Raw genomic sequence first — 374,876 nt, 5'->3', positions numbered from 1 at the left:
GCCCGGAACGCTGCTGCTGGGCGACCGAAACTTCTCCGCCACCGCCTTCGTGAGCACGGTCGCCTCCACCGGCGCGGACTTCCTCATCCGCGCCAGGACCCACACCACAGCGCTCAAGCTGCCGATCCGGCGCCGGCTGCCCGACGGCACGTTCCTGTCCCGCATAGGGGAAGTCACCGTCCGCGTCATCGAGGCCACCATCACCCTCACCCCCACCGACGGCACCGGCAAGCACCCCGTCACTCGTAGCACCTACCGGCTCGTCACCAGCCTGCTCGATCCGGACGAGGCACCCGCCACCGCACTGGTCAGGCTCTACCGCGAACGCTGGGAAATCGAGACCAGCTACTGCGAGCTGAAATCGACCATCCTCGGTGGCAGAGTCCTGCGCGGACGCTACCCGGCAGCCGTCACCCAGGAGACCTGGGCACTCCTGGTCGCCTACCAGGTACTACGCACCGCGATGAGCGACGCTGTCCTGCACCGGCCCGACATCGACCCCGACCGCGCCGCATTCACCATCGCGCTGAACACGGCACGTGACCAGATCATCCGTGCGGCCGGCATCATCGCCCACACCCGGATCGACCTCGTCGGCCGGATCGGCACCGCCATACTCAACGGCCTCCTACCCGCCCGTCGAGAACGGTCCCGGCCCCGCGTGAAGAAACGAGCGATCAGTTCCAAGTACCGCGCCGTCGGCCGCGACATCGACCACCGCACCCGCAGGACCACCGTCCACATCGAGATCAGCACGTTGCCAAACCCGTCAGAGGGCTAACCGAACGGCATTGGGCCTAGGGGGTGTCCTGCGGGGGCGGCCAGGCGTCGCCCCAGTCGGTGTTCCGGGCGGCGCGGTACAGCGCACCGTGCCGCTTGGTGACCGTCGCGCGTCGCAGCGCCTCGTCCCGGGTGCAGAGCTCCAGCAGCACCTGGCCCTTGCGGATCTGCGGCCGGCGCGTGACCCGCGCCTCCACGGGCCGCGGGGTGAAGCGGGTGGCCACGACGTAGCTGAACTTCTCGTCCTCGTACGGCAGCGAGCCGCCCTTCACCTTCCGGTGCAGCGAGGAGCGGCTGACCCGGGCCGAGAAGTGGCACCAGTCCGTGCCCGGCTCGATGGGGCAGGCGTCGCTGTGCGGGCAGGGTGCGGCGACGGTGAGTCCGGCGGCGATCAGCCGGTCCCGGGCCTCGATGACGCGGGCGTAGCCGTCGGGGGTGCCGGGCTCGACGATGACGACGGCCTGCGCCGCACGGGCCGCGGCGTCGACGAGGGCGGTGCGGGCCTCGGGCGTGATCTCGCCCAGCACGTAGGAGACGGTCACCAGGTCGGTGGCGTCCAGGACGAGGTCCTTGCCGATGCGGGCCTGCTGCCACTCGGCGGCGCGCAGTCCCGGGATGGCCGAGGCCCCGGCCAGTTCGCGGCCCAGCGCGAGGGCGGGTTCGGCCCAGTCCAGGACGGTGGTCCGCGGCCCGTCCCAGGCCCCGGCGACCGCCCAGCTCGCCGCGCCGGTGCCACCACCGACGTCGGTGTGCGCGGCCGGCGCCCAGTCGGGGGCTGCGTCGCGCAGGGCGTCGAGGGCGGACCGTACCGCCTCGAAGGTCGCGGGCATCCGGTACGCGGCGTACGCGGCGACGTCCGAGCGGTCGCGGAGCAGCGGCGTGTCGGTGGGAGTGGTTCCCCGGTAGTTGGCGATGAGCCGGTCGACGGCCTGCGTGGCCTGCTTGGGCGGCAGCCCGTCGAGGAGTCCGGCCAGGGCCGCACGCAGGGCTTCCGCGGTGGGGAGGGTGACGTTCACCGAGGAATTGTAGGCGTACGCGCCCGGGCCGGGCTCCGTACGGAATCGGGACGGAACGGGGACAGAACCGAACTGCGAAGGCGTACCGGCCGGTTGCTACGCTGACCGGCGCCAGGGACTTCGCTCCGGATCGATCCTGATCCCGAGGGAAGGCCCGAGGTCGGGTACTGCTCATCGGGGGGACCATGAGACTGCAGTTCGGGCGCCTGGCTCCGGTCGGGGGAGGGACCACGAGGCAGCGGGTCGTGCGCCTGGCTCTGGTCGGCGGGCTGCTGGTGCTGGCTCTGCTGCTCCTGCTGGCCACCTTGGGTGGCGGCGGCGGGAAGGACGACGCCGAGCCGAAGGAGCCGGTGCGCAAAAGCACGGGCCCGGCGACGCAGCTGACCGTCCCGGCCGCGTACACGACACGGCGCGGCTGGGAGCTCGTCGGCACCTCTCCCGACTACGCGCTCTCCCGGACGACCGGGCGGCTCGCCTATCTGGTGCGGACGGCCGAGGGCGAGTACCGGCTGCGGACCATCGACGCGGGGACCGGGCGGGCCGGCTGGAGCGGGGACCCCTGGCGCCCGCCGGCCGCGGCGCACTTCCCGAAGCTGCTCACCGTCACCGTGGACGACCAGGAGTACTTCGTGACCTGGTCGTACGGGAAGGTCGGCGAGGACGCACCGGCGCCCGCCGACCGGATCGTCTCGCTCGACGTGTACACCGTGGAGGACGGCGGCCGGCAGCGCGTCGAGGTGCCGTGGGCCTCGGTTCCGACGGTCACCGCCACCGGCCCAGGCATCGTGATCGGTGACGGCGGGGCCACGAGCGTGGTGGTGGACCCGGCGACCGGCAGGATCACCAGGGTTCCGGCCAAGGAGCTGAAGTACCCGGCGGGGTGCACGTCGTGCAGGCAGCTGACCGAGGTGCGCGGGCTGACGTCGAAGGGCCTGCTGGTGAGCGGGGCGCGGGAGTTCTGGGTGCAGGGCGGCTGGTTCAGCCGGAACGTGGCCCCCAAGGGAGCCGACCGGCAGAGCGGCGTCCCGGCCTCCGTGGCCCCCGGCCTGGTGCTGGCCAAGTGGCAGCTGGCGAAGGGCGCGAAGCTCGCCGCGACCCATGACCTGTGGACGGTGCACGACATGGAGACGGGCAAGGCGCTGGTCTCCGTGCGGTGCCACAAGCCTGCGATCGCGCCGGGTCAGTACCCGCCGGCCGTCGTCTCGCCGTCGGGCGACTATCTGGTGGCCGGGAACCTCGCGTTCGATCTGGGGGCCGGCAAGGGCTTCTGCTTCGAGGACGACGAGGGGTCCAGGACGCTCGCCCTGGCATCGGTGACCGACGGCGGAACGGCGTACGGGGCGACGAACGTGCGCAACGCGTCGGATGCGCTGGCCGGGGGCGGCTTCCCGGTCGAGGCCGACCTCTCGACCGGGACGACGCAGATGCTGTCGCCGAACGCGCGAATGCCCGGCGCGGAGAGCGCCGAAGGGACCGGGCTGTTCCGCTGGACCGACGACAAGGACCGGCTGCACCTGATCGGCTACCCGCGGGCGGACTGACCGCGGGCGGACTGACCGCGGGCGGACTGACCGCGGGCGGACTGACCGCGGGCGGACTGACCGCGGCCGCGGCTGTCACCGTGGCCGTGGCCGCAGAAGCGGTCAGGGCCGGGCGGCCACCTGCTGCCAGGGCCGGCACAGCCCCAGGAAGCACGCCATCGCGCCCACCGCGCACACCAGCTGCACGACGGCCATCGGCACGGCCGTGGCCTCTCCCGCGATGCCGACGAGCGGCGAGGCGATGGCGCCGATCAGGAACTGGGAGGTGCCGAGCAGCGCGGAGGCGGAACCGGCGGCGTGCTTGGTGCGCATCAGCGCCTGGGTGTTGGTGTTCGGCATCGCCAGGCCCATCGCCGACATCAGCACGAACAGGCCGGTGGCCACCGGTACGAGTCCGACGTCCCCGAAGACCCCGGACGTCATCAGCAGCAGCGCCGTCGCGGCCAGCACGATCACCGCGAGCCCGAAGCCGAGCGCCTTGTCGAGGCTGACCCGGCCGACGAGGATCTTGCCGTTGATCTGGCCCACCGCGATCAGCCCGATCGAGTTGATGCCGAAGAGCAGGCTGAAGGTCTGCGGCGAGGCACCGTAGATCTCCTGGACGACGAACGGGGAGGCGCTCACGTACGCGAAGAGTGCGGCGAAGGCGAGGCTGCCCGCGATCATGTACCCGGTGAAGACGCGGTCGGCAAGCAGCCCGCGCATGGTGCGCAGCGCGTCACCGACACCGCCGGTGTGGCGTTCGGCGGGCGGCAGGGTCTCGTGGAGCCACTTCCAGACGACGAGGGTGAGCAGGATGCCGATGACGGTGAGGACGGCGAAGATGCCCCGCCAGTCGGTGATCCGCAGGACCTGGCCGCCGATGACCGGGGCGATCACCGGGGCGACTCCGGAGATCAGCATCAGGGTCGAGAAGAACCTGGCCATCGAATCGCCGTCGTACAGGTCACGCACCACCGCCCGGGCGATGACGATGCCGGCCGCGCCCGCGAGGCCCTGGAGGAGTCGGAAGCCGATGAGGAGTTCGGCGGTCGGGGCGAAGACGCAGATCGCGGTGGCGAAGACGTAGACGATCATCCCGACGAGCAGCGGTCGGCGTCTGCCCCAGCGGTCGCTCATCGGGCCGACGACGACCTGGCCGAGTGCCATGCCGGTGAGGCAGGCGGTCAGGGTGAGCTGGACCGTCGCGGCGGGTGCGTGCAGCGCGTCGGTGACTGCGGGGAGCGCCGGGAGGTACATGTCCATGGACAGCGGCGGCAACGCGGTCAGTCCGCCGAGGACCAGGGTGACGAGAAGTCCGGTGCGCCGGGCGGTGACGGCGGGGCGCGGGGAAAGGGGGGCGGTCTTGATGGGAAGTCCGGCCCCGGTGTCGGGCGTGGGTATCTGCTGGGCTCGGCTGACGCCGCTCTCCGGCATTCTTATCTCCATAGTTGGTCTTCACAGGGAATCCCGGCCTCGGGCCGGGCGGGAATGCGATCTCCTGACCACTCCGACGTGATGATCAGAGCGGACGATTCTGCTCGACGATGCTGAACGGTGCTCCGCCGCAAGTCCCTGCGAGGTACGACGGGGCTTTCTGCTTCGCAGGACTGGCGTGTCACTCCTGCGAGTGAGGCGGGTTGGTTCCCGCCGTGCTGATGTTTGTCGACGGTACGTTGGTTCGTAAAGCCGGGCTAAGGGGGTGGGCTGGGTGATTCGTGCGTACAAGTTTCTCCTACGGCCCACCGCGGGTCAGGCAGTCACACTCAGTGAGATGCTGCGTGATCACTGCTCGCTCTACAACGGTGCGTTGCAGGAACGCCGTGACGCCTACCGGCATCCGTCGAGGACGAGCATCAAGTACGGGATGCAGTCCGGGCAGCTCAAGGACATCCGGGCCTTCGACCCCGAATGCCACGGCCGCTGGTCGTTCAGCTCCCAGCAGGCCACGCTTCGCCGGCTGGACAAGGCGTTCACCGCTTTCTTCCGCCGGGTCAAGGCCGGGGACAAGCCCGGCTACCCCCGCTTTCGCGGGGCGAACTGGTTCGACACGGTGGACTTCCCCCGGGACGGGGACGGCTGTCGCTGGGACTCCACTCCGCACGACCCGGTCACCCGGGTGCGCTTCCAAGGCGTGGGGCACGTCAGGGTCAACCAGCACCGCCCAGTGGTCGGTACGGTCAGGACCGTCAGCGTGAAACGCGAGGGCCGCAAATGGTTCGTCGTCCTCACCACGGACCAGCCCTTGCCTGAACCGCTGCCCGCGACCGGCTCCGACATCGGCATCGACCTCGGGATCACTTCGTTCCTCACCGACTCCAACGGCACCCACATCCCCAACCCGCGCCATGCCCGCAAGGCTGCCACGAGGCTGGAGGCCGCGCAGCGGGCGCTGTCCCGGTTCCCACGGTGCAAGGCCAAGGACCGTACCCGCAACCACCAGCGGGCGGTGGAGAAGGTCGCGGCCCTGCACGGCAAGGTGCGGCGCCGGCGCCTCGACCACGCACACAAGACCGCGCTCACCCTGGTCCGCGAGCACGACTTCATCGCGCACGAAGACCTCAAGATCCGCAACATGAGCAAAGCCCCCGCACCGAAAACCGACCCCGATAGCGCGGGCGTGCTTCTGCCGAACGGGGCTGCGGCCAAGGCTGGATTGAACCGTTCGATCGCTGATGCCGGATGGGGGGTGTTCCTGACGATCCTGAACGCGAAGGCTGAGAGTGCCGGGCGGGAAGTAGTGGCCGTGGACCCCCGCAACACCTCCCGCACGTGTCCCGCATGCGGGCACACCGCCAAGGAGAACCGGCCCACACAAGAAAAGTTCCACTGCGTCGACTGCGGCCACCAGGCCCACGCCGACGAGGTCGGGGCTCTCAACGTCCTACGGGCCGGGCTGGTCCGTCGCCACGCCAACACGGCATAGCGAGAAGCCCCGCCCTCCAGGGCGAGGAGGAGTCACAGTTGTTGAATCCGCCTCTATATGCTCTCAGCTCAGCCGGAATGGTCGACACCTTTTTGGGAGCGTGCATGAGCAGGACTGTCCGTTGGGGCGTGCTGGCGACAGGTGGAATCGCGGCGACTTTCACCGCTGACCTGCAGGCGATGCCCGACGCGGAGGTGGTGGCCGTGGCCTCCCGTACGGACGCCTCGGCGACGGCGTTCGCGGAGCGGTTCGGGATACCGCGGGCTTACGGGAGCTGGGCCGGGCTCGTCGCCGACGAGGCGGTCGACGTGGTGTACGTGGCCACGCCGCACTCCGCGCACCGGGAGGCGGCCGCTCTGGCGCTGGAGGCCGGGAAGCACGTGCTGTGCGAGAAGGCGTTCACGCTCAACGAGCGCGAGGCCGGGGAGCTGGTGAAGCTCGCCCGGGACCGTGGCCTGTTCCTGATGGAAGCGATGTGGACGTACTGCAACCCGGTCATCCGGCGGATGACGGAGCTGGTGCGGGACGGGGCGATCGGTGAGATCCGGACCGTGCAGGCCGACTTCGGCTTCGCGGGCGACTTCGGCGCCGAGCACCGGCTGCGCGATCCCGCGCTGGGCGGCGGGGCGCTGCTGGACCTCGGGGTCTATCCGGTGTCGTTCGCGCAGCTGCTGCTGGGTGAGCCGGACCGGGTACAGGCCGACGCGCTGCTGTCGCCGGAGGGCGTCGACCTGAACACCGGGATGCTGCTGAGCTGGGACTCGGGGGCCAACGCACTGCTGTCCTGCTCTCTCGTCGGGCACCACCCGACGGCCGCCACGGTCATCGGGACGGCCGGCCGGGTGGACTTCCCCGAGGGCTTCTTCTTCCCGAAGCGCTTCGTGCTCCACCGGGACGGCAAGGAGCCGGAGGAGATCACCTCGGGTCCGGGGCCGCAGGGTCTGACGGGGATGCAGTTCGAGGCGGCCGAGGTGATGCGGGCGGTCCGGGCGGGCGAGACGGAGTCCCCGCTGGTGCCGCTGGACGGCTCACTCGCGGTGATGCGGACGCTCGACGCGGTACGTGAGCGCATCGGCGTCCGCTACCCCGTGGACGGCGTGGCGTCCTGACGCCCTTCGTACGGGTCCGTATGGGTCAGGCCGGGGTCAGGCCCTGGTTGCCCACCTCCGTGACGAACGAGGCGGCCGTCGTCACGGGGGCGCCGGGCGTGGTCACGGCGGACACCGTGCGGTAGTCGGCGCGTGCCCGGTGCTCCTGGAGCGTGACGACGGCGTACCCGCGGCGCCCGTTGTAGTACTTCATGTGCGGGTTGGCGGTCGTGAGGTTCGTCCAGTTGGCCGGCTTCTCCGAGCCGTTCTTGCCGCTGGTGATGGAGGTGGCGACGATCTCCGTGCCGACGGTGCGGGAGGCGGGGTCGTCGAAGTCGCGCTTCAGGTCGAACGCGTAGCCGACGTGCACGTCGCCGGTCAGCACCATGAGGTTGTCCACCCCGGTGGCCTCGGCGCCCTTCAGGACGCGGTCCCGGGACGCCGGGTAGCCGTCCCAGGAGTCCATGGAGAGCTTGTAGGCGTCGGTCGGGACATCGCGCCGCTGGGCGAAGGTGACCTGCTGCGGTACGACGTTCCAGGTGGCCTTCGAGTGGCGCCAGCCGTCGATCAGCCAGCGCTCCTGGGCGGCGCCGGTCAGGGTGCGCGAGGGGTCCTCGGACTCGGGCCCGGGGGTCTGCCAGCCGTCGCCGTACGCCTGGTCGCTGCGGTACTGACGGGTGTCGAGGATGTCGAACTGGGCGAGCCGGCCGAACCGCAGGCGCCGGTAGAGCCTCATGTCCGGGCCGTCCGGCTGCTGCGGGGCGCGTAGCGGCTGGTTCTCCCAGTACGCGCGGTAGGCGGCGGCCCGGCGGATCAGGAACTCCTCGGGCGGCACGCTGTTCTCGGGGGTGTCGCCCGCGTAGTTGTTCTCGGTCTCGTGGTCGTCCCACGTGACGACGAAGGGGTGCGCGGCGTGGGCGGCGCGCAGGTCGGGGTCGGACTTGTAGAGGGCGTACCGCAGCCGGTAGTCCTCCAGCGTGGTCGTCTCCCGGTTGAAGAGGGCGGGCAGGGTGCGGTCGGTGTAGTTGCGGGCCCCGCCGGTCGCGGAGACGGCGTACTCGTAGAGGTAGTCGCCGAGGTGGAAGACGACGTCGACGTCCTCCTGGGCGAGGTGCTTGTACGCGGTGAAGTAGCCGTCGTGGTAGGCCTGGCAGGAGACGGCGGCCAGGCGCAGTTCGCGCTTGTGGGCGCCGGGGGCGGGCGCGGTGCGGGTCCGGCCGACCGGGCTGGTCCACTGTCCGGTGCGGAAGCGGTAGTAGAGCACGCGGTCCGGGGCGAGGCCCTTGACCTCCACGTGGACGCTGTGGTGGAACTCCGGGTGGGCGGTGGCGGTGCCGCGCCGGACGATGTGCCGGAAGCGCTCGTCGCGGGCCAGTTCCCAGCGCACCTCGACGCGGGAGGCGGGCAGTCCGCTGTCGGGCTCGAACGGGCGGGGCGCGAGTCTCGTCCACAGGAGGACGGATTCGGGCAGCGGGTCCCCGGAGGCGACGCCGAGGGTGAACGGGTCCTCGCCGATCTTCCGGCTGTCGAGCTCGGCGGCGCTCGCCGCTCCCGCGGCCGGCAGGCCGACGGAGAACGCGAGCGCGGCGGCGGCTCCGGTGACGGTGAGAAAGCGGCGGCGACCGGTGTGCCGGACCGCGTCGCGCAGCTCCTGCTGGTGCGTTGAGTGCGTCATCTGTCCCTCCCCTGACTGGTGATGTGGGGGAAGTCCACCGGACCGGCACATCGGGCGGTTGGCGTGCTCGCGTCGCACGGGCGTCGCCTGGATGAGGAACGCCGCAGGAATGGATCCCCAGGGGCAAACTCCGCGTACGCGGCAAAACCATGATCATTAACTTCGCGCGCGGCGCCCGCGGAATCGCCGGTGCCGCACCGGGGAATCACTCCCCGGGACGCGAACACCCCGTACGGACGCACTTTTTGGCGCCGCGCGCCCCTCCGGAAGCCGGCCTCCGAACGGCTGGGCGTACGCTGCCGCCCCATGAGCAACAATCTGTTGAACTCCGCGACGAAGACGGCTGTGGTCACGGGCGCGGGCTCCGGAATCGGCCGTGCGGTGGCTCTGGCGCTGAGCGGCGCCGGCTGGTCGGTGGCGCTCGCGGGCCGCCGCCCGGAGCCGCTCACCGAGACCGCCGCGCTGGCAGGGCCGGACGCCCGGGTGATCACCGTCCCCGCCGATGTGTCGCACCCCGGCGATGTGGACGCCCTGTTCTCCTCCGTACGGGAGTGCTTCGGACGCCTCGATCTGCTCTTCAACAACGCGGGCACCTTCGGACCGAGTGCCGTACCGGTCGAGGACCTCGGTTACGACGACTGGCGGGCGGTGGTCGACGTGAACCTGACGGGTGCGTTCCTCTGCGCGCAGGCGGCGTACCGGCAGATGAAGGAGCAGGACCCGCAGGGCGGGCGGATCATCAACAACGGCTCCGTGTCCGCCCACGCGCCGCGCCCGCACTCCGTCGCGTACACCACGACCAAGCACGCGATGACCGGCCTGACGAAGTCGCTGTCGCTGGACGGACGCCCGTACCGGATCGCCTGCGGGCAGATCGACATCGGCAACGCCGCGACCGAGATGACGGAGCGGATGCAAACCGGGATCCTCCAGGCCAACGGCGAGCTGGCCGTGGAACCGGTGATGGCGGCCGCGGACGTGGCCCGGACGGTGGTCCACATGGCGGAGCTGCCGCTGGAGGCGAACGTCCAGTTCGCCACCGTGATGGCGACGGCGATGCCGTACGTGGGCCGGGGCTGACGGCACCCGGCCGGAACCGGCCTCGTCCCGACCACAACTGAACACCCCTCAGGTCGGTCCGACCGATGTCCGCCTGATTCGCACCCCGGCCGGCCCGGTAAGCGCGTGCTGCCCTTATGCTCACTGTTCTTCACCGGAACTCCACACAAGGAACACAGCATGCGCATACGCACCGCGGTGCCACTCGCCCTGGCCACCACCACCGCCCTCACGGGCTCGCTGCTCCTCGCGACCCCGGCCTCGGCCGCGAAGCACCAGAGCGGGGTGCACCTCGGCAAGATCCAGTACGACAGCCCCGGCAAGGACACCCGGTCCAACACCTCGCTCAAGGCCGAGTGGGTCGAGATCCACAACAACACCAAGGCGAAGTTCCAGCTCAAGGGCTACAAGCTCAAGGACAACACCGGGTACACCTACACCTTCCCCGCCTACAGCGTCGGCGCGGGCAGGACCGTCCGGGTCCACACCGGCAAGGCGAAGAACAGTTCCGGTCACCTGTACTGGAACCGTGGCTCGTACGTCTGGAACAACACCGGCGACAAGGCGCGGCTGATCAAGCCGAACGGCAAGCTCCTGGACTCGTGCTCCTGGACGAAGTCGAGCAAGGGCACCAAGAACTGCCACTGAGCCGGCTGCGCGGTCCGGGTCCTTCCCGGTCCCGCCCGGCGAGGGGGCGGGCGGGTCCACGGGGGAATGCCCCGGACCGCGGCGCGGTTGTGCCGCACATGACTGATCTTCCTCGGGCCGCGGTCCTGCGCTACACAGCCTTCTCCGCCGACCCCGCGGGCGGAAACCCGGCCGGGGTCGTGCTGGACGCCTCCGGCATGGACCAGGCGGCCATGCTCGCCGTCGCGGCGGAGCTCGGCTACAGCGAGTCGGCGTTCCTGACCGGCCGGACCGAGGCGTCCGAGGCGTCCGAGGCGTCCGAGGCGTCCGAGGCGTCCGAGGCGTCCGAGGCCGGTGTACGCGGTTACGCGATCCGCTACTTCAGCCCGAAGGCCGAGGTCCCGTTCTGCGGTCACGCCACCGTGGCCACGGCCCTGGCCCTCGCCGAGCGGGACGGCCCCGGGGACCTGGAGTTCGCCACCGCGGCGGGCCCGGTGCCGGTCACCGTCGTCCGCGAGGGGACCGAACTGCGGGCGACCCTCACCAGCGTGGAGCCGCACGTCACGGACGCCGCCGCGGAGGACGTCGCGGAGGCGCTGGCCGCCCTGGACTGGCCGGCCGCCGATCTCGACCCGGCCCTGCCGCCCCGCATCGCCTACGCGGGCGCCCGCCATCTGGTGCTGGCCGCCGCGAGCCGTGAGCGGCTGGCCGCGCTCTCCTACGACTTCGCGCGCCTCGAAGCGCTGATGCACCGGCTGGACCTCACGACGGTCCAGCTGGTGTGGCGGGCGTCGGACACCGTCTTCCACGTCCGCGACCCGTTCCCGGTCGGCGGTGTGGTCGAGGACCCGGCGACGGGCGCGGCGGCGGCCGCCTTCGGCGCATACCTGCGCGCCCTGTCCCTGGTCCCGGAGACCGCCGCACTGACCCTGCACCAGGGTGAGGACATGGGCCGCCCCGGCACGCTGACCGTCACCCTGCGGGCGGGCGACGCGCGGGTGCGGGTGAGCGGGACGGGGGCCCGCATCCCGGACCCGCGCGCGTGAGGACCCGCGTCAGCGGCTGAGGAACTCCCGGTACCAGGGGGCGTGCTGCGCGAAGGACGTCCGGAAGTCCGGGCCCGGCGCGCAGCCGAAGTCGGGTCCGACCCGCTCGTCGGCGAACCAGTGGTCCACCGTGAGCATGTCGAAGTGGTGCGTGGCGTACGGGACACCGGCCAGCCGGGCGCGGGCCTCGTCCAGCCCGATCTCCGTGCCCGCCCAGGGCAGCTGGAGTTCACCGAGCACCGTGGACAGCAGGTCCGAGCAGGTCACCGGCTCGGGGTGGTTGACGTGGTAGACGCCGGACGGCGCCTTCGGGGCGAGCGCCGCCCCGAGCAGGGCGCGGCCCAGCGTCTCCACGTCGATCAGCGAATGGCGGGCGTCGCAGCCGGCCGGGGCCGCCGACAGGTACCGCAGCAGTGCGACCAGTCCGGGGATCGCCCACCGGTCCCCCGCCCCGTGCACGATGTGCGGACGCAGGACGGCTCCCCCGGCCGCCAGGACGTGCTGCTCGGCGGCGACCCGGGTCAGACTGGTGGCGGATACGGGGGCGGGCTCGGCCACACCGGGAAGCAGCGCGGTGAAGGGGCCTCGGCCGTAGACGGAGGCGGTGCTCAGCTGGACGATCCGGCCGACTCCGCTGCGCACGGCCTCGTCGACCAGGGCGCGGGTGCCGTGATCGTTGACGGTGCGGGCGGTCTGCTCGTCGGAGCCGATCCGGGAGGCGCAGTGGATCACGGCGTCGACGCCCTCGCAGCTGCCCCGCAGCGATCCGGGGTCGGCGAGATCCCCGTACACCGTCTCGCAGCCGGGCCCGTCCGCCGGGACGTCGAGCGCGGTCCGGTGGGTCATCAGGCGCAGCTGGATCCCGGGCGTCGCACGGGCGGCCGCGGCCACCCGGCTGCCGATGAAGCCGGTCGCACCGGTGATGAGGATGCGCGGGGTCATGAGAGGTCCGTTCTGACATCGCCGGGCCCGGCCGGGCGGGGGCCCGGCGAGCGGAGGGTGCAGGTGAAAGCCGGTTCGCCGTCCTGAACGGCCCGTATGAACACTCCGGCGGGCGAGAGCGTGTCCGTGTCGTCCGCCGGGAGCACAGTGGCCTCGATCCGGCAGGGGCGGTCCAGTTCCACGTACTGGAGGAAGTCGGCCTGCATCGCCGTCGGCAGGAAGGTCGAGCCGGTGGCCGCGTGCGCGGCCTGCCGGGCCGCCTCCAGCAGCAGGATGCCCGGCACGTGGTCGTTGGGGCGGCCGAAGAGTGTCGGATGCCGGGTATCGAGCCGCAGCAGCCAGGTTCCGGGCTCGGTTCCGGGCTCGGTTCCGGGTGAGAGGACGACGTCGTTCTCGGAGGTCCTGCCGACCGTGCGCGGCGCGACGGCGGGCAGGAGGGGTATCGGGGTGTCGAGCACGGCGCCGCGGTGGCCGCGCAGCCGCTGGTACGCCCCGGCCGAGGTGCAGCTGATCCGGCCGCCGCCGGTAGCGAGCACGGTGCCGCGACGGTGCAGGAGGAGTTCGAGGTGCATGGAGCCGAGGCCCCGGCCCCGGCGGCGGATCCTGGAGCAGGACACGTCCACCGTGATGTCCCAGGGGTCGTCGCTCAGTTCGAGCCGTTCGGACGCGGAGGTGTACCTGAGTTCCCACATCACGAAGGCGTCGCCGACCGGCACACCGAACTGGGCGTGGGCGATCAGCATCGTCGTCTGCCGCATGGTCTCGGCTATGAGCAGGGGGTCCTGGTGCCGGCCGTCGACGGGGGCGAAGAAGCGGTGGGCCCGGGGCCAGTGGGCCGGCACCGAGAACTGGGTGTCGGTGAGCCGGGTGAGCCCGGTGGGGAAGACGTCGAGCGGGTCGGTCCGGTGGACCAGCTGTCTCAGCCGGTCGGGCGATCCGCCTCTGCGACCGGGCCCCTCTCCTGCGGAGAGGGCTGCCTCTTCCGGGCTGCCGGAGGAAGCCTCGGCACGGCCGGCGCCCGTAGAGTGTCCGGCCTGCTCGACGCTCTCCACCGACATCGAAGCGCTGCGTGAGGTGAGCTGAACCATGAAGTTCCCCCAGGAGGATCCGAGTCAAAGGGCCGAGCCGCCCCGCAGTAAGATACTGACAGCCCGGTTTTCCTTTCCAGCCAACCCCCTGTGGCACCAACCACGCCACCATTAGAGAGAAGCTGATGGCACAGCAGGCGCGCGCGATCCAGACCCGCCGGTCGATCCTGGTGGCGGCCGCCGAAGTGTTCGACGAGCGCGGCTACAGCAGCGCCACCATCAGCGAGATCCTGGCGCGTGCGGGGGTGACCAAGGGCGCGCTGTACTTCCACTTCGCCTCCAAGGAGGACCTCGCCCTCGGGGTGATGGACATACAGCTGCACAGCGACCCGCTGCCGCCCCAGCTGACGAAGCTGCAGGAACTGGTGGACCAGGGCATGCTCCTCGCCTACCGTCTGCGCCATGAGCCACTGGTGCGCGCCAGCGTCGGCCTGGCCATGGACCAGGCCGTGGAGGGCCTCGACCGCGGCACCCCCTTTCGCGGCTGGATAGACCGGCTCGAACACCTTCTGGTGGCCGCCAAGGGGCAGGGCGAGCTGTTGCCGCACGTCGATCCGGGCGAGGCCGCCGAAATGCTGGCGGGGTCCTTCTCGGGCATCCAGGTGATGTCCCAGGTCCTGTCCAACCGTGAGGACCTGGGCCGGCGGATCTCGGTCCTGCTGCACTACGTACTGCCGAGCATGTCGACGCCGGCCGTTCTGGCCACTCTGGATATGGCCGAAGATCGCGGTGAGCGTCTGCTCCGCAGCTTCGAAACCGTACCGAGCCAGGCCGGCGCCCCCAACTGACCTCCTGCGGCACCCCTTTGCCACGCGGAACCAGACCGCACGGTCCGCAACCGGTGCCCGTGGCAGCACCACGAACGACTGCCCGCTCCGTAGGGTCGATGGCTCAGCACCAGTCACCGACAGGAGCCGCCGATGTCCGTCCGCCGCGTAGTCCCCAACATCCCGACCGGCACGGGTGACGAAACCGGAAGCGATCCCGCAGCCATGCGGGCCAACGCCGCGTTCTACGGGCTCCTGGGCTTCGAAGAGGTCATGAACCAGGGCTGGATCATGACGCTCGCCTCGCCCACCCACCCCACGGCCCAGGTCAGCATCATGACCACCGACCGGACCGGACCCGTCACCCCGGACATGAGTGTCGAGGTGGAGGACGTGGACGCGGTGTACGCGGCAGTGGTGCGCGACGGCGCGGAGATCGTGTACGGCCCGGCCGACGAGGAGTGGGGGGTGCGCCGCTTCTTCGTACGCGATCCGAACGGGCGGGTCGTCAACGTACTGAGCCACGGTTGATCCGGGCGGCGCGCCCGCGAGGGGCGGGAGCCTGAGCGGCAGACGAGTCGGGCTGTACGCCGGGTTCTGTCGCCCGGTCGCCTCGCGGCGGCCGGGGAGACGGCCATCCATCTAGGACCGGCATTGCTGCCGGTCTCGTGCGGTCTACCCGCGAACTCGGGCGGGCCGCCCTCGAACGTTCGCGCAGAGCCGTCTTGCGACGGCTCCTCTTGACCTTGCTCCGGGTGGGGTTTACCTAGCCGCCTGAGTCGCCTCAGACGCTGGTGGTCTCTTACACCACCGTTTCACCCTTACCGGGGACCGAAGTCCCAGGCGGTCTGTTTTCTGTGGCACTGTCCCGCGGGTCACCCCGGGTGGCCGTTAGCCATCACCCTGCCCTGTGGAGCCCGGACGTTCCTCGGGAGGGTCCGAAGATCCTCACGCGGCCGTCCGCCCGGCTCGTCTGCCGTGGGGCCCATGCTACCCGCCCGGCCGGGGCCGCCCGACAGGGCGCGGGGGCGGCTCAGATGAACGCCTCGGTCTCCAGATCCAGCGCGAAGGGCGCCGGGAGGCGGATCGACTTGCCGAACGGAATCGTGCAGTGCTGGCGGTAGTCGTCCCCTTGCGGATCGCTGAACAGCGTCACCGAGGACTGCTCGCGGTCGACCAGGAGGTAGAGGGGAACGGGTCCCCGGGCGTAGCAGTGCCGCTTGCCCGTACGGTCGGCGGCCGGCTTGGACGAGGTGACCTCGACGACGAGGGCCACCCCCTCACAGGGCATCCAGGGATCCGCTCCGCGGTACAGGCGCAGTTCGGTGGGGGCGAAGGTGCCATCGGGAATGGCGTGGTTCTTCGGGCACCCCCCGCCACTGCGCAGCTTCAGCCCCTTGTTCCCGGAGAACTGCATCTTGGTACGGGAACGGGTGATCACCTGCTCAAGAATCAGGCCGATGTAGTCCTCATGATCCCCGTCCGGCGGCGGCGTCACGACAATCTCCCCCTCGATCAGCTCGGCCCGGAAGCCCTCCGGCGTGTCCAGCGCCAGGAAGCCCTCAAGCAGGACTTCCGCCTGCGAGAGCGGTTCGTGCGGCATGGCAGACATGTCACGCCCCTTCCTCGATCGCTCGCCAGAGTGGGACATCGGGGAATCCGCCGTCCGTGAGATGGGAGTGTTTCCCCCGATCGTGGCACAGGACCGCACGCCGTTGTCAGAGGCGGACCGAAGCGAAGGCCGCGATCCCCGCAGCCCAGGCCGCCGCGACGTCGGCGTCCGTGGCGAAGCGGCCGTTGAGCTCCATCACGACCATCCCGTGGGCGAAGGCCCACGCCGCCCTGACGCGTGCCTCGTCGCCGGCCAGGGCGCGGAAGAGCGGGGCCGCGGCGCGTTCCTCCAGGTCCTGCGGAAGCCGGTGCCCGGTGGTGAGGCGGTAGAGGTGGGGGTGGGCCAGGGCGTGGGTGCGGTAGGCGGTGGCGAGGGCCCGGAAGGAGCCGGGGGCCGCGGCCTCGGCCGCTGCGAGTGCGTCGGCGGTCTCCCGGAGCATCGCGTCGGCCAGGGCGTGCACCACGGACGACTTGTCCGGGAAGTGTTTGTAGAGCGAGGGCGCCGTGATGCCCACGCATCCGGCGAGGCGGCGCATCGTGAGAGCGTCCGGGCCCTCCCGCTCCAGCAGGGTGCGCGCGGCAGCGAGGATCTGGCGGGCACGGTCGGTGGCCGGCCGGGCCGCGGGGTCGGTCATCCCGGTCCTCCTCTCCCTGCCGGCTCGGGGTGGGCCGAAGGCGCGATCGTACGAGAGGTGAGGGGCGCGGCGGGGACCGGGGTGCGGGGCACGGATTCTTGACCTTGCCGCAGCGTCAGGGCTTCTACTGGCCCCCTGCGCATCGGAGAGATCGTCGCGCTCATTGTCGGGCGGCTCCGAGGATGTCAGCAGAGAAGCTCAAAGCAGGCTGCCTCCCTCAACGCGGTGGCCCACCGGTGACGGCGCACCAGCGACATGGGCCCGGCGCATCACTGCGCGCGCGTGGGCACGTGCGGGTCGTCGAACCGGGCGACGGCGTCGGCGATGAGATCGTCGATCTGGTGCGGCCGGACGATCCCGCAGCTGATCAAGCCCGCAAGACCCTGGAATGTGGCGAGGAAGACCAAACCGGCCCGCTGCGCGTCCTGCGCACCGGGGACGTCCTCGGGCCGGGCTTGCTGGAACACGTCGAGGATCGGCGTGAAGGCCTCGACGGCGCTGCGCGCTATGGCTTCCGCGCCTGCGCCGTGCTTGTGCGCGAACATCAACTCGGCCAGGTTCGGCTCGGAGGTCGTGAAGCCGATGTAGGCGTCCGCGATCGAACGGATCCGCTCCGCGAGCCCGCCCGCGGTCGCGGCTGCTTCCCGCAGGCGCGCACGGAGCCGCACGAACCCCTCGACAGCGAGGGCGTCGAGCAACGCCTGGCGATCCGGGAAGTACCGGCGCGGCGCGGCATGACTCACTCCGATCTCCCCGGTGAGCTCCCGAAGGGAGAGCTCTGCCGCCCCCTTCTCGTGGAGCTTCATCGCAGCACGATCCAGCACCGCCTGACGCAGGTTGCCGTGGTGATACGGACGAGGCGAGGTCATCCGGCCAGGCTACCAGAGTAGTTTCCATTGACAACATAGTAGCCAGTGGCTACATTGACGCCATGTCCACTCTCTCTTCTCCGTCGCAGATCCCTGACCAGACCGGCCGGACCATCGTGATCACCGGTGCGGCCGGCGGCATCGGGAAATCCGCCGCCTCGGCACTCGCCGTGCGGGGCGCGCGTGTGATCCTCGCCGTCCGCGATCAGGCAAAGGGCCGTGCGGCAGCACGCGACATCGGAGGCCAGGCCGAGGTCCGCGCACTCGACCTGGCCTCGCTCGCCTCGATCCGAGAGTTCGCCGAAGGCCTGCGCGAGCCGGTCGACGTTCTCGTGAACAACGCAGGAGCGATGACCGCCACTCGCCAGGAGACGCGGGACGGCTTCGAGAGCCAGCTCGGCGTCAATCACCTCGGCCACTTCGCGCTGACGAACCTCCTCCTGGATCGCATCACCGGCCGAGTGGTGACGATCTCGTCCAGCGCCCACCGTTCGGCGCACATCGACTTCGATGACCTCCAGTGGGAGCAGCGCCCCTACCGCCCCTTCGGCGCCTACGGCCAGTCCAAGCTGGCCAACCTGCTGTTCACATCCGAACTGCAGCGCCGACTCACCGAGGTCGGCGCACCGGTGATCGCCACGGCCGCGCATCCCGGATGGGCGTCGACCGGGTTCCGGATCACCAGTGGCAACCGGCTCTTCGACACTCTCATGGCGATCAGTACGCCGCTCCTCGCGCACGGCCCGCAAGGCGGCGCGCTCCCGACCCTGCTGGCGTCAACCGGTGATGTCCCCGCCGGCAGCTTCGCCGGCCCGAGCCGCTTCGGTGGCGTGCGCGGCCCTGCCGCACTTGCCGAGCCATCCACTCGAACAAAGGATCCCGAGACCGCCAGGCGCCTCTGGGAGGTCTCCGAACGGCTCACGGGCACCGAGTTCCCGCTGACCGCGGACGCGCGCGCCGCATGATCGCGCACCCGGACAACACTCCCCGCCCGATAGTGAAACGCAGCCGGCACCACAGGAACGCGGCACCGAGGAGGATGCCGGCCCCGATGGCGATCGCGGTCGAACTCCACAGCGGGGCATCCGGGTTGGCCGGGCGCAGTGCGCTGAACAGCACCGCGGTGGCCGTCGGAGGCGCCCAGCCGCACCGACCCTGACGCCACACCCGCCACCCACTGCCCCGGTCAGCCTCCGGACGAGGGGAGACTGGAGGAATCGGCGGCTCTCGCGGCGTGTGGGCCGGGGCAACGCGGTGCGAGTCGTGGTGCGTGGCCCGGCGCCCTTGACCTTGCCGCAGCGTCAGGGTTTCTACTGGCCCCATGCGCATCGGAGAGATCGCCGCGCTCGTCGGGCTCACCCCCAGGGCCGTGCGGCACTACCACCAGATCGGCCTGCTGGCCGAGCCCGCCCGCCGGGCCAACGGCTACCGCTCCTACAGCGTGCGCGATGCCGTGATCCTGGCCCGGATCCGGCGGCTCACCGAGCTGGGGCTCGGCCTGGACGAGGTGCGGGAGGTGCTCGCCGGTGACGCCGGGCGTCCCCTCGGGGACGTACTGCGTGAGCTGGACAGCGACCTGGCGCGGCAGGAGCAGGAGATCCGGCAGCGGCGGCTGCGGCTGGCGCAGTTGATGGAGGGGCCGCTGACCGGTGCCGGGCCCGTGTCGCCCGCGCTGGCCGAGCTGCTGGCCGCAGGGCCCGCCACGGACTCCCCCGCCGCCGCCAAGGACCGGGAACATCTGGCGTTGCTGGATGCTGCGGGCGGCGGCAGCAGCGAGGTCTACACCGTGCTGCGGACGCTGGCCGGTGATCCGGTCGTGCTCTCGCTGTACGAGGAGCTGGACGCGCTCGACGTGGCGCCCGTGGACGATCCGCGCGTCGCACCGCTGGCCGCCCGGATGGCCGCCCTCGTGCCGGACGAGGTGCTGGCGGCGATCCCTGACGACGGGCCGGCGATGACGGGGTTCGGCGAGGCCCTGCTGGCGGACTATGCGCCCGCGCAGGCCGAGGTGGTCCGCCGGGTGATGGTGGCGCTGACGGAACGGATGACGGGGAGGACGCGGGGATGAGAGGGGTGCGGGGCGCGCGGCTCGTGGCCGCGGCGGTGCTGCCTGCCGAACTGGCGCTGGGAGTGTGCCTGGTGGCCGGCGTGCGGATACCCGGCGCGGTGCTGGCCGGTGCGGAGGGGGCGGTCCTGCTCGCGTTCGTCCTGGAGGCCGTCGTCCTGGGGCGGCTCTGGCGTGCGGGGCGCCGGGCGGGTGCGGGGCGGCGGGAGGCGATGGGTGCGGCGCTTCGGACCGTCGTACCGGTGGCGGTGCGCCGGCTCGTCGTGCATGAGCTGCGGGCTCTGCACAGCCTGCGCCTGTGGTTGGTGCGGCGGCGTCACGGCGTGCCGGAGGGGGCGCTGCCCGTCCCGTACACCGGGCCGCAGACCGCGATGATGTACGGCCTGGTCTTCGTCTCGGTGGTGGAGACGGTGATGCTGGCCCTGCTGATCCCCTGGCCGGTCGTGCACCGGATTCTGCTCGTGCTGGATGTGTACGGGGTGCTGCTGGTGCTCGCCCTGCACGCCGCCTGTGTGGCCCGCCCGCATGTCGTGGGCCCGGACGGTTCGCTGCGCATTCGCTACGGGGCACTGTTCGATCTGCGGGTGCCGGCCGCGTCGATCGCCGCCGCGCGGGTCGAACGACGCTTCCCCGAAGGCCGGTTGGTACAGCTCGCCCCGGACGGGGTACTCGATCTCGCGGTCGGCGGCCAGACGACGGTGACGGTCGAGCTGACCGAGCCGCTGGGCTTCGTACGGCCGCTCGGCAGGCGCGGGCAGGCTCTCGCGGTCCGGTTCCACGCCGATGATCCGCGCGCTGCCGTGGCCGCGCTCACGCGGGGGCGAACAGCACCTTCGACGATCCCGGATCTGCCTGGGTGAGCCGGACCCGCAGCCGTTGCCCCAGGGGGAGTTCGGCCGTGCCGCCCTCGATGCGGGCGACGATCGCCGGGTCGTCGATGTGGACGGTGCCGGTCGTCGGCTCTCGCTCCTTCACGTCCACCACGTACGCGTCGAAGACCGCACCGACCCGGTCCTTGAGCAGCGCCGCCTCGACGAGGTCGACGCACTCGCGCTCCACCGTGTTGGCGCGCCTGGTCCCTTCCGCCATCTCCTTGGGCAGGCCGGGGAGTGCGGTCAGGACCCATTCGGGCGGCTCATGGTCCGCGGCGGCCGCGACGCAGAGTTCGGACGCGTACCGGTCGACGAGGCGGCGCAGCGGCGCGGTGCAGTGGGTGTACAGGTCGGCGACGGCGGCGTGCACGGCCGGGGTGGGCAGTTCGCCGTGCTCGAAGACGGTGTAGCCGGCGCCGCGCAGCAGCGTGGTGCAGTCCTGGAGGAAGGCCGCGTGGTTGGTCTTCCTCGGGTCGAGCGAGCGGACGACCTGCGCGTACGGGACGTGGTGCGGCCAGTCGATGTGCAGGGCCTCGGCCGAGCGGCGCAGGCGGGCCACGGCGCCGTCGGGGGCGACCGGGAGCGTACGCAGGATGCCGGTGCCGGATTCCTTCATCAGCCGGGCCGCGGCCATGCCGGTGAGGAGCGAGATCTGGGCGTTCCAGCCGTCGGCGGGCAGCGGGGCGCGGTATTCGAGGCCGTACGCCCCGTCGCGCTCGACGATCTCCTGTTCGGGCACGTCGAGGGAGATGCCGCCGCGGGCGATCTCCTGTTCCTCGCGCAGGGTGCCGATGTCCTTGAGCAGGGCGAGGGGTTCCTCGGCGGTGCCCGCGTCGATCTGCCGCTGCACGCCCGCGTAGTCGAGTTTGGCGCGGCTGCGCACGAGGGCCCGGCGCACCCGGGTGGTGACGGCGCGGCCCTCGGCGTCGAGGTCGATCTCCCAGAGCACGGCGGGGCGGGTCTCGCCGGGCAGGAGGCTGGCGGCGCCCTCGGAGAGCGATTCGGGGTGCAGCGGCACCTTGCCGTCGGGGAAGTAGAGGGTGGTCACCCGGCGGTGGGCCTCGGTGTCGAGGGCGCCGCCGGGGCGGACGAAGGCGGCGACGTCGGCGATGGCGTAGTGCACGCGGAAGCCGTGGGGCCGGCGTTCCAGGTGCATCGCCTGGTCGAGGTCCGTGGAGGCGGGCGGGTCGATGGTGAGGAACGGCAGATCCGTGGCGTCCTCGTGCCCGGAGAGCACCGGGTCGCGCGCCGCGTCGGCGGCTTCGGCGAGCACGTCGGCCGGGAAGCCGTCGGTGAGTCCGAGCTCGGTGCGCAGGTCGCGCAGGGCCGCCCGCAGCGGGGTGTCGGCTGCGCCGGTCATGTGGAGCTGGCGGCGGGGCATGGACCGAGCGTAGGACGGGGCGGTGCGGGCGGCATCCCGGGTGGCGGAGGGGGCGGTCGCCCGTTCCCCGTACGCTGGCGCGAGGGGTTGTTACCAGGGTTGCGTGAGCAGGCCGGGGCCCCTTTTCCGTACGTACGAAGGAGAACCGCCGTGCTCGTGCTGTTGCCGCCCTCCGAAGGAAAGGCCGCCTCGGGGCGCGGAGCACCCCTGAAGCCCGAGTCGCTCTCGCTGCCGGGGCTGGCGGGGGCGCGGGCCGCCGTGCTGGACGGGCTGGTGGAGCTGTGCGCGGCGGACGAGGAGAAGGCCCGCGTGGTGCTGGGGCTCAGCGAGGGGCTGCGCGGCGAGATCGCGAAGAACGTCGAGCTGCGGACCGCGGGCGCGCGTCCGGCCGGCGAGCTCTACACCGGGGTGCTGTACGACGCGCTGGACCTGGCGTCCCTGGACACGGCCGCCCGCCGCCTGGCCGGGAAGTCACTGCTGGTCTTCTCCGGGCTGTGGGGTGCGGTGCGGGTGGGCGACCGGATTCCGCCGTACCGCTGCGCGATGGGCGTGAAGCTGCCCGGGCTCGGCGCTCTCGGGGCGTTCTGGCGCACGCCGATGGCGGAGGTCATGCCGGAGGCGGCCGGGGACGGACCGGTGCTGGACCTGAGGTCGTCCGCGTACACCGCGGCGTGGAAGCCGAAGGGTGCGGTGGCGGAGCGCACGGCGAGCGTGCGGGTGCTGCACTCCCAGCTGGTGGGCGGGGTGGAGAAGCGGTCGGTGGTCAGCCACTTCAACAAGGCGACGAAGGGGCGGATGGTCCGCGACCTGCTGCAGGCGGGAGCCCGGCCGAAGGATCCGGCGGAGCTGGTGACGGCCCTGCGGGACCTGGGGTATGTGGTGGAGGCCGAGGCCCCCGCACGGCCCGGGCGGACATGGGAGCTCGATGTCGTGGTGACCGAGATCCACTGAGCCCGGCCGGCCAGCCGTTGCACCCTGCGCAACGTTCGTTGCGTACGGTGCGGTGCGCGGTGCAGGATGGGGTCATGACCTCCTCCGTACTGGACCTTGCCCCCGTCGTGCCCGTCGTCGTGCTGGAGGACGCCGGCGACGCGGTGCCGCTCGCCCGGGCCCTGGTCGCGGGCGGGCTCCCGGCGATCGAGGTGACACTGCGGACCGCTGCCGCGCTGGACGCCATCAAGGCGATCGCGGCGGAGGTCGCGGACGCGGTGGTCGGCGCGGGCACGGTGATCTCGGCGCGGAACGTCTCCGACACCGTGGCCGCGGGCGCCCGGTTCCTGGTGAGCCCCGGCTGGACGGACGCACTGCTGGACGCGATGAAGGCGTCGGGGGTGCCGTTCCTTCCGGGTGTCTCGACGACGTCCGAGGTGGTCGCGCTGCTGGAGCGCGGGGTCACCGAGATGAAGTTCTTCCCAGCGGAGGCGGCGGGCGGCACGGCGTATCTGAAGGCCCTCTCCGCCCCGCTCCCCCAGGCCAGGTTCTGCCCGACCGGCGGAATCTCCCTCGCCTCGGCGCCGTCCTACCTCGCCCTGCCGAACGTCGGTTGCGTGGGCGGCAGTTGGATGGTCCCCGGCGACGCGGTGGCGGCCAGGGACTGGGCCCGGGTGGAGCGGCTGGCCGCCGAGGCGGCGGCGTTGCGCGGCTGATTTCTGCGAAGTGGCGCGGTTTCGCGCGCATGCTCCCCGGCAGCCGGGGCACGAGTCCCTTCAGGGACACGTGACCCGGACTCCGGGTGACCCGGGTTCCGGCAGGCAATCCCCCGGCCTCCCGGAACCGCCTCGGCCCCATCGGACTCCCCCCGCCGATGGGGCCGAGTGCTGTCCGTAGCGCCTTACCGCAGGTGGGACGTGTCGTTCAGCAGCCGTACGGAGGCGTTGCCGTCCGCGTAGTAGGCCACGGCCGACACGGACGCCGCCGAGAGCTCCATGCGGAACAGCGCCTGGGGCGGTGCGCCGAGCGCCAGCCGGACGAGGGTCTTGATGGGCGTGACGTGGGTGACCACGAGGACCGTGCGGCCGGCGTAGCGGGTGATGAGGCGGTCGCGGGTGGCTGCGACGCGGAGGGCGACCTCGGCGAAGCTCTCGCCGCCCCCGGTGGGGGCTGCCTTCGCGGAGGCGAGCCAGGCGTCCAGATCGGCGCCGTACCGCTCCCTGACCTCGCCGAACGTCAGGCCTTCCCAGGCACCGAAGTCCGTCTCACGCAGCCCTTCCTCGATCCGGACCTCCAGCCCCAGCCGAGCCGCGACGGCACCGGCCGTCTCGCGGCAGCGGCGCAGCGGGGAGCTGACGATCTCCTGGATCGTCCCCCGGGCGGCGAAGGCGTCGGCGGCGTGCTCGGCCTGTCCGCGGCCGGCGGCGGAGAGCTCGGGGTCGGTGCCGCCGCTGCCGGAGAACCGCTTCTGGGGGGTGAGTGCGGTCTCGCCGTGGCGGAGCAGCACAAAGGTGGCGGGCGCGCCGAGGTCCGGGGCTGCGCCCCAGCCGACCGGCGGGGTGTCCGTGGCGGCGGGAGCGGGACGGTTCAGCGCCGCTCTGGCCCTGGCCGCACCGGCCGCCGCGTCGCCGGGCGGTCCGGAGACCGGCGGCAGGGCGGCGGCCACCGAGGACCTCGGGGTGTCGAGGCCGGCCGTCGAGGAGGACGGCTCCCACTGCTTGCCGCGCTTGCCCGCGTCCATCGCCTCGTTGGCGAGCCGGTCCGCGTGCTTGTTCTGCGCCCGCGGGATCCACTCGTAGGTGACGGCGGAGGCCGGCAGGATGCTCGCCGCCTCGGCCGCGAGCGGCTTCATGTCGGGGTGCTTGATCTTCCAGCGGCCCGACATCTGTTCCACGACCAGCTTGGAGTCCATCCGGACACGGACCTGCGGACCGTCGTCCGCCGGGCCGTCCGGCAGCAGCGCGCGCACGGCGCGGAGTCCGGCGATGAGGCCCTTGTATTCGGCGACGTTGTTCGTCGCGACGCCGATGTACTCCGCGGCCTCGGCCAGGGTCTCCCCCGTCGCCGGGTCGATGACGACCGCGCCGTAACCGGCGGGTCCCGGGTTGCCCCGGGAGCCGCCGTCGGCCTCGACGACGAACCGGCGCGGCTGCGTCATTACAGGCCCGAGTCCGCGGTGCGGACCAGGATGCGGTGGCAGTTCTCGCAGCGCAGCACCGTGTCGCGGGACGCGGCCTTCACGTCGTTGACCTCGGTGATGTTGAGCTCGAGACGGCAGCCCTCGCAGCGGCGCTGGTAGAGGCGGGCGGCGCCCACCCCGCCCTGCTGGGCGCGGAGCTTGTCGTACAGCTTGAGCAGGTCCGCGGGGACGGAACCGGCGACGACCTCGCGCTCCTTGGTGACCGTCGCGGTCTCCGTGTCGATCTCCTGGGTCGCCGCGTCCCGGCGGGCGGTGGCGTCGTCGACCTTGGCCTGCACGGCGGCGACCCGGTCGGTCAGCTCGGTGACCCGCTCCTGCGCGGACTCGCGGCGCTCCATGACTTCGAGGACGACGTCCTCCAGGTCGCCCTGGCGCTTGGCGAGGGAGACGATCTCGCGCTGGAGGCTCTCCAGGTCCTTGGGCGAGGTGACCGCGCCGGAGTCCAGGCGCTGCTGGTCGCGGGCGGCGCGCTGGCGCACCTGGTCGACGTCGTGCTCCGCCTTGGTCTGCTCGCGGGCGGTGTCGCTCTCCTCGGTCGTCGAGGCGACGAGGAGGTCACGGAGCTGGGCGAGGTCGGCCGTGAGCGACTCGATCTCGGCGTGCTCGGGCAGGGAGTTGCGCCGGTGCGCAAGCTGGGAGAGACGCTGGTCGAGGGCCTGGACGTCGAGGAGTCGGATCTGGTCGGCGGGCGCGGCGTTCAGTTGGGGGCTCCAGAAGAGTGGTGGGTGGTCCAGGGGTCGGTGACCTGCTTCGAGACATGGACCCGCAGGTCCCATCCGTGGCGGTCGGAAATCGCGTCGAGCTGCGTGGCGGCCTGCTCGCACCACGGCCACTCGGTGGCCCAGTGTGCGGCATCGACCAGGCCGAGCGACGAGTGCTGGACGGCCTCGGAGGCCGGGTGGTGGCGCAGGTCGGCGGTAAGGAAGGCGTCCACGCCCGCGGCGCGCACCGCGTCGAAGAGGCTGTCGCCCGATCCGCCGCTCACCGCGACGGTCCGCACGAGGGCCTCCGGGTCGCCGGCGAGGCGGATGCCCTGCGCGGTGGCGGGCAGCCGGGCGGCGGCACGGGCGGCGAACGCGCCGAGGGTCTCGGGGTGGTCGAGCGTGCAGATCCGGCCGAGGCCGCGGCGGCCTGCGGGGTCCGTGGGGTCCGGGACGAGGGGCCGCTCGACGCGCAGGTCGAGGGCGCCGGCCAGGGCGTCCGAGACGCCGGGGTCCGCGGAGTCCGCGTTGGTGTGGGCCACGTGCAGCGCGATGTCGTGCTTGATGAGGGTGTGCACGACCCGGCCCTTGAAGGTGCCGGCCGCGACGGTCGTCGTACCGCGCAGATAGAGCGGGTGGTGGGTGACGATCAGCTGGGCGCCGAGCTCCAGCGCCTCGTCCGCGATCGCCTGGACGGGGTCCACGGCGAAAAGCACCCGGGTGACCTCGGCGTCCGGATCACCGCAGACGGTGCCGACCGCATCCCATCCTTCGGCCCGCTCGGGCGGCCAGAGAGCGTCGAGCTCGGAGATGACTTCAGACAGACGGGGCACGGAGGAAAGGCTACCTGGCCTCCGTGCCCCGCAGGCCATGGCCGCCGCGACCCGTGGGGACGGACCGCGGACGGTCATGAATCGTTACTTCGCGTCGCTGTGCCGTGCGGCTACTTCACGAGGTCGGCGCGCAGGTCGTCCAGGACCAGGTTCGCGGCCGTGACGCCGAGGCCGAGGTACCAGGTCTCGTCGGAGACGTTCTTCGCCCGGCCCTCCTTGACGGCCTTCAGGTTCTTCCACAGCGGGTTGGCCTGGGTGGTGTCGCGCTTCGTCGCCTTCACGGCGCCGTACACACCGGTGAAGATCCAGTCGGCGTCCGCCTCGTCGATCTTCTCCGGGCTGATCTCCGCCGCGAGCTCGTTGATCTGCTGGTTCTTGGGCCGCGGCAGGCCGGCGTCGTCGAGGACGGTGCCGATGAAGGAGGCCTTGGCGTAGAGGCGGATCTTGTCCGGCAGGTAGCGGACCATGGAGATGGTCGGCTTCTTCGGGCCGATGTCCTCGCCGAGCTTCTTCGCGTTCGCCTCGTAGGCGCCGAGCGCCGACTTCGCCTTGGCGGTCCTGTCGAGCGCCGCGGCGTTGAGGAGGTAGTTCTCCTTCCAGGTGAAGCCCGGGCGGATGGAGAACACGGTCGGCGCGATCTTGGACAGCTCGTCGTACTTGTCCGCGGCGCGCAGCTGGCTGCCGAGGATCAGGTCGGGCTTGAGTCCGGCGATCGCCTCGAGGTTGAGGTTGTTGATCGTGCCGACGTTCTTGGGGTCGCCCGCGTCCTTCTTCAGGTAGGACGGGATCGCCGCGTCGCCCTCGGACGGTGCGTAGCCCACCGGCTTCACGCCGAGCGAGACGACGTTGTCGAACTCGCCGACGTCGAGCACGACGACCCGCTTCGGGGCCGCCTTGAGTTCGGTCTTGCCCATGGCGTGCGTGACGGTACGGGGGAACGTGCCCGCCGGGGCGTCCGTGCCGTACTCCGCGGTCTTCTTCGCCGCGTCACCGAAGTCCTTGCCACCCGTCGCGACGGCGGCCTTCTTGTCACCGCCGGCCTCGGGCTTGCTGGTGGCGCCGTCGTCGCCGCTCCCGCAGGCCGAGAGGGACAGGGCGGCCGCTACGGCCAGGCCGACTGCGGCGGTGCCGCGGCGACGAAGGGACATCACTTGCTCCAGTCGAGGGTTCCACAGGTAACACTTAGGAATGCCTAACCTTAGACCAGCCGTCCTTGGGCGCCCTCACCCCCCAGAGCACAACCACCTCTGCCTTCTCAGGTGAATCCGGGCATTGTCACCCTTATGTGTGAAGTGACGTGGCTCGTGTTGTTCGGCAGCAAGTGCGAAAACTAGCTTCGGTTGCCGGAGGTGACGAGTCGATGACTGCCTGTGCCATCGAGGACGGGTCCGCTGAGGCGGCCGTAACCGGAGAGACGGTGGAGCCGGAGTCCGACGAGCCGGACGGAGCCGAGGAGGCACCGGATCCGGCCGGGGGCGTGACAGGTCCGCCGGAGCCGGTGGAGCACGGCCCTGACGAACCGGAGTCGGTGGAACAGGGACCTGGCGAAACGGTCCTGCCCGCGTTCACGCTCACCGCCGACGGCGCCTACGCGGCGCGGCTCACGGCCCCCCGCGGCAACGCCGCCGGGACGGAAGCGGGCCGCCGAGGCCCCTGGTACGCGGAGCGCTGGACGCTGGACGGCCCCGAGCCGTATGCCGTGCCGCTCCCGCTGGACCAGCCGGAGGAGGCCGACTCCCAGGTACTGCCGCTCGCCGACGGCCGGGTCCTGATCCGGCGCCGGGTCGCCGGCCGCCACACCTTCTCGCTGCTCTACCCGACCGGGCCCGGCACCGGCGAACTCCCGCTGGGCGCCGTCGAATGCGACGAGCTGACCCTGCTGCCGCCATCACCGGACGGCGTCAGCGCGTACGCCCTGTCGGCCGGTGCGTACTCCACCGGGCTCTGGCTGGTGGCGGGTGGCGCGTTCGGGCCGGAACACGTCGCGGACCTGCCGGGGCACTGCTCCGGCGGGGTCTGGCTGGACCGGGCGGGCCGACTGCTGGCCCTGGACCGGGAACCGGCGGGCGGCGGCCCGGTGAAGGCGGTCGCGGTGGACCTGGGGCGCGGCGCCGAGATGACGCCCCTGCTCCAGATCGCACCGGGCAGCAACGACCGCCTGCTGCTCGCCGATCCGGACAGCGGTCTGCTGCTGATCCGCTCCGACGCGCCGGGGCACGACCGGCTCGGCTGGGGGGTGCTGGGCAGCTGTCTGCCGGTGCGCTTCCCGGAGTGCCTGCGGCTGCCGGACGTCGCCGTGACGCCGTTCGCCGTGCAGCCGGGGCAGATGCTGATGCCGGAGAGCTGCGCGGTGGCCCTGCGGATCGACGGGGCGGCCGGCAGCTGGGTGGGGATCTGGCGCCCGTCGGGCCGTCGGCTGCACCAGCTCGCCGCGCCCGAGGGCTGGCAGGCCGGCAGCGGGCTCTGGTCACGGGACGGCGTGCTCAAACTGCCGTACGCGAACGGGGACACGGCCTGCGCGGTGGCTTTCCTGACGGCCCCGGCGGACATGGAGCCGAGGGCGTTCCTGACGGCCCTAGCGGACATGGAGCCGACCGGAGGCGTGGCCCCGGAGGCGGCCCCGGCGGGCTGCGCGGAAAGTGGTAGGCAACCGTCCGCCGCTTTGGTGCCTCCTCCTGTGTGCAGACCTGTTCCACTGGGGCAGGCGCCTCTCGTGGGGCGCACGACACCTGACTAGAGTTGAGCCGGGGATCTCACGCAACCGCGCACCGCGGTCGCCGACGGTGACCGTTCCCGGGCGGTGGTGCGAGGGCCCCGCAGACCAACACGTAAGCGATCACAACGGGGTGACTTCCCAGATGTCTGAGGCGCGATCCGACACGACCCAGACGCGTCCGCCGGGGGCGGACGCGCGACGGGCCGAAGCCGGCGGCTCCGGAAAGCACCGAGGGGGTGTGGCGAGGGACGACTCGGCGGCTCAACCGCTCGGCCGTCACCGCCGCCCCTCGGAAGGTGGCAGCAGGGCGGCCTGACCGCCCAGGAAATGCAACGAGGGAGGGGAGGGCCCCCGTAGCCGGCCGGCTACGGGGGCCCTCCCCTGTTCGCGTCGGGACGACGGTCAGCCGCGCTTGAGGCCGAGCACCTCCGCCGCCGCGAACGTCTCGTTCGGCGGCCGGTCCGCGTAGTACGGGGAGATCAGCTCGTCCAGCTCGTCGAACGAGAACGTCTCCTTCGCCGCGTCGAACTTCGCCGCCACCCTGGGGCGTTCGACGATCGCGACCATCCCGCCGTGCACCACGAGCAGCTGCCCGTTGACCTTGGCGGCCGCCGGGGAGGCCAGATAGCCGACGAGCGGCGAGACGTGCTCGGGTGCCAGCGCGTCGAGCCGCCCGTCCTGCGGTTCCTGGAAGCCCGCGAAGACGTCCTCGGTCATCCGCGTCCGGGCGCGCGGGCAGATGGCGTTGGCGGTGACGCCGTACTTGGCCAGCGCCAGCGCGGTGGAGGTGGTCAGCCCGACGATGCCGCCCTTGGCGGCCGCGTAGTTGGGCTGGCCCGCCGAGCCGGCCAGGAAGGCCTCCGAGGAGGTGTTGATGATCCGGCCGTAGACCGGGCCGCCCGACTCCTTGGACCTCGTCCGCCAGTGCGCGGCGGCGAAGTGCGTGGTGTTGAAGTGGCCCTTGAGGTGCACCCGCAGGACCGAGTCCCATTCGTCCTCGGTCATCGAGAAGATCATCCGGTCGCGCAGGATGCCCGCGTTGTTGACGAGGACGTCGAGCCGGCCGTACGTCTCGACGGCCAGCGCCACCAGGGCGCGGGCCTGCTCGTGGTCGGAGACGTCGCCGAGGTGGGCGACCGCCCGGCCGCCGGCGGTGCGGATCTCCTCGGCGACCTCCTCGGCCGGGGCGGCGGACGCCTCGCCCGAACCGTCGCGGCCGGGCTGTCCGTAGTCGTTGACGACGACGGCCGCGCCGAGCCGCGCCAGTTCCAGCGCTTCGGCCCGGCCGAGGCCGCGGCCGGCTCCGGTGACGATCGCGGACAGTCCGTCCAGGGGAAGTGACATCGGTTCTCGGGGTCCTCTCGGGAGGGGGCGGGGCGGTGGGTCAGAGTTCGATGCAGGTACGCAGCGACTCGCCGGTCCGCATCTGGTCGAGGGCGTCGTTGATGCCGTCGAGCCGCACCCGGTGGGTGATCATCGACTCCAGGTCGATGCGGCCGGCCCGCCAGAGCGCGATGGCCCGCTCGTACGACCGGAGCACGTCCCCGCCTCCGTACATGGAGGGCAGGATCCGCTTCTCGTCGAAGAACAGCTCGAACATGTTGACCTGGAAGTTGTCGTCCATGGCGCCCGCGCCGACGATGCAGAGGGTGCCGCCGCGCCGGGTCTGCTCGTACGCGGTGCGGGCCGTGGCGGACTTGCCGACGACCTCGAAGACGTAGTCGAAGCCCTCGCCCGCGGTGATCCGCTGCTTGGCGTCGGCGAACTCGTCGGGCGAGACCGCCTCGGTCGCGCCGAACCGCAGCGCCGCCTCGCGCCGGGAGGCCACCGGGTCCACGGCGACGATCTGGGCGGCGCCCTGCACCCTGGCGCCCTGGATGGTGGAGATGCCGACACCGCCGCAGCCGATCACGGCGACCGACGAACCGGCCTCCACCTGCGCGGTGTTGATGGCGGCGCCGAGGCCGGTGGTGACCCCGCAGCCGATCAGCGCGGCGATCTCGAACGGCACGTCGTCGGGGATCGGCACCGCACAGCCCGCGCCGACGACGACCTCCTCGGTGAAGGTGCCGGTGCCGGCGAAGCCGAAGACATCTCCGCCCGGGCGCTTGAAGTTGGGGGTGCCCGCGTTCATGAAACCCGCGAGGCACAGGTGGGTCTGGCCGCGCTTGCAGGCCGGACAGGTGCCGCAGGCCGGCAGCCAGCAGACCAGCACCCGGTCCCCCGCGCTCAGCCCGGTCACCCCGTCACCGACGTCGACGACCTCGCCGGCGCCCTCGTGGCCGGGGATGAAGGGGGCGGGCTGCGGCAGCACCCCGCTCATCGCGGAGACATCGGAGTGGCACAGCCCGGTGGCCCGGATGCGGAGCCTGACCTTGCCGGGGCCGAAGCCCACCGCCTCGACGTCGTCGAGTACTTCGAGCTTGTCCTGGCCTATCTCGTGCAGTACGGCTGCGCGCATGGTGCGGCTCCCCTCACGGGCCTGCGGTGCTTGTGGAGTGGGTTCGGATACTGGTTCAGGAGTAGTCGACGAAGATTCAGGAGTGCTCGACGAAGGTGTCGCCGAGGACCGTGGCGTTGTCCCGCTCCACGGCCTTCACCTCGACCCGCACCTGGTTCTCGGCGGTCCACATCTCGATGCGGAGGGTCTCGCCGGGGAAGACGACCCCGGTGAACCGGGTGCGGTAGGAGCGGATACGGGTCGCATCGCCGCCGAGCACCGTGTCGGTGACGGCCTTGAGCGTCATGCCGTAGGTGCACAGTCCGTGCAGGATCGGCCGGGCGAAGCCGGCCCGCGCCGCGAAGTCCGGGTCGGCGTGGAGCGGGTTCCAGTCCCCGGAGAGGCGGTACAGCAGCGCCTGGTCGGGGCGGACCGGCCGTTCCACGACGTGGTCGGGGGCGACGGCGGGGTAGGCCACGCGCTCGGACGGGCCGCGCTCGCCACCGAATCCGCCCTCGCCGCGCACGAAGATCTGGGAGTCGCTGGTCCACAGCGGGCCGTCGTCGTCGGCGGCCTCGGTACGCAGCACCAGCACGGCCGCCTTGACCTTGTCGTACACCGCGGCGACCTTCGAGGCCACTGCGGCACTGCCCTTCACCGGGACCGGCCGGTGCACGCGTACGCTCTGCCCGCCGTGCAGGACGGCCGCGAGGTCGATGTCGACACCGGGTGCGGAGAGGCCGCCGGCCATGGCCGTTCCCGCGCCCGCGACCGTGGCGAAGGAGGGCAGCACCTGGAGCCGGGACTCCAGCGTGTAGCGCAGCTCGCCGGGGTCGACGGCGGGGTCGGCCAGATCGGGGCGGGCGCCGGCGCCGATCCCGAGGTGGTAGAGCTGGACGTCCTTGTGGTCCCAGCTGATCCGGCTGGTCCGGGGTTCGGCAGCGAGAGCTTTTTCGGCATCAATGGGCATGGGGAAGCTGCTCCTCGACGGTGAAAGACCTCGGTGCGGCCGTCCGCACCGTCGGCCGCACCGAGGTCGTGCGGGGACCGGAGACCACGCCCGTTCTAGAACGCGTTCTAGCCGGTTGGCCCTATGTATAACGCAGCGCCCAGCACTTGTGAAGACTCCTGACGTCTCGTCAGATTCATTGCGGCGCAGCCATTTCACCCTCCGTCGCGGGCCATGACATTTGTCATCGCCGAGTCCGTACATGAGCATCTGCCGCGGCGCGTTCGGGCTCCGTAGCGTCGTATGCATGACGCAGACAACGGGGAACGGGGCCGCGGTGGTCTTCACCGGGGCGGTGAAGACCTTCGGACGGGCCGGCCAGAGCGTGCGGGCCGTGAACGGGATCGGACTGACCGTCGAGCGGGGCGAGACGGTCGCGCTGCTCGGCCGCAACGGCGCGGGAAAGTCCACCGCGATCAGCCTGCTGCTCGGGCTGAACGAGCCGGACGCGGGCAGCGTACGGGTGCTGGGCCGCACCCCCGAACAGGCCGTACGGGCGGGCCTGGTCGGGGCCATGCTGCAGGACGGGCGGCCCATCCAGCGGGTCACCGTCCGCGAGCTGATCACCTTCGTCGCCTCCACCTACCCGAAGCCGATGCCGGTCGCCGAGGCGCTGGCCCTGGCGGGCGTGGCGGAGTACGCGAACCGGCGCATCGACAAGCTCTCCGGCGGCCAGACCCAGCGGGTCCGGTTCGCCGTCGCCCTGGCCGGGAATCCGGAGCTGATCGTGCTGGACGAGCCGACCGCCGCCCTGGACGTGGAGGGGCGGCGCGCCTTCTGGGACTCCATGCGGGCCTATGCCCGGCGCGGCAACACCGTGCTCTTCTCCACCCACTACCTGGAGGAGGCCGACGAGAACGCCGACCGGATCGTCGTCATCGACCGCGGCCGGATCGTCGCGGACGGCAGCGGCGAGGCCATCAAGGCCGCGGCCGGCCACAGCCAGGTCTCCTTCGACCTGGCGGGCCGGTCCACCGAGGGGCTGGAGCTGCTGCCCGGCGTCGTGACCGTCGAGGTGACCGGCGACCGGGCGGTGCTGCACACCACCGACTCGGACGCCACCGTGGTGGAGCTCGCCCGGCTCGGTCTGGTCCGGGGCCTCCAGGTGTCCCTGGCGACGCTGGAGGCCGCCTTCCTCTCCCTCACCGCGCCGGCCGCCGGCGCCCCCCTTTCCGCGAAGGAGTCCGTCTGATGTTCCACTACATCGTGCTCGAGATCCGCCGCACCCTGCGCGACAGCACCTTCCTGATCTTCGGTGCCGGGATGCCCGTGATGATGTACCTGATCTTCACGAACATCGGCGGCGGCGGGGGCGTCGACGGCTGGAAGACCGCCTCGATGGTCGGCATGGCCGCGTACGGGGCGCTCGGCTCGGCCATGGCGATCGGGACGGGCGTCGCGTCCGACAAGTCCCTGGGCTGGCTCCAGCAGTTGCGGATCACCCCGCTCTCCCCCACCCACGCGGTCGTGGGCCGGGCGATCAGCGGTTCGGTGACCGTGCTGCCGACGATCCTGACGGTGCTGCTGGCCGGCGGACTGCTCAACGGCGTGCGGATGGCCGCCTGGCAGTGGGCCGCCCTGGTCCTGCTGCTCTGGATCGGCGCACTGCCCTTCACCCTGCTCGGCCTGGGCAACGGCTACCGGCTCACCCCGCAGGGCACCGGAGTCGTCAACGTCGCGTGCCTGATGGGATTCGGCGTCGTCGGCGGGCTGTGGTTCCCGCTGGAACTGCTTCCCGGGTGGCTGCGCTCCATCGGCAGGTTCACCCCCGCCAACCGCTTCGCCGACCTCGGCTGGGCGACCACCGACGGCCATGCGCCCGGCGCCACGACCGTCGGCGTACTCTGCGCGTGGCTCCTGCTGTTCGGCACGTACGCCGTGATCTCGTACCGTCGGTCCGCGAGGACCGTGTGACGGGAGTGAACATGTCCAGGAACGGAAGAGCAGCCCGGAAGGAACGGCGCCGGCTGCGCGAGGAGGGGCGCCGCCCCGGCCCGCCGGGGCCGTACGCCCTGATGCCCTGGCTCCTGATGGGCCTCGGCTCCTTCTCCAACCTGTTCCAGGGCGAGACCCCCAGCCCGTGGATCGGCGGCCTCGGGCTGCTCGCCTTCAACTCCCTCTACATCTCCGTGGTGTTCCGCGGATTCGTCAAGGAGAAGCGCGAGAGCCCGGTGTCCTACGTCCTGCTGGGCGCGATGACCGTCGTCACCTTCGGTCTGGCGATCGGCTACGGAGGCAGCTGGCTGCTCTTCTTCCCGCTGCTCTCGCTGGCGTGCGGAACGATCCTGCGCCACCGACTGCTCGCCGTCGGGCTGCTCGGCCTCGCCGTGTCCGCGTGTCTGATCTCCGTGTGGCGCGAGGACGGCGGGCCGACGCCCTGGACGCTGGGCTACGGGACGTTCATCTCGGGTGCGGTGACGGCCGCGATCCTCACGCTGTCGGAGACCGTGATGGAGCTGCGCGACACCCGGCAGGAGCTGGCCCGTACCGCGGTCGAGAAGGAGCGGCTGCGCTTCTCCCGCGATCTGCACGACCTGCTGGGCCACACGCTCTCGGTGATCGTCGTCAAGTCGGAGGCCGCGCGCAGGCTCGCACCGCGCGACATGGATGCCGCGCTCTCCCAGGTCGCCGACATCGAGTCCGTCGGCCGCCAGGCGCTCACCGAGATCCGCGAGGCGGTCTCCGGCTATCGCGAGGGCAGCCTGGCCACCGAACTCGACGGGGCCAGGTCCGCGCTGACCGCCGCCGGAATCGAACCGTCCGTCCGCCGCTCGGGCCCCCCGCTCGCGCCGCAGACGGAGGCGCTGCTGGGCTGGGTGGTGCGGGAGGCCGTCACCAACGTCGTCCGCCACTCCACCGCGACCACCTGCGCGTTCGTCGTCGAGGGCGCCTCCGGCCGGGTCCGCCTGACGGTCACCGACGACGGCCGGACGACGGCCGCCCCGCCCACCCCGGGCATCGGCGGCACCGGCCTGAAGGGCCTCACCGAACGCCTCACGGTGGCCGGCGGCTCGCTGGAAGCGGGGCCCGGAACGTCAGGCGGCTTCGTGGTGACGGCGGAACTCCCTGCGGATGTGCCAGGGGCGCCGGAAGGCGGTGCGGCCGGTGACGGCTGAACGGTGACAAGACCAGCGCCACAGCGTAGCCCCACCGCGCCGGGCACGATCGGGATCCGCTGATCGGTTGCACGTGGACGGGCACGTCGAACGACCGACGCCCACAGCTGAAGGACCTGGGGCGGGTGCTCCTCGGAGCGCCCGGCCCGAAGGAAGGCCGCCGGCCAGGTCCGCGCACTGCGGGAGTGTGTTAGACAGGTGGCAATCAGAGGGGTATTTTGCAGCAGCTCAAGCTCGGAATCATGTCGCAGGCCCGTAAAGAGAACGAGCACCGTCTGCCGATCCATCCAGCACACTTCGAACGCATCGACGTCGACCTCCGGTCCAGCATCTATCTGCAGACCGGCTACGGAGACCACTTCGGCGTTTCGGACCGTCAGCTTGCCTCGCAGGTCGCCGGTTTCCGCACACGCGAGGAACTGATCGCAGAGTGTGACGTCATCCTGCTGGCCAAACCGTTGCACGAGGATCTGGCGGAGCTGCGGGAGGGCCAGGTGCTGTGGGGGTGGCCGCACTGCGTGCAGGACGAGAAGGTCACGCAGGCCGCCGTCGACCGGAGGCTCACGGTGATCGCCTTCGAGGCGATGCACCACTGGAACCGGACGGGTGGATTCAACCTGCACGTTTTCCACAAGAACAACGAGCTGGCCGGCTACTCGTCGGTGTTGCATGCCATGCAGCTGACCGGGGCGACCGGTGACTACGGGCGCCGGCGGCGTGCTGCGGTGATCGGCTTCGGCGCCACCGCCCGCGGCGCGGTGACCGCGCTCAGCGCGCTCGGCGTGCACGACGTGGACGTGCTGACTGCCCGCGGTACCACCGCCGTCAGCTCACCGATCCACTCGGCACGGATCGTGCGCTTCGACCACGACGTGGCCGACGACACCCTGGACCCGCGGCGCAGCATCGCGCTCACCGAGGACGGCCCGGAGCCACTGGCCGAGTTCCTCGCCGGACACGACATCATCGTCAACTGCGTACTCCAGGACACCGCTGCGCCGCTGATGTTCCTCATAGAGGAGGATCTGGCAAAGCTCGCGCCCGGCACCCTCGTCATCGATGTCTCCTGCGACGAGGGCATGGGTTTCACCTGGGCTCGGCCCACTACCTTCAGTGAGCCGATGTTCACCGTCGGCGACAACGTCCACTACTACGCCGTGGACCACAGCCCCTCCTATCTGTGGGATGCGGCCACCTGGGAGAACAGCGAGGCGCTGATCCCGTTCCTGCGGCCGGTCCTCGAAGGGCCGGCCGGCTGGGACGATGACCGCACCATTCGCCGAGCGATCGAGATCCGCGACGGCACCGTCCAGAACCCCGCGGTTCTGGCCTTCCAGCACCGCGCCGAGCAGTACCCGCACGCGCTGCTCTGAACCGTGCCACCTGGTCGACGGCAGACCCACGCCGGGTACACCGTCGACCAGCCGCGCCGGACGGAGCCACGCTGTACGAATTCGCTGTCATCGCCCGGCAGTGACGTGGACGCCGGCGCGGCCTGGCCCGGTGCGCTGCTCATCAGCGTGGCGGAGTGGGGTCACGTCGCCGGCCCGTATGACGCACCCCGGCAGCGACAATCGGTGCTTTCGCACGTGCACACAGCCCTGCCGGAACGCGCCCCAACACCCCACCCGCCATACCCTGTTCACGTGAACGAGATGCCGCAGGATCACCGGCCGTCCAAGTCCGTACGCGTGCTGCTCGCCGAGGACCAGGGCATGATGCGCGGTGCGCTCGCCCTGCTGCTCGGTCTGGAGCCCGACATCGAGGTGGTGGCCCAGGTGGGCGCGGGCGACGAGATCGTGGCCGCCGCCCTGACGTCGCGGCCCGATGTGGCGCTCCTCGACATCGAACTCCCGGGCCGCAGCGGGCTGGACGCGGCCGCCGATCTGCGGGAGGAGGTGCCGGACTGCCGGGTGCTGATCCTCACCACCTTCGGCCGGCCCGGCTATCTGCGGCGGGCGATGGAGGCGGGTGCGGCGGGGTTCCTGGTGAAGGACGGTCCGGTCGAGGAGCTCGCGGCGGCGATCCGCCGGGTGCTGACCGGGGAGACCGTCATCGACCCAGCCCTGGCCGCCGCCGCGCTGAGCGCGGGCCCGAGCCCGCTGACGGCGCGGGAACGCGATGCGCTGGTCGCCTCGGTGGACGGGGCGACGGTCGCCGACATCGCGCTGAAGCTGCACCTGTCGGAGTCGACCGTCCGCAACTACCTGTCCGCGGCGATCGGGAAGACGGGCACGCGCAACCGGATGGAGGCGGTCCGGGCGGCCCGGCAGCAGGGCTGGCTCTGACCCGAGAGGTGGCCTTCAGCGCTTCGCCGACCCGTGGCGGGGCAGCCAGAGGACCATCAGCAGCAGCCCGCCGAGCAGCACCCCGCCCGCCGTCCGGAAGGCCAGGGCGTAGCCGGCCGTGAGGTCCACCGCGTCCGGGGAGCCCGCCGTACGGGCCGCGGCGACCGTGGAGAGTACGGCCAGGCCGAGGGCGCCGCCCATCGTGCGGGAGGTGTTGACGAGGCCGGAGACCAGGCCCGCCTCGCCGGAGGCCGCGCCGGAGATGGCGAGGGTGGCGAGCGGGGTGGCCGCGAGGCCGGTGCCGGCCATCATCAGGATGCCCGGCAGGCAGACCGCGGTGAGGTACGAGCCGTCGGCCGTCATCGTGGACTGCCAGCCGAAGCCCGCGGCGGCCATCGCCGTGCCGATCAGCGCCAGGTTCTTCGCGCCGGTCCTGGCCATCAGCCGCGGTGCGCACTTGGAGCCGGCCACGATGGCCACCGAGGTGGGCATCAGGGCGAGTCCGGCCTCCAGCGCGGAGTAGCCCAGGACGTTCTGCGCGTACACGGTCATGAAGTACCACATCGAGAACGTGGCCGAGCCGATCACGAACATCGCCACGTTCGCCGACGCCACCGCACGCGCCGCCAGCACCCGTAGCGGCATCAGCGGCTTTGCCGTCCGGGCCTCCACCAGGACGAACAGGGCGAGCAGCGCCAGTCCGGCCAGCAGCGGAACCAGGGTCGCGGCGGCGGTCCAGCCCGATTCCTCGGTGTGCACGATGCCGTACGCGACCGCGGCCAGGCCCGCCGTGACGAGCAACGCGCCCGGGAGGTCGATACGGCCACTGCGCTCGCCGGCCCGGCCCTCGGCGAGCCACAGGGTGGCGCCTACCAGGACGAGCACCCCGACGGGCACGTTGATGAGCAGGACCCACCGCCAGGACAGGGCGTCGGTGAGCACTCCGCCGATCAGCCCGCCGGCCGCGCCGCCGCCCGCGCCGACGGCCATCCAGGTGCCTATCGCCCTGGTCCTGGCCGGCCCCTCGGGGACGGCCGCGGTGAGCAGGGTGAGGGTCGCGGGGGCGAGCACCGCGGCGCCGAGTCCCTGGGCGGCGCGGGCGCCGAGCAACTGCCAGCCCTCCTGGGCGAGTCCGCCGGCGAGGGAGGCGGCGGTGAACAGGCCGAGGCCGACGAGGAACATCCGCTTGCGGCCGTAGAGGTCGGCGGCCCGCCCGCCGAGCAGCATGAACCCGGCGAAGGCGATCGAGTACGCGTTGAGCACCCATTGCAGCCCCGCGGCGCTCAGCCCCAGGTCGGTGCGCATGGAGGGGAGTGCCACATTGACGACGGACACGTCGAGGACGACGAGGAACTGACCGGTACAGGCGGCGAGCACGACCGCCCAGGTACGGGTCCGGGTGCCGCCGCTACGGCGTGTGGGCGTCGAGACGTCAACCATGAGCGTCATACTCGCAGCCGCCCCGCACCCCGTACATCGGTTTCCGGACCGTACCGGTCTCGGTCCAGCGGCGTAGGACCGGGACTCCAGGGGTTCAGCGCCGCAGGAGTGTCACCACCGCCGCGCCGCCGAGCCCGATGTTGTGGGCGAGCCCGGTCCTGGCGCCCGGTACCTGGCGGGGGCCGGCCTCGCCCCTGAGCTGCCAGGTGAGTTCGGCGGCCTGGGCGATCCCGGTGGCGCCGAGGGGGTGCCCCTTGGATATCAGCCCGCCGGACGGGTTGACCACCCAGCGGCCGCCGTGGGTGGTGGCGCCGGACTCGACGAGGGCCCCGGACTCGCCCTCGCCGCACAGGCCGAGCGCCTCGTAGGTGAGGAGTTCGTTGATGGAGAAGCAGTCGTGGAGCTCGATCACGTCGAGGTCGTCGGCGCCGACGCCGGCCCTCTCGTACACCTGCCGTGCCGCCTCCCGCGACATGGGCAGCCCGACCGCGTCGATGCAGGTCCCGGAGGCGAAGGAGGCCCCGGTGTCGGTCGTCATGGCCTGGGCGGCGATCTCGACGGCCCGGTCGCCGAGGCCGTGCTGCTCGACGAAGCGCTCCGAGACGACGACGGCCGCCGCCGCCCCGTCGGAGGTCGGGGAGCACTGGAGCCGGGTGAGGGGGCGGTGGATGGGCTTGGCGGCCAGCACCTCGTCGACCGTGTACGGGTCCTGGAACTGGGCGTACGGATTGCCGGCCGAGTGGCGGTGGTTCTTGGCGGCGACGGCGGCGAGCTGTGCTTCCGTGGTGCCGTACCGCTCCATGTGTTCCCGTGCGGCGTTGCCGAAGATCTGTGCGGTGGGCGGGGTCATCTCGAAGCCGTGGGCGGCGGCCATGATCCCGTAGTGCCGGGCGACCGGGGATGTCTTGAAGTCGCCCGCTCCGCCGTCGGATCCGCCGCCGCCGAGCGATCCGCGCGCCATCTTCTCGAAGCCGAGGGCCAGCACGCAGTCGCTGCCACCGCCCTCGACGAACTGGCGGGCCATCATCAGGGCGGTGGAGCCGGTGGCACAGTTGTTGTTGACGTTGTAGACGGGTATGCCGGTCAGTCCGAGCCCGTAGACGGCGCGCTGCCCGGCGGTGGAGGCCTGGAAGCAGTAGCCGACGGCGGCCTGCTGGATCTCCTCGTACGTGACCGAGGCATCGGTGAGGGCGGCGGTACCGGCCTCCCTGACCATGTCCCAGTACTGCCAGTCGCGGGTCTCGGGCTTCTCGAACCTCGTCATGCCTACGCCGACGATGTACGCCTTCATGTCGATTCCTCTCAGTCCCGCGGGAGGCCGAGGATGCGCTCGGCGACGACGTTGAGCTGGACCTGGGTGGTGCCGCCCGCGATGGTGAGGCAGCGGGACATCAGGAAACCGTGCACCGCCCGCTCCCCCGCCCCTTCGCACACCGCCCCGTCCGGGCCGAGGAGTTCGAGGGCGAGCTCGGCGACCTTCTGCTGGTGGACGGTCTGGACGAGCTTGCGTACGGAGGCGCCCGCGCCGGGCTCCAGTCCGGAGACCTGCTGGAGCGTGGTGCGCAGTCCGATGCAGCCCAACGCGTGGGCCTCCGCTGCCAGCGCCCCGATCCGGGCCCGGCAGGCGCCGTCGAGTCCGGCGGCGCGCTCGATCAGGGCTTCCAGGCCGGTGTCGAAGGCCACCTGGTCGGCCATGTGGACGCGTTCGTTGCCCAGGGTGTTGCGGGCGACCTGCCAGCCGCCGCCCGCCTCCCCGACCAGGGCGTCGTCGGGCAGCAGGACGTCATCGAAGTACACCTCGTTGAAGAGGGAGTCGCCGGTGATCTCCTTCAGGGGGCGGATGTCGACGCCCTCGGTGTTCTTCATGTCGACGAGGAAGTAGCCGAGCCCCTGGTGCTTGGGTGCGTCCGGGTCGGTCCTGGCGAGCAGAATTCCGTGGTCGGCCCACTGGGCGGCGCTCGTCCACACCTTCTGGCCGTTGATCCGCCAGCCCTCGGGGGTCCGTTCGGCCCGGGTGCGCAGGGAGGCGAGGTCGGAGCCGGCGCCGGGCTCGGAGAACAGCTGGCACCACAGGAGTTCGCCGCGCAGGGTGGGCAGGAGGTAGCGGTCCTGTTGCTCGGTGGTCCCGTGTGCGATGAGGGAGGGCACCACCCAGGTGGCGATCCCCAGGCCGCTCAGCTGCACGCCCTGCTCGCGCAACTCCTGCTGGACGGCGAGCTGTTGTACGGGCCCCGCGCCGAGTCCGTAGGGCTCCGGCAGATGGGGGGCCGCGTAGCCGGTGGGGGCGAGGGCACGGCGGGCGGCTCCCGGGTCGAGGCCGTGGGCGGCGGTGACGGCCTCGCGGGCCGCCGAGCGGTGTGCGGCCGCCTCCTCGGGGAGTTCCAGGGTGAGCTCGCGGCGTGCACCGCCCGTGGCCAGGCGGACGGCCCGCTGCCGGTGTTCGTCCCCGGCGCCCAGCAGCTGCCGTGCCACCAGTGCGCGGCGCAGATAGAGGTGGGCGTCGTGCTCCCAGGTGAAGCCGATGCCGCCAAGGATCTGGATGGCGTCCTTGGCGCAGCCGTACGCGGCGTCCAGCGCGGTCGCGGCGGCGAGCGCGGCGGTCAGGGCCCGCACCTCTTCCGGCTCACCGGCCGCCCGGGCGGCGTCCCAGGTCAGGGCGCGGGCCTGTTCGACGCGTACGAGCATGTCGGCGCACAGGTGCTTGACGCCCTGGAACTGTCCGATGGGGCGGCCGAACTGTTCGCGGACCTTGGCGTGTTCGGTGGCGGTGTCCAGCGAGCGGCCCGCGGTGCCGCAGGCCTCGGCGGCGAGGAGGACGGCGGCGAGGTCGCGGACGAGGCCGGAGTCGGTGCGCAGGACGCGGCCGGCCGGGACCAGGACCCCGTCGGCGCGGACCGCGGCCGTGGGCCGGGTGGGGTCGGCGCTGCGGTGCGGGCGCACGGTGAGGCCCGGTGCGGTGGTGTCGACGGCGAACCAGCACAGGCCGGTGGCCGAGGCGGCCGGGAGCAGGAGCAGGTCGGCCTCGGCGCCGGAGAGGACCGGCGGCAGCTCGCCGTCCAGGAGGTGACCGTCCTCGTGCTCGACGGCGGTGAGGCCGCCGGGGGCAAGGGCGACGGCCCCGACGCGTGTACCGGCCGCCAGCTCGCGCACCAGTTCACCGGCGCCCGAGGCGTGCAGGACGGCGGAGGCGAGGGAGCTTGCCAGGTAAGGGCCCGGGAGTGCGGCCCGCCCCGCCTCTTCGAGGACGACGGCCAGGTCGAGGAGATCGCCGTCCCCTCCCCCGTACTCCTCGGGCAGATGGATGCCGAGCAGGCCCTGCTCCACGAGGCCGTCCCAGTACGCGGGGCGTGCGCCGGGGGCGGCGGGGGCGTCCGCGTCGAGCAGTTTGCGGATTTCTCCGGGCGGTACGGCCCGCGCCAGCCATCCCCGTACGGCCTGCGCGAGCTCCCTGTGTTCTTCGGTGATTCCGATGCCCATGCGGATCCTCGCCGGTCGCAGCCACTGGAACGGCGCAAGAGTAGAACACGTTCCAATCTGACGGAAGGTCAGATGAGCATCGACTTAGACCGGGCCGGATACCGGGCAGGCCGCCTTGACCTGTTCTTGCCCCATTCACCGGAATACCTCAATCGTCCGGAAGGTTGCACCGTGCACGCACTTGGCGGTCAGCGCAGTCCGCCGCAGGGACCGCACGACCGCCCCCGCTCCCCTCTTCCGCTGCCCGGAGGCCGCACGCATGGCACAGACGACGCACGAGAAGCCCGCCGCGGAGCTTCCTGATCCACGGACATCGAAGGCGGGTCGCGGGATCGTCCCCGTGCTGGCCTTCGCGGGCATCACCGTCGCAGTGATGCAGACCCTGCTCGTCCCCGTCATCAAAGACCTGCCCACCCTTCTGAACACCGACCCGTCCAACGCGACCTGGGTGATGACCGCGACCCTGCTCGCCGGCGCCGTGTCCACCCCGATCATGGGACGGCTCGGAGACCTCAACGGCAAGCGGAAGATGCTGCTGGCCAGCCTTGCCGTGATGGTCGTCGGCTCGCTGATATGCGCGTTCACCGACGACCTCGTGATCATGATCGTGGGCCGTGCGCTCCAGGGCTTCGCCATGGGCGCCATCCCGCTGGGCATCGGGATCATGCGCGACGAACTGCCGCGCGAGAAGCTCGGCTCGGCGATGGCCCTGATGAGTTCCTCGATCGGGGTGGGCGGCGGACTCGCACTGCCCGCCGCCGCGCTGGTCGCCCAGCACGCCGACTGGCACACCCTCTTCTTCGGCTCGGCCGGTCTCGGCGTGCTCGCCATGGGACTGACCGTGCTCGCGGTGCCGGAGACCTCGCTGCGCGCCCCCGGGCGGTTCGACGTCACGGGCGCGCTCGGCCTCTCGCTCGGCCTGGTCCTCCTGCTGCTGCCGATCACCAAGGGCAGCGACTGGGGCTGGACCTCGGGCACCACGCTCGGCCTGATCGCCGCCGCCCTGGTGGTCCTCGTTCTCTGGGGCGTCTTCGAGCTGCGGAGCGACGCGCCCCTGGTCGACCTGCGGACCACGGCCCGGCGCGAGGTGCTGCTCACCAACCTCGCCTCGATCATGGTCGGGGTCGCCTTCTACGCCGTCTCGCTGGTTCTTCCGCAGCTGCTCCAGTTGCCGGCGTCCACCGGTTACGGGCTCGGCCAGTCGATGGTGGTCGCCGGACTGTGCGTGGCCCCGCTGGGCCTGACGATGATGTTCGTCGCCCCGCTGTACGCCCGGATCTCCGCCCGGTACGGCCCCAAGATGACGCTGATGCTCGGCATGGCGATCATCGCGATCGGTTACGGGGCCGGGCTCGGCCTGATGAGCGCCGCCTGGCAGACCATCGTGATCGCGGTGCTGCTCGGGGCCGGTATCGGACTCGCGTACTCCTCGCTGCCCGCCCTGATCATCGGGGCGGTCGACGCCTCGGAGACGGGCGCGGCCAACGGGCTGAACACCCTGATGCGCTCGATCGGCACCTCGGTGTCGAGCGCGGTGATCGGCATGGTGCTGGCGAACACCTCGGTGCGGATGGGGCCGGTCGCGGTGCCCAGCATGGAGGGGTTCCGCACCTCGTTCATGATCGCCACGGGTGCGGTGCTGGTCGGTCTCGTCCTGGCGGCGTTCCTGCCGTCGCCGCGGAAGGCCAACGCGCCGCTGCTGCTGGCGAGCAGCGCGGCCGACGACGCCGCGCGCGAGGCCGGCGAGCCACTCCCCGCCGTCCCGCACCCCTTCGCCGGCTCCGACGGCTTCCGCGGCCGCGTACTGGACGCGCACGGGACACCGGTGGCCGGGGCCAATGTGACCCTGATCGACCGGCACGGCCGGCAGGCCGGGCTCACCACGACGGACGCGGAGGGCCGCTACGCGCTCGCCGCCCCCGGCAACGGCAGTTTCGTCCTGGCCGGTTCGGCCGCCGGACACGCGCCGCGGGCCCGCCCCGCGTCGTACCCGGCGGACGGGACGCGGGCCGAGACCGATCTGGTGCTGCCGGTCAGCGCACCGGAGCGTCGAACCGCGGCGCGGTCGTGAGCAGATGAGAGACGTCCGTCCCCACCGGAAGTTCCTGCGGCTGCGCGCCGCGGGCGAACAGCCGGGCGGGACGGGCGCCCTGGACCCGGGCCTGGCGACCGTTGACCCGCAGCCATGAGCCCTCGCGAAGACCGAGCACGGGCACGTCGTTCTCCTCCAGGAACTCGGTGAGCCGCTCCTGACGGGTCTCGCCCTTGTGGGTGCTGTCCGGGTCCGGGTCCAGGTAGTGCGGGTTGATCTGGAACGGGACGAGGCCGAGCGTCTCGAAGGACGGCGGCTGCACGATGGGCATGTCGTTGGTCGTACGGAGGGTGGGCGCCGCCATGTTCGTCCCCGCACTGGCGCCCATGTACGGGAGCCCCTCGCGCACCGCCTCGATGACGGCGTCCCGCAGACCGGTCCGGTAGAGCGCGCTCAGCAGCCGGAACGAGTTGCCGCCGCCGATGAACACGGCGTCGGACGCGGCGAGTTCGGCGACCGGGTCGGCGTTCTCGTGCACACCGCGGACGCTGACGCCGGCCGGTTCGAGAGCATCGCGAACGCGGGCCGTGTACGTGGTGTAGTCGGCGAGCGCGTAGGGAACGAAGGCCAGCCGGGCGCCGGAGGGCAGGAAGGCGGCCACCGTGTCGAGGGCGTGTTCCAGGTAACCGCAGCCGTACTGGGTGGAGTTGGAGAGCAGGAGCAGATTCACGGGGTTCCTCTTCGGGGTTCTCTTGGATCAGGTCGTGCGGGTGCGGGTGTCGGGCGCCGGGTCACGTCGCGCGGGGTCGGCGGGCCTTGGGCTTCGGGCGCTGCGGCGGGTGGGTCAGGCGCTTCTCCAGCAGGTCGGCGGCCTGCCGCAGCGCTTCGAGGCGGTTGTCCGGCGCCCCCTCGAAGCGTTCCTTCGCGCCGCCCAGGCTGAGGCTTCCGTACGGTTCACGCCCGAGGAAGACCGGTACGGCGACGGTCGCGATGCCGGTGTCGTACTCGCCGACCGTCCAGGCGTACCCCTGGGCACGGACGTTCAGGAGCTCCTGCTCCAGCAGGTCCGGATCGGTGACGGTCCGCTCGGTGAACCGGGCCATCGGGCGTCCCCGGAAGAGCCGGTGGCGCTGCTCGTCCGGCAGGTAGGCGTAGAACGACTTGGCTGTGGCCCCGGCGTGCGCCGGGTAGAGCTCACCGACCAGCGGGTAGTAGCGCAGCGGCCCGGTCTCGCCCTCCTCGGCGGCCACGCACCGCATGTGGAAGCTGTCCGGCAGGCAGAACAACACGGTGTCGCCGGTGACCCGGCGCAGCTCCGCCAGGACCGGACCGGCCAGCAGCTCCAGCGATCCGGAGCGCTCCCAGAGCCTGCCCAGGCGCAGCACGGCGGGGCCGATGCGGTAGCGGCGGGTGGCCGGGTCGGAGACCAGGAAGCCGCGTCCCGCGAGGGTGGCGAGCAGCCGCTGGGCCACCGAGGTGTCCCAGCCGAACTCCTCGGCGACCTCGGTGACGCCCCAGTCGGGTCTGGTCCGCTCGAACGCGAGCAGCACGAGGAGCGCCCGGTCGACGGTTTGCAGGGCCCCGGCGGGAGTACGCCGGTCCAGATCGAAGTCCGCCATCGTCATCTCACCCATCTCACCATTCAGACCTGAATTGCAGATAACGGGAAACAGTTGCGTTCAACGCTATCCGATCCCGAATCTGCTCTCAGCACCCCGTCCGGCGTCCCACTCCCTGCCGGGCGCCGGACGGGTGTGATGGATGCGCGAGAAAGGCCCCCCATGTTGAAGTACGTACTGGACGTCGTCGATCTCCTCGACGACCCCCAGGTCAATGGCAAGACGGTCGTCGAGTACCTCGACTCCGCAGCGGGGGCCGAGGGCTCGTCCGCAGAGGTCACCACGGTCGCCGGCGAGCAGGGCTCGACGGACTTCGTGATGGTCCGCATTCCCGGCTCCCGGGGACGTACGGCCGGAGGCGACGCCCGCACCCTTGGCGTCGTCGGGCGGCTCGGCGGCATCGGCGCCCGACCCGAGGTGACCGGCATGGTCTCCGACGCCGACGGCGCGGCCTCGGCCGTCGCCACCGCCGCCAAGCTGCTCGACATGCGCCGCCGCGGCGACGTGCTGCCCGGCGATGTGATCGTCGCCACCCACATCTGCCCGAACGCGCCGACCGAGCCGCACGAGCCGGTGCCGTTCATGGGTTCGCCCGTGGACATCGCCACCATGAACCGGCACGAGGTGACCGGCGAGATGGAGGCCGTGCTCTCCATCGACACCACCAAGGGCAACCGGATCATCAACCACAAGGGCCTCGCCCTCTCGCCCACCGTCAAGGAGGGCTGGGTGCTCCGCGTCAGCGAGCAGCTCGGCGAGCTGCTGGCCGTGGTGACCGGTGAGCCGCTGGTCACATACCCCGTGACCACGCAGGACATCACGCCGTACGGTAACGGTGCACACCACATCAATTCGATCCTCCAGCCCGCCACCGCGACGGCCGCCCCCGTCGTCGGTCTGGCCATCACCTCGGCCGCCGCGGTGCCGGGCTGCGGCACCGGCGCGAGTCACGAGAGCGACATCGCGTCCGCCGCCCGCTACGCCGTGGAGGTCGCCAAGGCCTACGGCGGCGGCCACCTGGACTTCCACAACGCGGTGGAGTTCGACAACCTCGTCAACCGCTACGGGTCGCTGGCTCACCTGCAGACCTTCGGCCGCACCCCCCAGGAGTCCTGATGGCAGACGCCCCGCAGGCCGACGCCGTGGTCCACGAGACCAAGAGCATCGGCAGCGACGACTACTCGCTCTCGCGCGTCCCGCGCGACAAGCGGTTCGGCTTCTGGTCGATGCTGCTCCAGTGGCTGGCCCAGTCCGGTTCGATCTCGCAGTTCACGCTCGGCGCCACCATCGGCGTCGGCATGACCTTCGGCAACGCCTTCCTCGCCTTCACGCTCGGCGCGGTGATCCTGGAGGTGGTGATCTTCGCGATCGGCCTGGCCGGCATGCGTGAAGGTCTCGCCACCCCGATGCTGACCCGCTGGGTGGGCTTCGGCCGGAACGGTTCCGCACTGGTCAGCTTCGTCATCGCGGTCAGCCTCGTCGGCTGGTTCGGCGTCCAGAACACGATCTTCGGCAACAGCGTCTCGGCGCTGGTCGGCGGACCGTCCTGGATGTGGTGCGTGCTCGCCGGGATCGCCATCACCGCCCTGGTGATCTTCGGCTTCAAGTACATGGCCAACTTCGCGAAGATCGTCACCCCGCTGTTCTTCGCGATGGTCGCCTGGTCCGTCATCACCACGCTCAACGACCACTCGTTCAGCGACCTGATCCACTCGCCGCCGCCCGGCGAAACGATTCCGCTGGCCGTCGCGGCCACCGCCATCGCGGGTGGCTACATGACGGGCGCGATCGTCTCCCCGGAGATGACCCGCTACAACAAGCGGGGCTCGCACGTCTTCCTGCAGAGCGCCTCGTCGATGATCCTGTCCGAGTACATCGTCGGACTGACCGGCGTGCTGCTCGGCCACCTGGTCAAGAGCAACGAGGTCTCGCACATCGTGCTCTCCACCTCCGGTGCCTTCGGGGTGATCGTGGTCCTGATGTCCACCGCCAAGATCAACGACTGGAACCTGTACGGCTCCTCGCTCGGCGTCGTCAACTTCTTCCAGGTCGTCTTCGGCAAGCGCGTCCACCGAGGCGCAGTCACGATCGTCCTCGGCATCGCGGGCACGCTCCTGTCCGCGGTCGGGATCATGACCCACTTCACCGAGTTCCTCACCATCCTCGGCGTCGCGATCCCGCCGATCGGCGGCATCATCGTGGCCGAGTACTGGGTCGTGAAGAAGATGCGCAAGCCGCTGGACGACACCCGGGAGTCCCAGACCCTGCCGAAGACCTCGCCGACCTGGGTGCCGATGTCCATCGTCATCTGGATCGTGGCGTTCTGCGTCGGCAAGTTCTACGACGGCGGCATCCCGGCCCTGAACTCACTGGCCACCGCCTTCGTCCTGTACTGCGTCCTCGGCCTGCTGGGCTGGGTGAAGCCGTACGGCACCTCCACCCTGGACGACGAGGGCGACGCAGCCCCCGCCGCCCGCACCACCACTTCCGTGGGAGCAGCATGAGCACCGTCCCCGACACCGCCCCCCTGGTCCCGGCTTCCGATGAGGCCCAGGCCGAGGTCGTCGACCTCTGCGCCGAGCTGATCCGCTTCGACACCTCCAACCCCACGAGCAACGAGCGCGCGAGCGCCGAGTGGGTCGTGGGCCGCCTCGCCGAGGTCGGCATCGAGTCCGAGTTGATCGAGTCCGCCCCCGGCCGGGCCAGCGTCATCGCCCGGATCGCGGGCCGTGATCCCGAGCGCGGTGCCCTGATGGTCCACGGCCACCTGGACGTGGTGCCCGCCGACGCCTCCGAGTGGCAGGTGCCGCCGTTCTCCGGCGAGATCCGGGACGGCTACCTGTGGGGCCGCGGCGCGATCGACATGAAGGACACGGTGGCCGTCATGCTGGCCACCGCCCGCCACTTCGCCCGCACCGGCACGCAGCCCTCGCGCGATCTGGTCCTGGCCTTCCTCGCTGACGAGGAGGCGGGCGGCAAGTTCGGCGCCCACTGGCTGGTCGAGCACCGTCCGGAGCTGTTCGCCGGAGTGACCGAGGCGATCGGCGAGGGCGGCGGGTTCTCCTTCGCCCTCGACGACACCCGTCGCCTCTACCCGATCGAGAACGCCCAGCGCGGCATGGCCTGGATGGAGCTCACCGCGACGGGCCGGGCCGGCCACGGCTCCTCCCCCAACGACGAGAACGCGGTCACCGACCTCGCCGAGTCGCTGACCCGGATCGGCCGCGAGACCTTCCCGATCCGGCTGATCGAGCCGGTCCGCGCGCTGCTGGAGGAGGCCGCCCGCCTCTACGGCGTCGAGTTCGACGAGGACGACATCGAGGGCAGCCTCGCGAAGCTCGGCCCGGTCTCCGACTTCATGCAGGTGGTGCTCCGCAACTCCGCGAACCCCACCATGTTCAACGCGGGCTACCAGACCAACGTGATCCCCGGGAAGGCCACCGCCCGTGTCGACGGCCGCTTCCTGCCGGGCCACGAGCAGGAGCTGATCGACACGATCGACAAGCTGCTGCTCCCCTCGGTCAGCCGCGAGTGGGTCAACCACGACATCGCGATGGAGACCACGTTCGACGGCCCGCTCGTCGACGCCATGTGCGACGCGGTGCGCGCCGAGGACCCGGACGGCCACCCGGTGCCGTACTGCAACCCCGGCGGCACGGACGCCAAGGCCTTCACCCACCTCGGCATCCGCTGCTTCGGCTTCAAGGGCCTCAAGCTCCCGCACGACCTGGACTACGGCCGGCTCTTCCACGGCGTGGACGAGCGCGTCCCGCTGGAGGGACTCCGCTTCGGTGTCCGCGTCATGACCCGGCTCTGGCAGAGCTGCTGAACCGCCCCCTCCTACCTGGCCGCACACCCCCGCCGACCTCGTCGACGGGGGTGTGCGGCACGATGGGGCGCCATCGAATCGCCCGTCCCACCAGGAGGAACCCGTGGCCGCCGAGCCCAAGCCGGAGATTCTCGCCGCGTTCCAGGCCGCCAAGGGCTTCATGCCGGTGGTCGAGGGACTCGCGCTGTACGCCGCCGCCGCCGAGGCGGCCGCGCTCGGTCTGCCGCTGCTGGAGGTGGGCACGTACTGCGGGCGCTCCACGATCCTGCTCGCCGACGCGGCGCGTGCGGCGGGCGTGAGTGCCCTCACCGTCGACCACCACCGGGGCAGCGAGGAGCAGCAGCCCGGCTGGGAGTACCACGACCCGACGGTGGTGGACCCCGAGGTGGGCCGGATGGACACGCTGCCCACGTTCCGCCGGACGCTGCACGCCGCCGGCCTGGAGGACCACGTGGTGGCGCTCGTCGGACGTTCCCCGCAGGTGGCGGCCGTCTGGGGCGGCCGGCTCGGCCTCGTCTTCATCGACGGAGGCCACACGGACGAGCATGCGAACGGCGACTACGAGGGCTGGGCCCCGCATCTCGCCGAGGGCGGCCTGCTGGTGATCCACGACGTGTTCCCCGACCCGGCGCACGGTGGCCAGGCCCCGTACCGGGTGTATCTGCGGGCGCTGGAGTCGGGGGCGTTCACCGAGATCTCCGTCACGGACTCACTGCGGGTGCTGCGGCGTACCGGGACGGGAATCTGAGCGCCCCCGACACCGCGCGGGCTCCCGGATAGCATCGCCGGGTGCGTCACGACGAGAGAGTTCCCCCCACCCCCCGCCGGCCGAAGCGGGCCGCCGCGGCGGCGCTGACCGTGCTGTGTCTGGGCATCGGCGTCTCCGGCTGCGGCGGCGACAGCGGCGCGCAGGCGCAGCCCGGGAAGGGCGGCGACGCGGCCCCGTCCTCGGCGGCCGCGTCCGCACCGGCGAAGGCCTCCCCGGCAACGCCGTCACCGGTGCGCACGAGCCCCGCCCCGTCGAGGAAGCCCGCCACGCCCTTCCCCTCCACGCCGGCGACCGCGTCCGGGCCGCTGTCCGGGAAGACGGTCGTCATCGACCCGGGCCACAACCCCGACAACCACCTGCACACCGCCGAGATCAACCGACAGGTGGACATCGGCACCACGCACAAGGAGTGCGACACCACCGGCACCTCCACCAACTCCGGTTACGCGGAGGCCCGGTTCACGCTCGACGTCTCGCACCGGCTCCGGACGCTGCTCCAGGCACAGGGCGCGAAGGTGGTCCTGACGTACGACGACGACCGGGCGTTCGGGCCCTGTGTCGACGAGCGGGCCCGGATCGGCAACAAGGCCGGGGCGGACGCCGTCATCTCGGTCCACGCGGACGGTTCGGCGGCGGGGAACCGCGGCTTCCATGTGATTCTTCCCGCATCGGTGCGCGGCGGCGGCGCGGACACCTCGAAGATCGTGGGTCCTTCGCGCGATCTGGGCACCCGCATCGCCGGACTCTTCGTACGCGCTACCGGAAGTGCGCCTTCCAATTACATCGGCGGCAATACCGGCTTGGACACCCGCAAGGATCTCGGCGGACTGAATTTGTCCACCGTCCCCAAAGTCTTCATCGAATGCGGCAATATGCGTGATCCGAAGGATGCCGCCCTGCTCACCAGCGCGGGCTGGCGCCAGAAGGCGGCCCAGGGCATCGCGGACGGCATCAGCAGCTACCTCAAGGAGTAGCGGCCGACGGCGTCAGCAGCCACCTCAAGGGGTAGTAAGAGGTGGTTCTGCGATGAATTCGGGAGGATGCCCGCCCAAGGACCGGGCAGGGACACAACCCGCCCGGGCAGACGATAGATTCATCCGTACGATGGGGGGCCGCTCCCGAGCTTCGCGCCGTACCCGCCGTACCGGTGGCAGCGACGACCGCCCCGACGAGACGACCGACTAAGGACCTTCACGTGAATATCCGCTCCCTCACTCGAGGCGATGGCGTGGTGATCGGAGCAGCGGTCGTGCTGTTCATCGCCTCTTTCCTCGACTACTTCTCCTACGGAAGCTCCAGCATCGACGCGCCGAACTCCTGGGATTCCCTGGGCAACGCGATCGGTGTCTACATGGTCGGAGTGATCGGTGCCGCACTGATCGTGCTGTCCCGTTCGCAGCCGCAGCCGCGCAAGGTCGCCGGTCTCGACCTCGCCCAGTTCGGTATCGCCGCCACGGTGTTCACCGCGTGGAGCCTCTTCTGGACCATCATCGACCTCGGCCAGATCGACGCCGGTGCCGGCCTGATCCTCGGCCTGATCGCCTCCCTGGCGCTGGCCGGGGGCGCGGTCGCCTCCCCGCTGCTGCCGGCCCTCAAGGCCCCGCTTGCGGGCGCCCCGAAGCCGCAGGCCGTTCAGCCGCCGTACGGTGGCCAGCCGGGCCAGGGCTATGGCTACCCGGGTGCCCAGCAGCCGTCCTACGGCGGTCAGCCGCAGGGCCAGGCACCGGCGTTCGGCGGTCAGCCGCAGGCCGGTCAGCCCGACCCGCAGCAGGCCCAGGCTCCGGCCCAGCAGGCGGCGCCCGCCGGTGACTTCACCCCGTTCTGGTTCGCGGTGCCGGTGGCCCGTCCGCTGTACGGCGAGGACGGTTCGCCGGCTCCGATCGCCGAACTGGCGCCGGGCACCTGGTACCTCGCGGTCGAGCAGCGCGGTCCGGGCCTCATCGCCCAGACGCAGGACGGCCGTCGCGGTGTGCTCCAGGACACCACGGGCATCCAGCGCGGCTGACGACACAGCGCACGCGGTCATCGACAGTGGCCCCCCGCCCCTTCCGGGCGGGGGGCCACTGTCGTACCCTCCGACTACATCTGATGCATCGTCAGAAATGCTGGAGGCAGGCGGAATGCGGCTCGGACTCGCACTCGGATACTGGGGCCGCGGCCCGAACCCGGCCCATCTGGACCTCGCCCGCGAGGCGGAGGAGCTGGGCTACGCGTCGGTGTGGACGGCCGAGGCCTGGGGTTCGGACGCCTTCACCCCCCTGACCTGGATCGCCGCCCACACCTCCCGCATCCGGCTGGGCACCGCCATCGCGCAGATGGCCGCCCGCACCCCGACCGCGACCGCGATGCACGCCCTGACCCTGGACCACCTCTCCGGCGGCCGGATGATGCTCGGCCTCGGGCTGTCCGGCCCCCAGGTCGTGGAGGGCTGGTACGGCCGGCCGTTCCCCCGCAGCCCGCTCACCGCGACCCGCGAGTACGTCGACGTGGTGCGCCAGGTGCTGCGCCGCGAGGCACCCGTCGCCCTGGACGGCCGGTTCCACTCCCACCCGTACAACGGCCCGGACGCCACCGGCCTCGGCAAGCCGCTGAAGCCGATCACGCATCCGCTGCGCGCCGGACTCCCCGTACTGCTGGGCGCGGAGGGGCCGAAGAACATCGCCCAGACCACCCGGATCGCGGACGGCTGGCTCCCGCTGTACTGGTCACCGATGCGCACCGACGTGTACGAGGCGTCCCTGAGCGGCCTCCCCGAGGGGTTCATGATCGCGCCGATGGCCCGGGCACACGTCTGTGACGACGTAGCGGAGGGCCTGCTGCCGGTGAAGGCGATGCTCGGCTTCTACATCGGCGGCATGGGCGCCGCGGCCCGCAACTTCCACGCGGACCTGATGGCACGGATGGGGTACGAGGAGGAGGCGCGGCGCATCCAGCAACTGTTCCTGGAGGGCCGGAAGGAGGAGGCGGTACTGGCCGTGCCGGACGCCTTCGCCGACGAGATCTCCCTGGTCGGACCGCGCGAACGCATCGCGGAACGACTGGAGTTGTGGCGCAAGGGCCCGGTGACGGACCTCCTGGTGACGGCGCCGGACCCGCACACACTGCGGGTGCTGGCGGAGCTCAACCATTAGGACCGGCCACCGCGCCGGACACCACCTCGCCCCGCCGCGGCTGAACCCCGAAGCTGATTCGCCCCCTCGACCGAACCGCCTGCAAAGCGGTTGCGCAGCCGTTGACTCCGGTTGCGGCCTCAGGAGGCCCTGAGCTGCGGAGCCACGGCCGGGAACGTCACCCCGGTGAGCTCCTCCGACACGGTCCACAGGCGCTGCTGGACGGCCTGGTCGTGGGAGCCGGGGCTGGAGGTGACCGGCTTCGGGTAGCCGCGGATCTGCCCCCCGTTGCCGGGGCCGTAGTACTGGCCGCCCGTGACGGCCGGATCGGTGGCGGCGCGCAGGGTGGGCAGGGCGCCCATCTCGGCCTTCTGGGTGAGCAGCGGCGCGAGCCAGGTGACGGGCAGGCGGAGCGCGGCGGGTGCGTTGCGGATGAGCTCGGTGTTGGACACACCGGGATGAGCGGCCACCGCGACCGTGGTGCCGTGCGACGCGAGCCGGCGCTGCAGTTCGTACGTGAACATCAGGTTGGCGAGTTTGGCCTGGCCGTAGGCCGCGATGCGGCTGTACGCGCGCTCCCACTGCAGGTCGTCGAAGTGGATGGCGGCCCGGATGCGGTGACCGGTGCTGCTGACCGTCACGACGCGGGAGCCGGGGACGGGCAGGAGCCGGTCCAGCAGCAGGCCGGTGAGGGCGAAGTGGCCGAGGTGGTTGGTGCCGAACTGCAGCTCGAAGCCGTCGGCGGTGGTCCGCTTGGGGGTGTACATCACGCCCGCGTTGTTGATCAGAAGGTCGATGCGCGGGTGGGCGGCGCGCAGGTCGGCCGCCGCGGACCGGATCGAGTTCAGGGAGGTCAGGTCCAGGGCCTGCACGGTGACGTCGCCGGTCATGCGGGCGGCTGCCCGCTTGCCCTTCTCGACATCGCGGACCGCCAGGACCACCACCGCCCCGCGTTCCGCGAGCATCCGGGCGGTCTCGAAGCCCAGACCGGTGTTGGCGCCGGTCACGATCGCCACCCGGCCGCGCTGATCGGGGATGTGCTGCTCGGTCCAGTTGTCACTCATGACGCACTCCTTAAGGAACCATCGGTCTGTTAGTGGTTGCCAACGTAAAAGACTCCCGGTCTCTTGTCAAGGGACCGGCGGTCTTTAAGCTAGGCTGGGGGCGTGACATTCCAGCGGGCGCGAAGCGAGGAGCAGCGGGAGATCCGCCGCCGGGCGATCCTGGACACGGCGGCGACGATGCTCGACGAGATGCCCGTGGCCGAGGTGAGCCTCAACGAGCTCAGCCGGCGCGTGGGCCTGGCCAAGTCGAACGTCCTGCGGTATTTCGAGTCGCGCGAGGCGGTGCTGCTCGAACTGCTGGACGTCTTCCTGGCGAGCTGGCTCGCCGAGCTGGCGGACGAGCTGGCGGCGGGCATCGAGGCGCACGCCGCGCCGGAGGTGCGGGCAGACCAGCTGGCCGAGGTCCTCAGCCGGTCGCTGGCGGACCGGGTGGTGCTGTGCGACCTCTTCGGCGCGCAGGGCGGCGTCCTGGAGCACAACGTCTCGGTCGAGGTGGTCAAGCAGCACAAGCGTTCCGCCCTGAAGCGCCTGGCGACCATGGTCGAACTCGTGCGCCGCCATGTGCCCGAACTCGGCGACGGCGCACAGCTGTTCTGCCTGATGAGCCTGGTCTCGGCCGGCGCCCTGTCGGCATACGTCCCACCGCCGCCCAGCCTCCTCGCCGCCTACGCGGACGAGCCCGCCCTCGGCGTGCTCCACCTGGAGCTGCGTGACGCCCTGCGCGTCTCCTTCGCCTCAGCACTCCTGGGCGTGCTGCCGCGCGCCTGAACCCTTCCGCTTCCACCGCCCTCCGATCGACGCCGCTCCGGTACGTGCACGCCTGCCCGTCGGCAACCTGGTCGGGCTGACGTCGCTGGCTCATGGACATCGATTCCCCCGTGACGCACCGGACGCCGCCGCAACGCGGACGGGCCTCGATAGGTAGCCAGTTGACGTACCTGACAGGAACAAGGTGTCGGGTCGGTCGCGGTGATGCCTCACACGAAACGGAGATCCGGTGTTGGTCGCCCCGACGTTCTCGCGGCCTCTACGACCGGCAGGGAGCGTTTTCCGTCCACCGGGCAGGCCACGTAACACGGTGTGGCGCGTACAGACGAGTGCAGGGCGCCGTGGTTTCACGCGGATGGCATGCCGGAGCCCCACGGCCACCCCGACAAACGGAAGGTCCCGATCACTCCTCGAAACGGAGAAGCAATCGGGACCGGTTAGGGGCCCGCTGTCCACTCGAACAGCGAACGGCGGCCTACCTCAGGGAGGTATCGCGCCGGGCATCGTCAGCGCGATGCTTGGCCGCGAAGAACACCCACTCGATCTCCTCCATCGCCAACGCGTTGATCTCGTCCATGGGGCGCCGCGACCAACTCTCCTCGAAACGGCACAGCGCCGCCTGACGCACCCAGCACCACCACTCGTCCACGGCACCACCAGCACGCCGCAGGCACTCGCGGGCCCAGTCCGCCGCCCACCACCGGCCCGCGTCCAACGCGAGGAACACCAGGACGAGACGGTTACGTGTACTCACCCGGCCCCCTCCCCTCGGCCGCGTGCGCGACGACTCGCAGGAAGCCGGTCCAGATCTCCCGGTAGCCGGTGTGTCCCGTCTCCCGCGCGTGCCGAAGGCACCACTGGGCCCGCTCGGCGGAGTCCTCGTCGTTGGAAGGGTCGCACCCGTCATGACAAGACGTGCACTCCACCTCGAAGATCTGCGGAGAACCGGACGTGTCCGCCCCCAGCGCCCAGCTCCGGGCCGGGACAACAGAGAGTGGCTGCACCAGCCGCCCAGTACGTCGCGACACCGCCAGCGGCATGAAGACGGGGAGCCGCAACGGACGCCCCGACTCGAAGCTCAGGACCACGACCACTCCCCCGGTCGCGAACCGGTCCAGGCGCGATCCGGTCACGGCGAGCCACTGCCCCCGAACCAGGACGAGGTCTCCGCGCCTCACGACGATGGCGCACGCGTGAAGCCTATGCACCATCACGATCACCACCATCCGCACGATGACTGGTGCCGACTTCCGCCCAGAAGACCTTGCCGGGGCCACCCCGATCCCCGAAGCCCCAGGCGTCGGCGAGGGCGCTGACGAGCAGAAGCCCCCTGCCCTCACACGCGTCCACGTCCGGCTTGCACTCCTGCGGCGGGCTCTCGGAACCGTCGTGCACCTCGATGCGCAGGCCACCGTCTACCGACAGGAAGCGGGTCTCAATCTCGCGACCGGGCGAGACACGGGCATGACGCCCCGCATTGGTCAGCAGCTCCGAAAGGACGAGCGCAGCCGAGTCCCGCAACGCCACCAGCCCCCAACCCTCCAGCGCCGCAAGCAACTCGGCGCGGGCAAGCCCGACACAGCGCGGGTGCCGACTCCAACGCCGCACCACCGAAGTCCCCGATGCGTTGCTCATCAGCGCACCACCACGCCGTGAATCACGCTCGGCCCCACATCAATGCCGTGCAACGCCAGCCAGAGCGCCCGCTGCCGCTCCCTGCGCCACCGATTCTCAGCCCGCTGCCAACGGTCGAACGCCGCCTGTGAGAACGGCCCTTCAGCCGGCCGAAGCGGTGAGCCGACGTCCACCACGCCACGGCTGACCACCAGCCGACGCGGGTGGAACGCGACGGGGACAGGTCGCCGGGGGCACACGGGCGGGATGAGCGATGGCGACCCAGGAGTCAGCAGCAGGGCGAGCACCCGCCGTAATGCCCGACCGATAGAATTCAGCATGTCGACGCTCCTTCAAAGCGTTGGCCACGCCCCGGACCCTGCCTGGTCGCGGGGGCTTTTGCTGTCCCGTGCGAGATCACGCGATGCGCATCACGACGACCGGAACATCGCGCCGCCACGCTAGAGGTGTTCGAATCGCTATCGCAAGTCTCACGCCTGCAAATTTGCGAGGACGACTCTGCGAGCGGACTGGCTCCGGCACAGCTCAAAGCGGCACACTGGGGCGGACATTGAGAGGGGAGTGGCCATGCCTGCAGGTGGGAGGCCCACCGTTCGGAGCCGACGGCTCGGGGCGGCACTGAGGCGATACCGCGAGGCGGCAGGCTTGGATCAAGCCGCCGCCGCTGAGGCGATCATGAAGTCGGTCAGCAAGGTGAGTCGCCTTGAGGGCGGGGCCGTGTCGGCATCAGCGCTGGAGGTCCGGACACTCATGGACCGCTATGGGCTGGACGACGCCGACGAACGCGCGAGGTTGGAACGCTGGGCACGCTCCAGCAATGAGCGCGGCTGGTGGCTCGACTATCAGGACACGGTCCGGCCGGACTATGCGGATCACATCACGCTCGAAAATGATTCGACTTACATTCGCTCCTGGGAGCCGGCCCTCATCCCTGGACTGTTGCAGACTCCGGAGTACGCAGAGGCGGTCATTACATCCGGGCCAACATTCATTACCCCGGAGAGAATCAGGCAGCTCGTCAAGGTACGCCAGGAGCGCCAAAGGCGAATCGAAGAGGGAAGGACACACTTCACCGCCATCATCTGGGAGCCCGCCATCACCTCACTAGTGGATGCCCCAGAGTATTGCGAAGCGCAGTGGGCGAGGCTCATCGAAGCAGGCCATAGACAGAATGTCACCGTTCAGGTACTCCCGGAGTCAGCAAGCATGGCAGCGGGCATGTCCGGCGCTTTCGTTGCCTTCTCGTTCGGGGCCGAGCCGAACGTCGAGGCAGTAACTGTGCGAAATGTCGCTAACACGACGGTGGTGGAGTCGGTGGAAGATCTTTCCACCTACATCAACGTCTTTGACCAGCTACGCTCGGCAGCCATGTCCCCGGAGGCGAGTGTGAAGCGAATCCGGCAACTAATCAGCGACCACTAGCAAGAATGAAGGAAGAGTAATCGTGACACCTGAGATTGTCGACTCCTTCTCTAAGTCGTCTTATTCGGATCAGCAAGGAGACTGCGTGGAGTTGGCGCCAATAGCCAACGGCGGCTGCGCCGTTCGGGACAGCAAGGACCTCGGCCGTGGGGTCCAATTCCACGCGCCCTACGCCTGGGGCGCCTTCTTGGGGGCCGTGAAAGGTGACTCCCTCTCTGCAAGATAGGAGACTGCAAGCGGCGCCGGTCACGGCGCTGAGTTCTGGACCCCAACCTCCAGAGACGGGGCCCCAGCTACGCTGCGGGCATTCTGGCCCACCGCTCGCGTTTGCCAACATTGCGCCTTTTCCAACCTTCGGCTGAGCACGGCGGGTGGCGCGATCGCCATGCTTGTGCTTCAAATTCCGTCGGCGTCCAGCCGCTCCGCGGACTTGAGCAGGTACTCGGGCGTTTTGAACTCGCTGCCAACACCTCGATGCCGATGAGGCGGCCGTGCTCGTCGAAGTCGAGGTTGATCATGCCGTCGACGTCCACCGGATCGCAGGGATACGCGTGCGCAGACCGTACGCGGACCTGGGGTTCGGTGAAGTACACATACGCTGCGTCCACGGACTTGTCGTAGGTGACTCTGGCCTCTGTCACAGTGAGCCCCTTTCCAATCCGGTTGGGTCCAACTCCCTCAAGACCCAGACCTCTCGATCCCACCAACCTCACCCGCCGCTTCCGCCGCCTCCTCCACCGCGCGCAGCTCCGGACCATCCGCTTCCATGACCTTCGACACTCGACCGCGACTCTGCTCCTGGAACAGGGCGTTGACCTCGTCGTGATCAAGGAACTCCTCGGCCACGCTCACATCGGCGTCACCGCCGGCGACTACGCCCACGTCCGACTCCGCCTCCAGCGCCAAGCCATCGATACCCTCGGCAACGCCCTCGGGTCGACTGACGACGGACCTGAAGGCCCACCTGCTGCTGCCGTCGTCGTCCGCTGACGTTGCCGTCAAGCTCCCTCCCGGACCACTGCTGCCCCCACCGGATTCTCCGTGGGGGCAGCAGTGTAATTCCTCAGGCAATCCTACGGGGAATCGCCCCAGCAAGGCATCTCAAACCTCGACCCGCACACCCGCGCGCGAGAAGTCAAGAGATTTAATTCCTATTTCTTCGATCCCTCTCGGATTGGATTCCCACGGCCGGAACCCAGCAATCGGACGCGGAGATCCACCTCCCCAAGAATCCCAAGAATCGAAGTAGATCGAAGCTCTGGCTATTGGCCCATAAGGACCAACAGCCACGGGCTCTCCAATCGATTGCTGGATGGCATCCAGCACTTGTCCCACCTGGCCAGCATCGACCCTTTCCAGGGTGCTCCAACAGCCGAGCCAGGACACCGGCGGCAGTGATTCAGGGGACCGCAGGCATACCCAGGTCCTCTCGGGAAGCTCACCATCCCCACGCAGCACGTACGCCGTGAAGTGCACGGAGGACTCCAGTCGGACAGCCCATACCTCCACTAGTTCCCTCCAATCATCATTTCAATGAGTGTATCCGGGCGCATCCGCCCATCCAGAACGCGGTTCCTTATCTCCTCGGTTCTGTTATTCCCGTCAGCGATATGCAGCCGGGATCCGGGAAGATTTATATCATCCCCAGGAGCGAAATCCCTGAACCCGGTAATTGGTTCACGCCCATTCGGCCCGCCGAATCGGATCAGGTCGTCATTGCTCAGCGACGTCACACCGCCATGCCCTGCATCGGCGCTGCCATACATCTGCTCGCGAGTCGCAGGGTTCCCCTGAATGCGGTCCAACATCTCACTCGCCTTTGCATAAAAACGCGTCGGCTTCTCATGGACCGGCAGGTCAGCGAGCTTTCCGTTGCAATTGTGGACAAGGACCGGCGTAGCCCCCGCCAGCACATAGTACGCGTGAACGTCCTGAATGGTCAGATCGTGTGTGCGATGCCGCTCAGCATGGTGGCTAAGTGCAGTGATCTGAACGCGCGTTCCTGCGCTTGTCTTCAACCACTGCCCGACCAGAAGATCGCCAGCCTTGACCCACTGCTTAAGATCTACGACCCAGAATGGGTGAGTATCCGTAGCTGTGATGCTGGACAATTCATTATCAGCGGCAGCTATGGTGACGTCCGTAAAGTCCTTGTCATCCTCCGTAGTAATGGTGTCGACAACCTTTTTATCGACACTTTCCCCGGTGGTCACGTCTGTGGTTCGTACAATGTCGCCAACTTCAACATCTTCGATGGCTTTGCGTGTTCCATCGGCAAGCAGAATACCGGTTCCAGGGAGGAAGCTATGGCACATGCCAAGAGGATTCGCGCCCTTGGATTTCGGAACAGGCCGCGCGCCAGTCCCATCACCTTGCCCAAACATTCCGATCAAGAAACTTGGAACGAGGTAGGCGTCGCTCGATGTGTCGTAGCCCTGGCTGGCGACCCAATCGTCAAAGGAAGCTCCGTAGTCGCAGCCGGGTGCCCCTGCGCCACCGTTCCAGCAGTCGCCGTCTCCGAACACTCCACCGAAATAGGATGCTGTCTGCGGGACGTTCGAGACCAACCCGTAGAAGATTTCTCCCGCTCCGTGGCAGATTCCGGAGAACCAATTATCTCCACAGCCGTCGTTTACACTGCTGCTTTTCCCTGTGGTCCCGGTAGCGGTGCCTCCCGTACTGTCGCCTCCGCCTCCCGTGCCTCCGCCACCGGTACCCATGTTGTTGCCGCCGATGCCGTCGCAGCTGGCGGACATGTTGCCGGCGTAGCAGTTGTCGCTGCCGGCGTAGTCGTCGCCTCCGGGGTCCATGTGCCGCATCAGGCCGGTGGGGTCGGAAGCCGTGACAGGCGTGTTGTCGGCGTAGCTGTAGCCGTTGAGCGACTGGTGATTCTCCGGGGCCAGGATGGGATCGACGCTGATGAACTGGCCGATTCCTGGGTCGTATTCGCGGGCACCGATGTGGGTCAGACCGGTGGACTTGTCAGCCGGTTTACCGAGGAAGGCCTTGTCATCGGGCCAGGTGGTGGGTTCGGTTCCGCGGGGTGCGCCGAAGGGGGTGCTGTAGCGGCGGGTGACGGCTTGGGTGATGGAGTCGATGGCGAGGCTGCTGGTGCCGTGGTGGTCGGCGGCGAGGAAGGTGAGCTTGCTGCCTGCCGTACCGACGGTTGCCGTGCGTACGGCGATGGCCTGGCCGGCGGCGCTGTAGTAGCGAGTGCCGGTGGCCGTCTTGGTGGAACCCTTGGTAGTGAGACGGACTTCGGTTGCGCCGAGGTAGAGGACAGTGTCGCCGTCGCCGGTGGCGCGGCGGATGAGGAGTTCGCCGTCGGCGTCGTAAAGGTAGTCCGTCTTGAGGGCGGGCTTGTCTTTAGCGGCCGGTTCTGTGGTGGCGACGAGTTTGCCTTCGGAGTTCCAGGTCAGGGTCTGGGTGGCCTGGGTACCGGGGCGGGTGTGGGTGTTTCCGGCGGTGTCGTAGGTGTAGGTGCCGGTCTTCGCGCCGGTGGTGCTGGTGACGGGGTGGGGCTGGCCGGTCGTGGTGCCGTAGGTGGAGGTGGTGGTGGTGTTGCCGGCCGTGGTGTGGTTGGTCTCGGTGGTGCGCTGGCCGGCGGTGTTGTAGGTGTAGCTGGTCCAGTAGGGGGCCGGCCCGTCAATGTTCGCTGTCGTGCGTCCGGCGGCGGAGCAGTCGGCGGTCTTGGGTGTCCAGGCCTCGGTCAGGCGGAGGTAGCCGTCGTAGTCGAAGCACTGGTAGTCGGGCTCTGCGGTGCCTCCGGCGTTGGTTCCGTCGAAGATCGAGGTGACGTTTCCGGCGTCGTCCTGGGTGAACTTGAGGTCCTGCAGCATGTACGGGTGGGTCTGGTCCGTGACGTGTGTGTCCGTCAGCCGGCCGGTGCCTTCCTCGTACGTGTTGGTGATGTAAGCGTTCTTGCCTTCGGGACCGCCGATGCCGAGGGTCAGCTGCTCCGTCTGACCGGTGGCGGAGTAGCTCGCGCCGAGGAGATAGCCGGTGAATCCGGTCGAGGCCGTCATCTGGCCGACGCCGTTGTATTTGTACCCGACCGCTTCCGCTTCGAGTCCGGCGACCGCGGGCTCGCGGGTGGATTGCACGGCCCCGTCGATGCCGAGGTCGGTGGAGAACTTGAGCGTGGCGGGGACGCCTGCGGCGACGAGGGGATCGTCAGTGGGAAGGGTGAGCTGGGAGGCTGTGGCTCGGCCCATGCTGTCGTAGGCGGTGACGGCCTTGGTGTATGCCTGTCCGCCCAGTCCGCCGACGTAGCGGGTGGAGGAGGTCAGTTGTCCCTTGGCGACGGTGTCGTAGACGCGACCGGTGAGCTGGTTGGCGTCGGTCTTCGTGCCCGACCAGGTTGCCTGGACCCGGCCCAGTTCGTCGTACGAGGTCAGAAGAGACTGGCCTCGTGAGTCGGTGGCCTTCACCGCCCGGTCGAGCACGTCGTACGCGGTGACCGAGGTGCCCTTGTCCGGGTCGGCTGCGCTGACCTGGCGTCCGAAGAGGTCGTAGGTGTACGTCCATTTCGACTGGTCCGGGCCGGTGATCGAAGTCTGCAGTCCGTCGTTGGTGTAGGCGGTTCGGGTCGAGGTGTACGGGGTTCCGAGCGTGGCCCCGTAGGCGGTGTCGTCCGGCTTCTCGCCGGCGTAGGTCCGGGTCTCGACCGTGCGGCCTCTGGCGTCGGTGAGCGTTCGGGCCGCGTTACCGCCGTCCACCGCCGTGGACGCTGTCGAGTCGCCCGTGTAGCTGGTGGTGGTGGTCCACTTGTCGACGCCGAAGACCAGCAGCGTGCTGGAGGTTGCGCGCTCGGCTCCGTCGAATACGGTCTTGGTCTGTTTCGGGGCTTCACCGTATTCGGCCCGGGTATACGTGCCGTCCGGTGTGCTGGTCTTGTCGAAGATGTCGGCGTACGTCTGGTAGGCCAGCCCGCGGGTGTCGTACCGGGTATCAGTGAGGAGCCGTCCGCCGAGCGGCGTCGGGGACTGTGTCTGCAGAGGGCGCAGCAGGGCGTCGTACACGGCGTAGGTGGTGTTGTACGAAGTGCCGTCCGCCTTCAGGGTCGAGGTGGCGACGGAGGAGGTAGTGGTGTTGCTGAGGCTGTAGGCGAACTTCAGGTTGGGGTCCTGGGTGCCGCGGATGCGGTTGGGCCGCCAGACCTCGGTCACCCTCCCGAGGGCGTCGTATGCCTGCTCGGTCTTCTTGAGGTTCGCGTCGTAAACCCGCTCGGCAAGCCCACGTCGCGGGTCGAGGAACCTGACCACGTTGTGGCCCTTGGCATTCGTGCCCACGGTCTTGGTGAGCGGTCCGGCATCAGCAGGGGTGTAGACGGTCGTGGCCGTCTTGCCCTCGGCGTTGGTGACAGCCTTGGGGCGGCCGAGGGTGTCGTACGTGGTGCCAGCGACCCGTTGCCAGCCGGTCGGGTGGCGCTCATTGCTGACCATCGCGGCTGGGTAGCCGGTCGCCCTGCCTGTCCAGGTGGCGTCGCCCTTCGTGGGCTGCTGGGTGGCAGTCCAGCCGGTGGCGGTGGCGCTGTCGTAGACGGTGGCCGTGTCGGAGACGCCGTTTCCGCGGGTGGTGGTGTCGGCGGGGAGGGTGAGGGCGTCTTCCTTGATGCCGCAGCTTCTGGTCACCGTGCGGACACGGGAGACCAGGGAGGTCAGTCCGGTCGCGTCATTGCGTGCATACCAGGTGCGGGTACAGGTCTCGTCACCCCCCTTGGTCATGTCTCCGTAGTCGGACGTGGCCTTCGTCATGCCGTAGGCGTCGAAGGAGTTCGCGTTGCCGGTGGAACGCCAGCTTTTGGTGCTGGAGAGGTAGGTGTAGTTCGTCGTCGCGCGGGTGCGAACGTAGCGGGCAATGTGGTCACCGGCTCCGGGAATGCTCTGACGGGCCGTGTCCGACGACCAAGGTTCCGCCATTTTCGCGGAGATGGCGGTGGAGCCGTCGTACGTGACGCTCTGCCGCAAATGACCCGCGAACTGGTCGCTATCCTTGAAGTCAGCGATCTCCAGAGCGGGGGAGGCCAGAGCGGCAACCGTGACGGACTTGGGAGTCCCGCTCTTCTGCTTGTCCCCGTCCATGCCCTGCAAGTACAGGGAGACGGTCTTGGATCGGGTGGTGCTCTTGGCACCGCTGTAGACGGTGACTTGTCGGTATCCGCGCCAGTCGGACCAGGTTCGTTCGTCTTCAGGGGTGAGTGGCTCGTCGCTGTAGTGCCAGGCCGCCCCGCTGTACACGTACTCGTGCTCGACGATCTCGTTCTTCCCGCTGGGGTCAGCGGCGGAGACGGCGAGTACGCGGTATTTGTGGAACCAGTCGACTGAGGCTTCGCTCGCGCCGTTGATGTTCCAGTACTGCGGGTAGCAGGCACGGGTGTTGGTGTCCTGCGCGGCCCCGAGGACCTCGCTGCGGACGCACTCCGGCTCTTCGGAGAGCGTCACCGTGGTGATGGCGCCGGTCTCGGAGGTGATGGTCGAGATCCGTGGTCGGGTCATGGGCAGGATGTCGTCGGTGGCGTCGACCCGGTTCTGCCGCATTTGGTAAGTGAAGGTGACCGGCTTGAGTGCGATGGCCGTGCCGGTTCTGCCGGTGCGGGTAATCGACTTCAGTGTGAGGACCTGGTCGGAGGTGTCCCCGATGTCACCTCCGTCCTTGTACTCCTGGAGGAATTCCCAGGAGTCCACGGGGTCGTAGGCGCTGGTCGCGGCCGACCAGGACAAGGTGTTGATGCCGGTCAGCCTCATGCGGGAGAAGAACGTCGCCGAAGCAGTGTTGCAGTCGGTGCTGTCCTTGGCGCAGATGGCATCGAAAGGAACATCCGGCCAGTGCTCGGAGGTGTCCTTGGTGAGGCTGGCGCAGTCGGCTGCGGATGCGGTGCAGCGCTCGTCGTAGTCGAACGTGACGCGGCCGTCGGCATTGTCTGTGAAGAGCGCACCCTTGCGGAGGCCGTACTTGATCTCCTTGAGGTACCCGCCGCGTGTGTAGGACGTGTCGGCCTTGGTTGCCTTGTTCTTCTTGTAGTAGTTGGACTCGGCGGTGTACCAGTAGGTGGATGCGTTGTCGTGGGTGTCCACCACGTAGTCGAGGTTCCAACGCCACGCCTGGTCGACCGACCGGTCCGCGAACGCGGAGCCGTTGCTGTACCCGGGCTCGCCCGTGTCGTCGCCGTAGACCGGCACGGTCCATGTGGAGTTCGTGCGCTCGCTGCCCGCGCCATCGAGCTTGTTCAGGCCGAAGACGTACTTCGTGCCATCCCCCGTGACGACCGTCCAGTACTCCCCGTCGTTGTCGTCGTTCACGGCACCGGTGGACCTGGTGACCTGGGAGGCATCGTCCCCCTGCAGTCGCCACTTGCCGGTGGTGTCGTCCTTGACCAGCCGTGTCGACCTGCCGTTCAGGACGAGGTTGGCGTTGTCGTACTTCCAGCAGCGGTCGAAGACGTCCTCGTGCCCGTCGTCGTCACAACTGCCGTAGGACCGCTCGATGTAGGACTCGGTCACCGAGAAGCCCTCGCCTACCGAGGTCCCCTGGTTGTTCGTCGTCGCGGTGCGTCCATCAATGCTGCCCGAGTCGTAGGACAGCCCCAGCGAGGGTGAGGGGCCGGCGGCAGCAGGGGGCATCGTGAATCCGTAGTTCCAGGTGAAGGAGCCGGAGCTGCCGCCCGCCTGCCAGGATGAGGATTCCGAGAGCTTCGTCGCCGTGTAGTCGCCGGTGCCCTTGGGTGATTCGCCGGAACTGGCGGCCGCGGCGGTCAGTGCCAGAACGGTCGCCGTTGCGGACTTCTCGCCCGTGAGCGGGGCGTCGGTGGACTCCGCGCCCGGCAGTGCGACGGATGCGGACACGGTCTGCTTGCTGAAGTCGTTGTCCGAATCGAGTGGGGTCTGCTTTCGGCAGCTCTGCCTCTCAGGGGTACTCAGCGCACATGCCGGCAACTGCACAAGACGGAGGCGCCCTGACCAGCCACCGCCCACCGCGGAAGCGAAGCGGCCGTAGTCGACGGATACCTCGGACTAGCCGGCCGACTCCGCGACAGCCGTCAGTACCACGCCGGTGATCCCCAACCGGTCGGTTGCCGCCCGGCCGAGGACCTCCACCCGTGTGTCGACGGCGGACCCGCCGCCCGAAGAGACCTGCCCGCGTCCCTTCGCTGTGGGTCGGGACAGTGTGATCGGCAGACCTCCGGGGCTCAGTTTCGTGCCGGTGCCGGAAGCGATACTGCCGGTGGCCGCACCGCCCTTGGGCCAGCTGACCCGCTGCTGTGCCTCTGCCTCCTTGGCCTGGGCAGCATTGGCCTTCCGGTCGCGCGCCACCCGGTCACGGGCTGCTTTGCCCCCCAGGCCCGTCACCTTCTCTACTTTGCTGACACGCTGTTCGGGAACGTCAGGACGCCCGAGACCGAACTCCTGGGCGGATGCCACCGGGCTCAGGCCTGCGGGAACGAGTACAGCCAGCGCCAGCGCCGAAATCAGAAGCCGACTGTCCCGGCGTCGCGTCGCCTGCCGCCATCTGCTTGTGGTGCCTATGCCAAAAGCCATGGTTTACCCATCCCCACCCGAATGTCACACCGAAAGAAGCGATCAAGATCAATGAGGGCTGTCGAGCAGCCCTGGAGACATGGCGGCGCGGCTCACCCGCGCCGCCATGCCTCGTGTTCTCGCGTCATTCACCCACTGCTGAGCCGAACTGGGCCTCGCCTGCCATGGCCCCGGACCAGACACGGACCTCCGCGATGCGTCCAGGAAGGAAGTGCTGCCAGCTGCCGGAACTGACTCCCTTTCCGATGGCGAAGTCCCCAGCGCCAGGTTTCGCGGTGAATGTCTTCGGCTCTCCGTTGAGGTCCTGGCCAACACGCAACGCGATCGTCGCGTCCTGGGCATCGAAGACGCCGGTGAGCCGGACCGAGCTGCCCAGTGAGGCCGCCTCATCGGACGCCACAGAGGTGAAGGAGCCATCCGTGTTCAACCGGCCGAAGTGCCAGAGGCCGATGGGGACAATCCGCTCTTCCAGCGTCTCCTCGTCCAGAACCGTCTCGTGCTTCGTGACCTCGTACCACAGGCCCCAGGCAGACCCGCTTGCCGTCCGCTGTCCAAGAACCTGGCCGACATAGCCCACCGGCTGGGCGGCAAGCTTGGCCTCGTCGAGCGTCACAAGAGTGGTCACCGTGAACGATCCCGTGTCATCGACGAGAGGCCCCGGTGTTGTGGCGGCGTCGTCCTCTCCGTCCAGCACAATCTCCGCACCGTCCACGGAAGCGCCGCCCGAGAGGGTCAGGTCGCGGCCGTAATCCGCCGCAGTGTCATGGCCCGGTGTGACACTGGGAAGATCAGGAGACCAATCCGCCACCAGCTCAACTCCCGCGAACCCTCCACTCGTCAGGAGCTTCGACTCCTCGGCGATCTCCTCGCTGGAAAGGGCGCGCTGCCACATCGCTACCTCGTCCACGGACCCGGCTACGTAGTCGGAATAGGTGTCGGACCACCTGCTCCGGCCGATCTGCACCGGCCCCCGCCCCGCCCACGCCGTCGTATACGGCACCGAGTCTTGAAAACGGCCATTGACGTAGAGGGACAGCGTCTTGGCGTCGGCATCAAACACACCCGTCAGATGCGTCCAGACCTTGAGCGTCGCAGCGCCCTCGGATTCCGCCCGCTGATAGCTCCATGAGGTGCCCACCGCCGCATCCGAGTCAACGGCCCGGAACGTCCACTTTCGCGCGTCCACCTCGTATGCGAGGAGGAAGGGACTTCGGTGCACCCCGTCCTGACTGACGAACGTGCGGTTCCGGGAACCGTCATCCAGCCTCACCCAGGCCGACACGGTGTACGAGGCCCGCGTCTCCAGAGCCGGCCCGCTTGTCGCCGCGTACCCACTACTCCCATCCAGCGCGAGCCCCTTGTCCATCACCGGCTCCGCAAGTGGCTGGCCTGCGGCATCGCGAGTGATCTCGCCTCTGCGCCCCCGGCCGTCGCGCACGGCACCACCGTTCAGGACAGCATCATGACGGTCTGCCCCCTGTACGGCAGAGTCGTCCGCGACACCCGATGTCTCGCCGAAATGCCAGCGCGCTACAGCGCCTTCGCCCACGGCAACCAGAAATTCGGTCACGCGCGTCGCACCCCACCGTCCGAGCGGATCCTTGGCCCGCACCTGAAGCTGGTAGGTCCCCGAATGCTGCGGCGTGATGTCCTTCTTGACTGTCGCGCCTGCGAGATCGGACGACCATGCGGAGTCCGATGACAGCCGGTACGCGTAAGCGGCATTGACGTCCCCGGTACCTGGGGCGTCAATGCCACCGGTACCTGGTCCGAACGTGAAGGTGTCCTTCACCCCGGGACCACCTGCGGGCACGCAAGCCTGGACCGTGCAGGGGCTGTAGATTGTACCGAACGTGACCGACGGGGCCTTCGGGGCTGTGTGGTCGATCTTGAAGTAGCAGAATGCCGACGCCGTGCTGGTCAGGTGGCTGGCGCCGTAGTACGACCACGTCCACGCCTGATACCGGTACAACGTGTTGTCGCTCAGAGCCGACCAGACCAGTGTCACCTTTCTTCCATCACCTACGTATCCGGTGGAGGGTCTCTCGGACCCGTTCCCCGGATTGACGTCGGACCAGGTTCCGTCAAGGTTCCGCCGGTCGACATCGAAGTAGACGCGCAACTGGGCTTCACTCTCACCACCGGGGGCCGTTTGCGCGGTGGCTGTCAGAGACGGCTCGGGGTCTGTGACCACAGACGGGAAAATAGAGCTTTGCTCGCAGACTGTGCCGGAGCCAGTGATGACGCCTGTGCCAGTCGGCTTGGCGGGAAGCCCGACGAAGTCCACGGCCAGGACCGCATCATTCTTGAATCGCTTCCACGCCGAAGTGTCCGACTCGTCATGCGCCCGGATCTCCAGCGTCAGCCGTGAGAACTTGCCGGCCGCGAACGCCTGCACGGTCGGCGTCAGATTCTCGTTCGGTTCATCTGGGCTGTCATTGAACTCGATCGCAGCCTGGGGAGAGTCAGGGTCACACAACGATCCGCGCCCCGCGGACACATACCGGTCCACCATCCAGTCCAGTTCCTTGGGGCGGGACGACCAGGTGGTGGCAGTTGAAATGTTGTTCGTTCGTACCAGGTCGACCGTACGAGGGCTGCACTGGAACGCCCACGGCTCCGTCACGCGGAACGTCGCATCCAGGATCTTCTTGCCCTTGAGCTCTGCCGGGGAGAACTCGAAGTAGAGGCGCTGCGTATATCCGGGGCCGCAGTAGTGACCGTCCCAGGAACCACACTTCCCGGCCCCCATGCCCTGACCGTCGCTTCCGTTGCCCCATCCGTAGGATTCGTAACCGTCGGAACGAAGAAGGATCCTCTCCGACGCACCCCAGGGCGGGTCGATGAACAGCGGGAACGCGTCAGCGTCCGTCCCCTCCAGCATGGCGCTGTCCGGGACGATCGCCATGCTGCCATCTGCCAAGTGAACGTCGACTTGGCTGACGTTGTCGCCCTGCCCCGGCGCCAGCCCTGTCCCTGAGGAGCCCGCTTCCGCTGTGTCCCCTGCTTCCGTACCGCTCTCACCCTCGGCCGCTTCCCTCGCCTGAGGTTGCGTAGTGGAGGCTGCGCCGGCGGAGTCCCACATCTGGGCCGGAGGCGCCCGGAAGACGGTGTTGCCGTTCCCGTCTACAGCGGCAAGGTTCCCTGCGACGCCCTGCCCTACGCTCAGCCCCTGCGTCTTCAGCCCGAAGGTGAGCTTCTTCAGTTCCGGGTCGGCGGCCGCTTCCGGAGTCTTGATCACCAGTACCTGCTGAAAGCTCTCCACCGTTGCGGTGACCTTCAGGTCGACGCCGACCATCACCTCGGGGTAGAGAGCGCTCGGGCCGTCAAGTCGAGGTTCAGGAAGCGCCTCGGGCCATTCGAACTTCAAGCTCCGGCCCTGGTCGGAAATCGTCGCGAGCGGATCACCACCACCACCGGAGAACGTCATATCTACAGACGCAGCCTTGGGTGCGACCGATCCGTCCGCACGCTGCTCGAGGGTCGGGTCCGGCACCTGCCATCCGCCACCGGCCTTCGCCACACGAACAGGGACGACGGACCGCTCAAGAGTGAAAGTGGAGCCGTCCGGGTTCGCAAACACCGTCGCCCGCTCTGAACGCTCCCCCACCACCTCGACCCGGCTACCCGACGCCTCCGCCTGAGCCAACGCCTGCTGGCCTTCAGTCAATTCAGCGGAATCGGTGGTTCGCGGAGCAGCCTGACCGGTCGGTTGCGGCAGGGCAAAGAGCGACAGCATGACCGCCCCCACCACGCTCCATATCGCCTGTCTTCGCACACGCCGAACCCGCATCTCCACAGCCCTCACCTCTAAAAGGTCACACGATCGCCACAAGGCGAGCGCAAGTGAAAATCAGAGTGCCTCGTCGCGTCAAGGACTCTGACGCTGCAGACAGATTCTTGAGCTGCGGGGATGGATGAGATGCCCGTTTTGGCACGTGGACGCGCAAGAGCACGAGGTGACAACACGTAACGCCCCTACATGCCGCGAACCCAGGACCAGCCGCACATAAAGCCCACAACTCTCACAACCCTTCACCGAGCCCATTGCGCCAGAAGGCCGAAAGGGTGCGCACCGGGATCCACCCGGCACGTTCCGGAACCATGCAGTCCGGTTCGATTACCGACGGCGAAACGCGAGTGCGCGGCTGCCATTGTGGTGTAGATCACCCACCGCGGATCGGCTTTGGGCTCTGCGATTGCAGGGAGTCAGGCGCGGCAACCGCCCCCTGGATAAGACGACCTCAGCGGCCGAGACAGACCAGTCAGCGGATCAGGTCTCTGCCCGGGAGGCCCCCGCCCGGCACTCGCCCCTCCCGCGTCCAGCCCAGCAGCTCCTCCGCCGTCCACGTCGTGACGACGCGCTCCGCCGGGACCCCGCACTCCTCGGCGCGGGCGCAGCCGTAGGCCTCCCAGTCCAGCTGTCCGGGCGCGTGCGCGTCGGTGTCGACAGCGAACAGCGTGCCCGCGTCCACGGCTTGACGCAGCAGCCGGCGGGGCGGGTCCAGGCGCTCGGGTCGGCTGTTGATCTCGACCGCCGTGCCCGCCTCGGCGCACGCGGCGAAGACCTCGTCCGCGTCGAACTGCGACTCCGGGCGGCCCCGGCCGGTGACCAGGCGGCCGGTGCAGTGGCCGAGGACGTTCGCCTGGGGGTGCCGGACGGCGGCGAGCAGCCGGCGGGTCATCGGAGCGGGGTCCATCCGCAGCTTGGAGTGCACGGACACCACGACGAGGTCCAGCCGTTCCAGCAGCTCCTCCTCCTGGTCGAGGGAGCCGTCGAGGTGGATGTCGCACTCGATGCCGGTCAGCAGTCGGAACGGCGCCCAGCGCTCGTTGAGTTCGGCCACCTCGTCGAGCTGTTGCCGCAGCCGTTCGGGCGAGAGTCCATGGGCGACCGTCAGCCGGGGCGAGTGGTCGGTGAGCACCGCCCAGTCGTGGCCGAGCTCCGCCGCCGTACGGCCCATCTCCTCGATCGTGCTGCCGCCGTCCGACCAGTCGGAGTGCAGGTGGCAGTCGCCGCGCAGCAGGGCGAGCAGCCGTTCACCGCCCTCGGCGAGCGGGCCGCTCTCCTCGGTTTCGGTCTCCAGTCGCTCCAGATAGGCGGGGGTCTGCCCGGCGACCGCCTCGCGGATCACCTGGGCGGTGCGTGGACCGATGCCCTTGACCCGTTCCAGGGAGCCGTTCGTGACCCGCTCCACGGCCTCGCCGTCGGGCATCGCCGCCACCGTGCGGGCGGCCGTGCGGAAGGCCTGGACGCGGTACGTCTCGGCCCTGCCGCGCTCCAGCAGGAAGGCGATCCGCTCCAGGGCCCGGACCGGGTCCATCGGCACCTCCTGAGGGAAAGGGGCGGGCATCCCGTCCAGCTTGGCCCAGGCCCACCCCGCCCGCACACCGGCCGCGTCCCGCCGTACCCCTCAGCCGAAGGAGGACCGGGCCAGCCAGAAGTCCAGCAGCTCCGCGTCGCCCAGCACCTCGACCCGGTCGCTGTCCGGGGCCAGGCGGCGGTTGAAGACCAGCATCAGGTCGGTCAGCGGGCCCCGCAGGGCCACCGTCGCCTTCCCGTGTGCGCGGCGCCAGGTGAAGCCGTCCTCGCCGAACTCGATCAGCCACTCGGCGTCCGGCACGTCCGTGGCGTGCAGGTGGAGGGAGCGGTCTCCCCCGCGCAACTCCGCGGCCTCCGGGTCGCCCTCGGGCTGGGCCTGGGCGACGACGGGCCATCGCACAGCAAGCTTGAGGTCAAGCCGAACGATGCGCGACGCAGACCATTAGGCTGAAGGTTCAAGACCGAGCCTGCAACCCCTCTCCGACCGGAGGGGATGCAAGCCAGGATGCACTCCTTGCGCGGCCTCGCTCCCCCACTCTCCGCGCCTGCGGAGACTCCCCCGGAAGGCGACCACTCCTATGACGGCTTCAGACGCTGCTGACGCGCTCGCGCCGGGCGTGACCGATCCGTACAAGGTCAAGTTCGTGCGCCGGCTTCCTGGAGCGCTTGAAGAGCTGCACGGCCCCCGGCACGGCGTGGTCCAGCTCCCTCTGCACGTGGCGTGGTCGGGGCTCACCGCCTTCGACCTGGACCGGCCCCGCTCCCGGATGAGCCTGTACCGCACCGTCCTGGCCGAAGGACTCCGCGACGACCTGCGCCGCTACCTCGACCGTGACCTGCTCCTCGAGCTCTGGCCGATCTTGCGCAACCTGATCGGGCGGGCGGTGCGTGAGGCCTGGGAAGATTCCTTCCCCGAGCTGAACCCTGCGACGAGTGGGGCCGCGGCCGCGTGAGGAAACCCGACATGCCGGAGCTCCACGCCCGGCTCCTGGAGGAGGTCCTCACCCTCGGCTCGCCTTACCCCCTCGTCCTGACCGGCGGCTACGCAGTCCAGGCCCACCAGCTGACTGCCCGCCCGAGCCAGGACCTCGATGTCGCCACCCAAAGCCCCGCCCCTATGGACGACATCGCCCGCACCCTCGGCGACAAACTCACCGCGCGCGGCTGGGACGTGGAACTCCTGGAAACCGCCCCGCTCTCCGCCCGGTTCCTGGTCACCGAACCTGCCTCCGGTCAGACCTGCGAGGTCGACATCCTCAAGGAGGTCTTCTGGCACCCTGTCGTACCCACCTCCTACGGGCCTGTCCTCTCCGAGCAGGACGTCGTCGGCACCAAGGTGCGCGCCATCGCCGAACGCGGTGCCCCACGCGATCTCATCGACGTCTACGCGGCCTCCCACCGCTGGACCACCGCCGACCTGGAACAGTTCGGCCGCCGCCACGCCCGCCCCGGCGGTCTCTTCGGTGAAGCAGAACTCCAGGCCCGCCTGGAGGGCGCTGACTGGTTCGAGGACGAAGCCTTCACCGCCTACGGGCTCGACGCCCCAGCCATCGCCGGCCTCCGCGCCTGGGCCGCAGCCTGGGCCGACGACCTCGCCGTCCGTGCGGCCTCAGCCGGCGACGACGGTGCCCACTCGGCCCCCGCGCAGCACGACCCGTACGACGACTTCGACCCGGACGAGTACGGCCGCTGAGGCGACCGGATCGCTCTGACCGCAGCTACTGCGTTGTTCGAGCAGGCGTTCACCGCCAACGGTCAGCCGAAGGAGGACCGGGCCAGCCAGAAGTCCAGCAGCTCCGCGTCGCCCAGCACCTCGACCCGGTCGCTGTCCGGGGCCAGGCGGCGGTTGAAGACCAGCATCAGGTCGGTCAGCGGGCCCCGCACGGCCACGGTCGCCTTCCCGTGTGCGCGGCGCCAGGTGAAGCCGTCCTCACCGAACTCGATCAGCCACTCGGCGTCCGGCACGTCCGTGGCGTGCAGGTGGAGGGAGCGGTCTCCCCCGCGCAGCTCCGCCGCCTCGGGGTCGCCCTCGGACTGGGCGAAGGCGACGATCTCCAGCCACTCGTCGATCGTGTCGGCGGCCAGGTCGGGCGCCATCGCGTACGGCACCTTCGCGGCCAGCGCCGCGTCCGCCAGGTGGACGACCGTCTCGATCGTCATCCGCCGCGCCCAGAAGGCCGCGCTCCGGTCCGGGCCGTACCAGGACCAGACCTCCGTCTCCGGACCCGCTTCCCGCAGCGCCCCGGCGGTCCCGGCCGCCCCGTCCGCCAGCCAGGCGTCGAGCACGGCGGGGTCATCCCCGTCGGGCGTGAATGCCGGCACCTGTTCGTCCGGGAGCGCCTCGGTGGCCCGGGTGCGGACGATCTCGCCGGCCCAGCGGTGGGCGCCGCCGACGTGGACGGCGAGGTCGCGCAGCGTCCACTCCGGACAGGTCGGGACACTCGCGTCGAGGTCCGCACCCCTGATCGCCGACCTCAACTCGCCGGTCAGCCGGACGATCTCGTCGCAGTAGCGCTCATGCGCCTGAAGATCCATGCCCGCACCCTATGGCGGCGACAGCCCCGCTCACATGCGATTACTGGCCGAGCTGCGAGGTGGACGGCACCTTGTCCTTCACCTCGGCGCCCGCGCTCTTCCCGGCGTCCTTGATGTTGTTGATGACGCTCTCGAACGCACCGACGTCCCCGTCGCCCGCCTCGCCCTTGCGGAGCTTGGTGGCCATGCCCTTGAGCGACTCGATGCCCGCGGTCAGCGGGGCGACGGCCTTCGACAGCAGCGGGTCGCCCTTGGCGTTGTCGGAGGCGGCCTTGAGCCGGTTGTAGGCGAAGCCGCCCGCCAGTCCGGCCTTGACGAGTGCGAAGGTCCGGCCGTCCGCGCCCTTCTTGAACTTCCCGGCGCGGTACGGCTTGACGATCCACTGGTACGTCGCGCCCGCCGCGAGCCCCGCGTTGGCGACGAACCGTGTCTTGGCGAACTTCTGCGCCTGGGCCGACGACGTACCGGTGGGCGAGGCCGAGTTGCTCGCGCTGCTGCTACTACTGCCGTCGCCGCCGCTGCACGCGGTGGTGCCCACCAGTACGGAGCAGGACAGCAGCAGCGCCACGAACAGTCGGCGGAGCGGTACGGAACGGGGCACGGCGGGCCTCCCTGACCAGGGACATCACGGTGGGTGCCGGGTCCCGGCACTCCCCCGCAAGGCTGGTCGCGGCCGGTCCGTGCCGCCACCCGGGGACGCCGTCCGGGTTTCGTCCGGCCGAAACGGGCAAAGGTTTCGCCCGGCCGAAACGGGCAACCCGGATTCCATGTCCTACAGCAGAGGCAAGGGAAGCAGCACCGCAGCACGTGTCATAGCCGTGGTGGCCGACATCATGGCTTTCATCATCGGCCTGTGGATCCTGATGTACCTGCTCGACGCCAACCGGGGCAACGACCTGGTGGACTTCGTGCAGCACAGCGCCCGGTGGCTCGCCGGCTGGTCGTACGACCTGTTCACGTTCGACGCCGCGTGGGCCAGGGTCGTCGCCGGATACGGACTCGCCGCCGTCGTGTACCTGTTCGTCGGTCACGCGGTCGCCGGCCGCATCCGGCACTGAGCACGCCGAAGGATCAGCGCCTCAGCCGCAGCAGTCCGGCTCCAGCCCCTTCGGCAGCCTTTCCCCGCTGAAGACCGCGGTGGTCGCCTCGTCCCCCCCGAGCGCGGCCACCGCCAGCAGCAGGGAGCCCGCCGTCCAGGCGGTGTGCTCCTCGGGCCAGAACGCCCGGTTGCCCTCGAAGACGTACCCCGTCCAGTACATCCCGCCCTCGGCCCGCAGGTGCTGGATCGACTGGAGGATCTCCAGGGCCCGGTCGGACTCGCCCATCACCCAGAGGGCCAGGGCCAGTTCGCAGCTCTCGCCGCCGGTCACCCACGGGTTGGGCAGCACACAGCGCACGCCGAGGTCCGGGACTACGAAGCGCTCCCAGCCCTCGTCGATCCGCTGCTGGGCCGCCTGCCCGCTGATCGCGCCGCCGAGGACCGGGTAGTACCAGTCCATCGAGTACTGGCTCTTGTCGAGGAACCGCTCCGGGTGGCTGCGGATCGCGTGGCCCAGCGCCCCGGTCGCCAGCTCCCAGTCGGGCTGCGGCTCCTCGCGGCTCTCGGCGAGGGCGAGCGCGCAGCGCAGGGCCTGGTGGATGGAGGAGGATCCGGTCAGCAGCGCGTCCGTCACCGGGGTGCCGTCGGCCTCCCGCTTCCAGCCGATCTGCCCGCCGGGCTGCTGGAGCTTCAGGACGAACTCGACTGCGGCGAAGACCGTCGGCCACATCCGGTCGACGAACGCGTCGTCGCCGGTGGCGAGGTAGTGGTGCCAGACACCGACGGCCACGTAGGCGCAGAAGTTGGTCTCCAGGCCGCGGTCGGTCGGCTGCTTCGGATCGCCGTCGTGGTAGGCCGCGTACCAGGAGCCGTCCTCGTTCTGGTTACGGGCGAGCCACTCGTACGCGCGTTCCGCGGCGGCGTGCTCACCGGCGGCGTCCAGGGCCATGGCGGCCTCGGTGTGGTCCCACGGGTCGAGGTGGTGGCCGCGGAACCACGGGATCGCGCCGTCCTCGCACTGCACGGCGAGTACCGCGGCGACGGTCTCGACGGCCTCCCCGGCGGTGAGTACTCCGGGCAGGACGAGGTGTTCGGTCCGCTCGGGAAGACTCACGCCCCGGCCTCGGCCGTCACGGTGGCGGGCAGGTGCGGCTTGGTCGCGTAGGCCACGAAGCTCTTGCCGACGACCGGGTTGAGCAGCTGCTCGGCGACCCGGGTGACCGCCGGCTTCTTCATGATGTCCCAGACGAGCAGCTTGTGGTACGCCCGAACCGGCAGCGCCTTGTCGTTGTCGACGCCGAAGGCGCACTTGAGCCACCAGTAGGGCGAGTGCAGGGCGTGTGCGTGATGGCTGCCGTAGGGCTTGAGGCCGGCGCCGCGGATCTTGCCCAGCAGCTCGTCGGCCTTGTAGATGCGGATGTGGCCGCCCTCGACCTCGTGGTACGCGTCGGAGAGCGTCCAGCAGACCTTCTCGGGGCCGTAACGCGGCACGGTGATCGCGATCCGGCCGCCGGGCTTCAGGACCCGGACCATCTCGGCGAGCACGCCCTTGTCGTCCGGGATGTGCTCCATGACCTCGGAGATGATCACGACGTCGAAGGACGCGTCGGGGAACGGCAGGTTGAGCGCGTCGCCCTCCATCGCGGTGGCGGTGGCGCCCTCGGGCGCCTCCCCGGCCTCCTTCATCGCGGCGAACCACTTCGCGACCTCACGGATCTCCTCGCCGTTCTGGTCGAGCGCCACGACCTGGGCGCCGCGCCGGTAGCACTCGAAGGCGTGGCGTCCGGCGCCGCAGCCCAGGTCGAGCACTCGGTCGCCTGCGGCGAGCGGGAAGCGGGTGAAGTCCACGGTCAGCACGAATGCCTGCTTTCGCGGTCGAGGGGTCGGAGGGGGAGGGTGCGGGTGGGAGGCGGTGTCACCGTCGGCCGCCGGGGCCGGTGGCGGCGCGGGCCGCGATCGCCTCCCGGTAGAGCGCGGCGGTGCCGATCGCCGCCTGCTTCCAGGTGAACCGGGCGAGGACCCGTTCGCGGCCTGCAGCCCCGAGCCGCGCGCGCAGCTCCGGGTCGCCGAGGAGCCGGCCGAGCGCGTCGGCCAGGGCCCCGGCGTCGGCGGGCGGGACCGCCAGACAGGTTTCGCCGTCCGGGCCCGCGACCTCCGGGATCGCGCCGCCGGTGGTGGCGACGAGCGGGGTGCCGGTGGCCATGGCCTCGGCGGCGGGCAGCGAGAAGCCCTCGTACAGCGAGGGGACGCAGGCGATCTGGGCGCCGCGCACCAGGTCGACGAGCTCGGTGTCGCTGATGCCCTTGACGAACTCGACGGCGTCCCCGAGCCCGTGCCGTTCGATGGCCTGGGCGACGGGTCCGTCCTCGGCGCGGCGGCCGACGACCACGAGGTGCGCGGCGGGGTTGTCGGTACGGAGCTTGGCCAGTGCCTCGACGAGGTGGACGAGGCCCTTGAGCGGGACGTCGGCGCTGGAGGTGGTGACGATCCGGCCCGGCACCTCGGCGACGGCTTCGTCGGGCGACCAGAGGTCGGTGTCGGCGCCGATGTGCACGACACGGACGCGGTCGGGGCGCACGCCCAGGTGGTCGACGATCTCCTGCTTGGAGGAGCCGGAGACGGTGAGCACGGACGGCAGCTTGCGCGCGACCCGCTTCTGCATGCGGGTGAAGGCGTACCAGCGGCGTACGGAGGCGCGGCGGCGGCGGGTCGGGGCGGCGTCCAGGTCGAGCTTCCGGTCCACGGTGATGGGGTGGTGGATCGTGGTGACGAGCGGGGCGCCGAGGTCGGCGAGGAGCCCGTAGCCGAGTGTCTGGTTGTCGTGGATGACGTCGAACTCGCCGCGCCGGGCCGCGAGATGGCGTCGGGCGCGGAGGCTGAAGGTGAGCGGTTCGGGAAAGCCGCCGGTCCACATGGTGGCGACTTCGGCGGCGTCGATCCAGTCCCGGTACTCGCCCGGCTTCGGGGTGCGGAACGGGTCGGGCTGCCGGTACAGGTCGAGGCTCGGCAGCTCGGTGAGGGGGACGCCCTCGTCGAGCACGGGATAGGGCTGGGCGCCGATCACCTCGACGCTGTGGCCGAGGCGGGCGAGCTCACGGGCGAGGTGGCGTACGTAGACGCCCTGGCCACCGCAGAAGGGGTTGCCCTTGTACGTGAGGAGAGCGATGCGCAGGGGCCGGTCACCGGCGCCCGTGTCCGACGTGGTGACGCCCGCACGGGGGCCCGACTCTATGGCCTCAGCGGTCACACTCGGCCCCCTTCTCACTGCGTGTTCGCCGGAGCGTAACCGCTCGCGCTAATCTAGAACAAGTTACAGACCGACCGGCAAACGGAGGGCGGCGTCGCTGGGCTCCATTTGCCGGTCGGTCTCAGACTTGATCGTTCGATGAGCTACGAATCTACCGGCAGGTAGCAACGGTGCAACGGCCGGATCAGGTGATTCGCGCCACGACACACACCCTGGCATGCTGTGCGCCGCCGGACCGGCCGCCGCAGCCTCGCGGCCTCGGAGAGCAGCCTCGGGATGGGACACATGACAGCGGAAGCCAGACCGGCATCGCCGCCCCTGACAGAACGCCAGGAGGCCCGCCGCCGCCGCATCCTGCACGCCAGCGCCCAGCTCGCCAGCAGGGGCGGTTTCGAGGCCGTCCAGATGCGCGAGGTGGCGGAGGCCGCAGGGGTGGCCCTCGGCACCCTGTACCGCTACTTCCCGTCCAAGGTCCATCTGCTGGTCGCGACCATGCAGGACCAGCTCCAGCACATGCACGGAACGCTCCGCAAACGGCCCCCGGCCGGGGACGACCCGGCGGAGCGGGTCGCGGACACCCTGATGCGGGCCTTCCGCGCGATGCAGCGCGAACCGCACCTGGCGGACGCGATGGTGCGCGCGCTGACCTTCGCCGACCGCAGCGTGAGCCCCGAGGTGGACACGGTCTCGCGGCTCACGACGGCGATCATCCTGGACGCGATGGGGCTCGACCACCCGACCCCCGAGCAGCTCTCGGCCGTCCGGGTCATCGAGCACACCTGGCACTCGGCACTGATCACCTGGCTGTCCGGCCGGGCCTCGATCGCGCAGGTGAAGATAGACATCGAGACGGTCTGCCGGCTGATCGACCTGACCTCGCAGGATCCGGCCCCCTGACTTCTGCGGGACCCTGCCCATGTGCGGCGCCCACACGCCTCCCGGGTCAGGTGGGGTTCCCTGCACCATATCGACGACGGCACGGTCTTCATACGGTTCGGCGACATCACAGGAACACGCCGAGGAGCCGGTCACCATGCGTCGCAGAGCCAGCAGAGCCCGCAGATCCCGAACTGACCTCCGTACCGTCGCCGTACTGGCCGCCGCCGGTCTGCTGCTGACCGGCTGCACCGCCGCCGGGAAGGCGGGTGAATCCGGCTCCGGCGGGTCCGGGAAGTCCGCCGGGGACGCGCCCGTGAAGGTCGGCCTGGTGTACTCCCGGACCGGCCTGCTCGCGGACTACGGCAAGCAGTACCGCGACGGTTTCATGGCGGGCCTGGACTACGCGACGAAGGGCACCGGCAAGGTCGCGGGCCACCGCATCGAGGTCACCGAGCAGGACGACGCGGGCGACCCCGGCAAGGCCGTCGCCGCCGCGAAGAACCTGATCGGCAAGGGCTACAAGGTGCTGGCCGGCACCACCGACTCCGGCGTCGCCCTCCAGATGGCGCCCCTCGCCGCACAGAACAAGGTGCTGTACGTCAGCGGCCCGGCTGCCACCGACGCGGTGACCGGCATCAACGACTACACGTTCCGCTCGGGCCGCCAGTCCTACCAGGACATCCTGACGGCGGGCGCGATGCTCGGCGACGCCAAGGGCAAGAAGGTCACGGTCCTCGCCCAGGACTCCACCTTCGGCCAGGCCAACGTCGCCGCCGTGAAGGCGGTGCTCGGCGCGAAGGGCGCGAAGGTGGGCTCCGTGCTGGCACCGCCCAGCGCGACGGACCTGACGCCGTTCGCCCGGCAGGTCAAGGCCGGCGGGCCCGATCTGGTCTTCGTCGCCTGGGCCGGGTCCACCGCCCCGGCCCTGTGGACCGCACTGGACCAGCAGGGCGTGCTGGGCGCGGGCAAGGTCGTCACCGGCCTCGCCGGGACCGCCTCGTACCCGGTCTTCGGGGCGGCCGGGTCCAAGGTGTCGTTCCTGGCGCACTACTTCCCGGGCGCGGGCGGCGGCAACGCCGTGGAGAAGGCGATGCTCGACGCGGTGACGAAGGCCGGCGGCACGCCCGACCTGTTCACCCCGGACGGCTTCACCGCCGCACAGATGATCGTCCACGCCGTCGCCGAGGGCAGCGCCACCGACCCGGCCGCGATGGTGAAGGCGCTGGAGGGCTGGACCTTCGACGGGGCCAAGGGCAGGCAGCAGGTCCGGGCCGAGGACCACGCGCTGGTGCAGCCGATGTTCGTGGCCCGGCTGACCGGCAAGGGCGCGGCCGTGAAGCCCGAACTGCTGGACACCGAGGCGATGGACACCGTGGCACCCCCCGTGAAGCCCTCGGCGGGCTGAACCGTGACCGCACCCCGCACCCTCGGGCACCGGAACGGCAGCCCGGCGGACCTGGCGTCCCCCGTGCTCCGGCTGGACACGATCGGCTGGAGCATCGGCGGCGCGACCATCGTGCAGGACATCTCCCTGAGCGTCCGCGAGGGCGAGTTCCTCGCCTTCATCGGCCCCAACGGGGCGGGCAAGACGTCCCTGTTCAACCTGATCAGCGGGCTGACGCTGCCCACCACAGGCACGATCGCGCTGGACGGCGCGGACATCACGGACCGGCCGGCGCACGTCCGGGCACGGCGCGGTGTGGGCCGGACGTTCCAGACGTCCAGCCTCTGGCCCGCGATGACGGTGGCCGACCACGTACGGCTCGCAGCGCAGGCCGCCCGGGGCGGCTCGTACCGCCTGTGGCGGCGCGCCGACCCGTTCACGGCCGAGGTGACCGGCGTCCTGGAGCGCACCGGTCTCGGCCACCGGGCCCGGGCCACGGCCGCCGAGCTGTCGCACGGCGAGAAGCGGAAGCTGGAGCTCGCCGTGCTGCTGGTGGGCGAGCCCCGGCTGATGCTGCTCGACGAGCCGATGGCCGGAGTGAGTGCCGAGGAGGTCCCGGCGCTGACCGAACTGATCCGCACCCTGCACCGGGAGGAGGGCCGCACCGTCCTCATGGTCGAACACCACATGGACGTCCTGCTGGGCCTCGCGGACCGGCTCGCCGTGATGCACCACGGCCGGCTGCTCGCCCTGGACACGCCCGACGCGGTGACCGCCGATCCGACCGTGCAGCAGGCCTACCTCGGGGAGGGGCTGTGACGACGGAGCAACACCTGCTGGACGTACGGGACCTGCGGGTCCTGATCGGCGGCCGCCACATCCTGCACGGCGTCGACCTGGACGTCGCCGGCCACGGCGTGACCGCACTGCTCGGCCGCAACGGCGCCGGGAAGACGACGACCGTACGGGGCGTCCTCGGCCTCGTCCCGCGCACCGGCAGCGTCCGCCTCGACGGCGAGGAGACCGTGGCACTGCCCACGCACGCCCTGGTCCGGCGCGGCATCGGCTACGCCCCCGAGGACCGCGGCGTCTTCGCCGGACTGACGGTCGCGGAGAACCTGCGGCTTGCCGAGCGGCGCGGGGCGGGCGAGCCCGCCTACGCGCTGGTCCATGAACTCTTCCCCGAACTCAAGCAGCGGGCCAGGCAGTTCGCCGGCACGCTGTCCGGCGGTCAGCAGCAGATGGTCGCCATCGGCCGCACCCTGCTCAACACCAACCGACTGATCATCGCGGACGAACCCACCAAGGGCCTGGCACCCAAAGTGGTCACCGAGGTGGCGCAGGTGCTGGAGCGGGCCGCCGAGGCGGTGCCGGTGCTGCTCGTGGAGCAGAACCTCGCCGTCGTACGGCGCCTCGCCGCGCACTGCGTGGTGCTGGCCGACGGCCGCACCGCACACCGGGGCCCGGCGGCCGAACTGCTCGGCGACGCCGAGGCGGCCCGCAGGCTGCTCGGCGTGGGCCACGGCCCGGTCACCGAAGAACCTTCCGTGAAGGCGGATTCCTGATGTCCACCCTCGTCCTGCTCACCCTGACCGGACTCGGTCTGGGAGCCCTCTACTTCCTCATCGCGTCCGGACTCTCGCTGATCTTCGGCCTGATGGACGTCCTCAACTTCGCGCACGGGGCGCTGCTGTCCATCGGTGCGTACGGCACCTGGTGGGCGGCGTCCGGGAATCTGCCCGGCGCGGGCCCCGGCGGCGCCGGCTTCGTCCTCGCGGTCCTGTTCGGTACGGCGGTGGGCACCGCGGCCGCCGTACTCCTCGAACTCGCCGTCGTCCGCCCGCTCTACACCCGGCCGCGCGAGCAGGTGCTCGCCACGGTCGGGGTGGGTCTCGCCGTCCCCGCGCTGCTGTCGGGCATCTGGGGCTCGGACGCCCGGACCTTCCCAGGGCCCGAAGCACTGTCCGGCACCTTCGGGCTGCTGGGCGCGCAGGTCCCCGTCAACCGCCTCGTCCTGATCGCGGCGGCCGTCGTGGTCCTCGTGGCACTGCGGCTCTTCCTGGGCCGGACCCGGCACGGCCTCGTCGTACGGGCGGGCGTCGAGGACCGGGCGATGGTCACCGCGCTCGGCGTCGACGTCCGCAAGGCGTTCACGCTCGTCTTCGCGATCGGGGGCTCGGCGGCGGCACTCGGCGGGGCGCTCGGCGGGCTGTACTTCGGCTCGGTCGACCCCCGCCAGGGCACCTCGCTGCTGATCTTCGCGTTCGTCGTCGTGGTCACCGGCGGCATGGGATCGGTGACCGGCGCCGCCGTGGCGTCCGTCGTCATCGGCCTGGTCCAGCAGTTCGCCAACTACTACACCGCGGCGGGCCTCGGCGATCTGGCGGTCGTCGTCCTGCTCGCCGCACTGCTGCTGATCCGCCCGCGCGGACTGACGGGGAGGCTCGCGTGAGCACCGCCACCGAGACACACGACCACACCGAAGGCCCGGTGGCCCCGATACGGACGGCCGGCCCGCCCCGGCTGCTGCGCTGGTGGCCGGCCGCGGTCCTGCTGCTCCTGGCCGTCGCCCCGTTCAGCGCCGTGCCGGTGCCGGGGCTGCTGGACGGGCCGCTCGGCAGCGCGGGCAGCCTCCAGCTCCTCGCCACCTGCCTGCTGTTCGGAGCCCTCGCCACGGGCTACGACCTGCTGCTGGGGCGCACCGGACTGCTCTCGTTCGGCCACGCGCTCTACTTCGCGTCGGGCAGTTACGCCACCAACACGTTCCTGCTGGAGGCGGGGCTGCCCTTCGCCCTCGCCGCGGTCCTCGGTCTGCTCTTCGGGATCGCGCTGGCCCTGGTCCTGGGGTCGGTGAGCCTGCGCGTCACCGGCATCGGCTTCTCCATGGTGACCCTCGCCTTCGCCCAGGCGGGCTCGATCCTCGTGTCCCGCAACCCCGGCGGCGTCACCGGCGGCGAGGAGGGCCGGGCGGCCCCGGCCGACCTGCTCCCCTCCTGGCTCGTCGGCATCGACAACACCGCGAACCTCTACTGGATCGCGCTCGCCTACCTCGTCCTCACCCTGGCCGTCGTCGCGTGGGCGGTCCGCTCCCCCACCGGGCGTGTCTGGGAGGGCATCAAGGAGAACGAGCGCCGGGTGGAGGTGCTGGGGCTGAAACCGTACGGATTCAAGCTGACGGCCTTCGTCGTCGCGGGCGCGCTCGCCGCGCTCGGCGGCATCGTCCATCTGCTCCTGACCGGTGGTTCCACGCCCCAGACCACCACGTCCGACTTCACGCTGTCGCTGCTGGTGATGGTGGTGCTGGGCGGCTCGGGCACCCGTTGGGGACCGATGGCCGGCGGCATCCTCTACACGTGGGCGGACCACCGGCTCGGCGACCTGGCCGGTTCGGGCGCGGTCGCCGACCTGCCCGCAGTGCTCCGCGTCCCGCTCTCCCAGCCGCTGTTCCTGCTGGGCGTGCTGTTCGTGGCCGTGGTACATCTGCTGCCGGGCGGCCTGGCCCGGCTGCCGTCCAGGCTGAGGGCTGCCACGTACCGGAAGGAGACCGGAGACCAGTGATTCCGTACGAGGAGATCAACGTCCCTGTGAACGGGGGCCGGTTGGCCGCGCTGCGCTGGCCGGCCACCGATCCGGACGCGCCGACGGTCGTGGCGCTGCACGGCATCACGGCCAACGCGCTGTCCTGGGGCCCGGTGGCCCGGCTGCTGGCCGGACGCGTCACGCTGATCGCCCCGGATCTGCGGGGCAGGGCGGGGAGTTCGGCCCTCCCCGGCCCGTACGGCATCGCCGCGCACACAGACGACATCGCCGCTCTGACCGAGGCCCTGGGCCTGGACCGGGTGGTGCTGGCGGGCCACTCGATGGGCGCGTTCGTGGCGGCGCTGGCCGCGGTGCGGCACCCGGACCGCTTCGGCCCGCTGCTGCTCGTCGACGGCGGCATCGGCTTCCCCGCGCCCACGCACCTGACACCCGACGAGCTGCTGACGGCGGTGATCGGCCCGGCGATGGACCGCCTGTCGATGACCTTCACGGACCGGGCCGCCTACCGCACGTTCTGGCAGGCGCATCCGGCGTTCGCGGGCGCGTGGTCGGACGAGGTGGACGCGTACATCCAGCGCGACCTGACGGGCGAGGAGCCCGCCCTGCACTCGACCTGCCGGATCGAGGCGGTCCGCACGGACGGTGTCGGCCTGTTCGGCGAGGAGGTGCTGACGGCCGTACGGAAGCTGCCCGTCGAGGCGACGCTGCTGTGGGCGGCGCGCGGTCTGATGGACGAGGAGCAGGGGCTGTACGACGAGAGCCGGCTGGCGGCGGCGGACCTGGGCGGAACCCGGGTGGAGCCGGTGGCGGTGAAGGACGTGAACCACTACACGGTGCTCACGGGCGAGCGGGGCGGGCGGGAGATCGCCGACCGGCTGGTGGCGCTCGCACAGGCCTGAAGGGTGGGCCCGGCCGGGCCCACCCCTCCCCGTCAGCCGGCCGTGCAGCCGCTGTCCGCGATCACGAAGTAGCCCGCGGGGGACTCCTTCAGGGTGTGGGTGACGAAGACGTTGTACAGGCCCATGTTCTGGTCGGAGCCGTTGGCGTACACGTACCCGCCGGACATGTGCGCCCTGCCGGCCGTCACGTGCGCGTAGTTGGTGGCGGTGGAGCACTTCGCCGGGGCGCTGCCGCCGCTGGTGGTCGCCGTGACCTGGGCCGAGGCGGTGCCGGCGGTGCCCGCCGCGTCGACCGCCGTCACGGTGTACCGGTAGGCGGTCCCGGCGGTGAGTCCGGTGTCCGTGTACGTGGTGGCGGTGGGTGAGGCGATCTGCGTGCCGTTGCGGTGGACGGCGTACGAGGCCGCGCCCTCGACCGCGTTCCAGGTGAGGGAGGCCGTGGTGTCCGTGGTGCCGGTGCCCCTCACGCCCGAGGGCGCGGGGAGTTGGCCGTCGCCGCCACCGGGGGTGCCGCCGTCCAGGCCCCAGAAGACGCCCGTGTAGTACGTCGAGCAGATCGTGTTCAGGAAGTACGCGGCCGTCGTCCCGCACTGCTGGTCGCCCGTCCCGGGGCTGACGGGCAGGCCGTGGCCCATGCCGGAGACGGAGTACGTCTCCACGGCCGGGCTGCCGGAGGCGTCGTCGTACACGCTGCGGGTGGTGTTGCCGGGCAGGGTGTCGGTGGACGACGGGGTCTGGCCGATGCCCCAGACGTCCGTCCACTGGTCGCGCAGGGCCGTGGCGTTGGCCGGGTACACCGTGTAGTCCGAGGCGCCCTGCCAGATCGCGACGCGGGGCCAGGGGCCGGTGTATCCCGGATGGGCCGCGCGGACCTTGTCGCCCCACTGCGCGGGGCTGAGCTTCTGCGGGCCCGTCTGGCAGCCCGAGGCGGCCGCCTGACTCGTCGCGCACTGGGCGGGCAGCCCGGAGGCGATGGAGCCGCCCGCGAACACGTCCGGGTAGGCGGCCAGCAGGTCCGCGGTCATGCCGCCGCCCGCCGAGAGGCCGGTGACGTACACCCGGCGGCCGTCGGAACCGTAAGCCTGCTTCGCGTACTCGACCATCTGCACGACGGACGCGGCCTCGCCCTTGCCCCGGGTGTCCTCGGCCGGGTCGAACCAGCCGAAGCAGGAGAGGGAGTTGTTCGCGGACGTGGTCTGCGGGAAGACCACGGAGAAGCCCCACTTGTCGGCGAACTTCGGCCAGCCGGAGTTGGTGTAGTACGCGGAGGCCGTCTGGGTGCAGCCGTGCAGGGCGACGACCAGGGGCGCGTTCGCGGGGAGGCCGGCGGGTGTGTAGGCGTACATCTGCAGATTGCCGGGGTTGGAGCCGAAGCCGGTGACCTGCTGGAGACCGCCGGCAGCGGCGGCGGCCGGCTGTACGGCGGCGGTGGTGCTCAGCGTCGCCGCGAGCAGGCCGAGGACGGCCGTGGACGCGACGCGGCGGAACAGGCGTCTCAGGATCGGTGGGCGCACGGGTGCCTCCCTGGTCGGTACGTGCGGGGGGATCGGGTTGCTGCCGGAACCTATGAGCGGCGCACCGTCACGCCCATGTGCCAGGCGGACACCTGCGGGGGCGAGGAGTGTGCGGCCGGTCCCTTGTGCGGTTCCGGGGCCCCTCGGCGGGGCGGCCCCGCGCCGGGCGGCACCACATGCGCCGCCACCATGCGGGGGCGGGAGGATGTGTGCACCGGCGCCATGTGACACGGGCCTCCGCGTACCTACGGTGACGGCCATGGAGACTTCCCGCAGACCGGATCACGAGCCCGCCACCCCGCCCCCCGGCGGATCACCGCAGGCACCCGCAGAACCGCTCCTGGCCGGGCGCACCGCGCTGGTGACCGGTGCGGCGAGCGGCATCGGGCGGGCCTGTGCGCAGGCGCTGGCGGCGGCGGGTGCGCACGTGCATGTGGTGGACCGGTCGGGCGAGGCCGCAAAAAGTCTGGCGGAGGAGCTCGCCGGGACGGCCTGGGTGGTGGATCTGTCCGACCCGGCGGTCGTCGACACCCTGCCGGCCGAGGTGGACGTCGTGGTCAACAACGCGGGGCTCCAGCACGTCGCGCCCGTCCACGAGTTCCCGCCGGAGCGCTTCGCCCTGATCCAGCGCGTCATGGTGGAGACCCCGTTCCGCATCTTGCGCCGGACCCTCCCGGGCATGTACGAACGCGGCTGGGGGCGCGTGGTCAACATCTCGTCGGTGCACGGGCTGCGCGCGAGTCCCTACAAGTCGGCCTATGTGACGGCCAAGCACGCACTGGAGGGGCTGAGCAAGGTGGTCGCGCTGGAAGCGGCGGAGCACGGGGTGACGAGCAACTGCGTCAGCCCCGGTTACGTACGCACGCCCCTGGTCGAGAACCAGATCGCCGACCAGGCGCGGACGCACGGCATCTCCGAGGCGGACGTGGTGGGGCGGGTGATGCTGGAGCGCAGCGCGATCAAGCGGCTGATCGAACCGGCGGACGTCGCCGAGGCGGTCCTGTGGCTGTGCGGCCCGCGCACCGGCCACATCACGGGTACCTCGCTCTCCATGGACGGCGGCTGGACCGCCAACTGACCGACCGACCTCCTACGAACGCTGGACGCCATGCCTGAACCGCTCCCCTCCGCCGCGCCCCACCTCCGGCACCTGTTCGACCTGCTGGCCGACGACGCGCCCGCCGAGGCGCTCGGGGCGGTCTCCTCCGAGGCGCGGGGGGACGGTGTGCCCGCCGAGGAGCTCGCCGAGGTGGAGCGGGCCACGGCGACCGCGCTGCGGATCAGGGGCGCCCTGCGTCAGCACCGGCGCCGCGAGCTCCAGCTCACCGCGCTGTTCGACACGGCGGGCGACCTGGCGGCCTCCCGCGATCTGGACGCCGTGCTGAAGGCGATCGTGCGCCGGGCCAGGATGCTGCTGGGCACGGACACCGCCTACCTCACGCTTCCGGACGAGGAGGCGGGCGACACCTACATGCGGGTGACCGACGGGTCCGTGTCGGTCGTGTTCCAGCGGCTGCGCCTGGAACTCGGCGAGGGACTCGGCGGCCTGGTGGCGCAGACCGCGAGTCCGTACGCGACGCCCGACTACCCCGCCGACGAGCGCTTCCACCACACCCGCAACATCAACGCCGGGGTCCTGGACGAGGGCCTGATCGCCATCCTGGGCGTTCCCCTGCTGCTGGGCTCCAGCCGCGGCGGTACGGGGAAGGTGATCGGCGTCCTGTTCGCGGCCGACCGCGCGCCCCGGGTCTTCAGCCCCGACGAGGTGGCGCTGCTCTGTTCGCTGGCCGCGCACGCGGCGATCGCCATCGACACGGCCCGCGCGCTCGCCGACACGACCGCGGCCCTCGCCGAACTCGCGGAGGCCAACGCGGAACTGGCCGAGGCCAATGCCTCCGTTCGGGCGCACTCGGCGGCCATGCGGCGGGCCGAGGAGTCCCACGACCGGCTGACGGACCTGGTGCTGCGCGGCCGGGACGTCAAGGACGTCGCGGCGGCCGTCGCCGGGCTGCTGGACTCCCCGCTGACCATTCACGACCCGGGCGGCCGCCCCCTGGCCGCGGTGCGCCCGGACGGTACGGACTTCGCCGCCGACAGCATGGACGCCGGCTGGCTGGCGGAGGCCGCCGAGGAGTCCCGTACGGGGGCGCGTGCCGTGCACCGCGACGGGCGGGTGGTCTGCGCGGTGCTGGCCGGGCAGGAGCTGCTGGCCGGCCTGGTGCTGCACCGAGGGCGGCCGCTGGACGACTCCGACCGGCGGCTGTTCGAGCGGTCGGCGGTGGTGACCGGGCTGCTCCTGCTGCTGCGCCGCACGGTGGCCGAGACGGAGAACCGGATACGGGGTGAGCTGATCGCCGACCTGCTGACGGACACCGGCCGCGACCCGGCGGGGCTGGCCGAGCGGGGGCGTCGCCTGGGCATCGACCTGGACCGCCCGCATCTGCTGCTGGTGGCGGAGGCCGGGGCGCGGGAGCGGCTGGCCCCGGCCGCCATGCGCTATCTGTTCGGCGGCGGCATCCACGGGGTGAGCGCCGAACACGCGGGCACGGTGGTGCTGTTGATCGAGGACGACGGCACGGCCGCGGGCCGCGCGGCCCGTTCGGCGGCGGCCCAGCTGAGCCAGCTGGCACAGTCCCCCGTCACGGTGGCCGCCGCCGGGCCCGCCCGGGGCCCCCGGCAGCTGGCCGGGGCGTACGGCGAGGCGGCGCGCTGTCTGCGGGCGATGCGGGTGCTGGGGCGTACGGGCGAGGGTGCGTGCGTGGAGGAACTCGGCTTCCTGGGCGTGGTCCTGGGCAACGCGCAGGACGTCGACGGCTTCGTGACGGCGGCGCTGGGGCCGTTGCTGGAGTACGACGCGCAGCGCGGCACGCATCTGGTGCGAACGCTGAGCGCGTACTTCGGTGCGGGCGGCAGCCTGATCCGGGCCAAGGACGAGCTGCACGTGCACGTGAACACGGTGGTGCAGCGCCTCGACCGGATCCAGGTGCTGCTGGGCCGGGACTGGAACGAGCCGGACCGTGCGTTGGAGCTGCAACTGGCGCTGCGGCTCCACCTGTTGTCGGGTTCCGGGCCTGCGACAGGCCGCTGAGGGCGATCCGCGCGGCGGTTGCTGCGCCGCTCAGACCGGCCCGAGACGCTGGTCGCCCCGCCCGCCTGACGCGGCGCGGGGCGCGGGGCGCGGGGCGGGGCGGGGCGGGGCGGGGGCGCGGGGCGCGGCGCGGGGCGCGGCGCGGGGCGCGGCGCGGGGCGCGGGGCGCGGCGCGGGGCGGGAGTCCCGCCACCCCCGCCCGTCACTCCTCATTCCTCACTCCTCATTCCTCCGGCGGGAACACCACCTCTCCCGAGTCGGCCAGCGCGACCGTGATGGCCTCGACCGGGCATCCCTCGGCGGCGGCGAGGACGCGTTCGTTGGCGTCGGTCTCCGGGTCGACGGGGTGGGACTGCCGGGCGGAGTCCAGCCGGAAGCCGTCCGGCGCGTGGTTCACGCACATGCCCGACCCGATGCAGACGCCCCGGTCGACCTCGACGCTCCAGCGGTCCCCCATCAGGCCTCGCCCCCGTACCCGGCGGGCAGGTGGATCATCTTGTGCTCGAAGTACTCCCCGTACCCCTCGGGCCCGAACTCGCGGCCCAGGCCGGAGTTCTTGTAGCCGCCGAACGGGCCGAGCATGTCGAGGCTGAAGGTGTTCACGCTGTAGGTGCCGGTCCTGACCCGGCGGGCGATGTCGATGCCGCGCTCGGTGTCGGCGGTCCAGACGCTGCCGCTGAGGCCGTACTCGGAGTCGTTGGCGATCTTCACGGCCTCGTCCTCGTCGCCGTACGGCAGCAGGCAGATGACCGGGCCGAAGATCTCCTCGCGGGCGACACGCATGGAGTTGTCGACGTCGCCGAAGAGCGTCGGCTCAACGTACCAGCCGCGCGCCTGCGATGCCGGACGGCCGCCCCCGGTCAGGACCTTCGCGCCCTCCTCCTGACCGATCCGGATGTAGTCGAGGGAGCGCTGCTGCTGGCGCTGCGCGACGAGCGGTCCGAGCTCGGTGGCGGGGTCGAGCGGGTCGCCGATCTTGAGAGCACCGGCGGCGGCGGCGAAGGCCTCGGCGGTCTCCTCGTACCGGGAACGCGGCACGAGGATGCGGGTCTGGGCCACGCAGGCCTGCCCGTTGATCATCCAGGCGAAGGGCACGATGCCGGCGACGGCCGCGTTCAGGTCGGCGTCGGGGAGGATCACGGCGGCGGACTTCCCGCCGAGTTCCAGGGTGACGCGGGTGAGGTTGCGCGAGGCGACCTCCATGACGCGCCGGCCGGCGGCGACGGACCCGGTGAAGGAGACCTTGTCGACGCCCGGGTGCCCGACGAGGTACTCGCTCACCTCACGGTCGGCGGGCAGGATCGACAGCACGCCCTCGGGCAGTCCGGCCTCGGTGACGATCTCGGCCAGGATGTAGGCGTCGAGCGGCGATTCGGGCGATACCTTGAGGACCGCCGAGCACCCGGCGAGCAGCGCGGGCGCGAGCTTCGCGGCGGCGGTGAACTGGGGCACGTTCCAGGGCACGACGGCCGCGACGACCCCGACCGGCTCCCGCCGCACGAGCAGCGGCCCGAGGGCCCCGTCCCGGCGTTCCTCGTACGGGAAGGTGCGGGCGACGGTGATCGCCGCGTCCCACACCATCATCGCGGCGAGGGCCTGCACCATGACGCTGGAGGTGTACGGGGTGCCGTTCTCCGAGCTGATGACCCGGGCGATCTCCTCGTACCGTACGGCGAACGCGTCCTTGATCCGCGTGACGACGGCGATGCGCTCGTCCAGCGACATCCGTGGCCAGGGCCCGTGGTCGAACGCCTGGCGGGCGGCGGCGACGGCCCGGTCCACGTCCCCCTCGGCGGCGTGCGGCACACGGCCGATGACCTGCTCGGTGTGCGGGGAGATGACCTCGATGACATCCCGCCCGAGCGGATCGAGCAACTCCCCGCCGATGAACAGTTTTCCGTGTTCGACAAGCTCGCTCATGGCTGCTGCCTCCCGCGACGCGGCACGTGACCCGACCGACTGAGCGATCCGGTATCCGACTGATATCTGACTCTGTGTCAGAACTGATACCAGTTCCAGTTCCAGGAGTCCACGGCTGGGGCAACGCCGGTCGCACGGGCCTCCCACCCGGAGCGGATCAGATGGTCGACCGGGGCTACCACTGGAACAAGTTCTCGTTACAGTGGATGCGGCGCGTCGTGGCCGTACCCCGCACGCCGCCCAGGCCGCGCAGAGATGGGGAGTTCATGACGCAGGTGATCAACCACGGTGGAGGCGTCCACAGCATCGAGGTTCCCATCCCGGACAACCCGTTGGGCCACACCCTGGTCCATCTCCTCGACACGGACCGCGGCCCGGTCCTGATCGACACGGGCTGGGACGACCCGGAGGCCTGGGACACCCTGACGGCCGGGCTCACCACCGTGGGCGTGGACATCGCCGACATCCACGGCGTGGTCATCACGCACCACCACCCCGACCACCACGGCCTCTCCGGCCAGGTCCGCGAGGCCTCCGGGGCCTGGATCGCCATGCACGCGGCCGACACCGCGATCGTCCGCCGCACCCGCGCGTCGGAACCGGGCACCTGGCTGAACTACCTCGCGGCCAAGCTGGCGACGGTCGGCGCACCCGAGGACCACATCGCCCCGCTGCTGGCCGCCCGCGAGAAGGGCGGCCGCATGCGCACCCTGCCCGGTCTGCGGGCCGCGATCCCGGACCGCGAGATCGTGCCGGGCGAACTCCTCGACCTGGCGGGCCGCACCCTGCGCGCGATCTGGACACCGGGCCACACCCCGGGCCACGTCTGCCTGCACCTGGAGGAGGACCACCCCGCCAACCTCCCCGGCCGCGGCCGGCTCTTCTCCGGCGACCACCTGCTCCCCGGCATCAGCCCGCACGTCGGCCTCTACGAGGACCCGGACGACGCGACGGCCACCGACCCGCTGGGCGACTACCTCGCCTCCCTGGAGCGCATCGGCCGCCTCGGCGTCGCCGAGGTCCTCCCGGCCCACCAGTACGCGTTCGCGGATGCGGCAGGCCGCGTACAGGAACTCCTCGACCACCACGAGGAGCGCCTGACGGGCCTCCTGACCCTGCTCGCCCGGCCGCTCACACCGTGGCAGCTGGCCGAGCGGATGGAGTGGAACCGGCCCTGGGAGCAGATCCCTTACGGGTCACGGAACATCGCCGTCTCGGAGGCCGAGTCGCATCTGCGCCGACTGGTGAAGCTGGGGCGCGCGGAGGCGGTGACGGGGAGCGAGCCGGTGACGTACGTGGCGGTGTAGTGCGCCGTCGGCCGGGCGACGTTCACACGGCGACTCCGGCGTCGTCGCGCGGTCCCGACGGTGCGGCCTCGGGGGCCCGGCCGGCCGGTGGCACCGTGGGGCGGACTTCCGGTTCACCGACGGCCGCCGCGCGGCGGTGCGCCACGAAGGCGGTCGCGATGAGCGTGAGCGCGACGGTCCCGGCGAGCGCGGGCCAGTACACGTAACGGTAGTTGGACTCGGGCGCCGTGGGCAGGTAGGCGAGGATGTACAGGAGGGAGCTGGCCCCGAGGAGCCGCAGTTCCCGGCTCCAGGGGCCGGCCCACCGCCGGCGGAGCACGAGCACCAGCGAGACGGCCAGCCAGAACCAGCCCTGGAAGAGCATCGGCAGGTCGCGGGCGAACCCGGTCACGTAGTTCTGCAGGGCGAATCTCAGGGTGTCGTTCAGCGGCTCCTTCCGCACCTCGGGGTGCAGACGGGCGCCGGCGTTGACATGGGTGCCGTTCCAGAAGGTCTGGTTGCTCTGGAAGAGCAGCTTGGTGAAGACCCGGGTCCGGTACTCGGCGTAGCCCCTCCAGTGCTTCGGCATCTGCTGCGTCCACATCCGGACGACGACGTCGGCGCGCCGGTCCAGATACGTCACGTCGAACGGGCGGCGCTGCGGGAAGCACTGCAAGTAGCCGTCCGAGGTGATGCCGCGCTCCTGGCAGGTGGTGGCGGCGGCGACCAGCCGGTCACGCAGGTCCGCGTCCGCTCCGGCCCGCTGGGCGGCGGAGCGGACCTGGTCCGGGGTGAGCACGTGGACGAGGTCGTCCACCGGGATCACCGCGTACACGCGCGTGGTCAACGGGTCGGTCGCCGCGTTGACCACGACGCTGCCGCCCATCACGACCGCGACGAAGACACCGGTGGCGGCCAGCCAGCGGCGCCTGCCCGGGGCGGGCCATGCCGCGAGGACCAGCAGGGCGAAGACCGGGATCGTGGCCGGAATGCCGTTCTTGCGTACGAGAGCGGCGTACGTGAGGAACAGCAGACCCAGCACCAGCAGGGCCCAGCGGGTCCTGACCCGGCCCGGGGGCAACTCGCGCACGGTGAGCGCGATCGCGAAGACCGCGAGGAGCGCGTACGCCAGGTGCACGTCCTTCCACACCACTCCCGTGAGGTTCATGATGTGCGGCGCGAAACCGACGGCCAGCACCGCGAGGGAGAGCCCGCGGCTGCCGGTACTCCTCCACACCAGCCGGGCGAGGACCCACAGCGTCCCCCACAGCACGGCGGCCTGCGCGGCGGCCATGACCGAGAAGTCACCCGTGATCCCCATGAGGATCCGCCACGCGAGCGCCATCACCGGCGGGTGCCAGTCGTTCACCGGCTCGTCGCCGAGCGCCTGCCACAGCTGCGTGTTGCTGTCCGCGCTGAGGTACCCGGGGTGAAAGACGGTGGCCACGGCGTTACCGCACGCCGCCGCGACGGCCGCCAGGCACCACGGCCACGCCGTGCCGCCCTTCCAGGCTCTGCGCAGTGCGGTGGTCCACCGGTCGACGGTTGCGGACATAGGGGCGGGGCCCTCCCAGCCGGGGATGACGGGTCGCGTTGTCACTCAACTGTGAGCTGAGGGGACACAGTTCACGAACAGCGTGGCGGGAATCTATCCGTAGCGGACTCCGAAGGACAAACCGGAATGATTAGTCACCTGCGCGCGATGTTCCCCACGGCCCGCTGGGGCCGCCTCGCTCCCGCATCACACCTGCACCGGAGTTCCGGCGGGCTCACCTCGCAGCAGGGCTGGACAGGGCACAATTCCGAGCTGTGACGATCACCGCGGGAGAACTCAACCGGGCCACCCTCAGCCGCCAACTGCTCCTGGAACGTGCGCCGCTGAGCGTTCCCGAGGGTGTGCGGCGGGTGGTGGCGCTCCAGGCGCAGCATCCGGCCTCGCCGTACGTCGCACTGTGGAACCGGCTCACGGACTTCACTCCGGCGGACCTCGACGCCGCCTTCGCCGAGCGGGCGGTGGTCAAGGCCAGCCTGATGCGGATCACGCTGCACGCGGTGCACGCCGAGGACTATCCGGCCTTCCGCGCGGCGATGCAGCCGACGCTGTACGCGTCCCGGCTCGGCGCCCGGTTCGCCGACGCGGGACTGACTCCGGCGGACGCCGAGGAACTGGTTCTGGAACTGCTGGCCTTCGCCGGCCGGCCGAGGACCTCTGCGGAGATGCAGGCATGGGCCGAGGAGCGGCTGGGCGCCGAGAAGAAGGACGGCGGGTGGTGGGGGCTGAAGGCGTACGCGCCGCTGCACCACGTCCCCACGGACGCGACATGGTCCTTCGGACACCGGCCGTCCTTCGTCGCGGCGGGTGGGGGACCCGCACCCGTCGGCCGGGCGGTGGACGCCCGGGCGCTGCGGACCTTGATCCTGCGCTACCTGGCGGGGTTCGGGCCGGCGTCGGTCGCGGACGTGGCGCAGTTCGCCCTGGTGCAGCGGGGGTCCGTCCGCACGGCGCTCCAGGCCATGGGCGAGGCCGTCGAGCGGCTCCGGGGGCCGGACGGCGGCACACTGTTCGACCTGCCCGACGCGCCCCGGCCGTCGGCCGATACCCCCGCCCCGCCCCGGCTCATGGCCATGTGGGACAGCATTCTGCTGGCCTACGCCGACCGCGGCCGGGTGATACCTCCCGAGTACCGCCCCTGGGTGATCAGACGCAACGGCGACGTCCTGCCCACCTTGCTGGTGGACGGCTACGTCGCCGGTGTGTGGCGCTCCACGGCCGACGGCATCGAGGCCACGGCCTTCCACCCGCTGTCGCCCGCCACCTGGGACGGACTCGCCGCGGAGGCGCAGTCGTTGACTGCTCTCCTCGGTGGCCGCGAGGCGGCGGTCTACAGCCGCTACCACCACTGGTGGGCGAAACTTCCCGGGGGCGGTGAGGTGCGGATGCTGTGACGGGGCCGGTTCAGTCCTTGCGGCCCGTCACGGCGATGGTGACCCCGAACCCGAGCCCGATCATCGTGACCCGGCCGGCCCCTCCGACCCCTCAGACCGGAGAAGGGCGATGAGGCGGGCGGGCTCACCGGCCCTGGCCGCTGGCCGCTGGCCGCTGGCCGCTGGCCGGCTGGCCGCTGGCCGCTGGCCGCGAGCAGGCGATCGGCGGACATCATGGTGCTCATGCAAGCCGAGCAAGGGCCCGGTTCGCTCCTCATCCTGTTCTCCGTGCTCAGGCCCGGTGAACCGACCGCACCCGGCCTGCGTCTTCCCTCGTGGCCATCCCCCCACAGGCACAGGAGCACAGACCGTGACCAGCAAGGACGTTGAGCAGACCGACGAGCGGCATCACCCCCTGGTTCCCTGGTGGGCCGACCTCGGGACCTGGGGGGCTGTCGCGCTGATGGCCTTCGGGGGCCTCGCGGCCGTGTGGGTCTTCTTCCGGCTGCCGGGTACCCCGCAGGAGCTCGCGACCGGCTACTACCAGGCCGCCAAGGTCGTCGCCATCGGCCTGGTGATCGCGGGAACCGCCTTGCTGAGCCGTGAGCGCGACCGGGGGGCGGCCACCGGGAAGGCGGACGAGGCGGTACGCGACTGACCGGTGGGGCGGGACCGCTCGGGCCGGCTGCGGATGACCGCGGCTGCCCCGTGCCGAGGCGCCCTGGCACCCGCCCGGTAGAGTGGGCGCGTCGTCATCATGCCCGTTCAGGGGGAAGCCGGTGCGAATCCGGCGCTGACCCGCAGCCGTGACCGCCCCCCGGGGTGGGAGTCGGAATGCCCTGTCCGTGTCGTGACCGGCTCGTGCCGTCGGGACCCCCCCGGTGGCCGGCACCGTCGAGGTATACGGAGCCGGAGCCTGGTGCCTGTGTGTGCCTGTGCCCGGTTCCCCCAGGAGAGGCCCCGCCCGCCATGACCGTACGCCGCAGCGCAGCCGCGCTCGCCGCCACCGCCACCGTGCTCTGTGCGGCCGCAGCCCCGGCCGCGGTCGCGGCGCCGTCTCCCTCCCCCTCGCCGTCCGTGGCCCTGCCCTCGGGGCTGTACGGCACGAAGGACCCGACGTACGACGGGGTGTGGCGGCAGTCGCTGGCCTTCGTCTCGCAGCGGGCCGTGGGTGTGTCGCCCGCCACGAAGGCCGTCGACTGGCTGATCGGGCAGCAGTGCGACAGCGGGGCGTTCGCGGCGTACCGGCCGGACCCCTCCGTGCCCTGCGACGCCAAGACCATGATCGACACCAATGCGACGGCGGCCGCCGTACAGGCGCTGCACGAGGTCCGCGGGCACGAGGAGCTCGTGCACAACGGGGTCGCCTGGCTGAAGACCGTGCAGAACGAGGACGGCGGCTGGGGGTACACCGCCGGCAGCCCCAGTGACGCGAACTCCACCTCGATCGTGACCGGCGCCCTCGCCCGGGCCGGCGAGAAGCTCGGGGACGTGACGAACAGCGGCGGCAAGACGCCGTACGACGCCCTGCTCACGTTCGCCATCCCGTGCGGCGGCAAGGACGGCGGCGCGTTCGCATACCAGCCCGACAAGGCCGGAAAGCTCGTCGCCAACGGCGACGCCACCGCGGCCGCCGTGCTCGGCTCGCTCGGCAAGGGGCTCGTCGTCGGCAACAACGCCGCGGTGAAGGACCCCACCTGCACCGAGGGCGACGCCCTCCGGCCCGAGCAGGCCGCGCAGAACGGTGCCTCCTACCTGGCCGGGGCCCTCGCGAAGACCGGTCACCTCGACTCGCCGCCGATGCCCGGCGCCGAGGACAGCGCCCCGCAGCCCGACTTCGGCAACACCGCCGACGCCGTCGTCGCCCTGTCCGCGTCCGGCCACAAGGACAAGGCCGCGGCGTCCGTGAAGTGGCTGGAGAAGAACTCCGCTGCCTGGGCGAAGGAGAACGGACCCGCCGCCTACGCGCAGCTCGTCATGGCCGCCCACTCCACCGGCGCCGACGTCCACGACTTCGGCGGCAGTGACCTCGTCGCCCAGCTGAACGCCACCGGGCCCGCGCCCGCCGCCGTCAAGAAGCCGACGGCGAGCGCCACCGAGGAGGAGAAGAAGGACAGCGGCGACGGGGACGGGATCGGCGGTCTCTGGTGGTTCGTCGGCATCGGACTCGCCGTCGGCGCCGGCGCCGGGTTCCTGATCAGCGGCCGCCGCAAGAACCAGCAGCTGTGAGGGGCTTTCGGATCACCGCACCGGTGGTGGTCCTGGGCGCCCTCCTGGCCGTGCTCGGCGCGGGCACGGCCCAGGCGGCGGGCTACCGTTACTGGTCGTTCTGGGAGGGCTCCGGCAGCGGGTGGGCGTATGCCACCCAGGGGCCGTCGCTGGTGCGCCCGGACGACGGTGCGGTGCAGGGCTTCCGGTTCGCCGTGAGCGCGGACTCGCAGGACGCGGCCAAGCCGCGCCACTCCCCCGACTTCGCGAAGATCTGCGCGGACACGCCCGCCAGGGGCGGCACCAAGCGGGTCGCGCTCGTCATCGACCCCGGTACGGCCGCCGACGCCCCGGACGGGGCGACGCCGCCCGCGCTGCGGACCGCGTGCGCGCAGGTCCCCGAGGACGCGAGCAGCGCGGAGGCGCTCGCCTCGGTGGCCAAGCCGCTGCGATACGGCAGTGACGCCCTGCTCTGCGCGATCTCCGGCTATCCGGTCTCCGGCTGCGGTGAGCAGGTGGCCCAGGGCACGGGCGGCAGCGAGACCGCCACCGCCGACGCCTCCGCGCCCACCTCGGCGGGGGTCGCCACCGGCGGGGACGGTTCGGACGGCGGCGGGCCGTCCGCCGGGGTCCTCGTCGGGGTCGGCGCCGTCCTGCTCCTCGGCATCGCCGCAGTCGCGCAGGCCCGCCGCCGCCGCGGATGACCGGCACGACATCCGGCCGTACGGACGCCCCGGCGGCCCCGGCCCGTGCCTGGCGCGCCCCCGCCGCCTCCCGGAGCAACGCGCTGCCCGCAGGGGCCTGGTGGCTGTGGGCGCTCGGGCTGGCCACCGCCGCGTCCCGGACCACCAACCCGCTGCTGCTCGGCCTGCTGGTCGGCGTGGCGGGGTACGTCGTGGCCGCGCGCCGCACGGATGCGCCGTGGGCCCGGTCGTACGGGGCGTTCATCAAGATCGGGCTGTTCGTCATCGGGGTGCGGCTGCTCTTCTCCGTCTTCCTCGGCTCCCCGATCCCGGGCACGCATGTCGTGTTCACGCTGCCCGAGGTGCCGCTGCCGGACTGGGCGAAGGGTGTCCGGATCGGGGGGCGGGTGACCGCGGAGCAGTTGCTGTTCGCGCTGTACGACGGGGCGAAGCTGGCCGCTCTGCTGATCTGTGTCGGCGCGGCGAACTCCCTCGCCAACCCGGCCCGGCTGCTGAAGTCACTGCCCGGTGCGCTGTACGAGGCGGGGGTGGCCGTCGTCGTCGCGATGACGTTCGCGCCGAACATGGTCGCGGACGTGGTGCGGCTGCGCACCGCCCGGCGGCTGCGCGGCCGGCCGACCGGCGGGGTGCGGGCCGTGCTCCAGATCGGGCTGCCCGTCCTGGAGGGCGCGCTGGAGCGGTCGGTCGCCGTGGCGGCCTCGATGGACGCGCGGGGGTACGGGCGTACCGCCCAGGTTCCGGCCGCCGTCCGGCACACCACGAACGTCCTCACGCTCGGCGGGCTGCTGGGTGTCTGCGCCGGTACGTACGGGCTGCTGGCCGCGCAGGGTGCGGTGTACGGGCTGCCCCTGCTGGTCGCCGGTCTCGTCGCGGCGATGGCCGGGCTGCGGCTCGGCGGGGCGCGTTCGGTACGGACCCGCTACCGGCCCGACCGGTGGGGGGTGCGGGCCTGGCTGGTCGCGGGGTCCGGGGCGGCGGTCGCGGTGGCGATGATCTGGGCGGGCAGCGCTGATCCGGCGGCGCTGCACCCCGGTGTCGTACCGCTGACCGCGCCCGTGCTGCCGTTGTGGCCGGCCGCCGCGGTGCTGACCGGTCTGCTGCCGGCGGTGGTCGCGCCCGTCCCGCCTTCCCCCACAGGCTCGCCCGTCGCGCCTTCCCCCACAGGCTTCGAGGAGCAGGTGTGATCCGGTTCGACAGAGTTTCGGTGCAGTACGAGGGGGTGGACCGCCCCACCCTGTCGGGCGTCGACCTGACCGTTCCCGAGGGTGAGCTGGTGCTGCTCGTCGGGCCGTCCGGGGTCGGCAAGTCGACTTTGCTGGGCGCGGTGTCGGGGCTCGTGCCGCACTTCACGGGCGGCCGGCTGACCGGGCGCGTCACCGTCGACGGGCGCGACACCCGCACCCACAAGCCCCGTGAGCTCGCCGATCTGGTCGGCACCGTGGGCCAGGACCCGCTCTCCCACTTCGTGACGGACACGGTCGAGGACGAGCTGGCGTACGGCATGGAGTCGCTGGGCCTCGCCCCGGACGTGATGCGGCGGCGGGTCGAGGAGACCCTGGACCTGCTGGGTCTCGCCGGACTGCGCGACCGGCCGATCGCCACCCTGTCCGGGGGACAGCAGCAGCGGGTCGCGATCGGTTCGGTCCTGACCCCGCACCCCCGTGTCCTGGTGCTGGACGAACCGACGTCCGCGCTGGACCCCGCGGCGGCCGAGGAGGTCCTCGCGGTGCTGCAGCGGCTCGTCCACGACCTGGGGACGACGGTCCTCATGGCGGAGCACCGGCTGGAGCGCGTGGTGCAGTACGCGGACCAGGTCGTCCTGCTGCCGTCGCCGGGCGCACCCCCGGTGATGGGGGCGCCGGCCGAGGTGATGGCGCTCTCGCCGGTGCATCCGCCGGTCGTGGCGCTGGGACGGCTGGCCGGATGGGAGCCGCTGCCGCTGTCGGTGCGCGATGCGCGGCGCCGGGCGGCGGGCATGCGGGAGCGGCTGGCCGACGTGACGCCCGGACCGGTGGGCGGTGGCGAGACCCGGACGCTTCTCCCGCAGCCGCCCGCTCACCACCCCACGCCCCGGCGGGGCGCCCTGGCCCGGCTGTTCGCCCGCGGCCCGCAGGAGACCCCCGAACCCGTCACCGACGCCACCACCCGTGTCGAGCGCCTCGCGGTGCGGCGCGGGCGCGTCGAGGCGCTGCGCCGGGTGACGCTCACCGTCGCCCCCGGCGAGACCCTCGCCCTGATGGGACGCAACGGCGCGGGCAAGTCCACGCTGCTCTCCGCCCTCGTCGGCATGGTCGAGCCGGCCTCCGGCACCGTGCTCGTCGGCGGCCGCACCCCGCACCGCACGCCGCCGCGCGAGATGGTGCGCCGCGTCGGTCTCGTACCGCAGGAACCGCGCGATCTGCTGTACGCGGACACCGTGGCCGCCGAGTGCGCGGCGGCCGACGCCGATGCGGGGGCCGCGCCGGGCAGCTGCCGTGCGCTGGTCTCCGAGCTGTTGCCCGGCGTGGCGGACACGACCCATCCCCGTGATCTGTCCGAGGGGCAGCGGCTCGCCCTGGCCCTCGCGCTCGTGCTCACCGCCCGGCCCCCGCTGCTGCTCCTGGACGAGCCGACCCGCGGTCTGGACTACGCGGCGAAGGCCCGGCTCGTAGGGGTGCTGCGCACGCTGGCCGCCGAGGGCCACGCGATCGTGCTGGCCACCCATGACGTGGAGCTGGCCGCCGAGCTGGCCCACCGGGTGGTGATCCTCGCCGACGGGGAGGTCGTCGCGGACGGGCCGACCGCGGAGGTCGTGGTGTCCTCGCCCGCGTTCGCCCCGCAGACCGCCAAGATCCTCGCCCCGCAGGAGTGGCTCACCGTCTCGCAGGTGCGCGAGGCGCTGGGAGGTGCCCGGTGACCGGCACGACCGGGCGGAGCGCGCGGCCGGTGCGGCTCGGGCCGCGGGCGATCGCCGCACTGGTGCTGATCAGCGCGATCGGGGTGACCGCCTTCGGCTGGCCGCTGCTGGCCGGCCCGGACTCCGGGCTCGCGCACTCGAAGGACGCGCCGTGGCTGTTCGCCGCGCTGCTGCCGCTGCTGGTCGGGGTGGTGGTCGCGATGATCGCGGACGCCGGGCTCGACGCGAAGGCGGTCGCGATGCTGGGGGTGCTGGCCGCGGTCGGGGCCGCGCTGCGCCCACTGGGGGCGGGCACGGCCGGTCTGGAGCCGATGTTCTTCCTGATGGTGCTGAGCGGGCGGGTGCTCGGGCCGGGCTTCGGCTTCGTGCTGGGCTCGGTGACGATGTTCGCCTCCGCGCTGCTGACCGGCGGGGTGGGCCCGTGGATGCCGTTCCAGATGCTGGCGATGGGCTGGTTCGCGATGGGTGCCGGACTGCTGCCGGGTCCGGACCGGCTGCGTGGGCGGGCCGAGCTGCTGATGCTCGCGGCCTACGGGGCGGTGGCTTCGTTCGCGTACGGGACGATCATGAATCTCTACGGGTGGACGATCGTGCCGGGGCTCGGCTCGGGCATCTCCTTCCGGCCCGGTGACGCGCCGGTCGACAACCTGGTGCGGTTCCTCGCGTACTGCACGGCCACCTCGCTCGGCTGGGACCTGGGCCGGGCCGTGCTCACCGTCGTACTGACGCTGACCGTCGGAACCGCGCTGCTGAAGGCGCTGCGCCGGGCCACGCGGCGCGCGGCCTTCGAGGCCCAGGTCACATTCGGGGCTCCCGGCGAGTGAGGGCACCCACAGGACCTTGGTCCTGTACGAAGCGGGGCAGTAGCCGCGGAGGGCCGTCACCGGACCCCGTTCCACCCCCTCCAACCTGCTATGAAGCAGTTTGAGGGGGTTCGGGACCTTCGGCCCCGGGTGCGAGGCGGGGTCGTACCGGGGGTCGTTGCGGTGGTTGAACGGCGCCGCTAACACTGGAGAAGTCGCCGAGCACCGCAGCGTCCACCGGAACGGACAGCGGTCAACGCGCAACGGTCCACGAAGGATTCGGGCCGGAGCATGCGACTCCCCCGTACCCGACGTTAGGTTCCCTGTGTCGTTCGCCCGTAACATCCTCGCCCGTCGCAAGTCCGCCGTCGCCGGTGCAGCAGTGCTGCTGGGTGCCTCCGGTGTGGCCCTGGGCGTCTCCCCGGCCATGGCGGCCACCTCCGCCGCGCCGACGTCCGCTGCCGCGAGTGCGCAGGACACGGCGAAGTCGATGATCGGTGACGACGCGCAGTTCCAGTGCTTCAGCAACATCGTCAGCCACGAGAGCGGCTGGAACCCGAGCGCGACCAACGCCTCCTCCGGCGCCTACGGCCTGGTCCAGGCGCTGCCGGGCTCGAAGATGTCGTCCGCCGGCTCCGACTGGCAGACCAACCCCAGCACCCAGATCAAGTGGGGCATGGACTACATGAACTCCCGCTACGGCAGCCCCTGTGGCGCCTGGTCCTTCTGGCAGGCCAACAACTGGTACTGAGTCCACCCGGACCACAGCCAGTAGCGACGAGGGCCCTCCACCGCACACGCGCGGTGGAGGGCCCTCGTCGTGTCTGCCTCTCAGCCGCGCGCGGCCGGCGGGGGTCCCGGCGGGCGGCCGGCACGGTGCTCAGTGCGGCGAGGACCACCACGGTGGCGGCTGCCGCCAGGCGTCGTATGCGTTGCGTCGGGGCGGAGTTGCTCGCGTTGTTGCCCGGGGTTGCGAGCCGTTGCCTTTGAAGTGTGTATGAGTGAGTTGTAGTGCCTGTGAGCGAGTCGGGTGGTGGGGTGAGTGAGGGTGGGAACGGCGCGATCATCGCGGTCGATCCGGCCTATACCTCGATGTGGGGTGGGCAGCACTGGCCGAAACCACTGACCACCCCGCACCGGAAGATGTCCCGTCACGATGCCGCCGGTATCGCGATCGGGCGACGCGCCCTCGGACACCCGATCCGGCGTCGGACGACACCGCCCCCACACGACCGGAGCGATCGTGTGGGGCATCGGACTGACCAGGCCGGCCGGCGTGCCCCTGGACGTGAGGGAACCCGCCCACCCGCAACGGACCACGCCCCTGGAGACGTGCCACCGAGCGGAACGCGAAAGCGGCGACCCAGCGCACCCAAAACCGTTCGGGATGCGCCCAGAACACATCAGTGGGTCCAAGACTCACTCATGCACACTGGCTAGGAACGGTGGACTTGAGAGCGCCCTCGCTCCGGGGGTCGCCCCTCCCCGGCGCGGCCGGCCCCTGCGCCATCCGGTGGCCTGTCCGAAAGATGTTGGGGACCCGTTGTCGCGCCTGCGCCCCCCCATTAACGTGCGCACCGCAGAATCCAGTTCACATCTGACGCACCATCCGTGGCGACGACCAAGGAGTGCTCGTGACGCAGCTGTCGAGACGTACGCTACTGACCTCTGCCGGAGCGGTGGGCGTGTCCGCCGCCCTCGGCACGCAGATCCCCGCAGCGGCAGGACCGGCGCGCAGGACGGCGGGAACCGCGGCCGCGCAGGCGGCGCTGGGGCGGCTGCTGGGCGGGCACGCCGGGCAGTTCCGGCTCACCCTCCTCGATCCGGCGGACGGCGGCGAGCGCTTCCGCGTCGGCGGTTCGCGCGGGCGCATCGAGGTCGCCGGGACCAGCCCGGCGGTGATCCTGACCGGAGTGCACTGGTACCTGAAGTACGTGTGCGACGCGGTGATCTCCTGGGCCGGCAGCCAACTCGACCTGCCCGCCGTGCTGCCCGCGCCCGACCGGCCGCTGGAGCGCGGGGCTACGGTCCCCCACCGGTTCGCGTTCAACGACACGTACGACGGGTACACCGCCCCGTACGCCGACTGGGCCCGCTGGGAGCGGACGCTCGACGTGCTGGCCCTGCACGGCTGCAACCAGGTGTTCCTGACCGTGGGTCAGGAGGCCGTGTACCACCGGTGGCTGCAGGAGTTCGGCTACAGCGACGCGGAGGCCAGGGCATGGATCCCGGCGCCGACCCATCAGCCGTGGTGGCTGCTGCAGAACATGAGCGAGTACGGGGGCCCGGCCACCCCGGAGCTCATCTCGCGGCGGGCCGCGCTGGGCCGGCGGGCCGCCGACCGGATGCGCGAACTCGGCATGGACCCGGTCCTGCCCGGCTACTTCGGCACCGTCCCGGTCGGCTTCGCCGACCGCAACCCCGGCGCCTCGGTCGTCCCGCAGGGCCTCTGGTCCGGCTTCCGGCGCCCGGACTGGCTGGACCCGCGGACCGACACCTTCGCCCGGGTCGCGGAGTCCTTCTACCGGCATCAGCGGGTGCTGTTCGACGACGTGCCGTCGTACAAGATGGACATCCTGCACGAGGGCGGCACTGCGGGCGGGGTGGACATCCCCGAGGCGGGGCGCGGCATCGAGCGCGCGCTGCAGACCGCCCGACCCGGTGCCACCTGGGTGATCATGGGCTGGACCGGCAATCCGCGCCCGGAACTGCTGGCCGCGCTCGACAAGACCCATGTCCTGATCGTGGACGGCCGCTCCGAGCTGGACGAGTCCACGGACCGCGAGAAGGAGTGGGTGAACACCCCGTACGCCTTCGGTGCGATCCCGAACTTCGGCGGCCGGACCACGCTGGGCGCGATGGCTCCGGCCTGGACGCAGAAGTTCCCGGCCTGGCGCGACAAGGCAGGGAGCACGCTGACCGGCACCGCCTATCTCCCGGAGTCCACGGACCGCGACCCGGCCGCCTTCGAGCTGTTCACCGAACTGGCCTGGCGCGAGGAGACCGTCGACAGGGCCGCCTGGTTCACGCGGTACGCGCAGTTCCGGTACGGCGGCCGGGACCGGCGGGCCACCGCGGCCTTCGCCGCGCTGCGTGACACCGCGTACGACGTGCAGAGCAGCGACGGCCGCCCGCACGACTCCCTGTTCGCGGCCCGGCCCGACCTCGCGGCGGTCAACGCCACGTACTGGGGAACCACGCAGCTGTCGTTCGACTCGGCCGGCTTCGACCTCGCCTTCGCCGGCCTGCTCGGGATGCGGGAGCCGCTGCGCCGCTCGGAGGCGTACCGCTTCGACCTGACCGACTTCGCGCGCCAGGCGCTCGCCAACCGCTCCCGGCAGTTGCTGCCGCAGCTGCGCGCCGCCTACGAGCGCAAGGACCGGGGCGCGTTCACCGCCCTGTCCGCGCTGTGGCTGAAACTGATGCGGCTGAGCGAGGAGATGACCGGCGGACACCGGGCGTTCATGCTCGGCCCGTGGCTGGACGAGGCGCGGCGCTACGCCTCCTCGCCCGCCGAGTCCGCCCAGCTGGAGCACAGTGCCCGCGCGCTGATCACCACCTGGGCGGACCGGCCGGCCGCCGACGCGGGGAAGCTGGCCAACTACGCCAACCGGGACTGGCAGGGGCTGATCGGCGACTTCCATCTGCCGCAGTGGCAGAGCTATCTGGACGAGATGGCGGACGCACTGGCCCACGACCGGGCGCCGAGGACCTTCGACTGGTACGCCGTCGAGGAGCCGTGGACCCGTGAGCGCAAGGCGTACCCGCTGCGGGAGCTGAGCGCGAGCGCCGTGCACCGCACCGCGCGCCGGGTGTACGAGACGCTCTCCGCCGCCCCCTACCAGGGCACGGTCACCGTAGAGGCCGACCGGGCCACCGTGGAGCCGGGCGGCTCGGCGGTCATCGAGGCCGGCTTCCGTAACGTGAACGGGCTGCGCTCGACCGGGCCCGTCCGCTTCTCGCTCGCCGTTCCCGGTCTGGGGAGCGAGGCGCAGGGGCCGGTCGAACTGGCCGGTGTGGAGGCGGGCGGCAGTGCCCGGGCGAGCTGGCGGGTCACCGCCCCGCCGGCCGCGCCGAAGGAGCCGCTGGAGGCGCACCGCTTCGAGCTGGGGACGGAGTACGGGCCCCGCGGGGAGCGGCCGGTCACGGCGGTGACGCAGGGGCGGATCTACGTGGCGGGGCCGCTCGACGCGGGCTGGCTGACGCACAACGCGAACGACGCGTCGTTCGGCCAGGTCGCCGACCGCTTCGCCATCGACGGGGCGGGGAGCGACCTGTGGGGGTCGACGGCCCAGTTCGGGACGGTGTACCGGGCGGCGGCGTTCGGGGACGGCGGGTGCGCGACCGTGCGCGTGGACTCCCAGGAGAACACCGGCAACTGGGCGCGGGCCGGGATCGTCGTGCGCAACGCGATGGCGACGACCGGGTCCCGGGGCTTCCTGAATCTGGCCCTGACGCCGGTCAACGGGGTCGTGCTCTCGTACGACGCCAACGGTGACGGCACCCTGGAGAAGCGGGACTCGCTGCCCGGGGTCACCGGGCCGGTGCTGCTGCGGCTGACGCGGACCGGCTCCGCGTACACGGGCTCCTGCTCGACGGACGGCGGGGCCACCTGGCGGACGCTCGGTGCCGCGTGGGTGCCGGGCGCGGCGGCCGTCCAGGACGTCGGGTTCTTCATGACGGCGGCGAACGGCGGGTCCGGCCGGCGCGGCCGGGTGGACTTCAGCGGCTGGTCACTGACGGGCTGACCGGGCGGCGGGGGCCGCCGTCGCGGCCCCCGCCCCCGCAGGGCCCCAGTGCCTGTCCGGCCCTGGTCCGCCGGACAGGCCCCAGGGCGTGTTTCGAAAAGTAGCGCCGTCCGCCCGGAGGGCGGCCGGCAGACGGGACTTCCGAAACACGCTTTAAAGCCGCTGGATGATCGTGCCGGTCGCCAGCGCACCGCCCGCGCACATGGTGATCAGTGCGAACTCCTTGTCCCTGCGCTCCAGTTCATGCAGGGCCGTGGTGATCAGCCGGGCCCCGGTGGCGCCGACCGGGTGGCCCAGCGCGATCGCCCCGCCGTTGACGTTGACCTTCGACAGGTCCTGGTCGAAGACCTGGGCCCAGCTCAGGACCACGGACGCGAAGGCCTCGTTGATCTCCACGATGTCGATGTCCTTGAGCGACATCCCGGCCTTGCCGAGCACCGCACGGGTCGCGTCGACGGGGCCGTCGAGGTGGAAGTGCGGGTCGGAGCCGACCAGTGCCTGGGCGACGATCCGGGCCCGGGGCTTCAGCTTGAGGGCCCGCGCCATCCGCTTGGACGCCCACATGATCGCGCAGGCGCCGTCGGATATCTGCGAGGAGTTGCCCGCGGTGTGGATGGCGGTGGGCATCACGGGCTTGAGCCGGCCGAGCCCCTCCATCGTGGTGTCGCGCAGCCCCTCGTCACGGTCGACGAGCCGCCACATGCCCTGGCCGGCGGACTGTTCCGCCTCGGTGGTGGGCACCTGGACCGCGTACGTCTCCCGTTTGTAGCGCTCCTCGGCCCAGGCGGCGGCTGCCCGCTCCTGCGACAGGAGGCCCAGCGAGTCGACGTCCTCCCGGGTGAGGCCGCGCTTGCGGGCGATGCGCTCGGCGGCCTCGAACTGGTTGGGCAGGTCGACGTTCCACTCGTCGGGCCACGGCTTGCCCGGCCCGTGCTTGGAGCCGCTGCCCAGCGGTACGCGCGACATCGCCTCGACGCCGCAGCTGATGCCGACGTCGATCACCCCGGCCGCGACCATGTTGGCGACCATGTGGGAGGCCTGCTGCGAGGAGCCGCACTGGCAGTCCACGGTCGTCGCGGCGGTCTCGTACGGAAGTCCCACGGTGAGCCAGGCGTTGCGCGCGGGGTTCATGGACTGTTCGCCGGCGTGGGTGACGGTGCCGCCGACGATCTGTTCGACGCAGTCGGCGTGGATGCCGGTCCGGCCGAGAAGTTCACGGTAGGTCTCACCCAGCAGGTAGGCCGGGTGGAGGTTGGCGAGCGCGCCTCCGCGCTTGCCGATGGGGGTGCGTACGGCTTCGACGATGACGGGTTCCGCGGCCATGAGCTCGTCCTCTCCTCGCACTTCCGCAGAGGCGTCCCGGCGCCCACGGAAGGAACTAGTACGCGTTCTAGTTCTGCAAGCAGTCTTATGAGGCTTACCCCCGGTACGCAAGGGTCGTGCACGCACCTTGCCCAGCCTTCACGGCCAACACCCACCGCAAACCACCCGGTTCACCGATGCTTCACGCAACAGATCCGGCCATGCCCCTTGTCAGTTGTAGAACTCGTTACTACCTTGCGGGCAACTTCTGATGGGTCGTCAGACATGGTGCCGACGGCTCTCGGACCGACCTGGAGTTCTTGACCTGGAGCTGCCGATGCCCTGCCCCCATCTGCCCGAAGGGTTCGACTTCACCGACCCCGACCTGCTCCACGCCCGTGTCCCGCACCCGGAGTTCACGCTCATGCGGGAGACGGCACCGGTCTGGTGGTGCACCCAGCCCACCGGCATTTCCGGCTTCGACGACTCGGGCTACTGGGTCGTCACCCGGCACGCGGACGTCAAGTACGTCTCGACGCATCCCGAACTGTTCTCGTCGAACACCAACACCGCCGTGATCCGCTTCAACGAGTCGATCAGCCGGGACCAGATCGACGTCCAGAAGCTGATCATGCTGAACATGGACCCGCCCGAGCACACCCGGGTCCGCCAGATCGTCCAGCGCGGCTTCACCCCCCGCGCCATCCGGTCCCTGGAGGAGACGCTGCGCAACCGGGCGCGCTCCATCGTCGAGACGGCGCTGGCCGGGGCCGACGACGACGGCTCGTTCGACTTCGTCACCAACATCGCCGTGGAGCTGCCGCTTCAAGCCATTGCCGAGCTCATCGGCGTACCGCAGGAGGACCGGGCGCGGATCTTCGACTGGTCGAACAAGATGGCCGCGTACGACGATCCGGAGTACGCGATCACCGAGGAGATCGGCGCCGAGGCGGCGATGGAGATCGTCTCCTACTCGATGAACCTCGCGGCGGCGCGCAAGGAGTGCCCGGCCAAGGACATCGTCTCCCAGCTGGTCGCCGCCGAGGGCGAGGGCAACCTCTCCTCCGACGAGTTCGGCTTCTTCGTGATCCTGCTCGCCGTGGCCGGCAACGAGACCACGCGCAACGCCATCAGCCACGGCATGCACGCCTTCCTGACCCATCCCGAGCAGTGGGAGCTCTACAAGCGCGAGCGGCCGGAGACCACCGCCGAGGAGATCGTCCGCTGGGCGACGCCCGTGGTCTCCTTCCAGCGGACCGCCACCCAGGACCTCGAACTGGGCGGGCAGCAGATCAAGAAGGGTGACCGGGTCGGGCTGTTCTACTCGTCGGCCAACAACGACCCCGAGGTGTTCGAGAACCCGGAGCGGTTCGACATCTCCCGCGACCCGAATCCGCACCTCGGCTTCGGCGGCGGCGGTCCGCACTTCTGCCTGGGCAAGTCCCTGGCCGTGATGGAGATCAACCTGATCTTCAACGCGATCGCGGACGTGCTGCCGGACCTGCGACTGGTCAGCGACCCACGACGGCTGCGGTCGGCGTGGCTCAACGGCATCAAGCAGCTCCAGGTGAGCGCGTCCGGGACGCGCTAAGCACGACGGACGCCTGAGAACACCGTCCCCCCGTACCCCCGTCCGTATGCCGGACAGGGGTACGGGGATCATGGCGGCCATGCACGCGCTGTTCTCCGGCTTCGCCCCCATCTGGATCCTGACCGCCATCGGCTACGCGGCGGCCCGCGGCGGTCTCCTCGGGGAGCAGGCGGAGTCGGTGCTCGGCCGGTTCGTCTTCCATGTGGCCATGCCCGCCGCCCTGTTCACCATGGTGTCCGGGTCGCGGCCGGCCGCCTTCGCCCATCCGTCGATGCTGGCGTTCGTCGCGGGCACGGTGCTGGTGTCGGCGCTCGGATACGTGGTGGGCCGGCGGTTCTTCGGCCGCAAGAGGGCCGAGGCGTCGATCAGCGGCATGGCGTCCGGCTACGTCAACTCCGCCAATCTGGGCATCCCGGTGGCGGTGCACGTGCTCGGCGATGCCTCGTTCGTCGCGCAGGTCATCCTGTTCCAGGTGCTGGTGGTCTCGCCCGTGGTCCTGACCCTGCTCGACTCGGGTACGCAGCGCGGCGGGTCCGCCACCGGCGGTCTGCGCCGGATGCTGACCATGCCCGTACGCAACCCCGTCATCATGGCCTCGATCCTCGGGGTGGCCGTCTCCGCGACGGGGGTGCGGCTGCCCGGGGCCGTCGCCCACTCCTGCGACGTGCTCGGCGCCGCCGCCGTTCCGACCGCGCTGGTCACGCTGGGCCTGTCGCTGCACGGCGGCGGAGCCGGCCGGATGACGGGGCCGGTGACAGGGCGTGCGGAGGTCGCGGTCGCGGTCGCGCTCAAGACGCTGTTCCAGCCCCTGGTCGCCTTCGTCGTCGCCGGCCCGCTCCTGCACCTGCCGGACCACCAGGTGCTGGCCGTGGTGCTCTGCTCGGCGCTGCCCACGGCTCAGAACGCCTACATCTACGCCCGTGAGTACGGCCTGGACACCGGTCTCGCCCGCAACTGCGTGGTGGCGTCCACGGTGGTGTCGATGGGCACGCTGTCCTTCGCCGCCTGGGCGCTGGGACCGTCCCGCTGATCCGTTGGAGTGGCGGGGCCCGCCGGACGGGCGGATGCTGGGTGGGCGACGATCCACATGCCGAAGGGGTGCCGGGCGTTTTTCGCCGTCCGACACCCCTTCGGTCATCGCCCGCCCTCAGGCGCTCTCGGTCACGCGCCCGGCAGGTTGCGGCACCGCCGTCGTCCTCCTGGTTCCGTCCCGCGGTTTCTCCCCGTCGCCGGCCGCGCCCGGCTCGTCCCCCGGTTCCCGCAGCCTGCGCGGACCCGAGAACGCGTACGTGAGGCCGAAGCCGAGGGCCACGACCGCGGCCCCGCCCACCGCGTCGAGCACCCAGTGATTGCCGGTCGCGACGATCGCCGAGACCGTGAACAGCGGGTGCAGCACGCCCAGCGCCTTCATCCAGATCTTCGGGGCGAGCATCACGATCACCACACCGCACCACAGGGACCAGCCGAAGTGCAGCGACGGCATCGCCGCGTACTGGTTGGTGACCCCGGTCAGCGTGCCGTAGTCGGGCTTCGCGAAGTCCTGGACGCCGTGGACCGTGTCGATGAACCCGAGCCCCGGCATCAGCCGTGGCGGGGCCAGCGGGTAGAGCCAGAAGCCGACCAGGGCGAGCAGTGTGGCGAAGCCGATGGAGCTGCGGACCCAGCGGTAGTCCGCGGGGCGGCGTACGTACAGCACGCCCAGGATGGCCAGCGGCACGATGAAGTGGAACGTCGAGTAGTAGTAGTCGAAGAAGTCCCGCAGCCAGCCGATCCTGACGACCGAATGGTTGGCCCAGTGCTCGATGTCGATGTGCAGCCACTGTTCGATCGAGTGGATCTGCCGGCCGTGGTGCTCGGCTGTGGCGCGGCCGGCCGTCGCGGCCAGCCTGACCTGCTGGTAAGCGGAGTAGACGACCCTGATCAGCAGGAGTTCCAGCAGCAGGTTCGGCCGGCTGAGCACCCGCCGCCAGAACGGCAGCAGCGGCACCCTGCCCCAGCGGGCGGCGACCGGGGCCGCGTGGCCGGTGGGGATCGGCTGCTGCCAGTACGACGAGGTGCGCGGCAGGAACGGGGCGACGCACGCGGCCGCGAGCGCGGCGATCAGCAGCACGTTGTCGCGGACCGGGAACACCGCCTCGATGTTCGGCAGCAGCATCTTGCCCGGCAGTGTGACGACGAGGATCACGACGGCCGGCCACACCAGCCGGTCAGAGGCGCGCTTGCCGACCCGGCCGACCACGGCGAGCAGCACCCACAGCAGCTGGTGCTGCCAGGCGGTGGGCGCCACGGCGACGGACACACAGCCGGTCACGGCCACGGCGAGCAGCAGCTGGCCGTCGCGCGCGTACCGTGCGGCGCGGCGAAGTCCGAGGAAGCAGACGGCCGCGGCGAGCGCCAGGAAGAGGGCGATCTCCAGCGGGCCCTCGAGGCCCAGGCGCAGCAGCGCGCCGTGCAGCGACTGGTTGGCGAGGCTGTCGGCCTGGTCGCCGAGCCCGGCGCCCACGACATGGTGCACCCAGTACGTCCACGAATCGTGCGGCATCGCGGCCCAGGCCAGTGCCGTACAGGCGGCGAAGGCCGCGCCGCCGGTAGTTGCGGCTCTGCGTCTTCCGGTCAGCCAGAGCAGGACGGCGAAGAGCAGCACGGTCGGCTGGAGCGCGGCCGCGATCCCGATCAGTACGCCCGAGGCCCGTTCACCGCGGGCAGTGAAGAGGCCTACGAGGACGAGGAGGACCGGCAGGATGCTGGTCTGGCCCAGGTGGAGGGCGTTGCGCACCGGCAGCGAGAGCATCAGCAGGCTGATGGCGACGGGGGCGGCGAGCAGGGCCGTGCGGCGGCTGACGGGGGCGGGCAGGGCGCGCGCGGCGATGATGCCGAGCGCGGCGACCAGCAGCAGCGAGCCGAAGATCCATGCCACACCGAGGCTCTGTTCGGCCGTGCGGGTCAGCGGCTTGAGTACCAGGCCCGCGAAGGGGGTTCCGGTGAACCGGTCGGTGTCGTACAGCGAACCCGTCACATGGAGCACACCGTTCTCACCGGTCCAAGTCTCCAGATCGGTGAGGCGTTCGCCGGGCGGCTGCCGCAGCACCACCGCCATCTGTCGCACGGCCAAGGCGGCTACAACCAGCCAGAGCACGGCACGGGCAGCCCCGGTCCTCGCCCCCGTCACCGCGTCTGTGCGCACACTGTGCTCCGCGTTCGCCACGTTGCGCCGACCCTCCCAACGTTTGGTGCCGATTCTCTGTCCGGCATGCTGTGAAACCTTCGCATTGCCCTATGAGGTAGACACAATCAACCCCCTCTTCGCCTGACTGTCATCCCGCTTTTGTCCGAAAGAATGCCCGGCCGCGCGGTGCCGACAGGCCGGAACGGCCGGAACCGGCGGGGGCGTCCGCACGTCTGAGCCCCTGATCGGTGACCACGGGGAGGAACACAGGACATGCGGTGCACGGGAAGAAATCAAGAGGTACGGCATCGGCGGCGCGGGTGGGCACTGCGCGCACTGTCCCTGGTCATGCTGGTGCTCTCGGCTCAGCTGGGGTCGCTGATCGCGCCGGCGTACGCGTGTGGCTGCGGGGCGATGGTCGTGAACCGCAACACGCAGGTGCTGGTCGACCGGGAGACGTCCGTCGTCGGCTGGGACGGCGGTACCGAGCAGATCGTGATGCGGTTCACCGTACGCGGGAACGCCCCCGAGGCCGCATGGATCATGCCCGTACCGCACCGCGCGACGGTCGAGCTCGGTGACGCCTCACTCTTCTCCGAGCTCCAAACCCTCACGGCCCCGGTGACCACCACACGGCACTACTTCTGGCCACGTGCGAAGGACTGGCCGTTCGGCGGTTCGGGTCACAGGTCCGGGGACGGCGCCGCCGCTCCCTCGGCCGCCGCCCCGGTCGAGGTGGTGGGCCGGGAGCGGCTCGGGCCGTTCGACGTGGCCCGGCTGGCCGCGAGCGACCCCGCCGCGCTGGAGGGCTGGCTGAAGGAGAACGGCTTCGAGCTGCCGGACCGGCTCTCGACGGCGCTGCGCCCCTACGTCGAGCAGAAGTGGGAGTACGTGGCCGTGCGCCTCGCTCCCCGGGAGTCCGGCGGCCCGCTGGGCGGCACGCTCGACCCGTTGCGGCTGCGTTTCGCCAGCGACCGTCTCGTCTACCCCATGCGCCTGTCCCGGCTGGCCGCGACGCCGCAGTCCCTGGGGCTGTACGTGCTCGCGGCGCACCGCATGGAGCCGCGAAGCGCGATCGGCGGGCGGCCTCCCGAGGTGACGTACGCGGGCCGGGTCGACGCCGGGGAGGAGAAGGGCGCGTACCCGGCGCTGAACACGCTGACGGGCGGGAAGCCGGTGTTCGTCACGGCGATCGACCAGTCGTTCCCGCGGCCGGAGCTGATCGACGGCGACCATGAGCTGCGGGCGGCCTCGGCGGACACCCCGTACCGGACCACGTACTACCGGGACGAGCTGCTGACCGTGGGCGGCGCCCCGGCCTGGGTGCTGTCGCTGCTCGGTGGGGCGGTGGTGGTGGCCGTGGCTCTGCTGCTGGTGCTGCGGGCCCGGCGGCGGCGTCCGGTGGTTCCGCCGCCGCCGGTCACCGTGCCGCCGCCGCTGAGGTGAGAGCCGGGCCCGGGCCGGGGGGCCTGGACGTGCGTACGCAGGGTGAATCGCGGGACGGCGGCCCTCACGGCGCCGCCGGGCGCAAATCGTTTCTCCCTACAGTCGGGGGCCCGCCAGAATGACCTGATGACGTGGACCGTGACCCCCGAACGCTTCGACTCCCCCGATGCCGCCCTGCTGCGCCGGGACTACTACGACGAGGTGGCCAGCCGCTACTGGGACCGGCCCGCGACAGCCGAGGAGATCGACGAGGGGCTCACCGACGACGGCGCCGAGCTGCTCGTACCGCCGACCGGCGAGTTCGTCGTCGGCCGCTTCGGGGGCGGCGCGGCGGCCTGCGCGGGGCTGATCGTGGCGGAGGCGGGCATCGCGGAGCTGACCCGGGTCTACGTACGTCCGGAGGCGCGCGGCACGGGCGGCGGCGGGCTGCTGCTCGCGACCGTCGAGGGCCTGGCGCGGGCGGTCGGCGTACGGCAGATCCGGCTCGACACCCGCAACGACCTGGTCGAGGCGCGCGGGCTGTACGCCAAGCACGGCTACCGCGAGGTCCCGGCCTTCCACCGCCGCACGTACGCCGAGCACTGGTTCGCCAAGGAGCTGTGAGGCCGGTCGCGCCCGGCCCCGACGCCGAAGGGAACAGTCAGGCGGGCGGCTGGTGCGGGTGCCCGGCCGCGTGGTCCCGCTTGGGCGCCGGGCTGTGGGGGCGCTCCTTGCTCGACCCGCTGGTCTCCTCCGTCAGTTCGGACACCAGCGCGACCAGGTCGGTCGGCCGGTCCGGACCCCACCAGTCGCCCAGCAGCTCGGCCAGGGACTCCTCGCGGGCCTGCGAGAGCTTCACCACGGCCTCGGCGCCCGGTTCGGTGAGGACCATCTGCACCCCCACCCGGCGGGCCAGGCCGCGCTCCTCCAGCTGCCGGGCGGCGTCGCTGACCACCCGCAGCGGTACGGGGGCGACGTCGGCGAGCCGGGCGGGTTCGACGGTGCCGTGCCGTTTGATGCGCAGCAGCATCCAGCTCGCGGCCGGCAGCAGGTCGTAGCCGGCCTTCTCGGTGATCTTCACGTAGACCTCGCGGCGGCCCTCCCGGGTGGCGAGGACCGAGAGGGCGCGTGCGCATTCGTCGTACGAGGAACGCTCGACCGGGTTCGACGCCAGGGTCTCGGTGGTGTCGGGGGCCGTCACCGACCCGCGCAGCTTGTCCTCCTTGAGCAGCCAGGCGAAGAGGAAGGCGATCAGGACGACGGGGGCGGCGTACAGGAACACATCGGTGATCGACGTCGAGTACGCGTTGAGCACGGGCTGCTGGAGCACCGGTGGCAGCTGGCCGATGGCGCGCGGGTCGGCGGCCAGCCCCTTGGCGCTGACTCCGGGCGGCAGCGGCCGGTCGGCGAGCGCGGAGCCCAGCTTGTCGGTGAGCCGGCTGGTGAAGATGGTGCCGAAGATCGCGACACCGAACGAGGCGCCGATGGAGCGGAAGAAGGTGGCGCCCGAGGTCGCCACGCCGAGGTCCTGGTACGAGACGGCGTTCTGCACGACCAGGACCAGGACCTGCATCACCAGGCCGAGTCCCGCGCCGAAGACGAAGAAGTAGATGCTCATCTCCCAGGTGGGGCTGGTCTCCGTCAGCCGGTGCAGGAGCAGCAGGCCGACGGCGGTGATGCCGGTGCCGAGGATCGGGAAGACCTTCCAGCGGCCCGTACGGCTGACGAGCTGGCCGGACAGGGTCGAGGTGATGAGCAGGCCGAACACCATGGGGAGCATGTGGACGCCGGACATGGTCGGCGTGATGCCGTGCACCACCTGGAGGAACGTCGGCAAGTAGGTCATCGCGCCGAACATCGCGAAGCCGATGACGAAGCTGATCACCGCGACGAGACTGAAGGTCCTGATCCGGAACAGCTTCAGCGGCAGGACGGGCTCGGCCGCGCGCCGCTCCACGAACACGAAGGCGATGAGGAGCACCACGCTGAGTACGGCGAGGCCGATGATCTTCGCCGACCCCCAGGCCCAGGTGGTGCCGCCGAGCGAGGCGACGAGGACCAGACAGGTGGCGACGGAGGCGATGAGGAGGGTGCCGAGGTAGTCGATGGTGTGCTTCGTCCGGCGGACCGGGATGTGCAGCACGGCGGCGATCACGACGAGGGCGACGACACCGATGGGCAGGTTGATGTAGAAGACCCAGCGCCAGCTGAGGTGTTCGGTGAAGAAGCCGCCGAGAAGCGGTCCGAGGACGCTCGTCGCCCCGAACACGGCACCGAAGAGGCCCTGGTACTTGCCGCGTTCACGCGGGGGGACGAGGTCGCCGACGATCGCCATCGACAGCACCATCAGACCGCCGCCGCCGAGCCCCTGGAGGGCGCGGAAGCCGATCAGCTGCGGCATGTTCTGGGCGACGCCGCAGAGGGCCGAGCCGATCAGGAAGATGACGATGGCGATCTGGAAGAGCCTTTTGCGCCCGTACTGGTCGCCGAGCTTGCCCCAGAGCGGGGTCGCGGCGGTCGACGCCAGCAGATAGGCCGTGACCACCCACGACAGGTGCTCCAGACCTCCCAGGTCGCTGACGATCGTCGGCAGCGCGGTGGAGACGATCGTCTGGTCGAGTGCGGCGAGGAGCATGCCGAGAAGCAGCGCGCCGATCGCCACCAGAACCGACCGCGTGGAGCGTTCGGCGCCGGGGCCCTGCGCCGGAGGGCTCAACTGCTGGGCCATAGAACATCTCCTCGGATCCGCTGCTTCCCCCATCCTGTCCGTTCTGCCTCGTTATGGCCTGCCGAGGCACTCCATGATTGGGCTTCCCGGCGGCGGGCTGCATAATCGCAGGCAGTTCAAGGGGAGGGGACCCACAATGACCGGACATATATGCCCGGAGTGCGGTACGGACAACAGACCGGACACCGGCCCGGGCTGCGCCTGCGCGGCACGACCGGCCCACGGCGGCGCAGCCTTCACGCGGCAGCCCGCCGCACAGCACCACCTCAGCGACGAGGAGCGGGCCGCCGAGCAGCAGCGCATCACGGAGCAGCACCACGCCGAGCGCTCGGCGCAGATGGCGGCGGCGGAGGACTTCGATCCGCTGCGCATCCGGCCGTACGTGACGCTGGGCGGCGAGGACGCGGCGCAGGCCGCCGGCCCGTCGCAGGAGCAGGGACACACGCCGGGCGGGCAGCCGGGGGACGCCGCCACGACGATGCCGCTGTTCCTGGACCCGGCGGGCCCGGGCCCGCTGCCGGACGCGATGGCCCCGGGTCACCCGGAGGGCCCCGCCGGCACCGCACTCCTCATGACCGGCCCGGACCCCGTGCAGCCGCGCCGCCGGCGGCCCTTCGCGGCGCTGGTCGCGGGGGCGGCCGTCGTCACGGTGGTCGGCACGGCGGCCTTCGTCGGCGGGCTGTTCAACGGGGACGGGGACAAGGAGGCCGACCTGGACCAGGCGCTGCCCTCCACGGTGGCCAGCCTGCCCGAGGAGGGCGTCGAGCCGTCGCCCTCGGCATCCGCCTCCCCGTCGGCCTCGCGGTCGGCGTCCGGCTCGCCGTCCGCTTCGGCCTCGGGGTCCGCGTCCACTTCCGCGTCGCCGTCCACGTCCGCCTCGGCGTCCCGTTCCGCGTCGGCGTCGGCGTCCGCGTCACGGTCGGCCGCCGCGTCGTCCCCGGCGGCCACGGCGGGGAGCAGTAACCCTGCGGCGGTGGCGCCGCCCGCCCAGCCCCAGGGCGGCCCGACACTGAAGCTCGGGGACTCCGGCCCGGAGGTGGCCGAACTCCAGCGCAGGCTCCAGGAGGCCTGGGTGCTGGGGAACGGCCCTATCGACGACGAGTACTCGGAGCGGGTCAGGAATGCCGTGCGCGAGTACCAGATATGGAGAAACATCCAGGGCGACCCCGAGGGCGTCTACGGCCCGGCCACCCGGCGCGTACTGGAAGGCGCCACCTCGGGGCGGGGGCATCGCTGACCCACCCGGGGGCCGCCCCGGGGCCGGGATTGGCTTTCGCAGCCCGGTTTTTGTATCGTGGTGGAACAAAGTGGCCTCCGCGCGCACACCCTGACCGGCGAGCGGGGGCCACTTGTTCGCTTCCCCGCGGTTCTCCTTGCCGCTGTTCTCTTCCCCGCTGTTCTCTTCCCCGCGCCGCACCTCTCCCCGCGGCGTTCGCTTCCCCCCGCTCTGGAGCCCGCCCATGCCGGCCACCGCCCTCACCGCCCGCGCACTCCTCCTCGACATGGACGGCACTCTGGTGAACTCCGACGCCGTCGTGGAGCGCTGCTGGCGGCGCTGGGCGCTGCGCCAGGGTCTGGACCCGGAGGCGGCACTCAAGGTGGTCCACGGCCGGCAGGGTTACGCCACCATGGCGGTGCTCCTCCCGGACCGCCCGATGGAGGAGAACTACGCGGACAACCGGCTGATGCTCGCCGAGGAGACCGCCGACACCGACGGCGTCGTCCCGATCGGCGGCGCCCCCGCGTTCATGGACGCGATCGCCCCGCTCCCGCACGCCCTGGTCACCTCCGCCGACCTGGCTCTGGCCCGGGCCCGGATGACCGCGGCCGGGCTGCGGATGCCGGAGCTCCGCGTCACCGCCGAGAGCGTCGGCGCCAGCAAGCCGGACCCCGAGGGCTTCCTCAAGGGCGCGGCCGGACTCGGCTTCGCGCCGGCGGACTGCGTCGTCTTCGAGGACTCCGAGGCGGGCATCGCGGCCGGCCGGGCGGCGGGCATGCGCGTCGTGGGCGTGGGCCCGCGCGCGGCGGCGCTCTCCCCCGACGCCCACGTCGACGACCTGACGCGGATCCGGGTCGAAGCGGCGGCGGACGGCTCGGTCGTGCTGCACATCAACGAGCACTGACCAGCCACCCGTACAGGCCTCAGCGCCCCGCGTCCGCCCCCTTCACCGGGTCACGGTGCAGCCGCCCCCGCGCCACCAGTTCCAGCACGGTCGCGACGGCCGCGGCCTGTACGGCCATCAGCGCCACCAGCACGAACAGTTGTACGGCGCCCGCCTGTACCGGTGAGGCGCCACCCAGCAGCATGCCCACGAAGGCTCCGGGCAGCGTGACGAGCCCCACCGTGCGCGTCTGATCGAGCCCCGGCAGCAGCGCGTCCGACGCCGCGGGCCGGGCGATCTCCAGCCGTGCGTCCCGGTCCAGGAATCCGAGGGCCATCGCCGCCTCCACCTCCCCCCGCCGCGTGGTCAGTTCGTCGAGGGCCCGCCGGCCGCCGAGCACCGTCGCGGTCAGCGCTCCCCCGATGAGGATGCCCGTCACGGGGATCAGCGCGATGCCCCGGACGGGGACGAGGCCGGTGAGCAGCAGCACGAGGACCACCGGCGCGACCCCCACCCCGATCGGCACGGCCACCCACCGCCACGTGCGGTTTCCCGTGACGCGGCGGCCCGCGGTCCACACGGCCACCGCGTACATCAGGGCGATGAACGCGAACATCGGGGCCAGGGCGTGGACCACCCAGCCGATGAGCGAGGAGACCGCGGCGAGCTGGACAGCGGCCCGCAGCCCGGCCACGAGGATCTCGCGGGAGCGGCCGAGGGACGCGACCGAGGCGATCGCGGCGGCCGCCGCGAGCAGCAGCGCCAGGACGACGCCGAGCGTGATGTTGACCGGAAGCAGCACGCCGCCACCATAGGACCGCCGGCGCCCGGTCCCCCGCCACGACCCGGAATACCCGCGGCAGGTCGGCCCCGTTCCGGCCCACGCCCCACTCCACGGAACTGCCGCCCCCTCAGTTCCGTACGCCCGCGCACGCACTCCGGTACGCCCCCGCGACCCGAACCTCTTCGTCAGACCCCTTGATGTGACGTGCCCATGTCGCCACTCTGTTACCTGGCGCCCACCCCACGGAAACCTGGCGCCGCCACGATGGCCGGGCCGCTTCCCGAACGGGCCGTTCAACCACACCCCCACATCCAGGGAGTTCACATGTCACGTGTCTACGCGCGTCGCATAGCCGTACTCGCCGCCTCCGCCGCCCTCGCCGCGACCACCGGACTGCTCACGGCCCCCACCGCCCAGGCAGCCATGCCCACCCCTGTCTCGGCCTCCACCGCCCGCACGTATCTGGGTGAGCTGACCGTGAAGGCGGAGGGCTCGTCCACCGGATACAGCAGGGACAAGTTCCCCCACTGGATCACCCAGTCGGGCGCCTGCAACACCCGCGAGGTCGTCCTGAAGCGCGACGGAACGAACGTCTCGCAGGACTCCAGCTGCGCAGCCGTCAGCGGGAGTTGGTACTCGGAGTACGACGGCGCCACCTGGACCGCCGCATCCGACCTGGACATCGACCACATGGTCCCGCTCGCCGAGGCCTGGCGCTCGGGCGCCTCCGGCTGGACCACCGCCCAACGGCAGGCGTACGCCAACGACCTGACGCGCCCCCAGCTCATCGCCGTCACGGACAACGTCAACCAGTCCAAGAGCGACCAGGACCCCGCGACCTGGCTCCCCTCGCGCACCGCGTACAAGTGCACGTACGTACGCGCCTGGGTGCACGTGAAGCACTACTACGACCTGAGCGTCGACTCGGCCGAGAAGAGTGCCCTGCAGTCCGTACTCAACGGCTGCTGAGCACCCGGCGGCCGGGCCCTTGCCGGCCCGGCCGCCCCCGCCTCGCCGGCAGTACGGAGTCCCGCACCCCCTCTCTCCGGCGGTGCGGAGTCCCGCGTTCCGAGGGCGATTTCCGGTCGATCACCTTCCGGCGGCACGTACACGACGTCGCCAGGTTCTGCCGGCCGGCCGGAGGCGACCCCGCGCACACGCAGCAAAGTCGCGCATGACCCGACAGCCGCGAACGGCCATGGGCCGGGCGGGATACTTCCAGTCATCTCTTGTTGACCCACGCACAGTTGTGCGATAAATCAGCCGTCTCGTTGGGGGGGCTCCGGCCCGGAGACATCAGAGGTGCACGACGTACCGGCGGCAGCGGCATGCCCTGCAGCCGGTACGCCCCTTCGCACCCTCGACATCAACGGCTGAAGGAGTACGAACGAATGACCCGCACGACCATCGTTGCAGCCGCACTGCTCACCCTCGCCGTGGCCGTACCCACAGCCTCGGCGGTGGCAGCCGTGGACGCCTACGCCGGCGGTGCGCACGGCTGGTCTCCGGCCAAGAACGACCGCGGAATGATCGCCGTCAAGGACAACAGCAGCGACGGGGACCCGGTGAAGGCCGAGTACTACCGGCTCAGCAACGTGGGGTCGAAGAAGACCCTGTGGAACCACAGCGGCCCCGGCACCACCTCGTACTCGGCCGACGGGGGAGAAATCTACGAGTTCAAGGTCTGCGACGAGAACTACGGCGCACCGGACGACTGCTCGGGCTGGAAGTTCCCGTAGGGAGGAACACCTCACGGCACGACTGCCGCACCAGGCCGGCCAGGGCTGGTGCGGCACCCCCGTTTCCAGGGCCAACGAACAAGAGGCACGTTTCTGTGGACCGGAATGACCTGTCAGGACTCCATGTCAGCGACCTGCGTTACCGGGTCGGCGGGCGGACTCTCCTCGACGGCGTGGAACTGTCCGTGTCCCGGGGCGAGTCCGTCGCCGTGACCGGCCCGAGCGGGTCGGGCAAGTCGACCCTCCTCATGTGCGTCCTCGGCCTGATCAAACCGCAGGCAGGCAGCATCAGCGCGGCGGGCAAGGACCTCACCGGACTCGGATCCGCACAGCTCGCCCGGGCGCGCCGCGAAACGCTGAGCATGGTGTTCCAGTTCGGCGAACTCCTCCCCGAACTCAGCCCGGTGGAGAACGTCGCCCTGCCGGTCCTGCTCGACGGAGGACGCCACCAGGACGCGTACCGGCGGGCGGAGGAACTCCTCGGCGAGCTCGGTGTCCCCACCGGCTCCACCCCCACCGGCATGCTCTCCGGCGGCGAGCGCCAGCGGACCGCCGTCGCCCGCGCCCTGATCACCGAGCCCGCCGTCCTGCTCGCCGACGAACCGACCGGCGCCCTCGACCCGGACGCCAGGGAGTCCGTCGCCGCACACCTGTTCACCGCGGCCCGGGACCGGGGCTGCGCCCTGCTGGTCGTCACCCATGACCTCTCGGTGGCCGACCGCGCCGACCGGCGCCACGAACTGCGCGGCGGACTCCTGGCCGAAGCGCGAGCCCTCTGATGGGCGACCGGATCCGCACCGCGTCCACACTGCTCAGGATCGGGCTCGCCGCGGGCCGTTCCACGCCGGGCGACCGCCTGCGGTGGTGGGGCCTGCTCGGCGCCGCGGCCGCCGTCGCCTTCGTCGTCCTCGCGACCGTTGCCACGGTCGCGACCTTCGACGGCCGGGAGACCAGAGCGGACGCCAGGGGGCCGGTGGTCGCCTTCGGCGAGCACACCGACGCCCCTCTGCTGTACCGGCAGGGCGGCGACTCCGTCGGCGGCAGGCCCGTCTCCCTCGTCTTCGTGCGGCCGCTCACCGCCGACGCCCCGGTTCCCGCCGGCGTCACCCGCTGGCCGGAGCCGGGCGAGGTCCTGCTCTCTCCCGAACTCGTCCGCACCGGGGCCGGGGAGGGCGTCCTGACGCGCTACGGGCGGTTCGCCGGAACCATCGGCGCGGACGGCCTGGTCACTCCCTCCGAGCGGATCGCCTATGTCCGCGTACCGGATGACGCAGCCACGAACGATCGCCGATGGTGGCCCGTCTCCGCCTTCGGCAGCAATGGCGGAGCGACGGGAGAGATGGTCGACCAACCGGCCATCACCTCTCCCCTCCTCGCGCTGTGGGCCCTGACCGGACTGCCGGCCCTCGCCCTGGCCGTCGTCGCCGCGCGGGTCGGCTCCCGTACCCGCGACCGGCGCAGCGGGCTCCTCCAGGCGCTGGGCGGCACCTGGCGGCACCGCATGATCGTCAACATCGGCGAAGCGGCCGTCCCGGCCGCACTGGGCTCGCTCACCGCGCTCGTCCCGTACGTCGTCGCGTCCCTGCACAGCACACGCCTGGCGCCCACCGGATACCTCCTCGACCGCCGCGACGTGGCGGGCGCCTGGCCCATGGCACTCGCCGCGGTCGTGGTGTCCCTGCTGGTCGTGCTCGCCCTCGTGGTGGGCACGCACCGCGTCCGGCGGGACGGCATGTCCACCCGCCCCACCACCTTCGGGGACCGGGTTCCGGCATGGCGCCCGGCCCTGTGCGGTGCGGGCGTCGCCCTGGTCCTGACCAGTCAGTACGTGCCCCGCAAGGCGCAGCTCGTCGTCTTCACCTCCGGAACCGTCGTGATGTGGGCCTTCCTGTCCTCCGTCGTGGCCCTCCTCACCCGCCGCCTGGGTTCCTGGATCGCCGACAGCGGGAAGCGGAGGGGCCATCCGGGCCGTCTGATCGGCGGGCGATGGACGCACGCGCACCCCGGTGTGATCGTCCGCCTCGCGCTGGCGATGGTGATAGGCATCGGCATCGTCGCCCAGATGCAGGTGTGGACCAGCAGGCTGGGGGTTCACTCGCAAGCGGCCGTCGCCACGCACCAGCGGATCAAGGACACCGTGATCGAGGTGACCCCCAGCGGCATGACCCCGGCTCAGACCGACCGGTTCCGCTCCTCCCTGCCGACGGGATCGGCTCTGCTGACCCGTACGTTCCATGATCCCGGCCCGCCCGAGGAGCCGTGGATCACGGTCGGAGGGACCTGCCGCGATCTGCGCGTACTGCGCGTGGAGTGCGACGGCGGCGGGGCAGCACCCCCGGCAGGAAGCGGCGCGGCAACGCCCCCGGCAGGAAACGCCCAGGTCGAGGAAATGCACCGCTGGTACGGCGACTTCGACTTCGTCACCGTTCCCCGCATCGACGTGGCGGCGGACGGCACCCAGTCGTTCGTCGTCGTGACCGCCGCCGCCGGGCAGCTCGCCGCGGTGAAGCAGGCCGCCTTCACGCTCTCCAACCCTTCCGTCCAGGTGACGGCATTGGGAGGGGACTGGCTCGGGTCCTCGCGCTCCCGCCTGCCGAACTGGATTCAGCTCTTCGGCATCACGGGCGTCCTCTTCGTCCTCGTGGCCGGAGCGGTGAGCGCGGCGGCGGAGTTCGTCCGGATCCGCCACGCTCTCGCCCCGCTGTCCGTCCTGACCGGCCGCCGCCACGTGTTCCGGTCCGTGACCTCTTGGCACCTCACCGTGCCCCTGCTCATAGCGACGGTCCTCACCGGTGTGGTCACCGCCTGGCACTCGGTGTTCTTCATCGCGCTGGTGAAGGAGGGCTCCGTGTCCTGGACCGTCCTGGCAGCCGGTGTCTCCGCGTGTGCCGCGGTCTCCCTGACCGTCGGGCTCCTCGGCGCACGCGCGGCAGCCCGCGAGGCCGAACGGTGGAGGCCCGCCGCCGACTGAGGAGACGTCCGCCCCGGAACCGCCCCGCACTCCCCCGTCGTTCCGTACGGTACGAACCCGCCGTACGCATGCACCGTACGGAACCGCCCACCGGGACCGTCCGGTACGGAACGACGCGAGGAGCTTCACATGGCCGGGCTGCGCCTGGGACCACTGCTGCGGTACGTCGACTGGGAGACCGCCTCCACCGCAACCGTCTGGGTGGAGGCGGACCGGCCGTGCACGGCCGAAGTCCGGTGCGCGGACGGGGCGTCGGGCTCGTCCCGCACCTTCGCCGTCGCCGGTCACCACTACGCCCTGGTGGTGGTGACCGGCCTGACACCCGGCTCCACCACCGCCTACGAGGTACTGCTCGACGACCGCTCCGTGTGGCCGCCCGAGCAGTACCCGTTCCCGCCGAGCACGATCACCACTCCCTCGATACCCGGGGCGGCGGACGGCGGCAGGGAGGCCGGGCCGGGGACGGTGCGGGTGGCGTTCGGCTCCTGCCGCTGGGCGGCGCCGCCCGGCGGCGGTCATCTGCCTGGCCGGAGCGACCCCGTCGGACCGGACGCCCTGGACGCCCTCGCCGCCCGTCTCGCCGCCGACCCCGGTGCCGAACGCCCCGACGTGCTGCTGCTCCTGGGCGACCAGGTGTACGCGGACGAGACCTCGGAGGCGACCCGCCGCAGGCTGGCGGCCCGGCGTGATCTGGACGAGCCGCCGGGGGCGGAGGTGGCGGACTACGACGAGTACACCTGCCTGTACGACGAGTCGTGGCGCGACCCCGAGGTGCGGTGGCTGCTCTCGACGGTGCCCAGCTGCATGATCTTCGACGATCACGACGTCGTCGATGACTGGAACACCAGCGCCGCCTGGCTGGCCGGCATGCGCGCCACGTCCTGGTGGCACGAGCGGATCGTCAGCGGGCTGATGTCGTACTGGGTCTACCAGCACCTGGGCAACCTCTCCCCCGCCGAACTCGCCACCGACCCGCTCCACGCGGCCGTGCACGCCACCCCGGACGCCACGGAGGCGGTGCGCCGCTTCGCGGCCGGGGCCGCCGCCGACCCCACCCGCACCCGCTGGAGCTACCGACGCATTTTCGGCCGAGTACGGCTGCTCATGGTGGACAGCCGCGCGGCCCGGGTGCTCGACGAACAGCACCGGGCGATGCTCCACCCCCAGGAGGCCCAATGGCTGCGGGAGGAGGCCCTGTCCGCTCCCGGCTCCTGCGACCACCTCCTGATCGGCACCTCGCTGCCGTGGCTCTTGCCGCCCCTGATCCATGACGCCGAACAGTGGAGCGCCGCGCTGTGCCGGGGCGAGCGGGGCGGGGCCGACGGCCGGTGGGCGCGGGTCGGCGAGTACCTGCGACAGCGCTCCGACCTGGAGCATTGGGCGGCCTTCCCCGAATCGTTCGGGCAGCTGACGGAGCTGATCCGGGAGGTGGCCGAGGCGCCGGAGGCACCGGCGACGGTATGCGTGCTGTCGGGCGATGTGCATCACGCGTACATCGCGGAGCCCCTGCCTTCCGCTCCCTCCCCCGGTGGCACGCCGACGGCCCGCGTGCTGCAGCTGACCTGCTCTCCCGTGCACAACTCCATCCCCGCTCCGCTCAGGGCCGCCTTCCGTTTCGCCTGGAGCCGGGCGGGACGGCTGCTCGGCCGGCTGCTGGCGCGGCACGGACGCACCGGAACGCCGTCGATGCGGTGGCACAGGACGGACGGGCCGTGGTTCGGCAATCAGCTGATGACGCTCACGTTGAGTGGCCGGAAAGCCGCGCTGTCATTGGTTCAGGCCAAGTCGAGGAGGACAGGAACCGTGCTGGAGCAGGCATTCGACCGCACGCTGACCGATGATGCCCCGCCAACTTTCAGCCAGTCGACAAAACGTTGAACTTGCAAGTATTGGTGAGGTCTACCTAATCTGTGGCGCCCAGTCGGTTTACGTCCCCACCGGACCGAAGGAGCTCCCCACATGTACACACGCCTGAATCAGGCCCAGCCCTATGCCCTCGCGCTCTTCCGTATCGTCGTAGGACTGCTCTTCGCCTGCCACGGTGCTGCCTCGCTCTTCGGCGTACTCGGCGGCGCCATGGGCGGCGGGTCCATACCCGCCGGCACCTGGCCCGGCTGGTACGCGGCGGTCATCCAGCTCGTCGGCGGCAGCCTCGTCGTGCTGGGCCTCGGCACCCGTATCGCCGCTCTCCTCTCCTCCGGTTCCATGGCGTACGCGTACTTCAAGGTCCACCAGCCCGAGGCGCTCTTCCCCCTGGAGAACGGCGGCGAGCCCTCGGCCGTCTACGCCTGGGCCTTCCTGCTGCTCGTCTTCACCGGCCCCGGCGCCCTGGCCCTGGACCGGCTGTTCACCTCCCGCGCCACCGTGAAGGGCGACCAGGACCGCGCACCGGAGCCGAGCACCCCGGTCGCCGCCTGACCCGACCCCGCGCCCACCGCACGGGCCCGCGCCGACCGGGCCCCTCGCGAGACCTCGTGCACGACGGGCACCGCTCCCCGCCGTGCACGAGGTAGGGCAGCACGGGGAGCACGGGGAGCACGGGGAGCACGGGGAGCACGGGCAAGTGCTGCCCGTACCGGCAGTACTGGTGCGCGCGGTGCGTCTGTGACGCACGTGAGATGCCCAACATCGCGCATATATATGGATCTCCAGGTGAACGGCAGGCGTACGCTGTACAGCTGGCCCTGCCGCTCCTGCCGCTCCCCTGCGACGTCGCGGCGTTGTTACCGATCGGGGAGTAGAAGGTGCTCGAGAGTGTGGGTGCGCTGACCAGCAGCCCATGGATCTACGCCGTGGTCGCCCTCTCCGTGCTGCTGGACGTCTTCCTTCCCGTACTGCCCAGCGGGGTCCTCGTGATCACGGCCGCCACGGCCGCCGCCGCAGGCACCACCGGCGTGGCCGCCGACGCCGCCCGCCACGTGACCGAGGTGCCCTCGGTCTTCGCCCTGATCCTCTGCGCGGCCACCGCCTCGGTCCTCGGCGACCTCGCCGCGTACCGGCTGGCCTGGCGCGGCGGCGAGCGCCTGGACCGCGCCATCGCCCGCTCCCGTCGGCTCACCTCGGCGCACGAACGCCTCGGCGCCGCCCTGAGCCGCGGCGGCGGCGTCCTCGTCGTCATCGCACGCTTCGCGCCGGCCGGCCGCTCGGTCGTCTCGCTGGGCGCGGGCGCCTCCCACCGCAACGTGAAGGAATTCCTGCCGTGGTCCGCCGTGGCCGGCGTCGCCTGGGCGGGATACAGCGTGGGCCTCGGCTACTTCGGCGCCCACTGGCTCGGCGCGAGCTGGCTGGGCACGGCCCTCTCGGTCCTGGCCCTGTTCGTCGCGGGCGCGTTCGCCGCACTCCTGATGAAGCGCCCGGCAGCAGCCGCGGCCGCCGCCGCCTCCGCCCCGGTCCCTACGGCGTCCTGACACCACCCCGCACTTCCAGGCCGTCCAGCAGCCGGGCGGTCGCTTCGGCGATCTCGTCGACGGCCCGGTCGAAGACTTCCCTGTTGTGCGCGGCCGGGGCCCGGAAGCCGGACACCTTGCGGACGAACTGCAGGGATGCGGCGCGGATGTCGTCCTCGGTGGCCTCTTCGGGGAGGGCCGGCGGGCGGAGGGTCTTGATACTTCGGCACATGTCTCCAGTGTGAACCGTGCCACTGACAACGTCCCACCGCCGGCCGCGACCGCGACCCCGAGGTCAGATGACCGCCTTGGAGCGGTCCGTGCACAGCGCCCAGATCACGAAGGTGTCGATGGCGAGGGAGACCACGGCCCAGATGGGCTGGTAGGGCAGCCACATGAAGTTGGCGATCATGTTGAGCGCCGCAAGCCCCACACCGACCCCGCGTGCCCAGCCCGCACCCTTGAGGATGCCCCAGCCGACGACGGCGAGGATGATGCCGAGGACGAGGTGGATCCAGCCCCAGGCCGTCACGTTGAACTCGAAGACGTAGTTGCTGATCCGCGCGTAGACGTCGTCGGAGGCAATCCCGGCGATGCCCTTGATCGCCCCCAGTACCCCGTCGACCATCAGCAGAACGCCGGCGAACATGATCCCGCCGGCCGCCCAGGGGTTGATGCCCCCGGGATGGGACGGAGGCGGGGAAGAACTGCCCGGTGTGGGCGCGGTCTGTGCCATGAGGACTCCTCGGCCGGTGGAACTGAGCGTCAGACCGACCCTGCTCGGCGCGTTCGGGTGCGGCTACCCGACGCGGCCGAACGGGTGAGGGGTGGCGGGGCGTGACGGAGGGCTCGCACCTACGCGTCCCCGGGGCCCCGCGAAGCTGCGCAGCCGGGCCGCCGGGCCGCCGGGTGGCACCGGTCGGCGCAATCCCGCCGTCGCCGCGCACCCGGCCCCACTCCTCCTACCGCTTCAGCGCCCTGTACCGCTTCATGAGGGCGGTGATCGCTTCCCCGTTCGCGTCGCCGTTCAGCTCGCGCAGGAGGTCGTCGGGGCAGAGCTCGTAGTGGTCGCCCCACCACTTACGCCCCCGGTTGTCCCAGATCCGGTAGCCGCCCGGAACACCCCTGGCCACGTAACGCCGTTTACTCACCCTGCCCCCTTGTTCCCTGACCACCGCCCTGCCCCGCCTCGGGCAGGTGAAAGTCCGCAACCCACCATCTCCCATGGTCCGGGCCGGTGAAAGTCCGCCCCGACCTCTCCCGCGGCCCGGACCTCCGCGAGCCCCGTGCTCGGCGGAAATCCGCTCCCCTTCGAGTGCCCCGACCGCTAGCCTGCGACCACCACGTGATCCTCGAGGCAGGAGTTGGGATGCCCGGTCGCCGGAGCGCGCGCTGACGTCGTAGGTCGTGATCGACCCGTCATCGCGTGCTGCCTCCGTTCTGCGGCACAGCGAGCCTTCTCGCCCGAACCGCCGGTGCACTTACCGTGCCCGGCCGGCGAGCGTTGTCCTCCGCAGCTCAAGGGGTCTCTGTGCAACCGATGCCGTACACCCGAACCCTCACCGCCTCCACCCGCGTACGAGGTACGCGATGACAACGCCCGACATCAAACGGGCCGGGACTCCGCCGGCTCTGTGGCGGGACGCCGACTTCCGCCGGCTGTTCCTGGGCCAGACCGCGTCCCAGTTCGGGGCGCAGGCCACACAGGTCGTCCTGCCGCTGATCGCGGTGGTGTCGCTCGACGCGGGTCCCGGTCAACTCGGCGTGCTGCGTGCGGTGGAGCAGGCACCGATCCTGCTGCTCTCGCTCTTCGCGGGCGCGTGGGTGGACCGTCGGCGTGCCCGTTCGGTGATGGTGCTGGCGGACTGCGGCCGGGCCCTCGCGCTGGGGGCCGTCCCCGCCGCGTATCTGCTCGGCGTCCTCGGGTTGCCCGTACTGCTCGTGGTCGCGCTGCTCGTCGGCGTACTGAGCGTGTTCTTCGACGTGGCGTACCAGGCCTCGCTCGTACGACTGGTGGCACGAGACCGGTTGTTGCAGGGCAACAGTGCGCTGGAGGGCAGCAGATCGGCGGCGCAGATCGGCGGCCCGGCGCTCGGCGGCACGCTGGTGTCGCTGTTCTCGGGCCCGTTCGCCGTCGTCACCGGCGCGGTGTTCTTCGCGCTGTCGTCCGTGTCGATCCGGCGGATTCGCGGCCGGGAGCGGGTCCCCGCGCCGGCCACCGGCCCGGCGCGCATCGGGTCGCAGATCCTCGAAGGCCTCCGTTTCGTGGCCGGCAACGCCTCGCTGCGGGCGGTGGGGGTGGCCTCGGCCCTCTTCCAGTTCTGGTTCGCCGCGCTGATGACCGTCTACCTGCTCCACCTCCCGCGCGGACTGCACCTGTCGGGCACGGCTGTCGGCATGGCGCTCGCCGCGATGGGACCGGGCGCGGTCGTGGGGTCGCTGCTGGCGGCGAGGCTGCCGGGAAGATTCGGGTACGGCAAGGTGCTGGTGGTCTCGGCGGTCGTCGCGGACGGCGTGATGCTGTGCGTACCGGCGCTGCACGGCTCGACGGCCGGCACGCTCCCCGTACTCGTCGGCGTCAACTTCCTCTTCGGCGCCTTCGGCCAGTTGGTCAACGTCACGATGATGGCCGTGCGACAGGCCCTCACACCCGTGCGGATACAGGGCCGGGTCGTGGCGACGATCAACTTCGCCGGCATGGGCCTGACCCCGGTCGGTTCACTGCTGGGCGGCTTCCTGGCGGGTCACTGGGGGCTGCGTACGAGTCTGCTGGTGACCGCCGCCGCCCTCGCCCTGTCCCCGCTGTTCATGGCGTTCTCCCCGCTGGCACGCCTGGGCAGACACCTTCCGTACGAACAGCGGCCGGGTCCGCCGAGCGTCTGCCGGCCACAGGCGAGCGGCGCCCGTACGGCTCCGGAGCACTGAGACGCCCGAGGGTTGAGCGCCGTTCCGCGAGGCGGAGTTCAGCCCACCCGCCGAATCCGGTACACGTCGCGCACGCAGGCGTTGGCAAGGGTGGCGAGGAGGATGATCGCCGAGCACACCAGGAGAATCCGGTGGCTGCTCCAGTGCGCCGAAGCGACCGCGACCAGGAGGTACGCCACCGGGATGGCGATGCGCTCGCCGACGGCGTTGAACGCGCTGAGGCGTCCCAACTCGTCGTCGCGCACCTGCTGTTGCAAGATCGTGGACCAGGAGACGATCGCCACGTCCAGTCCGATGCCGGCGACGACGGCGGCCCCCAGCACCCAGGGCAGCGACAACCCCAGTCCCAGGGCGGCCAACGGCAGCATGATGCCCGAACTGGCCAGCACGCAGACCAGCATCAGCCGTCGCGGCTTCCAGACGAGGCAGACGACCGTCCCGGCCAGCAGCCCGGCGGCGAAGGCCCCCTGCACCAGCCCCCAGGAGCGGGCGCCGGAGAAGTCGTGGTCGGCGACGAGGGGACCGAGCAGTTGGAAGCCGGCCAGCCAGGCCGCGACCACGGCGGTCCCGGCTGCGGTGTAGCTCCAGAGCCAGCTCCGCGAACGGAATCCGGCCCAGCCGGTGCGGAGATCGGCCACGAGACCGGCTCCGGAGGGGACCGCCCCGGCGAGCCGGAGCCCGAGCAGGAGGAGGGCGGCGACACCGAAGGTGGCCGCGTCCCACCCCAGCGCCCAGGCGGGCCCGGTGAACGAGACGACGAACCCGCCGACGACCGGGCCGATGACCTTGACCGCGTTGCCGGGCACCCGGACCAGCGCGTTCGCCTGCTGAAGCTGCTCCTTCGGTACGAGCCGGCTCGCGACCCCCTGGGCCGCAGGCGCGATGAAGGCCGCCGACACCCCGGAAAGGCAGGCGCAGACGCTGATCGCGAAGGTCGTCGCCGACCCGGTCGCGACGAGTACGGCAACGGCGGCCTGGGCGGCGCCGGCGCCGAGGTTCCCCAGGAAGAGGATGCGGCTGCGGGACATCCGGTCCGCCAGCACGCCGCCCATGAGGAGGAAGACGAGGGTCGGCACGGTGTTCGCGGTGAGCACGATCCCGAGCGACCCGGCTCCCCCGCCCTGCCCGATCACGGCGAACGCCAGCGCCACGGGCGCCATCGCCGACCCGGTGGCCGAGACCAGATGAGCCAGCAGGAACCGCCGGAAGGCGGGGATCCGCAGGGGGGACGCGGCGGGGAGGGCCCCGCGTTCACGCTGGTCGACGGTCATCGCCCCGCCCCCTGCGCGGTGTCGCACGGGTGCGGCACGGGCCGCTCCGGAGCGGTGGGATGTCGATCGCGCCCTCGCCCCTGATGCATCCGGACAGGTTAAGGGCACCACCCCAGGAGGCGATACGAGATATCCCGCCACGGACGACGCGCGCGAGCGGTCACCACCGGCCCGGCCGGCCCGTCGGCCACCCGGCACCGTCAGGACGGAATGGTCAGGACGGAATGTAGTGCACGGCCGTCTGCTCGGCGTGCGGGGCGAGCAGTTCCTGCAGCTCCAGCGCTGCGGCCTCGAGGAGGTGCCCGTCGCGGGAGGCGTGCAGGGTTTCGAGGAGGAAGGCGACGTGGGCGGAGTCCTCGGTGACGCGGGTGCGGTGCGCGTCGCGGTGGTTCCAGTGCCGGGTCAGAACTCCGCCGGCGTCCGTGTAGATGATCTCGCCGGGCTTGGGGTTCTCGACGGTGTCGGGTTCGCCGAGCGGGGTGAACTCCTCGGTCCCGTCCGCGTATCGGATGTCGACGTCGCCGGTGACCTGGTCGAGGTCGAAGGCGCCCGCGGGCAGGCCGTGCCGTACGGAGACGGCGTTGTAGGAGTCGACGGGCGGGTTGATGCGCGGCAGGGCCCCCTTCTTGGCGAAGCGCCTGCCGAGCGCGTCGACGCTGGGGCGGGTGCGCCGGGGATTGGTGCCGAAGGAGCGGTAGGCGGTGTGCCACGCCTCGATGCGCGGGTCGGCCTCGTCGGCGGGCTGCCAGGTGCCGTCGGCGAGTTGCTGCTCCAGTTCCCCCAGGGCGGCGGCCGTGTCGGGCCAGTCCTCGCGCCCGCGCAGGCCGGTGGCGGTGACCACGGCGATACGGGTGTCGGGAAAGGCGTCGGCGACAGCGGGGGCAAGGCGGAATACGGTCATGAGCGAGGGCTCCGTTCCTTCGTACGTACGACGGTGGCGGGGGTGGTCAGGCGGCGGTCAGGCCTTCCACGGGCCCATGCGGTCCAGACGACGGCGCTGCTGGTCCGCGGTCGGGGCGTCGAGGCCCTTCCCGCGCCGGGTGAGGCTGTCGGCCACGGCCGTACGGTGCTCGACGGGTCTGTGGTCGTCGTACTTGAACTTGGCCATGACCTCCGTGACCTCCAGGCGCAGCCCGCGGATGCCGGACAGCATCCGGCCGTAAGGGGGCCGGTCGACGGCGACGGGGGCGTGGTCGCCGTCGGGCTGGAAGTGGGCGAGCTGGCGGCGCAGCAGCTCGGCCTTGTCCTCGGGGTCGTCGACGACGGTGGCGCGGCAGGTGAACTGCACGGCCGCGTAGTAGCTGGTCGGAACCCCGTCGGTGGGCGGAGTTCCGGGCTTGGCGCGCCAGGGGCCGGGGACGAAGGCGTAGTCGCCGATGACGGTGAAGGTGACGTTCGGATCGTGCGCGATCGCCTCCCAGACCGGGTTGGGCCGGGCGAAGTGGATCAGCAGGTGGCTGCCGTCGGTGGTGAAGTGGGTGGGAACGACAGCGGGTGGGCGGCCGGGCAGCCCGTTGACGCTGAGCTGTCCGAAGTCGTGGCCGCCGGCGATCCAGGTCTGCCATTCGGTTTCGTCCAGGGCGGCGTCCCAGGGCTGGATGAACATGCTGCTCCTAGTACGTGGTCGATGCTGCGGGCCGGCGGGCGGTCGGGCGAGGGCGATCCGGTGAGGGTGATCAGGCGGGGTGCTCAGGTGAGGGCGAGGAGGCCGACGGCAGCGGCGGCGGTGCCGAGCCCGACGAGCTGGCCGCGGTGGATGCGCTCGGCCAGCACGCTGCGGGCGAGCAGGACGGTACCGGCCGGGTAGAGGGCGGTGATGACGGCGACGACGGCGAGGTCTCCGCTGCGGGCGGCGAGCAGGAACAGCAGGTTCGCCACCGAGTCCAGTACACCGGCGGTGGCGGACATCGCATAGGCGGGCCGCTCGGTCCCCAGCCGGCGAAACATCAGCCCGGCGGCGCCGAGGGTGACGGCCGAGGAGACCGCCCTGCCGATGATCAGCGGGGCGACCCCGCTGTCGGACGGCGCCTGGTGCAGGAAGACCAGCTGGAGGGCGATGGCGGCGCCCGCTCCGAGCGCCAGCAGCAGCGCCGTACGCGAGGGCCGCACGGACCCCGAACCGTGCCCGGCACTGACCAGCACCACCGCGGCCAGGGCCAGCGGCAGCCCCACCAGTCCGGCGATGCCCAGGCGCTCCCCCTGGAGCAGGCCGACGCCGACGGGCAGCATGGCGGACACCAGGGCGGTCACGGGCGACAGCACGTTCATCGGGCCGATCGCCAGGGTCCTGTAGAGCAGCGCGAACGCGGCGGCCGACGCGACACCGGACGCCGCGCCCCAGCCCAGGGCCCCGGCAGTGAACGAGGCGCCGAGGAAAGGCCACAGCAGCAGCTCGACCACGAGGGAGGCCGGGGCCGCGATCATCACGGTGCGCAGCACATGGGCTTTACGGGCGCCGAGGCCGCCGAGGAAGTCGGCGCACCCGTAGGCGAGCGAGCTGCCCAGGGCCAGCAGCAGAGCAATCACGGGCACATCCTCGGGCACATCCCTTACCATTCAATGGAACGACCCAACGGTACAACAAACCGACCGCCTGGTGTCAACCAAACGACCGCACGGTGCATTCCAGTGGTCCCTCGCAAGGATGGTGCTCGGATGGCCGAGACGGACACAGCGCTGCGTACGCTCGCGCACAACGTCAGAGCGGCCCGCACCCGCGCCGGCCTCTCCCTCGACGAACTCGGCCGGCGAGCGCAGGTCAGCAAGGGCGCGCTGGTGGGGCTGGAGAAGGCCCAGGGCAACCCCAACTTCGCCACACTGGTCCGCCTGGCGGACACACTGGGCATCTCGGTGTCCGCACTGATGGAAGGACCGGCCGAAGGCCGCGTCCGCGTGGTGACGGCCGACGCCGTGACCCCTCTGTGGACCGGCCCGCGAGGCAGCGAGGCCAGGCTCATGCTGACGACCTCGGGCGCGGCTCCGGTCGAGGTCTGGCGCTGGCGGCTGGAACCGGACGAGGAATACCCCAGCCACCCGCACCAGGCCGGAGTCGTGGAAACGGTCAGTGTCACATCCGGCCGCATGACGCTGGTCGTCGACGACGCCGAGCATCACGTCGAGGCCGGCCAGACGGCCACGTTCGACGCCGACGCCCCCCACACGTACCGCGGCATCGGCCCCGAAGCCTGCCACTTGATCATGACGGTCCACCTGCCGCCCGGACCGGCTTCGGCTGCCTGACGGCTGATCCAGGAGCTCATGGGCTGCTGGAGTTCGGAGAGGAACGTGCCGAGGCCGTCAGGCGAGAGGCAGGTCTCCGACAGGTTGCGCGGCACCCGCAACCGTGGCTGAGCGCAACCCGGTTCGACCTGTCCCCCCCTCCCGGGGCGCCTCCCTGAGCCGCCCCGGGAATTACCTCTTCACGAGCCCTCTGTGAAGCGGACCGACCAGGCGTAACCGCTCAGGTTGTCGTGCGGAACCCGCTGGACCTCTCTGACCTGGCAACCGTCGTGGGCGTACTTGAGTGCGAACCGGTCGTGGCGCTGCGCGTCGGTGAGATCCTCCATGGACAGAGGCGCTCCGACAACGAGGTCTTCGTGAAGAACGTCGTCCGGGGCGGCTCCGTTCGAGCAGGCCGAGCAATGATGCGTTCTCGGTAGGGTCATGCGGCCAGTGTGCGCCCACCGGAGGCTCCGGCACGAACCCCGTCGCCCAAACCCGCCCGTGCCACCACAGTGAAACTCCTCAGCCCGTCCCAGAACGCGTACAGGCCGAGGCGGAACAGCGTGGGCGACTGCCTCCCGCCGCTCCCTCGTCGCATAGGTCCTGGTCCGCGAGGAGGACCGGACCGCCGGCAGTCAGGACGGCTGAACTCGGTCGAAGACGGCGAGGGCTTCCGAGGGGTCGGGGCTCACGAGGCGCTCCAGACCGGCCGTCGTGATGCTCGCCCACCTGCCGGCCCGTGCCCACATCCGTTCCTCGAAGGCGCGGACGACCTCGTCCAGTTCTTCGGGGCCGCCTGCAGTGACGAGGGACTCGGCGAGTTCGGCGCCTTCCAGCATCGCGAGGTTCGCACCCGCCCCCAGCGGGGGCATCAGATGGGCGGCGTCGCCCAGCAGCGTCACCCCCGGGGTATGAGCCCAGGTGTGGGACACGGGCAGCACGTGGAGGGGGCGGTGGACGAACGCGGTGCCGTGGCGGAGGAGGTCGAGGACGGGAGCGGCCCAGCCGTCGAACAGAGCCAGCAGACTCGATCGCACGGCCTCGGCATCGGCCAGGTCCAGGTCCAGGTCCGTGTGCCAGTCCAGCGGTGCGCGGAACTGGGCGTACACCTTGGCGTGGCCGCCGCTGTTGCGCTGGGCGACGAGCGCGCGGTTCACGCCGTACACAGCCACGGAACCGTCACCGATCAACCGGGCGAGATCGGGGTGGCGGGTGTCGACTTCGTCCAGGGAGGTCTCGAGATAGGTGACGCCGGTGTAGTGCGGCGTCACCGACGAGACTGCCGGGCGGACCCGGGACCAGGCGCCGTCCGCGCCGACGACGAGGTCGAACGCCTCCTGCCCCCCGTCCGCGAATTGGACCAGCACGCCACCCGTACCCTTCGGCACCACCTCCGTCACGGCCCGCCCCCACTGAACGTCCAGAGGGCCCAGCAGCAGGTCACGGAGTTGCGCACGGTCGATCTCGGGATTGGCCCGGTCATCCGGACGCGCCTGCCAGTCACGGAGGACGGTCCCGTCCGTGTCCAGGATGCGCATGGCCTGCCCCTCGGGACGGGACAGCGCCTGGAACTCCGCCAGCAGCCCCGCCTTGTCCAGCGCGAGCTGGCCCAGCCCTTCCTGCAGGTCCAGGGTGCCGCCCGGAGGGCGGGCGTCGGGGGCGGTATCGCGTTCGAAGACGGTGACGGGGTAACCGTGGCGGTGCAGGACGCGGGCGAGGGTAAGGCCGGCAGGACCGCTCCCGACCACTGCGATGCACTGTCTCATGTCGATACACTGTATTTCTCCATGCCGATGTATCGCAACAAGGATGTGGCCATGACCATCTGGGACCGGCCGGAGCCGCCGCCTCACCCCGTGCCGCTCGACCGGGAGCGCATCGTCGCCGCCGCCATCGCGCTGGCCGACGAGGGCGGGCTGAAGGCGGTGTCGTTGCGCAAGGTCGCTGCCCGGCTGAATGCCGGCCCGATGAGGCTGTACGGATACATCTCCACCAAGGAGGAGCTGTTCGACCTCATGATGGACGCGGTCCAGGCCGAGATCCTCCCCGAGGAGCAGTGCGATGAGTGGCGGGAGGCGTTGCGCGTCCTCGCCCGGCGCACCAGGCAGGCCGCTCTACGCCACGAATGGCTGGCCGACCTGCTCGGCGGCCGCCCGGCCCTGGGGCCGAACGGCCTCGCCGTGACAGAGGCCACGCTGGCCGCCCTCGACGGCCACGCCGGCATCGACACCGTCATGCGAGCCGTGGAGACCGTCAGCGCCTACTTCATCGGCGCGATCAGACGCGAGATCACGAACCTCCGGGCCGAGCGCGCCACGGGCCTGTCCAAGCACGACTGGCAGCGCGCCTCCGGCCCGCGCGTGACAGAACTGCTGGCCACCGGCCGCTTCCCGGGCCTGGCCAAGGTCGTGCACGACAGCACGGACGTGGACGCCGAGACGTCCTTCACGACCGGCCTGGACTGGGTCCTGGACGCAGTGGACGCCAAACTCACCTGCCCGCCGGCGTGACGCTCCGTAAAACCTCGAGCGAAGTTGCGATCACGGGCGGTCCGGCACGGCCCCCGGCACCGTCCGGTACGAGGCGGCCGCGCTCCCCCCTACTCCCCCACCGCGTAACCCGGCACCGATGGCCATCGAACCGTCAGCACCACCGATTCCTCCTCAGCGACCCACGAGTGGTCGACTCCGTGCCCCCACACGACGTAATCGCCCTGCTCCTCCAGAAGGACGCTGCGGCCGGGCAGTTCAACGCGGAAGCGGCCACTGATCAGGACCAGGAGAGCCGTGCGGTGTTCGCCCTTCACCCGCTGCAGGCGTTCGTCGCCACGCGGGTGGACACCCCACTTGATCTCCACATCCTCGCTGTGGCGCGGGTCGCCTGCCTCCTTGAAGTGCCCGAGGAGCCACCCCCGGTCCAGTGCCGCATCCTTGCCCGCCTTGCCCACATACACGCTGTCGTTCACGAGGCCGGAGGCTAGCAGTTGGTAGCGGGCCTGGCAGCGACGACTGAGTGCACATCCGCGACCGGCACGCTCCCTCCCTCCCTCCCTCCCTCCCTCTCGAGTACCTCAAGCAGTGGGACGGAAAGGTGTACGGGTCCGGCTGCGACCGTAGTTCGCAAGCGCGTGGAAGGCGGCTTTGGGCTCCCACGGCAGACCCGGGAACGCGGTACCGATGCGGCCTCCGCCGAGGACCTTGACCACACCGAAGGACGCCTTGTCGAAGTCGTGGTCGGCGTCATCATCATCGTCGACGTGAGGAAGGTCGTAGCGGGCGAAGGTGTTGACGAAGGCCGCGTCGATGGCGGATTCGTCGAAGACGTCGATGAGTTCACGCAGGTAGCCGGCTTGCTCCTGTTCATCACGCGCGACGGGACGAGTAAATCCCACCGGGCGGGCGCGGTCGTCCCACGTGATGACGGCATCTCCGCGACCACCGACCTCTGCGGCCCCGCGGTAGGTGGTGCAGCCGAACTCGGTGACGGCGGCCGGCTTGCCGTGTGCGGTCAGTGCCCGCAGGCCGTCGGCGAGCCCGGCGGCGGTCTGTGCGTCTCGGTAGCCGGCGTCGGTGGCGACTATGTCGAACGGCACCCAGTCGACGCCCTCGAACGGGAGTGAGGCGTACCCGATCCGGCCGCCGAACCGGGAACGCACCGCAGCGACCGCCTCGCCGAGGAAGGCGTTGACCTGAGCGGGCAGCCCGGGCAACGCGGCTCGCAGCCTCTGCGGGTCGGTGAGGACGGCTGCGCGTTCCTCGAACGTGTCACCCGGGAGCAGGCCGACGGTGAAGAGCGAAATCTCCGAGCCGGTGAGGAAGACGACCTCGGCGCCTTCGCTCCGCAGCCGTTCGGCGCGCTCGGCGCTGTCAGTGAGGAAGTCGAGGAGTTCTCGGGTGGTGAGGCCGTTGGTGAACGGCGAATACCACACCTCCAGTTGAACGTCGGCCGCGTACCGGGCGGCGGTCTCGAGCCGGTCGCGGTCGCCGCCGGTGACGCGTACGGCGTCACAGCCCAGCTCGTTGCGGATGATCTGCATCTCGCGACGGACGACGGCGTGGTCGAAAGGCTCGCGGGTGGAGGTTCCCGCGGTGGTGAAGCCGGTGTCGTAGGTGATACCGAAGGTGCGCACGACGGGGTACTCTCCTCACGCTCTACGGTACACGCCGTACCGAATGAGGTACGCACCGTACCTTAGACACAGCTGGACACGGAATACATGACGCATTAGAGAGTACGATGCGTACCGTAGATCAGCTGGGCGGGGCGAGGGAGAACAGCCGGTGGCACGAGCGAAGGAACCGCGGCGGACCGCGGCGACACGGCGACATGGGGCCGAGCTGGAGGAGGCCATCCTGCACGCGGCTGCCGAGGTACTGAAGGAGTCCGGTGTCCCGGCACTGACGATGGACGAGGTGGCCCGGCGGGCCGGGACGAACAAGAACGCGCTGTACCGGCGTTGGCCCAACCGCGTCGCGCTCGGCGTGGCGGCCTACCGCCGACTGGCTGCGGCCGAGACCACGTTGCCGGACACCGGATCGCTGCGCGGCGACACCCTGGAGATGCTGCGGCGCGCGAACAGTACCTGGTCATCACGGTACGGGGAGATCCTGCGCGGCCTGATCGCGGCGGCCGGCAGCACTCCGGAACTCCTGGCCCAGCTGCGCGATCCGGCGGCGGACAGCGCGCACGAGGCGGCCTGGCTGACCTCGCTCGGCCGGGCGGTGGCCCGCGGCGACGCCACGCCAGAGGCACTGCACCCCCGAGTCGCGTACACACCCATGGCGCTGCTGCGCAACGAGTACGTGATGCTCGGAATCCCCGCCGTACCCGACGCCGTCCTCGTAGAGATCGTCGACGAGGTCTTTTTGCCACTGGTCCACGGACGGGACCCGCGCCAGTCGTGAGATCACACAGCGGGAAGGAGGCTGCGGCGCAGGGCCATCACCACGCACTGGTGGAGCCGGCGAGTCACCCTTCTAGGATGGCGGGCAGGGCGGAGCCGTAGCGCAGAGGTCGTCGCGCGCGGTCTCCAAAACCGCGAGGACGCCGGTTCGAATCCGGCCGGTTCCGCCTCTTCGCCCCATCCGGCGTGGCTGACGTGCACCGGCCGGTATCGAACCGGGCTCAACACTCGACGACCTGCCGACGAAGGCCGCAGCCGCCTGACCTGACCTGACCTGACCTGCTAGAATACTGACCATCACGCGAGCCTTCTCGGTGCGGAACCTATCCGCCGGGGAGGCTTTTTTCATGCCCGGGCCGCCTGCCCCGGCACCGGTGGGCCCAATTCGACGTGCTCGCCCTCCCGAGCGGCCTGAACTCGCCGCTTCCAACCACGCCTTCCGTTCCCCACCGCAAGAGGAGATCACAGTCATGAGCCCAGAAACGAACACCGCGGCAGCCAGGGGGACTTGGCAACTCGGCGACCTGACCGTCAACCGAGTCGGTTTCGGCGCGATGCGCCTGACGGGCACCACACCATTCGGCGACGGCATGCCGCGTGACCGCGAGCGGTCGATCGGCGTGCTCCGGCGGGCGGTCGAGCTCGGCGTGAACCACATCGACACCGCCGCGTTCTACTTCTCTGCGACGCGCTCCGCCAACGAACTGATCAACCGGGCGCTGGCGCCGTACCCGAAGGACCTGGTCATCACCACCAAGGTCTGGCCGGGCCGCGATCCCTCGGGTGCGTGGTGGTGGGCCGAGCCGGCGCAACTGCGCGGCCAGGTCGAGGAGAACCTCCGCCAACTCGGGCGCGATCACCTGGACGTGGTCAACCTACGCGTGCCGCCAAGCAGCCGGACCGGCTCGATCGGCGAGCACTTCGGCGTGCTGGCCGAGCTGCGCGAAGCCGGGCTGATCCGCCACCTCGGCATCTCCAACGCCACGTCAGACCAACTCACCGAGGCCCTGTCCATCGCCCCGGTCGTCTGCGTGCAGAACCCGTACGGAATCGGCGCGTCGAGCGAGGACCGGGCACTCCTGCGGCGCTGCGGTGAACTCGGCATCGCCTTCGTCCCGTTCTTCGCGATCGCCGGCCCCGGACGGGAGGCGGGCCCGGCTGCCGGTGACAACGAAGCGGTGTACGCCGTCGCCCGCGCGCACGGAGTGACCATCGCGCAGGTCCGGCTGGCCTGGACCTTGCAACAGGGACCGCACGTGCTCGCGATCCCCGGGACGGGCGATCCGGACCACCTCGCAGAGAACGTCGCGGCGGGCGCGCTACGACTCTCGGAAGAGGAGATGGGGCGCCTCACCTCGCTGTGGCCCGTCGGCGAATAGCGAGTCATCGGCCCCCATCGTGGCCGAGCACGTGGAAGCTCGTCCACCATCCGCGTATGAGCGTCCCCCATTGCCGTCAGACGTAGATGTCAAAGGCCCCCAACCATGATTGGTTGGGGGCCTTTGCACTGGTGGGCGCGGGCAGTTTCGAACTGCCGACATCTGCTTTGTAAGAGCAGCGCTCTACCCCTGAGCTACGCACCCGTGGATGAGGCAACAGGTTACATGGCTTGCGCCGCGCGTCGACAATCGGTTACTCGGGCGGCGGCGTACGGGGGATATCCCCACCCCCGAGACGGTAGCCGTCCGTATCGTCCCCGCCACGGGCGCTGCATACGGTGGAGGCACATCGGCAGCGCCAGCCAGGGGGATTCGATCACCATGACCATCCGCACCCGCACCCGCACCCGCACCCGCACCCGCACCCGCACCCGCACCAACGCCCTCGTGGCCGCCGGGGGCACCGTTCTGCTCGTCGGCGCGCTCAGTGGGTGTGGGAGTACCGACGTGGAGGGCGCCACCGCCGAGCACAAGTCGTTCGCGTACAGCGGGAAGGCGCTGACGATCGACGCGGAGAACTCCACCGTGGAGGTCGTACCCGCCGATGTGGAGCAGATCGAGGTGACCCGCAAGGTCGACGGGTGGGCGGTGCTCGGGAGTGGGCCGGACCCCGTGTGGAAGCTGGAGGGCGACAAGCTGACGCTTCGGGTGAACTGCGAGGCGCTGATCAGCGACTGCGGCGCCCAGCACCAGGTGAAGGTGCCTCGTGGGCTCGCCCTGACCGTGGATGCGGACAACGGGAAGGTCACCGCGTCCGGGTTCGGGACGCCGCTCAAGCTGTTCTCCGACAACGGCGGGGTCGTCGTGCGGGATGTCACCGGGCCGCTGGAGCTGAAGAGCGACAACGGTTCCGTGCGCGGCGAGCGGATCTCGGCGTCGTCCGTGGTGGTCCGGTCGGACAATGGTTCGGTGAAGCTCGACTTCAGCCGGGTGCCGAATCTGGTGGACACCGTCAGTGACAACGGACGCATCACCATCGACCTGCCGGCGGGCAAGAACCGGTACGCCGTGTCCGCTTCCGCCGACAACGGGCACGTCTCCGTGGGCGTGCCCCGCAGCGACGACAGCCCGCATACGGTGAAGGCGCACAGCGACAACGGCGAAGTCACCGTGCGAAGCGCGAACTAACAGGCCCGTGTGTTCGTCCTTACCTGGTGGGAGAATGTACCGGGCAGGGCGAATCAGCACGGGAGAGGGATGTGACGGCGACACACGCGAAGCCGCAGGCCAGAGCGGGTGGGAGTTCCGCCGTCAGTTCCGCCGTCAGTGATGTCCTCGTCAGTGATGTCCCCGTCGGGCGCCCCGGCCGCAGCGGGGGCGTGCGTGATGTCCTGCTGCTGATGCTGCTGCCCGTGCCGCTGCTCGCCGCGGCTGTGCCCGCCGCCTTCGCCGGGGGCGGTACGCGGCGCTGGTTCGGCGGGCGCGGGGAAGGGCAGCGGGCCGAGGCGCAGGCCGCGAAGGACGCTGCCGCCGAGGCCTTCTACGAGCTCGACACCGCCCAGCGCGATCTGCAGATCTCCATCGAGACCATCACGGCCGTGGACAGTTCCCCCGCCGCCCGGAAGGCCGTCGACGACTTCGCCGCTCTGGGGCGGCGCATCGACGAGGCCAGCAACACGTACATCACGGCCGTCGACGCGCACGACCTCGACCGGGACGATCTTGAGCCTGCCGTCGCCTCCCGTGCCAAGGCCGAGCTGTCCTCGGCCAAGGACGAGCTCGTACGGGTCAAGGGCGAGCTGGACCGTTTCGCCGCGGGGCTCGGGCCGCTGCTGGGGACCGCCGAGACGCAGCTTGCCCGGCTCGCCCCCGCCGTGGAGCGGGCGCGGCAGGCGCTCCTGGCCGCGAGCAATGCTCTCGACGCGGTGCGGGCGTCCGGACTGCGGGCGGAGGATCTCGCCGCGCGGCTGGCCGCCCTCGCCCCCGAGCTGACCAAGCTCAACCAGGGCGCCGGCCGGCACGGTGTGCCCGAGACGCTGCAACGCGCCGATCAGGTGCTGCGCGATGCCGAGGCCGTACGGGCCGAGGCGGCGCAGTTGCCCGAGCGGGCCGCCGAGATCGACAGGCGCCTGGTGACGCTGCGTACACGGGCTCAGGCGCTGACGACCAGGTCCGCCTCCGTCGAGCCCGTGCTCAGCGAGCTTCGGCGGCGCTTCTCGGCGGCGTGCTGGCAGGACCTCCAGCCGGTTCCCGAGCAGGCGGCCGTCAATGTGCGCCAGGCCGAGGAGAAGCTCAAGGAGGCCGCGAAGGCGCGCGACGAGCAGCGCTGGGCGGATGCCACCTCGCGGTTGAGTACGGTACGGGCCCTGCTCAACGCCACGGACGAGGCGGTGTCCGCGGCCGGTGACCGGCTGCAGCGGCTGGACGCCGTCGCCAAGGACCCGCAGCAGGAGATCCAGCGCACCCGGTTCGCGGTCCGCGACGCGCAGCGCCTCGCCATGGCCGGGCGGCACACGCCCGAGCCGCGCCACGCCCGGCCGCTCGACGACGCGGTGGCCCGGCTCGACCAGGCCGTCACGGCCCTCGACGGTCGCCATCCCGACTACTGGCACTTCCTGACCGTGACGGAGGGCGTCCGGCAGACCGCCGCGCGCGTCGTCTCCGACATCCGTGAGGAGCGCGGCGCCGGCACCTGACAGGCGGCGGAACGGAACCGCGCACACGGCCGCCCTGACGTGCGGCGGCCGCGGCCCCGCGTGATCCTGGTAGTACGTGAAGGAGGCCCCATGGCCACGCATGTACTGCGTCCCGCACGGCGGCCGGCCGCCCACCGCAGACCCACCCGTAAGGCCGCCCTGCTCGATGAGCAGCTGCCCGTGGACCACCGGCTCAGCCGCGTCTACCGGATCGGTGCCGGGGTGATGGGGCTGGTACTGCTCGCCTTCGGCATTCTCGGGCTGATCGACAAGGTCGGCTTCTTCGATACCGGCGGCGACACCGTCGCGGGCCTGAGCACCAACGGTGCGCTCAGCGTGCTGTCGATCTGTGTGGGGCTGCTGTTGTTCGTCGGGATGGTCATCGGCGGCAACTTCGCCTCGACGCTCAACATGGTGCTGGGCATCGCCTTCATCCTCAGCGGCTTCGTCAATCTCGCCCTGCTGGACACCGGGCTCAACTTCCTCGCCTTCCAGATCCAGAACGTGCTCTTCAGCTTCGTGGTGGGGCTGATGCTGATGATGTTCGGGATGTACGGACGCGTCAGCGGCGGGCTCCCCCATGACAACCCGTACTGGCGGTCCCGTCATCCCGAGGAGGTCGAGCGTGAGGAGCGGCGCGCACGGCGGCGCGCGATGAGAGAGATGCCCGTCGCCCGGCCCGGCGGCTCGTCCGGCCGATAGCCTGGGGCCATGCCTCGTTACGAGTACCGCTGCCGCTCCTGCGGAGACACCTTCGAGCTCAGCCGTCCGATGGCCGAGTCCTCGGCCCCCGCCTCCTGCCCCGCCGGGCACGAGGACACCGTGAAGCTTCTCTCCGCCGTCGCCGTGGGCGGCTCGGCCGGTTCGGCTCCCGCGCCCTCGGCCGGTGGTGGCGGCGGGGGTTGCTGCGGTGGGGGCTGCTGCGGCTGAGCCGTCCCGCCCGTCCGCCCCTGCCTCAACGCCCCGGCTGCCTTCCGCTACCGCTTGCGCGACAGCGTCAGTCCGTCCGACACCGTGAGCATCACACTGTCCATCCGCGGGTCGGCGGACACGTGGTTGTTGAACTCCTGGATGGCCGCCGCCCCGCCGGTCGCCCGCGGGTCCGTCACGCCGCCGTGGAAGAGCACGTTGTCCGTGGTGATGACGCCGCCCTGACGCATCCGGGGCACCAGTTCCTCCCAGTACGCGATGTAGTTGCCCTTGTCCGCGTCCAGGTAGGCGAAGTCGATGTGCGGTTCCGCGGGCATGGCCCGCAGTGTGTCGAGGGCCGGGGCGATCCGTAGTTCGATGCGGTCGGCGACGCCTGCCTTCGCCCAGGCCTCCCGGCCGTAGGCGGTCCACTCCTCCGAGACGTCGCACGCGATCAGCCGGCCGCCGGCCGGCAGCGCCTGGGCCATCGCCAGCGCGGAGAAGCCGGTGAAGGTGCCGACCTCCACGATGTGCCGGGCTCCGGTCAGCCGTACGAGGAAGGCGAGCAGTGGGCCCTGTTCCTCGGCCGACTGCATGCCGGCGTGGTCGGGAAGTCTGGCGTAGGTGGTCTCCACGAGGTCTCGCTGGACCTCGTCCAGTGGCGGGTTGTGCGCCAGCATGTACGCGTACAGCTCGTCCGTGATCCTGGTTTCGTTGCCCTTGGTCATCGCGCCGCTCCCCGCTCGCCCGAGTGCTCCGCCGACCGGCGGGAACGCGGTGACTGTAGTCGCCGGGCGGAGCCGGTTCGAGCGCTTACCGCGGCGCGTCGAGGGTCGGCCTGCGCGGCTCCGACGCGTCGAGGAAGCGTCGCAGGATCTCCTCGCCCGCGGCCACCCCGCTCTCGGCGGTCACCTCCACGTGCGGGGCGCTCCAGCCCGCGTCGGCCAGTTCGCCGTGGCCGGGGCGCCAGCCCCGGTCGGCGGCGAGCAGCAGGTCGGCGTCGAGGAGGGAGTCGCCCGCGGCCAGGGTGAGCGTGGCGCCGGTGCGGCCGGCGACCTCGCGCATCGCCGCGCTCTTGGTGAGCGGACGCGGTACGACGTAGATCTTGCGGCCCTGCAGCGAGACGCTCCAGCCGCGCGGTTCCGCCCAGGCGGCGAGTTCCTTCGTCCAGTCGGCCGGCAGCAGTGACCGCTCGACGACGAGGTAGGCGAAGAGGTCCTCGGCGACCCGTTCCTTGAGCAGCCAGGCAGGGTCGGCGGCGGTGACGAGATGCGCGCGGACCTCGTCGAGCGAGGCGCACTCCTCGGCCAGCCGGCCGGCCACGGTGCGCTGCCAGCCCGGGTCGGACACGCCGTTCACGAGGATGTGGCCGCCGTTGGCGCAGATCGCGAACTCGGCTGCGGGGCCGGGGAGATGGATGCGGTGGTACTGCTCGCGGGTGCGGGTCGTCGTCGGTACGAAGACCGTGGAGGCCGAGCGCGTCAGTTCGTCGAGCAGGGCCGCGGCCGTCTCGGTGACGTACGAGAGGGGCTTCTTGTCGTACACCTCGACGCAGAGCAGGCGGGGGGCGTCGGCGTCCGGCATCGGGAGCTGGAGGGCCGCCGCGGAGTAGATGAGGGTGCGGTCGAGGTCGCTGGCGACCAGCGTTACGGGGGTGCTCACTTGGACTCCACCGCCTTGCCGTCCGCACCGGTCGCCCCGCGCGTGTACTTCGGGTGGATCAACCCGACGCAGGTGTACGGGAGTTCGTCGACCTCCTCGACCGGGACGCCGCGCTGCTGTGCGAGCAGCCTGATGTGTCCGAGGTCCGCGCCCGCGCCGCGCTTGGCGAGGATCTTCCACGGGACGCGGCGCAGCAGGACGCGGGTGGTCTCGCCGACGCCCGGCTTGACCAGGTTCACGTCGTGGATGCCGTACTCCTCGCTGATGCGCTCCACCGCGGCCCAGCCCTCCCAGGTCGGTGCGCGGTCGGCGGCGAGCAACTCCTTGACCTCGGCTTCCACGGCGTCGGCCGCCTCGCCGAACCGGTCGGTGACGGTGTCGAGGAAGTGGCCGGAGACATCGGATCCGGCGAGTTCCCGGTAGAACTTCGCGCCGTGGAAGTCGTCGGGCCCGACGAGGTCGGAGCGCAGGACCGTACGGGAGATCAGTCCGGACACCGTGGAGTTGAGGCAGGCGGACGGGATCAGGAAGTCCTCGCGGGTGCCGTACGTGCGGACGCAGCCGCCGGGGTCGGCCAGGACCGCGATCTCCGGGTTGAAGCCTTCGGTCCCGTCGGAGTCCTCGAACTCGGCGATCGCCGCGGCCAGTTCGCGGGTGATGGCGCCCTTGCCGGTCCAGCCGTCGACGAAGACGACGTCGGCCGGGTTGTGGTGGGCGGCCAGCCAGCGCAGGGCGTTGGCGTCGATGCCGCGGCCGCGCACGATCGAGACGGCGTAGTGCGGCAGGTCGATGCCGTGCCGGAGGTGGGCCCAGCGGCGCATCAGTACGCCGACGGGGGTGCCGGCGCGGGCCAGCGAGACGAGTACGGGGCGGGGGCCGCGCTCGGCGAGGACCGTCTCGGTGACCGTGCCGACGGCGCGGGCGATGCGGGCCGCCGACAGGTCCAGGGCCGCCTTGAACAGGTCCTGGTACTCCTCGGACGGCTGGTACTCGACCGGCAGCGACTCGGCGTAGTGAGCGCCACCGCTCTGTATCGCCTCCTCGCGCTCCTCGGTGGGCGCCTCCAGCTGGGTGTCCGACAGGTCCTGGAGCAGCCAGCCGACCTCGTCCGGCGCGTAGGAGGAGAAGGCGGGGCCGCGGAGGGGCTCGGGCAGCATGGAGGGGTCTTCCTGCCGATGGGGCCGATGGGGCCGGTGGGGGGCGTACGACGGTGACGGCTCGGCGGCGCCGGCCCCGGGCGGTGCGTACGAGGGGACGACCGCCAGCAGGACGTGGGCGGTGTGCGGGGTGAGCTGCCGCACCAGGCCGCGGTGGCCGTGCAGCGCGTCGGTGTCGGCGGTGGAGTCGACGACGAGGACCACGGCGTCGAAGTCGCCGCCCGCGACGTTGTACGCGTAGCGGTCGCCGGGGCCGTCGGCCGGGTCGTCGTGGGCCGGGAAGACCAGCCGGGTGCGTATCGCATAGCCCGGGTGGTCCACGGCGAGGACCGGGGAGCGGGTCGTCGTGGAGTAGCTGACCTCGGCGCCGATGCGCTCCTCCAGGGCCGCGCCCAGGCGCAGGGGCGCGTACATCAGCTCCTCGAAGCCGAGGACCAGGACCCGGCGGGGGCCCTCGCCGAGCGCCTGCGCGATGCGGTCCGCCATGGCGGGGAGTGCGGGTTCCAGGAGGGCGCGGTGTGCGGGGGTGAATCCGTGCCGGCCGCCGTCGGGCACCTCGGCGGGCCACTGGAGGTCGATCCGTGTGCAGGGGCGGGGAAGGTGGGCCGCTCCTCCGGGCTGCTCCGTCAGGGCCTGCGCCGCTTCCTGCTCGGCGACCAGCGCCTGCCCCTTCTCCAGGACCCCTTCCGGGAGGCTGACCGTGCCCGTGTTGCGCGCCACCAGGTCGACCCGGGCGCCGATCTCCTCGGCGAACTCGGCGAGCCGCCCCCGGTCGGCCGGTGAGCGCATGTCGACCAGGGCCACGATGACGTACCGCTTGCGGGGGTAGAGCTCGTGCAGGGCGCGGATGGTGTTGAGGACGGTGTTGCCGGTGGAGAACTCGTCGTCCACGAGGACGAGGGTCGCGTCCGTGGAGCCGCCCGCGTCCCCCGCCAGCAGATCCGGGTCCTCCGGGAGCAGCAGGTGTGAGGTGGCGTGGGAGTGCGACTCCTCGAAGCCGCCCGCCCGCGCCACGCCCTCGACGGGGCGTCGCGTCGAGTGGAGGTAGGGCGCCGATCCGAGGCCGTCGGCGACTGCGTGCCCCAGGCCGGTGGCCGTTTCCGCGTAGCCGAGTACGACCGCGTGCCGTGTCCCGTCCTCGCCGAGCAGCTCGCGCACCCGGTGACCGAGCTCGACTCCGGCGCCGTACACGACCGAGGGGCGCTGCGGCACGTGCTTGCCGAGCACGTTGGACACGAGCAGATGCGCCCGCTTGGGGTTGCGCCGCAGGGCGAGGCCCAGCAGCTCACGGAGCTCCCCGTCGCCCACCAGTTCGACGCCCAGCCGCTCCGCGACCCAGCTACCCGACCACACCACGTTCGCCGTCTCTTTCCGTTGGCCTGTCACGCGCACCCGTTCGCCGGGGCCCGTCCGTGCATCACGCGCCCGCGCTCGCGGGCCCACCGCTCATTCCGCGAGGCTCGCCGCCAGCAGGTCCACGAAGCCGACGTCCTCCTTCGCCACACCGAAGACCTCGGCCCGCCGCAGCGTCCGTTCGGCCCAGGCGCGGTGCGGCTTCACTTCGTTCATCTTGTTCGTGTACGACGAGCGCAGCACCCCGCCGCCGTCGCGGTCCGGCCGCAGGATGTCCTGGGCGTCGCTGAACTCCTCGTGACTGACCACGGACAGCGCGTGCACGGGGGCGACGTGCGACGGGTGGATGCAGGTCTTGCCGAGCAGGCCGTTGGCCCGGTCGAGCTCGATCTCCCGCAGCAGCCCGTCCAGGTCGTGCTCGATCAGGGCCGTACGCAGTTCCTCCGCCCGGCCCTCCAGGAAGGGGCTGCGGCGCAGCTGTGGCTTGAACATGCGCTCCTGGAGCCTGAAGTACTCCCACACGGGGCCGGTGATGGTGAAGCCCGTGCCGTCCGCCCGGCCCAGCACGTTGACCACGTCGGAGATCACGTTGCTGACGATCCGGACGTCGTACGCCGTCATGTCGGGCGCGCGGCGGAGTCCGTACGCCGAGCAGAAGTCGGTGACGCCGAGCCGCAGCGCAAGCACCCGGTCGCGGTAGGTGTCGACGGTGCGGGCGATCTTCTGGAGGGACTCGTGGCGGGTCTCCAGATGCAGCAGCTCGGGGGATTCGAGCACGGGCATGGCGAAGAGCCGCCGGCTTGCGGCGGACTCGGCCTTGGCGAGCGCTTCCATGAACGGGACGCCACGCTCTTGCGTGAACTTGGGAAGTACAAAACCGGACAACAATCGGACGGATTCGCCGAGGCGGCGCACGAGGTCGGTGATCTGGTCCGGTTCGCGGACGCGGATGAACAGCAGCGGCAGCTCGCCGCCGCGTCCCGCGAGGTCGGCGAACTGCCTGACCAGGTTCCCCTCGGCGCCCGGCACCTCCGAGTCGTCGATCGAATCCTCCAGGCACAACACCATGGAGACGACTCCGCGGCCTGCCTGCTTGATGACGTCGTCGGCGAGCCGGGGCCGGGTGGCGGGGCTGTAGAGCGTGGCGCCCAGGGCGGCCGCGAGGACGGGGGCCGGGGAGCCGGCGTCGAAGTCGCACGGCTCCCGGAAGAACAGATCGCCCCTCGCAGCTGGTGCAATATGCCCGAAATGACGCATGTGATTCCCCCCGTACTACCTGGCCGGCCGGACAACGTGTGGCCGGTAATAGTACGTACGGACGGGTGTCGGCAGTTCCCTGCCCACATGAATTCCGGGTAACTCGTCCATTTAGCGATGGTTCCGAAGGGCACGGAGGGGCCCGTTCCGACATTCCCGCGACACACGGCTTGCGACCCCCGCGTTGTCCGCACGGGCAGCCAGCAGGCAGGATGACCGGCATGACGCACGCGATGGTGAAAGGCTCGAACGTCCCCCTCGACGCCATGGCCGTACGGGCCGTGCTGCGCTGGACCCCGGGCACCGGGGTCCCCGATGTGGACGCCTCGGCCCTGCTGCTCGGCTCCGGCGGCCGCGTGCGCTCCGACGAGGACTTCGTCTTCTACAACCAGCCCCGCCACCCCTCCGGCCTGGTACGACGGCTGCCGAAGCGAAGCCTGCCCGAGGGCCTGACGGACACCATCGAGGCCGATCTGAACGCACTCGACCCCTCGGTCGACCAGGTCGTCATCGCCGCGTCCTCCGACGGGGCCGCATTCGAACAGGTGCGCGATCTCCGCATCCTGCTGTACGACGCCGCGGTGACGGGCGGCGAACCGCTCGCCGTCTTCGACGTGCGGCCGGAGACGGGCGAGGAAACCGCGATCATCTGCGGCGAGCTGTACCGGCGCGGCGATGGCTGGAAATTCCGGGCCGTGGGACAGGGCTACCCGACCGGTCTCATCGGTCTCGCGACCGCCTTCGGCATCTCGGTGGACGAGTCGGAGGCCGCCGCCGGGCCCGGTCCGACGCCGCCGCCCGCTCCCGCGTTCCCGCCCGCACCGGCGCCCGGCCCCGACGCACAGGCCACGGTCCAGCACCAGCAGCCCTCGTACGGCTATCCACAGCCCGCTGCGGCCCCTGCGGCGCCCGCCTACGGCTACCCGCAGCCGGCGTCCGCACAGCCCGCCTACGGCTATCCACAGCCCGCGGCGGCGGCAGCGCACGCACCCGACCCGAATTTCGTCCTGCCACCGCAAGGGCCGCAGTTCATACGGCCCTGACCCGCCGCGCCGGCCCATCCCTCACGCACGCGTCTTGTAGCCGCGCCCCCACTGCATGCCGTACCCGTACAGCCGGTCCAGTTCGGACTGGAAGCCGTACACGAACTTCACCTCGCGCCGCACGATCAGCTCGCCCTTGACGTTCTCCAGCGTGAACACGGCACACGAGCGGGCCTGCGGGGCCCGCTCCTCCAACTCGATCTCGATGCGCGGCCCGTTGCCCGGGTAGAGCGTCACCTTCGCGTGCGTACGCTCGAAGGCCGGCGTCTGGTCGTAGATGTAGACGAAGAACAGCATCCGCTTGATCTGTTCGCGCTGGTCGAGGTTGACGTAGACGGTCTCCCCGGACGCCGACCCGAAACGGTCGTCCCCGCTGAGCTTGATGTACGGCGGCCCGTTCAGATCACCGAGCAGATTGCCGAGCGGCTGCACCACGCCCTTGGTGCCGTCCGTCAGCTCGTACATGCAGCCCAGGTCCAGGTCGACGTTGGCCACGCCCTGGGTGTGCGCCTGGACCACATCCGGCTGGAAGAGCTTCAGCGGCCGCAGCAGCCGGCCGCTCTGCCGCGACCGGCCCTCGATGTCGGACGTCCGCATCTGCCAGGAGAGGTTGACCCGGAGGTTGCCGGTCAGCGCGCCCTGCTTGGTGAGGGAGACCGTGGCGTGCCGCCTGGAGAGCACGATGGAGTTGGTGGCCGCGCTTCCCGACTCGAACTGCGCTTCCCGCCCCGGCCACAGGCTGTTCCAGAACGCCATCCCGAACCCCCACACATGTCGGCCCCACCTGTCGCACGCGGCACGTGCGACGCACGCACCGCTGCGGGGCGGCTCCGGGCCGGATCCGGGTGTTCCCCGGATCCGTTGCCGTACGAGCCGCCCCGCAGAGAGCGTTCCTCATTCCCTACCGGGTCACACCCCGGCGGAGACTTCCGTACTGCCTTCGCCTCCATCGGCCGCGATCGCCTTGTTGCGCCGGACCGAGGACCAGAAGGACCAGCCGATCAGGATGATGCCGACGGAACCCGTGATGAGCTCGTGGATCTCGTACTGGATCGTGACGAGCAGGATGATGGCCAGGGCGCCGATCGCGTAGTGCGCGCCGTGCTCCAGGTAGACGTAGTCGTCCAGGGTGCCCTGGCGGACCAGGTAGACCGTGAGCGAACGGACGTACATGGCGCCGATACCGAGACCCAGGGCCATCAGCACGATCTCGTTGGTGATGGCGAAGGCGCCGATGACGCCGTCGAACGAGAAGGACGCGTCGAGCACTTCCAGGTAGAGGAACATGAAGAACGCGGCCTTGCCGGAGAGGGCGATCGCGGAGATGTTCTTGCCCGTCCGCTTGGCCTCTTCCTCGGCCTCGTGTTCGCGTTCCTCCTCCTCTTCGAGCTTGTTCTCGAAGAAGCCGGAGAGACCGCCGACGATGAGGTACGTGATCAGACCCGCGATGCCCGCGAGCATGACCGTCTCGGCCTTGTCCGCGTGTCCGCCGCCGTGCTGGTGCGCCTTGGACGCGAAGGTCAGGGCCGAGATCAGCAGGACGATCAGCGCGATGCAGACCGACAGCATGTCGACCTTGCCGAGCTTGGCGAGCGGGCGCTCGATCCAGCGCAGCCACTGGATGTCACGGTCCTCGAAGATGAAGTCGAGGAAGATCATGAGCAGGAACATGCCACCGAAGGCGGCGATCGCCGGGTGGGCGTCGGTGACCAGTTCCTTGTATCGGTCCGGGTCGTTGAAGGAAAGATCGATTGCCTCGATCGGTCCCAGCTTGGCAGTGATGGCCACGATCACGACGGGGAATACCAGCCGCATACCGAAGACCGCGATGAGCACACCGACCGTGAGGAAGATCTTCTGCCAGAAGGCACTCATCTTCTTCAGGATTCCGGCGTTGATCACCGCGTTGTCGAAGGACAGCGAGATCTCCAGGACGGAAAGGATCGCCACCACTCCGAAGGCTTCCCACCCCCCGTAGAACCACGCTGCGACCAGGCCGATCGCGGTAATCGCGAACGACCAGCCGAAGGTTTTCAGAAGCACTGGCTACCCCATCATGTGTGTAACGGGTCTCCCCCGAAGAGCACGGGGCTCCCCCGCGCCGTGCGCGGCTTTACGAAACGTTGACCCCGAAGTCTAGAGCGATGCCGCGCAGCCCCGACGCGTACCCCTGTCCTACTGCACGGAACTTCCACTCACCGTTGTAGCGGTACAGCTCACCGAAGATCATCGCGGTCTCCGTGGAGGCGTCCTCGCTGAGGTCGTAACGCGCGAGTTCCTGGCCGTCGGCCTGGTTGACCACGCGGATGAACGCATTGCTGACCTGGCCGAACGTCTGCCCGCGATTGTCGGCCTCATGGATGGAGACCGGAAAAACGATCTTGTCGCAATGGGCCGGAACCTCGTTGAGGTTCACGATGACCGACTCGTCGTCGCCTTCACCCTCACCCGTGAGGTTGTCACCGGTGTGCTCGACGGAGCCGTCGGGGCTCGTGAGGTTGTTGTAGAACACGAACCATTCGTCGCCGAGCACCCGGCCCGACTGGCACAGCAGTGCGCTGGCGTCGAGGTCGAAGTCCGCCCCCGTCGTGGATCGTGCGTCCCAGCCGAGGCCGATGAGCACCTGGGTGAGATTGGGTGCGGCCTTGGAGAGGGAGACATTGCCTCCCTTGGCGAGCGTGACGCCCATGGTGTGTCCTCCCCGAGTCGATGAACCGTTGATGAACCCGTTGAACCGGCGAAACGGCGAACCGGCGAACCGGCGAACCGGCGAAACGCTGAACCGGTGAATCCGTCTGTTGAGCGCGTCCGGCGCCGCACAGGGTGCGGCGCCGGACGGGACATGCTGAAGGCCTGTCCGGGGCCGGGGCCCCGGACCGCTTGCTAGACGTTGACGCCGAAGTCCTGCGCGATGCCGCGCAGACCCGAGGCGTAGCCCTGACCGATGGCGCGGAACTTCCACTCCGCACCGTTGCGGTACAGCTCGCCGAAGACCATGGCGGTCTCCGTCGAGGCGTCCTCGCTGAGGTCGTACCGTGCGAGCTCGGTGTTGTCCGCCTGGTTGACCACGCGGATGTACGCGTTGCGCACCTGGCCGAAGCTCTGCTGGCGGGACTCGGCCTCGTAGATCGAGACCGGGAAGACGATCTTGTCGACGTCGGCCGGGACACCGGCCAGGTTCACCTTGATGACCTCGTCGTCGCCCTCGCCCTCACCGGTGAGGTTGTCACCGGTGTGCTCGACGGAACCGTCGGGGCTCTTGAGGTTGTTGAAGAAGACGAAGTTGCCGTCGTTGCCGACCTTGCCCTCGGCGTTCGTCAACAGGGCGCTGGCGTCGAGGTCGAAGTCTCCGCCGGTGGTGGTACGAGCATCCCAGCCCAGACCCACGATGACCGCGGTCAGGTTGGGCGCGGCCTTGGTCAGCGAGACGTTGCCGCCCTTGCTGAGGCTGACTCCCACGAGTCCTCCCATTGGTTTCTTTGGGGGCCGGCCGGTGCCGGCGCCTCCACGTCGTGTTGGCATCCGATCAACGAGTGGATCCTAGTGACCGGTTCCCGGCCAAAACAGGCTTTTGGCCGGAGGTCGCCCCGAGATCCACCCGATCTCGGATCAGAGGGCGCCGAGCGCCTTGATGTACTCGTTGAGGTCGCGCGCGTCGGGCAGGCCGTTGACGACCGTCCAGCGCACCACGCCCTCCTTGTCGATGATGAAGGTTCCGCGCACCGCACAGCCCTTGTCCTCGTCGAACACGCCGTACGCACGCGAGGTCTCGCCGTGCGGCCAGAAGTCCGAGACGAGCGGGTACTCCAGGCCCTCCTGCTCGGCGAAGACGCGCAGCGTGTGGATGGAGTCGTTGGAGACGGCGATCAGCTGCGTGTCGTCGTTCTCGAAGGTGGGCAGCTCGTCGCGGAGCGCGCAGAGCTCGCCCGTGCAGACGCCGGTGAAGGCGAACGGGTAGAACAGCAGCACCACGTTCTTCTCGCCGCGGAAGTCAGAGAGCTTCACGGTCCGGCCGTGGTTGTCCTTCAGCTCGAAATCCGGGGCCTTGGTGCCGACCTCGATCGCCATGAAACGCGTCCCTTCGCTACGTCGCCGGGCTGGGCTGTCCGGGTGACTCCCACCCTACGCAGAGGCGCCGGGCGGCCGTGCAGCACCCGTGGAAGGTTCCTGCGGACGTGCGGGGGGCTCGTGGGGGCCGTGCCGGGGAATGTACGAAGGCCCCGAACGGCGTGATGCCGTCAGGGGCCTTCAGGGGGGAGTGCGGTTCAGCGCTTGGTCTTGGCCGCCTTCGGCGTGACCAGACGGCTGCCCGTCCAGTCCTTGCCCGCACTGATGCTCTTGGTCTGGGCGAGACCGGCTGTCTGAGAAGCCTCGTTGATGTCGCTCGGCTCGACGTATCCGTCACGGCCGGTCTTCGGCGTCATCAGCCAGACCGTACCGCCGTCCTCGAGCAGACCAATGGCATCCACCAGCGCGTCCGTAAGGTCGCCGTCCTCGTCGCGGAACCAGAGCAGGACGACGTCTGCGACGTCGTCGTACTCCTCATCGACGAGTTCCTGGCCGGTAGTGGCCTCAATGCCCTCACGGAGCTCCAGCTCGACGTCGTCGTCGTAGCCGATCTCCTGGACCACCTGTCCGGGCTCGAACCCCAGGCGTGCTGCCGGGTTGGTCCGCTCCTCCGCGTGGTCCGCGGTCGCGCTCACGGGTTGCCTCCTGATCATGTTTCGGAAAATGCTTCAGCCACGCGCGTGCGCGGGGCGTTGGCCGTAGTCCACACGGGAGCGGCGGATCGCGCAAGTACCCAGCGTACGAGACCGCCTAAACGGTGACGTTCCCTGCCACGTCGCCGCCCTGTCGGCGGTCCCCTGCGGGAGCCGGCGCTGCCGTCCACACCCTTTACGTCCTTGAACAGCTTATGCGGTTTCGGTCCGGCAAACGGAGTCGAACAGCATTCGGGAACGTATGGACCCCTTGGGCGTATGGTTGCGGTTTGGCCCGACCCATCCTGCCCGATGCCTCCCGCCCGGCCGGATACCCGCTCCGGCGCGGCCCGTGCGCCCGTCCGGGACACGGCTTCGCCACACCGGCGGTTACCTCTCGGTAGAGATGACGTTTGCGTCCTCGCGGTACACGATGGGATGGCGTACGCGCAGACACACCGGGGGGACGCCTCCCGTGCCCAGGCCCCGTAGAGCAGCACCGAACAGCGAAGGAACAGCGTGGCTTCCGGATCCGATCGCAACCCGATCATCATTGGCGGCCTTCCGAGTCAGGTCCCGGATTTCGATCCCGAAGAGACCCAGGAATGGCTCGACTCCCTCGACGCCGCCGTCGACGAGCGAGGCCGTGAGCGGGCCCGCTACCTCATGCTCCGGCTCATCGAGCGCGCGCGCGAGAAGCGTGTCGCCGTGCCGGAGATGCGCAGTACGGACTACGTGAACACGATCGCCACGAAGGACGAGCCGTTCTTCCCCGGCGACGAGGAGATCGAGCGCAAGGTCCTCAACGCGACACGCTGGAACGCGGCCGTAATGGTGTCGCGTGCGCAGCGTCCCGGGATCGGCGTGGGCGGTCACATCGCCACGTTCGCTTCCTCCGCCTCGCTGTACGACGTGGGTTTCAACCACTTCTTCCGCGGCAAGGACGACGGCCGGGGCGGCGACCAGATCTTCTTCCAGGGGCATGCCTCCCCCGGGATCTACGCCCGCGCCTTCCTGCTGGACCGGCTGAGCGAGGCGCAGCTCGACGCGTTCCGCCAGGAGAAGTCGAAGGCGCCGAACGGCCTGTCCAGCTATCCGCACCCGCGGCTGATGCCGGACTTCTGGGAGTTCCCGACCGTGTCGATGGGCCTCGGCCCGCTCGGTGCGATCTACCAGGCGCGGATGAACCGCTACATGCAGGCGCGCGACATCGCCGACACCTCCGACTCGCATGTCTGGGCGTATCTCGGTGACGGCGAGATGGACGAGCCGGAGTCGCTCGGCCAGCTCTCCATCGCCGCCCGCGAGGGCCTGGACAACCTGACCTTCGTCGTCAACTGCAACCTGCAGCGCCTCGACGGCCCGGTGCGCGGCAACGGCAAGGTCATCCAGGAGCTGGAGTCGCAGTTCCGCGGCGCCGGATGGAACGTCATCAAGCTGGTCTGGGACCGCTCCTGGGACCCACTGCTGGCGCAGGACCGTACGGGCATCCTGGTCAACAAGCTGAACACGACGCCGGACGGCCAGTTCCAGACGTACGCCACCGAGACGGGTGCGTACATCCGGGACCACTTCTTCGGTGACGACCCGCGGCTGCGGGACATGGTCAAGGACATGTCCGACCAGCAGATCCTGCACCTCGGGCGTGGCGGGCACGACCACAAGAAGGTCTACGCGGCGTACGCGGCGGCCAAGGCCCACAAGGGCCAGCCGACGGTGATCCTTGCGCAGACGGTCAAGGGCTGGACGCTGGGGCCGAACTTCGAGGGCCGCAACGCGACCCACCAGATGAAGAAGCTCACCGCCGAGGACCTCAAGCGTTTCCGGGACCGGCTGCACATCCCGATCGCGGACAAGGATCTGGAGGACGGCAACCCGCCGTACTACCACCCGGGCCGTGACTCGGAGGAGATCCAGTACATGCACGACCGCCGCAAGGGTCTGGGCGGTTACGTCCCGACCCGTGTGGTGCGGGCGAAGCCGCTGGTCCTGCCCGAGGACAAGACGTACGCGACCGCGAAGAAGGGTTCGGGTCAGCAGTCGATCGCCACCACCATGGCGTTCGTCCGCATCCTGAAGGAACTCATGCGGGACAAGGAGATCGGCAAGCGTTTCGTGCTGATCGCGCCTGACGAGTACCGCACCTTCGGCATGGACGCGTTCTTCCCGAGCGCGAAGATCTACAACCCGCTCGGCCAGCAGTACGAGTCGGTGGACCGCGATCTGCTGCTCGCGTACAAGGAGTCGCCGACCGGGCAGATGCTGCACGACGGCATCTCCGAGGCGGGCTGCACGGCCTCGCTGATCGCCGCGGGTTCGGCGTACGCCACGCACGGCGAGCCGCTGATCCCGGTGTACGTCTTCTACTCGATGTTCGGTTTCCAGCGCACGGGTGACCAGTTCTGGCAGATGGCCGACCAGCTCGCGCGCGGCTTCGTGCTGGGCGCGACCGCCGGTCGTACGACGCTGACGGGTGAGGGTCTCCAGCACGCGGACGGCCACTCGCAGCTGCTCGCGTCGACGAACCCGGGCTGTGTCGCGTACGACCCGGCGTTCGGGTTCGAGATCGCGCACATCGTCAAGGACGGTCTGCGCAGGATGTACGGCGAGAACAGTGAGGACGTCTTCTACTACCTCACTGTCTACAACGAGCCGATCCAGCACCCGGCCGAGCCCGCCGACGTGGACGTCGAGGGCATCCTGGCGGGCGTCCACCGCTACAGCAGCGGCGAGAAGGGCGAGATCCCGGCCCAGATCATGGCGTCCGGCGTGGCGGTCCCCTGGGCGGTCGAGGCGCAGCGCATCCTCGCCGACGAGTGGAACGTGAGGGCGGACGTCTGGTCGGCGACGTCCTGGAACGAGCTGCGGCGCGAGGCCGTCGACGTGGAGCGGTACAACCTGCTGCACCCGGAGGAGGAGCAGCGCGTCCCGTACGTGACGCGGAAGCTGTCGGGTGCCCAGGGGCCGTTCGTGGCGGTCTCGGACTGGATGCGGTCCGTGCCGGACCAGATCGCCCGCTGGGTGCCCGGTGCGTACCAGTCGCTGGGTGCGGACGGGTTCGGCTTCGCGGACACGCGGGGCGCGGCACGGCGGTTCTTCCACATCGACGCGCAGTCGATCGTCCTGGCGGTGCTCACCGAGCTCGCGAAGGCGGGGAAGATCGACCGTTCGGCGCTGAAGATCGCTGTCGACCGTTACGACCTGCTGGACGTGGCCGCGGCCGACCCCGGTGCGGCCGGCGGCGACGCGTAGGTACGGAACACGACGACGCGGGGCGGCAGGACCTGAAGGGGTCCGGCCGCCCCGCGGTGGTGTGGTGAGGCCGTCAGTTCTCCCAGATCTTGAAGGCCCGTACCTGGTACGGGGAGTGCGGGGTCCAGGTGCCGCCGCCCGGGTAGGTCTCGAACTCGCCGGTCTCCTGGCACTCCGCCGACTGGTAGGTGGTGACGGGCCGGCCCGTGCGGTTGGCCAGCGATTGGGCGGTGGCGCCCGCCTTCAGCGGTACGCAGCTCTCGATGTCGACGGCGGACAGCTCGTGGACCTGCCGGGCGCCGGTGAAGTCGGGCTCGGCCCAGAGGCAGAGCTGGCCGGTCCGGCAGTCCCCGAGCCCGCCGGGTGCGGCGTGGGCAGATGCCTGTGGGACCAGGGCGGTGGCGGCCAGGGCGGCCGCGAGAACGGTTGTACGCATGTGAAACAACCCCCGTGCTGATGTGGATCTTCCTCGCCCACCCTGAGCTGCGGAGCAGCGGATCGGGAAGGGGCCGGGGGCGGGACCACCCTGATAGGCGACAGCCCCGCCGGAACGTTCCGGCGGGGCTGTTGTACGCGCTGTGTTGACGCCGTGAGGCGCCCACGAGGTCCGGTCAGATGTGTCCGGCGCCCGCGCCCGCCTCGGCGTTCTCGCCACGCTTGGTCAGGGTGGCGACCAGTGCGGCGATCACCGCGACGATGCCTGCGACCATGAACGCCGTGCTCATGCCCGAGATGAACGTGTCGTGGGCGACGCTCGCGATCTTGCCGGCGACCTCCGGCGGGGTTCCCTCGGCGACCGGCGGCATGCCGACCTTGACGGCCGAGGACGCCTGTTCCAGCTGCTCGGGCGAGAGCGGCGGAAGCTTCGCTTCGTTCCAGTTGTCGGAGAGCTTGGAGTCGACGCCGGCGGCCATGATCGCGCCCAGAACCGCCGTACCGAGGCTTCCGCCGACCTGCATGGCGGCCTGCTGCAGACCACCGGCGACGCCGGAGAGCTCCATCGGGGCGTTGCCGACGATGACCTCGGTGGCACCGACCATGACCGGGGCGAGGCCGAGGCCGAGCAGGGCGAACCAGATCGACATGGTCAGGGTGCTGGTGTCGACGGTCAGCTGGGACATACCGAACATGGCGACCGCGGTGCTCACCATGCCGCCGACGAGCGGAACCCGTGGGCCGAACCTGGTGATCATGGCGCCCGCGAGCGGCGAGGCGACGATCATCATCCCGGTCAGCGGCAGCAGGTGCAGACCGCTGTCGACGGGGCTCAGACCGTGCACGTTCTGGAGATAGAAGGTGACGAAGAACAGGCCGCCCATGAAGCCGAAGGCCATCAGCACCATCAGGACCGTGCCCGCGGACAGCGGTACGGAGCGGAACATCGCCAGCGGGATCAGCGGTTCCTTGACGCGCTGCTGAACGAGGGCGAACCCGATGAACAGGGCGACGGCGGCGACCAGGAAGCCGACCGTCTTGAGGTCGCCCCAGCCCCACTCCGCGCCCTTGATGAGCGCCCAGATCAGGCAGAACATCGCCGTCGAGAGCAGCACGATGCCTGCGATGTCGAAGGATCGGGGCGCGTTCTCGGCGCGGTGGTCCTTGAGGATCAGCACGCCCATGACGAGGGCGATCACACCGACCGGCACGTTGATGAAGAAGACGGACTGCCAGCTGACGTGCTCGACGAGCACGCCACCCAGGATCGGGCCGCCCGCGGTCGAGGCGCCGATCACCATGCCCCAGATGCCGATCGCCATGTTCAGCTTCTCGGCCGGGAAGGTGGCGCGCAGCAGGCCGAGCGCGGCGGGCATCAGCAGGGCCCCGAAGAGCCCCTGAAGCACCCGGAACACGATCACCAGGGCCACGCTGCTGGAGAACCCGATGGCCGCCGACGCCGCGGCGAAGCCGGCGATGCCGATCAGGAAGGTCTGGCGGTGGCCGAACCGGTCACCGAGCTTGCCCGCGGTGATCAGGGAGACGGCGAGGGCGAGCATGTAGCCGTTGGTGATCCACTGGACGTCGGCGAGCGAGGCGCCGAGGTCCTTCTGGATCGCGGGGTTGGCGATCGCGACGATCGTGCCGTCGAGCGCGACCATCATCACGCCGATGGCCACGGAGAAGAGCGTCAGCCAGGGGTGGCCGCGCAGCCCCTTGGCAGGTGCGGGGCCGAGTGGGTCCCGGGGTTCCTGTGACGCCTTTTCGACGGTGGTCTGACTAGTCATACCCGGGAGATTAGTGTCAGTCGCTGACAGTTGACAAACCAATTCACAAGTCGGTAACTGTCACGTAGCTCACAGGTAGGCTGAGCTGGACAAAGCAGGGAAAAGGGGACCAGTTCAGTGAGCGACGGGCAGCGAGCCACATGCCGGCCGGCCGGGCTGCGCGAACGCAAGAAGCGACGCACCCGGGACGCCCTGCTGCGTGCCGCCCTCGGCCTCTTCACCACCCAGGGTTACGAGGAGACCACCGTCGACGAGATCGTCGACGCCGTCGAGGTCTCCCAGCGCACCTTCTTCCGCTACTTCGCGGGCAAGGAGTCGGTCGTCTTCGCCGTTCAGGACATGGTGGAGTCGCGCTTCATTCTCGAACTGCGTCAACGTCCCGCCGCCGAAGCCCCCTTCGAGGCCATGCGCCGCGCCGTTCTGTGCGCCTGGAACAGTATCGGAGAGGCGATCGAGGCCATCGTCCCGGTCGAACTCCACATGCGGACGTACCGGATGATCGAATCGACACCCTCCCTGCTCGCCGCCCACATGCGGCGCGGCGTCGCCCTGGAGGAGCAGATCGCCGGGCTGATCGCCGAACGCGAGGGCCTGGACGTGGCGCGGGACCCACGGCCGCGCGTCGCCGTCGCCGCGTTCTGCGGGGTGATGCGGGTGACCGGACAGCTGTGGGGGCAGGGATACGACGGCAGCATGGACTCGCTGCGGACGCTGACCGAGAGCTACCTGGACCAGTTGGGCCCGGCCCTCGCCGAGGACTGGCGCACGCACCCGGCCGACACGGCGCACCTCAACTGAGGTGGCGTGCCGCACGCCTCAGGTGTGCACCTCAACCGAGGTGGTGTGCCGCACGCCTCAGGTGGCCGACATGACCGACATCACAACAGGCGGGCCGCGACGCCCCGATGCGGCACTCCAGTGACTCCCGGCGCGGCGGAGCGTGCCGCAAGGCCGTACACAGCGTGAGGAAATCGGGGTTTCATTCCCTGCGGCCGGGTGATGTGCATCACCCGCTTAACAGCGCCCTACGCGCGTCTCCTAATGTGTGCCGAAGTGACTTCCTTCGACTCCTCCCCCACGCTCACCGCCTGGCGCGCTCTTCTCGCCGTCGCGGTCGTGTTCGTGATGCTGGCGACCACCGGTTGGACCGCCGTGCGTCACCAACAGTCCGACGCGCCACGCACCGTTGCCCTCGCCGCCTGGGCCAAGGGGTCGATAGCGGGGCGTGCGCTCCCGGCGGCGGACGCGCCGCCGTACAAGCTGGCGCACTTCTTCGCCGCGCTCACCGACGCGCAACAGGCCGGGCTGGCCCGCACCTACCCCCTGGTGGTGGGGAACCTGAACGGCGCCCCGGTCACCCTGCGCTACCAGGCCAACCGGCTGGCGCTCGAACAGGCACGCACCTCCGAGCAGAACCGGGTGCACGACCCGAGGCTCTCCCCCGACGGCCGCGCCGACGCGCAGCACCGGGTGGACCGCTTCCGCTCGATGCTCGCCGAGGGCCGTCACTTCCTCGCGTTCGACCCGTCGGGCCGCGGCCAGGCCGCCGAGGTGTTCGGCGACCTCGACCGGGCCGAGCGCGTCTCGGTGGTCGTCCCGGGCGTCGACACGAACCTGCTGACGCTGGAGCGCACCGGGAGCAAGACGAACGCCGCCCCCGTCGGCATGGCCAAGTCCCTGTACGCGGCCGAGCACTCCGCGCATCCCGGTGTGCGGACCGCGGTGATCGCCTGGGCCGACTACACCGCCCCCGTCGGCATCGGCATCGACTCGGCCCTGGGCAAGCTCGCCGAACGCGGGGCGGTCCGGCTCGACGCACTCGTCGAGTCGCTCCCGGGTGCCGCCCCCGTCTCGTTGTTCTGCCACAGCTACGGCTCCGTCCTGTGCGGCGTCGCCGCGGACGAACTGCCCGGCCGGGTGACGGACATCGCGGTCGCGGGGAGCCCCGGCATGCGGGTCGACAACGCCGGCCAGCTGCACACCCGGGCCAATGTGTGGGCGATGCGGGACCACGGCGACTGGATCGAGGACGTGCCGAACCTGGAGGTCGGGGGCCTCGGCCACGGGGCCGACCCGGTGGATCCGGACTTCGGCGCCCGGATCGCCTCGGCGGGCGACGCGATCGGCCACAGCGGCTATTTCGAACCGGGCACCGAGAGCCTCGGCAACTTCGCCGCGATCGGTACGGGCGCCTACGCCTCCGTGACCTGTGCCCAGTCCGACAGCGGCTGCCACGAACAGATTTCCGGCCACGCGACGGTCTGACGGGCGTAAAGAACGACGCGAACGGGTCCGACGCGCGTAGAGAACCGCGACCGGCCAGGAATTGCGAGGGCCTTGGAGGGGCGACGAGCGGGCAAGTGCCGCATACGATGAAGCACATGGGTGATGCGCTGGCCGGAATTCATGCCACCTGGGAGTTCGACACCGACTCCGTGCTCATCCGCTTCGAACGGGGTATCCGTACGCCGAGGCTCCTCCAGAGCCTCCGTGAGCGCCGCGTCCCGCATGCGGCGCTGTCGTCGGTGACGCTGACCCCGGGCAAGCGGGGCACGGTGGTGCTGCGTGCGGTCCCGAGACCCGGTGCCGACCCGCTGCTGGAGGCGGCCGCCGGGCAGCTGAAGGACGGCTGCGATCCGTACCGCCTGGTGCTCCCCGCCGAACGCGAGACGCTCGCCGAGTACTACGCGGACGAGCTGCGCGCGCGGCTGGGCCCCGAGGCGGACGAGCCCGCCGACCGGTTCATGGTCGCGGCCCCCGAGGCCCCGATGCGCTTCAAGGCGTACGACGGCCGGGCCAGCTTCGACGGGGACCGGATCTCCTTCCGGTGGTTCTGGACGGGCGCCTCCTCGGAGAAGTGGAAGGCGGGCGACCAGACGTTCCCGGTCACGGAACTGAGCGGCGTCGAGTGGCGTTCGCCCGAGGCCTTCGAGGGCTATCTGCGGCTGGTGCCGCGTGGCCTGGAGTCCCTGGCCCCGGCCTCCGGCCCGGCAGCCTCCGGCCCGGGTGCGGGTCTGCTGACGAGCACCGCCCCGCATGCTCAGTCGATGGCGGAGCGTCCCGCCCGGGCGGACCAGGATCCGGCCGCGGTGATCTTCGGCCTCGGCTACGGCCCGGTGCACGAGTCGCTGCCCTTCGCCGCGTCCGTACTGGAGTCCGTCCGCAGGAAGCAGTCCGCGCCGGTCGCGCCCGCGTTGGTGGGCGCGGGGCGGCGGGATCCGGCGGACATCGCGGAGCGGATCCGCCACCTCGGGGAGCTGCACCAGGCCGGTCTGGTGACGGACGACGAGTTCAGCGCGAAGAAGGCCCAGCTGCTCGCCGAGCTGTGACGCGTGCGTACGGGGGCGGCCCGGGTCATACCCCCGTACGAGAACGGCCGCGGCGGACCGGAACCCCGGTATGACGCCGACGGGCGGCTTCGCTGCCTACCCTGATCAGGCCATGCCCCCTTCCTCCTCGCCCCCGTCATCGCCGCCGCCCGCTCCCCCGCAGCCGCCGGCGGACGGTCTGCTGAGCGCCGCCCGCCGCAATCTGCGCGAGACCGGCCACGCCCTGTCCCACCCCTCCCATCCCCCGACACCGCTCCTGGCCGGTGCGCCGAAGCAGTGGCAGCGGCTGCTGCCGTACGCCGCCGTCCTCGCGCTCGTCGCCATCTTCATCCCGGTCACGATCACCGTCCTGAACGACCCGTACGGCCTGAACGGCGGCACGGCGGGCGCGCTCGCCGTCGCGCAGGCCGGGCCCCTGCTGATGCTGGCGCACCGACCGCTGCAGGCCTGGTGGATCATCTTCCCGGCCCAGATCCTGGGTGCGGTCGTGCTGCTCGGGGTGGACGGCGGGCAGAGCAGCGCCTGGCCGTGGACACCGCCCGGCCTCGTCGGCTACCTCTTCCTGCTCCTGGCCCTGGGCCTGCGCGAGCGGCGGCGGACCCTGGTCGCCGTCTGGCTGGCGACCGGCGCCGCGGGGCTCGTCCTGTATCTGGTCTCCCCCCACCGCGGCACCGACAACTCGCTCCTGATGTTCATCCTCGGCGCCGTGGTGCTGGTGGTCGGCGCGACGGTACGGGAACGGGGCGACGCCCAGCGCCGGCTCGCCGAGCAGGAGACCATCAGCGAGGCCGAGCGGGCGCAGCGGACGCTGCTGGAGGAGCGGACCAGGATCGCCCGCGAGCTCCACGACGTGGTCGCGCACCACATGTCGGTGATCACGGTCCAGGCCGACTCCGCCCCGTACCGGCTGGAGGGGCTGTCGGACGAGGTGCGCGAGGAGTTCGGTTCGATCGCCGCGAGTGCGCGGGAGTCGCTCACGGAGATGCGGCGGCTGCTGGTGGTGCTGCGCAGCGAGGGCACGGAGGGCGAGCGGGCGCCCCAGCCGGGGCTGGACCGGGTGCAGCAGCTGGTGGAGGCGACGGTACGGGCCGGGCTGCCGGTCGAACTGTCGCTGCCCGCCGGGCTGGAGGGCGTCCCGCAGACGGTGGACCTGTCCGCGTACCGGATCGTGCAGGAGGCCCTGGCGAACGTGGTCCGGCACGCGCCGGGGGCCCGGACCCGGGTGTCGGTCAGCTCCGACGGCGCGCATCTGACGGTGCTGATCGTCAACGACTCGCCGGAGCCGACCGGTTCCTCCCTCGCTCCGCACACTCCGGTGGAGACGACGGGGACGGGACACGGGCTGATCGGCATGCGCGAACGCGTACGGTTGACCGGCGGAACGCTGGACACCGGGCCACTGCCGGACGGCGGCTTCCGGGTGGCCGCACGGCTTCCCCTGCCACCGGCCTCGGCAGCCCCTTCCCCGATCCTGAATCCGGAGGACTCTTGACCATCCGTGTGATCATCGTCGACGACCAGGCCATGGTGCGGGCGGGATTCGCGGCGCTGCTGGCGGCGCAGAGCGACATCGACGTGGTCGGCGAGGCGCCGGACGGCCGCCGGGGCGTCGACGTCAGCCGCCACACCCATCCGGACGTGGTTCTGATGGATGTGCGCATGCCCGAGATGGACGGTCTGGCTGCTGCCCGCGAGCTGCTGAACCCGCCGGTGGGTGTGGTGCACGTGCCGAAGGTGCTGATGCTGACCACCTTCGACGTGGACGACTACGTGTACGAGGCGCTGCGCGCCGGCGCGTCCGGCTTCCTCCTGAAGGACGCCCCTCCGGCGGACCTGATCTCGGCGGTCCGGGTGGTGGCGGCCGGCGACGCGCTGCTGGCACCGTCCGTAACGCGGCGCCTGATCGCGGACTTCGCCCGGCAGCGGCCGTCCGGGGCCGCCCGCAGCGGGCCCGCGCTGCGGCTGAACGGGCTGACCCCGCGCGAGACGGAGGTGCTGGAGCTGATAGCCCGGGGCCTGTCGAACCAGGAGATCGCGGGGCACCTGGTGCTGGCGGAGCAGACGGTGAAGACCCACATCGGGCGGGTGCTGGCCAAGCTGGACCTGCGCGACCGCGCCCAGGCGGTGATCTTCGCGTACGAGGCGGGGCTGGTGGTGCCGGGCACACCCGGCGACTGAGGGCAGCCCCTACGCCGTCCCTCGGAACATCCCTCCGCCCTCCCTCGGGACATCCCTCCGCCCTCCCTCGGGGCAGCCCCCCGTACTCCCCCTACCTCGGTATCACCCCGCACTTGGCCCCCCGGTGTGACGCCCCCGCACCCGTCGTCTTCCTACCTTCCTCTCCGACGCGCCGAACGGCGTGCGGGATCCGGTTCAGCCGGAGAGGGAGGGTCGGATGCGCCGCTATGCGAGGACCTTGGTCGCGGTCGCCCTGGCGACCACCGTCGTGTCGGGGACCGCCGGCTGGGCGTCGGGGAACGCCCAGCAGGCGCTGACGGGGCCGCCTCCCGGCACCGCCGCCTGGCGCTCGGATCACGTACTGGGGCAGGAGCTGCCCGATCCGGCACGGGACACGCCCGCCCAAGTGGCACGGTTCTTCGCCGGGTTGAGCGAGAAGGACCAGCAGTCCCTCGTCGCACGGCATCCGCTCGTCGTCGGAAACCTCGACGGCGCACCCGTCGAACTCCGATACCGGGCCAACGCGCTGGCGCTGAAGGCCGAGGACGACCCCCGGTACGCAAGCCTCGCCGCGGACCCGCACCGCCACATCCTCGCGTTCGACCCGCGCGGCCGCGGCCAGGTCGCCGAGGTCTTCGGGGACGTGACCACGGCGGACCGGGTGTCCGTCGTGGTACCGGGTTCGGACGTCGACGCCGGGACCTTCGACCGTACGAACGATGTGTACGGGACTCCGGCCGGCATGGCCAAGTCGCTGTACGCGGAGACCGGTCCGGGCAGCGCGGTGATCGCCTGGGCCGGGTACACCACGCCCGTCGGCGTCGGTGTGGACGCCGCGACCGGCTCGCTCGCCGAGGCCGGCGCGGACCGGCTGACCCGGTTCACGGACGGCCTCGCCGCGACCGGTGTGCCCGAGCCCACGGTGTTCTGCCACAGCTACGGCTCCGTCGTCTGCGGCCTCGCCGCGCCCCGGCTGCGCGCCACCGACCTGGTCGTCCTCGGCTCGCCCGGGATGCGCGCGGACGACGTCGACGATCTGCACACCGGCGCCCGGGTGTGGGCCGCGAAGGACCCCGACGACTGGATCGACAACGTACCCAACGTCGAGTTCGCGGGGCTGGGCCACGGCGCCGACCCGGCCTCCCCGGAGTTCGGCGCCCGCCGGGTGCCCGCCGCCGACGCCCACGGCCACACCGGGTACTTCGCCCCCGGCACCGAGTCCCTCAACGCCTTCGCCGCCATCGCGGAAGGCACCTACGCGGACGGGGATGCCCGATGAGCCCGCACGCCCTCGCCTCCCGTATCGAGGCCCGCACCCCCGCCCACCGCGACCGCGCCCTCGACGGGCTGCGCGCCCTGGCCCTGCTCGCCGTGCCCACCGGGCACTGGCTGCTCGGCGGATTCCGGCTCGACGGCGACGGGGCTCTGCACAACGCGAGCCCTCTCTCGGCCTTCGGCGCACTCGCCCCGTTCAGCTGGGTGCTCCAGATGCTGGGCGTCTTCTTCCTGGTCGGCGGGTACGCCTCGGTGCTCTCGTACCGCAGGAGGAAGTCCACGACGGGGGCCTGGCTGCGCGGCCGGATGGCCCGCCTCGGCCGGCCCGTGCTCGGGGTGACGGCCGTGTGGGCGGTGATGATCCCGGTCCTGCACGCGCTCGGGGTGCCGGGCGACACGCTGCGGACCGGGTCGACGCTGGTGATCCAGCCGCTCTGGTTCGTCGGTGTGTACGCGGTGGTCACCGCGCTGACGCCGTACTGCATCCGCATGGCCCGCAGACTCGGCGGCTGGGCTGCGGCCCCGCTGCTCGGCGCGGTCGCCGTCGTCGACCTGCTGCGTTACGGGCCGCTCGGTGACGCCATGCCTTCCTGGCTGAGCATGCTGAACATCGTTCCCGGCTGGCTCTTCGCGTACCAGCTCGGCGTCTCCTGGGGCGAGGGCCGGATCGGGAAGCGGGGCGCCCGGCTGCTGCTCGTCGGCGGTGGCGTGCTGTTCGCCGCGCTGCTGCTGCTCTTCCACTACCCGGCGTCGATGGTCGGGGTGCCGGGCGAGGCGCGCACCAACTCGCATCCCCCGTCGCTGCTGGTCCTCGCCCTGGGCGCCGCGCAGAGCGGTGCGGCGATCCTCCTGCGGGACCGGATCGGCCGGCTGCTGCGCAGGCCGCTGGTGTGGGCGCCGGTCGTCGTGATCAACCTGTCGGCGATGACGATCCTGTGCTGGCACCAGACGGCGATGCTCGCCGCGGCGGTCCCGGCGTCCTTCGCGGGCGCGGTGCCCGGACTGACGACCGGCCCGGACACGCTCGGCTGGATCCTGGCCCGGCTGGCCTGGATGCCGGTGTTCGCGGGGCTGCTGGTGCTGATCGCACGGTACGCACGCAGGTTCGAGGCGCCGTGGAAGGCAGGAACGCGCGCCGCGAACGCCCGCCGCGCGATGGCGGGGGTGCTCGCGGCGGGGTTCGCGGTGTTCGCGCTGGGACTGGCGTGAAGCCGACCCCGGACCCCTCCTACTCGCGGGCCGTGGCCGTCGAGCTCATGTCCGGGTAGCGGTCCCCCGCCACCTGGCCCGCGATGGGCTCCAGCAGCGCCAGCTCCTCGGCCGACAGCGTGAGCCGGGTCGCGCCGACGTTCTCCAGCAGCCGGCTGCTCTTGCGCGTGCCGGGGATCGGCACCACGGCGAGCCCGTGCACCTGCGCCCGCTGCTGCACCCAGGCGAGCGCCACCTGGGCCGCGGTGGCTCCGTGTGCGGCGGCGATCTTGTGGACCGGCTCCAGCAGCGCGGCGTTCGTCTTCGCGTTGTCGCCGTTGAAGCGCGGCTGGAACTGCCGGAAGTCGTTCTTCGCCAGCTCCTTGCCCGCGTCCGCGAACGCCCCGGTCAGGAAGCCCCGGCCGAGCGGCGAGTACGGCACGAGGGTCACGCCCAGCTCCACGGCCGCGGGTACGGCGCTGCGCTCGACGTCCCGGCTGAAGAGCGACCACTCGGACTGGAGGGCGGCGATCGGGTGCACGGCGTGCGCCTCGCGCAGCTCCGCACCGGTCACCTCGCTCAGCCCGAGCTGCTTGACCTTGCCCTGCCGCACCAGTTCGGCCATCGCGCCGACGGACTCGGCGAGCGGCACGGACGGGTCGCGGCGGTGCATGTAGTAGAGGTCGATGACGTCGGTGTTCAGCCGCCGCAGGCTGTTCTCGACCGCCTTGCGGATGTACGCGGGGTCGTTGTTCACGGCCCGGAAGTGCTGGTCGTCCTCGCGCCGCTCGATGGCGAACTTCGTGGCGAGGACGATCTCGTCCCGGTGCGCGCCGACGAAGGGTGCGATGAACGACTCGTTGGCGCCGAGGCCGTAGACGTCGGCGGTGTCGAAGAGCGTGACGCCGGCGGCGAGGGCCGTCTCCAGCGTTTCGCGGGCCGAAGCCTCATCGGTGTCACCGTAGAACTCGCTCATGCCCATGCAGCCGAGCCCCTGGACGCCGACCTGCGGGCCGCCCTTGCCGAGCTCCACGGTCGCGATCTTGTTGTCACTCATCAGGCACTGGGCCTTTCCGACGCCCGTGGGGCGCCTGCGTAGAGATCGATCTTGTAGTCGAGGACGGCAAGGGTGTCCTGGAGCTCCGCGATCCGCGTCCTCACGTCGCGGCGGGTCGCCTCCAGCAGTTCCTTGCGTTGCCCGAAGGTGTGCTCGCCCTCACGCACCAGCTCCGCGTAGCGGACCATGTCGGCGACCGGCATCCCGGTCAGCCGCAGCTTGCCGACGAAGGCGAGCCAGTCCAGGTCGGCGTTGGTGAAGCGGCGCTGGCCCGTGTGCGAACGGTCGACGTGCGACATCAGCCCGATCCGCTCGTACCAGCGCAGGGTGTGGGCGCTCAGCCCGGTGACGGCGGCCACCTCGCTGATCGTGTAGCGGTCGTGGCCCTCGGGACGTGGGTGGGCCCGGGGGGCCGATGCGCAGGTGTCCACCCCTGGTGAAGCGATCTCAGTCTCCGTCACCGTCATGCCCTCCACGCTAGAACCTTGGAGCGCACTCTAAGCAAGCACAATCGGATGCGAGTTTCGGCCGATGCCGCCGCACAGAACCCGGCGGCCCGCCACGCAGGAGCGAAGGCCCGCACACCCACGTCGTCGAGGACCGGGCGGTGGGCCGCTACGGCGGGAGAGCCGACTTTCCGGCGCCGTGGCTGCGGCGGCACGCGGCACAGGACAGGAGGCGCCCCAAAGGCTAAATCACGACCCTTTCTTCAGTGACCATCACTGCCACCGAGTTCCCGTCGATGAACCTGCCCTCGTCCGGGTTCACCAACTCCTTGTAATTCTTGGACGCGAAGAAGGCGTCGTGATCCGCCCAGTTTTCGAACCAGATTTCAGTGAGTCCGTCGTAGGGCGGACTCGGGTACCCTTCAGCCGGTATCGGGTGGGAGACGGCGTACTTCTTCACGTACTGACGCGCTTCCGGAATGGAGGTGAACAACGGGGCATGGTGGTCCCGGTGATGCTCGACGAATTCTCTGAAGGTCATCCCATCGATGCGATTGATCATGAAAGCGAACTTGATCACGGACTTCTCCCTTTCGTGCTCTCGCGGATACGAGAGATCGGCCACCGGATACCCCGGCAGCAGGTCGCGAGCGATGGCGTTAACCTAAACGCTCACATCGGTGTCAAGGGCAAGTCGCCGCGACTCGTTGCACACGAGGGGTTGAGATGCGGATCGGTGAACTGTCCGCCCGGACAGGAGCAAGCCGTCGATCGCTGCGCTACTACGAGCAGCAGGGTCTCCTGGTCAGCACGAGGTCCCCCAGCGGCCAGCGGTGCTACGACGACGAGCACGTCCAGCGGGTGGCGCTGATTCAGGTCTTCCTGGCCGCCGGAATGTCCAGCAGAACCATCGCCAGACTGGTTCCCTGCATGACGCAGCCCAGCATGGACAGCGCCCGGAATGCCTTGACGGCAATGGACGAGGAGCGAATCCGCCTTTCATCCACCATCGACAGCCTGGCAGCCGCCAGGGAAGCACTTGATCACCTGATTGACGTCAACCGGACATTCCTGGCGCACGTGGCGGATGACTCGGCCCCGGACAGGGTGAATCCACATTCTGATTTCCCTCCGGCGAGACACTCCGATGCGGCTCACGCCCAAGAGCTTTCCCTGGCTGATATTTTCCGCGATCCGCTGAGCTGAAGTCTGCGAAAGGTCGCCGGGTAGTCCTTCCGGCGCCGCCATGCACGACAGTCACGGACCGGAGTCGAGCTTTGGTCGCCACCGCTGGGTCGTCGAGCGGACGGTGTCCCGGCCGGACGGCAACGCCTGCACCGCCGCTACGCACGCAAGCCCGAGCACTTCCCTGCCTTCGTCGGGATTGCGGCTCTGCGCACCTGCCTCCGTCGGCCGGCACCCACCACCAGGAGAAGCGACTTCTCACCCGCACTCCCACAGTCCTGCGTGACTCATACCGAAACGATCAGTTGGTTAGTCTCGTAGGTATGCAGAGCCTGGCGATGATCGAGAACTGGCCCGTCCCCACCGCGGCAGCAGCCGTCGTACGAGCGGACGGGACGGTCGTCGGTACGCACGGCCCGACCGCGCACCGCTTCCCGCTCGCCTCCGTCACCAAGCCTCTCGCGGCCTACGCGGCTCTGGTGGCGTACGAGGAGGGCGCGGTCGAGCTCGACGAGCCGGCCGGCCCCGAGGGATCCACGGTCCGGCACCTGCTCGCCCACACCAGCGGCCTCGCGTTCGACGAGCACCGGGTGACCGCCCCGCCCGGCACCCGGCGGCTGTACTCCAACGCGGGCTTCGAGGTCCTCGGCGACCACATCGCGAAGGCCACCGACATTCCGTTCCCCGAGTACCTGCGCCAGGCGGTGCTGGAGCCGCTGCGCATGACCGCGACCACGCTGGACGGCTCGCCCGCCCGCGACGGCGTCTCGACCGTCGACGACCTGGTGCGGTTCGCGGCGGAGGTCCAGGCGCCCCGGCTCCTGGACCCGCGCACGGTGCTGGAGGCGCAGAGCGTCGTCCACCCCGGGCTGAAGGGCGTCCTGCCGGGCTACGGCCACCAGAACCCCAACGACTGGGGCCTCGGCTTCGAGATCCGGGACCACAAGTCGCCGCACTGGACGGGCTCTTCGTCCTCCCCCGCGACCTTCGGGCACTTCGGCCAGTCGGGCACGTTCCTCTGGATCGACCCGGTGGCGGGCGCAGCCTGCGTGGCGCTCACCGACCGGCCCTTCGGCCCGTGGGCGGCCGAGGTGTGGTCCCCGTTCACGGACGCGGTACTGGCGGAACTGACTGCGTAACCGGGTCGGCGGCGGCCAGGCACTCGAACCACACCGCCTTGCCGCTGCCGTCGCGCCGCGTCTCCACACCCCACTTGTCCGTGACGGCGTCCACCAGGAGCAGCCCCCGCCCGCCTTCGTCGAGCGCATCACCGTCGACCACGACGGGCAGCATCGGACAGCCGTCCGCCACTTCCACGCGCACGCCCTCGCCGCCGGGGAGCCGGAAGATGAAGGTCTGGCACCGGCGGCCCGGGACATGCCGGACGACGTTGGCGATCAGCTCGGTGAGCGCGAGTTCCGCGGCGTCGGCCACGACTGCCAGGCCCCACCCCTTGAGGTAGAGGCGCAGGATGCGCCGCAGGTGCCGTGCCGAGTGCTCGCCCATGGCGAAGTCGGCGCGGTAGACGGGCTCTTCGGACTCGGCCCGGGGAGCAATTACGTGATTCATGTCACCATCGTGCGACCAGGTGACTACGCTCGGCTACGTACCGAAACGAACGCCGCGAGGCGTTGCACACCGGAGGTCCGCGCCGTGGCCAACATCCAGACGCTCGACCCCAGCGCCTCCCCGCTCGACTACTACGGCTGGGAACTACGCCGTCTGCGCGAAGCCGCCGGCCTGAACCAGGCCCAGTTGGGCGAGATCATCTTCTGTACGGGCTCACTGATCGGCCAGATCGAGACGACGAGGAAGCTGCCCACCCGGGACTTCTCCGAACGCGTCGACGCCGCGCTGGGTACGGACGGGACGTTCTCCCGGCTGATGGGTTTGGTCCTGCGCAGCCAGCTGCCGACGTGGTTCCAGCCGTACGCGGAGATGGAGGCTAAGGCCGCGTACATCTCGACGTACCAAGCGCAGTTGGTCTACGGGCTGTTGCAGACGGAGGAGTATGCGCGGGCCCTTCTCGGCGTCGACTACCCGGACAAGATCGACGAAATGGCGGCCGCTCGGCTGGACCGGCAGCGGATTCTGGGGCGGGAGAATCCACCCGCGCTGTGGATCGTCATGAGCGAGGCCGCGCTGCTCCAGGAGGTCGGCGGGCGTGACGTCATGCGTGAGCAACTTGGGCGGCTGTTGGATTTCCGCAACGACCCCTGGGTACAGGTCCAGGTGCTGCCATTCGATGTCGGGCAACACACCGGAATGATGGGGTCGTTCAACCTCCTGCGGTTCGAGGACGACCCGGACCTTTTCTACGTGGAGAGTTACGACCAGGGCCATATGACCGCCAACCCGTCCGTGATCAAGGAGCGTTCGGTCGGCTACGCTCGGCTGCAAGCCACGGCCCTCTCCCCTGAGGACTCGGCGACGCTGATCGCTCGTGTGATGGAGGAACGCTATGGAAACCAGTCATGAGTCGGCAGGGGCGCGCTGGCGGAAGTCGTCATATAGCGGAACGAACGGCGGCGACTGCGTCGAGTGCACCGTGACCGGCGGCGCCGCCTGGCGGAAGTCGTCGTACAGCGGCAACACGGGTGGCGAATGCGTGGAGGTGGCGACCGGCTGCGCCGCCTCCGTCCCCGTCCGCGACAGCAAGAACCCGACCGGTCCCGTCGTCGTCGTCGGGGCCGGCGCCTGGCAGGGCTTCGTGGACAGCCTTCACGTGAAGTGATCCGACCGGGTTCATCTCGGTGCGGACGTCCGGGGCCCCTCAAGACCACATGGGCTCAGCGGGAACCTTGGGCCGGTTGCCGGACACGTACAGGGCATGGAACTGAACGACGCTGATCCCGCCGTCCCGGTCGGAGGGATATCCGACCGGGAGCTGTGGGCGAGGGCCGTCGATGGCGACCGGGAGGCGTTCGGCCGGATCTTCGACCGTCATGGGAAGACCGTCTACAACCATCTGTTCCGACGGACGGCCGACTGGTCCGAGGCTGAAGACCTCACGTCGACCGTTTTCCTGCATGCCTGGCGTCGACGATCCGAGACGGTACTGGACCGCGAGTCGGCCTTGCCGTGGTTGCTGGGCATCGCCGACCACCTGCTGTCGAACACCAGGCGGCGGCTGAGGCGGGCCGAGGCGTTGCTGCGTCGGCTCGTCTCGCATGACGAGTCCGTCGTCGACCACGCCGACCACGTCGTCGTCATGGTCGACGACGAGCGTCGCATGTCGGAGATCCACCGGGCGCTGGCGCGGCTGCCGCGCCACGAACGCGAGGTCGTCGAGCTCTGCGTGTGGTCGGGCCTGGATCAGCAGGCTGCCGCGGCCGCGCTGGGGGTGGCGGTCGGGACCGTGAAGTCCAGACTGCACCGGGCACGGCGGAGGCTGGGGGCCGACCTCGTCGACGGAGCCACGGTTACGGCGTCATTCAGTTCCAGTAACCCTGTCCACGCGAAGGAGGTCGCACGATGAATGACACGCAGGGCATTCCTGCGGCTCCTTCCGATCGTGATCTGCCGAATCACCGGCGGACTCGTGAGGAGCTACTGATGAACATCGATCCCGAGGACAACCGCGCTTCGCTGCAACGCAGGTGGGGCGTACCGCTGGGTGTCGCCGCAGGGGTCGCGGCGGTGAGCGTCGCGGCCGTGGCCGCCTTCGGCGGAGCGGGGGACGCCGAGCCGGTTCTCGCCGGTCCCGCCGGAAACCCGACGGGCGCCGCCGCGTCACCGAGTGCGGGGGCCACGCACGGCTCCACGTCGGGCGGAGCCGGCGAGGCCCCCGTGACCACCACTCCGGACGCCTTCACCATCACCAGCGGGAAGACGACCCCGATCGACGCGGGGACCGTCACCAGGATCCTGTCGTCCTGCCTGGGCTCCGACGCGTCGCGGTACCACTCGGTGATCGCGGTCCGCACTCCCGTCGCCTCGAAGGACTGGGACGGCGTGGTCGTCGCCGTCGACTCCGCCGGCCAGTACGTGCAGTGCGAGTCGAAGGGCGACAAGGGCAACAGCCCGGACTCCCCGCCCACGTTCATCAACAACCGCCTGTGGGGCACCGGTCGCACGATCGCCTATTTCGACTCCCTCGGCATGCCTGCCGGCAAGGGGAAGTACCTCATGCTGGGCGCCGGGCACCACGCGTCCAACGTGGCCAGGATCGCGATCAGTTACGGCGACGACCCGAAGCAGTACCCGGCGGTCATGGCAGGCGGCGCGTTCGTCTACGCGGCAGCCCTGTCCGGCGACACCTCCGACCCGGACTATGCGGGCCCGAACCCCTACGTCCATGCCTATGACGCATCCGGCAAGGAGATCTACAACCAGGCGAAGGACCCGCAGTTCGCCGGCTAGCAGTAGGCCGGCCCTTTCACCTGCTCCACGGGTGCCCCGGCGATGTGCCGGGGCACCCACTGGCCTGGCCGGCTTTTGCTCTGTCTGCCGTTGCTTCTGATGCCACTGCTCGGAGGACCCTCTGTCGCGCTGAACCGGCGATGCCCCGGGCGAATATCAGGCGTGACCGATCCCGGTCGGTCCTGCCTCCGCACAACGGAAGCCGGTCAGGCCCGAGAGGCGTAACGCCCCAGGCTCTTTCCCGGCCGGTCCGCAGAGGAGACGCTTTCTCTCCATCGCCTGATCACATACGGCGGCTGGTCCTGAAAGGCTCATCATGCGACTCACCAAGCGGCGCTGTGCCGCGCTCGCCTCGGTCCTCCTCGGCACCGCTCTCGGCGTCACCCCGCTGACCACGGCCGACGCCGCTGCTGTCGCGATGACTCTGCGCACCTCCGGCACCATCGACACGGTCGGCACCCCCGAGGACATCGACATCACCCTCACCACGCCGCCCACCGCCGACAGCTTCGTCGAGCTCGATCTGGACACCGAGAACGCGGCCCACCTGACCGTCACCGACGACACCGGGGCCGTCCTGGCTCATGAGCCCGTGTACGCCTCCGACTCCCTGGCCACCTTCCGCTTCGGCGAGGAGGACAGCGACCACGACGGCATACCCGGTGCCACCCTCACCCCTGGCTCGCTGCACGTGCGGGTCACGGCAGACGGACATGTCGGAACCGGTCTCGACATCAACGCCTATTACATCGACGGTGCCAAGGGCAACCGCATACCGATCAATCCCGCCCATGCCCTGACACACATCAAGCAGCCGTACCTCAGTCCGTTCTGGAGCCAATCCCGCGGGTCCACGGTCTCCGTCGGGATGGCCGACCCCGCCGAGTGCCGCCTGGACACTCTCATGCAGTTGCGGACCCCGCCGGCCTCCACCCGCACCCGGCTGACGTTCACCGCACGGCAGATCGCCAAGGGCGGGTACACCGCCGCCCAACTGGCCCGCGACGTGCACATTCAGCACTCCGGCGACGGAGTCACCTACACCGAACGCCCTTGGACCATCGGCGCAGACGGCTCCCTCAGCCTGGACGTCTCCGAGCACGCCTGGGCGGCAGGCACCGTCAAGACGAGCGACTACCTGCGCGTCACGGCGGTCCGGGGACTGCCCATCGGGTATCTCAAGGGCGCCTTCCTGACCTTTGCCCCGGACGGAACCCAGCTCAGCCAGGAGCCCCAGACCCTCGAGTTCATCGACCAGGCGGCGTTCTACGGCCGCGACGGTTCAGGAATCCTCTGGCAGTACCAGTCCGACGGCTCCCGCTCCTCCGCCACCCCCACCGCACGCGCCAGGATCGGCGGCGGCTGGAACGCGTACAACGCCCTCACCAAGCTCTCCACCCTCAAGGCCGACGGCACCGGCGATCTCGTCGCACGCGACAAGGCCGGCGTCCTCTGGCTCTATCAGGCCACCGGTAAGACCAGCTCGCCCTTCTCCGCCCGCAGCAAGGTCGGGGGCGGCTGGAACACCTACACCCAGCTCGCCGGGCCCGGCGACCTCACCGGAGACGGCAAGGCCGACCTGCTCGCCCGCGACAGTGGCGGCGTCCTCTGGCTCTACCCCGGCACCGGCACCGCCGGCGCCCCCTTCGCCGCCCGGACCCGCGTGGGCGGCGGCTGGAACGCGTACACGCACCTCGTCAGCACCGGCGACCTCACGAACGACGGTGTCAGCGACCTGCTCGCCACCGACGCCGGCGGCGCCCTGTGGTTCTACCGCGGCACCGGCGACGCCGACGTCCCCTTCGCCGCCCGGACCCAGATCGGCAAGGGCTGGACCGTCTACAACACCCTTACCTGATCCGGGTCCGTCTCCTCAGACCGTCGACACCCGGCCCGCGTACCGCTGGGTCCAGCCGGTGCCGGTGTCGGCGGTGAGCACCACGTCGTAGTAGCCGTGCTCGGTGGGCCAGTGCACGACGGTGGAGTGACCGCCGGGGACGGTGTACTTGCGGGTGCCGCCGACGTAGTCGTTGGCCTTCAGGGTGTAACGGACGGGGTGCTTACCGTCGTTGTGCAGCCTCAGCCTGACCATGGCGCGCCTGCCCTTCTCCAGCTCCGCCTCGACGCGCGGAATGCCGATGCGCTTCGTGCTCTCGCTCGCGGGGATCACCTGTCCGGCGAAGGAGCGCAGGAAGCCGTCGGGGCCGTAGACCGAGAAGGCGTACTTGCCGTCGGTCGCGTTCGCGTCCCAGGTGTACGAGCGGGGGGCCGACTCGCTGACCGTGTACGGGCTGTTGGCGAACGGGAGGTACTGGTCCGGGAAGACCTGGAGGCTCACCGCCTTGCCCGCCGGGCCGCCGGTCAGCGTCATGGACGCGGTCACCGTGCCGGCGGAGCGGTCCTCGGTGAACGTGGCGTGCGGGTGGAAGGAGAGGCCGCGCGGCTCCATCCGGTCGCGCGGCGGCTTCGGCGGGGTGCCGGTGACCGGGTCGGCGATGACGACCGGACCCGGGCGCGGGTGCGCGAAGTCGATCGCGCTGGTCAGGTCGCCGGCGATGGCGCGGCGCCATCCGGTGATGTTCGGGCAGGTGAACGGCTTGCCCAGGTGGGCGGCCCAGGTCTCCAGGAACGTGACCGTCGACGTGTGGTCGAACACCTCCGACGCGACGTAACCGCCCCGGGTCCACGGCGAGACCAGCACCATCGGCACCCTGGGGCCGAACCCGTACGGAGTGGTGCCGGAGAACTCGCCGGGCGTGCCCTCCTCCGGGCGCGGAGGCAGGACGTGGTCGAACTTTCCGTCGTTCTCGTCGTAGGTGATGATCACCAGGGTGTGGTTCCAGATGTCCTCGTTGCTCTGGAGCGTCTTGAGGATCTTGTTCATGTAGCGCTCGCCGTGCACCGTGTCGAAGCCCGGGTGCTCGCTCCACGCGGCGGGCATCACCACCCAGGAAACCTCGGGGAGAGGGTGCTCGGCCCCCGGTTCGCAGGCCGCGATCAGGTCGCGGAGGACGGCGTCGAGGTTCGCCTCGGAGTCGTCGTTCGGCGTGGTGGCACCCTCGTAGACGAAGGAGTTGGCCTTCCAGATCTTGCCCGTGCCCGGCGCGAGGTCCGCCTCGTCCGCCGTACGGGGGTCGAAGGAGGCGAAGCTGTTGGTGACGTTGCAGCCGTACTCGCCTACGAAGCCGTTCTGGAGGCTTCCGCCGACGCCGTTGCCGCTGTTGTCGGAGTAGACCCGCCAGTCGATGCCGGCCTGCTGGAGCTGCTCGGGGACCGTCGTCCAGGTGCGGCTGTAGTTGTTCTGCTTGGCGTTGGTGGTCTCGCCGCCGCCCGAACCGGTCATCAGGTAGTAGCGGTTCGGGATGGTCGGCCCGTGCAGCGAACAGAAGTTCATGTCGCAGACGGTGTACTGGGATGCCAGGGAGTACATCCAGGGCATGTAGTCGGGCGTGTAGTACCACATGCAGTGGTCGCCCTTGTCCTTCACCCAGGTGTCCCACCGCCCGCCGTTGGCACCGTAGAAGTTGTGCTTGTCGCTCCAGGTGGCGGTCGAGACGGCGGGCGTCACGATGGCGCCGGTGGCGTCGCGTTGCTGGAAGACGTCGGTGCCGTCCTGGAATCTCAGGACCTGTTTGTCGTCGTGTCCGCGTACGCCGCGCAGCTGACCGAGGTAGTGGTCGAAGGACCGGTTCTCCTGCATCAGGATCACCACGTGCTTGAGATCGGAGATGTCGCCGTTGTAGCCCTTGGGCAGGATGTATTCGGCCGCACTGGCCTGCGCCCCGCCGACCGCTTCGGCGACCGGGCCGGCGGCGATCGCACCGAGGGTGACGGCGGCGGTCTGGAGCATCCGGCGGCGGGTGATGCGGATGTCGACACACGGGGACTCGATGGTGTGGAGAGTCATCAGGGGGACCTCTGGGGGGGAGAGAGTGATTCAGGGGGTGAACGTCGGCGCGTGCCTGCGAAAACTAGGCCGCCGGGGCGAACGGCGGGCAAAGCATGGACGTACTCCTGAGACACCGGCAGAGATGATCCTTCGCCTTTCCGCCGGGTGGGGAAGTCACCGGGGCCAACATGCCAACAGGCAGTGCCCATCCGGTAGTCGAAGGTCACGAATGGCCGATACTCTCCCCGGCCATGACCGACATAGTCCGTGCCTCCGCCTCCGACGTCCCGGCGCTCGCCGCCGTCCTCGCCAGCGCCTACGCCGAGGACCCCGTGTGGTCATGGCTGATGCCGCACGACCGGGACCGGCGGCTGCGGCTCCTGTTCACCGCACACCTCGCCCAGCAGGTCCCTGCGGGCCGGGTGTGGACGGACGAGGACCGTACGGTGGCGGCGGTGTGGGCGGAGCCCGGGCAGTGGAAGCTGCCGGTGAGCTACCTACTGCGCAACGCGGGCACACTGCTGCGGGCTGGGCGCACCCAACTACCGAGAACCGGGATGCGGTTGCTCGCCCTGGAGCACCGGCATCCGGTCGACCCCGCGCACTGGTACGTCGAGTACATCGGCACCCACGCGGACGCGCGCGGGACGGGGCGCGGCTCGCAGGTGCTGGGCGGGCTGCTGGAGCAGGCGGACGCGGACGGGGGGCGTCCGGTGTTCCTGGAGTCGAGCAACTCCCGCAATCTGACGTTCTACGAGCGGCACGGTTTCGCCGTGCACGAGGAGATGACCTTCCGGTCCGGGCCGCCGATGTGGTCGATGTGGCGGCGGGAGAATCCTTAGGGCCCGCCCGGCAGCTCCCACATCAGCACCTCGGACGACGCTCCGCCCGCGACCAGCTCAAGGCCCTCCTCCCCGGCGATCCGGGCCGCGTCCCCCGCCGCCAGCCCCTCGTCGCCGATCCGTACGTCCCCGGCCACCACGTGCACGTACACCCGTGGCGCGTCCGGCACCGCCGTGCGCTCGCCCTCGGCCAGCCGGCGGACGTGGAGCATCGCGCCGGCTTCCGGCAGGGCGTACGGGGTGGAGTCGGCGATGCCGGGGACGGTGGTGTACGTGGGGTCGCCGCCCGGCTCCAAGGGGGCGAGCCACATCTGGAGGAACGTCAGCGGCGTTTCGCCGTCGTTGCGTTCGACGTGGCGGACGCCGGAGGCCGCGCTGAGGTGCTGGACGTCCCCGGGTCGTACGACCGTGGCGTGACCGGCCGAATCGCGGTGGGTCAGCTCGCCCTCCACGACCCAGGTGACGATCTCGGTATGGCTGTGCGGGTGCTCCTCGAAGCCCGCGCCCGGGGCGAGGCGCTCCTCGTTGCAGGCCAGGATCGGGCCGAAGCGGAGGTTGTCGGGGTCGTAGAAGGTGCCGAAGGAGAAGGAGTGCCGGGAGTCGATGCCGGCCGCCCCGTCCCCACCCCTGAAGCGGTCGCCCGAGCGACGTACGGAAATCACCCGCCCAACGGTAGCCCTCCCCGGCCGGGCAGGCGGTCCTATAAGAATTCACACGAAGTAACGTGATCTCGCGCGCCCGCCCGAGCAGGACACGGGGCAGGCCGTGGCCGTCTGCCCGGCTATACGACCCGCCAACGGCCCCGCCCCTTCGGGCACCCGTCCGGATAAGGCAGTCTTGTCCCCGTGCCCCGACCCGATCCTGAGCAGCCCGCTGACAACGCCGCCCATCTGCATGCCGCGACCCTGAAGCGACTGGAGCAGTCCTCCGGCCGGCTGGCCGCGAACGCGATCGCCCGCATGGACGAGTCGTTGCCCTGGTACCGGGCGATGCCCCCGGAGAACCGGTCGTGGATCGGCCTGGTGGCCCAGGCCGGCATCGCCGCGTTCACCGAGTGGTTCCGGCATCCGGAGACCCCACAGGCGATCTCGACCGATGTCTTCGGTACGGCTCCGCGCGAGCTGACCCGGGCGATCACGCTGCGGCAGACCGTCGAGATGGTGCGGACGACCATCGAGGTCATGGAGGCGGCGATCGACGAAGTCGCCGCGCCCGGCGACGAGTCGGTGCTGCGCGAGGCGCTGCTCGTGTACGCCCGGGAGATCGCCTTCGCGACCGCCCAGGTGTACGCGCAGGCCGCCGAGGCCCGCGGTGCGTGGGACGCCCGCCTGGAATCGCTCGTGGTCAACGCGGTGCTGTCCGGGGAGGCCGACGAGGGCGCCGTGTCCCGGGCCGCCGCGCTCGGGTGGAACTCCCCCGAGCATGTGTGCGTGCTGCTCGGTACGGCCCCGGACGGCGACAGCGAGCTGACCGTGGAGGCGATCCGCCGGGCCGCGCGCCACGCCAAGCTCCAGGTCCTGACCGGGGTGCTGGGCAACCGCCTGGTCGTGATCGCCGGCGGCAGCGACAACCCGCTCCAGGTCGCGAAGGCGCTGATCGGCCCGTACGCGGCGGGTCCGGTCGTCGCCGGACCCGTGGTGCCGGACCTGCTGGCGGCCACCCGGTCCGCGCAGGCGGCGGCCGCCGGGCTCAAGGCGTGCAGTGCCTGGCAGGACGCCCCGCGGCCGGTCCTCGCGGACGATCTGCTGCCGGAGCGCGCGATGGCGGGCGACCCGGCCGCGCGGGACCAGTTGGTGGAGGAGATCTACAGACCACTCGAAGAAGCAGGTTCTGCACTCCTGGAAACGCTGAGTGTGTATCTGGAACAGGCGAGCAGTCTCGAGGGCGCCGCCAGGATGCTCTTCGTCCACCCCAACACCGTGCGCTACCGGCTCCGACGTGTGACAGACGTCACCGGATGGTCGCCGTCCGATGTCCGTTCGGCGTTCACCCTGCGGATCGCCCTGATCCTCGGGCGTCTGGCCGACAGAGATCTCCAGTCCTAGACTTTTGTCGGACATCAACAATTCCCCCTACGGTTCTTCGTCCCTGTCCCCACGGGTGTTCCGGACCGTTCACAAGAGAGAGTGTGAGGGTGCTCGTACTCGTCGCTCCCGGCCAAGGCGCTCAGACGCCCGGCTTCCTGACTCCCTGGCTCGACCTCCCCGGTGCCACCGACCGCATCGCGGCCTGGTCCGACGCCGTCGAGCTCGACCTTGCCCACTACGGCACGAAGGCCGACGCGGAGGAGATCCGTGACACCGCGGTGGCTCAGCCGCTGCTGGTCGCCGCCGGTCTGCTCTCCGCCGCCGCGCTCGACGCCTCACCAGCCGTCGTCGCAGGTCACAGCGTGGGTGAAATCACCGCAGCCGCTCTCGCCGGGGTCATCGGCGACGAGGCCGCGCTGCGTTTCGTACGGACCCGTGGGCTCGGCATGGCCGAGGCCGCAGCGGTCACCGAGACCGGCATGGCCGCGCTGCTCGGCGGTGACCCCGAGGTCACCGTCGCGCACCTGGAGAAGCTCGGTCTGACGCCGGCGAACGTCAACGGGGGCGGCCAGATCGTCGCCGCCGGCACCGCCACGCAGATCGCCGCGCTCACCGAGGACAAGCCCGAGGGCGTACGCCGGGTGGTCCCGCTCAAGGTCGCCGGCGCGTTCCACACGCACCACATGGCTCCCGCGGTCGAGCATCTCCGTGAGGCCGCCACGGCCCTGAAGGTCTCCGACCCGGCCGTGACATATGTCTCGAACGCCGACGGGAAGACCGTCGCCACCGGCGCGGAGGTCATCTCCCGGCTGGTCGGCCAGGTCGCCAACCCGGTCCGCTGGGACCTGTGCATGGAGACGTTCAAGGCGCTGGGCGTCACCGCGATCGTCGAGGCCTGCCCCGGCGGCACGCTGACAGGTCTGGCCAAGCGCGCACTGCCCGGCGTGCAGACCCTCGCGCTCAAGACCCCCGACGACCTCGACGCGGCCCGCGCGCTCATCGCTGAGCACGCGGGCGCCTAAGGAGCCCGAGAGCATGTCGAAGATCAAGCCCAGCCAGGGCGCCCCGTACGCACGGATCATGGGTGTGGGCGGCTACCGCCCGACCCGTGTCGTGCCCAACGAGGTGATCCTCGAGACGATCGACTCGTCCGACGAGTGGATCCGCTCCCGGTCCGGCATCGCCACCCGCCACTGGGCCTCCGACCAGGAGACCGTGGCCGCGATGTCCGTCGAGGCGTCCGGCAAGGCCATCGCCGACGCCGGGATCACGCCGGAGCAGATCGGCGCGGTCATCGTCTCCACCGTCTCGCACTTCAAGCAGACCCCGGCCATCGCGACCGAGATCGCCCACAAGGTCGGTGCGGGCAAGCCCGCCGCCTTCGACATCTCGGCCGGCTGCGCGGGCTTCGGCTACGGCCTGACGCTCGCCAAGGGCATGATCGTCGAGGGCTCGGCCGAGTACGTGCTCGTCATCGGCGTGGAGCGGCTGAGCGACCTCACCGACCTGAGCGACCGCGCGACGGCGTTCCTCTTCGGCGACGGCGCCGGTGCGGTCATCGTCGGCCCCTCCAAGGTGCCCGCCATAGGCCCCACGGTCTGGGGCTCCGAGGGCGACAAGTCCGAGACGATCAAGCAGACCGTGGCGTGGGACACCTTCCACGCCGACCGTCCGGAGAAGTTCCCCGCCATCACGCAGGAGGGCCAGGCGGTCTTCCGCTGGGCCGTCTTCGAGATGGCGAAGGTCGCCCAGCAGGCGCTGGAGGCGGCCGGGATCGCTCCGGAAGACCTGGACGTCTTCATCCCGCACCAGGCCAACATGCGGATCATCGACTCGATGGTGAAGACCCTGAAGCTGCCGGAGCACGTCACGGTCGCCCGTGACGTGGAGACCACCGGCAACACCTCCGCCGCCTCGATTCCGCTCGCAATGGAGCGGCTCCTGGCGACCGGTCAGGCGAAGAGCGGCGACACCGCGCTCGTCATCGGCTTCGGGGCGGGTCTCGTCTACGCCGCGACGGTCGTTACCCTCCCCTAGGAGGGAGCTGAGGATCGTGGCTGGGCTCGCGACGCCTGGTACGCGCATCTGCGGCGTTGCCCAACCGCCCGCATAGCTCCGCTATGAGGACGATTCGGCGCCTTGCAGCTGCACGCACCAGCCGCCGCTCCCTGATCCAGCCAAGATCCTCAGCACCCTCCTTGACACACCGGGTCTTTATCGCCCGGACGCCCGAACCCAGCAGATATACACCGAAGGAGCGCCAACATGGCCGCCACTCAGGAAGAGATCGTCACCGGTCTCGCCGAGATCGTCAACGAGATCGCCGGTATCCCGGTCGAGGACGTCCAGCTGGACAAGTCCTTCACCGACGACCTGGACGTCGACTCGCTGTCCATGGTCGAGGTCGTCGTCGCCGCCGAGGAGCGCTTCGACGTCAAGATCCCCGACGAGGACGTCAAGAACCTCAAGACGGTCGGCGACGCAGCCGACTACATCCTCAAGCACCAGGGCTGATCCCAGCCCGGCTGTGTCGCCACCCGGCGGTGGCGCCGCTGATTCACGACCCTCTACACGTGGAGAAGATTTTCCAGTGAGCTCGACCAATCGCACCGTGGTCGTCACCGGTATCGGCGCAACCACTCCGCTGGGTGGCGATTCCGCATCGACCTGGGAAGGTCTGATGGCCGGCCGTTCCGGCGTCAAGCCTCTCGAGGGCGAACGTTTCGCCGAACTGCCTGTCCGGATCGCGGCCCTCGCGGCCGTCGACCCCGGCGACGTCCTGCCCCGACCGCTCGCCCGCAAGCTGGACCGCTCGGCGCAGTTCGCGCTGATCGCGTCCCGCGAGGCATGGGCGGACGCGGGCTTCACCGCCCCGGCGGGTGAGGACGAGAAGATCCGCCCCGAGCGGCTGGGGACGGTCATCGCCTCCGGCATCGGCGGCGTGATCACCCTGCTCGACCAGTACGACGTGCTGAAGGAGAAGGGCGTACGCCGCGTCTCCCCGCACACCGTGCCCATGCTCATGCCGAACGGCCCGGCCGCCAACGTCGGGATCGAGGTGAACGCCCAGGCGGGCGTCCACACCCCGGTCTCCGCCTGTGCGTCGGGTGCCGAGGCCATCGGGTACGCCGTCGAGATGATCCGCACCGGCCGTGCCGACGTGGTCCTCGCCGGTGGCACCGAGGCGGCGATCCACCCGCTGCCGATCGCCGCGTTCGCCAACATGATGGCGATGTCCAAGAGCAACGACGAGCCCGAGAAGGCCTCGCGTCCGTACGACACCGGCCGGGACGGCTTCGTCCTCGGCGAGGGTGCCGGCGTCGTCGTCCTGGAGTCCGCGGAGCACGCCGCCGCGCGTGGCGCCCGGGTCTACTGCGAGGTGCTGGGCCAGGGGCTGTCCGCGGACGCCCACCACATCGCCCAGCCCGAGCCGACCGGGCGCGGCATCGCCACGGCGATGCAGAACCTGCTGGACCAGACGGACCTCAAGCCGTCCGAGGTCGTGCACCTCAACGCGCACGCGACGTCCACGCCGCAGGGCGACATCGCGGAGCTGAAGGCACTGCGCAAGGTCCTGGGCGACGACCTGGACCATGTCGCGATCTCCGCGACGAAGTCGATGACGGGTCACCTGCTCGGTGGCGCGGGCGGGATCGAGACCGTGGCGACGGTGCTGGCCCTGCACCACCGGATGGCTCCGCCGACCATCAACGTCGAGCACCTCGACGAGGCGGTCGAGGCGGACATCGTGCGGGACGCTCCGCGGCCGCTGCCGGAGGGGCCGATCGCGGCGATCAACAACTCGTTCGGGTTCGGCGGGCACAACGTGGTGCTGGCGTTCCGTAGCGTGTGATTTTGCCCCGAAAGTCTGAAGCCCGTCCCCTCGCGCGAGGGGGCGGGCTTCAGACTTTCGGGGGCTCCGCCCCCGGACCCCCGCTCCTCAATCGCCGGAGAGGCTTTAAATGCCCCGGGCGGGGTCACACCACCTGGTGGAGCCACCGCACCGGTGCGCCCTCGCCCGCGTGGCGGAAGGACTCCAGTTCGTCGTCCCACGGCTTGCCCAGGAGCTTGGCGATCTCGGCCTCCAGGTCCGTCTCCCCGCTCAGCGACCGCGCCAGCGCGGCCCGCAGCCGGTCCTCGGGAACCAGGATGTCGCCGTGCATGCCGGTGACGGCGTGGAAGATGCCGAGCCCGGGCGTGGAGCTGTAGCGCTCGCCCTCCGCGGTCGGCGAGGGTTCCGCCGTCACCTCGAAGCGCAGCAGATCCCAGCCGCGCAGCGCGGAGGCAAGCTTCGACGCCGTGCCCGGGCGGGCCTGCCAGGAGAATTCGGAACGCCAGGTGCCGGGCGCGGCCGGCTGTCTGATCCAGTCGAGCTGGACCCGCACACCGAGTACGCCCCCCACCGCCCATTCGACGTGGGGGCAGAGCGCGCGCGGGGCTGAGTGGACGTACAGGACTCCACGTGTCGTCACCGGGACCTCCAGTGTGGGACGAGGTTCGCCTTCCCCAGCGGCCTCGCGCCGTACCACCTCTTACCGGCCGGTTCCCGAGGCTGCCGTCAGTAAACAGTATCGGGAGTTAATATCCGCATAAGGGAGGGTATGTGACGTGATGTGATGTTCGAGAGCCACCCGAGTGGAGCCGGGCGGCCGGAAAGCCACTGGTTCGACGTGGAAAAGCTACCGTGCGGCGGCGTCCGAGGTGTGACGTACCGTCGGTCCTGGGCCCAGGATTCGCTCAGCATTCACCCGGCAGGGCGCGCGGGCCCGCCGACCGGTGCCGCACAGGTGTGCCGGTGGCATGGGACAGGAGGGACGAGGACAATGCCGGATCGCTCCGTACGGCACCGCTCGCGGACCGCACTGGCCGCGCTGGCCGCCGTGACGTTCCTCGGCACGGCCGTCCTGACGGGCTGTGACTCCGGGGCTGACGGGACGACGAAGGGCGCGAAGGCCGATACGGGCCGGCCGGCGGCCGGGCCGGTCTGGGACCGCAGTCCGGAGTCGGTCGCCGCGGTCGGGGACTCCATCACCCGCGGCTTCGACGCCTGTTCGGTGCTGGCCGACTGCCCCGAGGCCTCCTGGGCGACCGGCACGGACAGCTCTGTGCGCAGTCTGGCGGTACGCCTCCTCGGCGCGTCGGGCGCGGCCGCCCACAGCTGGAACCACGCCGAGACGGGGGCCAGGATCGCCCAGTTGCCGGAGCAGATGGCACTGGCCGCGAAGGAGGACCCGGATCTGGTGACGGTGATGATCGGCGCCAATGACGCCTGCCGGGACTCGGTGCGGGTCATGACGCCCGTGGCGGACTTCCGGACGTCGTTCGAGGCCTCGCTGCGTCAGCTGCGCAGCGCGGCGCCGAAGGCGCAGGTGTACGTGTCGAGCGTGCCGGACCTCAAGCGGCTCTGGTCGACGGGTCGGGGCAATCAGCTCGGCAAGCAGATCTGGAAGCTGGGCATCTGCAAGTCGATGCTGGGTGACGCGGACAACATGAACGCCTCGGCGGTGGCCCGGCGCACGGCGGTGCAGGACCGCGTCGTCGCGTACAACGAGGTGCTGCGCGAGGTGTGCGCGAAGGATCGGCGCTGCCGCTACGACGGCGGGGCGGTGTTCGACTACCGGTTCACCGGCAAGCAGCTCAGCCAGTGGGACTGGTTCCATCCGGGGATCAACGGGCAGGCCAGGCTGGCCGAGATCGCCTACCGCAACGTCACGGCGGCCCGGCCGCCCGCGTAAGGCTAAAGTTCCCGATCATGGACACGGGTTCGAACACAGTGGCGCGTACGGAACACTTCGGCACCCTCGGGGACGGCACCGCCGTGGACCGCTGGACGCTGGAGCGCGGTGGCACGCGGGTACGGGTGCTGACGTACGGCGCCGTCGTGCAGGGCGTCGAGGTGCCGGACCGGGACGGTGCGCGGGCCGGGGTGGCGCTCGGGCTGCCGGATCTCGCCTCGTACCAGCAGTACACCGGGCCGTACTTCGGCGCACTGGTCGGACGGTATGCGAACCGGATCGGCGGGGCGGCGTTCGTCCTCGACGGGCAGACGTACCCCGTCACGCGCAACGAGGGCCGCAACCATGTGCACGGCGGGGCCATCGGCTTCGACAAGCGGGTGTGGGACGCCCGCGGGATCGCGGACGGGGTGGAGCTGTCCCTGGTCGCGGCGGACGGCGAGGAGGGCTTCCCCGGGCGGCTGGAACTCTCGGTGGCCTACACCCTGGACGAGGACGGGGCGCTGCGGATCGCGTACCGGGCGACGACGGACGCGCCGACCGTGCTGAACCTGACGAACCACACGTACTGGAACCTGGCGGGCGCCGACTCCGGCAGCGCGCTGGGCCAGCGGCTGCGCATCGCGGCCGGGCGGATCACCCCGGTGGACGCCGAGTCGCTGCCGACGGGTGAGTTCCTGCCGGTGGACGGGACCCGGTTCGACTTCAGGGAGCCGCAGCCGGTCTCCAAGGAGTACGACCACAACTTCGTGCTCGACGAGGGCGTGACGGGCCCGGTCGCCGAGCTGTACGACGAGGTGTCGGGGCGCGTGCTGACCGTCACGACGACGGAGCCGGGCATGCAGCTGTACACGGCGGACCACTTCGACGGGCGGCCGTTCGGCCCGTGTGCCGGGATCGCCCTGGAGACCCAGCACTTCCCGGACTCGCCGAACCGGCCGGAGTTCCCGAGCACGGTGCTGCGGCCCGGCGAGGAGTACATGTCGACCACGGTGTATGGATTCTCGCAGCGCTGACCTGCGAGAACGCCGGTATTACAAGATCGTTGAGCGGCACCTGCGGGTGATTCCGGATGATCTACGCGCGTCCGGGTAATGCGCCCCTTTCCGCGCCCCTCAGGGTTGCCGCATGACTTCCAAGCCCGCCGGACCGACCTCCGGCCTGCCCTCCAGGCGCACCCTGATCGCGGGTGCCGCCGCGGGCGCCGCCGCCCTTGCCACCACCGCCGCGACCTCGGCGGACGCCGCCGTCCCCGGCTCCCTCGCGGCGCCCGCCGCACCCGGGTCCGACTGGGACGCCTGCCTGGGCGTGGCCCGCGCCATCCTCGTACGCGACGAGCAGGACAAGTCGCTGGTGCCGCACTACCGTGACGTCCTGCTCTCCAAGGGCCTGCCGCGCAGCCGCAAGGCCCCCAAGAAGGTGCTGATCATCGGCGCGGGGCCGGCCGGACTCACCGCCGCCCATCTGCTCCGCGAGGCCGGGCACACCGTCACCGTGATCGAGGCCAACGGCAACCGGGTCGGCGGCCGGATCAAGACCTTCCGCAAGGGCGGTCACGAGAAGGCGAAGGCGCCCTTCGCCGACCCGAAGCAGTACGCCGAGGCCGGGGCGATGCGGATCCCCGAGAGCCACCCGCTCGTCACCGGGCTGATGGACAGCTTCGGCCTGAAGCGCCGCCGCTTCCACCTCGTCGACGTCGACGGCAGCGGACAGCCCGTCAACCACACCTGGATCCACGTCAACGGCATCCGGGTCCGCAAGGCGGACTACGCGAAGAAGCCGCAGGCGGTCAACCGCTCCTTCGGGGTCCCCGCCGCGTTCGAGGACCAGCCCGCCTCGACCATCGTGCGCGAGGCGTTCGCCCCCGTACGCGAGGAGTTCGAGGGCAAGGAGGGGGCGGAACTCGTCAAGGGCTGGGCCCGGGTCATCCAGCGGTACGGGCACTGGTCCATGTTCCGCTTCCTGACCGAGGCGGCCAAGCTCGACGAGCGCACCATCGACCTCATCGGCACGGTCGAGAACCTCACCTCGCGGCTCCCCCTCGCCTTCGTGCACAGCTTCATCGGCGCCTCCCTGATCAGCCCGGACACCGCGTTCTACGAGCTGCCCGACGGCACGGCGACCCTGGCCGACGCCATGTACGCACGGGTCAAGGACCTGGTGCGGCTGGACCGCCGGGCCGCCAGGATCAGCCACGGGAAGGACGGCGTACGCGTCGAGACCGTGTCGGAGGGCCGTGACGGCAAGGTCGTGCGGGAGACCTTCACCGGTGACCGCGCGATCGTCACCGTGCCGTTCTCCGGCCTGCGGCACGTCCCGGTCACGCCCGCGCTCTCGTACGGCAAGCGGCGTGCGATCACCGAGGTCCACTACGACGCGGCCACCAAGGTACTGCTCGAATTCAGCCGCCGCTGGTGGGAGTTCGAGGAGAAGGACTGGAAGGTGGAGCTGGAGAAGGTCCGGCCCGGCCTGTACGACGCGTACCGGCTCGGCAAGGCGCCGGCGGACGGCTCACTGCTGGGCGCACATCCCTCCGTACCGTCCGGGCACCTTCCGCCCAACCAGCGCGTCCACTACGCGGCGTACCGCGCGACCGCCCGCAACCAGCCGGAGGCGGCCCACGTGATCGGCGGCGGATCGGTCACCGACAACGCCAACCGCTTCATGTACCAGCCGTCCCACCCGGTCGAAGGCAGCAAGGGCGGGGTACTCCTCGCCTCGTACAGCTGGGCCGACGACGCCCTGAAGTGGGACTCCCTGGGCGACGACGAGCGCTACCCGCACGCACTGGGCGGCGTGCAGGACGTGTACGGGCAGCGCATCGAGGTCTTCTACACGGGGGTCGGGGCCACCCAGTCGTGGATGCGTGACCCGTACGCGTACGGCGAGGCGTCCGTCCTGCTGCCCGGCCAGCACACCGAGCTGCTCGCCGATGTGCGGTCGGTCGAGGGCCCGTTGCACTTCGCGGGCTGCCACACGTCCGTGAAGCCGGCCTGGATCGAAGGGGCGCTGGAGTCCGCCGTGCGCACCGCGCTGGAGGTGCACGGGAGCTGACCGCTCAGGGGCGCGGGGGTGGCGGCGCCGTCCCCGTGCTCTCCTCCCCCACCAGGTCGCGCGCCAGCAGCGTCGCCCCCGCGACGGCCCCCGGCATCAGGAAGACGGCGACGAACGGGACCAGGAAGGCGAGCCCCAGCGGGACGCCGAAGCCGAGGATCAGCAGCCGGCGGCCGCGCAGCAGGACGAGCCGGTCCTTCAGCACCATGCCGCGGCGCTGGAGCGCGACGGCGGTGAGTTCCTCGGCGAGGAAGTACCCCGTGACGCAGAACCCGAGGAGCGGGACGACGGTCTGGCCGGCGACCGGGACGAATCCGAGGGCGAAGAGCAGGACGGCGTACAGCGCGACGCGCGCCAGGATGCGCACGCTGTCGCGGGCGGAGATCCACAGCTCCCGCCAGAGCGGCAGCCCGGACTCGGGGACCTTGCCGCCCTCGGCGCGGTCCACCTCCTCGGAGAGCGACTCGTAGAAGGGCTGCCCGACGAGCAGGGTCACGGCGGTGAACGTGACGACGGCCAGGAAGAGGCCGAAGGCGAAGACCAGCACGGTCAGGGTGTTGCGGAGCAGGCCGAGCCAGGGCGAGGACCAGTCGTCGGCGAACGGGGTCGCCCAGTCCGCCAGGTCATCGGCCCCGTAGCCGAGGCCGACGAGGGCGCCCGCGTACAGGACGAGGGTGATCAGGCCGGGCAGCAGCCCGAGGCCGAACCATCGGCCGTGCCGGACGACCCAGCGCTGGCCCTTGATCAGATAGTTGAGGCCCGCCCCTGGATCACGCATGGCGTCAGCGTAACGGGACCGGGGCGGGCCCCTGTACGGAGGTCAGACGAGGCGGATCATGTTCCAGGACATCGGCTCCAGCGTGGCCCGCAGCACTCCCCCGTCGAGCACCGTGCCCGTCGCCGGGTGCGGGGCGACCCGTCCGGGCTCGGTGAGGGTGTTGCGGGCGTCCGGGTCCGCGTCGGCGAGGACCTGGTGCTCGGCGATCTGCGTCAGGTCGAGCCCGTGCAGGGCGACTTCGAGCGGGAGGGCCGCGTCCTGGCCGCGGTTGACCGCGAGGACGGTGACCGCGCCGGTCTCCGGGTCGCGGACGGCGGTGGCGTGCAGCAGGTCCGTCTCGCCGTACCTGGCCGTCCCGTACGTGGGCGAGTCCACCCGTACGTCCAGGACCTGGCCCCGGCCGTGCCGTGCGGCCTGGGCGAACGGGAAGAAGGTGGTCTGCCGCCAGGCCGGGCCGTCGGGCTCGGTCATGATCGGGGCGATCACGTTGACCAGCTGGGCCAGGCAGGCCACGGTCACCCGGTCGGCGTGGCGCAGCAGCGCGATGAGCAGGGTGCCGAGGACGACGGCGTCGGTGACGGAGTAGTTGTCCTCCAGCAGGCGGGGGGCCTCGGGCCAGTCGAGGGGGTTCGCCTCCGCCTCCCGCTGGCTGCGGGCCATGTACCAGACGTTCCACTCGTCGAACGAGAGGTTGATCTTCTTCGTGGACTTCAGCCGGGCCCCGACGTGGTCGCAGGTGGCGACGACGTCCTCGATGAAGGACTCCATGTCCACGGCGGAGGCCAGGAACGAGTCGCGGTCGCCCCCGAGCTCCTCGTAGTAGGCGTGCAGCGAGACGTAGTCGACGAGGTCGTAGGTTTCGGCGAGGACCGTCGCCTCCCAGGCGGCGAACGTGGACATGGACCGGCCCGAGGAGCCGCAGGCGACGAGTTCGACGGAGGGGTCGATCTGCCGCATCGCGCGGGCCGTCTCGGCGGCGATCCGGCCGTACTCCTCGGCGGTCTTGTGGCCGGTCTGCCAGGGACCGTCCATCTCGTTGCCCAGGCACCACAGCTTGATGCCGAAGGGGTCCTTGTCGCCGTGCGCGATGCGGCGTTCGGAGAGTTCGGTGCCGGCCGGGTGGTTGGCGTACTCCTGGAGTTCGATGGCCTCCTGGACGCCCCGGGTGCCGAGGTTCACGGCCATCATGGGCTCGGCCTGCGGGCCGGTCTTCCTGCAGAAGGCGATGAACTCGGAGAGGCCGAAGCGGTTCGTCTCGGTGGAGCGCCAGGCGAGGTCGAGGCGGCGCGGGCGCTCGTCGGCGGGGCCGACGCTGTCCTCCCAGCGGTAGCCGGAGACGAAGTTGCCGCCGGGGTAGCGGATGGCGGTGACACCGAGTTCGCGGATCAGGTCCAGCACGTCGGTCCGCAGGCCGGATTCGTCGGCCGAGGGGTGGCCGGGCTCGTATATGCCGTCGTAGACGCAGCGGCCGAGGTGCTCCACGAACGAGCCGAAGAGACGGGGGTCGACATCGCCGACGGTGAAGGCCGGGTCGAGGGTGAAGCGGGCGGTGCGGGTCATGACTTCCTTCGGGGTGGTGTCGGTACGTGTCTCGGTACGTGTCACTGGCCTGCGAGGCCGGTGTGGGCGACGCCGCTGACGAACTGGCGCTGGAAGAAGACGAAGACGATGATCAGCGGCAGCCCGGCCATCAGCCCGCCACCCAGCCCCGTGATCAGTTGCCTGCGATTCAGGCCAGGTCGTCCCATGCCCGCCCTCACTGTTCGAGATACCGAATACTGCTCGTAACTTCGAACGGACCGTAAAATCGAAGCGCTTGCGCGTCAATGGGTCGCGCAAGAATTCCGAACAATGTCCGGGGTACCGAACACCCGGGAACGAAAAGGCCGAGGGCCGCACCCTGGTGGGTGCGGCCCTCGGCTGCGTACGGGTGGTGCGGGCGGTCAGACGACCGAGAGCGCCACCTTGATGTTGCCGCGCGTGGCGTTCGAGTACGGGCACACCTGGTGCGCCTTCTCGATGAGCGCCTGCGCGGTCGCCGTGTCGACGTTGGGGATGGTCGCGGTGATCGCGACCTCCAGACCGAAGCCACCGGCCTCGGTCTTGCCGATGGAGACCGCGGCGGTGACCGTGGAGCCGGAGATGTCGGCCTTCTCCTGACGGGCCACCACGCCCAGCGCGCCCTGGAAGCAGGCGCTGTAACCGGCGGCGAAGAGCTGCTCCGGGTTGGTGCCCGCGCCGCTGCCGCCCATCTCCTTCGGCGGGTTGACGACCACGTCGAGCTTGCCGTCGTCCGAGGAGACCCGGCCGTCACGGCCGTTCTCGGCGGTGGCGACGGCGGTGTACGCGACGGCTATGTCCTGAATGCTCATGCTTGAGGATTCCTCCTGCTGATGCGCCGCGACTCGCGCCCACGACCGCGACGGCCTGGGACGAGCCTATCGGGTGCCCGGAGCGGCAGTTCAGCCGAGGGAGACGATCATCTTTCCGGTGTTCTCGCCGCGGAGCAGACCGAGGAACGCGTCGAAGCCGTTCTCGATGCCCTCGACGACCGTCTCGCGGTACTTCAGCTCGCCCGAGGCCAGCCAGCCGGCCACCTCCTGGACGAACTGCCCCTGGAGATCGGCGTGGTCGCCGACGAGCATGCCCTGCAGGCGCAGCCGCTTGCCGATGACGAGGGCGAGGTTGCGCGGGCCTGGGGTCGGCTCGGTCGCGTTGTACTGGGCGATCATGCCGCAGATCGTCGCGCGGCCGTGCACGTTGAACGAGGAGATCGCGGCTTCGAGGTGCTCGCCGCCGACGTTGTCGAAGTAGACGTCGATGCCGTCGGGGGCCGCCTCGCGCAGCTGCTGCGCGACGGGGCCGTTCTTGTAGTTGAAGGCGGCGTCGAAGCCGTACTCCTCGACGAGCAGCTTGACCTTCTCGTCGGAGCCGGCGGACCCGATGACGCGCGAGGCGCCCTTGAGCTTCGCCATCTGTCCGACCTGGCTGCCGACCGCACCGGCGGCGCCGGACACGAAGACCGCGTCGCCCTCCTTGAAGGAGGCCACGTCGAACAGGCCCGCGTAGGCGGTGAGCCCGGTCATGCCCAGCACGCCGAGGTAGGCGGAGAGCGGGGCGAGGGAGGCGTCGACCTTCACCGCGTGCTTGGCCGGGACGTCGGCGTACTCACGCCAGCCGAGCCCGTGCAGGACGTGGTCGCCGACCGCGAAGCCCTCGGCGTTGGACGCGACGACCTCGCCGACCGCGCCACCCTCCATGGGGTGGTCCAGCTTGAACGGCGGGGTGTACGACTTCACGTCGTTCATCCGGCCGCGCATGTACGGGTCGACCGAGAAGTGCAGGTTGCGGACGAGGACCCGGCCCTCGGCGGGAGCGGCGACAGGAGCCTCACGCAGCGCGAAGTCCTCGGCCGTCGGCCAGCCGTGCGGACGGGCGACGAGGTGCCATTCACGGCTGGACGTGGGAAGAGCTGCAGACATGGGCTCGGATCTCCTCGATGTCTAAGGGGGTACGGGAAGCGGGTGCGGGAAGCCGTTCACGGAGCTGGAAAAGACCAGACAGAAAAGCTTCACCACATGAAACAACCATGCGCCTGGATATTTCATGTTGTCAAGTAACCGGCTATCCTGGGTGTCATGGCCACCCCTCGTACGGACCCGCTGACCCTCGAAGTCGTCGAGCTGATCGGCGCCGTCGTGGCGCGCTACTACGAGGAGTACGAGCTGGCCGCCGCCGCCCACAGCCTCACCGGCGCCCAGGCCAGGGTCCTCGGGCTGCTCTCCCTGGACCCGCTGCCGATGCGCCGGATCGCCCAGAAGCTGAAGTGCGAACCGTCCAACGTGACCGGCATAGTCGACCGTCTGGAGGCACGCGGCCTCGTGGAGCGGCGGCCCGACCCGGCCGACCGGCGGGTGAAGCTGGCCGCGCCCACGGAGAAGGGCGCCCGAACGGCCCGGGAGCTCCGCGACTCCCTCGACTTCGCCCGCGAGCCCCTGGCCGGCCTCTCCGACTCCGACCGCGCGGTGCTGCGGGACCTGCTGCGCCGGATGCTCGGCGTGGAACCGCCGGCCGGGACGGCCTGAGCCCTCAGGGCCTCAGCAGAACCACGGGAACCAGCAGGTGTCGTCCGACGGGGTCGGCGACGGCCTGGGGGTGCGGGTCGGCGTGGGCGTGGGCGTGGGCAGCGGCGGGGTCGCGGACGGCGACGGCTCATCGCCCGCATCGCCCGGCTCCGACGGACCGCCGGTGGTGGGCGCCGGGACCGCCGACGACGGTACGGAGGCCGGAGCCGAGGCCGCCGGGGCGGAGCCGGCACCCTCAGGACGCGCCTCGCCCGTGGCCCGGCCGGTCCGGGTGCCCCCCGAGGGGTGGACGTCGGTGGCCTGGACCGCCGAGGGGCTGCCCGTGGGGGTCCGCACCGGTCCGGGCGGTTCGGCCGTGTCGCTCACCGGCGGCTCCGGGGCGGGAGCGGTGGTGGCGGACGTCGATTCGCGTACGTAGTCCGAGGCGCCGTCGCCGCCGTCCGGTTCGGCCGTCAGCTCGGCCAGGCTCAGCGCACCGGCCGCCAGGACCACCCCGAGCAGCCCCAGCAGCACCGCACGGCCACGCCGGCTGCGGCCGCGGCGGCCACGGCCCGGCCGCTCCTCGGGTACCGCGCGCCTGCGACCTGGACGGCGTCCCCCACGCGCAGCGCCCCGCGTCCGGGCAGCATCGCGCTCCCGGCGGCGACGGCCCCCGGGCGGGGGCGGCACGGCCTGCTCGTCCCGCGTGTCCGGCTCGTGGCCGAACGACGCGGGCGCGGCGTAGGGGCTCAACGCCTGAGCGGGGGTTCCGCATCCGGCGCAGGCCAGGGCGCCGTTGAGATGACGCTGACAGGGCTGGCAGTAATCCATGGCGCCCGCAGATTAGATGCCCGCCGGACAACGGAGAAAGCAGCTCAGGTGAAGATCCTGTGTGGAACCGTTGATTCCATGACTGCTGCCGCCCCTTTCGGCCCCCGTGAGTTCCAACTCGTCCTGCTCCGCCGGATGGCCGACCACCAGCCCGGCCTCGTCGAGGACGCCCGGCACGAACTGAGTGCCGGTCTCGCCGAGATGCGTGAGGCCAACCGCCGCTGGCAGGCGATGGCGCGGGCGCCGCGCGGACGCGGGGCGCTGCGCCGCTACCGTTCGGTGCTCGGCGAACCCGAGCTCTCCCTGCGCCGCACGGTCGGCGATCTGGAGTGCGACGCGCTGTTCTGGCCGGTGCCGCTCTGGCCGGACCTGCGGTTCGAGGTGATGGTGGCGCCGGGCGGCGCGGTGTGGAACGAATGGCTGGTCCGGGCCCCGGGCGCGGCCGCCCCCGTGCTCGGGCGGGCCGAGGGTCTGCGGCCCTGGTCGTGCACCGTGAACGAGGTGGCCCGGGCCTTCGCGCCGGCCCGTCCGATGGAGGGCAGCGCGCCGACCCGCTGGGCCCTCGCGATCACCGACGCGGCCACCGGCACCCCGTACGTCGCCGAGTTCACGTGGGGGCTGTTCCAGCGGCTGCTGCCCGGCTGACGCACCCCGGAGCCGTAGCCGACACGCCGTCAGCTCCGTACCTCCTCCGGCGTATCCCAACGCGCACGATGCCCCCGAACGGCGCACGATGCGAAGAGAACCGGCTGCCCGTCGGTCCCCCATCAGCGCTCTCGGGAGAACCTGTGACCGTCAGCCTTGAGCAGTTGCGCCGTTGCCATGTCGCCGTCGACCTCGGGGCCGCCCGCACCCGGGTGTACGTCAAGGGGCTCGGGCTCGTCGTCGACGAGCCGAGCGCCGCCGCCGTGAACACCCGTACGGGCTCGCTCATCGCCGTCGGCGTGCTCGCCGAACAGATGACGGGCCGCACCCCCGACTACATCCGGGTGGTCCGCCCGGTCTCCGGCGGAACCGTCGTCGACATCGAGATGGCCCAGCGCATGCTGCGCCACCTGCTCGGCGAGAAGCTCCGCCGCCAGCTGCGCCGCAAGCCCTGGCTGCGCGCCGCCGCCTGCATCCCGCACGAGAGCGACCCGCTCGCCCAGCGCGCCGCTGTGGAGACCCTGGTCGGACTCGGCGCCCGCCGGGTCGAGCTCGTCGACACCCTGATCGCGGCGGCCGTCGGCTGCGGACTGCCGGTCGAGCAGCCGACCGCCACCATGATCATGGTTTGCGGGGCCGCGACCACCCAGATCGCGGTGCTCTCGCTCGGCTCGATCGTGACCGCCGTACGCATTCCCATCGGCGGCGACGCCATCGATCACGCGGTGATCCAGCATCTGCGCCAGCACCACGAACTGGTGCTGCCCAGCCACTCCGTCCGCCCCCTCCAACTGGCCCTCAGCGGCAACGGGCTGACCCCGCACGGCCCCTCAGCGACCGAGATCCACGGCCGGGACGTGGCGACCGGGCTGGCCCGCTCCGTCGAGGTCGACACGGCCGCGGTGCGCCAGGCGATCCACCGCCCGCTGACGGCGGTCCTCGACGGACTGGGCAAGGTCCTGCGGGACTGCCCGCCCGATCTGGTGGCCGACCTCGCCGACAGCGGGATCATGATGGTCGGCGGCAGCGCGCTGCTGCCCGGCCTGGACCAGATGCTGCGCGATGCCACCGGCGTGCCGGTGCACATCGCCGAGCGGCCCGACGTCTGCTCGGTACTCGGGCTCGGCGCCATGCTGGACGGCAAGATCAGCCCCATGGTCCTCGACCCGCTCGCCGGCTGACTCCCGCGGGTCCGGCCGATGACCGACGAACCGCGCGAGGAGTCGCCCCGCCTCGGAGTCCCGCGGTCACCGCGGCTGCTGATGCTGCTGGAGGCGGTGCTTCGGGTCGGCTCCGACCTCGAACTGCGCGCCACCCTGCAGCAGATCATCGACACCGCCACCGCGCTCACCGACGCCCGCTACGGCGCGCTCGGGGTCCTGGACCCCGGCAGCGGCACCATCAGCGAGCTGTACGTCACCGGGCTGAGCGAGAGCGAGCAGGCCGCCATCGGCGGCCTCCCCGACGGGCACACGGGCCTGCTCGGCGCGCTCATAGAGCAACCGCAGCCGCTGCGCTCGGACGACCTGACCACCGATCCGCGCTCCTGCGGCGTACCGCCCGGCCACCCCGAGATGCGCTCGTTCCTCGGCTCCCCGATCCGCGTCCACCACAGGGTGTTCGGGAACATCTACCTCGCCGAGAAGCGCGCCGGCCACTTCAGCGACACCGACATGACGCTGCTCCGGGTCCTCGCCGCGCAGGCCGGCATCGCGATCGGCAACGCCCGGCTGTACGAGAGCGCCCGGCAGCGGGAGCGCTGGATCGAGGGCGCGGCCGCGGTCACCAACACGCTGCTGACCGGCGAGAACGCCTCCGACGCCCTGATGACCGTGGCCGAACGGGCGAGGATCCTCAGCGACGCGTCGGCCGGGGTGATCCTCCAGCCGAACGAGGAGGGCGGCATGGAGATCGTCGTCGCGTCCACCCTGGAGGACCCGGCCGGTCTCGTGGGCACAGCGATCGCGCCCGGCTCCCCCGTCCTGGTCCAGCTGCTGGGCGGCGAGGCGGTCTTCGTCGACGACTCGGCGACCGACCCGCGGATGACGACGCCGGTGCGGTCCCGCTTCGGCCCCAGCATGATGCTGCCGCTGCAGAGCGGCGGGCGGCTCATCGGCACCCTCGCCCTGCCCCGGCGGCGCGGCGCCCGTCCGTACACGGATGTGGACCGGCTGCTGGCCTCCCAGTTCGCCTCGCAGGCCGCGCTCGCCCTGGTCCTGGCGGACTCCCAGCACGACCGCGAACAGCTCGCGGTGTACGAGGACCGGGACCGGATCGCCCGCGATCTGCACGATCTCGTCGTCCAGCGCCTGTTCGCCACCGAGATGATGCTGGAGTCGACCCGCCGCCGGGCCGATGCCGGGGAGACGGACGAGCTGCTCATCCGGGCCGTCGACGAGCTGGACTCCACGATCCAGGAGGTCCGGACCACCATCTTCGCCCTCCAGCAGCCCCCGGCCGACGCGCCCACCACCTTCCGTGGCCGGGTCATGCTGGAGACCAGTGGCGCGGCCGCGTTGCTCGGGTTCCAGCCCTCGGTGCACTTCACCGGTGCGGTGGACGCGCTCGTGCGCGAACCGGTGGACGGGCAACTGCTCGCCGCGTTGCGCGGCGCGCTGGCGGCCGCGCACCGGCGGACCGGGGTCTCGACGATCGAGGTGGAGGTGGACGCGACGGCCGTGCTGCCCGACGGCCGTGCCGGGGTCCGGCTGGCGGTCGCCGACGACGGCCGCGAACCGGACGGCTCGCGCTCGTCGACCGTTATCTGGCAGGCGCCGCTCTGAGCGCGATCCTGGTGCTGGAGTGGGCGACGCCCGCCTCGCGCTTGAGTCTGCGCAGCAGGCCGTCCAGCGCCGCGGTGTCGGCCGCGGTGGCCCGTACCAGGTAGTCGTGCCCGCCCGTCACATGCACCAGTTCGGTGATGCCGGGCAGGGTCAGCACGGCCCGCTCGAACACCTCGTTGGTGGTGTCCGTGCGCAGGGTCACGTCGATGAAGGCGACGAGCCCGGTCCGGGTGTCGGCGGCGGGGTCGATGATCACGGTGAAGCCGCGGATGACGCCGTCCCGGCGCAGCCGGCGCACCCGGTCGGCGGCCGCGTTGGCGCTGAGTCCGACCCGTACCCCCAGATCCCGGTACGAGATCCGCGCGTCCTCCTGGAGTACGCCGAGGATTTCCCTGTCCAGACGGTCCATACCGCGATTGTCCCAGCTCCGGGCCGATCGCGACTGCGGGGACGGCGGCCACCCTTTGCGGGCCCCGGTTACGGGCCCCTCGTTCGGAGTAACCCGACGGGCTCGCGGCCTGCTTCCCCTCTTGACTGGCCGTGTGGACACAGCAGTGAAGCAGTCACCGTCTCCGGCCGCCGACAAGCCCTCCGGCGCCGCCTACCGCAATCTCGTGATGGCCACGGTCGGGTTCGCGCTCACCTTCTGGGCGTGGAACCTGATCGCGCCCATGTCCTCCGACTACAAGGACCGGCTCGGCCTGAGTTCGTTCCAGCAGTCCCTGCTGGTCGCCGTGCCCGTGCTCGTCGGCTCGCTGGGCCGCATCCCGGTGGGCGCGCTCACCGACAAGTACGGTGCGCGACTGATGTTCACGCTGATCTCGGCACTCACCGTCGTGCCGGTGCTGCTGCTGATCCCGGCGAAGGACTCCTACGGCGCGATGCTGGCCGTGGGCTTTCTGCTGGGGCTGGGCGGAACGACGTTCGCGATCGGCATCCCGCTGGTCAACTCGTGGTTCCCGCCCGCCGACCGCGGCCTCGCGCTCGGGGTGTTCGGCATGGGCATGGGGGGCGTCGCGCTGTCCGGCTACTTCACCCCGCGGATCGCCAAGCACGGGGACAACCTGCCGTTCCTCGTGGTCGCCTGTGCGCTCGTGGTGTACGCGGCGCTGGCGGCGGTGCTGGTCAACGACCGGCCGGGCCGCCAGGTGCCGACCGACACGCTGGCCCACCGACTGGGTGCGGCGGGCCGGCTCCGGGTCACCTGGGAACTGTCCGCGCTGTACGCGATCGGCTTCGGCGGCATCGTCGCGTTCGGCGTCTACCTGCCGACGTACCTGAAGACCTGGTACGAACTCTCGCCGACCGACGCCGGCACGAAGGCCGCCGGATTCGCCCTGGTCACGGTCATCTTCCGGCCGATCGGCGGCTGGCTCTCGGACCGGATGCACCCGGCTCTGGTCTCCTCTGCGGCGCTCGGCGTGGCCGCCCTGATGGCCATCGTCCAGGCCTTCGACCCGACGCTGATGCCCGGCGGAACGATCGCCCTGCTCGTCATGGCGGCCGGCCTCGGCACCGCGAGCGGCAGCGTCTTCGCCCTGGTCTCCCAGGTGACACCCCAAGCGAAGGTGGGCAGCGTCACCGGCATCGTCGGCGCGATGGGCGGCCTCGGCGGCTTCGTGCCACCGCTGGTGATGGGGGCGATCTACAGCTCGAAGGGCTCCTACTCGATCGGCTTCATGCTGCTGTCCGACCTGGCGCTGGCGGGCTGCGTGTACGCGTACGGGCGGATGCGCACCATCCAGCGGGACGCCTGAGGCGCGGGACGGGAATCGCTTCGGCGTTCTAGGGTTCGCAGGGTGATGCCACTTCTGCCTGCACTCCAGGACGCGTCCGCCCCGGCGGCCGCCCGCGAAGCCGTCCGGTTCGACGAAGTCTCCCTGTCCTACGCACAGTTGGCCGCCTCCGCGGATGCGCTGGCGTCCCGGATCGCCGGCGCGGACCGGGTCGCGGTATGGGCCACGCCCACCGCGCAGACCGTGGTCGCGGTGGTGGCCGCGCTGCGGGCGGGCGTGCCCGCCGTACCGCTCAACCCGAAAACGGGCGAACGGGAACTGGCGCACATCGTCGCCGACAGCGCACCGACGACGGTGCTCGCCGCCGCCTCGGACGTGCTGCCGCCCGCCCTGGCGGCCCTCGAACGACTCGACGTGACCACGGACGGGGGTTCCGGGGCCGCAGCCGCGGGATTCCCCGAGCCGTCCCCCGACTCTCCCGCCCTCGTCGTGTACACCTCCGGCACCACCGGCCCGCCCAAGGGAGCCGTCCTGCCGCGCCGGGCGATCGCCGCCTCGCTGGACGCGCTGGAGGACGCCTGGCAGTGGACCGGGGACGACGTCCTCGTCCACGCCCTGCCGCTGTTCCATGTGCACGGCCTGATCCTCGGCGTCCTCGGCCCGCTGCGCCGGGGAGGTTCGGTACGGCACCTGGGCCGGTTCTCCGCCGAGGGCGTGGTCCGGGAGCTGGGCTCCGGCGGCACGATGCTGTTCGGTGTGCCGACGATGTACCACCGGCTGGCGGACGCGCTGGCGGACCCGTCGGGGCCGGACGGCCTGGCGAAGGCCCTCGCCGGCGCCCGGCTGCTGGTCTCGGGCTCGGCCGCGCTGCCGGTCCACGACCACGAACGGATCGCGGCCGCGACCGGCCGCCGGGTCATCGAGCGGTACGGCATGACGGAGACCCTCATGAACACCGGCGTACGGGCCGACGGCGAACCACGCCCCGGCACGGTCGGCGCCCCCCTGCGCGGCGTGGAACTCCGCCTGGTGGAGGAGGACGGCACCCCGCTGGCGGACCCCGCGTCCATCGGCGAGATCCAGGTGCGCGGCCCGAACCTGTTCACCGAGTACCTGAACCGCCCCGACGCCACCGCCGCGGCACTCACCGCCGACGGCTGGTTCCGGACCGGTGACATGGCCACGCTCGACCCCGACGGGTACGTACGGATCGTCGGCCGCAAGGCCACCGACCTGATCAAGAGCGGCGGTCACAAGATCGGCGCCGGTGAGATCGAGAACGCGCTCCTGGACCACCCGGGCGTCAGGGAGGCCGCCGTCACGGGCGAGCCGGACCCGGACCTGGGCGAGCGGGTCGTCGCCTGGGTGGTGCCGGCCGACCCCGCGGCCCCGCCCACGGCCGCCGCCCTGGCGGACCACGTCGCGGCCCAGCTCTCCCCGCACAAGCGGCCGCGCACGGTCCGCTACCTGGACAGCCTGCCGCGCAACGACCTCGGCAAGATCATGAAGCGGTCCCTCCATGGCTGACCGCCTGACGGCCCGGGAGGCGATAGCCGCCCTCACCGCCGACTTCACCGAGTCCGCCGCACCCGCCGGGGACACCGCGGCCGACGGACCGCTCGACTGGTCCGGCTACGCCGAATCCCGGGCCCGGGCTACCGCCCGCACCGGCGAGCAGGAGTCCGTCGTCCACGGCACCGCCACCGTCGGCGGCCTGCCCTGCGTCCTGATCTCCTTCGAGTTCGGCTTCCTCGGCGGTTCACTCGGGCAGCGCACCGGCGACCGGCTGGAGGCGGCGTACGAGGAGGCCATGTCCCAGCGGCTGCCCCTCGTCTCGCTCATCGCCACGGGCGGCAGCCGGATGCAGGAGGGCATGATCGCGCTCACCCAGCTGCACCGGGTGGCCCGGGCCTCGGCCCGGCTGCGCGCGTCCGGGCCCGCGCAGCTCGCGGTCCTGCGCGACCCGACGACCGGCGGCGGCTGGGCGACCCTGGGGGCGGGCGCCGACGTCATCCTGGCGCTCCCGGGGGCGCAGGTCGGGTTCGCCGGCTCCCGGGTGCGGCCGGCGGACGCGGACCCCGGCGCCTACACCGCCGAGGGCCAGCTGGCGGGTGGCCACATCGACGCGGTCGTCCCGCCCGGCGAGCTGCCGGCCGCGGTGGGCCACTGGCTCCGGCTGCTCGCCCACCGCGACACCCCGCCCGCGCCGGCCCCGGTCCCGGCCGCGCTCTCCTCGGCGGGGTTGCCCCGGACCGGCTGGGACGCGGTGCTCCGGGCCCGGTCGGCGTCCCGGCCGCGTGCCGAGGCGTACCTGGACGCCTACTTCTCCCTGCGGCTCCCCCTGAGCGGGGACCGGTGCGGCGGCACGGACCCGGGGCTGCTCTGCGGCTTCGGGCTGCACGAGGGGGAGCCGGTCGCGTACGTGGCGCAGTGCGGCACGGCTACCCGCCCGGCCGGTTACCGCAGCGCGGCCCGGGTGATCAGGCTGGCCGACCGGCTGGGGATTCCGGTCCTCACCCTGGTCGACACCCCGGGCGCGGCCAACGACGCGGAGGCGGAGCGGGCGGGTGCGGGCGCGGCCATCGCCGACGCCTTCGCGGCGATCGCGGCAGCCCGGGCCCCCGTCACGACGCTGGTGATCGGCGAGGGCGGCTCGGGCGGGGCGCTGGCCCTCGCGGCGCCGGACAACACCCACGTCACCGCGGACAGCTACTTCTCCGTCATCGCCCCGGAGCTCGCCGCGGCGATCCTGAAGCGCCCCGCGGACCAGGTGCACGCCACGGCCGACCAGTTGCGGCTGCGCCCGCAGGACCTGGTGGACCTGGGCGTCGCCCGCTCCGTCGTCCGGGCGGACCGGCCGGGCCACTGACCGTGTCCGACGCGCAGGAGGCGCGAGGGGTGGCTAGCGTGGCAGAGGGGCCGTTCACACGTGAGGAGATGACCGGTCATGGCCGCGGAACGAGAGGGCACACCGTGCTGGGCCGACGCGACGTTCGGCGACATCGAAGGGGCGAAACGCTTCTACGGTGAGGTGCTGGGCTGGACGTACGGCGACTCGCTGCCCGAGTTCGGCAACTACACGCAGGCCTACGTGGACGGCAAGGCGGTCGCCGCCCTGATGCCGCCCATGCCCGGCCAGGACGTACCCGCCGCCTGGTGTCTGTACCTCGCGTCGCCGGACGCGGCGGCCACCGCCGCCAAGGTCCGCGAGCACGGCGGCACGGTCCTGGTGGAGCCGATGCAGGTCAGCGAGTTCGGCACGATGGTGCTGGCGAGCGACCCGAGCGGAGCCGCGTTCGGCGTCTGGCAGGCGGGCACCCATGAGGGCTTCGAGGCGCGGGCCGTGCCCGGTGCCTACAGCTGGGCCGAGATCTTCACCCGGGAGCCGGAGAAGGCCGACGCCTTCTTCCCCGCGGTCTTCGGGTACGGAGTGAAGCGCGTGGAGGACGACGCGATCGACTTCACGCTGTACGACCTGGGCGCGGACCCCGTGCTCGGCCGGATGAAGATGACGGAGGACTTCCCGCCCGAGGTGCCACCGCATCTGCACGTGTACTTCACGGTGGCGGACTGCGACGCGGCGGTGGAGAAGGCGAAGTCGCTCGGGGCGGTGCTCCGGTTCGGCCCGATGACGATGCCGTTCGGCCGGTTCGCCGCGCTGACCGACCCGCAGGGTGCCGCGTTCTCGCTGATCGACGGCACGACGACCGGCGGGGACATGCCCGAGCTCAAGGACGTCTGACCCGTCGCGCGAGGTACCTGCAGGGCGACTCGGCTTCCCGGAGTCGCCCTGCTGCCGCGTCCGGCTGCCCCTGCCCGTGACGAAGACCAGCTTCCCCTGCACCATGACGAAGACCGGCTGGGTCCGCCCGTGACGAAGACCAGCTGGGTCCGCCCGTGACGAAAGACCGGTCGGCAGCGCCTTCCTCCGCCCACCGCCGGAGATCGGCTGCGGACCATTGACGACAGGGTGAAGGCTCCTTAAGGTAATCGCTGACCCCAACGTTTACCCCCTGCGGAACCGCGCAGTTTGGGTAAACGTTTACCCACCCTTGCCCATAGCGCGGATCGCGCTCTTTGAGGTAAACGTTTACCTAACAACTGCCCATGCTGCGAAGGGAACACGATGCGAGCTGCCGGGCGCGTCACACTCAAGACGATCGCCGACTCGTTGGGGGTCTCCGCGAAAACCGTGTCGCGGGCACTGACGGGCAAGGACTCGGTCGGTGAGGAGCTGAGGACGCGCATCCGTGCGGAGGCCGACCGGCTCGGCTACGTACCGAACTCCATGGCCAGATCGCTGGTCTCCGGTGCCGCGATGACCCTCGGCATGGTCATCACCCACCCGGCGAACCCGTTCTACGCGCTCCTGATCAGCGCCGTCGAGGAACGCTGCCGTGCGAACGGCTACTCGCTGCTGCTCATGGTGACCGAGGAAGATCCGGAGACGGAGCGGGAAGCGGCCGAGGCACTGCTGCGGTGGGGCGTGGACGGGGCCGTGGTGATCCCCGTCCAGGCGGGTGCCGCCCACTGGCAACGGCTGCAGGACTCCGGGGTGCCGATCGTGCTGGTCAACCGCGGGCTGGAAGGCCTCAACTGCGACTTCGTCGGTGTCGACCACGAGCGTGGCGCCTACGAAGCCGCATCCCATCTCCTCGACCACGGCGCCGCCACCCTCCATCTCATGGAGGAGGACGTGCCGTACTCCTCGGCGGCCGACCGGCGCGCCGGGTTCCACCGCGCACTCGCCGAACACGGCCTCCCCGTACAGGAGGACACCGTCACGCTGGTGCCGCCACCGGCACCCGGGCGGCGGGCGACGCCGTGGGAACCGGGCGCCGCCTATCGGCACGCCCAGCAGTTGGCGAGCAGGCTCGAACCGGGTTCGGCGGTACTGACCGGGAGCGACTACTTCGCGCTCGGCCTGTACCGGGCGCTGACCGAGAAGGGCATCGACGTGCCCACACAGGTCGCGGTGATCGGCCACGGTGACCTGCCGTTCGCCGCGTACCTCCAGCCCGCGCTGGCCAGCGTCCGCCCACCGGCCACCGAGATCGGCGCGCGGGCCGCGGACCTGCTGTTCGAGCGCATCCAGGGCTCGACCGCCCCCGCCACGACTCTCTACCTGCCGCCGGAGCTGAAGGCCCGCGCCTCGGCCGGCGGCGACGACCGACATGAAGCGAACTGAAAGGAACATGGCGATGCCGAAAACAGGAACGCCGCAGCGGACCATCCACGAACAGGCCCGGGAGGTCCCCGTCGTGGCCGACGTCGACGTCCTGGTCGTCGGCGGCGGACCGGCCGGCGTATGTGCCGCCGTCGCCGCGGCGCGGGCCGGTGCGCGCACCTTCCTTGTCGAGCGGCATGGTTTCCTCGGCGGGATGTGGACCGCGGGCATGGTCCTCACGCTCGCCGGCTACAACTCCTGGCTGCGCCCCTACCAGCGCTGCGTCGAGGGCGTCCCCGCGGAGTGGCTCGCCCGCGCCGCGAAGCAGGACGGTGCCGTCGACGGCGACGGCTGGGTGCTGAACTCCGACCCGGAGGTCATGAAGCGCGTCGCCGACGAGATGCTCGAAGCCGAGGGGGTCGGGCTGCTGCTGCACAGCTGGGGCGCCCGCCCGATCGTCGAGGACGGTGCCGTACGTGGCGTCTTCGTCGAGAACGTCGACGGCCGCCGCGCCATCCTCGCCAAGGTCACCGTGGACTGCACGGGCAACGGCGACATCATGGCCGGTGCCGGTGCCGACTGGGTCAAGGGCGACACCCTGCAGCCGATGACGATGCCGTTCCGGGTGGGCAACGTGAAGCCGGATCCGGATCGCGAGCACGCCGTACCGGTACGGATCCCCATCGGCCCGGAGGCGACGCTGCTGGAGGAACCGCTGCTGGGGCAGGTCGCCTCCACCCGCAAGGACATCGACCTGGACGTCGACGCCATGCGGGCCGCGCGGGTCCGGGGCGAACTGCCGCCGTTCGGCGGCCCCTGGTTCGGCGGCATGGAGAAGGACATCGCCTGGGTCAACACCACGCGCGTGGTCGGCGACGCCTCCGACGCCGACGAACTCACCCGTGCCGAACTCCGGGGCCGCAAGGACTCCGTCGTGCTGCTCGACTACATGCGCGAGCACAGCCCGGCGTTCGCCGACGGCCGGCTGCTACAGACGAGCACCCAGATCGGCGTGCGCGAGACCCGGCGCCTCGTCGGGGCGTACACGCTCACCGGCGACGACGTCCGTGCCAGCGCACGGTTCGACGACGGCATCGCGGTCGGCTGCTGGCCGATCGACGTCCACCCGGCCGAGGGCGAGGTCGGGGTGCACGCCATGTTCGTGCCCCTCCCCTACGAGATCCCGTACCGCAGCCTGCTGCCGCAGGAGACGGACAGCCTGCTCGTGGCCGGCCGGTGCATCTCGGTGGACCGCGAGGCACTCGGATCGGCACGGGTCGGCGCCACGTGCGCGGCGACCGGTCAGGCCGCCGGTGTCGCCGCGGCGCTCGCCGCGAACAGCGGCAAGCAGCCGCGAGAGCTCGACAGCAAGGAACTTCGGAGCACCATTCAAGCGCAGGGCGGCCTCGTTACGTCACCGGCGCCGTGACACCTCAGGAGCACAGAGTGCAGAGCAACGCAGCGGCGGAAAGCCAGAAGATATCCCCGGAGGCCCGGAAGGTTCTCGTAGCCGCGGGCATCGGTCACTTCATCGAGTGGTACGACGTCGGCACCTACGGGCTGCTGGCCACCTTTCTCGCCGCGAACTTCTTCGTCTCCGGCGATCCGACGGCCGCACTGCTGGCCACGTTCGCCGTCTCTGCCATCGGGTTCGTCCTGCGGCCGCTCGGCGGACTCTTCTTCGGACCGCTCGGCGACCGCATCGGCCGGCAGCGGACCCTGGTCATCGTCGTCCTGCTCACCTCGGGTGCGACGTTCGCGATGGGCGTGCTGCCGACGTACGCCAGCGTGGGCATGCTCGCCCCCGTACTCCTGGTGATCGCCAGGATGGTGCAGGGCTTCGGTGCCGGCGGCGAGACCTCCAACGCGGTGGCGCTGCTGTTCGAGCATTCACCGCGCACCCGCCGCGGGTTCATGACGAGCTGGATGGACGCCATCGGGTTCGTCGCGTCCGTCGCCGGCTCCGGGCTCGTGCTCGTACTGATCAGCGTGCTCAGCAACGACCAGATGATGGACTGGGGCTGGCGCATCCCCTTCCTCATCGCGCTCCCGCTCGGCCTCGTCGGCCTCTACGTCCGGATGAAGCTGGAGGACTCCCCGGCGTTCCGCGAGCTGGAGGACACCGGCGCCGTGTCGGAGTCGCCGACGAAGGAGGCGTTCCGCACCGGCTACAAGGCCATGCTGGTGCTGTGCGGCATCCTGCTCCTCAAGGCGATCGGGCACTGGGCGCTGGTGGCCTTCCTGCCGAGCTACCTCACCAGCGAACTCGGGTTCAGCACGATGGAGGGCTTCACGGCCACGACCGTCGCCATCGGGGTGACCGCGATCGCCGTGCCGTTCATGGGTGCCCTCTCCGACCGCGTCGGCCGCAAGCCGATGCTCATCGCGGGCAGCGCCGGCTTCGTCGTACTCACCTGGCCGGCCTTCTACCTGATGTCGCAAGGCAGTGTCGCGGCGGCGATCACCGGCATGCTGATCCTCGGTCTCCTGATCGCCGTCTTCGACGGCGCGTTGAGTGCGGCCATGGCCGAGCAGTTCCCCGCGCGGATCAGGAGCGGCGCGATGGCCATTCCGTACAACCTGGCGGTCTCGGCGTTCGGCGGGACGGTCCCCTACGTCGCCACCTGGCTGATCACCTCCACCGGCAACGAACTCGCTCCGTCGTTCTACGTGATGTTCCTCGCCGCCATCACACTGACGGTCGCGATCACCTCGATCCGGGAGACCGCCGTACGGCGGGTCCGGGCAGCACCGGCTGCGCCGGACCGGAGTGCCGAGATGACACGGCAGCCGTAGTACCTGGCCGGCTGGGCATCGTTGCCGGCCGGATGAGGGGCGAGGGCCTCGGCGGCGGTCACCGGGATGCCGTGATGCCCGATCGCCACCGCCGGCGCCCTCCCCTCCTCCCTTTCCATTCCCCCGCAGCGGCCGCTCGCCCGGACAGCGCTGCCCCGAACTCCGCACCGAACGGATCCCCCTGACCATGTCTCAGCGCAATCGCCGCGTGCTCGTCCGGTCCATCGACGACATCAGCATCGAGGAGGTGCCGGCACCTCGGCCCGGCGCGAACGAACTCCTCGTCCGCAGCACCGTCGTCGGCATCTGCGGGTCCGACACCCATGCCGCCCGCGGCCACCACCCCTTCATCGACCTGCCCTACCGGCCCGGACACGAGGTGGTCGGCGTGGTCGCCGCCGCCGGCGAAGGAGCCGGGGACTTCGCCCCGGGCACGCGGGTGATCGTCGAGCCCAACCTGTACTGCGGCACGTGCGCCCAGTGCCGCTCGGGCCGCTACAACATCTGCCGGCAGCTGAAGGTGTTCGGCTGCCAGACTCCCGGTGGCATGGCCGACCTCTTCACGATCCCCGCCGACCGCGTCCACCGGGTGCCGGAGGCCATGTCCGACCTCCAGGCCGCCCTCGTCGAGCCGCTCGCCACCCCGGTCCACGCCGTCGCGAAGGCCGGTGACCTCACCGGCCGCACCGTAGCCGTCCTCGGCGCGGGGCCCATCGGGCTGCTCGTCATCGCCGCGGCACGGCACGCCGGTGCCGCGCGGATCGTGGCCACCGACCTGCTGGAGACCAAACGGGAGCGCGCCCTGCAGCTCGGCGCCGACGGCGCACTCCCGGCCGACGCGGCCGACCTGACCGCAGAGGCGCATGCCGTCCTGGACGGCCCGGCCGACGTGGTCTTCGACTGCGTCGCCCGTGAACAGTCCATGGCCCAGGCCATCGACCTCGTCGCCAAGGGCGGCCGGATCATCGTCGTCGGTGTCGGAGCCCCGGGCCCCACCCCGATCCGGCTGGACCTCGTCCAGGACCGCGAGATCCGCATCGAGGGCACCCTCATGTACACCGCCGACGACTACCGCACCGCCCTCGGCCTGATCGGCTCGGGCGTGATCGACACCGACGCGATCATCACCGCCACCTATCCGCTGGAAGAAGCGGACAAGGCCTTCGCCGCCTCGCTGGCGCCGGAGCACATCAAGGTGCTCATCACCGTGGCCGCCCCGTGACTGGCGCGGGTCACTTCATCCCCGTCCGAAAGGAACCCCTGCCGTCCGAAAGGAACCCCTGCCGTGATCGTCGTCGCCGGTGAGGCGCTGATCGACCTGGTGCCCGAGACCGCCGGGGACGCCTCGGCCCCGCTGTTGCCCGCCCGCGGCGGCGGGCCGTACAACACGGCCGTCGCGCTGGCCCGTCTCGGTTCCCCGGTCGCCTTCTGCTCGCGGATCTCGACGGACAACTTCGGCACATCGCTGACCGCCCGTCTGCGCGAGGAGAAGGTGGGCCTCGACCTGGTGCAGCGGGGGCCGGAGCCGACCACGCTGGCCGTCGCGGCCATCGACGCGGGTGGCTCGGCCGCGTACACCTTCTACTGCCGGGGCACGGCCGACCGTCTCTTCGCCCTGCCGGCCGCACTGCCCGCCGAGACCCGGGCAGTGTCGTTCGGCACCTGCTCCCTGGTGCTCGAACCGGGGGCGAGCGCGTACGAGGAGCTGATGCGCCGCGAGGGGCGGCTCGGACGCTTCATCGCCCTGGACCCCAACATCCGCGCCGGCCTCATCGCCGACCCGGACGCCTACCGGGCCCGCTTCAGTCGGCTGCTGCCCTCCGTCTCACTCCTGAAACTCAGCGAGGAGGACGCGCAGTGGCTCGGGTACGACATCGCGGGCTGGCTGGCCGCGGGCCCCGCCGCCGTCGTGGTCACCCGGGGCGAGGCCGGCCTGACGGTCTGCACACGCGGCGGCGACGAGTACTCGGTGCCCGGTGAACCCGTCCGGGTCGTCGACACCATCGGGGCCGGTGACACCGTCAACGCGGCGATTCTGCACGCCCTGTCGGAACTCGGCCTGCTGTCCGCCGACGCCCTGGCCCGACTGCCCGAGGACGGCTGGCACCAGGTTCTCCGCTTCGCCGCCCGTGCCGCCGCGGCCACCTGCGCCCGGGCGGGCGCCGAGCCGCCCTTCGCACACGAACTCGCAGCCCTCGGCGCCTGACGGGACTTCGCTCAGCAGACGGCCGCCGGTCCCGCCGGATCAGGCCTCGGGCCGGTGCGCGTCGTAGCGCGCGAACGCGGGCCACCGCAGTGCCAGCAGTGCCACCGCGACCACGCACGCGATCCCGCCCCCGGTCACGGCGAGGCCGGGGGACGCCAGGTCGGCGACGGACCCGGCCAGGAAGTCCCCGAGCCGCGGACCGCCCGCCACCACGACGATGAACACGCCCTGGAGCCGGCCCCGCATCTCGTCGGGCACGGCGGCCTGGAGCATGGTGTTACGGAAGACCATGGAGGTGGTGTCGGCGGCACCGGCGAGCGCCAGGAAGATCAGCCCGAGCCAGAGCTGCCGGGTCAGTCCGAAGACGGCGACGGCCGCCCCCCAGCTCGCGACGGCGAGCAGCACCGCGAGCCCGTGCCGCCGGATCCGCCCGAGCCAACCGGAGAACACCCCGCCCAGGAGCGCCCCGAGCGCCGGGGCGGCGACCAGCAGTCCGGTGGTCTTCGCGTCGCCCCCGAACCAGAGCACGGCCACGACGGGGAACAGGGCGCGGGGGTGGGCGAGCACCATGGCGCACATGTCCGTGAAGAAGGTCATCCGCAGGTTGGGCCGGGTCCCGAGGAACCGCAGCCCGTCCATGACGGAGGCGCGTTTCGTGTCACCGGCCTTCGCCCCGTCCCGCTCCGGCAGCATCGAGGGCAGCCGCCACATCGCGTACAGCGAGGCCGTGAAGGTGATCGCGTCGACGCCGTACGCGGCCCGGTAGCCCCACCAGCCGACGATGAGCCCGCCGAGCATCGGTCCGACGAGCATGCCCGTGGTGCTGGTGATCGAGTTCAGGGCGTTGGCGGCGGGCAGCTGCTCGGCCGGCAGCAGCCGGGCGATCATCGAGCTGCGGGCGGGTGAATTGAGCGCGAAGCAGACGGCCTGGAGCGCGACCACCCCGTACAGCAGCCCGACCTGCTCCAGCCCGGCCACCGTGACGGTCACCAGCCCCACCGACAGCAGAAACGATCCGAAGGCGCTGACCAGCCCGAGCTTGCGCCGGTCGAGGGTGTCGGCGACGGCTCCGCCGTACAGTCCGAAGACGACCAGCGGCACGAGTGAGCAGAATCCGATGAGACCGACGGAGAAGGCCGAGCCGGTGAGGTCGTACACCTGGAGCGAGACGGCGAGCGACGTCATGCCCTGCCCGACCCAGGAGACCGTGTTCCCGAACCAGAGCCGCCGGTAGTCGGGGGAGGTCCGCAGCGGGGTCAGGTCGGCGAATATCCGGGGGCGGGGTTGCGGCTCGTCCGCCGCGTCCGTCGGTTCGGTCAGGGATTCGGTCACGGAGCATGGTAACGACCGCCCCGGAAGGAGCGGATCGCGCCCGGTGCCGCTGCCATGAAGGAGGTCCGGCGCGGAAACGTTCATGCCCCGATGCGGAGCATGAACGTTTCCGGTGAGAGGCGTCACTTGAATGGGTTCGAGTCCCACCCGCCCCTCTCAGCGGGCCAGGGAACCTGCACGGCCGACGCCGGCGTCACAACCGCCGTCACGCCAAGTTCCGCAGCCTCGGTGAACGCGCCATGGCCACCCCTCACATGCCGGCGGCTCCTGCGGAAGCTCCACCGCGGCACCACCCGGATCGCCGCCGTCGTCCGTGCCGTCGTCGCCCTCGAACTCGCCGGACGTCCTGCATGCATCGCTCGGCTCCTGAACTCACAGGGCCTGCTGCAGCCCTTCGAAGCGCACCGTCCAGCGCCGGTCCGCCGGGAAGCCGGGCGCGTGCCGGTCGGGTGCGCCGTCCCAGCCGGCTGCCATGAACGCGACGGCGTACAGCAGCGCGGCGTTGCTCGGGAAGTACGGGAACGGCCCGCCGGTTGCCAGGCCCGCGTCGTCGAACTGGAACCCGTCGGCCGGGTGCAGCAGGAAGTCCACGGCGTCGTCCGGGCGTCCGAGCCGCGCGGCGCACATGGCGAGCATCGGGAAGTCCCAGCCCCAGGTCCGGTCGAACTGCCAGCCGGTGAAGACCTTCTCTGCGGTGCGGGCCATCGTGGGGACGTCGACGCCGTCGCCCGGCAACCAGCCGTACGCGCCGATCAGGGCCGGGTGCTCGTAGTTGAACCGTGTCCACATGTCCTGGACGCCTTCGTGCAGGACGTACGTGCCGTCCTGCACCGGCAGCGGCGCGAGTCCGTCGTGGACACGCTGCCACTCCCGGTCCTTGTGCAGGCCGAGCCGTTCACGCCACTGCTGCGCGACCCGCAGGCCGAAACGCCAGTAGGCGAGCTCGAACGTCGGGTTCTGCGTGGTCCTGGGGTCGGTGTTCTCCGAGACGACGTGCATCGGCGGGCCGAGGATGTAGCGGCTCGTGTCCTTGTCCCAGAAGGCCCAGGAGGAGAGGAAGTCCGCGGTGTCGAAGACGATGTCGCGCCACTTGTGCAACGTGCTCCTGTCGGGATGCGCCCGGTAGTCCATCTCGGCCAGGAAGATCGGGTGCGGCTGCTGCCACATCAGCAGGGCGTGGATGACGTGCGGTGACTCGCGCCCGTCGGCCGTCGTGCACTTGGGCCAGCGCGCTCCGCGGAAGCCCTGGGACTCCGCGCGTTCGCGCGCCGGTTCATGGAAGCCTTCATAGACGTCCAGGCTGCGGTCGAGCAGCGGCCAGCGGTTCCACAACGCCCAGTGCGCGCCGTGCCACCAGTACATCTCCATGTGGAACTTGCCGTTCCAGCCGTTGTTGACGAGCCCGGATTCCTGCGGCGGCTGCGAGCCCGCCTCGTTCGCGCGCATCAGGTACTGGGAGAGCACCACACGACGTTCCAGCTCCCGCCAGCGCGGGTCGGTGCTGGCGGAGAGGTCGACCGCTCCCCCGGAGAGCCAGTACTGCCGCCAGGCCCGCGTGCTCGCCGAGAAGGTCGCGCTGGACGTCGGCACCGACCCGGACCGCGTGGGCGCGAACGTGCAGGTGAACCGGAGCCGGCCGGCGTGATGGTCGCCGGCCAGGCGGTAGCGATGCCGGTCGGCCGCTGCTCCGATCGACACGTTCTCGTCGTCGGGGACCACGATGTCGTGGTCCTGACCCGCGTACGTGTAGCCGAGCACCAGGCGCTTCGCCATGCCGGGCGCCGGGTCGCCGAGGTTCAGGTAGTTGACGAGGAGGAGGAGCGAGTTGTCCGTGACCAGTTGCACGAGCTTGTCTGTGACATCGGCCCAATGACCGTCGGCGCCGTACCGCGCGGTGCGTATGACGAGCTCTCCGGCGCTGGAGCCCGGGCCCGTGAACACACCGTGGCCTTCCCAGGCGAGCGCGGCGTGGTACTCGGTGGAGTCCATGCGGTGTGTGATGTCTGCGTGGTTGCGCCCGCGCGTCGTCGCCGTCGTCTCGTGGGCGTCGGGGGCACCGTAGGTGCCGACATACGCGGCGAACTCCTGCCCATCGGCGTAAGGGAAGTCGAGGAAGACCGCCAAACGCTCGGCAGAGACGAGCGGCGAGTCGATTTCCACCGCGACCGTGTCGCGGTCGGGGTGGCAGCAGGTGCGGACGTGCACCGGTTCACCGGCGATCTCGAACCGGCTGTCGACGACGCCGGTCCACAGGTCGAGTTCCTGGTGGATTCCCTTGATGTCGTCGGCGACGGCGGCGCGGCCGTCGGGCATGACCAGCTCAAGACCGATACGTCCGAGGTTGATACGGGCCGGGTTGGCGTAGAGCCACGACGACAGCTCGGGCTGGTCCGGATTCGGGATCGGGTAGTCGACGGGGCGGCCGTGCGTGTCCCAGGCTTGGCCGCGGAAGTCCGACGGCTCCTGGCCGGGCGGCAGCGGGAAGCTGTGCCATCCCCAGTCGGACATGGTGTTGAAGGGGACGAACGTCTGCAGCCCGGTGACGTCGACACCGAATGCGAACTTGCCGTTGCCGACCTGCAGCGGGCTCTGCGTGTCGAGTTTCCCGCGCACGACTCGATGGCGGGCCACGACGGACTGCCGGTCGATCGGACGCATCGACGCGTTGTCGGCCGGTGTCCCAGCCGCGGCGGCGGGCTCCGAAGTGACGCCGACCACCGCTGCGGCCGCCGAACCGGACAGGAACGTTCTGCGCGTGACCATGCGATGCTCCCGGACTGCGAGATGGAATGGCCACCCGCCTGGCCCATATGGGCGACGTTTCGGCCTTTGTCGCTGTACGCACCGCAGGACCTGAGGCGACATCAATGGACGGGCGGAGTGTCCCGGTCCGCCCATCAACGCACTCGGCAAGAGACTGACCGGTCAGTCAGCCGAGCAGCGCTCGCCCTGATCACTCACCGGCATCGAACGCTGGACAGCGCACCGAGATGAGGGGGCGCCGTTGATTCGATTCAAACTGTGCGACAGGCTAAGCCCGTTCCTTCGATTCAGGCAATGCACGGGAAGCAAGTCGTTCGAGTCGCCCCTCGGCGCGCCACCTCACTCGATCGCACCAGGCATCATTGAACGTTTCAATCACTCCAGATCTTCGACCGGTCCGGACGCGAATGCTGGACGACCCCAGATCTTTATGGACTGTGGGCGTTGCACCGATTCCGGTGCAGCCTGTTTACAGGCTTCGTTCCGACCGGTAAGCAAGCACCAGCACTGTGCGAAGTCGTCCGGTGCTGTTGGTAGTTGATCGGTTCCGATACGGAGGACTGAATGAGACGACGAAACCTGCGCACCGCCCCCACGGCACTGATGGCCGCGGCAGTCAGTGCCGCACTTGCCCTGGGTTCGGCCGGCCAGGCGAGCGCATTGTCTGACAACGTTGTCTCGTCGCATTCCGGCCCTGCGGCCACGTCATGGACCGTGCAGCGCGGCGGGCCCACCGCAGTCGTCACGCTCGACCGGAGCGACGGTTCGCTCGACTTCTCCGTCCAGCGGAACGGACGGACAGTCCTCGAACCGGCACCCGTCGGCGTGGTCACCGATCAGGCGGATCTGACCTCGCGACTTCACCTGCTGCACCGTACCGACCGGGTGGTCAACGAGAAGTACACGACGACCGTCGGCAAGCAGCTCCGGCGGTCCGTCCACATGAAGGAGTCGCGGTTCGCCTTCGAGGGGGAGAACGGCGCACGCCTCGATCTGGTGGTCCGGGCCGCCGACGACGGCGTGGCATACCGCTATGCGCTGCCCGGCAAGGACGGCGTGACCATCGAGCACGAGGCCTCCGCCTTCCAGCCCCCCGCCTCCTCGCCGGCCTGGCTCAGCGCGTACGCCGCCCCTCACGAACAGCCCTACGACCGGACCACCGCAGCCCTGGCGGGCAGCGGCGAGTACGGCTACCCGGCGCTCTTCCAGGTGGGCGACCAGAACGTCGTACTGGCCGAGTCGGACCTCGACGGCCGGTACTCCGGCAGCCGTCTGGTACACGAACAGGGCACCGGACGCTATGAGTTGGCCCTTGCCGACAAGAAGGTCCACTCGGACGGACCGCTCACCACCCCGTGGCGCACCGCCGTCATCGGCGATCTCGCCTCCGTCACCGAGTCCACCCTCATCGACGACCTGGCGCCGCCGTCCCGGATCCGCGACACCTCCTGGATCAGACCGGGGAAGGTCGCCTGGTCATGGCTGGCCGGGTTCAACGAGGCTCAGCGCAGTCTGGAGACGCAGGAGAAGTTCGTGGACTACGCAGCGGCGCACGGGTGGCAGTACGCCCTCGTCGACGACGGCTGGAAGACCACGGACTGGATGCCGCAGCTCATGGACTACGCGAAACGGCGCGGAGTGAAGATCCTGCTGTGGATGCCCTGGACGGACCTCGACACCGCCGCCGAGCGGGACGCGCAGCTGAACAAGGTCAAGAAGTGGGGTGCCGCCGGGCTCAAGATCGACTTTATGGACTCAGACACCCGTGCGCGTTATCAGTGGTACGACGAGATACTGAAGGCCACGGCCGAGCGGAAACTCGTCGTCGACTTCCACGGTTCCACGATCCCGAACGGCATCCAGCGCACCTGGCCGCAAGTGATGTCGATGGAGGCGGTGCACGGCGCCGAGCAGGGCGACGTCCGGGCCGACAACATCGCGACGCTGCCGTTCACCCGTAACGTCGTCGGGTCGATGGACTTCACCCCGATGGGTTTCCAGTTCGGTGAGCACAACACATCCGAAGCGGCTGAACTGGCCCTGTCCGTCATCTTCGAGTCGGGTCTGCAGAACTTCGCGGGCAGCATCGAGGAGTACCGGGCCCGCCCCGAACTGGCCCGCTTCCTGGAACAGGTGCCGACGGTCTGGGACGAGACGAAGCTGCTGAAGGGCAGCGCGCCCGGCCGGAGCGCCGGCTTCGCACGACGCAGTGGGGCCCGATGGTTCCTGGGTGAGATGGCCGCCGGTACGGCTCGTACCCACCAGGTACCCCTGGGCTTCCTGAGTGGCGGGAAGTGGCGCGTCGATGTGGTCCGCGACGGCTCGGACGGCCTGGTCCGGGAGAGCCGGCTACTCACTCGCCACGACACCCTGAAGGTGCCGGGGGTGGAAAACGGTGGATTCACCGCGATCGTCTGCCGCGCCGTGCCCGGCCGCTCCAGTTGCGACGAGCCCGTACGCCGTGTCCCCTCGGGCACGCTGACCGTGGACCCGCAGCAGCAGACCGCGGATCCGGGCACGGAGGTGAGGCTCGGCGGCAGCTTCACGATCGACGAGGCCGGTCCGGTCACCGATGTCACCCTCAGCGCGAAGGCCCCGCAGGGCTGGAGCCTGGAGGGGCCGGGAGCGACAGCGGCCGAGCTGGCCACCGGTCAGCAGCTGACCGCGGACTGGCGGATCACTGTGCCGGAACAGCCCGCCTACGGCTGGACGGAGATACCGGTGACCGTCTCCTATCGGGATCCGGCGGCGGGCGCAACAGCCCCGAAACTGAGTCTGCAGAGGCAGGCCCGTGTCTTCGTGTCACCGCCCGGCATCGACTACGTCAGCGATCTCCCCTTCTCCGCGGAGAGCAACGGCTGGGGCCCGGTCGAGCGGGACACGTCCAACGGTGAGTCGGCGAAGGGCGACGGGGGCCCGCTTCGTATCGGTGACCGGACCTACGACAAGGGCATCGGCGCGCACGCGCCCTCCGAGGTGACGGTCGACCTGGGTGGTACCTACGACCGTTTCAGCGCCGACGTCGGCATCGACGAGGAGACGCCGGACAAGGGTTCCGTGGTCTTCGAAGTCATCGGTGACGGAAAAGTACTGGGCACGAGCGAGGTCATGGGCCCGAATGACGCCGCCCATGCCTTCGACATCGACGTCACCGGTGTGCAGCAGTTGACCCTGCGCGTGACGGACGGCGGCGACGGTAACGACTCGGACCACGCGGACTGGGGCGACGCACGGCTGCACATCACAGCCGACACCGCCCGCCGGTAACCGGACGGGCCGGGCGAAGCTCCCTGCCGTGAGCCGCGACCATCCGCGGCTCACGGCAGCGCAGCTGAGAGGTACGCGATCAGTCCACGGTGGCCGCACCGGGCACCCCGAGGTCACCTCCGAGTCGCAGTGATCTCCACAGGCAAGGGCCGATCCAGGCTCGCCTGACATAGTTACGTTCCGTGGTGGAGGCGCGTTCAGTCGGCCAACAACCACGGCACTCCGTCACCGGACTCGCCGGTGACGGAGTGAGTGAGCAGGACGGGTGCGGTCGCCGGCGGTGACGTAGTCGTCGACCATGGCGGTGATCCACGCCGCCGAGCCGAGCGGGCGGGGCGGTCCCTCGCTCGGCAAGCAGGTAATTGCTGTCGAACTTGTCCGGGCCCGAGCGGGCGAAGGCTCCCGGCGCCCGCGCAGCCGCAGCTCCGACGACCGCCCTGCGCCATCGAAGGCGTCCGTGGTCACACCGGGGACACCGCAGTAGGCAACCCGCCTGCCGGGCGTGTGCACCCGTGCGTCCTACCCGAGCTCACCTTCACCTTCACGGTGGGCGTCGGCGGTGCGCTTGATTACCGCGGCGGTTACGTGCAGTTCGTCGGGGGTGAAGTCGGCCAGGGCGTCGGTGAGGGTACGGAGGGGCGACGGGGCCGGGGGCTCCCCCGAGCGTTGCGAAGTGAGCAGCCACCGACGCTCGCGCGATTCGGCGCACCCCGTCAGCTGCGGGTGAGCTGAGTCTGTATGTGCCGTGGTCACCGCGTGGCCTCGGTCACGGCCCGCTCGGGGAGGAGGGCGAGGAGCTGTTTGGTGTGGCCGGGCAGCTCTGCCTCCGCCAGTCCAGTGACGATGTCGCGCAGCGGCATGGGCTGATCGACCATGAGGGTGTCGTTGGACAGGAGCCGGGCGGGCACCAGGGTGCCGAGTTCGGCGTCGCTGAGCACCGCACTTCCGGCGAGTGCGCACAGGGCAGCTACTTGTCCGCGGATGCGGTCCCGGAGACCGGCGTTGCCGCCGGCGTGCGCGATGGTATGCCGGATGGTCCAGGCGTCGAGGGCGATCCGGTTGTCGTACGTCGTGTTGGCCCCGGCTGCGATACCTGCGACGGCGGCGATGGTGGCGGCGCTGACGAGAGAGACGTGCGCGAGGATTTCTTCGGCGTTCCACTCGCCGTCCGGTGGGGCGGGGCTGGGGTTGTCGGCGCTGGCCACGGTGGCGGCGGCGTCGAGCAACGCTCGGTAGGCGTCCTGGAGTGGGCCGGTGTCCAGCATGTATTGCACCTGTCTGTGCGGCGTATGCGGAATGAACCAGGGGCTGAGAGGCGCGGCTCAGGTGTGGGCGCCGGACATCTCCCAGGGCGCCTGCGGCAGGACCTCGCCGGTCTCCAGCATCGACTTGAGGTTGGCAAGCACGGCCGGCCAGCCGGCCGAGATGCCGCCCAGCATCTCCTGGTTGGGGAGCCTCTCGTGGGTCACGGTGAGGCGGACGATGTCCTGATGCGGTTCGACGAGGAAGGTGACGACCGACGGCTCTCTCGGCGATTGGGCATCGGGGGCGTCGTCGAAGGTGATGACCAGCCGGGTCGGGGGCTCGGTTTCCAGGACGCGGCCCAACACGTCGATCTTGCCTGAGCCGTCGGCTCGCCGGTGCTCCCATGCCGATCCCGGCTGCCAGTCGGAGACGTTCGCGTGTCCCCAGTAGCGCGCCGTCAGGTCGGCGTCGGTCAGGGCTTGCCACACCTGCTCCGCACTGGCGCGGATGTAGGTGACGTATACGTAGTCCGGCACCGGTGTGGGTGCGTTGGTCATGGCGTACTCCTCTGCCTGGTGCTTGATGGCGCTGATCGCTTGCAGGCGGGGTTTGTCGAAGCCGGAGATCCAGCGCTCCTCGATCTCGTGGATCGGGGCCGGGTTCAGGTAGTGCAGCCGCTCCCGGCCACGCCGTACGACGGTGACGAGGTTGGCCCGCACGAGGATGTCCAGGTGCTGCGTCGCCGACTGGCGCGCCATGTCAAGGCGGTCGCACAGTTCGCGCAGCGTCTGTCCGTTGTGCTCGCGCAGCCGGTCGAGCAGGAGTCGCCGAGTGGGATCGGCCAGCGCCTTGAACACCGAGTCGATCGCTGTTGCTTCGAGGCTCACACCCGACATTATGCAGGCATTCACCTGCCTATCGTCAAGGGTGATGGCCGGCCCTGCGAACCGGGTGCAGCGACGTGTGCCGACCTCTGAGGTCGATCGGCGTCACACCGCGTGTGACTTCGGCTCACTCGTGTCCGCGGTTACCTCACCGAGCACCCCGACCTCGGACAGATTGTCGTCAAGCCACTCGACGACAACGAGCTCGAGCCCCTCACCCTGCCCCGTGAAGCCGTCGAGCTCCTCGCCGGTCTCCTCGCCCACCTAGGGGCAGGTCGAGGCGTGTCCATCGTCTCCAGTACCGCGGAGCTCACCACCCAGCAAGCGGCAGACATCCTCAACGTGTCCCGGCCCTTCCTCATCGGCCTCTTGGACGCAGGCGAAATCGAGTGCCGTCCAGTCGGAACGCACCGCAGAATCACAGCGTCGTCGCTCATGGAGTACAAGCAGGCAGACGACCGGCGCCGTCGTGAAGCAGCAGACGAGCTCACTCAGCTCGGCCAGGAGATGGGAATGATGTAGTCGATGGCCTTCGTCGCCGTTTACGACGCGAACGTGCTCTACCCGAATATCCTCCGCGACGTCCTCATCCGCTCGCGGGGACTGGCCTCGTGCAGGCGAAGTGGACGGAGACCATCCTCGACGAGACGTTTCGCAACCTGGAGGCCAACCGGCCGGACCTGGCCCGAGGCCCCTCGGGCGTCAACCCGCTTACCCGGGCGGCCGTGGGACCGCTGTTAACCCTCCCACGACCGCGGGAACAGAACAGCCCAGGTCACAGCCGTGCAGAAAACGCCCTCGACGCGTGAAGACCCACGTGCGGCACACCTCCGTGAGGCGAACACCTCACGCAAAACGCCCCCGGAAAACGCGTATCCCCAGGTCAGAACGATTCTGCCCGGGGTCGCTCGGTGGGGCGGGTGGGACTCGAACCCACGGCCGACGGATTATGAGTCCGCTGCTCTAACCGGCTGAGCTACCGCCCCGTTTCGGCGTGGCGCGTACATGTGTGCGCGCCGTCTGCCGCAGCATAGCCGGTCATACGATCTCTCGCTCCGGTCGCCCGGCTACTTATGACCATGAAGACCGCGCTGCTCGCTGCCCGGTTCCGGGTTGCGCGAAGTTGACGCGAAAGAGTCACTCCGGCCCCATCGGCATCACCGTGTCGGGCTCCTGGTGGGCCGGTCCCGGGCACACGAAAAAGGACCCCTGAGGGTCCTCTTCCGTTCCGCTCCCCCGACTGGACTCGAACCAGTAACCCTCCGGTTAACAGCCGAATGCTCTGCCAATTGAGCTACAGGGGATCGCGCTCCCCCGACTGGACTCGAACCAGTAACCTGCCGGTTAACAGCCGGCTGCTCTGCCAATTGAGCTACAGGGGATTGCTGCGTTGCCTCGAACGTACCTGCCTGGCTGCTGCCGAGCGGCGCACGTTCGCTGCGACACATACATTAGCGCAAGCAGGGGGGTGCTTTGCCAATCGGTATCGCCCGGGGTGATCTCGGGCGTCCGCGGGTAGGCGAGCAGCACACGTCGCACGGAGCGAAGGAAGGGTGGCAGCCATGCGGTACCGGCTCACGTTCATCGCCGGAGTGGCCCTCGGATACGTGCTCGGCACGCGTGCCGGGCGCGAGCGTTACGAGCAGCTGAAGAAGTCCGCACGCCAGTTCGCCCAGAACCCGGCCGTGCGCAACACCTGCGAGACGGCGGCCCAGAGCGGCCGTGAGTTCGCGGGGAAGGCGTACCACGCGGTCGAGGAGAAGGTCGGCGACAAGGTGCCGTCGTCGGTGGCGGACCGGGTGCGGTCGATGCGCGGACGCGGAGCGAACGGCGAGGACGACTGGGGAACGACCAATACCTGAGTCGCCGACGCCACGTCTGCCGCACCACCGGTCGGGAAACCTCCGGGGGTGCGGCAGAATCCATGTATGGGCATAGTCGCCGGCTTGGACAGTTCATCCGCCTTCACTCACATCGTGGTCTGCGATACGGACACGGGCGCCGTACTGCGTCAGGGATACGCCGCACATCCCGTCGACGCGAAGGCCACCGAGGTCGATCCTCAGGCGTGGCTGCTCTCACTCGGTGAGGCCGCCACCGGCGGGCTGCTCGAAGGAGTGCAGGCCATCGGTGTGTCGGCGCAGCAGCACGGGCTCGTGCCGCTGGACCGCCAGGGCAATCTCGTGCGCCCCGCGCTGCTCGGCAACGACCGGCGGGCGCAGGTCGCCGCGGCCGATCTGATCGACGGGCTCGGCGGGCGGCAGGCCTGGGCCGAGGCGGTCGGGGCGGTGCCGCAGGCGGCGCAGCCCGTGTCGAAGCTGCGCTGGCTGGCGCGGACCGAGCCGGACATGGCGCAGCGGGTCGCCGCCGTGCTCCAGCCGCACGACTGGCTGGTGTGGCAGCTGCTGGGCCGGCCGGCGCGGCGGACGACCGACCGGGGCGCCGCCTCGGGAACGGGTTACTGGTCGGCGGGCAGTGAGTCGTACCGGCCGGATCTGGTGGAGCTCGCGCTCGGGCGCCAGGCCGCGCTGCCGGAAGTGCTCGGCCCGTCCGACGCGGCGGGGACGACGCCCGAGGGGCTGCTGATCTCCGCGGGTACGGGCGAGACGATGGCGGCGGCGTTCGGGCTCGGGGTCGGGGTGGGTGACGCGGTGGTGTCGCTGGGGGCGTCGGGCTCGGTGATGGCGGTGCACCACGAGGCGCTGGCCGATCCGACCGGAATGATCACGTCCTTCGCCGATGCCACCGGGATGCATCTCCCGGTGGTCCACACTTCGAACGCGGTACGTGCGCTGCGCGGCACCGCCGAGATGCTGGGCCTGGAAGGGCTGGAGGAGCTGTCGGCGCTGGCGCTGAAGTCGACACCGGGCGCCTCGGGGCTCGTACTCCTGCCGTATCTGGAGGGTGAGCGCACCCCGGATCTGCCGCACACCGCCGGGACACTGTGCGGGCTGCGGCGCGAGTCGATGAAGCCGGAGCATCTGGCACGGGCGGCGTTCGAGGGGATGCTCTGCTCGCTGGCCGACGCGCTGAACGTGCTGCGCGGCCGCGGGGTGGAGGTGCGGCGGGTGTTCCTGCTGGGCGCCGCCGCCGAACTGCCGGCCGTGCAGGGGCTGGCGCCCGCACTGCTGGGCACCCAGGTGGTCGTGCCGCAGCCGGCGCAGTACGCGGCGCTGGGTGCGGCCCGGCAGGCGGCCTGGGCGCTCGGCGTCTCCCAGGGGACGCTGGACGGGCGCACTCCCCCGGCGTGGCAGGGTGCCGCGGCCCAGGTGCTGGAGCCCGGTGAGGAACTGCCGGTCGGGCAGGCGGTGCGGCAGCAGTACGTGGCGACGCGGGACCAGATCCATCCGGGGGCGTTCGACTCCGCGCGCTGAGGCGCGTGCTGTCGGTGACGTTTCCGGGCCTCGGGCGGGGCCCCGGCCTTGGAATTATGGACCGGGTCCGTTTTTTGACCTGGACTTGAAGAAAAACGTTCGCGGTCACGGTGGGCGGTGGCCGAAAATGAGGCGACTCCCGACCTCGCCGACTCCGAGAGACACGCGTGCTCATAAAACTCCTGCGGGCCTATCTCGGTCCGTACAAGAAACCCATCGCGCTGCTGGTCGTCTTCCAGCTGCTGCAGACCTGCGCCACGCTCTATCTGCCCACCCTCAACGCGGACATCATTGACAACGGTGTCGTCCAGGGGGACACGGGCTACATCGTCCAGTACGGCGGCGTCATGATCGTCGTCAGCATCGCCCAGGTGGTCTGCAACATCGGGGCGGTCTACATCGGTGCCCGCACCGCGTCCGCGCTCGGCCGCGACGTACGGGCCTCGATCTTCGACCGGGTGCAGTCGTTCTCCGCGCGGGAGGTCGGCCGGTTCGGTGCTCCCTCGCTGATCACCCGTACGACCAATGACGTGCAGCAGGTCCAGATGCTGATCCTGATGACGTTCACGCTCATGGTGTCGGCGCCGATCATGTGCGTCGGCGGCGTCATCATGGCGCTCGGACAGGACGTCCCGCTGTCCGCGGTGCTGCTCGCGGTGGTGCCGGTCCTCGGCATCGCGGTGAGCCTGATCGTGCGGCGGATGCGTCCGCTGTTCCGGACGATGCAGGAGCGGCTCGACACGGTGAACCGGGTGCTGCGCGAGCAGATCACCGGCAACCGGGTCATCCGCGCCTTCGTGCGGGACGGGTACGAGGAGGAGCGCTTCCGGGGCGCCAACACCGAGCTGACGGACGTGGCGCTGTCCACGGGCCGGCTGATGGCGCTGATGTTCCCGACCGTGATGACGGTCGTGAACGTGTCGTCGATCGCCGTCGTCTGGTTCGGTGCGCACCGGATCGACAGCGGCGGGATGGAGATCGGCGCGCTGACCGCGTTCCTCGCATATCTGATGCAGATCGTCATGTCGGTCATGATGGCCACCTTCATGTTCATGATGGTGCCGCGCGCGGAGGTCTGCGCGGAGCGCATCCAGGAGGTCCTGGAGACCGAGTCCTCCGTGGTGCCGCCGGTGAACCCGGTGCGGGAGCTCTCTGCCCAGGGTCATCTGGAGGTGCGCGGTGCGGACTTCCGCTACCCCGGCGCCGAGGAGCCGGTGCTGCGCTCGGTGGACCTGGTGGCGCGGGCCGGTGAGACGACCGCGATCATCGGGTCGACGGGCAGCGGGAAGTCGACGCTGCTCGGTCTCGTACCCCGGCTGTTCGATGTGACGGACGGCCAGGTGCTGGTCGACGGGACGGACGTACGGACGCTGGATCCGGTCCTGCTGGCGAAGACGGTGAGCCTGGTCCCGCAGAAGCCGTACCTGTTCTCCGGGACGGTCGCGACGAATCTGCGGTACGGGAACCCGGACGCGACCGACGAGGAGCTGTGGCACGCGCTGGAGATCGCGCAGGCCAAGGCGTTCGTCGAAGACCTGGAGCACGGGCTCGACGCGCCGATCGCGCAGGGCGGCACCAATGTCTCCGGCGGGCAGCGGCAGCGGCTCTCGATCGCCCGGACGCTGGTGCAGCGGCCGGAGATCTACCTCTTCGACGACTCCTTCTCGGCGCTCGACTACGCCACGGACGCGGCGCTGCGCGCGGCGCTGCTGCGGGAGACCCAGGGGGCGACGGTGGTGATCGTCGCGCAGCGGGTGTCCACCATCCGTGACGCCGACCGGATCCTGGTGCTGGACGAGGGCCGCGTCGTCGGCTCCGGCAGCCACCACGAACTGATGGACGGCAATGAGACATACCGGGAGATCGTTCTCTCCCAGCTGACGGAAGCGGAGGCCGCGTAATGGCCGGGCCTGGCGGACGCATGATGGCGGGCGGGGCGCCGACGGAGCGGTCCATGGACTTCAAGGGCTCCTCGAAGCGGCTGCTGAAGCGCTTCGCGGCGGAGAAGGCCACCCTGTACGTGATGCTGGTGGCCGTCGCGCTGAGCGTGGCGCTGTCGGTGCTCGGTCCGAAGATCCTCGGCAAGGCCACGGACCTGGTGTTCGCCGGTGTCATCGGCCGGGGAATGGACCCGGGGACGACGAAGGAGCAGGCCGTCGAGGGCCTGCGCAACAGCAACAGCGGTCTGGCCGACATGCTCTCCAAGGTGGACTTCACCCCGGGGCAGGGCATGGACTTCGACGCGATCGGCCAGGTGCTGCTCGTGGGGCTGGCCGTGTACGTCGGCGCGGGGCTGCTGATGCTGGTGTCGACGCGGCTGTCGATCCGGGTGATCAACCGGGTCGTGTTCCAGATGCGTGAGGACATCCAGACGAAGCTGTCGCGACTGCCGCTGTCGTACTTCGACCGGGCCAAGCGCGGCGAGGTGCTGAGCCGGGCGACGAACGACATCGACAACATCTCTCAGACGATGCAGCAGACGATGGGGCAGCTGATCAACTCGCTGCTGACGATCGTCGGCGTGCTCGTGATGATGTTCTGGATCTCGCCACTGCTGGCGCTGGTCGCACTCGTGACGGTGCCGCTGTCGGTGGTCGTGGCGACGAAGGTCGGCAAGCGCTCGCAGCCGCAGTTCGTCCAGCAGTGGAAGGTGACGGGCAAGCTCAACGCCCACATCGAGGAGATGTACACCGGGCACACCCTGGTGAAGGTCTTCGGGCGGCAGGACGAGTCGGCGCGGGACTTCGCCGAACAGAACGACGCGTTGTACGAGGCCGGGTTCAAGGCACAGTTCAACAGCGGGATCATGCAGCCGCTGATGATGTTCGTGTCGAACCTGAACTACGTGCTGATCGCTGTCGTGGGTGGACTGCGGGTCGCCTCCGGCTCGCTGTCGATCGGTGACGTGCAGGCCTTCATCCAGTACTCGCGGCAGTTCTCCATGCCGCTGACCCAGGTCGCCTCAATGGCGAACCTGGTGCAGTCCGGGGTGGCGTCGGCGGAGCGGATCTTCGAACTGCTGGACGCCGAGGAGCAGGACGCCGACCCGGCGAAGGCCGAGGCCGAGTACCCCGGGGAACTGCGCGGCAGCGTGTCCCTGGAGAACGTGTCGTTCCGCTACGACCCCGAGAAGCCGCTCATCGAGGACCTTTCGCTGAGCGTCGAACCGGGTCACACGGTCGCGATCGTCGGTCCGACCGGCGCAGGCAAGACGACTCTCGTCAATCTGCTGATGCGGTTCTACGAGGTGACCGGGGGCCGGATCGCTCTGGACGGGGTCGACATCGCGAAGATGTCACGCGACGACCTGCGCTCGGGGATCGGCATGGTCCTCCAGGACACCTGGCTGTTCGGCGGGACCATCGCGGAGAACATCGCCTACGGTGCCTCGGGCGACGTCACCCGGGAGCAGATCGAGGAGGCGGCACGGGCGGCCCACGCCGACCGCTTCATCCGCACCCTGCCCCACGGTTATGACACGCGCATCGACGACGAGGGCTCGGGCGTCAGCGCGGGCGAGAAGCAGCTGATCACCATCGCGCGGGCGTTCCTGTCCGACCCGGTGATACTCGTCCTCGACGAGGCGACCAGCTCCGTCGACACCCGTACCGAGGTGCTGATCCAGAAGGCGATGGCCGGTCTCGCGCACGGTCGTACGAGCTTCGTGATCGCGCACCGGCTCTCCACCATCCGGGACGCCGACGTCATCCTGGTGATGGAGAACGGGTCGATCGTCGAGCAGGGCACGCACGACGAACTGCTGGAGGCGAAGGGCGCGTACGCACGGCTGTACGCGGCGCAGTTCGCGCAGGCGGTCGCCGAGGTCGACTAGGTCGTGTTTCGGAAGTAGCGTCGTCCGCCCGGAGGGCGGGCCCGGAGGCGTCTGGTGCGTGCGATCGCAAGGGGAGGGTCGCCCCGATACTGGTTGTATCGGGGTGATCCCGACAACGCGGCGAGCAATGGGGCCTCCCCTGCTCGAGCGAAGCCGAGAGCTCGGGGAAGTACCAGGCGCCGCCGGGCAGGCGGGACTTTCAGAACACGCCCTAGCACCTGCTCCGGCGGCTGCCTGGACTGCGCGTCAGTCCAGGTAGCCGCGGAGCTGGTCGGCGAAGGCGTGGTCCCGCAGTTTGTTGAGGGTCTTGGACTCGATCTGGCGGATGCGCTCGCGGGTCACGCCGAAGATCCGCCCTATCTCCTCCAGCGTGCGCGGCCGGCCGTCGGCCAGCCCGTAGCGCAGCTGGACCACTTTGCGCTCGCGTTCGCCCAGGGTGGAGAGCACCGCCTCCAGGTGTTCGCGCAGCAGCAGGAAGGCGGCCGACTCCACGGGGGACGCGGCGTCCCCGTCCTCGATGAGGTCACCGAGCGAGACGTCGTCCTCCTCGCCCACCGGGGCGTGCAGGGAGATGGGTTCCTGGGCGAGGCGCAGGACCTCGCCGACCCGTTCCGGTGTCAGGTCGAGCTGGCCGGCGACCTCCTCGGGCGTCGGCTCGCAGCCGCGTTCCTGGAGCATCCGGCGCTGGACCCGGACGACGCGGTTGATCAGTTCGACGACGTGGACCGGGACCCTTATGGTCCGCGCCTGGTCGGCAAGGGCGCGGGACATGGCCTGACGGATCCACCAGGTCGCGTACGTCGAGAACTTGTAGCCGCGGGCGTAGTCGAACTTCTCGACCGCCCGGATCAGTCCGAGGTTTCCCTCCTGGACCAGGTCCAGCATGGTCAGTCCGCGACCGATGTAGCGCTTGGCCACGGAGACGACGAGGCGGAGATTGGCCTCGATGAGGCGGCGTTTGGCCATCCGCCCCATGACCACGAGCCGGTCCAGGTCGACGGCGAGGCGGGTGTCGGGGTCCGGGGTGCGGGCCAGGTGCTCCTCGGCGAACAGGCCGGCTTCGACCCGGCGGGCGAGCTCCACCTCGTCGGCGGCGGTGAGGAGCGGGATGCGGCCGATCTCGCGCAGGTACTGGCGGAAGAGGTCGGACGACGGTCCGCCGGTGTCCGGGCGGCTGCGCGGCTCGGGGAGCTCCGGCTCCTCCATGACCGCCTCGGGTGGTTCGGGCGGGTCCGGTGGGGCGGGCGGGGGTGTCGGCGGGTCCGCCGCGGCCTCGGGGTGATGCACGGCCCGGGATTGCGCGGGGATGGCCGGGACACGCTCGGTTTCGGTCACGGTCCGGGTCTGCACGGGGGCGACCTCCAGGTGATCGCTGCCGGATCGCGGGGATGGAGGACCACCGTTCGGTGGGGACCGCGCTCCGATGACTATCAGCCCGACCTGCAATCAGGGGACGGCGTCGCGGGGCCGGTCACGCACATCTGCGGCGTTGTCATCGATCACCATGGCTCCGCCATGCCTCAATCCTCCGCCTTGCAGCTGCACGCGCCCGGCCCCGCTCCTCCACCCACCCCCTGATCGCAGGTCGGTCTAGCACCGCCACCCAGTGTGGGGTACGACACACAGCCGCCACGAGGGGCGTGCGGGGACTTTCTGAGTTCGTTCCGTGACCGGCCGGTTACCGGGGCGAAGGGCGGCGCCAGGCTGTCAGAGCGCGTCGGCGCCGTTGTTGCGCAGGGACTGGGCGTACTGCTGGAGGACCCAGACCTCGTTCTGCGCGGCAGCCAGGTGGTCCGGGGCGACGTTGCTCCCTAGGCGGGTGAGGCTGCCCTGGACGTCGTTGATCCTGCGGTCGACGGCGCGCAGGCGGACCTTGACCAGGTGCTCGCCCGCGTACGCCTCGTCGATGGACTTGCCGTGGAAGACCTCGACCGCGAGTTCCGTGACCAGCTTGCGCACCGTGTCGTTGGGGGTCGCGTCGAGCACCTGGACGAGGTACTCGCGCGTCTCGGGGACGCCGAGTTCCGCTCCACCCGCCTCCGCGATGCACTGGCGGACCGCTGCGTACGGCGGGGCGGTGAACTCGTCGATCCCGTAGGCGTCGAACGCCGGGGAGACCAGGGCGGGCTTCTGCAGGGCGAGCTTGAGCAGCTCGCGCTCGGTGCGGTGGGCCGGGCTGCGGAGGTTGAGCGCGGGGCCGGAGGGGCCGACGGGCGCCTGGACCTCCTGCCGCCGGGAGCCGCCTCGGGCGGCGGGTGCCGGTCCCCGGTCGCCGCCCCGGCCACGCGCCCACTGGGCGAGCTGATTGACCCGGTGCACGACGTACTCCTGGTCCAGGATGCCGACGAAGCCGGCGAGCTGGACGGCGACCTCGCGCTGCACGCTGCCCGTCTTGATCCTGGCGACGACCTGGGCCGCCTCGTCGAGCGCGGCGGCGCGGCCCGCCGGGGTCTCCAGGTCGTAGCGGGCGACGATCTGGCGGAGTGCGAATTCGAAGAGCGGGGTGCGGGGTTCGACCAGGTCGCGGACGGCGTCGTCGCCCTTGGCGAGGCGCAGGTCGCACGGGTCCATGTTGTCCGGGGCGATCGCGATGTAGGTCTCGGCCGCGAACTTCTGGTCGTCCTCGAAGGCGCGCAGGGCGGCCTTCTGACCGGCCGCGTCACCGTCGAAGGTGAAGATCACCCGGGCGCTGCCGTTGTCCATCAGGAGGCGGCGAAGGATCTTGATGTGGTCGCCGCCGAACGCCGTACCGCAGGTGGCGATGGCGGTGGTGACACCGGCGAGATGGCAGGCCATCACGTCCGTGTAGCCCTCGACGACGACAGCCCGGCTGGCCTTCGCGATGTCCTTCTTGGCCAGGTCGATGCCGTACAGCACCTGGGACTTCTTGTAGATCGCGGTCTCGGGGGTGTTGAGGTACTTCGGGCCGTTGTCGTCGTCGCGCAGCTTGCGGGCGCCGAAGCCGACGACCTCGCCGGAGGTGTCGCTGATCGGCCACATCAGCCGGCCGCGGAAGCGGTCGATGGGGCCGCGCCTGCCGTCCTGGGAGAGGCCGGAGGCGATCAGTTCCTTGTCGCTGAAGCCCTTGCCGCGCAGATAGCGGGTGAGGTGGTCCCAGCCCGCCGGGCTGTAGCCCACACCGAAGTGGGCGGCCGCGGCCTGGTCGAAGCCGCGCTCGGCGAGGAACTTGCGGCCGATCTCGGCCTCGGGGCCGTCGAGCTGCTCCACGTAGAACTGGGCGGCCACCTTGTGCGCCTCGACCAGCCTGATGCGCTCGCCGCGCTGGTGGGAGGGGTTGTACCCGCCCTCCTCGTACCGCAGGGTGATGCCGGCCTTGGCCGCGAGCCGCTCGACGACCTCCGCGAACGTCAGATGGTCGATCTTCTGCACGAAGGCGATCGTGTCGCCGCCCTCCTGGCAGCCGAAGCAGTGGAAGAGGCCCTTGCTCGGACTGACCTGGAAGGAGGGGGACTTCTCGTCGTGGAAGGGGCACAGGCCCTTGAGGTTTCCACCGCCCGCGTTGCGCAGCTGGAGGTACTCGGAAACGACGGCGTCGATCGGGACCGCGTCCCGGACCGCCTTCACGTCGTCGTCATTGATCCTGCCTGCCACGAGTGAAGTCTACGGGTGAGCTACGACAACCCACGCCTGCCGGGGTCCGGGGCGGGGGTTCCGTCCTCAATCGCCGGACAGGCTTGTGTGCGGGCCCCCCGCGGGTGCGCGTCACGTCCGTGGGTGGGGGTGGGGGCCCTCCGGGGAGACTCCTCAAAAATGGCGTGTGCACCCGACGACGAAGAAGTACCCGGGTCGTACGCCATTTTCTGCGGGGACTCCCCTGCACGCCCCCACCCACTCTCACCTGCGTCTGCACACCGGCCATACGACCGCCGCAGACGCGCGGCGGCCGGGTCCGGGGGCGTGCAGGGGAGTCCCCGCAGGACGACGAACAGATACCCGGGTCCGCTGCGTACCCGCCGAACGTTCGTCGTTTGAGGAGACGCCCCGGAGGGACCCCGGACCCCCACCCACCGGGGAACCGCGCCTCCGCAACGCGGAGCACCCGCACCAACCAGCCCGTCCGGCAATTGAGGACGGAACCCCGCGCCCCGGACCGGGGCAACCGGTCAGATCAGGGAGTCCAGTCGCACCGACGGGTCGGCCAGGGCGTCCGGGTCGACCGGCTGGCCGGCCTTGATCAGTTCCTGCACGGTCTCCGTGACATCCCACACGTTCACGTTCATCCCGGCGAGCACCTTGTGATCCTTCAGCCAGAACGCGATGAACTCGCGCTTGCCCGCGTCGCCGCGGATCACGACCTGGTCGTAGCTGCCCGGCGGCGCCCAGCCCGAGTACTCGAGGCCGAGGTCGTACTGGTCGGAGAAGAAGTAGGGCACCCGGTCGTAGCTGACGTCCTGGCCGAGCATGGCGCGGGCCGCCGCCGGGCCGCTGTTCAGCGCGTTGGCCCAGTGCTCCACCCGCAGCCGGGTGCCGAGCAGCGGATGGGCCACGTTGGCCACGTCTCCGGCCGCGTAGATGTGCGGGTCGCTGGTGCGCAGGGAGGCGTCCACGGCGATGCCGCCGCCCTCCTCGCGCGGGGCGATCTCCAGTCCCGCGGCCTCGGCGAGGGCCGCGCGCGGGGCGGCGCCGATTGCGGCGAGGACGTCGTGGGCGGGGTGCTCCTCGCCGTCGTCGGTGCGGACCGCGAGGACCATGCCGTCCTGGCCGACGATCTCGGTGAGCCGGCCGCCGAAGTGGAAGCGGACGCCGTGGTCGCTGTGCAGGTCGGTGAAGATCTGGCCGAGCTCGGGGCCGATGACCTTGAGCAGCGGGGTCGCCTCCGGTTCGACGACGGTGACCTCGGCTCCGTAGCCGCGGGCCGCGGCGGCGACCTCCAGGCCGATCCAGCCGGCTCCGGCGATCACCAGATGGCCGTTGTCGCGGCCGAGCGCGGCCAGCACGTTGCGCAGCCGGTCGGCGTGGGCGAGGCGGCGCAGATGGTGGACGCCCGCCAGGTCGGTGCCCGGGATGTCGAGGCGGCGCGGTTCGGCGCCGGTGGCCAGGAGCAGCTTGTCGTAGTGGATGACGGTGCCGTCGCCGAGCTCCGCGGAGCGGGCTTCGCGGTTGAGCGTGGTGACGGGCTGGCCGAGGTGGAGCTCGATGTCGGCCCCCGCGTACCAGGCGGTCTCGTGAACGAAGACGGTGTCGCGGTCCTCCTTCCCGGCCAGGTAGCCCTTGGAGAGTGGCGGGCGTTCGTACGGATGGTCCCGCTCATCGCCGATCAGGATGACCCGGCCGCTGAAACCCTCCGACCGGAGCGTCTCCGCTGCCTTCGCTCCGGCCAGTCCTCCGCCGACAATGACGAACGTCCGATGTGCGTCGACCACTTGATGCCTCCTCGGTGCTTGCTGCGCGGCGCCAACTGCGAGCGTCCCGCACGCAGCGTGATGGCGAAAGGGGGTGTGACCCGATCAGGTCACACCCCGTGGTCACATGCCGGTGTGCCGACCGGGGCCCGCACACCGGAATCAAGGGTGCTCCCTCAGCCTCGGCGTGCGGTGAGCGTGTGGTGCAGGGAGCGGGCCGAGGCGTCGGTCAGGGCGGCGATCTGGTCGACCAGGACCCGCTTGCGGGCGCGGTCGTCGGGGGCCGCCTCGTACAGTGCGCGAAGCTGCGGCTCCAGGCCCTCCGGGGCGCGGGCGGTCAGGGCCGCGGCCAGCTCGGCGATGACGATCCGCTGGTCGGCGCGGATCGCCTCCTGCTCGGCGCGCTGCATGACGTAACGGTCGGCGACGGCCTTGAGGACCGCGCACTCGTTGCGCGCCTCACGGGGGACGACGAGCTCGGCCCCGTATCGGCCGAGGCGTCCGGTGCCGTACGCCTGCCGGGTGCCGCTCTCGGCGGCGAGGCAGAACCGGCCGATCAGCTGGCTCGTGGCGTCCTTGAGCCGGGCCTGGGCGACGGCCGATCCGTCGTAGCCGTGCGGCCACCAGTCCTGGCCGATGAGGCGGTCCAGTGCGTCGGACAGCTCCTGCGGGTCGGTGTCCGCGGGGACGTACCGTCCGATGGCGACGGCCCAGATCTCGCGCCGCTCCGGCTCGGCGTCGAGGCAGTTGGGGTCGATGTGCCCGGCGTGCAGCCCGTCCTCGAAGTCGTGGACCGAGTACGCCACGTCGTCGGACCAGTCCATCACCTGGGCCTCGAAGCACTTGCGGTCCTGCGGGGCGCCCTTGCGGAACCAGTGGAAGACCGGCAGGTCGTCCTCGTACACCCCGAATTTCGGCGATCCGGGGTCGGTGGGGTGGGCGCCTCTGGGCCAGGGGTACTTGGTGGCGGCGTCGAGCGCGGCGCGGGTCAGGTTGAGCCCGACGCTGACCAGGTCGCCGGTGCGGGGGTCGCGTACGAACCGCTTGGGTTCGAGGCGGGTCAGCAGCCGGAGCGACTGGGCGTTGCCCTCGAAGCCGCCGCAGTCGGAGGCGAAGTCGTTGAGCGCCTGTTCGCCGTTGTGCCCGAAGGGCGGGTGGCCCATGTCGTGGGAGAGACAGGCCGTCTCGACGAGGTCGGGGTCGCAGCCGAGCGCGGCGCCGAGTTCGCGGCCGACCTGGGCGCACTCCAACGAGTGCGTGAGCCGGGTCCGCGGGCTGGCGTCCCAGACGTGGCTGCGGGTGCCCGGGGTGACGACCTGGGTCTTCCCCGCGAGCCGGCGCAGGGCGGCGGAGTGCAGCACGCGGGCGCGGTCGCGCTGGAAGGCGGTGCGCCCCGGCCGTTTGTCCGGCTCGGTGTCCCAGCGCTCGGCGTCGGCGGCGCCGTAGGGAGCCGTGCCGGGGTTGTCCTGTGCGCCGTCCGTGCCGTGGGCGCTGTCCGTGCCGTCTGTGCCTTCCATGGGGCCGACACTAATCCGCCCGACTGACAAGGAGGCTCAGGCGGAGGCGAGGAAACGTGTGTTCATCAGGGTTTCGTGCGCCGGTGCGCCGGCCGCCCGGGCCTGGTCGTAGCGGTGGAGCAGCAGGCGTGCCATGGCCGGGTGCGCGCCGAGGGGGGCGGCGGCGATCCAGGTCGCCTCCGCCGCCGCGGCCGAGGCGAAGCGCCCGGGGGCGGTGAAGTACGAGGCGACGGCGACCCTCCGGCGGCCCCGGGCGGCCAGTGCGCGCAGGGCGGCCGGGACGGTGGGCGCGGCGGCGGAGGCGTACGCGGGCACGACGGGCACCCCGCCGAGCCGTTCGCTGAGCAGGTGCGCGGTGCGGCGGGCCCCGGCGGCCGATTCGGGGTCGCGCGAACCGGCGGCGGCCAGCACCACGGCGCTGTTGCGGTTCCCGTCGTCCGAGGGGCGCCAGCCGGCCTCGGTGAGCCGGCCGTGCAGCGCCTCGACCAGCAGCGGGTGCGGTCCGAGGGGTGCTGCGGTGCGGGTGCGCAGGGCGGCGGCGCCTGCGACGGCCTCCGGGATGTCCTGCTTCACGTGGTAGCCGCGGCCGAGCAGCAGCGGTACGAGGACCGCCTCGCCGCTGCCGAGGGCGCCCAGCGTCTGCGGGAGGAGGGGTTCGTCGAGCTCGATGTGGCCGAGCCGGACGTCGAGCCCCGGCCGGAGCTCCCGGACCCGGTCCAGGAGTTCCGTCACCGTGTGCAGCGCCCGCGGGTCCCGGCTGCCGTGCGCGACGGCGACGAGGGTGGGGGCGGCGGGTATCAGGGGGCTCACGGACTCCGTCATGGACCGATGGTGCCGGGCGCAGGTTGCCGCCTCGTTGCGCGCCGGTCACAGGCGTTTTCCGCCGCCTCACCGGGAGCCCGGGCCCGCTGTCAGACGGCCGCCTCCGGCCGGACCCGCTGCCCTGCGAACAGCCGCTCGATGACGTCGGCGACGCCGTCCTCCTCGTTGGTGGCGGTGTGGGCCGGCACGGCGGCGAGCACGGACGGGTGGGCGTTGGCCATGGCGTATCCGGTGCCCGCCCAGGCGAGGACGGTGAGGTCGTTGGGCATGTCACCGAAGGCGATGACCTCGGTGGCGTCGATGCCCCGTGCGGCGCACAGGACCGCGAGGGTACCGGCCTTGGTGACGCCGGGGGCGCTGATCTCCAGCAGTCCGCGTCCGCCCGAGTGGGTGAGCTGCACCTCGTCGCCCGAGCCCTGCCGGGCCGCCGCCAGCAGGGTGTCGGCGTCGAGCCGGTCCGACCAGGCGAGCAGTTTGGTGACGGGGGCCTCGGTCAGCCAGAGGTCGGCGAGGGTCGGTACGGGGAGCTCGGCGCCGGCGTCCTCGGACATGCGCAGCCGGTAGGACGGTTCGTACAGCACCTGGTTGCCGGTCTCCAGGGCGAAGCCCACCCCGGGCACGGCGGCGGCCAGTGCGGTGGCGACCCGCTGGGCGGTGGTCAGGGGAAGGACGCGGGAGGAGACGACGGTGCGGGTGCCGATGTCGTACACGAGGGCCCCGTTGCTGCACACCGCCGTGCCCACGAGGCCGGTGGCCTCGGCGAGCCGGTCGACGAACCGGGGCGGTCTGGCGGTGACGATGACGATCTCCGTGCCGGCGTCCTCGGCCGTGCGCAGGGCGCGCAGCGTGCGCGGGGAGAGGGTGCCGTCGTTGCGGAGCAGGGTGCCGTCGAGATCTGAGGCGATCAGCCGTGGGAGCAACATCGGCCGATGCTATCGACGGCGGTGGCGGAGAACCGTTTCGGCCGTCTGCTCGTCAAGCGGTAGGGGATGGTGCGACACGACAAGAGGGATGGGGGCTCCGATGCGGCTGAGGCCTTGGGGAGGACGGGCGGTCCGGGCGCTGCGGCGGACCGCCGCCCGGCTGCGGCCACGGCTGCCGCGGACCCGGCGGGGGCGGCGCCTGGCCGTGCAAGGGGTGATGGCCGCCTGTGTGCTGGCGCTGGCCCCGGCCACCTGGATGCACACGGTCGCCGACGCCCGGGTCAGGACGGCGGCGGACGTGCCGGCGCAGCAGGTCGCGGTGGTGTTCGGCGCGGGGCTGTGGGAGGGCAGGCCGTCCCCGTATCTCGCGAACCGGCTGAGCACCGCGGCCGGGCTGTACCGGGACAAGAAGGTGAAGGTCGTGCTGGTGACCGGTGACAACAGCCGGGTGGAGTACGACGAGCCGGACGCGATGCGCACGTACCTGGTCGCGCACGGGGTGCCGGACAGCAGGATCGTCAGCGACTACGCCGGCTTCGACACCTGGGACTCGTGCGTGCGGGCCAGGAAGATCTTCGGCGTCGAGCGGGCCGTGCTGGTGAGCCAGGGGTTCCACATCCGGCGGGCGATCGCCCTGTGCCGGGCGGCGGGGATCGACGCGTACGGCGTCGGGGTCGAGGCCGTACACGATGTGACCTGGTACTACGGCGGCACGCGGGAGGTGTTCGCGGCGGGGAAGGCGGCCCTGGACGCCCTGTTCGAGCCGGATCCGCACTTCCTGGGGCCCGAGGAAACGGGGGTTGCCGAGGCCCTCGCGGCGGACGAACGGTGACGGCTCCGCTCACCTCACCGCCGGGTGCGGGGCAGGCTGAGGTGGGCGTACCGGCGGTGTAACCGGGAGCGGGCGCCCGCGTAACACCCGGCTCGCAGTCTGGGGCCATGACCAGCACCGCGACTGCCGCCACCGCGACCCACTGCCCGTACTGCGCACTGCAGTGCGGCATGAACCTGCGCCCGGTCGCCGGCGACGCGGTCGTCGAGGTCGAGGAGCGCACCTCCTTCCCCGTGAACCGGGGCGCCCTGTGCGGCAAGGGCCGCTCGGCGCCCGCCGTGCTCTCGTCCGCGGTGCGGCTGACCGGGCCGCTCGTACGCGACGCGGCGAGCGGGGAGCTGGAGCCGGCCGGCTGGGACGAGGCGCTGGCCCGTATCGCCGAAGGGCTGCGGGGGACGCGCGCGGAGCACGGGGCCGACGCGGTGGGCGTGTTCGGCGGTGGCGGGCTGACCAACGAGAAGGCGTACGCGCTCGGGAAGTTCGCCCGGGTGGTGCTCGGCACCTCTCAGATCGACTACAACGGGCGGTTCTGCATGTCGTCGGCGGCCGCCGCGCACCAGCGGGCCTTCGGCCTCGACCGCGGGCTGCCGTTCCCGCTGGAGGACGTTCCGCGCACCGGGTGCGTGATCCTCGTGGGGTCGAACCTCGCGGAGACCATGCCGCCCGCGCTGCGGTATCTGACCGAACTCCGGGAGAACGGCGGCCGGCTGATCGTCATCGATCCGCGCCGCACCAGGACTGCCGAGCAGGCGGACCTCCACCTCGCCCCCCGGCCGGGCACCGACCTGGCGCTCTCGCTCGGCATGCTGCACCTGGTGGTTTCGCAGGGGCGGGTGGACGAGGAGTTCGTACGGGAGCGCACCAGCGGCTGGGACGAGGCGCGGGCCGGGGTGATGGCCCACTGGCCGGAGCTGGTGGAGCGGCTGACCGGCGTTCCGGTGCCCCAACTGCGGGCGGCTGTCGAGATGTTCTGCGGCACGGAGAGCGGCATGGTGCTCACCGCGCGCGGCCCGGAGCAGCAGTCGAAGGGTACGGACACCGTCGGCGCCTGGATCAACTTCGCGCTGGCCACCGGGCGCGCGGGCCGGCCGCTGTCCGGTTACGGCTGCCTGACCGGGCAGGGCAACGGCCAGGGCGGCCGTGAACACGGCCAGAAGGCCGACCAGTTGCCCGGCTACCGCAAGCTCACCGACCCGGCGGCGCGCCGCCATGTCGCCGGGGTGTGGGGGGTCGATCCCGACTCGCTCCCGGGGCCGGGGCGCAGCGCCTACGAGCTGCTGGACGCGCTGGGCACCGAGGTGCGGGCGCTGCTGGTGATGGGGTCGAATCCGGTGGTGTCCGCGCCGCACGCGGGGCATGTGGAGGAGCGGCTGCGGTCGCTGGACTTCCTCGCGGTCGCCGATGTGGTGCTGTCGGAGACGGCCGCGCTGGCCGATGTGGTGCTGCCGGTGACGCAGTGGGCCGAGGAGACCGGGACGACGACCAATCTGGAGGGCAGGGTGCTGCTGCGGCGGCGTGCGGTCAGCGCGCCCGGGGGTGTCCGCAGCGATCTGGACGTGCTGCACGGGCTGGCCGGTCTCCTCGGGCACGGGAAGGGGTTCCCGGCCGACCCGGAGGAGGTGTTCGACGAGTTGCGCCGGGCCTCGGCGGGCGGCCCGGCGGACTACGCGGGCATCACGTACGAGCGGATCGCGGCCGAAGACGGGGTCTTCTGGCCGTGCCCGGACACGGAGCACCCCGGTACGCCCCGGCTGTTCCTGGACCGGTTCGCGACGGACGACGGGCGGGCCCGGTTCGTACCCGTGACGCACCGGCCGTCCGCCGAGGAGACGGACGCGGAGTATCCGGTGGTGCTGACCACGGGCCGGGTCGTCGCCCAGTACCAGTCGGGGGCGCAGACCCGCCGGGTGGCGGAGCTGAACGCCGCCGCCCCGGGCCCCTTCGTGGAGTTGCATCCCCGGCTCGCCGAGCGGATCGGGGTGGCCGAGGGCGATCCGGTCGCCGTCACTTCACGGCGCGGGCGGGCGGTGGCGCCCGCCCGGATCACCGTGGCGATCCGGGCGGACACCGTGTTCATGCCGTTCCACTGGGCGGGTGAGGGCCGGGCCAACACACTGACCAACCCGGCTCTGGATCCGGTGTCGAAGATGCCGGAGTTCAAGGTGTGCGCGGTGCGCGTGGAGGCGCTCACCGCGGCGCAGGGCGCCCCTCAGAGCGAGGTGACCGGGGCCGTCTCCGCCGATACCCAGGCCAGGTAGCGGGCGCTGCCCCGGAGCACCGGCAGGGCGATGATCTCCGGGGTGTCGTAGTCGTGCGACTCCTGGAGGTACGCCTCCAGCTCGTCGTACCGTTCGGCGCTCGTCTTGAAGAAGAGCTGCCACTCCTCGGTGGTCTCGATGGCGTTCTCCCACCGGTAGACCGAGGTGACGGGCGCGGAGATCTGCACGCAGGCGGCAAGTCGCGCCTCCACCGCGCCCTGCGCCAGGAGCTGGGCCTTCTCCTCACTGTCCGTCGTGGTCAGTACGGTCAGCCATGCGGGCGGTGTCACCTTCGGTCTCCTCGGATCGGCAGCGGGTGCTCCCCCGATTGTCGGGCCGGTGCTGCCGGGGCGCGATCAGCCGCCGTACGGATGGGCCGCCCTGGCGCCCCTCAGTGCCCGCCCCCACCAGATCAGTTGGTCCAGGAGGGACTTCGCCGCAGCGTCGGGGCCGACCGGGTCGCGGTGATTGCCCTCGTCGTCGAAGAGGGCTCCGGCATTGTGGAACGAGACGGTGTCGCGGATGGAGACGGCGTGCAGTTCGGCGAAGACCTGCCGCAGGTGCTCGACCGCGCGCAGACCGCCGGAGACCCCGCCGTAGGAGACGAACGCGACGGGTTTGGCCTGCCATTCGGTGAAGTGCCAGTCGATGAGGTTCTTGAGCGGGGCCGGGTAGGAGTGGTTGTACTCGGGGGTGATGACGACGAAGGCGTCGGCTGCCGCCAGCCGGCCGGAGACCTCGGCCAGCAGGGCCTGGTCCTCGGGTCCGGGGCGGTAGGAGAGGGCGGTCGGGAGGTCGAGTGCGGCAACGTCGACCAGGTCGGTCTCGATGCCGGGGTGGCCGTCGGTACGGGAGCGGAACCAGTCCGCGACGACGGGCGCGAACCGGCCCTCGCGGTTGCTGGCGACGATGACCGCGACCTTCAGGGGGGCGGTGTCGGACAGAGCGGTGGCCGTGGTTCCGGCTGTGGTGAGGTCCATGCCAAGAGGCTCGTACGTCAACCATGGTTGAGGTCAAGCGCGCACGGTCCGGCCCGGCCGCCGGGCGTGTCGGCATACGGTGGACGGCATGACGACTCCAGCGGCCGCACCGCTCCCCTACGCCGAGTTCGACGGGCATCCGGCCACCGAGGACGATCTGCGCACGGCGGCCTTCTTCGGCTACGGCCATTTCACGGCCATGCAGGTCAGGGGCGGCCGGGTGCGCGGCCTGGGGCTTCATCTGGAGCGGCTCGACTCCGCGAACCGGGAGCTGTTCGAACTCCCGCTGGACGGCAGCCTGGTACGGGAACTGGTCCGGCACGCGCTGCGGGGTGCGGGGACGGCCGACGCCTCGGTGCGGGTGCAGGGACTGCGTCCGCCGGGCGCCGCCACGACGACCGTCGTGGTCACGGTGCGCGGACCGGCCCGGATGGACCCGCGGCCGGTGAACCTGATGTCCGTCCCGTACGCGCGCACCGTGCCGCACCTCAAGCGTCCCGGGGAATTCGGTCAGACGTACTACGGGGAGCTCGCCCGCCGGGCCGGCTTCGACGACGCGCTGCTGACCCTGCCGGACGGCTCGGTGACCGAGGGTGCGATCACCAACATCGGCTTCTGGGACGGCACTTCGGTCATCTGGCCGCAGGCACCCGCACTACTGGGCATCACCATGGCACTGCTGGAGCAGGAGCTGCCCGGCGCGGGTGTGCCGTCGCTGCACCGCCCGGTGGATCTGACCGGGCTGGGGGCCTACCGGTCGGCTTTCGTCACCAACTCGCAGGGCATGGCGCCGGTCGCCCGGATCGACGACACGGCGTTCACGGTCGACGAGGAGCTGATGAAGCGGCTGGCGGCGGCGTACGAGGCTGCCGACCGGGACACCGTCTGACGCACCCGACCGGCGGGCCGCCGCGAAGATGGACCATGGAACCCGTGCAGAATCCGACCGAAGGGCGTCCGCCGCGCATGCAGATCCACATCGAGGGCTCCCACCTGCCCGGCCGCGACTGCGGGCCCGGCGGCGACTTCGCCGGCCGCGAGAACATCCACGTGGGCGTCCAGCGCAAGGACCGGCCCGACGAACTCCTCGGGCTGCACCCCGGCGACGCTCCCGCCGCCCGCTGGACCCTGGACTGCACCACCGCCACCGGCCAGGACGGCGTCGAGGTGAGCGGGCCGTACGTACAGAACCGGCTCGGCGGACGGTTCGTCTATCTGTCGTGGGGCACGGTCGACGGGGACGGGCTGTTCTCCATGTTCCGGCGGGCCAAGCTGATGTTCTCCGACATCGACGCGGATGTCCTCGAAGCGGCCGTGCGCTCCGGGCACCTCACCGCGCGGCTGCCGCTCTCCGATGCCAGGGGGCAGCCGCTCTGCGCCAGGGTCCGGCCGCCCGTCATCGTGTGGTCCGCCGCCGCACCCGCCTGAGCGGCTGTCGGCACAGGACGAACCGCCCCCACCGGGCCCAGGGGGGGTGGGCCCGGTGAGGGCGGCGGCCGGGGGCGGCTGTGCGCACCGTCCCGTGGGGGGTGTGCTTCGTGTGCCCGCGGACGGCCGGCTCATGCATGTGACGTACGCCACTTTCTCTTCGGCGGGCGTCACCCGATCGGCACCGGACACCGCAGGACGGGGCCAACACCTCACCATCACCGCTGTGACCTGCGCGCATGGGCCGTGGCAAGGAGGCGGCGCCGGTCCGATCGGGTGAATGCTGACTCGGTGTCAGCAGGCATGGGTGGCGGGAGGGCCGTTAGCTCGGACCCAGGACACACCAGCCCGGCGCCACCCCCGCTCGGAGGAACCCCCATGCGCAGTCCTGCCCGCCTCGTGACCGGCACCGCCGCCGCGGCCCTCGCCGCTGTCGCGCTCGGCATCGGCGCCGCCGCCCCGTCCGCGTACGGGGATGAATTGGGGCCACTGGAGATCACTCCCGCGAGTGCCGCCCCGGGCGCCACCGTCACCGTGAACACCACCGCCTGCGGCAGCGACACGGGCGCCACCGGTGACGCGAGCGCTCTGGACACCTCCGAGTTCGCGCTGGCTCCGGCCACCCTCAAGGAGGTCCTGGCCGGTTCGTTCCGGGTGCCGGGCAACATCGAGCCGGGGCCGTACAGCATCGACGTGGCCTGCGAGAACGGCAAGAAGGCCACCGGGGAGGTCGAGGTGAAGGCGGCGGGCACCGCGGGCAAGGACAGCGCCGCCGGGTCCTCCGACGCGGACTCCCCGGCCGGTGCCGGTCTGCCCTCGGACCTGTACGACTCCGAGGAGTACGACGCCACCGGGCTCGACGAGGCCGAGGCCTCCGGTGCGGCCCTCGTGCCGGACGCCCCCGCGCTCCCCGGACGCGGTACGCCCACTGCCCGCCCGACCCCCACCGGGCACGAGAGTTCCGCCGGGCACGAGAGCTCGTCCGGCGGTTACGAGACCCCCTCCGGCCACCGCACCTCGGCCGCGCCCACCGCCCCCACGGGGCATGTGAAGACCGGTGTCGGCGGCAGCGTCGGACCGGACACCACCCAGATCGCGGCGGGAGCCGGCGTACTCGCCGCGACCGCCGTCGGCGGAGCCTGGCTCCTGCGTCGCCGGGCGAGCGGCACGCAGGACGGCAGCTGACGGAGACTTCCACCTCTCCGTACCGCCCTGATTCCGTCCCGGTGGCCTCGCGCCACCGGGACGGGACCGTATCCACCTTTCGTCACCCGGAGGACGACCGTGTCCCAGAAGGCCAAGGGCTGGCTGCTCGTCGTCGCGGCGCTGGCCGGTCTCTGGCTGATCCGGAACGGCGCCGACACCCAGCTGGCCCCACCGGCCCCGGCCTCCGCCGACGCCTTCGCCGCCGGTCCCGGCCTGCTGCCCGGATCGCCGGTCGCCGAGCCGCTGCGGCCCTCCGCGCCCGTCCGCATCAGGATCCCCGGCATCCGGGTCGACGCCCCGATGATGCGGCTCGGGCTCGGACCGGACGGCAGCCTCGACGTACCGCCGGCCGGGAACACGGACATCGTCGGCTGGTACAAGGACGGCCCGCCGCCCGGCGCCAAGGGCACCGCGATCGTCGCCGGTCACGTCGACAACGCCCAGGGCCCGTCCGTCTTCTACGACCTGGGGGCGATGAAGAAGGGCGCCGCGGTCGAGGTGCTCCGCCAGGACGGCCGCACCGCCGTCTTCTCGGTCGACGCGATCGAGGTGTACGAGAACGACGACTTCCCCGACCGGCGGGTGTACGGGGCCTCGGAGCACGCCTCGCTGCGCCTGATCACCTGCGGCGGCGGGTTCTCCGACGCGACGGGCTACGAGGGCAACGTGGTGGCGTACGCCCACCTCACCGGCGTGCGCTGAGGCCGGACCCGGCCCCGCACCTCAGGCCTGCCACTGGTCGAAGGCAAGCTTCGCGACCAGCGAGAACACCACCACCAGCAGCACGCCGCGGACGAACTCGCTGCCCTTGCGCAGCGCCATCCGCGCCCCGAACAGGCCGCCCGCCAGGTTGAACACCGCCATCAGCGCCGCCAGCTGCCACATCACGTTGCCCTGGTAGGCGAACATCGCCAGGGCCCCGCCGTTGGTGCAGACGTTGACGATCTTGGCGGTGGCGGATGCCGTCACCAGGTCGAGGTGGAGCACCGCGGTCAGCGCCAGCACGAGGAAGGTGCCGGTGCCCGGCCCGAACAGCCCGTCGTACAGGCCGATGCCGCCGCCCACCAGGACGATCGCGGTGAAGGTACGGGCCCGGGTGACCCGGGGCGCCACGCCCTCCTCGGCGGACCGGCCGAACTGGGGCCGCAGCATCACGAACGCGGCGACGGCCAGCAGCACCACCATGATCACCGGGCGCAGCACCTCGCTGCTGATCCCGGCGGCGAAGAAGGCACCGGTCATCGATCCGGCAAGTGCCGCCAGGCCGATCCGCAGCGCCGTGCCGACCTTCACCGGCGCCTTGCGCGCGTAGGTGACGGCGGCGCCCGACGTGCCGACGATCGCGACCGCCTTGTTGGTGCCGAGGATCTGGGCGGCCGGGAGGTGCGGCAGTCCGAGCAGCAGCGCGGGCAGCAGGAGCAGCCCGCCGCCGCCGACCACCGCGTCGATCCACCCGGCCGCGGCAGCGGCGAGGCACAGCACGACGAGGGTGGTCAGGGTTATGTCAGGCATGATCGCGACCCTAAGGAAACGGCACGTGTCGCGTCCAACCGTCCCGGAATTCTTGAGCCACTTCTGAGCTCCGCGCCGCCCGCAGCCCTCACAGACACGTTCTGCGGACGCTGAGCGCAAGGTTCCTCCCGGGAAACAGAGGGGATCCGGACGGGTAACACCTCCCGGTCACGCTTCCTGTCATGAGGACACGGACGGAGAACACGGCGCGGGTGGTGGTGATCGGCGCCGGGATGGCAGGCGCACGCCTCGCCGCCCGGGTGCCCGATGTCACCGTCATCGGCGAGGAGTCGCACGCCCCCTACAACCGGGTGCTGCTGGCCGAGGTGCTGGCCGGGCGGTATCCGGCGGACGTGATCGCGCTCCCCCCGGCCGAGGTCAGGCGCGGGGTGCGGGTGGTGCGGATCGACCGGGACGACCGGCTGGTGCACTGCGACGACGGAAGCGTCGTGCACTACGGGCGCCTCGTGCTGGCGACCGGCTCCAATCCGGTGCTCCCGCCGCTGCGCGGGCTCGGGAGCACGATGCCGGACGGGGTGCACGCCTTCCGCACCCTCGACGACTGCATGGCGCTGCGCACCTCGGTGCGGCCTGGGGTGAACGCGGTCGTCATCGGCGGCGGTCTCCTGGGCGTGTCGGCGGCCCGTGCGCTGGCCGAGTGCGGCGCCCAGGTGGTGCTGGCCCACCAGGGCGAGCACCTCATGGAGCGGCAGCTGGACGCGGAGTCGGCCGGGCTGCTGCGGAGCCATCTGGAGTCCCTCGGCGTCGAGGTGCACACCGAGTGCCGGGTCCGCGGGCTGCGCTGCTCCGACGGTGCGGTCCGGGCCGTGGAGCTCGCCGACGGCTATGAGCTGGCCGCCGAGATCACCGTGCTGGCCTGCGGGGTGCGTCCCCGTACGGGGCTCGCGCAGGCGGCCGGTCTGGAGGTCCGCAAGGGCGTCGTCGTCGACGACGAGCTGCGCACCTCCGATCCGTACATCCACGCCGTCGGCGACTGCGCCGAGCACCGCTCCACCGTGTACGGGCTCGCGGGCCCGGCGCTGGAGCAGGCCGATGTGCTCGCCGAGGTGCTGGCCGGGCGGCCCGCCCGCTACGACGGCACCCGGGCGCTGACCCGGCTGACGCTGAACGGCCCGGCCGACCCCGGCACGGGATCGCTCGATCTCGCCGCCTTCGGCGACTCGCGGCCGCTGCCCGGCGACGACGTGATCCGGCTGGCCGACGCCACCCGGGGCGCGTACCGCACGGTCGTCGTCCGCGGCGACCGGCTGGCGGGCGGTGTGCTGCTCGGCGATCTCGCCGCGGTCGGCACGCTGGCCCGCACCTGGCAGGACGACGCACCGCTCCCCGCCGAAACGTCCCTGCTCCACCTGCTCACCAACGACGGAGGCTTCTGAGATGCCGGTGTCCACTTTCCCGACCGCCCACACCTCCACCGCAGCAGACGTCCCGACCATCGTGGTCGTCGGGCACGGAATGGTCGGTCAGCGTTTCCTGGAGGCCCTTGCCGACCGCGGGCTGACGGCCACCGCCGGCGCCGCCCGGGTCGTCGTCCTGTGCGAGGAGCCCCGCGCCGCCTACGACCGGGTGCAGCTGACCTCGTACTTCTCGGGGAGGACCCCCGAGGACCTGTCGCTGGTCGAGCAGGGCTTCATGGAGCGGCACGGCTTCGAGCTGCGGGTCGGTGACCCCGCCGAGTCCCTGGACCGCGAGGCGCGCACGGTCACCGCTCGCTCCGGCGAGACCTTCCGTTACGACACGCTGGTGCTGGCCACCGGCTCCTACCCGTTCGTCCCGCCCGTCCCCGGCAAGGACAGCGAGGGCTGTTTCGTCTACCGCACGATCGAGGACCTGCTCGCGATCGAGGAGTACGCGAAGACGGCGACGACCGGCGCGGTCGTGGGAGGCGGGCTCCTCGGCCTGGAGGCGGCGGGCGCCCTGAAGGGGCTCGGACTCGACACGCACGTGGTGGAGTTCGCGCCGCGGCTGATGCCCGTCCAGGTGGACGAGGGCGGCGGCGCGGCGCTGCTGCGCACCATCGAGAACATGGGCCTGACCGTCCACACGGGCGTCGGCACCCAGGAGGTCACCGCGGGTGAGGAGGGCTCGGTGAACGGGATGGCGCTCTCCGACGGCTCGTCGCTCGCCACGGACCTGGTGGTCTTCTCGGCGGGTGTCAGGCCCCGCGACCAGCTGGCCCGGGACTGCGGTCTGGCTGTCGGCCAGCGCGGCGGCATCATCGTCGACGACGAGTGCCGCACCTCCGACCCGGCGGTCTTCGCGATCGGCGAGTGCGCGCTCGCCTCGGACGGCCGGGTGTACGGCCTGGTGGCGCCCGGCTACGAGATGGCACAGACGGCCGCCGAGGTCATCGCGGGCAAGGAGGCGGCGTTCACCGGAGCCGATCTGTCGACAAAGCTGAAGCTGCTCGGTGTGGACGTGGCGTCCTTCGGCGACGCCCACGGCACCGCCGAGGGCTGCCTGGACGTCGTGTACGCGGACTCCCGCTCGGGCGTCTACAAGAAGCTGGTGATCGGCCAGGACGGCACGCTGCTCGGCGGGGTGCTCATCGGGGACGCCGACCAGTACGGCACGCTCCGCCCGATGACGGGCACGGTCCTGCCGGTCGCCCCCGAGCAGCTGGTGCTGCCGGCCGGCGCGGGCAACCCGGTCACCCTCGGGCCCTCCTCCCTGCCCGACGAGGCCGTGATCTGTTCCTGCCACAACGTCACCAAGGGCGCGATCTGCGAGCACACCACGCTGCCCGAGGTGAAGAAGTGCACCAAGGCCGGTACCGGCTGCGGCAGTTGCGTCAAGGTCATCGGCCAGCTGCTCCCGCAGAGCCAGGACAAGGGCCTGTGCGGCTGCTTCTCGTACACCCGCAGCGAGCTGTACGAGATCGTCCGCACCCTGGAGATCACGTCGTACGCCGAGCTGCTGGACTCGCACGGCCGTGAGGCGGCGCGCGGCGGCGACGGCTGCGAGGTCTGCAAGCCGACGGTCGGCTCGGTCATCGCCTCGCTGGCGCCGACGGTCGGCGCGAGCGGCTACGTCCTGGACGGCGAGCAGGCGGCCCTCCAGGACACCAACGACCACTTCCTGGCCAACCTGCAGCGCAACGGCTCGTACTCGATCGTGCCGCGCATCCCCGGCGGCGAGATCACCCCGGAGAAACTGATCGTGATCGGCGAGGTGGCCCGGGACTTCGGCCTCTACACCAAGATCACCGGCGGTCAGCGGATCGACCTGTTCGGCGCCCGCGTCGACCAGCTGCCGCTGATCTGGACCCGGCTGGTCGACGCGGGCTTCGAGTCGGGGCACGCGTACGGGAAGTCGCTGCGGACGGTCAAGTCCTGTGTGGGGCAGACCTGGTGCCGCTACGGCGTGCAGGACTCCGTGAAGATGGCGATCGACCTGGAGCTGCGCTACCGGGGCCTGCGCTCCCCGCACAAGCTGAAGTCGGCCGTGTCCGGCTGCGCCCGCGAATGTGCCGAGGCCCGCGGCAAGGACTTCGGGATCATCGCCACCGCCCAGGGCTGGAACCTGTACGTGGGCGGCAACGGCGGCGCCACTCCGCGCCACGCGGACCTGCTGGCCCAGGACCTGTCGGACGCCGAACTGGTCCGCCTCATCGACCGGTTCCTGATGTTCTACATCCGTACGGCGGACCGGCTGGAGCGCACCTCGACCTGGCTGGACCGCATCGACGGCGGCCTGGAGCACGTGCGGGACGTCGTCGTCCACGACTCCCTGGGGCTCTGCGACGAGCTGGAGCGGCTGATGGCCGACCACGTCCGCGGCTACCGCGACGAGTGGGCCGAGACCATCAACGACCCGGAGCGGCTGCGCCGCTTCGTCACCTTCGTCAACGCACCCGACGCGCCCGACCCGTCGGTGAGGTTCGTCCCGGAACGCGACCAGGTCAAGCCCGACCTGGACATCCTCGCGGGCCCGGTTCTCGCCATCCGCACTCTTGAAGGGACCGCCTCCTGATGACGACCCAGACGATGAACGGGACGATGGAGACCGCGCAGGACACCCAGGTCATCCGGCTCGCCTCCGGCGACGACTGGCTGACGGTCTGCGACCGCTCGCTGCTGACGCCGGGCCGCGGCGTCGCCGCCCTCCTCCCGGACGGCCGGCAGGTCGCACTGTTCGTGGACCGGGCGGGGCGTACGTACGCGATCGACAACCGCGATCCGTTCACCGGCGCATACGTGCTCTCGCGCGGGCTGGTCGGTTCGGACGGCGGGCAGCCGTTCGTCGCCTCCCCGCTCCTGAAGCAGCGCTTCGACCTGGCGACGGGCGCCTGCCTGGACGACGACGAGGTGTCGGTGCCGGTCTTCGAGGTCCGCGCGGACTGATCCCGGCCCGTTCACCGCGTGTTGCCGCTCCGTCAACTGCGCACCCCTAGTGTCCTGACGTTCGACCCGCCGGGCCGACCGGACCGGCGGGCCCTCACGTCACCCGTGGAGTGATCGTGGAACGTCGGACCTTCTTGCGCACAGCGGTTGTCGGCGGCTCGGCTGCGGCCTTCGGCGGCACCCTGTGGCGGGGTGCCGCCTTCGCCGGCCCCGCCCAGCCGGCCACCGGCCCGTACGGCGCGCTGCAGGCCGCCAACGGCAACGGCATCCTGCTGCCGAGCGGCTTCACCAGCAGAATCGTCGCCCGCTCGGGGCAGACCGTCCCCGGCACCTCGTACGCCTGGCACAGCGCGCCCGACGGCGGCGCCACGTTCGCCGACGGCAGCGGCTGGATCTACGTGTCCAACGCCGAGGTCTCCTCGGGGAGCGGCGGCGGGGCGAGCGCGGTGCGCTTCAACTCCTCCGGAACCGTCACCTCCGCCTCGCGGATCCTGTCCGGTACCAACAACAACTGCGCGGGTGGCCGCACCCCGTGGAACACCTGGCTGTCCTGCGAGGAGGTCAGCCGCGGATTCGTCTACGAGACGGACCCCTGGGGTGTGAACGCGGCCGTGCAGCGTCCCGCGCTGGGCCGCTTCAAGCACGAGGCCGCGGCGGCCGACCCGGACCACGGGTACGTCTACCTCACCGAGGACGAGACGGACGGGCGCTTCTACCGCTTCCGCCCCACCACCTGGGGCAACCTGTCCTCCGGCACCCTGCAGGTCCTGGTGGCCGGCACCGGCACCTCCGGCCCGGTGACCTGGGCGACGGTCCCCGACCCGGACGGCTCGCCCACCCTGACCCGCTACCAGGTCTCCGGCGCCAAGGTCTTCAACGGCGGCGAGGGCTGCTTCTACGCGGCGGGCACCTGCTGGTTCACCACGAAGGGCGACAACCGGGTGTGGGCGTACGACGCGAACGCGTCCAGCATCTCGCTCGCCTACGACGACTCGCTGGTCACCGGCGGCGCCGCCCCGCTGACAGGCGTGGACAACGTCACCCGGTCCGCGTCGGGTGACCTGTACGTCGCCGAGGACGGCGGGAACATGGAGATCTGCCTGATCACCCCGGCCGACACCGTCGCCCCGTTCCTGCGGATCAGCGGCCAGTCCGGCTCGGAGATCACCGGCCCGGCGTTCTCCCCGGACGGCACACGGCTCTACTTCTCCTCGCAGCGCGGGACGAGCGGCAGCTCGTCCGGCGGCATCACATACGAGGTCACGGGGCCGTTCCGCAGCTGAACGGGGCCCTTCCGTGCGGTGCCGCCACCGGCGCCGCACGGCTTGCGCCTCCCGCCATCAGGCGGGCTGGCCGCCGGCCTCGACGGCCGCCGGGTCCATCCAGACGACCTCCCAGATGTGGTGGTCCGGGTCCTGGAAGGAGCGGCCGTACATGAAGCCGAGGTCCTGGGTGTCGTTGGCCGGCGATCCGCCGGAGGCGAGCGCCGTGTCCGCCAGCTCGTCCACCTTCTCCCGGCTGTCGGCGCTCAGCGCCAGGATCACCTCGGTGTGCGTCGAGGCGTCCGCGATCTCCTTCTTGGTGAAGTCCTTGAAGCGCGGCTCCTCCAGGAGCATGGCGAAGATCGTGTCGCTGATGACGAGACAGGCGGTGTGCTCGTCGCTGAACTGCGGATTGAAGGAGTAACCCAGCTTGCCGAAGAAACCCTTGGTCGTCTCCAGGTCCTTGACCGGCAGGTTCACGAAGATCATCTGAGGCATGGGCGTCCCGCTCTCTCGATGGTGTCCCGGGTGCGTTTCTCGAACGCGTGATGACTGGTAGACGCCGGGCCCGCCGGGAACTCATCGGCGCCGGACAGAAAATCCTTCCCTCGCGGCGCCGGACAGAAAACCTTCCCCGGCGGACCGGGGGCTCAGGGGCCCGGAGGCTCAGGGGACCGGAGGCTCAGGGGCCCGAAGGCTCAGGGGCCCGAAGGCTCAGGGGCCCGAAGGCTCAGGGGCCCGAAGGCTCAGGGGCCCGAAGGCTCAGGGGCCCGAAGGCTCAGGACACGGCGAGCGGCGCACCGCCCCGCAACAGCGAGCCGCCCAGCGGGGTGAGCGTGTGCAGGACCGAGCTGCCGTGGCGCAGGGTGTGCACCAGGCCCGCCTCGCGCAGCACACAGGCGTGCTGGCTGGCCGAGGCGAGGGACACCCCGGCCCGGCGGGCGAGCTCGCTGGTGGTGCAGCCGTCGCCTATGACCTTCAGGACGGTCGACCGGGTGTTCCCGAGCAGCCGGCCGAGCCAGGGGCCGGGTGCGGCGAAGGCCGGGGCGGCGGCGTGGGTGACCGGGTAGACGAGCACCGGCGGGAGCAGCGGGTCGCGGTAGACCACCGGGGTGCCCCGGCAGAAGAACGACGGCTGGAGGAGCAGGCCGCGGCCGTCCAGGTGGAGTTCGCGGTCGACCGGGTAGTCCGCCTCCAGCACGGGTGCCCGCCAGCGGATGACCGGCGGGAGCGAGGCCAGCAGCTCGTCGGCGCCGCCGTCCAGGAGTGCGCGGCCGCGGAGGGCGCGGTCGGCCTCGACGCTGGCCTGGATGTGCGGCCAGTACGGCTCGACGGCGGCCCGGTGGTAGGCGCGCAGGGCCCCGATGAGCCGGCCCAGGGGCTCGGCGCGCCCTTCGCCCAGCGTCTCCAGCGCCACGGGCCGGGCCGCCCGCCGGGCCGCACCACGGCCGCCGGCCACTGCCTGCGCGCCCAGCACCGCCAGTTCGGCCTGCAGGCGCTCGGGCGGGGTGTCGCGCAGGGCTTCCATTCCGGTGGTGAAGTCCATCGGTTCGGCGGCTTCCTGAGAAGGCGTCAGAAAGTCCGGGAAATAGCCGCGCGGTGGAACCACGGCGGACAACAGGCGTACTTCACCATTCAACCGCGCTCGCGCCTCGGAGCGCCATTTCCCGAACACCATGGAAGCCCGCCGGTCTCTCAGCCGGTGAAAGCTGAGAATGGTCTCCCATAACGCGTCCGGCCCGGTGGCCATCCGCACCTTGGAAAGGTCCCATCCGGAGACATGGATACGCAGCACCGAACCCCCACCCCTTGCACCTGCAATTGCCCCCGCGTCAGAGTATGCGAAGGGTAACTAGACGTCACCACGGGGTTTCGGCCAGAGGTGAAACGTCTCGCCCCGAACCACCGTCACCCGAAAGGCTGTACGACGTCGGGTGCGATTCCGGAGCCACCGGAAGAGCGAGTGAAGGCCGTGGGGGGTTTTGCTCGTTCGGCGGCGGTTGGTGACGGTGCGGCTCCGCGCTCGACGGGGGTAAGCCGGGTGCGGTCCATGGGTGGGGATCCATGGACCGCACCCCGGTCCGCTCCCGCCCATCTCTTTGCGCATTGAACGAAGCAATGAAGTACCGGGGAGCCCCAGGGAGTACCGGGTATTGCAGAAAGCGCTCACATTCCGTGTCAGGTCCGGGAGCAGTGCCACTCCCGGACGCCGGCCCGCGCACATGACAAGGCGGCGACACCCCCGCACAGGGTGCCGCCGCCTTCGGGAATTCCGCGGCCGCCGGCGGACCGATGAGGGTCGTCCGGTCCTGCGACAGCCCGCGGAATCAGTGGTTCTGCCGCGTCAGCGGCTGTCGCTGCCCCGCGACTCCGCAGCCGCCCGGCCCGCTTCCAGACGGGCCACCGGAATGCGGAACGGTGAGCAGGAGACGTAGTCCAGGCCCACCTCGTGGAAGAAGTGCACCGACTCCGGGTCGCCGCCGTGCTCGCCGCAGACGCCGAGCTTCAGGTCGGGACGGGTGGCCTTGCCGGCCGCGACCGCGCTGCGTACCAGCGCCCCCACGCCGTCCTTGTCGATCGTCTCGAACGGCGACACCCCGAAGATGCCCTTCTCCAGGTACGCGGTGAAGAACGAGGCCTCCACGTCGTCACGGGAGAAGCCCCACACCGTCTGGGTCAGGTCGTTGGTGCCGAAGGAGAAGAACTCCGCCGCCTCGGCGATCTGACCGGCGGTCAGCGCGGCGCGCGGCAGCTCGATCATCGTGCCGATCTTCAGCTTGAGGTTGGCGCCCGTGGCGGCCTGGACCTCGGCGATGACCTGGTCGGCCTCCTCGCGGACGATCTCCAGCTCCTGGACCGTACCGACGAGCGGAATCATGATCTCCGCACGCGGGTCGCCCTTGGCGTTCTTGCGCTCGGCGGCCGCCTCGGCGATCGCCCGCACCTGCATGGCGAACAGACCGGGGATGACCAGGCCGAGCCGGACCCCTCGCAGACCGAGCATCGGGTTCTGCTCGTGCAGCTTGTGCACGGCCTGCAGCAGTCGCAGATCGTTCTCGTTGGCGTCCTTGCGGGACTCCGCGAGCGCCACCCGGACCGAGAGCTCGGTGATGTCGGGCAGGAACTCGTGCAGCGGCGGATCCAGCAGCCGTACGGTGACGGGCAGTCCGTCCATCGCCTCGAACAGCTCGATGAAGTCGGCCTTCTGGAGCGGAAGGAGCTCCTCCAGGGCCGTCTCGCGCTCCTGGTCGGTGTCGGCCAGGATCAGCTTCTCGACCATCTCGCGGCGCTCACCGAGGAACATGTGCTCGGTGCGGCACAGCCCGATGCCCTGGGCGCCGAACCGGCGGGCCCGCAGGGCGTCCTCGGCGTTGTCCGCGTTGGCCCGCACCCGCAGCCGGCGCACCCGGTCCGCGTACGCCATGATCCGGTGCACGGCGGCGACCAGCTCGTCGGCGTCGTCGGCGCCCGCGTGCATCCGGCCCTCGAAGTACTCGACGACCGGAGACGGTACGACGGGTACCTCACCGAGGTACACCTTGCCGGTCGAGCCGTCGATGGAGACGACGTCGCCCTCCTCGATGACCCGGCCGCCCACCGTCATCCGGCGGCGCTTGGTGTCGACCTCCAGGTCCTCCGCGCCGCAGACACAGGTCTTGCCCATGCCGCGTGCGACGACGGCCGCGTGCGAGGTCTTGCCGCCGCGCGAGGTCAGGATGCCCTCGGCGGCGATCATGCCGTCGAGGTCGTCCGGGTTGGTCTCACGGCGGATGAGGATGACCTTCTCGCCGGAGCGGGACCACTTGACCGCGGTGTACGAGTCGAAGACGGCCTTGCCGACCGCGGCGCCCGGCGACGCGGCGATGCCGCGGCCCAGCCGCTCGGTCTTCGCTTCGTCGTCGAAGCGCGGGAACATCAGCTGCGCGAGCTGCGCGCCGTTGACGCGCTGCAGGGCCTCGGCCTCGTCGATGAGCCCCTGGTCGACGAGCTGGGTGGCGATCCGGAAGGCGGCACCGGCGGTGCGCTTGCCGACGCGGGTCTGGAGCATCCACAACTGGCCGCGCTCGATGGTGAACTCGATGTCGCAGAGGTCCTTGTAGTGGGTCTCCAGCGTCTCCATGATCTGCATCAGCTGGTCGTACGACTTCTTGTCGATGGACTCCAGCTCGGCGAGCGGGACCGTGTTGCGGATGCCCGCGACGACGTCCTCGCCCTGCGCGTTCTGCAGGTAGTCGCCGTACACGCCCTGGTGGCCGCTGGCGGGGTCGCGGGTGAAGGCGACGCCCGTACCGGAGTCGGGGCCGAGGTTGCCGAAGACCATGGAGCAGACGTTGACCGCGGTGCCGAGGTCGCCGGGGATGCGCTCCTGGCGGCGGTAGAGCTTGGCCCGGTCGGTGTTCCACGAGTCGAAGACGGCTTTTATGGCGAGGTCCATCTGCTCGCGCGGGTCCTGCGGGAAGTCGCGTCCGGCGTCCCGCGTGACGATCTTCTTGAACTGCTTGACCAGCTTCTTCAGGTCGCCCGCGTCGAGGTCCACGTCGACGGTGACGCCCTTGGCCTCCTTCGCGGCCTCCAGCGCCTCCTCGAACAGGTCGCCCTCGACGCCGAGGACGGTCTTGCCGAACATCTGGATCAGGCGGCGGTAGGAGTCCCACGCGAACCGCTCGTCGCCGGACTGGGCGACGAGACCGACGACGGAGGCGTCGGAGAGGCCGATGTTGAGGACCGTGTCCATCATGCCGGGCATCGAGAACTTGGCGCCGGAGCGGACGGAGACCAGCAGTGGGTCGTCGGCCTGGCCGAGCTTCTTGCCCATCCGGGCCTCAAGGGCGTCGAGGTGCGCACTCACCTCGTCACGCAGCGCGGCCGGCTCGTCGCCGCTGTCCAGGTAGACCTTGCACGCCTCGGTGGTGATGGTGAAACCCGGAGGGACGGGAAGCCCGAGGTTGGTCATCTCGGCGAGGTTGGCACCCTTCCCGCCGAGAAGGTCCTTCAGTTCCTTGTTGCCCTCGGTGAAGTCGTAGACGAACTTCTGAAGGTCTTCGTTTTCCGACACGGGTCTCGACTCCTCGACGACGCGGTGGCTGCCCTGACGGCGAGGAACATACCCAGATCGAAGGTGTCTGGGTACGTCCACTTGCCCGTCATGCGACCTCAACCACCCGTCCGCCAGCAGATCGAAAGTGACCCCACAGGTGAACCGATCACGGGCACGCGTTCAAGCCTTGTACGCATAACCACGGAGAGCACGGACGAGTCGCGCATTCGACCACAGCGAGTAGCCGGGGCGGCGATCGATCAAAGTGAAGGCACCTGGCACCCAGTGCCATCATTTGAGAAGTGCAGCCTGCCCATTTGCGCTCATCTGAGCGATGATAGTCTCAAGGTGGCGAGAATCACGCCGCGACGGCCGCTCAGATGTCATCATCCGGACGCCTCCCAGGTGGCTCCTGGTGGCCCGACGCTCACAAAGGGGCAGTTATTCGCGTCGCGCGGAGGCGCGGAGCATCGCTTCCCGGCCCGGCAGGCCGATTCTCGCCGAATTTGGCGCTCAGATGAGCATCGCCACCCGGAGGGCACCGGGTGCCCTCCGGGCAACGGGCTGTCAGCCGCCCGACGTGTCCAGTTCCGCGTCCGCGCTGACGCCCGCGCAGTCGTACGGGTCCTTCAGCCAGCCGTCCGGGAGCACCACCCGGTTGTTGCCGGAGGTGCGCCCGCGCGGGCCGTCGGCGCCGTCCGGCCACGGCTGGTCCAGCTCCAGTTCGTGCAGCTGGGAGCCGAGCTCCTCCAGCGACGAGGTGATCGCCAGCTTCTTGCGCATCTCGGAGCCGACCGCGAAGCCCTTCAGGTACCAGGCCACGTGCTTACGGAAGTCGATCACGCCACGGGTCTCGTCACCGATCCACTCCCCCAGCAGCGTCGCGTGCCGCAGCATGACGTCCGCCACGGTGCGCAGGTTGGGTGCCTGCCTCGTCTCCGTACCCTCGAACGCGCTCACCAGGTCGCCGAAGAGCCAGGGGCGGCCCAGGCAGCCGCGGCCCACGACCACGCCGTCGCAGCCGGTCTCGCGCATCATCCGCAGGGCGTCGTCCGCGCACCAGATGTCGCCGTTGCCGAGGACGGGGATCTCCGGGACGTGCTCCTTGAGCCGGGCGATGGCGTCCCAGTCGGCGGTGCCGCCGTAGTGCTGGGCGGCCGTCCTGCCGTGCAGGGCAACGGCCGTCACGCCCTCCTCGACGGCGATCCGGCCGGCGTCGAGGAAGGTGATGTGGTCGTCGTCGATGCCCTTGCGCATCTTGATGGTGACGGGCAGCTCGCCCGCGTTGGAGACGGCCTGCTTGAGGATCGCGCGCAGCAGCGGCCTCTTGTACGGGAGCGCCGAGCCGCCGCCCTTGCGGGTGACCTTGGGGACCGGGCAGCCGAAGTTCAGGTCGATGTGATCGGCTAGGTCCTCGTCCACGATCATGCGGACGGCCTTGCCGACCGTGACCGGGTCCACTCCGTAGAGCTGGATCGAGCGCGGGGTCTCGCTCGCGTCGAAGCGGATGAGCTGCATGGTCTTCTCGTTGCGCTCGACCAGGGCCCGCGTCGTGATCATCTCGCTGACGAACAACCCCTTGCCGCCCGAGAACTCCCGGCACAGGGTGCGGAAGGGCGCGTTGGTGATGCCGGCCATGGGGGCCAGGACCACCGGCGGCTGCACGGTGTGCGGGCCGATGCGGAGCAGCTGGGGCGAGGCGGCGAGCGTGGTCATTCCCCCATTGTCGCGTACGCCGGGAACTGCTCCGGCGGGTTCGGGCAGCCGGGTGGCGCGGGCCCGTTGTCGGACCGCACGCGTAGCGTGAGCGGCGACCGATACAGCGAGCGCCGTACAGCGAACGAAGGACACGATGACCATGAACTCCACCCGCCGCTTAGGCAGGACCGCCTCCGCAACCCCCACCCGCCGCACCCTGCTCTCACTGGGCACCGCGGGCGCGGCCGGCGCGCTGCTCGTCTCAGCCGCGGGCTCCTCCCGGGCCGCCGCGCGGCCGGCGGGGGCCGGGTCCGCGACCGCCCGGCTGCGTGAGCTGGAGCGTGTCCACGGCGCCCGGGTCGGTGCGTTCGCGTACAACCTGGCCACCGGGGCCGCCGTCCGCCACCGGGCCGATGAGCGATTCCCCATGCTCTCCACGTTCAAGACGCTCGCCGCCGCGGCCGTGCTGAGGGACCTGGACCGGGACGGCGAGGTGCTGGGCCGGCTCGTGCGCTACACGAAGGAGGACTGCGTCTCCGATTCCCTGGTCACCGACACCCCGGAATGCATCGCGAGCGGGCTGACCATCGCCCAGCTCTGCGACGCGGCGATCTGCGACAGCGACAACACCGCGGCCAACCTGCTGCTGCGCGAGCTCGGCGGCCCGCGTGCGGTCACCCGCTTCAGCCGCTCGATCGGCGATCCGGTGACCCGACTCGACCGCTGGGAGCCCGAGCTCAATTCGGCCGAGCCCGGGCGGCGCACGGACACCACCACGCCGGCGGCCGTCGCGCACGACTACGCCCGGCTCGTGCTCGGGGACGTACTGGAACCCCACGACCGCGAGCGGCTGACCGGCTGGCTGCTGAACTGCCGGACCAGCGGCACCCGTTTCCGGGCCGGGCTGCCGCCGGAGTGGACCGTCGCGGACAAGACCGGCGGCGGCTCGTACGGCAGTTGCAACGACGTGGGCATCGCCTGGACACCGGACGGGGCCCCCGTGGTGCTGGCGGTGCTGACGACCAAGCCGGAGGGGGACGCGGGGGCGGCCGGGGACCATCCACTGGTGGCCGGCGTCGCCCGGGTCCTGGCAGCGGAAGTCGTTAGTTAGGCGTACTATCCATGGATGTCTGAGCTCAGCCACCGGCGACGGATGCTCGTACTGGCGATCTGCTGCATGAGCCTCCTGCTCGTCAGCCTCGACGTCACCGTCCTCAACGTCGCTCTGCCCGCCATGCGCCAGGACCTGGACGCGAGCGTCGCAGGGATGCAATGGACGATCGACGCGTACACGCTCGTCCTTGCCTCCCTGCTGATGCTCGCGGGGTCCACCGCCGACCGGATCGGCCGGCGCAAGGTCTTCATGGCCGGCCTCGTCCTGTTCGCCCTGGGTTCGGCGCTCTGCTCGCTGGCACCCAGCCTGGAGATGCTCATCGCGTTCCGGATGGTGCAGGCCGTCGGTGGCTCCATGCTCAACCCGGTGGCGATGTCGATCATCACCAACACCTTCACCGACCCCCGCGAGCGCGCCCGCGCGATCGGTGTGTGGGGCGGGATCGTCGGCGTCTCGATGGCTGCGGGACCGGTGGTCGGCGGCGCCCTGGTCGACTCGGTCGGCTGGCGGTCGATCTTCTGGATCAACCTGCCGGTCGGCATCGCCGCCCTGCTGCTGACCTGGCGGTACGTCCCCGAGTCCCGCGCCCCGAAGGCCCGCCGCCCGGACCCCGTCGGCCAGCTGCTGGTCGTCGCGCTGCTGGGCTCGCTGACGTACGCGATCATCGAAGCGCCGCAGAAGGGCTGGACCTCGGCGGAGATCCTGCTCCTCGCCGCGCTCGCGGCGGCCTCGCTCATCGGCTTGCTGGTGTACGAGCCCCGGCGCACCGACCCGCTGATCGATCTGCGGTTCTTCCGCAGCGTCCCCTTCAGTGGGGCCACCGTCATCGCGGTCAGTGCCTTCGCCGCTCTCGGCGGCTTCCTCTTCGTCAACACGCTCTATCTGCAGGACGTGCGGGGCCTGAGCGCACTCACCGCCGGTCTCTACATGCTGCCGATGGCGGTGGTGGTCTGTGTGCTGTCACCCCTGTCGGGCCGGCTGGTCGCCAGTCGCGGGCCACGCATCCCGCTGCTGGTCGCGGGCGTCGCGATAGCGGTGAGCGGGCTGATGTTCGCGGCGTTCGACGCGGAGACCGGCACCGCGTCGATGTTCACCGCGTACGTGCTGTTCGGCCTGGGCTTCGGCGCGGTGAACGCGCCCATCACCAACACCGCCGTCTCCGGGATGCCGCGCTCCCAGGCGGGCGTGGCCGCTGCGGTCGCCTCCACCAGTCGCCAGATCGGGCAGACGCTGGGCGTCGCCGTGATCGGGGCGGTCCTCGCGGCGGGGGTGGCCGGTTCCTCGCACGACAGCGGATCGGCGGGCGACTTCGTCGCGGCGAGCAGGGCCGCCTGGTGGATCATCACCGGCTGCGGTGTGTGCGTCCTGCTGGTCGGCGCGGTGAGCAGCGGACGCTGGGCCCGGGGCACCGCCCGGCGGACCGCGGAAGGGCTGGAGGAGCCCGCGGCCGCGGCCGCGGCCGGTGCGCCGGCGGGTCAGTCCTCGTCGGCGAGCACCAGGGCCTGAAGCCGCTCCAGCCGCTCGCGGGTCTCCTCGTCGCGCGGGGCGTAGGTGACGAGCCTCGGTCCGGACGACGGGCCCAGCCAGAGGTCGGTGGTCTCCAGCCGCAGCAGCCCCACGTAGGCGTTGCGGAAGATCTTGGACCGGGCGCCGGGACCGAGGACCTCGTGTCGGGCCCAGGCCTCCCGGAACTCCGGTGATGCCGCCTCCAGCCGCTTGAGCAGGGCCTTCCAGGAGGGCTCGGCAAGGTGTCCGGCCATCGACGCACGGAACTTCGCGGTCATGAGACGCGTCACCGCCGACACGTCCATGACGGAGGTCCGCCATTCCTCGTTCGTGAAGGCGAGCAGCATGACGTTGCGGTCCTCGATGGCGACGGCGTCCATGTCACAGAGCATCCGGCCGTAGGTGCGGTTGTGGGCGAGGATGTCGTACCGGCTGTTCTGCACGCAGGCGGGGATCGGCTCCAGCTGTCGCAGCAGGGAGCGCAGCGCCGGGGTGATGCTCGGGCACTCCGTGCCGGGCGCCGGGTCGATGGCCCCCGCGAGGGAGAACAGATGGGTGCGCTCGCTGCGGTCCAGCAGCAGTGCGCGGGCGAGCGCGTCGAGGACCTGGGGCGAGACCTGGATGTCGCGGGCCTGTTCGAGCCAGGTGTACCAGGTGACGCCGACGGCGGAGATCTGGGCGACCTCCTCGCGGCGCAGCCCCGGGGTGCGCCTGCGGCGGCCGCGGACCAGCCCCACCTGCTCGGGGGTGATGCGCTCACGTCGGCTGCGCAGGAAGTCCGCGAGCTCGTGGCGCCGGATCTCGGTCCCGGACGCGTCCGGGACACCGGCCGCCGGATTCTGCGGTGCTTCCGGGTCCCTCCGTGCTGCCGTCACCATCGTCGTCATTCCTCCAGCATGCGGGACCGGCCGAAGCCATGGCAGGTGCTTTTGGTACCAGGATAAAGACACTCTGGTACCAGGCTCCGGGAAGAGCGATCGTCGGTGTCGTGAGTGAATCCTCTGTACGGCCGAAGACATACGCCACCGCCGCCCCCGTGGTGCGGCACGACCACCCCGCCCCGGTGCTCGGCGCGTTGGGGCTGTTCACCGTGCTGCTGGGTGCGGCCCTTCCTCTGATCGACTTCTTCATCGTCAACGTCGCCCTGCCCACCATCGACCACGACCTCGCCGCGGGTCCCGCGCTGCTGGAACTGGTCGTCGCGGGTTACGGGCTCTCGTACGCCGTCCTGCTCGTCCTCGGCGGCCGGCTCGGCGACATGGCCGGCCGGCGCCGGCTCTTCCTGCTGGGCATGGCCGCGTTCGGGCTCACCTCACTGGCCTGCGGACTGGCGCCGGACGCCTGGACGCTGGTCGGGGCGCGGGTGGCCCAGGGCGCCGCGGCGGCGCTGATGCTGCCGCAGGTGCTCGCCACCATCCAGGCGGCCACCTCGGGCCACCGGCGGGCCCGGGCGATGAGCCTGTACGGGGCCACGGCCGGACTCTCCATGGTCGCGGGCCAGATCCTGGGCGGGGTGCTCGTCGCCGCCGCGCCGCTGTCGTCGGTGTTCGGCGAGAGCGCGGGCTGGCGCTCGGTGTTCCTGGTCAACGTTCCGGTGGCGGCCGTCGGGCTGATCCTGGCGGCCCGCGCGGTCCCGGAGACGCGGTCGGAGCGCCCGGCGCCCATCGACGTACCGGGCACGCTGCTGCTCGCCGTGTCCCTGGTGACGCTGCTGGCCCCGCTCACCGAGGGGCGGGCGGCGGGCTGGCCACTGTGGACCTGGGTGTCGCTGGCACTGTTCCCGTTCGCTGCGGTCGCCTTCTACCGGGTGGAGCGGCGGGCGGACCGGCGGGGGCTGGTCCCGCTGGTCCCGCCGAGTCTGCTGCGGCTCGACTCACTGCGGCGCGGACTGGCGCTGGTGGTGCCGTTCTCGATCGGCTTCGGCGGCTTCATGTTCGTCATCGCCGTCGCACTCCAGCAGGGGCTGAGGCTGGGCCCGGCGGAGTCCGGCCTTTCGATGGCCCCGATGGCGGTGGCCTTCTTCGCGGCCTCGCTGGCCGGTCCGCGGCTGGTACGGCGCTACGGCAGCCGCGTGGTGACGGCCGGCGGGCTGATCCAGGCGGCCGGCGTCGTCGTGCTCGCCCTCACGGTGTGGCGCGACTGGTCGGGCCTGGGGCTGCTCGGCCTGATGCCGGGGCTGGCCATCGCCGGCTTCGGCCAGGGCCTCCAACTGCCCGTCCTGTTCCGCATCGTCCTGTCTGACGTGCCGCCGGAGCGGGCCGGGGTGGGCGGCGGCGTCATGACGACGACCCAGCAGGCGGCGCTGGCGCTGGGCGTGGCGACGCTCGGTTCGCTGTTCCTGGCACTGGCACCGGGCTCGGGCATGCGGGACGCGCTGATCGTGACGCTGCTGGTCCAGCTGGCCGCGGTCGCCCTGACGGCACTGCTGAGCCTGCGGCTGCCTCGCACCGTGGCATGAGAGCGGGGCGCCGGTACGACCGTGGGGGGGGGGCGCCCCCCGGGGGGGGGGGGCCCCCGGGGGGGGGGGGGGGGGGGGGCGCCCCCCCCCGGGGGCGCCCGGGGCGGGGGGGGGGGGGGGGGGGGCGGCCGGCGGGTGGGGGGCCCCGGGGGCCCGCCCACCTGCCGCCCCACCAAACACCCCCCGCCGGGGGGCCCGTACCCCGTGGGGGGGCCCGGCCCCACGGTCGTACGGGTGGTGCGAACTGCCCTCCGCGAGTTCTCCGCGAGGAGGCGTCAGCTCTGGGCGGGCGCGTCCTGCTCCGGGGCATCCTGCCCGGCCGGTGCGGCGGCCGCGGCGTCCGACGGCTCGGCCTCGGTTCCGGTGGCGCGCTCGCGCATCTTGCGCAGCAGCTCCGCCTTCTGCTCGGCCGCCGACTTCAGGTCGGCGTTGCGCTCGGGGCCGACGCCCTGCTGCTCGGCGCGGGACATCTTCTTGCGCTGTCCGCCGACGCCGAGAAGGTTGTTACGGCTCTTGGCCACGGGGTTCTCCCATTCGTGGTGAAAGTGAGGTCTGAGAAGACCCTGGATCGGTCCGGTGGGCGGCGGGTGGTCGGACCCGCCGCACTCTCACTCGTAGATCTGGAAGAACGAATACATGCGGCAAAGGTACCCGCTCCACGCGGCCCCCAGCACCGGATTTTCGGCCTCCCGAACTCACCCGGACCCACCTGAGCCGCCCCTGACTCACTCTCTCGAGGGAACATGGAATGACAGATATTGAAATCTGTCATCGCGCATGCCATGGTTGATATACGGCATGGCGTGGCGTCGGTACCCCTCGACATCCCGCACCGTCTTCCGAGCTGTTCCACCACGCCTCCTAGCTACTGCTCCGCCGCGCCCACCACCGCACGTCCACCACCCCACGCCCACTCGACGCACGCCCACCACCGCACGTCCACCCGACGCGCCCGCCCACCGGGAGTTCCGATGACCGCCCTCACCACCCGCACCCTCGGCTCCACCGGCCCGCTGGTCTCCGCACTCGGCCTCGGCTGCATGGGCATGTCCGCCCTGTACGGCGAGACCGACCGCACCGAATCGATCGCCACCATCCACGCCGCGCTCGACGCCGGCATCACGCTGTTGGACACCGGCGACTTCTACGGCATGGGCCACAACGAGCTGCTGATCAACGAGGCCCTGCGCACCGCCCCCGCCGCCGCCCGCGAACAGGCGCTGACCAGCGTCAAGTTCGGCGCCCTGCGGACCGTGGAGGGCGGCTTCACCGGTTACGACGGCCGACCGGCAGCCGTCAAGAACTTCGCGGCGTACTCGCTGCAGCGGCTGGGCACGGACCACATCGACATCTACCGGATCGCCCGCGTGGACCCCGACGTCCCGATCGAGGAGACGGTCGGCGCCATCGCGGAGCTCGTCCAGGCCGGCCATGTCCGTCACATCGGGCTCTCCGAAGTCGGGGCGGACACGATCCGGCGGGCAGCGGCCGTGGCCCCGGTTTCGGACCTGCAGATCGAGTACTCGCTGATCTCCCGCTCCATCGAGGCGGAGATCCTGCCCGCCTGTCGCGAGCTGGGCATCGGCGTAACGGCCTACGGGGTGCTCTCACGGGGCCTGATCAGTGGCCACTTCACCCGCGACCGCGAGCTGGCCCCCGGCGACTTCCGGTCCATGAGCCCCCGCTTCCAGGACGAGAACCTCCAGCACAACCTCGATCTGGTCGACGCGCTGCGCAAGATCGCCGAGCAGAAGAGCGTCACCGTCGCGCAGACGGCCATCGCCTGGGTCCTCGCCCAGGGCTCGGACATCGTGCCGTTGGTGGGCGCCCGTCGCCGCGACCGGCTCACCGAGGCTCTCGGCTCGCTGGACGTGCGGCTGGACGCGGCCGACCTCGCCGCGATCGCGGAGGCCGTCCCGGCGGGCGCGGCCGCAGGCGCCCGCTACCCGGACAGCCAGATGGCCCACCTGGACAGCGAGCGCTGACCTCCGGGTACGGTCAGCGGGGTGCGGCCCACCCAGCTTCCACCCCCTCCCCCGCACGACGCCCCGAAAGGCAGCACACCATGACGCCGCCGTCCGACCCGTTGACTCCCGAGCGCATCCTCGAAGCCACCGAGGACGTGCTGCGTCGATACGGGCCCGCGAAGGCGACCGTGGTCGATGTGGCCCGGGTGCTCGGCGTCAGCCACGGCAGCGTCTACCGCCACTTCCGCACCAAGGCCGCCCTGCGCGAGGCCGTGACCGGACGCTGGTTGACGCGTACGGAGCTGGCGCTGACCGAGATCCTGCACGCATCCGCCCAGCCGGCTCCGGCGAAGCTGCGGGAGTGGCTGGAGACACTGTTCGAGGCCAAGCGGCACAAGGCGGGCGACGATCCCGAACTGTTCGCCACGTATGAGGTGCTGATAGGCGAGAGCAGCGTCGTCGAGGACCACATCCGCGAACTGGTCGGCCAGTTGCGGGAGATCATCGAAGAGGGGGTGCAGGAGGGGCAGTTCGCCGCGGCGGATCCCGCGGCCGCCGCCCAGGCCGTCTTCGACGCGACGGCACGCTTCCACGACCCGGCGTACGCGGCGGAGTGGCAGAAGCCCACCATCGCCGCCGAGTTCACCGCCGTCTCGGACCTCCTGCTGCGCGGCCTGCGCGCCTGAGGGGGCCGGCCGCGGTGCGGTTCCGGCGGACCGGCTCCCCCTGCGCAGGGGCGGGCCGACTCCCCGCCCCTACGTCGCCGTCGGATCGACCGTCGCCTGGTGGGCCTCGGCGAGGTGTTCCTCCGCCTTGAGCCAGGGCAGGAACTGCACCGCCCTGCGCCAGTCGCAGGTGTCGCAGCTCAGCTGCCGCTGAACCCCCGACTTCCGCACGTGAACGACGTGTTCACGGCCGTGCTGGTCCCATCTGCTGACCTTGCTCGTGGTCATGGACGGCATCCGAGCCTCCTGAGGGCGAGTCTGCCCAGTCTGCACGAAGCCCCCGGTTCCGTACGGGGAACCGGGGGCTTCGTCCAGCGGGTGCTGGCGGTCCAACGGGTGCGACGTGTCAGCAGCCGAGCAGACGGGCGCCGAGGTACGCCTGGATCTGGTCCAGCGAGACGCGCTCCTGCTTCATGGTGTCGCGCTCGCGCACGGTCACCGCGTTGTCGTCCAGGGTGTCGAAGTCGACGGTGACGCAGAACGGGGTGCCGATCTCGTCCTGGCGACGGTAGCGGCGGCCGATGGCGCCGGCGTCGTCGAACTCGATGTTCCAGTTCTGCCGCAGGTCGGCCGCGAGGCCCTTGGCCTTCGGCGAGAGCTGCGGGTTGCGGGACAGCGGCAGGACCGCGACCTTGACCGGCGCCAGACGCGGGTCGAGGCGCATCACGGTGCGCTTCTCCATGACGCCCTTGGCGTTGGGCGCCTCGTCCTCGATGTAGGCGTCCAGGAGGAACGCCAGCATCGAACGGCCGACACCGGCCGCGGGTTCGATGACGTAGGGGGTCCAGCGCTCGCCGGCCTCCTGGTCGTAGAACTGCAGGTCGGTGCCGGAGGCCTTGGAGTGCGCCTTCAGGTCGTAGTCCGTGCGGTTGGCGACGCCCTCCAGCTCGCCCCACTCGCTGCCGCCGAAGCGGAAGCGGTACTCGATGTCAGCGGTGCGCTTGGAGTAGTGGGAGAGCTTCTCCGCCGGGTGCTCGAACCACCGCATGTTCTCCTCGCGCATGCCGAGGCCGGTGTACCAGTTCCAGCGCTGCTCCATCCAGTATTCCTGCCACTGCTCGTCCTCGCCCGGCTTGACGAAGAACTCCATCTCCATCTGCTCGAACTCGCGCGTGCGGAAGATGAAGTTGCCCGGAGTGATCTCGTTCCGGAAGGACTTGCCCATCTGCGCGATGCCGAACGGCGGCTTCTTGCGGGAAGTCTGCAGCACCTGGCCGAAGTTGGTGAAGATGCCCTGGGCGGTCTCGGGGCGCAGGTAGGCGACCGAGCCGGAGTCCTGGGTCGGGCCGAGGTGCGTGGAGAGCAGGCCGGAGAACGCCTTGGGCTCGGTGAAGGTGCCCTTGTTGCCACAGTTGGGGCAGTTGAGGTCGGCGAGGCCGCCCACCGGCGGCTTGCCGTGCTTCTCCTCGTACGCCTCCTCCAGGTGGTCCGCGCGGTAGCGCTTGTGGCAGGAGGTGCACTCGGTGAGCGGGTCGGAGAACGTGGCGACGTGGCCGGAGGCCACCCACACCTCGGGGGCCAGGATGACCGACGAGTCGAGTCCGACCACGTCCTCGCGCGAGGTGACCATGTAGCGCCACCACTGGCGCTTGAGGTTCTCCTTGAGCTCGACACCCAGCGGCCCGTAGTCCCAGGCGGCCCGCTGGCCACCGTAGATCTCACTGCAGGGGTAGACGAAGCCACGGCGCTTGCTCAGGCTGACGATGGAGTCGATCTTGTCGGCGGCCACGGTGCTCTCTTCATTACGACGACGAAAGTGGACGGGGGTGACGCGAAGCGCCTCGGTGGGGGGGGTGGTGGTCGGGAGACGGGTGCGCGAAGTCCTCAGATTACCGGCGGGCACGCCCCTTCGATCAAATCGGTATCGGACCAGTCCGTCGAGCGGCCCGTCCCGGAGGCATCTCATCCGCCTTGTTGACAATCGTTTCCACTTTTGTTGAAAATGACTGTCATGAACGTACGCCGCCTCATACCCACGACCGCCGTCGCCGGAGCAGTCGTCCTCGGCCTCACCGCACTCTCCGCCTGCTCGACCTCCGACGCCGCCGACCGCGGGAGCGGTGACAAGCTGAACGTGGTGGCGTCCTTCTATCCGATGCAGTTCCTGGCCGAGCAGATCGGCGGGAACCACGTCTCCGTCTCCACGCTGACCAAGCCGGGCGTGGAACCGCACGACCTGGAGCTCAGCCCCCGGGAGGTCGGAGGCCTGAGCGACGCGGACTACATCCTCTACCTCAAGGGTCTCCAGCCCGCCGTCGACGACGCGATCAAGCTCTCCGAGTCCGAGCACACCGTCGACGCCGCGACCCTCACCACGCTGGAGGACCACGGCGCCGAGGTCGGAGGCGAGGAGCACGCCCACGAGCACGAGGGCGAGAAGGCCGGCGCCGACCCGCACATCTGGCTGGACCCGGTGAAGTACGCCCAGGTCGCCAAGGGCGTGGGCGCGTCCCTGGAGAAGACCGACCCCGACCACGCCGCGGACTACCGCAAGAACACCGACGCCCTGGTCACCAAGCTCGACGCGCTCAACACCGCGTACGAGAACGGGCTGAAGAACACCACGACGAAGACGTTCATCACCACCCACTCCGCCTTCGGGTACCTGGCCGAGCGCTACGGCCTCACCCAGGAGGGCATCGCCGGCATCGACCCCGAGGCCGAGCCCAGCCCCGCCCGGATCAGCGCCCTGCACTCGATCGCCCAGGAGAAGCAGGTCACCACCGTCTTCTTCGAGACGCTCGCCAGTGACAAGACGGCGAAGACCGTCGCCCGGGACACCGGCCTGAAGACCGACGTCCTGGACCCGCTGGAGGGAATTACCGGCAAGTCCCAGGGCGATGACTACATCGAGGTCATGGAGTCCAACCTCGCCGCCCTGCAGAAGGCGCTCGGCGCGAAGTGAGCGCCCCCGCAGACCCCGCACACCCCGCAGACCCGGTCGACCCGAACCGCTCAGCAGCACCGGAGGCGCTCATGCCCGAGCCCCAGAGCACCACACCCGACCCCGTGATCGTCGTACGCGACGCCGCGGCCACCCTCGGCGCGCGCCCCGTGCTGCGCGGCATCGACCTGACCGTGCGCCGCGGCGAGGTCGTCGCCCTGCTCGGCGCCAACGGTTCCGGCAAGTCGACCGCCGTACGTTCCGTCATCGGCCAGGTCCCGCTCACCGGCGGCACCGTCGAACTCTTCGGCACCCCGCTGCGCCGCTTCCGCGACTGGGCCCGGGTCGGTTACGTACCGCAGCGCACCACGGCGGCCGGTGGCGTGCCCGCCACGATCCGTGAGGTCGTCTCCTCCGGACGGCTCTCCCGCACGAAGCTGGGCCTGCCCCGCAAGGCCGACCGGGCCGCCGTCGACCGCGCCATCGCGCTCGTCGGCCTCTCCGACCGCGCCAAGGACTCGGTGGACGCCCTCTCCGGCGGCCAGCACCAGCGCGTGCTGATCGCCCGCGCGCTCGCCTCCGAACCCGAACTGCTGATCATGGACGAGCCGATGGCCGGCGTCGACCTGGCCAGCCAGGAGATCCTCGCCGAGACGCTGCGCGAGCAGGTCGCGGCCGGCACCACCGTGCTGCTCGTCCTGCACGAGCTCGGCCCGCTGGAGCCCCTGATCGACCGGGCGGTCGTGCTGCGCGACGGCTGCGTGATGCACGACGGACCGCCCCCGAAGGCCCTCGGGCAGCACGCCCTGCCCGGCCACGACCACGTACACCCCCACGCGGCCTCCGAGCCCGTCCGGACGGGACTGCTGAGCTGATCATGGAATTCCTCACCCCTCCCTTCATGCAGCGGGCCCTGATCGCCGCCGTGCTGGTCGGCGTCATCGCCCCCGCCGTCGGCATCTACCTGGTGCAGCGCCGGCAGGCCCTGATGGGCGACGGCATCGGCCACATCGCGATGACCGGCGTCGGCCTCGGCTTCCTGCTCTCCACCAGCCCGGTCTGGATGGCCACGGCCGTCGCCGTCGTCGGCGCGGTCACCATGGAACTGATCCGCTGGTACGGACGCACCCGCGGCGACATCGCCCTGGCGATGCTCTTCTACGGCGGCATGGCGGGCGGTGTCCTGCTGATCAACCTCTCCGACACCGGTTCCAACGCCAACCTCACCTCGTACCTCTTCGGCTCGCTGTCCACGGTCTCCTCCGAGGACATCACCGCGATCGCCCTGCTGGCCGCGTTCGTACTGCTGGTGACCGTGGGGCTGCGACGGCAGCTGTTCGCCGTCAGCCAGGACGAGGAGTTCGCCCGCGTCACCGGGCTGCCCGTGCGCGTACTGAACCTGCTGATCGCGGTCACCGCCGCGGTGACCGTCACCGTCGCGATGCGGGTCGTCGGGCTGCTGCTGGTCAGCGCCCTGATGGTGGTCCCGGTCGCCGCCGCGCAGCAGATCACGCGGTCGTTCAAGGTGACGTTCGTGCTCTCCGTCGTCACCGGGGTCGCGGTGACCCTGGCCGGCACCATCACGTCGTACTACCAGGACGTCCCGCCCGGCGCGACGATCGTGCTGCTGGCCATCGGGGTGTTCATCGCCCTGACGCTGCTCGCCACCCCGCTGGCCCGGATCCGTGCCCGCCGCCGCGAAACGGCGGACGAGCGGTGCACCCTGGAAGTACCGGCCACCCGTCGGGCCACGGACGACGCACCCGTAAGGTCGGCCTAACCCCGCCGCCGGTGCGGACTGGCACAATGGCCCGACATACGTACGGGCGACACGAGGAGGCTCCTGTGGCGACGGCGCCGATCAGTGGAACGAATGCCGCACCGGTACGCGGGCGGTCGACCCGGCAGCGGACAGCGGTGGCGGCGGCGCTCGACGAGGTGGACGAGTTCCGCAGCGCCCAGGAACTGCACGACGTACTCAAGCACCGCGGTGACTCGGTCGGGCTGACCACGGTCTACCGCACCCTGCAGTCCCTCGCGGACGCGGGCGAGGTCGACGTGCTGCGCACCACCGAGGGCGAGTCCGTCTACCGCCGGTGCTCGACCGGCGACCACCACCACCACCTGGTGTGCCGGATGTGCGGCAAGGCCGTCGAGGTCGAGGGCCCGGCGGTGGAGCAGTGGGCCGAGACCATCGCGGCGCAACACGGTTTCGTGAACGTGGCGCACACGGTCGAGGTCTTCGGTACGTGCGTGGAGTGCGCGAGCACCAAGGGGTGATGCCCCCGGCCCCCGCCCCTCGCCGGAGAGGCTGAGAGGCCGGGAGAGGCGAAAGAGCCGTGATCGTACCGGCAGCGGCTCAGGCCGTGGGTCCGGCCTTCTGCGCCGCCTCCACCGCACCGCCGAAGCGCCGGTCGCGCTGGGCGAACTCCAGACAGGCGCGCCACAGGTCGCGGCGGTCGAAGTCCGGCCACAGCACGTCCTGGAAGACCATCTCGGCGTACGCGCTCTGCCAGATCAGGTAGTTGGACGTGCGCTGTTCGCCGCTGGGCCGGACGAAGAGGTCGACGTCCGGCATGTCCGGGTAGTAGATGTACTTCGCGAACGTCTTCTCGTTGACCTTCGACGGGTCGAGCTTCCCGGCCGCGACATCCTGCGCGATCCGCTGTGCGGCGTCCGCGATCTCGGCGCGCCCGCCGTAGTTGACGCAGAAGTACAGCGTCATCTTGTCGTTGTCCTTGGTCTGCTCCTGGGCGACCTGGAGCTCCTGGACGACGGACTTCCACAGCTTCGGCATGCGGCCGACCCAGCGGATCCGGATGCCGAGTTCGTCCATCTCGTCGCGGCGGCGGCGGATGACGTCCCGGTTGAAGTTCATGAGGAACTTCACCTCGTCCGGGGACCGCTTCCAGTTCTCGGTGGAGAAGGCGTACAGCGAGAGGTTCTTGACGCCCATCTCGATGCAGCCCTTGAGCACGTCCATGACGACGCCCTCGCCGACCTTGTGGCCCTCGGTACGCGGCAGGCCGCGCTCCTTGGCCCAGCGGCCGTTGCCGTCCATCACGACGGCGACGTGCTTGGGCACCAGTTCGCCGGGGATCTTCGGGGGCACGGCACCGGACGGGTGCGGCTCCGGGGTCTTGTAGTCGCGCCGGTTGCGGCCGCCGAGGATTCCGCGTACTGCCATGAGCTTTTCCGTCTCCCTGTGTCTACTTTTCCACGTACCGCAGCGAACGCAGGCCGCGCTCCAGATGCCAGTGGAGATAGGCGGACACCAGCCCGCTCCCCTCCCTGACGTGACGCGGCTCGCACGCGTCCGCCGTCTCCCAGTCGCCGGAGAGCAGTGCGCTCAGCAGGGTGACGGCCTCAGCCGAGGGTACGACGCTGCCGGGTACCCGGCAGTCGCCGCATATGACGCCGCCCGCCGCGACGGAGAAGAACCGGTTCGGACCGGGCATTCCGCACCGGGCGCAGTCGACGAAGCTGGGGGCGTAGCCGTTGACCGCGAGGGAGCGCAGCAGGAAGGCGTCGAGGATGAGGTTCGGCTCGTGCTCCCCGCGGGCCAGGGTGCGCAGGCCGCCCACCAGGAGCAGGTACTGCTGGACCGCGGGTTCGCCCTCGTGGTCGGTGAAGCGTTCGGCGGTCTCCAGCATCGCGGTGCCCGCGGTGTAGCGGCCGTAGTCGGTGACGATTCCGCCGCCGTACGGAGCGATGGTCTCGCTCTGGGTGCAGAGCGGCAGCCCGCGCCCGACCAGTTCGCTGCCGCGTGCGAAGAACTGCACGTCCACGTGGGAGAACGGCTCCAGCCGGGCCCCGAACTTCGACTTCGTGCGCCGCACACCGCGCGCGACAGCCCGTACCCGGCCGTGGCCGCGGGTCAGGATCGTGATGATCCGGTCGGCCTCGCCCAGCTTCTGCGTGCGGAGCACCACGCCGTCGTCCCGGAACAAGCTCATGGCTCCATTGTCCGGTACGCGAGTGGCCCGGCGGGCCCGCCCCCGAAACCCGGTCCGGTCAGTTCACGTCCGCGCCGCCGCCCGCGGGCACGACGAGCCCGGATTCGTAGGCGACGATCACCAGCTGGGCCCGGCCGCGGGCGCCCAGCTTGCCCATGATCCGGCTCACATGGGTCTTGGCGGTGAGCGGGCTGAGGCCGAGGGTCTCGGCGATCTCGGTGTTGTTGAGCCCGCGTGCGACGAGGGCGAGCACCTGGCGTTCCCGGTCGGAGAGCATGCCGGGGCCGCCTGCTCCGGCGCCGGCCGGGGGCTGCGGCGCGCTGAGGACCCGGGCGATCAGCCGGGCGGTCGGGCCGGGCGAGAGCAGGGAATCGCCCGCGGCCACCGTCCTGATCGCGGCGAGCAGATCGGCGGGCCGGGTGTCCTTGACCAGGAAGCCGGAGGCACCGGCGCGCAGGGCGTCGACGATGTGGTCGTCGGTGTCGTACGTGGTCAGGACGAGGACCTTCACCCCGGCCAGGTCCTTGTCGGCGGCGATGCGGCGGGTCGCCTCGATGCCGTCGAGCTCGGGCATCCGGATGTCCATCACGACGAGGTCGGCGCGTGCCGAGCGCGCGAGCGCGACGGCTTCGAGGCCGGTGCCGGCCTCGCCGACGACCTCCATGTCCGGGTCGGAGCCGACGAGCATCGCGAACGCGGCCCGGACGAGCGTCTGGTCGTCGGCGAGCAGTACGCGGATCATGCGGCGGTCTCCGTTTCCTGGGCCCGGGGGGCGGATGGGGCGGATACGGAAGGGGGCGGCGAGGTCTGTCCCTCGACCCGGTTCCGGAACGGCAACAGCGCCGAGACTTCGAAGCCGCCGTCGGGGCGGGGGCCGGCTTCCAGGGTGCCGCCCGTACTGCGGGCCCGTTCCCGCATCCCCACGATGCCGAAGCCGGGCGCGGAGCCGTCGTCCTGGGGGCCGGTGCCGTCGTCGGTGACGGTGACCCGCAGGGCGCCCGTGCCGGCGGGTACGACGGCGACGACGACGCGGACGCCGGGGCCCGCGTGGCGTACCGCGTTCGTCAGGGACTCCTGCACGATGCGGTAGGCGGCCGCTCCGGTCGCTGGGGGGATGCGGCCTTCGGGTACCTGGACCCGGAGGTCGACCCGGGCCCCGGACGCCTCCGCGGCCCGTACGAGGCCGGGCAGTGCGGCCAGATCGGGCAGCGGGCCGTCGGTGTCGTGTCCGTTGGCGTGTCCGGTGTCGCGCAGCACCTGGAGGGTGGTCCGGAGCTCCGCCCTGGCCTCGCGGCAGGTGTCGGCGATGTCGTCCAGGGACGCGGCGATCGCCTGCCGGTCGAGCCGCTGCGGGTCGACGGTCAGGATGTGCGAGGCGACCGAGGTCTGCACGCCGATGAGGGTGATGCTGTGGGCCAGCAGATCGTGCAGATCGCGGGCGATCCGCAGCCGTTCCTCGGCGACCCGCCGCCGGGCCTCCTCCTCGCGGGTCCGTTCGGCACGTTCGGCGCGCTCCAGCATCGAGGCCACGTACTGGCGGTAGATGCGTACGTCGACGCCGCAGAACAGCACGGCGACGACCCACCCGGAGATGCGCAGGAGTTCGAGCCCCTGATGGGCGTCGATGCTCAGCACCACCGTCACCATGACGGACGTCACACCGATGCCGGTGAGCAGGGTGCGCAGCGGGCGGCCGGTCACGGCCACGGTGTAGAGCGCGATCCAGGTCTGCGGCACCGGAGCCGAATGGGCGTTGTCGAGGCCGTGGTAGAGCATCAGCAACGGGATCATGGCGAGCAGTACGAGGACAGGGCTGCGCCGCCGCCACACGAGCGGTGCGGCACTGGCCATGAGCAGGAGCCAGCCGAGCGCGTCGGGCGCGACGGCGTCGCGGGCGGACAGGGCGAGGGCGGCGGAGAGCGCACCGGCGCCCACGGCGATGAGGGCGTCGGTGCGCGTCTTGTGCGGCGCGTGCATGGGGTCGCGGTTGACGACGGCCAGGATGCGCTCGCGGCGGCGTGCGGTGGTGGACACGCCGCCATCCTCCGGTACGGGGCGGGGCATTGTCAGGGCGTCCTGACGAGTTCCTGTTCGCGCGGGGCGGGTGCGGCGGGTGTACGGCTGAGCGCGCCGGGCCACCACATCCTGCGCTGCAGGGCCACGCTCGCCGAGGTCACCAGGTAGGTGCGGACGAGGAAGGTGTCGAGCAGGACGCCGACGGCGATGACGAAGCCCATCTCGACCAGGCCCGTCAGCGGCATGTTCGTCAGGACGGCGAAGGTGGCGGCGAGCACGAGTCCGGCCGAGGCGATCACGCCGCCGGTGGTACGCAGCGCGGTGAGCGCGGCCTCGGTGGGTTCGGCGCCGCGCCTGGCCTCCTCGCGGACCCGGTGCATCAGGAAGATGCCGTAGTCGACGCCGAGTGCCACCAGGAAGACGAAGGTGAGCAGCGGCAGCCCGGGGTCGGTGCCCTTGAGTCCGAGGACCGGTTCGAAGAGCAGTCCGCCGATGCCGAGCGCGGCGCCCCAGACCGCGACGACGGCGGCGACGAGCAGCAGCGGGGCGACGAGGCTGCGCAGCAGGACGATCAGGATCAGCAGGACGGAGAGCAGGACGAGCGGGACGACGAGGTCCAGGTCACGGGAGCTGGCCGTCTCCAGGTCCATCTGCTGGGCGCCGGGGCCGCCGACGTGGCTGCCTTCCAGCCCGTCGCGCAGGGCGTGGATGGTGTCCCGCTCCCCCGCGGACTCCGGCCGGTCCTTGGCGACGACGGACAGTTCGGTCCAGCCGCCGCCGCTGCGGCCGCGTTCGGCGGAGGCGACGCCCTCGGTCGTACGGGCCTTCGCCAGCGCGGCGCCGGCCCGGTCCGTGGGGGCGATCACGGTGATCGGCTGGGTGGAGCGGCCGGGGTAGGCGTCGGCGAGGGTCGCCATGGCAGCGACCGAGTCCGGCGTGCTGGTGAAGGAGTCCTCCTGCTTGAGGTCGCCGGGCAGGTTGAACACGCCGAGCGACAGGGCGCCCAGCAGCACTCCGCCGCTGACGAGCACGGCGACGGGCCGGCGCCCCGCGGAGCCTCCCATGGCGGCGAAGAGCGAGCGGCGCTTCTTCGGCTCGGTGCCGTACACGGGAACGAGGGGCCAGAACACCCGGCGGCCCAGCAGTACCAGGACGGCCGGAAGCAGCGTCAGCATCGCCAGGAGCGCGCACAGCACCCCGACGGCGGCGATGGGGCCCATGCCCCGGCTGCTGGTGAGATCGGCGGCCAGGAGGCACAGGAGGCCCGCCGCGACGGTGGCGGAGGAGGCGACGACGGCGGGTCCGCAGCCGCGCAGCGCCGCCGCCATCGCCTCGTGCGGCCGGGCGACGCGGGTGAGTTCCTCGCGGTAGCGGGAGACGAGGAGCAGGGCGTAGTCGGTGCCGGCGCCGAAGACGAGGATGGTCATCACCGCGGAGCTCTGGCCGGTGACGGTGACGTCGAAGCCCCGGTTGAGTCCGTAGACGACCGCCATCGACAGGGCGTCGGCGACACCTGCGACGACGAGCGGCACCAGCCACAGCAGCGGGCTGCGGTAGATGAGGATCAGCAGGATCGCGACGACGGCGACGGTCGTGTAGAGGAGCGGTCCGCCGAGCGAGCCGTACACCTCCTGCGCGTCGACGTTCAGCGCGCCGGGCCCGCCGACCTCGACGCTCAGTCCGCCGCCGCCCCGCGCGGTGTCGCGCACGTCGTCGACGAACGCGGTCCGCGCCTCGTCGTCCTGGCCGGGCTCGGTGGTGGAGACCGGGTACATGAGGGTGGTGCCGTCCTCGGACGGCACGGCTCGCGGCGGGGCGGAGAGGGTGTGGCCGCCCGCGACCTCGGCGGTCTGCCGGGCTGCCGCGGCCCGGTCGGCGGCGGTCAGCCCGCCGTCGCGGTGGTAGACGAGGACGAGGTCGGTCGACTCGCCACCGGGCAGCGTGTCCTGGATCTTGGCCACCTGGGTGGAGTCGGCACTGGCCGGCAGATAGTCGACGGCACGGTTGACCTGTACGTCCCCGAGCTTGCCGGCCAGCGGGCCGGCGATCGCGATCACGGCCACCCAGAGCGCGACGATCGCCCAAGGCAGCATGCGCCACCTGCTCCGTGGCCGCGTCCGCTCGCCACTGTCCTGTGCTGCTGCGGCCCTCATGGGAGGCCCCCTCTTCCGTACGGGTGTCCGGTCATGTCCAGACTCCCGTCGGGCCGGGGGCGACGCGTCGCACCGGGGGCCGACTTCCCCGCTACTGCCGGGGAGGGCACGGCGGCCCGGTTACTCCCGCGGGAGTAACGCGGCGTCGGGGCGGCGACGGACCCGGTGGGTCAGAAGGGCCGGCCGTCCCAGCCTGGGTCCTCCCAGCGGGCCGCGCCGTCGAGGCCGAGCAGCCGTATCCGGTTGAGCAGTTCCGCCGGTGCGCCGTGGGCCCGGAGGCGGGCAGGCGCGTTGCGGACCAGCCAGGAGGTCAGCCCGGTGCGGATCTCCTCCTCGCTGTCGTCCCGGGAGTTCCAGGGCAGTTGGTCTCCGATGAGTTCCCACTCCCACCGTTCGACCAGGGCGGCGAGGTGTCCGTCGGCCGGTGGCCCCGTCAGCGTCTCCCAGACGCCGAGCCACGGGGCGACGGCGGCGGACGCCTCGGTGGCCAGGGCCAGGACGTCGGGGACGGGCACCACGGGGCGGGGATCGACGAGGGTGCGGGCCCACCAGGCGTGCAGGAACTCCCGGACCGCCCCGGCCTGTGCGGCGGGCCACTGCTCCCACCGGCCCCGGGCGAACGACCAGCCCGCCTCCGCATACCAGGGACCGGCACAACCGGCGACGAGGGACCGGGCGAACTGGGGCAGGATCCTGCGCAGGACGGATGCGTGGTCGCGCCAGTCGGGGGCCTGCCAGGTGCGCCGCAGGAGGTCGGGGTCCAGCTCCGTGTCCGCCACCTTGAGCAGCGCGAGTTCCTCGGCGGCGCCCCAGTGGCACACGCAGTTGTTCTCGTCGGGGCGGGCTGTCAGGCCGGCGAACGTGACGGCCAGGCGGTCCAGCGCGGCATCGAGACGCAGGCGTGCACGGGATTCTTCGGCGCTCATCGGGGAGCTCGCAATCGGGGCTCCGGGAGCTTCCGCCACCCGAAGAGAGCGACCCTACCGGGCCGTCGCGCGGCCGGAGTTGTCAGGAGGGCGTGCGCGCCGCGGCCGCGAGGAGGCGTGCGGTGTCCTCGGCGCGGAGCCGCAGTGCCCCGCCGGCCGTGGTCAGCACCTCGCGTTCGGCCGGGCTGTACGGGCCGTCGGCGAGGGCGATCCGGGCGCCCTGGAGCAGAATCGATTCGCGGCCTGCGGGCGCCAGGTGCGGGGCGAGGGGCTCCAGCGCCTCGTGGAGCTCGATGGCCAGGGCCGCACCGCAGGCCTCGGCCGCGGGGTCGAACGCGGAGTTGTGGCCGATGTCGGCGGAGAGGATCTCGACGACGGTGGCGAGCTGCTCCTGGGTGCAGTCGTCGAATCCGGCGCCGCGCACGGTCTCGACGGCCGTCTCCAGGACCGTACGGGAGGTGCTGCCGCCGGCCGCGAGGACCCCGAGGGTCACGGTGTGGACGGCGTCCCTGAGCATCGCGGAGAACCGCGTGGTGGTGGGATGGTCGAGCGCCTCGGTGTCGAAGTGGGCGTGGCAGGCGGCGCATTCGACGACCGGGCCCACGGTGCCGCGCCGCAGCAGCGGCACACCGAGGACGGCGAAGCGGCGGCGCCCGGTCAGGCGGCGGTAGTTGCGGTCACCCCCGCAGCCCGGACAGAAGAACTCGCCGTCACCGACGGTGTCCCACATCGTGCGAATGCCGCAGATGCGCAGCTTTGTGGCGCTTCGTCCCAGGGCTACCCGCACGTCGCACACCTCCGTAACTCCCCCGTAACCCAAGGGCACGGGAGGTACCCCCCTCGGCAACATTGCCGTGTTGGACGTGATGTTAACCACATCCGTGATCCGGCGTCAGCACCTCGCCCGCCCCGACCGCCCATAGATGGCCGAACCCCGCCCTCCGGGAGCGGGGGGGCGGGGTTCACGAACCGTACGACTTCACACCCTTTCGGGCGCCCGGGTCAGCGGGTGGCGCGGTTGACGGCCGAGACGACCGCCTTCAGGGAGGCCCGCGTGGTGTTGGCGTCGATGCCGATGCCCCACAGGACCTTTCCGTCGATGGCGCACTCGATGTACGAGGCGGCCTGCGCGCTCGCGCCCTCGCTCATCGTGTGCTCGGTGTAGTCCAGCAGCCGCGCGTCGATGCCGATGGCCTGCAGCGCTTCGAAGAACGCGGAGATCGGGCCGTTGCCGGTGCCGTTGAGCACGGTGTCCGCGCCGTCCACGTTCGCCTCGACGGTGATCGTGTCCTGGCCGTCCGAACCGGTCGTGGTCTGGCCGGAGCGGATCTGTACGCGACCCCAGGCGTTCTCGGGGTTGGGCAGGTACTCGTCCTGGAACGCGGTCCAGATCTGCGCCGGCGTGATCTCGCCGCCCTCGGCGTCGGTCTTGGCCTGAATGATGCGGGAGAACTCGATCTGCATCCGGCGCGGCAGGTCCAGCTTGTGGTCGTTCTTCAGGACGTACGCGATTCCGCCCTTGCCGGACTGCGAGTTGACCCGGATGACGGCCTCGTAGCTGCGGCCGACGTCCTTCGGGTCGATCGGCAGGTACGGCACCGCCCACTCGATGTCGTCGACGGTCTTGCCCTGGGCGGCCGCGTCGGCCTCCATGGCGTCGAAGCCCTTCTTGATGGCGTCCTGGTGGGAGCCGGAGAAGGAGGTGTAGACCAGGTCGCCCGCGTAGGGGTGGCGCGGGTGGACCTCCATCTGGTTGCAGTACTCGCTGGTGCGGCGGATCTCGTCGATCTGCGAGAAGTCGATCTGCGGGTCCACGCCCTGGGAGAACAGGTTCATGCCCAGCGTCACCAGGTCGACGTTGCCGGTGCGCTCGCCCTGGCCGAACAGGCAGCCCTCGATCCGGTCCGCACCGGCCATCAGGGCCAGTTCGGCGGCGGCGACGGCAGTGCCCCGGTCGTTGTGCGGGTGGACGGACAGGCAGACGTACTCACGGCGTGACAGGTTGCGGGACATCCACTCGAACCGGTCCGCGTGCGTGGACGGAGTCGAACGCTCCACCGTGGCGGGCAGGTTGAGGATGATCTCGCGGCCCTCCTCGGGCTGCCACACGTCACAGACCGCCTCGCAGACCTCCAGGGCGAAGTCCAGCTCGGTGTCGGTGAAGATCTCGGGGCTGTACTGGTAGCCGAAGATCGTCTCCTCGCCCAGGATCTTCTCGGCGTACTCCATGACCAGCCGGGTACCGTCCACCGCGATCTGCTTGACCTGCTCCTTCGAGCCGCGGAAGACCACCCGGCGGAAGGTGGGGGCGGTCGCGTTGTACAGGTGCACCGTGGCGCGGTGGGCGCCGACCAGCGATTCGACGGTTCGCTCGATCAGTTCCTCGCGGGCCTGCGTCAGGACGGAGATCGTCACGTCCTCGGGAATCGCGCCCTCTTCGATGATGGAGCGCACGAAGGCGAAGTCGGTCTCACCGGAGGACGGGAAGCCGACCTCGATCTCCTTGTAGCCCATGCGCACCAGCAGGTCGAACATCTCGCGCTTGCGGGCCGGCGACATCGGGTCGATCAGGGCCTGGTTGCCGTCGCGCAGGTCGGTGGAGAGCCAGCGGGGCGCGGCGGTGACCCGCTTCCCGGGCCAGGTGCGGTCGGGGATCTCGACGGCCTCGTACCGGCCGTACTTGTGGATCGGCATCCCGGACGGCTTCTGCAGCCCCGTGGCGTTGGTGATCGGCGTGGGGCGGCCGACGGCGCTCTCGGCGGGGGTCTGCGCGGGGTTCACTTCGGTCATGGCGTAGGGCTCCTCGGGGTCCTGCGAAGGGACGGCCGACTGTGTCGCTGCAACACCAGACTCCGCGGGGAGGGGGTCGGCCTACGACTACAGGCCCTCGCCGCGGCAGCTAAGAAGGAGCAGCCCGAAACGCATGATGCGAAGAGACTAACCGAGGGGCGCCCGAGACGTCGGTGCCGTATCAGTATGCGGGACCGGGCACCGGTAACGGGTGAACCGTGAGGGATCACTCTATTTCGTCAATCCTGGTAGCAACCAGTGACTTTGCGATCACGCACTGCCACAGTCGTGTGTATGCAGCCTCGATCTCAGCACGAACACCGTCCTGTCTTCTGCACCATCGTGCCGCCCCACGTCCTCGACAAGCTGTCGCAGTCCGACGACCCCGTCCTGGCGGGCCCGGCCCGCCGCACCCTGGAGGCCGATGCCGCCCGGCGCACCCGCCGCCAGGTGACCACCGTCGTCCGGACCACCGTCGCCCCCGCGCCGGAGGGGAACCGGTCCGGCAAACCCGACCGCACGCTCTACGACTGCCGCCACGGCACGGACCTGCCGGGCACGAAGGTCCGCTCCGAGGGCGAGGACCCCACATCCGACGCCAGCGTCAACCGCGCGTACGCGGGACTCGGCGCCACCTTCGAACTTCTGCTCAGCGCCTACGGCCGACGTTCGATCGACGGCAACGGGCTGCCGCTGATCGGCTCCGTGCACTACGACGAGAAGTACAACAACGCCTTCTTCGACGGCGAGCAGATGGTCTTCGGTGACGGGGACGGGGAGATCTTCCTCGACTTCACCGTCGCCATCGACGTGATCGCGCACGAGCTGGCGCACGGACTTACCCAGTACACGGCCAACCTGAACTACTACGGCCAGTCCGGCGCGCTCAACGAGTCGGTGTCGGACGTGTTCGGTTCCCTGGTCAAGCAGTACTCGCTGGGGCAGACCGCCGGGCAGGCCGACTGGCTGATCGGCGCGGGCCTGCTGGCGCCGCGCGTCCAGGGCGTGGCGCTGCGCTCGATGAAGGCACCCGGTACCGCGTACGACGACGACGTGCTCGGCAAGGACCCGCAGCCCGCCTCGATGGACGACTACATCCACACGGGCGACGACAACGGCGGGGTGCACCTCAACTCCGGCATCCCGAACCGCGCGTTCTACCTGCTGGCCACGGCACTCGGCGGCAGTTCCTGGGAGCGGGCGGGCCAGCTCTGGTTCGATGTGCTCACGGGTGGTGAACTGGCGGTGGACGCGGACTTCGCGTCCTTCGCCCGGCTGACCGTGGCGGCGGCCCGCAGCCGCTTCGGCGAGGGCGACGAGGTGGAGGCGGTCCTCAAGGCCTGGTCGGAGGTGGGCGTGCCGACCGCGTAGGCCCTGAGCCCGTCCGTCGAGGAAGGACACCGCATGCGGATCCAGGTGAGCAGGACCGGCGGCTTCGCCGGTATCGCGCGCCACCACGAGATCGACACCTCGGGACGGGCCGACGCCCACGAGTGGGAGACCCTGGCCGAGTCGGCGCTCGCCGACGGCCGGGAGGCGCCTGCGGCGGGCGTCCCGGACGGCTTCAGTTACCGGATCACGGTCGGCGACCGGTCGGTGCACTGCGCGGACCCACGCCTGACCGACGCCCAGCGCGCCCTGGTCTCACGCGTCCTGAAGGAGGGCGCGTGAGACCGGCGGCGTACGCCTGACGGAGCTCAGCAGGGCCCAGCCATTACCGGCCTGCGGGCGGCTGCGCGGACCTCCGGCCTCCGGGGCATGGCCCGGTCAGAACCCGAGCTTCCGCAGCTGCTCGGGGCACCACTTCCCACGCCGCCCTCGCACCCCACGGCCCCAGGGGGCCTCAGCGGCTTCGCAGCTGCGCCGGCCGCCGAGGCGTGACTCCGCTCAGAACCCGAGCTTCCGCAGCTGCTTGGGGTCGCGCTGCCAGTCCTTGGCGACCTTCACGTGCAGGTCGAGGAAGACGGGCGTGCCCAGCAGGGCCTCGATGTGCTTGCGCGACTTCGTGCCGACTTCCTTCAGCCGCTTGCCCTTCGGGCCGATGATGATGCCCTTCTGGCTGGGCCGCTCGATGTAGACGTTCGCGTGGATGTCGAGCAGCGGCTTGTCCGCCGGACGGTCCTCGCGCGGCAGCATCTCCTCGACGACGACCGCGATGGAGTGCGGCAGCTCGTCCCGTACGCCTTCGAGCGCGGCCTCCCGGATCAGCTCCGCGACCATGACCATCTCGGGCTCGTCGGTGAGATCGCCCTCCGGGTAGAGCGGCGGGCTCTCCGGGAGCAGTGGGGCGATCAGGTCGGCCAGCAGGCCGACCTGATCGTCCTTGACCGCCGAGACCGGGATGATCTCCGCCCATTCGAAGCCGAGCTCCTCGCCGAGTCGGGAGACGGCCAGCAGCTGTTCGGCGAGCTGCTTGGACTCGACGAGGTCCGACTTGGTGATGATCGCGATCTTGGGCGTCTTCTTGATGCCCGCGAGTTCCTTGATGATGTACTTGTCGCCGGGGCCGAGCTTCTGGTCGGCGGGCAGGCAGAAGCCGATGACGTCGACCTCGGCCCAGGTGGTGCGTACGACGTCGTTGAGACGCTCGCCCAGCAGGGTGCGCGGCTTGTGGAGGCCGGGGGTGTCGACCAGGATCAGCTGTGCGTCCGGCCGGTGCACGATGCCGCGCACGGTGTGCCGGGTCGTCTGGGGCCGGTTGGACGTGATCGCCACCTTCTGGCCGACCAGAGCGTTCGTAAGGGTGGACTTGCCCGCGTTGGGACGGCCCACGAAGCAGGCGAAACCGGCCCGGTGGGGGGCGGTGTTCTCAGCCTGCTGCGCAGCAGCTTCTGGGTTAGGTCGAGCGCTCATGGCGCCCATTGTCCCCGATCCCGGCGGCCGCGGGGCACCAAGGCGCTCGCCGCGGCCACCGGACCCGCTTATCAGGCCGTGCGCCGACGGCTGCGGCGTGACCGGATCCACAGCGCCGCACCCCCGGCGAGCGCCGCGAGGAGCACCCCGGCGACCAGCCAGGGCAGCGCGAAGTACGACACGGAGGCCGACTCGCGGGTGTCGCGGGCGCTCGCGGTCAGCTTGATCTCGCCCCACTCCACCTGCGGCGCGCCCGCCCACTCCTCGGTGAGCCGGACCTCCTGGCGGGGCAGCAGTTCGGACGGGATGCGCTTGAGGTCACGGGCGAGCAGGGTCCGGCCGAAGAGGCCCTCGGCCTTGAGGGCGACCTTGGGGCTGAGGGTGACGTTGCCGCGGTTATGGAGGGTGTACGAGATAACGGCGCGGGACTTCCCGGTGCCGGGGACGAGCGGCTGGGTGTGCTCGACCTTCACGTCGTCGACGGAGAGCGCGGGCATCGTCGGGCCGTTGACCCGGAGATAGATCCGCGCGCCGACCGCCTTCTGGATGCCGACGGCGACGGCGCCCGCGTCGGCGGGGTCGACGCGTTCGTCGAGTGCGACGAGCGCGCCGGGGTGGTCGCCCGGTTCGGCGTCCTCGGGCACCTCGATGGTGACGGGCACGGTGACCGAGCCGTGCGGCTTCACGGTGACCCGGTCGCGGTCTGCCTTCGCCCAGGCTCCGACGGAGCGCTGCTTCTCGTTCTGCGCCCGGACCGCGAACCCGCCGTCGCGTGCGGTGTTGTACGCGTCGGCGGCGTACAGCCGGAAGGTCAGCGGCTCACCCGTCTTGTTGGTGACGGTGACCTTGTCGGTGAGGGTGGCGCCGGGGTCGGCGGAGAGGTAGAAGTACGGTCGCCCGCCCGCGTCGGCGGTGGCGGGGAAGACCGACCAGCTGCCGTTGTCGGCGGCGCCGGCCGTGGGCGCGCCGAGCAGGAGGAACCCTCCGGCCAGCAGGGTGGACAGGAGTACGGAGAGTTTGCGCACGGTGCGGGCTCCCAGGTGCACGCTCGGGCGGGGTGGGCCGGCCGGGTGCGCGCCCGGCCCACCGGTTGATCTAACGCTTGCTCACGTGAGGGTGAGCGTGAGGACCCCGGTGTACGCGCCGGGCGCCGTGAACGCCGGTACGTCCAGCGAGAGCTGGGCGTCGACGGTGAACTCACCGCCGGTGAACGCCCCGTCCGGCGTGGACGCCAGAGTGGCCCCCGCGCTGCCGACCGTTCCCTCGGACCCGGCCGCACAGGTGCTCGGGCTGCCGGACTTCGTCGCGCAGGCCGGGCTCCAGCCGAGCGCGGACGCGCCGATCGTCGCCCCGGCCGGGCCCGTGAAGTCGGTGACCTTGCCGGTCAGGGACCAGCCCGCGGGGCCGCCGCGGAAGTCCTGGACCGTCACGGTCTGCAGGGCGCCGGTGGAGGCGCCGCCCTGCCCGAAGTCGACCGCCGACAGGGCGACGGAGTCCCCTGCCTGGGCCATGGTGAGCGTCCCCGGCTTGACGGACGAGGTCAGCTTCTGGCTGCCGTCCGGGATCTCGCCGCCGCCTGTGGTGACGGTGTAGGCCTGGGGGCCCGCACCCTTGGCGGCGTCCCAGTCGGCGCCCTCGTAGGCCACGATGCCGGTGGTGGCCGGATCGTTGACGGTGAGCTGCCCGGTGAACGAACCCGAACCGTCCGCCGTGGCCGTCGCGGTGTCACCGGTCGGGGCGTCCCCGGCCCGGCCGGCGAGCGTGACGGACGCGCCCGCGGTGAACTTCGACCCGGTCACGGTGACCTGGTCGCCGGCCGCGCCGGAGGCCGTACCGAGCTGGATGGCGCGTTCGTTGACCTGGCCGCCGCCGTCCGTGGCGATGATCGTCTGGGAGACGGGGGCGGGCGGATCGGTGACCGTGCAGGGTGTGTCCAGCTCCATGATGTAGCTGGTGTGGATGTTGTAGTCGCCGGGCGAGAGGGTGATCTCACCGGGCGCGGTGACGGTGAAGGAGCCGGTCATGGAGAACGACGGGAAATCGCCCTTGCCGGGCACCGGCTCGTTCTTCTTCGGGCCCGCCACCGTGACGTCGGCGGACTGCGCACCGCCGACGGTGACCTTGCCGGTCGGCGTCATGATGTCGGCGGGGAGCGCCAGGTCGACCGGGTTGCTCGCGGCCGGCTTGACGACGGTGTACGTCACCGTGACCGTTTCGCCGACCTTGGGCGCGGCGTTGTCGACGGTGATCTCGGCCGAGGTCGTCCCGTCGATCGGCGGGATGCCGGCGATGGCGGGCGGGATGCAGTGGGTCGGGAAGTCCACCGCGACCGAGGCCGTCGCACTGGCCTGCGCGGGTCCGGCGAGCAGCCCTCCCCCGGTGACGACGAGCGCGCCGACACCCAGTGCGGCGGCCCAACGGCGGCCGCGGTCCGGACGGCCTGGGCGACGGGATCTTCGGCTGTCGGATCTTCGAATCGCTTGGCGCATGGAGCCCCCTCCTGCGGGATCCGGCGCGGCGGCTCTTCCGCGTCGGCAGGGAGCCATTGATGACTTCGGTCCGGAAGAAGTCAATGGGATCGAAATGCGCTGACTGATGGGCCATCAGATGGTGTCAAGATCCATGGTTCCCGCACATCCTGTACGAACGCCCTGCACCGGTGGGCGCGGGGCGTTCGTACACACGATGGTGGTCCTGCGCAGGTTCAGCCCGCCGTCACGGAGAGCCGCAGCACCCCGTCGGGCCCGGCGAGCAGCACCGGCGTGTCCGCCCCGCCCAGGTCCCGTACCGCGGCCCTGTCCTCGTCGGAGGGGGTCTGCGCCTCGGAGACGACAGCGGCCGCCTCCAACGACGTGGCCCCGCTGGCCACGGCCATCGCGACGGCCGTCCGCAGCGCGCTGAGCCGCAGCGACTCCAGCTCCACGGTGCCCGCCACGTACGTACGTCCGGTCTCGTCCCGTACGGCCGCGCCCTCCGGCACACCGTTGCGGGCGCGGGCGCTGCGCGCCAGCGTGACGATCTTGCGGTCCTCGGCGCCGAGGTCGGTGCTATCGGTCATGTGCCGAGCATACGAAGCGCGGCGAGGGACGCGGCACGCGGGCGCCCGCCCTTCACCCCTGAACCTGACGCATCGAACCCCGCCGGCCCTCCGGCGAGGCCAGCCACCGCAGCTTCTCCTCGGTGCCGGTGCCCGGCCACGGGTTGTGCAGCACGACCGCCAGATCCGGGCGGGCCGGAATGCGCAACTGGGTCGCCTCCATGACCAGCGCGCCGACCGCCGGGTGCGACAGCTCCTTGCGCATCTGCCCGCCCGGCGCGACGTCCCGCCGCGCCCACAGCTCGGCGAACTCGGGGCTGCGCTCAGCCGCCTCGGCCACGATCGCCCGGAACCCCTCGTCGTCGGGGCACTCCGCGCACGCGGCCCGGAACTGGGCGACGACCCGGGCAGCGGTCTCCCACCACTCCTGGCCCCGGCCCCGGTGGACGGGGTCGGTGAAGAAGGCGATCACACAGTTCTGCGGCCGGTCCGGCCGCAGCCCCATCACCATCGAGGCCGCGTCGTTGTAGAGGATGACGTTCCAGTACGCGTCCATGATGTGCGCCGGGAAGGGCATCCAGCCGTCGAGCAGCCGCTGCAGTCCCTCGCACATGTCCACATGCGCCGGATCGACCTCCGGCGCGGGCGGGTTGAGCCCGGCGAGCACATAGAGGTGACGGCGTTCGGCGCTGCTGAGGCGCAGCACCCGGGCGACGGAGTCCAGCACCTGGGGCGACACGGTGATGTCGCGGCCCTGCTCCAGCCACTGGTACCAGGAGACGCCCACTCCCGCGAGGACCGCGACCTCTTCGCGCCGCAGCCCCGGGGTGCGCCGCCGGGCCCCACCGTCCGGGAGACCGGCCTCGGCCGGGCTGACCCGCGCCCGCCGGCTCATCAGGAACTCCCGCAGCTCGCCGAGGCGATGCGACTTGCCGACGTCCGCCGCGGTCCGGGCCGGTGTGCCCACGTACTCCCCCCTGCTGTCCGTGTCCGCGCCTGCCTGGTGGTGCGGGCAACAGGATAAGTTCCGTCTCCCCACGGATATTCCGACGGCCGCAGGCTCATGCCCATGGCGATCGATTCACCCTCCCCCGCAGCTGTCACCCCTCCCGTCCCCGCGCCACCCGCCCCGGACCGGCTCTCCGGCCGGGCCCGGCTGGTGCTCCTCGTCCTGTGCGCCGCGCAGTTCATGGTGTCGCTCGACTTCTCCGTACTGAACGTGGCGCTGCCCGTCCTCGGCGACGACCTCGGCCTGAGCCGGTCCGGCCTCCAGTGGGCGATCACCGCGTTCGCCCTGCCGTCCGGCGGCTTCCTGCTGCTCTTCGGCCGGATCTCGGACCTCTACGGCCGCCGCCGTATGTTCCTCACCGGGCTCGCGGTCTTCGGCGCGGCCTCGCTGCTGGCCACGTTCGCCTGGAACCCGGCCGTCTTCCTCACCGGACGGGCGCTCCAGGGGCTCGGCGCCGCGGTCATCGTGCCCACCGGGATGTCCCTGCTCACCACCACGTTCCCGGAGGGGCCGCTGCGGGACCGGGCGCTCGGCATCAGCGGCACCCTGCTCTCCCTCGGCTTCACCGTCGGCATGGTGGCCGGCGGCACCCTCACCGACACCCTCGGCTGGCGCTCCACGATGGGGCTGCTGACCCTGGCCGCGGTGGCCGTCCTCGCGGCGGCGCCCGCGCTGCTCACGGAGTCCCGTACGCCCGACCGGCCGCGGCTGGACGTACCCGGCGCCGTGACCGTCACCGGTGGGCTGCTCGCGCTGATCTACGCCCTCTCCACCGCCGCCGAACACGGCTTCGGCCGCGTGGACGTGCAGGTCTCGCTGGCCGCCGGGGTCGTCCTGCTCGCCGCTTTCGTGGCCGTCGAGTCCCGTGCGTCCGCCCCGCTGGTCTCGCTGCCGATGCTCCGCCGGCGCACGGTGGCCTTCGGCAATCTGGGCGGGCTGCTCACCTTCTCGATGATGAGCACCATCGTCTTCGTCCTGACCCTGTATTTGCAGGAGGTCCTGGACCTGTCGGCTTTCGGGACCGGGCTGGTCTTCGGGGTGCAGGGCGTCGCCTCGGTGGTGGCGGGTGTGTACGCCCCGAAGGTCATCGGCCGGTTCGGTGCCCGGCGCACTCTGGCCGCCTCCCTCCTGGGCCAGGGCCTGTTCATCGCAGCGCTGCTGGGCCTCGGTACGGACTCGGGCGTCTGGCTGGCCACGGTCGCTGTCTCGCTCGCCAGCATGTGCCACCTCGGCGCGATCATCGCGTACGGACTGACCGTCACGTCGGGGGTGCCGAACGAGGAGCAGGGTCTGGCGACGGGCCTGGTCACCACGACCCAGCAGGTCGGGCTCACGATCGGGATCCCGCTGCTCGGCGTGCTGGCGACGACCCAGGGCTCCCTGTTCGACGGCGTACGGACCGTGGTCGCGGTGGCCGCGGGGCTGCTGGTCGTCGCCGCGGGCGTGGTGGGCGCGGGGCTGCGGCGGGCCTAGAGGATGGGGGCCTGTCCACCGACCGCTTCCTCGTAGGCGGCCGTCAGTTCCGCCAGCACGCCGTCCGTACGGGCCGGCGCCCCGGTCAGGTGGGTGGCGCGGAGCTCGTCCATGAACCGCTCCCACGTCGGGGGGCCGCCGGCGGCCAGCAGTTCGGCCCGCACCGTGAGCTCCGGCGCCGTGTCCAGCCAGCGGGCACCCCAGGCGCCGAGCTGGGCCATCACCGGGACGAGCTGCACGGCCGCCTCGGTGAGGTGGTACGCGACCTTCTGGCGGTGGCTCGGGTCGTCGTCGCGGGTGAGCAGCCCCGCCTCCACGAGTTTCGCCAGCCGGTTGGCCAGGATGTTGGACGCGATGCCTTCCATGGACGCGTTGAGCAGCTCCCGGAAGTGGGCGAGGCCGCCGAACATGATGTCGCGGAGCACGATCAGGCTCCAGCGGTCCCCGAGGAGCTCGACCGTCATGTTGATCGGGCAGCCGGACCGGCCCGGCGACACGGGCAGCTTTCCGGTGGGAACTGGTTGCAACATGGGAGCAGTCTAGATAGCTTACAAACCGGTTGCAGATTGCAATCGGAAGGGGATCCGATGAAACCGCTGGTCCGCGTCCAGAACTTCTGTGTCTCCCGAGACGGCTACGGCGCCGGGGAGAACCAAACGCTCGACCGCCCGTTCGGCAACGTCGACCCCGGCGAGCTCGTCTCCTGGGCCGGTGCCACCGCCCACTGGCCCAACCGGACCGACCCCGGGGGCAGCCTCGGGCTGGACGACTACTTCACCCGCGACTTCTCCCACAACATCGGCGCCGAGATCATGGGCCGCAACAAGTTCGGCCCGCAGCGCGGTCCGTGGGAGAACCACGATTGGGAGGGCTGGTGGGGCGAGGAGCCCCCGTTCCACACCCCGGTGTTCGTCCTCACCCACCACGAACGCCCGTCGATCACGCTCGGGGAGACCACGTTCCACTTTCTCGACGCGTCCCCGAAGGACGCGCTCGCCCGGGCCTTCGAGGCCGCCGAGGGCAAGGACGTACGCATCGGTGGCGGTGTCGCCACGGTCCGCGAGTTCCTCGACGCCGACCTCATCGACTCGCTGCACGTCGCCGTCTCGCCGCTCGACATCGGTGCGGGCGAACGGCTGTGGGAGAGCCCTGAGGCGCTGACCGACCGTTTCCACCTGGAGAAGGTCCCGAGCCCGGGCAGCGACGTGGTGCATCACCTGCTCTGGCGGAAGTGACCGGACCGGACCCGGACGGTCTGTCCTACGCCCGGTCGAGCCGCAGCCGCTCCGCCCGTGGCAGCTTCGCCACCACGAGGTCGTAACTGTCCTCGATCAGCTCACGCAGCTTCGCGTCCGGCAGACCGGACACCGTGACGGTGTTCCAGTGCCGCTTGTTCATGTGCCACCCCGGCGCCACGGCCTCGTACTCCTCCCGGAGCCGCACCGCGTCGTCGGGGTCGCACTTGAGGTTCACCGTCAGCGGCCGCGCGTCCAGCGTGCTCAGCGCGAACATCTTGCCGAGCACCTTGAAGACCGACGCATCCGGCCCGAACGGGAACTCCTCCACGCTCGCGTTGAACCCCAGGCAGAACGCCCGCAGCTGCTTCGGTGTCATGCCGTCGCCTCCTCCTCGGGAGCCACCGGCTCCACCAGCACCGTGACGATCTTGTTCCGCCGGCCCGCCGGGGACTCCGCGGTCAGCCGCAGCCGGCGCCCGTCGGGGAGCTCGACCTGGGACGAGGCACCCGCGATCGGGACCCGGCCCAGCGCCTTCGCGAGCAGGCCGCCGACGGTCTCCACGTCCTCGTCGTCGTACTCGTCGAGGCCGAACAGGTCGCCGAGGTCGCCGATGTCCAGTCGGGCGGTCACCCGGAAGCAGCCGTTCTCCAGCGCCTGGACCGGCGGGAGCTCCCGGTCGTACTCGTCGGTGATCTCGCCGACGATCTCCTCCAGGATGTCCTCGATGGTGACGATGCCCGCCGTGCCGCCGTACTCGTCGATGACGACGGCGACGTGGTTGCGGTCCTGCTGCATCTCCCGCAGCAGGTCACCGGCGTTCTTCGTGTCGGGCACGAACGCCGCCGGACGCATCGCCGTGGAGACCAGATCGGCCTCGGAGTCCCGGTTGATGTGCGTCTTGCGGACCAGGTCCTTGAGGTAGACGATCCCGACGATGTCGTCCTCGTTCTCCCCGGTGACGGGGATCCGCGAGAAACCGGAACGCAGCGCCAGGGTCAGCGCCTGCCGGATCGTCTTGTAACGCTCGATGCAGACCAGGTCGGTGCGCGGCACCATCACCTCGCGCACGAGTGTGTCGCCGAGCTCGAAGACGGAGTGCACCATGCGGCGCTCCTCGTCCTCGATCAGCGACTCCTGCTCGGCGAGGTCGACCATCGCCCGCAGCTCGGCCTCGCTGGCGAACGGGCCCTTGCGGAACCCCTTGCCCGGCGTCAGCGCGTTGCCGATGAGGATCAGCAGCTGCGGAATCGGCCCCATGATCCGGGCCAGCGGCAGCAGGACGTACGCCGCCGCGGTGGCCGTGTTCAGCGGGTGCTGGCGGCCGATGGTGCGCGGTGAGACACCGATGGCGACATAGGAGACGAGGACCATCACGCCCATGGCTACGGCCAGCGCCTGCCAGGTCTCCGGGAACTCCTTCAGGCAGGCGTACGTGACGAGCACCCCGGCCGCCATCTCGCAGGCGACCCGCACCAGCAGGGCGACGTTGAGATAGCGCGTCGGATCGGCCGCGACCTGTTCCAGCTTGTCGCTGCCGCGCCGCCCCGAGCGGACGGCCTCGGCGGCCCGGAAGCTCGACGTACGCGCGATGCCGGCCTCGGCGCAGGCCGCGAGCCAGCCGACGACGACCAGCAGGACGACCCCAAAGACGAGAGGCAGGCTCACGAGACGGTGGGGGCGGGCGACGGGCCGGTCATGCCGTGCTCGCCGCGCCAGCCGTCCACGATCGCCGCCTGGAGACCGAACATCTCGGCCTTCTCGTCGGGCTCCTCGTGGTCGTAGCCGAGCAGGTGCAGCACCCCGTGGACGGTGAGGAGCTGGAGCTCCTCGTCCATGGAGTGCTGCGTGTCGGCGTCCTCGCCCTGCTTCTTGGCGACCTCCGGGCAGAGCACGATGTCACCGAGGAGCCCCTGCGGGGGCTCCTCGTCGTCCTTGGCCGGCGGACGCAGTTCGTCCATCGGGAAGGACATGACGTCCGTCGGGCCCGGCAGGTCCATCCACTGGATGTGGAGCTGTTCCATGGCGGCGGTGTCCACCACGATCACCGAGAGTTCGGAGAGCGGGTGGATCCTCATCCGCGCGAGCGCGTAGCGGGCGATGTCGAGGATCGCCTGCTCGTCGACCTCGGTTCCGGACTCGTTGTTGACGTCGATCGACATGGTGCGCTGCTACTGCTTCCCGTTGCGTCGGCCCTGGCTCTTGCCGGCCTGGCCGTCCTGGTCGCTGTCGTACTTCTCGTACGCGTCGACGATACGGCCGACCAGCTTGTGCCGGACGACATCCTGGGACGTGAGCCGGGAGAAGTGCACGTCGTCGATGCCTTCGAGGATGTCCTGCACCTGCCGCAGACCACTCTTGGTGCCGTTCGGCAGGTCGACCTGGGTGACGTCACCCGTGACGACGATCTGCGAGTCGAAGCCGAGCCGGGTCAGGAACATCTTCATCTGCTCGGCACTGGTGTTCTGCGCCTCGTCCAGGATGATGAAAGCATCATTGAGCGTCCTGCCACGCATGTATGCCAGCGGGGCCACCTCGATCGTGCCCGCCGCCATCAGCCGCGGGATCGAGTCGGGGTCGAGCATGTCGTGCAGGGCGTCGTAGAGCGGGCGCAGGTACGGGTCGATCTTGTCGAAGAGCGTGCCGGGCAGGAAGCCGAGCCGCTCACCGGCCTCGACCGCCGGGCGGGTCAGGATGATCCGGCTGACCTGCTTGGACTGCAGGGCCTGGACCGCCTTGGCCATGGCGAGGTAGGTCTTGCCGGTACCGGCCGGGCCGATGCCGAAGACGATCGTGTGCTTGTCGATCGCGTCGACGTACCGCTTCTGGTTGAGCGTCTTGGGGCGGATCGTGCGGCCGCGGCTGGAGAGGATGTTCTGCGTGAGCACCTCGGCCGGGGTCTCGGTGCCGTCGGCCTGGCCGGTGTCGGTGGCCCTGAGCATCGCAATCGAACGTTCCACAGCGTCCTCCGTCATCGGCTGACCGGTGCGGAGCACCAGCACCATCTCGTCGAACAGGCGCTGGATCAGGGCGATGTCCGCCGTGTTGCCCGTTGCGGTTATGTCATTGCCCCGGACGTGGATGTCGGCCGCCGGGAACGCCGCTTCGATCACGCGCAGCAACGAGTCGCCCGATCCGAGGAGCATCACCATGGGGTGTGCGGCCGGAATGCTGATGTGGGCACGCGCCTGCGGCCGTGTGGGTGTCTGAGTCATGGGCCGGCCCTCGGGCCTGCGCATACCTCCCGCTGCGGGGTTCTCGCTGCTCGAAAACCTCTTCATGACCCAGCCTACGACTCCGTACTGACAACACCGAGAGGTTTTCGCGGGCGGAAGGAGTCCACGGGGTTACGGACGGAAGCCGATCGTCGGGACGGCCCGGCGCAGCGGCCAGGGACGGGTGGCCGCCGGAAGCAGGTCCTGGAGGAAGGCGTACCGCTGGAGCGCGGCCGGGTCCTGGTCGGTGACGGTACGGATGCGCTGCCACCAGGCGGCGATCTCCGCCCAGCCGGGGGCCGAGAGCGAGCCGCCGAACTCCTGGACCGAGAGGGCCGCGGTGAGACCGGCGAAGGCGAGGCGGTCGGCGAGGGGCCAGTTGGCGAGGGTGCCGGTGACGAAGCCGGCGACGAAGACGTCGCCGGCACCGGTCGGGTCCAGGGCCTCGACCGCGATCGCGGGGACCTCGGCGGTGGTCCCGGTGGCCGCGTCGACCGCGTACGCGCCCTCGGCGCCGAGGGTGACGACGGCGAGCGGGACCCGTTCGGCGAGGGCGTGTGCGGCGGCGCGGGGGCAGTCGGTGCGGGTGTAGCGCATGGCCTCCTCGGCGTTGGGGAGGAATGCCTGGCAGTGCTCCAGGTCGGTCAGGCCGTCGAGGTCCCAGCGGCCGGTCTCGTCCCAGCCGACGTCGGCGAAGACCAGGGCCCCCCGGCGGGCCGCCGCGGCCACCCAGGTTTCACTGCGGCCGGGGGCGAGCGAGGCGATGGCGGCCCGGGCCCGGGGCGGGCACCGGGGCGAGACGGCGGGGGCTCCGGGGGGTGCGAACGCGGGCGGGGGCGGGGCCTCGTGGCCGTGCGAGACCATCGTCCGCTCGCCCTCGTACGCCATGGAGACGGTCACCGGGGAGTGCCAGCCGCGGACGGTGTGCGACAGGGACAGGTCGATGCCCTCGCCCTGTTCGAGGGCGTCCCAGCAGTACTCGCCGTAGTGGTCGTCGCCGAACGCCGCGGCGAGTGAGGTGTGGAGGCCGAGGCGGGCCAGCGCGGTGGCCATGTTGGCGACGCCGCCGGGGCTGGACCCCATGCCGCGTGCCCAGGACTCGGTGCCGCGCACGGGGGCGCTGTCCAGGCCGGTGAAGATGATGTCGAGGAAGACCGTGCCGGTGAGGAAGACGTCGCAGTCGGGGTCCTGCGGTGCGCGCAGCCCGTCCAGTGGGTCGATGGCTGGAATGTCGGTGCTCACCTTGCACTCCCCGGTCGTGGCGGTTGCGGCCAGTGTGCCCGATTCCCGCTTGCGTGCGCCTGGTCCGCGCCGGTCCGCGGCGGGTCTGCGTACACAGAGGCTGACCTGCATAAACATGCGCTGATACCCGCATAGAAACACGGCAAACGCATAAGTGACTCAGATCACAGCGGGTCGCCTTTCGGTCGGCCGGGAGCACTTGATACAAATTGGCCCGCGACCACCGTTGGGGATCTCACCGGCGAGTGTGCCGAACCCCCGCGTTTTCCGTACTTCTCGCAGTTCTCGCAGTTCCCTCATTTTCGCAGTACTCGCATTGCCCCCTCTGCCTTTTCGCCTCTTCTGGCATGTCTTCAGGAACGCCCATGTCCTCGCGCCCTCGCGCCGCGTGGCCTCTGGTTGCCGTGTTCACCGCCGGTTACCTCGCCGCCTATCTCCTCCCCACCATCGTGGGACGGCTCTCCGTCTATCTGGGCCTCACCACGGCCCAGGCCGGTCTGGTCGGCAGCGCCCTGCTGCTGAGCTCGGCCTCCGCGGGCTTCTGCCTGGCGGGCCGCGTCGAGACGTACGGGCCGCGGAGACCGGCGCGGCTCGGGCTGGTGCTGGCCGTGCTGGGGTACGGCTGCGCCGCGCTGGCCGGGTCCGTGCCGCTGGTGGTCCTGGGCGCCGTGGTCGGCGGTTTCGGCTCCGGTACGGCGACCGCGGTGGCCGCGGCGGGCATCGCCGCCCAGCGCGACCCGCACCGGACATCGTCCCTGGGGCTGCTGAGCGTCTCGGCGACCGCGGGCGCCCTGTATCTGACGATCCCCCACCTGGGCGGCGGCCACCGGCTGCCGTTCGCGTCGATCGCGCTGGTCGCGCTGCTGGTCTGGCCGGCCACCTCCCGGCTCGGCAGCCCGGTGGTCCCCGCGGGTCCGGCCGTCCCCGCCTCGGGGCGGCTGCCGCACCGCCGCTCGGGTCTGGTGCTGGCGGGCGGCATGCTCGTCTGGTCCATGGCGCAGAACGCGCTGTGGGGGGTCAGCAGCCGCATCGGCGTGGACCAGGTCGGCCTCTCCGAGGTCGCCATAGGAGCGGTGTTCGCCGCCGCGCTGGGCGCCGGTCTGCTCGGTGTGATGGGGGCCGGTGTGCTCGGGGGCCGGCTCGGGCGGGCGGTGCCGATCGGTCTGGGCACCATGGTCATCGCGGTGAGCATCGTGCTCAGCTCGTCGGCCGTGAGCCTCGGCTCGTTCGCGACCGGCGAGATCCTGTGGAACACCTTCTACCCGGTGGTCCTGTCGTACCTGATCGGGCTGGCCGCGTCCCTGGACGTGCGCGGGCGCTGGGCGGTCCTGGCGGGCTCGGCCTCGTCGGTGGGCGTGGCCTGCGGTCCGGTGCTCGGCAGTGTGCTGTCCGAGGGGGCCGGCTTCCCGGGCATGGGGCTGATCCTGGGCGCCGTGACGCTGCTGGTCGCGGCCCCGGTGACGGCGGTGGCCCTGCACACCGGTGGCCGTCCGCTGGTGCCGGGCTCGGTGCGGCGCAGGGGCGGCGCTCCGGCGGCCCTGCTCGCGGTCACCACCGGTGCGGTGCCGGGGGCCGTCCCGAAGCTGGGCGCGCCCGAGCAGGCCGTCACGGAGATCAGCCTGCCCGCGCTGCGCCGCAGGCGCCTGGTCAGGAGTGCGTTCCGGACGGCCGGCCCGTCGGGCGCCGGTCAGTCGAACGCGTACGCCTCGACCTCCGACAGGTAGCGCGCCCTGCGCTCCTCGTCGTGGTCGAGGAAGGCCGCCTCGAAGGAGTTGCGGGCCAGGGTGCGCAACTGCTCGCGCTCCAGGCCGAGCGCCTCGTGGACGGCGTGGAAGGTGTCCCCGACGTACCCGCCGAAGTAGGCGGGGTCGTCGGAGTTCACCGTGCAGAGCAGCCCGGCGTCCATCATGGCCCGCAGCGGGTGCTCCTCCAGGGTGTCGATGGCGCGCAGCCGTACGTTGGACAGCGGGCAGAGGGTGAGCGGCACCCGGTCGGCGACCAGCCGCTTCACCAGGTCCGGGTCCTCCATGCAGCGCAGTCCGTGGTCGATGCGCTCCACGCCGAGTACGTCGAGCGCCTCGGTGATGTACGCGGGCGGCCCCTCCTCGCCCGCGTGGGCGACCTTGCGCAGTCCGAGCGCGTCGGCCGCCGCGTACACCTCGCGGAACTTGGCGGGCGGGTGGCCGACCTCGGCGGAATCCAGGCCGACGGCGCTGATCCGGTGCAGGTACGGCTTCGCGGCCTCCAGCGTCTCCAGTGCCGAGTCGGCGGACTCGTCGCGCAGGAAGCACATGATGAGCTGGGTGGAGATGCCGTGCTGCTCCTCGCTGCGCTCCAGCGCCCGGCCTAGTCCCTCGATGACGGTGCCGATGGGTACGCCGCGGGCGGTGTGCGCCTGCGGGTCGAAGAAGATCTCCGCGTGGCGCACGCCCTGGACGGCGGCGCGGGTGAGGTAGGCGTCGGCGAGTTCGGTGAAGTCGTCCTCGGTCCGCAGCACCGCCATCAGCGCGTAGTACAGGTTGAGGAAGCTCTGCAGGTCGTCGAAGAGGTAGGCGGTACGCAGTTCCTCGGTGTCCGCGTAGGGCAGCGGCACGCCGTTGCGTGCGGCGAGCGCGAAGGCCAGCTCGGGTTCGAGGGTCCCTTCGATGTGGAGGTGGAGTTCTGCTTTGGGGAGGTGCACGGGTTTCTCACTTACGCATGTGGTGCTGCTGTCGGGTGTTACGGGTGACGGCTCGGTACCGGGATCCGTGTCAGGTCCTGGGCGACGGTCAGTTCGCCCTCGAACCCGGCCGCCCGGGCCTGGGCCCCGAAGGCCTCCGGGTCCGGGTAGCGCTGGGAGAAGTGCGTGAGCACGAGGTGCCGTACGCCTGCGTCCCGCGCGACCCGGGCCGCCTGTCCGGCGGTCAGATGGCCGTGGTCGGTGGCCAGTTCCTCGTCCTCGTCGAGGAAGGTCGACTCGATGACCAGCATGTCGCAGCCCTCGGCGAGTGCGTACACGCCGTCGCACAGTCTCGTGTCCATGATGAACGCGAACCGCTGTCCGCGCCTGCGCTCGGAGACGTCGTCGAGGGTGACCCCGCCGAGCGCGCCCTCGCGCTGGATCCGGCCGACGTCCGGTCCGGCGATGCCGTGCTCCGCGAGCTTCGCGGGCAGCATGCGCCGCCCGTCGGGCTCGACCAGGCGGTAGCCGTACGACTCGACGGGGTGCGAGAGCTTGTGGCTGCTGAGGGTGTACGTGTCCGTGGTGGCCAGCGGCCCGTCGGCGGCGACCGGGGCCTCGGTCAGCTCGACGGATTCGCGGTAGGCGGTGGCGTACCGGAGCCGGTCGAAGAAGTGCTGCCCGCTCGCCGGGTAGTGCGCGGTGACGGGGTGCGGGACCTGGTCGAGGTTGATCCGCTGGATCACCCCGGCGAGGCCGAGCGAGTGGTCGCCGTGGAAGTGCGTGACGCAGATCCGGTCGATGTCGTGCGCGGCGACGCCGGCCCGCAGCATCTGGCGCTGGGTGCCCTCGCCGGGGTCGAAGAGGATGCCCTCGCCGTCCCAGCGCAGCAGGTAGCCGTTGTGGTTGCGGTGCCGGGTCGGGACCTGGCTGGCGGTGCCGAGGACGACGAGTTCGCGTACGGACACGGGGTGCTGCTTCCTCGTTCCGGTCCTAGCCGGGGGGCCACTGGAGACCGCGGCCGCCCAGGACGTGCGCGTGCGCGTGGAACACGGTCTGTCCGGCTCCGGCGCCGGTGTTGAACACGACCCGGTACCCGGTCCCGTCGACCTTCTCGTCGGCGGCGACGTGCCCGGCCTCGCTCAGCACGTCGGCGAGGATCTGCGGCTCGGCGGCGGCGAGGGACGCGGCGTCGGGGTGGTGGACGCGGGGGATGACCAGGACGTGGGTGGGGGCCTGGGGGTTGATGTCGCGGAAGGCGACCGTGGTGTCGGTCTCCCGGACGATGGTGGCCGGGATCTCGCCCGAGACGATCTTGCAGAACAGGCAGTCGGGCTGCGGTTCTCCTGCCATGGGGTGCGCTCCTCTGTCTCGGTGATCCGTTACGGGGCAGCCTAGCGGGCGGGGCCGGGCCGCCGGTGCGGGGCGCATTCGGGGGCTCCGCCCCACTTCCAGCCCCGCCGGCGTTTGAGGCGCGAGGTCCGGGGCGGAGCCCCACTTCCAGCCCCGCCGGCGTTTGAGGCGCGGGGTCCGGGGCGGAGCCCCGGTTGCGGGAAGGGGCGGGCAGGGGAACAGGCCCGCCGCAGGCGACACACCCGCACCCCGCAACCACACCCGCACCGGCCCCACCCCTCTCCGCTCACTCCGGCAGCGTCGGCGCCGTCTTCGCCGGTGTGCGGCTCAGCGACTCCAGCGCGATCCGGATCGCCTCGTCCAGCTGCGGGTCCCGGCCCGCCGCGTGGTCCTGCGGCGCCATGACGACCTCCACGTCGGGGTCGACGCCGTGGTTCTCGACGCCCCACCCGTACCCCTCCAGCCAGAAGGCGTACTTGGGCTGGGTGACCAGCGTGCCGTCGACGAGGCGGTACCGGCTGTCGATGCCCACCACGCCGCCCCAGGTGCGTACGCCGACGACGGGGCCGATGTCCAGCGCCTTGATCGCCGCGTTCACGATGTCGCCGTCCGAGCCGGAGAACTCGTTCGCGACCGCCACGACGGGGCCGCGCGGCGCGTCGCCCGGGTAGCTTGAGGGCCGCATGCCGCGGGGCAGGTCCCAGCCGACGATGCGGCGGGCCAGCTTCTCCACGACCAGCTGCGAGGTGTGGCCGCCGCGGTTCTCCCGTACGTCCACCACCAGCCCCTCGCGGGCGACCTCGGTGCGCAGGTCGCGGTGGATCTGCGCCCAGCCCGAGCCGACCATGTCGGGGACGTGGAGGTAGCCCAGGCGCCCGCCGGACTGCTCGTGCACGTACGCGCGCCGGTCGGCGACCCACGCGTGGTAGCGCAGTGCCTCCTCGTCGGCGATCGGCACGACGACGACGTGGCGCGGGTCGCCGCCGTCGACCGGCGAGACGGTCAGCTCGACGGGCTTCCCGGCCGAGCCGGTGAGCAGCGGCGCGGGGCCGGTGAGGGGGTCGACCGGGTGTCCGTCGACGGCCAGGACCGTGTCGCCCGGCCGGACGGCGACGCCGGGCGCGGCGAGCGGGGCCCGGGCGGCGGGGTCGGAGGTCTCGGACGGCAGGATGCGGTCGATGCGCCAGCTCCCGTCGTCCGCGCGGGAGAGGTCGGCGCCGAGCAGTCCCTGCCGGGCGGAGTCGTCGCGCCAGCCGCCGGAGGGGGTCACATAGGCGTGCGAGGTGCCGAGTTCACCCTGGACCTCCCAGAGGAGGTCGATGAGGTCGTCGTGGGTGGCGACGCGCTCCAGGACGGGGCGGTAGCGGTCCAGGACGCCGTCCCAGTCGATGCCGCCCATGTCGGGGCGCCAGAAGTTGTCCCGCATGATGCGGCCGGCCTCGTCGTACATCTGGCGCCATTCGGCGGCCGGGTCGAGGGTGCGGCGGACGCGCGAGAGGTCGACGGTGATGTTGCCGTCGTCGCTGTCGTCGTCGGAACCCGCGGACACCCGGCTGTCGGACGGGACGACGCGCAGCTTGCCGTGGCTGTGCAGGACCAGGCGCTTGCCGTCGCCGCTGACCGCGAACCCGCTGATGTCGGAGGCGAGTTCCTCGCAGCGCAGCTTCTCCAGGTCGTACCGCTCCAGGACGGGCTCGGGGTGGCTGGCGTCAGGAGTGGGGGCGCTCGTGCCGAGCACCCCGGTCACCGGGTGGCGCAGCCACAGCAGCCCGTCCTTCGCGGCCCGCAGCGAGGAGTAGCTGGCGGCCTCGACGGGCAGCGGCACGATCCGGTCCGCGAGGCCGTCCAGGTCGATGCGGGTGACGGGGAGCGCCGTGGGGTTGTCCTCGCCGTCGCCGGCCTTCTCCTTCTCGGTCGGGCGGCCGTGGAGCTGCGGCCCGAACGGGGAGGGGGTGGTCGCGGCGAGCGTCAGCAGGTGCGGCCGGCAGGCGCCGATGAACGCCAGGTCGAAGACATGGGAGTCGTAGATCGGGTCGAACGCCCGCTCCGAGAGGAACGCCAGGTGCTTTCCGTCGGCGGTGAAGGCCGGTGCGAAGTCCCGGAACCGCAGCGGGGTCGCCTCGGAGACCGACAGGTCGGCGAGGTGCGCGAGCTTGAGCTGGCTCAGCGGCTCGGGGCCGGGGTGTGACCAGGCGAGCCAGGCGGAGTCGGGTGAGAAGACGAGGCCGGAGGCGTCGCCGTGCTCGCTGCGGTCCACCTCGTGGACCTCGCCGCTCTCCCGCTCGACGATCAGGACGCGCCCGTCGTGGGCGGCGACGGCGAACCGGCTGCCGTCGGGTGCCGGGGCCAGGTCGAGGACGCGGCCGATCCGGCCTGCGGCGAGGCGGCGCGGGACGGTACCGGGGCCGGTCCCGGTGGCGGGGGCGCACTCCAGCGCGTCGTCGCCCTCGGCGTCGGTGACCCAGACGACGTGCTGGTCACCGTCGGCCTGGAAGGTGTAGGGCAGCCTGGCCCGTACGCCGGGTTCGACGGCGAGTGCGCGGGCCGGGCCCTCGCGGTGGGTGACCCAGTGGACGGCGCCGCGGGACTCGACGGCGCTGCCGCGGCCGGTGCGGTCGGGGGACGCGGTGTGCAGGTGGCTGCCGGCGTGCACGGGGTGCGGCTGGAGGTCGGCGCGCTGACCGCCGAGCCGGATGTCGAGGCGGCGGGGGCCTTCGCTCTCCAGGCTGTCCAGGAGCCACAGTTCACCGGCGGCCGCGTAGGCGACACGGGTGCCGTCCGTGGTGGCGTGCCGGGCGTAGAAGCCTTCGATGCCGGTGTGCCGGCGCAGGTCGGTGCCGTCGGGGAGGGAGGAGTAGAGAGCGCCGACGTCTTCGTGGTCGGAGAGGAAGGCGATGCGGTCGCCGACCCACATCGGGCACTCGATGTTGCCGTCGAGCTCCTCGTGGACGCGTACGAACTCCGCCGGGTCCCCCTCGGCCGCGATCCAGAGCTTGCCCGCCGTGCCGCCCCGGTAGCGCTTCCAGGTGGCGGCCTCGCGCCCCATGGTGGCCGAGAGCAGCAGGACGCGTCCGCCGGGACCGTACGCGAGGGAGCCGACCGGTCCGTACGGGAGGGTCCGCGCGGGCCCGCCGTCGACCGGGACGGCGCGGGCCCAGGAGCGCCGGAGCGAGACCTGGCCCTGGGTGCTGGTGACCAGCACGTCGCCGTCCGGGGTCCAGCCGCGTACGGCGGTCCGTGCGTCACCCCAGTGGGTCAGCCGCCGGGAGGGGCCGCCGTCGACGGGGGCGAGGTGCACCTCGGGGGCCCCGTCCCGGGTGGACGTCCAGGCGACGAGGGTGCCGTCAGGAGATATCCGGGGCTGGGTGACGGGACGGTTGTCGGCGCTGACACGCCAGGCTCGGCCGCCGTCGAGCGGCGCCAGCCAGACATCGTCCTCGGCGGTGAAGGCGATCGAGTCGCCCTGGACATGGGGATACCGGAGGTAGGAAGGCTGTGTCACAGCGATCAGCCTAGGCCGCTCCCGTGCCTGGTGGCACGGGGTTGGCCGGAGTCCGCCCTCCGGCCGGCTCACTTGCCCCGGGGCTGTTCCGTGACCGTGACGGTCACGGTGACCGTCGGCCGGGCCCCTCCCCCGCCGCCGCCCTTGCCGTCGTCCGGCGCGGAAGTCGAGGCCGGCGCCTCGCAGTTGCCGAGCAGGCTGGCCCGGAACACGGTCCGGCCGTCGGCCTTCGCCGTCAGGTCACCGCGCACGCAGCGGCCGTCGACCGCCTGCCTGACCTGGCCGGCGATCTTGATGTCCCGGCCCTCCTTCGTCCGGCCGCTGCAGTCGACGTCGGCGACGCGGCGCGTGGAGGCGGTGGACGAACCCGCCCGCGCTGACGACGACTTCGCCCCGTCCCCCTCGACGTTCGCCGCGCAGGTCAGCCACTGCACGTGCACGCCTTCGTGTTCCAGGGCGCGGGTGGCGGTGCGGTCGGTGGTCACGGCGATGGACGCGGTGTTCAGTCCGTCCGCGGGTTCGCAGGCGACGAGGCCCGCGACGGCGGTGGCCGCGAGGCAGATCGCGGCCGGAAAGCGACGGGTCGCCCGGCGACCCCATGCCCTTGATGTCCCCATACGGGCAGCTTCCCACCACTCCTGACGCAGCGGTAGTCCGCTTGCGGCCACAACTGCCCCGGGTGTACGGGGTTACGACCAGCGGCCCGTGCGCCCCAGCAGCAGCGCCGTCGCCGCGGTGCCCGCGGTCGAGGTGCGCAGCACCGTCGGTCCGAGCCGGCAGGTCCGGGCGCCGGCGGCGGCGAAGACGGCCAGCTCCTCGGGTGAGACGCCTCCTTCGGGGCCCACGACCAGCACGATCTCGCCCTCATCGGGCAGGGCGACGGTGGCCAGCGGCTCGCTGTCGCACCCGCGGTCCTCGTGCAGCACGGCCGCGAAGTCGGCCGTGGCCAGAAGTGCGGCAACCTGTTTCGTCGTGGCCACGTCCGCCACGTCCGGGAACCGGACCCGGCGCGACTGCTTGCCGGCCTCGCGGGCCGTATTGCGCCACTTCGCCAGGGACTTGAGGCCGCGGTCGCCCTTCCACTGGGTGATGCAGCGCGCGGCCTGCCACGGCACGATCGTGTCGGTCCCGGTCTCCGTCATCGTCTCGACGGCGACCTCGCCGCGGTCGCCCTTGGGCAGCGCCTGGACGACGGTGATGCGGACGCCGGGGCGGGGTTCCTCGTGGACGGACTCCAGGTCGGTGATCACCAGCCGGTCCTTGCCCTCGGCCGCCTTCACGACGCCCTCGGCCCAGTGGCCGCGCCCGTCCGTCAGGACGACGTCCTCACCGGCGTGCAGGCGCTTCACCGAGACGGCGTGCCGGCCCTCGGGCCCCTCCAGGACGAACTCGGGCCCGCCCGGCAGCTGTTCGACGACGAAGACGGGTGCCGTCACTGTGTACTCCTCGTGCTCAGCGCCGTCCGTGCGGCGTCCAGTTCCTCGGCGAGCAGCCTGACCAGCCGGCCCGCGGGCAGTTCGCGCGCCATCCGGTACCCCTGCCCCGCCCACAGTGCCATGCCCTGCGCGTCCCCGGCCTTGGCCGCCGCCTTGCGCAGCGCGGCCGTCAGATGGTGCACCTGCGGGTAGGCGGCGGGGGCGTACGGTCCGTGCTCGCGCACGAAGCGGTTGACCAGGCCGCGGGCCGGGCGTCCGGAGAACGCCCGGGTCAGGGTGGTGCGGACGAACAGCGGGTTGGTCAGGGCCTGTTTGTGCAGCAGGTGGGCGCCCGACTCGGGGCACACCAGGAACGCGGTGCCGAGCTGTGCGGCATCGGCGCCCGCCGCCAGCACCGCGGCGATCTGGGAGCCGCGCATCAGCCCGCCTGCGGCGATGACCGGTATCTGCACGGTCTCGCGGACCTGGGCCACCAGGCAGAGGAGTCCGGTGCCGGAGCCATCGGTCTGCGGGTCGTCGCGGAACGTGGACTGGTGGCCGCCCGCCTCGACACCCTGGGCACAGACGGCGTCGGCGCCCGCCCACTGGGCGGCCTGGGCCTCTTCGGGCGAGGTGACCGTGACGACGGTGTACGTGCCCGCCGCGGCGAACGCGTCGAGGGTGTCACGGGAGGGGCAGCCGAAGGTGAAGGAGACGACCGGAACGGGGTCCTCCAGCAGGATGGCGAGTTTGGCCTCGTAGCCGTCGTCGCCGCAGGCGTCTGTGTCACCGAGCGGGGTCTCGTACCAGGAGGTCTCGCCCGCGAGCTGGTGCCGGTACACCTCGACGGCGGCCGGGTCGGCGAGGTTCGGCTGCGGCATGAAGAGGTTGACGCCGAAGGGCCGGCCGGTGAGACCGCGCACCTGTTTGATCTCGTTGTACATGCCGTCCGCCGTCTTGTACCCGGCGGCCAGGAAGCCGAGTCCGCCGGCCTCGACGACGGCCGCGACGAGCGGCGGACAGGAGGGTCCGCCCGCCATCGGGGCCTGCACGATCGGATACCGGCAGAGATCGGTCAACGCGGATGGCATGACCGCATCGTGTCATGCCGTCCCTGACCCGGCGATGCGCACCCCGCTGCCACGTTTTGTCCCCAATGCGGTACGGGCCCGGAAACCGGGCCCGTACGACATCGTCAGGTGGATCTAGCGGCCGTTGAACGCGTCCTTCAGACGCGAGAACAGGCCCTGCTGCCCGGGCTGGAACTGGCCGATGGGCCGCTCCTCGCCGCGCAGCTTCGACAGCTCGCGCAGCAGACGTTCCTGCTCCGAGTCCATCTTCGTCGGGGTCATCACCTCGACGTGCACGATCAGGTCGCCGCGCCCACCGCCCCGCAGGTGCGTGATGCCGCGCCCGTGCAGCGGGACGGACTGGCCGGACTGGGTGCCCGGCCGGATGTCGACCTCCTCCAGTCCGTCGAGCGTCTCCAGCGGCACCTTGGTGCCGAGGGCCGCCGCCGTCATGGGGATGGTGACTGTGCAGTGCAGATCGTCGCCGCGCCGCTGGAACACGGCGTGCGGCAGCTCGTGGATCTCGACGTAGAGATCACCGGCCGGGCCGCCGCCGGGGCCGACCTCGCCCTCGCCCGCGAGCTGGATGCGGGTGCCGTTGTCGACACCTGCGGGGATCTTCACGGTGAGCGTGCGCCGCGAGCGGATGCGGCCGTCACCGGCGCACTCCGGGCACGGGGTCGGCACGACCGTACCGAAGCCCTGGCACTGCGGGCAGGGCCGCGAGGTCATGACCTGGCCGAGGAACGACCGGGTGACCTGGGAGACCTCGCCGCGACCGCGGCACATGTCACAGGTCTGGGCGGAGGTGCCGGGCGCGGCGCCCTCGCCACTGCAGGTCGTACAGACGACGGCCGTGTCGACCTGGATGTCCTTGGTCGTGCCGAAGGCCGACTCGGCCAGGTCGATCTCCAGCCGGATCATGGCGTCCTGGCCGCGGCGGGTGCGCGAACGGGGTCCGCGCTGCGACGCCGTGCCGAAGAACGCGTCCATGATGTCGGAGAAGTTGCCGAAGCCACCCTGTCCGAATCCGCCCGCGCCACCGCCTCCGGAGGCGGACAGCGGGTCGCCGCCGAGGTCGTAGACCTGTTTCTTCTGAGCGTCCGACAACACCTCGTAAGCGGCGTTGATCTCCTTGAACCGCTCCTGGGTCTTCGGATCGGGGTTCACATCCGGGTGCAGCTCGCGCGCGAGCCTCCGGAAGGCCTTCTTGATCTCGTCCTGCGAAGCGTCGCGGCGCACGCCGAGTACGGCGTAGTAGTCCGTGGCCACTTACGACTCCGCCAGGATCTGTCCGACGTAACGTGCCACTGCGCGTACCGCTCCCATCGTTCCGGGGTAGTCCATGCGGGTCGGTCCGACCACGCCGAGTTTGGCGACTGCCTCGTCGCCCGAACCGTAGCCGACCGCGACGACGGACGTGGAGTTGAGCCCCTCGTGGGCGTTCTCGTGCCCGATACGTACGGTCATGCCCGAGTCCTTGGCCTCGCCGAGCAGCTTCAGCAGCACGACCTGCTCCTCCAATGCCTCCAGCACCGGCCGGATCATCACAGGGAAGTCGTGCCCGAAGCGGGTGAGGTTGGAGGTGCCGCCGATCATCAGCCGCTCCTCCGTCTCCTCGACGAGGCATTCGAGGAGAATCGAGAGCACGGTGGACACGGTTCCCCGGTCCTCGCTCTCGAAGGATTCCGGCAGGTCCTGCACCAGCTGCGGGACGTCCGCGAAGCGGCGTCCCACGACCCGGCTGTTGAGCCGCGCCCGCAGATCGGCGAGAGAGGTCTCACCGAACGGCGCGGGGCAGTCGACCAGCCGCTGTTCGACCCGGCCGGTGTCCGTGATCAGCACGAGCATCAGCCGGGCGGGTGCCAGGGACAGCAGTTCCACGTGCCGCACCGTCGAGCGGGTCAGCGAGGGGTACTGCACGACGGCGACCTGCCGGGTCAGCTGCGCGAGCAGCCGTACGGTCCGTCCCACGACATCGTCGAGGTCGACCGCGCCGTCGAGGAAATTCTGAATGGCACGGCGCTCCGGCGACGACAGGGGCTTGACGCCCGCGAGCTTGTCGACGAAGAGCCGGTAGCCCTTGTCCGTCGGGATGCGTCCCGCGCTGGTGTGCGGCTGGGCGATGAAGCCCTCGTCCTCCAGCACCGCCATGTCGTTGCGGACGGTGGCCGGGGAGACGCCCAGCTTGTGCCGCTCCGTGAGCGCCTTGGAGCCGACGGGCTCCTCGGTGCCGACATAGTCCTGGACGATGGCGCGCAGCACTTCGAGTCTGCGTTCGCTGAGCATCGCGCACACCTCCAGCTGTGTACCTCGGTGGTTCTCGGGCCGTTCCCGGGTCTTGCCCTGGCACTCTGTGCGTATGAGTGCCAGCAATGCCCCGGCCAGTGTACGGCGACGGGGTGGCCCCCTAGCAAGGGCGACCGGCCACGCTACCGCGAGACTGTGCAGGTCGTTGCCGATAGCGTCGTCGTATGGACGCCTCTTGGGAAGAGTCCGGCTGGGAGCGACTCGGACACGGAGTGGGCCGACGACGCCTTCCGGTGTGGGATGCGACGGTCGCCCTGGTGGCGGGGACGGACGGAGTGCTGCTCTGCGACACCGGGTCGTCACTGCGTGAAGCGGTCCGGGTGCGCGCCGAGGCCCAGTCGCTGCTCGGTGCGAGGGTGACGCATATCGCACTCAGCCACCCCCATTTCGATCATGTGCTGGGCACGGCCGCCTTCGCCGGGGCGCAGGTGTACGGCGCGGCCGGTCTGGCGGATCTGCTGCGGCGCGGGGCGGACGAGCTGCACGCGGACGCGGTGCGGCACGGTCTGCCCGAGCACGACGCGGCCGAGTCGGCGGATGTGCTGGTGGCGCCGCATCACGAGGTGTGCGGCGAGTGGACACTCGATCTGGGCGGCGGGCGTGAGGTGCTGCTCGTGAACGCGGGTCCGGGGCACAGCGGCCATGATCTGGCGGTGCTGGTCCCCGGCGTCTGCGGCTCGCCCCCGATCGTGTTCTGCGGTGACCTGGTCGAGGAGTCCGGCGAGCCGCAGGCCGGCCCGGACGCCTTTCCCTCGCGCTGGCCGGCGGCGCTGGACCGGCTGCTGGAGCTGGGCGGCGAGGACGCGTTGTACGTGCCGGGGCACGGGGCGGTGGTGGACGCAGCGTTCGTGAGGGCTCAGCGCGATCAGTTGACCGCCCGGTTCGGCGTGTCGTAACCCGCTCGCCGCTTATCGTCGTCCGATGCGCAGCTACCAGCCGGACCTGACCCCGCCGTGGAAGAAGTCCGCCCCCGCTCCCGAGGTGCCCGCCGATCCCGACCTGGTCGTGGAAGAGGCCGTCACCGGTTTCTGCGGTGCGGTGATCCGGTGCGAGAAGACGGCCGAGGGCCCGACGGTGACCCTGGAGGACCGCTTCGGCAAGCACCGGGTCTTCCCCATGGCGCCGCGCGGCTTCCTGCTGGAGGGCCGGGTCGTCACGCTGGTGCGCCCGTCGGCGGGCGGCCCGGCCCGCCCCGCCCGTACGGCCTCCGGCTCGCTGGCCGTTCCCGGGGCGCGGGCCCGGGTGGCGCGGGCCGGGCGGATCTACGTGGAGGGCCGGCACGACGCCGAGCTGGTGGAGCGGGTCTGGGGCGACGACCTGCGCATCGAGGGCGTGGTCGTGGAGTACCTGGAGGGCATCGACGACCTGCCCGCGATCGTGCGGGAGTTCTCCCCGGGTCCGGACGCGCGGCTCGGGGTGCTGGTCGACCACCTCGTGCCAGGCTCCAAGGAGTCCCGGATCGCGGCGCAGGTCTCGGACGGGAACGTGCTGGTGGCCGGCCACCCGTACATCGACGTGTGGGAGGCCGTGAAGCCGTCCTCCGTCGGGATCGCCGGGTGGCCGGTTGTGCCGCGCGGCCAGGACTGGAAGACGGGCGTGTGCCGGTCGCTGGGGTGGCCGGAGAACACGGGTGCGGCCTGGCAGCGGATCCTGTCCACGGTGCGCTCCTACCGGGACCTGGAGCCGGAGCTGCTGGGCCGGGTGGAGGAGCTGATCGATTTCGTGACGGCGCCCTCCGTGCCGTAGCGGCCCCTCTCAGTCCACCAGGTCCCGTACCACGGCGTCCGCCAGCAGCCGTCCGCGCAGGGTCAGCACCGCACGGCCCTCCGCGAACGGGCCCTGCTCCAGCAGCCCGTCCGTCACCGCCCGGCCCGCCGCCGCGAGCCCGGCCGGGGCGAGCAGCGACAGCGGGCAGCCGTCGACGAGCCGCAGCTCCAGCAGGATGCGCTCGACCCGCCGGTCCTCCGCCGAGAGGATCTCGCGGCCCGCGCCGGGCGAGCGCCCCTCGGCCAGCGCCTGCGCGTACGCCCCCGGGTGCTTCACGTTCCACCAGCGCACGCCGCCGACGTGGCTGTGCGCTCCGGGTCCGGCGCCCCACCAGTCGGCCCCGCGCCAGTACAGCTCGTTGTGCAGGCAGCGGCCCTCGGGGGTCCGGGCCCAGTTCGACACCTCGTACCAGGAGAAGCCGGCCGCGGCCATCGCCTCGTCCGCGATGAGGTACCGGTCGGCGTGGGCGTCGTCGTCCGTCATCGGGATCTCGCCGCGCTTGATCCGGCGGGCCAGCTGGGTGCCCTCCTCGACGATCAGGGCGTACGCCGAGACGTGGTCGGGCCCGGCGCCGATCGCCGCGTCGAGGGAGGCGCGCCAGTCGTCGTCGGACTCCCCCGGGGTGCCGTAGATCAGGTCGAGGTTGACGTGCTCGAAGCCGGCCGCCCTGGCCTCGGCGACACAGGCCTCGGGCCGGCCGGGGGTGTGGGTGCGGTCCAGGATCTTCAGGACGTGCTGCCGGGCACTCTGCATGCCGAAGGAGATCCGGTTGAAGCCGCCTTCGCGCAGCTCCGCCAGGTAGGCGGGTCCGACGGACTCGGGGTTGGCCTCGGTGGTGATCTCCGCGTCGTCCGCGAGGCCGAACTCCTCCCGGATCGCGGCCAGCATCCGGACCAGGTCGGCGGCGGCCAGCAGCGTCGGCGTGCCGCCGCCGACGAAGACCGTACGGACCTGGCGGGGGTCGTCGCCGAGGACCTTGCGGGCCTGGCGGACCTCGCCGACGAGATGGGAGGCGTAGTTGTCCCGGGAGGCCAGCGCACCGCCGGAGCCGCGCAGCTCGGTCGCGGTGTAGGTGTTGAAGTCGCAGTAGCCGCAGCGGGTCGCGCAGTACGGCACGTGGAGGTAGAAGCCGAGCGGGCGGTCTGCGGCGCCTTCCAGGGCGTGGCGGGGCAGCGCCCCGTCGTCGGGCACGGGCTCACCATCGGGCAGTACGGAAGGCATACCGTCCATTGTCGCGCGCCGCCCGGCACCCGGACGCCACGCCCGGGTGCGGAGCTACTCGGCCTGGAGGACCAGCAGGGCCAGGTCGTCGTCCGGCGGGCGCTCGGCGAAGGCGTGCACGGCGTGTTTGATGCGGTCCGCGATCCCTTCCGCACTCAGCCCGGCGCAGCCGGAGAGCGCCTCGGCCAGCCCGTCCCCGTCGTCGAACATCAGTGACCCCGAGCGGCGCTCCGTCACCCCGTCGGTGACGCACAGGAGGCTGTCGCCGGGGGCCAGGTCGAAGCTCTGGGTCTCGTAGACGGCGTCGTCCATGACGCCGAGGAGCAGTTGCGGTTCGGCGGCCGGGCGCACCGTGCCGTCGGGGCGCAGGAGCAGCGGCAGCGGGTGCCCGGCGCTGACCAGGGTGCAGCGGGCGCCGCCGCCGGGCAGCGGGACGAGCTCCCCGTACAGCAGGGAGAGGAACCGGGACTGTCCGCTGTCCGCCGAGTGCTGGCCGCCGGCGGCGGCGACCATGAGCGCGGCGGCCTCGGCGGCCTCCATCGCGTCGTCGAGGAGCAGCCGGTTGAGGCGGACCAGGACCTCGTCGGCCTGGAAGCCCTCACGGGCCAGCAGCCGGAGCCACGGGCGGGCGAGTCCGGTGACGACGGCGGCCTCGGGGCCGCTGCCCTGGACGTCGCCGAGGACGAAGCACCAGCGGTCGCCCGGGCACGGGAAGATGTCGTAGAAGTCACCCCCGACCACGCCGTCGTCGCTGGGCTCGTAGACGAGGGAGCTGGCGACGCCCGGTATGTCGGCGACCTTGCTGGGCAGCAGTCCGCGCTGGAGGATGCGGCTGATGGTGGCCTGCCGGGTGTAGGCGCGGGCCGCGCCGACGGCGAGGCCGACCCGGCGTACGAAGTCCTCGATCAGGGCGGTGACCTCGTCGGGGACGCGGGCGATGCCTCCGCGGCCGAGGAGTACGGCTCCGAGGGTGCGGCCGCCCGAGGTGATCCGGTAGGCGAGCGCGACGCCTTCGAGCCCGTCCGGCTGCCCGCCGTCCTCCGCGCTGCCGGGCCACGGGATCGAGACGGGGCCGGTGCCGACCCGCTCGGGGAGTCGGAGGGGGTCGCCCTCCAGCAGGGTGCGCAGTGGCTGGATGCGGGTCTCGTCGACGTGCCAGACCTTGGCGAGCCGCGGGACGGCCGCGCGGCCGGGGGTCTCGGGCTCCAGCCAGATCGCGCACCAGTCGGCGAGCCGGGGCACGAGTAACTGTCCGGCGAGCGCGGCCACGATGTCCTCGTCGAGCTGTCCGGCCAGCAGGTCCGAGGCCTCGGCGAGGAACGACAGCGCGCCGCGGCCCGCCCAGTCCGCGTCGTCGCGCAGGGCGCGGCGGGCGGTGGGGGCGAGCAGTTCGGCGGCGCGCAGACCGCGCTGGAAGCCGGGCTCCGGGTGGGCGTCGGGGAAGGGGTTCCAGTCGTCGACGGGGAGCCGGGCCCAGACGGTCTTGAGGCCGGTGCGGTAGGTGATGCCCCACCGTTCGGAGAGGGTGGCGACGAGCTCCAGGCCGCGCCCGTACTCGGCGGGCTCCCCCGGCTCCTCCTCGCCGCCGGAGCCGCTCTCGGGGCAGTCGCTGCGTACGGCACGGGCCGGATGGTGGTCGGAGACCTCCAGGACCAGGGCGGAGCTCTCGTCCTCGGTCGCCTCCTCCAGCCGGAAGAGCAGTTCCACGGTTGTCCCGGCGTGCACGACGGCGTTGGTGACGAGCTCGCTGACGATGACCGCCGCGTCGTCGGACAGCCGCTCGCTGAAGCCGACCGCCGCGGGCAGCCCGAGCCCGCTCCACTCGGCGAGCGCGGCGGCGACGAACCGCCGGGCCGCGGCGGGCGCGAGGAGGTTCCCGGGCAGGCTCGTCCGGGCGACGGGCTGTGCGCCCGTGGTCGCGCCAGTGGTTCCGGGGCGCTGCACAATGTCCCGCTGCAAGGGAATGGACCCCACAGGGCGGCTCCTGACCTGTTCTCGCTCTGCCTGTTCTCCGCCTGGACGGACCCTCTAAGCGCTGCTGACGACACGGACAGAGTGACAGATCGGCCACTCGCATACGCGTCGAGTTACCGAAGTGAGGGCAGAACGACGCCCCGGCCCCCGCGCGCGGTGCACGGGGGCCGGGGCGTCGACCTGCTGTCTACGCCTCGCGGGAGCCCGCGTACATGTCGTCGATCAGGTCCTTGTACACGCGCTCGACGACCGGCCGCTTCAGCTTGAGGCTGGGCGTGACCTCGCCGTGCTCGATGTCGAGGTCACGCGGGAGCAGCCGGAACTTCTTGATGGTCTGCCAGCGCTGCAGCCCCTCGTTGAGGCGCTTCACGTACCCCTCGATGAGCTCGACGGTCTGCGGGGACGCCACGACGTCCGCGTACGACTTGCCCTCCATGCCGTTCTCGGCGGCCCAGCCGAGGATCGTCGGCTCGTCGAGGGCGATGAGCGCTGTGCAGAAGTTACGGTCCGCGCCGTGCACCAGGATGTTGGAGACGAACGGGCAGACCGCCTTGAACTGGCCCTCGACCTCGGCCGGCGCGATGTACTTGCCACCGGACGTCTTGATCAGGTCCTTCTTGCGGTCGGTGATCCGCAGATAGCCGTCCACGGACAGCTCGCCGATGTCGCCGGTGTGGAACCAGCCGTCGGCCTCCAGCACCTCGGCGGTCTTCTCCGGCAGCCCCTGGTAGCCCTGCATCAGGCCGGGGCCGCGCAGGAGGATCTCGCCGTCGTCGGCGATCCGGACCTCGGTGCCGGGGAGCGGCTTGCCGACGGTGCCGGTGCGGTAGGCCTCGCCCGGGTTGACGAAGGAGGCCGCGCTCGACTCGGTGAGGCCGTAGCCCTCCAGGATGTGGATGCCGGCGCCGGCGAAGAAGAAGCCGATCTCGGGAGCGAGCGCGGCGGAGCCGGAGACGCAGGCGCGGAGCCGGCCGCCGAACGCCTCGCGGATCTTGGCGAAGACGAGGGCGTCGGCGACCTTGTGCTTGGCGCCGAGCGCGAAGGGCACGGAGGAGGTGCCGGTGCGCCGGAAGTTGTCCTGGGAGACCTTCGCGTACTCGCGGGCGACGCCGGCCGCCCAGAGGAAGATCTTGTACTTGGCCCCGCCACCGGCACGGGCCTTGGCCGCGACGCCGTTGTAGACCTTCTCGAAGATCCGGGGGACGGCGGCCATGTAGGTCGGCTGGACGATCGGCAGGTTCTCGATGATCTTGTCGACCCGGCCGTCGACGGCGGTGACGTGTCCCACCTCGATCTGCCCGGAGGTGAGGACCTTGCCGAAGACGTGCGCGAGCGGCAGCCAGAGGTACTGGACGTCGTCCTTGGTGATCAGACCGGTGGAGACGGTGGCCTTGGCCATGTACGACCAGTTGTCGTGCGGCAGCCGTACGCCCTTGGGACGGCCGGTGGTGCCCGAGGTGTAGATGAGGGTCGCGAGCTGTTCGGGGGTGATCGCGTCGACCCGCTCGGTGATCGCGGCCGGGTTCTTGGCCAGGTGCTCGGTGCCCAGGGCCTCCAGGTCCGCCAGGGAGAGCACCCAGCCCTCGGGGTCGCCCTCGGCCGGTCCGGCGCCCTCGGCGTCGATGACGACGACGTGGGCGAGGTTCGGCAGCTCGGCACGGCGCTCACGGGCCTTGGCCAGCTGCGCGGCGTCCTCGGCGATCAGTACCCGGCTGTCGGAGTCGGAGAGGATGAACGCCGACTCCTCGGTGTTCGTGGAGGGGTAGATCGTGGTGGTCGCGGCGCCCGCGCACATGACCCCGAGGTCGGCCAGGATCCATTCGACCCGGGTGCTCGCGGCGAGCGCGACGCGCTCCTCCGGCTGCACGCCCAGAGCGATCAGCCCGGCCGCCACGGCGTAGACCCGCTCAGCGGCCTGCGCCCAGCTGAGCGACTTCCACTCGTCGGGCCCCTGGCCGGCGGCCGCGGGGACGGGGTAGCGGTAGGCCTCCCCGTCCGGGGTGGCCGCCACCCGGTCGATGAAGAGGGTCGCCACGGAGGGCGGACGGTTCTCGATCATGGTCTGTGTGTCGCTCACGACATCCTCCGGGCCTGCGGCAGTGCTTCACGACGGGCTGCTGGTTGGGGTGTGCTCTCCGCTTACGTCTGCGTGCTTGATGGTGCTTGTTTAACTGGCGAGTAACTACGAAGCCGTGATCAGAGTAAAGCGCTCGCGCGCCCCACGTAAGAGGCAACGGGACCCCGCTTCATACCCGCTTCATAACGAACGGGCCCCCGCGGCGCAGCGTTCTGCGATGCGGGGACCCGTTCTTCTACCGGCCGGTAGGGGTGGGGGGGGGGGGGGGGGGGCGCCCCGCCCCCCCCCCCCCCCCCCCCCCACTCCTCCGTACTACTTCTTGGCCTTGGTCTCCCCGGCGGACTCGTCGGTCGACAGTACGGAGATGAACGCGTCCTGCGGCACCTCCACGTTGCCGACCATCTTCATCCGCTTCTTGCCTTCCTTCTGCTTCTCCAGCAGCTTCCGCTTACGGGAGATGTCACCGCCGTAGCACTTGGCGAGGACGTCCTTGCGGATGGCGCGGACGGTCTCACGGGCGATGACCCGGGAGCCGATGGCCGCCTGGATCGGCACCTCGAAGTTCTGCCGCGGGATGAGCTTCTGCAGCTTGGCGACGAGCCGGACGCCGTACGCGTACGCCTTGTCCTTGTGCGTGACCGCGGAGAACGCGTCGACCTTGTCGCCGTGCAGCAGGATGTCGACCTTGACGAGCTCGGCGGACTGCTCGCCGGTGGGCTCGTAGTCGAGCGAGGCGTAGCCGCGCGTCTTGGACTTCAGCTGGTCGAAGAAGTCGAAGACGATCTCGGCGAGCGGCAGGGTGTAGCGGATCTCGACCCGGTCCTCGGAGAGGTAGTCCATGCCGAGAAGGGTGCCGCGGCGCTGCTGGCAGAGCTCCATGATCGCGCCGATGAACTCGCTGGGCGCCAGGACCGTGGCCCGGACGACCGGCTCGTGCACCTTGTCGATCTTGCCCTCGGGGAATTCACTCGGGTTGGTGACGGTGTGCTCGCTGCCGTCCTCCATCTCGACCCGGTAGACCACGTTGGGCGCGGTGGCGATGAGCTCGAGACCGAACTCACGCTCCAGCCGCTCGCGGACCACGTCGAGGTGGAGCAGGCCGAGGAAGCCGACACGGAAACCGAAGCCGAGCGCGGCCGAGGTCTCCGGCTCGTACACCAGGGCCGCATCGTTGAGCTGGAGCTTGTCCAGCGCCTCGCGCAGGTCCGGGTAGTCCGACCCGTCCAGCGGGTACAGACCCGAGAAGACCATGGGCTTGGGGTCCTTGTAGCCGCCCAGCGCCTCGGTCGCCCCCTTGTTCAGGGAGGTGATCGTGTCACCGACCTTGGACTGCCGGACGTCCTTCACGCCGGTGATGATGTAGCCGACCTCACCGACGCCGATGCCGTCGGACGGGGTCATCTCCGGGGAGGAGACACCGATCTCCAGCAGCTCGTGGGTGGCGCCGGTCGACATCATCCGGATGCGCTCGCGCTTGTTCAGCGAACCGTCGACGACTCGGACGTACGTGACGACGCCGCGGTAAGCGTCGTAGACCGAGTCGAAGATCATCGCGCGGGCGGGGGCGTCCTCCTTGCCGACGGGCGCCGGGACGTCCCTGACCACCCGGTTCAGCAGCGCGTCCACGCCGACACCGGTCTTCGCGGAGACCTTGAGGACGTCCTCGGGCTGACAGCCGATGAGGTTGGCCAGCTCCTCGGAGAACTTCTCGGGCTGGGCCGCCGGCAGGTCGATCTTGTTGAGGACCGGGACGATGGTGAGGTCGTTCTCCATCGCCAGGTAGAGGTTGGCCAGCGTCTGGGCCTCGATGCCCTGCGCGGCGTCGACCAACAGGACGGTGCCCTCACAGGCGGCGAGCGACCGGGAGACCTCATAGGTGAAGTCGACGTGTCCCGGGGTGTCGATCATGTTGAGGACGTGGGTGCTGCCCTGGCCCTCACCGGTCGTGGGCGCCCAGGGCAGTCGGACCGCCTGGGACTTGATGGTGATGCCACGCTCGCGCTCGATGTCCATCCGGTCGAGGTACTGAGCGCGCATCTGCCGCTGGTCGACCACACCGGTCAGCTGGAGCATCCGGTCGGCAAGGGTCGACTTGCCGTGGTCGATGTGCGCGATGATGCAGAAATTGCGGATCAGCGCCGGGTCGGTACGGCTCGGCTCGGGCACGTGGAGAGGAGTCGCGGGCACGCAGGGTCCTGATTCTTGAGACGCCGAACGCCGTGTCTCGGGTCGATGTCGGGTCGGTCGGATCTGTACGTAGCCTCCATCGTCCCACGCCTGCGGGGCGAAGACCGGTTTGGGCCGGTCGGAGGGCGACTGGTACCGTGGACAGCTGTGCCTCGTGGCTCTCGGGCCGCAAGGACACACACCGAAGATCCAACGAACCTGAAAAGGCTCTGTCGTGGCGAACATCAAGTCCCAGATCAAGCGGAACAAGACGAACGAGAAGGCGCGCCTGCGCAACAAGGCCGTCAAGTCCTCGCTCAAGACCGCGATCCGCAAGGCCCGCGAGGCCGTCGTTGCGGGTGACGTCGAGAAGGCCAACGTGGCCGTTCGTGACGCTTCCCGCGCTCTCGACAAGGCTGTCTCGAAGGGTGTCATCCACAAGAACGCCGCCGCCAACAAGAAGTCGGCGCTGGCCACCAAGGTTGCCACCCTCCAGGGCTGAGCATTCTGATGTGATCGCCGGAACGGACCAAGCGGGCCCTCTCTCCCGCCCCTGACCGGCACCCCGCGCCGCACACCGAACCTGCGTTCGCCACGCGGGTGCGGCGCACCAAGCGCACAACGAAGACCCCCGTTGTTCCCCTCCCCAGGGAAACAACGGGGGTCTTCGTCATGCTCGCGCGTGGGCTGGAGCGGTGCGGTGCACCGGCTGAAGTGTCGTGGCTGCTGCATCAGGCCCCGCTCTTCACCGCCGCGTCCGGCCAAACCCAGCCCGTCCGACGCTTGAGGACGCCCGAACGGCAAATTCACAGCCGAGCCCAGCCAAACCCAGCCCGTCCGACGCTTGAGGACGCCCGAACAGCAAGTTCAAGCCCGCCCGGCGATTGAGGGCGCCACAGCGAGCCGGACGAACCCGCGCTCACCGCCTCACCCCCCGCCGGGGCCTACCGCCCCGCCCGCGCGGCCCGCGCCACCGCGACCACGGCCTTCTCCAGCGCGTACTCCGGGTCGTCGCCCCCGCCCTTGACCCCCGCGTCCGCGTCCGCGACCGCCCTCAGCGCCACCGCCACCCCGTCCGGCGTCCATCCCCGCATCTGCTGACGTACCCGGTCGATCTTCCAGGGCGGCATGCCCAGCTCCCGGGCGAGGTCCGCCGGCCGCCCCCCGCGCGCCGACGAGAGCTTGCCGATCGCCCGTACGCCCTGGGCCAGCGCGCTGGTGATCAGGACAGGGGCCACCCCGGTCGACAGCGACCAGCGCAGCGCCTCCAGGGCCTCCGCCGCCCGGCCCTCGACCGCCCGGTCGGCGACCGTGAAGCTCGACGCCTCCGCGCGCCCCGTGTAGTAGCGGCCGACCACGGCTTCGTCGATCGTGCCCTCGACGTCCGCGACGAGCTGCGACGCCGCGCTCGCGAGCTCCCGCAGATCGCTGCCGATGGAGTCGACCAGCGCCTGGCACGCCTCGGGCGTGGCGGAGCGTCCCAGCGTCCGGAACTCGCCCCGTACGAAGGAGAGGCGCTCGGCGGGCTTGGTGGTCTTCGGGCATGCGACCTCGCGCGCCCCGGCCTTGCGCGCCGCGTCGAGCAGCCCCTTGCCCTTGGCGCCGCCCGCGTGGAGCAGCATGAGGGTGATCTCCTCGACCGGGTCGTCGAGGTACTTCTTGACGTCCTTGATCGTGTCGGCGGAGAGATCCTGCGCGTTGCGCACGACCACCACCTTGCGCTCGGCGAAGAGCGAAGGGCTCGTCAGCTCGGCGAGCGTGCCCGGCTGGAGCTGGTCGGAGGTGAGGTCCCGGACGTCCGTGTCGGCGTCGGAGGCACGGGCCGCCGCCACCACCTGCTGCACGGCGCGGTCCAGGAGCAGGTCCTCCTGCCCCACGGCGAGCGTGAGGGGGGCGAGCGGGTCGTCGGTGGAATTCCTTCTGGTGGCCATCGTCGTCCAGCATCCCACGGGCCACTGACAGCCCGGCTGCGACCGCCGCGCAGGCCGTGGCCGAGAATGGGCGGGTGAGCGATGTGAGACATGTGCTGGTGCTGCCCGACCGCGATGCCGCGGAGGAGGCGGCCGGAGAGCTGGCCGACCGGTTCGGGGTCGCGGAGGAGCCGCAGCTCGTACGTGACGCGCTGGCCGGGGAGGACGACGCCGAGGACGCCCAGTGGCTACTGGTCCTGGAGGACCCTGAGCGGCGTCTGGACTCCGCGGCGCTCGATGCGTTCGCCGCGGAGTACGAGGGATGGCTGGAGTCCCCTTAGCCGGCGGCGCCCCGAGGTCTCCCGGGTGCCGCCCCGGCGTCAGCTCTTCGGAACGATCTGGATGTCCATGTCGATCGAGATGCTGGAGCCGACCGCGGCGATGCCACGGGCCAGCATCGTCTGCCAGGTGAGGGTGAAGTCCTCACGGTGCAGTTCGGTGGTGGCGCGGCAGGCGGCGCGGGTCTCGCCCTCCAGGCCGTTGCCGAGCCCGAGGTACTGGGTGTCCAGCGTCACAGTGCGGCTCACTCCGTGCAGGGTGAGCGCGCCGCTGACGCCCCAGCGGGTGCCGCCCCGGTGGACGAAGCGCTCGCTGTAGAACTCCAGCGTCGGATAGCGGCCGACGTCGAGGAAGTCGCCCGAGCGCAGGTGGTCGTCGCGCATCTGGACGTTCGTGTCGATGGACGCGGCATCGATGATCACGTGCATGGCCGAGTCCTCCATGCGGTCGGCGATGCGGACCGCCCCGGCGAAGGTGTTGAACCGGCCGTGGATGCGGGCCATCCCGATGTGCCGGGCGGTGAAACCGATCTGGGAGTGCATCGGCTCGATCTCCCACTCGCCCGGTTCGGGCAGCTGCGGGGGCGCGGAGACCTGCAGGGTCACATCGCCCAGGCCCGCGTGACCGCCCTCGGCGACCGCGGCCGAGCCGTGGAACGGGGTGAACCCCTCCGCCGTGACAGCCAGCCGGTACTCCCCCGCCGGCACCGTGGCGAGGACGTTGCCGAACGGGTCCGTCTCCCCGCCGACGACCTTGCGCCCGGCCGCGTCCGTGACGACGAACTCGGCCTGGTGCACCGCCTCGTTGACCGGGTCGAGCACCCGGCAGCTGAGGACACCCGCGGAGTCCGGTACGGCAAGTCCGGCGAGGGTGTTGCCGCGTACGGCACCCGCCGCTCCCTTGTTTCCGAGCCAACGGCCGAACATCTTGACGCACTCCCGGGGGCGGTTTCACCTCGGGCCGGAGGACTGGACGTCGTTGTCGGAACAGCGGCCCGCCGACGAGCATGCATTCGATCACCCTTGTGGCGTTCGAGGCAAACAGAGCAGCTCGCAGGAGCTTGGGTGGAGGTGTTACCGAAGGTCCGAATTGATCGGTCCGTTTGTGTGTGTCACCCAATCGACGCAGAAACACCGACGCCTTCCTCGGAGGGGAGCCGGTCGAGGCGCACTCCGAAGTGCTCGCGATAGGCGGCGAGAACCTCGTCGTCGCCCTCCAGTCGCGTCTCGTGGCGCTCCGCACCCACCGTCGTGATGAGCCGGTGGCCTTTGAGCGTGATCCGACCGCTGGTGGTGAAGCGCGAACAGACCGGCGACCGGGTGAAGCCGGAATCGGGTGAGGTCCGGTGGTACCAGGCCCCGCCCCGGAAGTCGGCCAGTGCCCGGGGCCGCGGGTCCAGGCGGAACTGGGGTGCACCGTCCCGCAGCACATCGAGGTCCCCGTAATCGCCGCCTCCCTCGGCTGGGGCCTGCTCGATCCGGAAGGTGCCGCGCGGGTCCCGCTGGTCGATACGGTCGTCGAGCACGAGCGGATGCTGGGCGTGGTCGCCGAAGCCTGCATCGGCGAGCCACGGCCCGGTGCCGTCGTCCGTCTCCACCCGCAGCGCCATGTGGTCGTACGGGATGCCGAGCCGCCCCTCGTCACCGTGGACCCGCGCCTGAAGCAGCGTGACGCGGAAGCCGAGCGCCCGCAGCAGCACCGCGAACGCGCCGTTGTTCTCATAACAGAACCCGCCGCGGCGGTGCGCCACGATCTTGTCGAGCAGCGCCTCCTCCTCCAGCACGATGTCCTCGCCGAGGTGGATCGAGAGGTTCTCGAAGGGGACGGTGGTGAGGTGGCGCAGTTGCAGCTCACGCAGCGCCGCCGCGTCGGGTCGGACGGGGCGGGTGGCACCGATGCGCTCCAGGTAGGCGTCGATGGTCTGCGGCAGTCGGGGGTCCATGGGAGCAGTGTGTCGCGGCGCGCGACGCCGCGCCCTGAGCCGATGGTCCTAGGACCGGCGGAGGTGCGATGCGGGGTGCGTTCACTAGCGTGCGGAGCATGACGAATCGGGAGCCGGCGCGCAGCCGCGAACAGCGCAAGCAGGACGTTCTCGACCATCTGGAGAAGGACACGGACGCCTGGGTGTCGACCGCCTCGGCCGACGGGGTGCCGACTCTGGTGCCGCTGTCGTTCGTATGGGACCGGGGGACCCTTCTGATGGCCACCCGCCGCACCAATCCGACGGCGGTCAACGTGGCACCGGCCGGGCAGGCCCGGATCGCGCTGGGCCCCACTCGCGATGTGGTCCTCATCGAGGCGACGGCGGAACTCATTGAGGGCGCGGACCTCCCTGCGGAATCGGCTGACGCCTTCGCCGCGAAACTCAACGGCTGGGACCTGCGGGGCCGTTCCGCCTGGGTGTACCTGCGTTTCACGCCGTACGCGGTCAAGGCATGGCGTGAGGTGAACGAACTCGCCGACCGAGACCTGATGGCCGGCGGCCGGTGGCTGGAGTGAACGCGCCGCGAACCGATGGCCGGCGGCCGGTGGCTGGAGTGAACGCGAACGCGCCGTCATGACCGCCCCACCGCCCGCAGCCCCGGCCCTGTGCCCGTCACCGCGATCGCGCCGTCCCTGTCCGTACGGAGCACCACCGCTCCCCCGGACCTGAGCGCCTCGACCGTCCGTGCGGCAGGATGCCCGTACGGGTTGTCCCGGCCCACGCTCACCAGCGCGAACCTCGGACGCGCACTGCGCAGCAGTGCCGTGTCCTGATGCGCGGAACCGTGATGGGCGACCTTGAGCACATCCACCCGTGGCAGAGTCGGGTGACTGCGCAACAGGGCTTGCTGGGCCGGGGGTTCGAGGTCGCCGAGGAGCAGCAGCGTGAGCCCGCCTGCCCGTACGAGCAGGGTGACGCTGGCATCGTTCGGATCCTCCGGTACGGGGCCGGCGGCCGGGCCCGCCGCAGTGGCCGCGCCCCCCGGCGGCCACAGCACCTGCCAGGCGAGCGCCCCGATCCGGCGCCGCTCACCGGGGACGGTGCGCACCATGGGGATGCCCGCCGCCGCGGCCGTTCTCCTGACGAACGCAGCCTGTTCCGGGGGCTCGTCCAGGCTCGTCGTCTGGATCACGCCCACCGATCTGCCCCGCAGCACACCGGTCAGGCCCCGCACGTGGTCGGCGTGGAAGTGGGTGAGCAGCAGCAACGGGACACGGGTGATGCCCAGGTCGCGCAGGCACCGGTCGGCGAGCCGGGGATCGGGCCCGGCGTCCACCAGCACGCCCGCGCCGGGCCCGGCCGCGAGCACCAGGGCGTCCCCCTGACCGACGTCACACATCGCGAACGCCCATCCGGGCGGCGGCCACCCGGTCAGCACCCGGGTCAGCGGCACCGGCCGCAGCACCGCGACGACAAGCAGCAGCGCGGCGGCCGAGCAGATCCAGGGGTGGCGTCCGATGCGGCGCGCGAACAGCACCAGCAGCACTGTCAGCGCGGCCAGCAGCAGCGCCCCCGGCCGGCCGTCGGGCCAGTCCACCTCCGCCCCGGGGAGCGCGGCCCCGGTCCGGGCCACGGAGGCGATCCATCCCGCCGGCCACCCCGCGAGCCATGCGAGCAGTCCGGCCACCGGCATGGCCACCGGGGCCAGCGCCAGCGCGGCGAACCCGAGCACCGTGGCGGGCGCCACGGCGAACTCGGCCAGCAGAATGCACGGGATCGCCACCAGGCTCACCCGGGAGGCGAGCAGCACCACGACGGGCGAGCACACCGCCTGCGCCGCGGCCGCGGCCGCCAGCGCCTCCGCCAACCGCGGTGGCACCCGCCGCCGTTGCAGCGCTTCGCTCCATCGCGGGGCCAGGGTCAGGAGCGCGCCGGTGGCCAGCACCGACAGGACGAAGCCGTAACTGCGGGCCAGCCACGGGTCGTAGAGCACCAGGAGCAGAACGGCGGCGGCCAGGGCCGGAATCAGTGTTCTGCGCCGCCCGGTGCCGATGGCCAGCAGCGTGATCAGACCGCAGGCCGCGGCCCTCAGCACACTCGGTTCCGGCCGGCAGACGAGCACGAAGGCGAGCGTGAGCCCGCCGCCGAGCAGCGCGGTCCCCCGCAGGGAGATCCCCCATGCGGGTGCCAGTCCGCGGCGTTCGACTCGCAGGGCGCTGCCGGGCGGTCCGATGAGCAGGACGAGCAGGATCGCCAGGTTGGCACCCGATACCGCCATGAGATGCGTGAGGTCCGTCGTCCGGAACGCCTCGTGCAGTTCCGGGGTGACGCGCGTGGTGTCGCCGACGACCAGTCCGGGCAGCAGCGCCCGCGCATCGGGGCGGAGATCTTCCGTCGCCGTGCGCAGGCCGGCACGCAATCCGCCCGCCGTGCGCTGGAGTCGGGTGGGCGGGCCGACGACGCGGGGCGGGCCCTCTCCTTCGGCACGCAGCACGGCGGTGGCGCGCTCCCCTCCGTGCCGTGGCGGGGCGAGCCGGCCGCTGACGCGCAGCCGGGTGGACGGAAGCAGTCGCTGCCACTGTGCGGCGGCTCCACCGGGTGTGACGATGACCAGCACCGGCGTACGCAGACGCACGGCCGCACCGCCGGGCCGCGCCAGCCGGACAATCTCGGCGTCCAGGAGGAGGGAGACGGGGGTGCTGTGGTCGCCGCGCACCCGGGGGGACGTCCGGCGGACATCGGAGGTCAGGGTGATCTCCGCGTCGACGCGCGCGAACTGTCCGGCCAGCCCGGGCACGGGCCCCTGCCGCGCATCGGCCCTGTGCAGTCCGGCGGACGCCGCCCCGGCCGCCGCGCAGAACAGCGCCGCCGCGGCAGCCGTGGCGTGCAGCCCGGTGCGCGGCCGCCACCGGCCACCGGCGCCGCTCCCCTCCCCGTCCGCGCTCACCGCGAGTGCCGCACGCAGGGGCGGGAAGCCGGGCAGGGCGAGGAGGACCATGGCGGCGCCGAGACAGAGCACCACACCCACGGCCACCCAGCGGCCGGGCATGTCCAGGGCCGGCGCGGCACCGGCCCAGGCCGCCAGGGCCGGCGGGACCAGTCGCAGATCGACCGGGCCCTCCTGCCGCGGGTCGGCGGACCCCAGCCGGCCGCCCGACGCCGTGTGGACGTCCTGGGTGCTCACGGCCGCACCAGGGGCCGGAGATCGGCGAACCGGCGGTCACCGATCCCGTTGACCTCGCGGAGCTCGTCGACGGACCGGAACCCTCCGTGCTGGGTGCGGTAGTCGACGATGTGCTGGGCGAGGACGGGGCCGACGCCCGGGAGAGTGTCGAGCTGTTCCACCGTCGCGGTGCTGAGGCTCACCGGCCCGGCGGCGGCGGCGGGCGGGCCGGTGCCTCCTCCCGTGCCGCCTGCGGCGGGCGGGCCGGGCGGGGCGCCCACGATGATCTGTTCCCCGTCCGTCAGGACCCGGGCCCGGTTGAGGTTGTCGAGGTCCACGCCCGGCCGGGCTCCGCCCGCCACGCGCAGCGCGTCGGCGACCCTGGCTCCGGAGGGCAGCCGGTGGATCCCGGGCCGCTTCACCTTCCCGCTGACGTCCACCACGACCTGTCCGCCCGGCCCCGCGGCCGGTGGCGTCCCGGGAGAGGGGTCCGGCCTCGCGGCCCCACCCGTATCCGCCGTGCCGGTGTCCCCGTCCACATCCGTCTCCGCCACGGGCAGGTGGGCGGCCTCGCCGACCCGCTCCGGAGCGGGTACGGAACCGGGGCGCGCGGACCAGAAGTGCGTCGCGGCGAACACCGCTGCCGCGACCAGGACGACAGTGAGCGCGGCCAGGGCCCTCGGTTCCAGGCCACACCTGAGCTGGAGCCACACCGGAAGCCGCTCCCGCAACGCGGGAAGGACCGGCCCCCGCCGGTCCGCCGGAACCGGAACCGGAGCCGGGACCGGCACCGCGACCGGTGCCGGTGCCGGTGCCAATGCCGGTGCCAATGCCGGTTCCGATTCCGAACTCGGACTCGGACTCGGACTCGGACTCGGACTCGGACTCGGACTCGGACTCGGACTCGGACTCGGACTCGGACTCGGACTCGGACTCGGATCCGGCTCCGGCTCCGGTACCGGTACCGCCGCCGGGCCCGGAGCCGTGGAGAGCCCCAGCCCCGCCGCTGAAGCGGGCGGGCCCGCGGCCGAGGGAGGAGCCGCCGTCATGGAGCGGGCAGCCACCGCCGCGCGGGCGGCGGACGAGCCGCCCGCGCCCACCCCCACCACCGGCCGCGCGACCCGCCCTCCATAGCCGCCCGCCATCAGCGCATCCGCTCGGCTGCGCGAAGCTGCGGCCGCGGCCGCAGCCGCGACAGTGCTCCCCCTTGCCCGCCCCCGCCGGCCGGGCCCGGTACCCGCCCCGCTCCGGACACGGCCGTCCGAAGCCGGAACACGCCCCGGCCCGCTGCCGGGCCCGGACCCGCCGCCGGACCCGGCCAAACGACCGATGCGGCCGACACGTACGCCGACACGATTGGTTGCACGATGTGATCGGGAAGCCATGCCACATGACGCTAGACACGTCCGCTGAATCCCGCTGAGCACACCCAATTCCGGTGGAAAACCGTCCCGTTGTGTATAACTCCACCACTCCGAAGAGTGACGTCAGAGGGACGTCAGAGGGACGTCAGAGGAGGCCGGCGGGAGGCCGGCGGGAGGCCGGCGGGAGGCACCGGCCGAGGTCAGCAGGACATCAGCGCGGCGAGACCACCGCTCCCAGCAGCCCGGGTCCGGTGTGCGCGCCGATCACCGCACCCACCTCGCTGACGTGCAGGTCGACCAGACCGGGAACCCGTTCACGCAGTCGCTCGGCCAGTCGCTCGGCCCGCTCCGGGGCCGCGAGGTGATGCACCGCGATGTCCACCCGCCCGCTGCCCGCCCGCTCGGCGACGATCTCCTCCAGCCGGGCGATGGCCTTCGAGGCCGTCCGTACCTTCTCCAGCAGTTCGATCCGGCCGCCGTCCAACTGGAGGAGCGGTTTCACGGCGAGGGCCGAACCGAGCAGTGCCTGTGCGGCGCCGATCCGGCCGCCTCGGCGCAGATAGTCCAGGGTGTCGACGTAGAAGTAGGCCGACGTGCCCGCCGCCCGCTTCTCGGCGGCGGCCACCGCGTCGTCCTGGCTGCCGCCCGCCTCGGCCGTCTCCGCCGCGGCCAGGGCGCAGAACCCGAGGGCCATGGCGACCATCCCGGTGTCCACCACGCGCACCGGTACCGGGGCGTCCTTCGCGGCCAGGAGGGCGGCGTCGTACGTGCCGGAGAACTCCGCCGACAGGTGCAGGGAGACGATGGCGCTCGCACCCGCGTCGGCAGCCGCGCGGTAGGCGGCGGCGAAGACCTCGGGGCTGGGCCGTGAAGTCGTCACGGAACGCCGCTTCTGCAGGGCCAGCGCGAGGGAGCGGGCAGAGATCTCGGTGCCCTCCTCCAGCGCCTGGTCGCCGAGGACGACGGTCAGCGGCACTGCGGTGATGCCATGCCGTTCCATCGCCTGGGGCGGCAGGTAGGCCGTGGAATCGGTGACGATCGCGACATGGCGGGACATGAGCGGGAGGTTACCTGCCGGGGAGGGCACTCGGCAGTCCGACCCCGACCGAATGATCAGTTCCGGTCGCTACGGGCCGCATCCTGCCATCCCCGCTCACCTGCGGTCCGGCCCCTCGCCGCCCCGGCTTCACCGACGACGACCGTGAGGATCCCGGACCCGAGCACCCTCAGTTCGTGGTCTCCGGCCGTGCCGTCTTCTGCCACGGGTATTGCGTCGGCCGGGGGTCCGGGGCCGTGAGTGCCTCGGGAGTCCCGTCGGCGACCGCCGGCTCTCCCACGGGCTGCTCCTGGCCGCGACCGGCCTGACGCTGCGGTGCAGGCTCCTCCGTCGTCCAGTGCCGCAACGCACCGGCCTCCACGTCGATCTGCACGTTCAGCGCCGCCAGATCGTCGTCGGCGAACTGTTGGGCCCGGTCCCGGGCGGCCCACCGCAGGGACTCCGCGGCGCGCGTGATCCGCTCGGTGCGCTTCTTCAGATCCGGCAGCAGCGAGGCGACCGTCGCCTTGTCGGGCTCGCGCTCCAGCCGCTTCAGGTCCTCGTCCAGCTCACGGCCGTGCACCCCGAGGCGCTGGAACAGGCCCAGCGACTCCGACAACGAAACGTCCTCGACCACGCCCGTCTGCAGCGCGTCCTGCGTGGCCCGCATCGAAGTGCGCAGGGAGAGGCGGAGCTGCGCCAGCTCGCCGCCGACACCCAACTGCCCGTAGCTCTTGGCCCGCAGTGTGGTGTCCTCCACGGTGCGGCGGGCCTGCGTGAGCGTGCGGTCCACACCCCGCTTGGCCGCCCCGACCACCTTGACGGTCGCGTAGACGCCCAGGGCCATGAAGGCGACGACGAGCAGCCCCAGAATCAGGATCACGGCTTCCATGAGCGCCCCTCGGATGGTGTGACGGCTTGCGGCACGGTTTCACCCGCCCCTCCACCGTAAACGGAACGGGCAGGCGGAGGGTTCCATCGGAACCCCCAACCTGCCCGTAGGGGAAAGCCCTCACACCATCACGGCGGGGCCCGTCGGCCAGGCCCGTCGGCCAGGGCCTATACCTACACCTATACCTATGCCCTGGCCTAGGCCGGAACGATGTTCACCAGCTTCGGTGCCCGGACGATCACCTTGCGGATGCCCGCCCCGCCCAGTGCCGCGACGACGGCCGGGTCCGCCAGGGCCAGCGCCTCCAGCTCCGCGTCCGTGATCGACGGGGAGATCTCCAGGCGCGCCCTGACCTTGCCCTTGATCTGCACGACGCAGGTCACGGTCTCGTCCACGACGTACGCCGGGTCGGCGATCGGGAAGTCCTGGTGCACGACCGACTCGGTGTGGCCCAGCCGGCGCCACAGCTCCTCGGCGATGTGCGGCGCCAGCGGCGCCACCAGCAGCACCAGTGCCTCGGCGACGGAGCGCGGCAGAGGGCCGCCGGCCTTGGTCAGGTGGTTGTTCAGTTCGGTGACCTTGGCGATGGCCGTGTTGAAGCGCATCCCGGCCATGTCACCGCCGACGCCGTCGATCGCCTTGTGCAGCGCGCGCAGCGTGTCCTCGCCGGGCTCGGTGTCGACGACGGTGACCTCGCCGCTGTCCTCGTCGACGATGTTGCGCCACAGGCGCTGCAGCAGCCGGTACTGGCCGACGACCGCGCGGGTGTCCCAGGGGCGCGACACGTCCAGGGGGCCCATCGCCATCTCGTACAGGCGCAGGGTGTCCGCGCCGTACTCGCCGCAGATCTCGTCGGGCGTCACGGCGTTCTTCAGGGACTTGCCCATCTTGCCCAGGACGCGGGAGACCTTCTCGCCCTCGTAGTAGTACGCCCCGTCGCGCTCCTCGACCTCGGCCGCCGGAACCGCGATGCCGCGGCTGTCCCGGTAGACGAACGCCTGGATCATGCCCTGGTTGTACAGCTTGTGGAACGGCTCGGCGGAGGAGACGTGGCCCAGGTCGTGCAGCACCTTGGACCAGAAGCGGGCGTACAGCAGGTGCAGCACGGCGTGCTCGGCACCGCCCACGTACAGGTCGACGCCACCGGTCGGCTGTCCCTCGCGCGGGCCCATCCAGTACTGCTCGATCGCCGGGTCGACCAGCTTGTCGCTGTTGTTCGGGTCCAGGTAGCGCAGCTCGTACCAGCAGGAACCCGCCCAGTTGGGCATGGTGTTGGTCTCGCGGCGGTACTTCCGCGGACCGTCACCCAGATCCAGCGTGACGTTGACCCAGTCGGCGTTGCGCGACAGCGGGGTCTCGGGCTGGGTGTCGGCGTCGTCCGGGTCGAAGGTGCGCGGCGAGTAGTCGTCGACCTCCGGCAGCTCCAGCGGCAGCATCGACTCGGGCAGCGGGTGGGCGATGCCCTCCTCGTCGTACACGATCGGGAAGGGCTCGCCCCAGTAGCGCTGGCGGCTGAACAGCCAGTCGCGCAGCCGGAAGTTGACGGTGCCCTCGCCGACACCGTGCTCCTTCAGCCACTCGGTGATCCGGGCCTTCGCGTCGACGACGCCCAGGCCGTCCAGCGAGATCTCGTCGTTCGCGGAGTTGACCAGCTTCGCCTCGTACGAGCCGAAGGCGTCCTCCCACGTCGAGGCGTCCGTGCCGCGGTCGTCCGACGGCTCGACGACACAGCGCATCGGCAGCTCGAAGGCGCGCGCGAAGGCGAAGTCGCGTCCGTCGTGCGCCGGCACGGCCATGATCGCGCCGGTGCCGTAGCCCATCAGGACGTAGTCGGCGATGAAGACGGGGACCTGCTCGCCGCTGACCGGGTTGGTCGCGTACGCGCCGGTGAAGACGCCGGTCTTGTCCTTGGCCTCGGCCTGACGCTCCACGTCGGACTTGGCGGCGGCCTGCTTGCGGTACGCGGTGACGGCCTCGGCCGGGGTGGCGTGTCCGCCGGTCCAGACCGGGTGGGTGCCGTCGGGCCAGGCGGCGGGGATGATCCGCTCTACCAGCTCGTGCTCCGGCGCCAGCACCATGTAGGTGGCGCCGAACAGGGTGTCCTGGCGGGTGGTGAAGACGGTGATGCTGCCGGCGCCGTCGACGGGGAAGTCGACGCGCGCGCCCTCGGAGCGGCCGATCCAGTTGCGCTGCTGCAGCTTGATGGCCTCGGGCCAGTCCAGCCCGTCCAGGTCGTTCAGCAGCCGGTCGGCGTAGGCCGTGATGCGCATGTTCCACTGACGCAGCTTGGCCTTGAAGACGGGGAAGTTGCCGCGCTCGGAGCGGCCGTCGGCGGTGACCTCCTCGTTGGCCAGGACGGTGCCCAGACCGGGCGACCAGTTGACGGGCGCGTCGGAGGCGTAGGCCAGCCGGTGGTCGCTCAGGACGTCGGCGCGCTCCGCCGCGTTCAGCGCACTCCAGTCACGGCCGTCCGGGGTCGGACGCTCCCCGCTCTCGAACTGGGCGACCAGCTCGGCGATGGGCCGGGCGCGGTCCGCGTCGGTGTCGTACCAGGAGTTGAAGATCTGCAGGAAGATCCACTGGGTCCACTTGTAGTACTCGGACTCGATCGTGGCGAACGAGCGGCGCTTGTCGTGGCCCAGGCCCAGCCGGCGCAGCTGCGCCGTCATGTTCTCGATGTTGGCCTCGGTCGAGATCCGCGGGTGCGTGCCGGTCTGTACGGCGTACTGCTCCGCGGGCAGGCCGAAGGCGTCGAAGCCCAGGGTGTGCAGGACGTTGTGGCCGGTCATCCGCTGGTGGCGGGCGTAGACATCGGTGGCGATGTAGCCCAGCGGGTGGCCGACGTGCAGGCCCGCACCCGAGGGGTACGGGAACATGTCCATGATGAATTTCTTCGGCTTGGCGGCCAGCTCCGGGTCGCCCGCCAGGTCGCCGGTCGGGTTCGGTGCCTCGTACGTGCCCTCGGCGTCCCAGAAGTCCTGCCAGCGTGCCTCGATGTCGGCGGCCATCGCTGCCGTATAGCGGTGCGGCGCAGCAACGTCGGCTGCGGAATTCGTCTCGCTCATGATCCTCAAAGCTCCATCGATCGTCATCTGCCGGCGCCCACGTCTACGGACACGCGTCTACGGAAACGAAAAAACCCCTCGCACAGGAGGGGACGCCGCGCTGATGCCGACCAGGCATTCTCACCGGTCGGGACTGATCAGCACGGCTCGCTAAGCAGAAGGCGTACGGCACGCATGGCGTCAGGGTACCGCACGGACCCGGCCCCCATCCGGGCACCGCCGATCCGTGGACACGACGAGTGGCGAACCGGGCGGCAGAACGTCCGGGAAGCGTGGGTTACTCCGCGTAATGCCCTCTATCGGGGCAACCATCCAAACCTCGTACCGGCCGGTATGGGGCGACCTAGCATGCGGCAACGGGACCGCTTTGCCGAGCCATTCGGAGTCGCCCCCCATGAACCCTCATCGCAAGATCCGCTCATCGGCCGCCCCACTGCAGGGGCCGAGCCGTCACGTACAGGGCGGACTGACCGTCGCTGTGCTGGTTCTCCTGCCGCTGCTCGCCGTGGCGGGCAGCGACGGTGTACGCGCCACGCTCGACTTCACGACCGGTGTCCTCTCGCTGGTCTCGCTCACCGCCGCGGTGGGCTGGGGCCTGCTCGCCACCGACCGGCTGTTCCTCTCCTCGCGCCACCGGCTGGTCGGCCAAGCCGTCCACCGCGCCGCCGCGGCCGCCTCGCTGGGCTTCCTGCTGCTCCATGTCACGGTGAAGGTCTCGCTGGGGCATGTGGCGCTGCTCGGCGCCCTCATACCCTTCGGCCTGGGCTTCAGCGGTACGGCGGGGCTGATCGGCTTCGGCGCGCTGGCCGGTCTGCTGATGGTCGTGGCCGCCGCGACGGGCGCGCTGCGCAGCGCCTTCGCCACCCCCAGCAAGGTCGCCGGCCGCTGGCGCGCGCTGCACGCGCTGTCCTACCCGGCCTGGTGCGCCGCGCTGGTGCACGGTCTGTACGCGGGCCGGCCGCCCGCGGCCTGGGTCGTCGTGATGTACAGCCTGTGCCTGGTCGCCGTGGCGGCCGCGCTGTGCGTGCGCATGCTGCCCCCGGCGGTGAAGCGGGGGATCGCCGGACTGATCACCGCTCTGATCAAGCCGGACGCCCTCCCCGCCGAACCGGATCCGGTGACCCGCGAGGCCCCGCTGCCCGGCGCGGACACCACGGCCCTGCCGGGGGCGTACGGAACGGGCGCCGACGGCACCGGCCGGGGCGGACCCGGCAGCCGGCTGCGGGGTACCCCGCTGCCCTCGTCCTTCGAGCACCCCCGGGCCTCGTCCTTCGAGCACCCCCGGGCCTCGTCCTTCGAGCACCCCCGGGCCTCGTCCTTCGAGCACCCCCGGACCACACTTCCGGCACCCGCCCCACCGCTGTACGAGGCCCCGCCCCGCAGCTCCGACCGCCTGACGGACCCGGTCCCGAGTACGCCCGGCGTCCGCACGGGCCCGGGGCCGGGGATCGCCGCCGGATACCGCGCCGTCTCACCGGCCACCGGAACCGCCGGGCGACGGGAGCCGTCCGGGCGCTGGCCCGCACCGTCACCCGCCCCGCCGGCCCGGGCGCTGCGCCCGCCGCCCTGTCCCGCAGGACCGGCGCACCCCCCGTACACCGCGTACGAACCCCCCGCGCCGTCCTTCGAACCCGTACCGAAGCCCGCCGCCGCCCCCTACGTCCCCGCCCAGGAACGTCCGTACGCCGCCGGACCAGCGACCGCTCCGCTGCCCGCCCTCGGCGACACCGCACCGCTTCCGGGGCCGTTCTACCCGCCCCCGGCCGGAGAACCCTGGACCGCACCCGCAGGAGACCGACCGTGAACCTCCCCCTCCCCGACGTCCCCGAAGTCCGCGTCGTCGGCCTGCCCCAACTGACCAGCGGCTTCGACCTGGTGGAGCGGCTCGATCTGGGCATGCATCTGAAGGTGCACGGACCGCTGGAGCCGATGACCGGCGAACGCCTGGCGGAACTCGCCGAGGCCATCTCGCTGAACGGCCGGGGCGGTGCCGGATTCCCGTTCGGCAGAAAGCTGCGGGCCGTCGCCAAGGCGTCGATCCGGCGGGGGGTGCGGCCGGTCGTCGTGATCAACGGCAGCGAGGGCGAGCCCGCCTGCCGCAAGGACACGGTGCTGCTCAACCGGGCGCCGCACCTCATCCTGGACGGCGCCCTGCTGGCCGCCGAGGCGCTCGGTGCCCGGACGCTGATCGTCGCCGTCACCCGTAACTCCACGGAGATCTCGGTGCGCTCCGCACTCGCCGAGCGAGGCCTGTCCGACCGGCGCGGACAGCAGTTGCGCGCCCGGGTGGTGCGCACGCCCGAGCGCATGGTCTCCGGCGAGGCGTCGGCGGTCATCCGGGCGGCGTCCGGTGGCCCCGCCCTGCCGCCGGGGCGCCGCGAACGGGCCGCCGAGTCGGGGGTCGGCGGCGCACCGACCCTGCTGTCGAACGCGGAGACGTACGCACAACTCGCCGTCGCCGCCCGCACGGGAGCCCGCCGCTACGGGAACACGGGCCTGCCCGACGAGCCGGGGACGGTGCTCCTCACCCTCTCCGGCGCGGTCGCGCGTCCGATGGTCATCGAGGTGCCCACGGGGGTTCCGCTGCGGTACGTGCTCCAGTTGGCCGGCGCACCCCCGCTGCCGCAGGGCGTGCTGACGGGCGGCTATCACGGCAACTGGATCAGTGCGAACGCCATGCATGACGCCGTCGTCTCCCGGGAGTCGATGGCCGCGGCGGGCGGCGCGCTGGGAGCGGGCGCGATCCTGCCGATCGGGCCGGAGACCTGTCCGCTCGGCGAGTCCCTGCGCGTGGCGAACTGGCTGGCCGCCGAGACCGCGGGCCAGTGCGGCCCGTGCAAGCTCGGGCTGCCGGCCGCCGCGGGCGGGCTCTCCGACGTACTGAACGGGGGCGGACCGGCCGCGCTGGAGGCGCTGCGCGAGGTGACCCTGGCGGTGAAGGGGCGGGGCGCCTGCAAGCATCCGGACGGTTCTGCGCGGTTCCTGTCCTCGACGCTCTCCGCGTTCACCGACGACCTGGCCGCGCATGTGCTGGACGGCGGCTGCGGCCGCGAGACGCTCGGGGTCCTCCCTCTTCCCGCACCTGGTTACCAGGACGCGGAGGAATCCATTCCGAGCGGCGAGAAGCTGGCCGTGGACTGGACGCTCTGCCGGGGCCACGGCCTGTGCGCCGACATCGTCCCGGAGCTGATCAGGCTGGGCCCCGACGGATATCCGGCACTCGCGGACGCCGCGGTTCCGATGCACCTGCGGGGACGCGCGCAACGTGCCGTACGCCGTTGTCCCGCCCTGGCGCTCCGAATCGAGCAGCCGGCTCCCGAGCGGCCGGCGCTGCCTCCGGGCACCGGCCGGAAGGCCCTGGGCAGCGGCCGGAGTTGACCGGACGCAAAAGACTGGCGGGCCATCCGTCATCGGATGGCCCGCCAGTCGATCTTCACTGTGGAGCTAAGGAGAATTGAACTCCTGACCTCCTGCATGCCATGCAGGCGCTCTACCAACTGAGCTATAGCCCCGTGCTGTGCTGCCCGGTCTCCCGTGGCGACATCGAGAACATTACCGGTCACCCCGGCCGTCCACCAAATCGTTTGCGATCGGCCCCTCTCCGGCCGATCGCCGGGGCGGATCAGGCGGTGGCGAAGGAGTAGAACCGCTTCAGCGCGCAGTGCTCCTCCAGGAGCCGCCCGTAGATCGGTTCCCCCTCCAGCTCCCGGTAGGTCTCGATGGGGTCGCCCTTTATGACCAGCGCCCGCGCGCATTCCTCGCACCAGTACTGGTAGTCCACGTTGACCGGGTCCATGTCCCTGACGATGGGCGTACCGCTGCCGCACCAGTCGCATTTCCGCCTGTGCGCACCCATGGATCAGCTCCGGGTGCGGCCGCGGGCCGTGCACATGGGGAGGACTCCGGTATGACCACCGGGCGTTCGGGCCACCGCGGGACGAATCGGAACAGGTCCTGAGGGCAGGTCCGGGACTTCGTGGCGGCTCGCAGGCATCGCTCACTCCTCCCCGTTCGGTCCGTCTCCCCTCCGGCGGTCCGATTCTGCCATGACCCCGCAAGGGGGGGGCAGCCCGCCGGAGATCCTTCGGAGACCGAGCCCGGGGACGAGCAAGGATCCCGCCCCCTGACGGGGACGGGATCCTGATTGTGGAGCTAAGGAGAATTGAACTCCTGACCTCCTGCATGCCATGCAGGCGCTCTACCAACTGAGCTATAGCCCCGCTGTTCGCTGTGTTTCCCTGCGTTTCCGCGCTGCGAACAAGAAGAACTTTAGCCTGTGACCAGCCGGAAAGCGAAATCCGGCCGATGCTTCCCGACGACGCCCTGCGGGCGCCGTCCGGACACCAGGTCAGGTGTCGTCGCCGAGCACCGCTTCGGGCAGGGTGCCGGCGTTGTGCTCCAGCAGACGCCAGCCACGGGCGCCCTCGCCCAGCACCGACCAGCAGCAGTTGGTGAGTCCGCCGAGTCCTTCCCAGTGGTGCGCTTCCAGGCCCAGCAGTCGGCCGATGGTGGTCCGGATGGTGCCACCATGGCTGACGACGACGAGCGTGCCGTCGTCGGGCAGTTTGTCGGCGTGGGCAAGCACGACAGGGGCCGCCCGGTCGGCGACCTCGGTCTCCAGCTCACCGCCGCCGCGCCGCACGGGCTCGCCGCGCTTCCAGGCCGCGTACTGATCGCCGTAGAGGCCCACGATCTCCTCGTGGGTGAGACCCTGCCAGGCGCCCGCATAGGTCTCGCGCAGTCCCGGATCGTGCGCGACACCGAGCCCGGTGATCGCGACGAGCTCGGCCGCCGTGGCCGCGGCCCGCCGCAGATCGGAGGCGACGATCGCGTCCGGCTTCAGCGAGGCGAGCAGCCGGGCTGCTCGCCGGGCCTGCCCGACGCCTTCCTCGGTGAGCTCGATGTCCGTGGAGCCCTGGAACCGGCGCTCCAGGTTCCACGCCGTCTGGCCGTGTCGCCAGAGGACGATCCTGCGGCCCCTGCCGCTTCCGCTGCCGTTCAGCTCTGCTCACCTTCCGTGCTGCCGGTGAGCTGTGCGTGCTCCTCGGCCTTGCCGCGGGTCTTCACGGCATCCTCGGGAAGAGGGATCTCGGGGCAGTCCTTCCACAGGCGCTCCAGCGCGTAGAACACGCGCTCCTCGCTGTGCTGGACGTGGATGACGATGTCGACGTAGTCGAGGAGGATCCAGCGTGCGTCGCGGTCGCCTTCACGGCGGACCGGCTTGGCGCCGAGCTTCTCCTGAAGCTGCTCCTCGATCTCGTCGACGATCGACTTGACCTGGCGGTCGTTGGGGGCCGAGGCCAGCAGGAAGGCGTCCGTGATCGACAGCACGTCGCTGACGTCGTACGCGATGATGTCGTGCGCGAGCCGGTCGGCGGCCGCCTGAGCGGCGGCGTTGATGAGCTCGATGGAGCGGTCCGTGGCGGTCACATGCAGGCTTTCGTAGGCGGTCAGATCAACCTCTAGGGTCTCACGGACCGCCGACAGCCCACGCAGCCATCTTTCGAAGACCGTGCAGGAGCCGTCCGGCGGCGCCCCGGACCAGCCGCGGAACCGCCCGCACCGGCCCGCAGACGGCCCGCAGAGGCTCCGGGAGCGGGCCGGGAACGACGGCGGGGCGGCCCGGAACCGTCCCGGAGCCACCCCTGAACCGGACCGGAGGACCGGCCGGGCCGTACCGCGCCTACTTGATCTTGTAGTCCTGGCCGATGACGACGGACACGTCCGCGTTTCCGGCCGGCTTGCCCTGCTTCGCAGCGCTCGCCGGCAGCCCGAGGGTCGCGGCGACCTCGGCCGCCTTCTTCTTGTCCGCAGCGTCCTTGTAGACGACCTCGGAGGAGGCCACCGTGTCGGACTTCCCGCTGTTGACGAAGGTGTAGCCGCCGTTGACCAGCTCGATCCGGGCGGACTCCGTACCTTGGTCGCTGCCCGTGCCGTTCTTGACGCCGACCCGTACCGCCGCATCCGCGGCCGGGGCCTTGACCGTGCCGCCCAGGATGTCCTTGACGACACTTTCCGTGGCCGCGTCGGTGAGGGTGCCGTCGTCCTGGACCGGCAGCAGCGCCGTCTTGTAGTCGCCGATCTTGGCGTGCTCGGCGAGCTTGGCCAGGGAGGCGCCGAGATCCTGCTCGGGCAGGGACGGGTCGAGGATCTGGGCCAGCGTCTGGACGGTGACCGTGGCGGCCTTCGGATCGTCGGAGATCTTCCGCAGCACGCCGCGCATGACCTGCCCGAACCGCATCAGCTGCTTGGCCTCGGCCTCCCCGGGCCCCCGGTAGGTGGCGTACGCGACGGCCATCGGGCCGCTGAGCGTCTGCGCCTTGCCCTGCTTCACCAGGGGCGAGGCGCCCTTCTTCGAGTCGGGAACAGCCGTGTCGGTGTCGACCTCGATGTTGCCGACCAGGTCGACGAGGTTCTCCAGATACGGGGTGTCGAGCCGCCACGTGCCGCTGATCTCGGTGCCGAGCAGAGTGTCGATGGACTCACGGGTTCCGGAGGTTCCGTCGTCGTCGACCGACTTGGCGAGCGTGGTGGTGGCACCGTCCTCGTCGGCGACGGCCAGCGAGTTGGGCAGCAGAACCGTCGTGCCCTGCTTGGTGGTGACGTTGTCGACGAGCAGGGCCGTGGACGTGCCGCCGCCCTTGGTGTTGTGGAGGTGGACCACGATGACGTCCCGGCGCTGGGGGCCGGTCGCCGCGGTGTTCTCCTTCTCCGACGCGGAGAAGCCGGGGAGCTTGTCCGCGGACCACAGGTAGCCGACGCCGCCGACCACGACGAGGGCGGCGACGACGATCAGCGCCACCATCCGGTTGTGACCGCGGCGACGAGCCTCCTCGCGGCGTTCGCTGCGGCTCTCGGTGAACTTCAGCCAGTCGATGACGTCTTCGGAGTCCTCGTCGGGCTCCTCGATGAAGGAGAACTGCTCCGTGCGGTAGTCGCGGTCGCCCCGGCGCGGCCCCGGGACGCCCGTCTCCGGCTCCGCGGACGGCTGCTGTTCGGGAGCCCGCTGCGGTTCGGGGGCCGGCTGCGGCGGAGCGGCCGCGGCTTCGGGCGCCGGGGCCTGCTGCGGGATGCTCCACTGCTGCGTGGTGTCGACCGCGGCGGGCTGCCGGCCGGCGTCATAGCCGTAGCCGGCGTCATAGCCGTACCCCTGCTGCGGGGGGTGCTGCTGGGTGGCGTAGGGGTCGTACTGCTGCGGGGGCGCGGCGGGCTGTTGCTGTTGCTGTTGCTGGGCGTACGGGTCGTAGCCGTATCCCTGACCGGCCTGCGGCGCCTGCTGCTGGGGCTGCTGGGCCTGGTGCGGCGGCTGGGGCTGCTGGGCCTGGTGCTGCTGCTGGGCGTACGCGTCGTACTGCTGCTGTTGTCCGGGCTGCGCCTGTCCGGGCTGCTGCTGGTACACCGGCTGCCCGTACTCGTCGTAGCCGATGATCTGCGGCTGCTGGTAGTACGGGTCGTACGGATTCTGTCGGTCGTTCACCGGTGCCCCTCTCCGTGGCTCATTCGCCGCGGTACAGCTGGCGCTTGTCGATGTAGCGGACCACACCGTCCGGCACCAGGTACCAGACCGGGTCTCCCTGGGCGACCCTCCCACGGCAGTCCGTGGAGGAGATCGCCAGTGCGGGGACCTCCACGAGGGAGACGCCGCCCTCCGGCAGCCCGTCGTCCGTGAGCACGTGCCCCGGCCGTGTCACACCGATGAAGTGGGACAGCGAGAAGAGCTCGTCGGCATCCCGCCAGGTGAGGATCTGGGAGAGGGCGTCGGCGCCGGTGATGAAGAAGAGGTCCGCGTCGCCATGGACCGCGCGCAGGTCCCGCAGGGTGTCGATCGTGTACGTCGGGCCCTTGCGGTCGATGTCGCTCCGGCTGACCGAGAACTGCGGGTTGGACGCCGTCGCGATGACGGTCATCAGGTAGCGGTCCTCGGCCGGGGAGACCTCCTTGTGGCTCTTCTGCCACGGCTGCCCGGTCGGAACGAAGATCACCTCGTCGAGGTGGAACTGGGCGGCCACTTCACTGGCCGCCACCAGGTGTCCATGATGGATCGGGTCAAACGTCCCGCCCATCACGCCGAGTCGGCGCTTTCCGCGGCCGGTAGGCACTTCCTGCTCTCCCATGCGTGCAGAGCCTACTGGCACAGCTGTACGCCTCGGCCTCAGCGGTCGCGGTTGAAGCGCGTGGTGATCCACAGAAGGAGGAGAAGCGCGACAAACGCACCGCCACCGGTGAGGAGCGGGTTGAGACTTTCGTGGTTTCCACCGTGCTCGCCCTCGGCGGCGACGGTGACCAGCTGGTGTGCGGTGCTCGTGAGGCTCATCTTCGGCAGGACCTATCGATCGGGAGTCGGAGGGAAGACGTCGCGGACATCGTATGCGGGTGCCCCGGGCACGCTCACGCCGACTCAGTCGTTGTTGTCGTCGTTGCGGTATCCGCGGAGCAGGAACCAGGCCAGCAGGGCCGCTCCGACGAGCGAGGCGATCAGCACGATGCGGATGGTGTTGCCCGGCCCCTGATCCTCGGATGCGGCAGCGAGCAGAGCAACGGTGTGCGGCATGTCGGGCGTCTCCTCAGTTATCCACAGCCCCCGCACACCGTAGCCCCAGCGCCTAGGCTGGGATTTGTCAGGGGGGCGAGCGACGTCTCGTACGAACAGGGGGCCCATTCATGACCGACGGCAGCCACGAGAGCCATGGCCAGGTGCCGAGCAGGCAGCGCAGGCGTTTCCCGGGAATCTCCTCCCGGGCGTACGAACACCCGGCGGACCGCTCGGCCCTGGTGGCGCTGCGCAAGCTGAGCGGTTTCGACACCGTTTTCAAGGCACTGAGCGGACTGCTGCCGGAGCGCAGTCTGCGACTGCTCTTCCTGTCGGACTCCGTCCGGGTGAGCGACGCGCAGTTCAGCCACCTCAACGACATGCTGCGGGACGCCTGTTACATCCTGGACCTGGAGAAGGTCCCTCCGATGTACGTCAGTCAGAATCCGCAGCCCAACGCGATGTGCATCGGTCTGGACGAGCCGATCATCGTGGTGACGACGGGCCTGGTGGAGCTGCTCGACGAGGAGGAGATGCGGGCGGTCGTCGGGCACGAGGTGGGGCACGCCCTCTCCGGCCACGCCGTCTACCGCACGATCCTGCTCTTCCTCACCAATCTCGCGCTCAAGGTGGCGTGGATCCCCCTCGGCAACGTGGCGATCATGGCGATCGTCACTGCGCTGCGCGAGTGGTTCCGCAAGTCCGAGCTGTCCGCCGACCGGGCCGGGCTGCTGGCAGGCCAGGATCTGCAGGCCTCGATGCGCGGGCTGATGAAGATCGCCGGAGGCAACCACCTCCACGAGATGAACGTGGACGCCTTCCTCGCCCAGGCCGATGAGTACGAGAAGGCCGGCGACCTGCGTGATTCCGTCCTCAAGATCCTGAACGTGCTCCCCCGTTCCCACCCGTTCACCACGGTGCGCGCGGCCGAGCTGAAGAAGTGGTCCGAGACCCGCGACTACCAGCGGATCATGGACGGCCACTACCCGCGGCGCGACGAGGACAAGGACACCTCGGTGACGGACGCCTTCAAGGAGTCCGCCTCGCACTACGCCGATTCGGTGCGCAGCAGCAAGGACCCGCTGATGAAGCTGGTCGGCGACATAGCGGGCGGCGCCGGCGACCTGGGCGGCAAGCTCCGGGACAAGTTCACCGGAGCGGGCGGCAGCGGTGCCAAGGGGGCCGGGGCGGCCAAGGACGACGCTACGGACGGCTCGGAGCAGCCCCCGAGGCCTGAGGACCCTGAGGGGCCGTCCGCTCCGGGGACGGCGGGGAGCTGACCTCCAGCGTCCCGCACAGCGCCGCGGCGGGCCGGCCCGCCGCGTACGGGTCGGTGCCCGCCGGGCCGCGGTCGACCGCTCGTCCACCCGCGAGCAGTGGCCTCAGAGCGCCGGTGGTGTCGGGCGAGCAGGACTGCGGTCCGGCCTGGACGTAGCTGGTCTGCACCTCCAGCCGGTGCAGCCTCAGATCGTCCCGGTCGAACCGGAAGCGCATCTCCCGCCGTACGGTGAACAGCGACGCACCGCCGGCCTGTTGGGGGCCGGAGACGGCCGGGTGGAGCACATAGGCGAAGGTGTGGTCCGACACCACCTCCAGGGCGTCGGCCCCCACCTCGGCGTACCGCAGGGTGCCCCGGACCCGGATCTCCGGATCGGGGGTGACCCTGGCCGGGTCGAATCGCACCAGCCAGCCGGTCGCCGCGTGCTGCCCGTCGTCGTGCGGGGTCTCCATGCTCCGCTCGAACTGGCCCATCTGGTCCGGGTCGAGCAGGGACTCCACGGGGCGCACCGCGTTCCCGCCGAGGACGTCGAGGTCGAGCGAGGAGGCCACCAGGTAGTCCTTGGCCGTGGCCAGGGCGGTGTACACCTGGTTGTCGGAGAAGTTGTCCGTACGCCGGGTGACCGGGAGGTTGATGCCTGCGGCCCCCTTCGGGAACGAGGCGGCGGGGCTGCTCGCGAAGAGACCGGCCGGGGTGCCGGAGGGCACGGCTCCACGGGGCGCCAGCGGGACGACGGTCATCCGCAGCGGCTCGGCCCGCCTGGTGACGGGGTTCTGGTAGGGGTGGCGGAAGCCCATGAAGACGGCGGTGCCGAAGGCCAGGGCGATCAGGACGACCAGGGCGAGTGCGGCCCGTGAGCCGTTGCGGACGGCTCGGCCCGGCAGGCTCCGGACGGCACGGGCATGCTCCCCCATGCGCTCCTGGGCGGAGAATTCCTGCAGCCGGGCAGCCCGGACGAAGGACTCGTCGAAGACGAGTGACCGGTACTCGTCCTCGCTGCCGCTCGCACCGTTCTCCGACGGGCCTTCGGGTGGATCTCCGCGGTCTGCCATGACTTCTCCCGACTCCACGCCACCGACCGGGGCCGAAACGGTGCGCCCCCTCCGGCCGGAAGGCTCCGGACAGGGTCTGCCCGTCATGCGTGGGCATGCACGGACAAGTGAGAAGCCCCCTCTTCGAACGGGTGAGGGGTCATGTCTTCAGCGTAATCCAGCGAGGAACCCCGGGCTTCGGCCCCGGGAGGAATCGCTTCTCCGGAATGCTCTGACATGCGGGTTACGTGGGACGTTTTTGTTGCTCGGTGTACTCCTTGATGACGGACAACGGTGCGCCGCCACAGCTCGCTGCGAAGTGCGAGGGTGACCAGAAATGTGCGCCCCGCAGGTAAGTGTGGATGTGGTCGGGGTGTTCCTGGCGGAGCCTGCGGGCAGAGACGCCCTCCGCGCAGACCGATCGCATGACTTCTTTGCAACGTCGGAGGTTCTCGTCGGCTGACGGCCTGACCGGCGCTGCGGATCACCCGGATCGGCGTGGAGGGTGCACACAGCCGTACGACCCACACGAATGTTCGAGTCCGGTTCTCCTTGTGGTGCCATAGGCCAACTGGATTAGCGTGACCGTGTGAAGATCGTCGTGCAGGTGAAACTGATGCCGGACGCTGTACAGGCACCGGCCATCGGTGCGACCCTGCGCACGGTCAACGACCGGGCCAACTGGGTATCCGGTGTGGCGTTCGAGCACGGTGTGCCACGTGAGTACGAACTGCGCAAGCACACCTACGCCCAGCTGAAAGCAGCCGGCCTCGGGGCGCAGGCAGCCCAGCACACGATCAAGAAGGTGCGCGACGCCTACACCACACTGGCGGCCAACATCCGGGCCGGGAACCTGGGCAAGCCGGGTTCGAAGCGCCGGGCCAAGGCCGAGTCCAAGCCGATCGTCTTCCATCCACGGGCCGCGCACCCGTTCGACGACCGGTGCCTGTCCTGGCAGTACGACGCGCAGACCGTCAGCATCTGGACCACCGCAGGCCGTATCAAGAACGTCCGCTTCGCCTGCTCCGCCGGCGCGCTCAAGACGCTCCGTGAGTACCGCAAGGGCGAGTCCGATCTGATCGAACGCGACGGCATGTTCTACCTGATCGCGGTGTGCGAGATCCCCGAGGCCCCGGTCAACGAGGACCCGTCCGGGTTCATCGGCGTGGACCTCGGGATCGTCAACATCGCCACCACCTCCACCGGCTACCGGGCCGCCGGGCGCGGCCTCAACCGGCACCGCAAGCGACAGACTGAGCTGCGCCGCAAGTTGCAGGCCAAGGGCACCAAGTCCGCCAAACGCCGCTTGAAGCAGCGTGCCCGCAAAGAACAGCGGCACGCCGCGAACATCAACCACATCATCTCGAAGAAGATCGTCACCACCGCTGAACGCACCGGCCGCGGTATCGCCCTGGAAGACCTCACGGGCATCCGCGACCGGGTACGGCTCCGCAAGGACCAGCGGGCACCACTGCACACCTGGGGCTTCCACCAGCTCGGCTCCTTCATCGAGTACAAGGCCCGCCGGGCCGGGGTGCCGCTGGTATACGTCGATCCGGCGTACACCAGCCGGCAATGCTCCGAGTGCGGACACATCGACCGGAAGAACCGGGCCGATCAAGCAACGTTCGCGTGCCGCGCCTGCGGCGTCACCCTGCACGCGGACGACAACGCGTCCCACAACATCGACCGCAAGGGCGAAGCTGTGTGGGCTGCGGGGCGTGAGTCACGCGTCCCAGCCACCCTGTAGGCGGCCCGGACGGAGGAGCCAACCCAGCAGCCAGCTGGGCGCTACCTCCAAGCCCGGTCCTTCAAGACCGGGCCAAGTTGACAGTAGGTCGATTACGGCGGAGGTAAACGCGGTGACGGGCGGGAACTGCCGCAGGGTTCCCCCGGTCGGGCGGACCCGGCCGGCGGGAGCTTCGGCGCAGTCCCGGAGGCCGGGCCCCGCGGGCGGTTCGGCGAGTCAGGGCGTGCGCGGGACGGCGGAGACCAGCGGGCGGGAGTAGCCGTCCGCGGCGGACGGGCCCGCGGTGGGGCCCGGCGCACTGTCCACGCCGCTCGTGGCCGGTGGCGGGACCTGGTCCTGGCGGTCGGCCGAGGTGTTGCGGAAGACGGCGCTGAAGGCCAGCGCGATCATGCCGACCCCCATCAGCAGGGCAAGCAGCCATGCCACCGGCCGATGCCAGCGGGCGGCTCCCCGGTAGGGCCGGAGAGCGCCTCCGTGACGCCCGTAGGGGCCGCCGATGCGGTAGTCGTCGTCCGCGCCCAGCGGGTCGCCGTAGCCGCTTCCGCCGCCCGGCCCGTAGCCGTCGTCGTAGAGGTCGTCGTCCAGCGGCCCGCCACCGGCCCGGGTCCGGAAGCCATCGGCTTCGGCGCGTGCCTCGGCAGCGGCCAACAGCCGCTCGACAGCGGTGGGTTCGTGGAACTCGGCTGCCCGTACGAAGTCCTCGTCGAACACCACGGAGGCGAAGTCCTCGTCCGCGCCCCCGCGGTCGTCGTCGGGCTCCCAGCCGTTCGGGAACGGCCTGCCCCCCACGTCGTCCGGCACGGCTTCAGCCTAGACCTGCGGCATGGTTTTGGGCAGGGAGACGGCACATTCGACGCATCGCACGGTCACCTCACATGGCCGTCGCCGGTCACGATGTACTTCGTGGATGTCAGCTCCGACAGCCCCATCGGGCCCCTGGCGTGCAGCTTCTGCGTGGAGATACCGATCTCGGCGCCGAAGCCGAACTGACCGCCGTCCGTGAAACGCGTCGAGGCGTTCACGGCCACCGTCGTCGAATCCACCAACTGGGTGAAACGGCGTGCCGCCGCCTGTGAGGTCGTCACGATCGCCTCGGTGTGGCCGGACGACCAGAGCCGGATGTGCGCCACGGCCGCGTCCAGCGACTCCACGACGGCCGCCGCGATGTCGTACGAGAGGTACTCGGTCTCCCAGTCCTCCGGCGTCGCCGCGACCACAGTGGCCTTGGAGCCCCCCGCGTACTCCAGGACCCGCTCGTCGCCGTGCACGGTGACCCCGGCCTCCGCGAGGGCGTCCAAGGCGCGCGGCAGGAACGCGTCGGCGACGTCCTTGTGGACCAGGAGTGTCTCCGCGGCGTTGCAGACGCTCGGGCGCTGCGCCTTGGAGTTGACCAGGATGGCGACGGCCATGTCGAGGTCGGTCTGCGCGTCCACGTACACATGGCAGTTGCCGGTACCGGTCTCGATCACCGGGACGGTGGACTCCTCGACGACGGTGCGGATCAGCGAGGCGCCGCCGCGCGGGATGAGCACGTCGACCAGGCCGCGCGCCCGCATGAGCTCGCGTACGGAGTCACGGTTCTCACCGGGCACCAGCTGCACCGCGTCGGCCGGCAGTCCGGAACCGCCGACCGCGTCGCGCAGCACCCGGACGAGTGCGCTGTTGGAGGCGTGGGCGGAGGACGAACCTCGCAGCAGCACGGCGTTGCCCGACTTCAGGCAGAGGGCCGCGGCGTCCACCGTCACGTTGGGCCGCGCCTCGTAGATGATGCCGACCACGCCGAGGGGCACCCGGACCTGGCGCAGATCGATGCCGTTGGGCAGGGTCGAGCCGCGCACCACCTCGCCGACCGGGTCGGGCAGCGCCGCCACGTCCCGCACATCGGCCGCGATGGCCCGGATCCGCTCGGGGGTGAGAGTGAGCCGGTCGACGACCGACTCGCTGGTCCCGGCCTCGCGGGCGCGCGCCACGTCCTCGGCGTTGGCCGCGAGGATGTCGCTGGTCCGCACTTCGAGTGCGTCCGCGATCGCCAGCAGCGCGTCGTCCTTCGCCGCGCGCGGAAGTGGCGCGATGTCGGCTGCCGCGGAGCGGGCCCGGTAGGCGGCCTGGGCGACCGGGGACATGTTGTCGTACGGCGAAAGGGTGGTCATGCCCGCAGAATAATGCGCACGCTGCGGGCATCCGTCACGTATCCCGTGATGCGAGACGGCCGTCCGGAGGACGGCGGCCCGTCAGTAGGGGTGCACGCCGACCGGGGCGGCCGGGGGCGGCCCGTACCCCTCGGCGACGCGCTGGTGGTACGTCTCGCGGTCGATGACCTCCAGGCCGACGATCTCCCAGGGCGGCAGCCCCGCGCTGGACCGGTGCTCGCCCCACAGCCGCAGGGCCACGGCCGCCGCGTCGTGCAGGTCGCGGGCCTCTTCCCAGTAGCGGATCTCCGCGTGGTCGTTGGCATAGCGGCTGGTCAGCAGGAAGGGATGGTCGTGGGCGAGCTGTTCGAGGCCGCGTCTGACCTCCTGCAGCGGAATCTCCGAGCCGGAAACGCAGAGCGTGATGTGCCACAGCTTCGACTGCGTGCGTTCCTGGCCGGCCCTCGCCGGTTCCGGCCCGGTGGTCCGTTCGTCCCTCCGGTCCGCGGTCCTGCTTCCGTCGAAGCCGGTCCCTGCTCCGACGCTGGTCAGGGCGCGGCCACCCGTTCCTCGGGGCGGCGCTCCCGGGCGCGCTCGTCTCACCGGCGGCCTCCTGTGAATGTGTTGCTGTGCTGTCAACCCGCAGTGTCCCTGCTACAAAGTGGACCAGTCCGCGGCCCGGCTTGGGGCGGTTTTCGTGAAGGTCTCTGCCCGAAGGCTGGACTTTCAGCCGTTTCAGGAGTTTGTCAGGTGCCGAGAACGACGAGATCGTCCCTGTGTACGACCTCGCGCTCGTAGGCGGGACCGAGCTCGCGGGCCAGGTCGCGGGTGGAGCGGCCGAGGAGCTGCGGGATCTCCTTGGCGTCGAAGTTGACGAGACCACGGGCCACCGGCCGGCCCCGCAGATCGCGCAGTTCCACCGGGTCGCCCGCGGTGAACTCGCCCTCGACCGCGGCGATCCCGGCCGGCAGCAACGAGCTGTGGCGCTCCACGACCGCCTGCACGGCCCCGTCGTCCAGCGTCAGCCAGCCCTGCGGGGTGGAGGCGTGGGCAAGCCACAGGAGCCGGTCCGCCGAGCGGCGTCCGGTGCGGTGGAAGTAGGTGCCCGTGTCCCGGCCGGCCAGCGCGTCGGCCGCATGGCTCGCCGAGGTCAGGACGACCGGGACACCGGCCGCGGTGGCGATCCGGGCGGCCTCGACCTTGGTGACCATGCCGCCGGTCCCGACGCCCGCCTTGCCGGCGCTGCCGATGCTGACCCCGGCCAGGTCGGCGGGGCCGGTGATCTCCGCGATGCGGGTGGTGCCCGGGATGCTCGGGTCGCCGTCGTAGAGGCCGTCCACGTCCGAGAGCAGGATCAGCAGATCGGCGCGGACCAGGTGGGCGACGAGCGCGGCGAGCCGGTCGTTGTCGCCGAAGCGGATCTCGTCGGTGGCGACGGTGTCGTTCTCGTTGACGACGGGCAGCGCGCCCATGTCCAGGAGCTGGTCCAGGGTCCGGTAGGCGTTGCGGTAGTGGGCGCGGCGGCTGGTGTCGTTGCTGGTGAGCAGGACCTGGCCGACGCGGATTCCGTAGCGGGCGAACGAGGCGGTGTAACGGGCCACGAGCAGCCCCTGCCCGACACTGGCGGCGGCCTGCTGTCTGGCCAGGTCCTTGGGCCTGCGGTGCAGTCCGAGCGGGGCGAGTCCGGCCGCGATGGCGCCGCTGGAGACGAGGACGACCTCCCGCTCGCCGCCGCTGCGCACCTTGGCGAGCACGTCGACGAGTGCGTCGACCCGGTCCGCGTCGAGGCCTCCGGCGGCGGTGGTGAGGGAGGAGGAACCGACCTTGACCACGATCCTGCGGGCCTCCGTGACGCCCTGCCTGGCCCCTGACACGCGCATCCCCCATGGTTCGCCTCGCTGGACCCCGCAATCTACGCGAGCACGGGATTCGGCGCCTTCACGTTCCGCACCGTGGACCCTGTTTCGTCCGTATCCGTACCGTTCCGTATCTGTTCCGTACCGCGGCTCGTTGCAGGAGACGTCGGCTCCACCGCCGCGAGTCCCGGCTCCACCGCCGCGAGTCCGGCGAATCTCAGGAACAGAACAGGACGTGATCGCATGCGCCAGCTCTCCATTCCCGGGGCCTGGGTGCACGAGCCCGAGGTCATCCCCGACAGCCGCGGCAGTTTCCACGAGTGGTTCAGGGCCTCGGACCTCGGGGAGGCGGCGGGGCATCCGCTGGGGCTCGCGCAGGCCAACTTCTCCTGTTCGCGCCGGGGCACGCTGCGCGGGATCCACTTCGCCGACGTGCCGCCGGGCCAGGCGAAGTACGTGAAGTGCGTACGTGGCGCCGTGCTCGACGTGATCGTGGACGTCCGGGCGGGCTCGCCCACGTACAAGCGGTGGGAGGGCGTCCGCCTCGACGACACCGATCACCGGGCGGTCTACATCGCCGAGGGGCTCGGCCACGCGTTCATGGCGCTGACCGATGACGCGTGCGTCCTCTACCTCTGCTCCGAGGGCTATGCGCCCGGGCGCGAGCGCGGCATCGATCCGCTCGACGCGGAGCTGGGCATCGAGTGGCCGGCGGACATCGCGCCGCTGCTGTCCGGGAAGGACGCCTCGGCACCCTCGCTCGCCGGGGCCGAGGAACAGGGGCTGCTTCCGTCGTACGCCGCGTGCGAGGCGTACTACGCGCGGCTGCGGGCAGGCGCGCCGGCCCCGGCCGCCGCCCTGCGGCCTCTCAGCCCGGCCGGCCGCTGATCAGGGGGCGTTCCGCGGCGAGCAGGGCCGGGAACGCCTCCTTGAGCGCGGCGCGCCAGTCCCGGATCGGTTCGATCCCGGCCGCCGCGAACCGCCGCTGCGCGAGCACGCTGAACGCGGGCCGGGGGGCCGGGCGGGGGTACGCGGCGCTGGTGGTGGGCCGGACGCGGGCCGGGTCCGCGCCGAGCAGCCGGAAGATCTCCCGGGTGAAGCCGAACCAGGTCGTCTCACCGCCGCTGGTGGCGTGGTAGACGCCCGCCGGGGCGGTGCCCTCCAGCGCGGCCCGTCCGAGCCGGACGAGCCGCCCGGCCAGGTCGACGGTCCAGGTGGGCTGTCCGCGCTGGTCGTCCACCACGTCGAGGGTGTCCTTGACGCCCTCCAGCCTGATCATCGTGCGGACGAAGTTGGCACCGCCCGCTCCGTAGAGCCAGGCGGTGCGCACGACGTAGCCGGTGTCGGGGAGGGTCTCCAGCACGGCGCGTTCGCCGGCCAGCTTGGTGCGGCCGTAGGCGCTGCGCGGGGCGGTGGGTGCGTCCTCGGCGTAGGGCCGGCCGGCGTCCCCGGCGAACACGTAGTCGGTGGAGACGTGAAGGAGGACGGCGCCGTGGTCCCGGCAGGCGGCGGCCAGGACCGCGGGGCCGGTGCCGTTGATCCGCAGCGCGGCGTCCTCCCGGCTCTCGGCGTCGTCGACTGCGGTCCAGGCCGCGCAGTTGACCACGACGGCGGGGCGGTGGGCGGCGAACACCTCGCGCACGCGGCCGGGGTCGGTGATGTCCAGGACCGTGCGGTCGGCGGCGACGGCGGTGGCGCCCTCGTGGGCGAGCGCGGCCATGAGGTCCTGTCCGAGCATTCCGGCGGCCCCGGTGACCAGCCAGAGGGGGCTCACAGCGCGACCCTCTCCTTGAGCGGCTCCCACCAGGAGCGGTTCTCGCGGTACCAGCGCACGGTCTCGGCGAGTCCGGCGCGGAAGTCCTTGCGGGGCTCGTAGCCGAGCTCCTCGCGGATCCTGGTGCAGTCCACGGAGTAGCGCCGGTCGTGTCCCTTGCGGTCCTCGACGTGGACGACGTCGGTGTCCCAGTCGGCGCCGCACGCCTCCAGGAGCAGCCCGGTGAGTTCCTTGTTGGAGAGTTCGGTGCCGCCGCCGATGTTGTAGACCCGGCCCGCGCGGCCCTCGGTGCGGACGAGTTCGATGCCCTGGACGTGGTCGTCGATGTGCAGCCAGTCGCGCACATGGGCGCCGTCGCCGTACAGCGGGACCGGCCGGCCCTCCAGCAGGTGGGTGACGAAGAGCGGGATGACCTTTTCGGGGAAGTGGTGGTGCCCGTAGTTGTTGGAGCAGCGGGTCACCCGCACGTCGAGTCCGTGGGTGCGGTGGTAGGAGAGCGCGATCAGGTCGCTCGACGCCTTGGAGGCGGAGTACGGGGAGTTGGGCGCGAGCGGTTCGCTCTCGGTCCAGGAGCCCTCGTCGATCGATCCGTAGACCTCGTCGGTGGAGATGTGCACGAAGGTGCGGACACCCGCCAGGTGCGCGGCGTGGACGAGGGTGTGGGTGCCAACGACGTTGGTACGGACGAACTCGGCGCCGCCGTCGATGGAGCGGTCCACATGCGATTCGGCGGCGAAGTGCACCACCTGGTCGTGCCCGGCCATGAGGCCGCCGACCAGCTCCGCGTCGCAGATGTCGCCCTGCACGAACGAGAATCCGGGGTGGCCGCGCACCTCGTCGAGGTTGGCCGGGTTGCCCGCGTAGGTGAGCTTGTCGAGCACGGTGACGGCGATGTCACCGGGGCCGTCCGGGCCCAGCAGCGTGCGGACGTAGTGGGAGCCGATGAAGCCGGCACCGCCGGTCACCAGGAGGTGGGTCGTCATGAGGAGATCTGCACCTTGCTGTGGTCGCCGAGGACGAGTCGGTGGGCGGACGGGCTCCGGGGTGCGGGGGTCACCTCGACCTCGTGGCCGATGAGGGAGGCCTCGACGCGGCGGACGCCGTCGATCGAGGCGCCGCGCAGGACGATGGAGTACTCGATCTCGCTGTCCTCGATCCGGCAGTCGTGGGCGACCGAGGTGAACGGTCCCACGTAGGCGTCGCTGATCACCGAACGGGCGCCGATGATGGCGGGGCCGACGATCCGGCTGCGGGTGACCCGGGCGCCCGGCTCGATCCGTACCCGGCCGATGATCTCGCTCTCGTCGTCGACGTGGGCGCCGTGGGTGCACGGTTCGACGGTCTCCAGGACGGTGCGGTTGACCTCCAGCATGTCGGTGACGTTGCCGGTGTCCTTCCAGTAGCCGCGGATCGTGGTGGAGCGGACGTCGCGCTCCTGGTCGATCAGCCACTGGATGGCGTGGGTGATCTCCAGCTCGCCGCGCCAGGACGGGCGGATGGAGCGGACCGCCTCGTGGATGACCCGGGTGAAGAGGTAGACACCGACGAGCGCCAGATCGCTCTTGGGCTCCTTCGGCTTCTCCTCCAGGGCCACGACCCTGCCGTCGCCGTCGAGTTCGGCGACGCCGAACGAGGTCGGGTCGGGCACCTGGGTCAGGAGGATCTGGGCGTCGGGCCGGTCCGCGCAGAACCCCTCGACCAGGCCCGCGATCCCGCCGACGATGAAGTTGTCGCCGAGGTACATGACGAAGTCGTCGTCGCCCAGGAAGCGCTGGGCGATCAGGACCGCGTGCGCGAGGCCGAGCGGTTCGGACTGCGGGATGTACGTGACGTCGATGCCGAACCGGGAGCCGTCGCCGACCGCGGCGCGGATCTCCTCCTCGGTGTCGCCCACGATGATGCCGACCTCGGTGATACCGGCTTCCGCGATGGCTTCGAGCCCGTAGAACAGCACCGGTTTGTTCGCCACCGGGACCAGCTGTTTGGCCGAGGTATGAGTAATGGGACGAAGCCGGGTGCCTGCCCCACCGGAAAGTACGAGAGCCTTCACAGTTCTGCCCCACGATGAGTCGGCGGTCCTGTCGCAGCTGCGACCTACCGGGGTGACCTTACTGAGATTCGGTGTCCCATCCGTGGCGAAACAGTGCCGTCGACCGGTTGCCGACTCGTCCGGAGGAAAAGCTGTCGTTGCCCGTAACCGATCAGTTTCGTCATCTCTCAGGAAATTCGCTATCGAGTTCGACATCGAGTCCGGTATCGATTTCGCACCACGCATCGGCCGCCGCGCGATCGGCCGTTCACTTTCGGTGACCAGTGTTCGTACCGCACCAGTGAATTCGCGTACGCGGCAGCCGGTTGTGCGCGGACGGCCGATTCTCACGCAGCCTTCATTCCCGCCTCATGATCGGACAGGATGCCTTTCCTACGGTGGGCACCGCCCCCTCCCCTGCCGGGCACCCACCCGGCACCGGCCGCCCCGGCCCGCCCGATACCTCGGCGCCGCCCCACACGCACGCAAGAGCGCAAGCTCGCTGGAGTCCCCGGTGCAACCGCTCCCCCCGGCCCTGCGGTCCGCCGCGAAGGCCCTCCCGCTCGCCGTACTGTCTGCTTCCTTCGTCGTCCAGGCCGCGGCGGCCGTCTTCCCCCCACCTCGCGCTGCTCGTGGTGGCGACCGTCACCGGTCTCGGCGCCGATGCCGCGCTGTACCGGTGGCAGCCCGGCCGGGCCGCCCTGCTCGCCAGGGTGCGGGCCGACGTCGTGGTCCGCCGGCTGACCTGTGACTTCCTGCTGCTCGTGGGGCTTCTCCGGCTGGACAGCCTCCAGGAGTCGGTCACCGTCCCCCTGGTCCTCGGGCTACTCCTCTTCTACGCACTCCACCTGGCCACGCACGCGGCCGCGATCCGGGTTCGCTCCACCCGGACGCTGCCCGTGCTCACCCGCAACATCGACGCCTCGGCGCTGCGGATCCCCCCGGCTCCTCCCGCCCTGCTGACGCGCCGCCACGGCCCGCACCTGCTGTTCCTGGGCCTCCCGGCGACCGCCGGACTGCTGCTGACGGCGATGGCCGGACGGCCCGTGTACGCCGCCGCGGGCACCGCGTTGTCGGCCGCCCTGGCCGCAGCCGCCCTGGCCTGTCTGGCGGACCGGCTGCTCCGCCGCCGTCCCGCGTCGCCGGAGGCGGTGCTGGAGTGGTTCGACGCGTGGCTCGCCGAATACCGGCCGACGGTCGGGATGTACTTCTCCGGCGGCGCCTCGTCGGCCTACCAGGCCAACATGTGGCTGGACTCACTGGCCGGGCTGGAGGGCCGCCCGGTGATCGTGCTGCGCGAGCGATTCATGATGCAGCGGATCGGCCCGACGGACCTTCCCGTCGTGTGCATCCCGAAGGTCGCGCATCTCCTCCGCCTGGAGCAGTCCACCATCAAGGTGATGATCCATCCCGCGAACTCCGGCAAGACCTCACAGATCCTGCGCATACCGTCGATCAAGCACGCCTTCGTCAACCACGGCGAGAGCGACAAGCTCTCCAGCTGCAATCCGTACGCGAAGGTGTACGACAAGGTGTGGGTCGCCGGACCGGCGGCGCGCGCACGCTACGCCCAGGCCGACGTCGGTGTGCAGGACGACGACGTGGTGGAGATCGGCCGGCCCCAACTGGCCCCGATCGCCCCGTACGCGGGACCGCCCGCCGGCCCGTACACGACCGTGCTGTACGCCCCGACCTGGGAGGGATGGGACGGGAACCCCGGCAACACGTCGATCATCCTGGCCGGGGAGAACATCGTCCGGGCGCTGCTCGCCGACCCCGGTGTCCGGCTGCTCTACAAGCCGCACCCGCTGACGGGCTCGGTCGACCCGCTGGCGGGAGCCGCGAACGACCGCGTCCAGGCCCTGATCCGCGAGGCCGACCCGGTCCGCACCGGACCGCGCCCCGCACCGCGGGACGGCGCGGACCCGGCCCTGTGGGCGGCGGAGCTGAACCGGCTGACGGCCTCCTCGTTCCGCGCCGGCGCGGACGACGCGGAGCGCATGCGGGTCCAGGGCGCTCCGCCGGCCGGCCGGGCCGCGGCCGTCGCGGCGGCGACGGCCGCCTGGGAGGGCGCCCACTGGGCGTCCCTGCCCAAGTGGGAGCACCAGATCATCACCACTGCGCAGCCCGCGCTGTACTCCTGCTTCAACCAGGCGGACCTGCTGATCAGCGATGTGTCGAGCGTGGTCACGGACTATCTGGCGGCCGGCGAGAAGCCCTACGCCGTGGCGAACACCGGGGATCTGCCCGACGCGCTGTTCCGCGAGGCCTTCCCGACGGTCCGCGCGGCGACGGTCCTCGGGCCGGACGCCCGGCGCATCCCCGCCCTGCTGGAGTCTGTGCGCCGCCCCGCCGACGACGGGGCGGCGCGGGCCCGGGCGGAGCTGAAGCTCCATCTGCTCGGACCGTCGGACCCGCCGTCCGTGGTGCGGTTCGGCGAGGCGGCGCTGCGTCTGTGCGCGGCCGCCGACGGGCACCGCGCCCGGATGACGGCCGGGTGCGGTTCGGCGAGGCGGCGCTGCGTCTGTGCGCGGCCGCCGACGGGCACCGCGCCCGGATGACGGCCCGGCTGCTCCCCGGCATTCCTGCACAGCGCGGACCGCTGGCGGCGGCCGACGCCGTGGAGAGGCCCGAGGACCTGCCGGGGCCGCGCTCCGGGGCGTGAGGTCCGGACGCCGTTGCGGGCCCGCCCGGACGGCTCCTTACGGGTGACGCAGGCGCCAGCCCTGCCAGGCGGACTCGATCATCTCGTCGACGCCGTACCGGGCCGACCAGCCCAGCTCCGCCCGGATCCGGTCCGCGCCCGCGACGACGCGCGCCGGGTCGCCGGGGCGGCGGGCGGTCACCTCGGGGGCGACGTCCCCGCGGTCGGTCACCTTGAGGATGCGGTCGACCATCTCGCGCACCGAGCTGCCCTCACCGCGGCCGATGTTCAGCGTGAGGTCCGTACCGGGCTCGGCCGCTTCCAGCCTGTGCGCGGCCGCCAGGTGGGCGGAGGCGATGTCGTCCACATGGATGTAGTCGCGGACGCAGGTGCCGTCGGGCGTCGCGTAGTCGTCGCCGAAGATCCGCGGGCCCTCGCCGGCCTCCAGGCGCTCGAAGACCATCGGGATGAGGTTGAACACCCCGGCGTCGGCGAGCTCGGGCGAGGCCGCACCGGCGACGTTGAAGTAGCGGAGGGAGGCGCAGCGCAGTCCGTGGGCCCGGGCGGCGGCGTGGATCAGCCATTCGCCGACGAGCTTGGTCTCCCCGTACGGGCTCATCGGCGCGCAGGGGGTGTCCTCCGTGACGAGGTCCACGTCCGGCATGCCGTAGACGGAGGCCGACGAGGAGAACACCAGCCGGCCGACTCCGGCCGCGACCATGCTCTCCAGGAGCACCTCCAGACCGGTCACGTTCTCCCGGTAGTAGTGGAGGGGGCGCTCGACGGACTCGCCGACCTGCTTCTTGCCTGCGACATGCACCACACCTGTCACGGTGTGGTCACGGATCGCCGTGTCCAGGGCCTCGCGGTCCAGCACGCTGCCGGTGACCAGGGGCACCCCGTCCGGCACACTTCCGGCGTTCCCCGTCGAGAGGTCGTCGTACACGACGACCTGCAGACCGCCGGCGAGCATCGCCCGTACGACGTGCGCACCTATGTATCCGGCCCCGCCCGTAACCATCCAGGTCATTCTGTGCGTCTCTCCCTCTGTATGTGGTCCTGCTGTGCGTGGTCCTGCTGTGCGTGGTCCTGCTGTGCGTGGTCCTGCCGTCAGGGCCACCCTACGTGTACGGGAAATCGAATCAGACAAATAGGCTTCAACCGTATTATCGTGCGATATGAAGCTGCGTCCGGGTGACGCCCGGGGAACACCACGGGTGAAGCCGGGCAGCCCCGGATGAAGCCGGGGCAAACACAAGGCCACGGTGGGCGGATGTCAATCAATTACGCTGTTCAGGTGCTCAGGCGCTCCCCCATGATTCCGCGGTGCGAATCGGTGCCTGCGCACGGACCCTGCAGACAGCTCTCTGGACTGGTGAAGGATGCCTCGACTGACACTCATCGTGCCTGCGTACAACGTGCAGGGGTATGTTCGGGAGTGCCTCGACTCCGTGCTGCAGCAGGACTTCACCGACTTCGAGGTCGTCGCCGTGGACGACTGCTCGCCGGACGGATCCGGCGCCATCCTCGACGAGTACGCGGAGCGCGACCCCCGGGTGCGGGTGCTCCACCTGAGCGAGAACGTCGGGCTGGGCCACGCCCGTAACGCCGGAATCGAGCAGGCGACCGGCGACTACCTGCTCTTCCTCGACAGTGACGACACCCTGACGCCCGGCGCGCTGAGCGGTGTCGCCGGGCGCCTCGACGCGACCGACGACCCCGACATCCTGATCTACGACTACGCGCGCAGCTACTGGGACGGCCGCCTGCTGCCCAACCAGCGGGCCGACCTCCTCGCCGCCGACGGGCCCGCGGTCTCCCCGCTGTCGGAGCGGCCCGGGTTGCTCGACCTGCTGCAGATCGTCTGGAACAAGGCCTACCGCCGCGACTTCGTCGAGGCGCACGGGTTCCGGTTCCCGTCCGGGTACTACGAGGACGCCCCCTGGACGTACACCACCCTGGTCGCGGCGGAAAGCATCGCGGTGCTCGACCGCATCTGCGTGCTCTACCGACAGCGGCGCGAGGGCGGAAACATCCTTCGCACCGTCAGCCGCAAGCACTTCGATGTATTCGACCAGTACGACCGCGTATTCGCCTACCTGGACGAGCATCCGGAATTCGATTCCTGGCGTCCCGCGCTTTTCCGTAAAATGATCGACCACTATCTCACCGTTATGGAAAAGGCGGGCCGCCTTCCCAGGGATGCGCGGTCCGAATTCTTCCACCGCGCGTCCGCCGACTACAACCGCCGGCTGCCCGAGGGATTCGAGCGTCCGGCCGGCGGCCGCGGTTACAAGTACGCGCTGCTCGGCATGGACTCCTATCCGGCGCTGACCGGTGTCACCCGGGCCAACCGGGTGCGCAACCGGGCGCGGCTGCGCAACAGCGAGCGCCTCGGCCGGGCCAAGCGCGCCGCGATGCGGATGATCTACCAGTCCCAGCTGCGCCTGCCGGTGGACGAGAACCTCGCCGTCTTCTCCGCGTACTGGAGCCGGGGCTACTCGTGCAACCCTGCGGCCATCGACGCCGAGCTGGCGCGGCTGGCCCCGCACATCCGCCGGGTCTGGGCGGTGCGCGCGGAGCACGTGAGCCGGGTGCCCAAGGGCGTCGAGGTGGCCGTCGTCGGCTCCCGCGAGTACTGGACGGCGCTGGCCCGCGGCAAGTACTTCATCAACAACGTGAACTTCGCGGACTCGCTGGTCAAGCGCGTGGGTCAGATCCACCTGCAGACCCATCACGGCACCCCGCTGAAGACGATGGGCCTCGACCAGGCCAACTACCCCGCCTCCACGAACATGAACATGGAGGACCTGCTCCGGCGCTGCGACCGCTGGGACTACAGCATTTCCTCCAACCGCTTCTCCACCTCGGTCTGGGAGCGGGTCTATCCGTGTTCCTACACCTCGCTGGAGACCGGCTATCCGCGCAACGACGTGCTGATCAACTCCGGGGCCCGCGAGGTCGCCCAGGCCCGCCGCGAACTCGGCGCGCCGGATGGCTCCAAGGTCTTTCTGTACATGCCGACCCACCGTGAGTACCAGAAGGAATTCGCCCCGCGGATCGACCTGCCGAAGCTCGCCGAGGAACTGGGCCCGGACGTCACCCTGCTGGTGCGCGGCCACTACTTCTACAAGCCCACCGGCCGGCTCGCCGAGCTCCAGGCCAAGGGCCGCGTCATCGACGTCTCCGCACACCAGTGCGTGGAGCAGCTCTACCTCGCGGCCGACGCCCTGATCACCGACTACTCGTCGGCGATGTTCGACTACGCCAACCTCGACCGGCCGATCGTGATCTTCGCCGACGACTGGGACACGTACAAGGTCGTCCGGGGCAGCTACTTCGACCTGCTGGCCGAGCCTCCCGGCGCCGTCGCCACCAGCCAGGCGCAGCTCACCGAGATCCTCCGGTCCGACGAGTGGCGGAGCGAGGAGTCCGCGACCTTCCGCAGGGCGTTCCGTGAGCGCTTCTGCGACTTCGACGACGGCCGTGCGGCCGAGCGTGTCGTCCGTGCCGTCTTCCTGAACGAGGAAGAAGTCCTTCCCGTCGTCCCGCTTGCCGCACGCAAGCCGGCACCATCCCCTGCCCAGGCGCTCGAACTGGTCGAGCGGGTCTGACCCGAAAGGAATGCCGAAAAACATGACCCCCCGGCTCAGTGTCATCGTGCCCATGTACAACGTCGAGGCGTATCTCGAAGCGTGCCTCGACTCGGTGGAGGCGCAGACCTTCACCGATCTGGAAGTCGTCATGGTCGACGACGGTTCGACCGACGGCTCGGCTGCGATAGCCGCCGCCTACGCCGAGCGCGACCCGCGCTTCCGGCTGGTGACGAAGGTGAACGGCGGCCTGGGATCGGCCCGTAACGCGGGCCTGGCCGACATGGCGCCCGAGAGCGAGTACTTCGCCTTCCTCGACAGTGACGACGTCATCCCGCCGGACGGCTACCGCATGATGGTCGCCAGCCTCGACGACACGGGCTCCGACTTCGCCACCGGCAACGTGTTCCACGTCAAGGGCGAGCGGTCCTGGCAGGTACCGCTCATGAAGATGCTGGCCGGCGAGGCCCGCAAGCGCACCCACATCTCCGAGTACCCCAAGCTCGTCGCGGACCGCATCTCCTGCAACAAGGTCTGGCGCCGCACCTTCTGGGAGAAGAACGCCTTCACCTTCCCCGAGGGCGTGCTCTACGAGGACAGCGCCGTGGTGCTGCGCGCCCACTACCTGGCCGACGCCATCGACCTGATCGGCGAGCCCGTCTACTACTGGCGGCTGCGCGAGGGCGAGTCCGCCCCGTCGATCACCCAGCGCCGCACGGACCCGCAGGGCGTCCGCGACCGGGTCGCCGCCTGTGAGAGCGTGACCCAGTTCCTGGCCGACCGCCCCGGCGCCAAGTGGGCCCAGTTCAAGCGGGAGTACGACGCCCGGGTGCTCAGGGACGACCTGCGCATCTTCCTCAACGTCGTGCCGGACGGCGACGAGGAGTACCGCGAGGCCTTCCTCATCGCCGCGAACCGCTACCTCGACCAGGTCGACCCGCAGGTCCTGGACGAACTGCCCGCCGTGCTGCGCGTGCAGTACGCGCTGGTGCGCCGCGGCGCGGTCTCCGAGCTGATCGACCTCCTGGCCGACCAGCGTCGCCGTGAGCCGGTCGAGGTCAGCGGCTTCCTGCGCAAGTACGCCGGGTTCAAGGCCCTGGACCGCAGCGGTGTCACGCTCTCCCGCAAGACCCTGCGCATCGACAAGGACCTGGAACTCAGGACCCCGCTGGTCGGCGTGGAGTGGGAGAAGGGCAAGCTGCTGCTGACCGGCGATGCCTGGATAGACAAGATCGACATCCCGAACCGGCGCAGCACCGCCAAGTTCATCCAGATCAAGAAGGGCGGCTCGCGCCGCCGTCTGATCTTCCCCGCGAAGAACATCTTCCGCCCGGGGCGTACGTCGGACACCTGGCAGAAGCGCTACAACTACGACTGGTCCGGCTGGGAGTTCTCCTTCGACCCCGCCAAGCTCCGCCACAACGGGCAGTGGGAGGAGGGCATCTGGCACATCGGCGTGATCGTCATGAGCTCCGGGCTCCTGCGCCGCCGGGGCATCCAGTCGAACGGCGGCAGCGCCCAGAACTTCCCGCCCTACCAGTGGCTCGACAAGAACTACCGGATGCTGCCGAGCGTCGAGGGCGCCGCGCTCAAGCTGCGCATCGAGCGGGTCAACGCGCTGGTGACCGGCCGGGAGCTGGACGGCGACAAGATCGTGATCCGGGGCGAGATCCGTACGGCCCTGGCGAGCGACGAGTCCGTCACCCTTCAGGTCTCCAACCAGTCCAGCGGTGAGGTCCGGCGCTACCCGGTCACCGTCGAGGCCGAGCAGAACGGCATCCGCCCCTTCCACGTCGAGGTGCCGCTCACCGACGTCGCCCTCGTCACCGCCGAAAGCACCGAAGGTCACGCCCAGCCCCGGGTCCGCAACTGGTCCACCGCCCTGATGGTCTCCGGCCCCGACGAGACCGCGGAGCCGCGCCGGCTGAGCCCCGTCGTCCAGGAGGGCCTCGAGGACGCGCGCTTCCAGCTGCCCGCGAGCCTGGGCCGCCAGGCGGGCCGGCACGAGCTGGCGGTCATCGCCGGCCACAACGGCTACCTCAAGTTCCGCGGCCAGACCGAGCGTGCCGTGATGACGCGGGTGAGCGAGCGGGACGGCAAGATCGTCCTGTCCGGTCACGCCCCGCTGCACCTGGCGGGTTCCGAGCTGCTGCTGAAGGCCAAGGGCCGGTTCGACGAGCGCCTGGTCCCGATCGACTGGACCGCCGACGGCTCGTACGAGGCGGCCTTCGACCCCTCGACGCTGGGCGGTGGCGCCCAGGGCACCATCCCGCTCAAGGCCGGCCGGTGGAACTTCTTCCTCCGCCAGGCCGACGGCCCGGACGTCGAGTTCGTCATCGACCGCCTCGCTTCGGACCAGTTCCCGCTGCACACCACGCTGAAGGGCCGCCGCTACTGGCTGGAGGCCCGCTGGCACGACTTCCCGCAGCTCAACTGCCGCTCGGAGCTGGCCGACGTGGAGCGCGGCCCGTTCCGCCAGGCCCAGTTGCGCCGTGAGGTGTACGACACCAAGTGCCTGGAGCCGCTGCGCGACCAGGTGTTCTATCTGAGCTACAACGGCAAGCAGTACTCGGACAGCCCGCGTGCCATGCACGAGGAGCTGGTGCGCCGGGGTGCCGACCTCAAGCACCTGTGGGCGGTCCGGGACGGCCAGGTGGAGCTGCCGCCGACGGCCGAGCGGGTCCGGATGTGGGGCACCGAGTGGTTCGACGCGCTGGCCTCCAGCAAGTACATCGTGACCAACGCGCACCTTCCCGAGTGGGTCGTCCGGCGTCCCGGACAGGTCATCGTCCAGACCTGGCACGGCACGATGCTGAAGAAGATCGGTCATGACATCGACACGCTCCACTTCGACAAGGAGTACCAGAAGCGTCTGGAGCTCGAAGCGAAGAACTGGAGCATGCTCATCTCCTCCAACCGCTTCAGCACACCGATCCTGAAGCGGGCCTTCTCCTACGACGGGGAGATCCTGGAGGCCGGTTACCCGCGCAACGACTACCTGTACTCCGACGAGCGGGTCAAGCTCGCCGAGGAGATCAGGAAGCGGATCGGGCTGCCCGAGGGCAAGAAGGTCGTGCTGTACGCACCGACGTGGCGCGACGACCAGTCGCACCGGGCCGGTCAGTACTCCTTCGACCTCCGGCTCGATCTGGAGGACGCCCGCCGCCGTCTCGGTGACGACCACGTCCTGCTGATCCGGCGCCACTCCAACGTCGTCGACCAGGTACCGGGCGCCGGCAACGGCTTCGTCTGGGACGTCTCCGAGTACCCGGACATCGCCGATCTGTACCTGGCGTCCGACATCATGATCACCGACTACTCGTCCGTGATGTTCGACTACGCCCACCTCAAGCGGCCGATGCTCTTCTTCACGTACGACCTGGAGCACTACCGCGACACGCTGCGCGGGTTCTACTTCGACTTCGAGAAGGACTCGCCCGGTCCGCTGGTCCGTACGTCCTCGGAGCTGATCGACTCGATCCGCGACATCGACACGGTGTGGCCCGAGTACGGCGAGCGCTTCGAACGCTTCCACCACCTGTTCTGCGACCTGGACGACGGCCGCGCCTCGCAGCGCGTCGTGGACCGCATGATCGGGCAGGCGACGGAGCTCACCGAGGAGAAGTAGCCGCACACGCCGAAGGGGCGGGCCCGGAGATCAGCTCTCCGGGCCCGCCCCTTCGTTCTGTCCGGGACGTCCTACGGCTCGACGTCCACCGTCTTGAAGGCAAGCTGCGACAGCGACGTGTAGTAGGGCCGGATCTCGATCTTCGTGACCGGGCGCGGCGCCGGCTTGCCGCCGTTGAGCGTCCGGGTCACCCTGCGCCCCACCTTCGCCAGCAGCGTCCTGCTGGGCTCGGGCAGGATCCGGATCACCGGCCGCGGGAAGGTGAACACGCCTATGGGCGCCAGGACGTCGGTGGCGAGCTTGCCGACCTGGACGCGGTCCGCGCCCGCGGCCGGGCGCAACCAGGCGTCCCAGATCTGCTCGGGTCCCTCGTGCTCGGCCACCAGCGCGGCGCAGTCGATCGAGGCGGTGATCCGGTGGTCCTCCAGGGCCGCTACCGGGAACGACAGCACCCGGTCCTTGTCCTTGCGGTGCACGGCCTCCAGGACCGCTCCCGGGCCCAGGGTCACGCCCCAGGCGGCGGCCTCCACGTCGATGGTCCCGGTGTCGACCGCGAGCCCGTCGATCTCCACGTGGGAGTCCCGCACCACGCTGCGGATCCGCAGCCGGTCCATCTCGCCCCGGTGCGGGAGCAGCAGCTCCAGCGCGGGGGCGCCGTTCTCCCGGGGCAGCGGGACGTTGAGGAGATCGCGCACGTCGCAGCCGTAACCGTCGACCGTGAGCGGGACCTCGTTGCCGTCCTGGGTGGAGACGGACAGCTCCCACGTTCCCTCGGGCAGCCCGCCGTGCCAGGGCACGACCGCGCTGCCGTCGGGCGTGATCACGAACCGCTCCTCGGCCGGGTTCCGCCCGACCCGGCGGCAGACGATCTCGGCTCCGTGGGCCTCCGCGGGCAGCACGCCGACCTCGATGCGGACCGAACCCAGGGGGTCCACCTGTGCGGTGGCGGTCCTGGGCAGCGCCCGGCGGGCGGACGCGTCGTGCAGGATCGCCTCGAAGCGCGCACAGCTCGCCGGCTCGTGGAAGCGCACCGCGTTGCGCACCGCCGCCTCGCTCATACGGCCGCGGCGCTCGTCGTCCTCGACCAGTTCGAGGATGGCGTCGGCCATGGCGGCGGTGTCGCCGCCCGGGACGATGAGCCCGTCCTCGCCGTGCGTGATGATGTTGCGCGGGCCGTGGTTGGCGTCGGTGCTGACGACGGGCAGGCCGGCCGCCATCGCCTCGACGATCACGTTGCCGAACGCCTCCCGCTTGGACGGGAGTACGAAGATCGAGCCCTTGCTGAACTCCGGCGCGACCGGCGCGGCCGGTCCCATCAGCGTCACGGTGTTGTGCAGGCCGAGGCGCTCGATCTGCCGGCGCAGGTTGGCCTTCTCGGTACCGCCGCCGTAGATCCGCAGCCGCCAGTCGGGGCGCTTGGCGACCACGGTGGCGAAGGCGTCGACGACCGCCGCGAAGTTCTTGTTCTCCTTGAGGAGGCCCGCCGCGATGATGACCTTGTTGGTGCTCTTGGACTGTACGGGGGCGGCGGGCACGCAGTTCGGCATGACGGCCAGCCGGTTGCGCACACCGGGCACCTGCTTGCCGATGCTCTCGACCTCTTCGGGCGTGAGCGCCGTGAGCGCGTCCAGCGAGTGGTAGGCCTTGAACAGCCGGCCCTGGTAGTACTTCGCGTAGATCGAGGGCATCGAGTGCTCCTGCGTGACCCGCAGGTAGTCGCCCTCGGCGTACGACAGCATGATCGTGTTCCGCGGGCTGGAGCTCACCACGACGTCGGAGTCCGTGGTCGCGAGGAATTCGAGCAGCCGCAGCTCTGCCAGCCGGCTGACGACCGGCTTCTTCTCGGCCGGGTCCACCGGGTAGACCTTGGGGAAGACCTCGATCAGCGGATCGTCCAGATCCGATGTCGGTGAGTGCTTGCGCAGGTCGGTCAGAGCACGCACGGAAACCCGCGGGTCGAGCGGGAAGTAGGACTCGTCCCGTACTTTGCGGAGAGCGATGATCTCTACCTCGTGCCGGGCGGCGAGTGCGCCCGCCAGGTTCTGCGTCGCGCTGACCACTCCGCCCATGTGGCAGAGGTCGCGCACCAGAAATGAAATCTTCACTTGCGTCTTTCGGCTGGGCCGCGGCTCGCGGCAATCCCAGGGCAGCCTCGCGTGGTGGTTACCACGCTCCCCCTACCCCCTCGGCGGTGCGAGGGCAGGCCCTGTCCTCGCACAAGGAAGACGGACAGGTGGGTCACAGGGTTGTGCAGGGAGTGAAAGTTTATCGAATCTTTGACCCTGGCGTAGCAGGCACCGAAATGACGTAAGGAATCACCCCTAAAAGGGGCATGTCCCGTACCGGTGTTCCAGTACGGGGACACGCCCCTCACGCTTCCGTCCTACGCGAACGGATCGAACTCCTGGTACTCCTTGCTGACGTCGTCGCGCTCGTCCTCGCGGTCACGACGACGCTGCGCCGCCGGACGCGGCTCCTCCAGGCGGTGGTCCTCACCGCGGCGGCCGAGCATCTCCGCGCCGGCCGTCACCGTCGGCTCCCAGTCGAAGACCACGGCGTTGTCCTCGGCACCGATGGCCACACCGTCGCCGGCCTTGGCCCCGGCCTTGCGCAGCGCGTCCTCGACACCGAGCCGGTTCAGCCGGTCCGCGAGGTAGCCGACGGCCTCGTCGTTGTTGAAGTCGGTCTGGCGCACCCAGCGCTCCGGCTTCTCGCCGCGCACCCGGTAGATGCCGTCGTCCTCCAGCACCACGGTGAAACCGGCGTCGTCCACGGCCCTCGGCCGGATGACGATACGGGTCGCCTCCTCCACCGGCTTGGCGGCTCGCGCCTCGGCGATGACCCCGGCCAGTGCGAAGGAGAGCTCCTTGAGGCCGGTACGGGCGACCGCCGACACCTCGAAGACGCGGTAGCCGCGGGCCTCCAGCTCCGGACGGATCATGTCCGCGAGGTCCTGGCCGTCCGGGATGTCGATCTTGTTCAGGACGACGATGCGGGGCCGGTCGTCCAGTCCCCCGTACAGCGTGAGCTCCTCCTCGATCATGTCGAGGTCGGAGACCGGGTCGCGGTCGGACTCCAGCGTCGCCGTGTCCAGCACGTGTACGAGCACCGAGCAGCGCTCGACGTGCCGCAGGAACTCCAGGCCGAGGCCCTTGCCCTGGCTGGCGCCCGGGATCAGGCCCGGGACGTCCGCGATGGTGTAGACGGTGCTGCCCGCCGTGACCACGCCCAGGTTCGGGACGAGGGTGGTGAACGGGTAGTCGGCGATCTTCGGCTTGGCGGCCGACAGGACCGAGATCAGCGAGGACTTGCCCGCACTCGGGTAGCCGACCAGCGCGACGTCGGCGACGGTCTTCAGCTCCAGGACGACGTCCCGGGCCTCGCCGGGCTCGCCGAGCAGCGCGAAGCCGGGGGCCTTGCGCCGGGCGGAGGCCAGCGCGCCGTTGCCGAGGCCGCCGCGGCCGCCCTGGCCGGCGATGAACATGGTGCCCTGGCCGACGAGGTCGGCCAGCACGTTGCCCGCGCTGTCGAGGACGACGGTGCCGTCCGGCACGGGCAGGACCAGGTCCTGGCCCTCCTTGCCGGTGCGGTTGTCGCCCGCGCCGGGCTGGCCGTTGGTGGCCTTGCGGTGGGGGTGGTGGTGGTAGTCGAGGAGCGTGGTGACCGCCTGATCGACGATCAGGGTCACGTCGCCGCCACGGCCGCCGTTGCCGCCGTCCGGGCCGCCGAGCGGCTTGAACTTCTCACGGTGAACGGAGGCACAGCCGTGGCCTCCGTTACCCGCGGCGACATGCAGTTCGACGCGGTCCACGAAGGTGGTCATGGGTGGAACCTCCAGTTACATACATGCAGAAATGTCTCGCTCGTGCGCCCCTGTAGGAGCAACACGCGAAAGGCGGACCCACTTCCCGTAACAGGAAGTGAGGTCCGCCTCCACGTCATACCGCTCGACGAGCGCCGAAAATCAGCCGGCGATCGGAACGATGTTCACGACCTTGCGGCCACGGTGCGTGCCGAACTCGACCGCACCGGCGGCGAGGGCGAACAGCGTGTCGTCGCCGCCACGGCCGACGCCCGTGCCCGGGTGGAAGTGGGTGCCGCGCTGGCGGACCAGGATCTCACCGGCGTTGACGGCCTGACCGCCGAAGCGCTTCACGCCGAGCCGCTGAGCATTGGAATCGCGCCCGTTCCGGGTGGACGATGCGCCCTTCTTGTGTGCCATGTGTTCTCAGTCCCTTACTTCGCAGCCGCGGGGATACCGGTGACCTTGATCGCCGTGTACTGCTGGCGGTGACCCTGGCGACGGCGGTAGCCGGTCTTGTTCTTGTAGCGAAGGATGTCGATCTTCGCGCCCTTGTGGTGGTCCACGATCTCGGCCTGGACCTTGATGCCGTCAAGCACCCACGGGTCGCTGGTCACGGCGTCGCCGTCGACAACGAGCAGGGTAGAGAGCTCTACCGTGTCGCCAACCTTGGCGGTGGGAATCTTGTCAACCTCAACGATGTCGCCGACAGCAACCTTGTGCTGGCGACCACCGCTGCGCACGATGGCGTACACGCGGATCTCACTCTCACTCGAAGCGAAAACCTCTGAGGCCAGCCGCTCACACGGGTCCGGGGACCCGTGATGATCCGGATTGGACGAGCGGCCTCTCCCGTACGAGCGGGAGGTGAGTGCTCAGAGGTGTGGCGAAACAAACGCCGACGGTCAAGATTACGGGGCGCTGGACAGCCCGGTCAAACCGGGCCCCCCTTTCAGGCCCCGGCGGCCCTGACGTAGTCGGCGTAGGCGTCCCTGATCCGGTCCGTGGACAGGTTCAGGTGTTCCAGGATCGTGTAGCGCCCCGGCCTGGTCCGGGGGGCGAAGTCGACCACCTGGACGAATTCGTCCGCGCTGAACCCGATCTCCTCCGCGGTGACCGGCAGGCCGTGGCGCCGCAGCGCCTCGGTCATCCGCACCGACTCCTCGTGCGCACCGCGCAGGTGCATCGCGAACGCCGCGCCCAGACCGCACTGCTCCCCGTGGCTCGCCGCGCGCTTGGGGAAGATCAGGTCGAAGGCGTGGTTGATCTCGTGGCACGCGCCGGAGGCGGGGCGGCTGTCCCCCGCCACCGACATCGAGATGCCGGTCAGCACCAGCCCCTCGGCCAGCACCTGGAGGAAGTCGTCGTCCCCGAGGGCGCCGGGGTGGCGCAGCACGGCCTCTCCTGCCTGCCGGGCCATCGCGGCGGCCAGCCCGTCGATGTCCTCGCCGTTGACCCGGTGGGCCAGCTCCCAGTCCGCGACGGCGGAGATGTTCGAGAGCGCGTCACCGATCCCGGACCGCACGAAACGGACCGGGGCCTCACGGATGATGTCGAGGTCGATGACGACGGCGATCGGGTTCGGGACACCGTACGAGCCGCGGCCCGCGTCGTTGTCCAGCGTGGCCACCGGTGAGCACAGACCGTCGTGCGACAGGTTCGTCGCCACGGCGACCAGCGGCAGCCCGACGCGCGCGGCGGCGAACTTCGCACAGTCGATGATCTTGCCGCCACCGAGACCCACGACGGCGTCGTACCGGCCGGACTTCATGGCCTCGGCGAGCTTGACGGCATCGTCCAGCGTGCCGCCGCCCACCTCGAACCAGGAAGCGCCCGGCAGGCTGTCCGAGAGCCGCTCCCGCAGCGCCCGGCCGGAACCCCCGCTGATCGCGATCGCCAGTTTGCCCGAGCCGGAGATCCGCTGATCGGCGAGGACACCCGCCAGATCGGACAGAGCGCCGGCCCGGATGTCGACGACGACCGGTGCGGGGATCAGCCGGGTCAGTACTGGCACGCGATGGTCCTGCCCTTGGCCAGGTCCTCGTGGTTGTCGATCTCGACCCACTTGATGTCGCCGATCGGCTCCACGTCGACCTTGAAGCCGCGGTTGACGAGCTCCTGGTAGCCGTCCTCGTAGTAGAGGTCCGGGTCGCGCTCGAAGGTGGTCTTCAGGGCGTCGGCAAGCTCCTCGGCCGCGTCGCCCTCGATGAGGGTGACACCGATGTACTCACCGGTGGCCTCGGCCGGGTCCATCAGCTTGGTGATCCGCTGAACGCCCTTCTCGGGGTCGACGACGACCTTCATCTCCTCGTCGGCCAGCTGCTTCACCGTGTCGAGGGCGAGGATGATCTTCTTGCCCTCGCCGCGGGCGGCGAGCAGCGTCTTCTCGACGGAGACGGGGTGCACGGTGTCACCGTTGGCGAGGATCACGCCGTCCTTGAGGGCGTCACGGCCGCACCAGAGGGAGTAGGCGTTGTTCCACTCCTCGGCCTTGTCGTTGTCGATCAGCGTGAGGGTGACGCCGTACTTCGCCTCGAGGGCGGCCTTGCGCTCGTACAGGGCCTCCTTGCGGTAGCCCACGATGATCGCGACGTCGGTCAGACCGACCTCGGCGAAGTTGCCGAGCGTCAGGTCGACGACGGTCAGGCTCTCCTCGTTCCCCTCGGGACCGACCGGCACCAGGGCCTTGGGAAGCGTGTCGGTGTAGGGGCGCAGACGTCGGCCTGCGCCGGCCGCCAGAATCATGCCGATCATGAGGTTCTCCTTGGTCCGTGGTGCGGGTGCGGGTGTGCTCGGGTGGGGTGTGGTGCGGGGGGGGGAACGCTCAGAGTTCGGTGGCGACGAACGCGCGCAGCCAGGTACGGAAGTCCGGACCCAGGTCCTCGCGCTCGCAGGCGAGCCGGACGATGGCCCGCAGGTAGTCGCCCCGGTCACCGGTGTCGTAGCGGCGGCCGCGGAAGACGACACCGTGCACCGGGCCGCCGAGCTTCTCGTCGGCGGCCAGCTGCTGCAGCGCGTCGGTCAGCTGGATCTCGCCGCCCCGGCCCGGTTCGGTGTCACGCAGCACCCCGAAGACGGCCGGGTCCAGGACATAGCGTCCGATGACCGCCAGATTGCTGGGTGCGTCGTTGGTGTCCGGCTTCTCGACCAGCCCGGTGACGCGGACGACGTCGTCCTCCGGCGTGAACGCCACCGCGGCGCATCCGTACAGGTGGATCTGCTCGGGCGCGACCTCCATCAGCGCGACGACACTGCCGCCCTCGCGCTCCTGGATCTCGACCATGCGGGCCAGTAGCGGGTCGCGCGGGTCGATCAGGTCGTCGCCGAGCAGGACCGCGAAGGGCTCGTCACCCACGTGCGGCTCCGCGCACAGGACGGCGTGGCCGAGGCCCCTCGGGTCGCCCTGCCGGACGTAGTGCATGGTCGCCAGGTCACTGGACTCCTGGACCCGGACCAGCCGTTCGTCGTCGCCCTTGCGGGTGAGCGCCGACTCCAGCTCGTAGTTCCGGTCGAAGTGGTCCTCCAGAGCACGCTTGTTGCGGCCGGTGATCATCAGCACGTCGTTCAGCCCCGCGGCGGCGGCCTCCTCCACGACGTACTGGATGGCCGGCTTGTCGACGACCGGCAGCATCTCCTTGGGAGTCGCCTTCGTCGCCGGCAGGAACCGGGTACCGAGCCCGGCGGCAGGTATGACGGCCTTCTGGATCTTGTGCATGTACTGAGCGCTTCCGTGTCAGGGTGCAGGGGCGGCCGGGCGCCGGAACGCAGCCGGCCGGCCCCGTGGAGGGACCGGCCCGACTGCGCCGCGCGCGGTGCCGGGGCCTGTTCCGAGTCGGGCCGCGACGCCGCGGACCGGCTCGGAACAGACCCCGGGTCGGTCAGACCTCGTCGGTCGAAGCCGTGACGGTGGTCGACGACTGCTCGGCCGCCACCGTCTTCTTCGCCGCCGCCTTCTTGGCCGTCGTCTTCTTCGCCACGGTCTTCTTGGCCGTCGTCTTCTTGACGGCCGCCTTCTTCGCCGTGGCCTTCTTCGCCGTCTTGCGGGCCGCCTTCTTGGCCGGTGCCGGTTCGGCCTCGGCCTCGGTGGCGGACTCGGCCTCGGCACCCGTCACCACGACGACCGCGGCGTCCTCGGCACCTGCGGGGGAACCCGCGGCCGCGGTGGCCTTACGGGTCGCCCGGCGCCGGGCACGCGGCGGCGCGGCCGGCTCCTCGACGGGGGCCTCGACGTGCGGCGCCTCGACGACCGGGTCCTCCGCGGCGACCGGGTCGGCGTCGGACACCGGCTCCTCGGCAGCGGGGGCGGGCTCGGCGACCGGGGCAGCCTCGATGACCGGGGCAGGCTCGGCGGCCGGGGCCGGTGAACCCGCCGGGGCGGTCGCCTTACGGGTGGCCCGACGGCGCGTACGGCCCTGCGGCGCCTCGGCAACCGGCTCCGGCTCCACGACGGGCTCCGGCTCCACGACCGGCTCGGCCACCGGGGCCGGGGCGGACGCGGACCTCGGGGCGCCGGCCGGGGCCGTCGCCTTACGCGTCGCCCGGCGACGGCCACGACCGCGCGAGGCGGCGGCCTCGGCCTCGGCCGGGCTGCTGTACAGCTCCTCGTCCGGGACGAACTCCGGCTCGGGAAGCGCCAGCGGGGCGGCGACCTCCGCAGCCACCTCGGCCTCGGTCTCGGCCTCGTGGTCCTGCTCGTGCTCGTGGCCGTGGTCGTGCTCGTGGTCCTGGCCGGAACCGCCTCGGCGCTTCTTGGACCGCTTGCCGTTGCCGCCGCCACCGATCGAGGTGGGCTGCTCCATGTGCACGATCACGCCGCGCCCGTTGCAGTGGACACACGTCTCGGAGAAGGACTCCAGCAGACCCTGGCCGACCCGCTTGCGGGTCATCTGCACCAGGCCCAGCGAGGTGACCTCGGCGACCTGGTGCTTCGTACGGTCGCGGCCCAGGCACTCCAGCAGACGCCGCAGCACCAGGTCCCGGTTGGACTCCAGCACCATGTCGATGAAGTCGACGACGACGATGCCGCCGAGGTCGCGCAGCCGCAGCTGACGCACGATCTCCTCGGCCGCCTCCAGGTTGTTCTTGGTGACGGTCTCCTCGAGGTTGCCGCCCTGACCGGTGAACTTGCCGGTGTTGACGTCGACGACGACCATCGCCTCGGTCTTGTCGATCACCAGCGAGCCGCCGCTCGGCAGGTAGACCTTGCGGTCCAGCGCCTTCATGAGCTGCTCGTCGATCCGGTACGTCGCGAAGATGTCGACCTCGGAGGTCCACCGCGACAGCCGGTCCGTCAGGTCGGGCGCCACGTGCGAGACGTAGCCGTAGATGGTGTCCCAGGCGTCGTCACCGCTGACGATGACCTTGGAGAAGTCCTCGTTGAAGATGTCGCGGACGACCCGGACGGTCATGTCCGGCTCGCCGTAGAGGAGCGTCGGCGCGTTGGAACTGCCGCTGCTCTTCGACTTCTTCTGGATGTCCTCCCACTGCCCCTGCAGCCGCTCGACATCGCGGCGCAGCTCGTCCTCGCTCGCGCCCTCCGCGGCGGTACGGACGATGACGCCCGCGTCCTCGGGGACGATCTTCTTGAGGATGGTCTTGAGCCGGGCACGCTCGGTGTCGGGCAGCTTGCGGCTGATGCCGGTCATCGAGCCCTCGGGCACGTAGACCAGGTAGCGGCCGGGCAGCGAGACCTGGCTGGTCAGGCGGGCGCCCTTGTGGCCGATCGGGTCCTTCGTCACCTGGACGAGGACCGACTGGCCGGACTTGAGCGCGGTCTCGATGCGGCGCGGCCCGTGAGCCATGCCGAGCGCCTCGAAGTTGACCTCTCCGGCGTACAGGACGGCGTTGCGGCCCTTGCCGATGTCGACGAACGCGGCCTCCATGGACGGCAGGACGTTCTGGACCTTGCCCAGGTAGACGTTGCCGACGTAGCTGGTGGCCTGCTCCTTGTTGACGTAGTGCTCGACGAGCACGTTGTCCTCGAGGACGCCGATCTGAGTGCGCTCGCCGTTCTGGCGGACGACCATGACGCGCTCGACGGCCTCGCGCCGGGCCAGGAACTCCGCCTCGGTGATGATCGGAACCCGGCGGCGGCCCTGCTCGCGGCCCTCGCGGCGGCGCTGCTTCTTGGCCTCCATACGGGTCGAGCCCTTGATGGACTGGACCTCGTCGAAGCCGGTGCCGGGCTCGCGCTCGGCTTCCTTCTTACGGGGTTCGCGGACCTTGACGACCGTACGCTCCGGGTCGTCCGTGCCGTTCTCGGCGTCGGACGAGGAGTCACCGCTGCGGCGACGGCGGCGACGGCGCCGGCGGCTGCTGCTCGATCCGGAGCCGGACTCGTGGTCGTCCTGCTCCTCGTCGCCCTCGTCCTCGGACTCCTGGGCGCGCTCGTGCTCGTCGTCGGAGCCGTCCGCGTGCTGCTCGGCGGCGTCGTCCTCGGCGGACTCGCCACGACGGCGGCGACGGCCACCGCGACGGCGACGGCGCGACGGGCGGTCGCCGTACTCGTCGGTCTCCTCCCCGTCCTGCTCGGCGTCGCTCTCGTTCGAAGGCTCCTGCTCGTCCTCGGCCTGCTCCTGGACCGGAGCGGCGACCGGGGCGGGCGCGACGGCGGGCTCGGCCTCGGCGGCCTCACCGCGACGGCGGCGACGGCGGCGCGAGCCGCCCTGCGGCGCGGCCTCGGCGGGGGCGGCCGTCTCGGCGGGGGCGGTCTGCTCCTCCACCGTCACGGTCTCGTCCTCGGGCTCCTCGTCGAGCGAGGCCGGGGGCTGGGCGGCGGCAGCGGCGGCAGCCGTCTCCGGGGTCTGGAACATCGGCTCGGCGAAGACCGGCGCCTGGAACACGGCGACGGCGGGGCGCTCGGCCCGACGGCTACGACGCGCGGGCTCCTCTACCTTGCCGGTGAATTCGGGGCGGCCCGCCGCGGCGGTGGCCCGGCGACGCTGACGGCCGCGCGGGGCTGCTTCCTCGACCTCGGCGGTCTCGGCGGCGAGCTCCTCAACGGCAGCCTCGGGCAGGCTCTCGCCCGTCTGGATCCCGTTGCGCTCCTCGGCCGCCTCCGTGACCTGCGGGGCACCCGCGGGAGAGGTCGCCTTGCGGGAGGCACGACGACGGCCACGCGGGGCCTCGACCGGCTCCGCGGTCTCTTCCTCGACCGGCGCCGCGACCGCGACAACCGGCTCGGCGGCAGCTTCGGTCCGGGCGGCCTGCGGCGCGCCGGCGGGGGCGGAGGCCCTGCGCCGGGCACGGCCACGCGGCGCCTCGGTGACGACGGGCTCGGCCGCGACGGGCTCGACGGCCTCGGCCGCGACGGCCTCCTCGACGATCTCGGCCACCTCGGCGGCCTGCGGCGCACCGGCGGGGGCGGTCGCCTTGCGGGACGCGCGACGACGCGCACGCGGCGCCTCGACCGGCTGCTCCACGGCTTCTTCCGCCACGGGCGCGGCAGCCGCGACAACCGGCTCCACGACCTCCACGGTCTCGGCGGCCTGCGGCGCACCGGCCGGGGCCGTCGCCTTGCGGGACGCGCGACGACGCGCACGCGGCGCCTCGACCGGCTGCTCCACGGCTTCTTCCGCCACGGGCGCGGCAGCCGCGACAACCGGCAC

At 71.0% G+C, this 374,876-nt stretch carries 318 protein-coding genes, 7 tRNA genes, 1 other RNA gene, 9 pseudogenes and 1 riboswitch; of the genes and pseudogenes, 160 read left to right on the top strand and 175 right to left on the bottom strand.

All coding sequences use genetic code 11. The features are described 5' to 3' along the window. On the top strand, positions 1 to 781 hold a 781-nt coding region (locus ACIBJG_RS06430), incomplete at its 5' end, for a transposase (RefSeq protein WP_399304503.1). Positions 782 to 797: 16 nt separating this feature from the next. Here the strand turns inward: ACIBJG_RS06430 and ACIBJG_RS06425 are convergent. After that, the gene (locus ACIBJG_RS06425) at positions 798 to 1,796 is read right to left on the bottom strand and encodes a small ribosomal subunit Rsm22 family protein (protein ID WP_399304500.1); all 999 of its coding nucleotides are present in this window, start codon (positions 1,794 to 1,796) and stop codon (positions 798 to 800) included. Between the two features lie 245 nt (positions 1,797 to 2,041). On the opposite strand from ACIBJG_RS06425, the gene ACIBJG_RS06420 reads away from it, so the two are divergent. Next, positions 2,042 to 3,337, top strand: coding sequence for a hypothetical protein (locus tag ACIBJG_RS06420; protein ID WP_399304498.1), 1,296 nt, complete (start codon positions 2,042 to 2,044; stop codon positions 3,335 to 3,337). A gap of 102 nt (positions 3,338 to 3,439) precedes the next feature. Here the strand turns inward: ACIBJG_RS06420 and ACIBJG_RS06415 are convergent, their stop codons facing one another. Further along, the gene (locus ACIBJG_RS06415; protein ID WP_399304496.1) at positions 3,440 to 4,753 is read right to left on the bottom strand and encodes a multidrug effflux MFS transporter; all 1,314 of its coding nucleotides are present in this window, start codon (positions 4,751 to 4,753) and stop codon (positions 3,440 to 3,442) included. A 274-nt stretch (positions 4,754 to 5,027) separates the two neighbouring features. Between ACIBJG_RS06415 and ACIBJG_RS06410 the strand changes: the two genes are divergently transcribed. Next, positions 5,028 to 6,242: an RNA-guided endonuclease InsQ/TnpB family protein gene (locus ACIBJG_RS06410; RefSeq protein WP_399304494.1), complete on the top strand. Its 1,215-nt coding sequence runs from the start codon at positions 5,028 to 5,030 to the stop codon at positions 6,240 to 6,242. Positions 6,243 to 6,346: 104 nt separating this feature from the next. After that, positions 6,347 to 7,351, top strand: coding sequence for a Gfo/Idh/MocA family protein (locus ACIBJG_RS06405; RefSeq protein ID WP_399304492.1), 1,005 nt, complete (start codon positions 6,347 to 6,349; stop codon positions 7,349 to 7,351). 25 nt (positions 7,352 to 7,376) lie between these two features. On the opposite strand, the gene ACIBJG_RS06400 is transcribed toward ACIBJG_RS06405, so the two are convergent. Beyond that, positions 7,377 to 9,005 (bottom strand): alkaline phosphatase D family protein, encoded by a 1,629-nt coding sequence (locus tag ACIBJG_RS06400; protein WP_399304490.1) that lies wholly within the window; start codon positions 9,003 to 9,005, stop codon positions 7,377 to 7,379. 306 nt (positions 9,006 to 9,311) lie between these two features. Here ACIBJG_RS06400 and ACIBJG_RS06395 point away from each other — a divergent pair, with 306 nt between their 5' ends. The 3 genes from ACIBJG_RS06395 (at position 9,312) to ACIBJG_RS06385 (ending at position 11,737) form a co-directional block, all read left to right on the top strand. Then, a complete protein-coding gene (locus ACIBJG_RS06395; protein ID WP_399304488.1) occupies positions 9,312 to 10,085 on the top strand; it encodes an SDR family oxidoreductase in 774 nt (257 codons plus the stop codon). Between the two features lie 159 nt (positions 10,086 to 10,244). Continuing rightward, positions 10,245 to 10,712 carry a lamin tail domain-containing protein gene (locus ACIBJG_RS06390; protein WP_399304486.1) on the top strand — a complete coding sequence of 156 codons (468 nt, stop codon included), beginning with the start codon at positions 10,245 to 10,247 and terminating at the stop codon, positions 10,710 to 10,712. 98 nt (positions 10,713 to 10,810) lie between these two features. Then, the gene (locus ACIBJG_RS06385; RefSeq protein ID WP_399304484.1) at positions 10,811 to 11,737 is read left to right on the top strand and encodes a PhzF family phenazine biosynthesis protein; all 927 of its coding nucleotides are present in this window, start codon (positions 10,811 to 10,813) and stop codon (positions 11,735 to 11,737) included. A gap of 9 nt (positions 11,738 to 11,746) precedes the next feature. Here the strand turns inward: ACIBJG_RS06385 and ACIBJG_RS06380 are convergent, their stop codons facing one another. Together ACIBJG_RS06380 and ACIBJG_RS06375 are read right to left on the bottom strand one after the other, a co-directional pair. Next, positions 11,747 to 12,679 (bottom strand): NAD-dependent epimerase/dehydratase family protein, encoded by a 933-nt coding sequence (locus ACIBJG_RS06380; protein WP_399304482.1) that lies wholly within the window; start codon positions 12,677 to 12,679, stop codon positions 11,747 to 11,749. After that, positions 12,676 to 13,767 (bottom strand): ScbA/BarX family gamma-butyrolactone biosynthesis protein, encoded by a 1,092-nt coding sequence (locus ACIBJG_RS06375; protein WP_399304480.1) that lies wholly within the window; start codon positions 13,765 to 13,767, stop codon positions 12,676 to 12,678. Before ACIBJG_RS06375 ends, ACIBJG_RS06380 begins: the two co-directional genes overlap by 4 nt. A gap of 125 nt (positions 13,768 to 13,892) precedes the next feature. On the opposite strand from ACIBJG_RS06375, the gene ACIBJG_RS06370 reads away from it, so the two are divergent. Both ACIBJG_RS06370 and ACIBJG_RS06365 read left to right on the top strand, forming a co-directional pair. Further along, complete coding sequence (locus ACIBJG_RS06370; protein ID WP_399304477.1) at positions 13,893 to 14,555, top strand: ScbR family autoregulator-binding transcription factor; 663 nt, start codon at positions 13,893 to 13,895, stop codon at positions 14,553 to 14,555. Between the two features lie 132 nt (positions 14,556 to 14,687). Then, a complete protein-coding gene (locus tag ACIBJG_RS06365; protein ID WP_399304475.1) occupies positions 14,688 to 15,065 on the top strand; it encodes a VOC family protein in 378 nt (125 codons plus the stop codon). A gap of 39 nt (positions 15,066 to 15,104) precedes the next feature. On the opposite strand, the gene rnpB is transcribed toward ACIBJG_RS06365, so the two are convergent. From rnpB to ACIBJG_RS06345, 4 genes are all read right to left on the bottom strand, one after another. Next, positions 15,105 to 15,506: RNase P RNA component class A (gene rnpB / locus ACIBJG_RS06360), an RNA gene on the bottom strand. Between the two features lie 61 nt (positions 15,507 to 15,567). Then, on the bottom strand, positions 15,568 to 16,137 hold the full coding sequence (locus ACIBJG_RS06355; protein ID WP_399304543.1) for a Uma2 family endonuclease: 570 nt from the start codon (positions 16,135 to 16,137) through the stop codon (positions 15,568 to 15,570). A 115-nt stretch (positions 16,138 to 16,252) separates the two neighbouring features. Next, positions 16,253 to 16,780, bottom strand: coding sequence for a TetR/AcrR family transcriptional regulator (locus ACIBJG_RS06350; RefSeq protein ID WP_399304473.1), 528 nt, complete (start codon positions 16,778 to 16,780; stop codon positions 16,253 to 16,255). A 269-nt stretch (positions 16,781 to 17,049) separates the two neighbouring features. Beyond that, positions 17,050 to 17,649 (bottom strand): TetR/AcrR family transcriptional regulator, encoded by a 600-nt coding sequence (locus tag ACIBJG_RS06345; RefSeq protein ID WP_399304471.1) that lies wholly within the window; start codon positions 17,647 to 17,649, stop codon positions 17,050 to 17,052. A 62-nt stretch (positions 17,650 to 17,711) separates the two neighbouring features. On the opposite strand from ACIBJG_RS06345, the gene ACIBJG_RS06340 reads away from it, so the two are divergent. The 3 genes from ACIBJG_RS06340 to ACIBJG_RS06330 all read left to right on the top strand — a co-directional run bounded on the left by ACIBJG_RS06340 (position 17,712) and on the right by ACIBJG_RS06330 (position 20,574). Continuing rightward, positions 17,712 to 18,614 (top strand): oxidoreductase, encoded by a 903-nt coding sequence (locus tag ACIBJG_RS06340; protein WP_399304469.1) that lies wholly within the window; start codon positions 17,712 to 17,714, stop codon positions 18,612 to 18,614. 356 nt (positions 18,615 to 18,970) lie between these two features. Then, entirely contained in the window at positions 18,971 to 19,717 is a 747-nt protein-coding gene (locus ACIBJG_RS06335) for a MerR family transcriptional regulator (protein WP_399304467.1), read from the top strand. Continuing rightward, positions 19,714 to 20,574, top strand: coding sequence for a hypothetical protein (locus ACIBJG_RS06330; protein WP_399304465.1), 861 nt, complete (start codon positions 19,714 to 19,716; stop codon positions 20,572 to 20,574). The genes ACIBJG_RS06335 and ACIBJG_RS06330 overlap by 4 nt, the downstream gene beginning before the upstream one ends. Here ACIBJG_RS06330 and ACIBJG_RS06325 read toward each other — a convergent pair. Continuing rightward, positions 20,525 to 21,946: an RNB domain-containing ribonuclease gene (locus tag ACIBJG_RS06325; RefSeq protein ID WP_399304541.1), complete on the bottom strand. Its 1,422-nt coding sequence runs from the start codon at positions 21,944 to 21,946 to the stop codon at positions 20,525 to 20,527. The genes ACIBJG_RS06330 and ACIBJG_RS06325 overlap by 50 nt on opposite strands. A gap of 171 nt (positions 21,947 to 22,117) precedes the next feature. On the opposite strand from ACIBJG_RS06325, the gene yaaA reads away from it, so the two are divergent. Further along, the gene (gene yaaA / locus ACIBJG_RS06320; RefSeq protein ID WP_399304463.1) at positions 22,118 to 22,918 is read left to right on the top strand and encodes a peroxide stress protein YaaA; all 801 of its coding nucleotides are present in this window, start codon (positions 22,118 to 22,120) and stop codon (positions 22,916 to 22,918) included. 74 nt (positions 22,919 to 22,992) lie between these two features. Then, entirely contained in the window at positions 22,993 to 23,613 is a 621-nt protein-coding gene (gene eda, locus ACIBJG_RS06315; protein WP_399304461.1) for a bifunctional 4-hydroxy-2-oxoglutarate aldolase/2-dehydro-3-deoxy-phosphogluconate aldolase, read from the top strand. Between the two features lie 185 nt (positions 23,614 to 23,798). On the opposite strand, the gene ACIBJG_RS06310 is transcribed toward eda, so the two are convergent. The 4 genes from ACIBJG_RS06310 to ACIBJG_RS06295 all read right to left on the bottom strand — a co-directional run bounded on the left by ACIBJG_RS06310 (position 23,799) and on the right by ACIBJG_RS06295 (position 27,779). Next, positions 23,799 to 25,055: a bifunctional RNase H/acid phosphatase gene (locus ACIBJG_RS06310; RefSeq protein ID WP_399304459.1), complete on the bottom strand. Its 1,257-nt coding sequence runs from the start codon at positions 25,053 to 25,055 to the stop codon at positions 23,799 to 23,801. Next, entirely contained in the window at positions 25,055 to 25,798 is a 744-nt protein-coding gene (locus ACIBJG_RS06305; protein WP_399304539.1) for a zinc ribbon domain-containing protein, read from the bottom strand. Before ACIBJG_RS06305 ends, ACIBJG_RS06310 begins: the two co-directional genes overlap by 1 nt. Further along, positions 25,795 to 26,631 (bottom strand): Nif3-like dinuclear metal center hexameric protein, encoded by an 837-nt coding sequence (locus ACIBJG_RS06300; protein ID WP_399304457.1) that lies wholly within the window; start codon positions 26,629 to 26,631, stop codon positions 25,795 to 25,797. Before ACIBJG_RS06300 ends, ACIBJG_RS06305 begins: the two co-directional genes overlap by 4 nt. A gap of 110 nt (positions 26,632 to 26,741) precedes the next feature. Beyond that, positions 26,742 to 27,779, bottom strand: a complete 1,038-nt coding sequence (locus tag ACIBJG_RS06295) for an ABC transporter substrate-binding protein (RefSeq protein WP_399304455.1) — start codon at positions 27,777 to 27,779, stop codon at positions 26,742 to 26,744. 212 nt (positions 27,780 to 27,991) lie between these two features. Between ACIBJG_RS06295 and ACIBJG_RS06290 the strand changes: the two genes are divergently transcribed. After that, complete coding sequence (locus tag ACIBJG_RS06290) at positions 27,992 to 29,368, top strand: hypothetical protein (protein ID WP_399304453.1); 1,377 nt, start codon at positions 27,992 to 27,994, stop codon at positions 29,366 to 29,368. Between the two features lie 381 nt (positions 29,369 to 29,749). On the opposite strand, the gene ACIBJG_RS06285 is transcribed toward ACIBJG_RS06290, so the two are convergent. The 3 genes from ACIBJG_RS06285 to ACIBJG_RS06275 form a co-directional block, all read right to left on the bottom strand. Next, on the bottom strand, positions 29,750 to 30,691 hold the full coding sequence (locus ACIBJG_RS06285; RefSeq protein WP_399304451.1) for a 3-oxoacyl-ACP reductase: 942 nt from the start codon (positions 30,689 to 30,691) through the stop codon (positions 29,750 to 29,752). Between the two features lie 40 nt (positions 30,692 to 30,731). Further along, positions 30,732 to 31,808, bottom strand: coding sequence for a Zn-dependent alcohol dehydrogenase (locus tag ACIBJG_RS06280; protein ID WP_399304448.1), 1,077 nt, complete (start codon positions 31,806 to 31,808; stop codon positions 30,732 to 30,734). 76 nt (positions 31,809 to 31,884) lie between these two features. Beyond that, entirely contained in the window at positions 31,885 to 32,757 is an 873-nt protein-coding gene (locus tag ACIBJG_RS06275) for a MaoC/PaaZ C-terminal domain-containing protein (RefSeq protein ID WP_399304446.1), read from the bottom strand. A 286-nt stretch (positions 32,758 to 33,043) separates the two neighbouring features. Here ACIBJG_RS06275 and ACIBJG_RS06270 point away from each other — a divergent pair, with 286 nt between their 5' ends. The 5 genes from ACIBJG_RS06270 (at position 33,044) to ACIBJG_RS06250 (ending at position 38,200) form a co-directional block, all read left to right on the top strand. Then, on the top strand, positions 33,044 to 33,988 hold the full coding sequence (locus ACIBJG_RS06270) for an ABC transporter ATP-binding protein (protein WP_399304444.1): 945 nt from the start codon (positions 33,044 to 33,046) through the stop codon (positions 33,986 to 33,988). Continuing rightward, the gene (locus ACIBJG_RS06265) at positions 33,988 to 34,710 is read left to right on the top strand and encodes an ABC transporter permease (RefSeq protein ID WP_399304442.1); all 723 of its coding nucleotides are present in this window, start codon (positions 33,988 to 33,990) and stop codon (positions 34,708 to 34,710) included. The genes ACIBJG_RS06270 and ACIBJG_RS06265 overlap by 1 nt, the downstream gene beginning before the upstream one ends. Positions 34,711 to 34,721: 11 nt before the next feature. Then, positions 34,722 to 35,912 (top strand): sensor histidine kinase, encoded by a 1,191-nt coding sequence (locus ACIBJG_RS06260; RefSeq protein ID WP_399304439.1) that lies wholly within the window; start codon positions 34,722 to 34,724, stop codon positions 35,910 to 35,912. A gap of 218 nt (positions 35,913 to 36,130) precedes the next feature. Continuing rightward, on the top strand, positions 36,131 to 37,285 hold the full coding sequence (locus ACIBJG_RS06255) for a N(5)-(carboxyethyl)ornithine synthase (RefSeq protein ID WP_399304437.1): 1,155 nt from the start codon (positions 36,131 to 36,133) through the stop codon (positions 37,283 to 37,285). A 282-nt stretch (positions 37,286 to 37,567) separates the two neighbouring features. Next, positions 37,568 to 38,200: a response regulator transcription factor gene (locus ACIBJG_RS06250; RefSeq protein ID WP_359081659.1), complete on the top strand. Its 633-nt coding sequence runs from the start codon at positions 37,568 to 37,570 to the stop codon at positions 38,198 to 38,200. 15 nt (positions 38,201 to 38,215) lie between these two features. Here ACIBJG_RS06250 and ACIBJG_RS06245 read toward each other — a convergent pair whose 3' ends face one another. From ACIBJG_RS06245 to ACIBJG_RS06235, 3 genes are all read right to left on the bottom strand, one after another. Then, entirely contained in the window at positions 38,216 to 39,649 is a 1,434-nt protein-coding gene (locus ACIBJG_RS06245) for an MFS transporter (protein WP_399304436.1), read from the bottom strand. Positions 39,650 to 39,734: 85 nt separating this feature from the next. Next, positions 39,735 to 40,931 carry a lipid-transfer protein gene (locus ACIBJG_RS06240; protein ID WP_399304434.1) on the bottom strand — a complete coding sequence of 399 codons (1,197 nt, stop codon included), beginning with the start codon at positions 40,929 to 40,931 and terminating at the stop codon, positions 39,735 to 39,737. 11 nt (positions 40,932 to 40,942) lie between these two features. Continuing rightward, positions 40,943 to 43,117 carry an acyl-CoA dehydrogenase gene (locus tag ACIBJG_RS06235; RefSeq protein WP_399304432.1) on the bottom strand — a complete coding sequence of 725 codons (2,175 nt, stop codon included), beginning with the start codon at positions 43,115 to 43,117 and terminating at the stop codon, positions 40,943 to 40,945. Positions 43,118 to 43,376: 259 nt separating this feature from the next. Here ACIBJG_RS06235 and ACIBJG_RS06230 point away from each other — a divergent pair, with 259 nt between their 5' ends. Then, positions 43,377 to 45,188 (top strand): MFS transporter, encoded by a 1,812-nt coding sequence (locus ACIBJG_RS06230; RefSeq protein ID WP_399304430.1) that lies wholly within the window; start codon positions 43,377 to 43,379, stop codon positions 45,186 to 45,188. On the opposite strand, the gene pepE is transcribed toward ACIBJG_RS06230, so the two are convergent. Beyond that, a complete protein-coding gene (pepE, locus tag ACIBJG_RS06225) occupies positions 45,151 to 45,879 on the bottom strand; it encodes a dipeptidase PepE (protein ID WP_399304428.1) in 729 nt (242 codons plus the stop codon). The two genes, ACIBJG_RS06230 and pepE, sit on opposite strands and share 38 nt — an antisense overlap. Before the next feature lie 61 nt (positions 45,880 to 45,940). Beyond that, positions 45,941 to 46,774: an IclR family transcriptional regulator gene (locus ACIBJG_RS06220; RefSeq protein ID WP_399304536.1), complete on the bottom strand. Its 834-nt coding sequence runs from the start codon at positions 46,772 to 46,774 to the stop codon at positions 45,941 to 45,943. Between the two features lie 156 nt (positions 46,775 to 46,930). On the opposite strand from ACIBJG_RS06220, the gene ACIBJG_RS06215 reads away from it, so the two are divergent. From ACIBJG_RS06215 to ACIBJG_RS06185, 7 genes are all read left to right on the top strand, one after another. Then, positions 46,931 to 47,884, top strand: coding sequence for a DUF1177 domain-containing protein (locus tag ACIBJG_RS06215; RefSeq protein ID WP_399304426.1), 954 nt, complete (start codon positions 46,931 to 46,933; stop codon positions 47,882 to 47,884). Then, positions 47,884 to 49,272, top strand: coding sequence for a cytosine permease (locus tag ACIBJG_RS06210; protein ID WP_399304424.1), 1,389 nt, complete (start codon positions 47,884 to 47,886; stop codon positions 49,270 to 49,272). Before ACIBJG_RS06215 ends, ACIBJG_RS06210 begins: the two co-directional genes overlap by 1 nt. Then, positions 49,269 to 50,597: a M20/M25/M40 family metallo-hydrolase gene (locus ACIBJG_RS06205; protein ID WP_399304422.1), complete on the top strand. Its 1,329-nt coding sequence runs from the start codon at positions 49,269 to 49,271 to the stop codon at positions 50,595 to 50,597. The genes ACIBJG_RS06210 and ACIBJG_RS06205 overlap by 4 nt, the downstream gene beginning before the upstream one ends. Positions 50,598 to 50,757: 160 nt before the next feature. Continuing rightward, a complete protein-coding gene (locus ACIBJG_RS06200; protein WP_399304534.1) occupies positions 50,758 to 51,345 on the top strand; it encodes a class I SAM-dependent methyltransferase in 588 nt (195 codons plus the stop codon). A 41-nt stretch (positions 51,346 to 51,386) separates the two neighbouring features. Beyond that, positions 51,387 to 52,340 carry an N-acetylmuramoyl-L-alanine amidase gene (locus ACIBJG_RS06195; protein WP_399304420.1) on the top strand — a complete coding sequence of 318 codons (954 nt, stop codon included), beginning with the start codon at positions 51,387 to 51,389 and terminating at the stop codon, positions 52,338 to 52,340. Between the two features lie 254 nt (positions 52,341 to 52,594). Next, on the top strand, positions 52,595 to 53,371 hold the full coding sequence (locus ACIBJG_RS06190; RefSeq protein WP_399304418.1) for a hypothetical protein: 777 nt from the start codon (positions 52,595 to 52,597) through the stop codon (positions 53,369 to 53,371). A 115-nt stretch (positions 53,372 to 53,486) separates the two neighbouring features. Further along, positions 53,487 to 54,497: an LLM class F420-dependent oxidoreductase gene (locus ACIBJG_RS06185; RefSeq protein WP_399304416.1), complete on the top strand. Its 1,011-nt coding sequence runs from the start codon at positions 53,487 to 53,489 to the stop codon at positions 54,495 to 54,497. Positions 54,498 to 54,616: 119 nt separating this feature from the next. Here ACIBJG_RS06185 and ACIBJG_RS06180 read toward each other — a convergent pair whose 3' ends face one another. Further along, complete coding sequence (locus ACIBJG_RS06180) at positions 54,617 to 55,540, bottom strand: SDR family NAD(P)-dependent oxidoreductase (protein WP_399304414.1); 924 nt, start codon at positions 55,538 to 55,540, stop codon at positions 54,617 to 54,619. A gap of 102 nt (positions 55,541 to 55,642) precedes the next feature. On the opposite strand from ACIBJG_RS06180, the gene ACIBJG_RS06175 reads away from it, so the two are divergent. Continuing rightward, entirely contained in the window at positions 55,643 to 56,308 is a 666-nt protein-coding gene (locus tag ACIBJG_RS06175) for a TetR family transcriptional regulator (RefSeq protein ID WP_399304412.1), read from the top strand. A 475-nt stretch (positions 56,309 to 56,783) separates the two neighbouring features. Here ACIBJG_RS06175 and ACIBJG_RS06170 read toward each other — a convergent pair whose 3' ends face one another. From ACIBJG_RS06170 to ACIBJG_RS06155, 4 genes are read right to left on the bottom strand one after another with little or no spacing between them, the layout of a single operon-like run. After that, complete coding sequence (locus ACIBJG_RS06170) at positions 56,784 to 57,062, bottom strand: hypothetical protein (RefSeq protein WP_399304410.1); 279 nt, start codon at positions 57,060 to 57,062, stop codon at positions 56,784 to 56,786. Then, positions 57,049 to 57,486, bottom strand: coding sequence for a hypothetical protein (locus tag ACIBJG_RS06165; RefSeq protein WP_399304408.1), 438 nt, complete (start codon positions 57,484 to 57,486; stop codon positions 57,049 to 57,051). The genes ACIBJG_RS06170 and ACIBJG_RS06165 overlap by 14 nt, the downstream gene beginning before the upstream one ends. 22 nt (positions 57,487 to 57,508) lie before the next feature. Further along, positions 57,509 to 57,943: an ATP-binding protein gene (locus ACIBJG_RS06160; RefSeq protein WP_399304406.1), complete on the bottom strand. Its 435-nt coding sequence runs from the start codon at positions 57,941 to 57,943 to the stop codon at positions 57,509 to 57,511. Beyond that, positions 57,943 to 58,263: a hypothetical protein gene (locus ACIBJG_RS06155; RefSeq protein WP_399304404.1), complete on the bottom strand. Its 321-nt coding sequence runs from the start codon at positions 58,261 to 58,263 to the stop codon at positions 57,943 to 57,945. Before ACIBJG_RS06155 ends, ACIBJG_RS06160 begins: the two co-directional genes overlap by 1 nt. Positions 58,264 to 58,510: 247 nt before the next feature. Here ACIBJG_RS06155 and ACIBJG_RS06150 point away from each other — a divergent pair, with 247 nt between their 5' ends. Further along, positions 58,511 to 59,365 carry a helix-turn-helix domain-containing protein gene (locus ACIBJG_RS06150; RefSeq protein WP_399304402.1) on the top strand — a complete coding sequence of 285 codons (855 nt, stop codon included), beginning with the start codon at positions 58,511 to 58,513 and terminating at the stop codon, positions 59,363 to 59,365. A 22-nt stretch (positions 59,366 to 59,387) separates the two neighbouring features. Then, positions 59,388 to 59,591: a DUF397 domain-containing protein gene (locus tag ACIBJG_RS06145; RefSeq protein WP_399304400.1), complete on the top strand. Its 204-nt coding sequence runs from the start codon at positions 59,388 to 59,390 to the stop codon at positions 59,589 to 59,591. Between the two features lie 67 nt (positions 59,592 to 59,658). Here ACIBJG_RS06145 and ACIBJG_RS06140 read toward each other — a convergent pair whose 3' ends face one another. Beyond that, on the bottom strand, positions 59,659 to 60,123 hold the full coding sequence (locus ACIBJG_RS06140; RefSeq protein ID WP_399304398.1) for a DUF2283 domain-containing protein: 465 nt from the start codon (positions 60,121 to 60,123) through the stop codon (positions 59,659 to 59,661). On the opposite strand from ACIBJG_RS06140, the pseudogene ACIBJG_RS06135 reads away from it, so the two are divergent. Further along, positions 60,053 to 60,355: pseudogene (locus ACIBJG_RS06135) on the top strand (tyrosine-type recombinase/integrase); the annotation flags it as partial. The gene ACIBJG_RS06140 and the pseudogene ACIBJG_RS06135 overlap by 71 nt on opposite strands. A gap of 737 nt (positions 60,356 to 61,092) precedes the next feature. Here ACIBJG_RS06135 and ACIBJG_RS06130 read toward each other — a convergent pair. The 4 genes and pseudogenes from ACIBJG_RS06130 to ACIBJG_RS06115 all read right to left on the bottom strand — a co-directional run. Then, positions 61,093 to 67,902: pseudogene (locus tag ACIBJG_RS06130) on the bottom strand (RHS repeat-associated core domain-containing protein); the annotation flags it as partial. Positions 67,903 to 68,026: 124 nt separating this feature from the next. Further along, positions 68,027 to 71,641 (bottom strand): LamG domain-containing protein, encoded by a 3,615-nt coding sequence (locus ACIBJG_RS06125; RefSeq protein WP_399304396.1) that lies wholly within the window; start codon positions 71,639 to 71,641, stop codon positions 68,027 to 68,029. A 526-nt stretch (positions 71,642 to 72,167) separates the two neighbouring features. Further along, the gene (locus ACIBJG_RS06120; RefSeq protein ID WP_399304532.1) at positions 72,168 to 73,226 is read right to left on the bottom strand and encodes a PHP domain-containing protein; all 1,059 of its coding nucleotides are present in this window, start codon (positions 73,224 to 73,226) and stop codon (positions 72,168 to 72,170) included. 90 nt (positions 73,227 to 73,316) lie between these two features. Then, positions 73,317 to 73,601 (bottom strand): annotated as a pseudogene (locus ACIBJG_RS06115) (hypothetical protein); the annotation flags it as partial. Between the two features lie 202 nt (positions 73,602 to 73,803). Between ACIBJG_RS06115 and ACIBJG_RS06110 the strand changes: the two are divergent. Together ACIBJG_RS06110 and ACIBJG_RS06105 are read left to right on the top strand one after the other, a co-directional pair. After that, complete coding sequence (locus tag ACIBJG_RS06110; RefSeq protein WP_399304394.1) at positions 73,804 to 74,178, top strand: hypothetical protein; 375 nt, start codon at positions 73,804 to 73,806, stop codon at positions 74,176 to 74,178. Between the two features lie 11 nt (positions 74,179 to 74,189). Continuing rightward, entirely contained in the window at positions 74,190 to 74,918 is a 729-nt protein-coding gene (locus tag ACIBJG_RS06105; RefSeq protein WP_399304392.1) for a nucleotidyl transferase AbiEii/AbiGii toxin family protein, read from the top strand. Positions 74,919 to 74,980: 62 nt separating this feature from the next. Here the strand turns inward: ACIBJG_RS06105 and ACIBJG_RS06100 are convergent, their stop codons facing one another. Together ACIBJG_RS06100 and ACIBJG_RS06095 are read right to left on the bottom strand one after the other, a co-directional pair. Next, positions 74,981 to 75,760, bottom strand: coding sequence for a maleylpyruvate isomerase family mycothiol-dependent enzyme (locus tag ACIBJG_RS06100; protein ID WP_399304390.1), 780 nt, complete (start codon positions 75,758 to 75,760; stop codon positions 74,981 to 74,983). Positions 75,761 to 75,800: 40 nt separating this feature from the next. After that, the gene (locus ACIBJG_RS06095) at positions 75,801 to 76,361 is read right to left on the bottom strand and encodes a hypothetical protein (RefSeq protein WP_399304388.1); all 561 of its coding nucleotides are present in this window, start codon (positions 76,359 to 76,361) and stop codon (positions 75,801 to 75,803) included. A 166-nt stretch (positions 76,362 to 76,527) separates the two neighbouring features. Between ACIBJG_RS06095 and ACIBJG_RS06090 the strand changes: the two genes are divergently transcribed. Beyond that, positions 76,528 to 76,818 carry a hypothetical protein gene (locus ACIBJG_RS06090; protein WP_399304386.1) on the top strand — a complete coding sequence of 97 codons (291 nt, stop codon included), beginning with the start codon at positions 76,528 to 76,530 and terminating at the stop codon, positions 76,816 to 76,818. Positions 76,819 to 76,839: 21 nt separating this feature from the next. Here ACIBJG_RS06090 and ACIBJG_RS06085 read toward each other — a convergent pair whose 3' ends face one another. The 3 genes from ACIBJG_RS06085 to ACIBJG_RS06075 are packed head-to-tail and all read right to left on the bottom strand — an operon-like array spanning position 76,840 to position 80,046. After that, positions 76,840 to 77,913 (bottom strand): prenyltransferase, encoded by a 1,074-nt coding sequence (locus tag ACIBJG_RS06085; RefSeq protein WP_399304384.1) that lies wholly within the window; start codon positions 77,911 to 77,913, stop codon positions 76,840 to 76,842. Then, the gene (locus tag ACIBJG_RS06080) at positions 77,910 to 78,656 is read right to left on the bottom strand and encodes a class I SAM-dependent methyltransferase (protein WP_399304382.1); all 747 of its coding nucleotides are present in this window, start codon (positions 78,654 to 78,656) and stop codon (positions 77,910 to 77,912) included. The genes ACIBJG_RS06085 and ACIBJG_RS06080 overlap by 4 nt, the downstream gene beginning before the upstream one ends. A gap of 58 nt (positions 78,657 to 78,714) precedes the next feature. Then, on the bottom strand, positions 78,715 to 80,046 hold the full coding sequence (locus ACIBJG_RS06075) for a glycosyltransferase family 4 protein (protein WP_399304380.1): 1,332 nt from the start codon (positions 80,044 to 80,046) through the stop codon (positions 78,715 to 78,717). A gap of 285 nt (positions 80,047 to 80,331) precedes the next feature. On the opposite strand from ACIBJG_RS06075, the gene ACIBJG_RS06070 reads away from it, so the two are divergent. From ACIBJG_RS06070 to ACIBJG_RS06040, 7 genes are all read left to right on the top strand, one after another. Further along, positions 80,332 to 80,943 (top strand): TetR family transcriptional regulator, encoded by a 612-nt coding sequence (locus ACIBJG_RS06070; protein ID WP_399304378.1) that lies wholly within the window; start codon positions 80,332 to 80,334, stop codon positions 80,941 to 80,943. Between the two features lie 136 nt (positions 80,944 to 81,079). Then, positions 81,080 to 82,330: a substrate-binding domain-containing protein gene (locus ACIBJG_RS06065; RefSeq protein WP_399304376.1), complete on the top strand. Its 1,251-nt coding sequence runs from the start codon at positions 81,080 to 81,082 to the stop codon at positions 82,328 to 82,330. Positions 82,331 to 82,333: 3 nt separating this feature from the next. Further along, positions 82,334 to 83,128, top strand: a complete 795-nt coding sequence (locus ACIBJG_RS06060; protein ID WP_399304374.1) for an ABC transporter ATP-binding protein — start codon at positions 82,334 to 82,336, stop codon at positions 83,126 to 83,128. After that, the gene (locus ACIBJG_RS06055; protein WP_399304372.1) at positions 83,125 to 83,874 is read left to right on the top strand and encodes an ABC transporter ATP-binding protein; all 750 of its coding nucleotides are present in this window, start codon (positions 83,125 to 83,127) and stop codon (positions 83,872 to 83,874) included. Before ACIBJG_RS06060 ends, ACIBJG_RS06055 begins: the two co-directional genes overlap by 4 nt. Then, positions 83,874 to 84,761 (top strand): branched-chain amino acid ABC transporter permease, encoded by an 888-nt coding sequence (locus ACIBJG_RS06050; RefSeq protein ID WP_399304370.1) that lies wholly within the window; start codon positions 83,874 to 83,876, stop codon positions 84,759 to 84,761. The genes ACIBJG_RS06055 and ACIBJG_RS06050 overlap by 1 nt, the downstream gene beginning before the upstream one ends. Continuing rightward, positions 84,758 to 85,867 carry a branched-chain amino acid ABC transporter permease gene (locus tag ACIBJG_RS06045; protein WP_399304368.1) on the top strand — a complete coding sequence of 370 codons (1,110 nt, stop codon included), beginning with the start codon at positions 84,758 to 84,760 and terminating at the stop codon, positions 85,865 to 85,867. Before ACIBJG_RS06050 ends, ACIBJG_RS06045 begins: the two co-directional genes overlap by 4 nt. Further along, positions 85,864 to 86,748 carry an alpha/beta fold hydrolase gene (locus tag ACIBJG_RS06040; RefSeq protein WP_399304366.1) on the top strand — a complete coding sequence of 295 codons (885 nt, stop codon included), beginning with the start codon at positions 85,864 to 85,866 and terminating at the stop codon, positions 86,746 to 86,748. Before ACIBJG_RS06045 ends, ACIBJG_RS06040 begins: the two co-directional genes overlap by 4 nt. Before the next feature lie 32 nt (positions 86,749 to 86,780). On the opposite strand, the gene ACIBJG_RS06035 is transcribed toward ACIBJG_RS06040, so the two are convergent. Then, entirely contained in the window at positions 86,781 to 88,262 is a 1,482-nt protein-coding gene (locus ACIBJG_RS06035; protein WP_399304365.1) for a PHB depolymerase family esterase, read from the bottom strand. Between the two features lie 259 nt (positions 88,263 to 88,521). Between ACIBJG_RS06035 and ACIBJG_RS06030 the strand changes: the two genes are divergently transcribed. Next, positions 88,522 to 89,340 (top strand): 3-hydroxybutyrate dehydrogenase, encoded by an 819-nt coding sequence (locus ACIBJG_RS06030; protein ID WP_399304363.1) that lies wholly within the window; start codon positions 88,522 to 88,524, stop codon positions 89,338 to 89,340. 30 nt (positions 89,341 to 89,370) lie between these two features. Beyond that, on the top strand, positions 89,371 to 91,350 hold the full coding sequence (locus tag ACIBJG_RS06025; protein ID WP_399304361.1) for a helix-turn-helix domain-containing protein: 1,980 nt from the start codon (positions 89,371 to 89,373) through the stop codon (positions 91,348 to 91,350). 223 nt (positions 91,351 to 91,573) lie between these two features. On the opposite strand, the gene ACIBJG_RS06020 is transcribed toward ACIBJG_RS06025, so the two are convergent. Beyond that, entirely contained in the window at positions 91,574 to 91,807 is a 234-nt protein-coding gene (locus ACIBJG_RS06020; RefSeq protein WP_362958791.1) for a ferredoxin, read from the bottom strand. Further along, on the bottom strand, positions 91,807 to 93,270 hold the full coding sequence (locus ACIBJG_RS06015; RefSeq protein ID WP_399304359.1) for an aldehyde dehydrogenase: 1,464 nt from the start codon (positions 93,268 to 93,270) through the stop codon (positions 91,807 to 91,809). The genes ACIBJG_RS06020 and ACIBJG_RS06015 overlap by 1 nt, the downstream gene beginning before the upstream one ends. Before the next feature lie 266 nt (positions 93,271 to 93,536). Here ACIBJG_RS06015 and ACIBJG_RS06010 point away from each other — a divergent pair, with 266 nt between their 5' ends. After that, complete coding sequence (locus tag ACIBJG_RS06010) at positions 93,537 to 94,577, top strand: MBL fold metallo-hydrolase (protein ID WP_399304357.1); 1,041 nt, start codon at positions 93,537 to 93,539, stop codon at positions 94,575 to 94,577. Between the two features lie 22 nt (positions 94,578 to 94,599). On the opposite strand, the gene ACIBJG_RS06005 is transcribed toward ACIBJG_RS06010, so the two are convergent. Next, a complete protein-coding gene (locus ACIBJG_RS06005; protein WP_399304354.1) occupies positions 94,600 to 96,111 on the bottom strand; it encodes a hypothetical protein in 1,512 nt (503 codons plus the stop codon). Positions 96,112 to 96,365: 254 nt separating this feature from the next. Here ACIBJG_RS06005 and ACIBJG_RS06000 point away from each other — a divergent pair, with 254 nt between their 5' ends. From ACIBJG_RS06000 to ACIBJG_RS05955, 10 genes and pseudogenes are all read left to right on the top strand, one after another. Then, the gene (locus tag ACIBJG_RS06000) at positions 96,366 to 97,502 is read left to right on the top strand and encodes a winged helix DNA-binding domain-containing protein (RefSeq protein ID WP_399304352.1); all 1,137 of its coding nucleotides are present in this window, start codon (positions 96,366 to 96,368) and stop codon (positions 97,500 to 97,502) included. Between the two features lie 349 nt (positions 97,503 to 97,851). Continuing rightward, entirely contained in the window at positions 97,852 to 98,139 is a 288-nt protein-coding gene (locus tag ACIBJG_RS05995) for a hypothetical protein (RefSeq protein ID WP_399304350.1), read from the top strand. A gap of 109 nt (positions 98,140 to 98,248) precedes the next feature. Further along, positions 98,249 to 98,321: riboswitch (cobalamin riboswitch) on the top strand. A 129-nt stretch (positions 98,322 to 98,450) separates the two neighbouring features. Further along, entirely contained in the window at positions 98,451 to 99,710 is a 1,260-nt protein-coding gene (locus tag ACIBJG_RS05990; protein ID WP_399304348.1) for a prenyltransferase/squalene oxidase repeat-containing protein, read from the top strand. Then, positions 99,707 to 100,393 carry an SCO2322 family protein gene (locus ACIBJG_RS05985; RefSeq protein WP_399304346.1) on the top strand — a complete coding sequence of 229 codons (687 nt, stop codon included), beginning with the start codon at positions 99,707 to 99,709 and terminating at the stop codon, positions 100,391 to 100,393. The genes ACIBJG_RS05990 and ACIBJG_RS05985 overlap by 4 nt, the downstream gene beginning before the upstream one ends. Beyond that, positions 100,390 to 101,577: an energy-coupling factor transporter transmembrane component T gene (locus ACIBJG_RS05980; protein ID WP_399304344.1), complete on the top strand. Its 1,188-nt coding sequence runs from the start codon at positions 100,390 to 100,392 to the stop codon at positions 101,575 to 101,577. Before ACIBJG_RS05985 ends, ACIBJG_RS05980 begins: the two co-directional genes overlap by 4 nt. Beyond that, positions 101,574 to 103,289: an ABC transporter ATP-binding protein gene (locus ACIBJG_RS05975; protein WP_399304342.1), complete on the top strand. Its 1,716-nt coding sequence runs from the start codon at positions 101,574 to 101,576 to the stop codon at positions 103,287 to 103,289. The genes ACIBJG_RS05980 and ACIBJG_RS05975 overlap by 4 nt, the downstream gene beginning before the upstream one ends. Next, positions 103,286 to 104,113, top strand: a complete 828-nt coding sequence (locus ACIBJG_RS05970; protein WP_399304340.1) for an ECF transporter S component — start codon at positions 103,286 to 103,288, stop codon at positions 104,111 to 104,113. The genes ACIBJG_RS05975 and ACIBJG_RS05970 overlap by 4 nt, the downstream gene beginning before the upstream one ends. 304 nt (positions 104,114 to 104,417) lie before the next feature. Then, complete coding sequence (locus ACIBJG_RS05965) at positions 104,418 to 104,843, top strand: transglycosylase SLT domain-containing protein (protein WP_399304338.1); 426 nt, start codon at positions 104,418 to 104,420, stop codon at positions 104,841 to 104,843. A 311-nt stretch (positions 104,844 to 105,154) separates the two neighbouring features. After that, positions 105,155 to 105,532: pseudogene (locus tag ACIBJG_RS05960) on the top strand (IS200/IS605 family accessory protein TnpB-related protein); the annotation flags it as partial. 194 nt (positions 105,533 to 105,726) lie between these two features. Beyond that, on the top strand, positions 105,727 to 108,840 hold the full coding sequence (locus ACIBJG_RS05955; RefSeq protein WP_399304336.1) for an alpha-N-acetylglucosaminidase: 3,114 nt from the start codon (positions 105,727 to 105,729) through the stop codon (positions 108,838 to 108,840). A 153-nt stretch (positions 108,841 to 108,993) separates the two neighbouring features. Here ACIBJG_RS05955 and ACIBJG_RS05950 read toward each other — a convergent pair whose 3' ends face one another. After that, on the bottom strand, positions 108,994 to 110,163 hold the full coding sequence (locus tag ACIBJG_RS05950; RefSeq protein ID WP_399304334.1) for a steroid 3-ketoacyl-CoA thiolase: 1,170 nt from the start codon (positions 110,161 to 110,163) through the stop codon (positions 108,994 to 108,996). A 316-nt stretch (positions 110,164 to 110,479) separates the two neighbouring features. Here ACIBJG_RS05950 and ACIBJG_RS05945 point away from each other — a divergent pair, with 316 nt between their 5' ends. Both ACIBJG_RS05945 and ACIBJG_RS05940 read left to right on the top strand, forming a co-directional pair. Further along, on the top strand, positions 110,480 to 111,733 hold the full coding sequence (locus tag ACIBJG_RS05945; protein WP_399304332.1) for a cytochrome P450: 1,254 nt from the start codon (positions 110,480 to 110,482) through the stop codon (positions 111,731 to 111,733). Between the two features lie 46 nt (positions 111,734 to 111,779). Further along, complete coding sequence (locus ACIBJG_RS05940) at positions 111,780 to 112,763, top strand: AEC family transporter (RefSeq protein WP_399304330.1); 984 nt, start codon at positions 111,780 to 111,782, stop codon at positions 112,761 to 112,763. Positions 112,764 to 112,880: 117 nt separating this feature from the next. On the opposite strand, the gene ACIBJG_RS05935 is transcribed toward ACIBJG_RS05940, so the two are convergent. Continuing rightward, a complete protein-coding gene (locus tag ACIBJG_RS05935) occupies positions 112,881 to 114,869 on the bottom strand; it encodes a bifunctional glycosyltransferase 87/phosphatase PAP2 family protein (RefSeq protein WP_399304530.1) in 1,989 nt (662 codons plus the stop codon). Positions 114,870 to 115,247: 378 nt separating this feature from the next. Here ACIBJG_RS05935 and ACIBJG_RS05930 point away from each other — a divergent pair, with 378 nt between their 5' ends. Beyond that, entirely contained in the window at positions 115,248 to 116,345 is a 1,098-nt protein-coding gene (locus ACIBJG_RS05930) for a DUF2330 domain-containing protein (RefSeq protein ID WP_399304328.1), read from the top strand. Positions 116,346 to 116,471: 126 nt separating this feature from the next. Then, positions 116,472 to 116,948, top strand: a complete 477-nt coding sequence (locus ACIBJG_RS05925) for a GNAT family N-acetyltransferase (protein WP_399304326.1) — start codon at positions 116,472 to 116,474, stop codon at positions 116,946 to 116,948. Positions 116,949 to 116,985: 37 nt separating this feature from the next. Here ACIBJG_RS05925 and ACIBJG_RS05920 read toward each other — a convergent pair whose 3' ends face one another. Then, a complete protein-coding gene (locus ACIBJG_RS05920; RefSeq protein WP_399304324.1) occupies positions 116,986 to 119,052 on the bottom strand; it encodes a DHA2 family efflux MFS transporter permease subunit in 2,067 nt (688 codons plus the stop codon). A 136-nt stretch (positions 119,053 to 119,188) separates the two neighbouring features. On the opposite strand from ACIBJG_RS05920, the gene ACIBJG_RS05915 reads away from it, so the two are divergent. Together ACIBJG_RS05915 and ACIBJG_RS05910 are read left to right on the top strand one after the other, a co-directional pair. After that, on the top strand, positions 119,189 to 120,289 hold the full coding sequence (locus ACIBJG_RS05915) for a peptidoglycan-binding protein (RefSeq protein WP_399304322.1): 1,101 nt from the start codon (positions 119,189 to 119,191) through the stop codon (positions 120,287 to 120,289). Between the two features lie 223 nt (positions 120,290 to 120,512). Beyond that, on the top strand, positions 120,513 to 121,175 hold the full coding sequence (locus ACIBJG_RS05910; RefSeq protein ID WP_399304320.1) for an HAD-IA family hydrolase: 663 nt from the start codon (positions 120,513 to 120,515) through the stop codon (positions 121,173 to 121,175). A 19-nt stretch (positions 121,176 to 121,194) separates the two neighbouring features. Here ACIBJG_RS05910 and ACIBJG_RS05905 read toward each other — a convergent pair whose 3' ends face one another. After that, complete coding sequence (locus ACIBJG_RS05905) at positions 121,195 to 121,956, bottom strand: ABC transporter permease (protein ID WP_399304318.1); 762 nt, start codon at positions 121,954 to 121,956, stop codon at positions 121,195 to 121,197. 306 nt (positions 121,957 to 122,262) lie between these two features. Between ACIBJG_RS05905 and ACIBJG_RS05900 the strand changes: the two genes are divergently transcribed. From ACIBJG_RS05900 to ACIBJG_RS05870, 7 genes are all read left to right on the top strand, one after another. After that, positions 122,263 to 122,907 carry an HNH endonuclease family protein gene (locus ACIBJG_RS05900; protein ID WP_399304316.1) on the top strand — a complete coding sequence of 215 codons (645 nt, stop codon included), beginning with the start codon at positions 122,263 to 122,265 and terminating at the stop codon, positions 122,905 to 122,907. 422 nt (positions 122,908 to 123,329) lie between these two features. Next, positions 123,330 to 123,677 carry a hypothetical protein gene (locus ACIBJG_RS05895; RefSeq protein ID WP_399304314.1) on the top strand — a complete coding sequence of 116 codons (348 nt, stop codon included), beginning with the start codon at positions 123,330 to 123,332 and terminating at the stop codon, positions 123,675 to 123,677. Between the two features lie 95 nt (positions 123,678 to 123,772). Next, the gene (locus ACIBJG_RS05890; protein WP_399304312.1) at positions 123,773 to 124,456 is read left to right on the top strand and encodes an ABC transporter ATP-binding protein; all 684 of its coding nucleotides are present in this window, start codon (positions 123,773 to 123,775) and stop codon (positions 124,454 to 124,456) included. Continuing rightward, positions 124,456 to 126,648: a permease gene (locus ACIBJG_RS05885; protein ID WP_399304310.1), complete on the top strand. Its 2,193-nt coding sequence runs from the start codon at positions 124,456 to 124,458 to the stop codon at positions 126,646 to 126,648. Before ACIBJG_RS05890 ends, ACIBJG_RS05885 begins: the two co-directional genes overlap by 1 nt. 129 nt (positions 126,649 to 126,777) lie before the next feature. Next, complete coding sequence (locus ACIBJG_RS05880; RefSeq protein ID WP_399304308.1) at positions 126,778 to 128,526, top strand: alkaline phosphatase D family protein; 1,749 nt, start codon at positions 126,778 to 126,780, stop codon at positions 128,524 to 128,526. Positions 128,527 to 128,607: 81 nt separating this feature from the next. After that, positions 128,608 to 129,066, top strand: coding sequence for a DoxX family protein (locus ACIBJG_RS05875; protein WP_399304306.1), 459 nt, complete (start codon positions 128,608 to 128,610; stop codon positions 129,064 to 129,066). Between the two features lie 326 nt (positions 129,067 to 129,392). Further along, positions 129,393 to 130,055, top strand: coding sequence for a DedA family protein (locus ACIBJG_RS05870; RefSeq protein ID WP_399304304.1), 663 nt, complete (start codon positions 129,393 to 129,395; stop codon positions 130,053 to 130,055). Here ACIBJG_RS05870 and ACIBJG_RS05865 read toward each other — a convergent pair. From ACIBJG_RS05865 to ACIBJG_RS05855, 3 genes are all read right to left on the bottom strand, one after another. Then, positions 130,042 to 130,266: a DUF2277 domain-containing protein gene (locus ACIBJG_RS05865; RefSeq protein WP_399304302.1), complete on the bottom strand. Its 225-nt coding sequence runs from the start codon at positions 130,264 to 130,266 to the stop codon at positions 130,042 to 130,044. The genes ACIBJG_RS05870 and ACIBJG_RS05865 overlap by 14 nt on opposite strands. Positions 130,267 to 130,329: 63 nt before the next feature. Beyond that, the gene (locus ACIBJG_RS05860; protein WP_399304300.1) at positions 130,330 to 130,770 is read right to left on the bottom strand and encodes a hypothetical protein; all 441 of its coding nucleotides are present in this window, start codon (positions 130,768 to 130,770) and stop codon (positions 130,330 to 130,332) included. Between the two features lie 226 nt (positions 130,771 to 130,996). Beyond that, positions 130,997 to 131,185, bottom strand: a complete 189-nt coding sequence (locus ACIBJG_RS05855; protein ID WP_399304298.1) for a hypothetical protein — start codon at positions 131,183 to 131,185, stop codon at positions 130,997 to 130,999. A gap of 439 nt (positions 131,186 to 131,624) precedes the next feature. Here ACIBJG_RS05855 and ACIBJG_RS05850 point away from each other — a divergent pair, with 439 nt between their 5' ends. Then, positions 131,625 to 132,959, top strand: coding sequence for an MFS transporter (locus tag ACIBJG_RS05850; protein WP_399304296.1), 1,335 nt, complete (start codon positions 131,625 to 131,627; stop codon positions 132,957 to 132,959). A gap of 38 nt (positions 132,960 to 132,997) precedes the next feature. On the opposite strand, the gene ACIBJG_RS05845 is transcribed toward ACIBJG_RS05850, so the two are convergent. From ACIBJG_RS05845 to ACIBJG_RS05830, 4 genes are all read right to left on the bottom strand, one after another. Beyond that, entirely contained in the window at positions 132,998 to 134,230 is a 1,233-nt protein-coding gene (locus ACIBJG_RS05845; RefSeq protein ID WP_399304294.1) for an MFS transporter, read from the bottom strand. Between the two features lie 214 nt (positions 134,231 to 134,444). After that, positions 134,445 to 135,131 carry a B3/4 domain-containing protein gene (locus ACIBJG_RS05840; protein WP_399304292.1) on the bottom strand — a complete coding sequence of 229 codons (687 nt, stop codon included), beginning with the start codon at positions 135,129 to 135,131 and terminating at the stop codon, positions 134,445 to 134,447. Between the two features lie 57 nt (positions 135,132 to 135,188). Continuing rightward, positions 135,189 to 135,836, bottom strand: coding sequence for an FMN-binding negative transcriptional regulator (locus ACIBJG_RS05835; RefSeq protein WP_399304290.1), 648 nt, complete (start codon positions 135,834 to 135,836; stop codon positions 135,189 to 135,191). Positions 135,837 to 135,919: 83 nt separating this feature from the next. After that, positions 135,920 to 136,756: an EamA family transporter gene (locus ACIBJG_RS05830; RefSeq protein WP_399304288.1), complete on the bottom strand. Its 837-nt coding sequence runs from the start codon at positions 136,754 to 136,756 to the stop codon at positions 135,920 to 135,922. A gap of 129 nt (positions 136,757 to 136,885) precedes the next feature. On the opposite strand from ACIBJG_RS05830, the gene ACIBJG_RS05825 reads away from it, so the two are divergent. Next, positions 136,886 to 137,470 carry a helix-turn-helix domain-containing protein gene (locus ACIBJG_RS05825; protein ID WP_399304286.1) on the top strand — a complete coding sequence of 195 codons (585 nt, stop codon included), beginning with the start codon at positions 136,886 to 136,888 and terminating at the stop codon, positions 137,468 to 137,470. 179 nt (positions 137,471 to 137,649) lie between these two features. Here ACIBJG_RS05825 and ACIBJG_RS05820 read toward each other — a convergent pair whose 3' ends face one another. Together ACIBJG_RS05820 and ACIBJG_RS05815 are read right to left on the bottom strand one after the other, a co-directional pair. Beyond that, the gene (locus ACIBJG_RS05820) at positions 137,650 to 137,796 is read right to left on the bottom strand and encodes a hypothetical protein (protein ID WP_399304284.1); all 147 of its coding nucleotides are present in this window, start codon (positions 137,794 to 137,796) and stop codon (positions 137,650 to 137,652) included. Between the two features lie 291 nt (positions 137,797 to 138,087). Beyond that, positions 138,088 to 139,218: an FAD-dependent oxidoreductase gene (locus ACIBJG_RS05815; protein WP_399304282.1), complete on the bottom strand. Its 1,131-nt coding sequence runs from the start codon at positions 139,216 to 139,218 to the stop codon at positions 138,088 to 138,090. A gap of 51 nt (positions 139,219 to 139,269) precedes the next feature. Between ACIBJG_RS05815 and ACIBJG_RS05810 the strand changes: the two genes are divergently transcribed. After that, positions 139,270 to 139,962, top strand: a complete 693-nt coding sequence (locus ACIBJG_RS05810; protein WP_399304280.1) for a TetR/AcrR family transcriptional regulator — start codon at positions 139,270 to 139,272, stop codon at positions 139,960 to 139,962. Positions 139,963 to 140,051: 89 nt separating this feature from the next. Here the strand turns inward: ACIBJG_RS05810 and ACIBJG_RS05805 are convergent, their stop codons facing one another. Continuing rightward, positions 140,052 to 140,417, bottom strand: a complete 366-nt coding sequence (locus ACIBJG_RS05805) for a signal peptidase I (RefSeq protein ID WP_399304278.1) — start codon at positions 140,415 to 140,417, stop codon at positions 140,052 to 140,054. Between the two features lie 105 nt (positions 140,418 to 140,522). Then, positions 140,523 to 141,581: a hypothetical protein gene (locus ACIBJG_RS05800; protein ID WP_399304276.1), complete on the bottom strand. Its 1,059-nt coding sequence runs from the start codon at positions 141,579 to 141,581 to the stop codon at positions 140,523 to 140,525. Between the two features lie 151 nt (positions 141,582 to 141,732). Here ACIBJG_RS05800 and ACIBJG_RS05795 point away from each other — a divergent pair, with 151 nt between their 5' ends. The 3 genes from ACIBJG_RS05795 to ACIBJG_RS05785 all read left to right on the top strand — a co-directional run bounded on the left by ACIBJG_RS05795 (position 141,733) and on the right by ACIBJG_RS05785 (position 143,734). Further along, positions 141,733 to 142,356 carry a TetR/AcrR family transcriptional regulator gene (locus tag ACIBJG_RS05795; RefSeq protein WP_399304274.1) on the top strand — a complete coding sequence of 208 codons (624 nt, stop codon included), beginning with the start codon at positions 141,733 to 141,735 and terminating at the stop codon, positions 142,354 to 142,356. A 91-nt stretch (positions 142,357 to 142,447) separates the two neighbouring features. Next, a tRNA-Trp gene (locus ACIBJG_RS05790) sits at positions 142,448 to 142,522 on the top strand. Between the two features lie 303 nt (positions 142,523 to 142,825). Then, positions 142,826 to 143,734: an aldo/keto reductase gene (locus ACIBJG_RS05785; protein ID WP_399304272.1), complete on the top strand. Its 909-nt coding sequence runs from the start codon at positions 142,826 to 142,828 to the stop codon at positions 143,732 to 143,734. 129 nt (positions 143,735 to 143,863) lie between these two features. Here ACIBJG_RS05785 and ACIBJG_RS05780 read toward each other — a convergent pair. Further along, positions 143,864 to 143,938, bottom strand: a tRNA-Val gene (locus ACIBJG_RS05780). Between the two features lie 177 nt (positions 143,939 to 144,115). On the opposite strand from ACIBJG_RS05780, the gene ACIBJG_RS05775 reads away from it, so the two are divergent. The 4 genes from ACIBJG_RS05775 (at position 144,116) to ACIBJG_RS05760 (ending at position 147,360) form a co-directional block, all read left to right on the top strand. After that, positions 144,116 to 144,922 (top strand): DUF4097 family beta strand repeat-containing protein, encoded by an 807-nt coding sequence (locus tag ACIBJG_RS05775; RefSeq protein ID WP_399304270.1) that lies wholly within the window; start codon positions 144,116 to 144,118, stop codon positions 144,920 to 144,922. Between the two features lie 71 nt (positions 144,923 to 144,993). Then, positions 144,994 to 146,430: a hypothetical protein gene (locus ACIBJG_RS05770; protein ID WP_399304268.1), complete on the top strand. Its 1,437-nt coding sequence runs from the start codon at positions 144,994 to 144,996 to the stop codon at positions 146,428 to 146,430. 90 nt (positions 146,431 to 146,520) lie between these two features. Further along, positions 146,521 to 147,132: a DUF4383 domain-containing protein gene (locus tag ACIBJG_RS05765; protein ID WP_399304266.1), complete on the top strand. Its 612-nt coding sequence runs from the start codon at positions 146,521 to 146,523 to the stop codon at positions 147,130 to 147,132. Positions 147,133 to 147,141: 9 nt separating this feature from the next. Beyond that, complete coding sequence (locus ACIBJG_RS05760) at positions 147,142 to 147,360, top strand: zinc ribbon domain-containing protein (RefSeq protein ID WP_326735985.1); 219 nt, start codon at positions 147,142 to 147,144, stop codon at positions 147,358 to 147,360. 47 nt (positions 147,361 to 147,407) lie between these two features. Here the strand turns inward: ACIBJG_RS05760 and ACIBJG_RS05755 are convergent, their stop codons facing one another. The 4 genes from ACIBJG_RS05755 to ACIBJG_RS05740 form a co-directional block, all read right to left on the bottom strand. Then, positions 147,408 to 148,067 (bottom strand): O-methyltransferase, encoded by a 660-nt coding sequence (locus ACIBJG_RS05755; RefSeq protein WP_399304264.1) that lies wholly within the window; start codon positions 148,065 to 148,067, stop codon positions 147,408 to 147,410. Positions 148,068 to 148,152: 85 nt separating this feature from the next. Next, positions 148,153 to 149,001, bottom strand: coding sequence for an HAD family hydrolase (locus ACIBJG_RS05750; RefSeq protein ID WP_399304262.1), 849 nt, complete (start codon positions 148,999 to 149,001; stop codon positions 148,153 to 148,155). Next, positions 148,998 to 151,544 (bottom strand): phosphoribosyltransferase, encoded by a 2,547-nt coding sequence (locus tag ACIBJG_RS05745; RefSeq protein WP_399304260.1) that lies wholly within the window; start codon positions 151,542 to 151,544, stop codon positions 148,998 to 149,000. Before ACIBJG_RS05745 ends, ACIBJG_RS05750 begins: the two co-directional genes overlap by 4 nt. A 60-nt stretch (positions 151,545 to 151,604) precedes the next feature. Continuing rightward, entirely contained in the window at positions 151,605 to 152,768 is a 1,164-nt protein-coding gene (locus ACIBJG_RS05740) for an HpcH/HpaI aldolase/citrate lyase family protein (protein ID WP_399304258.1), read from the bottom strand. A 221-nt stretch (positions 152,769 to 152,989) separates the two neighbouring features. Here ACIBJG_RS05740 and ACIBJG_RS05735 point away from each other — a divergent pair, with 221 nt between their 5' ends. Beyond that, positions 152,990 to 153,811, top strand: coding sequence for a TerD family protein (locus ACIBJG_RS05735; RefSeq protein ID WP_399304256.1), 822 nt, complete (start codon positions 152,990 to 152,992; stop codon positions 153,809 to 153,811). A 21-nt stretch (positions 153,812 to 153,832) separates the two neighbouring features. Here ACIBJG_RS05735 and ACIBJG_RS05730 read toward each other — a convergent pair whose 3' ends face one another. From ACIBJG_RS05730 to ACIBJG_RS05705, 6 genes are all read right to left on the bottom strand, one after another. After that, positions 153,833 to 154,567 carry a Tellurium resistance gene (locus ACIBJG_RS05730; RefSeq protein ID WP_399304254.1) on the bottom strand — a complete coding sequence of 245 codons (735 nt, stop codon included), beginning with the start codon at positions 154,565 to 154,567 and terminating at the stop codon, positions 153,833 to 153,835. Between the two features lie 153 nt (positions 154,568 to 154,720). Continuing rightward, positions 154,721 to 155,854 (bottom strand): DUF475 domain-containing protein, encoded by a 1,134-nt coding sequence (locus tag ACIBJG_RS05725; protein WP_399304252.1) that lies wholly within the window; start codon positions 155,852 to 155,854, stop codon positions 154,721 to 154,723. A gap of 70 nt (positions 155,855 to 155,924) precedes the next feature. Then, a complete protein-coding gene (locus ACIBJG_RS05720) occupies positions 155,925 to 156,500 on the bottom strand; it encodes a TerD family protein (RefSeq protein ID WP_148017459.1) in 576 nt (191 codons plus the stop codon). A 194-nt stretch (positions 156,501 to 156,694) separates the two neighbouring features. Further along, positions 156,695 to 157,270 (bottom strand): TerD family protein, encoded by a 576-nt coding sequence (locus ACIBJG_RS05715; protein WP_219572022.1) that lies wholly within the window; start codon positions 157,268 to 157,270, stop codon positions 156,695 to 156,697. A gap of 150 nt (positions 157,271 to 157,420) precedes the next feature. After that, positions 157,421 to 157,879, bottom strand: a complete 459-nt coding sequence (locus ACIBJG_RS05710) for a peroxiredoxin (protein ID WP_148017458.1) — start codon at positions 157,877 to 157,879, stop codon at positions 157,421 to 157,423. A gap of 197 nt (positions 157,880 to 158,076) precedes the next feature. Continuing rightward, positions 158,077 to 158,514 carry a DUF3052 domain-containing protein gene (locus ACIBJG_RS05705; protein ID WP_399304250.1) on the bottom strand — a complete coding sequence of 146 codons (438 nt, stop codon included), beginning with the start codon at positions 158,512 to 158,514 and terminating at the stop codon, positions 158,077 to 158,079. 516 nt (positions 158,515 to 159,030) lie between these two features. Here ACIBJG_RS05705 and aceE point away from each other — a divergent pair. Beyond that, complete coding sequence (gene aceE, locus ACIBJG_RS05700; RefSeq protein ID WP_399304248.1) at positions 159,031 to 161,763, top strand: pyruvate dehydrogenase (acetyl-transferring), homodimeric type; 2,733 nt, start codon at positions 159,031 to 159,033, stop codon at positions 161,761 to 161,763. 73 nt (positions 161,764 to 161,836) lie between these two features. Here aceE and ACIBJG_RS05695 read toward each other — a convergent pair whose 3' ends face one another. Continuing rightward, entirely contained in the window at positions 161,837 to 162,199 is a 363-nt protein-coding gene (locus tag ACIBJG_RS05695; protein ID WP_399304246.1) for a peptidase inhibitor family I36 protein, read from the bottom strand. 175 nt (positions 162,200 to 162,374) lie between these two features. Further along, positions 162,375 to 163,985: an MFS transporter gene (locus tag ACIBJG_RS05690; protein ID WP_399304244.1), complete on the bottom strand. Its 1,611-nt coding sequence runs from the start codon at positions 163,983 to 163,985 to the stop codon at positions 162,375 to 162,377. Positions 163,986 to 164,102: 117 nt separating this feature from the next. Here ACIBJG_RS05690 and ACIBJG_RS05685 point away from each other — a divergent pair, with 117 nt between their 5' ends. The 7 genes from ACIBJG_RS05685 (at position 164,103) to ACIBJG_RS05655 (ending at position 171,976) form a co-directional block, all read left to right on the top strand. Beyond that, entirely contained in the window at positions 164,103 to 164,783 is a 681-nt protein-coding gene (locus ACIBJG_RS05685; RefSeq protein ID WP_399304242.1) for a TetR family transcriptional regulator, read from the top strand. A 255-nt stretch (positions 164,784 to 165,038) separates the two neighbouring features. Further along, positions 165,039 to 166,250 carry an alpha/beta hydrolase gene (locus ACIBJG_RS05680; RefSeq protein WP_399304240.1) on the top strand — a complete coding sequence of 404 codons (1,212 nt, stop codon included), beginning with the start codon at positions 165,039 to 165,041 and terminating at the stop codon, positions 166,248 to 166,250. Positions 166,251 to 166,366: 116 nt separating this feature from the next. Next, positions 166,367 to 167,314 (top strand): DUF4429 domain-containing protein, encoded by a 948-nt coding sequence (locus ACIBJG_RS05675; protein WP_399304238.1) that lies wholly within the window; start codon positions 166,367 to 166,369, stop codon positions 167,312 to 167,314. A 112-nt stretch (positions 167,315 to 167,426) separates the two neighbouring features. Then, positions 167,427 to 168,806, top strand: a complete 1,380-nt coding sequence (locus ACIBJG_RS05670) for a sensor histidine kinase (protein ID WP_399304236.1) — start codon at positions 167,427 to 167,429, stop codon at positions 168,804 to 168,806. Beyond that, positions 168,803 to 169,492, top strand: coding sequence for a response regulator (locus ACIBJG_RS05665; RefSeq protein ID WP_399304234.1), 690 nt, complete (start codon positions 168,803 to 168,805; stop codon positions 169,490 to 169,492). Before ACIBJG_RS05670 ends, ACIBJG_RS05665 begins: the two co-directional genes overlap by 4 nt. 217 nt (positions 169,493 to 169,709) lie before the next feature. Then, complete coding sequence (locus ACIBJG_RS05660; protein WP_399304232.1) at positions 169,710 to 170,771, top strand: alpha/beta hydrolase; 1,062 nt, start codon at positions 169,710 to 169,712, stop codon at positions 170,769 to 170,771. Then, a complete protein-coding gene (locus tag ACIBJG_RS05655) occupies positions 170,768 to 171,976 on the top strand; it encodes an acyltransferase (protein WP_399304230.1) in 1,209 nt (402 codons plus the stop codon). The genes ACIBJG_RS05660 and ACIBJG_RS05655 overlap by 4 nt, the downstream gene beginning before the upstream one ends. Positions 171,977 to 171,995: 19 nt before the next feature. On the opposite strand, the gene ACIBJG_RS05650 is transcribed toward ACIBJG_RS05655, so the two are convergent. The 3 genes from ACIBJG_RS05650 to ACIBJG_RS05640 form a co-directional block, all read right to left on the bottom strand. Further along, positions 171,996 to 173,012, bottom strand: coding sequence for an aldo/keto reductase (locus ACIBJG_RS05650; protein ID WP_399304228.1), 1,017 nt, complete (start codon positions 173,010 to 173,012; stop codon positions 171,996 to 171,998). Next, positions 173,012 to 173,479 carry a MerR family transcriptional regulator gene (locus tag ACIBJG_RS05645; protein WP_399304226.1) on the bottom strand — a complete coding sequence of 156 codons (468 nt, stop codon included), beginning with the start codon at positions 173,477 to 173,479 and terminating at the stop codon, positions 173,012 to 173,014. Before ACIBJG_RS05645 ends, ACIBJG_RS05650 begins: the two co-directional genes overlap by 1 nt. A 223-nt stretch (positions 173,480 to 173,702) precedes the next feature. Beyond that, complete coding sequence (locus ACIBJG_RS05640; RefSeq protein ID WP_399304224.1) at positions 173,703 to 174,038, bottom strand: EthD domain-containing protein; 336 nt, start codon at positions 174,036 to 174,038, stop codon at positions 173,703 to 173,705. Between the two features lie 146 nt (positions 174,039 to 174,184). Between ACIBJG_RS05640 and ACIBJG_RS05635 the strand changes: the two are divergent. The 3 genes and pseudogenes from ACIBJG_RS05635 to ACIBJG_RS05625 form a co-directional block, all read left to right on the top strand. After that, positions 174,185 to 174,550 (top strand): annotated as a pseudogene (locus ACIBJG_RS05635) (MerR family transcriptional regulator); the annotation flags it as partial. Between the two features lie 169 nt (positions 174,551 to 174,719). Further along, positions 174,720 to 174,871: pseudogene (locus ACIBJG_RS05630) on the top strand (IS5/IS1182 family transposase); the annotation flags it as partial. A 95-nt stretch (positions 174,872 to 174,966) separates the two neighbouring features. Continuing rightward, entirely contained in the window at positions 174,967 to 175,782 is an 816-nt protein-coding gene (locus ACIBJG_RS05625) for a serine hydrolase domain-containing protein (RefSeq protein ID WP_399304222.1), read from the top strand. Here the strand turns inward: ACIBJG_RS05625 and ACIBJG_RS05620 are convergent. Then, positions 175,748 to 176,212, bottom strand: coding sequence for an ATP-binding protein (locus ACIBJG_RS05620; protein ID WP_399304220.1), 465 nt, complete (start codon positions 176,210 to 176,212; stop codon positions 175,748 to 175,750). The genes ACIBJG_RS05625 and ACIBJG_RS05620 overlap by 35 nt on opposite strands. 84 nt (positions 176,213 to 176,296) lie before the next feature. Between ACIBJG_RS05620 and ACIBJG_RS05615 the strand changes: the two genes are divergently transcribed. The 5 genes from ACIBJG_RS05615 to ACIBJG_RS05595 all read left to right on the top strand — a co-directional run bounded on the left by ACIBJG_RS05615 (position 176,297) and on the right by ACIBJG_RS05595 (position 180,863). Next, the gene (locus ACIBJG_RS05615; protein WP_399304218.1) at positions 176,297 to 177,121 is read left to right on the top strand and encodes a helix-turn-helix domain-containing protein; all 825 of its coding nucleotides are present in this window, start codon (positions 176,297 to 176,299) and stop codon (positions 177,119 to 177,121) included. Further along, positions 177,105 to 177,377 carry a DUF397 domain-containing protein gene (locus ACIBJG_RS05610; RefSeq protein WP_399304216.1) on the top strand — a complete coding sequence of 91 codons (273 nt, stop codon included), beginning with the start codon at positions 177,105 to 177,107 and terminating at the stop codon, positions 177,375 to 177,377. Before ACIBJG_RS05615 ends, ACIBJG_RS05610 begins: the two co-directional genes overlap by 17 nt. A 96-nt stretch (positions 177,378 to 177,473) precedes the next feature. Beyond that, positions 177,474 to 178,121 (top strand): RNA polymerase sigma factor, encoded by a 648-nt coding sequence (locus ACIBJG_RS05605; protein WP_363078526.1) that lies wholly within the window; start codon positions 177,474 to 177,476, stop codon positions 178,119 to 178,121. A 77-nt stretch (positions 178,122 to 178,198) separates the two neighbouring features. Continuing rightward, the gene (locus tag ACIBJG_RS05600) at positions 178,199 to 179,005 is read left to right on the top strand and encodes a hypothetical protein (RefSeq protein WP_399304214.1); all 807 of its coding nucleotides are present in this window, start codon (positions 178,199 to 178,201) and stop codon (positions 179,003 to 179,005) included. 316 nt (positions 179,006 to 179,321) lie between these two features. Then, positions 179,322 to 180,863: an FG-GAP repeat domain-containing protein gene (locus ACIBJG_RS05595; RefSeq protein ID WP_399304212.1), complete on the top strand. Its 1,542-nt coding sequence runs from the start codon at positions 179,322 to 179,324 to the stop codon at positions 180,861 to 180,863. A 15-nt stretch (positions 180,864 to 180,878) separates the two neighbouring features. On the opposite strand, the gene ACIBJG_RS05590 is transcribed toward ACIBJG_RS05595, so the two are convergent. Further along, positions 180,879 to 182,912 (bottom strand): alkaline phosphatase family protein, encoded by a 2,034-nt coding sequence (locus ACIBJG_RS05590; protein ID WP_399304210.1) that lies wholly within the window; start codon positions 182,910 to 182,912, stop codon positions 180,879 to 180,881. A 233-nt stretch (positions 182,913 to 183,145) separates the two neighbouring features. On the opposite strand from ACIBJG_RS05590, the gene ACIBJG_RS05585 reads away from it, so the two are divergent. Then, positions 183,146 to 183,736, top strand: a complete 591-nt coding sequence (locus ACIBJG_RS05585; RefSeq protein ID WP_399304208.1) for a GNAT family N-acetyltransferase — start codon at positions 183,146 to 183,148, stop codon at positions 183,734 to 183,736. On the opposite strand, the gene ACIBJG_RS05580 is transcribed toward ACIBJG_RS05585, so the two are convergent. Next, on the bottom strand, positions 183,733 to 184,398 hold the full coding sequence (locus tag ACIBJG_RS05580; RefSeq protein WP_399304206.1) for a pirin family protein: 666 nt from the start codon (positions 184,396 to 184,398) through the stop codon (positions 183,733 to 183,735). The genes ACIBJG_RS05585 and ACIBJG_RS05580 overlap by 4 nt on opposite strands. A 183-nt stretch (positions 184,399 to 184,581) precedes the next feature. Here ACIBJG_RS05580 and ACIBJG_RS05575 point away from each other — a divergent pair, with 183 nt between their 5' ends. The 5 genes from ACIBJG_RS05575 to fabF all read left to right on the top strand — a co-directional run bounded on the left by ACIBJG_RS05575 (position 184,582) and on the right by fabF (position 189,616). Further along, positions 184,582 to 185,781, top strand: coding sequence for a PucR family transcriptional regulator (locus ACIBJG_RS05575; RefSeq protein ID WP_399304204.1), 1,200 nt, complete (start codon positions 184,582 to 184,584; stop codon positions 185,779 to 185,781). Positions 185,782 to 185,870: 89 nt separating this feature from the next. Continuing rightward, positions 185,871 to 186,785 carry an ACP S-malonyltransferase gene (locus tag ACIBJG_RS05570; protein WP_399304202.1) on the top strand — a complete coding sequence of 305 codons (915 nt, stop codon included), beginning with the start codon at positions 185,871 to 185,873 and terminating at the stop codon, positions 186,783 to 186,785. A gap of 13 nt (positions 186,786 to 186,798) precedes the next feature. After that, a complete protein-coding gene (locus ACIBJG_RS05565; RefSeq protein WP_399304200.1) occupies positions 186,799 to 187,800 on the top strand; it encodes a ketoacyl-ACP synthase III in 1,002 nt (333 codons plus the stop codon). 228 nt (positions 187,801 to 188,028) lie between these two features. Further along, positions 188,029 to 188,277, top strand: coding sequence for an acyl carrier protein (locus ACIBJG_RS05560; RefSeq protein ID WP_014045780.1), 249 nt, complete (start codon positions 188,029 to 188,031; stop codon positions 188,275 to 188,277). Positions 188,278 to 188,353: 76 nt separating this feature from the next. Next, a complete protein-coding gene (gene fabF / locus ACIBJG_RS05555) occupies positions 188,354 to 189,616 on the top strand; it encodes a beta-ketoacyl-ACP synthase II (protein ID WP_399304198.1) in 1,263 nt (420 codons plus the stop codon). Between the two features lie 124 nt (positions 189,617 to 189,740). Here fabF and ACIBJG_RS05550 read toward each other — a convergent pair whose 3' ends face one another. Continuing rightward, positions 189,741 to 190,235: a DUF3145 domain-containing protein gene (locus ACIBJG_RS05550; protein WP_399304196.1), complete on the bottom strand. Its 495-nt coding sequence runs from the start codon at positions 190,233 to 190,235 to the stop codon at positions 189,741 to 189,743. Positions 190,236 to 190,586: 351 nt separating this feature from the next. Here ACIBJG_RS05550 and ACIBJG_RS05545 point away from each other — a divergent pair, with 351 nt between their 5' ends. From ACIBJG_RS05545 to ACIBJG_RS05535, 3 genes are all read left to right on the top strand, one after another. Beyond that, positions 190,587 to 191,498: an SGNH/GDSL hydrolase family protein gene (locus tag ACIBJG_RS05545; protein ID WP_399304194.1), complete on the top strand. Its 912-nt coding sequence runs from the start codon at positions 190,587 to 190,589 to the stop codon at positions 191,496 to 191,498. Positions 191,499 to 191,515: 17 nt separating this feature from the next. Further along, the gene (locus ACIBJG_RS05540; protein WP_399304192.1) at positions 191,516 to 192,514 is read left to right on the top strand and encodes an aldose epimerase family protein; all 999 of its coding nucleotides are present in this window, start codon (positions 191,516 to 191,518) and stop codon (positions 192,512 to 192,514) included. Positions 192,515 to 192,626: 112 nt separating this feature from the next. Beyond that, positions 192,627 to 194,552 (top strand): flavin monoamine oxidase family protein, encoded by a 1,926-nt coding sequence (locus ACIBJG_RS05535; protein WP_399304190.1) that lies wholly within the window; start codon positions 192,627 to 192,629, stop codon positions 194,550 to 194,552. Between the two features lie 4 nt (positions 194,553 to 194,556). Here the strand turns inward: ACIBJG_RS05535 and ACIBJG_RS05530 are convergent, their stop codons facing one another. From ACIBJG_RS05530 to ACIBJG_RS05510, 5 genes and pseudogenes are all read right to left on the bottom strand, one after another. Next, on the bottom strand, positions 194,557 to 195,330 hold the full coding sequence (locus tag ACIBJG_RS05530; protein WP_399304188.1) for an EI24 domain-containing protein: 774 nt from the start codon (positions 195,328 to 195,330) through the stop codon (positions 194,557 to 194,559). Positions 195,331 to 195,372: 42 nt separating this feature from the next. Further along, the gene (locus tag ACIBJG_RS05525; protein WP_399304186.1) at positions 195,373 to 196,890 is read right to left on the bottom strand and encodes an alpha-N-arabinofuranosidase; all 1,518 of its coding nucleotides are present in this window, start codon (positions 196,888 to 196,890) and stop codon (positions 195,373 to 195,375) included. 41 nt (positions 196,891 to 196,931) lie between these two features. Continuing rightward, positions 196,932 to 197,036 (bottom strand): annotated as a pseudogene (locus ACIBJG_RS05520) (carbohydrate ABC transporter permease); the annotation flags it as partial. 237 nt (positions 197,037 to 197,273) lie between these two features. Further along, the gene (locus tag ACIBJG_RS05515) at positions 197,274 to 197,702 is read right to left on the bottom strand and encodes an organic hydroperoxide resistance protein (RefSeq protein ID WP_399304184.1); all 429 of its coding nucleotides are present in this window, start codon (positions 197,700 to 197,702) and stop codon (positions 197,274 to 197,276) included. Positions 197,703 to 197,792: 90 nt separating this feature from the next. Next, positions 197,793 to 198,812, bottom strand: a complete 1,020-nt coding sequence (locus tag ACIBJG_RS05510) for an NADP-dependent oxidoreductase (RefSeq protein WP_399304182.1) — start codon at positions 198,810 to 198,812, stop codon at positions 197,793 to 197,795. Positions 198,813 to 198,968: 156 nt separating this feature from the next. Here ACIBJG_RS05510 and ACIBJG_RS05505 point away from each other — a divergent pair, with 156 nt between their 5' ends. Continuing rightward, complete coding sequence (locus ACIBJG_RS05505; protein ID WP_399304180.1) at positions 198,969 to 199,415, top strand: MarR family winged helix-turn-helix transcriptional regulator; 447 nt, start codon at positions 198,969 to 198,971, stop codon at positions 199,413 to 199,415. A 12-nt stretch (positions 199,416 to 199,427) separates the two neighbouring features. On the opposite strand, the gene ACIBJG_RS05500 is transcribed toward ACIBJG_RS05505, so the two are convergent. After that, positions 199,428 to 200,225, bottom strand: coding sequence for a hypothetical protein (locus ACIBJG_RS05500; RefSeq protein ID WP_399304178.1), 798 nt, complete (start codon positions 200,223 to 200,225; stop codon positions 199,428 to 199,430). A gap of 78 nt (positions 200,226 to 200,303) precedes the next feature. On the opposite strand from ACIBJG_RS05500, the gene ACIBJG_RS05495 reads away from it, so the two are divergent. The 3 genes from ACIBJG_RS05495 to ACIBJG_RS05485 all read left to right on the top strand — a co-directional run bounded on the left by ACIBJG_RS05495 (position 200,304) and on the right by ACIBJG_RS05485 (position 203,653). Further along, complete coding sequence (locus ACIBJG_RS05495) at positions 200,304 to 200,870, top strand: hypothetical protein (protein ID WP_399304176.1); 567 nt, start codon at positions 200,304 to 200,306, stop codon at positions 200,868 to 200,870. Between the two features lie 143 nt (positions 200,871 to 201,013). Then, positions 201,014 to 202,051, top strand: coding sequence for a rod shape-determining protein (locus ACIBJG_RS05490; protein WP_399304174.1), 1,038 nt, complete (start codon positions 201,014 to 201,016; stop codon positions 202,049 to 202,051). An 18-nt stretch (positions 202,052 to 202,069) separates the two neighbouring features. Next, on the top strand, positions 202,070 to 203,653 hold the full coding sequence (locus ACIBJG_RS05485; RefSeq protein WP_399304172.1) for a GAF domain-containing protein: 1,584 nt from the start codon (positions 202,070 to 202,072) through the stop codon (positions 203,651 to 203,653). On the opposite strand, the gene ACIBJG_RS05480 is transcribed toward ACIBJG_RS05485, so the two are convergent. Then, positions 203,631 to 204,062, bottom strand: a complete 432-nt coding sequence (locus ACIBJG_RS05480) for an Lrp/AsnC family transcriptional regulator (protein WP_399304170.1) — start codon at positions 204,060 to 204,062, stop codon at positions 203,631 to 203,633. The genes ACIBJG_RS05485 and ACIBJG_RS05480 overlap by 23 nt on opposite strands. A 133-nt stretch (positions 204,063 to 204,195) precedes the next feature. On the opposite strand from ACIBJG_RS05480, the gene ACIBJG_RS05475 reads away from it, so the two are divergent. The 9 genes from ACIBJG_RS05475 to ACIBJG_RS05435 all read left to right on the top strand — a co-directional run bounded on the left by ACIBJG_RS05475 (position 204,196) and on the right by ACIBJG_RS05435 (position 215,558). Further along, a complete protein-coding gene (locus tag ACIBJG_RS05475; RefSeq protein WP_399304168.1) occupies positions 204,196 to 205,410 on the top strand; it encodes a nitrate/nitrite transporter in 1,215 nt (404 codons plus the stop codon). A 45-nt stretch (positions 205,411 to 205,455) separates the two neighbouring features. Further along, positions 205,456 to 206,916 (top strand): acyl-CoA synthetase, encoded by a 1,461-nt coding sequence (locus ACIBJG_RS05470; protein WP_399304166.1) that lies wholly within the window; start codon positions 205,456 to 205,458, stop codon positions 206,914 to 206,916. Then, positions 206,909 to 208,258 (top strand): carboxyl transferase domain-containing protein, encoded by a 1,350-nt coding sequence (locus tag ACIBJG_RS05465; protein WP_399304164.1) that lies wholly within the window; start codon positions 206,909 to 206,911, stop codon positions 208,256 to 208,258. Before ACIBJG_RS05470 ends, ACIBJG_RS05465 begins: the two co-directional genes overlap by 8 nt. A 78-nt stretch (positions 208,259 to 208,336) precedes the next feature. After that, complete coding sequence (locus ACIBJG_RS05460; protein ID WP_399304162.1) at positions 208,337 to 209,131, top strand: VOC family protein; 795 nt, start codon at positions 208,337 to 208,339, stop codon at positions 209,129 to 209,131. Between the two features lie 384 nt (positions 209,132 to 209,515). Next, complete coding sequence (locus tag ACIBJG_RS05455; RefSeq protein ID WP_399304160.1) at positions 209,516 to 210,577, top strand: LacI family DNA-binding transcriptional regulator; 1,062 nt, start codon at positions 209,516 to 209,518, stop codon at positions 210,575 to 210,577. A gap of 13 nt (positions 210,578 to 210,590) precedes the next feature. Continuing rightward, positions 210,591 to 211,985 carry an FAD-dependent oxidoreductase gene (locus ACIBJG_RS05450; RefSeq protein ID WP_399304157.1) on the top strand — a complete coding sequence of 465 codons (1,395 nt, stop codon included), beginning with the start codon at positions 210,591 to 210,593 and terminating at the stop codon, positions 211,983 to 211,985. A 17-nt stretch (positions 211,986 to 212,002) separates the two neighbouring features. Then, positions 212,003 to 213,352, top strand: coding sequence for an MFS transporter (locus tag ACIBJG_RS05445; RefSeq protein WP_399304155.1), 1,350 nt, complete (start codon positions 212,003 to 212,005; stop codon positions 213,350 to 213,352). A 187-nt stretch (positions 213,353 to 213,539) separates the two neighbouring features. Beyond that, entirely contained in the window at positions 213,540 to 214,574 is a 1,035-nt protein-coding gene (locus ACIBJG_RS05440; protein ID WP_399304153.1) for a zinc-binding dehydrogenase, read from the top strand. Between the two features lie 63 nt (positions 214,575 to 214,637). After that, positions 214,638 to 215,558 carry a carbohydrate kinase gene (locus tag ACIBJG_RS05435; RefSeq protein WP_399304151.1) on the top strand — a complete coding sequence of 307 codons (921 nt, stop codon included), beginning with the start codon at positions 214,638 to 214,640 and terminating at the stop codon, positions 215,556 to 215,558. Between the two features lie 39 nt (positions 215,559 to 215,597). On the opposite strand, the gene ACIBJG_RS05430 is transcribed toward ACIBJG_RS05435, so the two are convergent. Continuing rightward, positions 215,598 to 216,890, bottom strand: a complete 1,293-nt coding sequence (locus ACIBJG_RS05430) for an MFS transporter (RefSeq protein WP_399304149.1) — start codon at positions 216,888 to 216,890, stop codon at positions 215,598 to 215,600. Between the two features lie 372 nt (positions 216,891 to 217,262). After that, positions 217,263 to 219,653, bottom strand: a complete 2,391-nt coding sequence (locus ACIBJG_RS05425) for a DNAJC11 domain-containing protein (protein ID WP_399304147.1) — start codon at positions 219,651 to 219,653, stop codon at positions 217,263 to 217,265. Between the two features lie 564 nt (positions 219,654 to 220,217). Between ACIBJG_RS05425 and ACIBJG_RS05420 the strand changes: the two genes are divergently transcribed. Next, positions 220,218 to 222,920 (top strand): glycoside hydrolase family 97 catalytic domain-containing protein, encoded by a 2,703-nt coding sequence (locus tag ACIBJG_RS05420; RefSeq protein ID WP_399304145.1) that lies wholly within the window; start codon positions 220,218 to 220,220, stop codon positions 222,918 to 222,920. Positions 222,921 to 223,669: 749 nt separating this feature from the next. Here the strand turns inward: ACIBJG_RS05420 and ACIBJG_RS05415 are convergent. From ACIBJG_RS05415 to ACIBJG_RS05405, 3 genes are all read right to left on the bottom strand, one after another. After that, a complete protein-coding gene (locus tag ACIBJG_RS05415) occupies positions 223,670 to 224,185 on the bottom strand; it encodes a hypothetical protein (protein WP_399304143.1) in 516 nt (171 codons plus the stop codon). 57 nt (positions 224,186 to 224,242) lie between these two features. Next, positions 224,243 to 225,031: an ArsR/SmtB family transcription factor gene (locus ACIBJG_RS05410; protein WP_399304528.1), complete on the bottom strand. Its 789-nt coding sequence runs from the start codon at positions 225,029 to 225,031 to the stop codon at positions 224,243 to 224,245. Between the two features lie 123 nt (positions 225,032 to 225,154). Continuing rightward, positions 225,155 to 225,313: a hypothetical protein gene (locus ACIBJG_RS05405; protein ID WP_399304141.1), complete on the bottom strand. Its 159-nt coding sequence runs from the start codon at positions 225,311 to 225,313 to the stop codon at positions 225,155 to 225,157. 18 nt (positions 225,314 to 225,331) lie between these two features. On the opposite strand from ACIBJG_RS05405, the gene ACIBJG_RS05400 reads away from it, so the two are divergent. Then, positions 225,332 to 225,571: a helix-turn-helix domain-containing protein gene (locus ACIBJG_RS05400; RefSeq protein ID WP_399304139.1), complete on the top strand. Its 240-nt coding sequence runs from the start codon at positions 225,332 to 225,334 to the stop codon at positions 225,569 to 225,571. 390 nt (positions 225,572 to 225,961) lie between these two features. Here ACIBJG_RS05400 and ACIBJG_RS05395 read toward each other — a convergent pair. From ACIBJG_RS05395 to ACIBJG_RS05385, 3 genes are all read right to left on the bottom strand, one after another. Then, positions 225,962 to 226,035, bottom strand: a tRNA-Ile gene (locus ACIBJG_RS05395). Between the two features lie 245 nt (positions 226,036 to 226,280). Next, a tRNA-Asn gene (locus tag ACIBJG_RS05390) sits at positions 226,281 to 226,353 on the bottom strand. A gap of 5 nt (positions 226,354 to 226,358) precedes the next feature. Next, positions 226,359 to 226,431 (bottom strand) — tRNA-Asn (locus ACIBJG_RS05385). Between the two features lie 180 nt (positions 226,432 to 226,611). On the opposite strand from ACIBJG_RS05385, the gene ACIBJG_RS05380 reads away from it, so the two are divergent. The 4 genes from ACIBJG_RS05380 (at position 226,612) to ACIBJG_RS05365 (ending at position 232,255) form a co-directional block, all read left to right on the top strand. Then, positions 226,612 to 226,911 carry a YtxH domain-containing protein gene (locus ACIBJG_RS05380; protein WP_399304526.1) on the top strand — a complete coding sequence of 100 codons (300 nt, stop codon included), beginning with the start codon at positions 226,612 to 226,614 and terminating at the stop codon, positions 226,909 to 226,911. A 66-nt stretch (positions 226,912 to 226,977) separates the two neighbouring features. Then, positions 226,978 to 228,423 carry an FGGY family carbohydrate kinase gene (locus ACIBJG_RS05375; RefSeq protein WP_399304137.1) on the top strand — a complete coding sequence of 482 codons (1,446 nt, stop codon included), beginning with the start codon at positions 226,978 to 226,980 and terminating at the stop codon, positions 228,421 to 228,423. Between the two features lie 167 nt (positions 228,424 to 228,590). Beyond that, the gene (locus tag ACIBJG_RS05370; RefSeq protein WP_399304135.1) at positions 228,591 to 230,324 is read left to right on the top strand and encodes an ABC transporter ATP-binding protein; all 1,734 of its coding nucleotides are present in this window, start codon (positions 228,591 to 228,593) and stop codon (positions 230,322 to 230,324) included. Then, positions 230,324 to 232,255: an ABC transporter ATP-binding protein gene (locus ACIBJG_RS05365; protein WP_399304132.1), complete on the top strand. Its 1,932-nt coding sequence runs from the start codon at positions 230,324 to 230,326 to the stop codon at positions 232,253 to 232,255. The genes ACIBJG_RS05370 and ACIBJG_RS05365 overlap by 1 nt, the downstream gene beginning before the upstream one ends. A gap of 246 nt (positions 232,256 to 232,501) precedes the next feature. On the opposite strand, the gene ACIBJG_RS05360 is transcribed toward ACIBJG_RS05365, so the two are convergent. The 6 genes from ACIBJG_RS05360 to ACIBJG_RS05335 form a co-directional block, all read right to left on the bottom strand. Continuing rightward, on the bottom strand, positions 232,502 to 233,605 hold the full coding sequence (locus ACIBJG_RS05360) for an RNA polymerase sigma factor (protein ID WP_399304130.1): 1,104 nt from the start codon (positions 233,603 to 233,605) through the stop codon (positions 232,502 to 232,504). 357 nt (positions 233,606 to 233,962) lie between these two features. Further along, the gene (gene dnaG, locus ACIBJG_RS05355) at positions 233,963 to 235,867 is read right to left on the bottom strand and encodes a DNA primase (protein ID WP_399304128.1); all 1,905 of its coding nucleotides are present in this window, start codon (positions 235,865 to 235,867) and stop codon (positions 233,963 to 233,965) included. Between the two features lie 512 nt (positions 235,868 to 236,379). Then, positions 236,380 to 237,639, bottom strand: a complete 1,260-nt coding sequence (locus tag ACIBJG_RS05350) for an NAD(P)/FAD-dependent oxidoreductase (protein WP_399304126.1) — start codon at positions 237,637 to 237,639, stop codon at positions 236,380 to 236,382. A gap of 155 nt (positions 237,640 to 237,794) precedes the next feature. Next, positions 237,795 to 239,135 (bottom strand): deoxyguanosinetriphosphate triphosphohydrolase, encoded by a 1,341-nt coding sequence (locus ACIBJG_RS05345; RefSeq protein ID WP_399304124.1) that lies wholly within the window; start codon positions 239,133 to 239,135, stop codon positions 237,795 to 237,797. Positions 239,136 to 239,171: 36 nt separating this feature from the next. After that, positions 239,172 to 239,957: a sirohydrochlorin chelatase gene (locus tag ACIBJG_RS05340; protein ID WP_399304122.1), complete on the bottom strand. Its 786-nt coding sequence runs from the start codon at positions 239,955 to 239,957 to the stop codon at positions 239,172 to 239,174. Positions 239,958 to 240,046: 89 nt separating this feature from the next. Beyond that, positions 240,047 to 240,865, bottom strand: a complete 819-nt coding sequence (locus ACIBJG_RS05335) for a Cof-type HAD-IIB family hydrolase (RefSeq protein WP_399304524.1) — start codon at positions 240,863 to 240,865, stop codon at positions 240,047 to 240,049. A gap of 115 nt (positions 240,866 to 240,980) precedes the next feature. On the opposite strand from ACIBJG_RS05335, the gene ACIBJG_RS05330 reads away from it, so the two are divergent. After that, positions 240,981 to 241,712, top strand: coding sequence for a vancomycin high temperature exclusion protein (locus ACIBJG_RS05330; RefSeq protein WP_399304120.1), 732 nt, complete (start codon positions 240,981 to 240,983; stop codon positions 241,710 to 241,712). A gap of 107 nt (positions 241,713 to 241,819) precedes the next feature. Further along, positions 241,820 to 243,970, top strand: coding sequence for a molybdopterin oxidoreductase family protein (locus ACIBJG_RS05325; protein ID WP_399304118.1), 2,151 nt, complete (start codon positions 241,820 to 241,822; stop codon positions 243,968 to 243,970). On the opposite strand, the gene cutA is transcribed toward ACIBJG_RS05325, so the two are convergent. Together cutA and ACIBJG_RS05315 are read right to left on the bottom strand one after the other, a co-directional pair. After that, positions 243,922 to 244,260 (bottom strand): divalent-cation tolerance protein CutA, encoded by a 339-nt coding sequence (gene cutA, locus ACIBJG_RS05320; RefSeq protein ID WP_399304116.1) that lies wholly within the window; start codon positions 244,258 to 244,260, stop codon positions 243,922 to 243,924. The two genes, ACIBJG_RS05325 and cutA, sit on opposite strands and share 49 nt — an antisense overlap. A 66-nt stretch (positions 244,261 to 244,326) precedes the next feature. Further along, positions 244,327 to 244,950, bottom strand: a complete 624-nt coding sequence (locus ACIBJG_RS05315; RefSeq protein ID WP_399304114.1) for an NADPH-dependent FMN reductase — start codon at positions 244,948 to 244,950, stop codon at positions 244,327 to 244,329. An 88-nt stretch (positions 244,951 to 245,038) separates the two neighbouring features. Between ACIBJG_RS05315 and ACIBJG_RS05310 the strand changes: the two genes are divergently transcribed. The 4 genes from ACIBJG_RS05310 (at position 245,039) to ACIBJG_RS05295 (ending at position 248,286) form a co-directional block, all read left to right on the top strand. Next, on the top strand, positions 245,039 to 245,839 hold the full coding sequence (locus ACIBJG_RS05310) for an aminotransferase class IV (RefSeq protein ID WP_399304112.1): 801 nt from the start codon (positions 245,039 to 245,041) through the stop codon (positions 245,837 to 245,839). A gap of 77 nt (positions 245,840 to 245,916) precedes the next feature. Further along, a complete protein-coding gene (locus ACIBJG_RS05305) occupies positions 245,917 to 246,378 on the top strand; it encodes a DUF5990 family protein (protein WP_399304522.1) in 462 nt (153 codons plus the stop codon). A gap of 378 nt (positions 246,379 to 246,756) precedes the next feature. Beyond that, positions 246,757 to 247,563, top strand: a complete 807-nt coding sequence (locus ACIBJG_RS05300) for a hypothetical protein (RefSeq protein WP_399304110.1) — start codon at positions 246,757 to 246,759, stop codon at positions 247,561 to 247,563. Between the two features lie 99 nt (positions 247,564 to 247,662). Then, positions 247,663 to 248,286 carry a class F sortase gene (locus ACIBJG_RS05295; RefSeq protein WP_399304108.1) on the top strand — a complete coding sequence of 208 codons (624 nt, stop codon included), beginning with the start codon at positions 247,663 to 247,665 and terminating at the stop codon, positions 248,284 to 248,286. 21 nt (positions 248,287 to 248,307) lie between these two features. Here ACIBJG_RS05295 and ACIBJG_RS05290 read toward each other — a convergent pair whose 3' ends face one another. Then, positions 248,308 to 249,096 carry a sulfite exporter TauE/SafE family protein gene (locus tag ACIBJG_RS05290; RefSeq protein ID WP_399304106.1) on the bottom strand — a complete coding sequence of 263 codons (789 nt, stop codon included), beginning with the start codon at positions 249,094 to 249,096 and terminating at the stop codon, positions 248,308 to 248,310. 182 nt (positions 249,097 to 249,278) lie between these two features. On the opposite strand from ACIBJG_RS05290, the gene ACIBJG_RS05285 reads away from it, so the two are divergent. The 4 genes from ACIBJG_RS05285 (at position 249,279) to ACIBJG_RS05270 (ending at position 254,743) form a co-directional block, all read left to right on the top strand. Continuing rightward, on the top strand, positions 249,279 to 250,493 hold the full coding sequence (locus tag ACIBJG_RS05285) for an NAD(P)/FAD-dependent oxidoreductase (RefSeq protein ID WP_399304104.1): 1,215 nt from the start codon (positions 249,279 to 249,281) through the stop codon (positions 250,491 to 250,493). Position 250,494: 1 nt separating this feature from the next. Then, the gene (nirB, locus tag ACIBJG_RS05280; protein WP_399304102.1) at positions 250,495 to 253,089 is read left to right on the top strand and encodes a nitrite reductase large subunit NirB; all 2,595 of its coding nucleotides are present in this window, start codon (positions 250,495 to 250,497) and stop codon (positions 253,087 to 253,089) included. After that, entirely contained in the window at positions 253,089 to 253,460 is a 372-nt protein-coding gene (gene nirD, locus ACIBJG_RS05275; RefSeq protein WP_399304100.1) for a nitrite reductase small subunit NirD, read from the top strand. Before nirB ends, nirD begins: the two co-directional genes overlap by 1 nt. Positions 253,461 to 253,576: 116 nt before the next feature. Then, positions 253,577 to 254,743: an alkaline phosphatase PhoX gene (locus ACIBJG_RS05270; RefSeq protein WP_399304098.1), complete on the top strand. Its 1,167-nt coding sequence runs from the start codon at positions 253,577 to 253,579 to the stop codon at positions 254,741 to 254,743. 57 nt (positions 254,744 to 254,800) lie between these two features. On the opposite strand, the gene ACIBJG_RS05265 is transcribed toward ACIBJG_RS05270, so the two are convergent. The 4 genes from ACIBJG_RS05265 to dusB all read right to left on the bottom strand — a co-directional run bounded on the left by ACIBJG_RS05265 (position 254,801) and on the right by dusB (position 261,476). Then, positions 254,801 to 255,220, bottom strand: coding sequence for a VOC family protein (locus ACIBJG_RS05265; protein WP_399304096.1), 420 nt, complete (start codon positions 255,218 to 255,220; stop codon positions 254,801 to 254,803). A gap of 280 nt (positions 255,221 to 255,500) precedes the next feature. After that, positions 255,501 to 256,517: an ArsR/SmtB family transcription factor gene (locus ACIBJG_RS05260; protein ID WP_399304094.1), complete on the bottom strand. Its 1,017-nt coding sequence runs from the start codon at positions 256,515 to 256,517 to the stop codon at positions 255,501 to 255,503. A gap of 549 nt (positions 256,518 to 257,066) precedes the next feature. Then, positions 257,067 to 259,778, bottom strand: a complete 2,712-nt coding sequence (ppdK, locus tag ACIBJG_RS05255; RefSeq protein ID WP_399304092.1) for a pyruvate, phosphate dikinase — start codon at positions 259,776 to 259,778, stop codon at positions 257,067 to 257,069. Positions 259,779 to 260,327: 549 nt separating this feature from the next. Next, positions 260,328 to 261,476, bottom strand: a complete 1,149-nt coding sequence (dusB, locus tag ACIBJG_RS05250) for a tRNA dihydrouridine synthase DusB (RefSeq protein WP_399304090.1) — start codon at positions 261,474 to 261,476, stop codon at positions 260,328 to 260,330. Positions 261,477 to 261,618: 142 nt separating this feature from the next. Here dusB and bla point away from each other — a divergent pair, with 142 nt between their 5' ends. Further along, positions 261,619 to 262,569: a class A beta-lactamase gene (gene bla / locus ACIBJG_RS05245; RefSeq protein WP_399304088.1), complete on the top strand. Its 951-nt coding sequence runs from the start codon at positions 261,619 to 261,621 to the stop codon at positions 262,567 to 262,569. 15 nt (positions 262,570 to 262,584) lie between these two features. After that, complete coding sequence (locus ACIBJG_RS05240; protein ID WP_399304086.1) at positions 262,585 to 264,078, top strand: MFS transporter; 1,494 nt, start codon at positions 262,585 to 262,587, stop codon at positions 264,076 to 264,078. Here the strand turns inward: ACIBJG_RS05240 and ACIBJG_RS05235 are convergent. Further along, complete coding sequence (locus tag ACIBJG_RS05235) at positions 264,048 to 264,956, bottom strand: helix-turn-helix domain-containing protein (RefSeq protein WP_399304520.1); 909 nt, start codon at positions 264,954 to 264,956, stop codon at positions 264,048 to 264,050. The two genes, ACIBJG_RS05240 and ACIBJG_RS05235, sit on opposite strands and share 31 nt — an antisense overlap. A gap of 110 nt (positions 264,957 to 265,066) precedes the next feature. On the opposite strand from ACIBJG_RS05235, the gene ACIBJG_RS05230 reads away from it, so the two are divergent. Beyond that, entirely contained in the window at positions 265,067 to 266,536 is a 1,470-nt protein-coding gene (locus ACIBJG_RS05230; RefSeq protein ID WP_399304084.1) for an MFS transporter, read from the top strand. Positions 266,537 to 266,811: 275 nt separating this feature from the next. Here the strand turns inward: ACIBJG_RS05230 and ACIBJG_RS05225 are convergent, their stop codons facing one another. Further along, positions 266,812 to 267,057, bottom strand: a complete 246-nt coding sequence (locus ACIBJG_RS05225) for a DUF6243 family protein (protein WP_399304082.1) — start codon at positions 267,055 to 267,057, stop codon at positions 266,812 to 266,814. A gap of 450 nt (positions 267,058 to 267,507) precedes the next feature. On the opposite strand from ACIBJG_RS05225, the gene ACIBJG_RS05220 reads away from it, so the two are divergent. Next, positions 267,508 to 268,521, top strand: coding sequence for an aldo/keto reductase (locus ACIBJG_RS05220; RefSeq protein ID WP_399304080.1), 1,014 nt, complete (start codon positions 267,508 to 267,510; stop codon positions 268,519 to 268,521). A gap of 80 nt (positions 268,522 to 268,601) precedes the next feature. Continuing rightward, positions 268,602 to 269,189: a TetR family transcriptional regulator gene (locus ACIBJG_RS05215; protein ID WP_399304078.1), complete on the top strand. Its 588-nt coding sequence runs from the start codon at positions 268,602 to 268,604 to the stop codon at positions 269,187 to 269,189. A gap of 69 nt (positions 269,190 to 269,258) precedes the next feature. Here ACIBJG_RS05215 and ACIBJG_RS05210 read toward each other — a convergent pair whose 3' ends face one another. Next, positions 269,259 to 269,465 carry a hypothetical protein gene (locus ACIBJG_RS05210; RefSeq protein ID WP_219571183.1) on the bottom strand — a complete coding sequence of 69 codons (207 nt, stop codon included), beginning with the start codon at positions 269,463 to 269,465 and terminating at the stop codon, positions 269,259 to 269,261. Positions 269,466 to 269,574: 109 nt separating this feature from the next. Then, positions 269,575 to 270,957, bottom strand: a complete 1,383-nt coding sequence (locus ACIBJG_RS05205; protein ID WP_399304076.1) for a glycine--tRNA ligase — start codon at positions 270,955 to 270,957, stop codon at positions 269,575 to 269,577. 222 nt (positions 270,958 to 271,179) lie between these two features. Here ACIBJG_RS05205 and ACIBJG_RS05200 point away from each other — a divergent pair, with 222 nt between their 5' ends. The 4 genes from ACIBJG_RS05200 to ACIBJG_RS05185 all read left to right on the top strand — a co-directional run bounded on the left by ACIBJG_RS05200 (position 271,180) and on the right by ACIBJG_RS05185 (position 274,392). After that, the gene (locus ACIBJG_RS05200; RefSeq protein ID WP_399304074.1) at positions 271,180 to 272,133 is read left to right on the top strand and encodes a metal ABC transporter substrate-binding protein; all 954 of its coding nucleotides are present in this window, start codon (positions 271,180 to 271,182) and stop codon (positions 272,131 to 272,133) included. A 71-nt stretch (positions 272,134 to 272,204) separates the two neighbouring features. Further along, positions 272,205 to 272,987: a metal ABC transporter ATP-binding protein gene (locus ACIBJG_RS05195; RefSeq protein WP_399304072.1), complete on the top strand. Its 783-nt coding sequence runs from the start codon at positions 272,205 to 272,207 to the stop codon at positions 272,985 to 272,987. A 2-nt stretch (positions 272,988 to 272,989) separates the two neighbouring features. Next, on the top strand, positions 272,990 to 273,892 hold the full coding sequence (locus ACIBJG_RS05190) for a metal ABC transporter permease (RefSeq protein WP_399304070.1): 903 nt from the start codon (positions 272,990 to 272,992) through the stop codon (positions 273,890 to 273,892). A gap of 65 nt (positions 273,893 to 273,957) precedes the next feature. Further along, on the top strand, positions 273,958 to 274,392 hold the full coding sequence (locus tag ACIBJG_RS05185) for a Fur family transcriptional regulator (protein WP_399304068.1): 435 nt from the start codon (positions 273,958 to 273,960) through the stop codon (positions 274,390 to 274,392). 79 nt (positions 274,393 to 274,471) lie between these two features. Here the strand turns inward: ACIBJG_RS05185 and ACIBJG_RS05180 are convergent, their stop codons facing one another. The 8 genes from ACIBJG_RS05180 to leuA form a co-directional block, all read right to left on the bottom strand. After that, complete coding sequence (locus tag ACIBJG_RS05180) at positions 274,472 to 275,299, bottom strand: isoprenyl transferase (RefSeq protein ID WP_399304066.1); 828 nt, start codon at positions 275,297 to 275,299, stop codon at positions 274,472 to 274,474. Between the two features lie 22 nt (positions 275,300 to 275,321). Next, the gene (gene recO / locus ACIBJG_RS05175; RefSeq protein WP_399304064.1) at positions 275,322 to 276,068 is read right to left on the bottom strand and encodes a DNA repair protein RecO; all 747 of its coding nucleotides are present in this window, start codon (positions 276,066 to 276,068) and stop codon (positions 275,322 to 275,324) included. A 58-nt stretch (positions 276,069 to 276,126) separates the two neighbouring features. Further along, positions 276,127 to 276,810, bottom strand: coding sequence for a response regulator (locus ACIBJG_RS05170; protein WP_399304062.1), 684 nt, complete (start codon positions 276,808 to 276,810; stop codon positions 276,127 to 276,129). Beyond that, on the bottom strand, positions 276,807 to 278,132 hold the full coding sequence (locus ACIBJG_RS05165; protein ID WP_399304060.1) for a sensor histidine kinase: 1,326 nt from the start codon (positions 278,130 to 278,132) through the stop codon (positions 276,807 to 276,809). The genes ACIBJG_RS05170 and ACIBJG_RS05165 overlap by 4 nt, the downstream gene beginning before the upstream one ends. A 2-nt stretch (positions 278,133 to 278,134) precedes the next feature. Further along, positions 278,135 to 280,177, bottom strand: a complete 2,043-nt coding sequence (locus ACIBJG_RS05160; RefSeq protein WP_399304058.1) for an MMPL family transporter — start codon at positions 280,175 to 280,177, stop codon at positions 278,135 to 278,137. 230 nt (positions 280,178 to 280,407) lie between these two features. Continuing rightward, complete coding sequence (locus ACIBJG_RS05155) at positions 280,408 to 281,163, bottom strand: hypothetical protein (RefSeq protein ID WP_399304056.1); 756 nt, start codon at positions 281,161 to 281,163, stop codon at positions 280,408 to 280,410. 82 nt (positions 281,164 to 281,245) lie between these two features. Then, positions 281,246 to 281,950 carry a TerB family tellurite resistance protein gene (locus tag ACIBJG_RS05150; RefSeq protein WP_399304054.1) on the bottom strand — a complete coding sequence of 235 codons (705 nt, stop codon included), beginning with the start codon at positions 281,948 to 281,950 and terminating at the stop codon, positions 281,246 to 281,248. Positions 281,951 to 282,165: 215 nt separating this feature from the next. After that, positions 282,166 to 283,953: a 2-isopropylmalate synthase gene (gene leuA / locus ACIBJG_RS05145; RefSeq protein WP_399304052.1), complete on the bottom strand. Its 1,788-nt coding sequence runs from the start codon at positions 283,951 to 283,953 to the stop codon at positions 282,166 to 282,168. Positions 283,954 to 284,247: 294 nt separating this feature from the next. Between leuA and ACIBJG_RS05140 the strand changes: the two genes are divergently transcribed. Together ACIBJG_RS05140 and ACIBJG_RS05135 are read left to right on the top strand one after the other, a co-directional pair. Beyond that, a complete protein-coding gene (locus tag ACIBJG_RS05140; RefSeq protein ID WP_399304050.1) occupies positions 284,248 to 285,324 on the top strand; it encodes a M4 family metallopeptidase in 1,077 nt (358 codons plus the stop codon). A gap of 33 nt (positions 285,325 to 285,357) precedes the next feature. Further along, complete coding sequence (locus tag ACIBJG_RS05135) at positions 285,358 to 285,624, top strand: protealysin inhibitor emfourin (protein WP_399304048.1); 267 nt, start codon at positions 285,358 to 285,360, stop codon at positions 285,622 to 285,624. A gap of 216 nt (positions 285,625 to 285,840) precedes the next feature. Here ACIBJG_RS05135 and era read toward each other — a convergent pair whose 3' ends face one another. The 5 genes from era to ACIBJG_RS05110 all read right to left on the bottom strand — a co-directional run bounded on the left by era (position 285,841) and on the right by ACIBJG_RS05110 (position 290,810). After that, positions 285,841 to 286,815, bottom strand: coding sequence for a GTPase Era (gene era / locus ACIBJG_RS05130; RefSeq protein ID WP_399304046.1), 975 nt, complete (start codon positions 286,813 to 286,815; stop codon positions 285,841 to 285,843). A 62-nt stretch (positions 286,816 to 286,877) separates the two neighbouring features. Further along, positions 286,878 to 287,831, bottom strand: coding sequence for a WxL protein peptidoglycan domain-containing protein (locus tag ACIBJG_RS05125; RefSeq protein ID WP_399304044.1), 954 nt, complete (start codon positions 287,829 to 287,831; stop codon positions 286,878 to 286,880). Between the two features lie 81 nt (positions 287,832 to 287,912). After that, on the bottom strand, positions 287,913 to 289,295 hold the full coding sequence (locus ACIBJG_RS05120; protein WP_399304042.1) for a beta-xylosidase: 1,383 nt from the start codon (positions 289,293 to 289,295) through the stop codon (positions 287,913 to 287,915). Between the two features lie 215 nt (positions 289,296 to 289,510). After that, positions 289,511 to 289,864, bottom strand: a complete 354-nt coding sequence (locus ACIBJG_RS05115; RefSeq protein ID WP_399304040.1) for a cytidine deaminase — start codon at positions 289,862 to 289,864, stop codon at positions 289,511 to 289,513. A gap of 52 nt (positions 289,865 to 289,916) precedes the next feature. Beyond that, positions 289,917 to 290,810, bottom strand: coding sequence for a helix-turn-helix transcriptional regulator (locus tag ACIBJG_RS05110; protein ID WP_399304038.1), 894 nt, complete (start codon positions 290,808 to 290,810; stop codon positions 289,917 to 289,919). A 102-nt stretch (positions 290,811 to 290,912) separates the two neighbouring features. On the opposite strand from ACIBJG_RS05110, the gene ACIBJG_RS05105 reads away from it, so the two are divergent. Next, on the top strand, positions 290,913 to 292,325 hold the full coding sequence (locus ACIBJG_RS05105; protein WP_399304036.1) for an MFS transporter: 1,413 nt from the start codon (positions 290,913 to 290,915) through the stop codon (positions 292,323 to 292,325). Here the strand turns inward: ACIBJG_RS05105 and ACIBJG_RS05100 are convergent. Beyond that, positions 292,322 to 292,855 carry a winged helix-turn-helix transcriptional regulator gene (locus ACIBJG_RS05100; RefSeq protein WP_399304034.1) on the bottom strand — a complete coding sequence of 178 codons (534 nt, stop codon included), beginning with the start codon at positions 292,853 to 292,855 and terminating at the stop codon, positions 292,322 to 292,324. The genes ACIBJG_RS05105 and ACIBJG_RS05100 overlap by 4 nt on opposite strands. Before the next feature lie 57 nt (positions 292,856 to 292,912). Between ACIBJG_RS05100 and ACIBJG_RS05095 the strand changes: the two genes are divergently transcribed. Then, complete coding sequence (locus tag ACIBJG_RS05095) at positions 292,913 to 293,560, top strand: dihydrofolate reductase family protein (protein ID WP_399304032.1); 648 nt, start codon at positions 292,913 to 292,915, stop codon at positions 293,558 to 293,560. A 25-nt stretch (positions 293,561 to 293,585) separates the two neighbouring features. On the opposite strand, the gene ACIBJG_RS05090 is transcribed toward ACIBJG_RS05095, so the two are convergent. The 5 genes from ACIBJG_RS05090 to ACIBJG_RS05070 all read right to left on the bottom strand — a co-directional run bounded on the left by ACIBJG_RS05090 (position 293,586) and on the right by ACIBJG_RS05070 (position 298,017). Further along, complete coding sequence (locus tag ACIBJG_RS05090; protein ID WP_399304030.1) at positions 293,586 to 293,939, bottom strand: MmcQ/YjbR family DNA-binding protein; 354 nt, start codon at positions 293,937 to 293,939, stop codon at positions 293,586 to 293,588. Beyond that, positions 293,936 to 295,228, bottom strand: coding sequence for a hemolysin family protein (locus tag ACIBJG_RS05085; RefSeq protein ID WP_399304028.1), 1,293 nt, complete (start codon positions 295,226 to 295,228; stop codon positions 293,936 to 293,938). Before ACIBJG_RS05085 ends, ACIBJG_RS05090 begins: the two co-directional genes overlap by 4 nt. Beyond that, entirely contained in the window at positions 295,225 to 295,722 is a 498-nt protein-coding gene (gene ybeY, locus ACIBJG_RS05080) for an rRNA maturation RNase YbeY (protein ID WP_326736120.1), read from the bottom strand. The genes ACIBJG_RS05085 and ybeY overlap by 4 nt, the downstream gene beginning before the upstream one ends. 9 nt (positions 295,723 to 295,731) lie before the next feature. Beyond that, entirely contained in the window at positions 295,732 to 296,775 is a 1,044-nt protein-coding gene (locus ACIBJG_RS05075; RefSeq protein ID WP_399304026.1) for a PhoH family protein, read from the bottom strand. A 132-nt stretch (positions 296,776 to 296,907) separates the two neighbouring features. Next, the gene (locus tag ACIBJG_RS05070; protein ID WP_399304024.1) at positions 296,908 to 298,017 is read right to left on the bottom strand and encodes a carbohydrate kinase family protein; all 1,110 of its coding nucleotides are present in this window, start codon (positions 298,015 to 298,017) and stop codon (positions 296,908 to 296,910) included. Between the two features lie 365 nt (positions 298,018 to 298,382). Here ACIBJG_RS05070 and ACIBJG_RS05065 point away from each other — a divergent pair, with 365 nt between their 5' ends. After that, positions 298,383 to 299,741 (top strand): MFS transporter, encoded by a 1,359-nt coding sequence (locus ACIBJG_RS05065; protein WP_399304022.1) that lies wholly within the window; start codon positions 298,383 to 298,385, stop codon positions 299,739 to 299,741. On the opposite strand, the gene ACIBJG_RS05060 is transcribed toward ACIBJG_RS05065, so the two are convergent. From ACIBJG_RS05060 to hrcA, 9 genes are all read right to left on the bottom strand, one after another. Then, entirely contained in the window at positions 299,705 to 300,697 is a 993-nt protein-coding gene (locus ACIBJG_RS05060; protein ID WP_399304020.1) for an adenosine deaminase, read from the bottom strand. The two genes, ACIBJG_RS05065 and ACIBJG_RS05060, sit on opposite strands and share 37 nt — an antisense overlap. 38 nt (positions 300,698 to 300,735) lie before the next feature. Then, positions 300,736 to 301,644 carry a ribonuclease Z gene (locus ACIBJG_RS05055; protein WP_399304018.1) on the bottom strand — a complete coding sequence of 303 codons (909 nt, stop codon included), beginning with the start codon at positions 301,642 to 301,644 and terminating at the stop codon, positions 300,736 to 300,738. A 25-nt stretch (positions 301,645 to 301,669) separates the two neighbouring features. Next, a complete protein-coding gene (locus tag ACIBJG_RS05050; protein ID WP_399304016.1) occupies positions 301,670 to 302,029 on the bottom strand; it encodes a histidine triad nucleotide-binding protein in 360 nt (119 codons plus the stop codon). Between the two features lie 286 nt (positions 302,030 to 302,315). After that, on the bottom strand, positions 302,316 to 305,531 hold the full coding sequence (locus ACIBJG_RS05045; protein WP_399304014.1) for a S41 family peptidase: 3,216 nt from the start codon (positions 305,529 to 305,531) through the stop codon (positions 302,316 to 302,318). Positions 305,532 to 305,599: 68 nt separating this feature from the next. Beyond that, positions 305,600 to 306,148 carry a hypothetical protein gene (locus tag ACIBJG_RS05040; protein ID WP_399304012.1) on the bottom strand — a complete coding sequence of 183 codons (549 nt, stop codon included), beginning with the start codon at positions 306,146 to 306,148 and terminating at the stop codon, positions 305,600 to 305,602. Between the two features lie 72 nt (positions 306,149 to 306,220). Further along, on the bottom strand, positions 306,221 to 306,967 hold the full coding sequence (locus ACIBJG_RS05035) for a 16S rRNA (uracil(1498)-N(3))-methyltransferase (RefSeq protein WP_399304010.1): 747 nt from the start codon (positions 306,965 to 306,967) through the stop codon (positions 306,221 to 306,223). After that, positions 306,964 to 308,037, bottom strand: coding sequence for a nitronate monooxygenase (locus ACIBJG_RS05030; protein WP_399304008.1), 1,074 nt, complete (start codon positions 308,035 to 308,037; stop codon positions 306,964 to 306,966). Before ACIBJG_RS05030 ends, ACIBJG_RS05035 begins: the two co-directional genes overlap by 4 nt. 114 nt (positions 308,038 to 308,151) lie before the next feature. After that, positions 308,152 to 309,288, bottom strand: a complete 1,137-nt coding sequence (gene dnaJ / locus ACIBJG_RS05025; RefSeq protein ID WP_399304006.1) for a molecular chaperone DnaJ — start codon at positions 309,286 to 309,288, stop codon at positions 308,152 to 308,154. Continuing rightward, positions 309,289 to 310,305, bottom strand: coding sequence for a heat-inducible transcriptional repressor HrcA (hrcA, locus tag ACIBJG_RS05020; RefSeq protein ID WP_219573125.1), 1,017 nt, complete (start codon positions 310,303 to 310,305; stop codon positions 309,289 to 309,291). Positions 310,306 to 310,490: 185 nt separating this feature from the next. Between hrcA and ACIBJG_RS05015 the strand changes: the two genes are divergently transcribed. Next, a complete protein-coding gene (locus ACIBJG_RS05015) occupies positions 310,491 to 311,222 on the top strand; it encodes an MBL fold metallo-hydrolase (protein WP_399304004.1) in 732 nt (243 codons plus the stop codon). 25 nt (positions 311,223 to 311,247) lie between these two features. Next, positions 311,248 to 312,072, top strand: coding sequence for a DUF3097 domain-containing protein (locus ACIBJG_RS05010; RefSeq protein WP_399304002.1), 825 nt, complete (start codon positions 311,248 to 311,250; stop codon positions 312,070 to 312,072). Positions 312,073 to 312,081: 9 nt separating this feature from the next. Here ACIBJG_RS05010 and hemW read toward each other — a convergent pair whose 3' ends face one another. The 4 genes from hemW to lepA all read right to left on the bottom strand — a co-directional run bounded on the left by hemW (position 312,082) and on the right by lepA (position 319,552). Next, the gene (hemW, locus tag ACIBJG_RS05005) at positions 312,082 to 313,314 is read right to left on the bottom strand and encodes a radical SAM family heme chaperone HemW (RefSeq protein ID WP_399304000.1); all 1,233 of its coding nucleotides are present in this window, start codon (positions 313,312 to 313,314) and stop codon (positions 312,082 to 312,084) included. A 54-nt stretch (positions 313,315 to 313,368) separates the two neighbouring features. Then, on the bottom strand, positions 313,369 to 315,273 hold the full coding sequence (locus ACIBJG_RS05000; protein WP_399304518.1) for a SpoIIE family protein phosphatase: 1,905 nt from the start codon (positions 315,271 to 315,273) through the stop codon (positions 313,369 to 313,371). Between the two features lie 202 nt (positions 315,274 to 315,475). Then, positions 315,476 to 317,365, bottom strand: coding sequence for an AMP-dependent synthetase/ligase (locus ACIBJG_RS04995; RefSeq protein WP_399303998.1), 1,890 nt, complete (start codon positions 317,363 to 317,365; stop codon positions 315,476 to 315,478). A 312-nt stretch (positions 317,366 to 317,677) separates the two neighbouring features. After that, positions 317,678 to 319,552 (bottom strand): translation elongation factor 4, encoded by a 1,875-nt coding sequence (lepA, locus tag ACIBJG_RS04990; RefSeq protein WP_399303996.1) that lies wholly within the window; start codon positions 319,550 to 319,552, stop codon positions 317,678 to 317,680. Between the two features lie 214 nt (positions 319,553 to 319,766). On the opposite strand from lepA, the gene rpsT reads away from it, so the two are divergent. Further along, positions 319,767 to 320,033, top strand: a complete 267-nt coding sequence (gene rpsT, locus ACIBJG_RS04985; RefSeq protein WP_399303994.1) for a 30S ribosomal protein S20 — start codon at positions 319,767 to 319,769, stop codon at positions 320,031 to 320,033. A gap of 442 nt (positions 320,034 to 320,475) precedes the next feature. Here rpsT and holA read toward each other — a convergent pair whose 3' ends face one another. Then, positions 320,476 to 321,462: a DNA polymerase III subunit delta gene (gene holA / locus ACIBJG_RS04980; RefSeq protein ID WP_399303992.1), complete on the bottom strand. Its 987-nt coding sequence runs from the start codon at positions 321,460 to 321,462 to the stop codon at positions 320,476 to 320,478. 74 nt (positions 321,463 to 321,536) lie between these two features. On the opposite strand from holA, the gene ACIBJG_RS04975 reads away from it, so the two are divergent. After that, a complete protein-coding gene (locus ACIBJG_RS04975) occupies positions 321,537 to 321,782 on the top strand; it encodes a hypothetical protein (protein WP_399303990.1) in 246 nt (81 codons plus the stop codon). 39 nt (positions 321,783 to 321,821) lie between these two features. Here ACIBJG_RS04975 and ACIBJG_RS04970 read toward each other — a convergent pair whose 3' ends face one another. Together ACIBJG_RS04970 and ACIBJG_RS04965 are read right to left on the bottom strand one after the other, a co-directional pair. After that, the gene (locus ACIBJG_RS04970; RefSeq protein ID WP_399303988.1) at positions 321,822 to 322,706 is read right to left on the bottom strand and encodes a YceI family protein; all 885 of its coding nucleotides are present in this window, start codon (positions 322,704 to 322,706) and stop codon (positions 321,822 to 321,824) included. A gap of 185 nt (positions 322,707 to 322,891) precedes the next feature. Continuing rightward, a complete protein-coding gene (locus ACIBJG_RS04965) occupies positions 322,892 to 323,722 on the bottom strand; it encodes an arylamine N-acetyltransferase (protein ID WP_399303986.1) in 831 nt (276 codons plus the stop codon). Positions 323,723 to 323,820: 98 nt separating this feature from the next. Between ACIBJG_RS04965 and ACIBJG_RS04960 the strand changes: the two genes are divergently transcribed. Next, positions 323,821 to 324,279 carry a pyridoxamine 5'-phosphate oxidase family protein gene (locus ACIBJG_RS04960; RefSeq protein WP_399303984.1) on the top strand — a complete coding sequence of 153 codons (459 nt, stop codon included), beginning with the start codon at positions 323,821 to 323,823 and terminating at the stop codon, positions 324,277 to 324,279. A 56-nt stretch (positions 324,280 to 324,335) separates the two neighbouring features. On the opposite strand, the gene ACIBJG_RS04955 is transcribed toward ACIBJG_RS04960, so the two are convergent. The 5 genes from ACIBJG_RS04955 to leuS all read right to left on the bottom strand — a co-directional run bounded on the left by ACIBJG_RS04955 (position 324,336) and on the right by leuS (position 333,224). Next, positions 324,336 to 326,888, bottom strand: coding sequence for a ComEC/Rec2 family competence protein (locus tag ACIBJG_RS04955; RefSeq protein ID WP_399303982.1), 2,553 nt, complete (start codon positions 326,886 to 326,888; stop codon positions 324,336 to 324,338). Further along, on the bottom strand, positions 326,885 to 327,580 hold the full coding sequence (locus tag ACIBJG_RS04950; RefSeq protein ID WP_399303980.1) for a helix-hairpin-helix domain-containing protein: 696 nt from the start codon (positions 327,578 to 327,580) through the stop codon (positions 326,885 to 326,887). Before ACIBJG_RS04950 ends, ACIBJG_RS04955 begins: the two co-directional genes overlap by 4 nt. Before the next feature lie 862 nt (positions 327,581 to 328,442). Then, a complete protein-coding gene (locus ACIBJG_RS04945; protein WP_399303978.1) occupies positions 328,443 to 329,288 on the bottom strand; it encodes a DegV family protein in 846 nt (281 codons plus the stop codon). A 169-nt stretch (positions 329,289 to 329,457) separates the two neighbouring features. Continuing rightward, a complete protein-coding gene (locus ACIBJG_RS04940) occupies positions 329,458 to 330,159 on the bottom strand; it encodes a hypothetical protein (protein WP_399303976.1) in 702 nt (233 codons plus the stop codon). Positions 330,160 to 330,356: 197 nt separating this feature from the next. Then, positions 330,357 to 333,224, bottom strand: a complete 2,868-nt coding sequence (gene leuS, locus ACIBJG_RS04935; protein WP_399303974.1) for a leucine--tRNA ligase — start codon at positions 333,222 to 333,224, stop codon at positions 330,357 to 330,359. A 394-nt stretch (positions 333,225 to 333,618) separates the two neighbouring features. Here leuS and ACIBJG_RS04930 point away from each other — a divergent pair, with 394 nt between their 5' ends. Together ACIBJG_RS04930 and ACIBJG_RS04925 are read left to right on the top strand one after the other, a co-directional pair. After that, the gene (locus ACIBJG_RS04930) at positions 333,619 to 335,028 is read left to right on the top strand and encodes a hypothetical protein (protein WP_399303972.1); all 1,410 of its coding nucleotides are present in this window, start codon (positions 333,619 to 333,621) and stop codon (positions 335,026 to 335,028) included. After that, positions 335,025 to 336,602, top strand: a complete 1,578-nt coding sequence (locus ACIBJG_RS04925) for a ferredoxin (protein ID WP_399303970.1) — start codon at positions 335,025 to 335,027, stop codon at positions 336,600 to 336,602. Before ACIBJG_RS04930 ends, ACIBJG_RS04925 begins: the two co-directional genes overlap by 4 nt. 61 nt (positions 336,603 to 336,663) lie before the next feature. Here ACIBJG_RS04925 and ACIBJG_RS04920 read toward each other — a convergent pair. From ACIBJG_RS04920 to ACIBJG_RS04880, 9 genes are all read right to left on the bottom strand, one after another. Beyond that, positions 336,664 to 336,736, bottom strand: a tRNA-Ala gene (locus tag ACIBJG_RS04920). 110 nt (positions 336,737 to 336,846) lie between these two features. After that, positions 336,847 to 337,080 carry a hypothetical protein gene (locus ACIBJG_RS04915; RefSeq protein WP_399060167.1) on the bottom strand — a complete coding sequence of 78 codons (234 nt, stop codon included), beginning with the start codon at positions 337,078 to 337,080 and terminating at the stop codon, positions 336,847 to 336,849. 291 nt (positions 337,081 to 337,371) lie between these two features. After that, a tRNA-Ala gene (locus tag ACIBJG_RS04910) sits at positions 337,372 to 337,444 on the bottom strand. Between the two features lie 128 nt (positions 337,445 to 337,572). Next, a complete protein-coding gene (locus ACIBJG_RS04905) occupies positions 337,573 to 338,226 on the bottom strand; it encodes a histidine phosphatase family protein (protein WP_399304516.1) in 654 nt (217 codons plus the stop codon). Further along, on the bottom strand, positions 338,223 to 338,654 hold the full coding sequence (gene rsfS, locus ACIBJG_RS04900) for a ribosome silencing factor (RefSeq protein ID WP_359085153.1): 432 nt from the start codon (positions 338,652 to 338,654) through the stop codon (positions 338,223 to 338,225). Before rsfS ends, ACIBJG_RS04905 begins: the two co-directional genes overlap by 4 nt. A 253-nt stretch (positions 338,655 to 338,907) precedes the next feature. Further along, the gene (locus ACIBJG_RS04895) at positions 338,908 to 340,701 is read right to left on the bottom strand and encodes an LCP family protein (RefSeq protein WP_399303967.1); all 1,794 of its coding nucleotides are present in this window, start codon (positions 340,699 to 340,701) and stop codon (positions 338,908 to 338,910) included. A 19-nt stretch (positions 340,702 to 340,720) separates the two neighbouring features. Next, positions 340,721 to 341,338, bottom strand: coding sequence for a nicotinate-nucleotide adenylyltransferase (gene nadD, locus ACIBJG_RS04890; protein WP_399303965.1), 618 nt, complete (start codon positions 341,336 to 341,338; stop codon positions 340,721 to 340,723). A gap of 38 nt (positions 341,339 to 341,376) precedes the next feature. Beyond that, entirely contained in the window at positions 341,377 to 341,538 is a 162-nt protein-coding gene (locus ACIBJG_RS04885) for a hypothetical protein (protein ID WP_399303963.1), read from the bottom strand. 84 nt (positions 341,539 to 341,622) lie between these two features. Next, positions 341,623 to 341,775: a hypothetical protein gene (locus ACIBJG_RS04880; protein ID WP_219571512.1), complete on the bottom strand. Its 153-nt coding sequence runs from the start codon at positions 341,773 to 341,775 to the stop codon at positions 341,623 to 341,625. Between the two features lie 110 nt (positions 341,776 to 341,885). Between ACIBJG_RS04880 and ACIBJG_RS04875 the strand changes: the two genes are divergently transcribed. After that, positions 341,886 to 343,034: a M48 family metallopeptidase gene (locus ACIBJG_RS04875; RefSeq protein WP_399303961.1), complete on the top strand. Its 1,149-nt coding sequence runs from the start codon at positions 341,886 to 341,888 to the stop codon at positions 343,032 to 343,034. On the opposite strand, the gene ACIBJG_RS04870 is transcribed toward ACIBJG_RS04875, so the two are convergent. Together ACIBJG_RS04870 and ACIBJG_RS04865 are read right to left on the bottom strand one after the other, a co-directional pair. Next, the gene (locus ACIBJG_RS04870; RefSeq protein ID WP_399303959.1) at positions 342,958 to 344,085 is read right to left on the bottom strand and encodes a hypothetical protein; all 1,128 of its coding nucleotides are present in this window, start codon (positions 344,083 to 344,085) and stop codon (positions 342,958 to 342,960) included. The genes ACIBJG_RS04875 and ACIBJG_RS04870 overlap by 77 nt on opposite strands. Positions 344,086 to 344,308: 223 nt before the next feature. Further along, positions 344,309 to 344,473 (bottom strand): annotated as a pseudogene (locus tag ACIBJG_RS04865) (transposase); the annotation flags it as partial. 207 nt (positions 344,474 to 344,680) lie between these two features. Between ACIBJG_RS04865 and ACIBJG_RS04860 the strand changes: the two are divergent. After that, a complete protein-coding gene (locus ACIBJG_RS04860; RefSeq protein WP_399304514.1) occupies positions 344,681 to 345,814 on the top strand; it encodes an RNA-guided endonuclease InsQ/TnpB family protein in 1,134 nt (377 codons plus the stop codon). Between the two features lie 216 nt (positions 345,815 to 346,030). On the opposite strand, the gene ACIBJG_RS04855 is transcribed toward ACIBJG_RS04860, so the two are convergent. The 4 genes from ACIBJG_RS04855 to proB form a co-directional block, all read right to left on the bottom strand. Next, complete coding sequence (locus ACIBJG_RS04855; protein WP_399303957.1) at positions 346,031 to 346,615, bottom strand: hypothetical protein; 585 nt, start codon at positions 346,613 to 346,615, stop codon at positions 346,031 to 346,033. 65 nt (positions 346,616 to 346,680) lie between these two features. After that, entirely contained in the window at positions 346,681 to 347,964 is a 1,284-nt protein-coding gene (locus ACIBJG_RS04850; protein ID WP_399303955.1) for a glutamate-5-semialdehyde dehydrogenase, read from the bottom strand. A gap of 81 nt (positions 347,965 to 348,045) precedes the next feature. After that, on the bottom strand, positions 348,046 to 348,546 hold the full coding sequence (locus ACIBJG_RS04845; protein ID WP_399303952.1) for a hypothetical protein: 501 nt from the start codon (positions 348,544 to 348,546) through the stop codon (positions 348,046 to 348,048). Between the two features lie 143 nt (positions 348,547 to 348,689). Beyond that, the gene (gene proB / locus ACIBJG_RS04840; protein ID WP_399304513.1) at positions 348,690 to 349,775 is read right to left on the bottom strand and encodes a glutamate 5-kinase; all 1,086 of its coding nucleotides are present in this window, start codon (positions 349,773 to 349,775) and stop codon (positions 348,690 to 348,692) included. A 267-nt stretch (positions 349,776 to 350,042) separates the two neighbouring features. Here proB and ACIBJG_RS04835 point away from each other — a divergent pair, with 267 nt between their 5' ends. Further along, a complete protein-coding gene (locus ACIBJG_RS04835; RefSeq protein ID WP_399303950.1) occupies positions 350,043 to 350,687 on the top strand; it encodes a dTDP-4-dehydrorhamnose 3,5-epimerase family protein in 645 nt (214 codons plus the stop codon). Here the strand turns inward: ACIBJG_RS04835 and rfbD are convergent. Genes rfbD through ACIBJG_RS04820 form a run of 3 tightly spaced genes read right to left on the bottom strand, consistent with a single transcriptional unit; the run spans position 350,668 to position 353,623 of the window. Then, positions 350,668 to 351,537: a dTDP-4-dehydrorhamnose reductase gene (gene rfbD / locus ACIBJG_RS04830; protein ID WP_399304511.1), complete on the bottom strand. Its 870-nt coding sequence runs from the start codon at positions 351,535 to 351,537 to the stop codon at positions 350,668 to 350,670. The genes ACIBJG_RS04835 and rfbD overlap by 20 nt on opposite strands. A gap of 32 nt (positions 351,538 to 351,569) precedes the next feature. Beyond that, positions 351,570 to 352,556, bottom strand: a complete 987-nt coding sequence (gene rfbB, locus ACIBJG_RS04825) for a dTDP-glucose 4,6-dehydratase (protein ID WP_399303948.1) — start codon at positions 352,554 to 352,556, stop codon at positions 351,570 to 351,572. After that, positions 352,553 to 353,623, bottom strand: a complete 1,071-nt coding sequence (locus tag ACIBJG_RS04820; protein WP_399303946.1) for a glucose-1-phosphate thymidylyltransferase — start codon at positions 353,621 to 353,623, stop codon at positions 352,553 to 352,555. Before ACIBJG_RS04820 ends, rfbB begins: the two co-directional genes overlap by 4 nt. Before the next feature lie 493 nt (positions 353,624 to 354,116). Here ACIBJG_RS04820 and ACIBJG_RS04815 point away from each other — a divergent pair. After that, positions 354,117 to 356,163, top strand: a pseudogene (locus ACIBJG_RS04815) (hypothetical protein). Between the two features lie 141 nt (positions 356,164 to 356,304). Here the strand turns inward: ACIBJG_RS04815 and galE are convergent. Further along, on the bottom strand, positions 356,305 to 357,276 hold the full coding sequence (galE, locus tag ACIBJG_RS04810; protein WP_399303944.1) for a UDP-glucose 4-epimerase GalE: 972 nt from the start codon (positions 357,274 to 357,276) through the stop codon (positions 356,305 to 356,307). A gap of 352 nt (positions 357,277 to 357,628) precedes the next feature. Between galE and ACIBJG_RS04805 the strand changes: the two genes are divergently transcribed. Both ACIBJG_RS04805 and ACIBJG_RS04800 read left to right on the top strand, forming a co-directional pair. Next, positions 357,629 to 359,860, top strand: a complete 2,232-nt coding sequence (locus ACIBJG_RS04805; RefSeq protein ID WP_399303942.1) for a CDP-glycerol glycerophosphotransferase family protein — start codon at positions 357,629 to 357,631, stop codon at positions 359,858 to 359,860. A gap of 22 nt (positions 359,861 to 359,882) precedes the next feature. Next, positions 359,883 to 363,467: a CDP-glycerol glycerophosphotransferase family protein gene (locus tag ACIBJG_RS04800; protein ID WP_399303940.1), complete on the top strand. Its 3,585-nt coding sequence runs from the start codon at positions 359,883 to 359,885 to the stop codon at positions 363,465 to 363,467. 71 nt (positions 363,468 to 363,538) lie between these two features. Here the strand turns inward: ACIBJG_RS04800 and ACIBJG_RS04795 are convergent, their stop codons facing one another. From ACIBJG_RS04795 to ACIBJG_RS04760, 8 genes are all read right to left on the bottom strand, one after another. After that, a complete protein-coding gene (locus ACIBJG_RS04795) occupies positions 363,539 to 365,572 on the bottom strand; it encodes a glycosyltransferase (protein WP_399303938.1) in 2,034 nt (677 codons plus the stop codon). A gap of 278 nt (positions 365,573 to 365,850) precedes the next feature. Next, positions 365,851 to 367,290: a GTPase ObgE gene (obgE, locus tag ACIBJG_RS04790; protein ID WP_399303936.1), complete on the bottom strand. Its 1,440-nt coding sequence runs from the start codon at positions 367,288 to 367,290 to the stop codon at positions 365,851 to 365,853. A 141-nt stretch (positions 367,291 to 367,431) separates the two neighbouring features. Next, a complete protein-coding gene (gene rpmA, locus ACIBJG_RS04785; protein ID WP_018103204.1) occupies positions 367,432 to 367,689 on the bottom strand; it encodes a 50S ribosomal protein L27 in 258 nt (85 codons plus the stop codon). Between the two features lie 14 nt (positions 367,690 to 367,703). Next, positions 367,704 to 368,024: a 50S ribosomal protein L21 gene (gene rplU, locus ACIBJG_RS04780; protein ID WP_018551604.1), complete on the bottom strand. Its 321-nt coding sequence runs from the start codon at positions 368,022 to 368,024 to the stop codon at positions 367,704 to 367,706. 197 nt (positions 368,025 to 368,221) lie between these two features. Next, entirely contained in the window at positions 368,222 to 369,283 is a 1,062-nt protein-coding gene (locus tag ACIBJG_RS04775) for an iron-containing alcohol dehydrogenase family protein (RefSeq protein ID WP_399303933.1), read from the bottom strand. Further along, the gene (locus ACIBJG_RS04770; RefSeq protein WP_399303931.1) at positions 369,271 to 370,023 is read right to left on the bottom strand and encodes a sugar phosphate nucleotidyltransferase; all 753 of its coding nucleotides are present in this window, start codon (positions 370,021 to 370,023) and stop codon (positions 369,271 to 369,273) included. Before ACIBJG_RS04770 ends, ACIBJG_RS04775 begins: the two co-directional genes overlap by 13 nt. A 70-nt stretch (positions 370,024 to 370,093) precedes the next feature. Then, the gene (galU, locus tag ACIBJG_RS04765; protein ID WP_399303929.1) at positions 370,094 to 370,984 is read right to left on the bottom strand and encodes a UTP--glucose-1-phosphate uridylyltransferase GalU; all 891 of its coding nucleotides are present in this window, start codon (positions 370,982 to 370,984) and stop codon (positions 370,094 to 370,096) included. Positions 370,985 to 371,147: 163 nt separating this feature from the next. Then, positions 371,148 to 374,876 (bottom strand): Rne/Rng family ribonuclease (locus ACIBJG_RS04760; protein WP_399303927.1); only part of this gene is annotated, 3,729 nt, incomplete at its 5' end.

Origin of the sequence: Streptomyces sp. NPDC050422, assembly GCF_044458665.1 — a bacterium.
Lineage (GTDB): Bacteria > Actinomycetota > Actinomycetes > Streptomycetales > Streptomycetaceae > Streptomyces.
The sequence above is the reverse complement of the archived record's forward strand: the minus strand, read 5'-3'. Positions and strand labels throughout refer to the sequence as shown.

What these genes read in the sequence shown, in the direction of transcription:
- ACIBJG_RS06005 (WP_399304354.1), bottom strand. Translation starts at nt 96,111, where the DNA reads ATGTCCGCAACCGTCGACCGGTGGACCACCGCACTGCGCAGAGCCTGG.
- ACIBJG_RS05660 (WP_399304232.1), top strand. Translation starts at nt 169,710, where the DNA reads ATGCGCCGCTATGCGAGGACCTTGGTCGCGGTCGCCCTGGCGACCACC.
- ACIBJG_RS06380 (WP_399304482.1), bottom strand. Translation starts at nt 12,679, where the DNA reads ATGACCCCGCGCATCCTCATCACCGGTGCGACCGGCTTCATCGGCAGC.
- ACIBJG_RS06125 (WP_399304396.1), bottom strand. Translation starts at nt 71,641, where the DNA reads ATGCTGTCGCTCTTTGCCCTGCCGCAACCGACCGGTCAGGCTGCTCCG.
- ACIBJG_RS05215 (WP_399304078.1), top strand. Translation starts at nt 268,602, where the DNA reads ATGACGCCGCCGTCCGACCCGTTGACTCCCGAGCGCATCCTCGAAGCC.
- ACIBJG_RS06230 (WP_399304430.1), top strand. Translation starts at nt 43,377, where the DNA reads ATGGCACAGACGACGCACGAGAAGCCCGCCGCGGAGCTTCCTGATCCA.
- ACIBJG_RS06240 (WP_399304434.1), bottom strand. Translation starts at nt 40,931, where the DNA reads ATGAAGGCGTACATCGTCGGCGTAGGCATGACGAGGTTCGAGAAGCCC.
- ACIBJG_RS06285 (WP_399304451.1), bottom strand. Translation starts at nt 30,691, where the DNA reads ATGTCACTTCCCCTGGACGGACTGTCCGCGATCGTCACCGGAGCCGGC.
- ACIBJG_RS06050 (WP_399304370.1), top strand. Translation starts at nt 83,874, where the DNA reads ATGTCCACCCTCGTCCTGCTCACCCTGACCGGACTCGGTCTGGGAGCC.
- ACIBJG_RS05845 (WP_399304294.1), bottom strand. Translation starts at nt 134,230, where the DNA reads ATGACCGTCGACCAGCGTGAACGCGGGGCCCTCCCCGCCGCGTCCCCC.
- ACIBJG_RS05815 (WP_399304282.1), bottom strand. Translation starts at nt 139,218, where the DNA reads ATGAGACAGTGCATCGCAGTGGTCGGGAGCGGTCCTGCCGGCCTTACC.
- ACIBJG_RS06395 (WP_399304488.1), top strand. Translation starts at nt 9,312, where the DNA reads ATGAGCAACAATCTGTTGAACTCCGCGACGAAGACGGCTGTGGTCACG.
- ACIBJG_RS05535 (WP_399304190.1), top strand. Translation starts at nt 192,627, where the DNA reads ATGACTTCCAAGCCCGCCGGACCGACCTCCGGCCTGCCCTCCAGGCGC.
- ACIBJG_RS05495 (WP_399304176.1), top strand. Translation starts at nt 200,304, where the DNA reads ATGACTGCTGCCGCCCCTTTCGGCCCCCGTGAGTTCCAACTCGTCCTG.
- ACIBJG_RS05585 (WP_399304208.1), top strand. Translation starts at nt 183,146, where the DNA reads ATGACCGACATAGTCCGTGCCTCCGCCTCCGACGTCCCGGCGCTCGCC.
- ACIBJG_RS05050 (WP_399304016.1), bottom strand. Translation starts at nt 302,029, where the DNA reads ATGGCAGGAGAACCGCAGCCCGACTGCCTGTTCTGCAAGATCGTCTCG.
- ACIBJG_RS06210 (WP_399304424.1), top strand. Translation starts at nt 47,884, where the DNA reads ATGGCAGACGCCCCGCAGGCCGACGCCGTGGTCCACGAGACCAAGAGC.
- ACIBJG_RS05655 (WP_399304230.1), top strand. Translation starts at nt 170,768, where the DNA reads ATGAGCCCGCACGCCCTCGCCTCCCGTATCGAGGCCCGCACCCCCGCC.
- ACIBJG_RS04805 (WP_399303942.1), top strand. Translation starts at nt 357,629, where the DNA reads ATGCCTCGACTGACACTCATCGTGCCTGCGTACAACGTGCAGGGGTAT.
- ACIBJG_RS05925 (WP_399304326.1), top strand. Translation starts at nt 116,472, where the DNA reads ATGACGTGGACCGTGACCCCCGAACGCTTCGACTCCCCCGATGCCGCC.
- ACIBJG_RS04800 (WP_399303940.1), top strand. Translation starts at nt 359,883, where the DNA reads ATGACCCCCCGGCTCAGTGTCATCGTGCCCATGTACAACGTCGAGGCG.
- ACIBJG_RS05945 (WP_399304332.1), top strand. Translation starts at nt 110,480, where the DNA reads ATGCCCTGCCCCCATCTGCCCGAAGGGTTCGACTTCACCGACCCCGAC.
- ACIBJG_RS05605 (WP_363078526.1), top strand. Translation starts at nt 177,474, where the DNA reads ATGGAACTGAACGACGCTGATCCCGCCGTCCCGGTCGGAGGGATATCC.
- ACIBJG_RS05345 (WP_399304124.1), bottom strand. Translation starts at nt 239,135, where the DNA reads ATGGAAGGCACAGACGGCACGGACAGCGCCCACGGCACGGACGGCGCA.
- leuA (WP_399304052.1), bottom strand. Translation starts at nt 283,953, where the DNA reads ATGACCGAAGTGAACCCCGCGCAGACCCCCGCCGAGAGCGCCGTCGGC.
- ACIBJG_RS05315 (WP_399304114.1), bottom strand. Translation starts at nt 244,950, where the DNA reads ATGGACCTCACCACAGCCGGAACCACGGCCACCGCTCTGTCCGACACC.
- ACIBJG_RS04880 (WP_219571512.1), bottom strand. Translation starts at nt 341,775, where the DNA reads ATGCCGCACACCGTTGCTCTGCTCGCTGCCGCATCCGAGGATCAGGGG.
- ACIBJG_RS06275 (WP_399304446.1), bottom strand. Translation starts at nt 32,757, where the DNA reads ATGCCCATTGATGCCGAAAAAGCTCTCGCTGCCGAACCCCGGACCAGC.
- ACIBJG_RS05140 (WP_399304050.1), top strand. Translation starts at nt 284,248, where the DNA reads ATGCAGCCTCGATCTCAGCACGAACACCGTCCTGTCTTCTGCACCATC.
- ACIBJG_RS05720 (WP_148017459.1), bottom strand. Translation starts at nt 156,500, where the DNA reads ATGGGCGTCACGCTCGCCAAGGGAGGCAATGTCTCCCTCTCCAAGGCC.
- ACIBJG_RS04885 (WP_399303963.1), bottom strand. Translation starts at nt 341,538, where the DNA reads ATGAGCCTCACGAGCACCGCACACCAGCTGGTCACCGTCGCCGCCGAG.
- ACIBJG_RS05765 (WP_399304266.1), top strand. Translation starts at nt 146,521, where the DNA reads ATGGCCACGCATGTACTGCGTCCCGCACGGCGGCCGGCCGCCCACCGC.
- ACIBJG_RS05420 (WP_399304145.1), top strand. Translation starts at nt 220,218, where the DNA reads ATGAGACGACGAAACCTGCGCACCGCCCCCACGGCACTGATGGCCGCG.
- ACIBJG_RS05015 (WP_399304004.1), top strand. Translation starts at nt 310,491, where the DNA reads ATGGACGCCTCTTGGGAAGAGTCCGGCTGGGAGCGACTCGGACACGGA.
- ACIBJG_RS05545 (WP_399304194.1), top strand. Translation starts at nt 190,587, where the DNA reads ATGCCGGATCGCTCCGTACGGCACCGCTCGCGGACCGCACTGGCCGCG.
- ACIBJG_RS06365 (WP_399304475.1), top strand. Translation starts at nt 14,688, where the DNA reads ATGTCCGTCCGCCGCGTAGTCCCCAACATCCCGACCGGCACGGGTGAC.
- ACIBJG_RS05625 (WP_399304222.1), top strand. Translation starts at nt 174,967, where the DNA reads ATGCAGAGCCTGGCGATGATCGAGAACTGGCCCGTCCCCACCGCGGCA.
- ACIBJG_RS06260 (WP_399304439.1), top strand. Translation starts at nt 34,722, where the DNA reads ATGTCCAGGAACGGAAGAGCAGCCCGGAAGGAACGGCGCCGGCTGCGC.
- ACIBJG_RS05880 (WP_399304308.1), top strand. Translation starts at nt 126,778, where the DNA reads ATGGCCGGGCTGCGCCTGGGACCACTGCTGCGGTACGTCGACTGGGAG.
- ACIBJG_RS05860 (WP_399304300.1), bottom strand. Translation starts at nt 130,770, where the DNA reads ATGGCACAGACCGCGCCCACACCGGGCAGTTCTTCCCCGCCTCCGTCC.
- ACIBJG_RS06160 (WP_399304406.1), bottom strand. Translation starts at nt 57,943, where the DNA reads ATGAGCAACGCATCGGGGACTTCGGTGGTGCGGCGTTGGAGTCGGCAC.
- ACIBJG_RS05690 (WP_399304244.1), bottom strand. Translation starts at nt 163,985, where the DNA reads ATGACTAGTCAGACCACCGTCGAAAAGGCGTCACAGGAACCCCGGGAC.
- ACIBJG_RS04870 (WP_399303959.1), bottom strand. Translation starts at nt 344,085, where the DNA reads ATGGCAGACCGCGGAGATCCACCCGAAGGCCCGTCGGAGAACGGTGCG.
- ACIBJG_RS05540 (WP_399304192.1), top strand. Translation starts at nt 191,516, where the DNA reads ATGGACACGGGTTCGAACACAGTGGCGCGTACGGAACACTTCGGCACC.
- ACIBJG_RS06290 (WP_399304453.1), top strand. Translation starts at nt 27,992, where the DNA reads ATGACTGCCTGTGCCATCGAGGACGGGTCCGCTGAGGCGGCCGTAACC.
- ACIBJG_RS04860 (WP_399304514.1), top strand. Translation starts at nt 344,681, where the DNA reads ATGCCGGACGCTGTACAGGCACCGGCCATCGGTGCGACCCTGCGCACG.
- ACIBJG_RS06340 (WP_399304469.1), top strand. Translation starts at nt 17,712, where the DNA reads ATGTCCACTCTCTCTTCTCCGTCGCAGATCCCTGACCAGACCGGCCGG.
- ACIBJG_RS06310 (WP_399304459.1), bottom strand. Translation starts at nt 25,055, where the DNA reads ATGACGCAGCCGCGCCGGTTCGTCGTCGAGGCCGACGGCGGCTCCCGG.
- ACIBJG_RS06155 (WP_399304404.1), bottom strand. Translation starts at nt 58,263, where the DNA reads ATGCTGAATTCTATCGGTCGGGCATTACGGCGGGTGCTCGCCCTGCTG.
- ACIBJG_RS05760 (WP_326735985.1), top strand. Translation starts at nt 147,142, where the DNA reads ATGCCTCGTTACGAGTACCGCTGCCGCTCCTGCGGAGACACCTTCGAG.
- ACIBJG_RS05170 (WP_399304062.1), bottom strand. Translation starts at nt 276,810, where the DNA reads ATGATCCGCGTACTGCTCGCCGACGACCAGACGCTCGTCCGGGCCGCG.
- ACIBJG_RS05835 (WP_399304290.1), bottom strand. Translation starts at nt 135,836, where the DNA reads ATGTTCATCCAGCCCTGGGACGCCGCCCTGGACGAAACCGAATGGCAG.
- ACIBJG_RS05200 (WP_399304074.1), top strand. Translation starts at nt 271,180, where the DNA reads ATGAACGTACGCCGCCTCATACCCACGACCGCCGTCGCCGGAGCAGTC.
- ACIBJG_RS05600 (WP_399304214.1), top strand. Translation starts at nt 178,199, where the DNA reads ATGAACATCGATCCCGAGGACAACCGCGCTTCGCTGCAACGCAGGTGG.
- obgE (WP_399303936.1), bottom strand. Translation starts at nt 367,290, where the DNA reads ATGACCACCTTCGTGGACCGCGTCGAACTGCATGTCGCCGCGGGTAAC.
- ACIBJG_RS05515 (WP_399304184.1), bottom strand. Translation starts at nt 197,702, where the DNA reads ATGAGCATTCAGGACATAGCCGTCGCGTACACCGCCGTCGCCACCGCC.
- ACIBJG_RS05560 (WP_014045780.1), top strand. Translation starts at nt 188,029, where the DNA reads ATGGCCGCCACTCAGGAAGAGATCGTCACCGGTCTCGCCGAGATCGTC.
- ACIBJG_RS06400 (WP_399304490.1), bottom strand. Translation starts at nt 9,005, where the DNA reads ATGACGCACTCAACGCACCAGCAGGAGCTGCGCGACGCGGTCCGGCAC.
- ACIBJG_RS05120 (WP_399304042.1), bottom strand. Translation starts at nt 289,295, where the DNA reads ATGCGCCAAGCGATTCGAAGATCCGACAGCCGAAGATCCCGTCGCCCA.
- ACIBJG_RS04915 (WP_399060167.1), bottom strand. Translation starts at nt 337,080, where the DNA reads ATGGGTGCGCACAGGCGGAAATGCGACTGGTGCGGCAGCGGTACGCCC.
- ACIBJG_RS05485 (WP_399304172.1), top strand. Translation starts at nt 202,070, where the DNA reads ATGACCGACGAACCGCGCGAGGAGTCGCCCCGCCTCGGAGTCCCGCGG.
- ACIBJG_RS04835 (WP_399303950.1), top strand. Translation starts at nt 350,043, where the DNA reads ATGCGCCAGCTCTCCATTCCCGGGGCCTGGGTGCACGAGCCCGAGGTC.
- ACIBJG_RS05455 (WP_399304160.1), top strand. Translation starts at nt 209,516, where the DNA reads ATGCGAGCTGCCGGGCGCGTCACACTCAAGACGATCGCCGACTCGTTG.
- ACIBJG_RS05920 (WP_399304324.1), bottom strand. Translation starts at nt 119,052, where the DNA reads ATGGCCCAGCAGTTGAGCCCTCCGGCGCAGGGCCCCGGCGCCGAACGC.
- ACIBJG_RS05075 (WP_399304026.1), bottom strand. Translation starts at nt 296,775, where the DNA reads ATGACTCAGACACCCACACGGCCGCAGGCGCGTGCCCACATCAGCATT.
- ACIBJG_RS06030 (WP_399304363.1), top strand. Translation starts at nt 88,522, where the DNA reads ATGGAGACTTCCCGCAGACCGGATCACGAGCCCGCCACCCCGCCCCCC.
- ACIBJG_RS05040 (WP_399304012.1), bottom strand. Translation starts at nt 306,148, where the DNA reads ATGGGGACATCAAGGGCATGGGGTCGCCGGGCGACCCGTCGCTTTCCG.
- ACIBJG_RS06215 (WP_399304426.1), top strand. Translation starts at nt 46,931, where the DNA reads ATGTTGAAGTACGTACTGGACGTCGTCGATCTCCTCGACGACCCCCAG.
- ACIBJG_RS05195 (WP_399304072.1), top strand. Translation starts at nt 272,205, where the DNA reads ATGCCCGAGCCCCAGAGCACCACACCCGACCCCGTGATCGTCGTACGC.
- ACIBJG_RS06110 (WP_399304394.1), top strand. Translation starts at nt 73,804, where the DNA reads ATGACGGCTTCAGACGCTGCTGACGCGCTCGCGCCGGGCGTGACCGAT.
- ACIBJG_RS06100 (WP_399304390.1), bottom strand. Translation starts at nt 75,760, where the DNA reads ATGGATCTTCAGGCGCATGAGCGCTACTGCGACGAGATCGTCCGGCTG.
- ACIBJG_RS05235 (WP_399304520.1), bottom strand. Translation starts at nt 264,956, where the DNA reads ATGGTGACGGCAGCACGGAGGGACCCGGAAGCACCGCAGAATCCGGCG.
- ACIBJG_RS06140 (WP_399304398.1), bottom strand. Translation starts at nt 60,123, where the DNA reads ATGGTCCGGAGCTGCGCGCGGTGGAGGAGGCGGCGGAAGCGGCGGGTG.
- ACIBJG_RS05010 (WP_399304002.1), top strand. Translation starts at nt 311,248, where the DNA reads ATGCGCAGCTACCAGCCGGACCTGACCCCGCCGTGGAAGAAGTCCGCC.
- ACIBJG_RS06235 (WP_399304432.1), bottom strand. Translation starts at nt 43,117, where the DNA reads ATGGGCATCGGAATCACCGAAGAACACAGGGAGCTCGCGCAGGCCGTA.
- ACIBJG_RS05375 (WP_399304137.1), top strand. Translation starts at nt 226,978, where the DNA reads ATGGGCATAGTCGCCGGCTTGGACAGTTCATCCGCCTTCACTCACATC.
- recO (WP_399304064.1), bottom strand. Translation starts at nt 276,068, where the DNA reads ATGAGCTTGTTCCGGGACGACGGCGTGGTGCTCCGCACGCAGAAGCTG.
- hrcA (WP_219573125.1), bottom strand. Translation starts at nt 310,305, where the DNA reads ATGCTCAGCGAACGCAGACTCGAAGTGCTGCGCGCCATCGTCCAGGAC.
- ACIBJG_RS06385 (WP_399304484.1), top strand. Translation starts at nt 10,811, where the DNA reads ATGACTGATCTTCCTCGGGCCGCGGTCCTGCGCTACACAGCCTTCTCC.
- nirD (WP_399304100.1), top strand. Translation starts at nt 253,089, where the DNA reads ATGACGACCCAGACGATGAACGGGACGATGGAGACCGCGCAGGACACC.
- ACIBJG_RS06415 (WP_399304496.1), bottom strand. Translation starts at nt 4,753, where the DNA reads ATGCCGGAGAGCGGCGTCAGCCGAGCCCAGCAGATACCCACGCCCGAC.
- ACIBJG_RS06330 (WP_399304465.1), top strand. Translation starts at nt 19,714, where the DNA reads ATGAGAGGGGTGCGGGGCGCGCGGCTCGTGGCCGCGGCGGTGCTGCCT.
- ACIBJG_RS05695 (WP_399304246.1), bottom strand. Translation starts at nt 162,199, where the DNA reads ATGCGTACAACCGTTCTCGCGGCCGCCCTGGCCGCCACCGCCCTGGTC.
- ACIBJG_RS06205 (WP_399304422.1), top strand. Translation starts at nt 49,269, where the DNA reads ATGAGCACCGTCCCCGACACCGCCCCCCTGGTCCCGGCTTCCGATGAG.
- ACIBJG_RS05470 (WP_399304166.1), top strand. Translation starts at nt 205,456, where the DNA reads ATGCCACTTCTGCCTGCACTCCAGGACGCGTCCGCCCCGGCGGCCGCC.
- ACIBJG_RS06370 (WP_399304477.1), top strand. Translation starts at nt 13,893, where the DNA reads ATGGCACAGCAGGCGCGCGCGATCCAGACCCGCCGGTCGATCCTGGTG.
- ACIBJG_RS05735 (WP_399304256.1), top strand. Translation starts at nt 152,990, where the DNA reads ATGACGCACGCGATGGTGAAAGGCTCGAACGTCCCCCTCGACGCCATG.
- ACIBJG_RS05840 (WP_399304292.1), bottom strand. Translation starts at nt 135,131, where the DNA reads ATGACCGTATTCCGCCTTGCCCCCGCTGTCGCCGACGCCTTTCCCGAC.
- ACIBJG_RS05340 (WP_399304122.1), bottom strand. Translation starts at nt 239,957, where the DNA reads ATGACGGAGTCCGTGAGCCCCCTGATACCCGCCGCCCCCACCCTCGTC.
- ACIBJG_RS05900 (WP_399304316.1), top strand. Translation starts at nt 122,263, where the DNA reads ATGTCACGTGTCTACGCGCGTCGCATAGCCGTACTCGCCGCCTCCGCC.
- ACIBJG_RS05440 (WP_399304153.1), top strand. Translation starts at nt 213,540, where the DNA reads ATGTCTCAGCGCAATCGCCGCGTGCTCGTCCGGTCCATCGACGACATC.
- galE (WP_399303944.1), bottom strand. Translation starts at nt 357,276, where the DNA reads ATGACCTGGATGGTTACGGGCGGGGCCGGATACATAGGTGCGCACGTC.
- ACIBJG_RS05300 (WP_399304110.1), top strand. Translation starts at nt 246,757, where the DNA reads ATGCGCAGTCCTGCCCGCCTCGTGACCGGCACCGCCGCCGCGGCCCTC.
- ACIBJG_RS06220 (WP_399304536.1), bottom strand. Translation starts at nt 46,774, where the DNA reads ATGACGATGGCGGACTTCGATCTGGACCGGCGTACTCCCGCCGGGGCC.
- ACIBJG_RS05820 (WP_399304284.1), bottom strand. Translation starts at nt 137,796, where the DNA reads ATGGAGGATCTCACCGACGCGCAGCGCCACGACCGGTTCGCACTCAAG.
- galU (WP_399303929.1), bottom strand. Translation starts at nt 370,984, where the DNA reads ATGCACAAGATCCAGAAGGCCGTCATACCTGCCGCCGGGCTCGGTACC.
- ACIBJG_RS05950 (WP_399304334.1), bottom strand. Translation starts at nt 110,163, where the DNA reads ATGGCCGCGGAACCCGTCATCGTCGAAGCCGTACGCACCCCCATCGGC.
- ACIBJG_RS05940 (WP_399304330.1), top strand. Translation starts at nt 111,780, where the DNA reads ATGCCGGACAGGGGTACGGGGATCATGGCGGCCATGCACGCGCTGTTC.
- ACIBJG_RS05885 (WP_399304310.1), top strand. Translation starts at nt 124,456, where the DNA reads ATGGGCGACCGGATCCGCACCGCGTCCACACTGCTCAGGATCGGGCTC.
- ACIBJG_RS05100 (WP_399304034.1), bottom strand. Translation starts at nt 292,855, where the DNA reads ATGTTGCAACCAGTTCCCACCGGAAAGCTGCCCGTGTCGCCGGGCCGG.
- ACIBJG_RS06090 (WP_399304386.1), top strand. Translation starts at nt 76,528, where the DNA reads ATGTCCTACAGCAGAGGCAAGGGAAGCAGCACCGCAGCACGTGTCATA.
- ACIBJG_RS05220 (WP_399304080.1), top strand. Translation starts at nt 267,508, where the DNA reads ATGACCGCCCTCACCACCCGCACCCTCGGCTCCACCGGCCCGCTGGTC.
- ACIBJG_RS05895 (WP_399304314.1), top strand. Translation starts at nt 123,330, where the DNA reads ATGACCCGCACGACCATCGTTGCAGCCGCACTGCTCACCCTCGCCGTG.
- ACIBJG_RS05285 (WP_399304104.1), top strand. Translation starts at nt 249,279, where the DNA reads ATGAGGACACGGACGGAGAACACGGCGCGGGTGGTGGTGATCGGCGCC.
- holA (WP_399303992.1), bottom strand. Translation starts at nt 321,462, where the DNA reads ATGGCCACCAGAAGGAATTCCACCGACGACCCGCTCGCCCCCCTCACG.
- ACIBJG_RS06015 (WP_399304359.1), bottom strand. Translation starts at nt 93,270, where the DNA reads ATGAGCGAGCTTGTCGAACACGGAAAACTGTTCATCGGCGGGGAGTTG.
- ACIBJG_RS05240 (WP_399304086.1), top strand. Translation starts at nt 262,585, where the DNA reads ATGTCTGAGCTCAGCCACCGGCGACGGATGCTCGTACTGGCGATCTGC.
- ACIBJG_RS06405 (WP_399304492.1), top strand. Translation starts at nt 6,347, where the DNA reads ATGAGCAGGACTGTCCGTTGGGGCGTGCTGGCGACAGGTGGAATCGCG.
- ACIBJG_RS06025 (WP_399304361.1), top strand. Translation starts at nt 89,371, where the DNA reads ATGCCTGAACCGCTCCCCTCCGCCGCGCCCCACCTCCGGCACCTGTTC.
- ACIBJG_RS05155 (WP_399304056.1), bottom strand. Translation starts at nt 281,163, where the DNA reads ATGAGCGCCGAAGAATCCCGTGCACGCCTGCGTCTCGATGCCGCGCTG.
- ACIBJG_RS06390 (WP_399304486.1), top strand. Translation starts at nt 10,245, where the DNA reads ATGCGCATACGCACCGCGGTGCCACTCGCCCTGGCCACCACCACCGCC.
- ACIBJG_RS06295 (WP_399304455.1), bottom strand. Translation starts at nt 27,779, where the DNA reads ATGTCCCTTCGTCGCCGCGGCACCGCCGCAGTCGGCCTGGCCGTAGCG.
- ACIBJG_RS05595 (WP_399304212.1), top strand. Translation starts at nt 179,322, where the DNA reads ATGCGACTCACCAAGCGGCGCTGTGCCGCGCTCGCCTCGGTCCTCCTC.
- ACIBJG_RS05710 (WP_148017458.1), bottom strand. Translation starts at nt 157,879, where the DNA reads ATGGCGATCGAGGTCGGCACCAAGGCCCCGGATTTCGAGCTGAAGGAC.
- ACIBJG_RS05180 (WP_399304066.1), bottom strand. Translation starts at nt 275,299, where the DNA reads ATGGCAGTACGCGGAATCCTCGGCGGCCGCAACCGGCGCGACTACAAG.
- ACIBJG_RS05620 (WP_399304220.1), bottom strand. Translation starts at nt 176,212, where the DNA reads ATGAATCACGTAATTGCTCCCCGGGCCGAGTCCGAAGAGCCCGTCTAC.
- ACIBJG_RS06070 (WP_399304378.1), top strand. Translation starts at nt 80,332, where the DNA reads ATGACAGCGGAAGCCAGACCGGCATCGCCGCCCCTGACAGAACGCCAG.
- ACIBJG_RS05500 (WP_399304178.1), bottom strand. Translation starts at nt 200,225, where the DNA reads ATGGATTACTGCCAGCCCTGTCAGCGTCATCTCAACGGCGCCCTGGCC.
- ACIBJG_RS05425 (WP_399304147.1), bottom strand. Translation starts at nt 219,653, where the DNA reads ATGGTCACGCGCAGAACGTTCCTGTCCGGTTCGGCGGCCGCAGCGGTG.
- ACIBJG_RS06325 (WP_399304541.1), bottom strand. Translation starts at nt 21,946, where the DNA reads ATGACCGGCGCAGCCGACACCCCGCTGCGGGCGGCCCTGCGCGACCTG.
- ACIBJG_RS05910 (WP_399304320.1), top strand. Translation starts at nt 120,513, where the DNA reads ATGCCGGCCACCGCCCTCACCGCCCGCGCACTCCTCCTCGACATGGAC.
- ACIBJG_RS06020 (WP_362958791.1), bottom strand. Translation starts at nt 91,807, where the DNA reads ATGGGGGACCGCTGGAGCGTCGAGGTCGACCGGGGCGTCTGCATCGGG.
- ACIBJG_RS05505 (WP_399304180.1), top strand. Translation starts at nt 198,969, where the DNA reads ATGGCCACCCCTCGTACGGACCCGCTGACCCTCGAAGTCGTCGAGCTG.
- ACIBJG_RS05530 (WP_399304188.1), bottom strand. Translation starts at nt 195,330, where the DNA reads ATGCGTGATCCAGGGGCGGGCCTCAACTATCTGATCAAGGGCCAGCGC.
- nadD (WP_399303965.1), bottom strand. Translation starts at nt 341,338, where the DNA reads ATGGGAGAGCAGGAAGTGCCTACCGGCCGCGGAAAGCGCCGACTCGGC.
- nirB (WP_399304102.1), top strand. Translation starts at nt 250,495, where the DNA reads ATGCCGGTGTCCACTTTCCCGACCGCCCACACCTCCACCGCAGCAGAC.
- ACIBJG_RS04850 (WP_399303955.1), bottom strand. Translation starts at nt 347,964, where the DNA reads ATGACCACCCTTTCGCCGTACGACAACATGTCCCCGGTCGCCCAGGCC.
- ACIBJG_RS05675 (WP_399304238.1), top strand. Translation starts at nt 166,367, where the DNA reads ATGGGTGATGCGCTGGCCGGAATTCATGCCACCTGGGAGTTCGACACC.
- ACIBJG_RS06185 (WP_399304416.1), top strand. Translation starts at nt 53,487, where the DNA reads ATGCGGCTCGGACTCGCACTCGGATACTGGGGCCGCGGCCCGAACCCG.
- ACIBJG_RS06105 (WP_399304392.1), top strand. Translation starts at nt 74,190, where the DNA reads ATGCCGGAGCTCCACGCCCGGCTCCTGGAGGAGGTCCTCACCCTCGGC.
- eda (WP_399304461.1), top strand. Translation starts at nt 22,993, where the DNA reads ATGACCTCCTCCGTACTGGACCTTGCCCCCGTCGTGCCCGTCGTCGTG.
- ACIBJG_RS04965 (WP_399303986.1), bottom strand. Translation starts at nt 323,722, where the DNA reads ATGGACCCCCGACTGCCGCAGACCATCGACGCCTACCTGGAGCGCATC.
- ACIBJG_RS05330 (WP_399304120.1), top strand. Translation starts at nt 240,981, where the DNA reads ATGCGGCTGAGGCCTTGGGGAGGACGGGCGGTCCGGGCGCTGCGGCGG.
- ACIBJG_RS04960 (WP_399303984.1), top strand. Translation starts at nt 323,821, where the DNA reads ATGACGAATCGGGAGCCGGCGCGCAGCCGCGAACAGCGCAAGCAGGAC.
- ACIBJG_RS05590 (WP_399304210.1), bottom strand. Translation starts at nt 182,912, where the DNA reads ATGACTCTCCACACCATCGAGTCCCCGTGTGTCGACATCCGCATCACC.
- ACIBJG_RS05990 (WP_399304348.1), top strand. Translation starts at nt 98,451, where the DNA reads ATGACCGTACGCCGCAGCGCAGCCGCGCTCGCCGCCACCGCCACCGTG.
- ACIBJG_RS05825 (WP_399304286.1), top strand. Translation starts at nt 136,886, where the DNA reads ATGGCCGAGACGGACACAGCGCTGCGTACGCTCGCGCACAACGTCAGA.
- bla (WP_399304088.1), top strand. Translation starts at nt 261,619, where the DNA reads ATGAACTCCACCCGCCGCTTAGGCAGGACCGCCTCCGCAACCCCCACC.
- ACIBJG_RS05090 (WP_399304030.1), bottom strand. Translation starts at nt 293,939, where the DNA reads ATGACACCGAAGCAGCTGCGGGCGTTCTGCCTGGGGTTCAACGCGAGC.
- ACIBJG_RS05115 (WP_399304040.1), bottom strand. Translation starts at nt 289,864, where the DNA reads ATGACCGATAGCACCGACCTCGGCGCCGAGGACCGCAAGATCGTCACG.
- ACIBJG_RS05265 (WP_399304096.1), bottom strand. Translation starts at nt 255,220, where the DNA reads ATGCCTCAGATGATCTTCGTGAACCTGCCGGTCAAGGACCTGGAGACG.
- ACIBJG_RS05610 (WP_399304216.1), top strand. Translation starts at nt 177,105, where the DNA reads ATGGAAACCAGTCATGAGTCGGCAGGGGCGCGCTGGCGGAAGTCGTCA.
- ACIBJG_RS05930 (WP_399304328.1), top strand. Translation starts at nt 115,248, where the DNA reads ATGCTGGTGCTCTCGGCTCAGCTGGGGTCGCTGATCGCGCCGGCGTAC.
- ACIBJG_RS06265 (WP_399304442.1), top strand. Translation starts at nt 33,988, where the DNA reads ATGTTCCACTACATCGTGCTCGAGATCCGCCGCACCCTGCGCGACAGC.
- ACIBJG_RS05980 (WP_399304344.1), top strand. Translation starts at nt 100,390, where the DNA reads ATGACCGGCACGACATCCGGCCGTACGGACGCCCCGGCGGCCCCGGCC.
- ACIBJG_RS05310 (WP_399304112.1), top strand. Translation starts at nt 245,039, where the DNA reads ATGACGACTCCAGCGGCCGCACCGCTCCCCTACGCCGAGTTCGACGGG.
- ACIBJG_RS05525 (WP_399304186.1), bottom strand. Translation starts at nt 196,890, where the DNA reads ATGACCCGCACCGCCCGCTTCACCCTCGACCCGGCCTTCACCGTCGGC.
- ACIBJG_RS06010 (WP_399304357.1), top strand. Translation starts at nt 93,537, where the DNA reads ATGACGCAGGTGATCAACCACGGTGGAGGCGTCCACAGCATCGAGGTT.
- ACIBJG_RS04770 (WP_399303931.1), bottom strand. Translation starts at nt 370,023, where the DNA reads ATGATCGGCATGATTCTGGCGGCCGGCGCAGGCCGACGTCTGCGCCCC.
- ACIBJG_RS04930 (WP_399303972.1), top strand. Translation starts at nt 333,619, where the DNA reads ATGAACCCTCATCGCAAGATCCGCTCATCGGCCGCCCCACTGCAGGGG.
- ACIBJG_RS05785 (WP_399304272.1), top strand. Translation starts at nt 142,826, where the DNA reads ATGAGCCCAGAAACGAACACCGCGGCAGCCAGGGGGACTTGGCAACTC.
- rfbB (WP_399303948.1), bottom strand. Translation starts at nt 352,556, where the DNA reads ATGACGACCCACCTCCTGGTGACCGGCGGTGCCGGCTTCATCGGCTCC.
- ACIBJG_RS06120 (WP_399304532.1), bottom strand. Translation starts at nt 73,226, where the DNA reads ATGGACCCGGTCCGGGCCCTGGAGCGGATCGCCTTCCTGCTGGAGCGC.
- rpmA (WP_018103204.1), bottom strand. Translation starts at nt 367,689, where the DNA reads ATGGCACACAAGAAGGGCGCATCGTCCACCCGGAACGGGCGCGATTCC.
- ACIBJG_RS05305 (WP_399304522.1), top strand. Translation starts at nt 245,917, where the DNA reads ATGCAGATCCACATCGAGGGCTCCCACCTGCCCGGCCGCGACTGCGGG.
- hemW (WP_399304000.1), bottom strand. Translation starts at nt 313,314, where the DNA reads ATGCCTTCCGTACTGCCCGATGGTGAGCCCGTGCCCGACGACGGGGCG.
- ACIBJG_RS05565 (WP_399304200.1), top strand. Translation starts at nt 186,799, where the DNA reads ATGTCGAAGATCAAGCCCAGCCAGGGCGCCCCGTACGCACGGATCATG.
- ACIBJG_RS05865 (WP_399304302.1), bottom strand. Translation starts at nt 130,266, where the DNA reads ATGTGCCGAAGTATCAAGACCCTCCGCCCGCCGGCCCTCCCCGAAGAG.
- ACIBJG_RS06250 (WP_359081659.1), top strand. Translation starts at nt 37,568, where the DNA reads ATGCCGCAGGATCACCGGCCGTCCAAGTCCGTACGCGTGCTGCTCGCC.
- ACIBJG_RS06200 (WP_399304534.1), top strand. Translation starts at nt 50,758, where the DNA reads ATGCCGGTGGTCGAGGGACTCGCGCTGTACGCCGCCGCCGCCGAGGCG.
- ACIBJG_RS05645 (WP_399304226.1), bottom strand. Translation starts at nt 173,479, where the DNA reads ATGACGGTGACGGAGACTGAGATCGCTTCACCAGGGGTGGACACCTGC.
- ACIBJG_RS04875 (WP_399303961.1), top strand. Translation starts at nt 341,886, where the DNA reads ATGACCGACGGCAGCCACGAGAGCCATGGCCAGGTGCCGAGCAGGCAG.
- ACIBJG_RS06270 (WP_399304444.1), top strand. Translation starts at nt 33,044, where the DNA reads ATGACGCAGACAACGGGGAACGGGGCCGCGGTGGTCTTCACCGGGGCG.
- ACIBJG_RS05165 (WP_399304060.1), bottom strand. Translation starts at nt 278,132, where the DNA reads ATGCCCCGCCCCGTACCGGAGGATGGCGGCGTGTCCACCACCGCACGC.
- ACIBJG_RS05510 (WP_399304182.1), bottom strand. Translation starts at nt 198,812, where the DNA reads ATGTCTGCAGCTCTTCCCACGTCCAGCCGTGAATGGCACCTCGTCGCC.
- dusB (WP_399304090.1), bottom strand. Translation starts at nt 261,476, where the DNA reads ATGACCACGCTCGCCGCCTCGCCCCAGCTGCTCCGCATCGGCCCGCAC.
- ACIBJG_RS06245 (WP_399304436.1), bottom strand. Translation starts at nt 39,649, where the DNA reads ATGACGCTCATGGTTGACGTCTCGACGCCCACACGCCGTAGCGGCGGC.
- ACIBJG_RS05160 (WP_399304058.1), bottom strand. Translation starts at nt 280,177, where the DNA reads ATGCTGCCTTGGGCGATCGTCGCGCTCTGGGTGGCCGTGATCGCGATC.
- ACIBJG_RS05460 (WP_399304162.1), top strand. Translation starts at nt 208,337, where the DNA reads ATGGCCGCGGAACGAGAGGGCACACCGTGCTGGGCCGACGCGACGTTC.
- ACIBJG_RS05325 (WP_399304118.1), top strand. Translation starts at nt 241,820, where the DNA reads ATGACCAGCACCGCGACTGCCGCCACCGCGACCCACTGCCCGTACTGC.
- ACIBJG_RS05135 (WP_399304048.1), top strand. Translation starts at nt 285,358, where the DNA reads ATGCGGATCCAGGTGAGCAGGACCGGCGGCTTCGCCGGTATCGCGCGC.
- ACIBJG_RS05480 (WP_399304170.1), bottom strand. Translation starts at nt 204,062, where the DNA reads ATGGACCGTCTGGACAGGGAAATCCTCGGCGTACTCCAGGAGGACGCG.
- ACIBJG_RS05875 (WP_399304306.1), top strand. Translation starts at nt 128,608, where the DNA reads ATGTACACACGCCTGAATCAGGCCCAGCCCTATGCCCTCGCGCTCTTC.
- ACIBJG_RS06335 (WP_399304467.1), top strand. Translation starts at nt 18,971, where the DNA reads ATGCGCATCGGAGAGATCGCCGCGCTCGTCGGGCTCACCCCCAGGGCC.
- ACIBJG_RS04940 (WP_399303976.1), bottom strand. Translation starts at nt 330,159, where the DNA reads ATGGAAGCCGTGATCCTGATTCTGGGGCTGCTCGTCGTCGCCTTCATG.
- ACIBJG_RS05030 (WP_399304008.1), bottom strand. Translation starts at nt 308,037, where the DNA reads ATGCCATCCGCGTTGACCGATCTCTGCCGGTATCCGATCGTGCAGGCC.
- ACIBJG_RS06355 (WP_399304543.1), bottom strand. Translation starts at nt 16,137, where the DNA reads ATGCCGCACGAACCGCTCTCGCAGGCGGAAGTCCTGCTTGAGGGCTTC.
- ACIBJG_RS05465 (WP_399304164.1), top strand. Translation starts at nt 206,909, where the DNA reads ATGGCTGACCGCCTGACGGCCCGGGAGGCGATAGCCGCCCTCACCGCC.
- ACIBJG_RS06375 (WP_399304480.1), bottom strand. Translation starts at nt 13,767, where the DNA reads ATGGTTCAGCTCACCTCACGCAGCGCTTCGATGTCGGTGGAGAGCGTC.
- ACIBJG_RS06345 (WP_399304471.1), bottom strand. Translation starts at nt 17,649, where the DNA reads ATGACCTCGCCTCGTCCGTATCACCACGGCAACCTGCGTCAGGCGGTG.
- ACIBJG_RS05415 (WP_399304143.1), bottom strand. Translation starts at nt 224,185, where the DNA reads ATGCTGGACACCGGCCCACTCCAGGACGCCTACCGAGCGTTGCTCGAC.
- ACIBJG_RS05365 (WP_399304132.1), top strand. Translation starts at nt 230,324, where the DNA reads ATGGCCGGGCCTGGCGGACGCATGATGGCGGGCGGGGCGCCGACGGAG.
- era (WP_399304046.1), bottom strand. Translation starts at nt 286,815, where the DNA reads ATGGGCGCCATGAGCGCTCGACCTAACCCAGAAGCTGCTGCGCAGCAG.
- ACIBJG_RS06180 (WP_399304414.1), bottom strand. Translation starts at nt 55,540, where the DNA reads ATGAGTGACAACTGGACCGAGCAGCACATCCCCGATCAGCGCGGCCGG.
- ACIBJG_RS05730 (WP_399304254.1), bottom strand. Translation starts at nt 154,567, where the DNA reads ATGGCGTTCTGGAACAGCCTGTGGCCGGGGCGGGAAGCGCAGTTCGAG.
- ACIBJG_RS05650 (WP_399304228.1), bottom strand. Translation starts at nt 173,012, where the DNA reads ATGAGTGACAACAAGATCGCGACCGTGGAGCTCGGCAAGGGCGGCCCG.
- ACIBJG_RS05450 (WP_399304157.1), top strand. Translation starts at nt 210,591, where the DNA reads ATGCCGAAAACAGGAACGCCGCAGCGGACCATCCACGAACAGGCCCGG.
- ACIBJG_RS06280 (WP_399304448.1), bottom strand. Translation starts at nt 31,808, where the DNA reads ATGCGCGCAGCCGTACTGCACGAGATAGGCCAGGACAAGCTCGAAGTA.
- ACIBJG_RS05775 (WP_399304270.1), top strand. Translation starts at nt 144,116, where the DNA reads ATGACCATCCGCACCCGCACCCGCACCCGCACCCGCACCCGCACCCGC.
- ACIBJG_RS06150 (WP_399304402.1), top strand. Translation starts at nt 58,511, where the DNA reads ATGCCTGCAGGTGGGAGGCCCACCGTTCGGAGCCGACGGCTCGGGGCG.
- ACIBJG_RS05810 (WP_399304280.1), top strand. Translation starts at nt 139,270, where the DNA reads ATGACCATCTGGGACCGGCCGGAGCCGCCGCCTCACCCCGTGCCGCTC.
- ACIBJG_RS04970 (WP_399303988.1), bottom strand. Translation starts at nt 322,706, where the DNA reads ATGTTCGGCCGTTGGCTCGGAAACAAGGGAGCGGCGGGTGCCGTACGC.
- ACIBJG_RS05290 (WP_399304106.1), bottom strand. Translation starts at nt 249,096, where the DNA reads ATGCCTGACATAACCCTGACCACCCTCGTCGTGCTGTGCCTCGCCGCT.
- ACIBJG_RS05105 (WP_399304036.1), top strand. Translation starts at nt 290,913, where the DNA reads ATGGCGATCGATTCACCCTCCCCCGCAGCTGTCACCCCTCCCGTCCCC.
- leuS (WP_399303974.1), bottom strand. Translation starts at nt 333,224, where the DNA reads ATGAGCGAGACGAATTCCGCAGCCGACGTTGCTGCGCCGCACCGCTAT.
- ACIBJG_RS05740 (WP_399304258.1), bottom strand. Translation starts at nt 152,768, where the DNA reads ATGCGTCATTTCGGGCATATTGCACCAGCTGCGAGGGGCGATCTGTTC.
- ACIBJG_RS05210 (WP_219571183.1), bottom strand. Translation starts at nt 269,465, where the DNA reads ATGCCGTCCATGACCACGAGCAAGGTCAGCAGATGGGACCAGCACGGC.
- ACIBJG_RS05095 (WP_399304032.1), top strand. Translation starts at nt 292,913, where the DNA reads ATGAAACCGCTGGTCCGCGTCCAGAACTTCTGTGTCTCCCGAGACGGC.
- ybeY (WP_326736120.1), bottom strand. Translation starts at nt 295,722, where the DNA reads ATGTCGATCGACGTCAACAACGAGTCCGGAACCGAGGTCGACGAGCAG.
- ACIBJG_RS06350 (WP_399304473.1), bottom strand. Translation starts at nt 16,780, where the DNA reads ATGACCGACCCCGCGGCCCGGCCGGCCACCGACCGTGCCCGCCAGATC.
- ACIBJG_RS06065 (WP_399304376.1), top strand. Translation starts at nt 81,080, where the DNA reads ATGCGTCGCAGAGCCAGCAGAGCCCGCAGATCCCGAACTGACCTCCGT.
- ACIBJG_RS04945 (WP_399303978.1), bottom strand. Translation starts at nt 329,288, where the DNA reads ATGTCCCGCCATGTCGCGATCGTCACCGATTCCACGGCCTACCTGCCG.
- ACIBJG_RS05380 (WP_399304526.1), top strand. Translation starts at nt 226,612, where the DNA reads ATGCGGTACCGGCTCACGTTCATCGCCGGAGTGGCCCTCGGATACGTG.
- ACIBJG_RS05850 (WP_399304296.1), top strand. Translation starts at nt 131,625, where the DNA reads ATGACAACGCCCGACATCAAACGGGCCGGGACTCCGCCGGCTCTGTGG.
- ACIBJG_RS05670 (WP_399304236.1), top strand. Translation starts at nt 167,427, where the DNA reads ATGCCCCCTTCCTCCTCGCCCCCGTCATCGCCGCCGCCCGCTCCCCCG.
- ACIBJG_RS05065 (WP_399304022.1), top strand. Translation starts at nt 298,383, where the DNA reads ATGTCCTCGCGCCCTCGCGCCGCGTGGCCTCTGGTTGCCGTGTTCACC.
- ACIBJG_RS05755 (WP_399304264.1), bottom strand. Translation starts at nt 148,067, where the DNA reads ATGACCAAGGGCAACGAAACCAGGATCACGGACGAGCTGTACGCGTAC.
- ACIBJG_RS05915 (WP_399304322.1), top strand. Translation starts at nt 119,189, where the DNA reads ATGACCGGACATATATGCCCGGAGTGCGGTACGGACAACAGACCGGAC.
- ACIBJG_RS05190 (WP_399304070.1), top strand. Translation starts at nt 272,990, where the DNA reads ATGGAATTCCTCACCCCTCCCTTCATGCAGCGGGCCCTGATCGCCGCC.
- rfbD (WP_399304511.1), bottom strand. Translation starts at nt 351,537, where the DNA reads ATGCTCGGACAGGACCTCATGGCCGCGCTCGCCCACGAGGGCGCCACC.